The following is a 461,373-nucleotide window of genomic DNA, read 5'->3' as shown; positions in this document are numbered from 1 at the left end:
AATTGCTCCCGCGAGAGCAACATTCCAGAATCGCGTGCGGGTCACGTTGATACCAACAGTGTCAGCAGCCTTGGGGTGCTCGCCCACCGCGCGTAGGCGGAGTCCCCAGCGAGTGCGGTACAGCGCGAAGGCAACAGCCGCCACGATGATGTAGAGCAAGTAAACGATGAGGGTCTGCTTGAAGAGAACCGGTCCGACAATCGGGATACCGCTCAAGAAAGGAATCGGCAATACCGAGAACCCTTCTGGATTATTCAACCGCTCTGGGCTCTCAACAAGCCACTGCGAGTAGAGGAACCCGGTGAGGCCAGACACCAGAACGTTGATGACAACACCGACGATGATCTGGTTGACAAGGTACTTGATTGCGAATACCGAGAGCAGGAACGAGACAAGCATTCCCGCAACCGCAGCCGCGAACAGTCCAGCAAAGGGGGATGCGGTGATTGTGCCAACGACCGCTGAGACGAATGCTCCAGCGAGCAGCTGAGCCTCAATGGCGATGTTGACAACACCAACACGCTCGGAGATCACACCGCCGAGTGCACCAAAGATGAGCGGCACAGCGAGAACAAGGGCCCCAGCGAGCAGTTCAGGAACGCGCAGCGTTTCGTCGGCAGCGGCCCACGTAAGAAATCCGGTGAGAGCGAATAGTGCGCCAAGAACAGGAACCCAGGTCGGCACTGTACGGTCTTGCGAAATCATGTACGCGGAGACGATGGAGATCAACGCCATCAGTATCGTGACAACGATGCCAGTGGCCAGCGCAGGCAAATGAACCACAGGCAACTGGAAGAGATCAGTCCCAGTCGAGAGGTTGAACCCTGTAGGCGCATCCTCGGCAAAGCCGATAAACAACACTCCCGAAATCACGGCGACAATCGCGAACGCAATCGGCATCTTCCAACTGCGGCGATCAATCTTCGAGCCGGCGAGGCTCTTGCTGTCTGAAGTCTTGGTGAGAGTCATTAGCTGACCACCTTCTTTGCGCGAGCGCCGGGTTGCGGCAAACGGAACACAGCACGCACGAGCGGCGGAGCTGCGATAAACAGAACGATCAGCGACTGAACAACCAGAACGATGTCGATCGGGATACTCTGCGAAGCCTGCATGGTGAATCCACCAGCCTTGAACGCCCCGAACAGTACACCGGCGGCGAACGTTCCCCACGGCGTTGAGCGGCCAAGCAATGCAACGGTAATAGCGTCGAAGCCGATACCGGCATCCACCCCAGAAGTGAAACCACTTGTCGTAGTTCCGAGAACTTCGGTGCTTGCCGCAAGACCGGCGTAGCCACCGGCGATCAGCATCACGTAGATGTAGAGACGCTCCACCTTGATGCCGGCAACTCGAGCCGCATGCGGGTTGAGCCCCACAGCGCGGAACTTGAAGCCGAGACTCGAACGTTCAATCAACCACCATGCCAACACCGTGGCCGCAATAACGACGATGAAACCCCAGTGGAGTTTGAAACCGTCACCAAAAATCGGCGGAAGTACAGCGTTATCAGCGGCGGGCGGAGTCTTCGGGTTGTTGGATCCGGGGTTCTTAAGTAGATCAGTGCGCAGCAAGAAGCTGATCAGGTAGTAGGCGACGTAGTTGAGCATGATCGTCACGATCACCTCGTGCGCTCCGGTTCTTGCCTTCAAAACGCCAGCAATAGCGCCCCACAGAGCGCCACCGATGATGCCCATGATGACGGCGACTACAACGTGGATGACAATGGGCAGATCCCACGCGAAGCTCGCATAGCCCGCGAATGCTGCACCGACGATGATCTGGCCGCGGCCACCGATGTTGAACAGTCCAACACGGAACGCGATGGCAACACCGAGACCGGCTGCGATCAGCGGCGTCGCGAAGACCAGTGTCTGCGTCAGTGGCTTGATCGCAGAGAGAAAGTCATCGCGGCGGAAGTCATACACCGATCCCTGGAAGAGAGCGAGGTAGGCGCCACCAACGGCGCTTCCGATCGCGGCAAAAAGGTCGCCGGGGCGGGCGAAGAAGTATCCGGCCGCATCCTGAACATCAGGGTCGGTCAGGGCAATGAGCACTCCGCCGATAATGATTGCCAGAAGGACGGCAAGCACCGAAAGGAGAGCGTTGCCCGACGCAATTTCGCGGAACGCATTCGTCCACCGAGCGGTGTCCTGATTGGTCTCCGAGTTCTCGGCACCCTGGGTCAACGCTGCCGCTTCAGACGACTGATCTACAGACGACTGATCTTCAGCATTCTGATCTTCTGGTTTCTGATCTTCTGGTTTCTGATCTTCTGGTTTCTGGGACGTTGGCTCGCTCATGCTGCCTCCTCCGTAATGCGTTCGCCGGCCATCATGAGGCCGAGTTTTTCGCGGGGGGTGTCCGCCGGTACGATTCCAACAATCTGGCCCTTGTACATGACCGCGATACGGTCAGCTAGGGAGACAACTTCGTCGAGTTCTGTCGACACGACAATCACGGGAAGTCCGCGATCGCGCACGCCAACGATCTGCTCGTGAACGAACTCAATAGATCCAACATCGAGACCTCGGGTTGGTTGCGAGACGACGAGAAGTGATAGCTCGCGACTCAGTTCGCGCGCCAATACAACCTTCTGTTGGTTACCACCCGAAAGCTGGGAAACGCTTTCGTGAATGCTCTGGGCGCGAATGTCGAACGCTTCGAGCTTGTCGACGGCAAACTCATTCAGCGTGTCTGTCTTGAGAGTGCCGTACTGCACGAAGGGTGCCCCGTCACTGCGGTCAAGCATGAGATTCTCGGCAATACTGAACCCGCCAACCAGACCATCAAGCGTGCGGTCTTCCGGCACGTAGCCAACACCCTCATCAAGAATTTGGCGGGCGTTGAGGCCCAATAGTTCTTTGCCATTCAGAGAGATCGAACCGGATGCGCGTGGCTGCATCCCCAACAGTGCCTCGGCGAGCTCGGTCTGTCCGTTACCTTGCACACCTGCAATTGCGAGAATCTCACCACCCTGAACAGTGACACTGAGGTCCTTCACAGCACGGTTGCCGAACTCATCAGCTATCGACAGATTCTCGATGACGAGAGAATTTTCCGTAAGTTGCGCAGGTGCCTTATCGATCGTGAGGTCTACGGCACGACCGACCATGAGCGATGCAAGTTCTTCCTTGTCGGCGCTGGGGTCGGCTTCACCAACAACCTTGCCTAGGCGGATGACCGTGATGCGGTCAGCGACTTCGCGAACCTCACGCAGTTTGTGCGTAATGAAAACAATGGAAGTGCCCTCTGACTTGAGTTGGCGCATGATGGCCATGAACTCGTCAGTCTCTTGGGGCGTTAATACGGCGGTTGGCTCATCAAAAACGAGAACCTTCGCCTCACGGGAGAGCGCCTTGACGATCTCAACCCGCTGCTGAACTCCCACGGGGAGATCTTCGACAAGGGCGTCGGGATCGATGTCGAATCCGAATCGTGCCGAAATGTCTCGCACGAGGGTGCGCGCGGCGTCGAGATTCAGTAGCCCTGGTCCGTAGACCTCTTCGTGCCCGAGCGCCACGTTCTCCGCGACGCTAAAGACAGGGATCAACATGAAGTGCTGGTGGACCATGCCAATGCCGGAACGCATAGCGTCTCCAGGGCCGGCGAAGTGGCGTACTTCGTCGTCGATGAGAATCTCGCCCTCTTCAGCCTGATACAGGCCGTAGAGAACATTCATCAACGTTGACTTGCCCGCGCCGTTCTCGCCGAGGAGGCAATGGATCTCGCCCTCTTCGATTGTGAGATCAATATGATCGTTCGCGATTAGGTCACCAAAGCGCTTGGTTATACCTCGCAGCTCAAGTTTCACAATCTCTCCTCAGTGCTGATTCGGCGTCGTCGCCGTCGTTTGATTTCACAAGATTAGCCTCAGAAGACTAGTCCAAAACGAAGGGGGCTGACCCTCAGGCCAGCCCCCTCAGTTCTTTATACCTAGTTGAGGTACGACTTCACGGCGATGTCGCCGGAGATGATGCCGTCCTTTACAGCGACGAGCTCTGCCTCGAGGCCGCCGTCAACCTTGGACTCGAAGTCGTGGAACGGCGCGATGCCAACTCCACCGTTTTCGAGGGTTCCAATGTAGGGAGTGGTGTCAAGCGAACCGCTCGATGCTTCCATTACGACCTCTTCAACAGCAACACTGATCTGCTTGAGGATCGAGGTGAGGAACAAGTCCGCTGCTGCGGTCTCGGTCTCGGTCAGGTCAGCGTCAACACCGATCATGGCGATGTCCTTGCCGGAGTCGCGAATTGCCTCAACTGCGCTCTGGAAGATCGGGCCACCGACGGGAAGCAGAACGTCTGCACCCTGGTCGATCAGGTTCTGTGCTGCTGCACGCGAGTCGGTTCCGGGAGCGAAGCTACCGATGAACGTTCCGTCCTGTGCTGCGACATCCCAACCGCGGACCGTGACTGCTGCACCCTTTTCGGAGTTGTAGTAGTCAACACCCTGTGCTGCGCCATCCATGAAGATCGAAACGGTCGGGAAGTTCATTCCGCCGTAGGTTCCAACAACACCGGTGGTCGAGTAGCTTGCTGCTGCGTATCCTGCGAGGAACGCTGCGCCTGCAGTGTCGAAGAGGATCGGCTTGATGTTGTCTGCGTCGGTCGTGCCGTCGAAGTCGTTGTCAGCGGCGTCATCAACAATTGCGAAGTTGACGTCGGGGTTTGCCAGAGCAAACTCAACGGTTGCAGCGGAAAGGTTGAACCCAACAGTAACGATCAGGTCGCAACCCTCGGCAATGAGGCTCTCGATGTTGGGTGCGTAGTCTGCGTCGCTAGTCGACTCAACAGTGAGGAAGTCAACGCCGAGTTCGTCGGCTGCCTTTTCGATACCTTCATAACCGAGCTGGTTGAACGACTTGTCGTCGAATCCGCCAGAGTCAGAAACCATGCAGGGGAGGAAGTCGAGCGCTTCGCCCGAACCCTCTGCGGACTCTTCCGGTGCTGCTGCGCAACCGGCGAGTACGAGTGCGCTCGTTGCAACGAGCGCCATGCCGCTGAGTGTGCGGCCGTGAGTGCTGATTCTCAAGGTGTCCTCCAAGATGCTGTTCGACAGAAATTGTCGAAACATGATTCACCTACGCTACCGAAGAATCAAGAAAACGAATGTGCGAATATGAGCGCTGAAGCCGAATGGTTACAAATGCGAAATCACATCGTCACAACACATCGTTGCGGCCAGAGATTTTTAGAGCATCCACTACAGATTTGACGCGTTGAGCGTTCGCAGTTGTCGTAACCAGCAAAGCGTCTGGAGTATCGACCACGACAATGTCGTTTACCCCAATTAGGGAAATAAGCCGGTCAGTCTGGCTAATCACTACTCCGGTGGATTTGTCGGCGAGTACGCGAGCATTTTCACCGAGAATCGCGAGGTCAGATTTGCGACCGCCGGAGTGCAATTTAGCGATCGACGCAAAGTCTCCAACGTCGTCCCAATCGAAGTCGCCAGGAACAACAACAAGTCGCCCCTCCGCGGCAGCAGGTTCTGCAACCGTGTAATCGATCGCGATCTTGGCGAGGTGCGGCCACACCCGGTCAACAACAGCGCCGCGAGCTGGGGTATCCCAAGCTTCGGCAAGTTCGGTGAGCCCGACGAGCAACTCTGGCTCGGCTTTGCCCAATTGCTCAAGCAGGACATCGGCACGCGAGATGAACATCCCGGCGTTCCAGAGATAGTCGCCACTGGTCAAATAGGACTCAGCGGTCGCAAAGTCTGGCTTCTCGACGAATGATTCAACAGAGACGGCGCTCGGAGCGCCATCAACATCAATCGCGCCGCTGCAGTGAATGTATCCAAACCCGATTGCCGGTTCGGACGGTGTGATTCCAATTGCCGCAATGTAGCCAGCGTTCGCGACAGCAATAGCTTCGCGCACGCTGCGACGAAATCCGCGGATGTCGCGAATAACGTGATCAGCAGCAAACGACCCGATAACGACGTTGGGGTCGCGCTTGAGCAGTATCGCGGCGGCAAGCCCGATGGCGGCGGAGGAATCTTTCGGTTCACTCTCCAGCACAACGTTGGCGTCGCTCAATTCGGGAAGCTGCTTTTCGACAGCTGCACGATGCGCTCGCCCCGTGACGACCATGATGCGGTCGGGGCCAGATAGCGGTGCGAGTCGATCCCAGGTGTCGCGAAGCAGTGTCTGACCTGACCCGGTGAGATCGTGCAAAAACTTGGGAGCATCTGCCCGCGACAGCGGCCACAGTCGCGATCCGATGCCACCGGCAGGGATCACACTGTAGAAATTGTCGAAAGGTGCCTGAAGTTGGCTCATACATCCACCCTAGACTTCAGCGCCCGTTAACTCGCCCGTTGTTCGCACCTCCTAGCGTGACCAGTACGACAACCGATTGAGGTGCTGAATTTGCGGGTCGCCATTGTTAGCGAAAGTTTTCTTCCCACGGTCAATGGCGTCACCAATAGCGTGAGCAAGGTGCTCGACTACTTGAGCGCCGAGGGCCACGAAGCAATCGTGATTTGTCCCGCGGCAGGCGCCCCCGCCACTTATGCGGGTTTCACCGTTCACTCGGTACCAGCGCTCGCCTACCGCCAATTTCCGGTCGGGCTCCCCAACCCGCAGGTGCACAAACTCATCGCCGACTTTCGGCCGGATGTCGTTCACGCGGCAGCACCTTTTCTCTTAGGGGCGCAGGCAATTGCCTCCGCCAATCGGCTCGGCATTGCCACCGTCGCAATCTTCCAGACGGATGTCGCCGGTTACGCTCGCCGCCATCGCCTCGGTCCGGCAACGAAACTGGCGTGGCGCATCGTGCGCTGGATCCACGATGGTGCTCAACTCACTCTCGCTCCGTCGAGCACCGCTATGGCCGATCTGAAAGCCATCGGGCTGACAAAGCTTGAGAGATGGGGTCGCGGTGTTGACCTCGCGATGTATCACCCTGCAAAGAAACTGACCCCCGAAACGGCAAAGCTGCGCAAGCGGCTCTCTCCCCACGGGGAGGTAGTCGTTGGCTATGTCGGGCGCGTCGCGCCCGAGAAGCAAGTGGAACGGCTGAGAGCGCTTCGCGGTCTCGACGGGGTGCGCGTCGCGATTGTCGGAGACGGTTCATCGGTTCCTCATGTCAAGAAGGAGCTTGCCGGCATCCCGGTCACGTGGCTTGGTCGCTTGGGCGGCGAAGAGCTGGCAACGGCGTATGCGGCCTTCGATGTCTTTGTGCACACGGGCACGGAGGAGACTTTTGGCCAGACGCTTCAGGAAGCGCACTCGGCGGGATTGCCCGTTGTTGCACCCCGCTCCGGGGGGCCTATCGATCTGATTGATCACGGCACGAACGGCTTTCTCTTCGAGGCAGACAACGAAAGTCAGCTGCGGGCGTTCGTTGAGGCATTGGTGATCGACCCTGAGCTGCGCTCCCGTATGGGCGAGGCCGGTCGACGCACAGTGCTTGGCAAGTCGTGGAGCGGTGTCTGTGCGCAGCTCGTCGATTACTACACGGCAACGATTGCCGCTGGAGTTGTTCGCGCCTCTGAGCGGGCTCACGCGCGATCGCGCTGACCATACTCCCTGGCTTCCTCGAACGCCGTGACCTAGAGTGCACTCTAGGCAGAAGGATGGGCTTGGCTCACACTTCGGAGACGACGGGACCTCATGGGCGACACGAAAGAACGCGTACTAACAATCGGTGAGGTTGCTGCAGCAACAGGCGTCACTGACCACACGCTGCGCTATTACGAAAAGGCGGGCATCCTGGTCGTGCCGCGGCTAGCAAACGGACAACGCCGCTACCGCGAGATCGATGTGAAAGCTGTCGAATTCATCAGTCACCTTCGACGAACCGGGATGCCTATCCGCACCATTCGCGAGTATGCCGATCTCGTTCGCAGCCCACAAGACACCTCCGCAGACCGGATGCGGTTGCTCGAACAACATCGAGAGAATGTTGCCCGCGAACTGGCCGAGCAACAGCAACACCTTGCCGGAATCACTCAGAAGATTGAGTGGTATCGAGCATCACTGGCCGTGCGCGATGATGACGAGACAGCCGTCAGCAGTGAAGTATCGAAAGAAACTGCGCGGGAAAAGACTGTAGCCCGTTAACTTTCCGAGAATTCACGAAATCATCCCGGATTTGCGGCTATTTAGCGTGAGGTGGGAAGCAAGGCGCTCCGCGCAGGAATAGACTGGGTAGGTCCGCCTGTGCGGACACTCATCGGTCGCGGTGGACGCGACCCCACACCGCAAGGAGGGTCCTCGTGCCAGAGAAGTCGGCGAGCAACCTAGTGGCGGAGCCGCAGTCTCCCCCGAAGATCCGCTCACCCAAAAGACCTGCCGGCACCCTGTACCGGGGCAACGAGGGCATGTGGTCGTGGGTGCTTCACCGCATTACCGGTGTCGCCATCTACTTCTTCCTTCTTGTTCACATTCTTGACACCGCACTTGTTCGCGTGAGTCCAGAGGCCTACAACGCCGTTATTTCGACCTACAAGACTCCGTTGATGGGTCTTGGAGAGATCGCTCTGGTTGCGGCAATTGCCTTCCACGCCTTTAACGGCCTGCGCATCATCCTGATCGACTTCTGGGCATTCGGCGCGAAACACCAACGCGCAATGTTCTGGGTGGTCATCGGACTCTGGCTTGTTCTGCTCGCCGGATTCATTCCCCGCCAGCTAATGCACGTCTTCGGAGGTTGAGCATGAGTCTCATCGAAGCCCCCCGCACCCCCACCCGTGGCCGCCGCACTGGCGGAGTCAACTGGGAAAAATGGGGATGGATCTACATGCGCGCCTCTGGCGTAGTGCTCATCGTTCTCATCTTCGGCCACCTCTTCGTCAACCTTGTTGCCGGCGAAGGCGTCAAGGCAATTGACTTCGCGTTTGTCGGCGGAAAGCTCTCCGACCCGTTCTGGGCAGTCTGGGATGGCCTCATGCTGTGGCTCGCTTTGATCCACGGCGGTAACGGGATGCGCACGCTCGTCAACGACTACGCAACCAACCCCAAGGTGCGAAAAGTTCTACTGATTGGAATCGCCGCATCCACGGCGATCCTGATCCTTTTGGGAACCCTGGTGATTACCACCTTCGATCCCTGCCCCGCCGGAGCTGACCCAGCTCTGTTAGCCAGCATCTGTGAGGGACGCTAATTGTCTACGATTAATACTGGCGATATCGCCGACGGAACCATCATCGATGGAGTCCATTACCACCAATTCGACATTGTGATCGTTGGCGCCGGCGGCGCTGGCATGCGTGCCGCTATTGAAGCCGGCCCGCACGCCAAGACTGCGGTCATCTCCAAGCTCTACCCCACGCGTTCGCACACCGGTGCAGCGCAGGGTGGCATGGCAGCGGCCCTTGCCAATGTTGAAGAAGACAACTGGGAATGGCACACCTACGACACCGTCAAGGGTGGCGACTACCTCGTTGACCAAGACGCAGCCGAAATCCTCGCCAAAGAGGCAATCGACGCCGTGGTCGACCTTGAAAATATGGGTCTTCCGTTCAACCGCACCGCCGACGGCAAGATTGATCAGCGTCGCTTCGGTGGTCACACTCGCGAGCACGGCAAGGCCCCTGTACGCCGTGCCTGCTACGCCGCTGACCGCACTGGTCACATGATTCTTCAGACTCTGTACCAAAACTGCGTCAAACTCGGCATCAACTTCTTCAACGAGTTCTACGTACTCGACCTCATCATGACCGAGGTCGACGGCGTTGAAGAGCCCGCTGGCGTCGTTGCCTACGAACTCGCCACCGGTGACCTCCACGTGTTCCAGTCGAAGGCCACCATCTTTGCTACTGGCGGATTCGGCAAGATTTTCAAGACCACATCCAATGCTCACACCCTCACCGGTGACGGCGTCGGGATCATCTGGCGCAAGGGCCTGCCTCTCGAAGACATGGAGTTCTTCCAGTTCCACCCCACCGGGTTGGCTGGTCTCGGCATCCTGCTCTCCGAAGCTGCACGTGGAGAGGGCGCTATCCTGCGCAACTCCGAGGGTGAGCGCTTCATGGAGCGCTACACGCCGACGCTCAAGGACCTCGCTCCGCGTGACATCGTTGCGCGTTCGATGGCCACCGAGATTCGCGAAGGTCGTGGAGCTGGTCCAGACAAGGACTACCTGTTCCTCGACATCACGCACCTCGAGCCCGCCGTCATTGACGAAAAGCTGCCAGACATCACCGAGTTCGCTCGCACCTACCTCGGTGTTGAGCCCTACACCGAGCCCGTTCCTGTGCTGCCGACCGCGCACTACGCCATGGGTGGCATCCCGACCAACGTTCAGGCCGAAGTGCTTCGCAACAACACGGATGTCGTCAAGGGCCTCTACGCCGCCGGCGAGTGTGCGTGTGTTTCCGTTCACGGCTCCAACCGTCTGGGCACTAATTCGCTGCTCGATATCAACGTCTTCGGAAAGCGGGCCGGAAAGGCCGCCGTCGAATACGTGAAGACTGCCGAGTTTGTGCCGCTGCCCGAGAATCCTGCCGGCGGCGTTAAGGACATCCTCGACATGGTTCGGGCTGGTGATGGCACCGAGCGTATTGCCACGATCCGTAAAGAGTTGCAGGTCTCGATGGACCGCAACGCCCAGATTTTCCGCACCGATGAGAGCCTCGCTGAGGTCACCACGCTCATCCAGAACCTGCGTGCTCGTTACCGAAACATCCAACTTCACGACAAGGGCAAGCGGTTCAACACCGACCTGCTCGAAGCCGTAGAACTTGGCTTCCTGCTTGACCTCGCCGAAGTACTCGTATTCTCGGCTCGTTCACGCAAGGAAAGCCGTGGCGGCCACATGCGTGAGGACTATCCCAACCGTGATGACGAGAATTTCCTCGTGCACACGATGGCGTACCTCACGGGCGACCCAGAATCAGAAGAGGCGGGTGACCACATCCGACTTGATTGGAAGCCAGTAGTGATCACCAACTACCCGCCGATGGAGAGAAAGTACTAATGAGCACTGCCGTCGCTGACAAAAAGCCTGCCGCACCACAGGCCATTCCTACCCTGAACATAACGCTGCGCGTCCGTCGATTTGACCCGGAAATTGACGACGAGCCGCGCTGGGAAGACTTTGCTTTGGAGGTCCTCGCGACCGACAGGATTTTGGACGCTCTGCACAAGATCAAGTGGGAGATGGATGGCTCGCTGACGTTCCGTCGCTCGTGCGCTCACGGGGTATGTGGTTCTGATGCAATGCGCATCAACAGCCGCAATCGCCTGGCGTGCAAGACGCTGATCAAAGATCTCGACATCTCGAAGCCGATCACCGTTGAAGCCATCAAGGGTCTCCCGCTGGAGAAAGACTTGATCGTCGACATGGAGCCGTTCTTTGACTCCTTCAAGGAGGTCAACCCCTTCTTGATGGCTGGCCCTGTCAAGGGTGGCAAAGAGCGCAAGCAGAGCCCGGTGGAGCGCGCACGTTTCGATGACACCACTAAGTGCATCCTGTGTGCTGCGTGCACGTCGAGCTGCCCCGTGTTCTGGACTGATGGACAGTACTTCGGTCCTGCCGCCATCGTGAATGCCCACCGCTTTATTTTCGACTCTCGCGATGAGGGTTCGCAGGTTCGCCTCGACATCCTCAACGACAAAGAGGGCGTGTGGCGTTGCCGCACTACCTTCAACTGCACCGACGCCTGCCCCCGCGGCATCCAAGTCACTCAGGCGATTGCTGAAGTGAAGCAGGCCATCATCAAGGGACGACCGTAGCGGCGTTCCCTGTACGACTTGAGATCGGCCCTGTTGCTACCGCGGTAGCCACAGGGCCGATGTCGCTTAACGTGCGTCACCCACGGCGCACGACTAGGCAGAAGCCTCAGGAGGCTCACTATAGAGACTGGGTTGAGCCCGAACTATGACGCCATTCCTGAAACTGTTTTGGGGAACTGAAAAGCAGTCTCTAATTCAGCAAGTGGATGGTGATGCCCTGGTTGGCTCCGCTCGAAAGGCTCAGGGGCTTGATGAGGTCATTGATGAGACCATCGAGACTCCCAAGAATGCCACCCAGCAGTCCTCCACCACCGACAATTCCCGCAAGGTAATTGCGGTCAACAGTTTGCACGAGGTCGAGCGACGCGAGCCCTCCAGGAACCCCGGTGACTGTGAGAACGAACGTCCCGTTGCTTGAAACCGTCGTGGTCGCATAGACAATGCCTGCCCCCTGCAACGAGAGATGTGCTCCCGGGGTCGCGGTTCCTGCAAGGTTCAGGTCGATGTCGGCGCCGACCACCCCGCCGGGTGCCGTGTGCCCTTCCGGCGCTGCTCCCCCGCTAATACTGCCGACAACAGAGTCGACGAGAATGCCAATCGCATTGCCAACACCGCCAACGACTCCCCCGAGACCTCCGGTCGAATTTGCGCTATCCCCGGTTCCAGCCTCCATCGACGGCACAGTCGGAATGACCAGGTTTCCGGGAGCTGAACGACCGGCGCCTAGATCGTCATTCACCGGCGAAATTGACGCGCTAACTTCGCCCTGAGTGTCAGACGACTGCGTAGTCGGTGCTGCAATCGAAGGAGCATCATCGCGAGGTCCCATCACAACGAGAGAGCCGGTGAGGGCAACGGCAGCGGCAAGTGAACCGGCAAGAGCTACCGGCAGCGCTCCGACGGTTGCCCCACTCGCGGCCGTCCCCGCTGTGACACCAGCAAAGTGGGTTCCACCGAGCACCGCTGCCGGCATTGCTGGCGCGGCTGCCGCTGTGAGAGAGACTGCCCCGGACTGCGCGAACGCACTTAAGAAACCACCACCGGCAACGCCACCGAGCAGCAACGGAATCATGACGAGTGCGAGGCGTGACCCAACCTCGTCAATTTCCTCACAGACAATCGCACAGCGCGCGCAGGACTCGAGATGAGAATTCACTCGACGCGAATCCCGCTCGCTCAGACTCTGACGGGCATGCTCACCAAATTTGGACATCGCCCACTGGCATTCACCGGATGCCGAAGCATCGTTGATGTGAGCCTGCAACCGCGCCTTGCGAAGACCCTCACGTGCGCGATACGACAGCGCTGCGACGCCATTGGCGCTCATGCCAAGAATAGGTGCAACCTCGTGAGGGTCCATCCCTTCTACCTCGGTGTACCACAGCACTGATTGCCAACGCTCGGGGAGTCCACGAAATGCCTGCGCGGTGAGCGTGCGGTCGAGCGCGAGAGTAACGGGGTCATCGATAGTGCTTGGGTCTTCATAGTCGGCGATCTCATCCACTTGCACTTCACGTGAAGCTGCCCCCCATGTTGAGGCGAGATTGCGGATGGTCGTATACAAGTAGGGGCGAAAGGCTCCCCGGGGGCCGCCGCCCGCCAGCACACGCTGGTAAATACGCGCGAACGCCTCAGACACGAGATCGTCCGCGTCTATCGACGTGTACTGACGAGCGACACAGATACCCGAGCGGTAGTGGCGACTCCACAGCTCGGCGAAAGCGTTTTGTACCCCCGTACGTGCTTGCGCCAGCAGCTGTTCGTCCGAAGTGGTTAATTTCAGAGCCACGATTCCGCTCATCCCCCTGATCCATTTTTGGGCCTCTCTGTTTCCCTGCGGAACGAAGGCGGTGGAGATTTTTGCCTTCATATTTAGAGAGACGGAGAAACTCCTGTTTTATGACGCAGACTATCCAGATTGGTGAAAAATCTGTGCCCCCATTTGGGGGCTACAGGTCATTCTGGCCCTAACGTTTCCCCCACTTAGCAATGCTCACGTTACCTGTTCACGTTCAGACCCGGCGCGTAATCTAGACCACATGACGACACTTACAGCGCTGTATATCAACACGACACTCAAGCGTTCCCCCGAGCTGAGCCACACAGACGGGCTCATCGAGCGGAGCCGCCGAGTCATGGAAAATTCGGGTGTTTCGACGGAAGTTATTCGCGCGGTCGACCACAAAATTGCCCCCGGCGTGTACCCCGATATGCGCGATCATGGATGGGATGTTGATGCTTGGCCCGAGCTCTGGCCGCGCGTGGAGAGAGCAAATATTCTCATTCTGGCTGGACCAATTTGGCTTGGCGACCAGTCATCAGAGTCGCGAAAAATCATCGAAAGGCTCTACGCCCACAGCGGCGAGACCAACGACAAAGGCCAGTATGTGTTCTACGGCAAAGTCGGCGGGGCGCTAGTCACCGGAAACGAAGACGGCGTCAAGCACATCTCCTCCAACATTCTGTACAGCCTTCAGCACATCGGCTACACAATTCCGCCGCAGGCTGACGCTGGGTGGATCGGCGAGGTCGGACCAGGACCCAGTTACCTCGATGAGGGATCTGGCGGTCCAGAGAACGACTTCACTAACCGCAACACCACATTCATGGCGCACAACCTCATCCACTTAGCCACGATGTTGAACGCCAACGGCGGAATTCCGGCCGAAGGAAACGTGCCCGCTGAGTGGAAAGACGGCAAGCGGTTCGGTTTTGACGCGAACCCTGAGTACCGCTAGCTAGCGTTCGCAGCGGCTTCGCGAGCGGTTGGCCCCGTCGTCGCGTTGATCGCTGCTTCTGCTCGCACCTTGGCCTGCTCAAGCGTTACCGTTTTGAGCTCGGCACGCACGTCGGCGAGCGCCGCAGGGGTCATAGAAAGACTGGTCACTCCAAGACCGACAAGCACGACGGCGAGCTGCGGATCTGCTGCGGCTTCACCACACACACCGACCGGCTTACCGGCGGCGGCACCAGCAGCACCGATCATCTTCACGAGACGAAGCACTGCAGGATGCCATGGGTCCTGGAATTTGGCCAGGGTGCCAAGCATTCGGTCTGCTGCCAGCGTGTACTGGGTGAGGTCGTTAGAGCCGATCGAGACGAAGTCACTGCGTTCGGCGATCTGATCGGCGAGCACGGCGAGCGACGGCACCTCCGCCATCACACCGACGGTGTTGAGGCCGAGTTCGCGACCCAGGGAGACAAAGTATTCGGTCTCTTCGGCATCCGACACCATCGGGGCCATGACCCAGAGGTCGGCGTCGGTAGCATTCTGAGCGTTGACGAGTGCCGTGAGTTGGTCGCGCAGGATGTTCTCGTTAACGCGCAGAGAGCGCAGTCCGCGCTGCCCGAGGGCGGGGTTTGCTTCTTCGCCCATGTCCATGAAGCTGAGCGGCTTGTCTGCGCCAGCATCGAGGGCACGCACGACAACCTTTTTGCCGGGAAAGTGCTTCAGCATCTCTGTGTACTCTGCGGTCTGCTCTTCGACGGTCGGTGCGCTCGTGGCATCGAGGAACATCAGTTCGGTGCGGAACAGTCCGACACCTTCAGCGCCGAGCTCAACGGCTTGAGCAGCCTCGGACGGTGTACCGAGGTTTGCAAGAAGAGGCACCATGGTGCCGTCGGCGAGCTCACCGTCAGTAATGGGGGCGCTAGCTGCGGCGGCGAGCTCAGCAATGCGGGCTTCAGCAGCGGACTGCTGGTCAGCGGTCGGTTCCGTCGTGATGGTACCGGTACCGGCATCCACGATCACCAGAGTGTCGTCAGCAAGATCGAGAGCTTCAGCAACGCCCATAATCGCGGGGATAGCTTTAGAGCGCGCAAGGATCGCAGTGTGGCTGGTTGGGCCACCCTGACGCGTAACGAGGGCGAGAACCTTGTCGAGTTCAAGAAGAGCAGTGTCCGCTGGGGCAAGGTCGTCAGCAACGAGCACAAAAGGCTCATCGCGCTGAGGAACACCGGGGGCTTCGACACCACGGAGGCGGGCAACAACGCGCTGGCTGACATCACTGAGGTCGGTTGCGCGCTCAGCCATCATGCCGCCGAGAGAAATCAACATCTCGCGAAACTGGCCGAACGCTTCAAAGACAGCGCGTTCAGCGGTCTTGCCACCATCGATGATGTCGTTGACGCTATCGAGAATGGAGGGGTCTTCAGCCATGAGCGCTGTTGCCGTGAGCACTTCGTTTGCCTCGGCATCCGCCTTTTCGGCGCGCGCACGAAGATCTGCTGCCACAAACGTCAACGCTGAGGCCGCGGATTCTTTCTCTGCTGCGGCATCGCCAGAGTGGCGTGCATCTTTCGGTTCAGGAAGCGGGTCGGGCATACGCACGACTTTCCCGATGGCTACCGATCGTCCAACTCCAACACCCTGAAGCTCCATATGATCTGACCTCTCCTCTGAGTTACGCACAGACAGCCTAGCTATTCTTGAGGGATGCAGCTTGCGCAACGACTGAAACCAGCCATTGAGTGGGTACTGGCCCTCCGCCCGGTGCGAGTTTTTTTGCACTACACCGAGAAGCTTGGCCCGCTATTGTCTTTCGGGCTCTCGTACCAGGCAATCTTTGCTGTATTCGCTGCTCTCTGGGTGGGGTTTGCGGTCGCCGGCTTTATTGTGCAGGGCGATCCAATACTGCTCAATGCGGTCTATAACTTCATTTCTACGAACATTCCGGGCCTCATCGGTGACGGAAGCGGCAACGGTGCAATCACCCGAGAGACCCTTGCTGACACTCAAATACTGGGTATCACTGGAGCGATCGCGGCTGGAGGTTTAGCCTTCACCGCTCTGGGCTGGATCGCATCGGGTCGCAGCGCGATCCGCACAATGTTCGGGCTTGAGAGCTCACAAACAAATTTCTTGCTTCTGAAATTGAAGGATGCCGGGCTCGCGATCGGCTTTGGGCTTGCGATTGTGGCCTCCGCAGCAGCGTCAATCGCCAGCTCGGCCGCGCTGAACTGGCTACTCGGGCTTCTCTCGATCAACGAAAATTCGTTTGCCTCACGAGCGGGGGCGCAAATCATTGCCCTTGTCATTGTCCTCGTTCTCGATACGGCAACGCTCGGAATCTTCTACCGTGTGATCTCGGGAATCAAGATTCCTTTCCGGATGCTCGCTCAGGGAACGATCATCGCGGCGCTCGCGCTCGGCGCCCTCAAGTTCGGAGGAGGCTTCCTTCTCGAGGGGGCAACCCGCAACCCACTTCTCGCATCTTTCGCGGTAATCATCGGTCTGCTGATCTGGTTCAACTTGATTTGTCAGATCATCCTGATCGGGTCTGCGTGGATTGCCGTCGGTGCCGACGATGCCGAACTTGACCTCAGCGGTGAAAAGCGCGATGAGGATGCTCCGCGGGCGGTTACCGCGACTAAAGCGACCGATGACGCTCAAGCGAAGAAGGCCGAACGGCAGGCTATTCGCGAGGCTAGTCGCGAGGCTAAGAACACCCCAGAGGATCGCAGCGATAGTGATCGAGCGAGTGAAGTGAAGTTCAAGCGCACCTTCAAACGGATGATGAAACGCAACAAGCGCAAGTGACGCGAATTGCTCGAGGGCGCGAGCAGCACACGGTCAGTGCGCGTCGGTAGTCTTGAGGCATGGCAACACGTCTTCGCATCGCATCAGTCAACGTCAATGGTGTTCGCGCCGCTTACCGCAAGGGCATGGGCGACTGGTTGGATGCCCGTGACATCGACATTCTGGCGCTTCAAGAGGTTCGTGCCGCCGACGCCGACATCGAAGGGTTGCTCGGCGATGGCTGGAACATCCTGCACGACGCCGCGACCGCCAAGGGGCGCGCGGGAGTCGCGCTGGCCTCACGCAAGGGTTCTGCGGCATCCGCCCCTCTTGCTCACCGCGTAGCGCTCGGCGCCGACGACTTCGACAGCGCTGGCCGCTGGCTCGAAGCTGACTTCGACGTCAACGGTAAGACCGTCACCGTCGTCAGCACCTACGTTCACTCGGGCGTTGTCGATACCCCGAAGCAGGTCGAGAAGTACAAGTTCTTAGAGGCCATGCTCGTGCGCCTGCCCGAGCTTGCCGCCCACAGCGACCACGCCCTCATCGTCGGCGACCTCAACGTGGGTCACCGCGAACTCGACATCAAGAACTGGCGCGGCAACCGCAAGAAGGCCGGCTTCTTGCTCGAGGAGCGCGCCTACTTCGACCGCTTCTTCGGCGCCGCTGGCGAGACCATTGAGTGCGTTGATGGCACGACCGCGCCCGGCCTCGGTTGGGTAGATGTCGGCCGCCAATTCGCTGGAGAAGTGGACGGCCCGTACTCCTGGTGGTCGCAGCGCGGCCAAGCTTTCGACACCGACACCGGTTGGCGTATCGACTACCACGTCGCCACCCCCGCGCTTGCAGCCACCGTTGCGGATTACCGCATCGACAAGGCCGGCGCCTGGGATGAGCGCTGGAGCGATCACGCTCCCGTCGTTGTTGACTATTCCATCTGAAAGAATTAGCCCATGAGCACCACACCTCGCCTGTTTTCAGGCATGCAGCCGTCTGCCGATTCGCTCCACGTGGGCAACTACATTGGCGCGCTCATGCAGTGGCGCGAGATGCAGCAGAACTACGACGCGGTCTTCTGCGTTGTCGACATGCACGCCATCACCGTTCCGCAGGAGCCCGAGCTGCTGCGCGCCCAAACTCGTCGCACCGCCGCGCAGTACATTGCCGGTGGCATCGACCCCGAGCACTCGGTGCTCTTCGTTCAGTCGCAGGTTCCGGCGCACGCCGAGCTTGCCTGGGTGCTGAACACCATCACCGGCTTCGGTGAGGCTTCGCGCATGACCCAGTTCAAAGACAAGTCAGCAAAGCAGGGATCGGATGCCGCCTCCGTTGGCCTCTTCACCTACCCCGTGCTCATGGCCGCCGACATCCTGCTCTACGACACCGCCATTGTGCCGGTGGGCGAAGATCAGCGTCAGCACATCGAGCTCACGCGTGACCTCGCCACCCGCTTCAATTCGCGGTTCGGCGACACCTTCGTGATGCCCGAGCCTCAGATTCAGAAGGCCACGGCCAAGATTTACGACCTGCAGAACCCCGAGTCGAAGATGAGCAAATCGGCGACGACGGATGCTGGCGTGCTGTGGTTACTCGACGAGCCCTCCAAGACGGCCAAGAAAATCAAATCTGCCGTGACGGATGCGGACCGCGAGATTCGGTTCGACCGCGGGGCAAAGCCGGGCGTCTCGAATCTGCTCACTCTGCACTCCACGTTTAGCGGCACATCCATTGCCGACCTCGAAGCGCAGTTCGAGGGCAAGGGTTATGGCGACCTCAAGAAGGAAGTTGCCGAGGTTGTGACAGCTGAATTCGCCCCCGTGCGCGAGCGCACCCTTGAGCTACTGAATGACCCTGCCGAGCTCGACCGCATGCTCAGCAAAAACGCTGAACGTGCTAACGAAATGGCCCAAAAGACGCTTGACCGCGTCTACGACAGAATCGGCTTCCTGCCGCGGGTGCGCTAATGCAAACTTTTACTCTCACGAGCGAACGCCTCACTCTCGACGCCCTCACCGGTGAAGATGCTGAGCTGATGACCGCCTACTGCCAAGACCCAATCTTTGAGCACACGCTCACGATCCCCTGGCCCTACGTGAAGTCGGATGCCGAATTCTTCATCAACAACCTGGTGGCACAGTGGTGGGAAGATGACGACGAATACACTTGGGCGATCCGCGAAACCGGCAAGCCTGAACTGCTCGGCGTCATCAGCTTTCGCCTCTACAACGACACCATCGGCTACTGGATGGGCGAACCGCACCGCGGCCAAGGCTTCATGAAAGAAGCTGTCGCTGAGGTCTGCCGCTGGGTCTTCTCGACCGGCCGCCCCGAAGTGCGCTGGGAAGCCCTCGTCGGCAACAAAGCCTCCGCTGCCATCGCAAAGAGCCTCGGCTTCATCTACACCGGCATCGAACCTGCCTCGAGCGAATACCGTGGCGGAACACACCCACCGTCGTGGTGGGCAACCCTCACCGCACCGGATGAGAACCCCACGTATGAGGTCGAATCCGGCCAGCCGTGGCCGGTCTAGCTCTGACTTCGGTCGCTGTATGAGCATCACCGTCGCCCTCTTTGACCTTGACGACACCCTGTTTGCCCACCGGGCATCCGTCGATCTCGGCATTCGTAACCACCGTCGCTCACTCGGCGCTGCGTTCGCTGCGGGGCCGACCAGCGACGGCAGCGTCGTGTGGCCTGACGACGCGGCTGAGAGTGTGCGCTGGACCGCGCTCGAAGAACACCACTACCACCGCTACCTCGGCGGCGAACTGACCTTCGAAGGGCAACGGCAAGCTCGCGCCCGCGGCTTCGTCGAGCCCTACGGCGTGACCCTCACCGATGCCGAATCCAGCCTCTGGTTCGACACCTACTTCGAGGCGTACCGCGCAGCGTGGCACCTGCACGATGATGCTCTGGCCTGCCTCGACGCACTCGAGGCCCGCTCCCCCGCTACCCGCCTCGGCATCATCACCAACGGTGAACTCGACTTTCAAACGCGCAAAGTAGAGACGGTCGACATAGCCCACCGCATCGAACACCTCGTCGCCAGCGGCGAATTCGGGCACACCAAACCTGACCCGCGCATCTTTCACCACGCCTGCGGACTCTTCAACGTCGAACCCGCCAGCGCCGTCTACATCGGCGACCGGCTAGCCACGGATGCGCTGGGAGCCGCGAACGCCGGACTCACCGGAGTGTGGCTCGACCGCGAGCGCAGCGCAACCACCGACCAGCTCGACGAAGCTCGGGCGGGCGGCGTCAGCGTCATCCACTCGCTTGATGAGTTGGCCGGGCTGCTCGACTGACGTTGCGTCGTCACATTTCGTGGGAATACTTTCTGCCCAGCCGCGTTGAGTAGACTAAGCAAAGCAAAACGTGCTCCGGGGCTCGGTGAGAATCCGAACCGGCGGTTATAGTCCGCGACCCGCGCCGAAGTGAGAACTTCGAAACGGTTGACCTGGTGAAACTCCGGGACCGACGGTAATGAAGTCGCAAGATTTCTCAGTCCGGATAAGAGGAAGCACGAGCCGAACCATCTGTGGTGCCCGAAATTTGGGAGCCCAGAATGGGTCGGCGGGTTTTTCGAACCCACTTTCCCGGAGCGCGTCCAACGAGACGAGAGCCCGGATGAGCACACCAGAGCAGCAGGCACAGCTGGAGAAGCTGATGCGCCATGCGCTGTCGTTGGCGAGCCACGGGCCGATCACCGGCGGCAACCCCCAAGTCGGTTGTGTTCTTGTCGATGCTGCCGGCGAGATCGTGGCCGAAGGCTGGCACCGCGGTGCTGGCACTCCCCACGCCGAAGTGGATGCTCTCGCCAAGCTGAGCGCTTCTACACGCAACGGCAACGCTGCGGGCCTCACCGCCATCGTCACTCTCGAGCCCTGCAACCACCACGGCCGCACCGGTCCCTGCGCTCAAGCCCTCCTCGATGCTGGCGTGAGCCGCGTTGTGTATGCGGTGTCAGATCCTGGGCCGCATTCCGCTGGCGGTGCCGAACGGATCCGCAACGGTGGCGTCGAAGTGATCGCCGGTGTCGCCCAGGCCGAGGCCGAAGAGTTTCTGCACTCGTGGCTGACTGCTGCGCGGCTGCAGCGTCCGCATGTGACCGTGAAGTGGGCATCCACCCTCGACGGCCGTGCTGCGGCCGCCGACGGCACGAGCCAGTGGATCACCGGCACCGCCGCCCGCCAGCACGTGCACGAGCAACGGGCGCGCGCCGATGCAATCGTCGTGGGTACGGGCACAGTACTCGCCGATGACCCGAGCCTGACCGCGCGGGGCGACGCCGGCGAACTGCTCGAGTCGCAACCGCAGCCGGTGGTACTCGGTCGGCGCGAGATTCCGGCGGATGCACAGCTGCGCCAGCACCCCGCAAAACTGCGTCAATTTGACGGGCGCGACCTCAACGCCGGACTGAGCGAACTGTTTGAGGCGGGCATCCGTCGTGTCTTCGTTGAAGGTGGCCCGACTGTCGCGAGCGCTTTCATCGCTGCGGGGCTTGCGGATGAACTGCTCATCTACCTGGCCCCGAAACTGTTGGGCGGCCCCAAGGTGGCGCTCGGCGAGCTCGGGGTATCGACCATGGCTGAGGCGAAAGACCTCAGCATCACTGAACTTCGCCCGCTGGGCAATGACGTGCTGATTGTCGCCCGCCCGGCGGCAGAGACAGGAGCGTAACCATGTTTACCGGAATCATTGAGGAGCTCGGCGATGTCGTCGAATTTGCGGCGACCGATGATGGTGCGCGTCTGACAGTTCGCGCTCCGAATGCGGTGTCGGATGCCGGCCACGGTGACTCGATCAGCGTTAGCGGCGTGTGCCTCACCGTTGTCGATAAGGGCCCCGACTGGTTCACGGCTGACGTCATGGGCGTCACCCTCGACATGAGCACGCTTGGCTCGCTCGCTGCCGGCGCCCGCGTGAATATCGAGCGCGCCTTGCAGGTCGGCGATCGCCTCGGCGGCCACATCGTGCAGGGCCACATCGACGGAACGAGCACGGTACTGAGCGTCACCGATGAGGGTAGCTGGAGCATCCTGCGCTTCAGCCTTACCGAAGAGCTGGCCCCGCTGGTTGCCCGCAAGGGTTCGATCGCGGTGCACGGCGTCTCGCTCACGGTGAGTGCTGTGGGGCGCGACTGGTTTGAGGTCTCGCTGATTCCCGAAACTCTCACCGCAACAACGTTGGGAGCGCTCGCTGTGGGCGACTCCGTCAACATCGAAACAGACATCCTGGCGCGCCATGTGGCCCGGATGGCGGAGTTCACCGACGCTGATCAGCGTCACGAAAGGAGCGGGTCATGAGCCTCGCCACCATCCCCCAGGCCATTGAAGCGATCCGCGCTGGTCGCCCCGTCATCGTTGCTGACGATGAGGGCCGCGAGAACGAGGGCGATGTCATCATCTCCGCCGAGCTCGCCAGCCAAGAATGGATTGCTTGGATGGTCCGCCACTCCTCGGGCTTCATTTGCGCCCCGATGACCAACGAGATCGCTGACGCACTCGCGCTGCCACCGATGGTGTCGGTGAACGAAGACCCCCGCGGCACTGCCTATACCGTCTCCGTGGATGCCGCGAACCGTCTCAGCACCGGCATCAGTGCCTCTGACCGGGCTCACACCCTGCGAGTGCTGGCCGATCCGCTCTCGATGCCATCAAGCCTGCACCGCCCCGGCCACATCCTGCCGCTGCGCGCGGTCGATGGTGGCGTGCGTGAGCGCGACGGCCACACCGAAGCATCCGTCGACCTCATGAAGCTCGCCGGGTTGCGCCCCGTTGCGGCGATCTCGGAGATTGTGCTCGACTCAGGCGAGATGATGCGCCTGCCCGAGCTGATCGAATTCGGCGCCCGTGAGAATGTGCTCGTCATCACGATCCTAGAGCTCATGCGGTGGCTCGAAGAGAACCGTTGCGACACCATCCCGGCACCGATCGAACCGATCCCGGAGATGAGTCGCGTGCAGTTCGAAGTCGAGACGACGATCCCGACCGTGCATGGCTCCTTCACCGTTCGCGCCTACCGCGATAACTCGACGGGCGCCGACCACGTGGCTTTTATCGCGCCAGGAACACTCGAGCACACGGGCGATGGCCCCACTCTCGTGCGCGTGCACTCCGAGTGCCTCACGGGTGAAGCGTTCGGTTCGCTCAAGTGCGAGTGTGGCCCTCAACTCGATTCTGCGCTCGAGACTATCCAGCGTGATGGTGGCGCTGTGATCTACCTGCGCGGCCACGAAGGTCGCGGTATCGGACTCATCAACAAGCTGCGCGCCTACCGCCTGCAAGAAGATGGGCTCGACACTCTCGACGCGAACCTGGCCCTAGGCCTACCTGCTGATTCTCGCGATTATGGGGCCGCTGTCGGAATCCTCAAGGATCTCGGAATTTCGACGGTCAGCCTGCTCAGCAACAACCCCGAGAAGAAGCGTCAGCTCGAAGAGCGCGGCGTGATTGTCGGCGATCTCGTGCCGCTCGTTGTGGGCGTTGGCGCCAGCAACGAGGGTTACCTCGAAACGAAGCGTGACCGCATGGGTCACCAACTCCCCTCCACCGCCGTGCTCAATGAAGCACGACTCACCACGAAAGGCCTCTCATGAGTGGCGCAGGATCCCCCGAAATTGTTACCGACGCAACCGGCCTCAAGGTCACGATCATCGCCGGGCGGTGGCATGAGGTCATCACCAATGGGCTGCTTGCCGGCGCCCACCGCGCCCTCGCCGCAGCGAATGCCGAGGTGACCGAAGTGCGGGTTCCCGGCAGCTTCGAGCTGCCCGTCGCGAGCAAGGCAGCCCTGGATGCTGGGGCGGATGCCGTCGTTGCGCTCGGCGTCATCATCCGTGGTGGAACACCCCACTTTGAATACGTGTCGGATGCCGCCACCAGCGGTCTCACGCAAGTATCGATCCTGACCGGCAAGCCGGTGGGCTTTGGCGTGCTCACGCTCGACGACGAACAGCAGGGCCTCGATCGTGCTGGGCTAGAAGGCTCGAAAGAGGACAAGGGCGAAGAAGCCGCCAACGCCGCTATCGCGACCGCGGTGCTATTGAGGCAGCTTCGCGGGGAGTAACTGTCCGGGCCGGTCGGTTCCCCGCCCCTCACGCTTGCAACCCACTGAAATTGATGAAAGCTTTAGTACTCGATGGCTCGGTAGTCCGGGCGTACCTGCCGGATGCCTAGTTCTGCCGCAAAGTGCTAAGGGGATTCTTTGAAGAAGAGCGAGGCGTGGGGAATCAGTGGAATCGCAACTGGTGCGGTGTTCGTACTGGTCGCTGGCCTCCTCACGATTCAAGCGTCGGGGCTTGCGGCCGGCGCGCAGTATGCGCTCAACAATTCCCTTGCTTCGATTATTACTCCACGCGTTCCTTACCTAATGATGGGCGCCCTCGCGGTGCTGAGCGCCGCGGTTGTCTTTTCCCTTACCGTGGCCATGCGAAACCGTTCCGCTGTCTCGCGGATGGCATTCACGAGCGGTTTTAGCGCCGCGACACTGCTCCTCATCATTGCGTCTTTCGCCTTCGCTGCCACCGGCATGACGCCGGAAACCCCAATGATTGGCGTAGCGCCGGGATGGCAAGGCTGGCTGAATCGCGGAGGGAGCAGCTCCGCCGTTCATCTAGTACTTCTTCTGTCTGTTGGCTTGCTATGGCTGCACTCCAAAAGCCCCAAGCCCACACATCGTGACGCAACAGCGTCAATGCCGAGGCCCATTAACATCCCGCTGAGAAGTGCAGCCTGGGGCATCTACGGGATGCTGCTCGGAGTGGTGTTCGTCTTCATCATCGGCTTGCTCAGCGCTCAGGTTGTAGCCCGAAAGCTGGGCGCAATTCTCGATCTCAACAATATGGTGACGGCAGTTTCCTCATCCACCGTCCCATTCCTGCCGATGATTGCGATCGCTGTGCTGAGCACCATTGTGACGTTCTTACTGACCGTGGCGGCGAAAAACAGGCTCAGACGATTCCGGGTGGCATTAGTGGTGGGGTTTAGCTCCGCGACAATACTGCTGCTTTCTGTTTCGTTCCTACTTGGTCCGTTGAGGGGACCGAAGGTTGGCGCGTCGGTAGGGATCGAACCAGGGTGGGTCGGCTGGTTGGCGGAGGGCAGCATTAATTCCGCTGTGCCCGTGGTCTTGCTTATCGCGGTTGGATCGCTGTGGCTGTATTCGAGCTCCGCGAAGACCACTCCCGACCACTAGCCGCTTCACAGGGCTAAGGCTGAGCCGCACGTCCTCCGAAAGCTTCGCAACCGGGGATGACCCGGAAGCCAGACGCTAGGCTCGACGCATGAAGGATCGCTCGTGACCGAACCAGTACAGCCGCCTCCTCGCCGCTTTCCGCGCCGCGTCTACGGAGTCGGCACAGAACCGGATGCCCGTTTCAGCCTGGCGAACGAGCGCACGTTCTTGGCATGGATCCGCACTGCCCTCGCGCTGATCGCTGCGGGTGTGGCGCTGGAGGCATTCGTATTGCCGATCGCTCCGGGGTTCCGTTTGGGCGCATCCGTGCTGCTGATTCTGTTGGGCGTACTCGCGCCGATGCAGGCGTGGTTCGGCTGGATGAAAGCCGAGCAGTCGCTGCGTCTCGGACGCCCGCTGCCCTCCCCCAATCTTGCTGGCCCCATCGGCGGCGGCGTTGTCGTGGCCGGGCTGCTGCTCGCGATCGGTACCCTCCTCCAGTGACGCGCGCCTTCGACCGCCCCTTCGATGCCGGCCTGCAAGCGGAACGCACCGCCCTCGCCTGGCAACGCACCGTGCTGTCGTTTGCCATTGCCGCGCTGGTCTCTGCCCGGCTCCTGCTCAACACCGTGAGCATCGGAAGCTACGCTGTTGCCGCTCTCGGCCTCATCATGACCGCCGTGCTGTTTTGGGTCGGGCACCGTAGATACCGCGCCGTGCATACGACACTGGTGCAGGCATCCACCGACCGCATTCGTCTGGCAAGCGCGGCACCGCTCTTTCTCTGGGCGCTGGCCGTGTTTGTGCTTGCCATCCTCGGTGCGGTGTTCGCCGTGATCGGGATCTTCTTCGCCTCCTAGCGCTCTCCGGGGAGTAGCAACCGGTCCACAGATACACCGGATGTTGTACGCAGCGCCCAGACAGAAGGCTTAGTGTTTTAGAGGCTGATTGCTGATGCCGATGTCGCTGATTTTCCGCGGCACCTTCGCCCTACATTTTTGGGACAACGAGAAATCTCATGAGCTCGACTTCACACACCTCTGCTCCTCGTCGCGGACGTTCTGCATCACGCGACAACGCCGATGACGGCCCTCGCGCCAAGTTCAGCGAACTGTTTCCCTACCTCCTGGAACATCGCAAAGTTTTGATCTTTGTGATCATCCTGAGCATCCTCGGCGCCGGCGCTTCGCTGGCTCAACCCCTGCTCGTCAGCCAAGTCATCACGATCGTCGAGGCAAACAAATCGCTCGGCACGCTCGTCTGGTTGCTCGTCGGTCTCGTCGTCGTCTCGGGCCTCATCAGCGGCTATCAGCACTACCTCCTCCAGCGCACCGGTGAAGGTGTCGTGCTCTCCAGCCGTCGCCGTCTAGTGAGTCGGATGCTCAATCTCCCCATCTCAGAGTTCGACCGTCGCCGCACCGGTGACCTCGTCTCGCGCGTCGGCAGCGATACGACCCTGCTGCGCGCTGTACTCACGCAAGGACTCGTCGAGGCAATCGGTGGTTCCATCACCTTCGTTGGTGCACTCATCGCGATGCTCATCATCGACCCCGTGCTGCTCGGCCTCACCGTGCTGGTGGTTGCCATCGCCGTTGTCACCGTCACAACGTTGTCGAAGCGCATCCGGATTGCGAGCCAGCGGGCCCAGCGCAAGGTCGGCGATCTGGCGGCTGCCGTAGAACGCGCCATCTCTGCGGTTCGCACGCTGCGAGCATCCAACGCCACTGAACGTGAAATTGAGGCTGTGAACGAGGATGCCCTCGGTGCCTGGAAGATGGGCATCAGCGTTGCGAAGATCTCGGCCCTCGTTGTTCCGATCGCGGGGATCGCTCTGCAGGTCTCGTTCCTGGTCGTGCTCGGCGTTGGTGGCTACCGTGTCGCCAGCGGTGCGATCACGGTCGCGAACCTGGTGGCGTTCATCCTGTTCCTCTTCCTCATGATCATGCCGCTCGGCCAAGCCTTCGGCGCGATTACTGCCGTGAACCAGGCTCTTGGTGCCCTTGGTCGCATCCAAGAGATCATCAAGCTGCCCAGTGAGCTCGAGTCAGATGCCAACGTCGTTGCCGTCGCCAGCGTCGAATTGGATGCCGCGATCACTTTCGACAACGTCGAATTCTCGTACCCCCGCGATTCGGTACTTGTACAAGCTGAAACCGAACTGGCCGAACTCAAGCACGCCGGCACCGAACCCACAGGCGAAGAAATCGACCTCACCGTTCTGCGCGGAGTTAGCTTCGCCGTCAACCGTGGCGAGCGCACCGCCATTGTTGGCCCATCGGGCGCCGGCAAGAGCACCATCTTGGCCCTCATCGAACGCTTCTACGACCCAACGGGTGGCGTTGTGCGTCTGGGCGGCGACGACCTTCGCGGTCTTAACCGTGAAGAGCTGCGCGCGCAGATCGGCTACGTCGAACAGGACGCTCCCGTGCTCGCGGGCACCATCCGCCAGAACCTACTGATCGGTGCCCCCAACGCGACCGACGAAGAATGCATCAAGGTCATCGCTGCCGTGAACCTCACCGCTGTGCTCGACCGCAACCCTGCCGGTTTGGATGCCGCGGTCGGCGAAGACGGAGTAATGCTCTCCGGTGGAGAACGTCAGCGTCTCGCGATCGCCCGCACGCTGCTCGCGGCTCCCCCGATTCTGCTGCTCGACGAATCGACCTCCAGCTTGGACGGGCTCAACGAGCAGATGCTCCGCGAAGCCATCGACGCTGTTGCCGAGAACCGCACCCTCATCGTGATCGCCCACCGCCTTTCGACGGTCGTTGATTCCGACCAGATCGTCGTGCTCGACAAGGGCAAGGTTGTTGGCGTCGGCACTCACTCCGAACTCGTGAAGTCGACCCCGCTCTACAAGGACCTCGCCAAGCACCAACTGCTCGTGTAGCGGCTCGCGGGTGTACTGCTTCGGCCGTGCGCCCGCCTGCTAGTGCGCCGCAGCTCTGTGCTGCCGGTGCAGGTCTGCCGCAGCCGCTACTCCACCGCCAGCGCGAACATCGCGACCGCAGCGGTCGCGGCAACATTCAACGAATCGATGCCGTGACGCATCGGAATCTGCACGATCGTGTCAGCGGCAGCGATAGCCTCGCAGGTGAGACCGTGGCCCTCGGTGCCGAGCACGAGCGCAACCTTCGCGGGAGCATCCGCCGCATAGTCACGCAGCGACACCGCACCGTCTTCGAGCGCTAACGCCGCAATCTGAAATCCGGATGCCGTGAGCAGCGTACGAATGTCAGTCCAGTTGCCGATGCGGGTCCACGGCACCTGCAGCACGGTCCCCATTGAGACACGGATTGCGCGCCGGTAGAACGGGTCGGAGCACTGCTCGGTGACGAGCACCGCATCCGCCCCGATGCCGGCGACCGAGCGGAAGATCGCGCCGACGTTGGTGGGATCAACGACGTTTTCGAGAATGACGATGCGGCGAGCATCCGTCAGCAAAGCCTCGGGAGTCGGCAGGGGCGGGCGATGCATCGACGCGATCACTCCGCGGTGCAGCACGTAGCCTGTCAGTTCGGCGAGCAGCGATCCACCGCCCGTGAAGACCGGTACGTCGTCGCCGACAAGCTCAACGATCTCTTCTACGGAAGTGTCGAGGGCAAGCACTGAGCGCACGCGATGGCCAGAGCGGAGCGCCCGCTGCAACACGAGCGACGACTCAGCGAGGTAGAGGCCGTGTTCAGTTCCTCTCGCCTTGCGCAGAGCAACGTCGGTCTGGTGCGAATAGTCAGCAAGCCGCGGATCGCTGAGCTCGGTGACGGCAATAATCGGCACTCTAGATGACCCGAGCGGTGCGAATGAGAATAACGGTGCTGCCATCGGCACGCTGACCACTGGCCGCTTCATAGCCGGGCCCGGTAAGGGAATCGACACCTTCGTAGAGCACCAAATTGTCGAGCCTGAGCGCATCCGCTTCCGACGCCCACGAGAGTGCTGGAGACACCCGATAGTCACCATTGAGTAGTGGATCCACCTCGCCAGCGCTCAAGACAACGGTTGCGGAAAGCAGCCCGGTGCCATCCACCCGCTCATACTCGGCGGCGTCAATCGTTGCCGTCGACGGCAGATCGATTCCCGAGAACGAGGAAATCTGTTCAATAGTGAGGTCGCTGCATGGTCCGGCTGAGGCATCGCACATCCCTGCGCGGTCAGGCCAGATTGCGGTAAGAACCGCAGCGCCGCCGGCGACCGAGAGTCCGATGAGAAGCCCAAGACCGATGAGAACAGCAAGTAACCGCAGCCCCAAATTCTTGCTCGGAGGCAGCACCTCCGATTCGGCGATGAAGCCAGGAAGGGTCAGCTCTTCGGCGTCACTCATCATCGGACACAAGCGTGATGCCCGCCTCACTCATCGTCTCAAGAGCAGCAGCGCTCGACTCCGGCGCAACTCCCGCAATCAGATCAGTGAGCACTCGGACCTCACGGCCCGTGGCTGCGGCATCCAGCGCTGAGGCGAGCACGCAATAGTCAGTCGCAATTCCCGCAACATCAATTCTGTCGATTTCTAGGCGATCGAGCAGGGCAGGCACAGGCTCACCGTCGTCCGTAACGCCCTCGAAGATTGAGTACGCAGGCACGCCCTGCCCCTTGCGCACATGAACAGTAATCTGCCCGGTGTTGATCGCCGGATGATACTCGGCACCGGTAGTGCCAGCGACACAGTGAACAGGCCAGGTGTCGACGAAGTTGGGTTCGGCGTCGGTCGCAAAATGGCCACCGTTGTCATTATTCGCATCGTGCCAGTCGCGGGAAGCAACCACCACGGCGTAGTGCTGCGCATGTGCCCACAGATACGTGGTGATATCGGCCGCGACGGCAGCACCACCCGCAACGCCGAGGGCCCCGCCCTCAGTGAAGTCGTTTTGAACGTCAATAATGAACAGTGCGGCAACCACACTTCAAGTCTAGGTTGCTCTCGCTAGTAGTTGGAGAGATTGTTTCCACACGCGTAAACCCCGGCGACGAGATTGTCGAGCGCAGTGCGAGCGTCGCTCGAGATGCCCTCGCCGATCGCATAAAACGCGAACGCCAACTCAGTGCCGTCTGCAGCATTCACGACACCGCCGAGCGAATGTTCTTGATTAGTCCAACCTGACTTCGCTACAACCTGACCGGATGCCGCAGCAGAATCCCCCACAAAGCGGTTGTACAGGTCACCGCTCTCACCGCCAACCGGCAGCATCGCGAAGACGGCGGCAATCGCCCCATTCCCCGAGGCGCCCTCAGACATGAACTGCGTGACAAATACCGGCGGTACCTGATTCTTGGGGCTGAGACCCGAGCCGTCGGCGATGGTGATCGTCGAGGTGTCTTCGAGTCCAGCATCTGTCAGAGCGCTAGAGAGCGCCTGGGTGAGGGAGGATGCCGACCCGTTGAGATTGAGCTTCTTGGAGACAAGTCGTGCCAAAGACTCTGCGAGGGAGTCATCGCCGCTGAGCAGCATTTGTTCCACAAGAATGCTCACCGGCTGCGATTTCACTTCAGCAAGAACAGTGCTGCCAACGGCGGCACTTTTGGTGAAGGAGACAGCGGGAAGTCCGGCGGCCTGCGCGAACGCTTCGCCGGCAGACTGTACGGGGTCAGTGCCGCGCGGACTGATCGCAATTGTGGGATCGGCCCGATCGCCATTCACCATGAGAGCGGTCACCGCGGAATGATATCCGCCTGTGCGCTCCCGCTCCGGCCAGTCTGCGTTCCACGCGTCGCTGGAGTTCCACAGCGTGGAATCGAGCACGATCTGCGTGATGGGTGTCGCCGGGTGAAGCTCGTCATAACGTGTCATAGCCTGCGAGGCCAGATCGGAAATTTGAGGGGCATCGCGGTAGAACGACGCGTTCGTCGTCGCGAGTGTCGGATCTCCGCCACCCACCAAAACAATGGTTCCCGGTGTCGAGCCGTCGATCACTTTCGTACTGATCCGAGTGTCAGGGCCGAGTGCTTGCAGGGCGGCAGCGCCCGTAAATGCGGTCACAATGTGCGCGGGGATTGCCGCTTCTTTTCCTGAGCGACTCCACAGCGCCTCACCCGTTGCGGCATCCGTAACTATGCCAACCAGGCTGGGAAAAGTTGCTACTGTCGCAAAGTTTTCTACTGAACAAGTGCGCACCGTAGTTCCCGCGGGTGTAACATCCGGTTGGCTCCGCTGCTCAGCAGTGACTTCGTCTGGGGTGACATCATCTGCCGAGTTGGCGGAGCCAACCGAAATTCCGGCGAATACTGCTCCAACTCCAAGCAGTACAAAAACTAGTGCCGCGACCGTCACCGTGAATGCGGTGGGGTGTTTGGCGAACAACGCCCGGATTCCTCCTGGCGCCTTCGGCTCACTGCTAGCTGATTCAGTCACCCGGTTATAGTACCCGGATGCCCGAATCAGCTTGTGCGAGTGGGCCTAGCACCACGTCCATCGTGCTGCGGCGCGGGTGAAGCTGTATGGTTCATCGATTCCACCGTGCGTCATAGCGAAAGCGATACAAGCGCCTGCGGTGCTGGCACCCGGGCGGTAAAGCGATGCCCGGTGCGAGCTGGATGCCCACCACTTGGATGCCACCGTCGCTCCGCTGTTTCCTGAACCTCCTGCGAGGTTTCCGTCACAACCGCGCGAAGGAACACCATCGGCACGTGTGCTTCCCATGTGACCCCAAGCGTCGAGCGGGTTCGAGCTTGGCGACTCCGCCATCCAGAAGAGACGCTCTTCCATGCAGGAGTCGTAGCGGAACTTCGACAGCGCGATTGGCTGCAAGCAGTTAGCGACGCGGATCGAGTTATAGGTGTAGGCGAAGGATGCAAGGTCGCCCGATGTAGTGCCGGGTACACCCTGCGATGAGCTGCGGCTTGGTGCACCAGGTACGCCACCACCAACGTTACCGGGACAAGACTGGCCGGCTGCGGCATACACTGCACGAATTTGAGCGATGGATGCGCTGCCTCCGATTGCCGCTGCAACGACGATTGGCTTCGGCTTGGGCACTGCCTTCTGCGCGAGGTGCTCAGAGTCGACGGTGAGCGCTTTGGCTTCTGATTTAAGCTCTGCCGCCAATGATGCTTCAGTGACACGTTCAACGCTGGCGATCGCAATCGCGGTCGTCGATTGTTCGATCGGACCAGTTGCGGTCGATGCGAACAACGGTGAGCGTGCTGCCGCGTTTGCGGTTGCGCTGTCAGTGAGACCCGGTCCGCCTCCCCCGACGAATGGAACTACCCCAACAAGTACGACAGTAAATGCCGCCGTTAACCACGGAACTCTCCCCATGAAAATCGTCCCCCAGACGAATGATTGGACGCAGTTCCCCCTGCGTCCTAGGCCCAAAACTAGGCGTGAAGTTCCCGATTTGCAAGGAAAAAACCCCGGAAACATGCGGAAATACCCGTTAATGGGGGGTCTGGGTGACGCTTCTATCCTCCCTTTGGGGGACAGGTCCGTGGCCCAAATTCAGCATGAGGAGCTTGACTGCGAGTTGACCCAAATCGGGCCGAGTCCACGACTTTGCTCGAGCGTGAAGAGCGGGCTTTCGCTATTTAGGTCGCCTTAGTTGAGCGTCCACAACCGCATCGTGAACTTTGCGGATCATGATTCAGACGGCCCGTCTGCACGCAAGTGTCGCCAGAGTTCCCGCTGAGCCATGAGGGCCAATTCTCGCAACAGCGGCTCATTCAGGTCGCCGTCGTGGCTCCGGGCTCGTGTGTCTATGACGCAGAGAGCCCCAATCCGGACGCCGGAGGGCGCCTCTATCGGAAATCCTGCATAGAAGCGGATCTGGGGGCCGGAAGTTACCAGCGGATTATCGCGAAAACGCGCATCCGCAAGCGTGTCAGGGATGACGAAGATGTCGCCGAACTGGATAGTGGTTTCGCAGAGCGAAACGTTGCGTGGCACTTCCCCCAGCTCAGGGCCGGATTGGGCAAGATTCCATTGAGAGTCTGGGCCGAGGACGGTAATGAGAGCCGTTTGGGCCTGAAACGCGCTTTTCGCTAGCGTGGCAATGCGATTAAGGCTGAGAGTGAGGTCATTGTCGTGAGGAGCAGCGGAGAGAAGGTCGACAGCGAGCTGGCGAGCACTTTCCTCCCCCGAAATCGGAGTGCCGGTATCACGGGTGTCGCGCGGAGCACCACCAAGATGGTCGACGATCTCGGGGGCGAGCTGTGATGCCCAACGCGCGTACTCCTGCCCTGTCCGATATCGGTCGTCATTTAGGGGAGAATCCTGAGCGGAAGGAGGCTGCAGCGGCAGGTACACGGCACGTGGTTCGAGCGATGTCAGATCCACAGTCGCCTGGTTGAGAAGGCGCGCATGAGCATCAGCTATCGCGCTAACCCTGGCGCTAAAGAGGGGGATGGACTCGATGGGCTGAATGCCCACAACAAAAAGTGGCGAATCCATCGGGAAACTGGCCACAAATCCATCCATCATTTCGCGTATCCGGCTTCTCCACTGCCTCGGCGGCGTAAGAGTCAGAGCGTCGTTTACCCCGACCGTGACAATCACAGCGTCGTAGCGATGGGAGGGAACGGATGTCATCGCATCGAGAGCGCTGGCAGCATCCATACTCGGATCCGCGATGACATCTACCGTGAAGCCGTGCCCGGTCAGATTCGACAGGGCACGGGCGAGGGCACCGGGCAGGGCGAGCTCGTGACTGGTGACCCCCCAACCAACTGCTGGTCCAGACCCCACGAGGAGCAACCTCTGGCTGTTCGCGCCCCGTGCGTGCCCGCTGGGATGGTCGGTGGGGCTCGGAAGATCCCGAGCACGTCTCTCTCCCGCTGCGACGCCCGCGCGCAGAACGAATGAGGAAAGCCAGCTTCGTACGGCGCCCCCTGGCGACGTGGTAGCAACCGGCGCTACTGTCCTGTCGCGATCGAAGACTTCGATAGCAGCCTCAGCGGCGCCAGTAAACGCAACGGATTTAGCAGTGGGGACGTTCTTGCGCATGACAAATAAAGTTTCAGTTCAATAACCCGGCCAACCTTTGTGAGGTTCCGTGGCGTAGCATCGCCGGTTCACACCGGGTATGCCGTTTAGATGGATGCGAACGCGGTCATCTCTGTAGAGTCGCGCCGGAATCGCATGTCGTTGGTTAACCTAATCCTAAGCAGACCTGCTGGTGATTTCATCCACACGGGTAGCCCCAGTTGGGGACGGGGCACACCCCAAGGGCATTGCTCGACTATCGACGATTGCGAGAAGACTGAGCCCGGCGCATTTCGCGTTCGGCATCGGCTGCCGCGGCCTCTTCTGGGGTCGGGGCTGTTCCCCCGAGCTGGCGTGGCTGCCACCACTGCCCGGTTCCCTCAAGCGGATAGTTCTGTTGCGCCTTTTCAAGGAGACGTTCCATGGTTGCCTTGAGTTGCGCGGTTGCGGCATTCGCGTCATCCGCAACCGACACCATGATGGGCTCACCGACGACCATCATGATGGGAACACCGATTCGCTCGCGCAGTGTGATCTTGCGGTTTTTGGTCATGAGGCGTTGCCCACCCCACACCGCGAGCGGAATGAGGGGCACCCCGGCTTCAGCGGCCAATCGCACGGCGCCAGTCTTGAAATCACGAATCGTGAATGATGCGCTCACCCCGGCTTCGGGAAAGACTCCGATCAATTCGCCAGACTTCAGTGCTGACACGGCCGCGGCATATGCGCTTGCTCCCGCCTTCATATCGACCGGGATGTGCTTCATGTTGCGCATGAATGACCCGACCACCCGTTTGTCGAAGACACTCTTCTTCGCCATGAAGCGGATGCGGCGGCGGTTATGCAACCAGGTCGCCCACTCGACGAGAGCAAATTCCAGATACCCAAAGTGGGTCATCGCTATGACGGCACCGCCCGTATCGGGCATATTCTCCGCCCCGATAACGGTGCGACGCACCCGGAGGGCACCAAACATTGCGCGACCAGCGCCAATCGCTGCGGTATAGATCGGCTCATTTCGGTACTTCATAACCCGAGTTTAAGAGACGGGCATGGGAGCTTGCCTGACAAGCCTCGAAATCGGCGAACTGGCGACGAGCTGCACTCTGGTGGAGCCGCCTGTCAGAATCGAACTGACGACCTTCTCATTACGAGGGAGAGTAATCGGTTGCGCTGGACTCCGCTTAGTACTGCTTAGCCCCGAATTCTCGGGCGGCGCGCGGCTTCTGTTCCGCTGGACTTTGCTCCACCGCGATGTCATAAGGTGCACGATAGGGTGCATCCATCGCCTCGGCTAGCGCCGCCTCACGCGCCTCGAGCGGATGCACGTACGTTCTGTATGTGAACCCTGCGTCGGCATGCCCAAGGTTCTTCGCCACGACCGCGACGTCGCCGCCAGAATCCTGAATCATGTGAGTCGCCGCAGTATGTCGCGACTTGTAACGGCGCACCTCTGAAAGGCCAGCCGCGGTCAGGAGCTTGCGCCATGCGTTCGTGTCGGTGTGAGCTCCGATCGGGCGACCGTTGAGTTGGGAGAACATCAAGGCGACAGGATTGCCCTCGAACTCCCACCCGAGCCACTCGTCGCCGAGTTCAGCACGCAGGAGCATCTGCTCCGTCTTGTGTTCGATCAACATTCCGACGAGGGATTTCGGGAGGCGAATGCGCCGCTCCCCCGCATCCGTCTTTGGTTCTGACTGCAAGTAGAGTCCCTTGCCCGTGGCACGCAGAAGCTGGTTTCGGATCGTGAGCGTTCCGTTCTTGGGGTCGAAGTCGGGCCACGTGAGACCGAGCGCCTCCGCTGGCCGGAGACCGATCTTCAGGGCAATATGCCATCGGGCCTGGTTGTATCCGGTCGCGGCCTTGAGGATGGCATCTCGGTCATCGCGCGAGTACGCCGAGGTGTTCGGTTTGCTATGTGCTTTGAGTTCCACCCGCGCGGCTGGGTTGAAGGTGAGATGACCGCGAAGGAACGCCACGTTCAGGGCTGTCTTCAGTGGTGCGAGATAGCGGCGCTGGGATGACGGTTTCACACCAAGGTCAGACACCCACTGCTCGATGCGCTCAGCTGTAAGAGTGTCTATTCGGATGTTGCCCAACTCTGGAACGATCTTCTCGTCAATGACCCACTTGTGCATTGCATACGTTGTCGGGCGCACCTTTGCGACGTTCTCAAGCCAGTGATTCATCCACTGCCCCACAGTTGGCACCTTACCTGCGACCAATCGTCCATCATCACGCCGATTGAGAAGCTCGCGCTTCTTTTGTGCGGCCTCGGCCTTCGTCTTCGCGGAGAAGTACTTTCGCTTGCCGTTCACGGTGACATAGCCGCGATATCCACCGGCGGCTTTGAAAGCGGAACCCTCCCCCTTCGCCGCGCGACTCATGTCTGGGCCACTTTCATGTAGGCGAGAAGAATCTCGGCCGTAACCCGAAGCTCGATGGCCCACTCGCGCGGGTCCTTCGACCAGGCGGTTACATCGTTCCATTGTTCGGGAGTGATCAGGTTGAGCGCGGCGCCTGCGTCAGCGCGTCGCTCCTGCCGCAATGACCACACGCCAGTGGTGTGACGGTCATCATGAATATGGTGCAGAATCTCGTGTGCGAGCACTGAGCGCTCGGTTGCGACGGTCATGCGCGGCCTAAGTAGAACGAGATCTCGCCCGGGGACGTAGAGCCCGTGACCAGTTTTGAGACGCTGATACTCGACTTGCAGCCCCAGGCTCTCGGCGTGTTCGTGGGCATCATACTTCGCCCCCCTCTTCGAACTCATTTACTTCCTTTACCCCACTGTCAGCCACAGCACCCAGTTCGAGTGCTTCCTTCTCAGTCATCACATCTTTCTGTATGGGGGTGACATTTCTTCGGGATTCCCACACTGGGTGGTCGGAGCCAACAGGAGTCTCAAGCATCTCCGACTCTCCCTCTTCGATTCGCCTCACAATTTCTTGTGCCAGCTCAAGTTCTGTGAACTCTTGAATCTGCAAAAGACGCGGGGCCGTCGCGCTTAGGTCTACGTCATCGAGTTCCAAATAGCCGGCGGCGATGAGTGCGTTGATCGGGTTCACCCCGTACGCGCGAGCCACATTGGCGACCTGTCGGGGTTTGGGTTGCAACTCCGCGTTGAACCATCTGCTGACTGTTGAGGCCGGTATTCCGGTCTTTTGGGAGATCAAGTTCCCTGCGTCGCCGTTCGTGATAGCCCGCAAGTACAGTCCCCATGAATTTTTTGTGCTCACGTTGCACCATATTAACCGCAAGTGTTGCACGCATGCAATGACTTTTCATTGCTTCATTGCCGAATTTGCTGGACTAGCGATGCGACACGCCGATTGCGGTAATGAAATCACCTTGCAATGTCGGTTCTTGCGCGTATTCTTGCACTCATGGAATCCAAGCGCGTTACTGCAATCGAGCCGAGACTCGAGTTGAACCGGGCAAAGCTGGATGAGCTTCGCAAGGCGAACAGCATCACAACTGAGGCCGAGCTCGCGAAGATCATCGGTGTCTCACCTGCAACGTTGTGGCGAATCACGAACCGCGAGTCGGTTCCGTCGAACGGTTTCATTGCGCGTTTGAAGATTGCTTTTCCTCATGTGGCCCTTGAGTCGTTGTTCGACGTGGCCACAGAGCCTCGCCCCCAGTTGGTCGAGAAGGCGTCGTGACCATCGAAACGGTGCGCCTCTACTCGGTTGCTTCTGCCGCGGCTCACCTCGAAGTTTCACCGGACTACATCTACGACCGGATCCACAGCGGCGATCTAGCTGTGACAGAGCTCGGCTCAGGGCGTCCGAAGCAACGCATTCGTGCCGATGTTTTGCAGGCGTTTATTGACGCGCGCACTTTCGGACGGAACACGTAACCAAACACTCGCCAAAGAAGAAAGCCCCGGGTGCAACCGGGGCCATGACACGAAAGGTAAACCCAATGTCAACCACTGAGATTAGCATCTTCCGCCACGAGGGAGTGGATATCCGCGTCGTTACCGTCGATGGCGAACCATGGTTCGTCGCAAACGATGTTGCTCGCATCCTAGCTCTTGGCAACCCTCGTTCGTCCCTCGCTCTTCTGGATGACGACGAGAAGGCCGTCCACCCGTTGGACACCCCCGGTGGCGTGCAGTGGGTCAAGGTAATCAACGAGACGGGATTGTATTCGTTCGTTCTGCGGTCGCGTAAGGCTGAGGCTGTCGAATTCAAGCGCTGGCTTACTCGTGAAGTTCTCCCTGCGATTCGCAGAACGGGAGGGTACAGCCGTTCCGAGGTCAACGCTCTGCCGCAGTCCTACGGCGAAGCACTCCGAATGCTCGCTGATGAGGTGGAGGCGCGCTCTGCGCTGGCCGCGAAGGTTGAGGCTGACGCCCCGAAGGTCGAGTACGTCGAAACGTTTGTCGACCATGACGATGTGGTGCTGTTCCGTGTCGCAGCGAACGAGCTCGGCGTTCCCGAGGGAGATATGCGGAACCGGCTACTCGCTGCCGGATGGGTTTACAAGACCCTCATCGGTACGCGGTGGTCGAAGTCAGCCGGGCGTGATGTCAAGGAGTACGAGTATCGGGCGGCTGCCGCTCATGCGGACAAGTTCCGGTCGATGCCGCAACATAATGCGCCGCGGCATCACAACGGGCAGGTGAGGACAACCCTGTACATCCGTTCTGCAGCGCTTCCTGCGATCCGGCGGCGTGTGCTGTCGAACTTGTCGGCGGTGACGGCATGAGTCCCGCAATTTCTGTTTCTGATTCTCGTTTTGAAAGGCACATCATGAAGAAGGTTCTCTCGACAGCCGCGACTGTGGTCTTGGCTGCAGGTCTGACGGTGGGCGTTGTTGCCCCAGCATCAGCTCACACAGGCGATATGAACGTGCAAGCGGTCTGCAACACAACCACTGGCCAGTATGACTTCACCGCGACGTTGGCCGTCTCACGGTCGGGCGAAAAGCCCGGCAAGGTTGCTGCGCGTGTGGGTACGTCGGAGTTCGACGGCACCCCTCGTAGCGATAAGGGCATGGATTTTGTGACCGAAATTCAGGGTGACGGTGTTTACGCCCTCCCGGGTTTCTCGCTTCCTGGTACGACGACTGGTGCTGGCCCGTGGGTGTACGCGTATACGACGTTTGCTTCCCCAGAGACGAAGAACTCGTTCGGTTCTGATGGTCAGTTGCGGTACGAACTCGCGGGTGACTGTGTGGTGCCGAAGCCTGACCCGAAAGAGCCGCTAATCGAGTTTGGTGAGTGGTCTGAGGAAGCGATCGTGTGTGGCGCAACAACGGTTGTCACGAAGCGTGAGGTACACACCACGACGTACAGCTACGACCCGGTGACGAACTCCTACATTGCGGTCGAAACGGTTACGACCGTGGAAGACAGCACACGCGAGCTGACACCCGAAGAGGTTGAACAGAACCTATGCCCGACACCACCTGTCCCGCCGACTGATATTCAGTTGCCCACTGTTCCGGTGGCGGAACTTGCCAGAACCGGAACAAACCTTGCTATTCCTGCTGGTTTCGCATCGCTGCTTCTTTCGGTTGGTGCGTTCCTGATTCGCAGGAAGGTACGAGCATGAGCCCGATGGAGATTGCTGCGCCTGGTGTGGTGCTGTTCGTGCTGCTCATCGGTGTGCCTTCGATCGCGGCGGGGATAAGTCTGCACCGAGAGTCGGTTCGTCGGGCTCGTGCTGCACAGGAGGCTCGCTCGTGAGCCGCCGGATGTACACGTGTGAGCATGGCGAGTTCGTGCCAGCACCGCAGGGTTATTACCGTCTCGCGCCGGTGCTTCTCGTGGGCACCATCTTCCTCGGTCTGAACGTGACCGTCTCGGCGGGGTTCGCACTCCTCTCTATGGGAGTGACGTTGTGATCGATCCCATGCAGCAGATTTCTGAGGTTTTGGTGGGCGAAAAAGTGATGCGTGAATCACAGTCCGCAGAACTCGACAGCCCAAAACGGCGTTCAACATTCATCTCCATCACCGGACAACGCGTCAACGTTTGGCGAATCCTTTCAAGAGATCCCGACCGTGACGAAGATAACGAGGGTGTGCTCGTGGAAGAAACCTCCGATCACTACTTCGTGCAACGCGACGGAGACGCATTCGTTTCCCGATTCGAGAAGAAAAACCGCCACGGGGTTACCGCATACCGGATCCACAAACTCCACGATCCGAGCTCCTAATGAAAACCAGGTGCGTGATCGACGCAGAACAGCTACGTCGCGCCTCCACCCACCGCCGCCGCGCCAAATGGGTGCCTCGGTTCTGGTGGCTGGTACTGACCGTCTACGTCACCGCCAGCACCACTGTTCTAATCCTCCAATTTGAAAGGCACCTCCCATGACTAAAGAACTCACTGTCCGCAATCTCTACGGCATCCGTGGAGAGATCACCCACCGCACCGACAGCAACACCATCGTTATTACCGGCAAGAACCGTGCAGGGAAGTCCAGTTTTGTGAACGCATTCGGGCACATTTTCGCGCACAAAGCGATCAAGGGTGCACCGGACCCTGTACACGAAGGACAACTCGAAGGCGAAGCAACCTACGTCGACCACGACCTCGGACTGTCATTCACCCGCAAGTGGAAGAACGGCAAAATGTCCGCCGTCGAAGTACGTGCCCTCGACGGCGCCAAGTACCAGGACGGCACCGCGATCCTGAAAGAACGCATCGGAACTGTGATTGTCGACGTTGCCGAGTTCCTTGCGATGGATGAAGCGAAACGCCGCGAACTGATTATGGCGAAGTCCACGTTCCCTGAGGGGTTCGACATGGTTGCGTTGTCTGCTGAGCAAGCGCGGGTGGAGTTGGCGCGTACGGATGCGAACCGGGAGAAGTCTCGCCTTGAGGGTGCGTTGTCTCAGTTGGTGCCGCCGTCGAAGGAAACCCCCGATGTGGAGGTGTCCGCTGCGGACATCCTTGCGGAGTTTGAGAAGGCCCGCGAGCACAACGCTGCTCTGGACGTGAAGATGAGCGAGCTTGAGCGCGCACAATCAACGCAGGAACTCGCCGAAGCAACAGTTGTTCGCGCTGAACAAGCTCTCACTGAGGCACGGGAACACGCTGAGACGGTCACAAAGACCGCAGCCGACTTGCTCGCCGAATACACGGCAGGGCCGGAACGTATCGATACCTCCGCGATCAGTACCCGCCTTGGCGAGGTTGAGGAGATCAACGCCAAAGTTCGTGCGAAGGCTGAGCATTCCCGTGCGAAAGCCGCGTACGATGCCGCCGCTACTGAGCACACGTCTCTTGACGAGAAACTCAAGACGGTGAAGAAAGCCAAGTTCGAAGGTTTGGCGTTGGCGAAGTTCCCACACCCAGCACTGTCCGTCGATGACGAGTTCGTGCTCCTCGACGGCACCCCGTTTGTGAACGTGAACGCTGCCGACCGGGAAGTTGCTGCTATTGCGGTCGCGATTTCAGGTGAGCACTCTGATGAAGAGCTGTGCCTGGTCATCATCAAGAACGGTGACGCTCTCGACCCGACCAGCCTCACGAAGATTGACCAGATGCTCACTGAGGCGCACTTCACGGGTCTGATTGATCGTGGCCGTCCGGACATGCCTGCTGTGGCCGGTATTGATGTGCTCGAACTCGCTGATGGGCAGGTCGCAAAATGAGCGCCGGTGAGCCATTACTCCAAGATCACGCGACCTCGTTTGTGCAAGTGCTGGGATCCGCAGTTCGAGTGCTTCAAGTTCAGAATGAACCGTGGTTCATCGCGGCCGATGTTGCGCGTGCGCTCGACTTGCCGACCGTTTACTTCCACCGCACCTATGACGCTGGAGATGAACGTTTCGAGGTAATCGAAACGTCGGGAGGACGACACCGGGCTCGTCTCGTGTCGGTACACGGTCTACTCCAGGTTGCCTTTTCGATGCGGAAGAAGACATTTCTTCCCGAACGGCGTCGAGCTTTCATAACGGACGTACTGGCAATAAATTCCCAGTTCACATCCACTCGCCCGAACCGGATACTCGCCTCCGACATCGTCGCAGTTGCACCAGTGGTGCCCGCATGATCGCCGCGACTGAAGCACCGAGCGCCTACGCCGTCGCTGTTGAAGCTGCCTGGACAGTAGACGCGGACATCGTCAGCATGCAGACGACATATAACACCGATCTCGCGAAGTTGAAGCTGCTACGTGCGCAAGCGCAGCAGATCATCGACCACGCCGAGCGTGGTGGAGATGCCGAGTCTTTCGTTGTCGCTCAACGGGTTCTTGAGGTTCGATGGGGTCGCGTGCTGGGAAAGCAACAGCGGTACGGCGACTCTCCTCGCACTGGCCCCGTCAGAGTAACTGGCGAAGTAATAAGCCAGATCAATGCGGCAATCGAGGAGCTTCGCCGTGACGGCGACTACATGACGCATGGATATTTCGGCGTGAAGTCTTACGACAGGTTCCCCTCGCAGATCGAGAATCACCCGTATAACTGCGGGCCGCGACACGGAAGCATCTGGTTCAGCATCGGATTCCAGCACCCGTACCGCGACGCTGAGAACCGCCCAAGTGAAGATGAGCGACTCGCGTGCATCCGTTATCTCACAGCCGTTCGCGACAACCCGGCACTGATGGGCGGTGAGTCAGCATGAGCGCCGCGACCAAGCGAACTCAAGATGAGCTTGTGGCGGAGCTGACCCTCCGTTTCGGCGAAGACCCGCAATCGTGGGCGTTTGTATGCCCATCTTGCGGCGACGTTGCGACGGCGGCTGACTTCCGCGCCGCTCTCGACGCCACAAACCGAAAGGACGAGCACGCGAGTGACCACCTAGGCCGGATCTGTATTGGCCGGATCCTTGGTGTGCTCAAGCGCGACGCGAAGTACGAAGGTCGCGGCTGCGACTGGGCGGCGTTCGGCCTGTTCTCCGGCCCTGAGTTCGTCGTCATGGACGACGGCCGTGAGGTTCCGTCTTTCGCGATCGCTCCGGCACCGGTCGAAGGGCTTGCAGCATGATCGACCTCGAGTACGACGCCTATGACATGGACGACCCGAAGTCGCAGGGCTACGCCGAACGGATCCTTGCACAGACCGACGACCGCCGCGATGAACAGCGGACAGAGGTCAGCTGATGGCTGCCGAAGGTATCTTCCACAACGCGCACGAGTTGTACGCCCGACTCTTTGAGGGAGCTCCGTGGCTATGGCTTGCCACGTTCTCTTCGAAAGAACTCGCAGAGAACTACGCGAACAGCTCGGCCATCCCGTCCGAAGCTGAAACCGAGGTGAGGCCGGTATGAGTCACCTAGACAGGATCCTGCACGACGGCATCGACCGTGAAGCGTGGAAGCTCGCACGGCAACCCTGTGTCGGTGCGTCTGACGCGGCGAAGCTCGCCAAAGAGTCCTCAGTTGAATCGGTACTCAAAGAGAAGCTGACCCGGCGTGAGTGGAACGGCAACAGCTACACCGAACAAGGCCACCGTTGGGAACCAATGATGCTCGCCTGGGCAGGCATCACCCCAAACGTTGCCCTCATCCACGCCCCCGATAACCGCGGGTTCGCAGCGACACCAGACGGTGCCGATGCTACCCGTGGCGCCGAGTGCAAAGCGAAGCACAACAAGGTCGTCACTGGCCCCACATTGGGTGAATGGCGACAGGTGACATGGCAGTTCGTTGTTGTCCCTGAGTTCGAAGAGATCGAGTTCATCTGGCAGGAACTCGTCACCGACCCCGAAACCGGCCTGTGGATTCCCCGCGCTGACGAACCAAAGAGCCTCACCATCCCCCGTAATCACCCGAAGATTCTTGACCTCACGTCGAAGATTCTTCCCCTCGCAACAGACCTCCTCGACCGCCTCACCCGCGCGCTCGAATTCGAAAGAGAGATGAACGCAGCATGAGTACCGCAATCACCCAATACGTCAACGCCACCCTCGAAGAGAAGAAGTCTTATGTCCAGACGCTTACCTCCGCAGGCGAACTACTACCCAAAGGTCTATGGGCGAACACCAAAAACCCCGAGACCGGCCTGATGGAAAACCGACCGAGCCCCGGCAAGGTCATGCTCATCGTCGAAACCGGTTTGATGCTCGGACTGCACCCCATGGCAGCCCTGCGCGGCATCGATGTCATCGAGGGTAATCCCACGTTGAAGCCATCATTGATGTCGGCCCTCATCCGCCAGGCTGGACACACCCTGCGCATTGAACAGGCTGGCACTGTCGAGGGTGGCGACATCGCCGTCACATGCACGGGCATCCGATCCGACGACCCCGAGCACCCCTACGTGTATACGTGGACGCCGGCTGATGCTCTCCGTGCCGGGTTGCTCGATTCTTACGAACCGGACGCCAACGGTGTGTGGCGTGGCAAAGCGCGCTCTGACAAGGGGCACGCGAAGCCGTGGGAGGCGTACATGCCGCGTCTTCTGCGGTGGCGGTCGCTCAGCGACGTCGCGTCCGCGGGATTCGAGGACGTGCTCATGGGCATGCACTACACCGCTGAAGAGATGGGTGCCGTTGTTAACGAACGCGAAGAAGTTGAGACGGTGGACGCTGAGCTTGAGCCTACCGAGGACTGGGCAGCGCGGGTAGCCGAGGCCACCACAAAGGAGGAGTTGCAGGAGGTCAGCAAGCGCGCCGGGGTGCTTGGGGAGTACACCGATCAGGTTCGCATGCTCGTTCTTACGAAGGTGGGAAAGCTGGGCCGCGAAAGCACACCTCCCACGGAGGAAGCACCACCCGCAGCGCCCGAGCCCACTGTCGAGGATGCGGAAAGCGCAGAGCGCGACCCGGCGGAACCATCCGACGAAGAGTACGAGGCTATGGCCGCTGAGAGAGGGCAGCAGTCATGACCCAGTTCACCGACGAGAACAACACCGTCGTCTCTCCTGCGGGCGCTGAAGGCGGCACCACCGTCGACATCCTCACCCGTGGTGGTGAGCTCATCCACTTCGTTCCCGCGAACCCTGCCGAGATGGAGTACCTCATCACTGAGTTGACCACCCTCATCGAGCAGATGCCCGCGAAGATGCTCGAGCTGAACGAGGTCCGGTACGCCGCCGAGCGTGCACATTCGCGTCGTCGGGAAACTTCCCTCGCAGCGCATGCCGCAAGCATGTCGGTCACTCGTGCCCGTGCCCTCGCCAACGTGGAAGCGATGCCCGAGCTTGAGGCGTGGCACAACGCGAAAGCTGCATGGCATTACGCGGACGACACCCTCAAGGCACTCACGTCGAAGCTCTACGGGATGTTGAACGTCAACAAGGGTGTGCAGGCTGCTTACAACGGCTACGGGGGCCGACGGTGAAGGGCGCGAAGCTGCGCGAGGTCTTCGAAGACCTCGGCTTCATCGTCCTCGTCGATAAGCACAGCCAGCGGGGGCGGTTCGTGCGTCACGCCAACGGCCAACCTCTTGCTTTCTTTCAAATGGACGAAGACGGGACTTTCCGTCACGGCTGGGTTGAGCACGTTCGCGGCAACGGTCGCACGGAATGTATCGACTGGCCCGCCTTCTATCACCTTGTCTCGCACAGAACTTCAGGAGCAACACAATGACTTTGACCCTCACGACCGGGAACACCGGAAATCTCGACTATGACGAGTTCCTGCGCGACAAGGTTGCATTCGACCGCCGTTTCGGGTTCGAGGTTGCCGATGAGGACCTGTCGCCGATCATGCGCGAAGGTCACCCAGATTTTCAGCCTCACCAGGCTGCGATTGTGAAGTGGGCTGTTGCTGGTGGTCGCCGTGCGATCTTTGCCCGTTACGGCTTGGGTAAGTCGATCATGCAGCTGGAGATCATCCGGCTCATTCTGGGACGGCAGGGTGGCCGTGGGCTGATCGTGGCACCCCTTGGAGTTCGTGGTGACATCATCCGCGACGGCCGTAACCTCCTCGATCTTGAGGTTCGGTTCATTCGCCGCACCGAAGAAATCGACCCTGACTGGTCAGGCATTTACGTCACCAACTATGAGTCTGTGCGTGATGGTCGTCTCGACGTCGAACAGTTCGTTGCTGTGTCTCTCGATGAGGCTGCAGTGTTGCGTTCGTTCGGGTCGAAGACGTATCAGGAGTTCCTGCAACTGTTCGACTCTGTACCGTTCCGGTTCGTCGCGACGGCAACACCGTCTCCGAACCGGCACAAGGAACTGATTCATTACGCCGGGTTCCTCGGCATCATGGACACCGGTGCCGCCCTCACAAGGTTCTTCCACCGCGACTCTTCCAAGGCGGGGAACCTCAAGCTGTACCCGCACAAGGAGCGCGAGTTTTGGCTGTGGCTGAACACCTGGGCTTGTTTTCTGCAGCGTCCCTCTGACCTTGGATTCTCTGACGAGGGTTATGATCTGCCGCCGCTTCTTGTGGAGTGGGAAGAGGTCGCGATCGACATGCTCTCTGATCAGGTTGAGCGGGACGGTCAGGCTGTGCTTGTGCGTGGCGGGGCTATGTCTCTCGTTGGTGCCGCACGTGAGAAGCGGAACACGTTGACGTCGCGAGTTGCCCGCATGATGGCACTCGTCGCTGAACACACCGAACAGTCGCCGGGTGAGCAGATCATCCTCTGGTGCGACCTCAACGACGAACAGCACCTCATTGAGCAGGCGTTAACGTCCGTCGGTGTCACCTTCTCGTCTGTGCACGGTGGTCTTAGTGATGACGAGCATGAGCGCCGCCTTGATGAGTGGCGCGATGGTAAGACGACCGCTCTTGTCGGTAAGCCGGTGCAGCTCGGTAAGGGCCTGAATTTGCAGCAGGCGTCCGTGTCGATCTTCGTTGGCGTGACTCACAAATTCGAGCAGACAGTGCAAGCTGTGCACCGTATCCACCGGTTCGGACAAAAGAAGCAGTGCCGTGTGCATCTGATCTTTGCCGAGTCAGAGTCTGAGGTGCGCGGCACGTTGGAGCATAAGTGGCGTGAGCACGACGAGCTCACCGAAACCATGTCCGACATTCTGCGCGAGCACGGTCTGAACCCAACATCGATCAGTACCGAACTGACCCGGGCGATGGGTGTTGAGCGTGAAGCGTTCACCGGTGATGCGTGGACGGTTGCCCTGAATGATTCTGTCGTTGAGGCGCGCGATCATATGGAAGAGAACTCCGTCGGTCTGATCGTGACATCGATCCCATTCGGGAATCACTACGAGTATTCACCGAACTATGCCGACTTCGGCCACACGGACGACAACGATCATTTCTGGTGGCAGAACGACTACCTCACACCTTCACTGTTCAAAGTGTTGCAACCGGGCCGCATCATGGCTGTGCATGTGAAAGACCGGATGCTGTTCGGATCCGTCACCGGCAAGGGCCGCTACACGGTGTCTCCGCTGCATGCGGAAGCTATCGCGCACTACACACAGCATGGTTTCGACTACTACGGGATGATCACCGTCACCACAGATGTTGTGCGGGAGAACAACCAGACGTACCGCCTGTCGTACACGAAGATGCTGAAGGATCACGGGCCCATCGGTGTTGGCTCCCCCGAGTATGTGTTGCTGTTTGGGAAACCTCAGACGAATCGTGCTGTCGGGTGGACTGACGAACGGATCGTGAAAGAGCGGGAAGCGTACTCGGTTGGGCAGTGGCAGATTGATGCCGCCGCTGACTGGCGTGTGTCAGGCGACCGCTACCTGACTGTTGACGAGCTTGCTGCGCTTGACCCTGAGACTCGGCAACGAATCTTCACGAAGCAGTCACAGGGCAACGTTTACGACTACGACGCACATGTGGAGCTTGCGACAACTCTCGCCGCCCGTAACGCCCTCCCTGGGACATTCGCGGCCCTCGTGCCCGGGTCGTGGCACCCGGATGTGTGGACTGACATTCTCCGCATTGACGCACTCAATTCGGAGCAGAAGAAGCGGGATGTTGAGAACCACATCTGCCCCTTCCCTCTGGATATTCCGCGCCGCCTTATCAACATGTATTCAAACCCGGGTGATCTGGTTTATGACCCGTTCGGCGGGATCGGCTCCACAGCACTGTGTGCGGTGCAGGCAGGGCGTAGGGCGTACTCGTCGGAGCTGAACCCAGCATCTGTCGCTGATTCGCTGGTGTATCTGCGCCGGCATGATGCGCGCGCATCGGTGCCCACTCTGTTCGACCTCGACGCTCTTGAAGGAGATGCAGCATGAGCACCGCAACGCTCACCCCGGTCGGCTACAAGCAGCCCACAGTCCCGTGGAACGGTCTCACCGTAACGGACTTGTTCTGTGGCGCCGGCGGATCATCGTCCGGACTTGTTGACGCAGGGTTCAAGGTCGTTACCGCTGCGAACCACTGGCAGCAGGCGATCGATTCCCACCAGATCAACCATCCCGAAACGGATCACTCGAGTGCGGACATTTCACAGGTGAACCCGGGCTACTTCCAGCGCACGGACATCCTTTGGGCGTCGCCGGAGTGCACGAACCATTCCGTGGCAAAGGGCGTGAAGCGGCAGCGCGCCGTAAACGAGGCCCTGTTCGACCTCGATGGCACCGCACCGCTTCCCGACGAGGCCGCCAACCGTTCCCGCGCGACCATGTATGACGTGCCTCGGTTTGCTGAGCACCACCAGTACAGGGCGATCATCATTGAGAACGTTGTTGATGCGTACAGGTGGGTGCCATTCCCCGCCTGGCTGATGACGATGGAACTTCTTGGTTATGAGCACGAGCTTGTGTGGCTCAACAGCATGCACGCACAGGCTGTAGGTCTCCCCGCCCCGCAGTCTCGTGACCGCATGTACATCGTGTTCTGGCGTAAGGGTGAGCGTAAACCGAACATCGGCAAGTGGACCCGCCCGCAAGCGTTCTGCGAGAACCACGGCATGGTGTCAGCAGTGCAGGCTTTCAAGAAGGCTGAACGTTGGGGCCGCTACCGCGCCCAGTACGTCTACCGTTGCCCGAGCTGCGCGACCATCATCGAACCCGCATGGTTGCCTGCTGCGTCAGCGATTGACTGGTCCATCCCGGGCGAGCGCATTGGTGACAAGAAACGTCCCCTCGCGGATAAGACGCGTGCGCGCATCGAGAAAGGGATCGAACGGTACTGGAAGCCGATCGTAGTCGCCGCTGCTGGCAACACCTATGACTCCGTATCGGGCAAGGGCGGAAGCTATCTGCGTGCGTGGCCTGCTGACCAGGCTCTTCGCACGCAGAACGGCACTGCCGAGTATGGCATCGCTGTCCCGCCGCTGATCACGGATGGCATCCACGGTGAAGGCACGGTCCAGTCTGGCCGCGACCCGATGCATACGCAGACGACCGCGCAGACGAAGGGTGTTGCTTATTCGCCGCTGATGATCCCTGTAGAGGGTCGTGAGGGTAAGTCGGCGTCGATTGCGAGTGATCCGGCGCGCACGCAGTCAACCCGCAATGAGACTGCGATCGCGTTTCCGCCGTTCCTTGCGCAGTTTCGGCAGCGTGAGCGCACTCTTGATCCGGCACGCGAGCCACTGACCACTGTTGTGGCTGACGGTGCGGGCCAGGCGTTGATCGTTCCGCTCCGCAATAACGGTGTGACGAAGCCCGCGACACAGCCGATCGACACGGTGTCGGCGGGCGGCAACCACCACGCCCTCGTCATGCGAAACAACACGGCGCGAGGAAATCCCGCACAGATGTCAACGCCGGTGACAGAGTCGCTCCGAACGCTTACAGCCAACGGCGCAGGCCAGTCGCTCCTCGTGCCCTATTACGGTGCGTCCGAGGCTGGGAAGCCAACCAGTGACCCGCACGGCACCCTCACAACCACGGACCGGTATGGGCTTGTGGAGTCGGAGATCAGCCTCGATGTTGACGACGTCCTGTTCCGGATGCTCACCCCGAACGAGATCAAAGTGGGCATGGCGTTCGCGCACGACTACTACTTGGGCGGGACGAAGCGGGAGCAGGTCAAACAAGCTGGTAATGCTGTCACGCCGCCAGCAGCTCGCGATTTGGGTATGGCTGTTGCTGAAGCTCTCAACGGTATTGATGTGGAGCGTGCAGCATGAGAACCCTGAATTTGTGGCCGCGTGAGTTCTCCCCCACTGCGCGCCGTCTGATCGTTTCCCGTTCCGGTGGCGTTTGCGAAGGATGCGGGGTGGCTCCTGCTGCCGAAATTCATCACCGTCTGTTCAAGTCGAGGTTGGGGTTCGGGAATCCAGCAAACGGGCTACATGTGTGCGGATTCGGCAACAACCAAAACGACGGCTGCCACGGCACAGCCCATGGAGGGTACATCGGTGAGTCACTTGGTTGGTCGATCCGTTCAGGTTTCGACCCCCTCCTGGTGCCCACATTTCGTCGCGTGGATTCTACGTGGTGGCGGTTCGATGACGCCGGTGACAAGGAGCAAATCAACCCTCTGACAGCTACCGAATATTTGGTACTGATCGGGGCAATACGAGATGGAGTGATGAGGTAATGGCGCTGCCATGGTTCAGGGCGGATACCAATCTGCCGACGCACGACAAGATCCTCGAGCTACTTGGGAAGTCACCGAAGGGTAAGGGTGCCGCTTTCGTGTACGTCTGCTCGTTGGCGTACGCAGCCGGGCATGACACTTCGGGGATGATCAAGCGGGCTGCGCTGCCGTTCGTGCATGGCACCCCGATTGAGGCTCGACTGCTTGCTGAGGTGCGCTTGTGGGATGTCGTCGAGGGTGGGTGGCAGATCCGCAACTGGGGTACCCGCCAGTTGGTTGGTGCGGAGTCGCAGGCCATTCACGACACAGCCGTTGAGAACGGTCGACGTGGTGGCCATGCGAAAGCGAAGCGGGTAGCAAATGTCTAGCAACCCGCCTAGCAACGCTGTAGCGAATCCCGATTCAGCTAGCCGTTTGCTCCTAGCACGGACGGACGGACGGACTTACGGACGACTTACTCACCCCACAGAGATATCTCTCGTTCCTGAACGCGCAGGAGAAAACGAGGGGATGAATGTCGAGAAGTGGGTGATTCGGAAGCGATTCTCGTTCATGTGGGGTTCGCCTGGTGAGTATTGGCGTGTCTCTCACCCGTCGATTCCTCAGGGTCGCCCGTTGCATGGTTCGGTGCATTTCGGATCGTTCGCTGACGCTATCGGCTATGTAGACGCGAAGGTCGAACGATCGGCGCTCGTGGAGGCCTCAGCATGACGCTCTCAACGAAGACTCCCCGGGCAGCGCGGGCGAAGGCTCAACGGTTGACATCAATCCTTGAGTCTCATGCTGCGTGGGAGCGCCGCACGTTGGCTGATCTTCGTGGGGCCGGTTTCAACTTCACAACGGTGGATCAAGCGTTCCGTTATCTGGCAGCTCAGCGCACGTTGGCGCGGATGTCTGCTGACGAGCTGGTGCAGTTCGTCGCCAATTATCAACCGATTACAGAGAAAGAAGGATCTAACAGCGGACGTTCATGAGCATGATTTTTGGCGGAAGCCTGGGGGCACGTTGGAGTGTTCTTGTGGTCATTCGAAGCGGCCGTTAGCGAAAGCGGTGGTCGAGATTCCTCAGGCGTGGGTGTTTGAGGACACGGCGTTGTTCGTAGTCGCGCCAATCTTCAGGCTCGTTCATTTCCTGATTGAAGACGGGAACGCGGCGCTCGCGGCGGCTGGGTTGGATGTGCGTCTTGAGCCTGATGTGGTGCGTTCGTCTGCGGCGTCGACGGTGTGGGTTGATCCTGCGTTTGTCGCTGGTGACCACTGGCCGCATTGGGCTGTGGCGGATGTTGCGGTTGATGGTTGGGTGCGGTTGTTGCGTATCGAGCTTGAGGGCCTTGAGCCGCCAGTTGCCGAGTACGCAGTTCGAGATGTCCAGGGGAATCTTCTCGCCGAGAACGATGAGGATCGGTGCACGGTCTGCATCGGGCCGGTGGGTGACGATAGCCGGCGGTGTGAGCGTTTGGCGTTGCCTTTGCACAACACTCACCTTGTTGGGGATCTGTATTACCTTCCGACGAATGCTGCGCAGCTCAGCGCGGTCATTGGCGGTGAGCTCGCATGACTAACGGTGCAGTTGAGCAGTGGTTGATCACGGCTCCGCAGACGGTGTTCGAGGCGTTGATGGAGGTTGCGCAGGAGCGTGCTCGTCAGGATGCGCGGTGGGGTGTGCAGAATCATCCGGATGGTACGGGTCCGGAGACGATGCCTTTGTATGCGGCGACGGCGACGGGGTTCGCTGACGACGATGAGGCTCACTTCATTCGGGATGTGATGTGTGGTCGTACTGATTGGCGTTTCAAGACGTTGGCGGATCGTCCTGGTACTTGGGCTGACGTTTTGCTTGAGGAGGTTTTCGAGGTGATGGCTGAGGATGATCCGGCGAAGTTGGTTGGGGAGTTGACTCAGGTTGCTGCTGTTGCGGTGGCGTGGATTGAGGCGATTGAGCGTAGGTTGCGTGAGTCGGGGCCGAGCGCATGAGTCGGTTAGAGAGTGCGGAGCTCACGAAGCAGATCGTGGGGGTGTGCCGGGATGCGGTGGAGCATTTTGGGCGTGCGGTGTCTGCGGAGCAGCGGGTGTACATCTTGCATTCGCAGCGGTGTGTGGACACCCAGCCTGATCTGCGTAAGTGTCCGTTCTCGGTGGCTCTTGATCTGGGTATTGATGAGGATGCGTGGTGTCTTCACGAGGATGTGCCGGTGCTGCTTTCGATCTGTCCTGACAACGATGATCTGTTGCCGAACCCATTGCCAGAATCGCAAGCCTCAGTGGAGGCCGTCCGTGGTTAGCCGAAGGAACGCGGTTTACATCTGTGGTGGCGACGACCGCCCCGGCCCACGTGAGTCGTGCCCAAACGCTCTTCATGACTGGCCGTTACCTGCTGGCTATGGAGACGCAGCGACAGCGGCAAGCTCGCGTCTCAGTCGTGGGTGGGTGAATAAGCGTTGTCCCGATTGTCATTTGTACGGTTGGGTTCCGGGTCGATTCAAGGGTGAAGTACCTACCCGCATGGGACCGCATGATTCACAGGCTGCTGATGCGCGGTTCCTGGCGATCGCAGCAATGAACCCGATTGATGCTGACTTGCTGGATAGGGCAAGGCGTCACAACGGCGGGTATCTCCCGCTTGGCCATTTGTTCATTGGCGTCGCTGGGCATCCTGACGACGACGAATGCACGTATAGGGCAGACGGCACGGACGAGACCTATTGCGGTGAGCCAGAAGCCAACCACGACCCGCACGATTCAGAGGCAGGCGGCCTAGATGACTGCCCTGCTTGTGATGCGTCGCTCGCTTCTTGCAGTCGGTCGAATGTGTGCTGTGCCGATTGCACTCACGCAGCGAATTGGCCACCACGCCAACCGCACGATTCAGAGACAGGAACTAAGCGATGAAAGCCGACCTCGCAATTCTCATTTGTGATTCCGAGACCGGGTGTGATGACTGGATTGTCGATCATCGCGCTCAGGGTGTGACGAACTGGAAAGAAGTAATGCCGACCGGGTGGGAATACGACCCCGACCGCGACGAGGCACTATGCCCGGAGCACGCCCCTAAATCGCACGATTCAGAGTCGGGAGACGAATCATGAAACACCGCATGAAACTGACGCTTCAGCAGCGTAATGGAGTGCTGCAAAAGCTGGTGTGTGTCGATCATGAATCTCGAGGATGCGGGTACGTCGAGACGTTCAATTGGGATCAGGTTGCGGCGATGGAATCGTACGTCGGTCCTGTCGTGGAACTTGCGGAGTTCGACGTTGACTTCACCATCATCGGCTCAGAGAGCGGGATTGAAGAATGGAAGATTCCGCGCGTCGATGAACCGCCCGCTTCAGAGTCAGGAGCAAGCGCATGAGTGTTCACAGGCTGGTGGTTGTTGCAGATGGTGGAGAGCTTCGCCTTGAGCTCCGTTGCACTGCTGTCAAGGGTGCAGATTGCCGTCAGCGTCCGACCGATGACCGTGAGTCGTGGAATGTTGGCGATCCCGGGCTAGTCGATGGTGATTGCTGGGCTGTTGATTACATCGCAGCAGGCGGCTTCGCTGATTCGGTGTTCATGTACGAGGACGGGGTGGTTGCGAGTGTCCCTGTGAACGTCGACTACGACGAAGCCGTGAACTTGTCTCTGGCTTTGGAAGACATCCCTCTAGAAGGGCTGTCACTCGCAGACGGGATAGCCGCAGCGAGCCGCCTAACCCGAGCTGCAACAAATTCCGCGGCGCTCGCGGAATCAATCGAGAAGGATACAGAGGTAGAACTGTGAGCTATTGGCCTGACGGTATGAAGGTGCAGCCGATTGTGGAGTGGCCGGGCGTGTTGACTCGTGATCGTCTGCGGTCGAATTTTGCCTCGTCTCAGTCGGCGACGTTGCAGGTGCTGCGTCGTGAGCTGGGGCAGTTGGGGGCGAAGGATGTGCTCTTGCAGATTGCGATCCCGCGTGAGGCTTTCCGTTTGGATGGATTCCCGAGGTCGACCGCGAAACCGGCGCATCCAGGTCTGATTCTGACGTTGGATTCGAAGTTTGGGCCGTTGTCGTATCCGTGTGACACGTTCACGCGGTGGGAGGACAATCTGCGTGCGATCGCGTTGGCGTTGGAGGCGTTGCGCAAGGTGGATCGTTACGGGGTTACGAAGCGCGGCGAGCAGTACCGGGGCTTCTTGGCGATCGAGGGTGCAACGCCGCTGCCGTCTGGATTCACCACAGACAAGGGTGCCCGCGAGTTCTTGCTGAATGCGGTTCCTGAAGGCTTCCGCAATGTCCCGACGACGCGTGAGTTGGTGCGTGCGGCTAAGCGTGCGACGCATCCGGACTTGGGCGGCGATGGTGAGGTCTTCCAGCGTGTGGTGCTGGCGGAAAAGTTTCTACAGGAAAACGGAGGGCTGTGATGGCCGGCGAGACAGTAATAACAGTGGTGGGCCATCTCACTGCGGATCCAGAGTTGCGGTTCACCCAGGGCGGCTTGGCGGTGGCGAACTTCACGATCGCGTCGACGCCGAGGAACTTTGATCGTGCGTCGAATGAGTGGAAGGACGGCGAGGCGTTGTTCTTGCGTGCGTCGTGCTGGCGTGAGTTCGCGGAGCATGTGGCTGGAACCTTGACGAAGGGCAGCCGCGTTATTGCGCAAGGTCGTCTCCGTCAGCGTTCCTACGAAACCAAAGAGGGCGAAAAGCGCACGAGCATGGAGTTCGAGGTGGATGAGATTGGTCCCAGCCTCCGCTATGCGACTGCTCAGGTGGTTCGTGCTCCGCGTGATGGTGGGCAGTCATCGGTGCAGCAGCGTGAGCCTCAGGCGCCGGTGTTGGGGGCTCAGGAGTCGTGGTCGCCGCCTGCTGGTGATTATTCGGGTGATGTGTGGAACACCCCCAGTAACTACTCCGACGAGACGCCGTTCTGATGGCTGAGTCAAGACCGGTAGGTCACACACGTAACGCCTGGCTTCCTGCTTCTGGTGGGGATCCGCGACAGTCCCGACACTGTGGCAAGTGTCGTAACCCATGGGCACTATCTGAGGGCTGTATCTGCCCCTGTCACACAAACGACCAGAAAGAAGCCGCCTGAAATGAATGAAGTATCTAACGCCGACCTGATCACTAAGGCGCGCAAGTGGAATGACACCATTGGAAATCCTTTTGAGCGGGGCATCATGACCAACGCCGACGTGTCAGAGGCGGTTCAAGCCATCGAGCGCGCTCTAACAGCTTTGGAGCGTGTGACCGTACCGAGCGAGAACGAACGGGAAGCGCTGGGCGAAGTCCTTGCTTTGGTTGGTGACCATGACGGTTGCCATCAAAGGGTTCGAGACTGGGAAGCGCAGGATGAGTGGGAACGTGAAGCGCAACCGGACGAAGAGCCGCATGGTGATCGCGAAGAGGCGGAGTGGTGGAACAAGCGTGCGGACGCTGCTCTTGCTTGGCTCGCTGTCCGTCTCCCTGTCCCGGTAGAGCCGACTGCTGAGGCTATCGAGTCGCTGGCTTTCGTAATCGAGGAGGCGTGGGGAAACCCGAATTGGGGCGGCAGAATGTTGCGTCCCATCGACCGCACTATCGCCAAAGCAGTGCTCAAACATCTCGCCCCCGTACCGCACGAGACAGGAGAGAAGCGATGAGCAGCGTTAGCGAACCCCTTGAAATAAATTACGGCGACTACACGATCGCACCCCTCGTCCGCGTCGGGCTTGATGAGGAAGGGCTGCCGTTAGCTATCCGTCACACCACTGACGGGTGGCGCTTCTCACATGTGTGCCGCTCGACTCGCACGGGCAATAGGTTCCGGATTGCCCCGCTACTGACGAATGTCGGGCAGTCAGGCGGCCACCAGATTGTAAGCGAGTACCCGTTGCATATTGAGCCGTCGATTCTTTGCTCGGACTGTGGCACGCACGGGTTCGTGCGACTAGGAAAATGGGTTAGCGCATGAGTGACAACGAGTACACGCCGACCACCGAAGAGGTTTTGGACTTCGTCCTTGTCGGTGGCCAACAGCAGCACCCACATATTGACGACAAGCGAACCGAAGAAGCGTTCAACCGCTGGCTTGCCGATCATGACCGGGAGGTCACGGCGAGGGCGCTTCGCGATGCAGCCGCGCGTTACAACGACGAGACGCATCCCGAGAGCATGCGGTGGAATCCGTTGACTGCGGGAAGTGACGACTTCGAGGGCATCCTGCTCAGGTACGCCGACATCGTACTGGAACCGCGCACACCCGAAGGAGAGAACAATGGCTGAGCTATTTCTTGTGAAGCACCGAATGCCACCATCTTGGGACGGTCAACGGGTGACGTGGGAACCATTCGAGGAACAAACACCCGTGAACATCTGCCCGCCTCCGAAAACCGAACGGTGCAGTTGTGGGGACAACCGCCCACCAATGGTCACAACAGGGCTCAGATACCCACTCCCAGGCGAACTGACCGACAGCACCCGCCCCAAAATGGGCCGATTCGGTCGATGGGTGCATCTGCCGACACGTGTACCAGCGTGGCCTCTGCGTGACCTTCACGCATTTCGTTGCCAAGGATGTCGCGAAACCACCGTGTTCGACATGCGCACCGATGAGTGGTGGACGTTAGACGAGGACGACTACACCCCACAAGGCAGCACCCGCCCACCCGAATGGACCGGTGGCCTATTCGACTTGCTGCCCACCGACACGAAAGGCCAGTCATGACCCGCCCCATCGAAAATCAACTCTCCACCGCCCGCTACACCCTCACCCAATTCATCGCCCAAATTGAAGAATTCGAAAACATGAACCGCGAACAACGCCGCACAGAACGCGGACGCGACCTCACCGCAAGGATCGACGGCCTCCGTACCGGCCGTGCTACATGGGAACAACGCATCACCGACCTGCAAAACGAACACGACCAGGAGACACCATGACCGAGAGCGCAACATTCCAGCAGCTCCTCGAGAAGCTCACCGCTGAACACCTCGTGCCGGTGACAAGAGAATCGGGCAATACCCTCATGCCCCAGAAGGGACTCCTCCAGCAGCTTCGTGAGGCAGTGTTCTCCGGGATGGAGAACACCGGAGGTGGCGCATCGTTCGGATCGAAACCACCCATCGACGCTGCCGCCACTGACCTCCTCACCGAAATCACCAACCAAGCCACCGAAGCTCTCGCCTCCGTGTCCAACATCCCCACCCCGTACGGACACGCCGAAGCATATGTGCGCCTGTGGGCTGGTCAAACCCGTGACGACAAAATGGTCACCGTATCCACCCGCATGCCAGTCGACAACCCGACCGAAGGGCAACCAGCCGTATTCGACCAACTCACCCAGCTCACCTCCTACGAGCTCCTCGCCCGTTGGGTGGAACGTATCGAGGACTTCTTCAACCCTCCCTCATCCCGCGAAATTCAAGCACCCTGCCCACACTGCAACAACCGATACGTGTACCGACAGAAAGACGGTCAGCACGTTCGCTCAGCAGCCCTCAACTTCCACCGCAGCAGGGAAACAGGAGAAACCAGCGAAGCGAGATGCTCAGCATGCGGTGTCGCATGGACACCCGACCTGTTCGAACACCTCGCCGTCGTACTCGGAGGCAAAACCTCCGACCAAGTACGCGACGAATGGGCAGCCAAAGACGCCGCCGAAGCCGAGAGCAAAGCACGGAAAGCCAAAACACGAGCAAAACAAGAACACGCCGACACGCCGAAATAACAATGGTGTAATTCCTGACCGTTTCATGGCATAATTGCAAGTGCTCGGCACGAGTCTGCCTAGCCACACACTTCGCTAAGAAAGGCCAGCATCTTCGGGTGCTGGCCTTCTTTCGTTTAACAACTTCCGACCGCCGACGCGGCCAACTAGCCTCCCAGAGAGTGCACACCTCGCGACGATGTTCGGAACACCCTCCCCGCCTATCCCCGGTAGTCGCTCTCCGGTCTGGTTGCAGCCCGTGCAAGTCGGGCCGGGAACACACTTCGGCAGTTCCGCGTCAACGCTGAAAAGGAATCACAGGCGAAGGACACCAGCTACGAGCACCACCCGTTACCTTTCTCGGGTCGAGGTGTACCTGCGTAGGCCTGCCGAACCCTACAACCCCGAGGCCAAGCCTCATCCGAACGCGTCCAGGCGACGCAACGAGGTGAACCTTATGGCCAGAGGAAGACCAGTCGCCCCCGAGCTACGTGCGCGCATCATCGAGCTGATCAAGTCTGGCATGGCTCGGAACGCTATCGCTCGCGAAGTGACCATCGCCCCATCAGCGGTCACTCGCATTGCGCAGGAGGAAGAACTCACCTTCGACCGAGGGCCAACCGCTGCTGCTGTTGCTGCTCGTCAGATGGACATGAAGGCTCGACGTGTCGAGTTGATTGAGGAGTTGATGTCGAAGGCTGCCGATCATCTGGTGGCGATCGATCAGCCGTTCCTTGCGTTCAACTTCGGTGGCAAAGAGAACTCCTATGAGGAGCATCAACTCGATCGGGCGCCGACTGGTGACCTGCTGAATCTGCACCGTGCGACGTCGTTGGCGTTGAAGGATGCCCGCGATCTGATCCGTGATGATGACGATGAGGGTGTTGGTGAGGCGGAGTCGTTGCTGATGAACCTCATCCTCGAGTTGGGGCTGCAGGATGACTGACGAGCTTCTCACTATTGATGGTGAGCCGTTACCGGAGATGTCGACGCTTGGCCCGCAGCAGATTCGTTCATTGAAGGAGTCTCGGGCGCGCATCAACATTTTTGAGGGCGCGATCCGTTCAGGTAAGACGATCGTTTCTTTGTTGCGGTTTCTCATGGCGGTCATGTTTGCTCGTGGTGGTGTGATTGTTGTCATCGCCCGCACACGTGACTCGGCATACCGGAACGTGTTCGAACCACTCATGGACACAGCACTATTCGGGCCCCTCGCGAAGCTTGTGCACTACACAGCCGGCGCACCTACAGGCCGCATCATGGGCCGCACAGTTCATGTGCTCGGCGCGAATGACAAGAAGGCTGAGAAAGTTCTCCGTGGTCTGACCGTTGCTCTTGCCTACGTGGATGAGATCACTGTCATCCCTGAGGAGTTCTTCACACAACTCCTTGGACGCATGTCACCCCCCGGCGCGAAGCTGTTCGGGACAACGAACCCTGACAGCCCCGCACACTGGCTGAAAGCAAAGTTCCTCGACCGCATCGGCCTTGACCTCAAGAACTGGCGCACCTGGCACTTCACCCTCGATGACAACCCGGGCTTGTCTGAGGAATACAAGAACCAAGTCAAGTCCGAATTCACCGGACTCTAGTACAAACGTTTCATCCTTGGCGAGTGGGTTGCTGCTGAGGGTGCGATCTACGACATGTGGGAGCAGTCGAAGCACACCATCCCATGGGATGACCTTCCGCAGATGCGTGAGTTGCTGTGCTGTGCGATTGACTACGGCACCACGAACCCCACCGTTGCAGGCATCCTCGCCATCAGCGCCGAAACTGACGCGTACGGCCGTCCTGCACCTCGCCTGTTCATGGTTGATGAGTGGACGTACGACTCGAAGATCAGCCACGCGAAACTTACCGACTCGGAACTGTCGAAGCAAATGCGGGCATGGTTGGACGCCGGCGGACATACACCGATCGACACGTACCCGCCGATGAAACCGCGGTACACGATCCTTGACCCGTCTGCTGCATCGTTCAGGGTGCAACTCTCACAGGATGGCCTCATCTCCACTCAAGCCGACAACGAGGTCCTGTACGGCATCCGCACTGTCGCATCTTTGCTTGGTGCCGGGAAGCTGCTCATCGCACGCCCGACGGAGAAGAACCCGACCCGCGGCTGCCCCCGCTTCATCCAAGAAGCACCCGGTTACGCGTGGAATCCCGAAGCCACGCTCAAGGGCAAGGACGAGCCGCTGAAGGTTGCTGACCATTCCCTTGACCAGAACCGTTATGGCGTTGTCACGACCGAGAACATCTGGCGTCAACACATCAAGCTCGCAGCCTAGGAGGCCTCATGGTAAACGCTGACCAGTGGCCACCCTCCCCTTTCCACATTGCGGGCGCACGCTACAACGAGCACCGCGCCTGGTGGGCAGGCGACATGGCCACCATCAAAGCGATCTACTCCGGCACGGGTGTCGCAACACATCTGCATAAGGGTGTTGCGCACCGTGGTGGTGTTATTGGTGGGCTGTCGAAGATGTTTTGGGGGCAACCTGTCGCTGAGGGTGAGAACCGCACCCAATTGCACTTGCCTCTCCCTGCTGATGTTGCACAGAAGTCATCGTCACTGTTGTTTGGTGAAGCACCCCGCATTGAGCTCCCCGATTTCGAGGACAAGAACAAGCCCGCGCAGAAACGTCTCGACCTGATCATGCGTTCCGACGAGTCCCACTCGCAGCTCCTCATCGCTGGCGAGTACGCTTCCGCTCTTGGCGGCGCCTACCTTGCCCCAGTGTGGGACACCGAGGTTGCTGACCATGTGTTCCCGAAGGCGTACCGTGCTGATGTAGCGATCCCCACGTTCCGTCATGGTCGCCTCTCATCGGTGAAGCTGTGGACTGAGTACCGCACAGACAACGCAAACATCATCTTTCGCCTCATCGAGGAGCACACGGCTGGTCTAATCCGGTACACCCTCCACAAGGGTGGCGAGAACATTCTCGGTCACGCTGTGCCCATCACTGAGCACACGGAAACTGCCTACCTTTCAGACTTGATCTCCCCTGTGGAGTATTTAGCTCTCGCCACTGACGGTAAGTACACGGTCAGTGTTGCGACAGGTGTTCCCGAGATGGCTGTCTCGTACATCCCCAACATGCTGCCTAACCCGGATTGGGAACAGTTCGGGCCTCTCGCATCGGTTGGTCGTTCCGATTTCCTCGGCAACGAACCTGTGTTCGACAAGGTTGACCAGATGTGGTCGTCGTTGTTCCGTGATGTTGATAACGGGCAGGGTCGCCTCACTGTCCCTGAGTCGTACCTTGAGACTGCTGGTGTTGGTAAGGGTGCCACGTTTGATGTGTACCGCCAGGTGTATTCGGGTATCAACGCGCTCGGAAAATCCGGTGACTCTTTGGCGTCGCAGATCACACAAACTCAGTTCGATATTCGGGATGAAACACACCTGAACATCATTGATGCTCTCGAGCGTCGGGTGTTGCGCACGATTGGCCTGTCCCCGAAGGAATTTGGGAAGGTTCAACCCTCCGGCAACAAGACTGCTACCGAGGTGAACGACGACAGAAGCGAATCTGAGGCCACACGAGACGTGAAGGGCATCCACGCCCGACCTGCTCTCGCAAAGCTCGCACGCATCTCGCTAGCTATCGATGGTGTGGTGTTCCCGGGTAAGGGTGGCGGCGAATTTGACCCTCCTGAGGTTACGTTCGCGAAGATTTCACAGGAAGACCCTGAGAAGCGGGCACGCACGTTACAAATCCTTGACATGGCTCGCGCTATCTCTCTTGAAGCGCGGGTGCGTGAACGGGTACGTGACGACAACTTGACTGAGACTGAGATCAAGGAAGAGATCGCCAGAGTGCAGAAGGAACAGGGCACACCTGCCCCGGATCCTGCCACCTTCACCGGCGACGAAGAACCTGACGAGGAAGTCCTGCCGTGACCGCCGAGACTAAAGCCGCGCTCGACGACGCGATAGCCGCCCACATCACCTCCGAAACTGAAGGGGTCATGCTCACCGGATATGTGCTTCAGTGCGCTGGCCAGTCAGTCGAGAACCTCGAATCCCGCCAGACAACGATGATGTGGGACTGCCTTGACGGTCAGCCCATCTACGTCAGCCTTGGCCTTGCTCGCGCGCTCACCCTCAACATTGATGATTTCCACACAGCGATTGATGATGACGAGGACTAACTGTGCCCGTCTATGTGCCAGACCTTGAGAACCTTGCACCTGCCGCTGATCTGATCGAGGAACTCGGTGCTGAACTTGCCGCCCGGTACGCCGGCGCTGAGGATGAACTGATTCGTGAGGTCGCGAGACGTTCCTACCGTGACATGGCGTTGCAGCAGAAGCTCGCCACCGCGACACTGACTGCCGAGCAGACTAAAGCACTCATTGATCGGAGAGCGCAGAACCGTGCGTTTGCTGAACTTGCCGCATACCGTGCCCAATCCATTCGGGAGTTGCAGTTCCTCGCGATCGAGGTCACCGACAAACTGCGCCGTGCAGGGCTCGCACAGGAACTCATCGACATCGCCGCGAAAGAAGGCGAGGCTGCTGCCGCCGCACGGTTGCGAATGGCATCACGACTCCCCCAAACCAGCGCACTGACCGGCACAGCAACACAGGCTGTTGCCGCACTCACCATCGACTTGGGTTCACGCCTTGAGGCGATGCACCTGCGCATCTCCCGCTACCCGCAAGACGCATACCAGACGGTCATCTCGTTCACCGCGTCAACACAGATCCTCACCGGGCAGACGATGAAGGTTGCACAAGCTCAGGCTGTGCAACAGTTCCTGTCACAGGGCATCACCGGGTTCGTAGATCGACGTGGCCGCAACTGGCGCATCGGCTCCTACGCAGAAATGGCGGGACGCACTGCTGTACGTCGTGCCTACGAAGACGCCGGCACATGGCGGATGCAGCAATCAGGTTTGAAACTTGTCACCATCGTTGGTGGGATTGACGCCTGCAAGCTGTGCGCCCCATGGATTGGGAAAATTCTTTCCACCAACGGGCAGACCGGTGTTATCCAAATGCCTCACGCTACGGAAGACCGAATGGTGTCAATCACCATTGCGGGGACACTTGACCAGGCGAAGGCTGCAGGGTGGGGGCACCCGAATTGTCGCGATAGAGCGGTCGCCTATTTGCCCGGCCTGTCGAACCCTCAAAAAGGTGTCGAGTACTCCCCCGAGCGGGAAAAGGAACGCGCGAAACAACGCGAACTCGAGCGCGACATCCGTGCAGCTAAACGTGACGCTGTCACTGCTGGTGATGATGTTTCCCGCCGTCGTGCACAGCGTGTAGTGCGGGAGCGCCAAGCAAGCATGCGTGGGTTTATCAACGACACCGGCCGGAACAGGTCGAACTACCGCGAGCAACTGCATTTCGCAGACGGCAAATAGCCACCACACACGTCCTGCAAGAGCAGGCGATCCACCCAACTCGGCCAGGCGCCGCGAAGGAGTACAACCGTGTCTATCCAGACCAGCATTATCCCTGCCCAGCGTGACGTTGACGGCATGGCCGTTGTTGGGCGTACGAAGCATCAGCTCATGGGCATCCGTTACGGCGAGGGCGAAGGTGGAGACAGTGGCGATGCTGCCGCTCAAGCCGCTGCCGCGAAAGCAACTGCTGACGCTGCTGACGCTGCTGACGCGAAACCGCCGTGGGGCGACGACCCCACCAAGTTCGACCCGGACAAAGCGTGGAAGCTCATCCAAAACGTGAAGGGCGACGTCGAGAAGCAGCGACTCAAGTTCGAAGCCGACCTCGCCACCGCCTCGAAGACCGCTGCCGAGCAGGGTGCGAAGGATGCACTCGCGAACTTCGCCAAGCTTCTCTCCGGTGACGAGGCCATCGAGACTGACCCTGTGAAGTTGCAGGCTCGAGTAACGGAACTCACCACCAAGGTGTCCGATCAAGACGCCACCCTCACTACCGCACAAGCTGCAGCGAAAGCTGGCCAGATCTCTACACAGGTCGCCATCCTCGCGCACGGTCTTGGCGGTTCCCCGAAACTGCTTCTCGCTAACGAGAAGTTCAAAGCTTCCATCGCGTCGGTAGAGCCGACGGATGAAGCGGCTATCGCAGCCATCATCACCGCCGAGTTGCAGGCCAACCCGGCGTTGAAAGCCACCCCACCTAGCTCAGGTAGCCAAGGACATCAGGGAGGCAGTGTCCCCGACCTTGAGGCTCTTCTCGCGAAGGCCACGAAAGACGGGGATGTCGCATCATCCATCACGCTCAAGCGCCGCATTGCGGCAGCGAAGGCATCCGCCTAAACCCTAGGAGTCAACATGCCCGGAATTACCGGTCAAGGCACCACATACAACCTGCCCAACTTCGTAGGTGAACTGTTCCAGATCACCCCCGAAGCTACCCCTCTGCTCTCAGCCATCGGTGGCCTCACCGGTGGTGTCTCGGTGAAGTCGACTGAGAAGGAATGGCAGATCGAGGATCTTCGCGATAACGACCAGAACGTTGCGCTTGAGGGCGCGAACGCTCCGGCCGGGCAGTCGCGAGTCCGCTCCAATGTCACGAACGTGGCCGAGATTCACCACTCTGCGGTGGAAACTTCGTACACGAAGCAGGGCACACAGAACCAGACCACCACGGCTGGTGTTGAGGGCACAAACCCGATCGCCAACGAGCATGATCACCAGGTCATGAACGAGCTGAAGGCTGTCGCGAAGGACGTGAACCATGCGTTCTGGAACGGCGAGTACCACAAGCCCGCCAACAACACCGAAGAGCGCCGCACCCGCGGTCTGTTGCAGGCGATCTCCACGAACAAGGTGATCTACAGCAACGGCGGTGTTGAGCTCGGAGCAACCGTGCCCGGCACGTCCGCGACGGACACCATCACGATGACTCACAGCTTCACCGCTGGTGACAAGGTTGTGTTCACCGCTCGTGGTGCTCTCAAGAGCATCGTCATCGGTCGGGTGTACTTCGTGCAGTCGGTATCCACGACCGTTTCCTTCAAGATCGCGGCGACCCTCGGTGGTGCAGCGATCACGGTCGGCACCGGCACCGGCATCAAGGCCATTCCGGTCTCGACGACGGCGCCCACGCTGAACACCTACAACGGGTTGTTCCAGAAGGCGTACGACAACGGCGGGCTCGGTGATGTGGTCAACGCCACCATCGCGTGCAACTCCTCGCAGAAGCGGAACCTCACCGCTACCTACGCGGACGCGTACGCGAAGTCCGACCCGATGGCCGGAACCCGAAACGTGGGTGGTGTGAACCTCACCACGATCGAGACGGACTTCGGAACGCTCAACATCATGCTGGATCGTCAGCTTCCGCAGGATGCTCTTGCGATTGTTTCGCTTGAGCAGCTTGCACCGTTCTTCCTCGAAGTTGAGGGGCAAGGTCACTTCTTTGAAGAGCCTCTGGCCAAGGTCGGCGCTGCGACTCGTTCGCAGCTGTACGGCGAGATCGGTCTGATTTACGGAAACGAGAAGGCTCACGCTCAGTTACGTGGCCTCCCGGTCTTCGACTAGACCGCCCCAGAGCGGGCGACCAGTTACACGGTCGCCCGCTCCCCGCCTCACAGATCCAAGGAGGACATCTTGTCTAACACGTTCAAGTCTGTCGCTAAGCCGACGACGTTCATTACCGTTGACGAGAGCTGGGAGCAGCTCCCGCACCCGGGCGATTGGGAACTCGTCGTCAAGCAGACCGCCGCTGAGAAGAAGGCGGAAAAGAAAGCCCTCGATGCGGAAGCCAAGCGCATCGCTGAGCTTCCCATCCACGCCGGTGAAACGGTCAAGCTCAACGAGGATGCCCTCACTGCGGCACTCGAGATGCCTGACGCAACACCAGAAGCACTCGAAATGGCCACCGCCTGGCGTGGTGTTGTTGCTGAGGTTCTCCACGACGAAGATGCGGACACTGATGTGGCCGTTTTCGAAGAAGAAACACCGCCAGCACCCATCGACTCGCTCGAGGTTGTCCCCGCCGAGTAACCCTCGTGGGGTCGCGGCAGTTCCTCCCTGTCGCGACCTCGCACCCCTCCCACACTCTCTGATCGGAGCATCATGGCACGCATCACCCACCCGCACCCGAAGGCTGGTAAGCAGACCTTTGCTGGTGTCACTTTCCGTGACGGGTTCGCTGACGTTGACGATCTCCACCCTGAGGTTCGCGCGGCGCTCGTGCTGCACGGGTACACGTTCGAAGACACGCTGCACGGCTACTCAGAGGAGTCCCCGTTCGAGGCGCTCCCTGACGCGGTAGAGGGCGACACAACAGACCACGTTTCTGAGCCATCGAAACGTTCCCGCAAGGGAAAGACCGCGAAGCCCGCAAAAGCCGCTGAGCAGGGCACCGTGCCCACTGATGGCCCGTTCGGGATCGTAGAGATGCCTGACGGCACAATCATTGGCGACGGCAAGTCCCTTGCGACTCTCCCCGCCAGCCCTGAGGAATAGACCATGGCACAGCGTGTGTACGCCACAGCGATCGACTACGCCGCACTGGCTGAGGAACCCGCCGACGTTGAACTGCCGGTCCTGAACAAACGACTCCGTGCGGCATCCTCCGAAGTTGACGGCCTCACCCGTCTGTCGCGGTACGACGTCGATGAGGACAACTTTCCCACGGATGCCACGATCTCTGATGCGTTCAAGGAAGCAACGTGCGCGATTGTCGAGTTCTGGGAAGAGACCGGCGATGTGCGCGGCGCTGATGCTGCACAAGGTGCGGTGAAGATCGGCTCTGTGTCACTCGGCACCACCAGCAGCACCCAGCAGGGCCTCAGCTCACGCGAGAAACTCGTTCAACGTATCGGTGAAGGTGCTGTGACCATCCTCACAAATGCGGGTCTTATATCCGCGACTGTCTACCACTCGTAGGGGGAGCTCATGGCCCGCCTCCGCAAGAAGCACCTACCACACCGCATCATCATCACCCGCCTCACTGGTGAGAGTGCTGAGGGTGTCACCTACGCCGACCCAGTAACCGATGTGCCCGCCTATGTGGAGCAGAAGTCGAAGCTGGTTGTTGACCGGCGTTCATCGTCGCCCACGGTAGGGCAAGAGATCACCGCCGCGACGTTCATCGTCCTGCTCACTGACGATGATGTGCTGCCCACCTCGAAGGTTACGGTAGGCATCGGCACAGCGCGCGAGCGTGAGGCCGAGGTCATCACGTCGGAGTTCTACGACTACCCGCGCACACCCAGCCACGTAGAGGCGTGGACGACATGAATGACATCAGCGCACAAGTTGCTGTCACTCTCAACTTCAATGCCGTTGTTGCGGAAATTCTCATGGGTGCTGTGCGTGGACAGAACATGGCTGGTGAACGTGGGCTCGCGCTCTCTTCTGAACAAGTCCCGTTCGACAATGGCGACCTTTCCGAATCAGGGCAGGTCGTCAACGCGGAGCAGATCGGCGAATCGACACAGATCGTCTATGACCGCCCGCAGGCTGCACGCCTCCACGAGCACCCCGAATACAATTTTTCGACCGACAGCAACCCCGGCGCCAAGGGCAAATACCTTGAGGACCCGATGATGCAGAACGTTGAGGAGTTCCGGAACATCGTTGCGAAGGGAGCTGGCGGTGCCTGATTCCTACCCAGTCCTCTTCGAGCGTGCCCTTGCGCAGCATCTGGACGACATCGAACTTGGTTTGTACAAGCCCACTGCCGTGTACACGCCTGCTGAGGCGACACTTGAACGGCCCGCAATTGTTTCAGGCCCAGACCTGCCCACCACTCTCGACAACGTCATTGCGCTCACCACCCTCGACCCGCTCCGTGACGGCCGTGCGAATCTCACCCACCGCATCCAGATCCTTTCCCGACTCAAGGGCACAAGGGTGCAGGCCCGCAACCTCGCATGGAACCTTGCGACAGCTCTTGACCATAAGCAGGGAATCCCGGCTGGGTTCAATGTGTCGTGGGTGTCGCTGTTCTCGCAACTGACGTTCACGAAAGACGCGAACGGTCGCTATTCGACCGCACAGACGTTCTACTTCCGAGGCCGTCGCCCGCTCTCCTAAGCACCAACAAGACCACCCCTCCTCAGAGAGGGGTTCGTCGGCATGCCCGACACCCCCCATCAATCAAGGAGTAAACATGTCCGACCAGACCCTGTACAACACGACCGCCCAGACTGAGGGCAGCTTGCAGCTTGCCCACGAGAAGATCCTCCGCGTCAAGCGTGGCGGTGTTTTCGAGAACATCTCCGGCGACTGCAACAACATCAACGGTATCCCTACCGATGTCATCCAGGCGCGCGAAAACTACGGCAACAAGACCACTCAGTCGATGGAGAAGATCGGCGAGAACTGGGTCATCACGACCGACGTTGAAGCTGTCCGCGACGACACCGGTGCGATTTCCCAGCCGTGGCTTATCGCCCTGCTCAACATCGCCAAGGGGAAGGGTTCCGCGAACAAGGTCGACGTTCAACTGTTCGATGGTAAGGATGAGAACCTTCCCGCGATCGAGGGCAACTTCTCCGTGTCCGTTGCACCACTGAAGACCGGATTTTCCGAGTCCGGCGGGTACAAGTTCACATTCACCTCGAACGGTGTCGTGGATTACATCACCTCCCCGATTGCAAGTACTGGTGAGCCGATCGTTGAGTCGGTGTCGCCGACGTCGGGTGCTGCTGTGGGCGAGATCATCGTCCTGCGTGGTTACAAGTTCACCGGCACGACCGGGATCACCATGGACGGTGCTGCCGTTGTCGAGTTCACCGTGTACGACGACAACACCCTTGCGGTGCTCGTGCCCGCCACCGTTTCTGGTGCGGCACCGATCATCGTCACGAACGCGACCGGTGCCTCGGCAGCGTTCGCGTACGTCGCCGCAATCTAACCAGTTCACTCCCCGGCGGTGGCCTCACTGGTCGCCGCCGGGTGACCACCCTCACAGCAAGGAGCACACCCACTCATGACCATCACCGCCGCCCAGCAAGGCCGCGACCTCCACATCACCGTGATCGGTATTGACGAACCGTTCATTATCAAGCCTCTTCCGGGGCGTGCAGGTATGCAAATCACCGACACCTACCTGAGTGGGGCAACCGGTACCGCCACCAGTGAGCAGATGACTGATGCTCTGGCCATTGCCGTTGACGGTGCAATCCTCGACGGTGACCTGTGGGTACCACGACCGTTGGATGAACGCACTGTCGGTAACCGGATGGGACTCGAGCTATCGATCCCTGAAACAGAATCTGTTGCGCTCGCCGCCATGTTCTGGCAGACGATCCTTGGTGTGTCCGGTGTCAACGCCTACATCGAAGGCGGTGAAGGCTTGGCTGGTGGGGTAAAAGCACTCTGGGCGCTGGTCGCACGTTTGGGGCTCTCACCCTCGCGGACATCGCCCAGTTCGGCATTGGAAACCCTGATTCAACTGGCAAATACCCCCACTACGTCTACCCCGACGGGTGGAAAGCCGAACGTGAAGCAGCCGCAAGACAGGCTGCCGAAACAGACAAAGCCGTAACGGGGGCCACAGCTCAAGACATTTGGGCTGAGGCGTTCCCGCAACTTTTCGGCGAGGTTGAACTTGACCTCGCACAGCATCACCTCATCACGGATATTGACCGCGCTCTCGATACGAGAACGTGGCATTACATCCGATCCGCTACTGAACGACTCCTCAACATCGAGGACTCCTGGTTGAAGAAAGCGGTGATGACTCGTGTTCGATGCCGGATCGATAGTATTCAACATTCAAGTGGCCGGGGACCAGGTCTTCCAAACGGCCATGGCTTCAGCGGAGCAGACCGCTAAAAAGGTTGGCACCACCTCGAAAGAGACCGCGAAGTCCACCGAGGATTTGGGCAAGAAGCAGGAGACTGCCGCCCAGTCAGCGAAACGCCTCGCGAAAGAGCAAGCGGAAGCTGCACAAGCTGCGAAGCAACTCGGCGAGGATGTCAAGCGCGCGCAAACCCAGATCGGGACTGCTGCCGTCGGCATCGACGCATCGGTGCTGGCAATGGTTGCCCTCACGGCGAAGGTTGCGATCGACTGGGAGTCAGCGTGGGCTGGCGTCACAAAAACTGTTGAGGGCACCCCTGAGGAGCTTGGGGCGGTCGAGGATGGCCTGCGCGACCTCACTAAGGTACTTCCGGCCTCCCATCAGGAGATCGCGGCTGTAGCAGAGGCTGCAGGTCAGTTGGGTGTGCAAACAAAGAACGTTGTCGCGTTCACCCGCACCATGATTGACCTTGGCGAAACAACAAACCTGTCAGCGAACGAAGCTGCCACAGCTCTCGCCCGGTTTATGAACGTAATGGGTACCTCGCAGGACAAGGTTTCGAACCTTGGTTCGTCTGTGGTGGAGCTCGGCAACAACTACGCCACCACAGAGGCTGAGATTGTGGCGATGGCCACCCGCCTGTCTGGTGCGGCTAAGCAGGTCGGTCTCACCGAGGGTGAAACGTTAGGCCTTGCCGCGGCACTCTCGTCTGTGGGTATTGAGGCTGAGGCTGGCGGTTCTGCCGTTTCGAAGGTCATGATCGACATCGCTGCGTCCGTTGACAAGGGCGGGAAGCGTCTCGACCAGTTCGCTGAAATCGCTGGGGTTTCCGCTGACGAGTTTGCGAAGAAGTGGAAGACCGACCCGGGCGCAGCTTTGGCTCTGTTCGTGAAGGGTCTTGCTGATGCGGAAGCGCAGGGTGGTTCCACTCTGGGGATGCTTGAGGAACTCGGCATTACCGAAGTTCGCATGCGTGACGCACTGTTGCGTTCTGCTGCTGCGTCTGACTCCTTCACTGAGGCGATGGAGACCGGCAACGAAGCGTTTGATGCGAACAACGCACTCACTTCTGAGGCAGCGAAACGGTACGACACTGTCGCTTCGAAGCTTGCGATCACGAAAAACAATGTGATGGACGCGGCGATCGGTTTCGGGCAGGTGTTCCTCCCCGCAATCTCGGACGCGTCGGAAGGTCTTTCTGAGTTCGCATCGTTCCTTGGTGGGCTTCCTGAGCCTGTGCAGGGTGCTATTGGTGTTCTTGCACTGTTCGCTGGGGCAATCATCCTCAGTGGTGGTGTGGCGCTGTTGGCGGTCCCTAAGATTGCTGAGTTCCGTATCGCGACCGCGCTCCTTGCAACACAGATGCCAAAGACCACTGCAGCACTCCGTGGAACATCCTCGTTCCTTGCTGGCCCGTGGGGTATTGCGATTGCTGCAGCCGCATTGGGTGTTGTGTTGCTCACCGATTACCTTGACTCTCTCAAAGCGTCGTCTGCTGAGTACCAGAACGTTATTACTAACGCGAAGAGTGCCGATGAGCTGTTCAAAGTCTCCGACGAAGGTCGCCTGATCTCCCGCCTGGACGAAGCAACCGAGTCCGCTGAAACATTCCAGTCGACACTGAACACGATCGACACCAACGCGTTCCTCACTGGGCTGAGCCTATCCGCGCAGCAGCTCAAGAAGTCTCTCAAGGATATTGGCGGCGAGCTCGCGATCACTGCGCAGAGTGATCTCCCATCGGCGCAGAAGGCGTTCGCGCTTCTCGCGAAGGAGATGAAACTCTCCGACGAGCAACAGTTGCAGTTGCTGAACCAGATGCCCGAGTACCGCGAGGCTCTGATCGAGCAGGCTACGGCGCTAGGCATCAACATTTCAGCAACTGATGAAGCTGCCGCGAACACGGCACTTCTGGAACTTGCGCAGGGTACGGGGGCGAAGTCATCTACCGAGGCTGCTGACGCATACCTTGCTGCCGCTAATGAAGTCGACGGCCTCACCGACAACCTCGACAGCCTCATTGCGAAAATCAACGAAGCCAACGGTGTCGGGCAGGATGCGGTCAGCGCAAACATTGACTATCAGGACTCGTTGCGCGACGTCGATGCACAAATTGCTGCGATCGCTGCGGGCACTGATGGGTACTCGTCAGGCATCAGTGCGAACACTGCGGCGGGCGCCGAGAACCTTGGCATGCTCAACGACCTCGCTCAAAGTTCGCAAGATGCAGCGAAGGCACAGTTCGATCTCACCAATGACACCGCCACGTACAAGGCCACGCTCGAGGCTGGACGGCAAGCTCTGATAGACAGGGCGATCGCGTTCGGTGCGACAGCAGACGAAGCCGAGAACCTCGCAGACCAGATCTACGCGATTCCTACCGAAAAAGAGTTCAACATGATTGTTGACTCCGGAGAAGCTTTAGCGCGGTTGCAGAAAATTCAAAACCTGATCGACGGCATCGGCAACACCTCGACACTGCACATTGCAACAGGTGGCAGCGGTGGAATCACGAAAGCCGACGGTGGAAAGGTCAACTTCTACGCCGACGGCGGCAGGGAGAACCATATCGCCCAGTTCGCACGCGCCGGCACAATGCGGGTGTGGGCTGAACCAGAAACCGGCGGTGAGTGGTACATCCCTGCCGCCCCCGCGAAGCGCGGACGATCCACAGAGATTCTTGCTGAGGCCGCAGACGAGTTCGGTTTCATGCTGACACCAAAGGGCGACAAAGGCGGACGGTCGTTCGCTGACGGCGGACGCAGCGGCTCACAGTCCTCAGCCAGCAGCAGTTCAGGCCCGCGAGAGATCGTCGGCAAGCTTGAGCTTGTTGGTGGCACGGCTTGGATTCGCGGGTACATCAAAGACGAGCTCGGAGGTTTCTGATGATCACCGTGACCCTGCCCACGATTACCCTCATCAACTCCGACACTGGCACTGACCCGTATCTGGTTGACCTCCCCGGGTGGGATGACAGCGCTGATGTGAAACGCGACAAGGTGCGCCGCAACACCGGGCATGGTGTGTTTGGTCAGTCGCCGGTGTACGACGACGCGAAGTACTTCGACATTGTTGGACGCATCATCCACCCCGGAGGTGCTGAACAGATCCGTGCACTGCGCACAACCCTCATGGGGTTGAAGCAACTTCAACCCGGTTGGCCTGTGACGGTCACTGATTCGACAGATGGTTCAGTGCGCACCGCATACGTCGAGTTCGACGGCAAACTCGGTTTCTATGTGTCTGATGAGAACGCGGTCGCTGACTTCACCATCCCGTTGATGATGAAGGATCCGCGCACGTATGGCCCCGTTGAGGTTCTTTCCACCGGCCTACCGTCAGGTGGTGGCGGGATTGTGTTCCCCATCGTGTTCCCGATCGATTTCGGAACGTCCGGGGTGAGCGGTCGAATCGTGACAACGAACAACGGCGAGGCCGAAACATATTCGACCCTCGAAGTTACCGGCGGGCTCGCTGAAGGGTTCAGCGCTATCTGCGTGGAACTTGGCCGGGAGATCAGATTTGAACGGGCTATCCCCCTTGGTTCTACCGTTTCGGTGAATCTGCGCACAGGGCAGGCATTCATCGATGGTCAGTCTTCTGTTTCCGGGTTCCTCACACGCCGCGACTGGTGGACGAACCCGCCTGGCGAAACCCGAACTATCCAGTTCAACGCCCTCGGTGCAGTTACTGGCACACCGACACTCACAGCGTATACATCGCCCGCGAACAACTAGGAGCACATGATGGCCCTTCAAGATGGATTCCCCTCGGCCAGTGGCCTCGCAGATGCGAATGATGTGCGTCTTGCGTTGGCTGGTCTGATCGTTCGGGATAGTTCCGGAAATCCACGCACTGGCGTTTTTCTGCGAAACACGACCGCGCTAGTCACATCGACGGCGACAATGAATTCTTCTGTTGCGGCTTTCGAGGTTGCGGTGTCGCGCTCAGGGCAGGGTGTGATTTTGCTCCCTAACGACGGAGCAACAAATGTTTTGCATGATGCGGCACCGGTAGCGAACTCGCGATACGACACGATCTATGTGAAGCAGAATGATGCGGTTGCACCTAACGCTGACGCGAATAGCCTTCCTATTTTTGGCATTCTCAAAGGCACAGCGTCAGCGTCACCCACTTTACCTACTTACGCCACCGCAAAGGCGGCACTTGATGCGGCACCGGGTATTGGTGCTGGCGCTGAACCGCTAGCGGCAGTGCTGATCCCTTCGACAGCTACCAGCATGCAGTCAGGTGGGGTGGTTTACACACAGTTGTACCAGTACACGGCTGCGACTGGTGGGGTTGTTCCGTTTCGGACGAAGGCGGCGCTGGATTTGTGGACTAATCCATCGAGCAGGCAGTCGGCTGTTGTCCTAGCTGACGGGTCTCGCTACGAGTTCAACGGATCTATCTGGGCTTCTGTAGGAATTTTCCGCTTTAAGGGCGGCACCCTAGGAGGTGTGACTGTTGTGCCCAACGGCCTCGTCAGAACGGCGGTCGTGTTTCCAGTCGGGATGTTCACGGTGCCACCTATCGTAACTCCGATCAGAACGGATACTGCTAGAGAGGTCACCGTTGCCGTTGAAAACGTCACGACGTCTGGTTTTGATTTCCTGCGGGGACATTCTGATATCGGCGGCGTCTCACGTTCCGGGGTAACAGCGGCGTGGACGGCCATACAAGCTTCTCCGACATCAGCAGGTTAGCGATGCCTAGACGACCTCTTGATGGCGCCCGTCGTGTTACGGGCGATACAGCCTCACATGCGAAACGTGGTGTTGGCCCTGCAACAGATTACGGGGCAGATTCGGGCGAACCAGTTTTCGCCCCCTTCACCGGATGGGTAACACACTGGTGGTCAGACACCGGCGGTTGGTCTGTCGCAATCACTGACAGTGCATGGAAAGTGACCATGCAACACAACTCCGATTTCCGCGGCCCAACCTCAGGGAAAGTCACGGAGGGCACACTGATTGCTGTTGTGGGCAGCACGGGCAGTGCAACATCTGGCCCCCACGTTCACACATGGGTTGAACGTGTCAACGGTTCCGGCAGGTTGTCTTTGGAGGACTGGCTAAGAATCTTTGCCGGCTTCACAAACACTGCCGCTAATGGTGGTCGTGTCCCAGGCCCCACTAATGGCTCTCTTGCGGGGGAGACAGGTACACCCATTGTTGAACCCCCAAAACGGAAGAAGAAGAGCATGAGCACTGGTTATTACACAAAACGTGACGGAACAGTCGAGTGGGCACTCGGTGGTGACTCGCCCGGAACACCCGCAAACTGGTTGACGCTCAGCTCACAATCACTGGCGGATGCGATGGCGGCCGTGCACGGTTCGTTCGTGTTCCTGACCCCGGGATCGTTTGATTCGTTCCGTGACCGCTATCTCTCAGCCGTATCAGTTTCTGGTGGGGTATCGGGTGGTTCTGCTGATTTGTCGCCCGTGCTTGCTGCGGTCGCTGGCGTTTCGGATCAGATCAAACAATTCCCGACCGCGCCGACTGCACTCGAGAACGGCCAAGCCGCACGCGACGCCATAGTCAAGAAGTAACGAGATGGTCGAATCCCGCACTATCATCGGTGACTTCCGCACCGGTCGGAACATCCTTGAACTTGAGGTTGTCACCGACCGGTGGGAGTCCCGCCGAAATGCCTTTGACGACCTCTCCTGTGTGGTGAACTTAGCCGATGAGAGCATGCGTGACCTCGGCCTCTACAACGCTGCCACCGCAGGTAAAACGTTCCTCGCGAAGATCATCGGCGACAACGTAATGGCATTCGGGCTGATGTCGAAACCGCTCTACAACCGTCGACGTCGAACCTTTGAACTCCGGGCACGTAATGACTACTTCAGCCGCCGCACCGTCCTCCCATTGGCGGCACTCACTGAACCGCTGATCGACCCGGCAACCGGTGAAGCAAACCCGCTCACCAACACGGTACTGTCCGGTTGGGACATGGGAACCATCCTCAAGAAGATCGTTCAACAGTCAATGTTGTTCCCGGGTGGTGACTTGCCAATCATCTTCGAAGATGACCGTGTAGGCACTCACGAAGACACCATTCTCGGTTCCGACCTTGTTCCCATCGGACGAACTTTCGACAACTATGCGGCCCGCGACAACGGCCCAGATTGGGAACTCTCCCCACGCCTCACCGCAGACCGACTCGGCATCGAACTGCTGTTCCGCACCGGCACTGAAGAACAACCACGTCTCCGGTCGACATCAATCCACCAGTGGGACTACTCAGTACCGGAACCTGGCGTTGATGATCTTGAGATCGAGATCGACGCAACCGCTATGTCATCTCTCACATGGACCACAGGTGGTCGTTCTGTCGGTAATGCGATGGTTGCTTTTGCGCAGAACCCTGCCCAGCTTGCCGCTGGCTTCCCCCTTTTCGAGTCTGTCGATACTGACCACTCGAGCGCTAGTGACCCCGCGACCGTGCAGTCGTATTCGGATGAACGAATCCGGGTATCCGGTGCGCCTACCCAGTTTTGGCCTTTCCGTGTTCGCACTGACCAGTCACCATTCCCGGGTGAGTATCGGAAGGGTGATCTGTGCGACATCATCGTCCGTGATGATGATCTGATTCCTGATGGAACCTATCGGCGTGAGATCGCCGCACTGTCCGGCACGGAGGATCCGAACTGGATCACCGTCACTACCACGGAGGCACCTCTTGGCTAATCAGACACCGGGCCCTAGCGATTTCCGTTCCCAACTTTCGGAACTGCGTCGAGAGCTGAATGATCGCATTGACCGTATCTCCACCTTTGATGGGTCACAGTATGTGCGGGCTGTTGAGAAGCTTCAGCAGCTGATTGATGATCTTCCCGGGTTAGTCGATGACGTACTTGCGACTGCGGTGAATACCGGCAACGTCACTGCGTCCGGCAACGTCACTGCGTCCGGAACAGTAAACGCTGTCACCACACTAAAAAGTGTGGGCGCTTACAGCACCGACGTGACCGCCCTCCCAGGCGGACGACAAACAGTGTGGCAACACAACAGTGGTGTGTACGGGTACGCACCATCCACAAGCGTCAAAAAAACGAACGTGCGCCCAGTGGATTTCACCGGCGAGAACGTCCGCAGTTGCTTCCCCGGCGTATTTGCGTATCTGGCTCAAATCGATATTCGTGACAACCCCGAGAACGAGTTCTACGACCCCGACTATGTTGTTCCCGATGAGACAGGTCTGTTCGCCGAAGACCTTATCAAGAATGGGCTAAGTGCTTTCGTCACTTTCGAGAGCGACGGCACAACCCCTATGGGTGTTGACTACGCCAACTTTGGGGCCGTGGCGAACCTTGTTGCAATTCAAGATCAGCAACAACAACTCGAAGATTTGCGTGCCGCAGTAGCGGAGCTAAAGGATCGTTAGCCCTGACAAGGGATGTCGTTGCCGTTTTCGTCAACACCACATATTGGGTCTTGGCATCCGTAGCCCAGATCAACATATGGCGGCGGGCAGCCGGGGCCACCTTCGACAGAACCATCAGGATTTGTCCACGCCTCAGGTGCTGGTTCCGGTGCCGGGGCGGGTGCTGGTGCTGGTGCTTCCACGATTGGTGCCGGTGGGACAACAACAGTCTGTAGATCAATTTCTGGTGTCTCCTGACGAAGAGTGTTCTCTTCGACGGTGACGACGACCGCTGTTGGGGTCTGCTCGGGCACCGGCTCGGTTTCGAACCCGCCGTTCGCGGCGAACACTCCAACTCCGCTGAGGCTCGCGAGTGCGATGACTCCTCCTGCGATGCTGGCAACAAAACCTGACTTCTTCACGATGGCCCCTTTCGGCTGTCGCTGAACCTTAACGGCCGCAGACGACATTGTCTACACCCAATCCCCGAACTCTGAGGAGACATATGCCCGAAACCGCTCAGGTTCAACTCATCATCACCTTCGGGTCGATCATTTCTGTGATCGTTACCGTCACCGGGACTGTGCTAGTGGCCATGCTGAACCGTACGAGGCAGCACGCGAAGGTCGCCGCTGACCAGACAAAGAACTCTCACGACACGAACCTGCGGGACGACCTCGACGATAAGTTCCGCGACCTGACCGTGCTTGTGAGGGGCGCTGTCGCTGACATTGGCGGGATGAAGTCCGATATCCGCCAGATTCACCGCGACGCATCCGACGACCGCGACGCTCTCACGAAAGAACGCGAACGGATCCGGAGACTCGAGGAGACAACCCCGCCCGCCATGAAACGACCATCGCGCAGACCAACCACCAAACCGAACAAGGAGCACTAATGTCTAACCCCATCCTCCCCACCATTGACCCGGTCGCTTACTTCCGCACTTACGTGCCGGTCGCGATCGGCTCGCTGATCACGTTCCTGCTCGCACAGTTCACGTGGCTCAACACGGCCATTGCCTACATCGAAACCACGTACGGCAACGGATGGCGCGACCTGCTCATCGCAGCAGCCACCGCTGCTGTCATCGCCCTCTACTACTGGGGTGCCCGCAAGATCGGTGCCCGTTGGCCTAAGGCCGAGAAGTGGTTGCTGGGTTCGTCTGCCACACCGGTATATACCGCACGCTAACTGGTGCAGGATCCTGACGACGAACCGTACATGGTGCCCGTCGACCCGATGGACCTGCTGCAGTGCGATAGCTGCCAGTAGTCCAGCAACGACAACGCCCCGCCCTCTTCGGAGGGCGGGGCGATTTCGTTGTGCTCGGGGTCAGCCGAGAAAATCGAGTCGGCGCTTGATCGATTCACCCTCGATGATGACGGTGCACTGGTACTCGCTGCGCAATGTCGCCCCAAAGCTGTTTTCAGCGTCCACGGTGCCTGTCACTGTCCATTCGCCGAAGCCTTTGGCTGTCGAATCGAACTGGGCTGTTGACGGTGCTTTCAGTTGGGCCTTGACTAGATCTTCGCACTGCGCGATCGCCTCGATGCTGTTGTTGACGTCGTAGCTTTCACTTTCGCTCTCGCTAGAAACAGCGACGAAAATCGCAAATGCAATGACGAGCGCCACAAAACTTCCGACACCAATCCATGTTCGCCGTTCGGAGATCGCGGCACGCTTCTCATCAACGATCGGTGTGAACTTGAGTGCATCCATAGTGACCGAGCCTACTGGCGTACACGTTATCCCTGCAGTCCCAGAATGGGGAGGGTGGTGATTAGAGCAGGTTACCCGCGTCGATTTCACGCGATCCCCGTAGTTGCGAACCGCGTATTTCCGTGGGGTGTATTGCCTCCATAGGGTGCACGGTAAGGTGCAGAGCATATAACTGGGGAGTTACCGTAGTGGCGACTACCCAGTGTTTATATGGAGCCGCCTGTCAGAATCGAACTGACGACCTTCTCATTACGAGTGAGATGCTCTACCAACTGAGCTAAGGCGGCCGGCCGCATTTTCATGAGGCACAGCAAGATAGCTTAGCCGAAGATTCGGGGCTCCAAAGCCGTCACCGTGAAGTCAGCGCTAGGCGCCACAGTTGGGGTCGGTATTGGGCACCGTTCCGCGCACGAAGTAGTTGTCGACAGCATCATCCACACAGGCAACTCCGCCGTTGTAGGCGGTGTGCCCTTCTCCGTTGTAGGTGATGAGTTGAGCACTCTGAAGCTGCTTACTCAAGGCGACCCCCCACTCGTAGGGTGTCGCTGGGTCACCGGTTGTCGAAATGATGAGGATCGGTGGTGCCCCGGTACCTGTCAGCTCAGTGATACCAGGGCCGATGTACTTATAGGGCCAATTCAGGCACGTGAGGTCTGCGGTCGGGGGGAAGTCCCGATACGTCGTTGGCGATGCCGCCTGCATCAATTTCTGTTGTTCGACTAACACGGCAGGGTCAGTCTCGACCGGGTAGTCAACACAGTAAATCGCGATAAAAGCTTCAAGCGAGTTGTCGGTGTAGGTGCCATCGCTATCGCGGCTGTAGTAGAAATCGGCCAAGAAGAATGCGGTATCCGTTCCGCCTCGAGCAGCCTCTGAGAAGAGATCGTTGAGAAACGGCCACGAATCTTGAGAATAGAGTGCAGTACTCATCGCAATATCGATGACACCGGCATCCATCATGCGGCCATCGGGGGCAGCAACCGGTTGAGCGTCATAGCGGTCATAAAGTTCGCGGATGGTCGCGAGTGCGGCATCCACGCCCGCTGTGAAAGGACAATCGTCAAACGACGTGGGGCAGGCTGCCAAATAGTTTTCGAGCGCCCGCTGGAATCCCGCCGTTTGCACGAGCCCCACCTCGAACACCGAGATTGACGAGTCTGTTGCACCGTCGAGCACAATGCGCCCAGCGTTCTGGGGAAAGTTTTCTAGATAGTACGAACCGATATCGCTGCCATAGGAATAACCCAAGTACTGCAGCTTCTCGTCGCCAACAATCGCCCGCAACATGTCGAGATCGTGCACCGTGCTCTGGGTGTCGATGAACTGCAGGATCGGACCCGTGTTGTTAAAGCACGCCTGACCAAAACTGATCGCCGCTTCTTCACTCTCAGCAAGCCACGCATCGCTGCCGACCTCGGCATCCGGGATCCCGTAAATGAAATCATCGAGTCCATCGTCGTCGAGACACGTCACCGGAGTCGAGCGGCCAACCCCGCGAGGATCCCATCCGATGACATCGAAATTTTCGCGAAGCGTCGAACTCACCGCAAAATCAACATCATCATGAATGAGATCAAAACCTGAAGCCCCAGGCCCACCAGGATTCACAAACAGCGACCCCAAGCTTTCGCCGGTCGCCTCATGTCGAGCAAGCGCCAAAGTGATGTCTGTTTCGGGCGAGGGATTAGCCCAATCTATTGGCGCTGTCGCCGTCGCGCACTGAGCGCCGTCATCACAGTCAACCCACGTGAGTACTTGCTCGTAGTACGGGGCAAGTTCCGCGGAAACCGTTTCGCCGGTTGGTTCCGAACGTTCGCCGACGAGCAAGTCGAGGATATTAACACAGCCACTCAGCAGCACCGTCACTGCCGCGGCAGTCGCCACAAGGCTGAACCTGCGGGCGCGGACAGAGGAACTAGCACGGGTGAACTTCACGGCCCTGAGCCTAGCGGTTAGCAGTTGGGGTCGGCGGCCGGAACCACGCCCTTCAACAGAAAGTCTTCCACAGTGGAATTCACGCAGTCGTTCGACTTGTTATATGCCGTGTGGCCCTCACCGTTGTAGGTAATGAGGTGTCCGCTCTCAAGATTGGCGGCAACAGTTTCCGCCCACGCATACGGAGTTGCGGGATCGTTTGTCGTACCGATCACCAACATGTCGGCCGCTCCAGGAGCCGCAATCGCCACCCGCTCGCGCTTCGCCTCCACCGGCCAATTAGCGCACCCCGGATCTCCGTAAGACATCTGCGGCCCAAAGATCGGAGCAGCGACAGCTAAGGCAGCAGCCTGTTCACGCATGCGGGCAGAATCGGCAGGCTCGCGGGCATCCAAACAATTGATTGCAATGAACGCTTCCGTCTGATTCTCCGCATAGCTGCCATCTGCGCCACGACCGTTGTAGCTGTCGGCGAGATCGAACGCAATGCTCGCATCGCCCTCCATCACGGTGGTGAAAAGTTGGCGCAAATACGCCCAATTGCCCTGGCTATAGAGCGGCAAAATGATCGCGGTAAACATCGTCGCGCTGCCCAGCTGGCGGCCATCAGCATTCGCAAGTGGACTCTTATCGAGGCGATCTAGCAGAGTGCGAATCGATGCCCGCGACTGCTCAGTCGATCCGGTGAAAGGACAATCGTTGGCGCCAGCGCAGTCCTCCAAGAACGCATCAAGTGCACCCTCAAAGCCTTGAGCTTGAGCCTTCGTTGCCTCAAATTCGGATGCCGCGGGGTCAACCGCACCGTCAAGAACGAGTCTCCCCGTCTTCTCCGGGAACAACTCCGCGTAGACCTGTCCAAGCAACGTTCCGTAGGAGTAGCCCAAATAGTTCAGCGTGGTGTCACCAAGCGCGGCCCGAAGCATGTCGAGATCGCGAGCAGCACTCAGAGTGTCGACAAACCCCAGAAGAGGCCCGGTCTCCTCAAGGCAGCGCTGCGCAAACTGAGCAGATGTCTCCGTGGAAGCCGCAAGCCACTCGTCGCTGCCCTTCTCCCCCGGTGTAATCCCGTAGATGTACTCGTCGAGCTCCGCCGGCTCTGAGTAGCACGACACCGGCGTCGAACGGTTCACCCCACGAGGATCAAAACCAACCACATCGAACTGTGACTGGAGCGCCTCACTCGTGGCGTAATCCACACTGTCGGCGATGAAATCAAACCCAGAGCCACCAGGACCACCAGGATTCACTAACAACGAACCGATGCGGTCATTGCCGCGCGCTGTCTGACGAACTAGCGCCAACTCGATTGTTTCGCCTTCGGGGTTCTCCCAATCCACCGGCGCCATCGCCGTGGCACACTGCAGCGCATCACCACAGTTCGCCCACTCCAACACCTGCTGGTAGTAGGGCTCAAGTCCCGGAGTCACTGCTTCGTCGGTCGGTGTTGACGTCATGTTTGATTCCGGTGGCATGAACCACGAGACGCAACCGCTCAGCAAGAGCGAGACAGCAAGCGCAGCGGCAGTGACGCCGAAGATGCGCCTCATGCGCCGCGACCGGAAACAGCGACTTTCACGAGCATTGCTTCAAGCGCGAGCGCTGGCGCGACATTGCTCTCGATACGGCGGCGCGCTTCAGCGATACCATCCATGATCGCAAGGGTCGCTACGGGCGTGGTTCTGGCAGCGACCGCGTTGATGTTGTTGAGGATGCTGAGGTTGATGAGTTCGCCAGGAGCGCCGATCTGGGTCAGCAGAATGTCGCGATACAGCGAAAGCAGGTCAACCATGATGCGGTCGATGCCATCACGCAGTCCACGGGTAGCTCGACGCTTCTGGTCCTCTTCCATCGTTTTCAGTTGAGCGCGCAGCGCTGGCGGGATAGTTCCGCCGGGGGCGACACCGAGCGAGCGAAGCGCTGACTCACGTTCCTGGGCGTCCCGCTCTTCGGTGAGCGCTGTGGCATCCGCTTTCGATAGGTCAAGCAAAGTCGTGGCAGCAATCACAGCATTGGACACCGAACGGATGTCGAGAACGGTGGTGAGGGTGCGTTCGCGTCGTTCGCGGGCCTCCGAATTGGTGGCAAGACGGTGTGCCATGCCGATGTGGCTTTGAGCTTCACGCGCGGCACGCAAGGCAATGTCGGGGGCAACACCATCGCGGTCTTGCAGCAGTTGCGCGACATCGTCAATTGCGGGGGTGCGAAGGCGAACGCTGCGCACGCGTGAGCGGATGGTGGGGATGAGGTCCGCTTCGCTTGGGGCACACAGAATCCAGACGGTGCGAGGTGGCGGCTCTTCTAACGCTTTGAGCAGCACGTTGGAGGTGCGCTCAGCCATGCGGTCGGCATCTTCGATAATCATCACGCGGTAGTGGCCAACCGAGGGCGAAAATTGCGATGACGAGACGAGTTTGCGCACTTCGTCAATCGAGATGATGACGCGTTCGGTGCTGAGGACTCCCAAATCGGGGTGAGTGCGGGCCAGGACCTGCTTGTACACAGATTCTTCGGTCTCGTCGCCGCGGGTGCCGAGTAGTGCGGCAGCAAACGCGTAGGCAATGTTTGACCGGCCGGAACCGGGTGGCCCCGTGATCAGCCAGGAGTGAGTCATTGACGATTCGTCTGTGCTTCCCAAAGCCGACGATGATGCTGCCGCCGACAGAACGGCGATCGCCTCAGCTTGACCTGTTAGGCCCTCCCACAACGACATGCGCTCAGTCTAAGCGGGTTGTGGCAGGTGATTCTGGATGCGCTCACGGATTGTGGCGGCGATCTCATTCAGGTCGCGTGCGGCATCCACGACAAGGATGCGATCGGGCTCCTGAGCAGCCCGAGTGAGGAAGGCGTCACGCACGCGGGTGTGGAAATCTTGTTTCTCAGCTTCGAGCCGGTCATAGCGGGTGCGGGCGCTATCGAGGCGCTTGCGGCCGTCGGTCGGGTCGAGGTCGAGCAGCACAGTCACATCGGGCAGTAGCCCCTGCGTTGCCCACAGCGACAGCTCGCGTACTTCGTCAGCGCCGAGCACTCGCCCGGCACCTTGGTAGGCCTCGGATGAGTCGATGTAGCGATCCTGAACCACAATTTCGCCGCGTTCGAGCGCCGGGCGAACCACCGTCGCGATGTGATGCGCACGGTCGGCGGCATAGATCAGTGCCTCAGCGCGCGGATTCATCTCGCCGCGGCGGTGCAACACAATTTCGCGCAGCTCAAGCCCTAGGTCGGTTCCGCCGGGTTCGCGGGTGACGACTACAGTGTGACCGGCAGCGGTAAGCCACTCAACGAGAAGTTTCGATTGTGTGGTTTTACCCGCACCATCTCCGCCCTCGAGGGTAATGAAGAGTCCGGGCACGCTACTTGATTTCGTCAGCCGACGATGCGGCAGCTTTCACGGCTGCCGGCTTCTTGGCCGCCGGTTTCTTTGCGGCAGCGGTGGTCTTTGCCGCAGTCGTTTTTGCGGTGGCCGACTTGGCTGCAGGCTTTTTCGCTGCTGGCTTTTTCGCCGCAGGCTTCTTGGCTGCGGGCTTCTTGGCTGCGGGCTTTTTCGCGGCAGGCTTCTTTGCTGCCGTCTTGCGCTTGACTGGCCCCTTGGCACGCTTGTCGGCGAGCAATTGCACGGCGCGCTCAAAGTCGACGTCTTCGACAGTTTCGCCGCGAGGGATCGTGGCGTTAGTCGTGCCGTCGGTTACGTAAGCACCGAAGCGGCCATCCTTAATCTTGATCGGCTTTTCGCTGACGGGGTCGGCATCGAACTCTTTGAGGGCACTGGATGCTGCGCGGTTTCCGTATTTGGGCTGCGCGTAAAGTTCAACAGCCCCGGCTACGTCGATCTCGAAGATGAGGTCTTCGCTGGTGAGTGATCGAGTCTCTACGCCCTTCTTGAGGTAGGGGCCGTAGCGTCCGTTTTGGGCGGTAATTTCCACACCGGTTTCGGGGTCAACACCAACAACGCGGGGCAGGCTAAGCAGTTTGAGCGCAGTATCGAGGTCGATTGCGTCGAGTTCCATCGTTTTGAAGATGGATGCAGTGCGCGGCTTTACGACGGCGACCTTTTTAGGCTTCTTAGCCTTTTTTACTTCGCCAGTCTTGGGGTCAATCTCTTCGACTGGCTCAGGAACGGGCTCAGGTTCTGGTTCGAGCTCAGTGACGTAGGGGCCGAAGCGTCCATCCTTGGCGACAATCTCTTTGCCGTTTTCGGGGTTCACGCCGATAACGCGGTCGCCGACAACGGGGGCTTCGATAAGTTCGACGGCTTTAGCGAGGGTGAGTTCGTCTGGCGCAAGTGCTTCGGGAATGTTGACGCGGCGCGGTTTCTCGGGGTCGTCACTGGGGGTCTCCAGGTACGGGCCGTACTTTCCGATGCGCAGGGTCACTTCATCCGACAGCTTCATCGAGTTAATTTCCTTGGCATCAATTTCGCCGAGGTTGTCGATAACAGTGCGAAGGCCGCGGTACTTGTCGTCGCCGAAGTAGAACGACTTGAGCCATTCGACCCGGTTCTGGCTGCCACCGGCGATGCGGTCGAGGTCATCTTCCATGCCAGCGGTGAAGTCGTATTGCACCAAGTCGCCGAAATATTCTTCGAGCAAACGGATGACCGAGAAGGCGATCCAGTTGGGCACAAGTGCTTGGCCACGCGGGGTGATGTAGCCCCGGTCGATGATCGTGGAGATGATCGACGCGTAGGTTGACGGGCGACCGATACCGAGCTCTTCAAGCTTCTTGACGAGGCTTGCCTCGGTGTAGCGAGGCGGCGGGCTGGTCTCGTGGCCTTTGGCTTCGACCTCGAGCAGCGTGAGCGTCTGACCTTCTTTGAGCGGAGGCAGCTTTGCTTCTTTTGGCTCGGCGGTGGCGTTGCGCTCTTCGTCTTGGCCTTCTTCGTAGGCCTGCATGAAGCCGCGGAAGGTGATGATGGTTCCGCTTGCCGAGAATTCGGCGACGGGCGCTTCACCGGCAGTGATGGTGATGGATGCCGTTGAGCCTTTGGCATCGGCCATCTGTGAGGCGACGGTGCGCTTCCAGATCAGTTCATAGAGTTTGAAGTCGTTGCCGCGCAGCGTTGACTGCAATTCGCTTGGGGTGCGGAAAGTGTCACCGGAAGGGCGGATTGCTTCGTGGGCTTCTTGAGCGTTCTTGCTTTTGCTGGCGTAGACGCGGGGCTTGTCTGGCACGGCGTCAGCACCGTAGAGCGCGACGGCTTGAGTGCGCGCGGCGGTGATGGCCTGTTGCGACAGCGACGAAGAGTCGGTTCGCATATAGGTGATGTAACCATTTTCGTAGAGCGACTGCGCGACGCTCATGGTTTGGCGTGCGGAGTAGCGCAGCTTGCGGCCGGCCTCCTGCTGCAGCGTCGATGTGGTGAATGGTGCTGCGGGGCGACGCGTGTATGGCTTGGTCTCAACCGTCTTCACGGTGATGGTGGTGCTGGGCATCCGTAGTGCGTCTGCGAGGGTTTGGGCAGCTTTCTCGTCGAGCGCTACAGCGTCGCCCTTGAGGTTTCCGCGGTCGTCGAAGTCGCGGCCGGCGGCTACACGCTTGCCGTCGAGGCGAACAAGCTTTGATTCGAAGCCGTTGGTTTCGCTATCTGGCGAGAGCTGAGCGATGAGGTCCCAGTAGTTGGCGGTGATGAAGGCGAGGCGTTCACGTTCGCGCTCAACAACGAGGCGGGTGGCGGCTGACTGGACGCGGCCGGCGGAGAGGCCGGGGCCGACTTTGCGCCAGAGCACTGGGGAGATTTCGTAACCGTAGAGGCGGTCGAGGATGCGGCGGGTTTCTTGAGCGTCGACAAGTGCAGTATCGACGTCGCGGGTGTTGTTGATGGCCGCTTCAATGGCGTCTTCGGTGATTTCGTGGAACACCATGCGCTTGACGGGAACTTTGGGCTTGAGCACTTGGAGGAGGTGCCACGCGATGGCTTCTCCTTCGCGGTCCTCATCAGTTGCGAGGTAGAGCTCGTTGGCTCCGCTGAGCGCTTTCTTGAGTTCGGAAACGGTTTTCTTTTTGGCGTCGGAAACGACGTAGTAGGGCTCAAAGTCGTTGTCGACATCGACAGAGAACTTGCCAAGGGAACCCTTTTTGAGCTCGGGTGGCAGGTTGCGAGGTTCGACGAGGTCTCGAATGTGGCCGACCGAGGAGAGCACGTCGTAGTCGTCACCGAGATACTTGGCTATCGTCTTGGCCTTGGTGGGCGACTCGACAATGACAAGCTTTTTGGTGCCAGACACGGGACTCCTTGGGTGATGACGCACTTGACCGGTGGCAGCGCCACTGTCAGCGACACAATACACACACCGACCGCTCAGTTGCCTAATCCGCCCTGGTTGGGGGTGGCCCTGCTGTGGCGCTCGTTGTGACCAGTATGCCGAGGATGCGGCGACTAGCGGTAACCGTGACAATACGCCCATCAACTGTGCACTCCTCTATATGGGCGTCATTTGCGACCGCGAGTCGCTCGGCGTTGGTGCAGGGAAAACCCGCGATGAGGCCACTAGCGGTGTCGGCCGCCGCAAGTGCAGCAGCATCGGTTGCTCCGGCGAGCGCGTGCTTCACGCTCAGCGCCCAGTAGAGCGGGATGACGAGCGCGGTAAGTGCGATGACGGTAGCGACGAGGCCGACCATCAGGATGGGGCCCGCGCCCCGTGCTTCCCTCACCTGACTGCGCACTCCGGGCCGCTTCGCACCCGGCCGCTCGAGCCCGAAGGACACTACTTACCTCCTGCGAGCGCGCAGCTGCTGGCGCTGAGCGTGATCGGCAGCAACCCGAGCAGGGCGTTGCGCGCTGGAGCGCTTACGGTGGCGCACACGAGGTCGTCGCGGTGTTGAGGGGTGAGTCGTGCCGAGGAGACGAGGGCGGATGCCGTGGCTGCGACACTTGCGACACTTTCGTCGCGAGCGAGACTGCGCGCTGACGCTGCTGCTGCATCCTGCAGTCGCACTTGCAGCCCGGCCAGTTGCACCCCGCTGAGGCAACACACGAGTACAAGGACGACGGCGGGCAGCGCCAGAGCAAATTCTGCGGTGACGCTGCCACGGTCGGGGAGGCCAAGGCGTTCGCCGTTGCCCTGTCTCGCAGTTCTAGGAGGGGATGGAGAGCGCACTGCGGATGAGGTCGGTGAGCATGCCACGCACTTCTCCAGAACGAAGCACAACGACGAGAAGGCCAGCGAAGCCGACCGCCGCAAGGGTGGTGATGGCGTATTCGGCGGTGGCGGCGCCACGTTCGGAGCGGAGTAGAACCGAGGCTCGACCGCGATCTCGAGCGCGGAGCCCTAGAGTACGCTGCGGCTGCGCTCGTTGCTCGAACAATCGTCGGCGACTCCCCCGACCCGGTTCGAGGGCGGGAAAACGGGCAAGGTGCGGATCGTTCATGAAGTACTCCTTCGTGCGCTGTAGCGCAGTCTGCGGCCGAGTCCCTTTAGCCTGTCGAGCCCGAGCAGCACTCGAGGCGCCAGCCCCCAAGGTGTGGAACACGGTCAGAATCCGGCGACGGTGGATGAGATGACCGCGACCATAAGCGGCAGCACCCCGAGCACCATGAAAGCGGGAAGCACACACAGCCCAAGCGGGAGCATGAGCCGCACAGAGAGCGCTGCGGCTCGGGCACGGGCATCCGCATCTGCCGTCAAGCGCAGTTCATCGGCTTCGGCGCGCAATAGCTCAGCTGCCGGAATTCCTGCCTCCTGTGAGAGCTGCAACACCTCGTCTAGGTGATCACCGTCGCCGGGAAGCTCGAATCGCTCAAGAGCCCGCGCCACAACAGTCCGCGCCTGCACAAGTGACCCACCACCAGTGACAGCGATTGCCATAAGTTCGCACTCCAAACCCGGAGCCGCCCGAGTGGGTGTCGCGGACGTCACAAGCCGCCGGTTCCACCGCACTGCCACAAGAATGAGTCCGACGCCGATCACCACACAGCCCCACCCGATCGGAGTTGTTGCGAGCACTCCGAACGTGTCAAAACCCAGCAGCGCGCCGAACAGGAGTCCGACCGCAGGCAACGCCAACACCATGCGGGCTGTCGCTACCGGGGCGGCGAGGGCTGTGGCAACTTCGCGCTGCACCTGCACGAGCATCCGCAGCGCCCTCGCGTGTGTTCGGAGCGCACCAGCAAGAGGTGCTCCGACCTGGCCAGCCACGAACCAGGCCGCAGCGAGAGAGTTCCAAGCCTGCCGATCAAGTGCGGGCAGAGTCTCGGATGCATGCACGATCCGTTCGGGAGCACCACCGGAATCATCACCTGCCGCAGCTACCGCCGCCGCAATGCTCTCGATTGGCCGCCCTCGAGCAACGTGCCGCCACGCTGACGACGGAGCGAGCCCCGCGTTCAGGAGGACCGCCAAACGCTGCGTAACACTGGCGACTTCAGGGAGTTGCGAGGGAGCGCGTTTCATTCGAGATCGGCTATCGCTAGCCGGTCATGATCATCGAGCACGAGCCGCCCAACATGGGTGAGCCTGCGCTTGCCATCAATTCGATCGATGTGGAGCACCGCCCCAATCGCACTCACTGCCTGCCGCGCGATTGCGGGAGCATCCAACCCCGCGAGCGCGCCAAGCGCCTCAAGACGGCTAGGAACATCCTTGAGCGAATTCGCATGCACCGTGCCAGCACCGCCATCGTGGCCGGTGTTCAACGCACTCAAAAGTTCGCGGATCTCCGCTCCACGGCACTCCCCTAAGACGAGCCTGTCTGGCCGCATCCGCAGTGCTTCTCGCACGAGAGCGGGCAAACCATAGCCGCCAGCACCCTCAAGGTTTGCTTGCCGAGCCTCAAGCGAGACGAAGTGGGGATGCTCCACTCGAAGCTCAGCAACATCTTCAATGGCCACAATGCGTTCTGACTCGGATGCCGCCCCTAATAGTGCGCCAAGAAACGTGGTCTTGCCTGCTCCCGATGCTCCAGAAATGAGAACATTCGAGCGCCCGTCGATGAGGGCCTTCACTCGCGCAAGCGGCACCTCGGAGAAGAACCCGGCGAGGTCGAGTTCGCCAAGCCCTAATGGTTGGCGGCTGGGGACCCGAATCGATAGCAGTGTTCCGGTTGGTGAAATCGGTGGCAGTACGGCGTGCACGCGGATGCCCCCGGCCAACCGCACGTCGACGCAGGGGGTCGCTTCATCAATGTGGCGGCCGCCAAGGTTGATGAGGCGCACCGTGAGCGCGCGCAAATCCGCCTCGGTCATCCCCACGTCGCCGACCGTCTCTAGGCCACCACCCCGGTCGATCCAGACGTGCGCTGCACCATTCACAAATACGTCAGTGATGTTGGGCCGGCCGACGTAGGGGGCGAGTGGCCCGAATTCGTGCACAACCTGTGCTGCAGTATCCCGAACCAGCCCTCCATGAGGTGGGGCAATTGCGCGACTGATTCCCGAGTTGACAGACGCCGAAACATCGAGCGGCCCACTCGGTTCTGACCCACTCAGCTCTGGCGCGCTCGGCATAGGCCCACTCTCCCGGTGTGTACCGCCAACGGGCACACCCACCCTGCGAGTGGTCTCGGCAGTCAGTTGTCGACGGGCGACAAAAGGAACGGTATCGGGGGCACTCGCTGTCTCAGTCACGCCGCAACAGTAAGAGCGATCATCCGACAGGAACGGGCGCCCGCTCGAACTCGTGTCCCAACGACAATGGCAAGGAGTGTGGAGGAGTTGCTTCGGCTGATCGACAACCGCCCATCAATCGACGACTGCCCGTTAATCGACGACTGCCCGTTAACGAGAGAGGGGCGGCGTCCATTGGGGGGAATAGACGCCGCCACCGCGGCAATCGATTGGGGGGAATCAAGATTGCCGCGTGCCGAACTTGCATTCGACGACTTTCAGTGTAACGCAACGGTATGCGGCCGCAATGGAGGTTCTAGAATCGGTGGAATACTTTCAGAAAGCACGTGGTCAAGAAACGTAATCACACGATCGAAGAGGATCAAATGCCCAGTAATTCCATTGACAGTCTTTTGCACGAATCTCGCCGTTTTGCCCCGTCAGAGGCCTTTTCTGCTGCCTCGGAGGCGAGCGCCGACCTCTACAGCTCAGCCAAAGAGGATCGTGTCGAATTCTGGGCCGATAAAGCTCGGGAATACGTCCACTGGCACAAGCCATTCACCGAAACCCTAGATTGGTCTACTCCTCCATTCGCCAAGTGGTTCGCCGACGGCGAGCTCAACGTTGCCTACAACTGCCTTGACCGTCACGTCCTCGCTGGCAACGGCGACCGCATAGCCATCCACTGGGAAGGCGAGCCAGGCGACAGCGTCAGCATCACCTACGCCGAACTCACCGCCGAAGTAAAGCGCGCCGCTAATGCAATGTCAGCGCTCGGCGTTGGTCAGGGCGACGTTGTTGCCATCTACATGCCCCTCGTGCCCGAAGCGGTCATCGCGATGCTTGCCACAGTTCGCCTCGGCGCCGCCCATTCGGTGGTCTTCGGCGGCTTCAGTGCCGAAAGCCTGCGCAGCCGCATCGACGACGCGAGCGCCAAGCTTGTTGTCACCGCCGATGGTGGCTGGCGCAAGGGCAAAGTCTTTCCCCTCAAATCCGCAGTGGATGCCGCACTCGCCAACGGGGAATCCAGTGTCACCAATGTGTTGGTCGTCAAGCGCGGCGACAACGATGTCGAGTGGACCGAGGGCCGCGACCTGTGGTGGCACGATCAGATTGAGGCAGCGGAGCCCGAGCACGAGGCACAGGGGTTCCCCGCCGAGAACCCTCTCTTCGTGCTCTACACCTCGGGCACGACGGGCAAGCCGAAGGGCATCCTGCACACGAGTGGTGGGTACCTCACGCAGGCCGCTTTCACTCACAAGAACGTGTTCGATCTGAAGCCCGAAACTGATGTGTACTGGTGCACCGCCGACGTTGGGTGGATCACCGGCCACACCTACGTGACCTATGGTCCCCTCGCGAACGGCGCAACGCAGGTTCTGTACGAAGGAACCCCTGACGCTCCCAACCAGGGCCGCTGGTGGGAGATCATCCAAAAATTTGGGGTGAGCGTTTTTTATACGGCGCCCACCGCCATCCGTTCGTTCATGAAGGCCGGGCGTCAGATTCCCGAGCAGTACGACCTCAGCTCGATTCGCGTGCTCGGTTCCGTGGGTGAGCCCATCAACCCGGAAGCGTGGATTTGGTACCGCGACGTGATCGGTGGAGGCTCCACCCCGATCGTTGATACGTGGTGGCAGACCGAAACGGGCGCGATCATGGTCTCGGCGTTGCCTGGCCTGACGACACTCAAGCCCGGTTCGGCGCAGGTTCCGATCCCGGGAATCAAAATCGATATCCTCGGCGAAGATGGCACCCGGGTTGACCCACCTAATGGCGGGTTGCTTGTCGTCTCCGAACCGTGGCCTGCAATGCTGCGCGGCATTTGGGGCGACCCGGAGCGTTTCAAGGAAACGTACTGGTCGAAGTTCCCCCAGCTCGACGGCGAACAGTACTTTGCTGGCGACGGCGCCCACGTCGACGAAGATGGTGACATTTGGTTGCTTGGCCGAGTGGATGACGTCATGAATGTCTCCGGTCACCGCCTGTCGACCACCGAGATCGAATCCGCTCTCGTCTCGAATCCGATCGTGGCCGAAGCCGCAGTCGTCGGCGCCGCTGATGAAGCGACAGGTCAGGCCGTCGTTGCCTTCGTCATCATCAAGTCGAACCAAGAGCACGCCCAGACTGCAGCCGAAGCTAGTGCCCTACTGCGTCAGCACGTCGCGAAGGAGATCGGCGCGATTGCACGCCCGCGCGAGATCTTCATCGTCTCTGAACTGCCCAAGACACGTTCTGGCAAGATCATGCGCCGCCTGCTTCAGGATGTCGCGGAGGGTCGCGAGATTGGTGACACCACCACCCTCGCTGACACTACAGTGATGCAGATCATCTCCGACAAGCTCAAATAGTTCGCTGGAGCACACACGAAGGCCGGGTCGCGATTGCGACCCGGCCTTCGTGTAGTTCTGCTACTTCGCGCGCTCCTTGAGCAGCCGAATAGCCGTGTCAATATCGCTGAATGGCACGCGCTCATTGCCAACAATTTGGTACGGCTCGTGACCCTTGCCCTGCAACAACACAACGTCATCGGCATTCGCAGCATCGATCGCATAGGCAATTGCTGTGGCCCGATCACGAATTTCGACAACACGTTCCGGATGCTCGAAGCCGGCCCGAATGTGCGCCACAATCTGGTCGCCATCTTCGTTGTGCACGTCGTCGTCGGTAACAACGATCAGGTCGGAGCCCTCTTCGACGATGCGCGCCATCTCGGGGCGCTTACCTGGGTCACGATCACCGGTCGCGCCAAATACCGTGACGACTCGAGCATGGCCAGACTCGCGCAATGCCGTGACGGCGTGGCGCACGGCATCGGGGGTGTGCCCAGCGTCCACAACGACCAATGGCAGCTGGTCGTTTTCACGGATGCGGGTCATCCGACCAAGCACCGGCTCAAGTGGGGCAAGCACTTCAGCGATCACTCGCGGCTCACTGCCCTGAGCCCACAAGACTGCCGCACACGTCAGCAAGTTGTCGACGTTGAACCGGCCGATAAGTCCGCTAGCAACGTGATGGCGTTCACTGTCGATCACGAGATCAAACTCGAGACCCTCAGTCGTGAGCTGCACGTTCTCTGCTCGAACAATGGCTTCAGAGTGACCATTTGAGGTCATTCCGATTCCACGCATTCCCTCAGGAAGCGTGTGATGAAAGTGATTCTCGGCCGCCGCGTCATCCAAGTTGAGGATGGCGGTTTGTACACCGGGGAGAGAGAAGATCTTCGCCTTTTGCGCCGCGTACTCCTCCATCGACCCGTGATAGTCGAGGTGATCGCGCGTGAAGTTGGTGAACGCCACAATGTCGAACTCGACGCCGTCGACACGACGCTGCTCTAGCGCATGGGAGCTGACCTCCATGGCGACGTTTTCTACCCCGGCACGGTGAAAATCATCCAAGAATTGGTGAACAGCCGTAACCTGCGGAGTCGTCATCCCCATGTTGATGCGGTGCTCTCCCGTGATACCCGCACCGAGAGTGCCGATCGTCGCCGATGTCACTCCCAACCGATGCCACGCCTGCGTCAACAAGTGAGCGGTTGATGTCTTTCCGTTTGTGCCTGTGATGCCGACCATCGACATCGACCGCGATGGATGCCCGACAAACGCATCCGCCATGACACCGATCACGTCACGGAGGTTCTCAATCGCAAACACACGTTCGCCAAAGCTCGCACCGTCAGCGGCCGCCGCATCGACGAGCACCGCAACAGCGCCCTGCTCGAGCGCCGGGGCAATGTAGGGCAGTGCCGGGGATGCCGCAGTGCCGATGGCAACAAAAATGTCGCCATCCCCCACTTCACGGCTATCTTGCACGAGTCGGCGCGCGCTGAGAGTTACGCCAGCATGCGTCGGATCCCACTCGCCCAACTCAAATCGGCGAAATGGAGCGTTCTCCCCAGCTTGGCCGGGGTACCACACTTCGATCACGCGAACTCGAAAACGAACTCGATCTCAACGGGAGCATCGAGGGGCAAAACGGCAACACCAACAGCACTACGAGCATGCTTGCCTGCCTCACCAAAGATCTCGCCGAGCAGTTCCGAAGCTCCATTGATGACTCCAGGCTGCCCCGTGAAGCTGGGGTCGGACGCTACGAAGCCTACGACCTTCACTACCCGGGTGATGCGATCGAGAGACCCGATGACGCCCTTAGCGGCAGCGAGGCCGTTGAGAACACACGTTTTGGCGTACTCGTGGGCTGCATCAGCATCCACTTCCGCGCCAACCTTGCCGGTAGCAGGAAGCGCACCGTCAACCAGAGGCAACTGGCCCGAGGTGAAGACAAGGTTGCCCGTGACCATCGCTGGCAGATAGGAAGCGAGAGGCTTCGAAAATTCAGGAACGGTGAGATTAAGCTCGGCAAGACGCTCATCAAGCTGTGACATTACTTGTTCTCTTCCTTGATGCGTTTGAAATAAGCAACCGGGCCGCCCTCGGGGCCGGTGCCGACTTGCACGAGTTCCCAGCCCTCAGAACCCCAGTTATTGAGGATTGCGGTGGAATTGTGCACCATCAGTGGTGTAGTCAGGTACTCCCAAGTGGGCATATTTGCGGCTCCCGTTCAGCATGGCGTTATCAATGATCCCTTACTCTTGATCATATGTCTGCCCAAAATATTCCGCGTCGTGGCATAGTGTCGGCAATTGCCGGACTTGTTAGCTTCAGTGCGCTCGCTGGTCTCCTCATTACCGCGATGGTCGCCCCCGCCCTCGCCGTGACCGGCATCACTGCTTCCAGTACTATCGGCATTTTTGATGGTCTCCCGGATTATCTCGAGATCGACCAGCAGCCAGAGCGCAACACGATCTATGCCAACTTCACCGGCAAGGGCAACGTTGATGGCTATTACCCCATAGCTACGATCTACGACCAGAACCGCCAAGAGGTCAGTTACGACCAGATCTCTCAGTACGCGATTGACGCCACCGTTGACGGTGAAGACCGTCGCTTCTTTGATCACGGTGGGGTTGACCTCACGTCCCTCGTGCGTGCAGCCCTGGGCAACGTCATCAGCTCCGGAATTGAGAGTGGTGCCTCTACTCTCACCATGCAGCTGGTGAAGAACACCTATATTTCCGAAGCGGAATCACTGCCAAACGAAGACGAGCGCAAAGCCGCCTACGAGAAGGCTGTCGCCACTTCATTTGACCGCAAGCTGAAGGAAATGAAGCTCGCGATCGGGCTTGAGAAGCGATACACGAAGAAAGAGATCGTCACCGCTTATCTCAACATCGCCAACTTCGGCAATGCGACCTACGGCATCCAGGCGGCTGCACAACGCTATTACAGTGTCGACGCTAAGGACCTTTCGCTAGAGCAATCAGCGAGCCTGATCGCCATTGTGCAAGAGCCGAGTGTGCGCAACCTCTCTGACCCTGAGTACTTCGCTGCTAATCAAGAGCGCCGCGATGTGATTCTCTACGCGATGCTCGAAGTGGGATCGATCACGCAGGCAGAGTACGACGAGGCTGTCGCGATTCAAGTTGACGAGACAAGTGTTGTTCCGTCATCACCCAAGAACGGCTGCATCGCTGCCTATAAATACGCCAAATGGTTCTGCGATTACGTAGTCAAGAGTGTTGGCGACTTCGGGTTCTTGGGCGACACTCCTGATGAGCGGGCTGCCAACTGGAAAAAGGGTGGCTACAAGCTCTACACAACTCTCGATCTCGATGCTCAGGTTGCAGCACAGGAAGCAACCTGGACCTACGCCCCGCCAAGTGAAACGGCCTACGCCCTCGGCAGCGCGACTTCGACGGTTGAAGGCGGAACCGGCCGAGTGCGGGTGATGGCGGAGAACAAAGTCTTCGACGACACAGCGACAGGTGGAGGCGCCAGCACCTCAGCCGTGAACTACAACACGAGCTTCAACTATGGCGGTTCGACAGGTTTCCAGCCCGGCTCCACTTATAAGGCGTTCACGCTCATCGAGTGGCTCAATCAGGGCAAAGGAATCTATGACCGTCTCGAGGGAACCGCGCGAACGATGCAAGGTTCACAGTTCCTTGATACGTGTAACGGGCCATACGCAGGTCCCGTGGAATTCAAGAACAACGGTGGCGAGCGGGGCGTCTATACTGTCGCCGAAGGCACCGCAGAGTCGATCAACGGAATCTTCTTCTCGATGGCCAGCCAACTCGACCAGTGCAATATTCGCAATGTCGCCGCAGCTTTGGGCGTTGAACGCGCCGACGGAAAAGAGCTGGAAAGCTACCCATCCTCAGTAATCGGAACCAATACCGTCACACCGCTGAGCCTTGCCTCTGCCTATGCGGCGATCGGAGCCGGTGGCCTGTGGTGCGAACCAATCATCATCGACAAAGCAATCGACTCGCGAAACAACGATCTGGGCGGGCAAGAAAAGAATTGCCGACAGGCGATCTCACCAGAAGTAGCTGCCACCGCAGCGTTCGTCATGACTGAGGTCCTCAACCGAGGCAATGCCGCCTACTCTGCCCCGAACGATGGCATCCCAATCTTCGGCAAGACGGGAACCACTGACGGTGCAAACCAGACGTGGATGGCAACAGGCACCACACGCTACGGCACCGCAACGTGGGTAGGAAACAGCATTGGCGAGCAAGATATTAGTCGCGTTTCCTACGCAGGCGTGCAGGGTTATCGTCTGCGTCACTACATTACGAAAGCAACCGATACGGTTCTCAACCTTAAGTACCCTGGCACAGCATTTGGCGCACCAGACCCCGCGCTACTCACTGGCTCGGGCACCGAGGTTCCTGACGTTCGCTCTCAGAGTCTGGAACAGGCCAAGTCCGTCCTTGTGAGCCTTGGATTTGCTTTTAGGGACGGCGGAGCGGTTGACTCCGAACTTCCGGCTGGTCAGGTTGTACGAACTGACCCAGCGGCGGGAACTCAGTCTGGTGCTGGCGCAACAGTCACGGTTTACACCAGCAAGCAGAACTTGGTTCAGATTCCTGACGCTGTCGGCGATGGACAATCCAATAGCTATAACGCAGGTAAGGGCATCTTGAATGGGGCCGGATTCTCCAACGTCAATCAGGGATGTGAAGTTGTTCCGCCAGGCGATCCGCGCGACGGCAAGGTGATCTCCTCTAGCCCCGCGGCGGGAAGCTTAGTCAAACAGGCGACAACGATCACCCTAACCGTGGGTCAGATTACGCCTTGTCCATGAGCCGACATCTCTCCCCTGCGGCTACCGCACTCGGTGCGGTAGCCGCAGCAGGGGTAGCTGCCTTCGCCTGGGGTTCGCTCGTTGAGCGCAACGCGTTCACTGTTCGTCATGAGACGCTGCCGATCCTTGACCCTGGCGCACGTGACATCACGGTGCTTCACATCTCCGACCTGCACATGGCACCGTGGCAGACCCGTAAGCAAGACTGGGTTCGCGGCCTCACCGCCTACGAACCCGACCTCATCATCAACACGGGTGACAATTTGGGGCACGCCGACGGCATCCTCGGCATTAAGCGTGCTTTCGAGCCGTTTAAGGGCACCCTGGGAGTCTTCGTTCACGGATCGAACGACTATTACGGTCCTCAGTTCAAGAACCCGTTCACCTACTTCACTGCGCCAACCTCGAATCACCGGCCCGTCGAACACCTCGACACGGATGCCCTTAATGCGTACTTCGAGGATCAACTCGGCTGGCTCTCCCTCAACAACCATGCTCGTGCCATCGAACTCCGCGGTTCCCGCCTTGAACTCTTTGGCACCGCCGACGCACACCGCGGCTGGGAGCGCCTAGATCGCCTGCCAGCCAACATCGAAGAGATGCGCGAAAACGTCGGGTGGGCAGATGACCGTCACGGCCCAGAAACTGTCGCGCTCGGTGTCACACACGCCCCCTACCGCCGCGTGCTCGACGCTCTGGTCACGAATGGTGCCGATGCGATTTTTGCTGGACACACTCACGGTGGTCAGGTGCGGATTCCCGGAATGCCGGCCTTGGTCACCAATTGCGACATTCCTCGCGAGCAGGCTAGCGGTCTCAGCATCTGGCACCACTTGCGTCGCGCCGCGTTCTTGAACGTCAGCGCAGGCCTCGGAACATCAATTTATGCCCCGGTTCGCTTCGCCTGCAAGCCAGAAGCGGTGGTTGTGACTCTCACCGCCGGAGATATCGGCTATTCTTGATCTGTTGATCACGTCAGTGGTTAATGATCGGGGTGTGGCGCAGCTTGGTAGCGCGCTTCGTTCGGGACGAAGAGGTCGTGGGTTCAAATCCCGCTACCCCGACAAAAAATCTGTTTCATCACAGAGACGACTAAACGCCTTCCCTCGGGAAGGCGTTTAGTCGTTAAAGCGTGTGCAAATTGCTGCTATCTACGAGAAGTCTGCGTCGGGCGCGCTTCCATAGCTGAAATCGATCTTCGGGCGCCACCCACTATTGAGAACGCCGCCGCTCTCTTCTAGGTAGCAGGCTCCGCAGAGCGACTGGTAGCCGACATCCACGCCGTCAATGGCGACCTGATCGCCATCAAAGATGAACTCGTCACCGACCGTGCGTGCATTGAAAACAGCCTTGCGCCCACAACGACAGATGGTCTTGAGTTCTTCAAGCGAGTGGGCGATCTCAAGCAACCGCCGGCTGCCCGGAAAAGCTACAGTCTGAAAGTCAGTACGGATGCCGTACGCCAACACGGGCACGCGCTCAACGATCGCGATACGCAAGAGGTCATCCACTTGAGCCTCGGTGAAGAACTGCGCCTCATCCACGAGCAGGCAGCTCACAGGCAAACCGGTCTTCTCAAACACTCTGGCGCGTTCTCGGGCAAAGACTTCGTAGACGTCATCGGTTGGAGAAACGGTGAAATCGACCTGGCGGGTGACACCGAGGCGCGAAATGATGGAGTTGTCGCCTTTGGTATCGACGTGAGGCTTGGCCAGAAGCACCTGCTGGTCGCGTTCCTCGTAGTTGTACGCAGCCTGCAGCAGCGCGGTGCTCTTGCCACTGTTCATGGCTCCGTAGCGGAAATACAGTTTGCTCATCAGCGTAGAAATCCATCCTCAGCGGCCCGACGGATCAGGTCAGCCTTTTTGCTTGCCGGCCGGTTTGCCTTTGCGTACTTTTCACGCACCCTACGAAGATATGTCTTCGCAGTCTCGTATTGCACATTCATGCGTTCTGCGACCTGGGGTGTGCTTAGTCCAGAAGCGTACAGCGTTAGAGCATCCGCCTCACCGGCACTGAGCTTTGGCTTTGATTGGTCAGCGGAGCCAGAGGGTAGCGGCCGCCAATCAAGCTGCGCACCACCCTCGGGCTCTACGCCCATGATTTCGCGAGCAGCATCCATCACCTCTTGCATCGGCAACGATTTTGACAAGAACGTCGCCGCTCCCGCCGAAAGCGCTCGTTCGCGTGCTTCTCGACTATCAAGGCTTGAGAGCACGATAACTTTGGCGCCAGCAGCTCGACACGTGCGCACTCGCGCTTCGATTGATACCGGCTCCTTGAGCTGGAAATCAAGAAAGACCAACTCGGTCGGGAAACGGTCGCTGTGCACCAATTGCAGCCACGTGCTGGCCGTGAGCACTACGTCGAAGTCTGGGGCGTTGTTGGTTATCCAACTGTTGAGACTGTCGAGGAGAACTTCGTGATCGTCCAAGATCGCCAGTCGAATCGGTGCGCGATCCCCAAGATGCGCACTGAGTTGAGAATCAGGGGGTGTCATAAGTGAACCTAACGGTGAGTGAGGGTGATCGATAGGAAATCTGAAGTCCAGTAAATACCACGCGAAGTACCGCAAAATAGGGAGCAAGGGATGACCGCCAAGACGATTCTGACGAAGTCACTGTTGCCCGCACAACGATCATCGCTCCCGTTGACGTTTTCTCGATTGAGAGCCGCACGCTGTCACGGGAGAGCTCTCCCCCCGTTGCCACAGCAAGCACTGCTGCCCGCAGCGCTGTGCGCTGGTGAGCTGTCATGGCGTTCGCCAGCCGATGAGGGTCTTGCACGAGAGTGCCGTCATCCAGGGAACCGAACGCTTGCGCCACCACGGACTCAAGCCAACTGCGATTGACCTCCGTGACCATGAGCTCGCGAAGCGATGCAGAGTATTCTGCCGCTTTCGCGCGATCGTCTGGTGACACTATTCCTCGGGAGGAGAGTTCGGCAAAGAGTGGCACAACAAAGCGATTCAGAATGGTTACTCGGTCTTGCTGCACAGAACGGGCAACGCTCACGTGCTGACGCTCACGCAGACGACGAGCCCCATAGACTGCCCGCGACTCCCACCGCTGGTGGCTCAATGCCAGTGAGCGGGCGAAAGCGGCGCCGCCGAGCGACATCGTCAGCACTGGTGTGATCGAAAATAGAATCACGATCATCTGGCTCGTATTCGTCGATCCACTCGACCACACGAGAGCCGAAAATCCAGTGAAAATGGACGCCACGATTCCCACGGCAACAAGTTCACGCACCGGGCGATAGGGCGCGAGCGCAATGCACGTCGTGCCAACAACCAGAGGTGCCCAATACGCCGTGGGGAGTGCGGTTGCGCCGCCTAGGGCTGCCGAGATCAAGGCGAAAGCTATGATGGATGACCCCACCCCGAGCGCGTGCATAGCGCCCGTAAACGGCGCCCTCAGGGGGCTCGTTCCCAAAATCAGTACCACCGCTGTAACCAGCACGGCGATAAGCGCCAAGCCAGCGAGCCAGGGATCGACAGGGTCACCCGCGCTGCTCCACAGCATGAGAGCCGTGAACAACACCACGGCAATGCCTGCGGTCACGCTAATGGGGCGCCCGTCGAGAGTTCCCAGCGGATCGAGTTGCTGGATCGCCACCCGCGTTGATCCGGTCTGCGGCGATGAGGCGCCCGCAATTGATGTCGGGGCAGTCTTCGCATTCATAGCGTTCCGCCCGGTGAAGTGACGGAGTTGGCCGATCCGGTTGGTACACGAATCATTACGGATGTTCCTCGACCGGGAGTCGACCACACTTGAACGGTTCCGGCGACGAGTTCGATTCGACGACGCACTGACTGCCGCAAACCGAGACGGTCCTCCCCCGTTTCCGCCTCTTCGAAACCTTTGCCCGCATCCACAACGAGAACACTCACTTCGTCAGCGGATCCAAAGATGGCCACCTCAGCGTGCAGCGTTCCCGAGTGCTTGATGACGTTGACAAGGCACTGCTTGACCGCAGGCCCGAGGGCAGAAGCTCCGCGCGCATCGAGCAATGAGAGTGCGGTCAAGTCCCCAGTGACTTCGACCTCAAGTCCAAGTTCACGAGCTTCAGTCACCGCAACAAGCAACTCGCTGCTGTGCCAGTCCGCTCGTGCTGATTCAATACCGTCGGAGTTCGATTCGGAGAGCCACTCCTCGCCAACGAGCACTTCGAGATCGCGATTGATTTGAACTTGCAGCCGAGAGTCAATCGCACCAAAGGGTGCGTGAGCAATCGCAGCTAGATGCCCGAGCACCGTGTCGTGCATCACTGCGGCCGACGTTGCTTCGATCCCGTATCGCAACGATGCCATCTCCTCATCACGGGCGGCCCGATGCAAATTTGATTGAACACGGCGAACACCGCGCTGACTGAACCGCAACGTGATTAATACCGCGACGACCACGAAATAGGTCACCAACACAGCAGGTTGAAGTGCAAATGTGCCGCCCACTTGCCAGACCGCTAGCGTTACGGCGAACTCGGCCACCATGAGCCCAATAGTGCACCAAACGATGGCGGAAACTAACGTAAGTCCCGAACCACCGATGAGCATGATCGCGATTTGAGGGAGATCGAGGAGATACCGGCCCGCGTCCCCCAACGGCCTGAGCTGCGAGACGACAGTGAGCGCGTACCAATAGAGTGCTGGGCCGCCGATTAAGACGTGTGCGACAGAGAAAAAAGGCGTTCGGTTGGAGTTGACCAGCCACACCGTAACGAGCAGCGGAATCAGCGCAAGTGATGCAGGCCAGAGCGAAATAGCGTCGTCGTTGGCGTAAATGCTGAGCACTCCGACAAGTGCAAGCGAAAGCAAAAGAAATGCGACGGTATTGGCGGTACGGGCAAAGGCACGGCGAACGCTCTCTTGGCGCAAGTGCGCGGGCAAGCCAATAGACATCCGCCGACCCCCTTCGCCATACTGCAACAACAGCTACAGTATGCCACTTATCGGGGTACGTTACGTACCCCACTCTCGGGGTACGTCTACGCGCCTTGCTTTGCATCAGCGCGAGCGGCAGTGCTACGGGTGGATGTGGAGAGCCTTCGCTGTGCGTTCGAGTGTTTCGTGTGCAAGCTGAGGTGAGTCCGAAAGCTGTTGCCCGAAGCTCGGAATCATCTTCTCGATCTTCGGACGCCAGTCGTTCATGCGCTCAGGGAAGCACTTCTCCACCAAACCCAGCATGATCGGAACAGCGGTAGACGCGCCTGGAGACGCTCCAAGAAGACCAGCAATGCTGCCGTCAGCCGACGACACCACCTCGGTACCAAACTGCAGGACGCCGATCTTCTTCGGGTCTTTCTTCATCACCTGCACGCGTTGACCGGCCGTAATGCGGTACCAGTCTTCAGGCTTGGCATTGGGAACAAAGTTCTTGAGTTCATCAAACTTCGTCTCTGGGCTCGCGAGGAGTTGCCCAATGAGGTACTTCACGAGCGAGAGGTTGCTGATGCCTGCGGCAACCATCGGCAGCAGGTTGTGCCAGCGAATGGAAGCAAAGAGGTCAAGAACTGACCCAGTTTTCAAGAACTTGGGGCTGAATCCGGCGTAGGGGCCAAACATCAGGCTGCCCTGACCATCGACCACACGAAGATCGAGGTGAGGAACCGACATTGGAGGTGAACCGACGGCAGCCTTGCCATAGACCTTGGCACTGTGGGCGGCAACAACTTCTGGATTGTCAGTGCGCAAGAACTCGCCGCTGACTGGGAAGCCGCCGAAACCGCGGATCTCCTTGATGCCAGACTTCTGAAGCAAATTGAGGGCATAACCGCCGGCGCCAACGAAAACAAATCGGGCGGCTACGGATTCCACCGGGGTTCCGCCCACGTCATGACGAAGCGAGAGATTCCAGAGACCATCCCGCTGTTTCTTGAGATTGGTCACCCGGATTCCGGTATTAAGCTGTGCGCCAGACTCGACAAGAGTGTCAACCATGAAGTGCGAGAGCGCTCCGAAGTCAACATCAGTCCCCGAAGGAATGTGGGTAGCGGCTATGGGCTCCGACTTGCGTCGACCCGGCATCATGAGCGGTGCCCACCCATGAATGACTGCCGGGTCTTCGCTGTATTCCATGCCAGCGAATAGTGGATGATCCTTGAGCGCATCAAAACGTTTGCGCAGGTACTCGACGTTTGTTTCGCCCCACACGAAGCTCATGTGCGGGGTCGGGTTGATGAATGAGCTGGGCTCGGGCAACGCACCCTCGTTCACGAGGTATGACCAGAACTGGCGCGACACCTGGAACTGCTCATTGACTTTCACCGCGCTCGAAATCTCAATAGAGCCATCGCTCTTTTGCGGAGTGTAATTAAGCTCGCACAGCGCGGAATGACCGGTGCCAGCATTGTTCCACGGGTTCGAACTCTCTTGGGCAAGATCGCCCAAACGCTCGAAGATCTGGATATCCCAGTCGGGCTGCAGCTTCTGAAGCAGCGTTCCCAAGGTGGCACTCATAATTCCGCCGCCGATAAGCGCGACGTCGACGGTTTTCTTCACGGCTCTACTTTAGCCGTCCATTAGAGACCTAAGTTGCGAAGCGCCTGATCCATCCGCCGCGCCAGCTCCGCGTAACCGTCGTCGTTGGGGTGCAGTCCGTCACTCGCCATCCACTCAGGGTGTCCCTCGATCCAGTGCGAGGCACCGGAGATGTAGTCGGCGCCGATCGCGGAGGCCTCATCCTCTACCCAACCAATGATCGTTGCCACGGACTCTGGGCGCGCATCCGTGTACCAGAATGGCTCGACAACAATGAATCGGGCATCAGGAAGGGCTGTCTTCAATCGATCAAAATCGGCGCTAATTTGCGAGCGGATGTCGCTAGCTCGAGCATCGAAACTGAAATTGTCATTGAGGCCCATGGTTACGAAAACGATGTCGGGATCGTCGGCAATCACAAGACTCGGTAGGTCACCGTCACCAAAGGCGCCGCGATTGTTGATAAACCCCAGCCCATTGACGCTCGGATTGAACTCGCTCCAGCCCCGTTGCTGGCAGATCACGGTCGACCAGCGGTTCTCGGCAGTGGATGCACCGGTGCCGAGAGTGTAGGAATCACCATAGAACGCGACACGCACCGCGTTCGGGTCACGGTCATCCGCTGGCTCTGTCGCACTACAGCCCGCGAGGCCAAGAGCTGCGGCCATGGCAACTGTCGCCGCAATAGTGCGTGCAACGGAATCAAATTTCATGACAGGAGTTCGACGCAGACGCCCCAAGCGATTGCTTGCACTTCGCCTCGACCGCACAGTGAACCCGTTAGAAATCCAAGGCGCGGAGTGCGCGCTCCATCCGTGCGGCAATTGCGGCGTGACCGGCGTCATTCGGATGAAGGTTGTCACTAGACATCCATTCCGGATGCCCCGTCAGCCAATATGACGCATAGGGCACATAATCGGCATCGACTTCAACCGCGGCATCGTGCACCCACGAAATAATTGCCTCGACGGAAGCTGGACGTTCTTCCTTGTACCAAAACGGTTCAACGACGACGAGTCGCGCATCAGGAAGCTCTGCCGACAGACGCTCGAAGTCGCTCAATATCTGGCCGGGAAGCTCATCGGCAAAGGCATCGAAAGTGAAGTTGTCGTTAAGGCCCATCACCACAATCACCACGTCAGGATTCTCTTCGATGATGAGGTCAGGAAGGTCACCCTGCCCAAACAGTGTGCGATTTCGCATGAAGCCTAAGCCGCTAACGCTCGGGTTGAATTCGCTCCAGCCATTCTGGTTGCTGAGAACGGTCGACCACCGCGAGGCCTGATCTGTAGCTCCCGTTCCTCGCGTGTAGGAATCCCCATAGAAAGCGACTCGAGGCGCTTCGGAGTCGGCAGCGGCAAAAAGGGCGGGTTCGTTCATTGCTGCGGCGCTTGTACACGACGCAAGCCCTAGCGTGACCGCGACAAGAACGGCAACCATGATCGTGCGAGTGAAAGTGTCGAACCTCATCGGGAATTCTGTGCGACTGTAGCGGGAAGTGGTTCCCGTTACGCCGATGCCTTCGCGGCGATTTTGGCGGCAACGAGCTCGGCAATCTGAACAGCGTTAAGAGCCGCACCCTTGCGTAGGTTGTCATTGCTAATGAAGAGCGCAAGACCACGGCCGTTCGGTACACCCTCGTCCGCGCGAATTCTGCCCACGAAACTCGGGTCGGCACCGGCAGCGTCGAGAGGCGTCGGGATGTCGCTGAGGCTGACACCCGGAGCATCCGCCAGCAATTCCTTCGCCCGCTCCGGGCTCAGGGGCTTGCCGAACTCGGCGTTGATCGACAGCGAATGACCCGTGAACACCGGGACGCGAACGCACGTGCCACTGACCAACAGGCCGGGCAGTTCGAGAATCTTACGGCTCTCGTTGCGCAGCTTCTTCTCTTCGTCGGTCTCGTTGAGCCCGTCGTCGACAATGTTGCCCGCGAGAGGTACAACGTTGAACGCAATGTTCTTGGGGAACTTGTTCGGGGCCGGCATCGTGACCGCCGCGCCATCTTCCACGAGTCCCATCGTGTTTTGGGCGACCGCAGCAGCAGCCTGCTCGAGCAGCTCTTCGCCACCAGCAAGACCAGCGCCCGACACAGCCTGGTACGTACTCACGATGAGGCGTTCAAGGCCCGCTTCGGCATCCAGAACCTTCAATACGGGCATTGCGGCCATCGTGGTGCAGTTCGGGTTCGCAATGATTCCCTTGACTGCCTGATCAATCGCGTGCGGGTTAACCTCACTGACGACCAAAGGAACGTCAGGGTCCATGCGCCAGCCCGAAGAGTTATCGATCACGGTGACACCGGCAGTAGCGAACCGCGGAGCCTGCGCCAACGACGTCGTGGCTCCGGCCGAGAAAATCGCGATATCGAGGCCCGTTGGGTCGGCAATCGACGCATCTTCAACAGTGATCTGCTCACCCTTGAACGGCAGAGTCGTGCCAGCGCTTCGTGCCGACGCGAAGAAGCGAATCTCTGCAACCGGAAAATCGCGCTCCTCAAGCAGACGACGCACAACAGCGCCAACCTGACCCGTTGCACCAACAACACCAATACGGATGCCCGCGTTAACCATGAGACCCTCTACCTGAAACTCTGTGTTCGCCACCATCGCAGCAAACGATGAACAATTATGGCCGACTAGCGACCAGTGCCTGCGTGAACGACCGCGTCTTCATCGCCATCAAGCCCGAATGCGGTGTGGACAACCCGCACCGCCTCTGCAACCGTATCGGCCCGAGTGACAACCGAGATGCGAATCTCACTGGTGGAAATCATCTCCATGTTGATCCCGGCCTCAAATAGCGCCGTAAAGAGTCGCGCCGAAACACCAGCATTCGTGCGCATTCCGCCGCCAACGACCGAGAGCTTTCCGATCTGGTCATCGTGCTGCAGCGACTCAAAGCCAACTTCTTCTTGATGGAACGTCAACGCACGAAGCACGTCTTCGGCATCCGACTTCTTCAAGGTGAATGAAATATCGGTGCGACCCGTGGATGCCAGCGAAACGTTCTGAACGATCATGTCGATGTTGGCATCTGCCGAGGCCACGATCGTAAAGATTTGCGCGGCCTTACCTGGCACGTCGGGAACCCCAACTACCGTGATCTTCGCTTCGCTCAGATCGGAGGCAACACCTGTGATGATTGCTTCTTCCACGCTCTCTCCATCCTTCGGATTGACTACTAACGTGCCTGTGTTGTTGTTGAACGACGACCGCACGTGAATTGTTACCCCGTGCCGACGAGCGTATTCAACCGCGCGCACGTCGAGAACCTTTGCGCCAGAAGCGGCCAGTTCCAACATTTCTTCACACGTGACGACATTGACTTTGCGGGCCGACTTCACGATGCGGGGATCGGCCGTAAAAATGCCATCAACATCGGTGTAAATTTCGCAGGTCTCGGCACCGAGAGCGGCCGCAAGCGCAACCGCTGTTGTATCGGATCCTCCGCGACCGAGAGTAGTGATGTCACCGGTTCCGCGATTGAAGCCTTGGAACCCGGCGACGATCGCGATCGCGCCATCATCGAGCGCTTCTTGCACGCGACGAGGCGAAACCTCCACAATGCGTGCGGCCCCGTGTTGGGCATCCGTGACCATACCGGCTTGGCTGCCGGTGTAGCTGCGGGCGTCAACGCCCAAACTTTTGATGGCCATCGCGAGGAGCGCCATAGAAATTCGTTCGCCCGCGGTCAGCAGCATGTCAAGCTCGCGGCCAGTCGGTACGGGCACGACTTGTTCGGCGAGGTCAAAGAGTTCGTCTGTGGTGTCGCCCATCGCAGAAACTACGACAACGACGTCGTTTCCGGCTTTGCGGGTCTCGACGATCCGTTTTGCGACGCGCTTAATACTCTCAGCGTCGGCAACGGATGAGCCACCGAACTTCTGAACGATGAGGCTCATTGTTCTCCTGAAGCGGGATTTGGCGGGCAAATGCTGCCCAAAGTGCGAGTCTAACGGTGTGCGCACGCCCCGCCGAGTTCGTTACGGGATGCGCTAGCGGTCTACTGTTCGGCGGCCCTCGAAGGCACGGCCGAGTGTGACCTCGTCGGCATATTCCAAATCTCCGCCGACCGGAAGACCCGATGCGAGGCGCGAAATTCGAAGGTTGGGCTGAACCAGAAGCCGCGTCAGATAGGTAGCGGTTGCTTCACCTTCGAGATTGGGGTCGGTCGCGATGATGACTTCTGTGACGACGCCGTCAGCCAACCGGCCTAAGAGTTGCTTGATGCGCAACTGGTCTGGACCGATTCCGTCGATGGGGCTGATAGCTCCACCGAGTACATGATACAGCCCAGAAAATTCGCGAGTGCGCTCGATGGCGACGACATCTTTTGCTTCCTCAACAACGCAGATTGTTGCGGGTGAGCGGCGCGGATCACGACAAATGGAGCAGGTCTCGTGCTCGGTAACATTGCCGCAGATTGCACAGAAATGTACTTTGTCACGGATGTCGTTGAGCAGTTCTGCCAGTCGACGAACGTCGAAGCTTTCCGTCTGAAGAATATGAAATGCAATGCGCTGGGCAGATTTGGGACCAATGCCGGGGAGACGCCCGAGTTCGTCGATCAGTTCTTGAACAATTCCGTCGTACACGGGTTACTCGTCTCTCGGCTGGGGCGTTACGCGTGGAGCAACCTGCTGCTCTTCGATAAAGGTGGCATTCAATAGTTCGCGCACCACTGACTCTCCGTAGCGAGATTTGTCGATCTTTGCTGCCGCAGCTGACATTGATGGTCGTGGCTCTTCCGCTGGCGGGGCGGATGCCGCGTCGGGAGTTGACGCCGGTGTCGATGCCTTGGGGACGTCCTGTTTGGCCGCGCTCGATGCTGCAGCTGCCGCGCTGCGCGACATCGAAGGGTCACCCTCTGGCTCTGGCTCGGATTCGGGGATGGCCGCTACCGCCCATCCGCCAGGCTCACGATCTTCCGCTGGCGCTGGTTCCTCCGGTTCCGGGCCTTCATCGCCGGCGGGCGGAGTGGGTGGAGTTGGCGGAGCGGGTGGAGTGGCGCGAGGCTGAGATTCAGCCGTGGGGGTAGGAGCTGCCGATGAGTTCTGAGGAGCAGTTGCGGCAGGAGCCGGAGAGGTGCCTTCAACGCGTGCCATAAGTGCCGGTTCAAAGCCGAGCACGTGGATGAAGGCTTTCTTTAGGTAATCCCCGACACCTTCGCCAGGGGCGCTGCGCTGCTTGAGCGCATCAACATCGCGTTCACTGGGGAAGGAAAGTACCAGAATTTTGTCATCACGAAGCTCAAGCGGCTTGGCGGTGAAGACGACCATCCACGCCGTGCGCTTGAGCTTTTGCACGACATCCAAGATTTCTGGCCAGGCGTCTTTCACCTGCTGGATTGAGACGGGAGTGGTGCGCGCTGCTGCGGGAGGAGTCGACAGTACGCTGCCGGATTCCGCGGGTTTCGATGAGACCGGGGACGAGACCGAGGGCGCGGCCGGCGCTGGTGGCTCGACACGCGCCGCTGGCGCCGTAACGGGAGGAGTCATTGGTGACCCAGCGGGTGTCGCTGCGGGCGCGGGAGCGGATGGTGTGGCAGCTGCCGCGGGCAACGATCCGTCACCCTCGATGCCGATTCGGCGTTCGAGGCGTTCGACACGAGCGAGCGCACCGCGCTGGGTGTTGTCGCTCGCCGGAACCAAAATGCGCGCAATCATCAGCTCAAGGTGCAGTCGTGGGGATGTCGCCCCCGTCATCTCAGAGAGGGCCGAGTTGATGACGTCGGCGGCGCGGGACAGTTCAGCAGCGCCCAGAGTGTGTGCCTGTTGGGTTATGCGTTCAAGTTGATCCTGCGGGATACCTCGCAAGACACTTGCTGCATGGTCGGCGGTTGCCGCAACAACAATGAGGTCGCGCATCCGCTCAAGAAGATCTTCAACGAAACGGCGCGGATCCTGACCGGTCTGAATGACGCGATCAACTGAAGAGAATGCGGCAGCGGCGTCACCAGAGCCAAGGGCATCAATCACTTCGTCAAGCAGTTCTGCATGGGTATAGCCCAGCAGGGCAACGGCACGTTCGTAGCCGACCATCGCGGTGTCTGAGCCGGCGATCAACTGATCGAGTAGCGAGAGCGTGTCGCGAACCGATCCGCCCCCTGCCCGCACGACGAGCGGCAAAACACCTGGCTCAACTTCTACCTTTTCGCTCTCGGAGAGCTGCTGAACGTAGTCAAGCATTTGAGCGGGCGGCACCAACCGGAATGGGTAGTGGTGAGTGCGCGAACGAATCGTGCCAATCACTTTGTCTGGCTCGGTTGTCGCAAAGATGAACTTCACATGCTCGGGCGGCTCTTCCACAATTTTGAGCATCGCGTTGAAGCCTTGAGGAGTAACCATGTGGGCTTCGTCGAGAATGAAAATCTTGAAACGGTCACGGGCCGGGGCAAACACAGCACGCTCGCGCAAATCACGGGCATCATCAACACCGTTGTGGCTTGCCGCGTCAATCTCAACAACGTCGAGCGATCCACCACCGTCACGAGAAAGTTCAACGCAGGATGGGCAGACGCCACACGGAGTGTCGGTCGGGCCCTCAGCACAGTTCAAACAGCGTGCCAAAATTCGGGCGGATGTCGTCTTGCCACAGCCTCGCGGCCCACTGAACAAATAGGCGTGATTCACACGGTCGGTGCGCAACGCTGTGCGCAGCGGATCGGTCACTTGAGACTGCCCGATGAGTTCAGCAAAAGTCTCGGGCCGGTATCGACGATATAGGGCAGCAACCACGCCCCTAGCGTAGTCGTGCCCGCTGACGATCCCAACGCGCGAAGAGCGATCAGGTCGCGTCAGTAAGTCTCGGTAAAGAATTTTTACGAATCGGGCAATCCATCGCTACGGCGGTTCCGAATCATCTGTGGTCGGCTGGTTACCGATCACCGCCACACCTGATCCTTGGCAAACGTTGTCGAATAGACGTGCAGGGCTCCCCGGGGGAGGCGAGCCCTGCACGCGCTCGATTCTCAAGACACGACATACCGGGCCCCTGTGGTTGCGCGCCGCGGCCGCTGTTGTGCCGAGTAGTTAACGATCCTGCAGTTGTGAGATCACTCGTATGCCGGAATGGTTGGTTCCCCTAAACCTCATTCCTGTCGGCTTACTCAACGCTAGGGCGCACGCGGAAGGCGCACAAGGCACCCAAACCGGGCACACGAAAGACGCTGAGTGCGTCGGATACCCAACGCAGATCTACCTAGAGATTCGACGCAGCGACCGATTCGCGGGCGATCTGAAGTTCCTCATTCGTCGGGATCACCAGAATTTTCACCGGTGAATCGGATGCCGAAATCACGCGCTCGCTTCGGCTCGCTTGAGCGTTGGCTTCGGGATCGATCACAATCCCTAGCCCTTCGAGACCCTCGACGGTTGCGAGGCGCGTGTTCGGGTTGTTCTCTCCAACGCCTGCCGTGAAGACGATGGCATCTGCACCGCCAAGCGCCACCAGGTACGCGCCGAGGTAGTGACGAAGGCGGTGGTAGTAGACGGCGAGCGCCGCCTTGGCGCTCTCGTTTCCCAACTCCGCCGCTGATTGCACGTCGCGCATATCGCCGGTGCCGGTCATTCCCAGCAGGCCGCTTCTACGGTTGAGGAGTTGATCCAATTCGGGCACAGTCATTCCGGCACGACCGAGGTGGAAGAGCGCCCCGGGATCGATATCGCCCGACCGTGTTCCCATGACGAGGCCCTCGAGCGGCGTCATCCCCATCGAGGTATCGATACTGCGACCGCCGTCGATGGCGCACGCCGATGCACCATTGCCGAGGTGAAACACGATGAGTTTGAGTTCACTCAGTTCACGGCCGAGGAGCTCCGCTGCCTTGCCAGCCACGTAGCGGTAGGACGTGCCGTGAAACCCGTACCGCCGTATGCCGTGCTCCCGGGCAACGTCAGCGTCGATTGCATACGTGTAGGCCTCGGGCGAAAGCGTGCCGTGAAATGCGGTATCGAAGACGGCAACGTGGGGAACAGCTGCGAAGGCAGCTCGCGCGGCACGAATGCCCTTCAAGTTTTCCGGGTTGTGCAACGGCGCGAGCACCGAAAGTTCGTCAAGCCGCGCCTCGATCTCATCGGTGATGACGGTAGCCGCCGTGAACTCCGCTCCCCCGTGCACCACACGATGACCAACGACTGCCGGATGCTCGTTCCCGAGCTCCGCCAAAATCTGTCGCATCCCATCGTCGTGGTCTGCCGCTCCCCCACCGCTTTCACCGATGCGTTCCACGATGCCGCCGTTGTAGACGGAGCCGGATTCGGCATCCAGCAGTTCCCATTTGATGGATGAAGAACCCGAGTTCACGACGAAGACCGTTGTCACGAGTGCTTGCCTGCTTTTCGGTGCGTGTTGGACTCGGTGCCGGTCGCGGCTGTGGTGCCGGTCGCAACTGTGGTGCCAGTCGCGGCGGTTGCCTCAACTTGGGCGGCAACCCCTTGAGCCTGAATCGCGGTGATTGCAACGGTGTTCACGATGTCTTGCACAAGCGCACCCCGCGAGAGATCGTTGATGGGTTTGCGGAGGCCCTGCAGTACTGGCCCGATGGCAACCGCTCCGGCACTGCGTTGAACAGCCTTGTAGGTGTTATTGCCGGTGTTGAGATCGGGGAAGATGAAGACCGTAGCTCGGCCGGCGACTTCTGAGTCTGGCATTTTTGATTTGCCAACCGCAGCATCCACTGCCGCGTCATATTGGATGGGCCCATCGACGGCCAGATCTGGTCGGCGTTCGACGACGAGAGCTGTCGCCGCGCGAACCTTGTCGACATCTGCACCACTGCCAGACGACCCCGTCGAGTACGACAGCATCGCAATGCGCTGGTCGATCCCGAACTGTGCGGCCGTCGCAGCCGACGAGATTGCGATGTCAGCGAGCTGGGCGGCATCCGGGTCAGGGTTCACGGCACAGTCGCCGTAAACCAGCACCCGATCTTCGAGACACATCAAGAACACACTCGACACGATTGAGACATCGGGCTTGGTTTTGATGATTTCGAAACTCGGACGAATCGTATGGGCCGTTGTATGGGCTGCCCCAGAAACCATGCCGTCTGCCAGCCCCAAGTGCACCATTATGGTGCCAAAGTAGGACACATCGGTGACCGTCTCGCGGGCGACCTCCATCGTCATGCCCTTGTGGGAACGCAACTTCACATACTCGGTCGCAAACCGTTCGCGTAGTTCTGCATCACAAGGGCTCAGGATGCTCGCAGCCGAGATATCGAGACCAAGCTCAGCCGCACGACCGCGAATTTCTCCCTCGTCTCCCAGGATCGTCAGCTTCGCGACACCGCGACGCAACAACGTGCTCGATGCCCGAAGGATGCGGTCATCTCCGCCTTCAGGAAGAACGATGTGTTGCCGATTCTGCCGCGCACGATCGAGCAACCCATATTCGAACATGAGGGGCGTAACCACCGTTGACGGGTGCAGATCGAGTCGCTGCACGAGCACCTCGGCATCAACATGCTGCTCAAACAGGGCAAGAGCGGTGTCGAACTTGCGGGGCGAATCTGCCGCCAAACGCCCCCGCGTCTTCGTAATAATGCGTGCCGTGTCATAAGTACCGAATCCGGTACGAATAACCGGCAACGACAAATCGAGACCATCGATGAGCAGTTCGATCTGCGGCAACAGGTCAAACCCGCCATTCAGGATGATGCCAGCCAATGACGGGAACGTCTCAGACGCATGCGCCATCAGAGTCGCTAACAGCACATCCGATCGGTCGCCGGCAACCACAACAACCGAACCCTCGATCAGTCGAGTAAGAACGTTCTCCATCGTCATCCCGGCGACAACCACGCCGAGAGCCTCACGCAACAAAAGTTCGCGATCGCCCTTGAGCAGCTCACCATCGACCGCCTCCAGTAGCGATGCCAGACTCGGAGCAATCAAGAAAGGGTCTTCAGGGATCGCCCACACCGGGGTATCCCCACCGACCACAGCACTCACCCCGGCAATAATCTCCGACAGTTGCTCTGGATCAGAACGGTTGACCACCACGCCAACTAATTGTGCGAAAGCGGCATCAAGTTCCTGATGGGCAATCGCATAAACCTGAGCAAGGTCGTCTGGGGTACGGCTCTCGCCATCCTCAGACTGACCACCCAAAACAAGGAGGACCGGGGCTGCCAGGTTCGCCGCGACCCGCGCGTTGTACGACAATTCAGTCGGGCTGCCAACATCCGTGTAATCAGAACCGAGAATCACCACGATGTCGCATTGCGCTTCGACTGCTTTGAATCGCTCAATGATGCGGCTCAGTGCGGCTTCGGGATCGGCATGAACATCGTCATAGCCAACGCCAACAGCATCGTCATAACTGACGTCGACAGCATCATGGCCAAGCAACATCTCGAGAACATAGTCTCGCTCATCGCTGGTTCGGGCGACGGGCCGGAATACCCCGAGCCGTGTCGCTTCACGACTGAGCGTGTCAAGCAGACCGAGGGCGATGGTGGACTTGCCAGCGTGGCCCTCGATGGAAGTAATGTAAATGTTCCTCGCCACCGCTTCAGACTACGCGGCGAACAGGAAACGGGCCCGAAAATCCTCCCCGGCACCGAAAAGAGGAGTCAGTGACGGAAAAGAAAAGACCCCTCGCGCACCCGCCAGAGCCCGGTTACCCTTGCTACGTTTCCGTCCTGGGGGAGTTGGCCTGGATGGCGCCACGCGAGGAGCCGAAACCAGTCTACCCAAATCTTTGGCAGCTCGCGATCGCCCGGGGCAGGCACAACGGTTGCCGCGACGCGCGCCCGATTACCGCTGAACGGTTCACCCCGTTATGATCACATGAGGTCGTTTGCGCTATCGCGCGTTCGATTCGCCAGGAGAATTCGCCTAGTGGCCTATGGCGCACGCTTGGAAAGCGTGTTGGGTGCAAGCCCTCGGGGGTTCGAATCCCCCATTCTCCGCTCTAACCCGTTGTGATCGCGATTTGCGAAAATACGAAGGGAACGCCGTTGCCGCACGAGATCGACAGCAGCGCACCTTTGCGAAATGACTTGCGTCGTCGACTCGGGCCACCAATATCCCTCTTTCGCCGCGGTTTGTTTGCTGGGCTCGCTTTCACCATTCCGGTATTCGGCGTGCTCTACACCCTCACCGTGCCCAACGGCCCGTGGCTAGCTGTTGCTCTAACCCACGTTGCGGCCATAGTCGCGGCCGTTGCGGCATCCGTCTCTTACTTTCGCAGTGCAATCTGGATTGGTCCTGCTTCACCGATGGTGACTGAGCGTGGGTTTTTCTTCGGACGACTCACCCACTTCGCTAAATCCGATGCTGTCTCACTATTGCGGGCAGAGGTTTATACGAGTGATGGCTCAGAGACGCGCCCGCAAATGGTCATCTTGGGCGCGAACAAGAAGCGCCTGCTTCGCATGCGCGGCCAGTATTGGACCCAAGCAGATATGGATGTTGTTGCTGCAGAATTCGACGTTCCCGTCGTCACCATTCCCGGCGCAGTCTCTACCGGTGAACTCCGTGAGGACCACCCACACGCCCTCTACTTCATGGAGCGCCACCCGGTCTTCGTGGCTATCATCGCGGTCGGGGGCACCGTCACTACGGCGGCAATCCTCATGGGTGTGCTCGCGCTCATCCGTTCCATCACTGCCTAGCGGAGCAGCGCCCATAGCGCACGGTGCATAGCAGCCCACTCCGCGTAACGACACCTGTCGCTTGACGGATCACGCCGCTTGACGGGTCACGCCGCTTGACGGATCACGCCGCTCAACGGGTCACGCCGTTTAACGACAAATGCCGCGGTACCGCCACCGCCGAAGCGAATGTCGATACCGCGGCACTCTGCCGTACGGGGAACTAGCTCTTGACTGACCCACTCATTAGTCCGCCGATGAAGTACTTGCCGAGAACGATGTACACGACGAGTGTTGGCAGCGATGCGAGCAGCGCACCAGCCATTGCAGCACCGTAGTTAGCGAGCTGGGCACCCTGTGCCAGGTTGTTGAGCGAGAGCGATACTGGCCCCTCGTTCTGGTTAGACAGGAACAACGCGAACAAGAAGTCGTTCCACGCCGAGGTGAACTGCCAGATGATGGTCACAACGAAGCCGGGCAGCGACAGTGGCAACACGATGCTGCCAAAGGTGCGCAACATCCCGGCACCATCCATGCGGGATGCTTCCATCAACTCGTGCGGAATGCCGGCGTAGTAGTTGCGGAAGATCAGCGTACAAATCGGCAGACCATAAATAACGTGAACAATCAGCAGGGTCGAAATGTCGCTCGGCAACCCCAGCGTTGTCTTCATCTGCACCAGCGGAGTCATGATCGCCTGGTAAGGAATGAACATTCCGAACAGGATGACCGTGAACACGATGTCGGCATACGGGAAGCGCCAGCGGGCGAGCACGAAACCGTTCATTGCGCCCAAGAATGAGGCGATGAGTGCGGCAGGAATCGCCAACAGGAAGGTGCGACCAATGGATGCCGAAAGCGCATTCCACGCGAGCGACCAGTTGTCGAAACCGGTGGGTCCGCCCTCGAGAGCGGGTTCCCAGGGCCAACGAACGGGTAGTCCCCATGAGGTTGCCGGGTTGACATCCTGTGGTGGCTTGAGGCTCGTGACGATAAGCACGTAGACGGGCATGAGGACAACGATCAGGAACAGTACGAGGAACACGTACTTGATGGTGCGACTCACACGCTTGCGGTTTCGGAGCGTCGAATCCCCCGGCATATCCATTTTGCTTGAGATGCGAGGCTTCTTGGTTTCAGTAGTGACGCTCATCGCTGCTTCCTCTCTGAACGAGCCGTATAGATGAGGTAAGGAACGATCAGTACGGCGACGAAGAGCAACAGGATTGTCGCGATCGTTGCGGACTTTGCATAGTCGTTAGCGGTGAGAGCAACCCACAGGTAGGTTGCGGGAACCTCTGTCTGATAGATCGACTTCGTGATCGCCATGATGAGGTCGAAGACCTTAAGCGACATGTGGCCAACGATGATGAGGGCTGAGAGCGCGACGGGGCTCAGCTGGGGGAAGATTACGTAACGGTAGAGCTTCCACTCTGTTGCGCCATCCATGCGGGCTGCTTCACGCAACTCCATCGGGATTCCGCGGAACCCGGAGAGGAACAGCGCCATGACGTAGCCAGCAAGTTGCCAGATCGCTGGCAGGGCGATTGCCGCCATGCCCCAACCCGGTTCACTCCACCACGCGTTTTGGAGAAAGTCGAGACCCATGATCTCGAAAATGCGGTTCAATCCGGATGCGCGATCACCCTCAGCGCTGTTGAGCAACCAGCGCCACACGACACCGGATGCCACGAACGAGATAGCCATCGGGAACAGGAACACCGAGCGGAAGACACCCTCAGCGGTAACGCCCTTGTCGAGCATCCACGCCCACAAGAAGCCGAAAAGCATGGTTCCACCGATGAAGAACACGGTGAAGACACCGAGGTTTTGAAGCGAGTGGATGAAGCGCTCTTCTGCGAAGAGAGCGAAGTAGTTGTCGAGACCAACGAACTCGGTCGCCGGCACAAGACTGTGCCGGTTGCTGAGCGACACCGAAATATTGGCTCCGATCAAGCCATACACGAATACGCCTATGACGATGATCGTCGGTGTGATCAGTAGGAGCGGTGGCCCCCAGTTTTTATAGCCCTTTTTCACGCGCAAGCTCCTCGGTTGCCACGGTAGAAGTGGGTGGGAGCATTACTGCCCCCACCCACCATGTCTCGTTGTGCTAGTTAGCCCTGAGCCTTGTCAGAAGCTGCGACGAGTCCGGAAAGCAGCGATGCTGCGTCGCGGTCGGCACCGAACTTACCAATGGCCGAGGAGATGTCTCCCGACCAGGCAATGCTTGCTGCTGCACCGTGTGCGAGCGAGCTAACAACGGTGTCTTCACCGAACGACTTGATAGCGGTCTGCTGGTACGCGGGGTAGTCAGCGGCAACCGTGTCAGTACGTGCCGGGATCGAACCCTTGGCGAGGTTGAAAGCCTTCTGGCCCTCAGCGGAGCTGATGGTCGTCAGCCAGTCGAGTGCAGCTGCTTCGTGAGGTGCACCAACGGCGAGCGTGAACGAGTCAGCGAGGAAGTCGAAGACTCCTTCGGTGCCGGGGGTTGCCCAAGTGGTGTACTCGTTGTCGTAAGTCCAGCCAGCCTGCTGGAATGCAGACTCGGCCCAGTCACCCATGACGTTGTAACCAGCGTTGCCGTCAAGAACGATTTGCGTTGCAGCATCCCAGTCGAGACCAGCAAAGTCACTGTTGGTGTATTCGAGCAGGTCGCCATAGTGGCCGATCGCAGTTTCTACTCCTGCGTCGTCCCAAGCGGTGTCGCCGGTCCAGAGTCCCGAGTAGCCGTCTGCGCCGAGGTCAGCGATGAGAACGTTTTCGAAGAGCTGCATCTGAGTCCACTCGGTACCGAGTGCGAGAGGCGTCTCGACTCCGGCAGCCTTGAGCTTCTCGAGGTCTGCAAGCCACGCGTCGATGTCAGCGGGGGCAGCCATCGGGTCGATGCCGGCATCCGTGAGCACCTGAGTGTTGGCCCAAACGACATTGGCGCGGTGGATGTTGCTGGGGACGGAGTAGATGGCGCCGTCAACGGTGAGGCGTTCTACGAGGCTCGCGGGGAAGACGTCGGTGAGCCCGTTGTCTTCATAGAACGAGCTGAGGTCTTGAAGTTGACCGGCGTTGATGTAGTCCGTGAGCTCGGCTCCGGCGTGGGCCTGGAACGTGTCCGGCGGGTTGTTAGCTTCGAGACGTGACGCCAACGCAGCCTTTGCGTTGGAGCCAGCGCCGCCAGCTACCGAAGCGTTGATGAACTCGTCATCCGGGTTTTGCTCTTGGAATACCTTGACGAGAGCGTCGAGGCCGACCTTTTCAGATCCTGATGCCCACCAGGTGAATACCTCAACCTGGTTAGCGTTTTCCGGGTCTGACCCGGTGTTGCTTGAGCAGCCCGCGAGAACGAGGCCCAAGGCCACCGCCCCAGCGATAATGGAAAGTGGCTTACGCATTCTGTGTTCCTCCATTGGAAAGTGAGTGCTGTTCCGTTCAAGAAGTGAATCGGACCTTGCCCAGTAAACTGCGAACCGTTGAGTTTGACAAGTGAACGCAACCAGTTTTAGCGAAATTGGATGATCACAATTTGGCAACAGCTATCGGAACGAGCAGGATCCGCGACCCTCGACTCACACAAATTGTCGCCGATAACCCCGGAAACGCGGGGGTATGGCACCGCGTACTGGAACGGAAACAACTCGCGAATGCGCCAAACGGCGCGCTCGCTCTAGCGCCTCTTGAGCGTAGAAAAAATCCCGCGAAGAACCTCTCGCACTACCGTCTGTACAGTTCGTGAACCCAAGACGTCTTCCACAACGTTCGGTTGTTTGCGCGTCGAGGTGCGCTGAGTGGTGCGCGTCGACGACTTTGGCGCAGTCTTCTTGTTCATGTCCTTGAGCGCGCGCTCATACTCCGCCTGCACTTTGGCTTGCTCCTTGGCAGTCGCTTTCGCCACCTTCTCTGCCTCTTCGGCCGCCTCAACCGCGGCATCCGCTTCGGCGGCAGCATTCATCTTCACTGCCAAGATCTCGCGCGCAGACTCCCGATCAACCGCAGTGCCATAGGTCACCATCAACGGTGAAGCCGCAACCGCTGCCTCCATAACACCCGCATCCGTCGGAGACATTGACCCTCGAGGTGCGCGAAGACGAGTCCAAGCCACCGGAGTGGGTGCACCCTTCTCGTTCATCACCGTGATGATTGCTTCACCGGTGGCCAAGCTTGTTAGCACCTCACCGAGGTCATAGCCTGAGGTCGGATAGGTCGACACAGTCGCATTGAGCGCCTTAGCCGAATCCGGAGTGTGCGCTCGTAACTGGTGTTGGAAACGCGAACCGATCTGCGCGAGCACGTCACTCGGAACATCCTTCGGCGTCTGCGTCACGAAAACCACGCCAACACCCTTCGAGCGAATCAACCGAACTGTTTGAGTGATCGAGTCGATGAAATCCTTTGACGCATCATTGAACAACAAGTGCGCTTCGTCGAAGAAGAAGACGAGCTTGGGCTTATCAATGTCTCCCACTTCGGGGAGGTCATTGAAAAGGTCAGCGAGAAGCCACATCAGGAACGTTGAGAACAGCGCCGGTTTGTCATTTACTCCCGGAATTTCGAGCAAACTCACAAGGCCTTTGCCCTCGGCATTAGTGCGCAAGAACAGCGAAGTGTCGATTTCAGGTTCACCAAAGAACGCATCAGCACCCTCGTTGGCGAAGCCAATAAGCTCACGCAAGATGACACCAGCGGTTGCCGAAGAAAGCCCGCCAAGGGTCTTCAACTCGGCTTTGCCATCGTCACTCAGCAGATACTGAACAACGGACCGCAAATCGCTGAGATCGACAAGGGGCAACCCCGCCTGATCTGCGTAATGGAAGATCAGGCCGAGACTCGACTCTTGAGTGTCATTGAGGCCCAGCACTTTCGACAGCAGCAGCGGCCCAAAACTCGACACGGTTGCGCGAATCGGAACGCCAGTGCCCATCCCGCCAAGCGTGAAATATTCGGTCGGGGATGCCGCGGGCTGCCAATCCTGACCGATCGATTCTGTACGTTCCAGCAACCGTTCGCTTGACGTCCCAGCGGTGGCAATGCCGGAAAGGTCCCCCTTGATATCGGCCGCGAAAACGGGGACACCGGCAGCCGAGAGCTGCTCAGCGAGTACCTGCAATGTCTTTGTCTTGCCGGTTCCCGTTGCGCCAGCAACCAAGCCGTGGCGATTGAGCATTGCAATCGGAATGCGCACAGGAACGTCAGAGAGAGCATCACCATTGACGAGCGCTCCCATTTCGAGCACCTCGCCCTCGAACGCATAGCCGTCGCGAATAGCGCTAACTTCATCAGCACTGAGCGGGCCACTTGTCGAATTCGACGAAGCTGACTTCGACACGGCCGGCTCGGGCGCTGCTGGCTCAGGCGCGGCCGCCTCAGGCGCGGCTGGCGTGGACTGCGCTGCTGGCTCAGGCGCTGCTGTCGTGGACTGCGCTGCTTCCGCTAGCGCTGCTTCCGCCTGCGCTGCCTTCGTCTCTGCAGACGCCGCCTCGGCTGACGCGAGCGCGGCCTGTGCTTCCGCTAGGGCCTTCTTGGCTGCTTCTACTTGCGCTGCGGCATCCGTCATGTCCTGAGTTTATCGAACGGGGCCGCGAGTGCCCCTCCGAATAATGAGTCGTGGTGCGTCCGAGTTGTATCGAGGCGCTGTTACCCGGTTTCGGCGGAAAGTTTTCGTGCGAACGGTGCCCACAAAATCACGGCAACGCCAACTCCGATCAGTGCACCGCCGATCGTGTCGCTGAGCCAATGCGCGCCCAAGTAGGTGCGGCTGACCATCATCAGGATCGTGTAGATAATGCCGGCGATCCAGACCCAGCGCCGTTGCAGCAAGATGATGAGCACCACAGCAAGCGTCGCCGCGTTTGCAACATGCCCAGAAGGGAATGAACCAAGATCGGACGTAACCAGAATCTCTGTTGGCCGTGCGCGACCGAAGGTGGTCTTGAGGAGTTGGACAACTCCCGCGCTCGCTGCAGCGGCTGCGATGAAATAGAACGCAGCCCATCGTCGCTTGGCAAGAAAAAACGCGAGTGCGCCACCCAAAGGAACAACGAACACACCGAACCAGCCGCCGCCGATGAAGTTCATGGCCAGCGCTGGCATTGTGAAGAGCGGAGAGCGGATGTTCACAAAGTCCGCGAGCAGGAGTTGATCAAGGCTGAACGGGCTGTTGCGCGTAGCTATCAGCACTCCGAGCACAACAGCGAGAGCAAGTGCGCCAACCCCGCTGATGAGCGGCCACAGTGCGGTGATGCGGCGCGCGTCCGCGTGAGGGAGATCGTTGTTCACTCTCCTACGCTAGCGGCGCATCCTCACAATTCGCTCTATGCGTGCCGACCCACGACTGTGCCTGGCCGCTCACAATCAGCGCTTGAGCGACCTCAGAGCGATCGATCGTTTTCTACCGCGAGAGGGCGGGCACCGAGCGCGGACGTACAACGGTCCACATCACGATGATGGAGACAATCGCGGTGCATCCCATGACGATGCCCATAGGAATCGCGTTGGTAATTCCGAACGCTCCCACAATGGGTGAGGTAAGACCGGCCAAACCAAAGTTCACGGCTCCCAGAACGGATGCTGCAGTAGCAGCCTCTCCCCCATGATTTGCCAGCGCCAACACTTGGGTGCAGGGGAACGAGAAACCACACGCCATGACAAAGAAGAACAGAGGAATCAGCACGGTAATCAGGTCGCCGTTCACCACATCCAAGAAGACGATGGTGGATGCAGACAGCAGCAGCATGACACCAGCCCCCGCAAGGATCCACTGTGGGCCGACATACCGCATGAGGAATGCACTCGTTTGAACACCGATTACGACGCCGATGGAGTTCACGGCAAAAACAAGCCCAAAAGCTTGCGGGTCAAGACCATAGACGTTTTGTAGCAGGAATGGAGACGAAGCGAGGTAGGCGAATAGCCCGGAGAACGTCATGCCCGCAATGATTGCGGTGCCCACGAATACGCGGTCGGTGAAGAGTGACTTGTAGCGCTCACGAGTGGTGGCATGGCCGAAGTCGCGGCGACGTGCGGCTGGGAGGGTCTCGACGATGAAGAACCAGGCAGCCATCAACACGAGTGCGCCATAGATTGCGAGGAAGACAAACATTCCACGCCACGGGGTAATCAGTAGCAGTTGCGAACCGATGAGCGGGGCCAGAATCGGTGCCAAGCCCTGCACGAGCGCTAGCCGAGACAACATGCGCACGAGCGGTAAACCTCCGAAGAGGTCACGAACGACAGCCATGGCGACCACAGCGCCCGCAGCAGCGCCCATGCCTTGAATGAGCCGGAACACGAACAGCAACTCGATATTGCCGGCGAGCGCCACTCCGAGACTCGCTAACAAGTGAACGCTTGTAGCAACGATCAGTGGCAGGCGCCGACCGAGGCGATCGCTCAGCGGGCCGACAATCAGTTGACCGAGGGCAAAACCAAGCGTGGTCGCGGTAAGCGTGAGCTGCACAACGGCAGCCGTTGTCTGCAGATCTGCTTCAATCAGCGGAAATGCTGGGAGGTAGAGATCAACGGTGAACGGGCCGAGGGCAGTCAGCGCCCCAAGCACCAAAACATAGACAAGTCTTTGGCGAGCAGAGAGCGAGTCACCGGGATGAACAACGGTAGTCAATCTAATCCTTGCGTAGAGAGTGCCCGATGTGGGCGCGACAGAAAGCAATGTGTCCGCAACCCCGAGGACTATGCCAGCCTACGCCCGCTTCGACGGACTCTGCGACGCCGCAAAAGTCGGGTTAAGACACGTCAACTAGTCGGTACGGTTTTGTTCCGCATACAACCGCGAGTAGACGCCGCCCAGAGTGATGAGCTCGCTGTGGGTTCCCCGTTCCACGATCGAACCACCATCAACAACGAAAATCACGTCGGCGGAACGCACCGTCGACAAGCGGTGCGCTACAGCAATGGTCGTACGGCCCCGCGATGCAGTGTCCAGTGCACCTTGAACGGTGCGCTCCGAAATGGAATCCAAGGCACTAGTTGCTTCATCAAGGATGAGCACGCTCGGGTCCTTGAGAAGCACCCTAGCGATCGCGATGCGCTGCTTCTCCCCGCCCGACAGGCGGTAACCGCGCTCCCCGACCACGGTTGCGTACCCTTCGGGGAACGACATGATCGTGTTGTGGATATTGGCCGCGCGGGCGGCCGCCTCGAGTTGATCGATTGTGGCGTCCGGTCGTGCATAGGAGAGGTTTTCGGCGATCGTCGCATGAAAGAGGTACGTCTCTTGACTCACGATGCCAATGTTTTGGATGAGTGAGTCTTGCGTGAGATCTCGCACATCATCGCCGGCGAAAAGTACTCTGCCCTCGCTCGCTTCGTGCAGACGAGGGATCAGATACGAGACCGTTGTCTTTCCAGCACCAGACGGCCCGACAAAGGCAGCGTACTGCCCAGGCTCGATCGAGAATGAGACCGAGTCGAGAGTGGCCTTAGTGGATGCGTCAGCATCCGGATATCTAAAGGTCACGTTGTCGAACGCGACGGCGCCAAGCGCTTTGGGCCGGACCTCGTGGGCATCAGGCTTATCGGTGATGGCCGGCTTGAGGTCAAGGTACTCGAAGATGCGGGCAAAGAGTGCCGAAGATGTTTGCAGATCAAGCGCAACGCGCATGAGACCAAGCAGGGGGAACATGAGCCGCGCCTGAACTGTAGTGAAGGCAACAATTGTGCCCGCAGTGACATCGACACCATCGGTAATCAGATAGGCGGCGACGACGTAGACAATCGCGGGGATGATGGAGAGGAAGATGTTGACGGTCGCGAAGAACCATTGCCCACTCATCTGTTGGCGCACTTGAAGGCCAACCTGCTGCTCATTTTCGTCGGAGTAGCGTTCGGTTTCCACGTCTTGTTGGTTGAAGCTCTTCGACAGCAGGATGCCTGAAACACTGAGTGACTCTTGAGTGATCGCCGTCATGTTGCTCAGTGACTCTTGAGTTTTGGTGGCGATTCGCGCACGAACTTGACCGACTCGGCGTTGGGCAATAACGATGCCTGGCAGCACGATGATGGCGACGATCGTGAGCTGCCAGCTGAGAACCAGCATGCTGATGAACGCGGCGATCACTGTCACCGTATTGCCGATAACGCTCGAGACAGTGTTGTTCAATACTCCGGCGACACCACCGACGTCGTTCTGGAGTCGTGATTGGATGATGCCGGTCTTGGTTCGCGTGAAGAAAGCGAGTTCCATGTGCTGGAGTTGGTCAAAAAGCCGTACCCGAAGGGCACCCATGACCTTGTTGCCGACTGTTGCTGTGAGAAAGGTCTGCCACACGCCGAGGGCTGCGGATGCAACCCAGAGTCCGACCATGATGCTGACGAGTTGCATCAATATGGGAATGTTGGGCCCGCCAGCGGGGAACAGCCCCTCGTCGAACGCTTGCTTCGTGAGCAATGGTGGGAGAACGCTAACCGCAGCGCCAATGAGCACGAGCGTGATGGTGAGCGCTAGAGCCGCGCGGTGGGGCTCAAAGAGTTCTGCGATACGCCGCAAGAGGTGAGGAACTTTGGGGGCTGCTGCGTTGGCGGCTTTCTGTGCCGAATAGTCGCCGCCGCTGACCCGACCGCCACGATGGGGGCCACCTACTGTGCTCATAGTTCGAGACTAGTTCGCGAAAACCTCGTTAACGGCCAATCGCACAGCGCAAGAGTGCGCTGTGCGAGAAACCGTGAGAGAAGGTTCGGCGGGCAACCGAAGTTACCCGCCGAACAGTCGGGATCAGCCTTCGCGAACTACCGAACGTCGTCGCGCCACGCTGAACCCTACGAGCACCAATCCGAGCTGCAGGAACCCGAGTCCAGCGAGTGTCGGAGCGATTGTGCTCGAGCCTGTGAACGCCAATGTCGGCAGGTCTAGTGTCGGCAAGTCAACCGTCGGGGGCACCGTTGTGGGTGGCTCCTCGGGGGGAAGCGGGAACGTGGGCAGGTCGCACAGTTCCAGCGTGATGTCGCCTTCGGCGCTCAATGTCTTGTCGGCGTTGACGATCGAGACGGTGTAGGTCTCTCCGTTCGGCACGTCGGTGATGTTGAGCGAAAGTGTGGGCAGGTCCGCTTCGAAGGTAATCGGTGCGATTCCTTCGACTGCCTTGCCGGTCACCTTGTTGATGACTGTGACGGTGTAGTTCTGGCCGACAACGAGCTCGCTTGCGGAGACCGCGATTGTCGATGCACCCAGTACGTTGCACTCGGTCTGGCTAATCATCACGATCGGGTTTCCCGGGCATGCGGCGAGATACATGTCGGCAGCAGCGGTGACAGTGGGATCCGACAGCGTGTCCGTTACCACTACGCGGTAGCTTTTCTCCGGGGCGAGCCCGTCGAAGGTGAACTTCTGTGCGTCAGCGGTTCGCGAATCAAGCTTCTGGGCTGCACCAACGGCGACATTGTCGCGCATGAGTGTGACGGTGTAGTCGCGGCCGACGCTGAAGTTGGACACGGTAGCGGTGAGTGCCGCGGTGCCACCAGGAGCCGTGCACTGTTCGGCGGTCAGTTCGACCGTCGTGTCGTTAGTGGCACACGGAAGCAGCGTTGCAGAAGCACTCGCTGTGTTGTTGGGCAACATGACATCAGTAACCGTTGCCGTGTACGTGCCTTCGGCGAGGTTTTTCAGTTCAGCATCAAAACGGTCAGTAGTCGCAACAAAGTTGCTGTTCGTGAGTACCGGCTTGTTAGCCGGGTCGGTGATGACCACGGTGTACGAGCGGCCAGGAACGAGGCCCTCAACCGCAACCGTGATTTCGCCTTCAGCATCGCCAGAGACGACGTTGCACTGGGTAGCCATCAGGGTCGGCTTGACGAGCAGTTCGGGGCACGGAAGGAATGTGTGCGTTGCGCTCTTCAGCGGCACAGCCTTTGCTGCCCCCGTGTCTACAACAGTCGCGTAGTAGCTAGCCGAGGGTGTTGCCGGTGAGTTGTAGGCACCTGTTGCTGAGTTAGCGACGAAGGTGTGGCTGTCAACGACGGCGTCTGAGCCAGCGTTGACGATACTGACGCGGTATTCGCGACCAATGACGAGGCCACTGAGGTTCACCTTGATGGATGCGCCTTCACCAGGAACGCTGCACTCGTTGGGAACAATGGCGATTCTTGAAGTCTCGGGACAAGCGAGCGACTGAACCGTCTTGCAGGCCGTAAGAGCACGGTTGGTGGTGTCTGTGATCTTCACCTCATAGGTTCCGCCTGCGACCATTCCCTGCCACGTGTAGCTACCAGTGGTCTGAGTCGGCGTGTACATGACTGTTTGGGTTCCCGCAGCGCCGCCAGAAAGAGTCAGTTCATACTTGCGATCCGCGACGAGTCCCTTGAAGGTTGCAGTGATTCCGGTGGTGCCGCCGGGTACATCACAGCTCGATGCCGTGACGTTGACGATGCTCTGAGAGACACACGGCGTTGACGTCTTCGTCCACGTACGGTTCCAACTGGTGTTCGTCGGGTCGTTCCACGCTGTCACCGATGCGGTGAAGGTGTGGGCATCAGTGGAGTTGGGGAACGCAAAGAAGTGCTCACCGTTCTTGCTGAAGGGAATTACTTGCTCTTTGCCACCCTCAAGCTGGAACTTGATGAGGTTTTGCTGGCCTTCGCGAGAACCGCTTGCCTCGTAGTACTTACCGGTTACCGTGACGCCTTCACACGTGACAGAGATGCTCGGCGTGTGAGCTTCGGCAGCCGATGACACAGAGACAACAGCCAAGCCAGATCCAACTACCAGGGCCAAAGCAACGATCGCGGAAATACCGCGAGTGTCACGCAAAGACCAACGCTTTCGCGGTTGTCCAGTGGACTTATCGAATCGGGGGGTTCGATTTGCGGCGCGCCAACGCACCTTAAAGTTATTCACTTCGGGATTCGCTCTCGGGTAGCGAACGACTCGGAACATATTCGAACCTGACGCGCGGGGAAGCGAGTCAGACCGGCGGGGGATTCCGGGTAGCTCTATCGGGATGTGTCACACGTTCGGGGGTCAATAATGCAACGTGCCCATTATGGGGGGTTCACAGAAACAAACGCAAGCCAGACACGCCGATACCTGCGGCGGGGTAGTCTTACTACTCTCGCGTCACCCACCCGACTAGGCGAGAACCACGAACTCATCGAGACAATAGTTTCGAAGAGGGGGTAGAAGATGGCGACAGCCGATGTGAGAACGCTTGAGCGCGCCTTCGACGCGGCTCAAACCGACGAAGGTATTGCCGCCGCGCTCACTGAACTCAGCAAGGTTTGGCCGCAACTGGTGGGCTCCGATGGCTCACGAATCCGTCAACTCCTCGATTCCGCAGCTCCCGAACTGTGGCACAACGACCCATGGCTCGTAACGTGTTATGCCGCAAGCTTTCGATCGCTTGATGCAACAAACCGGTCAGCCGCCCTTCCTTACTTCGAGGCAGCGCTAGCGTTACTCAGTCCAACAACTCCCCCGTTGGTGCGCGCTACGCATCACCTTCATCATTCTGCGGCCCTCCGTTCGCTCGGACGACTTGACGAAGCATTGGCATCAATTACCATCGCGCACTCAATTGTCGAGAGTCCCGATGTCATTCCCCTGGCCAAACGAATTCCGCTCACTGCCGAAATCGCGTTGCACCGCGGCGCCGTCTACCTACACGGTGGTGACTTCGACCGTGCGAAGGCCGACTATCGCATTGCAGGGTCGCTCGCCGAAACGAATCTAGGTGTAGCAGATCAGCTTGAGGTTTTCGGTGGCCTGGCGCTCATCCAGTTCTTCCTCGGAGACTTTGAACATGCGTTGAGCTATGTCTCGAGGGCAGAGTCCACCGGCGCTAGTCCGGCGCTCCGGGACAGCCGCTTTAACGCTCCTGCGTTGATCGCCGACCTACTGATCAGCGTAAACCAGCGGGGTGCTGACGCCGCAGACGGCAAGATCGCGCGGGTGAAATCGGCGATTGTTGAAACCGACTGGGAGCCGTTAGGACTCTATGCGCAAGCGTTCGTTGAGCTGTTCGTTGGCAAACCCCACGAAGGCCTCGACCTGTTGCGTTCGTCGCTTCATGCCCTCGACGGTTGGCAACCTGTCGGATTCGTTGCTACCGAGATTGGCGGTTCGCGAACGGCAGCGTTCCTGCAGCTTGGCGACTCTGGGACAGCGTGGGATGTTTTGGCACAGCTCTTCCCCACGCAACATCACACCGTGTGCCCGAGCCGGCTCGTCGCTCACTTGCGATTTGTCACGGGTGACTACCGCGGTGCGCTAGAGGCGTTGCGCGATTGCGAAACTCTCGGCGACGCTCACTCGAGCCGAAACCTTGCCGATGTATTTCTTCTCAAGGCCGCAGCGAACTTCTGCCTGGGAAACGAAGAGGCATCGGATGTCGCCTTCGATCGATCTTTGCGACTGGCGGCGCGCAATCGTCTGTTCAGCCCTTTCCGGCTCGTGCCAAGTGAGACTGTTCAGTCGATGCTCACTCGGGCGGCTGCCCGAAACCAGCCTCTGGAGGTTGGCGCCCTAGTGAAGCGGCTCGATGGCCTAACGGTAGTCATCCGGCCTCAAGATTCGTTGTCGCTGAGTGAGCGGGAGCGTGCCATCGCCAAGGAACTCGTTCGGGGAAGCAGTTCTGCCCAGATCGCTGAGACCCTTTACATTTCGGTCAATACCGTGAAGTCGCATCTTAAGAACATCTACAGGAAGCTTGGAGTGACCTCGCGGACCGAAGCGATCTATAAATCTCGGGAGTTGGGGCTCCAAGTGGAGATCACCCGCGACTAACCCGCCATTCACCCTTTCGGGTGTTGCCGGATATGTTTGCCCTCGATACATTTGGTAGACCACTTCCGCTGGTTCCGCATATCGTTGCGTGGCCAGCGGTTCTCGTGCCGTATTTCCGTCTCCGGAACCTGATCCCTGGTGTCAACGGAATCGGCACGTTGGTGGGGCGCTCGGCTGGTTACCAGGCGCCCCACCCCCTCTTCCCGGCTTGCTCCTCCGGCCTGCGACTGGCGAGTTCGTCAACGCACACGCACCAAGTGGTCTCCCGTCCTGCGCGTTAACGCAGAAAAGCGCCACCCCGAAGGGTGACGCTTTTCTGGCTAAGCATGCCTCCAATGAGGCCAGATCCTAATTAAAGGATGTGACTACTTAAGGGTTACGGTTGCGCCGGCTTCTTCAAGAGCAGCCTTTGCCTTCTCCGCAGCGTCCTTGCTTGCACCCTCGAGTACAACGCTAGGTGCGCCATCAACAACTGCCTTCGCCTCACCGAGACCGAGGCTCGTGAGGGTGCGCACCTCCTTGATGACCTGGATCTTCTTCTCGCCAGCTGACTCGAGAACGACGTCGAATGAGTCCTTCTCTTCAACTTCTTCAGCGGCAGCAGGTGCACCAGCAGCTGCAACAGCAACCGGGGCAGCAGCAGTAACTTCGAAGACCTCTTCGAACTTCTTAACGAACTCGCTGAGCTCGATGAGGGTCAGTTCCTTGAAGGCCTCAATGAGGTCGTCGCTTGACATTTTTGCCATGATTTTCTCCTATATTTCTTAAGCTAATTAACCCGCGCGTTACTGCGCGGAATCCTGCTTCTCGCGCAGCGCGTCGACCGTGCGAACGGCCTGAGCGAGCGGTGCGTTGAACAGATACGCGGCGCCGAACAGTGAAGCCTTTGCTGCTCCTGCAAACTTCGCAAGGAGCACCTCCCGGCTTTCCAGGTCGGCCAGCTTGGTGACCTCTGCAGCGGTGAGCGCGTTACCGTCAAAGTAACCACCCTTCACCACGAGAAGAGGATTTGCCTTGGCAAAGTCACGCATAGCCTTCGCAACGGTGACTGGGTCCCCGTGTACGAATGCGATTGCAGATGGACCAACAAGTTCCTCGTCGAATGACGAGATTCCTGCGGCGTTAGCTGCAATCTTTGTCAGCGTGTTCTTCACCACGGCGTATGTTGCGTGCTCACTGATTGACTTGCGCAGCGTCTTGAGCTGGGCAACAGTGAGTCCGCGATACTCGGTTAGCAGAACGGCGGTCGAGTTGCGGAATAGATCCGTAAGCTCGGCGACCGATGCTTCCTTGTTCGCCATGGTGCTCCCTACTGGTTGATGTGTGTCTGCCTCAGAGCCGCACGGAAGTGTAAAGAGTGGCTGGAAACTAGAAAAGCTCCGGCTCTACTGCGCTAACGCAGAGGCACGGAGCTGAGTTGCGGCCAGATCTGGCCGAAAAACTACTTCACACACCTGCGCTGGCCTTCGTTTTCACGAACTTCGATCGCACACACTTTCGCGCATGCAAACGACCGGCGGTCTTTGGCTTCGGTAAGACTACGGGATCACCGGCGTAGCCGCAAATCAGGGAAGCTCGATGCGGAACACCGTGTTACCCGGAACGCTGGAAACGCTCGTCGTGCCCCCGTGCGCCGCAATGACTGCGGCAACGATCGCGAGCCCCAGTCCGGTGCTGCCGGCCGCCCGAGAGCGCGAGCTATCTCCGCGCACGAACCGTTCAAATATCGTTGACTGCAATTCTGGAGCGATGCCGGGGCCGGTATCGCGAATCTCGATGATCGTGCGCTTGCCCTCCCGCTGCAGACACGCAGTGACAATAGTGCCCGCTGGAGTATGCACTCGCGCATTCGCGAGCACGTTGACTATCACCTGGTGCAGTCGCAGGCGGTCACCGCTGACCATGACAGCGTCATCCGGAAGCTCCAACTCCCAGACATGGTCGGGACCTGCAGCGTAAGCGTCCCCCACGGCATCGATGATGATGCGGGAGAGATCGACTGGCTCATGTTGAATTGCCACATCTTCGTCGAGCCTCGCTAAGAGCAGCAGGCTCTCCACGAGTCCCGTCATGCGCACGGACTCCGCTTCGATTCGACCGATGGCGTGGGCGATATCATCGGGAATCTCATGCCCACCGCGACGCGTTAGTTCCGCGTAGCCACGGATCGACGCGAGCGGGGTGCGCAACTCGTGACTCGCATCCGCCACAAAGGTACGCACTTTGTTCTCGCTAGCTTCGCGGGAATTGAGGGCGGATGCCACATGCTCAAGTAAGCGGTTGAGTGCTGCCCCCACTTGCCCAACTTCGGTGCGCGGGTCAGCGTCATCAAGCGAGACCCGTTCGGCAAGCGCAACAGCTCCGCGATCGAGTTGGATTTCGGTGACACGGGTTGCTGTGCCGGCAACTCGTTCGAGGGGGCGCAAGGCGAACCGCACCGCAATGGCACCCGCAATTGCGGCAATGACGACGGCGAGAATTCCAATGCCAATGACCAACAGGGTAAGCCGCAACACGGTGTCACTGACATCAGCGAGCGGTAGCGCAACGATGAGAGACTCTCCATTGAACGGAGTGCTCGAAACGATGACCCGATATTCGCCGAGCGTACCCCCGAGATTCACCGTGACCGGTTCACTTGATTCGGTCAGAGCAGACAGCGCTGCGAGCTGATCCGCGGTCAAGGGCGACGGTGCGCCCCGGGTTCCCAAGACTCCAGCCGTGATAGTTCCATTGGAGGTCACGAGACCCGCAATTGTTCCTTCACGCTGGCCCGGCAGCGCTAGAAAGTCGCCAGCCGGGGGAATGTTTTGGGTGTTTCCTGTTGGCCGACCATCAAGCGCACCTTGGGAACGGCTTGAAGCGGAAACCAATTGAACATCGAGACGGTCAACCAGAAAGCCCTGCAACGCAAGCACACTCACGACGCCGATAAGCACTGCGGCGAGCGCAATGAGTGCGGCGCTGCCCAAGACTAGGCGATTGCGGAGGCTAAGCCTGCGGCCCGTCCCCGGGGCCTTCACTTCTCGAGGTCGGATCACTCGGCAGCCCGCAACATGTACCCGACCCCGCGAACTGTCTGAATCATCGGAGGGCCAAGAACATCAATCTTCTTGCGCAGGTAGGAGATATAGATTTCTACAACGCTTGCTCGTCCGCCAAAGTCGTAGCTCCACACCCTGTCAAGGATTTGCGCGCGACTGAGCACACGCCTGGGGTTGCGCATCAAGTAGCGCAAGAGCTCGAATTCGGTGGCGGTGAGGTCAACTTTGGTGCCTGCCCGGCTCACTTCGTACGTGCTTTCATCCAGCGAGAGATCCCCGACTTCAATCACCGGATCGGCATCGCCAGCAATCGTGATCGCAGAACGACGCAAGAGTGCGCGCAGTCGTGCCACGAGTTCTTCCAAGCTGAAAGGTTTGGTCACATAGTCATCGCCGCCAACCGTGAGTCCAGCAACGCGATCCTCGACAGCGTCTTTTGCTGTGAGGAAGAGTATGGGCGTCTCGATGCCGTCAGCTCGCAGTCGAGTGAGAACTGCAAGCCCATCTAGTCCAGGCATCATGATGTCGAGAACGATGACGTCTGGGCGAAATTCGCGAATGGTGGTGAGGGCTTGATGTCCATCAGAGGCGAGCCGAACATCCCAGCCCTCATAACGAAGGGCCATCGAGAGAAGGTCTGTTAGCGAATCTTCGTCGTCGACAACTACCGCACGAATGGCTGTACCGTCGGCTCGGCTCAAACGCGGTTGCGCCTGGACTGCCGGAAGGTGGCGTGACTGATTCATGTCTTCTAGTTATTCGGAGTTTCCTATGAAATTTCTGTGTACGAATTTCTGGTGTCATCGCTGAGAAACGCTTTCGCGGCTCAAGGCTAGTTCTCAGGTTGGCCATAGGGCACTGATAAGGCTCCTTCCTACCTTTGCCTTGACCACCCGAAGCACCGAGGAGACCCATGTTCGGAACGTACCTGTATCGAGAACTCAGCAACCGACGCAAACAGACAACAATTATTGCGGCCGGCATGGCTCTCGCCATTGCCCTCGTGATGATCGTGAGCGGCGTCGCTGCTGGTGTGCGAGACGCCCAAGCGAGCGTGCTCGCATCGATTTACGGTGTCGGCACCGACATCACCGTCACTCAAGAACCAGAATTACCCGCCGAAGGAGAAGCGGGGCAACAGCAGCAGCCTCGCTTTGAGTTTGGCGCTGACGACGGCGCCACCGCCGATGGTACAACCGCCCTGGCGCAGTCTCGTCTGACCAGTGGCGTTGGCAGCACTACCTTCGATGCGGATGCTCTCACGACCTCCGCCGCACTCGATAACGTTGCCGCAGCCACTGCCACCTTGACGCTCAACAACGTGAGTTTCTCGGGCGAGATTCCGACCCGCGACACTACCGCTACCGAAGAGGGCGGAGCGCCCGGGGCAGGGCAAATGGGCCCTGGCGGACCAGACGGTGCTGGCGGAAGCTCGTTCAGCGTCGACACTTTCACCGTTACCGGAATTGATGTTGCTGGCGAAAGTGTTGGCCCCCTCACTTCCGTCGGGCTCGTCGACGGTCGCGCGTTTGAGACAACGGATGCTGCAACCAACGTCGTAGTGCTGGACTCCGGCTACGCCACAACGAGCGAACTCAGCGTCGGCGACACCCTCGAAATTGGTGGTGAGGACTTCGAGATCATCGGAACCGTCTCATCCACTTCATCGGACGCCACCACGGCATCCAACACCTACATTCCGCTTGATACAGCACAGCGCATCTCAGAGCTTGAGGGTCAAATCTCGACCGTCTACGTGCAGGCTTCATCGTCGACCGACATTGCTTCAGTTCAAGCCTCGCTGCAGAGCGCACTTCCGGATGCAGCAGTCAAGACTCAAGAGGATCTTGCCTCGAGCGTGTCCGGCTCGCTGTCAACGGCCTCCGACCTCGTCGGCAAGCTCGGAACGTGGTTGTCGATCATTGTGCTCGCCGCTGCGTTCCTGATCTCTGTTCTTCTCACTACTTCTGGCGTCGCTCGTCGCACCCGTGAGTTTGGCACCCTGAAGGCGATCGGCTGGAGCAATGGTGCGGTCGTGCGTCAGGTTGCTGGTGAGTCACTGGTGCAGGGGGCAATCGGCGGGGTGATTGGCGTCGCCGTTGGGCTGCTGGGCATTCTTGCGATCAATCTAGCGGCCCCCGCCTTGAGCGCGAGCGCGACAACGACTACTCCGTTCGGCCCAGGGGCCGGACCGGGGGGAGGCGGACGATTCGGAGATGCCGCGGCCACGGCTGCTGCTGCCTCGACCGAGATCGCTCTACAGATTCCGGTAACTCTCGGCATCATCGGCATCGCCGTGGCCCTCGCCATACTCGGCGGCCTCATCGCTGGCGCCTTCGGTGGATGGCGCGCAGCCAAACTGCGCCCAGCCGAAGCTCTGCGCAGCGTTGCCTAATCCCACCGTTTTTTCTGACCAGTAGGAGACCTTCTATGTACGAACTAGCTAATCTCACCAAAACCTACGAGACCAAACGTGGCCCCGTCAGCGCACTCAACAGCGTAACCCTCAGCATCCCGACCGGACAGATGGTCGCGATTCAGGGACCGACGGGCGGGGGAAAGTCGACACTGCTGCAAATGCTTGGTGCACTTGAGCGTCCGACCAGCGGCACGGTCACTCTGGGTGATAGCGAACTGTCTGCGATGCCGGATGCTCGACTTGCAGACATTCGCGCGCGCACGATTGGGTTTGTTTTCCAGGGCTTCAATCTCATCCCCACTCTTACTGCTCAAGAGAATGTGGAGACGGCCCTTGCGCCGCTCGGACTCGCGAACGCTGAGCGTAAGCGTCGCGCGACCGAAGCGCTCGAGAAGGTCGGCTTGGGCGAGCGTTTAGCTCACCATCCGTCTGAGCTTTCTGGTGGTCAGCAGCAGCGTGTTGCGATCGCTCGGGCACTCGTCAAGGAACCTTCCGTGTTGCTAGCCGACGAACCGACCGGAAACCTCGACGAGCAGACCCGGGACGAGATCATGGAACTGCTTGAGGGCTTGTGGCGCGATCAGGGGCTGACCTTGATTATCGTGACGCACGACTCTGCTGTTGCGAAGCGGGCTGAGCGTCGATTGCAGCTGAAGCACGGAGCAGTGACCGAAAAGAAGTAGCGCTGCGAGGCTTTCACCCAGGAGAGGTCTGCCGTGACTAAGCGGAGTTGGTGGGCGGCGCGGTAGTTGCTACCGTGTCGCCCCTGTGACGAGCCACCGCTCGCCTCTAGCTCGCAGTCCCAGTGTCACTGCTCGTGCCCCGATGTATCCCAGTCCGAAGGCGAACCACAGTGAGACCAGTGCTGGTGCGGCGGTGAGTTCTGCGAGAGAAACCCACCAGAGGAGTGGGAGATAGACGGCAAGGTTAATGAGACCCGTGAGGGCAAGGTAGCGCGCATCCCCCGCACCGATTAGCACCCCGTCGAGCACGAACACGTAGCCGGCGACAGGGATGCCGAGAGCCAGCACGGGAAGAAGAGCCGCTAGCCCTGTGCGAACTTCTGAATCGCTACTGAACACGAAGCCAAGCCAGGGTGACATCGCCAGAATCACGATTCCCAACACGACGCCGCTGAAGATTCCGAGTTCAATGAGTCTGCGGGTGATCGCTCGCGCTTGAGGAACATCACTGGCCCCCAACTCTTTGCCAATCATTGCTTGTCCGGCTATGGCGAGGGCATCAAGCACGAACGCGAGGGTGGCGAAGATAGTGAGGGCGATCTGAACCGTTGCGAGTTCCTGAACCCCGAATCCCGTTGCGACCGCAATTGTTGCGAGCATCGCTGCCCTCAAGGATGCCGTGCGGAGCAGCAGCCACGCGCCAGCATGCCCGGCAATGAGCATCCCGCCGAGGTGGGGCCGCACTCGCGCGTCTTCCCGGCGCGCGATGACGATGAGCATCACGAGGTAGGCAATCGCCATTCCCCAACTGGCCACTACGGTGCCGATGGCGGAACCGGCGAGCCCCCACCCGAATCCGTAAATGAAGAGAACGTTGAGCAGGGCGTTTGAGATGAATCCTGCGACCGCCACGATAAGTGGCGTTCGGGTGTCTTGCAAACCCCGCAGGAGTCCGGAGGCCGCAAAAGTGATGAGCATCGCCGGCAGCCCGAGAATAGAAATTGCGAGGTACTGGTTGGCGAAGCCGACGATGCTGGGGTCTGCTCCGAAGAGGCTGATCAGCCACGGGGTCGCTGGGATTCCAATGATGACCAATAGGAGACCCAACAGGATTGCGAGCCAAACTCCGTCGACGCCTGCCGCGACCGCTCGGGCACGGTTGCCGACGCCGAGCCAGCGTGCAACAGCAGGAGTGGTCGAGTAGGCCAGAAAGATGAGCAACCCCACCGCTGTTTGCAGTACGGCGCTGGCAACGCTGAGCCCGCCCAATTGCGCGCTGCCGAGATGACCAACGAGAGCGGTGTCGGTGAGGAGAAAGATTGGTTCCGCTACGAGCGCGCCGAGCGCCGGTAACGCAAGGCGCCGGATATCCCGGTCAAGTGGCGAGTGCAGCAGGCTCACTACTGGCTAGTCTGTCGACGACTCTGTCGCCTTGGGCGACGGTGACGCTGCAGGCTTTGACGGCGCCGCTTTCTTCGCGGCAGGTTTTTTCGCGGCCGGCTTCTTTGCGGCCGGCTTCTTCGCGGGTGCAGCGTTCGTCGCTGCGGCCGAGGTTGCCGGCGCAGTCTTCGTTGCCGGCGTAGCCTTTTTCACCGCAGGCTTCGTTCCGGCCGGCTTGACTGCTGTCCGCTTGGTTGCTGTTGGTTTGGTTGACGCAGCCTTGCTGGTGGACGTCGAAGCCTTGCTGGTGGACGTCGAAGCCGTGGACTTCTTAGCCCCTACAGTCGCCTTACTAGCGGCAGGCTTTTTCGCCGCGGTCGTCTTGGTCGTAGAACTGCTCGGCGTCGACTTCTTGGCTGGCGCCTTTTTGGCTGGCGCCTTCTTCACCGCGGCTTTCTTCGCTGGTGCTCTCGTTGCCGCGATGGTCGCTGCCGTCGTCACGGTTGAGGTAGCTGTTTCGGAGACATCCGGCGTCGAAGCTGCCGGTGTCGAAGACTGAACATCGGCGTTCGTTTCGTCAGATGCAGCATCCGTAGGACTCGTGGCATCCGTGTCAACCGCAGCACCCGCAGGATCCGTGACAGGCGCATCACCCGCGTCGCCGGCAGCACCGCGCTCAGCAGCACCGCCCTCAGCCTCAGCTAGACGCTCTCGGCGCTCACGAACCTGACCAATGATTGTGGGAATCAGCAGTGCCAGCAGCAGAACTACTGCAGTGGTGGCGATGAGCACCACTGACTGTACGGAACCTTGATCTGGCTGTGGTGTCGGGTCCACGATTTCTATTTCGCGACCGGAAAGTTCAGGCTGATATTGGGCGAGAGTCGTTTCGCCAGCAATTCCGCTTTCGCCACGCACGAGGGGAATGATCACGCCATCACTGAGGCTGAACCATGCTTTCGTCTCCGGCTCGTGCACGAGTGTTGCATCTTCGTCGATGTGGTCGAGGGCGAGCGTGATGCCGGGGTTGCGGATGAAGTCGATCATTTCTGGGTCGACCGTTGCCGGATCAATGCCAATCATGGCAATACCAACCGGCTCTTCACCAATCAGAACCGGCACCTTCCAGCGATTGACATACTGCACCGGAGTGTCCGTCTTCTGCCCAGAATGGAATGCCTCAGACCAGAGGAAGATTCGATCAATTTCACCCAGTTCAATACCATCCGTGAAATCGAGTCCGCCGCCTCGCTCGTCAACACCGAAATACTCTTCGAGCTCAAGAATGAGTCCGTCATCTGACGCTGCGAACTCGCTAACATCTGGCGGGATCGAACCAACGGATGCTACAGCGCCCGCCGCCGGAACGAATGTGATCATTGCAAAGAGTGCTGCTGCTGCGGCAACGGACCACCGACGACGGTGTCTCGACGGTGGCGCAGAATCGGAGTGGCGAGCTAGCATGCGCCTAGTCTGCCAGTACCGGCACACATTGGTTGACGTGACGCGTAACAACCACGACTTGGCGGCGGTGAATCTGGGTTTGTGCGCGGTGGGCACCATTGCGCAGCAGACACGAGAGACAATGGTGGTGTGACTATGCAACCGGAACTCGATCTGTGGGAGCCGGTTGCGCCCAATCACCTCAATCGTGTGGTCGCCCACGCTGAAGATCGTGTTGCATGGCTTCGGGCGCGAAGCCGCGGTGTTACAGCGACGGATGCCGCCCGCTTGGCAACCGAAAGTTCGTTGCGTGGAGTGGTGGAGAGCAAGCTCCTCGGCTCTGGTTTCTCTGGCAATGCGTTCACCGATCACGGCCGACTGCGGGAACCTGAGATCGCACGGTGGGTGCTTGCCCAGCACGGCATCCGCTCAAGTTCTGCGCTCTATCACGCGCACGATCAACCACTGCATTTGGCAACTCCCGATGGTGTTGCCGTAATCGATGGTGCTGTGGTGTTGTCAGAAATCAAGACGACCCATAAGGCGTGGCGCAGCATCCCCCGTTCCTATTTGCGTCAAGTGTGGTGGCAGCAGTACGTGCTCGGCGCGGATCGCACCCTGGTGGTGTGGGAACAGCATGGCGACTTTGTGCCCGTGCATGCTGAGCCGAAATGCTTGTGGGTTGAACGAGATGAAGACCAGATCCATGCCCTTGTCGGACTTGCCGATCGGTTGCTCGATCTCATGCGAGCGCCGTAGCTAGCTAACGCGGTCACGCCCCAGTTTGCGCGCAGCAATCACCGCGCCAAGCATCATGAGCCAGGCAATAGCGATAGTCGTTGCCACAAACTCGAGACGGCTGCCAAGCACGACTTGGAAACGGAACAGGGAGAAGAGCCCACCTGTTCCGGCGATCACAGCAACAGCAATGGCGGTGATCAGCGACATTCGGGCGAGCACGCGGTGCTCCCGCGCGAATGACGTTTGGATCATTGCCCAGCATGCGGCCGCGAAAGCGATAACGGCAGCGAGGGTGTGAGTGAAGTCCTGCACCGTGAAACTGGGGCCATAGGGCAGTGGGCATCCCGAAGTGCAGGTCACTTGCGACGCAAGCAAAAAGAACCCGCAGCCAACCCAGAGTGACACTGCTGGCGAACCGAGGGAAAGCAATGGTGGCCACGCTCGAACTCGGCGGGCAGCCCACGCGACGGCTGAGCCTCCCGCGACAATCAGAAGCAGGGCAATCTCGAACGCGGCGGCAGTAGGTTCGCCCTCAGCGCCGAGCTCGCTGACGTAGAGCTCTCGAGGAACAGAGAGTCGCGACATCCAGATAAGAGTGAGCGCAACCCCAACGGCAACGCTGCCAACAACAGCGGCATAACCCTCAAGGGCACCGAGGGAGACTCGAGGCGGCGCAACTGCGGTCATAGCCCGAACGCCCGCGGGCGAGAAGTCAGCGGCGCGAGCATTCAACAATCGTAGAGCACCACGACGGCGCAAGCACCGGTCAGGGAGAAACTTATTTAGGCGTCTGCACTGAGGGGCAGCTCACGAACGTAGTCGTCTTCCCACCGCTCCCCCACAAGAAACTTCTTCGTACCCACGAGGCGAAAACCCGACTTCTCATAGAAGCGATTGGCGCGAACATTTTCCTGATTCACCCCAAGCCAGACAGCAGCAAAACCCTCGAGTCGTGCGCGCTCGATTCCTGCCGTCACTAGAGCCTTGGCAACGCCAGCACCGTGGAACTCGCTGAGCACGTAACACTTGCTGAGTTCGACGCTTGGTCTCGCTGTGAGTGCTGCGGCAACATCCGGATCACTGGGCTCGTCACTGCAAAAGAGTACGTAGCCTGCTGGTCGACCATCAACCTCGCCGATCAGAATCTCGCGGGCGGAGTCGTTGAGGTAACCACTAAACGACTCGACCGAAAGCTGGTGCGCGATGAACTCGGCTATTGCCTGCGGGGTGGTGCTTAGAGGGCAGGCGAGAGGAAAGGTGGTGCGTGCGAGCTCATGCAACATCTCAGCATCGGCAGCAACAGCAACGCGAACGGTGGTCGTCACGACGAAAACTCCTCCGGGGATGCGAAAACGGGGGCCGGCAGAAGCCGGCCCCCGTTCATCTAAGCAGTATTAGATCGAGTTGATGTCGACCGGGATGCCAGGACCGAAGGTCGTGGAAACAGTTGCTTTGGTGATGTAGCGGCCCTTTGACGAGCTCGGCTTTGCGCGAACGATCTCGTCGAGCGCTGCCTTGATGTTCTCGTCGAGCTGCTCGGCGGTGAACGCCGTCTTGCCAACAATGAAGTGCACGTTGGAGTGCTTGTCGACACGGAATTCGATCTTTCCGCCCTTGATCTCCGAGACAGCCTTAGCGGTGTCAGGAGTAACCGTTCCGGTCTTCGGGTTTGGCATGAGGCCACGCGGACCAAGAACCTTACCCAAACGACCAACCTGGCCCATGAGCTCGGGGGTCGAAACTGCTGCGTCGAAAGCGGTGTAGCCAGCGGCTACCTTCTCGATGAGCTCCGAGCCACCAACCTCGTCGGCGCCAGCAGCAATAGCTGCTTCAGCCGCAGGACCGGTTGCGAAAACGATAACGCGAGCAGTCTTACCCGTACCGTGAGGCAGGATGACGGTGCCACGAACCATCTGGTCAGCCTTGCGAGGGTCTACACCCAAGCGAAGAGCAACCTCAACGGTTGAATCAAACTTCTTTGAGCCGGTCTCGCGAGCAACAGCTACAGCCTCGGTTGGCGTGTAGAACTTGCCCTCTTCGAGCTTGTCGGTGGCAGCCTTGTATGCCTTGGAATTCTTGGACATTATGCCTCCACCGTGATTCCCATCGAACGAGCAGTGCCCGCGATGATCTTCATTGCGCCGTCGATGTCGTTGGCGTTGAGGTCAGCCATCTTCTGCTCGGCGATCGTACGAACCTGGTCTTTTGTGAGCTGTGCAACCTTGACGGTGTGCGGTGTGCCTGAACCCTTTGCAACTCCAGCAGCCTTCTTGATGAGCTCTGCTGCCGGCGGGGTCTTGAGGATGAACGTGAATGAACGGTCCTCGTACACGGTGATCTCAACCGGGATAACGTTTCCACGCTGTGCCTCGGTTGCGGCGTTGTACGCCTTGCAGAACTCCATGATGTTAACGCCGTGCTGACCAAGCGCAGGCCCGATGGGCGGTGCGGGGTTAGCGGCGCCGGCTTGGATCTGAAGCTTAATCAGACCTGTAACCTTCTTCTTCGGTGCCATTGTGTTTCCTTTTCAGTACGAACTGACCCGTGTGGCCAGCTCTCCCGCACCCGGTGGGGCGCGGTGGTTTTTTAGGGGCGTTAGCCCTTAAAGCTTGGTGACCTGATCGAAGCTGAGCTCGACTGGGGTCTCGCGCTCGAAGAGGGAAACCAGAACGATGAGCTTTCCGCTCTCCGCCTTGATCTCGCTGATCGAACCAGGCAGGCCCGCGAACGAACCTTCCTTGATGGTGATGGTCTCGCCGATTTCGAAGTCGATCTCAGCAGGAATCGAACGCGCAGCGGTCTTGCCCTTGGCGGACGAGCCCTTAGTTGCGGGAGCTTCGACGATTTCAACAAGGCTCTTCAGCATGTTGAAAGCTTCTTCGAAGCGAAGAGGTACGGGGTTGTGGGCATTGCCAACGAAGCCAGTAACTCCAGGAGTGTGACGAACAACCGACCAGCTGTCTTCGTTGAGGTCCATGCGAACCAGAACGTAGCCGGGGATGCGAACACGGTTGACAAGCTTGCGCTGGCCGTTTTTGATTTCGACAACATCTTCCATCGGAACCTCGACCTGGAAGACGTAATCTTCCATAGCCATGGAAACCTTGCGGTTCTCGATGTTGTGCTTGACGCGCTTCTCAAAACCGGCGTAGGAGTGGATGACGTACCACTTGCCAGGCTGAAGACGCAGATCCATGCGGAACTCGGCGTACGGGTCTACTTCGGCGCCTTCGGCTTCAGCGTCATCCGCAGCTTCGTCATCGGTTGCTGCAACAGAGGCATCAGCATCTGTGGTGTTGTGAACGTCAAGAGCGCCATCGACCGCAGCATCTGCTTCTGGGTCGGCTGCAGCATCCAGAGCCTCAAGGAGCCCAGCAAGATCGGCATCGACATCGGTCGAGCCATCTTCTACGTGCATTGCCTGGTGCTCGGCGGAGTCTTCAGAACGCTCTGCCTCAGCCAGGGTGTTACCCGTCTGCGCCTCATCCTCCTCGGAGGACTGCTCTGCTGCCGTAGCGAGCTCGGAGTCTTCGCGGTGGTTCTCGGACACTAAATCTCTTTTCGTTACTCTGCATTTCGGCCGTAGCCGACGCGGTTTGTGGATGGCGGTTAGTAAAAGACCTAAACCACTAAGTCAGGGTTGCCGAACAAAAAGTTCACCAACGCGCTAAAACCAAAGTCGAGTCCGGAAACGATACCCATCATGATGACGACGAATACAAGAACGACAAGTGTGAAACTGACCAGTTCACGCCTTGTCGGTGTAACGACCTTCTTGAGTTCGTTAATTACTTGGCGGATAAAGAGTGCCATGCGCCCGAAGGGTCCACGACGTTGCTCGCTGTCCTTCTTCGCCTTGGCGACGACGTCCTCGCTGGGCTCGTCTACGTCTTTCTTGGCCACTCTTAGTTACCTTCCGATACTTCGGCTTGCTCGACCCGAGACGTGAAACACGAACCGGGACTTGCAGGGCGGACAGGACTCGAACCTGCAACCTGCGGTTTTGGAGACCGCTGCTCTACCAATTGAGCCACCACCCTTTGCGAGAGATTTGCATCTCTCACCCCAACACTTTCGCACAAACACCGCCGGACTTCTATTTTCAGAAGTGGAGAGTAGGCGCGCGAAAGTATGGCAGTTTTCAACTACTTCTTCCAGTGTACGTCATGAAGCGGCCTCGTGAAATACGGCGAACAGCCAGACGGCAACAGATAGCGCGAAGCCCACCCAATTCGGTGCCAAAAAAGTTTTCTGAAAAGAATCTGAGAATCCGCGTCATAACCGCCACCGGTCGCAGTCTCTCTATACAAGCGGGGCGAACCACCCCGCAATTTCGGACAACATCGGCATCACCACGCGAGGACTAACCACCTCGCCGCATAACTAAAAAGCATCACCACCAGATGGGCAAGCGAAGCTGAGATCAGGCAGCAGTTCGTGGCACAACCCTCACGTTGGCCTCATAGTCGAGTCAGTTTCCTTATCCACACAGGATCAGGAAGGTACCAGTCGTGTTTACACAACACATCCCGCGCGCTGGGAAGCCAGTCGGGAATACCAAGCACAACCCAGTAGTCCGTTTTGGAGCGACGCTGGGAACCGTAGCCCTCGTTTCGGGCTTCACTCTCATTGCACCCGCTGCCGCGAGCGCCGACGAAGTCAACGGGGCGTCATACGCCTACGCCGAGTTCCTTTCCGGCAATGTTTTAGGCACGGACCTCGGCAACGTTGTCGGCCTTGGTCGGGTAGCTGCAAGCAACAACGGCAACCAACCACGTCAAATCAGTCGCAACCCCCTCTCCGTTGACGTGCTCGGGGCCACCGTCATCAACCAACCGGGCGGCATCCAACTCCCCATGGTGGATGTTCTCGATGCTGGAGTCATCAGCCACTACGCCCAGGCCGACCAGAATGGTGAGTCCTACGCCTCAACAGGAGCCATCCAGAACGACGGCGGAATTGGAGTCGGCAACAATGCTGCCGGTCCTGCCGGAGACCTAACACTGGATCTCGACAGTCTTCTCGACAACCAGTTCTCTTCCGTGTTGACCGACCTCAAGCTCGACCTCGAGGCGGTAGCCGCACGCGCCAACGGCTCGATTACCTCAGCTTCAGGCGACTACACGCTCGCCGATGCCACACTGCGTTTCTCGAGCCCCGCGATCAGCCAACTGACCAGCAAAGTGAACAGTGCACTCAGCGGCGTCGACGGTCAGCTACTCAGTTTGGGCGGTGATGACGGTGCTCTCGGAAACTCGATCGACCGCATCCTCGATCCCCTCCTCAGCGTTGTTGGATCATCGGCAAACGTGAAAGTGGTTATCGACGCTGACGTGCACAATGCCGTCAGCTCACTGCTGAACGAAAAATACGGCAACGGAGCAGTGAGTTTCAATCTCGAAACCGGCGCGGTGCTCGTGGACCTCGAAACATTGTTAGGTAGCGACCTGAACGATTTGCCACCGAACACCGAGCTGCTGACGGATGCCGTCGTCAACCAGATCCTGAAGGGAATCACTGAAACAGTCGGCACCCTCGCTGACGACATCGTCGAACGAGTGGAGTCGGCTCTCCGAAACGCTCGCGTGGATGTTTCAGCGAACCTCACCGCGTTGAGCGGGCAGGATCCGGTGCAGCAGAAGGTGTGTAGTGACATCCAAGTCCCGATCATTGGTGACATCATCACCGGTGGCACGGGAAGCACTGGTGGCCTCGGCGGTCTTCTTGGTGGACTCACTGGTGGAGTAACGCACACCATCACACAGGGCGTCATCGGCTACACAACAGAAACGGTGTGCAAGCTCGTTGCGACCGCCCTGCCCGACCTGCGCAGCACTGTCGCTGTCACCATCGTCGGAACAGTCGATGACCTGATTGACGGCACCGCAGCACAGGCGAGCGCTAACATCTCGCTACTCGGTGGCACCGTGAAAACTGCGCTCGACGTCGATGCCATCATCGGAAGCCTCGGCACGTGCCTCAACCAGTCGCTGTTCTCCAACGACGGTGTCGTTAGCTCGGTCATCGCTCGCCTCAACTCTGGATTGGTCAACCCCGCCGTTACCGGACTTCTTGGCAACTCAAGCGTCGCAACGGTGCTGAACGATCTGATCTCGATCACTGTCAACGTTCAAGAACAGTGGACCTCTACTGGTGCTGTCAGCGGCAACATGTTCAGCGAAACCGCAGTGCGAGTGAGCGTCGGCTCGGGAGGACTTCTCAGCGGTGCTCTCGGTCGCGCAGCATTAGCGCCCAGCTTTGCCGCTCGCGGAGTCGTCAGCCTCAACGTGGCCCAAGCCACCGTTGGGCCGAACGTGCGAACCGTCGTTGACCCAGGATGCACCGTGAACTGTGGCCCCGGCGGCGATCCAGACCCCTGTGTCGGAATTTGCATCCCCGGAGATCCGGACTTTCCAGAACTTCCGACTCTCGCCCTTGGCGGACAGCTCGCATACACCGGTGCCGGTGTTGCGACGCTCATCGCCCTCATCGTCGCGTTGTTGGCAGCGGGTGCCTACTTCGCGCGTCAAGGTTACCTACGTACACATCCCAAGTCCGAGCTCTAGGACTGCGTAGCTAACCTCTAGCGGCCGGAGCTGGTCGTCCCCCCAGGACCACTGCTCCGGCCGCTTTTCTCTGCCATCACTACGGTCGTAATCCCCTCCCCATCGCTGGCCGCAACGCCTAGACTTGACGGGTGACTTCACCTCGCCTCTCTGCCAGAATTTCCGCCATCGCCGAATCGGCCACCCTCAAGGTGGACGCTAAAGCTAAGTCGCTTCTTGCGGCCGGTCGTCCGATCATCAGCTATGCGGCTGGCGAGCCCGATTTCGCGACACCGGCGAACATTGTGGATGCGGCATCCCGAGCAGTGCTCGACCCCAAGAACCACCGCTACACGCCTGCAGCCGGACTGCCAGAACTGCGCGAGGCGATCGCGGCCAAGACGCTGCGCGATAGCGGCCTCGAAGTGGGAATCAACCAAGTTGTCGTCACCAACGGTGGCAAGCAGGCCGTCTACCAAGCCTTCGCAACTCTTGTAGATCAGGGCGATGAAGTAATCGTTCCGACCCCGTACTGGACGACCTACCCCGAAGCGATCAAGCTCGCTGGCGGCACCATGGTTGAAGTTTTTGCTGGTGCAGATCAGGGTTACCTCGTGACCGTCGAGCAGCTCGAAGCAGCTCGCACCGAGAACACCAAAGTGCTGCTCTTCGTTTCACCGTCGAACCCGACCGGTGCCGTCTACACGCCCGAGCAGACCAAGGCCATCGGCGAATGGGCGCTCGAGCACGGCATCTGGGTGATCAGCGATGACATCTACCAAAACCTTGTTTACGACGGAGTGCGCGCTGTTTCCATCGTTGAGGTTGTTCCCGCGCTCGCCGACACCACCATTTTGGTAAACGGCGTAGCCAAGAGCTATTCGATGACCGGCTGGCGCCTCGGCTGGATGGTCGGCCCCGTCGATGCAATGAAAGGCGCTGCCAACTTGCAGTCGCACCTCACGAGCAACGTCTCCAACATCTCGCAGCGTGCTGCAATCGAAGCCCTCACCGGCCCGCAGGATGCCGTTGAAGAAATGCGCCTAGCTTTCGACCGCCGTCGCAAACTCATGGTCTCCGAGCTCAACAAGATCGACGGCATCAACTGCCCAACACCACAGGGTGCTTTCTACGTGTACCCGGATGTTTCGGGCCTACTGAACCGCGAATGGGCTGGCGTCACCCCAACCACAAGCCTCGAACTTGCCGATCTCATTCTCGAAAAAGCTGAAGTTGCTGTGATCCCCGGCGAAGCATTCGGACCAAGCGGCTACCTCCGCCTCTCCTACGCCCTCGGAGACGACGCCCTCCTCGAAGGTGTGCAGCGCCTTCATAAACTTTTCAGCTAACACAACAACCGCCGCCGTTGCGGTGGAGGAACCGATGGACTCACCACCACCGCTCGATGCCGCAAGCAGGCTGCATCAAGCGCTACTCGCCTCAGCGCCGTCAGTGCGGTTGCAGGCCGCGATGTCCGCTGGGACCCATCCGCGCCCCGAATACGTGAGTGTGCTGCTCGAACGCTGCGCGATCGAACCAGACCTCAACGTTCGCGAAACCCTCACGTGGGCGCTCATGCGGCACCCAGTGGAGCTCACTGTGCCGACGCTCATCACCGAAACACGATCGGCAATCGCCCAAGCGCGCAGCCAAGCGCTGCACACCCTTTCCAAGATCGGCGACCCTGAGGGATGGGCAGCGATCACACCAGAAGTCCTCAACGACACAGATGATCAAGTCGCCCGAACAGCCTGGCGGGTAGCAACCGTGCTCGTACCCGAAGGTGGGGAGCACGCTTTGGCTGCCATGCTCGTGCGCCATCTCAACCACGGAGACCGCGACGTGCAACTCAGCCTCAGTCGGGCCCTCGTCGCGTTGGGCGACACTGCGCTTCCTGTGCTCGAAGCAGCGGCGGAGAGCGGTGATGAACGACGACGCGTTCATGCGATTGCGACGATGCTGTTGCGCGAATCCCCCGACGAGGGGTTTGACGCTGCGCTCTTTGATGCTGAGTTGAGGGTGCTGTTGTCCACGCCGCTCGACTCACCCGCCGAGCCCAACTCTGGTCACGATCCCGACACCGACTCTCGCCCAGACGACTCGTGAGCGTCTAGAGCAGCTTTCGCGCTGTCGCCCACACCGTCAGTTCATGACGCGACGACAACTGCAATTTACGCAACACAGCAGAGACGTGTGTCTCGACCGTCTTGACCGAAATATAGAGCTCGGACGCGACCTCTTTGTAGGCGTAACCGCGAGCGATATAGCGCATCACTTCGCGCTCGCGGCCAGAAAGTCGGTCGAGTTCATCGCTGGACTCCGACTGCTCCCCTGCAACGGCACCGAAGGCATCAAGCACGAAGCCCGCGAGTTTGGGAGAGAACACAGCGTCGCCTCCGGCTACAGCAACAACGGCTTCACTCACATCGCGACCGGAACTGCCCTTGGTGATGTAGCCGCGAGCCCCTGCTCTGATCACGCCAACAACATCCTCCGCTGCATCGGAAACGCTGAGCGCGAGAAACCGCACCGAATCCAACAGAGCGCTCGAGCGGCGAAGTACTTCTGCCCCTCCACCGCCAGCCCCGCCAGGCAAGTGCACGTCGAGCAAGACAACCGCCGGCCGCAATTTCTCGATCAGCTCAACGGCCTCATCGACCGTCGCCGCCTCGCCAACAACGCGCACGGTCGCGTCGAGATCAGCTCTCAACCCCGAGCGGAAAATGGAATGGTCGTCGACGATCACAACGTCGAGAGTGTGGGGATCATTCACGCTTGTTCCTCGATTCGAAGATGAACTTCTGTGCCAACGCCACCAGATCCTCGACGAAGAGTTGCGGTTCCGCCGGCACGAGTCATGCGGCCGATAATCGACTCCCTGATGCCAAGACGGTCGGCAGGCAAAGTGTCGAGTTCGACCCCCGGACCTCTATCGCGCACAAACACGTCAACAACGTGCGCGGAAGATTCGATGTAGATCGACACCTCACCACCCGCGTGACGTGCAGCATTCAGCATCGCTTCCCTAGTGGCAGACACGAGCGCGACGGGAGCATCCTCAACCAGTTCGCCGGCAGCGACAACATCGAATCTCACCGGATAGTCGAGCTCAATGGCGGCCGCGATTGAACGAATCTCGGTGACGCAGTCCGTCGTGGGAGCGGCATCCCCTTCAAACAACCACTCGCGCAGCTCTCGCTCCTGCGCTCGAGCGATCCGCGCAATTTCCGTCGAAACACCGGCACGGTTTTGGATGAGCGCAAGAGTCTGAAGCACCGAGTCATGCAGGTGGGCGGCGACTTCGGCCCGATGTTCTTCCCTGACTCGCGCGGTCCGTTCCGCGATCAAGTCACCCCAGAGAGCAACAATTCGTGGAGCCGCCAACAGGGCGACTGCGGCAATGATCAACGCTGTTGCGATTAGGCCGTTGATGATGCTGGGCTGCAGGGCCCACACGGAGAGCGAGCACACAATGATGATCGCCGCGGACGATCCTCGGGCTACCACCCCGTAGCGGGTGCCGCGGCTGGGGTCGTGGCGGTCAACCGCCAAGCTCCAGGCGACAGCGGCGGCGCTCGTGAGCGCAACAACGATCAGGGCCGGAGAGCGACCCTGCGGGCCAGAGCCCAAGGCGAACAGCAGGACAAGAATGGCAGCGATTCCCGAGCCAATGACGAGCAGCATCGCGATCGGAACACTTCGGTGCACTTCGCGGCGGTTATCGGTGTGGCTAGGGGCAAGAGGGACTAGAGCCCACAGCCAGAGATACAAGAGCAGTCCTGCCCCACCACACAGCGTGGTGACGACCGCCAGCAAACGCACCTTGGGTACACTCCAGCCGACATGGGCGGCCACCGCTGCACAAACGCCGCTTATTGCCGCCGCGCGCGGGCGCTGCAAGAGAGGGCGTACGGCTGCAGCGGTCATCCCTGAATCCAAGCAGGTTTTCGACCGCCATGGTGATCTCTCAGGGTGCGCTCAGGGTCATCCCTCATAGCGAAGGCTGCTAGTCAGCGCCACGATAGGAGCATGGCTTCACACAACAACTCCGGCAGCACCCCGACAGAGGACACCGACGGCTCTTCCGACGGCTCTCACGAACCCCCACCGTCCGCACCGCAAGCAACAACTCCCGGGCAGCCCTTCATGAACTGGATGCGCGAACTCGATCTCCGACGCGAAGCGGGCTGGATTGGGGGTGTGGCTTCGGGCGTCGCGACCCGCCTCGCCATCGATCCCCTCATCGTCCGCGGCATCTTCGTCGTTGTTGCCATTCTCGGTGGGCCCGCGATCCTGCTTTACGCCGCAGCGTGGCTCCTCATCCCGGATGAAAATGACTCGATCCACCTCGAGAACCTCCTCCGGGGAACGTTCGAGCGAGCACATGCAGGGATCGGCGCGCTACTACTGCTCTCGATGCTTCCCACCACTCAAGGATTCTGGGAAGTCGGCTCCTTCGTTGCTGGCCCTTCCCGCTGGGGAACAGACATCTTCCGAGTGTTGTGGACGATCCTCGTCATCGGAGGCATCATTGCGCTCGTCGTGTGGATCGCACGGCTCGCCCGCAACTCAAGTGATCGGTCAACACCTCCCGAACATCAATCGACGTCTGTCTCTTCGGACGCCGCAAATTCAGGACAGTCCACAGACTCCGCTCCATCGGATACTGTCGCTGGCGAGCGGATGAATAACGCTGCCTCAGCGGCACCGACCCTTCCCGAGCATCCAAGTTCCACCGCCACAGACGACGAAATCGCGGCCTGGCGTGAACAACGAGACGTCTGGAAGGTCCAGAACGCCGCCTGGAAAGCGCAACAGGAGGCGAATGCTCAAGAGATCCGCCGCCAACGCACCGCAGAATCGCGCGAGCGTGCTCGTGCCGCGGCAGCGATCGCGACAGCACGTCGACGTGAACGTCAACGGCTGAGCCCCCGACTCCCCGTAGCGGTCATGGCCGTTGTTGCCGGATTGGCGCTTCTCGCCTATGGTCTCGTCGCCGCAGCGGCGACGGCTAGCGGAGATTCCCCGACAATCGCCGCAGCCACCGGGCTCTCCGTTGCGGCCCTTATCTTCGGGCTAGCGATAGTGATTGGCGGAATACTGCGTCGCCGCAGCGCATTCTTAGCCTTCCTGGCCGGCATGACCGTTCTCGCCGCGCTCGTTGCATTCACTCTGCCGGTCGACCGCACCCTGCTCTCCCCGACGGCGCCGCTCGACGGGACTCGCACCGCGCAACTGTGGGGCACTGCCTACGTCAACACCCAGCAGAATGAGCCAGTCATCACGAGCGATCTCTGGCAAGGTGCCGGATCAGTCGAAGTGTATGTCGCAGAAGGAACTGCAGTGACACTCGACGTGCGCTCACCACAAAGTTCTGTGTGTGTCGCCAACCTTCGAACCGACGAGAACAACGCCGGATTCAACGGCGAGTTCGATTGCCTCTCCCCCACGAGTCTCAGCAGCACGTTCGAACGATGGCAGGTCAGGATCGGCGACCCTGACGCCACCGTGACCCACACCGTCCGCCTATGGCAGCAGGAAGGGCAGGTTCGCGTCTTTAACGACAACCCGCTCACCGCAACCGAGCTTGAGGAGTAAGAAGATGACATTTGACACCGAAAACCTGACCGAGGCGGGGACAGAGACCAGTGCTGGCGCTGACTCTTCGAACCCTGTCGCTCAGCCGCGCATCCGATTCGGCACCATTGTGTGGGGCCTTCTTATCTTTGCCGCTGGCGCCACACTGCTCACGGCACTTCGCACTCCCGGACAGCGGGACCAATTCGTCGGCTGGGCACTCTCACTGAGCCCCAGCGACAGCATGCTCATCGCCGCCATCATTGTCGGCGCCATCGTTTTGGTGCTCGGACTGCTCGCCGTCATCCGATCCCAACAGAAACGCTGGTCCCGCCGCAACATCCACCATCAACCGATCGGTTGATAGACCTCTAACCGAGCAAACCTGTTGCGGGCGGGCCAGACAAGCGACGATAGAAGCATGAACACCACCGCTCCCGTCGTGCAGGTCGAAGATTTGCGCAAAACTTACGGCTCTTTCGCCGCCGTTGACTCTGTCAGCTTTGAGATTCAGCGCGGCGAAACCTTCGCCTTGCTTGGACCAAACGGTGCAGGCAAGTCGACAACCATCGAGATTCTTGAGGGCTACCGCGATCGAACGAGTGGCCACGCGACTGTGCTCGGCGTTGACCCAGGCAAGGGAGGCCTCGAATGGAAAGCGCGGCTCGGCATCGTGTTGCAGTCCACCGGCGAGAGCGGCAACGTGACCGTGCGCGAACAGCTCAGCCACTTTGCCGGTTACTACCCCAACCCGCGCACAGTTGACGAAGTCATTGCCGCCGTCGGGCTTGACGAGAAAGCCAGCACGTTGATTCGCAAACTTTCGGGCGGTCAACGCCGGCGAGTGGATGTCGCGCTCGGCATCATCGGCAACCCAGAGATGCTCTTCCTCGACGAACCAACTACCGGCTTCGACCCTGAGGCTCGTCAACAGTTTTGGCAGCTCATTCGCTCACTCAAGGCGGACGGCACCACCATCCTCCTCACCACCCACTACCTCGATGAAGCAGCGCAGCTTGGCGACCGCGCTGGCGTGATTGCGGGCGGCACGATGATCGATATCGGTGCAATTGATGAGTTGGGCGGCGCAGAAGCGCGGGTTCCGATTGTGCGTTGGCGCGACGGCGGCGTGCGCCGAGAAGAACGCACCCACACTCCTGGTGCCCTCGTGGCATCCCTCATGGTCGACGGTGCAGAACCTGCCGGGCTCGAGATCATCCGCCCCAGCCTGGAAGACATTTACCTGCAGTTGGTTGCCGATCACGCAACAGCACGTGAAGTGGAGAACGCACGATGAGCACCACAACATCAACCCCCGCAGCGGCGCCAGCCCCGATTACAAAAAGCAGTGTCGGTTCCCGCTTGGGCCGCAACCTGACGCTCGGCGCCAGCCGCACCAAATATGAAGTGCGTGCCTACTTCCGTCAGGGTGACTCGGTGTTCTTCACCTTCCTCTTCCCCGTCGTCATGCTCACGATCTTCGCAGTCGCTTTCAGCGAACAAAACTTTGGCACCGAAGAAGAACCACTGACCGCCGCCGCGTTCTACCTGCCGGGCATGCTCGCCGCCGGACTACTCCTCAGTGGCCTGCAGAACATGGCCATTGATATCGCAATGGAACGTAGCGACGGCACCCTCAAACGATTCGCCGGCACCCCGCTTCCGGTGATGAGCTACTTCATCGGCAAAATTGGTCAGGTGTTCGTGACCGGCGTACTGCAAGCGACCCTCGTGCTTCTTGTCGCTGGCATCGCTTTCGGTGTTGAACTGCCGAGCGAACCAAGCAAATGGCTGACCTTCGCTTGGGTCTTCGTGCTCGGTGTTACGACATCCGCCGTGCTCGGTATAGCGCTGAGCGCACTCCCCCGCTCGGGAAAGAGTGCAACCGCCGTCGTGATCCCCATCGCCCTCGTGCTGCAATTCATTTCCGGGGTGTATCTCGGATTCTCGATGCTTCCGACATGGCTGCAGAACTTTGCGAGTGTGTTCCCCCTCAAGTGGATGGCGCAGGGAATGCGGGAAGTGTTCCTGCCCGCCAGCTTCGAAGTACTTGAACAGTCCGAGAGCTGGAACCTTCCCGGTGTTGCGATCGCGACCGGCCTCTGGCTCGTGCTCGGCCTCATTGTGACGCGGCTCACCTTCCGCTGGATCCGCAAGGATAGCTAAATGGGATTCGTTCGCTGGATGAGCATTGCAGTGATCGCCACAGCGGCGGTCATGACGGTGCTCATCGTCGGCTCCGGAGGCTACGACCTCGAGAGCCGAGTGGGGGCCGGAATCGCCCTAGCCACCTTCACTCTCTCCTGGTTCACGATCGGCATCCGCTCATACACCAGCCGAATCGCAGCGATCGTCTTCCTTGCTTCCATCGTGATCATTGTCGGCACCGCCGTCGCCTTCATGCCCGTCATGGCCACCCTGCAATCGCTCGCCTACCCACTGATTTGGGTGATCGCGGAACGCACCAGAAACGCCATCATCGGCAACGTGACCCTCGCCCTCTCTGTGGGGCTCGGCTTTCTCATCAATGGTGGCTTCAGCACCGATGCACTGCTCTATAGCGGCACCGTTGTGGCCCTTTCCCTGCTCTTCAGCCTCGCCCTCGGCCTCTGGATCACCCAAATTTCCCAGCTCAGCGACCAACGCCACCACCTCGTGCAGGAACTCCGCTCCACCCGTGACGAGCTCGCAGCCGTCAGCCGAGATGCCGGAGTCTCCAGCGAACGAGAGCGGCTTGCCCGCGAAATCCACGACACCATCGCGCAAGACCTCACCGGGCTAGTGCTCGTTGCCCAAAGGGCACGGCGCGAACTCGACAACAACCACCCTGCCGCCGCAGCCGAACAACTCGAGCTGATCGAAGACAGTGCTCGCGCAGCACTCGCGGAAGCGCGCGCCCTGGTCACGGCATCCGCTCCGGTTGGACTCACGGGCGACGGAATTATGAGCGCTCTCGAACGACTTGCAGAACGCTACAGCCGAGAAACTGGACTAACCGTGAGCGTGGATGCCGGGCAGCTGCCTGCGATCGAACGCGAAACTGAAGTTGTCGTGTTGCGCTGCGCCCAAGAAGCCCTGGCGAATGTACGTAAGCACGCGTCGGCCACTCACGCGACTATTGCAGTGACAGTGGATGGCACGGGGCTCACACTGGCGGTAACGGATGACGGTGTCGGCTTTGACCCGGCGTCCGTGCACACTGGTTTCGGGCTTGAGGGAATGAGTGCACGGTTGGCGCTCGTGAATGGCCGCCTCGATATTGACAGTTCGGGCGCCGGTACAACGGTGCGCGCCACGATCCCGCAAGGAGCGTCCGCATGATTCGTGTTGTTGTTGCCGATGATCACCCCATTGTGCGCAGTGGAATTGTTGGACTGTTGAGTTCTGCGGATGACATTGAGGTCGTCGGGGAGGCCGGCAATGGTGCCGAGGCGGTCACGTTGGCCACGCAGCTTTCGCCCGACGTTGTGCTCATGGATTTGCGCATGCCCGGGGTTGGAGGCGCTGAAGCGACCGCGCAAATCGTTGCCGCCCGCCCCGAGGTGCGCGTCGTGATCTTGACCACCTATGAGTCTGACGAGAACATTCTGACCGCCATTGAGGCTGGAGCGAGCGGTTACCTGCTGAAGGCGGCACCGCAGGATGAGATTGTGGCTGGGTTACGGTCGGTGGCTCGCGGCGAGGTTGCTCTGGCTCCGTCGATTGCGGCGCTGCTGGTGAAGCGTATGCGCGAACCGGCACCGGTCTCGCTCAGTGATCGCGAAACTCAAGTTCTTGCGCTTGTTGCTGAGGGCAACAGCAATCGGGCGATTGCCATCGCCCTGTTCGTGAGTGAGGCGACGGTGAAGACGCACCTCATCCATGTGTTCGAAAAGCTTGAAGTGAAGGATCGAACGCGGGCCGTCACGAGAGCAATGGAATTAGGGCTGCTACCGACTTCGAGCTAGAGCTGCTGCGACTAAGTGCCGTAACGAAAAAGTGCCGTAGCGACTAAGGGCTGCGGCAATCTAGGTGAGTTCGACGCCAACGGCGACGGGTTCTGGCTGCAGGCGAATGCCGTATTCGCCAAGCACTCTGGCGGCAATGTAGCGCGAAAGTTCTGCCACTTCGGCGGCATCCGCTCCGGTTCGATTGACGATTGCGAGGCTGTGCTTTGACGAGATGGCGGCGCGCGATCCAGGCAGCCGGAAGCCTTTTTTCACACCGGAGTGTTCGATGAGCCAGGCGGCGCTCAACTTCACCATTCGCTGTTGTGGCACGGGCGGCAGGGCGGGAGCTTCTCCGAGCGGAACCACAATGTCGGCAACAGGTTCATCGTCGATTACCCAGCGTGGGGCATCGGCTGGCAGTGCTCGTGCAATGTTTTCGGGAACGATCGGATTCGTGAAGAACGAGCCGCAGCTTGCCGAGTCTGGTTCGTTGGGGTCGAGCACCATTGCTTTGGATGCCCGCAGCGCGAGCACGGTGTCGCGAACTTGTTGCACGGGCACTTTGTCGCCGATGTTCACTCCGAGCGCCGTGGCGAGTTGTTGGTACTGCACTGTGCTTGTTGGCGATGCGGTGAGGGTGAGGTGCACGGCTACTACGAGACCTGCACGGCCACTTTTGATGACGGAGCTGCGGTAGCCGAGTTCAAGTTCTGCTGTACTCAAGTGCACCAGGTCGCCGCTGGAATAGTCCAGGAAGTCGATACCGTCGAGGGCACTTGCCACTTCTTGACCGTAAGCGCCGATGTTCTGGATGGGAGCTGCGCCAACAGATCCGGGAATGCCACTGAGTGCTTCAATGCCAGCCCAACCGCGAGCGACGAGGCGCGCGACTAGGCCATCCCACGATTCGCCCGCTTGCACGCGGATGCTCAACGAGGTCTCGTTTTGGGAGACAACGTGGATTCCTTTGGTAGCGATGTGGATGACGGTGCCGTCGAATCCTTCATCGCTGATGACCATGTTGGAGCCGCCCCCGATGAGCAGCCAGTCGTCTCCGCGTTTCCAGACCGCACGCACGTTTTCGAGGAGTTCTTCCTCTGTGGTTGGTCGCAAGAGGGTGTTTGCGGGCCCGCCAACTTTCATGGTGGTGAGGTCGGCGAGCATCAGCGTTTCGCTAGCGGGGCTGTCTGTCATTTGTGGAGTTTGACCCTCACTTGGGATTTGCCGAGCACGGTCTGGTTGGCGGCACTAACGGTGAGATCGATGCGAGTGACGTCATCTTCGATGGCGCCGACTTTGGCGGTGACGGTGACGGTGACTCCGCCGTTGCCGTCGACGACGACGGGGCGAGTGAAGCGCACACCGTATTCGACGAGTTCGCCGCGGTCTTCCATCCAGTCGATGACGGGTTGGACGGCGAGGCCCATGGTGAGCATTCCGTGGGCGAGCACTCCGGGGAGGCCGACCGAGGCGGCGACGTCGTCACGGTAGTGGATGGGATTGAAGTCGCCGGATGCTCCGGCGTAGCGCACGAGGGAGAAGCGAGTGAGGGTTACTTTGCCGGTGATGAGTTCTTGCCCGACGGTGAGGTCGCTCATTCTGTGCCTCTCATGACGAGTACGGAGGTTGCGGTGACGACGTGGCTGCCGCTTGCGTCGCTGATGGCGGTTTCGGCGGTGATCATGTCGTTTCCGCCGAGGGATTTGATGCTGGTGACGGTGAGGATGGCGGTGAGTTCGTCGCCGGCGACGATGGGCCGTGTGTACGTGAACTTTTGTTCTCCGTGCACGATGCGGGAGAAGTCGATGCCAGTGTCTGGTGCTGCCAGGAGGAGGGCGAGGCCTGCTTCTTGGATGACAACGGCGAACGTGGGTGGGGCGACGACGTCGGCGTAGCCTGCTGCACGCGCTGCTGCTGGGTCGTGGTTGAGGGAGCTTTGGGCGAAGACGGCACGGGCGAATTCGCGCACTTTTTCTCGACCGACGAGGTAGGGGCTTGTTGGCGGGAAGACCCGGCCTTCGAGTTCTTTATTGACTGGCACGGAGTCCAGCTTAGGCAATGTTGAACGTTCTGCATATTAACGAGTGAAGCCCCGGTGACCGATGGTCTGCCGGGGCTTCAGGAATCTCTTGAGGTGCGAGCTCAGTAAGTTTTTACTGGCAACTGTCGCACTGCAGAAGATCCATTGGGTCGACGGGAATTGCGTATCCACCGACGTTGTCGTTGTCGTTGTCCATTCGATCCTCCTTAAAGTTTTCTCGAAGTTTACCGACGGTTTGTCGGATATTTCACTATATACGGGGAATGACACCTATGTCATTACACAACATGTAGTGTCTCGGCGTGTCGCCTAACTTTCTTTAAAACATACTCTGGGCCACTGACATTCCCGCGGCGAAGGCACGCTTAATCTTTCTGTCGCGCGATCCACGCGAGAGCATCGATTGCGCCGTCAATCACCGAAATATGGCCAGCGCTCGGCTCCAGCCTCAACTCGGCGCCCGGGATGGATGCAGCCAGACGCTGGGAGTGTGCCGGTGGCACAACTCTGTCAGCGCCACCGTGGAGAAGCAGGGTGGGAGCCTGGATCGATGCGGGGTCGAATCCCCAATCACGCACGTAAGCGAGGTCGTCGTCAATGGCCGGTGCTGGGCCAGATGCGGCGCCAGCGCGTACCACGTCGATGAACCACGACCACTCCCCCTCGAACATGGCCAGATCACCGGGGGTGAATTCGGGGTCGTAATCGTCACCGTGCTCTTTTTCGTAGGATTCCTTAGTTGTGCGCCCCTCGATGGCTGCTGTCAGGCTCGCGATACCTGTGGCGGCCATCCCTGCCGTATACACCTCCGGCTCGAGCCCGTCTCGGCCCAGTGGAGCTAGGCTCGCAATGGCGACAGCTGCGACGACTCGCATAGGGAGCATCGCGGCGACCGCCAACGCATGGGGCCCACCGCCAGAGTGACCCATCACGGCGAAGCGCTCGATTCCCAGAAAATCGACCACGGCCTCCGCGTACCCCGCGGCGGAATAGACGGGGCGATCGGGAGCGGGAGACGAGCCTCCATAACCGGGCCGGTCGTAGCCTATCCAACGCAGCCCCATAGCGGCAGCTGCATCGAGGAGTGGGGCGGGTGGAGCCCCAGTATTTGGCGTGCCGTGATGCCACAGCAACGCCAGTGCACCATCGTCGGCGGAGCCAGCGTCGTAGACGTGCAACACTCCACCGTCAGAAAGGGAAAGGGTGAACTCACTGATCCGGTCGCCTATTGAATCGATCTGTTGCGTCATCGCGTCTCCTGTAATTCGAGTGCTCGTAGTAGCAGCGCACGCCGCTCGTGGTCGGTGGGAGCCAGCTCGGCGGCCTCCCGTAGGGCTGCGACCGCCTCGGCGACCTGGCCTGCGCGTGCCAACAAATCTCCCCTCACGGCGGGGACCAAGTGGTTACCGGCCAATCGAGAGAGACTCGTGATGTTCTCGAGTGCGGCAAGGCCCGCATTCGGTCCGTGGCACATCCCCAGTGCGACTGCCCGATTAAGTTCCACCACGGGCGAGGGACTAATCCCCAACAATTCATCGTAGAGCGCGACGATCACAGGCCAATTCGTTGCGCCTGCGGTGGGGGCGGTGGCATGCACTGCGGCAAGTTCCGCCTGGATTCGGTATGGACCACGAGCCCGCTCGGGCTGACGTGCCAGTATTTTGCTGGCATCCGTGACCATCCTGGCGTCCCAAGAAGAACGGTCTTGGAGTTCGAGCGTCACTGGCTGACCGTTGTGTGCGCGAGAGTCACGGCGCGAATGCTGAAAGAGAAGTAGCGCCAGCAGGCAGCGAACTTCATCCGACTTCGGCACTAGTTCCACCAGAAGGTTAGCTAACCGAAGAGCTTCCTCGGCAAGTCTGGTCGAGTGAGAGGAATAGCCATGAGTGAAGATGAGATAAACCACACTCAACACCGCGTCGAGACGGTCCGCGAGGTCGCCTGAGCTCGGTTCCCGATAGGCAATGCCAGCGTTGGATATCTTCTGTTTAGCGCGCAGAAGGCGTTGCGACATCGTCGCCTCGCTTATGAAGAATGCGCGCGCGATGGCCTCGGTTGGCAGACCGGCAATCACCTTGAGCGTCAGCGCGACGCGGGCTTCCATCGAGAGTGCGGGGTGACAGCACACAAAGATCAAACGCATTCTGTCGTCGTCAGGGGAATCCGAATCGCGCGCGGCATCGCTGTAGTGAAGCTCACTGAGCTTGCGTCGCTCCAGCGAGCTTCGGCGCAGCAGATCAAGCGCACGGCGGGTGGAAACGGTGGTCAGCCACGCCGCCGGATTTGCGGGGATTCCATCCTCTGGCCACTTCCGCAGCGCACGCTCCACAGCGTCGGCAAGGGCGTCCTCCGCTAGGCCAAAGTCACGGGTCGTGCGTATCAAGGTGGCGATGATCCGCAACCTCTCGCTCTCCATCACCTTGGCCAGCGCAGCCGCCGGTTCGCTCACTCGCCAAATGGCCAGAAAGGCCGCAACTCGATGCGTCCGTGGCGAGCCATCTCGTGATCAGCAGCCACCGCAATGGCCTCATCGAGATCGGCGCACTCGAGAATGTCGAACCCTGCAATCCACTCGTGAGTCTCAGCGAATGGACCGTCGGTCACCAACACTTTGCCTCCGCGTTTGCGGACGACCGTCGCGTCCTGCGGTGGCCGTAGTCGGTTACCGTCGACCCGCACACCGGAGGCATCGTTTTTCGCCGCCCATTCATCGATCGGCGTTTCGCCTTCATCCGTTGCGGTATCCGGCTCGGCATCCGTGCAGACAAACATCATGAACTTCATCGAAACTCCTTCGTTCGTGGAACGTCATCTACTCAAGCAACGAATGACCAACACCAGAATCCGACAAATCTGACAAATCCGAAAGGAAAAAGCGAGGTTTCGTTTGAGAGCTCAGAATCCACGACACATGATCGCTGCGCAGACGTCGGGTCATGGGCGTGTGAAAAACGCTCTATTCTCCGCGCCAGGTAGCAGGCACGATTGTCCAGATGACTTCGGCACCGAGTTCAGCATCGGCGTCCCAGTTGTGGGGTTCCCGGCCGGGGAACGTGAGCGAGTCACCCGCGGCGAGAGGGATCTCACGATCCACGAAGCGTGCGGTGACCGCACCAGAGATGACGTGCAGCACTTCCACTTCGCAACTGATCGTGTAGAACGCATCCCCACCGTTGGCGCCGGGCTGCATGTGGGTGCGGATGACTTGAACCCGGGATTCGTTGCGCGGTGAGATGAGCCGTTCATCCACCCCCTGACCACCAAGGTTGATGTGGGGCGCGTCGGCCAATGAGATCTTGACAGCCTCGGGCTCGGCGAACAGCGACCCGATTTCGAGCGAAAGAACCTGACACAACTGCACAAGGGTGGCAACGCTCGGCGATGTCTCATCGCGCTCGAGCCGACTTAAGAAACCTTTGGTTAGCCCGGCAGAGGTCGCGATCTGCTCGAGCGTAAAACCTTGAGCTTTGCGGGCACTGCGAATGCGCGCTCCAATGGCAAGGGCTTCGGCACTGGGCGAGGGCGACAACGGTCTCATAGCTCTACTCCATCACTAACCGGGGTTGACGAGGCGCACCTCGGGGTTTACTGTGAGTTCACGTTTACTGCTGATTATCGAAAGTTTACTATGACGAAACCTATTGTTGGCCCGGTCGATGCAAGTATTGTGCCTCGCTTTGCCGGTATTGCCACATTCGCTCGTCTCCCACGCCTCGAAGACGTCGAGCACGCCGACATAGCAATCGTGGGCATTCCCTTCGATAGTGGCGTGAGCTACCGACCAGGGGCTCGCTTCGGCCCGGCACACGTTCGTGAGGCGTCACGCCTACTTCGCCCCTACAACCCGGCGCAAGACGTGTCCCCGTTTGCCGTTCAGCAAGTTGCCGACGCCGGAGACATCGCCGCAAACCCCTTCAGCATTGACGAAGCGATTCTTGAGATCGAAGCCGCGGCCCTCGAACTCGCCACGCGCGCCGACCGGATTGTCACCATCGGCGGCGACCACACCATCGCGCTCCCCCTCCTGCGTGCTATCGCCAAGAAGCACGGGCCAGTAGCCGTTCTCCACTTCGACGCCCACCTCGACACCTGGGACACCTACTTCGGCGCCCCCGTCACGCACGGAACGCCCTTCCGCCGCGCATCCGAAGAAGGACTCATCGACCTCACCGCGAGCATGCACGTCGGCACCCGCGGGCCGCTCTACAGCGCAGAAGACCTCACCGACGACAGCCGCCTCGGATTCGCCGTAGTGACAAGCGAAGACGTTGAAGACCACGGCGTCGCGGTAGCAATCGAACGCATCCGCGACCGCATCGGCGACAAGCCGCTCTACATCTCCATCGACATCGACGTGCTCGACCCCGCGCACGCGCCAGGCACCGGAACCCCAGAGGCTGGTGGCCTCACCAGCCGTGAGCTTTTGCGGATGCTGCGCGCACTCTCCGACAAAAACATCGTCGGAGCCGATGTTGTCGAGGTCGCCCCCGCCTACGACCACGCCCAACTCACCGCCGTCGCCGCCAGTCACGTCGCCTACGAACTGATCAGCGCCATGGCTCCCCGCGACACCCATCAGCCAACCGCAACACCCGAGAGCTAGAGGAGCTCACCATGAGCACGACAACACCGCACGAGGATGACGTGCTCAGCGCAGCATCCGCCATCGTTGACGCTTTCACGGCCACCGACGGCGACCGCTACTTTCGCGGCTTTGCGCCAGAAGCAACTTTCATCTTTCACACCGAACCCGCTCGCCTCAATGACCGCGCCGAATACGAACGTCTCTGGGCGAGCTGGGTTGAGGGCGGCTGGAAAGTTCTCGACTGCGAATCATCGGATGCCTCAGTGCAGTCGTTCCCCGGAGGCGCGGTGTTTAGCCACAACGTTTTCACTCGCGTCGACACTGGTGACGGCGAGGACTCCTACCGCGAGCGCGAAACCATCGTGTTCCGCGCCGAGAACGACCAGCTGCTAGCCGTACACGAACACCTTTCGCCAGTTCCCGACCCTGCCCCGTAACTACTCACCCCCTACCGACCCCTACCCAGGAGACAGAAGCAATGTCGCTCTATTCCCGTCTAAGCAAGCACACTCAAGATCAATCGGATGGCGGAAAACCCGTCAAAGGAACGTACTCTCTGCTGCGAATCGGCATGATCTGGCTCGCAGCCAACCTTGTGGTCACGACACTCCTCACGGGAACACTGTTTGTTCCTGGAGTGGACTTCGCCACCGCCTTCCTCATGATTGTCGTCGGAACTCTTGCCGGTGCCGTCGTGCTCACGTCAATCGGCGCAATCGGTACGCGCACGGGGCTGCCAACCATGGCAATCACGCGCGGCGCTTTCGGAACTCGCGGCAGCCTGCTTCCGGTTGCCGCCAACGTCATCGTGCTCATGGGGTGGAGCTGGGTGCAAGCGATGCTCGCCGGTGTCACCGTGAACTTCCTCGTTCAGAGCGCGACCGGGTACTCGAACCCGATCCTGTTCTCCGTCATCTGCCAAAGCATCGTCGTGATTCTCGCGATTCTTGGCCATGAGGGCATCTCGAAGATCGAGCCGTGGCTCGCGGTGCTCATCCTCGTCATCATCGCGTGGGTCTTCGTTACCGCGTTCACCGCCTTCGACCTTGGCGACTTCCAGGTTGTTGCTCCTGACCCCAGCCTCGGGTTCACCCCGATCATCGTGCTCGACATTGTGATCGCCACCGCGATCTCGTGGACCGTGCTCTCAGCAGACTTCAACCGTTTTGCGCGCACCACCAAGGCTGGCGTAATCGGCTCCGGTATCGGTTACACGGTCTCCACTGTTACCGCGATGACGCTCGGCCTCACCGCCTTCGTCTACGTCTTGCTCTCCGGAGATGAAGCAGCTGCATTCGACCCGACAACAATCGTCGCCGCGTTTGGTGCACCACTGGCAATCATCATCTTCCTTTCAGTGATGGCAACCAACACGATGGTTGTTTACGGAATGGTCACGTCAGTGGTCAATGCCAAGGTCGGAAGCAAGCTGAAGTTCTTGCCAACCGCGCTCATTCTCGGCGGTATCTCGATTCTCGGATCGACTTGGTTGCAGTTGCTCAACCAGTTCACCGATTTCCTTGTCGTGATCGGTGCTTTCTTCGTGCCGGTCTTCGCGATCATGATCGTCGACTATTACATCGTGAAGCGCGGCGCCTACACGAAGGACATCCTTGAGGCCCGCGGCGGTCGCTACTGGTACACGGCCGGGGTCAACTGGTTCGCGGTCGCCATCTGGGTCATCGGCGCCACCATGTCGTATGTCTGGGCCTACGTCTGGCCACTGCCGATCGGCGCAACCATCCCGGCGTTCATTCTCACCTTCGTGCTTTACCTTGCAGTCATGCTTCGCGAACGGGGCCGTCATCAGGCCGTGCGCAGCCAGCACCTCGCCGAGACTGCGGATGCCGACGCGGACACCACTGCCAGCCCCGTCGCCTAACCCACAGCAAAGCCACACCAGGAATCAGGTACCCCATGCGCGAACTGAGCCACCCCATCACCAGTGGAATGCAGGTTTACCCCGGTGACCCTGCGGTCTCAATCGAAAGCGCGCTCAGCGTGGAGCAGGATGGCGTTGACGTCAGCCTGCTCCACCTGGGATCACACACCGGCACCCACCTCGATGCTCCTTCGCACACCGTTTCTGGGGGCCGGACCACGGCAGCGATCGCGCTCGACGAACTCGTTGGCGACGCACTTGTTGTGCACCTCGCGCCGCAAGCAGCCCGTGCCACGTACGGCCTCGACGAGATCACCGCCGCTCTGGGTGACCTACCGCTGACGGTGCCCGCCATCGTCATCATGAACACGGGATGGGCTAAGCACTTCGGTTCAGACGAAGCGCTCAACCATCCTGCGATTCATCCGGATGCCGCAGCAGAACTCATGCGCCGCGGCATGCGTTTACTGGCCGTCGACACTCTCAGCCCCGACCCCACTGGCGAGGGCTCGACCGACTTTCCCGTGCACGAGGTCGTGTTGGGAAGCGATGGGCTCATCATCGAGAACATCACGGGGCTCGCTGGACTCTCCAAGCACGTGCGCGTCGGGTTCTTCCCGCTGCGCATCGACGCCGACGGTGCACCGGTGCGTGCGGTTGTTTTCTCCTAGCCGCTAGATAAAGAGGGTCGTTGTCGACTCGGCCGCCTCGCCCAAGAACGTGGCGACTCCGCCGAGCTCGACGCCATCAATGAGGTCAGATTCGGCGATGCCGAGAAGGTCCATTGTCATGGTGCAGCCGATAACGCGGGCGCCGCCAGCCATTGCCAATTCCATGAGTTCGGGCAGTGAGTGAACGCCGTTCTTCTTCATAGTCTTTTTGATCATCGCCGTGCCTGCCCCCATCATGTGCATCTGGGAGAGCGTGAGCTTGTCGGCACCCGCAGGCATCATCCCGGCGAATAGTTTGTCCATGACTTTACGTTCCCGCTTCGGTGGCTTCTGTTGGCGAAGCGCATTGAGTCCCCAGAAGGTGAAGAACATAGAGACTTCTTCGCCCATTGAGATGGCACCGTTGGCGATGATGAAAGCGGCGATTACCTTGTCGAGATCGCCGGAGAAGACAACGAAGGACACCTTGGGAGTGGCCGGTGCGGCAACAATTCCTCCCCCTCCAGCACGCATGAGCGCGTCCGGCCCGGCCTTGCGAATGGTGGCAACATAGCCGGGGCCTTCGGGCTCGATGGCGAGAAGCTCGTGCCCATTACGGCGCACCCACGCGGGCGCGTCGCTCGCGAAACCAGGGTCAGAGACGTGCACGACAACCTCGTCACCGGGATTGAGATTTTTCATCTCTGTGGCGAGCTTCATGATTGGACCGGGACACGCAAGCCCGGTGCAATCGAGGTTTACGGATACTCCAGTGCCGTTCGCTACATGGGCGGCCACACGAGCAGCATCGAGTGTTGCCGCGGCTTCCGCATATGAAGTCTCGGGCTCGATGGGGCCGACATCGAGGGGCTCAACCTCATGCCACGCCCGGAATGTTTCCGATCCGCCCGACAGCGTGGCGACATCCGTAAATCCCAATTGGACGAGGATGCGGTACGCGAGATAGCTGCGGAACCCGACGGAACAGTAGAGGCGAAGGCCTGTTGACCGGTCCCAGTCACCGGTGTCGGTGCGGAGGGTCGCGAGTGGCACATTCTCGGCACCGGGCAGGTGAAAGATGGAGAATTCTTCTGGCGTACGCACGTCAATGATGCGCGCCCCGTCTGTGACCTTGGGGTAGTCCTGCGCGTACCAGAGGTTGAGGTCACCGAGTAGTACGTTGCTGGCGACAAAGCCCGCCATATTCACGGGATCCTTGGCTGAACCGAAGGGTGGAGCGTAGGCGAGCTCAAGTTCTTCGAGATCCCAGACGGTGAGCCCGGCTCGGAGAGCAGTGGCAAAAATGTCGAGTCGCTTATCGACACCATCGAAACCGGTGACCTGAGCGCCAAGCACCTTTCCGGTGTCCGGAGTGAACAGCAACTTGATGTGCATCATCGCGGTGCCCGGGTAGTACCCGGCATGACCAGACGGATGCACGTGCACGGCGCGATACGTCACTCCTGCAGCACGCAACTGACGTTCCGTCGCGCCGGTGCCACCCGCCACCATCTCGAACACCTTCACAATGGAGGTGCCTTGAGTTGACTTGTATTCGGTGTCGCGCCCACAAATATTTTCGGCAGCAACCCGCGCTTCTCGGTTGGCAGGACCGGCAAGCGGCGCGAGCCAGGAACCCGGCAACACCGTATTCGGAGTTTCAACCGAGTCGCCCGCCGCCCAAATGAATGGGTCAGAGGTGCGCATGTGGGTGTCAACCGCCAGCCCGCCATGTTCACCGAGCTCAAGGCCAGCATCCTTCGCAAGCCCAACGCTCGGGCGCACTCCGACAGAGAGGATGATGACATCCGCTTCAAGAGTGGTCGAGTTCGTGAGTTCCACCTTCACACCGCCGCCGGTGCGGGGCGTGAAAGCGGCAGCGCCGATAGAGAGGTGAAGGGTGATGCCCCGGCTGCGGAGGTGGTGCTCTACGGGAACCGACATCTCATGGTCGAGAGGGGGAAGAATCTGGTCGCTCAGCTCCACGACATCCACGATTGCGCCACGATGTTTGAGGTTCTCGGCCATCTCAAGCCCGATGTACCCAGCGCCGATCACTACACAACGCACGGGGCCGCGAGCGCCACTCGCCGCCTGCTGAAGGGCACTATCGAGTTCGGTCTTGATGGCATCCATGTCGCCAATGCGACGCAGAACGTGCACCTCGGGTAGGTCGATGCCGGGCAGCGGCGGGCGGATTGCTTCCGCTCCCGTACACAGGGCTAGGTTGTCGTAGCTTTCGACATACTCGCGCCCGGTGTCGACCTCGCGCACCGAGACAGTCTTCGCTTGCCGGTCGATCGAGACGACCTCGTGAGCGATACGCACTTCGATGTTGAGAGACTCGCGCAAGCTTTCGGGCGTCTGCAGAAGCAGCCGATCTCTCTCGGTGATGACTTCACCGATGTGGTACGGCAACCCGCAGTTTGCGAATGAGACATGATGACCGCGCTCCAGCACGACAATCTCTGCACTCTCGTCGAGCCTGCGCGCGCGGGCTGCGACCGATGCGCCTCCAGCAACTCCTCCAACAACGACCAACTTCATGGGATGCCGTGCCTTCTGCGGAGACCTCTGGGCTGTGCTCTTCACAGTCCATCAATGCACCGCTATATCAGCAACGCTACTCCTCGCTCGCGAGCAAACGACGGAGATACTTCTCACTCCATCCCGAACCTGTCAGCGTTCATAGAATCTGGTGCACAATAGATTTACCGAGGACGGAGACTCAACCATGGATTCGAATACACAGCTGCCTGCTATCGAGCGCTGGTGGCCTGAGCTCACCATTTCAGCAAAGCACGAGCTGCAGAAGGATCTCCACGGCGAGATCAGCGAGTCAGTGTTGAACGAAATCGAGACTCTGTCGGCGAGCACCCTCCCTAAGGTGCCCCTGCGCCTTAACGATGACGAACGTGCCTTCATCAAAACTCAGACAGAAATCGTCGACTAGACCACCAGGTGTACGGCGACACCAGGTGCAGCATGCGCGACCGGCACTCGGACAAAACTAACGCTACTTCTGAGCCACGTTGACGGCCTCAGTTTCCTAGTGCGCCGTAATCTCCTCGATCGCATCCGCGAGGTCAGGATGCTCAAACGTGAAGCCTGCCTCGGTGAGCGTGCCGGGCACAACCCAGCGGCTCTTGAGGATGAGTTCGGGTTCGGTTCGTAGCACCCACATTGCGGGCTCGAGCATCCAGCGCCAGGCAGGCAATCCGAACGGCATACCGGCCGCGCGACGGAGGATACTCATCAGGGTGCGGTTATCTGAGGGGTTGGGGCTCGCGACGTTCACAGGGCCCGAGATGGTGTCGGTGTCGCGGATGAAACGGATCGCGCGCACCACATCGTCGAGGTGAACCCAGCTGAACTTTTGGCGGCCGCCCGTCTTGTGACCTTCGGCGCGCCCGCTGCCGGTTGGCGTCGGGCCGATGCCGCGGTACCGATTGTGACCGAACCACCAACCGTCGATCTGAGGGCCGCCGAGGCCGATGCGCGCAAGCCGCAGCAGCAGGTTCGTGGCCGGGCCATCGCCAAGCACGATCGCCATACGGAGGGCAATGCGGCGCGTGTTCGGCAGCTCGCCTTCGAGGAATTCGTTCTCCCAGTTGCGGGCAACATCCACCGAAAACCCCTTGCCGAGTTCGCCGTTGTCGTCGCTGTTGGGGCGGTCGGTCGAGTGGCGGTAGATCGTCGCCGTTGAGGCGTTCATCCAGATAGCGGGCGGGGCGGATGCCGCGGCAATCGCCTCGCGTAATGCCCGAGTTGTCTCCACCCGCGAGCGCAGAATCTCGTTGCGGTTCTTGACGTTGTAGCGGCAGTTCACGGATTTGCCGGCGAGGTTCACGACGATTGCCGAGCCATCGATGAGCCAGGCAATCGCGGCCGGGTTATCCCACGTGACTTCGCCGGTGCGGCCGATCAGGCGAACGGCGTAGCCGTCATCGCGGAAGGCGTCGGCGATAGCTGGCCCGACAAACCCGCTCGCCCCGGCGATTACCGCGATCGGCTTTGCCGCGATTGGCTTCGTCGCCGCCGGTTCCGCTGTCTCTTGTGCCGCTGCCATGACGCCCCCATCAGACTGAAATTTTCTCACTCAGTCTATCGAGCCGGCTCGGCTACGGTTGCGCTGGCGCAGCAGCCCACACGAGTTGCCGCGCCAGATCAATGCTCACCGAGAGGGTGTCGAGCGGGAGCTGTTGCGTGACGAGAGCGCCCTCGTGCAGCACCAAAAGTTGGGTCGCGAGCGCGTCGGGAGTTGAGCATCCGGCGACCGTAGCCAGCTCGCTAAACAGATCAACCAACCACTGCTTCTGCGTTGTGGCGATGAGGTGCGCGGGATGCGCAGGGTCGGGCAGTTCGGCGAGTGCGTTGATGAAGGCGCAGCCGCGAGGGTTCGTTTGGTTCCAGGTGCGAAGGGCTTCGAGTGGGGCGAAGACTGCCTCAACCGGTGAAACGGCGGCGGCGATGGCTGCGAGAACCAGCGACTGCCAACGCTGTTCGCGCTCCTCGAGATACGCAACCACAAGCTGGTCTTTTGATCCGAACTGGTTGTAGAGGGTGCGCTTGGTCACGCCCGAGTGCTCGGCGATGAGGTCGACACCGACCGCGGTAATGCCGCGGCTGTAGAAGAGGTCGCCGGCGGCATCCAGAATGCGCTGCCCTGCGGCTGTCATCGGTTTCGTCTCCGACATTCGACACTCCTTTACCGATCGGTGTACTGTGGAACAAGTTCACAGATCAGTATACCTACGAGGAGTCTCCCCCCAATGGACGTTGCCCCCACCATGCGTGCCGTACAGCTCACCCAGCACGGAGGGCCGGGGGTTCTGCGCGTGACCGAGGTGGCCACTCCTGTTCCGCAGGCCGGCGAAGTTCTCGTCAAGGTGAGCGCCGCCGCTCTGAACAACACTGACCTGTGGACGCGCGAAGGCGAGTACGGTCTGCCGGGCACTCGCGCGGGGTGGCGTGGTCCGCTCGACTTCCCGCTCATCCAGGGTGCTGACGTTGCTGGCTATGTGGTCGCACTAGGCGAGGGCGTCGATGAGAGCATCCTCGGTTCGCGCGTCGTGATCGACCCCGCCGTCTACGATGCCGACGAGCCGGATGCCAACATCACGGGACTGATGGGCAGCGAACGCGACGGCGGTTATGCCGAATATGTGACCGCACCGGTGAACCGCATCCACGATGTGACGGAGTCGAAACTCAGCGACGATCAGCTCGCTGCCCTCCCCATCTCCTACGGCACGGCCCTCGGCATGATCGAACGCGGCCGGTTGCAGTCGGGTGAAACCGTGCTGGTCTCCGGGGCATCCGGTGGTGTCGGTGTTGCGCTTGTGCAGTTGGCACGGGCGCGCGGTGCCCGCGTGATCGCGATCAGCAGTGGCTCCAAAATTCAGGCGGTGCTGGATGCCGGCGCTCACGTTGTTGTCGACCGCGCGAACGACATCGTCGAGCAGGTGCGCGCCGCCGCCCCCAATGGAATTGACGTTGCCCTCGATGTTGTCGCCGGAGACCTCGTTCACGACGGACTACCCCTGCTGCGCAAAGCCGGGCGCTGGGTCGTCGCTGGAGCGCTCGGAGGCCACACGATCGGCTTCGACATTCGGGACCTCTACCTGCACAACCGGCAACTCATCGGCTCCACCATGCACACCCCCGAGCACTTCGAGCTGCTCATGGGAATGGCGCGACGGGGCGAGATTACACCTCTCGTCGCGGCGACCTTCCCGCTCGAGCAGGCGGCTAAGGCGCAAGAAGAGCTCGCTCGCCGGGCGCACGTGGGCAAAATTGTGTTGCACCCTTAGGCTGAAGCGCACATCAACTTCTCGTTCCTGCCCCGGCGGACGATCCCGCTTCATTTAGGCTGACCTCAGCGGTCCGAGCGACCGGATGCAGGCAAGAGGATTCCGCGCATGACCAGCACCCCTGAGTACGTTCCCACCATCGTGTTGTCGAAGGCTTCGGCCGGTGGCGCCCACGAAAAGCCGGAGCTCACGGCGCTGATTCATGGGCTCGAAGCATCCATGAAATCGGCGATCGAAGCGACCGGTGCTCGCGTCATCAGCGTTGACGGTTTTACCGACGCCGATGTGGATGTCGTCGGCGCCGGACTCACCGCCACTGGTCGCGCGGCTGACGGCGTTGTCGAAGCGGTGGAAAGCACCGACCCGACCTCTCCGCTTATTGCCGTGCAGTGGCATCCCGAAGACGACAAGTCGAGCGAACACGACCGTGAACTGCTCTTTGGGTGGCTAACGGCGCAGGCGCGTGAGTTTCACTCCCGCCACAGTGAAATTGCGGTTTAGTGTCGGACCTCGACGGCCGCACGAGTCACTCAATCTTGTGAACGGCTACCGTGACTGGCAGGCTTCCCGCATGAGGAAACAGGTCGCGACGATTGTTGCGATCGGCGCGGCCCTCACTCTCGCGGGATGCGTCACTCCACCGGAACAACAGGCAGACACCGTTGTTGGGGATGCGGAAATACCGGAGTGGCTAGGCGACAGTCTCGACCTCCCGTCATCCGACCTAGTGTTTCTCGGCGAGGATGACGGAATGACCGTCTATGCGAGCCGAGACGAAGACGGCAATCGGTGCGTCATCGCTATCCTTGCGCCATCGTCAACCGGCAACGGTGATGACGGGAGCGCGTCCACTAGCTGCGTGCCTCCCGTCATTTTCGCGAAGGAAGGAGCGATGCTCACGGTTGGCGGCGGCGGTCATAGCGGCGGCGCCCACTTTCTCCCGCCCGGGTTCAACAAACAACTCCAACCGGGCTGGGTTCGCGTAAGCCCGCAACTCGCACTCCGCGACTAGCGAACCGCCATTGCGGCGCGAACACCCGCGTTGACGATTTCGCCACCGGCGACGTTCAGCCCGCGAGCAAGAGCCGGCGATGCGGCAGCGGCAGCATCCCAGCCCAGATTCGCGATAGCGACAACGTAAGGAAGCGTGGCATTGCTGAGCGCGCGAGTGGACGTGCGAGGAACAGCGCCGGGCATGTTGGCTACGCAGTAGTAGAGCGAGTTGTGAACGGCGAACGTGGGGTCGTCGTAGGTCGTGGCGTGGGAGCCTTCGAAGCATCCGCCCTGATCGATGGCGATGTCGACAAGCACCGAACCGGGCTTCATCGAGGCAACCATTTCGTCAGTGACCAGCTTGGGAGCTGCGGCACCAGGAATCAGGACTGAACCGATGACAAGGTCGGCCTCAAGAAGCTGCTCAGCGATTTCGTAGCGAGTCGAAACACGAGTCTGGATTTCACCGTTGAAGCGCTCTTCGAGCACCCGGAGTCGGGGCAGAGAGATGTCGATGATCGTGACGCTGGCGCCCAATCCGAGAGCGTTGGCCGCAGCATGCTCACCAGCCACACCGCCGCCGATAATGACGACCTTGGCTTTCGGCGTTCCGGCGACTCCGCCGAGCAGTTGTCCACCGCCGCCCTCAGCCTTGAGCAGAGCGTGGGCGCCAGCGACGATCGACAAGCGACCCGCGACCTCACTCATGGGCGCGAGAAGGGGAAGCGAACGGTCGTCGCCCTGAACGGTCTCGTAGGCAATCGCGGTGGTGCCGGAAGCAACAAGGGCCTCGGTCAGGGCGCGGTCGGCCGCGAGGTGCAAGTACGTGAACAGGGTGAGGTCTTTGCGAAAGTAGCCGTACTCCGACGCGATCGGCTCTTTGACCTTCACGACGAGATCGCCAGAGGCCCATACCTCGTCAGCCGCGACGACGATGCGCGCGCCCGCAGCCGCGTAATCCTCGTCGGAGAAGCCACTTCCAAGGCCGGCTCCGGACTGCAGAGTGACGGTGTGCCCGCCTGCGACCAAGGTGTCGACGCCGGCTGGAGTGATCGCAACGCGATTCTCGTTGTTCTTGATTTCAGTGGGCACAGAAATTTGCATCGACTTACCTTTCGCAGTTGAGTGGTGTAAGCCTGTCAGAAATTCTGCCTTTAGTGAGAAAGTCCGAATTCTATTCGGAAAAATTATCTATAATGGTGAGAATTGGAGTTAAAACCCTACTCACCGCCCCGCCCAGCCGAAGGATATTCGCATGATCGATGACCTTGACCCGATCGACACGAAGATCCTCACGCTTCTCTCCCGAGATGCCCGCATCAGCAATGCGGCAATCGCTACCATAGTGGGCATTGCCGCATCCACCGCCCACACCCGCATCAAGTCCCTCTTCGACCGCGGTCTCATCACCGGATATCACGCCGCTCTCAATCAGGCGAAGCTCGGTCGGGGTCTTCAAGCGATCATCGGAGTATCACTGCGCTCGGGCGCCCGCCAAGAAAGCATTCAGGCGTTCACTGACGAAGTTCGCCAGCTGCCCGAAGTCATTCAGTTGTTCTTTGTCGGCGGGAGCGATGACTTCTTGGTGCACATTGCGGTCTCGAATTCGTCTGAGGTCAGGCTCTTCGTCGTCGACCATCTCTCAGCCCGGCACAGCGTTGCCTCCACCAATACCAGCATGATTTTCGAGTACCACCGCAACGCCGTCGCGACCGACTTCTCCTAGGACCTAGTAATAGTTCGGCGCAGTGAGCGGCCAGTCACGGGCAATCCACGCCGGAACGAACTCGCCCAACGCTGCTTCCACAGCAGAGCCGACATACTCGTCGCGCACCCACCACGAAATATCGGCATCCGCCCCTGGTTCTTCCGCAGGGTCGATGTAGACGCACCCAATGAGCTCGGTCTCGTTCGCGTCAAAGAGGGCGAAGTTGAATGACTCGTGCATTTCCATTTCGTCAGCATGGCGTTGGAGGTCTTCCCGATCCTGTTCCGCCGTCATGGTCGCCGGTGGCCAACCCCAGGCTTCGCCATAAAGCGACCACAACCGTTCACGTGAGCCCATCACTGCAGGCATATCAAGCTCGGTGTCGGATGCTCGGATGGGGCGAAGGTGATGGCCCGTCGGAAGGACAACGTGAGTCGGATGCTGCCACTCAGCTGGTAGCCACGGTGCGGTCTCCAGCGGTTCAGTTGACTCAGACACGATCAGCACCTTCCCATACGTGCGCTAGTGAGAGTGAGTGGCACGAGCCTAGCGCCGCCCAGAGAATCCGGGAATCTAGAATTCTGGGAATCTCTCGAATGCCACCTGCGCGATCGCTGCAAAATCAGGTATTCGTCGAGCTCAGTTTTCTAGAGTGAAGGAGGTAATTATCCACACTCGATAGGAGGATTAGTAATGGGAACCGTAAAGAAAGACGTTCAGGTCGATGTTCCAATTAGCGTCGCCTACAACCAGTGGACACAGTTCGAAGACTTCCCCGCATTCATGTCTGGTGTGACGTCGATCAAGCAACTCGATGACCGCAGACTGCACTGGGACGTATCCGTCGGTGGAGTTGAACGCGAATTCGATGCCGAAATCGTCGAGCAAACTCCAGACGAGCGCATCGCCTGGAACAGTACCGGCGACAAAGTTCACGCCGGTGTCGTGACGTTCCACCGCTTAAGCGAAGACACCACCCGCGTCACCCTCCAGATGGACTGGATGCCCGAAGGTTTCGTCGAGAAGGCTGGCGAGATTCTGCAGATTGATGACATGCAGATCGCGAGAGACCTCACCGAATTCAAACGACTTATCGAATCCAACGGTTTCGAATCGGGCCAGTGGCGCGGAGAAGTGCCACGTGCAGAGGACGCGACGGGACGTTAGTTTGCATCCCACGCGGCGAGCGCCGTCACCACGCTTTCGACTAGCTTGCTGAAGCTACGTTCGCGGTCGACGGGAAGCTCGAAGGCTCCGCCCGTTTCGAGCGAGACAAAGCCGTGCAGCGCTGAGCGGAGAAAACGGGTGGCATCCACAGCGTCACCATTGCGCAGGTTGTAGCCCGCCAAAACAGCGAAGATCACGGCAACGCTCGCAGCCGACACGGCCACGTCATCCGCATCATCGGGTTCAGGTGCGCGCACGGTGAGCGGATACTGCCCTGGATGTTGCAGCGCCCAGTCGCGGTAGGCAACAGCAATGCCACGAATGGCATCGTCGCGTGACCGCCCGACTGCGGCCTGCTCCAGGACCGTGGTGAGCTTGGCTTTGGCGCTGAGCATAATGCCGCGCTGCACACCGCGCACACCGTCAACGTGCTTATAAAGCGAGGGGATTCTCACTCCAAAACTCGCCGCGACGTTCGCCAAGCTGAGGCTCTCGGGGCCGTGATCGTCAAGAAGTTGCGCGGCTCGTTCGATGACGGCGGTGGTGCTGAGCCCGGCCCTAGGCACGGTTGCCTTCGCTTCCGTCGTCTGCGACGCCGCGACCCGTTGCACTGAGAAAGTCAAGAATCGCAGCGGTCGTCTGCTCAGGCTGCTGCGATTGCGGGTAGTGACCGGCATCCTCGATCATCACGGTCGTGCCGCCGAGAGTGGAACTGATCCAGTCAGCTTCAGCTTTCGGGTGGGGAAAGTCGGGATCTTTGTCGCCCATAATGACAAGCGTAGGGGTCGTGATGGCGGCCAAACTCTCCCCCGCCGTCACGTGATCGGTGCGCGTGGTGGGACTGAAGGCGCGCGCATAGCCGGGGCGCTTGAGCGCCGCAATCACCCCTTCCCGATACTGGGAGAAGTCATCGGGCTTGGCGCCCGCAGAGAGTTTTGGCAGATACGCCTTCCACACCCCGGCAGCCCAGGGGCGCGCCATCAGGATCCGCATGACGAGCTTCATGAACGGATTCGCGGATGCTGGCTCCCGCACGAATGGGCCAACAAGCACGAGACCAGCGACGAGGTCGGGCGTTTCTGCCGCGGCAATCACTGCAGCGCCAGCACCCATGGAGTTGCCTACGACCACGGCCGGAGCATCCAACTTTCGCAGGAGTGCCGAAATGTCGGATGCCGTCGCGACGTCGCCATAGGAGGGGAAGCTCGCGTCGCTATCGCCGTGGCCGCGGAGGTCGGTGGCCACGACGCGGTAGCCAGCAGCCGCGAGCGCGGGAGCCAGAAAGCGGTAGGTCGAGCGGAGGTCGCCCATGCCAGGGACCAAGAGAACAAGGGGGCCAGTGCCACGCTCATCGAAGGCGATGGTGCCACCGGGCACCGTGAGGTACTGGGTGGTTGCGTCGCCTGAAGGTCGTTTCGTCATGTGGCTAAGATAGTTAGCCTACAGGCTATTGTCAATAGCCGATGCCGACGCGCCGCGGAGACGGCCCCCTTGCCCTAGCGCGGCTAACCCGCCGCGAGAACCGTCCACGATTCGCCACCGTCGAACGACTCAACAAGCCCACGGTCATCGATCAGCGCAATGCGCTCGCCGCCTGTACCGGTCGTCAGCGCATAGGCAGTGCCCTCAACCGTGCCTCGATCAGACCACGCCTCGCCCTCAGCCGAACGCACCCAAACGACGCCCTCAACATCCACACCAACGAGTGCGCCTTCAACGTCAGACGGCGCTGCGAGCAGATAGAGAAGCGGTGTATCAGCGAGCGAGCTAAAGGACTGCCCGGCGTCATCACTGACCATCATTCCGTCAGGAGTCGTCGCATACAGCCGGTCGGGTACGTTCGGGTCAGGCACCACTGCATAGGCCTGGATGCTCGCGCCCTCGGTCCACGTGACGCCGCCGTCAGCACTGGCCAGCAGTGGCGCTCCATCTGAAGACAGCCCATAGAGCCGGGTCGGATCGTTCTGATTCACCGAAAGTGCGTGAAAGTCAGTCGCACCAGCAAGCGACACGCTCGTCCACGACTCCCCCGCATCCGCGCTAGAGAGGAGCCCCAGGTTCGGGCCCTCGAAAGTGGTTGACCCTGCACTTGGATGCCCTGACACGAAATACTGGTCGCCAGCCGACGCGAATCCCATCGCATCGAACGTCTCACCACCAAGCGGACCGCTCAACTCGCCGGCAGCATCCACCCGATAGATGCCCTCATGGCTTGCCACGAGTACGTTCTCGTCAGAGTCGATGCCTAAACCATGCACGTGCTCGAAAACGCTGAGCGCTGACGGCGCAATCTCCGCACTCTCAAGAGGGGACGTTGGCGCACACCCCACCAAGCCGACGGCGGCAACGGTTGCGCCGCCAATGAGCGCAACGACATTCTTCTTGATTCTGTTCTTCACTGGGTTCCTTCACGTTCTTCGTACACACATCGGCAGCACCACAACGGATGCCGTAGAGATCTCGGCGGAGCCGACATCAGACCGATCAGGTGCGACTAATAGAAAGTGCGTGAAGAGACGGTGTCTGCGCGTGCGCAAGAGTGCCAGCATGCTGCGATGCCACCGGAGCGATCGGCGCGAAACCGGCGCACTCTGCACGCAACGACGCCACGACCACCAGGCCGGTAAGGGCTGCGACAGGGGTGCAGTCAGCTATCGTCATCGATGAACCGGAACCGACAGGGCACGGGCACAGTTCGACACTCGGGGAGTCGGACTTATGGGGGATGACGTCAGTATGAATTACTGCGTGCTCACTGACTCCGTGCGTGCTGGATGCGTGCTGCGTGTTGGCGTCAGCAGCCACCGCGTGCATCATCACTAGCGCAAGAACTGTCAGCAGCGCAGCGATCAGCAGGAGAGCAGCACGCAACGCTCGAATAACGTTTATCGCTTGCCCCGTCACGCCAACCACCCCCTTCAGTGCATCCACCTCGATCGTAATCGACAGCAGAGGCCCCCGGCTGAGCAGCAGCCCCTAACGGGGCGAGGCCTGCTTGCTCATCGTCCGCCAGCAGTGCGCTGGTGGTAGGTCAGCGCCATCCGCACACACTCGCGAAGTTCGTTCACAGGGATGCTGTCGCCGACAGAGAACAACACAGCGCGTTCACCCTCATACGTGAAGGTGCGCCCAAATTGGGCTCGAAAATCGTTGACCAAATTGGTGCTGCAGATGAAAAACATCGCATAGTCGTGTGCCGACTTAGCGTTCGTCGGGGCGATCCGAACGGTGCTCCCGCTGCGTGTCTCCTTCGTGAGGTACGCAGGCTCTCCCCATTTAAGGGTTTCGGTGATCGCGCCAACACCATCTGTTTCGGATGCTGTAGCAAGAATGAGGTCGCGAAGCACCACAAGCTCACCGCGCAACGGTTCGGGCCAATCGTTAAAGGTGGCTGCGACCTCGGGTGGCATACCGGCCGTAGCCGCATTCGCATCACCCGTGCTCGTGCTCGTGCTCGTGCTCGCCGACTCGCTCATGTTTCGACGCTACCGCTCCTCTTGGCGACGCACCATCTCTGCAATCCACAGGGGCACATACGGCGAAGTGCAGCCCGGTGGCGTCGGATAGTCCTTCAGTATCTCAAGCCGCTCGCCGATCTCGAGAGCACGGTCTCGCAGTTCAGCGTGCTCGATTCCGATGAAGGCGAGTGTGTTATTCATTTCCCATTGCAGGCGATCCGGGGCATCTTTCATCTCGGCATCGACAACATCGAGCAAGCGGCGAAGGTCGAGGCCGTCAGCATTCTTGCGAACCCGGTCAGCCGTGAGCGCCCAGCCCGCGCTCCTCACCGAAGCATCTGGATCGGCCGACCACGCCACGCGCAACTCCTCAAAGTGCGGGCTCTTCTTCACGACATAGTTGATCAACCAGTCGCGAACTTTCGATGCCCGCGCCTGGCGCACCATGGCATCCAGTTCAGCACGGGTGAAGTCTTTCGGGCGGCAAATTAGTAACGCAACGAGCTGGGCTGCGGTGTCGTCAGTAGCCCACAATTCGAGGGCAAGCGGATGCTGCGTCTTCAGCCCTTTGGCAACAGCTCTCAGCTTGCTGAGATTCACACCGTGGTCATCGCCGTGGCGTTCGTTTACTGCCCGCACTTTCGCATCCTCGAGCGCGGCCAACTCCGCCAGCACGGAATCAACCGTCGCAGGGCGCGTTGTTGTAGAAGCGGTCATGTCTCGACGCTACTCCTCCAGCCGTCAGCGCACCATCCGCGCATTGCGGGGTGCGCAGGCTGCCTACGCCAGTTCGCGAATGGCAGCCACGAAGTCATCAATATCGGCAGCCTGGTGGACATACGACACCACAATGCGCACAACCCCCGCCTCCCACCGGTTGGCGTAAAAACCGAACCCGCGATCGTGGAGTGCTTCGGTGAGCTCATCGGAGAAGATGGCGAAGAGGATGTTGCTGCCGGGCTCACTCGTGACAGTCACGCCGGCGACATCCGCGATTCCCTCACGAAGGCGCGCAGCCATCGCGTTGGCTTGACGTGCGTTATCGAGCCAGAGGTCATCGGTGAGGTAGGCATCGAGTTGAGCTGCCTGAAAACGCATCTTGGAGGCGAGTTGTCCGCCGCGCTTGTGACGGAACGACAATTCGGTCGCCAGGCTCGGATCAAAACAGACAATGGCATCCGAGGTCAACGCACCATTCTTGGTGGCGCCAAAGGAGAGCATGTCGACGCCAAGCTTCCACGTCATCTCCGCCGGCGAAACATCGAGAGCAACAAGAGCATTCGCGAAACGGGCACCATCCATGTGGATGCGCAGCCCGGCGTCGCGCGCAATCGTCGTCAATTCGCGCAATTCGTCGATGGTGTACACGCTGCCAGTCTCGGTGACCTGCGTGATGCTGAGCACGGAGGCTTGCACACTGTGCACGTCGCCGACCCCAACTTTTACGGCAGCCCGAAGTCCGTCGGGATCAATCTTGGAGTGCTCGCCGCCGAGCAACACAATCTTGGAGCCGTCGGTGAAGAACTCGGGCGCACCGGCCTCATCATTCTGAATGTGGCTATCAGCGTGAGCGAGGATGCTCCCCCACGGCCGGGTCAGAGCGGCAAGGCCAATACCGTTCGCTGCTGAACCCGTTCCGACGGCAAAGACGTCAAGATCGCACTCGAACGCTGCCGCCATCTTCGCGCGCATCTGGGCGGTGAGCGCATCGTTACCATAGGGAGCTGCCGGGCCAGCGGATGCCGCAACGATGGCATCCAAAATCTGCGGCGAAGCACCGGCAGCGTTGTCACTCAAATAGCCGCGCAGGATGGAGTCGGTCGAGGTCATGGCAGCTTTCTGTAACGAAGATTACGGGATGCCAATCGATGCACCGTCGGGCCTTGGGCCACCGGTTGCTGTTGACAATCGCGCCACCGCAGAAAGCGAAACTGTCGAGTGACCGGCGACGATCAGCACTGCTCCAAGCCACTCTTAGTCGATGATAACTCCCGGCGGCTGTGCGGGATAGTCGCGCGGTCGTGGCAGCGGACTAGCGCAGCATTGTTGCGCCGAACGCAACGCGGCGACGCACCAGTGGGGGCTATGTTGCGTCATCACCACCAGCCACTCTCACAACGTGAGTATTTTTGCATCAGCGTGAGCAGCGAATGTCAGCGACTGAGGAAATGCTCACATGAGGGGTCGACAGACGGCTCCCAGAGGGGTTGAATCAAAGGTGCACGACACCGCACAGCAGCGGTGCACCCCCGGATGAGTGTCCGACGTCATGAATAGTGTGAACTCGAAGGAGTAGATAACTATGACGATTGCCTCGCCCCGGCCGACCGAAGGTCCCGCCGACAAAGCACGCCCGACAGTGGCGTGGACAAGCATCCAAGCGGGTCTCTGGGTGGGCAACGCCGGCGGAGAATTCGCTGGCATGATCGAACGAAACTCCAGCGGCGAATACTTCATCAGCGACAACCGTGCATGCCCCCTCGGTACCTGCACAACGCTCGATGCTGCGAAGGCCCGCCACCAACGCCAGTTTCGACCGAGTTCCTCGGTGCGGCAGCCCAAGATTTAGATCGCGCGCCAATCCCTTAAGCCTCACGATAGGGATGCGCCGTTGGGGCAATTAGACTCGCCCCATGAGCCGAACCACGACCGTGCGCCACGCAGACGCCCGCTCCCTCGACTGGCTCAACGACGCCAATCTCGGGCGCCAGCGCAGACAATCGCTCAGCGCACTGGAGGTGAGCTAGTGGGCGCCGGACACAACCACGCGGCCGGAAACAATAATCGCCGCCGATTGTTGATCGCTTTCATCATCACTGTCGGTGTGGTCATTGCTCAAGCGATCGGTGCCATTGTCACTGGCAGCCTCGCACTGCTCGTCGACACCGCACACATGCTCACCGACTCCGCCGGGCTTCTCATGGCCCTTCTCGCTGCCGGCCTCATGCAGCGCCCCGCCACCAACAAACATTCTTGGGGTCTAAGACGCACCGAAGTGCTCAGCGCGATGGCACAGTCATCGCTGCTTTTTGCTGTCGGAATTTATGCTCTCGTGGAAGGCATCCGACGGCTGTTCGACCCGCCTGAGATTCAGGCTGGCAGCCTCCTCATCTTCGGAATTATCGGCCTCGTCGCCAATATCGCCGCCATGATTGTGCTCACCGGTGGCCGAAACTCTAACCTCAATATGAAGGCCGCGTTCCTCGAAGTCGTCAATGACGCTCTGGGCTCCGTCGCTGTCATCGTGAGCGCAATTCTTATCGCCACCCTCGGTTGGTATCAAGCGGATGCAGTAGCCGGCATCCTGATCGCAATCCTGATTGTGCCGCGCACGATTATCCTGCTCACCGCAAGTTTGGGGGTGCTGCTGGAATCCACACCCAAAGGCGTCGATCCCGAAGATGTTCGCGCCCACATCATGGAGATGGAGCATGTCACCGACGTGCACGACCTGCACATCACGCGCATCTCCTCCGACCTGCCAGTGCTCACCGCCCACGTCATTGTCGAAGATTCCTGCTTCCGCGACGGCCATGCTGGTGAAATGCTGCCGGCACTGCAAAAGTGTGTCGCCGAACATTTCGAGCTCAGCATCGAACATTCGACGTTCCAGATCGAACCCGAAAGTAACATCGACCGGGAGCACGTGCACCACCACTAAGACACAACCGCAGAGATCGCATCACCGTCACGCCACAAGCCCACCGGAGATGACGCCCCTCACAACTAGGAGCAATCAACGATGAAAGCCCTCTATAAGGACAAAGCCGGACCCGGCTTGATTTTGGCCGAACGCCCAGAACCGACCCCGGGTCGCGGCGAAGTAAAGATTCGTGTCGCGCGCACCGGCATTTGTGGCACCGACCTGCACATTGAATCGTGGGATGCCTGGGCCGCCGGAGCGATCAACGCTCCCCTGATTCCTGGCCACGAATTCTCCGGCCACGTCGTTGAGCTCGGCGAGGGTGTCACCTCGGTAGACGTTGGCGCTCTCGTCTCCGGTGAAGGCCATGTGGTCTGCGGCCACTGCCGCAACTGTCGCGCCGGGCGACGCCACCTGTGCAAGTTCACGTCAAGCATTGGCGTGAACCGCGATGGGGCGTTCGCCGAGTTCGTGGTGATTCCCGAACAGAATGTGTGGCAGCATCCGCTCGATATCGACCCCGAGCTTGCTGCCATCTTCGATCCGCTCGGCAACGCCGTGCACACTGCGCTGTCGTTCCCCATGGTTGGCGAAGATGTGCTCATCACTGGCGCCGGCCCCATCGGGCTCATGGCCGCGAAAGTTGCGCGCCACATTGGTGCCCGCCACATTGTGATGACCGACGTCAACGAAGAACGGCTCCAGCTCGCCCGAGAAATGGGCGTGAGCCTTGCGATCAACGTGTCCACAACGCGCATCTCCGAAGCCCAAGAGCAGCTCGGCATGAAAGAGGGCTTCGACATTGGCCTCGAAATGAGTGGGCACGCAACAGCCCTGCCCGAGATGATCACCAACATGAACCAGGGCGGCCGCATCGCCATGCTTGGCCTCCCCGCCGAGCCGATCAGCATCGACTGGGCCACCGTCGTGACTCACATGATCACGATCAAAGGCATCTATGGCCGCGAAATGTTCGAGACCTGGTACGCCATGAACGCGATGGTGCACACCGGCTTGGATGTCGCTGCCGTCGTCACCGACCGCTTCCCCGCCGAACAGTGGGAAGAAGCATTCGCCACCGCCCGCCGCGGCAATGGCGGCAAAGTCATCATCGACTGGTCGTAGCCGACCACCCCACTTCGGCTGCGATACTGCGGCCACCCCACAACTTTCAGGAGAACATCATGTACGGAACAGTTCGCGAACAACTCACCGAGACTCTGGGCGAGATCCGCTCGGCCGGTCTCTACAAGACCGAACGCCAACTCGATACTGCCCAGTCAGCCCACGTTGAGTCAGCGGGCAAGCCGGTGCTCAACTTTTGCGCCAACAACTACCTCGGTCTTGCCAATCATCCGCGCCTTGTCGAAGCCGCCAAGGAAGCTCTCGACGAATGGGGCTTCGGCATGGCAAGTGTGCGGTTCATTTGCGGAACGCAAACCCAACACGTCGAGCTCGAGAACCGACTTTCGGCGCTGCTGAGCATGGAGGCGACCATCCTGTTCCCCTCCTGCTTCGACGCCAATGGCGGCATCTTTGAGGTGTTGCTCACCGCCGAAGATGCCGTGATTTCGGACGAGCTCAACCACGCTTCGATCATCGATGGCATCCGCCTTTCCAAGGCCGCCCGCTACCGCTACAAGAACCGCGACATGGCCGACCTTGAGGCCCAGTTGGTTGCCGCGAAGGATGCCCGTCGCCGCCTTATCGTCACCGATGGCGTCTTCTCGATGGACGGCTACCTCGCCCCGCTCGAAGCGATCTGCGATCTTGCCGAGCAGTACGACGCGATGGTCATGGTCGATGATTCGCACGCTGTCGGCTTCGTCGGCGAGAGCGGGGCGGGCACTCCTGAGCACTGCGGAGTTTCTGACCGCGTCGACATCATCTCGGGCACCCTCGGCAAAGCGCTCGGTGGAGCATCCGGTGGTTACATCAGTGCCCACGCCGAGATCGTGGAACTGCTGCGCCAGCGCGCCCGCCCGTACCTGTTCTCCAACGCCGTTGCACCATCCGTGGTTGCTGGCTCAATCGAAGCGCTCAACCTTGTAGCGGAAGGCGCCGAGAGCCGCGCCAAGCTCAAAGCGAATGCTGAACAGTTCCGCAGCGGGATGGCTGAGGCCGGGTTCACGTTGCTGCCGGGCGAGCATCCGATCATTCCGGTCATGTTCGCCGACGAGCATGAAGCTGTCGCGATGGCGGATGCCCTGCTCACGCTTGGCGTGTACGTGATCGCTTTCTCATTCCCCGTCGTGCCGCTCGGAAAAGCTCGCATTCGCGTGCAGGTGTCTGCCGGGCACTCGAGCGAGGACATCACGCGCTGCGTTGAAGCCTTTCTGGCGGCGCGGGAGTCGATCACGTAGTAGCGACAGGATTCTTCGGTGAGGTTGGTGGTGGGAGAAATTTCCCGCCCCTCGACCGTGTTGTCCTCAGCATGAAAGCAATTGTTTACCGCGAGACCGGCGACCCTTCTGTCCTTCAGCTTGTGGAGCGGCCAGTGCTCGAACCCGGTCCTGATGAGGTGCGCGTGCGCATCGTCGTGAGCGGGGTAAACCCTACCGATTGGAAGTCACGCCGCGGCGCAGCATCCGGTCAGGCATTGCCCTTCGACGACGTCGTGCCCGGCCAAGATGGTTCCGGAATTGTCGAGGCGATCGGCGCTGACGTTCAGAATGTTGGCGTGGGTGATCGCGTGTGGCTGGCGCTTGCCGCGTACCAGCGCGCGAGCAGCGGCACGAGTCAAGAGCAGGCGGTGCTTCCCGCCGAACGGGTTTTCGTTCTGCCAGACAGCGCGAGTTTTGACCAGGGTGCAAGCCTCGGGGTTCCCGCGATCACCGCGTACCGCGCGCTCACCGTTGCCGAAGACGGACCCGACCAACTGCATCCAACTGCTCTCGCTGACAAAGTTGTGCTCGTGGCCGGTGGAGCCGGCGCTGTCGGTCATGCCGCCATTCAACTGGCGCGGTGGGCCGGAGCAACCGTCATCACGACCGTGAGCGGCCCGGCAAAAGCTGCACTCGCCACCGCCGCTGGCGCCCACCACGTGCTCAACTACACCGACTCCGACATCGTCGACCAGATCCGGGCGATAGCTCCGGATGGTGTTGACCAGATAGTTGAAGTCGCCCCCGCCCAGAACGCGGACCTCGACCTCGCAGTCATCCGCAATCGGGGGTCAATCGCTGTCTACGCCAACAACGGCGGAGATCTGGTAACTCTCGACGTTCGCCGCCACTTCGCGCTCAACGTGCGCTACCAATTCGTGCTGCTGTACACCGTCGGGATCGACACGATTCGCGCGGCGGGAGAAACGATTAATGCGGCGCTAGAAGACGGCGCCCTCGGCATCGGCGACAAGACTGGTCTGCCGCTGCACCGTTTCGATCTTGCCCACACGGCGGATGCCCATGCTCTCGTTGAGAGCGGAGCAGTCGGCAAAGTGCTGATTGACGTTACGGCCGAATAATGCTCGCCGGGCTGTAGTCGAGAATCTGAAAGCGACCGCAGTCGATCGTTGTCGAGGGCAGGTCCTCAGCGGCGGGCGGAAGAGTGAAGGGCGAGCTCTGATCGTCAACGATCAAAAATGACACCTCGCGCTCGGTAAAGTCTGCTCGATCGACCAGCCACGCGTAGTCGCGAAGAGCGAAATCGGTTTGGATGAGCTGGGCCGGATCATCCACGTGAGTCTTGACGGCGCGAACACTCCAGAACTGGCCGGCACCAACCGCGCCTGACGCGTTCACCCAGTCGACGGCACAGGCGAGTGATGCATCCTGCTCGGTCGCTCGCTCGGTGGCTGCCGGAAGTGCCGCGACAAACACGGCACCGCCGAGCAACGCGGGCACTGCGGCGAAAGCTATGAGCCGCCGCCACGGTGTTTCGGCCGGTGCCGCGCGCCGCGCATCCGTGACCAGAACGACAAGGGCGAGAGCCGGAGCGAATGCCCACGGCTGCAGGTAACGGGACGCTTCGGCGCCCATCAGGATGAAGCCAACCGTGGTCGCTAAGGGAGCAAACCACGAATACGCCGCGACGACAGCGGAGGCGGTGGCACCGTGGCGAAGCGAGTGCACGGTAAGCCACACGCCGAGCAGTGTCAGCGCGACGATGATGGCAACCGCGAGAACGCCGGCCGGACTCGACAGTCGTTCAAGGAGCAGGGACCAGTAATACTCGAAGGATGCCCGGGAGCGACTCGGCTGAAGGTAGTTATCCGGGTCTGCGACGATCCACGGCGCGAGCGGAATCCGCAGCAGATACCCGAGCGCGGAGCCGCCACCAAGCGCGACGATTGTCCACAGCGGCGGGCGCCCCCAGCGAGGACCAGCGGTAACGACAATCACGATCACGACGAGGGGCGCAGTGGCCCACGCAAGGTAGAGCGGGTTGGAGAATACCGAAAGCGCCACAATGGCGAAGAGCGCGATCACGGGGCTACGGCGAGGGGACGGGCTAGCGACGATGCGGCGCGTGAAGCCCACAGCGAGCACGGCACCCAAGACCGTCGCTGCGTAATAGGTGGTCATCGCCACAAGCGAGGTAAGTTCTGGGCTATCGCCGTCACCGCTGCCCTCGGTGATCGCGAGGAGGCATACGGTTGCGAAACCTGCGGTCGCTGCGAGCGCCGCCCTGTTGCCTGTGACCACCGTTACCGCGGTAACTCGAAACACCAGGTACAGGGCAACAAAGTTCGCGACCGCCGAAAGGAATTGTGCTTCGTGGATACCCCAGCCAGCCAGCGAGAGCAGAAGGAACAGGGCGATCTCGGGCACGAACAGCACGGCAGACATCGCCCAATTGCTCGCAGTGCCCTCGAGGAGTGACCGCGAAAATAGCGGCACGATCATCGAATCGCCGTCGAGGAACATCAACTCGCCCCGGCCAGATGTTCCCGCAAGGTAGGTGACCACAATCAACGCGAGGCCCACTGCGCCAAGCAGCCACAAGAACTCAATCGCCAGGGAGCGCAGAACCCGCCCGTGAGCGCGATCGGTGTTTGCGGTGACTGCGGTGACTGCGGCGATACGCATTCAACCCACTCTCTCGACAGCGGACTTGTCGGCGCGCGGGTACACGGCGGCAGGGCACAAGGTGCCATGCAGAATCTAACACCAGCGCAACCCTTGCGCGGCCAGCAATCCTGAGGCATCCGGCCAGCGGCGCGGTGCTGAGGGCGACTAAGCGGGGTACTCGACCCCGGGCAGAGTCCAGATAGCGCAAGTGTGGGCGGCCGCCAAGAGCGTGAGCCCCGAGGGAGTGGATGCCAGACTCGCGTCACCCGTGAGGAACGCGGGTGCTGCGACATCCGCCCCGCTCGTCGCGGTGCCTTCCGAAGCGTCGTCGTTCGGTGCCAACCCGGTCGCTGCAATTGCCCCCGCCCGGAGCGTCACGGTCAGCGGCGAGCGCGCGACAACCACGAGCACGGTGGCGTCGGCATCTTCGCGAACAAAGACGAGAGCGTCAGCGGCAACGTGCAGCCAGCGCAGGCCACCGTGCGAGAGTGTGGTCAGCTGGGTGCGAAGCGCGATCAGCTGGCGATAAACTTCGAGAGTCGGCGCAACAGCGGGGTCAGTTTTGGTCCCCCACGGCATCGGCGTGCGCGACATTTCGCCATCGTCACCGCTGAGGCCGAACTCGTCACCCGCGAATACGACGGGCACTCCGGGCAGCGTGACCGAGAGCGCGAGAGCGAGCGGCACATTTTCGGCGGGCGCATGGGTGCGGAACCGCGCGGTGTCGTGAGTGTCGAGCGCGTTCATGTTTCCGAGCCGGATGCGCCACGGAATGCTGGCCGTGAACCGTACGGTCATTTCGGCGAAGTCTCGCGCGCTGTAGTTCGGGATGCCACCGATCGGCTGCCCAAAGAACCACGCCTCGGGGTCGATCGAACCATCGGCCGTCACATGCGAGGTGTCCCCCGGTTCAGTGAGCCAGCCCCACACCGGGCGGGTGAACGAGGGATAGGTCATCGCTCCGTGCCAGGCATCACCCTGCAGATCGCTCGCGGCATCGTTCGTCGACTCCGCCAACAGCACCGTGTCAGGGTTCACGTCTTCCATGGTGCGACGGATGATCTGCCGCACTTCCTCGTTGAGGTCCTCGGCTCCCATCCGACCGGTCATGTTCGCGACATCTACGCGCCAACCGTCGAAGTTGTACGGCTCCTTCAGCCAGTGCGCGACCACCGAATCTTCGCCCTCGATGAAGCGGCGGCGCAGCTCGGTCGAGTTCCAGTTGAACTTGGGCAGGCTTGGCGTACCCAGCCAGCCAACGTACTCGGTGTGCTCGTCATTCGTGAAGTAGTAGAAGTCGCCCTCGGCAGCGCCCGGCTTTCCAATCGCTGCCTGAAACCACTCGTGGGCGTCGCCCGAGTGGTTCGTCGTCAGATCGCCGATGACCTTGAGACCGCGAGCGTGGGCTTCCCCTACCAAACGGATCAGCGCTTCGCGCCCGCCCAACAGTTCATCGACATCCACGAAACTCGACGCGTCATAGCGATGGTTCGAGCGAGCCGGAAAGATGGGCGTGAGGTACAGCATCGTCACCCCCAGCGAGGTCAGGTGGTCGAGGTGCTCGGTGATGCCGTCGAGGTCACCCCCATAGAACTGTTGCGACCGCCCTGGCAACACCGGGTCGACCGGTTCATCCCAGCGGGCAGCGATGGCCCACTCAGGCTTCGCGTGAGTGTCAGCAGCGGATGACCGGGCGAACCGATCCGGGAACACCTGGTACATCACCGTCTCCGCCAACCACTCCGGGGCGGCCGGAGTGGCAAGCAGCGCAAAGTCTTCGGAGTCGAGCGTCTCGATCGAGTGCAGCCCGCTCTGGTTGAGCCATTCGATGCGGCCGGCATTGCCGTGCGCGGAAGCGGCAAGATCCGACGCCCTGTGGCGTGGCTTTGCCTCGACATCATCCGCAGCATCATGCACGAGCAACCAGCGATAGCCGTGACGCAGGTTGTCGACAACGATGTCAGCTTGCCACCAGTCCCAGCCCGCCGCGGTTCCGGTGAGGCGAGCATCCGTCCAGCGCGGTTCGTGGTCGGGATTTTCACGCACCCGCACAGCCTTCAGCGGGCCGTAACCCACCGGCACGCGAAGGCGCACAGTGACGGTATCGCCGAGCGCGGGCGTCTGCGTAGAGACGTGCAGCGCCGAGCCATCGTGGTGCGGCAGAAGGGCATCCATTACTTCACGCTTCCTGCCGTTAGCCCACCGACGATGTACTTCTGCAGGAACAAGAACAGGGTCATCACGGGGATGGCCGCGAGCACGGCACCGGCAGCGAAAATGCTCCAGTTGCGCGAGAACTCTTGAGACACGAATTGGTAGAGGCCAACCGCGAGGGTCTGCTTGTCTGGATCGATCAGCACGATGCTGGCGATTACGAATTCGCTCGTCGTTCCTACAAACGAGAGCAGACCCACGACCGCCAAGATCGGCGCAACGAGACGCAGGATGATCGTGAAGAAGATGCGCGCGTGACCTGCGCCATCGATCTTCGCTGCTTCATCAATGGATGACGGCACAGTGTTGAAGAACCCGTACATCAGGTAGGTGTTCACTCCGAGCGCGCCGCCGAGGTAGACCATGATGAGCCCGATCTGGCTGTTGAGCCCAATCGCGGGGAAAATCTCTGAGATGCCCGAGAGCAGCAAGAAGATCGCCACAACCGCGAGCAGCTGCGGAAACATCTGCACGAGCAGCAGCGTGAGCAGCCCGACCCGACGCCCGATGAACCGCATGCGCGAAAAGGCATATGCCGCGAGCGCACCTAGGAACACAGTTCCCAGCGAGGAAATGCCGCCGATCAGCAGGGTATTGCCGAACCACGCTGCGTAGGGCTGCTGAGGCCGGTTAAAAAGATCGACGTAGCTGCCAAAGTTGAAACTCGAGAACAGCGAGTTAGCGGTGACAAGGGTGCCGCCGGGGTTCAACGACGCGCTAAACACGTACAGCAGTGGGAACGCGGCGAAGATCGACATGATCACGCCAATGATGTGACGCCAGCCGGTTTCGCGGGCCCAGCGCTTGAAAGAGCGTCGGGGGTGGCCGACGACGACATTCGGACTGACAGCGACATCCGGGTTCTGCTTCTGAGTTGTTGCAGTCATCTCAATTCAACTCCTCAAGCGACTTCGTGCGACGGAAACTGATGATTGCGATGCCCGCGACCAGAATGAAAATGATGATTGCGAACGCGCTCGCGAGGCCGTAATCGCGGTTGGCTCCCACGAAGGCAACCTTGTAGACCATCGAAATCAGGATGTCGGTTGCACCAACATTCACCCCGGCGGAGACATCGCGCGGCCCGCCGTTGGTGAGCATGTAGATGAGGTTGAAGTTGTTGAAGTTGAACGCGAACGACGAGATCAACAGCGGGGCGACCGAGACCAGCAACAGCGGCAACTTCACGAATCTGAAGATCGCCCACGGTTTTGCACCGTCAACGGTCGCGGCTTCGGTGAGCTCTTCCGGGATTGCCTGCAGAGCACCGGTCGTGACTAAGAACATGTAGGGAAAGCCGAGCCACAGGTTCACGAATAGCACCGAGCCCTTGGCCAACCACTCGTTCGTGAGCCACGGCACTTCGGCCCCACCCAACAGCACCGTATTGATGAAGCCGAACTCCTGATTCATCATTCCGGCCCACACCAGTGCAGACAAGAAGCCAGGGAAGGCGTAGGGCAAGATCATGATGATCCGGTAATACTTGCGGCTCTTCATCCGTTTGTCGTTGAACACGATCGCCAAGAACAGGCCGAGCGCGAAGGTCGTGAACACCGAGAGGAACGCGAACGCGAAGGTCCATACAGTCACACTAATCAGCGGACCACGGATGGATTCCTCAGTGAACGCACGAACAAAGTTGTCGAGCCCCACCTCGATTTTCCATCCCGGCAGCAGCTCTTGACCGGAATCGGAGGTGAAGGCACCGGTGCCGATATCGGAATAGGTGATGCCCGTGTTTTTGTCCCTCATCGTGCCGGCGGCTTCGTCATAGTCGAGAGACGAGGTGTAGAGGAAGGCGCTTGAGCCGTCGGGGGTGCGCAGCATGCCGTCATTGGGGTCGTCAGTGAGGGGAACGCTGATGGCCGCGATGGCGCTTTGGCGGCCGAGGATGTCGTGAAAGCCGAGACTCGTGTAGCCATCGAGGCCTACGGCAACCCCGCCCTCGAGCCGCGCGTTGTTCACCTCTTTTAGCGGACGTTCTTCGCCACCAATACTTACGCTGCCGTCGGGCTCGGTGACAAGAAAGGAAATCTCCCCGAGCTGCTCGAGCACCGTCAGACGGTAGTTTGGCGAATCCTCAACGCGGTTCTGCGATGACAGCAGTAGCGAATTGACGGCATCCGCTTTCGTGGAATTGTGGCCGGTTCCGTAGTTCGTGAAGGCAATGTAGCCCGAGTAGAGCAGCACAAAGATCTGGAAAATGGCGAGAAAGATCAGGCCCGGCGCGAGGTACTTGGCGGGCAGCTTTCCGCGGGAGAAGTAGATCCAGTTGACGAGCAGCGTGACCGCAACGACGAGTCCAGCCACCAACCACGATTCGCTGCGCACAAGCACAAATAGCGCGTAGATCGCGATCGCGTCCACGACACCGAGACCCAGGATCTTGATGGCGACAATTTTCCAGCCACCGGAGGCGGCATCCGCAATTCTGGTAGCGCGCTTAGCGCGGGCCGACTGCCGGATGGGGCCGGGATCAGTCTCAGGGGGTGTCGTCACGGGGATTCTCCATTGAAGGCGTGCGGTTCATTCAGAACGTGGGGAAGGAAGTGCAGGGAAGGAAGTGGCCGCCCGCTTGCAGGCGGACGGCCACCGTGAGCTATCCGGCGATAGCTGTCTGAATGTCGCCCGACATCTTCTGCCAGAGCGAAGTTGCGTCACCACCGTTGATGATGGCGGCTTCGGTCACTCCCCAGAACTCCCAGACGGCTCCCATTGCGGGGATCGAGGGCATGGGCACTGCGTTCTCCCCAACGGCACCGAATCCGGCAACGATCGGGTCGGCGCTTGCTGCTTCGAAGGATGCTGTGAGCGCTGGTGCGCGGCCGCCAACTTCGAACAGGGCGGTCTGCACATCTTCGCTACCCATGTAGTTCACGATGAATTCGTTGGCAGCGAGAGCATTCTCGCTCTTGGAGCTCACGAAGAAGCCCTGCACACCCACGAATGGCTGTGCGGCTTCACCACCAGCTGAGGGGATCGGGTCGATCGCAACATCGATGCCTGCTTCGACAGCTGCGGGTACGTTCCACGGTCCGGTCAGGTAGAAGGGTGCTTCTCCAGCGATGAACTTCTCCTTGGCGAGGTCGCCCGTGATGTTCGTGTTGAGAACCCCTGCGGCACCCTGAGCAGCGAGCCACGCAGCGAACTTCTCGCCACCAGCGTTGCCAATTTCGAGAGCGTCGGCGTCGTAGCTTCCATCACCGGCGGTGCCGAATACGGGCGCACCGAACGAGGTCTGGAACGGGTACAGGTGGTACGGGTCTGCCGCTTCGGGGTCGAGTCCGACCAAGAACGGGTACTCAGTTCCCGCCGCATTGCCCATGGTGACCATCTCGTCGAAGGTCGCCGGGGTGCTTGGCGCGAGGGCCGTGTTGCGCACGAGAGCGATGTTTTCGATCGAGTAAGGAACGCCGTAGACCTGGCCTTCGTAGCTCATTGCGGTGATGGCGACGTCTTGGAAGGCATCCGCTTTGTCGCCGAGTTCAACGGGAGCAACGACACCGTTTGTCACGAAGGTTCCCAGCCAGTCGTGGGCGCCGATCACGATGTCGGGGCCCTTACCTGTTGGGGCTTGGGCGATGAACTGGTCACGAATGTCACCAAATTCTTTTTGGACGAGCTTGACCTCTACGCCAGTCTCGGCGGTGAAGTCTGCTGCGGCGTCTTTGAGCACGGCGGCGCGGTCGGCGTCGACCCACACGGTGAGCGAGCCACCGTTGCCAGAGCCGTTATCTGCTGAATCGGATGCTGCTGTGCATCCGGTGAGTGCCAGCGATGCAGTAACTGTGAGCGCGCCTACGGCCCACAGTCCTTTGTTGTTCACCCTCATTGGTGGTGCCTTTCGTCAGTGAAAGCATTGCAAACTGCAAGCGCTTCCATGTATACCTCTTATAGACACTTTTCAGCAAGCACCTCTTCGTAAAATTTCACGGTTTTCGTAGGGAGATAAGGACACAACGATGTGGAAGCGCTTAGATTTGGCCGAGGAAAGCGATAGTGTGACAGCTATGACATCCGTTCTTCCCGGCACCGAGTGGTGGCGTTCCGCAGTGATTTATCAGATCTATCCACGCTCGTTCGCCGACTCCAACGGCGACGGAATGGGTGACCTGCTTGGCATCCGCGACCGCCTGACCTCCCTCACGGAACTCGGCGTGGACGCCATCTGGCTTTCGCCGTTTTACACCTCGCCCCAGAGGGACGCCGGTTACGACGTTGCCGATTATTGCGATGTCGACCCGCTATTCGGCACGCTTGAGGACTTCGACTCAATGACGGCGCGGGCCCACGAACTCGGCCTACGCGTGATTGTCGACCTCGTACCGAACCACTCTTCTAGCGACCACCGCTGGTTCCAAGAAGCACTCGCCGCAGCGCCTGGCAGCGACGAGCGTGCCCGTTATATGTTCCGCGACGGTCGCGGCGAGAATGGCGAACTACCCCCGAACAACTGGGAGTCCGTCTTTGGCGGTCGTGCTTGGACGCGCGTCACCAACCCCGATGGAACCCCCGGCCAGTGGTACTTGCACCTGTTCGATACCACCCAGCCCGATTTTGACTGGAGCAACCCCTGGGTTCGCCGCCAGTTCGAAGACATACTTCGTTTCTGGCTCGACCGTGGCGTTGACGGATTCCGGGTCGACGTCGCCCACGGCATGATCAAAGCCGAGGGCCTACCCGACTGGACTCCTCCAGTGGCCGGCGGAAGTATGGGCGGCGCGAACGCGATTGACGCCAGCCCTTCCGACACGGAAACCGGTGCCGCTGAAGCACTCGCCGCATCCCGATCACCCTTCTGGGCTCAAGATGGCGTTCACGAGATTTACCGCGAGTGGCGTGAAATCCTGAACAGCTACGACGGCGAACGAATTCTTGCCGCCGAAGCGTGGGTTGATCCGTTGACGGACATGGCCAAGTGGGTGCGCCCAGACGAAATGCACCAGGCTTTCAACTTTCCTTACCTCGAGACGCCATGGGCCGCCGCACCCTTGCGCGCCGTCATCGACGCTTCGATTAGCGCGTTCAGCGCAGTCGAAGCACCAAGCACGTGGGTGCTCTCCAACCACGACGTTGTGCGTCACGCTTCACGTCTCGCCTTAACAGCCGAAAACCCCCAGGGGCACGGTATTGGGCCCAAGTCGGCAGGTCTCCCCATCCCCGAGCTTGGCCTTCGTCGCGCTCGCGCCGCCTCGGCGCTCATGCTTGCCCTTCCCGGTAGTGCCTACCTTTATCAGGGCGAAGAACTCGGGCTGCCCGAAGTGATCGACTTGCCCGATGAGGCCCGCGAAGACCCCACCTGGTTCCGCACCGACGGTGAACGCTATGGCCGTGACGGCTGCCGGGTTCCGATTCCCTGGGAAGCCGACTCCCCCGCATTCGGCTTCGGACCCTCGGATGCCGCGTGGTTGCCGCAACCCGCCGACTGGGCACCTCTCGCCCGCGATGCGCAGGGCGATGACAGCACGTCAACGCTCTCTCTGTATCGCCACGCCCTCGCACTCCGCCGCGCCCATGAGCTGGGAACGGGTGAACTCGAATGGCTTGAGACGGGCGCCGAAACAGTGCTTGGTTTACGCAATGGCGACGTGCTCGTGTATGCCAACACGGGAGACTCCGCCGTAACACTCCCAGCCGGCGAGGTGTTGCTTTCGAGCGGCCCCATTGGTGACTCGGAGCTGCCAGCAGATACAACGGTGTGGTTGCGGGCCTAGACCCGCACGGTCTCGAGACCAGCACGGTGCCGAGACCAGCACGGTGCCGAATTCCCGCTTATGGATGCCGGTCGATAGAATCATCAACGGCGTGGCCGCGGTGGAGCGGCATCCATTTTCGTCAGAATCCAACGAAGGGCAACTGATGGCTAGCATCGAAGACGTTGCCCAGCGCGCCGGCGTATCAACAGCCACAGTCTCGCGAGCGCTCAGCGGGAATGGTCCAGTATCGGCAGCCGCTCGACTGAAGGTCGAGGAGGCCGCGGCCGCTCTCGACTATGTCGTCTCGTCAACCGCGTCGAGCTTGGCTTCAGGTCGCACCAAGAATGTTGGCCTCATGGTGCCGTATCTGACTCGCTGGTTCTTCACTTCTGTGGTGGAAGGTGCTCAGCAAGCGCTGATGCGCCACGGTTATGACGTGACCCTGTACAACCTCTCCGGCAGTGTCGCCGAACGCGAGACAGTGTTCGATGTGTTTTTGCAACGCAAACGGATCGACGGGATTATTACTGTTTCGCTGAAGCTTTCACCAGCTGAAGTGGAGCGCTTGCATGCGTTCGGCAAGCCTGCCGTTGGTGTGGGTGGCCCCATTGACGGTGTGCGCACCCTGACGTTGGATGATGACGCTGTGTCGGCTCTGGCCACCGGCCACCTCTTGGCGCTCGGCCATACAAAAATCGCCCACATCGGTGGCTCCGAAGACTACGATCTCGAGTTCCACATTCCGACAAATCGTCGCCACGGCTACGAAACAGCCTTGCGTGAGGCCGGAATTGAACCGCGGCCAGAGTTCTTTGCGACCGCCGATTTCACCATTCAGGGCGGCTATCACGCAGCAAAACAGCTTCTCGGCAATCCGCTGCACCGCCCAACGGCGATCTTTGCCTCTTCCGACGAGATGGCCATTGGGTGCATCCTGGCCGCGAGGGATCTCGGCCTAACCGTGCCTCGAGATATTTCCATCATGGGAATCGACGGTCATGAACTTTCAGAGTTCTTTGGGCTCACCACGGTCTCGCAATCCCCTCAAGCTCAGGGCGAACATGCCGTTGAGATTCTGATGAACCTTTTGGCGCCAGGCAAGCATCCTGAAATTCCTGAGAACACTCCGATCGACTACGAACTCATCGTTCGGTCGAGCACAACGCGACCACCCGAGTAGTCAGCTCCGCGGCTCTACGAGACGGCGGGCGGCTTCACGAACGGAATCGCACCGTGCTTTCTCGCTTTCTGCAAACTCCGCGCAGCCAAGGGAGCGAAGTTCGGCTGGCGAACGTTCCCAATTGCTCGCGACGGCGAGAAGCAGTGCAAGCAACTCTTCTGGCTTCCAAGATGGGTCAACGATGCCGCGCTCTTGGGCATCCCGAATGACTTCCAGTTTGTGACGGTAGCCCTCGACCCTGCCTTCCGAGAATGACCCAAGGTGTGCTGCGTCATGTAACCACGCCCACATTGCGACGCGCTCAGCATCGGGTTCATTGACGAAATAGTTGTGCAGTCGCACTGCATATTCAATGAGGTCAGCATCGATCGGCACAGCATGGGCTAGCCGGTCGAGACCGGTCTGCATGACGTGGTCAAACAGTGCATCTTTGTCGCCAAACCAAGCATAGATTCGTTCTTTGCTTGCTTTCGCTGTCTTCGCGATGCGGTTGATACGCGCGCCAGCGACACCGTACTCCGCAAATTCGGCAGCTGCTGCCTCAATTACGCGTTGTTTTGTTTCGCGGCCACGGAGTTGATCACGCGGCATTTCTGTCGAAACCACCAAACACCTCCTAATCGAACCGGTTGGTTTGACTTAGCCTACACGTCGACATAGTGTCGAACCAATTGGTTTGGTAAGCAGCCAATAAGTTCGTAAGGAGTTGTCATGACAAACGTACTAATGGTTCTCTCGGCCGCCTCACACTGGACCCTCGCCGACGGCACTGAACACCCCACGGGTGTGTGGGCCGAAGAATTCCTTGAGCCGTACCGCATCTTTAGCGAAGCCGGCTGGAAGGTTCAGGTTGCGAGCCCCGCAGGCAAGGCCCCCACTTTTGACGCCGTCAGCCTCAGCGAGGGTGGCGCAGGTTCCGCCGAGCGCGTCGCTGACTTCGAAGCACGCATCGCTGACCTGCAGAACGTTTTACACAATCCCCTCCGTCTGGATGCCGTCAATGCCGGTGACTACGACGTCATCTTCTATCCAGGTGGGCACGGCCCCATGGAAGACCTCGCCGTCGACGACAACTCCGGTCAGCTCATCGTGGAGGCAGTGAAGTCCAACACCACTCTCGGTGTGCTCTGCCACGCCCCCGCCGCTCTGCTCGCCGCCACCGACAAGAAGACCGGTGACTGGGTTCTCAAGGGGCGCAAGATGACCGGCTTCGCCAACACTGAAGAAGAGATCGGTGGCCTCGCCGATAAGGCAAAGTGGCTAGTCGAAACTCGTCTCGTTGAGCTCGGTTCTGACTACTCGAAGGCTCCAGAGCCTTTCGCTTCCTATGTTGTTGTCGACGGAGAGCTTTACACCGGCCAGAACCCGGCATCATCCGTCGCTGTTGCCGAGCGCATCGTCGCCGACAAGTCGTAACGACCCCCAAGTCTCGCTACTTTCACCACTCTTACAAACTCAAAGAGCATCACATGACCACCAGCATCCAATGGCAGCTCGCCTCTCGCCCCACCGGCGAGCCCACCACCGAGAACGTCGTCAAGGTTGAGATTGAGCTCCCCGAGCTCGCTGACGGCGACGTTCGCGTACGCAACACCTTCCTCTCCGTCGACCCCTACATGCGTGGTCGCATGAACGAGGGCCGCTCGTACGTTGCTCCCTTCAACCTCGGCGAGACCATGGGCGGCGCAGCCGTTGGTGAAGTCATCGAATCGAACGACGCATCGCTGCCTGTTGGCACTCTTGTTCAGCACCAGCTCGGCTGGCGCGACATCGCGCAGGCCCCTGCTGGCCAGTTCACGGCGCTCCCCGACGTTCCCGGCATCTCGCCCTCGCTGTTCCTCAGCGTTCTCGGCATCACGGGAATCACCGCCTGGACCGGCCTTACCCAGATCGCGCACATCAAGGAAGGCGACACCGTCTTCGTTTCTGGCGCAGCGGGTGGAGTCGGCACCATGGTTGGCCAGATCGCCCGCCTCCTCGGCGCAGCACGCGTTGTCGGCTCAGCTGGCACCGACGAGAAGGTTGCCCTCCTCACGAGCAAGTACGGCTACGACGCCGCTTTCAACTACAAGAATGGCGACGTTGCTGGCCAGCTGGATGCTGCAGCACCAGACGGCATCGATGTCTACTTCGACAACGTGGGTGGCGAGCACCTCTCGGCAGCACTCGGCGCGTTCAAGGACGGCGGCCGCGTGGCGGTCTGCGGGGTCATGTCCTTGATCAACGGCAAGGATGAGGGCATCAAGAACAGTGCAAACATCGTGACCCGTGGTTTGACCATCAAGGGCTTCACCATGGGCAGCTACTTCCACCTCGCCCCCGAGTTCGGCGCGGCAATGCAGGGATGGCTCTCCGAAGGCAAGATCGCCTACGACGAGACCATCACCGATGGCATCGACAACGCGCTCGACGCTTTCAACGGCATGATGAATGGCGCAAACACCGGCAAGGCGATCGTTCGCCTCTAACCGTTTCGCGACTGCCGACCCGAACGGCACACCACGGCCACCCAGCGTGAAATAGGAAGGCCCCGCAGCATCAGCTGCGGGGCCTTCCTCTTGCTCTGGATCAGCTCATCAATCCGTCAGCGCGGGAATGATGGCGCCAGAGAAGACCTGCCACGCCAGCGCTGTCTTCGCGACCAAGCTGAGAGTGATGTAGGTTCGCTCGCCCTGCAAATAGCTCTTCCACTTACCGACTTGCTTGTATTGCAGCCACTGGTTTATCGCAAAAGTATTGAAGAACACGAAGAGGGAGATCACGATGCCGACGACAAAGCTGGGGGCCGCCACTTCGCTCGCGCTACCCGGCCGCAGGAAGTAGATGAGGATGAGAATCCACGGCACAATGCCAACCATCGAGCCAAAGATAAAGGGCAGCATTCCACCCGATCCAGGCTTCTCGTACTTCTCTTGAAGCGCTCCAAAGAGAATCATTGCGGCGTTGACGGCGAAGACCGCGAATAGTGCCGCGATATCGGTTACCCCGTTGATCGCAAGAATCAGCCAGATCATGATCGAGGAGCTGAGCGAGTACTCCGTCCAGCGGAAATAGTTTCGGCTTTCCAAAAGGCCGTTCTTGTAACGGGCGAAGAACCAGGGACTCGAAATCAGAAAGTGGAAGAACGCGCTCAATGCGAGGAACACCACGACGCCGATTCCGATATTTACCTCGAAGACGGTCACTCGCTCAGGAGGAATTGGCACTCCGGGAGGGCCCGCTAAGTAGTCGGCCGTAACGGCGAACAGAACTTGACTGCCGAGCATCGTGAGAACGATCGCGAAGCCGATCGCCTGCAGCAGGTGCAGGCTGCCCGCCACAACGTTATAGACGCGCAGTCGGTCGACTTGTTGCTCCGGAGAATAGGTCTTCTTTGACACGGGAAATTCCCTTCGATGGTGGTTGCCACGTTAGCACCGACCATCACAGAGAAGGGGCCGATCACGCGGTCGACGAGTTCAGTGCTCAGTAGCCGCAGCGCCCGTGGCCAGTGAGATTCGCCGGCCACCCCGTTGGGCGCTACGGAGCCGCAGCTCGCGGCCCATTCGTGCCGACGAAAATGGTACGGTCTGCGGCTCCAGACAGCGGATGCAGGTCCAGCTTGTGCGCGAGCGCAATTGACGCAGCGTTCGACGGATGCACGACCGCTACGAGCAGGAGCGCCTCAATGTTGGCACTCACATAGTTGAGCACTGAACGCAGCGCTTCGTAGGCGAACCCTTTGCCTTGGTGTTCGGGATGAATGATCCAACTAATTTCGAGGCAGCGTGCGGCTGCTGAGACTGACCGCAGCTGCATTCCGACATCTCCGATCAGTTCGCCGTTGTGTTCGATAGCGATCGCAAGATAATCGCCAATGTTTCGGAGTCGCGTATCGCGCGTTCGGCGCTTGAGGTGGCGCAGCGATGCACGACGAGTGCGTTGGGGCCACGCTGTGTATTTGCTCACTCCGGGGGCCGAGTGCATCTCGTACCAGCTCTCGGCATCCGCCAAGCGGTGGGGGCGGAGTAGTAGCCGCGGGGTGTGCATTACGGGCGCGTCAACAGCCACACCGATGGAGGGCCCCCGCAGGAGTCGAAACCGAGCATCACTTTCGGGCATGAACCTACCGGATCAATGGGGAGCGCAATGAACTAGAGAGGAAAAACGCGGTGCTGACTGAATTCTGACACAGTGCGCCCCACTATCTGGTTCACTAGCGCGATTGGCGTCTCTTACCGGGCTTTGACTGCCCCTTAACGGCTGGCGCGCGACCTTTACCCTTTGATGCTTTGGCTTTGCCGCCCGGTTTTGCGGCCGACGCCGCAGCCGACTTCGCTGACTTGTCGAGTTGGCGTTCCGCATCCACCAGAAACGCTTCCCCTTCGGGGGTGAGTTGGGTTGTGCTGGCGGAAGAATCGAACAGCGGGTAACCCAATTGCGCCTCAAGCGACCTGATGGCGGTGATCAGGCTTGAGCGCGGCACACCAAGTGAGCGTGCGGCGTGCGCGAAATGCAGTAGGTGCCCTGCGGCAACGAACTGTTTGAGCAGAGTGTGGTCCATTACCTTCAGAGTAGGCGATCAGGCCGCATACGGTGACAAGGGCTGTCGCTGCTACTTCGAGGCAAGCCCTGTTGAGACGAAAATTATTTCGCCGTCACGACCATCAAAGGGAGTGAAGCCCAGCTTCGTGGCGAGCGCCATCGATGCCGTATTGGTGGGGTGAACGAGTGCATATATTACGCGGGCTTCGAGGCGGGTAAAGGCCAGCTCGAGCATCGCCTGGGCGGCCTCGAACGCGAAGCCGTGGCCTTGGGAGTCTTGATGCAGAATCCAACTAATTTCGGCAGATCGGGTGACTGTTTCGACAGACCTGAGGTGCAAAGAAACGTCACCAATGAGGATGCCGTCGTGTTCGATCGCGAGCGCCAAGAAATCGTCGGCTTGCTTCAGCAACACATGGTGGGTGCGGTTTTTGAGGTGGCGTCGGGACTCTTCGCGAGTGCGCTCAGGCCAGGACGTGAATGCGCGCACTTGGGGGTCGGATTGGATCTCGAACCAGCGCTCGCTGTCGGCCAGAGAAAATGGGCGCAACGTCAGTCGTTCGGTGTGGATGGTGGGGGCTTCAACGGGAACGGGAAGCGAGGGCCCACGCAGTAGGCGTGGGCGTGTGATGCCGAACATGGTTATCGACCCCGGTTGTTGTTGAGCGGTCGCGAGACCACGTGGCCCAATGTATTTCGCATTGTCGCTAAACCTAACAGCACCAATTTCGATGGCACTGCGTAAAACGCCGTATCGAAGCCGTGAACGACAAGCTGTTGCGCCTGGTTCCCTGTTGTGGCCCTTTCATTCAATCGAAGCGGCCTTGCGATCATTGGGCACTTCTCGAATTTGCTAGAGCTCGTTCCACGCTAAGACAGGGTTTGTTCCACAACCGCCCAGCGATCCCCCGCTATCCCCTTCGCTTGATGACGCTGTCGGCGCATTTCTCTTTGCAGTTGTGGGCACGAAACCGCAACAGCGGCCCGATGATGAGGTCCGTACCGACAAGAACTTGAGATGTTGTCGGCGGATTCAAGCACAATGTAAGAGTGAAGATTTTTATAAGCAGCGTCCGCAACGGACTCGAAGCCGAACGCGACGCACTTCCTGGCCTAATCATGGCCATGGGCCACGAGCCAGTGCGCTTCGAAGATTTCACCGCGCAGCCCATTCCTAGTCGTGAGGCATGCATTCGAGCGGTCGAGTCCAGTGATGCCTACCTCCTTCTTCTCGGCCCCCACTACGGCACCGTCTTTCCTGAGACAGGACGCTCCGCTACTCACGACGAATGGACTACTGCCGAACGCTTAGGGAAACCTCGCTTTGTTCTTCGGAAAACAGGTGTCGAGCTCGACCAACCGCAGCAAGTGTTTGAGAGAGCGCTCGGCGACTACGGGTCGGGTCGATTCTTCAAGTTCTTTGAGACAGTCGCTGAGGCGCAACAAGCTGCGGCTGGAGCAATCAGAAGCTTGGAGCAGTCTCCGGGGCTACTAGAGTTCGAACCACTCGACGGCATCGTGGATGTCGCTTGGCTAGATCGCAATAGCGCAAACAGGGGTTTAGGTTCATCGAGCGACCCCCTCTTGGAAGTGCACGTCGTTCCCTTAGACGGTCAGCCCTTGTCGTCGCGCATGCTGGAGCAGGTTCTCACCGGAGTCCCATCCCACGTACGTTCCGCGGGGTTAGTGAGCGCTACTGAAGCGCTCGATATCGACCAAGCGAGTGATGCAGTTCGGCTGAACGTCCCCCCGACTGCGACGGGAGGTTGGAACACCGTACGGAGCGGGTCACTCGCGACCGTCAGAGTGTCAACGGACGGACAGACAGCCATCGCATTTCGCCTCCCTAGCGACCAGATGGGCCAGATTTTGGACTCAGGGGATGCGACCGCTCGCGTAGCGTCAGCGCTTCGCCTTGTGGGCCAGCTCGACATGACAAGAGCGACCAAGATTGCTATCGGCATCGGGCTGAGCACGAAATCGATGGTGACGATCGGCGTGGCTGGGCAACCCCCACGTAACAGTGCGTCAATGACCATGGAGAGCGGGCCCGTACGTGTGTTGCCTGACGAGTCTGTGTCGCGCGCTGCGCTAGACCGAGGAGCGGACGAGGTCGCTGCGACTTTAGTTCGCTCACTAATTCGGAACTTCACGGAATCACATCGAAACTAGCCTCTAGACTTTGAACAGAAATCTGAAGGGCTCTCAATGCCAGCTACCGACCATGCCACTACGTGGAAAGCGCTCGAAGCGATCAGCGAAGCGATTTCTGGCTCCAACGAGTCCGCGAATTTGCGAATGTTGCTATGGGGCAGAGATGAATGGCCTTACTGGTACCGTGTGCTTCTGACCCAGATTCACGCCCTCACGGCGGAGGCTCCCATTGAATACATCACTAGCAGCGTGAGGGATTCCCGCATCAAAAGCGACGACATTTACGCCTTCACCGCTAATCTCGCAATTCACGTGCAGGTTTCGGGCCTAACTGATGCCGATCCTCACCAAGGTGCCACCGTACGGACGACGGCATGGCCACGAACCGATCTCACCGCACTGACCGTCGTCGACCTGAAGCCCTTCCCACTTGAGGACAGTGGAATGGAAGCGGCGGCGCGGCGCGGCTTAACTCTTGAACTGCACTATGGGGAGCGCGAGGCTCTCCGATTGCCGCTTCCGAGGTTAACCAGCAATCACGCGCTTGAGAGTCTTTACCCTTCCCTCCTGGCCGACCTCACCAGAGAAACTGTGTGACTATTGGCAGACGCAATCAACAGACGTAAAGCGCCACCCCTTTCACTCCGCAACGCTTAGTAATGGCCGAGTCGACGCAACTCTTTTCAAGGGGGCGCCACACGCCAAAATGCTCCCCCTTGCACCGAATCGCAGAGCCCTACTGCACAGCTTGAAAACTCCCCCTCGAATGATGATCAGCTCACCGAAGATCAGGCGTCTAAAGACTCAGAGAACTCGATCCCCTCAGGTAGACGAACAAGTTGCTCACCTCGCACGTCATTGTGGGTTGCCGATTCTTCGCACGAGCGACTGGCTCAACGATGGTCTCCCTGGCAGCCTGCGCCACGGACACTGCTAAACGATCCCAACGGTCTTTGGGACGATATCGAGCGCTTAGCGCCTGAATCGAGTGCTCCGTGACGGCTGGCCACTTCATGGGATCGCTCTAGCGCTCGGTCGGGCGAACTGGCCCTGCGGGTACGGAATTCCTAGTGGGCGAAGGCCAACAACTCCTGGCAATCTTGATCAGCGTCAGGTGCACTCCCTGCAAATACGTTTATGTTAATGAGCCGGATGGGGCTCGTCAACGAACAGCGTTGCAAGATTCCTGCCTCGTCATTCGCTTTAGCGACGCCAACACGAAAGTGCTGCCCCCGAAAGCAGGCCACGGACTACACCGCGCCGTTCTTGAAGACTGAATAGTCAAAGATTCCAACATTGCATTCGCCTACAAGTTCTTCTCGAAAACTCGCGGATGAGCACAGACGCAAGCGAGCGAAATGTGGAAAGTCTCACGCAGGAAGAGCAGCGATCCCCACATCCATTTCGCGTGCAGCACCAGACTGTCCTGAAGCGGGATAATGCGAGGAAGCGTGCTCGTGCCCCGTGGGCTTCACGCCGCCCCAGCCGACTGTTTCGGGAATGGGTTGGAATCGCGCTCAAAGAATACAATTAGGGCCTCTCCGTGAGATCCTTCAAATAGCAATGATCACGCCCCTGCGACTCCAGAGCCCAGTGACAGCAAGCCAACGAACTGGCAACCCACCGGAATCTCGTCTTCTACGAATCTCAGCGACTGACACTTGGATCACATCTGTATCGCATCACGTTACAATGCGTCTCTGGATCGGAAAGAGTCAATATCATAAGCGGCAATAGTTTGCACTCAGTTCGTGTATAACTAGACCCATGAACAAACTACCCGCATTCAGCGAAGCGCGAGTCCAGCCCAAGCTGGAGGAGCGCCCTACGGGACTTCCAGCGCGCGAAGATCTGGTGCGAAGCATGCTCTCCAAGACGCGACGTCACGGAACTCCAATCCGACGCGTGTTCGTTCAACTAGATCGTGCTCCTGGGTTAGCGAATCGCAGCAGCATCCTCGCGAAATTCCGCAGCTCTTCGCATCTCGATACGTTTCTTCTTATTCATGCACTGGCATCAGCCAAAGACCCGTACGAAGCGGTGTACCCAGCCGCCTCGTGGGCGCGCGCTCTCGGTCTGGATGAGAACACCGGCTCAAGTGCAGAGGATCTTACAACCGCGAAAACGCAGTGGTCCAAGAATGCGAGCAAACTTGTATCGCTGAACCTTATCGACAGGCAGCGCGCAGGCAACAGAGCTCGTTGGGTTCTTCTCGATGAATCTGGAGACGGTACGGATTACGTGCGGCCAAAGACAACCCGAGACGGTCATTGGTTCGTGCTGCCTGAAGCCTACTGGCTAGATGAGCACTACCGGACTCTATCGTTCCCTGCAAAGGTGATGCTCCTCATCGCACTTTCCAGCAAACCAGGATTTACCCTTCCTCTTGAAAGAGTAAAGGACTGGTACGGAGTATCTCGCAGCACCGCACAGCGCGGATTCGCCGAGCTCCAGAAGGTCGGCATACTCACATATACGCAGACTTGGCGAATCGACCCTAGTGACCCAAGCCAGTGGTCCGAGGTGCGTGAGTACGACCTCCTCGGCCCCTACTCGCCACTATCGATCAGCAAATCGATGCAGACGCGAGGAACAAGCAACCCCTCTGCGGGCATCGCTGGCGTCGACAATCCTGTCCAAAACGAGCTCCTTGCCGCGCCACCGCGGCCAAGGAAGACCAAATCAAAGAAAGGAGGTGGTAAGCAGTGAGCAAATACAAACACCGCCCACTCGGTCCCGGTGGGACCTGGAAAACTGGGCAACGCGTTCCCAACGCTGGCCAGTGGGTCGATCAGTTCGGCGAAGTTGACATCTTCTTCGCCGGCACGACGTTCCCGCCGTGCATCGGCCGCAAGGGCGAATGCGCATACCGCAACCCGGTGATCTAGGCCGCTGTAACGGCTTCACCAATCTGCATATCAGTAGACGGGGCGTGGGTCCATGGACTCGCGCCCCTGTTGCAAAAAACTCTTGCGGCTGGTGCAACATGACCCACCCTCGCACGTTTCATACAGCGCGGCAAGCTCACCTAATAAACCAAACTTGCTTCGATGGCGGTTCCTAAACATCAAACCACCACCAGTAACCTAAATCGCCACAAGTCAGGAGTCACCTCAATCCTCAGCAGCCCATTCTGTAGCTTGGGATTCTTGCGTGTAGAGATATCTTCTATTCGGCTCGCCGTACGCTCAGAAGTCTTTTTCGTCTTGTGCGGCCCCAATGTCCCTCGGGTTCGTCAAACTCACTCGACTCGGCTGTCTGATTCAATGACCGTGAGCGTGCGTTCTACTTCGGTACGCCCGGCACCATCGCATAAGCGGACTTCCCGCTTCCCCGGAGGACCGAGGCACCTCCGTGTCGAACAATTTGATCGCGTCGACCAATGTTCGGCTAGCCATTGCTGCTGTTATCCCCGATCCCCACTTTGCCGCCAACGAAAGCAATTGCGCCCAGAACGCCGACGACGATAACAGTCCCAACGATGCTTAGAGCTTTCATCGTGAATGACTTGTGTTCGGTATCTTTCTCGAAATCCCTGTTCGCAGCATTCCAAATCATGTCCAGAATTGCTTGTCGTTCTTCAGGGCTCAGGTCGTCTCGTTCGAGTTCACGTATGCAACTATCGCGATATTCTTGAAAAGCCTTATGAACTTTCTTTTGGCTCTTCCAATTGAGCTTTAGCGAACTCTTGAACTGCTTCTCTAACGAGGTCAGCGATTCCAGCACAAGTGATTTGAAGTCGGGAAGCTGCTCGATAAGTTTCAGTTGAACTTCTTTGCTCATCTCGGGCATCATCGCCACGAAATTGAGGAACTTCTCCTTTGAGAGATTTCTCCATGAGTCAATATCTAGCGACTTCTTGATCTCATCTTCGCTATCAAAATTCATGCTGACCTTCCAGTTTTCGCCGCTACATCTATCTTCGACAAGGGTCGTCTTGAACTGCTTTCATCTTCGCAGATCATGGCGGCTCGTGTGTAGATCCAGTTATGGAGTACGCAGTCCACGACCGCGCTCAAACCTTGAGACGGGACATAGCAAGCGTGCTAGGCCTTACCGGCCAGCTCACCTATAAGAGGAGCGGCCACGGGCCCTCACCGCACTGATAAGAGTCGTTATGTCATACAAACCCATGCGGCGCGTGTTGGCGAGAGATGGGTATTCTTCGAGTTAGGGGCCCGATTTCGACATAGCGAGCTACTCGCAGCCTCCCTATAGTGAGGTCGTGCGACTGCAATCGTCAGGCTGAGACTGATTCCCTTTCCTCCGAAGAACTATCAAGAATGTCGCGCAGATAGGGCTGTTGTCCAGCACAAACGGATTCCATGAACTGACGCATCAATTCCGCGCGTTTCATCAAAAAGGTATCGAAGTCGGGTTGCACGGCTTCGCGCAGCTCCCGTCCGTCAGGCTGATCATATGGCCCCGCGGCAGCTAAGAGCCCGTAGGGCACCAAGTGCGACTCCAACCGGTCCTTGATGTCGCGCGGCTGTGGCGCATGCTCCGCACGTTTCTCAAGGTAGGTGATCGGATCTAGTCGACCGATTGTGCGGTTCGTCTTCCAGGTGATTAGAACACAGTTGAGTGCCAGCATCGACTCAATACCTGCGTCGGACAGCAGCTGATTAGGAAAAACGTGGTGGTATTCGCGACGGACTACGTTGTCGGCAGACAACTCGGTATCGTCGGCGAAATCACGCGCACCAAAGTAGTTGGATGCGGCGAGGATGGCGCGCGATAGCGAATTCTTACCTCGCGGCCACCTCGCGCTTCTCAACTCACGCGCGTCTGGGAGCGGGAAGAGATCATCGTCAAACACCGGGATCGAGATTTTCGACTGGTCATCAGTCAGCACTGCCGCGAGCCCACGGTGGTCCGCCGCCGCGCGGGTCGCCGCCGTCGCCTCATACCGATTGGTGAAGAACGAGCGCCAGGCGTAGCGACGCATCAACGCATCGACTCTCCCACGCCGGTCTCCATCTTCCGGCTCATCCGCTAACAACGCCGCAATTACAGGGAAGGGAATCGCGCTTGGCAGCCTTTCGGCGTCATAGATGCGCATTGACTCCATAGTCTGAATGGCGCGACCTAGCCCGCGGGCCATTTTTGGCCAGTTTTCGACGAAGGTTTCGTAGTCCATTTCGAAGTACCCACGCTGGCTCGGAACCTTCCCTTGCAATAACGCCGAAGTCTGCAAAACGGCGTTATCTAGTGAGAGATACTTCTTCAGCCGCGGATACTCCTCGTCTAGCTTCGACTGCATTTCTTTGAGTCGCTGGCCAGTTGCCCCTTCCAGTTCCGCCACCACGATGTCATAAGGCGAAAGAGGCTTTGCGTTCGTGTTCATGTTGATGAATACGCTGAGTGCAGTCTCTTTGGTTGTCGACGATGGCAAGCGAAGATACGGGAGATTGAAGTGTTTTACCACTTCACGTTTTTCGTTGATGAGCAGCTTGAGCCGATCCCGCAACTCGGTGGCCTCACCGGTCAACTTTTTGTATTCCGCTATGTCTGTTACGTCGTCCCCCGGCTCAAGGTGCGCTGTCGCCTCCTCGACCCACGAGGTCGTTCCATCGTTCTGTGGGTCAAGCAGTCGCACTGGGATGAGTCCGCGCCGCAAGCACTCCTTGGGTGAATCGACCCACATTGGGAACCAAGTACCGTGCTTGTTTTTCCATCGCCGATCGGAACGAATCGCGACCGCTTTGTCGTCGTTTCGGGGATCGTCGTCTAGCTCTGGGAAGTGGACGAAGTAAGTCTGGGCGTCTTCGTTGTCCCGCAATGCTCGATAAAGTGCGGTCAAGCGTTGCTGTCCATCGAGTAGGTGCTCTGTGATCGTCTCTGAGGTTTCTGGTGCAGAAAACAGCGGGCGCGAAACGAACTGCTCCTTGCCTCCCACATCCAATACCAGCGCAACGCCAAGTGGGAGATCGTGAATGATCGTTTCCAGCATCGAGGCGACACGTTTCGATTCCCATGCCACCCCACGCTGAAAACTCGGTAGCCGAAGCTGCCCTCGGTCGATGCTGATGAGCCAGTCTTTGACAGTTCGGTTTTGCGCCTCGCTACCAACACCCATAGTTAAAACTCCCTCTTCATTTGCACCAGAAACGTTGCTCACTCCGTAACACAGCAGGCGGAGACATCCTCAACAGTATCTATTCCCTCGATAGCACAAGACTGACAAGCAGAGGCGAAGCCATGGCTAACCTCAATTCAGCCCGAAGAACCGCTCGAAGAACGCGCCAAGCTGGCTCAGGACCCGTTGCTTCTTCTCGCCGTGCCCGCCGTGGGTCGCGAAACGCGAGACGGGAGGCAGGATGCGCGTGACGGCTGTTCCGCCCGCCTGAATAGCACCATCACGGAACGCTGTGTCCATGAATGCGCGAGTCTCTTCCGGCTTGAGGCCTTCGGCCTCGATGATCGCGTCTAGCTCAGCGCCGCGTCGAGCGTCGATGAAGGCCCGCCACTCCTCATCGACCTCACCCGTGGTCGACAGCGAGTCGACAAAGGCTTCCACGAGGTCGCGCTTGTTGCGCAGCGAAGGCGAGGCATCGACCGCACGGGAGATAGCGGCCCGAATCTCCGTGTCGTCTCCGTCGCCTCGCTCCTCGCGGTACTTCTGAACCAGCATGAGGATGTAATCGACGTTGATCTCGACCTGCTTGATGAGTTCGATTTCGAACACGACGTCGTCGTTGATCGACTCCTTCTCGGCGTTCGTCTCTTGGCGGAAGTCTGCCCACAGATTCAGGTAAAAGCTGCGGTAGTCCTGGCTCTGCCGTTCGGTGAGAATCTCGTGTCCGGCAAATTCATCAAATGACGTGAGGATGTTTTGCAAGCGCAGAATCATCCCAAAAACAGCGATGAACTCCTTTTGCGCTGCTTCGCCGACGATGGGCACTCCGAGCGGGAACTTCTCTAGCAGCTCAGTGACCTTCTCCGCATACTCACCGTAGTACTCCGCATATGGCTTGAGCAGCACCACTCCGCGCGCGTCCTTGTTGCCGAAGAGTGCGATGGCGTCGTTGGTTTCTTCTTCCAGATTTCGGAAGGCAACGATGTTCCCGTAAGTCTTGACTGAGTTCAGGATGCGGTTGGTGCGCGAGTACGCCTGAATAAGCCCGTGGGCTCGCAGATTTTTGTCGACGAACAGCGTGTTCAACGTGGTTGCGTCGAAACCGGTAAGGAACATGTTGACGACGATCACGAGGTCGACCTCACGGTTCTTCATCCGCAGCGAGAGGTCTTTGTAGTAGTTCTGGAAGCCGTCAGACGAGGTGCTGTAGCTCTGCCCGAACATCTCGTTGTAGTCCTGAATGGCGTCATCCAGGAAAGAGCGCGCATCGCCACTGAGCCCGTCGGCATCGAAGGCTTCTTCGTCGAGCGCTCCATCCTCGACGGCCTCGTTGGAGGCGTACGAGAAGATCAACCCCACTTTGAGTCGGCTGTCGGGAGTGAGATCTTGTTGCTGGATGGCGAACTGGTTGTAGTACATCCGTGCCGCGTCGATGGAGGCGGTCGCGAAAAGTGCGTTGAATCCGTGTACTCGTTTGCCGTCGAGCGTGAAGTGTTCGGCACGTTTCGTCTTTTGGTCGAAGTGCTCCAACGTGTACGAGACGACCTGTCGCACACGTTCCGGCGCAAGTAGCGCTCGCTCGGTGTCGATCGCCGAAACCTGCTTATCGTCAACCGCACCGATCTTGATGGTGTTGACGTAGTCGATTCGGAACGGCAGCACGTTCTTGTCGGTGATCGCATCCACGATTGTGTAGGTGTGTAGCTTCTCGCCAAACGCCTGCTCGGTGGTTCTTAGCTGAGGGTTGCCGCCGCTGCCGGAGTTGGCAGCGAAGATCGGCGTGCCGGTGAATCCGAACAGGTTGTAACGCTTAAACGCTTTGGTGATGGCGGTGTGCATGTCACCGAACTGGGAGCGGTGGCATTCATCGAAGATGATGACGATGTGCCCGCTGTAGATGTCGTGACCCTTGTTTCTAGCGATGAACCCGGCGAGCTTTTGAATCGTGGTGATGATGATGCGCGCGCTCGGGTCTTCGAGCTGTTTCTTCAAGACCGCCGTCGACGTGTTCGAGTTCGCGGCACCTTTCTCGAACCGGTCGTATTCGCGCATTGTCTGGTAGTCCAGGTCTTTTCGGTCAACGACAAACAGCACTTTGTCCACGGACGGCAACCGGGAGGCGAGTTGGGCGGCTTTGAACGACGTAAGTGTCTTGCCTGAGCCCGTAGTGTGCCAGACGTATCCGCCGGCGCCAAGGCTGCCGAGCTTCTTGTAGTTGGTGGAAACGTCGATACGTTGCAGGATCCGCTCGGTCGCGACGATCTGGTACGGCCGCATCACGAGCAGCATCCGGTCGGCAGTGAGCACACAATATTTGGTGAGCACATTGAGCAGGCTGTGCTTCGCGAAGAAGGTTTTCGCAAAGGCGGTGAGGTCCTGGATAGGTTTGTTTTGCGCATCCGCCCACCAGGAGGTGAACTCGAACGAGTTGGAAGTCTTGCGCCGTGGCCCACTCGACTTCCTGCCGGCTTCGGCGAGGTGCTCACGCCGGGTGGTGTTCGAATAATACTTGGTGAGCGTGCCGTTAGATATGACAAATAACTGCACGTACTCAAACAGGCCGGAGCCTGCCCAGAAGCTGTCTCGCTGGTAGCGGTCGATCTGGTTGAACGCTTCTCGGATATCGACGCCGCGCCGTTTCAACTCGACATGCACCATCGGCAGCCCGTTGACGAGCACAGTGACGTCGTACCGGCTCGAATATTTCGCCGTTCGCACATCCGCGTCTGTCGGCGCATCGGGGCCGCCAGCAACCTCGTACTGGTTGATCACCTGCAACCGATTGTTGTGGATATTCGACTTGTCGGTCAGAGCGATGTTTTTGATCGACCCATCGTCGCGCTGCAACAACTGCACGTGGTCCTCGTGAATGCGCACCGTCTTGTCTGCAATGCCGTCGTTGGCCCCGGCGATCTTTTCGCCAAAGAAACGGTCCCATTCGGCATCAGAAAATTGGATGCCGTTGAGCGCCTCCAACTGCACCCGCAGGTTGGCAACAAGCTGCTCTTCGCTGGTGATCGGCAGGTACTCGTACGCCTGAGACTGCAGCAAGCGGATGAACTCGCGTTCGAGCTGATCCTCCGACTGATAGCTCGACGCGATCGCGGCATCGGGAACGAACTCGGCCACGACGGTGCTCTCCGAGCTGACCGCGATCGGCTCGAACCGCGCGCCGCTGCCCGGCACCCCAATACGGCTTCCAGTCACGCCGCCAACTCCTTGAACGTGAGCAACTTGTCGCGGTAGTACTCGTACTGCTTCCGCCGCGCCGCGAGCTCTGCAGGAAGCCCGATGCTCAGGTCATTCACGAGTGCATCAAACCTCTCAAGTCTCGCCGCGATCCTGCGCTGCTCATCGATCGACGGCAACGGCATCTGCCAGGCGAAAAATGCCTTGGAGTCCACGGCGGCCATCGACCCATCCGTGCGCACGCACTCGAAGCGAATCCGTTCGCTAGCGGCCTGGAGCGCTTGATACGCATAACTCGCGTCGACTCCATCGTGCGGACTCAGCGCCCGGATGTCCTGATTGACGGTTGTAGCAACATTGACCAACGCGATCGGCAGACGCCGACGAAGAATATTCGAGCGCATGATCACCGCGACCGAAGGCGCAGGGATCACTTTCAACGAGGTCTCCCTCAGCGCTAGATCGGTGATTCGCCCTCGAATGCCTTCCGTCGTCGAGTCGCTTACGTCCATCGAAGCAAGCCACGGGATAGATCCTGACGCCCAGTAGGCGGGGTTTGACTTTGAGGGTGTCATCCCCCCGAACCATTTTCCCAAACTTCCGACTTCTACCAACTCGGCATCGATTTGATCAAGCTCAAGTTGTCGGTAATGAACGTACTGAATCCGGCGCGCTTCCAGCTCCGCTTCCAGCTCCGCTTCCAGCTCCGTTTCCAGCTCGGTGAAGTGGTCCAAAATCCTCACGATCTCGCGTTGCACCTCCAGCGGAGGCACCGGCACCCGGTATGCACGGATCATCTGCAAATTTAGCCCACCCCGCGAGCCATCCCCCGACGAGACCTCTCGGAGTTGGCGATACTGAGTACAGAGGAAGTAGTACAGGAAGTCGGAGTCCACCGAGTCCGCAACGATAATCGACGCAAGCGATTGATTGGTGCAAAGCGGAATACGTGTACGGGCAACCATGCCGCGAGTCTTGCCTTGACCTGCCAGAGCGACTGTTACCGCCCCCGCTGGCACCATCTTGGTGCTGGTGGCTTCGTAGGCGGCCTGAGTGATCAGCTTGTCAGTCGAATGAACCGTGCCTTTGTTCACCTCTCCCGAACTCATCCACGGAATTGAGCCGTCCTCCCAGTACTCCGCCACGCCAGACTTCGGAGTCGCTCCTGCCACGACATTCGAACTAACACGAGCGTCACCGATGGGAAGATGCGGGACTCCGTGCGGGCACAGCTCGACGAGCAATCGATCTAGTCTGCTCACGAGCCTGTTTCCAAATTCGCAACGATCTCGTCGATCGCCGTGCGCAACTCCGCCTGCCGCGCCACGATGCGCTCGATCTCGGCGTTCAACTCCGTGATGTCGACCACCTCGCGGGTATCTTCCTGCGCCACATACGATGACACGGCGATGTTGTACCCGTTATCGGCGAGGTCGCCGTTGGGGACCAGCTTCGCGAAGTGCTCGGCGTCGACTCGGGTGGTGAAGGCATCTAGAATCTTGCTCTGGTTAGCCACCGCGAGTTTGTTCTTGTTGCCGCCGCGGCTGAACTCTGCTGAGGCATCGATGAACAGCACCGAGTTGTCGGTCTTCGACTTCTTCAACACGATGATGCAAGTGGCGATCGTGGTGCCGAAGAACAGGTCGGGCGGTAGCTGGATGACCGCATCCACGTAGTTGTTATCGATCAGGTACTTTCGGATCTTCGCCTCGGCGCCGCCGCGGTACAGCACGCCAGGGAACTCAACGATCGCCGCGGTGCCGTTGACCGCCAGCCACGACAGAATGTGCATCGTGAATGCGAGGTCGGCCTTTGACTTCGGCGCCAGTACACCCGCCGGGGCAAAACGCGGGTCGTTAATGAGCAGGGGGTTGGCGTCGCCGTCCCACTTGATCGAATACGGCGGGTTCGAGACGATCGCCTCAAACGGTTCGTCGCCCCAGTGGGCCGGGTCGGTCAAGGTGTCGCCGTGGGCGAGGTTGAACTTCTCGTAGTTGACGTCGTGCAGGAACATGTTGATGCGCGCCAGGTTGTAGGTGGTCAGGTTAATCTCTTGACCGTAGAAGCCTTGGCGCACGTTCTCTTTGCCGAGCACCTTTGCGAACTTCAACAACAGCGATCCGGAGCCAACGGCGGGATCGTAGACCTTGTTCACTTCGGTCTTACCGACGACGGTGATGCGAGCTAGCAGCTCCGACACCTCTTGCGGCGTGTAGTACTCGCCACCCGACTTCCCGGCGCTCGATGCATACATCTGCATTAGGTACTCGTAGGCATCACCGAACAGGTCGATCGTGTTGTCGTCGAAGTTGCCCAGTGGCAGATCACCGATCGCGTCGAGCAGCTTCACCAGCTTCTCGTTGCGCTTCGCGACCGTCTGGCCCAGCTTCGGACTGTTCACGTCGAGATCGTGGAAGAGGCCCTTCAAGTCGTCCTCGCTGTCGGTGCCGACCGCCGAACCCTCAATGTTGCGGAAGACGGCGTGCAGTGTCTCGTTGAGATTCTCGTCCTGCTGCGCTCGCTGCTGAACGTTGGCGAAAAGCTCGCTCGGGAGGATGTAGAAACCCTTTTCCGAGACCGTCTCCTGGCGTCCGAATTCGGCATCAGCGTCGCTCAGTGTCCGGTAATCGAAGTCTGCGGTGCCTGCCTTGCGCTCTCCGGCGTTGACGTAGGCGGTGAGGTTCTCTGAGATGAAGCGGTAGAAGAGCATCCCGAGCACGTAGCTTTTGAAGTCCCACCCGTCGACGCTGCCCCGCAAGTCGTTGGCAATACGCCAGATCGTCTTGTGCAGTTCAGCGCGTTGCGATTCTTTGGTTGTGGTTGCCATTAGCGCGACACCGCCCACGAACAAACGTTGGGTGACCTGCGGTTTTCACGTGTGGTAACTCGCGCCATTCGTTCCATGTCTCCTCAACAGCAACGCACTAGCGGCTATGTCCACGGTGCGCTCTCTCAGGCTACCGCTGACCCCCGATGTTGATAGGCACCCAGTTCGGGTGAATGTCGGGCCGACGGCCTGCAGCGGCTGCGACTGAGGCCCGATTGGGCGCAGATCATAGGCGAGCTTCGACAACGCGACTTCAGCGCACTTCACGAGAGCGCCCACTGGAAGGCCAGCGACAACTAAGGGACACCAGAATCCCTAGGACAACAAACTGTAGCTGAGGCGGGATTCGAACCCGCGACCTCACGATTATGAGTCGTGCGCTCTCACCAACTGAGCTACTCAGCCGCATCATCCAATTATTGGATGAGCGAGCCCCCTATGGGAATCGGACCCATTACCTCTTCCTTACCAAGGAAGTGCTCTACCAATGAGCTAAGGGGGCACACAAAAGCGCATATCGCGCGATTGGCACCGTAAGAGACTAGCACCCGTTTAGGGCCCCAAAGTACGGTTTTGGCCGAAAATTGGTCGCTACAGAAGATTAGTTGACGGCATTTGTGGAGAGCCACGCATACGGGTCGACCGGAACCTTGTCGAGGTGAATCTCAAGGTGCAAGTGGGCTCCGTACGAAATCCCGGTAGCACCAACAAGGCCGACGAAATCGCCGACGTTTACGGGATCGCCGACGACCAATGGGCTCGAATCGGTCACCATGTGGGCGTAGAGGGTATCGACCTGTTGGCCGTTCACGATGTGACTGATGATGGCGTGATAGCCGTAGCCGGAATAGTCGGCCTGGATATAGCTGACCACACCATCAGCAATGGCATAGATCGGGGTTCCGTAGGCTGCAGCGAAGTCGGTGCCCTTGTGGAATCCGCTGGAACGGTAACCAAATCCGTCTGTGATGGGAACCTCATAGGGGAACGGCCAACGAATAGCCCCGGCAGTTGCGCGGTATTCGTAGCTGACCCCTGCGTACTGAATGGCAAGAACTTCGGCATAGGAGATGACCTTCAAGTCATCGTGTTGAGCAAGATCGTTGACGACCTGATCCGAAACGGCCAACGACTGCGGTGTTGGAGCTCCGGCAGCGATATCCGAAACATCGGCGGGCGCGACTGACGCAATCGCACTATCGCCTGAGCTGACAAAGGCATTCGACGGCACCGACACCCCAACCAGGAGCGCACCAGCGAACAACATCGCAACTGACGAGAGCGCCCTAGATGCGAGCGCCTTACCTCGGCGCTGCGGGGGTCCGCTGGCGGAGAAAGTTGCCGGAGAAACCCGAATTCGCTTCGACTTGACCTTCGACGGACGTGCTTTTCGTACCCGAGGCGCTGTCGCAATCACGGGTGCTGCCGGCGCCGCTGCCGGCGCCTCCACCGGCTGCTGCGTGCTGTGCTTCGACGGACGGGATTGCGCTGCTCGTTCGCGCTCACGCATTTCTCTGCGAGTAAGGGGCATGCTGTCCCCTGTTCCCGGTTGCTGTGGGAACGAAGTGTCGAAGCTCACTTGCTGAGCTCCATTTCACGTGAGGAGAATGTCACTGCGGCACGGATGCTCGTCAGTGACATTCTTCTCCTCCACGCGATTCACTTGCTAGGTGTGAATGCATAATTCGGGTATTCGCCTACGCACGTACGGGTTGTACGCAGGCAACAGATTCGTAAAGGCTAGCGTGCAAGTGGTCTACTCGCCACCCCCTTTTCAAGTGGTCTACCTAGTCGTCCAATTGCGCTAGTTCTGCTTCCAGAAGCGCCGCAACATCGGGGTGTGCCGCCAAGATAAAGTCCTCGCCACCGGCGTTTTTTCCCCAACCTTTCACTGTCGCTCCGGCCTCGTGAGCGATGAGCGCTCCTGCCGCGTGGTCCCACGGGCGCAGGCTTCTCTCGAAGTACGCGTTCACGCGCCCCGATGCGACCATGCAGAGGTCTAGTGACGCGGTGCCCATTCGGCGAATGTCTCGCACCCGGGGAATCAGTTGGGCAATGACCCGGCCCTGCTCGACGCGGGTCTTCTCAAGATACGAAAATCCTGTGGCCACAAGCGCTTGAGAGAGGTCTACTGGCTCGGCAACCTGCAGTCGCTCACCATTCAGAAACGCGCCTCCTCCGACGCTAGCGGTGTACGTTTCGCGAGCACCAGGATTCACTACGGCACCAGCGAGCGCACGCCAGGTTGCAGGGTTTGCTTCGCCCTCGACCACGGCAATGCTCACGGCGTAGTGCGGAACCCCGTATAGGTAGTTCACCGTTCCATCAATGGGGTCGACAACCCACGTCAGCCCACTCGTGCCGGTGGATGCTTCGCTTTCTTCACCAAAGAAACTGTCGTCGGGTCGTGCTTCAGCAATCAGGCTGCGAATGAGTTGCTCACTCTCGCGATCTGCGTGAGTTACGACATCCACTGACGACGACTTGCGGTCGGCAACAGCAACACCCTCGCGGCGACGCTGGGCGACAAGATCAGCGGCCTGTGTTGCGATGCGAGTGGCAAGGTCTAGAAGTTCAGTGTTGGACATGCATTAAGCCTAGGGCGCGCCAGCATGCGCGACTGTCGGTGAGAGGACAGCGGATGCCTCAGCTCACCATCGCGAAAGCACAACGCAGCGCCGCCGCGGTGGGGTAACCCGCAGGTGATGCAGTAAGTGGTGGCGAGTGAGGGATTCGAACCCCCGAATGCGATGCAGTCTGATTTACAGTCAGATCCCTTTGGCCACTTGGGTAACTCGCCGAGACGCCTCCGGCCACATGTATTCATCTGACCGAACGCGCTGAACCAGAATACAAGGAATCCGAGCGCCGCGTGACCACATCGCCAAAAACTAGCGATGGGAGTTCTGCGCGCTGCGCGGGTAGCATGGGTGTATGGCTGATTCTTCGTTTGACATTGTGAGCAAAGTTGACCAAATGGAGGCGGAAAACGCCGTCAACCAGGCACAAAAGGAGCTTGCTCAGCGGTATGACTTCAAGGGCGTTGGCGCTTCGGTTGACTGGACCGGCGAGAGCCTCCTGTTGAAGGCAAGCTCCGAAGAGCGCGTGAAGGCGGTTCTCGAAGTCCTCGAGGCCAAGTTCATCAAGCGCGGCATTTCGCTGCGCAGTCTAGATGCGGGTGAACCCTTCGCCAGCGGCAAGGAGTACCGCATCGAAATCAGTTTGAAGAACGGAATCTCCTCTGAGGACGCCAAGAAGATCGCGAAAGTCATCCGCGACGAGGCGCCCAAGACGGTGAAGTCTCAAATTCAGGGCGACGAACTGCGGGTGCAGTCCAAGAGCCGCGATGACCTTCAGGCGACAATGGCGCTGCTGAAAGGCAAAGACCTCGAAGTTGCCCTCCAGTTCGTGAACTTCCGCTAGCTCCTCCCCCAGCAGCGTGGACCTCTTCCTGCTGATTTTTGCGGCAACTCTGCTCGTTGCTGTGCTCTTTTCGGCCCTCGCTGGCCGGACCATCCTTTCTGCGGCTGTCTTGTTCCTGATTGTCGGCTTTGTGATCGGCTCTGAGACGACGGGCATCCTGAGTTTCGATTCGGGTTCAGAAGAAGTTTCGACAATCGCCGAGATTGCCCTCTTTGTGGTGCTCTTCACGGATGGCATGAAGATGGGGTGGGCCGACCTGCGTAAGGCCTGGCGGCTTCCCGGTCGCGCTCTCGGTTGGGGACTGCCCCTGACCCTCGGCATCACCGCGGTGCTTGCGCACTATCTCGTTGGGCTCGACTGGCCTGCCGCGCTGCTGATTGGTGCGATTCTTGCGCCGACCGACCCCGTCTTCGCGGCAGCTCTTGTCGGCGATAAGCGGGTTCCGCAACGCCTACGACAACTGCTCAATGTGGAATCGGGGGTGAATGATGGTCTCGCTCTGCCATTCGTTATCGTCTTTCTCGCAGTCAGTTCCGGATCGGAAGAGCTGCACCTTGGTGAACTCGGTATCGAACTGGTTATCGGCACGCTCATCGGAATCGCCATACCGTGGCTCGTCATCAAAGCGCTCCACACCCGCCTCTTCGCGACCGCTGGAGTCTTCGAACCTCTCGTACCCATCGCGATCGGCCTACTCGTCTTCGCGCTCTCAACCACGCTGCACGCCAACCTCTTCTTGGCAGCCTTTGCTGCTGGGGTTACTGTCGCAACGGTCGGTCAGAAGGAGCGTGAAGCTTTCGAAGAATTCGGAGAGATCATCTCTGAACTTCTCAAGTTGCTTGCCCTCATGATTTTCGGCGCCCTGCTGTCGTTCAAGTTTCTTGGCGAGATCGAGTGGACTGGTTGGGTGTTTGCGATCCTCGCGCTCATCGCCGCTCGACCCGCAGCGCTCTACATTTCGTTCCTCGGCTCCGGGCTCTCGATGCGGGAACAACTGGCCGCCATGTGGTTCGGCCCCAAGGGCTTCGCGTCAGTGGTCTACGTTCTCGTAGTTGTTACCGCTGGCATTCCCGAGGGCGACCTCATTTTCCATCTCGTCGCGCTCACCATTGCGCTGTCGATCATTGCCCATTCCTCCACGGACGTTGTAGTCGCCCGATCCTTCACCCGGGCAGACGAAACTCCGGCCTGGCAGGGGCCGCCGCTCAGCAATGGCAACGGTGTTGACACCGGCACCGGTGCTGGCAGCGCGAGCGGATAACCGTCTCCGTAAATCGCTAGACTTCGAGCCATGGACGTCGGCGGAATAACCATCAATTTCACTGCAGTAATTGCTGGTGTTCTCATCTTGATCGACTTCACCGTTCGCGTGCTCTCGCTGATCTACGTGCCCCGCAATCGGCGACCGCAAACGGCGATGGCCTGGTTGCTGGCAATCTTCTTCATCCCCTACGTCGGTATCCTGCTCTTCCTCATGTTGGGCAGTCGCAAGTTGCCCAAGGGGCGCCGCGACAAGCAGATTGAGATCAACAAGTTCATCATCGAGACCACTGAGGGCATGGATCAGGTGCGGCGCGATCAGCCGTGGCCGCCCTGGCTTGAGCCTGTCGTCGAACTCAACCGCACCCTTGGCGCAATGCCCCTTGTTGGTGGCAATTCGGCAAAGCTCTACTCCGAATACCAAGAGTCGCTGGATGCCATGACCGCGGCAGTCAACGACGCCACCAATTATGTGCACGTTGAGTTCTACATTCTCAGCCTCGACTCCACGACGGCGCCATTCTTTGATGCGCTTGAAGCGGCCCATATGCGCGGCGTGCGGGTTCGGGTTCTGCTCGATCACATCGCTTCGCTTCGCGCCCCCGGCTATTTCACTACCATCCGCCGTCTCAAAAAAATGGGCGTGCAATGGCACGTGATGCTGCCAGTTCAACCGCTCAAGTGGAAGTTTCAGCGCCCCGACCTGCGCAATCACCGCAAGATCCTCATCGTCGATGGCAAGCTGGCTTTCACCGGTTCACAGAACATGGTGGATGCCACTTACAACAAGCGCGTCAATAAGAAGCGTGGCCTCACCTGGAAAGACCTCATGGTGCGCTTTGAGGGACCCATCGTTGCCGGCATCCACTCACTCTTCATTACCGATTGGTACAGCGAAACTGATGAGCTCCTCGTTCGAGAGAGTGCTCAAACCCCGTCGATCGCCACCAACGCAGACCTCGACGCGCAAGTCGTGCCGAGCGGGCCAGGGTTTGAGGGTGAAAACAATCTGCGCCTCTTCAATTCGTTGCTCTACGCAGCTCAAGAACGTGTCATCATCACGAGCCCCTATTTCGTGCCAGATGACTCGATGCTCTATGCCATTACGACGGCGGCGCAGAGCGGGCTCGATGTGCAGCTCTTCGTTTCAGAAGTTGGAGATCAGGCGCTCGTTTATCACGCGCAACGCAGCTACTACGAGACGTTGCTTCGCGCGGGTGTAAGGATTTGGCTGTTCCCCACCCCGACCGTGCTGCACGCCAAGCACTTCACGATTGACGATCAGGTCGCAGTGATCGGATCAAGCAACATGGACATGCGCTCGTTTAGCCTCAACCTCGAAATTTCGGTCATGGTGCGCGGAGCAGAGTTCATCGAAGACATGCGCGAACTTGAAGCCCAGTATCGAAGCGTCAGCCGAGAACTTACCCTCGACGAGTGGATGAAGCGCCCACGGCGGTCGAAGGTACTCGACAACATCGCGCGCCTTACCGCCGCCGTTCAGTAACACCGCGGCACCGCCAAGCAGCGGCACTGCCAAGCAGGAGCACCACGAGCGGAAACAGGTCGAACTAGTTCGCGTCGGTGGCTTTCGACGCGGCGATCATGTCGTCGCGGTCAACGAGCTTGATGCGCGCCCGACCCTCGGGCTCTCCCAGAGCGATTTCGCGAGCATCCAGCAGCTGCCAGCCCTGCAGGTTGGTGTAGTCGACGTCACGGCTCTTCAGGAGTTCGACGACCGCCTGCTCGTCTGGTTGCTCGGGGCTCCACCAGTTGGCTTGGTCGTTCATGACGTGCTTGATGGTTTCCATCGCGTCTGACTTGGTGTGGCCGATGAGTCCGACGGGGCCGCGCTTGATCCAGCCAGTCGCATAGACGCCGTGAACTGGCTCGTCGTTGTCGTCGATGACTTGACCTTCGCGGTTGGGGATGACTCCGCGGTGGTCATCGAATGGGATGCCGTCGAGTGCCGACCCGAAGTAGCCAACAGCGCGGTAGAGGCTTTGCACCGCGACCTCACGGAACTCGCCGGTGCCGACAACGCCGCCCTGCCCGTCTGGCGTGGTGCGCTCGTAACGGAAACCCTCAACACGGTCGGTGCCAAGCACTTCAACGGGCCCGGCGTAGAAGTGCAAGTGCAGACGACGTGAGGCGTTGCCTTTTTCTTCACTGCGCCACTTCGTGAAAATGCGGTCGAGTACCATGATTTGTTTGTTTGACTCGATGGCCGCTTTCGATGCTTCGTCATAGTCGAAGTCTTCTTCGTAAACAATCAGGTCAACGTCGTCGAGTTCTCCGAGTTCGCGGAGCTCAAGCGGGGTGAACTTTACTTGCATCGGGCCGCGACGCCCAAAGACGTGCACGTCGGTCACTGGACTCGATTTGAGGCCGTCATACACGTTGGCGGGGATCTCGGTCGGCAGTAAGTCATCCGCGTGCTTAGCGAGTATTCTGGCGACGTCGAGGGCGACGTTTCCGTTGCCGATGACCGCGGTCTCTTTCGCATCGAGGGTCCACTCTCGAGAAACATCGGGGTGACCGTCGTACCAGCTGACGAAGTCGGCGGCGCCGTGGCTGCCCGGCAGATCGATTCCGGGAATCGGAAGTGGGGCATCCCGAACAGCACCCGTAGAGAAGATGACAGCGTTGTAGTGCTTCTTGAGGTCGTCAAGTGTGATGTCGCGGCCATAAGTGACGTTGCCGAAGAGGCGAATGTTGCCAGTGTCGAGCACGTCGCGCAGCGCATTGACGATGCCCTTGATGCGCGGATGATCGGGGGCAACACCGTAGCGCACAAGTCCATACGGCGCCGGGAGTTGCTCGAACAGGTCGATGGAGACCTCAAATTGGCGTTCAGCCTTCAGCAGGATGTCTGCCGCATAAATTCCGGCGGGGCCTGCACCAACAATGGCGAGTCTGAGCTTGCTCATGTGCTGTAGTTTCCGTTCATCTCGGTGCGCCCGGGCGCGGGCGAGTGTGGCGTTCTAGTTTGAGCGTTCGACGACGCTGTCGGCAAAGCGCGTCAGGGCCTTCTTTACAGGACCGTCAGGCAAAGGTGCGAGTGCTTCTACTGCTTCGCGGCCCCACCGACGAGCTTCATCCAGAGTCTTCTTCGTCACCGAGTGCTCTCGCAGTTCGGTCACCGCGGAATCGAGTGCAGCATCGTCACCCTCGCCATAGAAGTTTGCGTTGACGTCACGTTCGATTCGAGTGAGCAAGTCAGCGGCTTCTCTATTGGTTATGGCGAGCTCACGAAGGTACAACAGCGGGAGCGTTGCAACTCCACTGCGCAGGTCAGTTCCCGCCTTCTTGCCGGTCTTACCCGTCTCAGCAGAAAGATCGATGACGTCGTCGATGAGCTGAAAAGCGACACCAATCTTTTCGCCAAAGTTACGCACAGGAGCCGTGTACTCCTCAGGAGCATTCGAGAACATCACACCAACTTCGGCAGCGGTAGCAATGAGCGAACCCGTCTTGTCAGCCAGAACCTGAAGGTAATGATCGACAGCGTTCTCTCCCGGCTTCGGGCCAAGCGTCTCATGCAACTGCCCCAGGCAAAGTCGCTCAAAAGTATTCGCCTGCAGCAGGAGCGCTTGCTCGCCCATTCCGGCCACAAGCTTGCTCGCCCGCGCAAACAGGAGATCACCGGTGAGAATAGCAACCGAGTTGCCCCACACGCTTTGGGCGCTCGGCACTCCGCGGCGCAATTGCGCTTCATCCATCACATCGTCGTGATAGAGCGAGGCCAAGTGAGTAATCTCTACTGCCTGAGCCGCCGTAACAACATCGGGATTGTTGCCAGTGCCCAATTGGGCTGTGAGCAGAGTGAGCACAGGACGCACGCGTTTGCCGCCAGCTTCGAGCAAGTAGCGGCTCGTGGCATCCGCAATCTCATCAGCGAATTTCATGTGGGAGAGCAAGCCAGCTTCGACCTGCTCAAGCCCCTCTTCGATGGCGGCAGCAAACCGACGCTCATCGCTCGAGGCGAAGAGCTTCTCTCCCAGGCCCAATGAGGAACTCAGAGTATTGCTGCGGCGAGCAGACGGAACGCTCGGGTTCACTATCAACCGATTTCTTTGGCGAAGCGCTACGGCTTCGGTTTGGCGTTTTTGATGGTCTTGATGGGCCGGGTGGCAAGGTCTTTGCGCTTGGCAACCGACGCGAGAACCGTTTCATCAACAGGTTTGTGGCCGCGGTGCATCGCAACGATGCCCGCGGTGAGGTTGCGGTAGGCAACCCTAGTGAATCCCGCAGCCCGAATCCACTGGCTCAGTTCTCCCTGATCTGGCCATTCGCGAATCGACTCCGCGAGGTAGGTGTACGCCTCAGGGTTGGAACTCGAGCGATCGGCAATGATCGGCATCACTCGGTTCAAGTACGTGAAGTACCCGGCACGGATGATGGCAACGGGTGGCTTAGAGAATTCGGTGATGACGAGACGCCCACCCGGCTTAAGCACGCGGAACATCTCCGAGAGCGCAATGCGGGGATCATTCACGTTACGCAGGCCAAAACTGATCGTCACAGCATCGAATTCGTTATCGCCGAACGGTAGCTTTTCAGCGTCGCCCTGAATGAACTCGATCTTCTTGTGACGCTTGCGCGCCTGTTCGACCATGCCTGTGGAAAAGTCGAGTCCGACAACTCTGGCGCCATTGCGATGCAGCGCCGCCGAGCTAGTGCCGGTGCCTGAAGCAATGTCGAGAATGCGTTCACCCGGCTCTGGCGCAACTGCTCGCACTGTGGCAGCCCGCCAAAGTACTGCGTTTCCGGCCGACAAAACAGTGTTTGTGCGGTCGTAATGTTTTGCGACACCATCGAACATGCCGGCCACGTCGTCCGGTCGCTTATTCATGTCAGCCTTACCCACCCCTTTAGTCTAGGGCGCTCAGAGCGGATGCTCACTTCCTGCGCCTCAACTGACAGGTACTCTGATACTTGTGAGGCACTATTGGGCTCCAGAGCAGCCCGTTCCCGGCACCCAGCGAGACGCAGACGATGACTAACCCGCGCGAACCACTGACAGTTGTTACGCGCCCCAGTGCGGCGATCGGCGACATCCTCGATTGGGTAGCTCCCGACTTTCCCCTCGCCTTCGTTCGTGACGGTGAAGGAATCGTGGGCGTCGGCGAACTCCTACGTCTCGAATTCCGTGGCAAAGACCGATTCACCCAAGCCGCAGAAACCTGGGCTGAGTTATCTCGCACCGCGATTGTTCATGACAGCGTCAAACGGGCAGGCACTGGCCTCGTCGCGCTTGGAAGCTTCGCCTTCGCCGATTCATCGACGGCCACAAGCGTTCTCATCATTCCGCGGATCATCATCGGAAGCCGAGGCGGCATCGAATGGGTCACCTCGATCACCGTTGGAGAAGGCGGAGGGCTTCCCAGCAGCACCGATGTTCTTGCCACGATTCCCAGTACGCCTCACGGAGAACCAGTACGCATCTCGTTCACCCCGGGCGAGACGAGCGCCAAGAGCTTCATCAGCACCGTCAGAGCAGCCCTGCGCGAAATCTCCCAAGGTCACGCAGCCAAGATCGTGATCGCCCGCGACCAGATCGCAACCCTTCCCGCCGCAACAGATCTACGAGTTCCCCTCGAAGCCCTCGCCAAGCGCTATCCAGACACCTTCACCTTCGCCGTCGACGGACTCATCGGCTCCAGCCCAGAAACACTCGTTCGCGTGCACAACGGCACGGTCAGCGCCCGCGTCCTCGCGGGCAGCGCAGCGCGCGGCGACGACCGAATCTCCGATGGGCGAGCCGCAGCGACCCTCTCGGGATCACCCAAAGATCAGAAAGAACATGCGCTCGCGCTTGCCAGCGTCATGGATGCCCTACAGCCGTTGAGCAGCGAACTATTTGCGGCATCCACCCCTTTCGCGCTGCAACTTCCCAACCTGTGGCATCTCGCGACCGACATCGAGGGGCAGCTAACTGAGCAATCGAGTGCACTCGACCTGATCGAGATTCTGCACCCGACAGCCGCAGTGGCTGGCACCCCTACGCCAGACGCGATCCGGATCATCGGCGAACTCGAGAGCTTTGATCGCGGTCGTTATGCCGGCCCGGTCGGCTGGGTCGATTCCCACGGCAACGGTGAATGGGCGGTCGCATTGCGCTGTGCGCAAGTAGATGGTGCCCGCATTACCGCGTATGCCGGAGCAGGCATTGTTGCCGGCTCCGATCCGAAGAAGGAGTTCGCCGAAACGGAACTCAAATTCCGTCCCATCGTTGAGGCATTCGGCTAAACCACGTCAACGACCGCAGCTCGCACGAGAGCTCCTAGCTTGCCGCCAAGCGATCCTTCTCGGCCTCAACGTCGTAGTCAGCGCTTGGCCATTGCGGATCGAGCCGCTCTAGGGCGTCAAGCAACAGCTGTTGCACAGCCAAACGTGCAAACCATTTGTGATTTGCCGGCACGACGTACCACGGTGCGCTTTCCGTCGTCGTGCGCCGGATCGCAATCTCGTACGCCTCCTGATACTCCGACCACAGCAGTCGCTCATCCACATCACCAGGGTTGTACTTCCAATGCTTCTCCGGCCGATCGAGTCGCTCTTGCAGGCGCTCTTTCTGCTCGTCGGCACTGATGTGCAACATGACTTTGATGAGTGTCGTGCCGTTGGCAACAAGTTCGTTTTCAAACTCTTCGATGATCCCGTAACGCTCTTCTACGACCTCCGGGGTGGAGAATCCGCGCACTCGGTGAATCAGTACATCCTCATAGTGCGAGCGATCAAAAACACCGATGTTGCCCGCACTGGGCAATTCATTTCGGATGCGCCACAGAAAGTCGTGAGACTTCTCCTCGTCAGTGGGAGCTTTGAACGCGTGAATCTGCACGCCCTGCGGGTCAACCCCGCCAATGACGTGACGCAGGATTCCGCCCTTGCCCGCCGTATCCATCGCCTGAAGCACCAGAAGCACTCGCCGTTGACCACCGAACTTGCTCTCGGCGAAGAGGCGCTCTTGCAACTCAGCGAGGTGCTCGGCATTCTTTTCGAGCTTCTTTTCTGCATCCTTCTTGTCGCCGTCGAACCCGGGAGTCGAAGATGGGTCGATGCTCGCTAGCTCAAAAACGGGGGAAACAGGCGTGAGTGTGCTCATACGCCCAAGATTACCCGGCACACCGCTAGCGGCTAAGAGGAACCTCGATGATGGTGGGTTCGGGATGCGCGGAGAGAGCCTGATCAAGTTCGCCGCGTGTGGTCGCCGACACGTAGCGCCAGCCGTACGCCACAGCAAGGGCTTCGATCGAAGCATTCTGTTGTGTCAACAACACCCGGTCGAAGCTGTCGCCTGCCTGGCTCGCGACTTCGAGCACATCGAAGATCGTGCCACCGTCGTCGTTGCCAACGATGACCTGGATGCGTGGCCGTGGCTCCCCCATGCCAAACATGAGAGCACCGACATCATGGAAGATTGCGAGATCTCCGAGAAGAACACGCGTAACTCCCTCGTTCCCGGGTTCGGCCTGACTAGCCAGTGCAATGCCGAGAGCCGTAGAAATCGTTCCATCAATTCCGGCAAGCCCACGATTCGCGTGCACAGAGATCTTCTTGCCAGGAACCACGCGGTCCACCTCGCGGATCAGCCGCGACGCCCCAAGAACAAGTCGGTCGTGAGGCCAAGTTGCCCGCCAGACGGCGTCGGCGAGCATCCGCCGGTCGACGGGCGTGCGCACGATCGCAAGCTCTGACTTGGCATGGGTTCGAGCATCCGCATCAATATCGGGAGCGATGCTTTCGGTCTCGAGAAGCTGACGGCTCGAGGTGACCCAACGGCCGAGCCAAGCCCTGTCGGTAGCTTCGCCAGAGACAGAGACCTCGTCGACGAAGAGTCGAACACAACGACCGGGATTGTAGTCATCGGCAGACGGATGCCGCACCACAATGGTCTGAACTCCGGCACGCTGAATCAGCGCCGGAATCTCGCGACTCAACGTCGGGTGCCCAAAGACGATAACGCGCGCCACTCGGTCACCGAAGTTGGCGGTGTTGAGTAGCTCGCGGTAGGCGACAACAAGGTTGGGGCCGAAGTGCGCTCCACTGGAAACTTCAGCGATGAGGGGCGCGCCTAGTTCGCGGGCAACCTGCTCAGCTCGTGGGCCAGCACCGGTTCCGGCGATCACGACAGTCGCTGGGGCCGGGCTGAGTGCTGCTGTCGTTGGGGCGCCGGGTGATCGCTGCGTAGTCGTTTCCACGACGGGATCGAGGTCGCTGAAGAGGTCAGGAAAAACAGGTTCGCGGGTGCTGGCAGGCTCTGGCGCTACGGCATCATCACTGGGATACCAGGTGAAGGGTGCCGAGAGCGGTTCATCGAAGGAGAGGTTGAGATGCACGGGGCCATTAACGGCGGCGACAGCATCGCGCGCGAGTTGTGTCGCAGCATCCATCTCGCCTGCGGCACCGGTCGGTGCTTCGACATCCCACGTGTGGTGCACGGCGCTACCGAAAATACCCGGTTGTTGCGTCGTCTGGTTGGAGCCAATGCCCCGCAGAGAATCGGGGCGGTCAGCACTAATAATGATGAGCGGGACCGCAGAGTGGTGCGCCTCAAGAACGGCGGGGTGCAGGTTGGCGACCGCCGTGCCTGACGTCGTTACCACGAGCACGGGGGCACCAGTTTCGACAGCAAGCCCCAGTGCAAGAAAAGCACCGACACGTTCATCAATGCGCACGCGTAAGCGCAGTAGTCCCTGTTTCTCGAATTCGGCGGCAGCAAGCGCAATCGCCTGCGAGCGCGAACCAGGGCTCAGTACGATGTCTCGAACGCCGAGACGAACGAACTCTTCGAGAAGGGCTACCGAGAAATTAGTGGCCGGAGAGTTAGTTGGTCTTATCGTCATCGTCGAGATCTGCTAGTTCCTGTTCGAGGCGGCGGATGCGTTCATCTTGTTCTTCTTTGAGGCGCATGTTGCGCAAGAAATCGGGATCGTCGTCTGGCGCTAGCGTGCGGGTGCGGCCAGCGGTTGCACTACGTGCCTTGCCGAGCATGAACCACAACACGACTCCGATAACGGGAAGAAGTGCGATCACGAGAATCCACAACACCTTGGGCATTGCGCGAACGCGACTGCGATCGGTAAGGATTACATCGACAATTGCGAACACGTCCACCGCGACGAGCGCGAAAGCAAGAACTACCAGTAGACGAGGCATATGCCCATTCTACGCTCGCAGGCTGCGTGCGGGATGCGAGCCTAGACTGTTGGCGTGAAACCTTGGATCATCTACTCACTCTTGCGGCTCGGAATCTTCGCGGCAGTCTTTGCGCTGCTGATGGTCGCGAGCGTCGATTGGTGGCTCTCGGCCCTCATCGCCGCGATCCTCGGATTCACGATCTCGTATATCTTCTTTGGCAAGCTTCGCGATGCCGTTGCCCTCGATATTGTGGCGCGACGCGCTGGCCCAAGCCACGACCCCGACCGCGATGCTGAAGATGCCGCAGCAGACCTCGGTGCCGAGAGCAGCGGTCTAGAAAGCGATCGCTGAGGCTAGTCCCAACCCGAACAGCAACGCGGTGAGCCCGGTGAGGCGCAGTGCCAGTATCAATTCGGATGCCGTCTTTGCTGTCAGCACGATGACGCAGGCTGGCAGCGCGACGAGCAGCACGAAGTACACCAGATAGGCGTTGACGTAGAGCAGCGTGTAGATGCCCAGGATGCCGAACGGCACGAGCATCGCCACAACGTAGAAGATGCGCGATGGCATGTTGCCGATGAGCACGGCGAGGGTGCGCTTGCCCGCGATTTTGTCTTGGTCAATGTCTCGGATGTTGTTGACCATCAGAGTGGCAACGGCGAACAGACCGACGGCGACGGCCGCCAACCACGACTCAAGTGTCACAGTGTCTGCGAGCACGTAGGTGGTTCCTGCCGTGGCAACAAGCCCGAAGAAGATGAAGACGAATACTTCACCGAGACCGAGGTAGCCGTAGGGTCGTTTTCCGCCGGTGTAGAAGTAGGCGGCGAGAATCGCGAGGGCTCCGACAGCGAGAAGCCACCAGTGTTCGCTGCGAATCACGATGATGAGTCCGGCGATTGCAGCAATACCGAACCAGACGAACGCGACCGTGATGACGGCACGGGGGCGTGCAGCGCCGGAGCCGGTGAGGCGTCGAGGCCCTACGCGGTTCTTGTCGGTTCCGCGAACACCGTCGGAGTAATCGTTGGCGAAGTTCACGCCAATCTGGAGCGAAACGGCAACGATCAGGCACAGCAGTGCCCGCAGCCAGTGCCAGCCGGCACCATCCTCTTCGTGGGGCAAAACGTAGGCGGCTGCTGTTCCGAGCGCTACGGGTGCGAACGCGAGCGGCAACGTTTGCAGTCGTGCGCCGCCAATCCAGTCGCGTGCGGTTGCCTTGGCAATTTTGGGCGCTTTTGGCGGGCGACCGCCGGGGCGACCGCTCGTGTTTTTCGCCGATTTGGAGCTCGATTTCGGCGCGACGGTCTTCGGGTCGATGCGTTGCTGTTTAGGAGAGGCCACGGTGGGATTCTACTTAAGCACGACTGACGCTAAGGCCAGCCGGTCGGGTTTTCCCGTTGCGAGCATCGGAATCTCATCGATAAGCATCACCCGGGCTGGCGCCGCTGCCGCTGAAAGTTGCGCGGCAACTGACTGTCGCAGGGCATCCAGATCAATTGCTGTCGTCGTTATGACCACTGGCGATTCGCCCCATTCCGGATGCGGTGCGGCAACCACAACGGCTGCACTCTGACCCGGCAACGCGCGAACGGCAGTCTCGACCTCGGTGAGCGATACTTTCACTCCCCCGGAAATGATCATGTCGTCAGCGCGGCCACGAACTCGCAGCACTCCGTTGACAATTTCGCCGACATCATCGGTGCGATACCAGCGGATGCCGTCGTGCACCCGGAACGAGAATGCGCTGCGGCGAGGATCGTCAAGATAGCCATCGGCAAGCATGGGGCCAGCAAGTTCAATGCGATCATCCACCAGCCTCATTTGTGCGGTGGGCAACGGAACGCCGTCCCACACACAACCACCGCTGGTTTCGCTTGAGCCGTAGGTTGTTGTCACTGCGAGACCGTGAGCACGGGCTGCGGTGAGCAACGAGATCGGAGTTGACTGGCCACCAACCAAAATCCGCTGGAAGCTCGCGAGGGCCGCAATGGCTTCTTCTGATTCGAGCAGTCGCGCCAACTGCACGGGAACGAGGGAGGTGAATCGGCGCTGGGCGGTGAGTTCAGCGGCGGCAGCCACAAAAGCTTCGGCAGAGAATCCTGTTGGCTTCATCATCACCGGCACGGTTCCCGCAAAGTGCGAACGCGCAAGAACATTGATTCCTGCGATGTAGTGAGCTGGCACGGCAAGCAGCCACTGTCCAGGGCCGCCAAGTAGGCCATCGGATGCCTCAGCACTCGCCTTCAGCGCGGCAGCACTGAGCATCACGCGCTTGGGTCGGCCGGTCGATCCGCTTGTCTCTACGACGACCGCAACGTTCTCGGGCACTGTCTCTGGCAGTCCAGAGGGGGAGGCAGGGTGCGGCAGAATCGCAGCCCCCGTTCCTTCGAGTGCTGGCACTAGGGCAGCCCACACTTTGCGGGGGTCGCGCGCATCAATTGACCAGAGTTCTCGTGTCACGGTGTTGTCTCCAGGGTGTCGTTGCTGTGCTCCCGTGCGTCTTCGCTCGAGTGCGTCGGGTCGCAGAGTCGGCGTTGACTCGGCTGTTGTGCGTCGTTAGTACTGCCAGGGGAATGGCGACCAGTCGGGGGCTCGCTTTTCCAAGAACGAGTCACGGCCTTCGACGGCTTCATCCGTTCCGTAGGCCAATCGGGTGGCTTCTCCCGCAAAAACTTGTTGGCCGACGAGTCCGTCGTCAACAGCGTTGAGGGCGAATTTCACCATTCTGATGGCGGTGGGCGACTTGGTCATGATCGTTTGTGCCCATTCGTAGGCGGTCGCTTCAAGCTCGGCGTGCGGCACTGCGGCGTTGATCGCTCCCGCATCGAGGGCACGTTGAGCGTCGTACTCGCGGGCCAAGAAGAAGACTTCTCTGGCAAACTTTTGGCCGACCTGGCGGGCGAAGTATGCACTGCCGTAGCCGGCGTCGAACGAGCCGACGTCGACATCCGTCTGCTTGAAGCGGGCATGTTCGGCGCTGGCAATGGTGAGGTCGCAGACGACGTGAAGTGAGTGGCCTCCTCCGGCAGCCCAGCCGGGAACAACGGCGATAACCACCTTCGGCATGAAGCGGATGAGGCGCTGCACTTCGAGAATGTGGAGGCGGCCTGCGGCGGCTCGGCGCTTTCCTGCCGCGGCAGCAGCATCCTCCTCAGAAACCTCTCCAGCGGCGGCGGGGTTCGTTGCCCCCTCTTGACCCTCGTACTCATAGCCCGCGCGACCACGAATGCGCTGGTCGCCGCCGGAACAGAACGCCCAGCCGCCATCTTTTTCGCTTGGTCCATTGCCGGTGAGCAGCACGACGCCGATGCGCGGATTCTGACGCACGTCATCGAGCGTTTGGTAGAGCTCATCGACGGTGTGCGGGCGGAATGCGTTGCGCACCTCTGGGCGATCGAAGGCGATACGCGCGATCGTTCCCGTCACATCGTGGTGATAGGTGATATCCGTAAGGTCATCGAATCCAGCGACTGATCGCCACAACTTTTCGTCAAAAATTTCTGAAACCAGCGCCATGGCTCCACCCTAGCTACCGAAGAAGCGAAATACCGTGAGAAGTGCGAGCGGATTGGCGAGGATGGCCATGGCGAGCCCAAAGGCTGCCCAACGACGCTGGTAACCAAGAATGAGGCTGATAACCGCGGTAATGATGCCAAAGATCGACACGATGATCGTGCTGTAGCTGAGCCAGGTTCCGGCGACAAGGCTGCCTTGGATGCTCATGACCATTGCGACGATGAGGAGTACGAGAGTGGCAAGCCCTAATGCGGCGGCGACGAAACCAAGCCAGGTTGGGCGTTTGGGCCGCACCAGATAGCTGTCGTCAACGTTGTCTGGCTCGGGAGGTTCGCTCGAAATTTCGGGTTCTTCTTCAACAACGCCCACGACGTAATACGGCACAACTTTGGTCGCGATGCGCTCGATATCTCCCGGATTAGTCACGCAATTACCCTAACCGACGCGAGAACTTGTCAGACTAGAGACATGTTCCCCACAGTGAACGAAATTCTCGACACCGCACGTGTGGTGTCCCTTCCGATGACTTCGCGTTTTCGCGGTATCGATCAGCGTGAAGCGCTGCTCTTTCGCGGGCCCCAGGGTTGGGCCGAGTTCTCCCCGTTCGTGGAGTACGACGACGCGGAGGCGAGCACGTGGCTCTTGGCCGCGATTGATTACGCGTGGAATGAGACTCCGCCGCTGCTCCGCGACCATATTTTTGTCAATGCGACGGTTCCCGCGGTTGACGCGGAACTGGTCGAAGCGGTTCTCGAGCGCTTCGACGGCTGCCGAACTGCCAAGGTGAAGGTCGCCGAACCGGGGCACACGCTCGCGGATGATGTGGCACGCGTAGCCGAAGTGCGTCGCGTGATGGGACCAGAAGGTCGCATTCGCATCGACGCGAATGGGGCGTGGACGGTCGATGAGGCTGAGCGTGCTGTTCATGCACTCGCAAAGTTCGACCTTGAGTATGTGGAACAGCCCTGCGCGTCTGTTGAGGAGCTCGGCGAGTTGCGCGGCCGCATCGCCTACATGGGAATCCCGGTGGCTGCGGATGAGAGTGTGCGCAAAGCTGAAGATCCACTTGCGGTGGCTCGTGCCGGTGCCGCCGACTTGCTTGTCGTCAAGGCGCAGCCTTCTGGAGGCATTTCTCGCGCACTCAGCGTCGCTTCAGAAGCCGGACTCCCCATTGTGGTTTCTAGCGCCCTCGAAACGTCAGTGGGGCTCGCGATGGGAGCCCATCTGGCAGCCGCGCTTGACACCCTTGAATACGACTGCGGTCTCGCTACGGCATCCCTGTTGGCGGCAGATGTCACGTCGTCACCATTGCGTGCCCGGGCCGGTCGCATTGAAGTGCGACGCGTGGATGCCGAGGAGGCACTCCTTACCCGCTGGGCTGCCAACCCCGAGCGTACTCAGTGGTGGATGTCGCGGCTCGAGCGCTGCTACGCACTAGGTAAAAACTACTCACAGTAGCGATCGGAGTGCTCACTATGCTTGGCACGGTCAGCCCACCGCCGAGGAGCAAAAATGAGTACAGAGTCGCGTCGGATGCTCGCGATTGTCGCCCTGAGCCTGATGAGTATCGGCGCGGTGAGTGCGTGCACAGCGCCAGAAGCAGCCACGACGGACACCGAGACTGAAGAGGAAGCCAGCGTCGCTGCGCCTGTCGAAGAGGAGTCAGCGAGTGCTCCAGCGTGTCTAATCGGTGACTGGTACATCGAACAGGACCAGATGCAGGCGTTTTATTCGGCTGTGAGCGAGTCGAACGACAATGTCGACATTTCTGTTGAGGGCGGCACGGGGCTCTCCTTTTCTGACACTGGCTATGTCTACACCCCAGAGTTCGCCATCCTCGTGCAGGTTGCGGGGGCTGATGGCACTGGCAGCATTACCGGAAACGTGACCGGTGACTACACGGCTACGGAAACGGAAATCAGCACGTCGCATGACGTCAGCGCCGTCGCGGTGTCGGTGACAGTCTCGGGGATCACGATGGACGGAACCGATTTGTTCGGCGAGTTCCTTTCGAGCGCGCCCATCAATTCTGCACCGTACGAGTGCGGTGACGACGGGCCGATCATCCAATTCGATACGGGCGACGGAAATCCGCGCGTGCCGATCACTCTCACCCCGGCCAGCTAGCTCGGGGTCACCAGAGCCCCAAGGCTCTCACACTAGCTAACGCTGGGGTGCTGCTCGGTGCGGCCCCAGCGTTATTACTTCGCTCCATCGAGCGAGGCGGTGCGCCTACAGACCTGAGTAGGCGTGCAGGCCTTTGAAGAACAGGTTGACGATCGTGAAGTTGAAGACGATCGCAGTGAAGCCAACAATGGCGAGCCAAGCTGAACGTGAGCCACGCCATCCTCGAGTCGCTCTCGCGTGAATGTAACCCGCGTAGATGGTCCAGATGATGAAGGTCCAGACCTCTTTGGTGTCCCAGCCCCAGTAACGACCCCATGCACGCTCGGCCCACACAGCGCCGGCAATGAGAGTAAACGTCCACATGACGAAGCCGACAACAGTGAGCCGGTACGCCAACGTTTCGAGACGATCTGCCGCTGGAAGAGTGTCGAGGAACCGCAACTTGAGCGCCTTGCCCGCTTCACGACGAGCCTGCATGAGCTGAACGATCGAGAGACCAGCAGCGAGCGCAAATACGCCGGTGCTCAAGCTGGCAACGAAGACGTGGATGACCAACCAGGCCGATTGCAATGCTGGCGGCAGTGGCACGACATCCACATAGAAGCTTGAGGTTCCCACGCCGAGTGCAATCAGCGAGAAGCCGGTGATGAATGAGCCCAAGAAGCGGAGGTCTTGCCAGAACTGCACCAACAGGAAAACGCCGACGATGAGGGCAGTAGCGGTGAGGGTGAACTCAAACATGTTGGCCCACGGCACCCGGTTGGCGGCAACGCCACGGAACACCACAGCACCAACGTGCAGCACCCACGCAATAACGGTGAGTGCCATGGCGAGGCGCAGATACTTGGGCGATGCGGGTCGGGCAGCTTCACTGCCTGATCGTGGGGCATCGTCGCGGGTCAGCGTCGCTGTGCCGCCACCAGTTGCGAAAGCTTTCGACGCTGCCATGACGCCAACACGGCTGGCGGAGGTTGAAGTCAGCCCGGTCGCCGCCGCTGCAGAAGCATCGCTCGACTCTGCCGAGCGGCGTGCCAAATCGACAGCGAACATTACGAACGCGAGGGTATAGATCGCCATCGCTGAATAAACCGCAATCAGCGAATACGACACGAAGGTCTCAGTCACGAATCCACCCTAACCGTCAGTTGCTGAGAATGTTTCTCCGCAAATTCTGTCACCGACGACTCAAGGTTGGGATCGTCTCCCCGCGCCAGAGCCGCATATTCAATTGTTGTCGTGCCGGAGGCGTCGGTTGTGGCGGAAACCCACATGCGGCGACGCGGAATAAACAGGCTTGTTACGAGGCCAGCGATTACCAGAATGGCAAAGATCAGCACCGGCAATTGCGAAGGATCGTGGTGCACGTCGAGGGACGCAAAGCGGGGGATGCTCGCGAGTTCTACGCTGCCAAGCCCGTTGGGCAGCTCTGCCCGATCTCCCGGAGTCAGGCGAAGGGTTTCTGCGTCTGAGGTTCGTCCAGCAATCTGATCAAGAGAGTCAGTATTGAGCGCGTAAGCGTTGGTTCCCTGCCCGTTGTCGAGCCCCAGATCGCCCTGGTACACCTCGAGGGTGAGCGTGGGGGCAACGAGGTCGGGATACACCGAGACAAGAGCGCCCGAGCTGAGCGTGCCGGTCGTTGGGTAAAGGAAGCCGAGCATTCCGATCTGCTGATCGAGGCCATCCGGAATCTTGATCACGCACGTGCTGCCCAGGTTGGCGTCAAAGGGAAGGCACGCAGTGGGCTGAGACCAGACCACTACGTCGTCGGCATCTCGCACGGTGAGCACTGGCGCATAGCCGTTGCCGAGAAGATAGATGTTTGTTCCACCAACGTTCAATGGCTCATTGACTTTGATCCGTGCCGTTTCGGAGCTTTGCCCGCGCATCGTGGTTGTCACATTCGCTGTGAAGTCGATTGCCTGCCCGAGCGCGTCACGATTCGTCTGCTCGTAGACAGGCTCGAAGGAGTCCAGTGCCACGCTGAAAGGCTCGAGTGCTTCATCCGTGAAGAAGCGACCGGGGTTGAACGAGTCGTAGCTCGCGAGCGAATTGCTGAACGCATAGCCCTCAACAACGACGCGCTGACCCGTGTAACCGAAGCCGCCACCGAGTCCAACCGCAAGAAGCACTCCGACGAGAGCGGAATGGAAGACAAGGTTGCCGGTCTCACGCAGGTAACCCCGTTCGGCACTGACCGAATCGCCATAGAGTTCTGTGCGGTAGCGCTGCGAGCGCAAGAGGCGCCGAGCGGACTCGACGACGGTAGCCGCATCCGCATCAGTCGTGCGCGTCGTAAAGCCCTCAAGGCGTGAAAGGCGCGCCGGTGTCTTGGGCGGTCGTGCACGAAGCGCATCGAAGTGGTGCTTCGTTCGCGGCAGCACACAGCCAATTAGCGAGATGAACAGCAGTAGGTAGATCGCCGAGAACCACACCGAGGTGTAGGTGGTGAAGACCTGAAAGAAATCGAGAATCGCCGCGGTGTCTGGGTAGTTACGGCGATAGGCAATAACTCCGTTTGGGTCAGAGCTAACCTGAGGCACGAGCGAACCCGGTATCGCCGCAACCGCAAGTAGCAAGAGCAAGAACAGTGCGGTGCGCATGCTCGTGAGCTGTCGCCAAAAGAAGCGCGCATAGCCGCTGGGCCCCAGCCGGGGCTGCTGAATTTTGCTCTGCTGCGGATCTGGCGCATCCATGTGGTCACTGGGACGCGTTGCGTCACCACCGGTCACAGAATCAGAGGAGTGTGTCGAAGCCACCGATCACCGCCCCCAAACTTGTCACGATTGCGCGCCACACACCGGTGACCATGAGTATTCCGATCAGCACGAGCAATCCTCCGCCGACCAAGTTAATTATGCGGATGTGGCGGCGCATCCAGGTCACCGAACTCGTTGCCCAATTCAAACCGAGGGCGACAAGCAGGAACGGGATGCCGAGCCCGAGACTGTAGGCGACACCAACAATCGCCGCGCGGCCCGGGTCTCCCCCATCGAGAACCATGCTGCCGACGGCGATCAAGGTCGGGCCAACACAGGGCGTCCAGCCGAGAGCGAAGACGATACCGAGCAATGGCGCACCCGCTAGGCCAGTAGCGACCTTCAGTTGCGGGCGAATCGTACGTTGGGCAAAAGTGACCTGCCCAATGAACACAAGCCCCATCACAATGACGAGTGCCCCGGCGATGCGGGTAATGAGATCGAGCCAGGGTCGCAACAGCAGCCCCGCCGTGCCAAACAGAACCGTAAAGGCGACGAACACGACAGTGAAACCGAGGATGAAGAGTCCGACTCCGAGAACAAGTCGCTTCGTGCTGCCCTTCTCTTCTGCGCTCGTGAAGCCTCCGATATAGCCGAGATATCCCGGCACAAGAGGCAAAACGCATGGCGACGCAAACGACACCAAGCCAGCGAGCAATGCGATCGGAATCACGACAAGGAGGTTGCCGCCGAGAACGAGCTCCCCGATCGGGCTCGACACTACTGGTCCTCGGCGATGACGGAGTCCATCATCGCCGCAAGGATGCTCGGGTCACGGACAAGTCCGCTAATGCGTGCAGCAACTCGCCCATCGCGATCGACCACGAGCGTGGTCGGCACTGCGTTAGGGGGCACCGAGCCAGCGAACGCCAATTGCACGCCCGCGGTCTTCGCGTCGAGAACTGAAGGGTAAGGAATGCCGAATTCTGTGGCAAAAGTCCGAGAGTTTTCCGCGGTATCCGAGACATTCACGCCGAGGAAAGGCACGTCAGGATATTCGACACTCAGCGCCGCAAGGTCAGGCGCTTCGAGTCGGCACGGCGGGCATCCGGCGTACCAAAAATTGACGACATAAACAGAACCAGCGAAGTCATCACTTGACACCATTTCGCCATTGTCTAGCGTTGCCTGATAGGTGATGGGTTCATCGCGGTCGCTTGCCGGAATCTCGACCGTCGAACCGTCGCCAGAAATGTAGCCCTCTTCTGAACCGTTCTGATATTGGTCCGCGAGCGATTCGTTGGGGGTCGAGCACGACACCGTGACAAGGGCGAGGGCCGCCACAACTGCGGCGATGAGACGGCGGTTCACACTGCTCCTAGATCGGTGGATGCTGCGAGCAATTCTCCCGCAGGTTCCTGATAGTCAACCTCGACGAACTCGTCACCCTCGCGGGCAAGGGTTGTGATGCTCGACAGCGTGCAGCGACGGCGGCGCGGGTCGTGCGCTAGTCGCATCTTCTTCACCGAGCGGGCAACCATCACGATCGGCATTTGGTGGCTAACCATGACGATCTCGCCGCCATCCGCGGCAGACCAGGCGGCGTCAACGGCTTCGAGCATCCGTGCTTCAACGCTGAGAAAGGCTTCGCCCCAACTGGGCTTCAGGGGGTTGATCAATTGTGGCCACGCCCGCGGATTGCCGAGAACGTGAGGAAAACGGAACTGGCTGCCCTCGAACCAGTTGTATGGCTCCACGATGCGCTCTTCGGTGACAATCGGAAGGTTGTAGCGCTGGGACCACGGCTGCGCTGATTCTTGGGCGCGCTGCAGGGGGCTCGCGTAGAGCGCCGTGAGGGGCCGGTCGGCCAGACTAGCGGCGGCGACATCCGCCATTGTGTGTCCGAGTTCACTGAGGTGATACCCGGGGAGGCGGCCATAGAGAATGTGGTCAGGATTGTGCACTTCACCATGGCGGACGAGATGGATGAGGTCAGCTGGCACGTCATTCAGTCTACGTCTGCTGCTGTTCGCACTTTCCCTCGCGCTATCCCCGGTAAACTCAGCGCTGTGACTACACGCACCCTTATTAAGAACTTGGCCGCAGCAAGCGATGGAGCAACCTCCGTTTCGGGTTGGGTCGACACCGTTCGAGATCAAAAGAAGGTGCAGTTTGTTGTGCTGCGCGACGAGTCTGGTGCGGTGCAGCTTGTTCACCCCCGCTCATTCAACGAAGACGGCACGCCTGCTGAGGATGCCCTCGCCGAGACGATCTCTGGGCTCGCTCAGGGCACCTTCCTCACTGCGACCGGTGAGTTGAAGCACGATGAGCGCGTGAAGCTTGGCGGAGTCGAGATCAAGCTCGATGGCATTGAGCTTGCCGGCGAGGCAATCGCCGAGACGCCTATTGCTGAAGACTCCAGCGTCGACAAGCGCATGGATTGGCGCTTCCTCGACCTGCGAGTTCCGCGTAACAGCCTGATTTTCCGAATCCAGACCACCCTCGAGCACGCCTGGCGCACCTACTGGGTTGAGAACGACTTCATCGAAGTTCACACCCCCAAGCTCATGGCTAGCGCGAGCGAATCAAATGCCGAGCTCTTTGAGGTCGAGTACTTCGACACCAAGGCGTACTTGGCGCAGAGCCCCCAGTTCTTCAAGCAGATGGCTCAGGCTGCCGGTTTCGGCAAGATCTTCGAGATTGCCCCCAGCTTCCGTGCAGACCCCAGCTTCACGTCACGCCACGCCACCGAGTTCACGATGGTCGACAACGAGATCAGCTGGATCGACAGCCACGAAGATGTCATGAAGTTGCACGAAGAGCTCATGGTTGTTGGCTTCCAGGCTGTCAAAGACAAGCACGGCGACGAGATCGAGAAGTTGTTCGGCAGTGAACTGACGGTTCCGTCCACTCCGTTCCCCCGCATCCCGCTCGCTGAGGCCAAGCAGATTGTGAGCGACCGCGGCTACACGGTTCCTCGTGCCGACGCCGACATGGACCCGGAGGGCGAGCGCCAGATCGCCGCCTACGTGAAAGAAACTTTCGGTCACGACTTCGTTTTCTTGACCGATTACGCAGCAAGCATCCGCCCGTTTTATCACATGCGTCATGCGGATGATGCTGGCCTCACGAACAGCTACGACCTCGTCTATAACGGCGTCGAGATTTCTACTGGCGCCCAGCGCGAGCACCGCGTTGACGTGTTGGAGGCGCAGATTCGCGACAAGGGGCTCGACCCCGCTGAGCTCGACTTCTACCTCGATTTCTTCCGTTACGGCGTTCCGTCGCACGGTGGATTCGGCATGGGCCTTGGACGCGTGCTGATGCTCATGCTTGGCCTTCCGAACCTGCGCGAAGCAACGTATCTCTTCCGCGGTCCGACGCGTCTGACCCCATAGCCTCTGCTGCCGGCGCAATCCGACACACCTCCCCATAGCCAGCACGCAACCCGTTAAGGCAGGATGACGACATGTCAAAGAAAATTGATGCCGCGCTCAAGGATCTGAAGAAGGCGCTCAACAAGCATGCCGAAGTGGTTGGCCGCAAGCCGGTCTCCCTCAAGAAGGCGCAGCGAGCGACCGCGAAGGTTGCCGCAGCGGCAACAAACTATGCCGAGATTGTGCACGCCAAGACGGGAATGGGCAACCCATTCGACGACATGCTGCAGCCGGGCCTCGATAGCGGAACGCTCGCGTCATTGGCTGCGGAGCGCGACTCGATCAAGAACCACTTGACGGGCCCAATCCCCGTCAAACGGTAGCTTGTGTGATCTCACCGCGGTGAGGGCCACCGCGTAGTGCGCGCCGTTTAGGGGCGGGCAGCCGCTGGAGAATTACGCCTCGAAGTCGACGGATGCCCGTTCGCGAGTGTTTGCCTTGACCACAGCGCCGGCAGTCACGTGCAAAGGGTGCGTTGCGTAGACGGCAAGGGCTTCGACCGATGGGTGCTCTGACACGAGGATGACATCCCAATTCGCTTCAGCGTTGGCCGCATTCTGGCGCACCGTCAGGCTCTCAAGACCTTCGATTTGGCCGACGAGGGGCTCGAGGGCTGCGGCCATGGCATCCACTGCAGCTTTCTGCCCAGCGGCATCTTCGGCGATGAGTTTCCACATGACAACGTGACGGATCATTCTGATTCCTCCTGGAGTGCAGCGGTTAACCGCGCGGGCTCGACACGCCAAATGGTGTGTACGCGGTCGTCGATCAATACAACAGGAATCTCGTCCCGGTATTTCGTGTGTAGCTCTTCGTCATCCAGAATCGATTTCTCTGTGAGCTCGACTGAGACTCCGGGTCGCAGTTCTGCGATGACGCTGGTGATCACATCCCTTGCATCGTCACATAAATGACAACCGGGTTTGCCGATCAATACGAGATGTTTCATTGGCACGACCCTAGAATAATGCGGATGCCCGAGGTAACGTCGCCCCAGCCCGACCAGAACGCAGTTCTGGCGTTCTTTGACGTGGACAACACCCTGATGCGCGGCGCGAGCGTGTACTACCTTGCGAAAGAAGCGTGGCGTCAGGGAATAGTTGGTTGGCGAGATATCGCCCTGTTTGCGTGGCAACAGTTCCGCTTTGTCGCTGTCGGCGAGAATCACAAGCACATGGCGACGGCCCGAGAGCGTGCCCTAGCAATTGTTGGTGGGCATTCCGAGCACACGCTTTTCACGCTCGCCGAGCACATTTATGAGCGCGACATTCTGCCCAATCTGTGGCCGGAGACGGTCGACCTCACGAAGGAGCATCTGGCGAAGGGGCACGAAGTTTGGCTCATCACGGCGACTCCGCAGTTCGTTGCCGACGTGATCGCCAAACGGTTGGGGCTCACCGGAGCGCTCGGAACACGCGTGCACGCCAAAGATGGCGTTCTCACGGGAGAACTCGACGGTCATGTGCTTCACGGTGCCGAGAAGGCTACCGTCGCCACAGAACTTGCCGAGCGGCACGGAGCCGATCTCGCGGAATGCTGGGCATACTCCGACTCCAGCAACGACATCCCCCTACTGAGTGCGGTGGGGAACCGAGTTGCCGTGAATGCGGATGCAAAGCTAACGCGTCATGCGCAAAAAATGGGTTGGCAGATTCTGCCGCTCAACCGCGCCGGCCTCAAAGAGGCGAGAAGACGGGTCAAGCGGCAGGCCAAAACCGTGCGTAAGCGCGGTCAGTTATAACAACACTGAACCGTGCGTAAGCGCGGTCGTTAACGATCTACTTCTTGTTGCGGCGCTGGTGGCGCGTCTTACGAAGCAGCTTGCGGTGCTTCTTCTTGGCCATACGCTTGCGACGCTTTTTGATGACTGAACCCATAGGGACCTCACTGATTTCTGAACGAACCGACCCGGTCCGATTCAGAACCGCGGAAAGACATACCGGAAGAGTTTACCGCACCGGGCGGGTTATGAAGTTTCGATGGCCGAGGAATGAACCAAGCCTGAATGCTAGCTGTTAGCCGACCTCGGAAATTGAGGGTGATACTGCGGTCGCGACGGCCGATTCGGGGATGCGAAATGAGCGTCCGAATCGAACTGCAGGCAGCTCGCCAGAGTGAACCATGCGATACACAGTCATATTTGACACTCGCATCATGTCTGCCACTTCGGCGACAGTGAGAAAGCGCATGTCAGAAAGATCCTGTGTCATCGGACCAGCCCCTCTAGTTTTCCCAGCAGCGCCAGTGTGAACGACCGCCATTGCACTCGGAATGTTACTGAAGTGCTAATCGGTAACAATAGGGGCTGGTGTGACTCGGTGTCCAGCCCTAAATTCGCTAACGGCGGCGCGCCTGCGATCTAATCTTTGCCAAATATGCGAGTACGCACCGTCTGCGGGAGGTGCTTCGCCGCTTCAGAGACATCGTGCAGCGCTGAACGAGCGCGATGCGTGCGTTCGGCAACCTGTCGACCAAGGTTGTCTCCAACGTCCACCCCCGACCAGGCAGCGAATGCCCCGGCCGACGCCAACGCTTCAGCGTCAAGATCGTCAAAGTCGTCGTGGAAGTCAGCGCTCAAGAACGGGATCAACCAATCTTCGACCTCCTCGAGGGGAGTTGAGTCAAGGCGGTAATAGCGGTGTTGGCCATCTTCACGCACCGACACCAATCCGTGATCGCGCAGCACCTTAAGGTGCTTGGAGACCGTCGGTTGGCTCAGATTGAGCTTCTCAACAATCTCGCTAACGCTGAGCTCGCCACTGGGAGAATCAGAAGCGATGTACTGCTCAAGCAGTACCGTCAAAAGGCTACGCCGAGTTGAATCGGCTACTACGTCAAAGATGTCGGCCATTGCATAAGGGTAGTCGGGCTTGCTGGGGAGTACCATGGCCTCCTGTGCGTGGGGAGAGAAAACTTATGAGTCCGCGGGCACCCATGCGTGCACATACTCGTGATCGCAGCATTGCCGGTCGAGTACGTGACCTGATTGATCGTTTCGCCGCCGCTACGCCGGCCCGATTCGCGATCGCTATCTTTTCTGCGCTCGTTGTCGTTCTGACAACCCTGCTCGTCTTGCCGATTTCGGCACGCGATGGCCAAGCCACTCCGCTTGTTGATGCCCTGTTTACCGCCGTTTCGGCGATCTGCGTAACCGGCCTGACGACGCTCGATATGGCCACGCATTGGTCAGCATTCGGAAACACCGCCATCCTGATTGGATTGCAGGTCGGCGGAATCGGTGTGCTCACCCTCGCCAGCATGCTTGGTCTCGTCGTGTCTCGTCGCCTTGGTTTGCGTCAACGTCTCATCGCTGCCAGTGACTCGAATCCCTCGCGAATTCACGTTGGCCCCGTTTCGGAGTCGCAAGCAATTCGTTTAGGCGAAATTGGCGGCCTTCTCGCGACCGTCGCCATCAGCGCCCTCGCCATCGAGTTTGTACTCGCGCTCGTGATCATTCCGCGGTTGCTGGTTGAGGGCCTCGATGTGTGGCCCGCCATTTGGCAGGGTTTCTATTTTGCGGCATCCGCTTTCACGAACACAGGCTTTGTGCCCGCCGTCAGCGGCATGGAAGCTTTTGCTCAAGACCCGTGGATGCTCGGCGCTATTGGCACCGGCGTGTTCCTGGGCAGCCTCGGTTTTCCTGTCATCTTCGCCGTGGTGCGCAAGATCAAAGCCGGTGCACGTCTCTCGGTTCACGCCCGCCTCACCATCACCACCACGATCTTGCTCATCATTGTCGGGGCAATAGCGGTGATCGTGCTCGAGTGGAATAACACGAACACCCTCGGTGGCCAAAGCATCATGTCGAGGCCGCTGACGGCAACGTTCCTGTCAACGATGACCCGCTCGGGTGGCTTCTCCACGATTGATATCAATGAGCTCAATGGCTCGTCGCTACTCGTCTTTGACATGCTCATGTTTGTCGGTGGCGGGTCGGCATCCACCGCTGGAGGCATCAAAGTCACCACTCTTGCCGTGCTGTTCTTGGCCGCTCTCGCTGAAGCACGCGGTGACAACGACATGCACGCGTTTGAACGCCGCATCCCGACTGACGTGTTGCGCTTGGCCGTCAGCGTGACCCTGTGGGGCGCAACTATCGTCGCGATCTCCACCATTGCAATCTTGCAGATAACGAAAGAGCCACTCGATCGGGTGCTCTTTGATGTGATCTCCGCGTTTGCTACCTGTGGGTTATCGACAGGGCTCACCGAGACTCTGCCGGATTCTGGAAAGTACATTCTCGCGGCCACAATGTGGGCAGGACGAGTGGGAACGGTTACTCTGGCGGCAGCCCTTGCGGCCAGTCAGCGCCGTCAATTGTTCACGAGAGCAGAAGAGAGGCCCATCGTTGGTTGACAAGATTCCGCACAACGCGCCGGTGCTAGTGATCGGTCTCGGTCGGTTCGGTGCCGCTACCGCCGGTCAGTTGCAGCGCCTCGACCGCGAAGTTCTCGCGATCGACGAAGATCTCGGCCTCGTGCAAAAGTGGTCAGAACGAGTGACCCATGCTGTGCAGACGGATGCCCGCAGCATTGATGCGCTTCGTCAGATTGGCGCAGAAGACTTTTCGATCGCTGTGGTTGCTGTCGGTTCATCGATCGAGGCGAGCGTGTTGATCACCGCGAACCTGGTCGACCTCAAGATTCCGCAGATCTGGGCGAAGGCCATCAGTCGCTCCCACGGCAAGATTCTCAATCGCATTGGGGCAAACCACGTGATCTATCCGGAGGCTGAAGCCGGCGAGCGCGTTGCTCACTTGGTTTCGGGCCGGATGCTCGACTTCATTGAATTCGATGATGACTTCGCGATCGTGAAAATGTATCCGCCGAAGCCCATCCGCGGTGTGCCTCTCAGCGAGTCTCAAGTGCGCCGCAAGTACGGAATCACGGTCGTCGGCGTGAAGTCGCCAGGCAAAGAATTCACGTACGCAACACCAGATACGGTGATCTCGAATCACGATCTTGTGATCGTCAGTGGCAACTCAGAGAACATCGAAAAGTTTGCGACGCTGGCGAGTTAGCCCCGTTCGTGGACTGATTCTCTTGCCCCGCCTACCTGTATCTTGATTCAGTGAGCAAAATACGGGCGACCCCGGGGTCGCAATCTTCGCTCCGCGAAGCTAACCGCGCTCGCATAGTCGACGCGGTGAAGCATCACGGTGGGCTCACCCAGATCGAACTTGCCGGCGTCACCGGTCTTTCTCCCGCAACAGTCTCCAATATCGTCAAGGAGCTTGCGGCTGCCGGGGTTGTGGCGACGAACCCGAGCACACGCAGCGGTCGGCGCGCCCATCAGGTCACCCTCGCTCGCGCCCTTGGCCTCGTTGCTGGCGTGCACTTCTCTGAACGGCACATGCGGGTTGCGCTGTCTGATGTGGCTCACACCGTAGTTGCCGAGCAGCACATGCCCTTGGCTAAAGACCACCGTGCTGACAATGAACTCAATCGTGCCGCCCAATTAATTACCGACATGCTTGAGTCGGTTGACGCCACTCATGATGAGATTCTGGCTGTTGGGCTGGCGATGCCCGCGCCCATGGACAGCTCGAGCGGCATCATCACGAGAACAGGCATCATGCGCGGGTGGGATGGTGTTCCGGTCGCTGAGTCGTTGGGCATCCGTCTCAATAGCCCCGTTTATGTCGATAACAACGCCAATTTGGGTGCGCTAGCGGAGTACCGTTCTGGTGCGTTGCGCGGCAAACCCAATTCTTTGTACGTCAGTGTCGATGAGGGAATTGGCGCTGGACTCATTCTTAACGGCGCCGTATTCCGCGGCCACAATGGCACCGCTGGCGAATTTGGGCACATGGTGCTCAACGAAAATGGAGCCCTGTGTCGGTGCGGCAACCGTGGCTGCCTCGAAACGCTGGTTGGCGGTCAAGCCATCATCGAGTTGGTGCGGTCCGGGCGTCGCGGGCTCAAGCTGCATGATGTTGTCGTGAAAGCGATTGGCGGAGATGCTGAGTGCATCCGTGCCATTGCTGATGCCGGACGTCACTTGGGTGTCGCCGCGGCAAACATTTGCAATGTTTTTGATCCGGATCGTATCGCCGTTGGCGGGGAGCTCTCGCAGGCGGGAGAGCTCTTGCTCGGTCCGATGCGGCACGCAATGGAACGAGCTGTCATCGTTGGCCCAGAGCGGGCCGCCGACCTCGTGCAAAGTCAGCTTGGGGCGCGAACCGAGCTTCTTGGCTCGATCGCCTTCGCCATTGATCAGCTCACCATCGGGGCAGATTCGGTGACCTCTTCGGCTGTTCCGCCAGTACCGGCTGCTGCACCATGACGGCCGCGCGGTTTCCGAGGTTGGCCAAAGCCATCGCCTCGCTGATGTTTGTCGCCGTGTTGCTGAGCGGATGCACGCTAGTTGACCTGAATGGCGCTGGTGCTGAGTACCGCATCGCGTTGTTGCTTCCGGAGTCAAAGACGGCTCGCTACGAAGCCTACGACCGACCATTCTTTGAGGCGAAGATCGCTGAACTGTGCCCGAAGTGTGAAGTGGTTTATGCCAACGCCGATCAAGATCCCGCGAAACAGCAACAGCAGGCCGAATCTGCGTTCGCCCAAGGAATCAGCGTTCTCGTGCTCGACCCCGTTGATTCATCTGCGGCCGTGACGATTGTCGCTTCAGCGCAATCCCGCAAGGTTCCGGTGATTTCCTATGACCGCTTGATCGGCAGTCCAGAACTCGCGTTTTGGGTGTCATTCGACAACGAGAAAGTCGGTTCGCTTCAGGGAAAAGCTCTCGTCGAGAAGCTCGCTGATCAGGGGCTCTCCTCTGGCAACATCGTGATGATCAACGGGTCGCCAACGGACAATAATTCGAGGCTCTTCAAAAAGGGCGCGCACAGCGTGATCGACGGGAGTGCGTTCACCGTCATTGCCGAATTCGACACTCCCGATTGGAGCCCAGACAAGGCTCAAGAGTGGATGTCGAGCCAGGTCACGCAGTTCGGTGACAGCCTCGTTGGCGTCTACGCCGCAAATGACGCGACCGCTGGTGGTGCCATTGCTGCGCTCAAGGCTGGCGGGGTCAGCCCGCTGCCGCCTGTCACCGGGCAGGATGCTGAGTTGACTGCGATCCAGCGGATAGTGAGCGGCGACCAGTACATGACGGTGTACAAAGATCTCAAGCGTGAAGCGGAGATCGCCGCTACTCACGCGGTTGCCTTACTCAATGGCAAGACCCTTGTGGGGCTGAGTGAAGAAACCAACGGAATTCCCACGACCCTGTTAACGCCCGTCATCGTCACGATCGACAACATCATGGAGACCGTCGTTGCTGATGGTTTTTACACGGTTGAGCAGATTTGCACTCCCGAGTACGCCCAGGCGTGTGCGGCAGCGGGGATTCAGTAATGGCACACGACATCAGAGCTGAACTGAGCGGCGCTGCTACGAGGACGAAAGATTTGAGCACGGAAGAGAGCACTTCATGACCACAGTCACACCGACTAGTTCTGACGACGAGCCCATCCTTTCGCTGCGCGGCATCAACAAGTCGTTTGGCGCGATTAGAGCGTTGACCGATGTCTCTCTCGATATCTATCCCGGCGAAGTTGTCGCCATTGTTGGTGACAATGGCGCGGGCAAGTCGACTCTGGTGAAAATTCTGGCTGGCGTGCACCCGGCGAATTCGGGCACCATCACGCATTACGGTGATGAGGTTTCCCTTGCCAACCCCACGGATTCCCGTGACCTTGGCATCGCTACGGTGTTTCAAGATCTGGCACTGTGTGACAATCTCGATGTCGTTGCGAACCTCTTCCTGGGGCGTGAGCTGGGAACGCGCGCCCTCGATGAGGTCGAGATGGAACAGCGCACGTGGGAGTTGCTGCGGCAGCTTTCGGCGAAGATTCCGTCGGTGCGAACCCCCGTCGCCGGGCTCTCGGGCGGTCAACGCCAGACGGTCGCAATTGCGCGATCACTGATCGGCAATCCGTCCATCGTTGTGCTCGACGAGCCGACAGCGGCACTTGGTGTTGCCCAGACGGCCGAAGTATTGAACCTCATCGAACATTTGCGGGAGCGCGGGCACGGCATCGTGCTCGTCAGCCACAACATGGCCGATGTGCAAGCCGTCGCCGACCGCGTGGTCGTGTTGCGGCTTGGTCGAAACAACGGTGATTTTCCTGTCGCCGACGTGACCTACGAAGACATCATTGCCGCGATCACCGGCGCAACCGACAACGCGGTGACACGACGCGCAGGCCTGCAAGGCGCGATCTTTACTCGCGCCAAGGAAGGACTCAGCTCGTGAGCGACACCAAGCCCCCGCCACCAAGCAACAGCACTCCAGCGGTCGAACTCGCGCCCGCTGTTGGCATTGCCGAGACGTGGGCGGCGTTCCGTTCCCGCGTCAGCGGGGGCGACCTTGGAGCGATTCCGGTGGTCGTCGGGCTTGCCATCATTTGGACTGTCTTTCAGATTCTGAATCCGACATTCTTGTCGAGCGCCAACCTCGTCAACCTCGCAATGCAGTCTGCCGCGCTCGGCACCATCGCTCTTGGCGTCGTGCTCGTGCTGCTTCTCGCCCAGATAGACCTCTCCGTCGGCTCCCTCTCCGGACTTGCGGCCGCGATACTGGCAGTGACTTTCACCCAAATGAGCTGGCCCCTGCCCCTCGCTATCCTCGGCGCTCTCGCCGCTGGCGCACTGTTTGGCTGGTTCTACGGCTTCCTGCTGACCCGATTCGGCGTGCCAAGCTTTGTCATCACTCTGGCGGGCCTGCTCGGAGTACTCGGGCTACAACTGTGGGTGCTCGGCCGCCTCGGATCGATCAACATTCCCTTCGACTCCTGGATCGTGCAATTCGCCCAACTGATGTTTCTCCCCGCGTGGCTCTCGTACCTGCTCGCCGCGCTCGCAACCATCGTTTACGTTGGCTCGCATCTCTCGCTCGCCAACCGACGCCAACGAGCCGGACTGCTGCCAGAGCCACGCACCACCATCCTGCTGCGGGGTGGCCTCATGATCGTCGCGCTCCTGTTTGGAGCCTGGTACCTCAACCTTGACCGCGGCATCGGGCTCATGTTCCTGCTGTTCATCGTGCTCGTCATTGCCGTCGACTTTGCGCTCAAGCGCACGCGCTGGGGTCGCTCAATTTATGCGGTCGGCGGTAACGTTGAAGCAGCTAGACGTGCCGGAATCCGGGTTGATCGGGTCTACATTTCGGTGTTCATGGTTAGCGCAACGCTTGCCACCCTCGGCGGAGTTCTCGCCGCATCACGCTTGGCCGCCGCGAATCAGAGCAGCGGAGGCGGCGACACCAACCTCACCGCAATAGCTGCAGCCGTCATCGGCGGAGCTAGCCTGTTCGGCGGTCGCGGCAGCGCGTGGTCTGCTCTGCTCGGAATCGTCGTGATTCAGTCGATCTCCAGCGGCCTCACCCTGTTGAGCCTCGACTCATCAGTGCGCTACATGGTCACGGGAGCTGTGCTGCTGCTCGCCGTGATTATCGACTCGATGTCTCGTCGATCACGCGCACTCCACGGCCGCTTCTAGAAGCGGCCGCAGAGTCGCGAAAGCGGCGTCATGCTACAGAACGTTCGGTTGCCAGAACACTGGGTTTCCCGAACACTGGGTTTCCCGAACACTGGGTTTCCCGAACACTGGGTTTCCCGAACACTGGCAAGCGGGCTGCTGGTTAGCCGGCAGCGAGTTCCTTCGCCCGAGCCAGTGCTGCGGCTGTGGCGCGGTCAAAGATTGACTTGAGGTCTGCGGCCTGCAACTGCTCAACTGCACGCTCAGTGGTCCCCTTGGGGCTTGTCACTTGCTTGCGCAGCTGTTCGGGAGAGCTGTCGGATGCCGCAAGCAGCGCCAACGAACCCTCAAACGTTCCCGCAACCAACGTCAACGCCTGCTCCGGGGTGAACCCGAGATCGATGGCGGTGCGCGTGAACTCTTCAAGAATCAAGAAAACGTAGGCCGGGCCCGATCCCGATACCGTGCTGAGCGCATCAATCTGCGATTCGGGGGTTTCGACAACAGCACCAACCGTCTCGAAGACGGCACGCGCAATAGCGAGATCGTCTTCGGTTGCCCGTGATCCGGCACTGAGGCCTGTAACCGCTTTGCCGACGATGGCGGGAGTGTTGGGCATGGCACGCAACACAACGTTGTCGACGATGGCTTCCATCCGAGCCGTTGTCACACCGGCAGCAACGCTGACAACAATCGCGTCTGGTTCCAAGAACGGAGCAAGATCCGTCAACGTGTCGGGAATCATGTGTGGCTTAACGCCGAGCATGACGACCTTCGCGCCCTTCACCGCCTGAGCATTGCCGTCAGGCGTGTTTTCCAAAGCGAATGATTCAACACCCGCAGAGCGCACCGCAGCGGCCTTCGCTTCACTGCGATTAGTGACGCGGATGCCCCCGGTTACGGTCACCGAAGGGTCAATAAGACCCTGCAGGATGGCACCCCCCATTGATCCGGCGCCGACAATTGCAATGCTAGGAAGAGAAGTAGTCACTTGAACATCCTAGGATTGATCACATGAGCGCGTCAGGCGGAAACAAGGCAATCATCGCGGCACTGTTGGCAAATGCCGGAATTGCGGTAACAAAATTCGTTGCATTCCTCGTTTCGGGTTCAAGCTCGATGCTTGCCGAGAGCGTGCACTCCCTCGCAGACTCCGGCAATCAGGGGCTACTGCTGTTGGGCGGCAAGCAGGCAAAGAAGCACGCGGATGCCGAGCATCCATTCGGCTATGGCCGCGAGCGCTACGTCTACGCCTTTGTGGTGTCGATCATCCTGTTCTCGGTCGGTGGCGTGTTCTCGCTGTACGAGGGCGTCAGTAAGCTGCAGAATCCGCATCCGCTTGAGCAGGCGTGGCTGCCGATCACCGTGCTCCTGATCGCCATCGTTCTTGAGTCGTTCTCGCTGCGCACCGCCGTACGGGAATCAAATCTGGTGCGCGGCAAGCAGAGTTGGATCGCATTCGTGCGTCACGCTAAGGCGCCAGAGTTGCCCGTTGTACTTCTCGAAGACGTTGCAGCCCTTCTCGGACTCACCTTTGCACTCTTCGGTGTTGGACTCACGATCATCACCGACGACTCGCTGTGGGATGCCGTCGGCACGATCGCCATCGGAATCCTCTTGATCATCGTCGCGATCATTCTCGGCATCGAAACCAAGAGCCTTCTCGTGGGAGAAGGCGCAACGGTCGCGCAACGCAACCTCATTCGCGACACCATCAACGCGCACCCCGATGTTCGCTCGCTCATCCACATGAAGACGCTCTACCTGGGCCCAGAAGAACTATTGGTCGCCGCCAAGATCGACTTCGGAGCACTCTCCCGAGTCTCGGATGTCGCAGCAAGCATCGACAGCGTCGAACGAGAAATCCGTGCAGCAGAACCCATGGCGCGCGTGATCTACATCGAGCCAGACGTCTACCGTCGCCCCACCGAATTTGCACCACCCACTGATGCGATCGTCATCAAGGGCAACGACTAAAGAAAGTATCGGAAACCATGTCTCTTTTCGCCATAATTCTCGTCCTTCACTTCCTCGGACTCTCGCTGATTATCGGCGCCTTCTTTATTCAGCTAGGCCGCAAGCAAGGGTTCCAGTTCGGAACCATGCTCATCGGTGCCATCACGCAGCTCGTCACTGGACTTGCAATGGTTGGCCTCGCCGAAGCAAGCGGCGATGGCGACCTCAGCTACACCAAAATCGCCGTGAAGACCGTCTTCGCCGTCGTCGTGCTGGTGGCCGTCATCATCGCGCAGACACGCCAGGCGAAAGCCCTTTCCGCCGGAACCGCCGAAAAGAAGGCCGTCATCCCGTTCATGCACATCGCCGGACTAGGCGCTCTCATCAACGTTTTCGTTGCGGTGCTCTGGCACTAGAGCCCTAACGTTGGGGCCGGTTGACTAGCGGCGGGCCTCAAAAAAGTCCGTGAGCAGGGCAGCACACGCTGCCGCGCGGATGCCAGCAACAACCTCAACCTTGTGCGGAAGCCGACGGTCACGCAGCAGATCATTAACGCTGCCTGCTGCGCCGGCTTTTTCGTCCCACGCCCCAAACACCACGCGCGGGATGCGGGCCTGCAGAATCGCGCCAGCACACATCGTGCACGGCTCAAGCGTGACCACGAGAGTCATCGAGTCGAGCCGCCACGAACCGGTGGCCGCGGCAGCAGCCCGGATTGCCACAACCTCGGCGTGCGCCGTTGGATCGCCCGTGAGCTCCCGCTCATTGCGCCCAATGGAGACGAGATTGTCGTGCTCATCGAAGACGAGAGCGGCGACAGGAACGTCGGCAGAATCGGCCGTGAGCTTCGCCTCAGCGATGGCCCGCGTCATCCATTGATCGAACTTTGTCACGATCGGTTCTCCAACTGGTCTGCACCTCAAGTAGATTTAGCCTATGCGAGTTCACGTTGCCGACCACCCGCTCATCACGCACAAGCTCACCGTGCTGCGCGACAAGAACACCGCGGCCCCCACTTTTCGGGCGCTGACGGAAGAGCTGGTGACCCTGCTGGCCTATGAGGCCACCCGCTCCGTGCGCGTTGAACCGGTCGACATTGAGACCCCGGTCACGAAGACCACGGGAGTCGCAATCAGCTCGCCAAAGCCACTCGTTGTGCCCATCTTGCGCGCCGGACTCGGAATGCTTGAGGGCATGGTGAAACTCGTTCCCACCGCCGAAGTCGGCTTCTTAGGCATGGTGCGCAATGAAGAGACCCTGCAACCAGACACCTACGCCGAGCGCCTGCCCGACGACCTGTCGAACCGCCAGTGCTTCGTACTCGACCCCATGCTGGCCACCGGAGGTTCGCTCATCGCTGCCATCCAGTACCTGCTCGACCGTGGGGCAACGGATGTCACGGCCGTCTGCATCCTCGGAGCGCCCGAAGGCCTCGCCGCCGTCGAAAAAGCGATGGAGGGCCGCGATGTCACGATCGTTCTCGGCGCCCTCGACGAACGCCTCAACGAGAACGGTTACATCGTGCCAGGACTCGGCGACGCTGGCGACCGACTCTACGGTCTCGTCTAGCCCCAAATTTTCCGCGCGCAACTTGACAGAGGCGCGCTGCATGAAACATCATTGCAACCATGACTGTACAAACTCGCGACCTGACCGCCCTCGTGGCTTCCAGGACCGCTAGCGCGATGCTGAAGAGCACTGCGGTGGCGGGCACTGCGCCTGTAAGTGCGGCTTCGTGTTGTCGAATGTGTGCCTAGTCGGCCAACCTGCGCCGGACATTCTCACCAGATGGGATGCCCCCAGATTTTCGTCCTCATAACGGCGACTATCTAGCTCGACACACTATTTTTTTCCGAAGGATCACACCCTCATCATCAGAGGCCCTTCACCCCTTATCCAAGGATTTCTGGACCCATGTCTCTCGCAACCATCGAACGTACCCCTCGTACCTCTTTCGCTCCGGCGGCCCCCGCCCCTGCGCCAACTCACACGGCGGCTCGCGAACTGTCGCTTGCCGTGCAACCAGCCCGCAACCCTCGCACGGCGGTAGCCCCGGCGCCTGCTGCTCTCGCAACGGAGGCACCTCGCCTTCGCGCTGTTCCTCAGGGCACCGAAGCTCGCGGCTTCGTGCTCTACGTCGGAATCGACGAGCTGAAAGCCGCCGCCGCAGGCACCGATCTCAGCGCAATTGTTGAGCAGCTCAAGCTCCTCACGCAGCAACTCGTACCCGGCTCTGAAACGCACGCCGCTGTTGCTCTCGCCCCGGTGGGTGCTGGCGGACGCGACGTTGACGTTGTTCGCCTCGCCCTTCAGGACCCCTCAGCTCTCGCTAAGCACCGCCAGGTGGAAGAGCCAGAGGAAAAAGAAGCCAGCGGCGTCATCGTTGATCTTTCACGCAAGCGCGTGCTCATCGACGACGAACCAGCAGCGCTCACGTACAAAGAATTCGAACTCCTGCAGTTCCTGATCCTGCGCGAATCACAGACCATCGCTCGCGCTCAGCTGATCTCGACTCTCTGGTCTGCCGAAGACGACGAAGCGCCAAACGAGCGCACGATCGACGTGCACATCCGTCGCCTGCGCTCCAAGCTCGGTGCGTACGAAGATGTTGTTCGTACGGTTCGTGGCATCGGTTACCGCTACGACCGTCATCCGGATGTCTCGGTGCGCTTCGCCTCGACACCAAGCCCCGACTTCATCTAAGGCGCACTGCTAGCCGCTAACGGGACACACTGGACCACTCCGGTTCGCTGTGGAGGTTCAGCACGGCCCCGTGTCACACTGACCGAATGAGCAGAACGAATGCCACTCGGATGCCCGAACTGATGTCACAGGATCGCGAAGCGTTGAACGCGCTGCTCGATTCCACGATCGTCGGCACGGTCGCGTATGTAAATGACGATGGCACGCCAGGGGTCATACCGACTGCGGTTGCTCGGCTTGGTGATTCGCTCATCGTGCACGGATCGACCGGCTCGCGGTGGATGCGCCTCGTCGCCGGATCCCCAGCGGCAGTGTCCGTCACCTCGCTCGGCGGGATCGTTGTAGCCCGATCGGCATTTGAGTCATCGCTGATCTATAGCAGCGCCGTGCTGTTCGGATCCTTTCAGGTACTTAACGGAGATGAAAAATCTGCCGCACTCAACGCGCTAACCGACAAGCTGATTCCCGGTCGCCTTAGTGAAGTTCGCCCAAACAACAAAAAAGAACTCGCGGCGACCCTCGTGCTCGCGCTGCCCATCGCGGAATGGTCATTGCGCACCTCCGACGAGTGGCCAGAAGACACCGACGACGATATCGCCGGTGATGCATGGGCCGGCCACGTGCGATTTGGCGCGGCCCCAGCGACAGTTATTGATGCCCCTGATCTGCGGTCGGGCATCCACGCACCAGGGTCGGTTCGAGCACTGCACGACCACGGCTGACGGGCAGCAAGCGATTGACAGAGAGTAGGCGACCAACAGAAAAGGGCGCCACCCCCGAAGGAATGGCGCCCAGTCGAGCTACCCGAAAGCTCGACTCTGCGGTTAAGCCTGTGTTTCTACAGTGGGTTCAGCAGCAGCCTTTGCTGCCGCTTTCTCCGCTGCCTTCTCCTCTTCAGCTTTCTCAGCCTCGATAGCGAGCCACGCATCACGCTTGGCTCCCGGCAACCATCCCGTATTGACGACACGGATCTGGAAGATGGATGCCACAACTACGAGCACGACCGCGATCGCAATGGTCAGCACCACTCCCACTGCCGGCACACCGCTCAGCAGGCTGACGCCGATGAGAGTTCCGAACCAACCGAAGTCGGCATCGCCGAAGGTGCTGTTGGCGAATCCGAGCTCGCCAAGCACGAGCAGCAGGATCGCCGGCAGAATCGTGATGAGAACACCGTTGACGAAACCACCAACGACAGCACCAATTCGTCCACCGGTTGCGTTGCCGTAGACACCGGCACCACCACCCGTGAAGAAGTGCGGAACCATGCCGGGCAGGATGAGCGCCAGTCCGAAGACCGGGCCAAGCCACGTTGCCAGCAGTGCAAGCGAGATGAGTCCACCGAGGAACGATGCGAGGAATCCGATCAGCACAGCGTTAGCAGCGAAGGGGAACACCAGCGGAATGTCGAGGGCCGGCTTGGCCCCAGGAACAACCTTTTCGGCGATTCCCTGGAACGCAGGAACAAGCTCGCCGAGGATCGTGCGCACACCATAGAGGATGATTGCGACACCAACACCGAACTGCAGAGCCTGAGCAAATGCGGCCATGATGTAGGCACCGGCATCCGCGGATCCGAAGACGTCAAACGCTTCTTGTTGCGGCAGGGCGATGAGGCCCCAGACGGCGAAGACCATGTAGATGAGCACCATCGAGATTGCGGTGGCGACCATCGAGTCACGCAGGAACTTGAGGCCCTGCGGGAAGTTGATCTTCTCAGTGGAGTGACTCTTCTGACCGGTTGCCTGACCGGCAGCACCGGCGGCGATGTAGCCGAGGGTTCCGAAGTGGCCGATAGCGATCGTGTCATCGCCCGTGATCTTCTTCGTCCACGGGTGAGCGAATGCCGGCATCACGACCATGATCACGCCGAGCAGCAGTGCGCCGATCAGAATGACAAGCCAGTTGAGGTCTGGACCGAAACCAACGGAAAGCACAACGCTGAGCAGCAGCGCCATGAATACCATGTGGTGACCGGTGAGGAACACGTACTTGAGCGGCGTGAACCGGGCAAGAGCGAGCATCACGATGAAGCCAAGGGTGAGAACGTAGGCGCTAGTAGCCCCGTACTCAACCGAGGCGAGGGCCGTGATGACCTCGTTGGTGGGGATGACGCCCTGAGCTCCCGTGACCCGGAGGATGAGGTCGCCGAGTGGGTTGAGCGAGCCAACCACGACTCCGGCTCCAGCACCCAAGATCAGGAATCCGAGTGCAGCCTTGAGGCCACCGCCAATTACGGCTCCGGCTGGCCGCTTAAGAGCGATGAGACCGACCGCGGTGATAATTCCGACGAGGTACGCCGGAACGTTGAGGATCTGTTGTCCGATAAAATTCAGGACTACAACTAGCCACTCCATTGTGTTCTCCCTTGAGGTTGTTAGTTAGTGAAAGGTGAAGCGTTATTCGGGCAGCGCTGCCTTGAGCTTTGCGGTAATTTCTTCGAGGTCGAAGAAGTTGTCGATGATGATGACATTCGCCGGAACGTCACCAATCTCCGGGGCGAGTTCTTCCGAAGTGAGCACAATTTGAGCGTCGCGAGCCATACCGCGGGCAACACCGATATCGGCAGCCTCAACATCGGCGTCAACTCCGAGTGTGCGAAGAACCTTTTCTGCATTCATTTTCAGGAGAACGGATGTACCGATTCCCATTCCACAGACCGCAACGATCTTCATGTGTGTGCCTTTCGCTATCGCAGTGGGCTACTGCGTGGTCTCTCGGATGAGTGCCCGGAGTTGTTCAGGGGTTGTCGCCTCGAGGAGGCGGTCGATGTCGCCGCTGAGTACACCGGCAAGATTCGACATGGTGGCGAGGTGAGAGTCATGGTCGACAGCCGCGAGTCCGACAACGAGCCGTACGGGGTCGTTGGCGGAGTGACCGAATTCGATCGGGTTAGCAAGGCTGACCCAGCTAATTCCGGTCTTCAGCACGGCAGGAGAGGGTCGGGAGTGCGCTAGCGCGATGGACGGCGCGATCACAATGTAGGGACCAAGTTCTTCAACAGCGCGAATCATTTCGGCCGTGTATTCGTCGGTGGTTGATCCCGTTGCCGTGAGGGCATCACCGGCGAGGCGAACGGCGTCCCGCCAGTCGCTGGCTTCTGCGCGCAAGACGATCGCGTCATCGCTCAGTTCGTCTGCCAAAGTTTCGCTCACTGCATCCTGCTCTCTCGCCGGCCATTCGCCCCGTCGCTAAATGACAGCGGTGGGCGATTGCGAGCCTAGTCCCCCAACGGGACTTATGTCTACGAATAGCCCTAAGTGGCTATTTCTCGCCATACTTCTCAAGCGAGGCACCAGCTTCGCGCGTCAAACGACTGATGCGGTCAGCCTCGAACAGGGCATCTTGCGCAATAAGCGACGCCCCGACAATTCCTGCCTTGTGACCAAGCCGCGCCGGAATAACCACGAGATCCCGCCGAGAAAACGCTGTAGCGTCGCGAAGGAGACGCTCGCGAATCGGATCAAGGAAGATCGCACCGGCATGCGCAATGTTGCCGCCGATAACGACCGCCGATGGATTCAACAGAGCTACCGGATCAAGCAAAGCCTCACCGATCTGGCTACCGGCATGCTCCAATATTTGGGAGACCGCCTGATGGCCGCTGGCCGCGAGCGCGACAATGTCAGCACTCGTGCGCACCGAAGTGCCGAGCGCGCTCAGCTCGCGTTTGATCGCACGACCGCTGGCCACCGTATCGAGGCATCCGACTCGACCGCACAAGCACTCCTCTTCGCCGCCGGCGGGTGAGTGAGCCAAATCTCCCGCTCCACCACGGCCACCGTGATAAACACGGCCGTCGAACACCAGGCCACAACCGATACCCATACCGACCTTCAGCACGATCGCGTCGCTGTATTCAGGCCACCCCAACCGATGCTCCCCCACCGCGAGAATGTTCACGTCGCGATCGACAGCGAACACCGCTCGGTAGTCGTCGGGAAAATAGTCCTTGACGACGACATCCGCCCACTGGGCATTGAGCTGCGGCGAAGCGATGCGGCCGCTCACCGGGTCGACGGGGCCGGGCACTCCAACACCGATGCCGCGCACGTCGATGCGCGATTTGCCGAGCAGCCCGAGCATGTGGTCAAAGACTTGGCAACTCCAGTCGAAGATGTCATCTGGTCCGTGATCGAGGCCGATATCCGCTTCATCCTCAAGGAGGATGGTCGATACGAGGTCGGTGATCGCGAGTCGCGAGTGTGATCCGCCGATGTCCATTGCCAAAAGTAAGCCGGCGTCCTTATTGACGACGAACTCTTCTGGCGGGCGACCACCACGAGAATCGGATTGGCCAGCGCTAACGATAATGCGAGCGTTGAGCAGTTCATCGAGCCGACGGGCGAGCGTAATTCGCGACCAGCCAAGCTGCACGATGAGGTCGGAACGAGTTGTCGCCTCTCCAGAACGGATGAGGTCAAGCACGACACCAGAACCCGTTGAGATCACGTGCGCCATAGCTTTGTCCTCCGCATTGTGACCAACCCTCGGGGAAAGTCTACTTCGTGACTGTGCAGATATTTCTGCACACGTTGACTTTAGTACACTTGTAGACCAAAGTGTCAGGTATGTCAGAAACCGGCCTCCCCACTCTCGAAAACCTCACCTCCGCTGAGGCAGACGCCGTGCGCGCCGCCATTGCCATCCCCGCCCACGTCGTGCAGGCCAAGGGCCACGGCCACGGCGGAACAGCGATGGCGCTCGCACCATTGGCCCACGTGCTCTACCAGCGAATCTTGCGCCACAACCCCAGCAACCCCGAGTGGCTCGGCCGTGACCGACTCGTTCTCTCCGCCGGACACGCCAGCCTGCTGCTGTATGTGCAGCTGTTCCTGACGGGCTACGGACTGGAGCTCGACGAATTGGCCAAAAGCCGCACCCTCGATAGCCGCACCCCCGGACATCCGGAACTCGGCCACACCCCCGGAATCGAAATGAGCACCGGCCCGCTCGGCCAAGGAGTCGCCTCCGCCGTCGGAATGGCGTTGGCTTCCCGCCGCGAGCGCGCCCTCTTTTCGCCAGACAATGACCTGCTCAACACCACCATTTGGGCCATCGCCGGAGACGGCTGCATGCAAGAGGGTGTGAGTGGTGAGGCGTCGAGTCTGGCCGGCACCCTCGGGCTCGACAACCTCGTCGTGATCTGGGATGACAACAACGTCACGATCGATTCCACCGGCGAAGCGGCCTTCAGCGAAGACGTGCGTGCACGGTATGCGGCGTGTGGCTGGCGAGTGCTCGAGATTGCCGACGCGAGCAACCTCGACGAAATCGAGAGGGTGCTCACCGAGGCGCAATCCCGGGATGGTCGACCAACGTTTGTGGCCCTGCACAGCGTGATCGGCGCACCCTCGGCTGAATTCTCTGGCAAGCCCGCCGCCCACTCCGGCGGTTTCGGTGACGACGAAGTCGCGGCGATCAAGACCTCCTTAGGCTTTGCTCCGGATGCCCCACTCGAGGATCTCGTCACGGATGACGGGCTGTGCTTTGCTCGCGGAGCCCTCACCCGCGGACTATCGCTCGAAGTCGAATGGAATGCGGCCCTTGGCACCTGGAAAGCCGCCGAACCTGAGGCGGCGAGGGCGTGGCGCGCCTTCCGGGCGCCGGATGCTGCCGCCGCCCTCACCGCACTGAACGAGATTGAGCTTCCCGCCGTAGGCACACCCTCGGCCACCCGCAAACTCAACAGCGTCGCCCTCAAGGCACTGCAGAACGTGTCATCGCTCTGGGGCGGTTCAGCAGACCTCGCCGGATCTACCGGGGTAGAGGTGCCCGGCTCCGCCGTGACCGCGAGCAACCCTGGCGGCGAATTCATCCGCTTCGGGATTCGTGAGCACGCCATGGCAGCGATACTCAACGGCATCGCAATACAGGGGCCATGGCGACCGTTTGCGTCGACGTACCTCGTGTTCAGCGATTACATGCGGCCGAGCATCCGTCTCGCTGCATTGATGCAGTTGCCGACGGTTTATGTGTTCACCCACGACAGTGTTGCCGTTGGTGAGGATGGGCCGACACATCAGCCTGTTGAGCAAGTTGCCTCGCTGCGCACTGTGCCCGGGCTTGATGTGGTGCGCCCAGCGGATGCCGCCGAAGTGGTGTCCGTGTGGAAGCGCCTCATTGCGCAGCCTCTCGGCCCCACGGCTCTCGTATTCTCGCGCCAGGATGTTCCGGTTCTGCACGAACGCGACGACTTGGATGCCAAGGTCGCCCACGGCGCTTATGTTGCGTGGCAGCACGGCGACGGTCTCGATCTCGCGCTCATCGCTACCGGCAGTGAGGTTTCGCTTGCCCTTGAGGCGGCAGAAGCATTGGCTGCGGATGGCGTTGGGGTGCGGGTTATTTCGATGCCCAGCGTTGAGTGGTTTGCCGCGAGCGATGCTGCGTACCGCGAGTCTGTTCTCCCTGCTTCCGTTGCTGCCCGTGTTGCCGTTGAGGCCGGACGCGGTGATGGGTGGTACCGCTGGGTGGGACTTGACGGTGAAGTGGTTAGCGTTGAAGATTTCGGCGAATCCGGTTCAGGGGCGCAGGTTATGGCCCGTCGCGGGATCACGTTAGAGGCTGTGCTGGCGGCTGCTCGCCGCACGCTGGGCAACTAGGGTCGCCCCTCAGACGCTGAGCAACTGCCGGCATCCCTGCCAATGTGGGCCCGCTTTGATACGGTAAACAGGTAGCCGCACACACGGCTCCCGACGACGGATCAGTACCGGGTTTGCGCAAAGACTGGCCAAGGAGACCATCGTGTACTGGCTTGTTTTGATTCTTTCTGGCGTGCTCGAAGCCGTGTGGGCTACCGCCCTCGGCAAATCGGAGGGCTTCACGAAGCTCTGGCCGACCGTGATCTTTGGTGTCGCGATTCTCGCCAGCATGGCTGGCCTCGGCTACGCGATGCGCGAAATCCCCATCGGCACCGCCTACGCCATCTGGGTCGGCATCGGTGCTGCGCTCACCGTGACGTACGCCATGGTGTTCGGCGGTGAACCCATCTCGTGGGTCAAGATTCTGCTGCTCATGGGGCTCGTCGGCTGCATCGTCGGGCTCAAGCTCGTCGACTCGGCGCACTAGGTTTTCTTCGCTACGGCTGGCAGGTTGTGCGATTTCAGCGTGTGACGTGCACGACCGCGGCGATGAGCCCCAGCATGGCCGCCAAGTCGAGGGCGCCCCACGAGAAGATTCGCCGCCGTTGTCCTACACGCACTCTCCACCACAAGAGACCCACTACCGCGATAAGCAGTCCTGGCCACCACGTGACCGAAGCGACAAACTTCACTTCGTCAGCGCGATTCTCAAGACTCGACGCGAGGACGCCAAAGCCTGCGGTACCTGCCGCATAGCCGGCAACGACGGAGAGCACGATGAACGCGCCACCCGCCAAGACGAAGAGGATGCCACCATAAAGTTGGTCCCAGCCAGGCGGGAGGTGTCTAGTGCTGAGGGCGTCAGGTTCCCTTAGCGGTCTCGCTCTCCACTGACGAGTGCTGATGACATTGACGAATGCGACGCCGATTGAAACGACAGCGGCAAGACCAAGAACCGTCCAATCGGGAACCCCCGTCACGAAGAGTGCGATTGAGTTGGCCACGATGAAAGCAGCGAGACCTAGCGGCCCCAAGCAGACCACAACTAAGGCAATGAGCATCCAGCCGTGAATGATGCCGCCGATCGCGAGCCAGGCTACGACGACCGCGATAACGCCTGCGCCGATGACATAGCCGACTTGCGCGGGCCGACGATCCACAACCCCCATCGCTAGCATATTTGAGAATAACCCAGACATGCCTGCGGTGCTACCCGGCAGTCTGACTAGTCGCTGCTCCACTGACGCAGCGGCAGAGAAAATTCTCACGCCAGCCTTAAGCTTCCCTTGCGACAACCCACCGATGTTTTCCGATCATGCGATCTTTTACGAAGCCTAGGGACTCATAGGTGGAGAGCGCTCCGTTGTACAGGAAACCGGCGGGCACTGCGGCGGCATCCTCCGGATAGCCCTCAACTCGACCTCCTCCCAGCTCGGCGATCAGATCAAGCGCCCCAGCCAATGCCGCCGCGGCAACGCCCTCACGGCGGTGCCCCTTGCCGACGTAACAGCACGCGATTCGCCAATCCGGTGGCGTGGTGAGCTCACGCTCATACGCAGCGCGACTCTTGATGCGCGGTACCTCATCCGGGGTGCCGAACTGTGCCCAACCCAGACAATCGTCGCCATCGAACACTAGAGAAGCATGCGCTGTGCCTGCCAACACGCGTTCACGTTTGCGTTCGCAGCGCTCCGCCGGTGCGGCAAATTTATCGGCACCCTCCGCATGGAAACCCAAACACCAGCATCCGCCAAAGATTCCGTTATTGAACTCAACGAGTGAAGCGAAGGCATCCCACGTGGACGCATTCAGCGGTCGAATCGTGAAACCCATCTCAAGTCCCCTACATGTCAGTGGTGTCAGCGTACGACGCTCGGCACGAGATAGCACCGACGAATACCACCTGACTGAAGCTATTGATGAGCGCACAATCTGCGGACTCGTGTTGTCAGTGCAGAAAGATAGTTCGACCAACTTCCGCCAAAAACCTAGGGGTAGACAGACTTTTCTGGAGAATTTCCAAAAATAACGGAACGGTAACTAGACAGCGTTATCTTTCCGTTATACATTCATAGAGCAGAAGTTGTTTGCTGTGGCAGCTACTGCGGAATGTGATTGCAGGACACTCTTGGTGCAAAGGGAGAGGGTCGGTTTCATGCCTCTGAAACCGGCCCTCGAACTATTTAAAACGAGTTCCCCTGCGCGCTCCAACAATCCCGCAATAGACCAAGAGCCGCACGGCGCTTGCTTCTAGCGACCGCCCTCGGTGTGGGTCTCCCCCGGATCAATCATGATCTTCTGAACGGGGAACGGCATCTCAATGTCGGCCGCAGTTAGCGCCCGTTTGATCGCCTCAAGAACCTGATCTTGCGCCTCAACTGCTTCGCGACGATCCGGTGGGCTGATCCAGAAGCGAACCTCAAGGACAACACTGAAATCGCCGAGCAGATTCACGAGAACCTCCGGTGCCGGGTCCGTGACGATGCCCGACAAAGTCGCAATCGCCTCAAGGATGGCGGCACGAGCATCCGCAATGCTTTCGTCATAGCCAATCCCCACCTCAACGCTGAGCCGGCGAGTCTCATACGCCGTATTGACGACAACCCGTTTCGTGTAGAGCTCACTATTCGGAATCACCACCACCCGATTGTCATAGGTGCGCAGCAGCGTTGCACGCACCAAAATGTCCACAACCTCGCCCTCATGTTTCTCCGAAACGATCTGGTCGCCGATGCGAAATGGCCGAGTAAACAGAATCAGGATGCCGGCAAGCAGGTTCTGAAAAATGTCGCGGAACGCGAACCCAATCACCACACCGCCAACGCCCAGAGCTCCGAACAATGACGCCGGGGTGATGGTGGGAAAGATCACCGTGAGCGCGACAAGCAGCCCAAAAGAGAGAATGCTCCAGGCCGTAAGCCGGCTCAGCACCATCTGAAGTCCGCGCGGCCGACCAGCCCGCAGCATAGCCAGCCCCACGAGCTTGGCTACCACCCACGACAGCGCCCAAAAAATGAGGAACACCACAATGCCGATAATCACATTGGGGAGGGCAAGAAGCAGGGAGGAGAAAATATTCTCCACACGCTCAATCACATCACCGAAATCGACCGACTCCTGTCGCAGACCAGATCCTGTCATCGTGCGGCAACCCCTCACTCGAAACACCGCCATCGACACCGACGACTGTTTTGCGCGAGTCTACGCCCCCAACAACACCGCCCCGCAGGCGCCAACCATCTGATGTGACGGGCACCGCTAAAAGCCGAAAAGCAACACCACCACCACGAGAACAGCCATCAGGGCACAGTCAACAATCGCCCACGGCAATAGTGGTCTTCTCGTCTTCGACCGGATGATCCAGATCGCGAGCCCCGCCAACGCCGCCGCGAGCCCCGTCCACCACGCGACACCAGCCACGATAAGCGCCTGGCTATCCCACACAACGGGAACGACAGCAGCAACCTGGCTCGCCATAATCGTCGCGGTACCCGCCAGCACGCAGAGCGCCATGAATCCGCAGCCGGCAAAGACAAAGAGCAATACACCGAATACTTGATGGTGCTCATTCACGGTGCGATCGGCACGGGAAGTCATTCCCTGAGTATTACCCAGAACACGATGCTCCGCCAGCCCGTACCGAAAGCAATCGCACGCACTGCGACATAGGCTGACACGACACCTGAACCGAACGGATGACCGTGACTACTGCTCCACTGCATCCCGACATCGCGCACGCTATTCGCTCACTCGGCAACCTCTTCCCCGACAGCACACAACTCGTGGCTGAACCCGACAACGGCGTGTACGGTGCATTCACCACGACCCCCGCCCACACCCGATACCGGGTCGCGAAACTCACCCCCACCAAACCCGGGCTCTTCGTAGCCGTCTGGCGCCGACACACTGATGGCACTACTCAACCATTTCGCAGCAACGATGGCACCCAGCAACTTGTCGTGGTCAGCCGCGACAGCAGCGGCTTCGGCGCCTTCGTCTTTTCCCTCAGCGTGCTGATCGCCCGCGGCATCGTCTCAGTCGACGGGCATGGCGGCAAACGCGGCTTTCGCGTGTACCCGCCGTGGGCAGACACCCGCAACAACCAAGCCCAGAACACCCAGCAGTGGCAATGCGAGCACTTTCACCTGCTCAGCTAAATAGTCAGCCGCCGACCCTAGAGTTGAGGCGTGAGCGGAAACCAGAATCAGCCCTCCATCGTGTGGCTGCGCAACGACCTGCGACTAGCCGACAACCCTGCGCTAACCGCCGCCGCAAGCGAAGGCCGACCGCTTGTGGTCGTCTACATTCATGACGAAACCGGCGACGGCATCCGCCCGCTAGGCTCGGCAAGCAAGTGGTGGCTGCATCACAGCCTCACTGCTCTGGATGCCGCCCTGCAGAATCTGGGCGGCCAACTGACGCTGCGTCACGGCCCGGCCGCGCAGGTGCTGCCGACGCTCGTGGACGAGCTCGGCGCCGCCGCGGTGCACTGGAACCGCCGCTACACGGCAGCCCGCGATATTGACGCGGGCCTCAAAACAAGTTTGCGCGAACAGGGCCTCACGGTCGAAAGTCATCAGGGCAATCTACTGAACGAGCCGTGGCACATCCGCAATGGGCAGGGCGAGCCGTACAAGGTCTTCACCCCGTATTGGCGTGCGGCGCAAGATAGTCCGGTGCGGGATGCACTGCCGGCGCCAACGAAGGCCGAGCTGAGTTGGCCAGCCGCCTCTCCCGTGAGCGACGACCTCGCCGACTGGAACCTTCTGCCCACGCGCCCTGACTGGGCCGAGGGACTGCGCGAGACGTGGACTCCCGGTGAGGCGGGCGCGCTCGATCGGCTCGAGAACTTCGTTGCCGAACGCCTCGCCGACTACCACCGGCGCGATGAGCCTGCCGTCGACGCAACGAGCGGACTCAGCCCACACCTGCGGTTCGGGGAGATCAGCCCCACCCAGATCTGGCACCGGCTGCGAGGCGACGGCAGCAACTCCGGCAACGGCTCCGCCGACGTGTCCACCGCCGCCCGCAAGAACGTCGCCAAATTCCTCAGCGAAATCGGCTGGCGTGAATTCTCGACTGCGCTGCTTTTCGACAACCCGCGCCTCGCGACCGACAACTACCGTCCCGCCTACAACGCCTTCCCCTGGGGCTACACCGTCGACGAGATCGGCGGCGTCGACGCACCGGCAGGCATAAGCGAGGTCGAAGCGTGGCGCCGCGGCCGCACCGGCATCCCCCTCGTCGATGCCGGGATGCGCGAACTCTGGAATACCGGCACGATGCACAATCGCGTGCGCATGGTCGTCGCGAGCTTCCTCATCAAGAATTTGCTCATCGATTGGCGAGCTGGCGAACAGTGGTTTTGGGACACCCTCGTTGACGCCGACGAGGCCAGCAACCCCGCCAACTGGCAGTGGGTTGCCGGATCCGGTGCGGATGCCGCCCCCTACTTCCGCGTCTTCAATCCGGTCTTGCAGCAGAAAAAGTTCGACCCCACGGGCGAATACGTTTCGTGCTGGATTCCCGAACTCGGCACCGACGCCTATCCCGAACCGATCGTCGACCTCGCCGAAACCCGCCGCGAGGCCCTCGAGGCTTACACCGCAGTGAAGGCTGCCGCCGCCTCCGACTAGGCACGCGGATGCAGCACTGCATTCACCACTAGGCGTTTCGTCAGACTCCGCTCAGTTGACTGCCAGCTAGTGAAACTCCCCCGGAATCATGCGGATCTAGACGACACAACCGACCCAATCTGCACCCCAAATTGGCCACTTTCGAACTTTTTCGAAATGACCCCCAAACCGGTTACAGGCGCGCTCCGGAGTACTCATTGCGGCTCGGGAAAGCCTCGAGACGCAGGGCCTCCACGGAGACCAACAACGTAAGAAGGAGTTCAGAAATGAACGCATTCACGAAGAAGACCACGATCGGCGCAACCGCTACAGCAGTAGCACTGATCGCAGTTGGAGCCGCAGCTCCCGCCATGGCAGCAACCGGCGACAGCGACTCCTCGACGAAAGGCTACTCCTACTCATCTTCCAGCAGCACTGACATTCCGGTGCTGATCGCGCCTCAGGTTGGCGACGTTGACCTTCTGCGCAGCGACGTCCTCGGTGGCGACATTCTCGGCGGCGGCATCCTCAACGGTGACCTTCTCAACGGAAACGCTATCGCGTCAGGCAACGAAGTGAACGCTCCTGTTGCTTCGGGCAACGACACCGCAGTGGGAAACGTTAGCGATTCCGCCAACGTGAGCGACATCGCCAACGGCACCAACGTCTCTGACGTCGTGGACAACGCCACTCAGGTGACCGACGTTGTCGACAATGCAACCGACGTAGTGACCGACGTTACTGACGGTGCAAACGTTGACGACATCCTCGATGGTGTTATCGACACCGACGACCTCATCGGTGACATCACCGGTGACCTTGGTCTCGACGGAATGTTCAACTAACTTTCTCGACCCGCTTGCCCCCGCCCCCTGTTCTCCGGGCGGGGGCAAGCGTCGTTAACTACGTCTAGCCGTAGTTGAATCTTCGGCTCTAGACTTGGCGCATGTCGGTCACGGAGCTCTCGGTCAGTACCCAGAACTACTTGAAGGCTGTGTGGGGTCTTTCGGAGTGGTCCGACGTCCCCGTCACCGCCACGGTGATCGCCGAAAAGACCGGCCTAACTCTCTCGAGCGTCTCGGATGCCGTACGTCGCCTCACCGATCAGGGCTTCCTTGACCATGCTCGTTACGGTTCCATCGCGCTCACCGATGTCGGCCGTGCTCACGCAGTGGCCATGGTTCGCCGCCACCGTCTGATCGAATCTTTTCTGGTGAGCGTGCTCGGCTACGGCTGGGATCAGGTTCACGATGAGGCCGAAAACCTCGAGCATGCAGTCTCGGATTTCATGGTTGAGCGCATCGACGAATTTCTTGAGCACCCGACCCGCGACCCGCACGGCGACCCCATCCCGAGCGCTGATGGCACCGTGACGATTCCGGATGCCGTGCAGTTGAGCCGCATCGCCCCCGGTAGCACCGTGGTAGTCGAGCGCATCTCCGATGATGACCCCGAGCTGTTGAAATTCTTTGAAGAACGCGGCATCGTCTTTGCCGCCACCCTTGCGGTCCGTGCGGGCGCGCCGTATTCCGACGCCCTCGACGTCACAGTTGGTGGGTCCGATAACGCAATCAGCTTGGGTCGCACTGCTGCCGACGCACTCTACGTCTCCGGCGGAACCATGACGCCAAGCACCGCCACGAGCTAGCGTTCAGCACGCTTGCGCTCCCCTGCCAAGATGCTCAGCGGGCTACAACAATCAGGATCACTTAGGATAGCCTTATCTAATCTTGCACTCCTGAAAGGCTCCAGTTTTGAGAAAATTCCTGACCATCACCGCGACACTTGCCGCCGCGAGCCTGCTACTGAGTGGATGCACGAGCACCAGCGGCACCGGTGACGAGTCCGGGGTTCAGGACGCCAGCGAAGACGCACTGGTTGTGTACAACGCCCAGCACGAACAGCTCACCGAAGAATGGGTGAAAGAGTTCACCGCTCAAACGGGAATCGACGTGGTGCTTCGCCACGGCGGTGACAGTGAACTTGGCAATCAGCTTGTTGCCGAAGGTGATGCTTCGCGCGCCGATGTGTTTCTCACCGAAAACTCCCCCGCCATGTCTTTGGTCGAAAATGCTGACCTGCTTGCACCCGTAGACCCTGCAACGCTCGATCTGGTTCCGGAGCGGTACCGGCCAGCTAGCGGACTGTGGACGGGGATCGCGGCGCGCTCGGCTGTCTTCGTCTACAACCCCGAGCTTCTCGCAGAGTCTGACCTCCCCACTTCGATCTTGGATCTGCAAGATCCGAGCTGGAAAGGAAACTGGGGCGGGGCCCCCTCTGGCGCAGATTTTCAGGCAATCGTTTCCGCGATTCTGGAAACCGAAGGCCCTGATGCGACGGCCGCATGGCTCTCCGGGATGAAAGCAAACGCGACGACCTTCCGCAACAACATAGTCACGATGAAAGCGGTCAACGCTGGCGAGATCGCCGGCGGCATCATCTACCACTACTACTGGTTCCGTGATTCTGACTCCGGAGGAGAAAACAGTGGCAACACCAAGCTTCACTACTTCGGCAATGAGGACCCTGGGGCCTTTGTCAGCATCTCCGGTGGTGGCGTGCTCAAATCGAGCAAGAATGCCGACAACGCCCAGCAATTTCTGAAGTTTATCGCCGGCGTTTCGGGGCAAACAATTCTTGGCGAAGGCTACAGCTTCGAATACCCGGTTGGCAGCGACGTTCCCGCAAAAGCGTCGCTACCCAGCCTCGATTCTCTTGATGCACCCATCATCGACCCGTCAACCCTCAACGGTCCCGAGGTTCTCGACCTCATGATGCAAGCAGGGCTCCTCTGAAGATTCCGAATGTGGCGAAAGTGGCGCGCATGCAGCGACTAACGACCACGATGACCCCACCACCCTCCCGGGCATTGCTCGTGATTGTGGTGGTTCTCGCCATCGGGATGCTAGTTCCTGTCGGCTACGTCATCGAGGCGACAGCCAGGATCGGCACCGACGAGCTTGCGGCACTGCTCCTGCGCCCCCGAGTGGGCGAGCTGTTGAGCAATACTGTGCTGATCCTCGTCCTCGGGGTTCCCCTCACCATTGTGCTCGGAGTCGGGAGTGCCTGGCTGGTTGAACGCACCAATCTGCCGGGCCGGCGCTTCTTCGCCATCCTCTCTGTTGCACCGCTGGCCATCCCCGCCTTCGTCAGCAGCTACGGCTGGGCTAGCGTCGTTCCTTCCATCCAAGGTCTAGGCGGAGGGCTCCTCGTGGCTACGCTCGCGTACTATCCGCTCGTGTACCTCCCGGCACTTGCCACCCTGCGCGGTCTCAACCCGAGCTTGGAAGAGAGCGCACGTTCACTCGGATTGAAAGAGGGAGCGATTCTTCTCAGAGTCGTTGTTCCGCAGCTGCGGCTCGCCATTCTCGGCGGGGGCCTCATCGTCGCTCTCCACTTTCTTGCCGAATACGGCGCGTTCGCGTTCATCCGATTCGATACTTTCACCACCGCAATCGTGGTCGCTTACCAATCGACATTCGCTGGACCGTCTGCGGCCTCGCTCGGTATTGTGCTGGCACTGTTGAGCATAATTGTGCTGGCGATAGAAGCTACAGCACGAGGACGTGCTCGCTACGCTTATGTCGGAGCGAGCAGTGCGCGGCCGGCCCAACTCGTCAAACTTGGCAGGCTTACCCCGTTCGCGATTCTTGCCATCGTGGCGCTCGGAACGTTAGCAACGATTGTGCCGATGGTTAGCGTTATTCGATGGTCGCTCGCCATGACACCCGAGATGCTCGATGGGCTTTGGCGCGCATTGACTGACACAGCGCTACTTTCCTTCGGCGGGGCAATCGGGGCGATCCTGGTCGCGCTTCCGGTTGCCTGGCTCGCAACTCGGCATCCGTCGCGATTGAGCAGATTTCTCGAAGGTGGTTATTCGATCGCTAGCAGCCTGCCCGCAATAATCGTCGCACTCGCTCTGGTGACCGTCACGCTCACCGTTGCACCAGGGCTTTATCAGACACCCGCGACGGTAGTAGCGGCCTACGTCATTATTTTTCTCCCGCGAGCACTGGTTACATTGCGCGCCGGTCTCGCGCAGGTGCCTGAATCATTGGAAGAAGCCGCCCGGGCGCTGGGAACACCGCCCCTCGTCGCCCGGCTTCGGGTCACGCTTCCGTTGCTCGTTCCAGCAATCGCGGCGGCGGGCGCGCTCGTGGCTCTCGGAGCCGCGAATGAGCTGACCGCCACACTTCTCTTAGCCCCGACCGGAACTCGAACTCTCGCAACCCAGTTTTGGTCGGCCGCTTCTTCGGTCGACTATCCGGGCGCAGCACCCTACGCGATAACTCTGGTGCTACTCTCGATTCCCGCTGTGGCTTTACTCTTTGCCCAGACGAGGGGTAGAGCACGGTGAAATTGCACATTAGCGGTGTCGGCAGATCGTTCGGCACAACGCCTGTCTTAAGCGATATTTCGCTCGACGTTGCTCAGGGTTCCCGTACCGCCATCGTGGGGCCCTCCGGATGCGGAAAAACCACTCTTCTTCGCCTAATTGCGGGTTTCATTGAGCCTGATAGCGGTGAAATCTCTTTGGGCAGTCGAATGCTCGCGACCCCAGAACGTAGCGTGCCCGCACACCGACGCGGAATCGGCTATGTCGCTCAAGATGGTGCCCTCTTTCCCCACCTTTCCGTTGCCGCAAACATCGGATTTGGGTTGCCCCGCTCCGGCAGAACGCAACGTGTTGTCGAGGTCATGAAGCTTGCGTCTCTCGATCCCGCTCTCGCCACGCGATATCCTCATCAGCTTTCGGGGGGCCAGCAGCAACGAGTCGCGCTTGCCCGCGCCCTTGCACCGGGACCAGCAGTCGTGCTGCTCGATGAACCTTTCAGCGCACTCGATACTGGGTTGCGTGAACAAACCCGGGCCGCGGTGATTAGCGCACTTGAGCGCAGCGGAACGACCACAGTGCTTGTCACCCACGATCGAGAAGAGGCACTCTCGTTCGGTGATGGTATTGCGGTGATGATTAATGGATCGCTGAGTCAGTCGGGCACGCCAGAGACCGTATTCGATGCGCCGACTTCGATCGAAATCGCCGCACTGATGGGATCGGTTGTGCTGATGCCCGCAGTGCGAGTTGAGAATGAGGTTGACTCTGCGCTGGGCAGAATACGCGTGCGGCACGACCATAGTCGCGGAGCCGAATGGGTGACAGCCATGGTCCGTCCCGCCCAAGTCTCGTTGACCACCGACCTTTCCGAGTGCAGTGCTTCAGTTGAAGGGGTACGACACATCGGGCCGACCGCGCTGCTTTCGGTGCGTACATTGGGGCAACATCCCACGACGATCTCGCTCGCCGTTCCGTCGCACCAAACTCAGTCACTAGTTCTCGGCACCGTGGTGGGGTTGAAAGTGGATGGCGGAGCAGTGTTGTATCCGGCCAGCGCGGCCGAGCACCACCTCACTGAGTTCGGGAATTAGCCGAAGCGAGTTTCGAGAGAACGGTGCGGCCGCGACTCAGAGCGAACGAGTAGATCGCCCACGCCGCCACTCCGGCGATCAACGAGGCCACTGTCGCCAATAGCGGCGAGTGCGTTTCGATCCCAGGATAGATCTGCCAATGAATGAGATAGATAAAGAATGATGCGCTGGCCAGCGTAGACACCACGCCAACGAGCCAACGCGGTATGGGTACGGAACTAATCCACAACAGCACCAGCACACCGCAGATGACGATTGCTTCTCGTAGCGGCTCGCCGAAAAATCCTACGACGCAGACGACAGCCAATACCGAAACAATGAGGCGCTGTGTTGTGGATGCAATGCGTGCGATCACCCAGCCGAGGGCGATAAGCCAGGCAACTGTTGTGACCGCATACTTCTCCGTGCCCTCTGCCTGAACCCCGCCCAACGCAATGGTGCGCACTACGAGCGTTATCGCCAGCACCCCGAGCGCAAAGGTAAAGGGCCAGCGGCGCTCCCACTCGCTCACAGCCGGTATGGCGAGCAGAGCCACGATGGCCAGCATTGTCCACAGCATCGCCTCCAGAAACCAGTAGTGCCATTGAGGTGTCCAGTGCGCGCTGCCAGCGAAGCTATTAGCGAGGAAAACGGTTGTTGTCGCGTAGGTTCCGGCCACCACCGCGACGAGTCCGATCCACGTAATCGCGGGAATTGCCACGGAGGCAACACCGGCCAGCATCGCCCGGGTCCGGCGTCGATTCGATCGGTTCGCTAGCTGAAAGCGTGCAAGGTTGTAGCCGGCGACAACTAGGAGTAAATGTGCCCCACCCTGAATGAATACGAGGTCGGCGTGGGTTGCGACGATGAGAAGAATCGCCAGCGCCCTGAGCACGATGGGCACTTCGATGCGGGGCGATCGTTGCGTGAACCACCTGAACGCGCGGCGAGCGCGAGCTCGGCGCGGAATCGACTCCGTTTCATCGCTTCCTGAGAGTGAGTTGGGGTCGAATGGTAGGCGCGGCTGATCCCTCACCGCGTAGGTTGCGAGCTCGGTCATTGACATCGCCGGCCACGCGCGAGGGAGCACTCCCAAAAGTTCTTCGAGGTGAAGTGAGACCTCGACATAACTCAGAGAATCCCCTCCCAACCCGGCGAAGGAGTCGCTGAGGACAGCGTGAGGCGCACCCAGCAGATGCGCGACTCGTGCCCTCAGGGTCTCCGCAGTCACTGCATCCTTCGTGACAGTGTCTAAGTCGGCGCTGTTGTCCTCGGCGCTGCGATCGTTGGCATAGCGCAGAAGCGCAACCGTATCGACTTTGCCGCTCGATGTCCGCGGAAATTCTGCGATTGAGTGAACCTTAACCGCGTGAGCGGGCAGGCCCCACTGTGACGATGCGTATTCTGCTGCCGGCCTGACTTGGCGCTCTACGGTGACAAAAAGGATGAGGTTATCGTCGGAGCTGACTGCTCTCACGATCATTCCGGTGCTTTCGAAGAGCTGCTCGACGTGGTCGAGATCGATTCGCAATCCGAATATCTTGGTGAGGCGGTTACTGCGTCCCACAATTTCGTAAAGTCCGTCAGGGCGCTGTCGGCCAAGATCTCCCGTGAATAGCTCGTGCACGGTGTTGCCGAGCGCGAGATCTGATGGCTGCTCTCCGTAACCCATCATGACGTTGGGGCCGCGGTAGACGAGCTCTCCAACTTCAGAGCCAGGCGAGGCATCAATTCGAAATTGGCCGCCGGGGATGGGAACGCCGATGGTGCCGACCGCAATTTCGGCGAGATCACTGGGAATGTAAGCCATGCGAGCTGTCGCTTCAGTCTGTCCGTACATGGAGATGAAGTCGAAGCCACGATGGCGACCTAGCTGGATGAATCGTCGGGCTCGCTCTGGATCGAGCCTTCCGCCGGCCTGGGTGATGTAGCGCAAGGATGAGAGATTGCGCGTCGCAAAGTCACTCTTCTCCAGTAGCTCGAAGGTATGCGGGACCCCAGCAAATGACGTTGCCCGTGCCTCCTCAAACTCGTCCCACAATTCTGGGTCCAGGACAGATCGTGGGCTCAGGCGCACCGATGCCCCAGCAAAGAGGTGGCTGTTGAGTACTGACAGGCCGTAACAGTAATGCAGTGGCAACGTCGTCATGGCACGGTCTGCAACGTCAAGTTCGAGGTACTGAGAAATTGCTGAGGCGTTCGACAGAAGATTTCCGCGCGAGAGACGCACCACTTTAGGTGACCCCGTCGATCCGGATGTCGTTGCCAGCATTGCGAGGTCAGGGTGAAGCTCATGCCGCGTGCCGGTTCGCGTTTCATGGAGCATCCAGCTATCTGCTTCGGACACGGCGAACACATCGGGATCGAATCGTTTTACTAGGGAGTCGATTCGTGAATGAGTCGCATCACCGTGTGTCGGGCTGGCTGGTTCGACCAACATCACCGGATGCCCCGCTTCGAGTGACGCGAGGTAGGTGACAACCGGCTCTACCGCCATCGCGGCTTCGATCATTACTAGTCGCCGTGTGGGGCCCAGCTCATCCCGCCGGGCGTTGATTCGTTCGCGAATGTCGCCGTAGGTTAATTCGCCGTCGTCCGCAACCAAGGCAACATTGTGGGTTTCTCCCTGGGGGAGAGTCAATGCAGTTTTCCCAGTCCTTGTGGTCGTGATCATCTGCAGGCTCAGCGAGGGGAGGCCGGGTCAGCGCCATCCGTCCGGGGGTGTCCCCTGCGTTTGGCGTCACGTGTACTGGTCATCCGACTTCCTTTAAATTGATTAGGTAAGCCTAACCTATTATTCGGATCCGGCAACTACCGTGCTGCGAGCATCCGTCGCCGCCTGCTCGCACCGATCTGCTTTCCAATGAGACCCTGCTTCGGGCTGAAGAGATACACCAGCGCAAAGACGCAGCCCTGAACGAGCACGATCATTCCGCCGGATGCCGTGTCGAGGTAGTAGCTGAGGTACAGCCCGACGATTGCCGCGAGCGCCGACAGCGCCGGGGCGATCACCAGCATGCGCGAGAAGCGGTCGGTGAGCAGGTAGGCGGTCGCGCCGGGGATGATGAGCAATGCCACGACGAGCACGACCCCGACCGCCTGCAGGGCGACGACTGAGGTGAGGGCGAGCAGGCCGAGCAGGGCGGCTCCGAGAACCTTGGGGTTGAGGCCAATAGCGTGGGCGTGGGTAGCGTCGAAGGCGTAGAGAGTGAAGTCGCGACGTTTGATGATCAGGATGCTGAACGTCACGACGCCGAGGATCACCACTTGAAGGAGGTCTGCAGAGGAAACCCCGAGCAGGTTGCCGAAGATGATGTGGTTGAGATCGGTCTGCGAGGGAATCACCGAAATGAGAACGAGCCCGAGCGCAAAGAGGGTGGTGAAGACAATGCCGATCGCGGCATCCTCTTTGACCCTGCTGGTATTGCGCACCGCACCGATGAGTCCGACAGCGAGGAAGCCGAAGATGAGAGCACCGAGCGCGAACGGCGCCCCGACCACATAGGCGAGAACCACGCCGGGCAGCACCGAGTGCGAAACCGCATCCCCCATGAGTGACCAGCCGACGAGCACGAGCCAGCATGACAACACCGCACACACGATGGCGGCAATGACGCTCGTGGCCATTGCCCGCTGCATGAAGTCATAGCTCAGCGGTTCGAGGAGAAAGTCGAGGGGGCTCATTCGTTCTCCTCCGGCGCGTGAACATCGAGCCCGAATGCGCGGGCGAGATTGGTGGGCCTCAGCACCTCGGCGGGAGTGGACTGCAGGAGAACGCTGCGCATGAGCAGGATCGCTTCATCGGCAAGCTGGGGCAGTGAATTCAAGTCGTGAGTGGAGACCAGCACTGTTGCCCCATCGTGGGCGAGCTCACGCAACACTGCCGTGATGGTGGCCTCTGAACGCTTGTCGACCCCAGCGAACGGCTCATCCAAGAGCAGGATGCTCGCTTCCTGAGCAATTCCGCGAGCCACGAACGTGCGCTTCTTTTGACCACCCGAGAGCTGCCCGATTTGGCGGTCAGCAAGGTCCGTTAGTTCGACCCTGGCGAGGGCCTCATCCACGGCCGCACGATCGGCGAACTGGGGGCTGCGAGTGAAACCCATGTGGCCATAGCGACCCATCATCACGACATCCCGCACCGAAATCGGGAACGCCCAATCCACTTCTTCGCTCTGCGGAACATAGCCGACAGCACCAGCCTTGCGGGCGACCACCGGTGCACGACCACCCAGCGTGACCGTGCCACGGTCGGGCCGCACCATCGCCGTAATCGTCTTGAACAGGGTCGACTTGCCCGAACCGTTCATGCCGATCAAGCCGCACACTTGGCCTGCGGCGACCTCAATGCTCACGTCATCAAGCGCCAACACATCGCCGTAGTGCACCGTGACGTTCCGAACGCTGATTGCGGGGGTGTCGGACCGGGCGGATGCCGCGGCTCCCCCACCCACGCCGATTTCGGGTGTCTGCTCTGCTCGCGTCACGATCCGGCTCCCGTCAGCCCGTCAATCACGAGTTTCGCGTCGTGCCTCAACAGCTCAAGGTAGGTCGGAACGGGTCCATCGGCCGCCGACAGCGAATCCACGTAGAGGGTGCCGCCGAAGACAGCATCGCTCGCTTCGACCACCTGTTGCATGGTGCGATCAGAGACGGTCGATTCGCAGAACACGGCAGGCACGTCGTTGTCGCGAACGTAGTCGATGATGGCGGCAACTTGACGCGGAGTGGACTGCTGTTCGGCGTTGACCGCCCACAGGTAGTGTTCGCTGAGGCCGGCATCCCGTGCCAGATAGGAGAAGGCGCCTTCGCAGGTGATGAGGGCGCGTTGGTTGGGGGCGAGTGTCGCCAGTTCGGTGGTGAGTTCGTCATTCACAGCTTGCAGCGCGTTCTTGTAGCTGTCGGCATTGGAGGCGTAATCGGCAGCATTCTCTGGATCAAGCTCGGCGAACGCTTCCGCCATATTGTCGACATAAATCTGGGCGTTCAGCGGGCTCATCCAGGCGTGCGGATTCGGCAACCCCTCATAGGCATCTTCCGCAATGCTGATCGTCTCAACACCCTCAGACACCACAACATGAGGAACATCAAGACCATCGACGAATTGCGAAAACCACGCCTCAAGGTTGAGACCATTGTCGAGAATGAGGTCAGCGTCAGCCGCCTTGGCGATGTCGCCGGGGGTCGGCTGGTAGCCGTGAATCTCGGCACCCACCTTGGTGATGGATTCCACCCGGAGGTGATCGCCGGCCACATTTTGGGCCATATCGGCGAGCACAGTGAAGGTCGTGAGCACGACGGGGCGCTGGTCGTCGGGGTCTACGGTTGCTGCGGCATCCGGTGCGCTGGTGCATGCCCCGAGCAGGGCAACAACGGAGGTGACGATGGCAGCGGCCAGCGACATTCGGATGCTCTTCCGCCGCCCTGCGTTCGTGACCGTGCCCATCTTCTGATCCTATGTTGGGGACGCCTGATAAGAAAGTACGTCTAGCCGTAGTTTTGGCAGATTGTCGCCGCGACGTAAAAGTTGCCATTCTTTCTCGCGTGCGCCGCAACGCGACCGGAGAGAAGGCGTTGCTACTCTAACGCCATGACATATTTCGACACGATCGTCATTGGCGCCGGCGTTTCTGGGCTCACCGCCGCGCGCTTTCTCGTGCAGGCCGGGCAGAGTGTTGTCGTGCTCGAAGCCCGCGATCGTGTCGGTGGCCGCACGTGGACAGAACGCTCCGACGGGCTCGTCAGCGATCGTGGGGCATCCTGGATTCACGGCATCGACAACAATCCTCTGACGGATGTCGTACGCGGGTTCGGCGTGCGAACAGCCGAATTCACTGTTGGCAGCTACCAGCCCGACAGCCGCCCCATCGCGTACTTCTCGCCCACCGGCGAGCGCCTGAGCGATGCCTCCGCCTCCGCCTTTGCCGACGATGTTCGGTTGTTCGACCAGCGCCTCGCGGCAACAGTAGGGGCATCCGCTCTTGGAAGCTCGTATCAGGATGCCGTCGACGCGACCCTGTTAACCCTCGACTGGCCCGCTGAACGGGCCGACCGAGTGCGGGAGTTTCTGCTGCACCGTTCCGAAGAGCAGTACGGGGTGCACGCCGCGCTGCTTGATGCGCATGGGCTCGATGACGACACCGTGGAGGGTGACGAGGTTGTCTTTCCTGATGGCTTCGACCAGCTTGCGGCGAACCTCGCGGCCGGGCTCGATGTGCGACTTGAGCATGTCGTCACGCAAGTCGAGTGGTCGGGCGACGGGGCCGCCGTCACCACGCCCCGCGGCACCTTCAGCGCTACCCAAGTCGTCATCACCGTGCCCATCGGAGTGTTGCAGTCTGGCGATCTTTCCTTCGACCCCGCACTGCCCGACTGGCTTGCCACCGCCATCAACGGCTTTGAGATGAACAACTTCGAGAAGGTGTTCATGCGTTTTCCGACCAAGTTCTGGGACGACGGCGTCTACGCCATCCGCCAGCAGGGCGAAGCTGGAGAGTGGTGGCATTCTTGGTACGACCTCACTGAGCTGCACGGCATCCCGGCACTTCTCACTTTTGCGGCAGGCCCCAGCGCGATTGAAACGCGCGAGTGGAGCGATGAACAGATCGCCGAATCAGTGTTGGATGCGCTGCGCGGCCTTTACGGCGAACAAGTCGAAACCCCCACCCATGTGCTCGTGACTCACTGGCAGGATGAGCCATACTCCCGTGGTTCCTACGCGTACATGAAACCGGGCTCAACCCCCGAAGAGCACGACCTCTTGGCTACTCCCGTCGATGGCGTGCTGCACTTCGCTGGCGAAGCAACCTGGACGGATGATCCAGCCACCGTCACCGCGGCCCTCCACTCCGGTCACCGCGCAGCAGAAAACATCCTCGCCCAGCAACTGCCGTTCGCCGACCTCACGAATCCGCTCTAACGCTGGCCCCCTCAGTCGTCACATGTCGCAATCGGGCGGCCCCGAGTGTTAACGTGAGAACACCCTCTTCGGGGGTAGCGGGCCGCAATTTCGGGACGGCCCCAGCGACGGCCATTCGGGTGGTCATTACGCAGAGGAGCAACTGTGTCGGTGCAGCAAAAATCGGGAGAACACGGATCGGTCGCCTCGCGACCACGTGAGCAGTGGTCGGGCCAGTGGGGTTTCATTCTCTCGGCTGTCGGCTCCGCCGTCGGTCTCGGCAACATATGGCGCTTTCCGGGTGTTGCCTACGAGAACGGGGGTGGGGCATTCCTGATTCCGTACCTGATCGCGCTCGTCACCGCCGGCATCCCGATTCTGTTCCTCGACTATGCGATCGGGCACCGCTTTCGCGGTTCTTCGCCGACCGCGTTTCGTCGTCTCGGAGGCAAGGCCGGCAAGTGGCTTGAGTCGCTTGGCTGGTTCCAAGTGTGGATCTGCATCGTCATCGCCGTCTACTACGCGGCGGTTGTCGCGTGGGCGGCCAGCTACTTTACGTTCAGCTTCGACCTGCGCTGGGGTGATGACACTCAAGCATTCTTCTTCGGCGAGTTCCTGCAGACGTCAGATCCCGGCTTCAGCTCGCAATTCGTGCCCGCCGTGCTCATCCCCCTCGTGCTCGTGTGGATAGCGGTTCTTGCCGTGCTCGGCTCGGGTATTGCCAAGGGCGTTCAGCGCGCCAACGTGATCTTCTTGCCGTTGCTTGTAGTGGCCTTCCTGATCCTCGTCGTTCGCGCCCTGTTCCTCGACGGCGCGATGACCGGTTTGGATGCTCTCTTCACTCCAGACTTCTCCGCTCTGAGCGACCCGGGCGTCTGGATCGCGGCGTACAGCCAAATCTTCTTCTCGCTGTCGATCGCCTTCGGCATCATGATCACCTACTCCTCGTACCGCAGTCGCAAAGCAAACGTCACGGCGCCCGCGCTTGTGGTGGCGTTCGCCAACTCGTCGTTCGAGATCATCGCGGGCATCGGAGTGTTTGCGACGCTCGGCTACTTCGCGTTCCAGCAGGGGGTTGGCGTTGATGAGCTAGAAGGAATCACCGGAGTGAGCCTGTCCTTCGTCACCTTCCCGGCGATTGTCTCGCAAATGCCTGGCGGGCCGCTCTTCGGCATCCTCTTCTTTGGTTCGCTTGTGATGGCCGGTTTCACCTCGCTGTTGTCGGTGCTTCAGGTGGTGTCCTCCGCCTTCCAAGACAAGTTCGGGATTACCGCCCGCCAAGCTTCACTCCGGGTCGGATCAGCGCTGGGCATAGTTTCGGTGCTGCTGTTCTCGACGACAACCGGCGTTATCACCCTTGACACTGTCGACCAGTGGGCAAACAACGTTGGCATCGTTGGCGCAGCGATAGCGGCCACCATTCTGGTGATTTGGGTGTTCCGCAAGGGGCCAGAGCTTGCCGCGCACCTCAGCGCAGTTTCCACGTTCAAGGTCGGCCGCGTCTGGCAACTTCTCGTCGGAGTTCTTGCCCCGGTCGTGCTGCTCTACATGCTCATCCAGCGGATTATCGTGCTCGTGACCGAAGGCTACGAGGGCTACCCTCTCTGGTATCTCGCCGTCGCCGGGTGGGGAACGATTGCCGTGATCGTCATCGGCTCCATCACCATGACCGCCCTGCGCTGGAAGCACGATCCGGATGATTTCACCCCGTGGCCTAGCGCCCAAGCACTGAAGGAGCTCAAGAAATGAGCGGCATCGCCATCACCTTTTTCATCGTCGCCGCCGTGCTCGTGTGGGGCGGCCTCATCGCGAGCATCATCTTCCTCGCTCGCAAGCCCCAGCTCGATGTGTACCCAGAAGGTTCAGAGTTCGTGAGCGACGACGACTAGTACCAGCCTCAGAACTAACACCAGCCCCGCAACATGCTGAAGGGCGGACATCCTTGGTGGATGCCCGCCCTTCGCCGTTTAGCGATTATTCCGAGCTATCGCTGCTCTGTGCAGAGGGTGCAGCGGTCTCGTTGAGTGCTACTTCTGCGAGCTTTGCCGCGAGTGCCGTGTCACTTGAGCTGTCGTTTGCGCTGCCGCCGGCACTGCCGCGAGCGCCTTCACCGACAGCCTGACCGACTGCGCGGCCCTGGATGATCGACGCGAGGTCGAGGCCAGTTGCCGCCTTGATCGACTCAAATGAACTGCGCAGCGCGATGGCACTCTCGTTTCCGATGGTGTCTGCCGCGCTTGAGCCGTTGCCGCCGATGACAGTGACGGAACCGATCTGGCCGTAACCTTTGGCCCACTGTTCCATGACGAGCGGAAGCGACTCGAGTGCACGCTGCGCGAGGAGCGCATCTTGATGCTTAGCGAGAGCCGCTGCTTCTGCCTCAATGCTTGCTGCTCGTGCTTCACCAGAAAGGCGAACGGCATCCGCATCGGCAGCGGCACGAACGCGCACAGCTTCTGCTTCAACGGCCGCGATCTGAGCCTGAGCTTCTGCACCCTTGACGAGACGGTAGGCGTCGGAGTCGGCATCCTTCTGAGCCTTGTACAGGTTGGCGTCGGCGACGCGCTTCACGTCAGCGTCGAGCTCTGCCTGGCGGTTCTCGGCACGCTGCTGAAGAACACCCTGCTCTGCCGTGGCACGAGCGAGTGCTTCGGCCTGCTCGGCTTCAGCGTTAGCCTTTCCAACCTCGGCCTTGGAGTCTGCCGTGTTCTTGTCGAGCGCAGTCTGCTCAATCAGGTTTGCTTCGGCAACAGTGATGTTGCGCTTGGAGATTTCGCGGTTAGCGTCCGCGGTTGCCAACTCAGCTTCGCGACGCTTCGACTCAATCTGCGGAGTTCCGAGCGACTGGATGTAACCGACCTTGTCGCCGATTCCCTTGATCTGGAAGGAGTCAAGAATCAGTCCCTGCTCAGAGAGCTCGGTGGAAACATCCGTCGCGATCTGGTCGGAGAACTTCTTGCGCTCACGCATCAGCTCAACAACCGAGAGGGTTGCGACAACACCACGGAGGGCACCCTCGAGCTGTTCGGTCGTGAACTGCTCGATCGCGGCATCCTGAGACGCGAAACGCTCGGCAGCGCGACGAACCAAGGCAGGATCAGACCCAATTTTCACGATGGCGACGGCTTCAACCTGGAGGGTCACGTTGTCTGCCGACTGCGCCTCAGCAGTCATCGAAACCTGACGCGAACGAAGCGAAATCGTTTCGTGGCGCTGCGTGATCGGGTTGACCAAAGCCTTGCCGTTGACGATCACGGTGACAGCGGAGTCGTTGCCTGCGCCGTCCTTCTGCGATCGGCCCGAAACCACGAGGGCCTCGTCAGCGCGGGCGACTTTGAACCAGGCGCGCGCGATCAGCAACATGACCAAGAAAAGTACAACAAGAACGACCACCCCGATTCCGATGAGGAGTACGAGTCCGCCGGTGGCGAAGATTTCCATGTATGCACCTTTCAGAAAATGAGCGATCTACACCCATTGTCGCTGGTCTGTGAGAACTTCGGTGAAACGATTGGCGAAAATAGTGCGGATCAGTTGTAGCTACGGCAATGAACGCGAAGGCTAGAGCGCGCGCATCCATTCCTCGATGCCGTCTGCGGTAATCGGGAGGGCTTCAGATAGCACCTCTGATCCGGTCGGCGTGACGAGAACGTTGTCTTCAATTCGCACGCCGAGGCCCCGCAGTTCGGGCGGCACCGTGTTGTCCCACGCGTGGAAGTACAGTCCCGGTTCGACCGCCATCACCATTCCCGGCTCCATTGGAGCCCCCTGATACGCGTCATAGCTCGACTTCGCGCAATCGTGAACGTCGAGACCGAGGTGGTGTCCGATGCCACAGACAATGTAGCGACGGTGATGCTGCCCCTGAGGGCTGAGAGCTTCGTCAACCGAAACCGGGAGCAGTCCCCAGTCGTGCAAACCTGTCGCGATCACTTCGAGAGCCGCCGAGTGAAAACCGCTGAACGGTTTGCCAGGCCCGACAGCGGCAAGACCTGCTCGGTGAGCTTTCTCCACGAGGTCGTGCGCTTGACGCTGGGCTGCCGAGAAGGTTCCGGATGCCGGGAGCGTTCGAGTGATGTCTGCGGTGTAGAGGGATCGAGCTTCAACCCCCATATCGAGCAGCACGGCGGCGCCGGGCAGCACTGGCCCATCACAACGCACCCAGTGGAGCACGGGAGCATTCGCTCCGCTTCCCACGATGGTGGTGTACCCGGTGCCGTTTCCGACAGTGCGAGCATGGCGGTCGAAGGTGCCTTGAAGCCAGCGCTCTCCGCCAAACTTGATCGCCTGCGGAATCTCTCGCGCAACTGCCGCGAAGCCGTCAATGGTCTTGTTTACCGCGCCGCGAATCTCGGCAATCTCCCACTCGTCTTTGATCATCCGCAACTCGGCGAGTACTCGGCCGAGGTCTTGCGAGACGGGGATCTCATGGAGCAGTGGATTCGCGCCGAGCAGCGAACCGCCGAGCGCGATGTCGGTCGCGCTAGACAGCGCCGCCCCAAGTTCAGAGAGGGGTCTCGTTTCAATTTCGAGAGCCGCGGTCCATTCGGGCATTCCGGGAGCGGAGCCGACCCAGAGTTCTCCGTGGGCGGCATCCGCAAAGAAGTCTGCTTCTCCGGGATATGCCGGTGCGGGAATGAAGAGGGTTGCGTCGTGGCCGCCACTGGTCGGGCTCATCACCAAGACGGCGTCTTCTGCCGAGCATCCGCTCAACCAAAAAAAGTTGCTGTCTGGACGGAACCCGTAGTAGTTGTCGTTGACGCGAACGGGGGCTTTGCCTCCAGCTAGCACGATGGTTCGGCCGGCAAAGGCTGGGCTCACGCGTGCGCGGTGGGCGGCAGTCGCCGCCGCAATTCCCGGGACCGTATCTGGGGTGCGGTCGGGAGTTGCCCACCCCGTCTCCATGTACTCGACGAAGCCGGTAGCTTCACGAAGCTGCGGAAGTCGCGGATCTCCAACAGTCGGTCGAGGCATTGAGGTGGCCGGGGCCGCCTCCTGATGCGAGAGTGAGCTTGAGGGCATAGGGCAGCCTTTCAACGACGAAGAGCATCGACCAAACCGGGGTTAGCGGCGACGATAATGATATGCCCCAACGTTACCGCGCCGCACGGAGTCGCAGTTTTACAGGCGTAGTCTGGCCCGTATGACCAAGATCCTTGTCGTGGAGGACGACACCGCCATGGGTGCTCTCGTTCAACAGGGCCTTGAGGATGACGGTTACGAAGTGACACTCGTCACTAACGGAGTCGACGCCCTCATTGCTACTGCGCAAGACACGTTTTCGGCCGCAGCCATCGACGTCATGTTGCCCGAAATGACCGGGTTCGAAATCTGCCGCCACCTGCGCAAGCAAGGCAATCCGCTGCCCGTTCTCCTTCTCACTGCCCGGGATGCTGTCGAAGACCGGGTGCTAGGCCTCGACTCTGGGGCGGATGACTACCTCACGAAACCGTTCGCTTTCGCCGAATTCTCTGCCCGCATCCGTGCTCTCGTTCGCCGGGATTCGGCGGCAAGCAAAGCGACGCTCCGAATCGGAAACCTCACGCTCGACGCCGCGACCGTGCGCGCGACAGTTTCCGGAACTGCGCTGCCGATGAGTTCGAAAGAGTTTGCCGTGCTCTGGATGTTCGCCTCGCATCACGACGAACCGCTCACACGGAACGCGATCTTGGAAGAGGTGTGGGGAACGACCGCCCACATAGATGCAAACGTCGTCGATCAGTATGTGAGCTATCTGCGCCGCAAACTTGAACCGACCGCGTCCGCACTCACCATCAGCACCGTGCGCGGTATCGGCTATTCGCTTTCGGCGGTGGAGTGATGTTTTCCTCTCTCTCCATCCGTGCCCGCATCACGTTGGGCAGCGTTGCCGCCGTCGCGGTGCTCTTGGTGCTCGCACTACTCGTCGTGCGCGGCTCGGTCGAGCAAATACTGACCGACGCTGATCGCAGTCTTGCCACCAGTGATCTCGTTCCGTTCGTCGCCGACATCACCGCAAATCCCGACGAGAATGTGGATGATCCGGGAACGGGCGTACTCATTTATGTCCGTGATCCCTCAGGTGACGTGCAGGTCAATACCCTGCCACGCGACGTGCAGAAAGCGGTCGATCGCCGCGAACCGGTCACGGAGACCTTCCTCTTTCGTGACGACGAAGAACGCTCCTTTGTCGTCGCTGGCGATAGTGTCACGACAGCCGCTGGCACGTGGACGGTGTGGTCGGCACGCAGCGCCGCCGCTAGCGAGCTCGCGCTCCACGGCCTCAGTCGCGTGCTCCTGATCGCCGGCATCGTTCTCCTTGCTGGCTTCGCTCTCGCCTCGTGGATTCTCTCGAGCGTCGCCCTCAGACCCGTGAATCTTATGCGTCGCAAAGCCGAAGAGTTCAGCGCTGACTCCGAAGCAACCCTCCCCGTCGGGCCTGCCCGAGATGAACTCTCTGCCCTCGCCGAAACCCTCAACGCGTTCCTTGCCAGCACCCGCGCCTCCACCGAACGCGAAAAGCAGATGGTGTCGGATGCGGCACATGAGTTGCGCACTCCACTGGCGGCACTCAAAACGCAGCTTGAGCTCGCGCACGCCGACTTTGGGAATGCGGCCGCCCTCGCCGTCCAGGTGTCGTCGGCTGAGGCATCCGTCGATCGGCTGACATCTCTGGCATCGAACCTGCTCGAGTTGAACCGGTTAGAAACCGACTCGAGTGATGCGCACACCCCCGCCCACGTTCTGGTAGACGAGTTCATGGGCAGCATTGACCGGGCCCGCCTAGTAGGCATGTCCAAGTCGGCGCGGGTGGAGTTTGCTGTCGCCGTTGGCGACGAGAGCACAAGCTACGCGGTGGGTGCTCAAGCATTTGGGCGACTCGTCGACAATCTGCTGTCGAATGCGCTGGCGGCGCTCGCGACGGGTGGCGAAGTTGTTGCCACGCTGCATCAGGATGCGACGCAACTGCTGTTGGATGTGCACGACACTGGCCCCGGGATGCCCGAAAACTTCATCCCGATCGCGTTCGATCGCTTCTCCCGTCCGGATAACTCCCGCACCGCAACAACCGGGGGCAGCGGTCTCGGGCTCGCTCTCGTGCACGCCATTGCGGTGGCGGCCCACGGTACGGCGGCGCTGGAGAACACTGAAACAGGGTTACGCGTGACTGTCACTCTGCCAAAGATGTGAGTTCGCTCATCCAATAGGGGCGTATTTCTTGGCGTACCCCTAGCTTTCAGCAGCACAGTAGTGACATGACCACCCCCACCCGCGCTCGACGCGACTCAGCCCAGCCGTTGGCTAACGCTGCTGCCGCCGACTACCGCCGCACGTTTGCACGCCGAGCTCGTCGTTCCGATCTGCTCGTGATGGCGCTGTGGGCTTCGGGTGCTGCCGCTGCCGCACTCTTTCTGGCATCGGGAGGCGTTGACCAATTCGGCTCACTCGCCGAAATCATCACCAGCGTGGGCATCATCGCTGGGCTCATCGGTACAGACTTCATTTTGGTGATGCTCGTGCTTGCGGCGCGGATCCCGCTCATCGATGCGACCATCGGGCACGACAGGGCGATCGCCGTCCATCGTTCGCTCGGCAAACCAGCGCTGTACCTGTTGCTCGGGCACGGTCTGCTGCTCCTCATCGGTTACGGACTGGCGTCGGGGATAAACCCCATCGCCGAAATCGGGCCCATGCTGGCTCTGCCAGACATGCCTCTCGCGTTTATCGGCCTTGGCCTACTTATCGCTGTCGTGGTGTCGTCACTCATCGCCGTCAGGCGCCGTTTCAGTTACGAGGGCTGGCACCTCATCCACCTGCTCAGTTATGTTTCTGTCGCCTTCGCACTCCCCCACCAGCTCAGCGTTGGAGGCGTGCTCTCGGAGGGAACCGCACAACGCGTGTACTGGATTGCTCTCTATGTTGTCGCGATCGGCGCTATCGCAACGTTCCGCTTCATCGAGCCACTAGTTTCTAGCCTCAGACATCGGATGCGCGTGGCCGCCGTCACCGAGATTGCTCCCGGAGTCACCACGATCCAGCTTGAAGGCAATGCGCTGCGTGGGCTCGGAGCATCCGGTGGTCAATTTTTCATCTGGCGTTTCTGGACCGGTCGTACCTGGTGGCACTCACACCCCATTTCACTGTCAGCGATGCCGACGGACCGTTCAGCACGCATTACCGTGCGCAATCTTGGTGCCGGAAGCGCGCAGCTCAATGCTCTCCCTATCGGCACTCACGTCAGCATTGAGGGACCATACGGACTTTTCTCCGCGGCCGCACGAACCTCCCCCAAGCTCGCAATAATCGCTGCCGGTATTGGGGTGACACCGGTGCGCGCCCTTCTTGAGCAGGCCAGTTTCGCTCCGGGCGACGCCACAATCCTGTTGCGGGCAAGCACACCAGAAGAGACGTACCACTGGGATGAGATTCGAGCTATCGCTGCAGCAAAGGGCGCCGACTGCTACACGATGATCGGGCACCGCCCGCGCTACACATCAAGTTGGATGTCGGCGGCCGACGTCGACCGCGGCGTCACGCTCACCTCGACTTTTCCTGATCTGGCTGACTCCGATGTTTACCTCTGTGGACCGACACCGTGGCTCGACCTCGTCGAAGAAGATGTGCGAGCCGCCGGGCTCCGCCCCCACCAAATTCATGCAGAAAGGTTTGACTGGTGAGAACTCGAGCAATTCTGGGCAGCATCCTTGCCTCGGCAAGCGTGCTCATCGTCGGCTACCAAGCAGGCGTTAGCGTCACTACAAGCGACGGCACGTCCGTCTCGTTGCCGATCGATTCGGCAAGCAACAACGGCGCCGCGTCCTCAGGTTCCGGCAGCACCGGCAGCACCAGCACGACTGCGCCATCCACCGGCACAACAACGGACACCCCAGCGGCTTCGGGACCGGCCGACGGCTCCTACACCGGGTCGACTATCCGCACGCGCTTTGGAAATGTGCAGGTTTCGGTAACCATAGCCTCGGGCAGCATCAGCGATGTGACTGCCCTTCGGCTGACGGATGCGGATGGTCGTTCCGTTCAGATCAGCAACCGTGCGGCGCCGATCCTGCGCAATGAAGTGCTCTCTTCACAGTCCGCTCAGGTGTCGAACGTGAGCGGCGCCACCTACACGACCCAGGCCTATCTCGCGTCCGTGCAGTCCGCCCTCGACCAAGCAGGCGCCTGATGCGGCACGTGTTTGAGACGATGGGCACGGTTGCCTCCACCGAACTTCCGAGCGCCTGGGCCTCCGAGGTTGCCGAGCTAGAGCGCATCTTTCGCGCGATCGATGACCGTTTCAGCCTCTATCGCCCCGACTCTGAATTGAGCATGATCGCGGATGGTCGACTCGCTCTGCCTGCTGCCAGCAGCGTCCTCCTGGCCAGCTATGCCCGCGCGCTCGAGTGGCGCACGGCCACTGGAGGCAACTTCAGCCCGAACCGTCCCGACGGCACGATCGATCTCAATGGAATCGTCAAGGCCGAAGCAATTGAGCAAGCCGGTGCCTACCTGACGTCAGTCGGATGCCCGGAGTGGAGCATCAACGTCGGTGGCGACATCCTCGTCTCCGCCACCGGCGTAGCCACCGAGGTCCCTGCTCCGGCCGGGCAACTGCCACCGGGTGTTCTGCGTGCCGGGATCCGAGCGCCGGCCGCCGCTGCCGCACTCTCGCACTCGTCGCGTGCGGGTATTGCGGATCCCCACTCGCCGACGCAACTCCTCTGTTCGCTTGAGTTGAGGCATCCGCGGCGGGCAATTGCGACCTCGGGTAGCGCTCAGCGTGGTGACCACATTTGGCGTGGCGGCAGCGCTGAGCCAGCAGTATTCGTACAGGTGAGTGTCATCGCCAATGACATCGTGACGGCAGACGTTCTGGCGACAACGATTGTGGCCGGCGGAGAAGATGCGCTCGATGACGTAACTGACCGCTGGGATGTGGATGTCATCACGGTTGATACTCAGGGCGGGTTGCGAAGCACGCCGGGCGTGTTGCGTTCTCTGGTTACAGCACCTTAATGCTCGTTGCAGATGCCGCGGAAACTTCTCCGACGACTTCCGTAGACGCGCAACCCTCGTGTTCCTCGGAGTCCGACAGCTTCTGACTTAGAGGGGCTCCACGCCGCCCATGGAGCTGGCACCCTTGTGCTGGTCAGCGCGTCCAAACGTCGTCTCGAGCACGTGCTGCATCTTGCGGGTGGCGCCGTTGAGTGCGGAGTCGACTGTTGAGGCGTTGTCGCTCGCGAGCTCGGGCGTACGGTTTTCGGGGCGGGCCTCAAGCTGGCACCGGATGTCGTCGCCTGTGCTGCGACCGGCACTTTCGTCACTCAGATGAACTTCCAGCCGCGTGAGATGAGCGCTGAAGTGTGCGAGCTTGGATTCGAGCTCTGACGTGATTGATGCAATGGTGTCTTCGCTGAGGGTGATGTTGTTATCGGTGTTGACGATGACCTGCATGGTCGCCTCCTGGCAGTTGTCGGATGCTGCAGGCGTGCTCTGAGGCGAGAAAGTTCGCGGGAGGGCCGCTAGTGCATCCACGCCTCACGGTACGCCGCGAAGCTGTATGCCGTGCGGGTACTGGTTCGGCGCAGTAATCGGCCGCGCCTGACTTACTCGCGTTGAGTGACCGGTGATCAGGGCGCGGTTCCGTGGCCGAACACAGCTGTGGTGAGGTACGAAACGGCAGCTCCATTCTGATCGGCAAGCCACAATGCGAGGTCAGATAGAAACTTGTCTCGTACATCCGGCGCTAGCGCAGCAAGCTCGGCGGCGAATGGTGTCCCGCTGATCCCACGGGCTTCAGCAGCGGGACTCGGCCAGCGGACCGTCAGCTGCTCCTCACCCGCACTAACGTCGATGAAGCCTCCGCCACTAAGCGCTGACGCCACGGAGTCGCGGGTCATCGAGAGGGCTCCACTCGCCATCGTTCGCGCGAAGGGCGAATCTGGCATGCGTTCTCTCATGAACTCTGCGTACCTGTCGAACGGGTAGAGCGGAGCTTCGAGCGCCCAGACTGCGACGGCGACGACTCCCCCTGGTCGCAATACGCGGAGCATCTCCTGCGCGACGGCCACTCGGTCGGGCATGAAGGGCAGACCTTGATGGCAGAACACCACATCTACGGATGCGTCGGGCAGTTCGATTGCTGTCGCCGAACACGTGAGGGTCTCGATTGCAGCGGGTGATGCGCTCGATTCCAGCTGGGTCAGTTCGGCCAGCATCGGGCTGCTGATGTCGGAGGCGATGACTCTCCCCGTTTTCCCGACGACGGATGCCGCGGCATGGGCTACAGCACCGGTGCCGGCGGCAACATCGAGTACTGTCTGTCCCGGCTCAAGCCTGACTGAGTTCACGAGTCGCTGGGCCCAAGGATCGAAAAGGTAGGGCTGAAGGTAGCGGCGATAGTTTTCGGCAACCGCTTCTTGAGCGAATGACCCTTGATCTGTGACACCCACGATGCGCCTCCGGTCTGAAGAATGTTGACGCTGAGGTTCGTCGTGAACCACACGATGAATGTAGTCCTGAGTTGCGCGTGCAGAAAGCATCATCGCCAAACTCACGGTTTGTTCTGTAGCGGTGTTGTTGGGTGGTTAACGCAAAATAGCCACACCCCGAAGGGTGTGGCTATTTTACAATTGAAGTCCGGCGGTGTCCTACTCTCCCACAAGGTCCCCCTTGCAGTACCATCGGCGCAGAGAGTCTTAGCTTCCGGGTTCGGAATGTAACCGGGCGTTTCCCTCTCGCTATGGCCGCCGAAACACTATTGATTTATGTATCAGTCTGGGCCAGTTCACATCACAGAGCTTCCACCTAGGGTGGGGCTCAGCAGTGTGTGCTGGGCGCAGTTCCCGACCGTAAATCGGGAACCACAAAGTGGACGCGAGAATTCTTCTCAGTCACCATTCGACAGTCAAAGACTGCCCAGTGAGGTGGGGTGTTATCAATTTATCGACTTATTAGTACTGGTCAGCTCCACAGGTCGTTAGTCCCTGCTTCCACATCCAGCCTATCAACGCAGTAGTCTAGCTGCGAGTCTCTCGGCCTAAGCCATGGAAATCTCATCTTGAAGCTGGCTTCCCGCTTAGATGCTTTCAGCGGTTATCCATTCCGAACGTAGCTAATCAGCGGTGCTCCTGGCGGAACAACTGACACACCAGAGGTTCGTCCATCCCGGTCCTCTCGTACTAGGGATAGATCTTCTCAAATTTCCTGCGCGCGCAGAGGATAGGGACCGAACTGTCTCACGACGTTCTAAACCCAGCTCGCGTACCGCTTTAATGGGCGAACAGCCCAACCCTTGGGACCTACTCCAGCCCCAGGATGCGACGAGCCGACATCGAGGTGCCAAACCATGCCGTCGATATGGACTCTTGGGCAAGATCAGCCTGTTATCCCCGAGGTACCTTTTATCCGTTGAGCGACAGCGCTTCCACAAGCCACTGCCGGATCACTAGTCCCGACTTTCGTCCCTGCTCGACTTGTCAGTCTCACAGTCAAGCTCCCTTGTGCACTTACACTCGACACCTGATTACCAACCAGGTTGAGGGAACCTTTGGGCGCCTCCGTTACTTTTTGGGAGGCAACCGCCCCAGTTAAACTACCCACCATGCACTGTCCCTGAACCGGATCACGGTTCGAAGTTAGATATCCAATATGACCAGAGTGGTATTTCAACAATGACTCCACCTGAACTAGCGTCCAAGCTTCACAGTCTCCCACCTATCCTACACAGGCCACACCGAACACCAATACAAAGCTATAGTAAAGGTCACGGGGTCTTTCCGTCCTTCTGCGCGTAACGAGCATCTTTACTCGTAGTGCAATTTCGCCGAGTTCGCGGTTGAGACAGCTGGGAAGTCGTTACGCCATTCGTGCAGGTCGGAACTTACCCGACAAGGAATTTCGCTACCTTAGGATGGTTATAGTTACCACCGCCGTTTACTGGGGCTTAAATTCACAGCTTCGCCTTACGACTAACCGTTCCTCTTAACCTTCCAGCACCGGGCAGGCGTCAGTCCGTATACATCGTCTTGCGACTTAGCACGGACCTGTGTTTTTAGTAAACAGTCGCTTCCCACTGGTCTCTGCGGCCCTGCAGCGCTCCCGGAGTAAATCCGTTCACGCCTTAGGCCCCCCTTATCCCGAAGTTACGGGGGCATTTTGCCGAGTTCCTTAACCACGATTCTCTCGATCTCCTTAGTATTCTCTACCTGATCACCTGAGTCGGTTTGGGGTACGGGTAACTTGAACCTCGCGTCGATGCTTTTCTTGGCAGCATAGGATCACTGATTTCGTCTTGACGACTACCCATCGGGTCTCAGGCTTAATGAACGACGGATTTGCCTATCGTTCGCCCTACATCCTTAGACCGGGACAACCATCGCCCGGCTCAGCTACCTTCCTGCGTCACACCTGTTAATACGCTAACCGCACCAGAATAGGGTCGTACGCTAGGCCCCACGCCTCACCCCGAAGGGATTGGTCTAGGGGATTCAGATACTTAGCATTACTGGATTAGTTGGGACGGTTCTTCGTCAGTACGGGAATATCAACCCGTTGTCCATCGACTACGCCTGTCGGCCTCGCCTTAGGTCCCGACTTACCCAGGGCGGATTAGCCTGGCCCTGGAACCCTTGATCATTCGGAGGACGGGTTTCTCGCCCGTCTTTCGCTACTCATGCCTGCATTCTCACTCGTGTAGGCTCCACGGCTGGTTTACACCGCCGCTTCACTGCCCACACGACGCTCTCCTACCACTCCGTACGGCTGAACCACGAAGGCTTACCTATAATACGAAATCTACAACTTCGGTGGTGTGCTTGAGCCCCGTTACATTGTCGGCGCGGAATCACTTGACCAGTGAGCTATTACGCACTCTTTCAAGGGTGGCTGCTTCTAAGCCAACCTCCTGGTTGTCTGTGCAACTCCACATCCTTTCCCACTTAGCACACGCTTGGGGACCTTAGTTGGTAGTCTGGGCTGTTACCCTCTCGACGATGAAGCTTATCCCCCACCGTCTCACTGCTGCGCTCTCACTTACCGGCATTCGGAGTTTGGCTAACGTCAGTAACCTTTTAGGGCCCATCAGCTATCCAGTAGCTCTACCTCCGGCAAGAAACACGCAACGCTGCACCTAAATGCATTTCGGAGAGAACCAGCTATCACGAAGTTTGATTGGCCTTTCACCCCTATCCACAGCTCATCCCCTCCATTTTCAACTGAAGTGGGTTCGGTCCTCCACGTGCTCTTACACACGCTTCAACCTGGCCATGGATAGATCACTTCGCTTCGGGTCTAGAACCAGCGACTATTTCGCCCTATTAAGACTCGCTTTCGCTACGGCTGCCCCACACGGGTTAACCTCGCCACTGATCACTAACTCGCAGGCTCATTCTTCAAAAGGCACGCTGTCACAGCTACTAAGGCTGCTCCAACGGTTTGTAAGCAAACGGTTTCAGGTACTATTTCACTCCCCTCCCGGGGTACTTTTCACCTTTCCCTCACGGTACTTGTCCGCTATCGGTCATCTGGAAGTATTTAGGCTTATCAGGTGGTCCTGACAGATTCACACGGGATTTCTCGGGCCCCGTGCTACTTGGGATACTCTTCGAACCATTGCAACATTTCGACTAAGGGGCTGGCACCCTCTATGGCGTGGCTTTCAATCCACTTCGTCTATATCACTTTGTAATTCTTGCTGTACGGCAGTAACAGCTGAAAAGTCCCACTACCCCGACCATGCAACGCCTGCCGGCTATCACACATGATCGGTTTGGCCTCTTCCGGTTTCGCTCGCCACTACTAACGGAATCACGGTTGTTTTCTCTTCCTGTGGGTACTGAGATGTTTCACTTCCCCACGTTCCCTCTACCCGCCCTATATATTCAGGCGGGAGTCACTGAGTCGTCTTGCAACGCCCAGCGGGGTTTCCCCATTCGGAAATCCTCGGATCACAGCTCTATTATCAGCTCCCCGAGGCTTATCGCAGATTTATACGTCCTTCTTCGGCTCCAGATGCCAAGGCATCCACCGTTTGCTCTTAGAAAATTGATATCACATGAGTATAAGAATCGATCGCGGCACCTAAATGCCGAGATTGACCAATGAACTGCCACACCCAAAGGCATGACAGCAATTGTTATTTCTTGTGATCCGACCTTTCGGTCGAATCTAAGATGCTCGCGTCCACTGTGTAGTTCTCAAAATACGGGCGGTATCCTCCCTCATCCCCCAACCTGCAGGAAACAAGACCAGGATCCATCAGACCCAAAGACACCTTTCGATGTCCCAGGTCCTAAGGTACGAACACGAACCTTTCAGTCCGAGCCCGGTCCCTCAGGACCCAACAACGTGCAAAGACCAGCACCCCCATAAACCCTCGTTCCTACCAACCGAAGTCAGCGTACTGAAGAGAAAATAGTTCCTCTGGCCACAATGTCAATGTTCCACCCATGAGCGCCGTCTACCCCGAACAGGGCAGTACGACTTGGCAACATAATGCGTTTCCTACTAACCCTGTGTATACCGCAGGGACGAAAAAACGCGTTGCACATGCTCCTTAGAAAGGAGGTGATCCAGCCGCACCTTCCGGTACGGCTACCTTGTTACGACTTAGTCCTAATTACCAATCCCACCTTCGACAGCTCCTCCCCTTGCGGGTTAGGCCACTGGCTTCGGGTGTTACCGACTTTCATGACTTGACGGGCGGTGTGTACAAGGCCCGGGAACGTATTCACCGCAGCGTTGCTGATCTGCGATTACTAGCGACTCCGACTTCATGAGGTCGAGTTGCAGACCTCAATCCGAACTGAGACCGACTTTTTGGGATTCGCTCCACCTTGCGGTATTGCAGCCCTTTGTATCGGCCATTGTAGCATGCGTGAAGCCCAAGACATAAGGGGCATGATGATTTGACGTCATCCCCACCTTCCTCCGAGTTGACCCCGGCAGTCTCCTTTGAGTTCCCACCATTACGTGCTGGCAACAAAGAACGAGGGTTGCGCTCGTTGCGGGACTTAACCCAACATCTCACGACACGAGCTGACGACAACCATGCACCACCTGTTTACGAGTGTCCAAAGAGTGAACTATTTCTAGCCCGTTCTCGTATATGTCAAGTCTTGGTAAGGTTCTTCGCGTTGCATCGAATTAATCCGCATGCTCCGCCGCTTGTGCGGGCCCCCGTCAATTCCTTTGAGTTTTAGCCTTGCGGCCGTACTCCCCAGGCGGGGAACTTAATGCGTTAGCTGCGACACAGAAACCGTGGAATGGTCCCTACATCTAGTTCCCAACGTTTACGGCATGGACTACCAGGGTATCTAATCCTGTTCGCTCCCCATGCTTTCGCTCCTCAGCGTCAGTAACGGCCCAGAGATCTGCCTTCGCCATTGGTGTTCCTCCTGATATCTGCGCATTCCACCGCTACACCAGGAATTCCAATCTCCCCTACCGCACTCTAGTCTGCCCGTACCCACTGCAGGCTGGGGGTTGAGCCCCCAGTTTTCACAGCAGACGCGACAAACCGCCTACGAGCTCTTTACGCCCAATAATTCCGGATAACGCTTGCACCCTACGTATTACCGCGGCTGCTGGCACGTAGTTAGCCGGTGCTTTTTCTGCAGGTACCGTCATGATGTGACAAGCACATCGCTTCTTCCCTACTAAAAGAGGTTTACAACCCGAAGGCCGTCGTCCCTCACGCGGCGTTGCTGCATCAGGCTTGCGCCCATTGTGCAATATTCCCCACTGCTGCCTCCCGTAGGAGTCTGGACCGTGTCTCAGTTCCAGTGTGGCCGGTCACCCTCTCAGGCCGGCTACCCGTCGTAGGCTTGGTGAGCCATTACCTCACCAACTACCTGATAGGCCGCGAGTCCATCCTTGACCGAAATTCTTTCCAGCTCCTAGCCATGCGGCTGAAGCTCGTATCCGGTATTAGACGTCGTTTCCAACGCTTATTCCAGAGTCAAGGGCAGGTTACTCACGTGTTACTCACCCGTTCGCCACTAATCCACAGAGCAAGCTCTGCTTCATCGTTCGACTTGCATGTGTTAAGCACGCCGCCAGCGTTCATCCTGAGCCAGGATCAAACTCTCCATAAATGTTTTTTAGCAACCACAAGCAAGCTTGCAGAAGCACATTGTGTGCAAGGACTAACCGGAATAGGTCAGAACCTTGCAAGTTTGAAACTGACAGAACAAATCAATACTGACTTGCTTTGTTGTTTATATCTTTTCCAAAGGAATCCGCTGCACCAGCAATCACGACCCGAAATGGGACGATTTCACTAAGCACAGTCGGGTTTTTGGCATTTGACATTGTGCACGCTGTTGAGTTCTCAAGGATCGGACGCTCCTGACCTCCACCGCACAACGGCTTCACCCCAGGGCTTTCAAACCTGTGTTGGCAACCCCCACATACATGCGGAAGGCAACCTGTCTAACTTACCAGCTTCACCGCGCTTGTCAAACCAACCATCCGGCACCAGAACGGCACCCAACAACTGACCAACACGCGAATAAAGCGGGTTCTCATCCTAAGATCTGACACCGAAACCCACAAGAGGTAAAACGATGTTTGACTCGACCCGAACCATAAAAGATTCCGGAGGATGGTGGCCCCCACTTGAGGCCGGAAACCTAGCAGCAGAACTGCCCGGGACTTCCGCACCTTTGGGGTGACAAGAGGAAACATTACGTGCATTCCTGCCCCCTCACCAACACCAACCACATCCCGGGCGTGTCGCGCTGAGGAACACCAAGAAGAGCCTCCGGTGAAGAGGGGAAAGGGCGCGGAACTCGCGTAAGCGGGTCCGCTCCCGCTCCACTCGATCGGTCGCTATGGGCGCGGTGCTCCGCCACGCATTCCACCAGGGCCACTCATGCTGCAAGCGGCGGCAACTCCGGCCGTTGCGGTGCCCGCTGATTGACTACCCACGGTGACCGTGTACGTGGAGCCCTCAGTGACATCCGCCGAGGAAAGAACCACCGACTGGAAGGTTTTGACCGAAGTGAACTCGGTGACCACCGTTCCACTCTCGTCGAGCGCACCCTCGCGGTCTTCAGGCGAACCGCACACTGTGCTAGTTCCGCCAGTGATCACGGTCGAACCGTTGGAGTCCATCCGTCACCCTCTGAGCTGACAGTGAGCTCGCCAGCGAAATACCCGCAGATGCGGTGCGAGATAATTGATGCATGACAGCCGTAAGCGCTTTCTCCGCCCCGGTCGGCGACCTGAGCGGGTGGGTTCGCGCCCCCTTCACCGCCGCCGGCATGACCTATGACTGCTTCGAAAAGGGTTCGGGGCCAGGGGTGGTGCTCATCCCAGAGATCCCCGGGATCACACCGGAAGTGCTTGGCCTGGCCGAACACCTCGTCGCTGCCGGCTTCACCGTCGTCGTGCCCTCACCATTCGGCCAGCCCGGCAAGGCGAAGTCCGTGGGCTACATGACGCGGATCGTGCTGCGGCTGTGCGTGGCGGCAGAGTTCCGCGCCTTTGCGACGAATTCCTCTCGCCCCATCACCGACTACTTCCGGGCGGTCGCATCCGACCTAGCTGCCCGCACCCCCGGGCGAGGCGTTGGCGTCATCGGGCAGTGCTTTACCGGCGGCTTCGCGTTGGCCGCCGCTATCGACGACTCTGTGGCGGCATCCGTTCTCAGTCAGCCCGCAGTCCCTTTTCCCGTGGGCCGCGCTCGTCAGCTCGACGCCGGAGTCTCGCCCGATGAGTTCGATCGCATCGCTGCCCGAGCGGATGCCGGCGAAGTCTGCGCCCTCGGGCTACGTTTCAGCGAAGACAGCGCCGCCCCGCGCGCCCGCTTCGACACCATCAAGGCCCGTCTCGGCGATGCCTTCGAGATCATCCAGTTGGACTCGTCACCCGGAAACCCTGACGGCTACGCCGCTACAGCGCACTCAGTGCTCACCGGCGAAATTCGGGAGAATCCGGCCAACTCCGCTGCGGTTGCGCGCGACCGAGTGGTCACGTTCTTGCGCGAGCGAATCGGCTGAGCGGCGTCTGCTGATCTGATCTGATCTAGCCGAGGCTCGATCCCAGAGCGCCAACGATGTAGGGGACGAGCCAGATTCCCCACACGATGACAGAGAACCGGTGAAAGCTGGTCTTCTCGGCTTCACGGTTGCGCACCAACACGACGATCGCCCAGGCGAGGTGCACGGCCATGAGAACGATCGCGATCACTCCCGTGACGCCCATCAACTGATTCAACGCGCTCTGCTCGATCCCGGCCGCACGATTCTCGGTCGCCATCAGGTTCATCAGGAACGTGCCCGTGGCATCCGCCGCCAATCCCAGCCCGAAGAGCACGACGTGCCACGGCTTGAGCACCTTCTGCACCCGTTCGCTCCACACCCCGACAGTGTAAAAAACGAGGGCCAAGGTGATGAGGAAGATCGCAGGCAGCAGCATGCCTCTATCTTGCGCTGTTCACGATTCGAGAGCGAAAGTGGTTCGGGTCATTCAGTTGTTCGCGACAACCCGCTCGATCTCGTCGAAGTGCTCGACGACTGGGAATGGTTCGTAGAACTCGTGCAGCAACGCTCGCCATTCTTGATATGCGGGTGAACCTCGAAAACCAATCTCGTGGTCATCGACGGTGTCCCACCGCACCAGCAATAGATAGGTTGCCGGATGCTCTACCCCGCGTGAGAGCGTCAGCCCACGAAACCCCGGCAACGACGCAATGATGCTCTTCGCTTGGGCGAAAGCCGCCTCGAACTCGGCCTCACGGCCCGGCTTCACGGGAAGAAGCGCGTGCTCAACGACGCGGCCCTGCTCATTGGATGCCATGGCGTCACTCTAACGAATGCCCAGCGGAGCACAGCTGCGGTCGTTAACGACGAAAGCCCCACACGAATGTGAGGCTTTCAGCTGGTGCGCCCGGAGGGATTTGAACCCCCGGCCTATTGATCCGTAGTCGAAAGCCGTGCCTACGGAAACATGCGGAAGTGGCTGAGATCCCGCCAAAACGCGGGTGAATGGGCGCGAATTCGATGACGTGAGCTGACCACAACGCTCCCCAAGTGTGGGTGAAATGTGGGCACGGTATTGAGAAGGAATTGCTCGGCCTGGAATAGTAGTGACCGCGTGCCGCCGACTCATCACGGATGTCGGGCAGGATGCTCATCGAGTCCCTCCTCAGACCGCGGCGCCCGGCTCCGAACGTGGGCCCGAGTCCTGCACGTTGGGCCAGCCGCCTGCCGTTGTCGTTGTCGTTCGCCATGACTACAAATCGTGGCTGATAGATGTGCTCGTCCTGGTGGTCGCGTTTCTCGCGGTTGCCCCCGGCGCGCCGATCACGTTGCAGGCTTGTAGATGATCAGGCCGTCCTTCATGTCCTCCACGAGAGAACCTCTGGGCGCCCGCAGGGTATGGAACACGAGGAACCAGTCCCCGACGCAGCCTGCCAGGTGGACCGCGAACGGGAGGACGAACCAGGTGGCGGCCGGCGAGAACAGGGCAGCGATCAGGGCGCCGTTGACGACGATGGTTGGCGCGAGGGCGACCACGAGGTACCGGGCGACCGAGAGCCGCTGACCGACTGAGGTGCAGTAGAAATACGGCATGGCCTTGCCCGCGATCCCGGCCCCGAAGGTCGGCCGGCCCCCGTACGCGAGGAAGGCCAGCCCATGGATCCCCTCATGTACAACGAGGATGACGGCGATGAGGCCGACGGTAATCCCGAGACCGACGACGTCGAAGTTGATCGTCCCAGACTCACCCCTGAAGGCGAAGACGAAGGTGAGATACCCGGCAACCACTGCGACAAGCGTGCTGAGGACATTCATCCAGACGCCGGTCGAACGAGACGGCTTCCAGGGGGCCGCGATGAGGGTGGGAGTGGGTTCCATACCTCATCGTAAACTCGGACACCAGTGATCATGTCCGAACACCATCGGATAGGGCGATCAGTGGGTGCAAGTCTTGAGCAACCCGCAGGCCAAGAATTTTCGGACGCGGAAACCAAAAACCCCCGGTCAGCCCTGGGGTTTTGAATCGCATGTGGCTGAGAATGATTGGTGCACCCGGAGGGATTTGAACCCCCGGCCTATTGATCAGAGGTCAATAGGTCAATAGATCAATAGGCCAATAGGCCAATAGGCCAATAGGCCACTTCTACGCGGTAGACCAAATCCCAGGCAAACGCTGGGCCGGGACGAGTCGCAAAGGCCGCATCTCAGCCAAAATCCGACCCAAAACTTTTTGAAGTGTGGGCAAAATGTGGGCAAAAGAAAAACAGGCCCGACCGCGCTCCACGAGAAAGTGCTGGTCAGGCCTGCTTTATTTGGTGCGCCCGGAGGGATTTGAACCCCCGGCCTATTGATCCGTAGTCGAAAACCATTCCCGCAGATCTATGGGAAAGTGCCCAAAAAGGCCGCAAAACACTGGTGACTGGGTGCGACTGAGATGCCGCGAGTTGACTGGGATGCTCCCCAAGTGTGGGTGAAATGTGGGCACGGCGAATCTGGTGATTTCTCGCGTCAGGCTTGAAGGTGCCCCTAACGAAACCGCATCAGGACATACCTGTCACTCGAGAAATTTTGCGTCGTCTTTATGGTGCTCGGGACGGCCGCTGCCCACGTACTTAGCGCCGATCGCAGGCCGGCGGTCGCCGAAGACGAGCAGCGCGATGTCTCCGTTTCGACGATGTAGACGAGGGCCCCGGCGAGGGTGAGACTGATGCGGAATCGGGTCCTTCGCCGGAAGACAGTTTTGATGCCTCTGATGCAGGTTATGCCACCATCGTCGGGGCGGGGCAACTTTCGGGGTTTCGACCCAGGCTTGTTGTGGTGTGATCTGCCCCGGCAGCCCCTGGTGCGGTCGCTCGATGCTGTAGATCTGTTCGACCTGTTCCTGCTGCTCGAGGCTGTCAGCGGAGAATTGTTTGTCGAAGCGCCGGAACAGGGTCTGGTGGAAGCGTTCATTCTTACCTTGGGAGGTCGGGTTGTAGGGTTTCTCGATGGTCAGCTCCACCCCGAGCAAGGTGACATTGGTCACACGCTGGCCCAGCTCACTCCCGCGAGATGGCTTCAACGCAGCCCGGTTAACGCTGAGCAGCCCCTGCGGAACGCATACTCTGCGATGCCCTTTGACACGACAGTGATCGTGCCCGCCGACGTTTCGCCCCACGCGACATGGGCGATACCCGCAAGTCGGGAGTGGTAGTCGATGAGCTGGAGGATTCCACACTTCAGCCCGCTGGTGAGCATGCATTGGGTTCCGTCGAGCCGCCAGCAGGCGTTTCGGGACGGTATAAACGAACCGCCGATACGAGGCCGCTCGCAGCGTCTTCTTCGGCTCCACCTGAGCGACACCGCATCGCAGAGTATCCGCGGCAGCGACGTCCGCAAGCCGCAATGGACTACACCTCGGGAGTCTAGCCCGGGGGCCCGACGCCGCCGCCGGCCCATCCACCACCGCCCGTTTCCTGATCCTATAGAAAGTCTCCGCGAGATGTCATGCTCGGCGCAGAACATCGAGTCCGCCCTCCGCGGCGCATCAGAAGGCTACTGAACTATCGCGAGACGGACACGGGGATCGACAGGGCCAACACTGCTCATCCCTCAAAGATCGAGCGCGAAGTGTCAGGACCCAATAACCCCGAAGAGTCAGAGGTCTGTCGATGATGGACGTCAGGTGATCCTAAAGGATCACGGGCGGTCTACTACTCAGGAAGGCGGTCGCGGGCGTCGGCACAGGTAACGCAGACTTGCAACCGGGCGTGATCGTGCCGGGGCACGAACCAATGCCCACAGATCGCATGGACGGGTTCGCCTTCGATAGTTGCTTCAGTCAGTCCTGTGCGAAGCGCATAGTGTGCAATTGTGCCCAGCCGGACTTCGCCCGGCATGTCCCCTTCAGCGATCAGCCCCGAACTACGCGCTTCTGTAGCGCGAGCGAGCATGTCTTGCGTGGCTAATACTCGATACGACATGGCCAACTGGCCGAGTGGCGCGGGTGTCCATGCAAGCGAGTCTGGCTCAATCGCAGCCATTACACCCCGCGCCGCGATGTCGTTCAGATTTGCATACTCATAACCTCGAGGCCGGACCTCGACGATGACTTCGATGATCTCTTCCTCACCCTCGGAAATGCGCTCCAAAGACATTGATATGTCCAGCAGATCATCGAGTTCTTTCTCGGGCCGAAGTACTGTTACAGGCCCGGCCGACCCGGTATCGATGGCGTTGGCGAGCAATACCAAACTAGAGAGATGAAGCTGCGCCTTCCAAGAATCCAGCATCGCAATCTTAACGTCGATTCTTTCAAGTTCGCGGTCCTCGGCCTGAGGTAAGAACTTGCCCGAGCCGTCTCCGCACTCGCTGGCGAACCATTCATAGAAATCCTCGGAAGATCCCGCCCTGCGATACCCGGCAGCTCCCAACCAAGCAGTCTCAAGGCCAACAACCTCGGGCAGCACGATCGTCGCCGCCCCCCGCCAACGGGAGGACTTCTGCTTCCACCACGCCCTATCCGAGACAGCACTGATCGACTCTCGCGATGCACTCGAATCGTCCTGGCCGGCGAACTGAACGTCAAACGACTCGATCAACGGGTGTCGAAGCTTGTTCAAACGCGGAATCCCGCGAAGCAACGAAGGCACTGCCGAGTCCTTCGCGGTGCCAGCGATCACACGATTGACAGTGGCGCGTAACGCAACAACTTGCGCTTGATCCGCCGGAAGCTCCCAGTCCTGGAGCAGATCATCGACTATGCAACGGAACGTGACTCGTCGGTGTCTACTCACCCGAACAGTGTAGTAGCCCCGCTTACGTCAGATGTCCAGTCAGGACATTTCGTCGAGCGCGGCGTCGTCCGCTGCGGTGCCGGAAGCTAGCAAGCGCGCAGTTCGGCGCTGAGCCTCGCGCAAAAGCGTCTTATAGACGACTAGGTCTCTAACGAGGATTCGCCGATCGCGCTCGCCAACTATATGAAAAGCAAGCACCCCGGAGTCAAGGACTTTGTATAGATGGGTGCGACTAAGCCCGAGGATGCGGGCCGCAGCGGCGGGCGTGACTGCCTCGTGTTCCGAGAGTACAACGAGCGTTTCGCCTCGCGTGAGATCGCTATGAATGTCGTCAAGCGCGCTCTTTAGCGAACCGTTTGGAAGAGAGGAAGTCATGGACTCGAGCTCGTCGAGCTCTTGAGTCGAGACGTCAGTTGGAGACAAGGTGGCCATTGGTCGGATGCTCATTCCGGAGAAGGGGAAAATTGTGGTGGGTTGAACGTTAAGTTCAAGAGGCGCGACAAGTATGTCGGGGGCGAGTCAACGGTTAGTGTCAGTGGCGCATGTCATAAGTGTCACAGGTGTCATAAGTGTTGTCAACTTTGTGAGTCACACTCGCAGCGAACTTGCTTTCCATATTGCAACCGTAACCGAACGCAAGTGGACTACCCCTAGCTGCATACATTGACATATTTGTCTCTTCCAATCGTCACTTGTACCGACTGCTCCCCCTCTCGCAGAGGGAATGTCACATCGTGCATTCTGCACGTCGCTCTCTCCCTGCTGCTCAAACATCGTTTAATGCGGGAGAAGATGTCGTCAGCGCAGCGTTACCAGGCGCGCTGACAGCGGCGAAAGTGACAGGGCTGCACAGACGGACCAGAACAAAACGGAGTTCGGCCTGTACCTGACATCAGGCTGAAGAGCTATCGCGCCCCCAGCCATGCGTCAGTTCGACTACGGCCACACGAAAGCCATCCACCGACACTTCTTTCAAGGCACTTATGAGTGGCTTAGCCAAAAGCGAGTTGGACCGATGACGAGGACTAGGTGAACATCCGAACTTGTCCAGCAGCGCGAAATGTGGCGTCTTGAGCCCCAGCATTCTGGTTGCCCGACAAGACGCCCGCGTTGCCCATTGCAGTCATTCAGTAGCGTCTGTCAGACGCTACGAAGAGTCGAGGTTTCGGTAGCGGCCCCGGTCGCTTAGCTTGAATTCATATCCCTCGCTGCGACCACATTGGGACCGCCCGTGTGCTGGTGGTCCCAAACGATGGTTTTCGAACATTTGACGCTCGCTTCTCCAAACTTTAATTCAGATTGCAATGCTCCTTGCGATCGTGAATTTCCAGACGACTTATGAGACGCGACATTACCCACTTTGGTGGAATACTAAGGTCGTGAATACAAGCGATTTAATCTCATGGGTCATAGGTGTAGCGACAGTAGCAACATCCTTCTCAGCCCTGATAGTCGCAGTGGCAGCCAATAGTCGCTCAAAAAGTGCAAACGCTATTGCGACTGATTCACTGAAGCACCAGAAGTTGATCGCACCCCCAAAATGGGGACGCCTAGAGCCAGTCGCTGGAACGCGCAACATATTTCGTGTTGAGAACCAATCTGGCAGACCGATCAACGTGCTCGAACTCACGGCTCGCCCAGAAGATAGTGCCGGCGCCGTGACATTCGCACAATCCGGCGGAGAGCTGATCGATCATGGTGACTCTCTCAGCTTCACAGTGGAGAGAACGCTGGCCGATGACCCCCGTGAGATCGAAGTCTCGTGGGTTTACGCAGACCGCTCACCCGAAGAAGAAGCTGAGGGGTGGCAGTACTTCTACCGCCAGATTACCTAGAACGCGAGCGCACTGAACCTAAAGGGCAAGGGCGACTGCTTCTCTCAATAGTTGCCTTCTACGGGCGAGCTGGTGCACCCCCTTCGCCTCCGTCGAAGTAACGGGGAACGCATGCCCCCAGACGTCTCGCGCATCCACAACAGTTCGCGGATGATCGCCTTCGGAGATGAGGACATCGAGAACGGCTACCCCAACCCCTCGATCAGAGGTCAATAGGTCAATCTCGTGCGGTGAACCAAAACCCAGACCAACAGTGGGCCGGGACAAGTCGCAAAGGCCGCATTTCGGCCAAAATGCGACCCGAAACTATTTGAAGTGTGGGCACAATGTGGGCAAACGAAAAACAGGCCTGACCGCACTCCACGAGAAAGTGCTGGTCAGACCTGTTTTAGCTGGTGCGCCCGGAGGGATTTGAACCCCCGGCCTATTGATCCGTAGTCGAAAACCATTCCCGCAGAACTATGCGAAAGTCGCGAAAATCGCTGCAGAACATTGATGACTGGGTGCGACCCCGATGTCACGAGTTGACCACGATGCTCTCCGAGTGTGGGTGAAATGTGGGCACGGCTAATCTGATTATTGCTCGGCAAAGTGCTCTGCCTCCAGCAGATCGGTGAAATCAGGGAAAGAGAACATGCAGCCTTAGATCCACGTCTTCGAAGTTGGCTGCCGCGTTGCCGCAGGATCGACTGCGTTCAGGATAATTGTGTCGAGGAATGTCGACATCTAGTGAGTTGCTTATCGAGGATGGCCAAGACAATGTCTTCCACGACGGACTTCCTCAACGCGCAGCAGGGGTTACACACGAGCTAAATACTCCGCTGGCTTCGACGAAGCGAGCAAACTTTGAGTTCAGATTCGTGACTTTTCAAATGAAGCGCTCTCGCCAAAGCGTGGCGAGAACTTTGACGCCGACGAATTTCTCTCCGGCGAAACACTCTCTACCTAATCGGCTCAAGCGGAGGCTCAGGCGCGATGGGCGGCTTCCTCGGCGCCCTGTTGGACGACTTGGTGGAAACCGCACGCCGCAAAGCACTGGCAACATCCGGCTCACGGCTTGACCTGCCATTGGGGCTGATCCTCGACGAGATCGCGAACATGTTCGCGTGGCCAGCGCTGCCACGGGTCATGGCTGACGGTGGCGGCCGAGGATTCTGCACAATGGTCGTCTTGCAAGCGCTATCACAAGCCGAGACCGCTTGGTCGAAGGCAGAGGCCGACACCATCTGGTCGGCAGCAACAGCGAAGATCCTGCTCGGAGGCGCTTCAGACATGGGTCACCTGCGCGACATCGAGGCCATGCTCGGATCACGACAATTGAAGCGTTCTTCCTACAGCTATAACCAACAGGGAGCCTCGACCAGCAACCAGCTTGAGCGGGTTCCGCTGATGACCGTTGACGAGATCCGTCGCATGCCGCAGTCGATGGGATTGTTGGCCTACCGAAACCGTCGTGGCGCTCTCCTCGATCTGCGCGGATGGACCGACCGGGCAGACAGCAAGAGCATCTCGACGGGCAAGCGCACAACCGAAGCAGAACAGCAGGAACAGTTCCGCACGCAGTTCGCCAAAGCCGAACCGCTCGTACTTTCTGAGCCCGAGGAAACCCTCGAGTTGGACTACGAGGAAACCCAGAACTGATGTCGAACTCTCGCAGGCCGGCACGGGGTAACAAGTACCGCACAGGCTATCTGCGCTCACGCGCATGGTACGCCCGCCGAGCCCGCTGGTTCGCGGAGGAAACCGCAGCTGGAAACGAGTTGCGTTGCGCCGCCTGCAGCCGAACTGCAAAAGTACGCGACCTCGTGAGCCTGCACCCTGCCCACCACGAGCTGCTGCATCGCCTTCTCGAACGCGACCAGGCACTGCGCGCCATGCGCAGCCGCCGAGTCGCAAGCGCATTCGCCCTACGTGGTCTACGACGCAAACTGACCAGACCCCTCACGGAGTAACCATGAGCTACGACGACTTTGACATCAACGACGTCCTCGCCGAAGAAGAAAGCGACCGCGAACCAGACTCCGAAGAGATCGCAGCAATCGCAGTGAACTGGCGAACGCTACCGAACGAAGACGCCTCTGAGAAATGGGAAGAGCTGCGCTCGTGGGTCGAGTGGATCAGCAAACGCTACGCGGTTGACGAGACCGTCATCCCTGATTGCTGGTGGAAGCACGACGCCCTCGTAGAAGAGCTCTCCGCATTACAAACCGCATGGACTGTCTCCTATGACACCACCGACGCCGGCTACGGACCCGTCGGATTCGTTGAACGCTGGCACAACGCTCAAGCACGGCTCCGACAAATCTCCGGAGGATCGTGCACCCAGGGCCACCGCACCGATCGCGTCCGAGATTTCCCTGACACCGACGAGTGGAACCGTTGGAGCACATCCAGCCATGCATGAATCGCCCTGTCTATCTCGAGCAAATATGCGAAAGCATTGCACCTAGAGCTAGTCCAAAAATTGTCGAGGATTCCTACACAAACGAGACCAGATCTGCGTTTCAACTGACATACTCTTCTGCATGACGCAGAAGAAAATGAACATGGCGGGGAAGCACGCGGTTGCTGCAGTAACGATGCTGCTCATGACCTTGTCACTCGGTGGCTGTTTTTTGCTTGACCCTTATGGGGCGCAAGAGCGCCAAGATAACCTCGATGCTGCCGTGGCGGAATTCCAGGCACCGACGCTCGGAGAAGTACTTTGCGAAGGGTCCGGAGGCAAGCCCACCCCAAACAACGGCTTCACCCATTTCTTCGTCATTGAGGGCGACGATATTGTTGCAGTCGTCGCTGCCCAGCTCGAAGCTACAGGCTATTTCGGAACCCATCGCCCAGATACTCTCACGTACTCGCGCGCCGACGGTGTTGGCATGGAGGGCTATTTGCTCGGCTATAGCGACTATACGGAAGAGCTGGAAGCGTCATTGGCCGCCGATGAGTGCGAATTTCCTTCCAAGGGAACTATGTACGTAAAGTTCCGCGAGTCCCCCTCGACGGAGCTGACCGACTGATTGCCTCACTTTCGAGGGTATTGACAAAGGAGCAGACCACACACATTATTGGGTAACTTTCAAACTGAGGGATATTCGATTAATCGACCTATCGCGGCAATCACTGTCGCAATTCTGGCCTGTCTCGCTGCACTTCCATCTAGTGCTCTTGCCGATTCACCTGATTGCCCAACGTTTGAAATCATTGGCGCCCGAGGAACCGACGAGCCAGCCGAAGCCTCGGGGATGGGGGCGATGACATTCTCTTTCGCCAACAAGATGGCGGACCTCATCGATCCAATCCCAAATGCTGGCACCTTCAAAGTCGTCGAACTTAGCGGAGTGGACTATCCCGCGGCGGCCTTTTGGGAAAGTGAAAACCCAGGAGGAACCCCTTACCAGGGGAAGATCCCGAAGAACTTTTTCGACTCAGTGCAACTCGGAGCCGTAAATCTCAAGAATGAGATGTCCCTAAAGAGCACTACCTGCCCAGATACCCAATACATACTGGCAGGCTACTCCCAAGGTGCCGCTGTGGTGCGAACCGCCTTGCAATTGCTCGCCGCCGACGGCGAAGACGATGTAATCGACCAAGTCTCCGGGATCGCGACCTTCGGCGACCCTTACTTTGACCCAAAGGACAAAACCGCAAATTACGGCACCTTCAGCCCTTCTCGGAACGGACTGTTCGGCCCTGTTCGGAATGGGCTGTCGGGCCCGGTTGTCAACTGGGAAGATCTGACAGATGCACCAGTGATCTCGGTTTGTGTGGAGTGGGACTTTGCGTGCCAAACTCGAACCAGCTCGACGCTACTGAGCTTCTTTGGTACGCCTGTTTACGACCTATGGCCGATAAAAGCTTGGGCGAACGAAGCAAATAACGGGCGCTTCTTCGCGGAACACGAATCATATGACGATAAAGGATACACAGCGTCTGCTGCTTACCAACTAGGCACTCGCATGGGAATATCCTTCCCTGAGCCGGCGTGGGGCGAATCGTCACCTGTTGACGTCGTCATTGTCGTGGATTCCACCGGAAACGCTGGCGGGGCAGTCTCGTTGCGTCAGGGTGATGCCGCTGAGTTTGTGGAACTGGTGACCGACAACGTCAACGATTCTCGTGTCGCGGTAGTCGATTTCAAGAGTGGCGGCGAAGTCACAACTGACAATCCCTATGCAGTGAACATTGCGAGCGACTTTAGCCACGATGGGCAAGACGCTATTGATGCTCTCCAAGACATCAGTCAAGGCGGTAGGACAACCGGTGCCATTTACTCTGCCGTGAATACGATCGATGCAATGTCATGGCGACCCAACGTGCGCAAGATCACTCTCACCCTGACAGGGTCACGAGCGTGCGTTTCACAATATTGCACTTCGGAAAGCGGTAGTGGAATTCTTTACCCTGTTTACACGGATCGTCACCGTCCGGCCAATTTGCGAGCTGCTGGCGTTTACACAAAGGATAATGAGTACTTCTTCGAAACTGCGGGGTGGAGCGCGATCATGGATGATCGTTGGAGGTCGCGCCCTGGTGAGTATGAAACCAACGCGTACATGGTTGAAGAGCTCAAGCGAGTCTTCGTTTCCGCATTGACAGAAGTAGACGAGCCTATCTCGGGAATCTCCGAATCTTTAGTCGGGGAAAAAGCTACCTTTAACGCCGAGGAAGTTGTGCCGTTCTTCGCCGATTCACCGCCACGGAACTTGCAGTGGTCTTACACTCACCAGCCCTTGCCCTCCGATGGTGACGACGGTGGCGGTGCGTCCGCATCCCGGTTCGGAGTCTTGAATGAGACAGCACCAGAGCCAGAAATGGATCCGGATCCATTGCCTGCCGATATGGGGCCGATGTACGAGATCGAGTTCCTAGAATCCGGCATCTACCAGGTGACACTCACGGGGTATGTGGACGATGTGATGCAGCAGTGGAACACCAGTGTTCGGATCGACGAGCTCCCCACGGAGGCTCCTGCCTCGCCCCTTCTGGCTTCGATAGTGGAAGACGACGCACAAGTCTTGGCGTGGACGGCAGGCGAGGGTGAGCCTGCCGCGTTCTATAACGTGGTGGATGCTGACGGCACCGTTCTGCAATCGTTGGCACCCGTAGCCACAATAGGTAAGAACGGGCTGATGGACTTCGAGTTCACGATCCCGCTCGATCCCGCGGAGGAGCCCAACTACTCAGTCGTCGCGGTCAACGCGGCCGGACAGACTCCAGCGACGATGCTCGTCAGAGCCAATTCAGCCAGTTACGAACATGCATTTGATGTTGAAGGGGTACCCAGCGGGCGTGCATTGCACCTGAGCGGTGACAGCACTCCAGAACTGACCGCGCTTAAGACCAAGCTGGACGCGAGCAATACCGTGGCTTCTATTGGCGGGGCCTACAACGCGACGTTCCACTCGCTCTCTGGGGTGAGTTTCGCGCTCGACATGTCCTCTGTTACCACGGACATCACGATCGACGACGGTTTTGAAATCGATGTGGAGTTTGAAGACTCGGTAGATTCTGCGGGCAGAGCTGTGTGGGAAACGATGCAAGAGGGATTCGCGGATGAGTTCCTGCTGGGTGGCACGCTGGATGTGCTGGTCAACGGGGATCGTATGCGTCTCAGAGTCGAACCGACCGCTGAAACCTCTCAACCCGGTGAGTTTGTCATCGACGCCAATTCAACTCCCCCAGCGAGCACTCCAATAACGAGTTTCGTCGCGGACCCCGCCAACAACTCGGTCTCACTCGACTTCAGCGGAGCGGTGGATCCTGCCACCATGCCTATGTTTGCAGAAGCCGCCGACCCGCTGTTTGATTGGTCAACAGCGGCAATTTCAGACGTGCGAACCTGGATCGGTAACGCTGAAATGACCAATGCCGCTGCGCTAGTGAATCTCACTGCCGCCGAGGGCGATGCGAACGCTCCTGGAGCGTTGGCGTTCACGTTGAATGGAAACATCGGAGGTGGGGACTACCGCACAATGCGGGAATTCCTGCAGGAGGGAACAGTCTCGTTCCGAGTAGGCACTGGTGAGCCCAACGTCGTGAGCATGAACGTGGCAAAGGCAGAAGCTGATAGCGCCTACCCCGCACCCGTCGTGGCTCCCGCTTTCGTCGGAGGTACCACAGCGAGGTTCGTGGAATATCGAAGCAGCGCGACGTGGAAACCAGTGATCAACTGGGGATCTGCGGACCCTGGCACGATCGTTTATGACGGAGTATTCCCGGACGGCTCGCTCTTCCCCGATTGGGATACGGGCCGATTGGAAGGTATGCCGCTAGAGCAGGGAACTTTCCCGATCACCATCACTGCCACCAACGATGCGGGCCAAGTCAGTCGCGTGTACAACATCGTCGTCTCAGCGAACACCGTTGACACCCGATACGCGTTGAATCGGACCATCGTCGACCGCAATCAAGACAACACTGTGTTTTTCTTGTTGCAGGGTTCGGACTATTTCCGTTCCGACAACCCGAACGTGATCAGTCGTTTGCCGATCATCACGCAGTTGGAAGCCGAGGGCGGCTATTTAAATGGGCCGCTCGATAGCCTCACCATCACGGATCCCAACGGTGCACCGATCACGGTGACAGGTAGCTTCACCGTGAGCATGTTCCGTTCGAATCCTGACATCATCGATATTCAGTCAACAAATGCTGTAATCGGTGACAACGCCACGACCACGCTGGAAACGCTGCTGGCGCAAGGAGCGACAGTCTCATTCGTCTACGACGGCGGAGCGACCAACACCGCGGAACTCGGACCGCTAGAGATATACGAACCCGGGCAGCCCTAAAGAGCATGCTCACGATGTCTTCAAATTTTCTTCATCTACGAGCGCTGGGCAAACCAGCTCAGTTAACTGGGCAAGCACTTCATGGTCTTATGCTGCCTGCTATCGAGACGTCTCCGAGCCTTCACCAGCAGTCGGCGGGACGGTGACGGGATCCGGGCGTCCGCCCCTTAAATCGCGCGATTAGTGGTCGCGCAGGCTTCTCGAGAACGGCGCTGACCTCGCGGTAATACACCGCAAGCGGGGCGCGCTGGGCCGAATCGTCTTCAACCAGCTCGAACACTTGACCTTGGCAGGCTCGAAAGTGCGGGTTTGCTGCACGGATAGGTGACGCATGAGGACATCGAGAGCGGCTACTTCTCCCGCCCCTCGATTAGAGGTCAATAGGTCACTCCCGTGTGGAGAACCAAACCTCAGGCAAACACTGGGCCGGGACGAGTCGAAATGCCGCATATCAGTCGATTTTCGGCCCAAAACTTTGTGAAGTGTGGGCAAAATGTGGGCAAACGAAAAACAGGCCTGACCGCACTCCGAGAGAAAGTGCTGGTCAGACCTGTTTTAGATGGTGCGCCCGGAGGGATTTGAACCCCCGGCCTATTGATCCGTAGTCAATTGCTCTATCCGCTGAGCTACGGGCGCATCTCATTGACTTACGCCAACCAGAAAACTATACCAGCGGTTTCAACCTCCCACTGACACTCTGGCTAGACGGATGCCGCGAGCGCCTACTTTCTGACGCGAAGGTGAGCAACGCCGCCATCAACTTCGAGCGCGGTGCCCGTGGTTGAGCCAGAGAGCGGACTCGCCAAATAGGCGATCGCGCCGGCCACTTCTTCTGGTGTCACCATGCGTCCGGTGGCTTGGCGGGCATCCAGTGCAGCACGTTCGGCGACAGGGTCGTCGAAGCCTTGAAGCATCCGCTCCACAAACGGAGTGGAGACTGTGCCGGGACTGACGGCATTGACGCGCAACCCGTCCGTCACATGATCGGTTGCCATCGCGTAGGTGAGGGCGAGAACGGCACCCTTTGATGCGCCGTAGAGTGCCCGCTGCGGGAGCCCATTGAGGGCGGCGATCGAGCAGAGGTTCACGATGGCGGCGTTCTGCGACTTGCGCAACCAGGGCATCGCGGCCGCGGAGACCCGGGCCATGCCGGTGACGTTGATGTTGAGCACGCGCGCCCATTCGGCGTCATCGTTGTCTTCGACAGTTCCCACGGCACTGATGCCAGCGTTATTCACGACAATATCGATGGCGCCGAGCTTCTCCCCTACGGCGGCGATGGCCGCGTCAACGGAAGCACGATCAGACACGTCGGCTCCGAAACCGTGCAGGCGAGCATCCAACCCCTCAGGGTTCAGGTCGAGCACAGCAACGGTTGCCCCGCGCTCGGCAAGCGTCAGCGCGGTTGCGAGGCCAATGCCCGAGGCTCCCCCGGTGACGACGGCGACGAGGCCGTCGAATTCGGCGTTCATGCCTGCACCATCATCTGGCGCGCACGACCGAGACCGTCGATCTCAAGCTCAACGATGTCGCCGGCACGCAGGTATGGCTGACCCTCGATTCCCATGGCAACACCAGCGGGGGTTCCCGTGTTGATGACGTCGCCGGGCTGCAACACCATGAACTGGCTCAAGTACCAAATGATGTGGTGGACACCGAACGCCATATTCGCGGTCGTACCATTCTGGCGTTCCACACCATTCACCCACAGTCGCAACCCCAAGGCTTGAGGGTCGGACACCTCGTCGGCGCTCACCAGCTCAGGCCCAAACGGATTGAACGTTTCGCAACTCTTGCCCTTGTCCCAGGTTCCGCCGCGTTCGAGTTGGAACTCGCGCTCGGAGACGTCGTGCGAGACGGCGTAACCGGCAATGATGGCGGCCGCGTCATCCGGGGAATCAAGGTAGCGAGCAGTGGCACCGATCACGACGCCGAGTTCGACTTCCCAGTCGGTCTTGACGCTCTGGCGCGGGATAAGCACGTCGTCAAAAGGGCCGACCATGGTGCTGGGGTCCTTCATGAAGATGACCGGTTCGTCCGGCAACGTTGCGCCGGTTTCTTCGGCGTGGTCGCTGTAGTTGAGCCCAACGCAGACGATCTTGCCGGGACGAGCGATCGGTGCACCGACGCGCACACCCTCGGTCTCGATGGCAGGAAGCGAGCCCGCAGCGACAGCGGCCCGAGCAGCCTCTACTCCGCCCGCCGTGAAGAATGCGCCATCAATGTCTGGTGCGATGGAACGCAGGTCGAAGGCTCCCCGGTCGTGAAGCACAACGGGAATTTCTGAGCCAACCGGCCCGAGTCGCGCAAATCTCACTGAGTGTTCTCCTTCGTTGCCAACGCGATACCTTCGCGCTCTTGTGATTCATAGCCGGCTTCAACAACGGCCATGGTGTGCATGACGTCATCGACCGATGTCGGAAGTTCAGGAACGGAGCCCTCGACATACCGCTGGAGGGCGCTCATGGAGCCAATAAAGGCATCCGGGAACCAACTTCCCTGAAATTCCACGGGTTGCCAGCCGAGCTCGGGCTTGTCGGTGTACGCAATCGCAAGCGCATCGGGGCCACCACGCGGGTAGTCGAGCATGAGGCCCATCTGGGCGCGAATGGCCCCCTTGGTGCCCTCCCACTTGATAAAGCTCTCTTCGAAGTCGCTGCCAAATCCGTGATCGTGGTTCGTGCTGATCGTGACCCGCAGCGGGCGATTCCGGTAGCGCATGATGATCGTCGAGCGGGTATTCGAGACCTGAGGTTTCGCGGGGTGCCGCACGGTCGCAACACTCACGCCGTCGGGGTTGCCGAGGAACGACCGCACGAGGTCCATGTAGTGCACGCTGTGCATGTTGAGTTCGAGGCGTTCCATGCCAAGCACGTGCGGGAAAATCTCCCACGGTGTCTCAGTGGCGACCCTGATCTCGAGGTCGTAGAGTTCGCCGATTGCACCGTCGGCTATAAGCTTGCGCGCCGCCGCCACATAGGGCGCGAACCGCAACTGTGTGTTCACGGCCGCGACAAGGTTCTTGCGGTGACAGATGTCGAGCAGCATCCGCGCCTCGGCAAGGTTCTGACCGAACGGCTTCTGGATGAGAACGGCAGCACCATCGGGCAGTTGGTCGAGCACTGCCGGGTATTGCTCGGGCATGAGCGCGAGGTCGTAGACGGCGTCTTTTGGGGCCGCAGCTACGGCATCCGACAACGACGTGTAGACGTTCGGAATTCCGAACTCATCAGCGAGCGCCTGCGCCTTGGCAGCGGTGCGGTTTACAATCCCCCACACCTCGAACCCGGCCTTGCGATAGGCGGGAAGGTGCGCGTCTTTCACGATTCCGCCGGCACCAATCATGACGATGGGGCGCGGCTTGTTTGGCATCACGACCGTGTACGCCTCGGCGGGCTGACGTTCGGGAAAGTGCGACACAGGTTGCTCCGGCTCTCATAGGCGGTAAAACTCGTGATCAAACGATATATCAAACACCCGGGGTGGGCAATGCGGAGGCAGTACAGGCGGCTGGATGGCTCCCGCTGGCCGTAGGAAACTCAGGATATTTCGGAAACTCAGGAGATTGGTGCCCGAACTGGCCTTGGCAGCGCTCCAGTACCTCCGAAGAGCGAAATCTCCTGAGTTTCCGAAGGTGCCATGCGTGACCATGCGTGACCGCGCATGACCGCGCATGACCGCGCATGACCGCGCATGACCGCGCATGACCGCGAAGGGCCGCGCGCATCGCGTTCATCGCTGAACCATAAAGTGCGGCCCGCCCTAACGGCAGGCCGCACGTAAGTCACGTCAGTGAGCTGGTTTAGATCGCACCCCGCGGGCCCTGAATCAGATCTTCGTGATGGATCTGGGCAACGTTGGGGTGCGCCCGCATTCGATAGCGAAGGGCATTGTCTCCGTAGGTCTCGAGGATGGGGCTATTGGTGGGGTCGAGTGAGAGCCCGCGAGCCTGAGCCGCGAGCTCGGGCGGCAACTGCAACTGCGGCATCACCGTGTCGAGTGCCGGGTTGAAGAAGAAGGGAATCGAGATGCGGTCGTCGCCGATCAGCGGTGAGATGACGCGGTGCAGCGTCGCCTTGAGATAACCCTCGGTTGCGAGCTCAAGCATCTCGCCAATGTTCACGACGAAAGCGCCAGGCTTGGGCGGGACATCCACCCACTCGCCCTGGAAATCAACCTGCAGACCACCCTTACCGGGCTCGACCATCAGCAGCGTCAGAACACCACCATCACGGTGAGCACCAACACCCTGCTTGGGTTCTGGATTAGATTCGCCCGGGTACCGCACAATCTTCAGCTGCGGGAAAGGCTTCTCGGCGAAGGCGTTGTCAAACACGTCCTCCGGCGCCCCGAGGGCGTTAGCCCAGGCGCGCAATAGTCGCAACGAGACGGCACTGAGTTTGTCGTTCCATTCATTGACCAATTCACGAAGCTGGGGCACGGCATCCGGCCACAGGTTGGGGCCTTCGAGACGCCAATAGTCGGCAAGCCCGGCAGCATTGTCGACAACGTCGCGCTCTGGACCCACATCGATCTGTTCGCGCCAGTCGGTCTTGCCCTCGGTCAGCTCACCGCCCACGCGCGTGTAGCCACGGAACTGCGGGCTCTTCACGTTCTCCACAGCCAGCTTCTGCTCGGCGGGCAAGTCAAAGAACTCGCGGGATGCCGCAAGCAGGTCATCCATCAATGTCTCGTCGACACCGTGCCCGACGAGGTAAAAGAACCCAACATCGTGGGTCGCACACAGCAGATCGTCACGAAACTGGGCGGCCGATTCTGGGCCGCCATCGAGTAGCGAGAGATCAATTACTGGGAGTGCGGATTCGTTCATTTAACGATGTTCACACGGGCGACCTGAGAGTTTTACTTTGTTACGCCCACAGCGCTAAGCGTGGGCGTAACACGATCACGGTTCGGAGAATTATGAGCCGACAGCGGCGCGTTCGGGAATAACTTGCGGGTGTGTTTGCCCCATGTGCTCGATGACGCGCACGACCTGGCTTGTGTAGCCGAACTCGTTGTCGTACCAGACATACAGCACAAGATGCTTGCCGTCGCTGATGGTGGCGAGGCCGTCCACGATGCCCGCGCGGTGCGATCCCGTGAAGTCACTAGAGACAACCTCGGGCGAGTCGATGAAATCGATCTGCTGCTGCAGAGTCGAATCAAGAGAGAGGTTGCGCAAGTAGCGATTAACCTCAGCACGCGTCGTTTCGGTCGCGAGGTTAAGGTTGAGAATCGCCATCGACACATTCGGGGTCGGAACCCGGATGGCGCTGCCAGTGAGCAGGCCAGCGAGTTCCGGAACAGCCTTCGCAACTGCCTTCGCGGCGCCTGTCTCGGTGATGACCATGTTCATCGGTGCCGAGCGACCCCGACGGTCTCCCGAGTGGAAGTTGTCTGTCAGATTTTGGTCATTCGTGTACGAGTGCACCGTTTCGACATGCCCGTGCTCGATGCCGTACTGGTCATTGATCGCTTTGAGCACCGGCGAAATTGCGTTTGTCGTGCACGACGCAGCGGAGAGGATGGTGTCGGTGTCGGAGATTGTGTCGTGGTTGAGCCCGAAGACAATGTTCTTGATGTCGCCCTTGCCGGGGGCAGTGAGGAGAACACGCTTCACGCCCTGTGACTTGAGGTGCTGGCCGAGGCCCGCTTCGTCACGCCAGCGACCCGTATTGTCGACGACGATGGCATCCGAAATTCCGTATTCGGTGTAATCGATCGTGGCGGGATCGTTCGAGTAGATCACTTGAATGAGGGTGCCATTGGCCAAGATTGTGTTCGCGTCGGTGTCGACCGAAATGGTGCCCTCGAATGGACCATGCACGCTGTCTCGACGCAGCAGGCTGGCGCGCTTCACGAGGTCATTGTCTGAGCCGCGGCGCACAACAATCGCTCGCAGGCGCAGCCCTTCGCCGTTGCCGGCGTGCGCGATGAGGATGCGGGCCAACAGTCGACCGATGCGTCCGAAACCGTAGAGCACGACATCCGCTCCCGACGGTTTTGTCTCGCGGCCATTCTTGAGCGCTGGGGCAAGTTCAGCAGCGAGGAAGTCGTCGAGCGTTCCGCCCTGCTCGCGGAAGCGGTTCACGAGCTTCGCTAGGTCAATGGATGCCGGATTCAATGGCATCGCCGACAGCGCGAGCATCACCGGCATGGTCTCTTCAATCGGCAGTTCACTCTCGTTAATCTGCCGCGCAAACCGGTGCGCTTTGAGCACTTCGACCGGAGACTGGTTGATAAGGCGACGCCCGTGAATCGAGGTCACAACGCCGTGGTTGCGATACAGCCCACCGATGAGCGGAATCATTGCCTCGGCCAGTTCTTGGCGGGCGTTCCATCGGGAAAATTCGTCGCTGTGTTCGCGTTGCATCAGGTTCCTTCCGACTGCAGTGTCACGGGGCCGCGAGCGCGCTTGTGACGTGGCTGGCCCCGCCTCCATTCTTCCAGACGGATGCTCGGCCCGGGCTGCCAGTGGGATGCAGTTCGGGCAACACTTTAGACAGCGCCAAAGGGGGCGATTCTTAACGGGGCGGGAGGCCGGGATTTTGCCCGCTTCGGCGCCGGGAACGCCCTTGGTTTAGCGATCTGCGGTGCGCTTTACTGATTCTGAGCCGCGGCTGCGCGCATCAGATCGCGGAAGGCATCGGGGTCGACACTCTCACCCTCATGCAAGTCGATCGCGCGGCGAACTTTGGCGTCGAGGCTGCTGTTAAAGAGGCCGGTGGGATCGTCGAGGGAAGCACCCTTCGCAAAGGTGAGCTTGACCTTGTCTTTGTAGATCTCGCCCGTGCAGAGCAGACCATCGAGGCTCCACGCTGCTACGCCGTCGGGATTGGATGGTTTTCGCCATTTCACTTCTTCGACGACTTCGGGCAGCGCTTCGGCAATGAGATCGCGGAGTTCGGCGAGCAGTGCGCTGCGCCAGCCACGGGGGTCGGTGGTCGCGTCATCCATAGTGCTCACTCTAGCCTCCGTCAATAGTACGATAATAAGATTTACTAACGGAAGGGTCTGCCGTGAAGATCGCACGCATTGAAACATTCCTCGTTCCACCACGCTGGTTGTTCGCGCGCATCGAGACCGACAACGGCATCGTCGGCTGGGGCGAACCCGTAGTAGAAGGCCAGGCCGACATCGTGCGGGCCGCCGTCGAGCAGCACGCCGAGTACCTCATCGGGCTCGATGCCACCCGCATCGAAGACCACTGGCAAGTGCTCACCCGTGGCGGCTTCTACCGCGGCGGCCCCATCGCTTCCAGTGCAATCGCCGGCATCGACCAGGCACTCTGGGACATCGCAGGCAAAGCCCATGGCGTTCCCGTTCACGACCTTCTTGGCGGCGCCGTGCGCGACCGCATCCGCATGTATGGCTGGGTTGGTGGCGATGATCCCTCCGAGCTGCGCGACAATATCGCCCAACAGGTGGGGTCTGGTCTCACCGCCGTCAAAATGAATGGCAGCGGGCGAATGAAGCCCATCGGTACCGTCAGCGCCATCGACGAGGTCGTCGAACGAGCTGCCCTCGCGCGCGAAGTTTTGGGCCCCGACCGCGACATGGCCATCGACTTCCACGGACGGATGACCGTGGCCAACACGCGCCGCGTGCTCCCCCTCCTCGAACCCTACGCTCCCCTCTTCGTTGAAGAACCTGTCGTGCCCGAAAAGTCACACCTGCTCGAAGGAATCGTGGCAGCGACATCGATCCCCATCTCCACCGGCGAGCGCCTCTACTCCCGCAACGAATTTCTCCGGCCGCTCCAAGCCGGCATCGCTGTCGTGCAACCCGACCTCTCCCACGCCGGCGGAATCTCCGAAGTGCGCCGCATCGCCGCACTCGCCGACATGTTCGATGCCCAACTCGCGCCGCACTGCCCCCTCGGGCCCATTGCCCTTGCAGCAAGTTTGCAGGTGGGGTTCAACACACCGAACTTCCTCATTCAGGAACAGAGCATCGGCATCCACTACAACGTCGGATCAGACGTGCTCGAATACCTCATGGATACGAGCGTCTTCGACTTCACGACTGGCTACATCGAGCGGCTGACTGCCCCCGGGCTTGGCCTCGATATCGATGAGGCTGCCGTGCGCGCTGCTGACAAGGTGGGGCACCACTGGCGCTCCCCCGTGTGGCGTCACGATGACGGATCGCTTGCCGAGTGGTAGCGGCCTCGAGCTAAGCGCCGAGAGTGGTCGTCATTCCGCCATCAACGACGAGCGATGCGCCGGTAATGTACGAAGCGCCGTCTCCCGCTAAGAACTGGATGACGGACGCGACCTCTTCTGGGGTTCCGAGTCGCTGCAGAGTTGCGTGACGCTGAGCACGCTCGCGGTCTTCCAAACTTTGGTGATTCCACTGACGGGTTTGGATTGCGCCAGGCAGTACGACATTCACGCGAACGTGGGGTGCGTAGTCAACGGAGAGTTGGCGGGTCAACGAAATCAGGCCGCCCTTGGCCGCGGCATAGGCGGGCTGTTCTGCCCATGCAAGCACGCCGTGAACACTCGAGACATTGACCATGCTTCCGCGCGCAGCGGTGAGGGTGTCGTGGAAGGCGTGCATCGCACGGTAGACGGATGACAGGGTCACCGATAGCTGTTTGCTCCAGTCATCTTCGGACTGTTCGTGCGCGACTCCCCCCACTTGAAAGAAGGCGTTATTCACGATGACTGCTGGCGGACGGTTAGCGGCACGGAGCTCACGAGAGAGCGCCCGCCAAGCTTCGGGGTCACCAACGTCGAGGGAGTGTGCGGTAGCAAGCCCGCCGACGGCGCGAATTTCTGCGGCAACGATGGCGGCTGCAGCCGTGTCAATGTCGGTGACCACAACGTCGTCACCGGCAGCCGCGAACAGTCGGGCGCTGGCGGCACCGATGCCGTGACCTGCGCCGGTTATCAAAACGGTGCGCTTCGAGGCGTGCCCGTTGCTGCGGGCGCTGTTGTCGCTGCTCTCGCTGCGGGCGCTGCTCTCGCTCACTAAAGTGCCCGCTTGCGGTTCTTGACGAGAGCGGCACCCTCGTCGTCGGTGCTCACAATGGCATCAGAGTCAGCAGCGGATTGAGTCATCAACGTCACCATCGCTGAGTGAGCGCCATCAGCATCCTGAGCAACGATCGCGTCAACGACAGCGCGGTGCGAATCCAAAAACTGGGTGGTCGTTTCGTGTTCGAATGCAATCTGGTTGCGGGCCTGCAACGCTGGTTCGAGCACTACTTCGAAACGTGCCAAGAGTTCATTGCCGGATGCCGCAAGCACGGCCCGATGAAACACGAGGTCGGCCGCCGCGTGCGATTCCGCTTCGGTGCTCGCGAAAGTCGCGGCGAGCGCGGTCATCGCTGCCTCAATCGCAGCACACTGTTCATCGCTGCGACGGACAGCTGCCAGCCTCGCCGCGGCCGGCTCCAGAACTTGGCGCACCTCGCTCAACTCAAGGACGAGCAGCGGATCAGGCACCCCCTCCGACCGCCACGTCATGACGTCGCCATCGAGCAACTGCCACCGCTCCCGCTCAGTAACGTAGGTGCCAAGTCGGGGTCGAGCGTCAACGAGACCCTTAGTGGTGAGTACTTTGATGGCTTCGCGCATGACCGTGCGGCTTACCTGAAATTCGGTGAGCAGTGCATCCGGGTCAATGATGTCACCAGATACGAGCTCTCCGCGCATGATGCGGCGACCAAGCACGTCAACAACATGCCCGTGCAGGCCGCGGCGAGAGAAAGTAGTCATCCCCGCGATGATACTGTGCTGACCGCTGCCGCCGCGCAATCAGCACATGCAGCGCGACCCTACTTTTTCTGATGACTGAGATGAAGCCCGGAAGCGGGCTTGAGTCCAGCAACGTCGGCGTAGACAGAGACTGATGCTGCAGCGGACCATGCTTGGGGGCGGCACGCTGCAGGGTACGGTGCGGGTCGGCTATGGGTCTCTGCGGAGTCTCCAGAGTGCAATTCTGGGGTTCGGTAGTCGAAAGCTGCAGCTGCTTCTAGGAGGCCGTCGATCAGAATTGCGGCTTCATCGGTGAACCCTGATTTCGTGAGACCGGAGATCGCGATCGCTGTGTCGTGCGTCCACACACTTCCGCCGTGATAGCTCAGCGGCCAATACCCGGCTGCACTCGTCGCGAGCGTGCGGAGGCCAAATCCGCTGTTTAGTTCGGGGGCGACTAGGCGCGCGGCGACGATGGCCTCTTCGTCGCGGTCAAGGATTCCCGTGCCGAGGAGGTGCCCAATGTTGCTGGTGAGAGAGTCGATGGGACGTTTCGTGGCATCGAGGGCAATCGCAGGAAAAGGCCCCTGATCATCACTGATCCAAAAACTTTCACGGAACTTGTCCTTGAGCTGCCCAGCCCAGGTGCGCCACGCTGTGCCGTCCTCTCCAAAGTGCTCGAGGATCGATGCGCCGCCGATAGCAGCCTCGTAGGCATACGCTTGCACTTCACAGAGAGCAATCGGGCCGGTTGCTAAAGTGCCGTCGTTCCACTGGACTGAATCACCGGAGTCTTTCCAGCCTTGATTGGCGAGACCTTGGCCTGAGTTGTCTGCATACTCGAGCAAGCCATCGCCATCAGCATCAGCATGGTCGCGAAGCCACCCCAGCGCTTCACGAAGCGGCGTGAGAAGTGACCTGACCGAGTCATCGTCGAGCCCCCACCGCCATGCGTCATGCAGCAGACAGATCCATAACGGAGTTGCGTCTACTGTGCCGTAGTAGAGAGGAGGAAGTTGCACATCGGGGCTGACTGAGATGGGGGCGCGACGCATCTCATGGAGGATTTTCCCCGGTTCTTCAGCCCGGCGGAGATCGATCTCGGTACCTTGATGCTCCGCGAGAAGCTTGAGGGTGTCGAATGCGAGATCAGTGCCGAGCGGAAGCATGAATCGCGCAGCCCAGATCGAGTCCCGGCCAAAGAGGGTAAAGAACCAGGGCGAACCGGCTGCAAGAAAGCTGAGTTCTGGATGCTCAACGGTTGTCATTCGCAAGCCATCAAGGTCACTCAAGGACTGGCTGACCCAGCAGGCGAGCCTCTCGTTATTCTCCACGAGCGGAATCGACCACGGCAGTGGCGACTCATCTCCAAGCACCGTGGCTGTTTCGTCACGCGCTGAGACCTCGCACATCACGCTGACAGAACCAGCGGCCGGAAGCGCGACCGTCCACCGGAGGTCAACTTTCGTTCCCTGGACCGTGATCTCCGCATCCCGAGCGGTCAATGCGGCAAAAATACCGTCGCCCGACCACTCAACGTCGTCACCGTGCACGCGAACGTTTAGTGCGTTCTTCGCTTCGTCTATGCCCGACTTAATTGAGTCGAGCTGGTCAAGCCCTAATGCCAGGGTCACCACAACTTCGACCTCGCGACTGTAGCCGAGGTTCGAGCAAAGAGTTACCTCTTCGCTGCTGCCGTGAGAGTTGATCGTGCGCCGATGTTCGACCCGTAAGCGGGGATCCGGTTCGGTGTCGTAGGCCCTAAGAAGGGAGGTGAACAGGCATCGAGCGGATCCGGCCGGATCTTTCGAGAGAGCTGTGGGTTGTTCACCGTCGATTGTCACCGTCAAGCCGGACACGAGCCGAACATCCGAAAAATAGATTCCATGGATCGCGGCACGGCCCATCGTGCCGTCGTGCGCAGACCACGCCTGCATCGGTGCGCGAAAAACCACGCTCTGGTCATGTAGTAGTGGCTGACGTTGTGCAGTCATGGCAGTGTTGCGGCCCCTCGTTGGCAGTTTTGCAGCCCTGCTCCATTGACATCGGCCACTAGGGGTGTAATTCTTACACAAAGAATTTGAACGATCAAACTTTGTAGTGAGATCACGCCGATGCACTTAATCGTGGCCAAAGGAGGCACCGATGGGACAAATGCCAACAGTTGAGGATGTTGCACGGGTTGCCAATGTTTCGCGTCAAACGGTCTCCAATGTGCTCAACTCACCTCACATAGTTAAGGCGCTCACTCGCGATCGCGTTCTTGCCGCGATCCAGCAGCTTGGCTACCGCCCCCACGCCTCCGCACGTCGGTTGCGCACCCAGAAATCCTCCACGATCGGGGTGCGCCTCGAAGCACTAGGCAACGGTATCTCGGGTTCAGTACTCGACACTTTTCTGCATGCCCTCACCGAACAGGCTGACGTGCGGCACATGCGAATACTTCTATTCACCGCCAACAACGCCCAAGATGAGATCGACCAGATTCGCCGGTTGCGAGATGGGGCTGATGTTGACGGGTTTGTGCTGACGTCTACAACCTACGCCGACCCCCGCGTGAAGTGGCTGGTCGAGAATGACGTACCGTTCGCTACATTTGGTCGCCCGTGGGGTGCGGATAACACGGGAGATCCCCGGCATCGTTGGGTCGACGTCGACGGACGAACCGGCGTTCGAGAAGCCACTGCGCACCTCATCAATTCAGGAATGAAGCGAGTGGGCTACATCGGCTGGTCTGCCCCGTCTGGCGCCGGTGACGATCGCCGACAGGGATGGAAGGAAGCGCTAACCACCGCTGGTCTCGATGGAACGGGACTTGATGTTGCGGTTGAAGACACAGTGGTGGGAGCATCCAGAAGCACGGAAACCCTCCTAACGATGGCCTCCCCCGCCGATGCCCTTATCTGCGCAAGTGACACATTAGCTTTGGGCGCAACGTTCACCGCAAACGCGCTCGGCCTCAAGGAAATCCCCATCATCGGGTTCGACAACACCCCGGTGGCCGCAGCGGTCGGCCTCTCGAGCATCAAGCAGCCACTAGATGAAGTAGCTACTGGCATCCTCGACCTTCTTCTCGGCGCTAGCGGCTCTGCCGTTGTCGGAAACACCAGCATTAGCGAGGAGCCGACGAATCGACTCCTCGTCCCACAACTTGTCGAGCGCAGACACAGTCAGCTGCAACTCGGCGAGACCTCCGGCCACTAACGCCGGCAGTCACATATTGAAAGGGAACACTGTGAAAAGAACACAATGGATGTCAGCAGCCACAGCTGTCGGCATCGTGATTAGCTTAGCGGCCTGCAGTTCTGGTGGCGACGTTGGGTCAACTGACAAGCAGGAACTAACGATGCTGATCGGCTCAAGCGGAGACGCGGAAACCAACGCGGTCCAGGCTGCCGCAGATGCTTGGGCCGCCGATACGGGAAATACCGTAGAGGTCATCGCGGCAAGCGACCTCAATCAGCAGCTCGGTCAAGGCTTCTCTGGTAACAACCCGCCCGACTTGTTCTACATGGGCTGGGATCAGTTCCAGACGTACGCGCAGAACGGATACTTGGAGCCATACGCAGAGAACCTGAGTAATGCCGATCAGTTCTACCCGGCGCTGAAGGACGCATTCACGTATGACGACACGTTCTACTGCGCACCGAAAGACTTCTCTACCCTTGGCCTAATCATTAACACTGACCTCTGGGCCGCCGCCGGACTTACGGATGCAGATATTCCCACCGATTGGAATGGGTTGACAGCAGCAGCCACGAAACTGACAACCGCAGATATCGTCGGTCTCTCGTTCGGCCAAGAATATGCGCGACTTGGCGTGTTTATGGAGCAAGCCGGAGGTAGCCTCGTCAGCAACTCTGAAGTCACCGCCGACAGCCCCGAGAACGCTGCCGGTATTGATTACGCAAAGTCACTACTCGACGCCGGTGTACTCAAGTTCCCAGCCCAACTCGAAGCTGGCTGGGGTGGCGAAGCGTTCGGACTTCAGAAGGCCGCAATGGTCATTGAGGGGCCGTGGATCAACGGTGCGTTGAAGAACGACTTCCCTGATGTGAACTACATCGCGGCAGAGCTCCCCGCCGGTCCTGGTGGCCCGTCGACCTTCACGTTTAGCAACTGCTGGGGCATCCCGGTCGACTCACCTACCCTTGAGGCGACACAGTCACTCGTGGAGTACCTCACCGCCGATGAGCAGCAGCTCACCTTTGCTGATGCATTCGGCGTAATTCCCTCCACCGAATCTGGTGCTGCGGCATACGCCGAGAAGTTTCCCAACAATGCGTCATTCGTTGCGGGTAATGACTACGCCGTCAGCCCGGTCGCTTTTGCCGGTGCATCTGCGGTACTGGGAGACTTCAATTCCAGCCTCGAGGGCCTCGACGCGGCGAACTCTGCAGCGCTGCTGAAGATGCTTCAGACCAACCTTGAAGAGGCCTACGCGAAAGCTAACGGCTAAGCGATGGCTGCCATAGTAGGGTCTCGCCGCGGCTCACTGCGCCGCGGCGAGACCCGCTATGGATGGCTCTTCACCGCCCCATCCATAGTGATCACCGGCGTTTTTCTTCTCCTGCCTATCGCGCTCGCCGCTTGGGTGAGCGTTAGCGACTGGAACGGTTTAGGCTCGCCGTTGAGCGGCCGCGCAGAATTCGTAGGTGCGGAGAACTACGCTGCGGTTCTTACGGATCCCGGCTTAGCGCAGAAAGACTTCGGGACCTCAATACGAAACAACCTCTATTACGTTCTGCTCGTTGTTCCCCTGCAAACTGGGCTCGCCCTGTTTCTCGCCGTTCAAATGAATCGAGCGATCTTGCGTGGCCGGGGATTCTTTCGTACAGCCTTCTACTTCCCCTCCGTAACAAGTTCGATCGCGATCACGACGGTCTTCATCTTCCTGTTCACCGCCTCAGGCACCGTGAACAGCATTCTGGCTTGGCTGGGGATCAAAGGGCCCAACTGGTTCGCTGACCCTAGTGGCGTCATTCACAATCTGCTCGCAGGAATAGGGATCACGTCGCCCCCACCGTTACTCGATGTCGGCGGCCCACTTGGCATCACCTGGTGGCAATGGCTTTCCGGCCCTTCAGTGGCGATGTGCGCACTCATCGTGCTCGCTGTTTTCACTACCTCCGGCACCTTTATGCTCCTCTTTCTCGCTGCGCTTCAAAGCATTGGTGGGGAGATCGACGAAGCAGCTCTGATGGATGGAGCGGGCCCGTTCCGAAAGTTCTTCTCAGTGACGTTGCCCATGCTCAGGCCAACACTGTTCACTGTCCTCACCCTCGGACTCATTGGCACTTGGCAAGTTTTCGACCAGATCTATCTCACCGGCGGCGGCGCTCCAGGTAAGACGCTGCTCACCCCTGCGTTTCTCGCCTACCAAACATCCTTCAAGGATCTGCAGTGGGGTCAGGGTGCAGCGATTGCGTTTATTCTCTTCGCAATCATCGTGCTGCTCACCCTGCTTCAACGATGGATCCTTCGTGAGCGCACCCCCACGATGAAAGCTCCGAGGGCAACCCAAGTTAGAGCAACCCTCAACGAAGGAGATGTGCAATGACCGTCACCTCACCCGCCGCTGTCGAGCCCCCGGCACCACGACCTCGGCGCCGTCGACGGCTGAGTCGGCGACTCCGCACTGTGGCGATCCTCAGCTACATCATGCTCATCGCGCTCGCGATGATCTACATCTATCCGTTTCTCATCGCCGTGTCATCCAGCTTCAAGAATGATGCTGACGCCACCGCCAACCCGCTCCAACTGATTCCCGAAGTTTGGAGCTTTGCGGCATACGAGCGCTTGTTTACGGATGTGCCCTTGCCTCTGTGGACTTTCAACACGGCATTCATCAGCGTGATCGTTACGTGTGGCCGGGTGTTCTTGGATTCGCTGGCGGGGTATGCACTCTCCAGGCTCCAGTTCAAGGGCCGCACAATCGTTTTCGCCGTATTTATTGGAATCATGTCAGTGCCCGGTGTTGTTCTACTGATCCCGCGCTTCCTGATTCTTCAACAACTAGGGCTTTACGATACCTATGGCGGCATGATTATTCCGTTGCTCACCAGCGCCGCAGGAATCTTCATCATGAAGCAATTCTTCGACTCCATCCCCATCAGCGTTGAAGAGGCAGCACGAATCGATGGTGCGAGCGTTTTCCGCACCTATTGGACGATCGTGCTTCCCATGGCGCGCCCCGCACTCGTCACCCTGTTCATCCTGAGCTTTCAAGGCTCGTGGAATGAGTTCGGACACTTCGTGGTCTCACGGCAAAGCGCCGACCTCAACACCCTTACGACTGGCGTGGCGTCACTTGTGTCAGGTCAACTCGGTTCAGGCAACCAGTATCCGCTTCAACTCGCGGCGGCGACCCTCATGACAATTCCCGTCGCGGTCATCTTCTTCATCTTCCAAAAGCGGATCATGAATAACACGTCAGGCGCCGAAAAGGGCTAACGATTGTGGGGCATTCCGTACTAGCTTTCGACGAGTGCGGTGTGCCCCACAATGAGTTAGTTAAGCAGGCCCTTCTCGGTGAGCCAGTCCTTGGCCGCCACGGCAGCCTGGGCCTTTTCGGAGCCCTCGACGCGATCCCGCAGTGCGATCAGATCATCGGTGGTGAGAGCGGCCGAGATCTCGTCTAATACCTGAGCGAGGTCATCGCTGTAGATACTCGAGTTGAGCAACGGCACTACGTTCTGCGCGGCAATCAGGTTCTCGGGATCTTCGAGCACCAAGAGCTTCTTCGCGACGAGATCAGGAGACGTCGTGTAGATATCGGCCACCTGCACTGCGTCGTCGACGAGAGCCTTCACCGTGTCTGGCCCGCCGAAGTCTTCGATGGGAACGAAAGTCACGTCGCTGACGCCGTAGGCCGCTTCTAGGCCCGGGATTCCATAGGGAAGCTCCGCAAACTGCGGGCTCGCCCCCAGGCTGAATGGTTCGATCTTCTTCAGATCCGCGATCGAAACGAGCCCCTCTTGATCTGCAAGCTCTTGAGTGACGACGTAGGCGTCCTTGTCTTGAGCGGGAGACGAGCTGAGCACTTGGAATCCGTCGGGCACGATGGTTTCGAGCGCGGCGTCTACGTCCTCTGTGCTTCGGGCGGTGTTCTCCGTGTCATAGAAGAACAGGAGGTTTCCGTTGTACTCGGGCATGAGGCTGATCGAGCCATCTTCCAGAGCAGGAATCGTGGTCTGTCGCGGTCCGAGGTTGAACTTGGTCTCTACCTCGTAGCCAGCGTTCTCGAGGGCGAGCGCATAAATGTTTCCGAGGATCTCTCTTTCGGGGAAAGCAAATGAGCCGACGATGATCTTGGTGTCTGTCGTTGTCTCATCCGATGAGGCGCCCGTCGGGTCAGAAGTGGCGCATCCGGCCAGTGCCACCAGCGCCCCTGCGGCGATGACCGCGGTGGTGAGCCGGGCCGCTTTGTGTGCTGCGAACATTAGTTTTTCCCTTCGTTGGCGGATGTTGCCGCCACCGCGACCGGTCCGTTTGACCGCCCGCGGACGTGTTTTTTGTTTCGGCGCGTATCGGAAGACCCGCGCCGTCTCGTGAGTTGCTGAATCAGCGCGAAGACCCCATCAACGACGAGCGCCAGTACCGTGACGAGAATGGCACCGCCGAGAATCCGCTCGTTGTCGTTGAGTCCAATTCCGCTCGAAATGATCGTGCCGAGTCCACCGAGTGAGATGTAAGAGGCAATCACCGCCGTCGCAATAACCTGCAATGTGGATGCGCGGATCCCACCAATAATGAGCGGAAGCGAGAGCGGTATTTCGATCTGCGTGAGCACTTGCAACTCGGTCATGCCGCTCGCTCGGCCTGCATCAACCGTCTGGCTGTCGACCGATTCGATTCCCGCGTACGCTCCCGCGAGTATCGAGGGAATAGCCAAGATGACTAACGCGATGATGGAGGCGACAAAGGCAGCCCGAGTGAATGGCACCGTCGCACCTACAATGACGAACAGCGCCATCAGTAAGCCCAACGTCGGCAGCGCCCGCATGCCGCCCGTAAAGGCGATGACGAACTGGCGCCCGCGCCCCGTGTGCCCAATATAGAAACCGAGGGGAAGCGCAATAACCGCTGCGATCGCGACCGCTACAACGGTGTACAACAAGTGCTCGGCTAGTCGATCCTGAATCGGCAGTGGGCTCTGTGCCCCCGCAGCGTAGTTAGCGGGGTCTAACAACCAGCGAATAGCGTCAATGAAGAATTGCATGGGTCAGACCACCCGCTCGACTGGAACGCGATTCTGGGGCTGACTTCCGCCACGTCGCCGCTTCCACGGCATCAAGAGGCGACCCAGCTGAACAAGCACGACGTCGAAAACGAGAGCGATGACGAGGCTCGCCACGATGCCAATGATGATCTCCTCAAGGAAGTCACGTTGCTTTCCGTTCGTGAATAAATAGCCGAGGTTCGCTGAGCCGATGATTGCCCCCACAGAAACAAGCGCGATCGTGCTGGCGGAAACTACCCGAAGGCCCGCGAGAAGAACAGGGCCAGCGAGAGGTAACTCAACAAGCCAGAAGCGGTTCCAGGTGGAGTAGCCCATAGCGGTGGCCGCCTGGATCGTCTCGGCGGGCACCGCTGCTAGCGCATCCGCCGCTGTGCGAACCATCATGGCAACCGCGTAGATCGTCAGTGCGACAACGATGTTTCGGTCATCCGTAATGCGTGTTCCGAGGACGTAAGGCAACATCACGAAGAGGGGAAGGGACGGGATTGTGTAGAGCAAACTTCCCCCGGCGATCACAATCGACCGCAACGCCGCCCAGCGATTGGCAACCCAACCGAGCGGCACCGCAATCGCGAATCCGAGAATGATTGGCACGATGCTGAGAGCAACATGGTTGCCCGTGAGTCTCGCGATGAGACCGAAGTTGTCGATGAACCAACTCATCGTTCAGCCCTCAAAGCTCGTCCGCGAGAATTCCCGCGGGACGCCCATCGCCGTCGACGATGAGTGTCGCGTTGTCTCCTTCGCGACGCTGCAAATGAAGGGTGCGCTTTCCTTTATCGGCACCAATGAATGTCGCGACGAAATCATCTGCAGGCTGCGACAGGATTTCGGCGGGGGTTCCCACCTGCGCAATCACCCCTCCACTGCGCAAGATCACGACCTGATCGGCGATCGCGAAAGCTTCATCAATGTCGTGGGTGACGAACACGGTTGTCTTGCCGAGCTCACGCTGCAGCCGGTTGAGTTCGACCTGAAGTTCAGCTCGCACGATCGGGTCAACCGCGCCGAACGGCTCATCCATGAGAAGGATGTCGGGGTCGCTCGCCAAAGCGCGCGCAACTCCCACTCGCTGCTGTTGACCGCCCGAAAGTTGGTCTGGATATCGCTCGGCCAAGGATCGGTCGAGTCCAACCGCATCGAGCAAGGTAAGCGCATTCGCCCGAGCCACTCGCTTCGGCACCCCGTTCAGGCGCGGCACGGAAGCGATGTTGTCGACTACTCGGCGGTGCGGGAGGAGGCCGATAGCTTGGAGCACGTAACCGATCCGCCGGCGAAGCTCAACCGGGTTCAGCCCCGAAATGTCTTCACCATCGATCAGGACTGTGCCGGATGTCGGGTCGACCATCCGGTTGATCATGCGAAGGAGAGTTGTCTTTCCCGAGCCCGAAGAACCGACGAACACCGTTGCCTTGTTCGAGGGAAGCACGAGAGAGAAGTCTTCGACAGCGAGAGTGCCATCGGGAAACCTTTTGGTGACGTTCTGGAACTCGATCATGACGGTCGACTCATTCCCCCTGCGTCTGGCGAATCGACGCGTGCCGATTCCCTCGAAGTGCAAGTATATTCGCTGCGCTTCAGAGGCCAGAGTGGGGCAACACCGCTAGACAGCCGAGTGCGGTGTTCCACACCTCGGCGATGACAGTTGGCCTAGAGGATCTACGTGATCCCCTGATCCTGAATCGCCGACGATAATGTCATGCCGTTGAGTTCTAAGTAGAGCTGGCCCTCGGTGACCGACAGTGTGACCGAATTGCGTCGCTCGAGGCCAGCGACGGCCCCCTCAATGAAGCCAGGCTCGAAACTGCGCAAGGTAATGGCATCGGCCTGGTGGATTTTCTTGCCGGCCCACGCCGCAGACACCTTCACCGGATCGCGGTGCGTATAGACGGCGACCCGATCGGCGAGTTTGCTTCCGTAGTGCAGCCGGGCAGCATCGGGGGCACCAACTTCGATCCACGCGGTGATAGTTCCGGTGAGATCCCGGACGAGCACTGCTGGCTCATCGGTTGAGGAAACTCCCTCGCTGAAGGCGATTCCTTCCTCGTATTCGAGGCAGTACGCCAGCAACCGCGTCACCATATAGAGGTCCGTTTCTGACGGATGACGCGCGACTCGAAGCGTGAAGTCGTCGTAGACCCCGCGATCCACATCCGCCAGTTGAACCGTGAAGGTGTGAATAGTTGAGCCAGCTGCCATAGTGCCCGAGCCTAGTCTCTGGATGCGGTGCCGAATTGCGGCCGCGACAACGGGAGAGCTAGTGCGCGACAGTTCCGCGCGCCGGGTATCCGTTTTCGGTGACGTACTCGAGGCCATGAATGATCGCCTTCACGGGCATGCGACCAAACGGCATGCTCGAAATGTTGCTCCAGAACATCGTGTTATCGGAGTCGAGAACGAAGATTCCCGATTCACTAAAGCGTTCCGGTTCGCCCTTCTTGAAGCCACTAGAGATGAAGAGCCCCCACTGGCGCGCTTGCTCTTCTGTGAGTCCGTGGGCGATGGGTAGCTGCGTGAGTTCCCAGTCATCAACGGATATCGTTGCGCGCTTGAGAGTGTCCATGCTGATCGCAACAACGCGTCCGACACCGGCCTCACGCAGCTCATCCATGCTGTCGTCAATTTCGCGGAGCTGCTTTCGGCACAGCGGGCAGTGCAGCCCACGGTAAAAAACGATGAGCGTAAAGCGGCCATCAACGCCGGAACCGAGAGCGAGATCGTCGGTGGTGCCACCCTGAACAACGGGCAGTGAAAGGGCAGGAACCAGGGTGCGCGGCAGAATAGTCATCCTCAAAGCCAACACACTGGTGGCCAAGAATCATTCCGCGAAAAGAACAAATGGCGGAGACGGAGAGATTTGAACTCTCGGTACCCTTACGGGTACTCCACCTTAGCAGGGTGGTGCACTAGGCCGGACTATGCGACGTCTCCAGACGTACTCAGCAATCATAACTTGTCATAGGCCATACGACGAACCGAGATTGCCATCCGATTAACCGTCGGCGACGGCGCCGGCTTTGCCACGTCGTTCCCGCCCCTCACAGACGCTCTCGCAAGTGGGACGCATAGCCACCCGGGGTGCGACCATACTCTCGCCCCGAAGTGAGAACGCAACACTCATCTGTTGCCACTGAACGCGCCCCTATTGCGTTCAGTGCCTCCACGAGGCGCACATCTTCGTGTTCAGTAACCGGGGTAAAGCCACCAGCTTCTCGATAGCAATCGGCTCGAAAGCCAAGATTCGCGCCGTGCACGTGACCATTCGCTTCACCGGGCACATGCGTAGCCAGCCAGCGACTCCGCTTCTCGTCACTGAGGTCGTTGAAATCTGGCCGCACGGTTCCGATCATGACCTCGGCACCGCTCTGGGCGATCTTCCACTGTTCGCTCAGCCAGTTAGCTGGCACTTGCGAGTCCGCGTCGGTGTTGGCGATCCATACCTCAGAGTCCGGAGTGCGCGTGGTGCTGAGCAAGTGATGGATGCCGTGTCGGCGAGCTGCGCCCACGGCGCCATAATTCACCGCAAGAACTTCGACGTCATTCCACTGCGAGGCTATTGCAGCGGACTCATCGGCGCAGTCATCCAAGACGAGGATCACGCGGACCCACGGCCGCTCGCGAGCGTCGATGGCCCTCATGCTGGCACGTGCCGCAGCAAGAGCTGCCAGCGCAGCGCCCAAGAGCTCGTCCTCATCTTTGGCCGGAACGACAACGCCAATCCCGGAGATCCGCGCGCTCACAGGAGGCCTGTTTCGCGAGCGACCGAGCGCGCGGGGCGCAGGCTGAAAACGTCAAGCAGAAAGTCCTCTTCGACGTGACTGACAAATCGCTCCAGCGACTTGAGGGCGCCGAGCCTGGCGTGCACCTCGTCTCCGCCGAGCGGGTAGTCCGCGACTTCATGCCTCCAGTGGCAGACGACCAATACTCCAGCGGGCGCGAGACTCTTGGTGACCCGCGAGAGAACTCGATCGAGAGCATCCGAATCGAAATAGTATCCAACCTCAGACATCACGATCAGATCGTACGTTCCGTCCGGCCACTCTTCAGCGCTCTCAACGTGCCGAAACGTGACGTGCGGATGCTCCGCTAATCGTTGACGCGCAATCTCTAATGGCGCGAGTGCAATCTCAGTTGCCAAGAGGGCGTCGCATCTCTGTGCGAGCTGCGCGCTCAATACCCCTATGGAGCATCCCAACTCCAGCGCATTCGCGAAGCGCTCTCTCGGCAAGCTCGCCAGCGTTAGATCACGCTTCCGTTGCTCGTACCACCGAGATTCAAATCCCCACGGATCGGTTTTGCCGGCGTAGAACTCGTCAAAAAATTCTCGCGTGAGCGTTCCGTCATTACTCGGCTCGCGCTCAGTGATCACATATGCCTCCATTGGCCGTTCGAAATGTTCTACAAATTCAGGACGAAGAATCGCCTCGTCACCTTCACGTTCTGAGAGCGGAGAGATCTGGCTCTCGTGGGCCGCTATCGCGCGGCGCTTAGCGTCTCGCTCATCAGCAGTAAGGGTCATCGTGCGCAAGTCAGACCACGGTGTACGAGGGTCCTCTGGCGATGACCAGTGCCACAGCCAGATTGGGTATTCGACAAGGGACACACCATGCGCGCGGGCGACATCGGCGCAGATCTCGCCGACCACCCTGTGGTCGCCGTGCCCATCTCCGCGCCACGTTGCCGCGATGAGGGTTCTCCCCTGACCTGAGGCGAGCGCGCCCACGATGCCGTCGCGGAGCGCGCCAGTCTCATCTCTGAGTGCGCCATCCCGAAGCCCCAGGCGCACGATCGAGGTTTCTGGGGCAACCAGCTCAATCGCCCGCTCAATTTCCGCGGCTCTCCACGAACGCAGTTCGGCATCGCTCCGAGTCGGCGATGCCGGATGCGAGCCTTCGCCGTCCGTCGCGAGAATGAGCTGAACCCGTCCGCCCGCGGTGGCAACTCGCCGCATGAGTCCGGCGACCCCCAACGTTTCGTCATCCGGGTGAGCGGAGACGACGATTAGCCGGTCGATCCCCTCCACGTGGAATTCACCGACGTCGCTCCAGAGGGAGCTCGAGATCCACTGCACTTCGGGCGTACCCGGATCACGGTGGTCAAACGTCACCACTCGAAGGACCGATCAGCGAGCACCTTGCTACCGAGTCGCGCATAATCCCGCTCGGCATGATGTTGGCGCACATACAACTGGAGGTCCGCTACTCGACGGGCGTGTTCCTCGTCGAGCGCGAGCGGCGCCGGCCCCAAGGCGTGCCCGACGCGTTCCATCACCTCATCAACATCCCGAGCGACACGCGCACGGACGCGAGTGCTCATGATGGTTGCGGCGCTGCGGCTGAGCTCTACGTTATCGACAGCGTTAGCAGACTCTGCCAGTGCGATCCGCGACGAATAGAGCGCCAGATCCAGAGCGCCGAGGTGCATCTGAGCAATTTGGTCAGGCTCACGAACGCCACTCAACGCAAAAGCGTGCCGAGCGACTCCGACAGCTCCGCCCCACCAACAGGCGGCGACACCCATTGCTCCCCACGCGAATCCCGGGCGCTCCAAGTACCACGCGTCTTCCCCAACGGGGACGGCGGAGGCTGCAGAAAAGGCGACGTTGCCGCTCTGGATGGCCACGAGGCCGCGAGCATGCCAAGCGCCTTCCTCGACAACAACCCCTGTTTGTCGCAAGGAAACAGCAAAAAGTCGCCGAGTGGAGGGTCCGGTGAATGCCGTCACGAGCGCATGACTAACGGAGCCCGCCAAAGAGCACCACGCTTTGGTGCCAGACAGCATCCAACTGCCGTCGACACATTCAGCCCTGAGGCTAAAGTCGGGTGATTCAGCGGCGAACACACCCCACGTGCTGCCCTCATCCACGCCGATGCTGCCCGTGTCACCGATAACCGCCTGATCAAGGATGGCAAGCGCATCAAGATGGGGCTCCACAGCTCGCGCCACCGTGAGATCCACCGCCCCGATCGTAGCGAGCGCGCTCCACAGCACGCTTGTAGAACCTTCGCCAGGAAACGGCAGTCGACGTCCTAAGGATCGCGCAAAGTTGAGAGCGGCATCGACTCTGCTCTCACAGTTCTCAGCCTCTTCGCCCACCCAATTCAATAATTCCCGGTGGGATTCATCGGCCGTCGGCGAAATAGATAGCGTTTTCTTCACCCGCAGGTCTCATCCTCGTGATCGGTGCCGCAACGGCAGCGCTATAGCGAACTCCTAGCGAGATTCGCTCATCACTGAAGTTGTATCAAATTGATCTGAGAACTGCGAAGGAACTGCTTTTAGTAGTAGTTGGTGACCGAGCAGCTGTACGTTGCGGCACTCTGTCCACGAACGTCGATAACTTCAGGATCCACTGTGGGAGCCGCAGTCGAATCGCCGGTTGCTTCAGGTGCAGGCTCGGCGACGGGGGCGTTCGGGTCGAGAACCGCACCCTGACCGTCAGTTGAGTCTGCGAGCGTGAATGGGCTATCTGATGAGATCAGCGCCATCATCTTGTCGCCGACGTACTGATTGGGCTGAACTTTGCCGTCGTACACCCCGGTGCCACCGGTTGTGCCTGGGTACTGCACAAACTGAATGGATTCCAGCGGGATGTCTTTGAGCGCCAAAGCGATCGAGACCATCGTTGGTACGTCGGCTAGTCCCTTGGACAACTGCATGTTGGTGATTGCGGCATCCGCAAGGTTGTAAACCTTTTTGTAGTCGCCGAGGGTCTCAGCGCTCTTGAGTGTGCGCACCATTGACGAAAGGTAGACCTGCTGCGAGCTGATGCGTGTCAGGTCGCTGCCATCACCAACACCGTGACGTGAGCGAAGGAACGCGAGAGCCTTCCAGCCCTTCAAGTTGTAGGTGCCAGCTTCGGGAAGGTCGATTCCCGTGTACGGGTCAACGAGCGGGCCATCAATACACACATCGACACCGCCGATTGCGTTGGTCATCTCGATAACGCCGTTGAAGGTGATGATTCCGGCGAACTGAATATCGAGGCCGGTGAATTCTGAGAGCGTGAGAGCAACACAGGGAAGACCACCATACGAAAGCGCAGTGTTGAGAGGCTCCGTTGAGTAGTACTTGTTGTAGTCGCCATCAAGGCTGGGGCATTCGGGGATGCCCATCACCATGTCGCGCGGGAAGCTGATTGCCACCGCAGACTGGCGGTCTGCCGCAACATGCAAAATCATGTTGACGTCGTTGAGTTCACCCGACGCGTCTCGCGTTGAGCCGCCGATGCCGCCCTGACCTTCACGCGTATCGCTACCGGCGATAAGAATATTGAATCCACCCTCATAGCTGCCGATCTGCGGCGGAGGACCCTCAGTTTCACCGACGAGAGTAATGGTGTCGCGCTGACCGTAAATGCTGTCAAAAGCGACAGCACCAACCGCCGCACCACTCACCAGTAATACGGCGAGTGAAGCGGAGACAATCTTGGCGATTGTTCCCCACGGGCCCGGCTTCTTCAACCGACCGTGTCGTGCCAAACCCTGCACCGTGGGCGCTTCTTTTGAGCCAGTGCGAGCAACAGAGCGCGAACGCAACTCTGAGCGTGGACGAAGTTCACTCATCGCACTCCCCTTTCAACCACCGGATACACAACATGACACGCAGTGCGGAGGGCGTGGGATTCGAACCCACGAGACATTTCTGCCCACCAGTTTTCAAGACTGGCTCCATCGGCCGCTCGGACAGCCCTCCTTGCATAGCGCAAGATCAGAGTGTATCTGATGCCCGCACGGTCTACCTGAACGGCAGGCTAGAAGGCTCGAAATGGGGGTTAATCGGCGTTAGGCCCGCAACCTCAACGCTGCCCACACTTCAAGGCGACCCTCAAACGATTCAAGGTCGAGGTTCAGGATGCCCGCCGCCTGGTCGATGCGCGCCCGAACCGTGTGGCGGTGAACACCCAGTTTCGCGGCGGTGGCACCCCACGAACAATCATTCGCGAGCCACGAGCCCAACGTATCCACGAGAGCCGTCGAATGTTCGGCATCGAAAGTGATGAGTTTCGTGAGCACTCGCTGCGCCACATGCTCAGCACCTGCCGCCTGCAGCACCCCGAGCATCCCCGTTTCAGCAATGTTCGCGAAATCGGTGAGGCCAGCGCGCCCACCTCCGGCGGCGAGCGCATCGGATGCTTGCCTGAGGCCAGTCGCAAGCTCGGCGTAGTCAGCGGCGACGCTCCCGGCAGCGAGCGCATGGTCGTCGATGAGTTGCGTGACCTGCTGGTGCTCGCTGCCGTCTCCGACGATGACGACGATGGTGTCATCACGCTCTGCAAAGAACACGTGTCCGTCGCTGTCGAGCGCCAATGACTCGAGCGCATCGAGAACATAATGGCTGCGCACCTGCCGCGCGATCACGATTACGGAGAGAGGTTCCGCTGGCACAGAGCCCCAGACATCCTGCGCTGTGGAGTGGGCGACCGTGACGTTGCCGGCGAGCATCAACTCGAGCAGCGCCGAACGCAGTTGGCCGCGCGTAGTGTCGAGCTCGCGGTTTTGTTCCAGCGCCAAAGTCGCCAACGCGATCACACTGGTCACGAGCTCATTCTCCGCACGGTCAAGCGGAACCCCCCGACCCAAAGCCAATGCGCCACGCAACTGCCCGCTCTGGCCGAACGTCTGAATAGTCACCTGCCCAGCATCGAGCGTGAGACTTGTGGATGACCGGCGCCCCTTTCGCAGAGCCCGAGCCACCTCATCCCGCACCGGTGCCGCAAAACGATCAGCGGATGGTTGCTGCGAGGGCACAAGAAGAGGAGCGCCGGCCGCATCGAATAACCCGACCCAACACGAGAGTTGACGTTCCAGTTCGACGAGCGTCGAACGCAACCCAGTGGGCTTGAGAGCCGCCCGAGAGATCGCCTTATGCGCAGAGATCGACCACTCCATGCGCACGCTGCGTTCGGCAGCGATCTGGTCGGCAACCTCACGGATGACCGCAATGAAAGGAACGCGGTCGGGAACAGCAATAAGAGGAAGCCCGGCACGCTCGCAGGCCACGGCAAGGCCTGACGGCATTCCCTGATGCAGAAAGTGGGTCGCGAAGCCCAAACCAACAATCTCTGCAGCGACGAGGCGCTCGACATACGCGTCGTAGTTGTAGCGCTCGGCATCAGCGCCGAAACCGAATTGGGCGCCGTCGGTGAGCAGAACGTTACCGCTGCTAAGAAATGGGGTCGGGTCATCAAGGTCTGAACTGTGCACCCAAGTGACGGGGGCCGTCAACAGATCCGGACGAGCGCTCACGACGCTGAGCCGCAGTTGTTCTCTGCCCAATAGCCACGCAATTGTTGGAAGCACTAGCAATTGCCCTGTTCCGCTCGACGTCTCACCATATGTCGAGTATGCAGCATGTTGCTATACAAAATGTCACGATGTTGTGCGCGATGGAACGCGATAGTTGAGTACTAGCCTCAGCCACGAAAGGTGCCCCATGAACTCTGCGCCCGCATCTAGCCATCCCAGCAACGAAGAGACAGTCGCGCTCGACCGCGCTCACGTGTTTCATTCCTGGTCGGCGCAAGGCGCACTCAAGCCCATGGTGATCGAGGGAGGCCTCGGCAGCACCGTATGGGACAACGAAGGAAACGAATACCTCGACTTCTCGAGCCAACTCGTCAACGTCAACATCGGTCACCAACACCCAGCCGTCATCGCGGGCATCAAAGCACAAGCCGACATCATGGCGACCATCGCCCCCGCCCACGCCACCAACATTCGCGCTGAAGCAGCCCACAAGATCACCAACCATGCACCAGAGGGCATGAACAAGGTGTTCTTCACCAACGGCGGAGCGGATGCCAACGAAAACGCAATCCGGATGGCTCGCCTTCACACTGGGCGAGACAAGATCATCTCGCGCTACCGCTCGTACCACGGCAACACCGGATCGGCCATTGTGGCCACCGGAGACTGGCGCCGCATCCCCAACGAATATGCTCGCGCCCACGTGCACGTCTTCGGCCCCTACGAATACCGGTCCGAATTCTGGGCCGACTCCCCCGAACAAGAATCCGAGCGCGCCCTGCACCACCTTGAGCGCACCATCCAAGCAGAAGGTGCAGAGTCAATCGCCGCAATCCTGCTCGAAACAATCCCCGGCACCGCGGGCGTACTGATGCCCCCACCCGGCTACCTAGCTGGAGTGCGCGCCCTCGCCGACAAGTACGGCATCCTCATCATCCTCGACGAAGTCATGTGCGGTTTCGGTCGCACCGGCAACTGGTTCGCATTCGATGCCTTCGACATCAAGCCCGACCTCATCAGCTTCGCCAAAGGCGTGAACTCAGGCTACGTACCCGTCGGCGGCGTCATCATCTCCGACGAGATCGCCACAACCTTCGACGAACGCGTCTTCCCCGGCGGGCTCACCTACTCCGGCCACCCCCTCGCCGCAGCATCCATCGTCGCCTCCATCACCGCCATGGAAGACGAAGGCATCATCGAAAACGCCGCCATGATCGGCCGCGACCACATCGCCCCCGGGCTCGCCGCCCTCGCCGCCAAACATGACTCCATCGGCGAAGTACGCGGCAGCGGCGTCTTCTGGGCAATGGAACTCGTCGCCGACCGCGACACCCGCGAACCCCTCAGCGCCGCAAACATGGGAAAAATCAAAGGCGCCCTCGTCAAGCGCGGACTACTGCCATTCATCGCCGACAACCGCATCCACGTCGTACCGCCAGCCGTCGTCACCCCAGAAGAAGTCGCACGCGCCATGGAAATCTACGACGAAGCGCTCAGCGAACTCTAAAAAGCGTCGAGAGGTACCCAAATCGTGCGCGACTAAAAAGCGTCGAGAGGTACCCAAATCGTGCGCGACTAAAAAGCGTCGAGCACCAACGCTGCACCATCGTTGAGGTCACTCTCGGTGACCTCATTGGCGGCGGCAAGTACGTCTTCCGGTGCCTGTCCCATAGCAACGCCGCGACCGTGAAGGGCTGCCCATTCGAGCATGTCGATGTCGTTGCGACCGTCCCCCATGGCGAGCACGCGGGTGCGGGGGATGCCGAGGCGCGAACGCACATTTTCGAGCGCCGTTGACTTGTTGACGCCATCGGGCGCGATGTCGAGCCACGCCGTCCAGCCGACGTTATAGCTGACCTTGTGAAGGCCCATACGTTCCACGACGGCGAGAAAATCGTCAACCTGGTGTTGCGGCGAGATGACAACTACACGGGTTGCTTGAACCTTGACGAGCTCCTCAAAAGCGACGTTCTCGCTGACCGCGCCGAGTGCTCCATCAGGAAACTCGCCGTAGACAAAGAACTTGCCTGTCGCATCTTCGACCGCATAGTTCGCAGAACCCAAGTGATCTTTGATGCTCTTCAAGACCTCGCTCGGGTTGAACATCTCGACAAACTCGCGAGCGTAACCGCCCTCACCCAGTGGATCCCGCTTGAGCGTAATCGCACCGTTAGAGCACACGACGTACTCGGGCTTGAGCCCCAGCTTGCGCAAGATCGGCAGAGTCATGGCAACCGAACGACCGGTGGCCAACATGACTTCGTGGCCGGCATCCCGAACCTTCGCGACCGCCGCAATGACGGCATCATTCATTTCGCCTGACTCGAGCAGCACAGTGCCATCGATGTCGAGGGCGATCATCCAGCGGTCATTCTGTGCTGCGTTGGTCACGCGATTGGCTCCAAAATTTCAAGGCCACCAAGGTAGGGACGCAGTGCTTGTGGCACCACTACCGACCCGTCGGGCTGTTGGTGGGTTTCGAGAATGGCAACCAACCAGCGGGTGGTTGCCAGAGTTCCGTTGAGGGTCGCGACCGGCGAAGTCTTGCCCGATTCAGTGCGGTAGCGGATGTCGAGCCTGCGGGCCTGATAAGTCGTGCAGTTCGACGTCGAGGTCAGTTCACGGTAGGCGCCCTGGGTCGGAACCCAAGCCTCAATGTCGAACTTGCGGGCCGCACTCGAACCAAGGTCACCACCGGCAACATCAATCACGCGGTAGCTAAGCTCACACGCCTGCAGCATCGACTCCTGGAAGGCAAGAAGTCGTTCGTGCTCCTCTTGCGCATTCTCGGGCAGCACGTAGCTGAACATTTCGAGTTTGTTGAACTGGTGAACGCGCAGGATGCCACGGTTGTCTTTGCCTGCAGATCCGGCTTCACGGCGGTAACAGGTTGACCAACCCGCGTAACGCAGTGGGCCATTCGAGAGGTCGAGGATCTCATCGGAGTGGTACCCGGCGAGCGCCACTTCACTCGTACCGGTCAGGTAGAGGTCGTCGGCGGGGAGGTAATAGATCTCGTCGGCGTGCTCACCGAGGAAACCTGTGCCGGCCATCATTTCTGGACGAACAAGGGTGGGGGTGATGAGCGGGATGAAGTCGCCAGCGATCGCACGGTCGAGGGCCATGTTCATGAGCCCAAGTTCGAGTCGTGCGCCGACGCCCTTAAGGAAGTAGAAACGGCTGCCCGATACCTTCACTCCGCGCGGGATGTCGATAGCACCGAGCATCTCGCCGAGGTCCGCGTGGTCACGGGGCTCAAAGTCGAACGATGCGGGCGTGCCCACTTCGCGCACAAGCTCCCAGTCATCTTCGCCACCGACGGGAACGCCATCCACAGCAATATTGCCGAGGGCACCAACGATGCGCGCGAATTCTGCTTCAGCCTCGGTGGCCACCAGCTGGGCTGCCTTCACCCGGGCGGACAAGTGCTGCGCCTGAGCGACGAGTGCCTTCTTCTCTTCGGATGGCGCCTGAGCAACCTTCTTGCCGAAGCTGTTCTGCTCAGCCCGAAGTGACTCGAACTCGCCGATACTGGCGCGACGCTTCTGGTCTGCTTCGATGGCGTCGTCAACCAACTGAACGGATGCGCTGCGGGCACGTTGCGACTGCCGCACAGCGTCGGGGTTATCTCGGAGAATTTGGGGGTCAATCACCCCTACAGCCTACCGATTCATGGCGTAGCGTTTATCTGTGCCCACGCTCCGAACTGCGAAGCCCAAAGTGGCGGTTGTTTACAACCCCATGAAAGTCGACTTCGCCAAGCTGAAGAAGACAGTGAGTGCTGCCGCAAAGGCTGCCGATTGGGCAACGCCGCTCTGGTTTTCCACCACGATAGAGGATGCCGGACAGTCCGCAACGGGCAGCGGGATTCGTCGTGGCGCACGTGTAGTAATCGCGGCTGGTGGCGATGGCACAGTGCGGGCAGTGGCAGAAGCCCTGCGCGGCACTGGAGTTGCGTTGGCCGTCGTACCGGCAGGCACCGGCAACCTTCTCGCCCGCAACCTTGACCTGCCAACGAGCAACTACCGGGACAGCGTAGACATTGCGTTCAACGGCAAAGATCGCCAACTCGATCTGGGCATGGTCGAAATTGTTCGGGACAACGACGACCATGAAGAGCACGCCTTCTTGGTGATGGCGGGGCTCGGGCTTGACGCGAAGATGATCAAGAACACGAGTACGAAACTCAAAAAGGCTGTGGGTTGGCTGGCCTACGTTGACGGTATTGCGCGCTCCATCCCCGAGCTCAAACCGGTGCGGCTGCGGTACAGCGTCGACGGCGCTCCCAACCGTTCGCTCACCGCCCACACCGTGATTATCGGCAATTGCGGCACCCTGCCGGGTGGCCTGCTGCTGATGCCTGAAGCGCAACCTGATGACGGCATCCTCGATATGGCTGCGCTTGTTCCCCGGGGCCGATTCGGGTGGCTCAACATTTGGAACAAAATCGCGTGGGAAAACGGCGTGCTGCGCAAGAGTGTGATTGGTCGACGAATCATCGACCTGTCGAAAGATGTGCGTGATGTGCGCTACCTGAAGGGCAGCGATCTCAATATGATCGTCGATAACTCTGAAGAGTTTCAGCTCGATGGCGACGAATTCGGTCTCGCCAAATCAGTGCACGCGTGGGTCGATCCGGGGGCCCTGATCGTTCGGGTGCCGAAGCCCTACTCGCGGGTGCCTAGGACTCGATTGTCGTAGCGGAAGGTTCGCCCGTGGTAATTGCGCGCAGCCAATCGCGGGCCTCAACAAAAACGTCATTGCCGTAGCGAGGCGTCACCGTTGTTGCGAGTTTGTCTGCGCGCGGGTAGCTGCCCAAGAAGATCACGTTGGGGCTGAAACGCTTAAGGCCGAGCAGGGCATCCGCAACTCGTTCGTCGAGGATGTGACCCTCAAGGTCAATGACGAAACGGTAGCGACCCAACTCATCGCCAATGGGGCGCGACTCAATGAGACTCATGTTGACGCCGCGAGTGGCAAACTGTTCAAGCATTTCGAGCAGTCGACCTGGTGCGTTGTCTGGCAGTTCCACAATCACGCTCGTCTTGTCTGCGCCGGTGGGCTCTGGCAGCGAAGTGTTCGCCGAGACGAGAACGAAGCGCGTCACCGAGTTCTGGTTGTTGGCCAGATTCTCTGCCAAAACCTCAAGGGGGTAGTGCTCGGTGATGCCGGGGGGTGCGATTGCGGCATCCGCCAGTTCGTTATCAAGCAGCGTTGCGGCAGCCGCTACATTCGAACTCGCCGGAATGTAGCTGTGGGTTGGCACGTGAGTGTCAAGCCAACGCCGCGTCTGGCCATAGGCAACCGGGTGCGCGTTCACAACGGCAACGCTGGCCAAAGTTGTGCCGGGCCGAGCAACGAGCACGAAATTCACGGGCACCAAATACTCGCCAAGGATGCGCAGATTCGGGATGTTCGTCAGCGCGTCTTGAGTGGCGCTGACGCCCCCATCAATGGAGTTCTCGATCGCGATCATCGCGGCTATGCTGCGACCACTCGTCACATCGTCGAGGGCTTCGCCCACATTGTTGACACTTTTCCAGTGGGCCCCAACCGCCTCAGGAACCTGCTTGAGAGCCGCCTCGGTAAACGTTCCGGCAGGCCCCAAGTAGCTGTAGCTCGCTGTGTTGGGGCTGGGCGTCGAAGTCATGACACGAGTTTAGGGTGCCAGCGACTAACGCTAGCGCCTTGACGTCGCGAGTAGGCTTGAACTATGGCCAGCGAAGTAATCCACGACCCAGCAATGCACCGCTATGAGCTGCTCGTTGATGGCGTTCAGGCTGGTATCTCTGACTACCAGTTGCGCGATGACACGATCGTCTTTGTACACACCGAGATCGACCCCAAGTTCCGCGGTCAGGGTCTCGCAAATGAGCTCGGTCGCGGAGCCCTCAACCTCGTGCGCGCCGAAACCGAAGCCCGCGTCGTTGCCAAATGCGAGTTCATCAGCCACTTCATCGCCGAACATCCCGAATATCGTGACCTGCTCAACCGCTAACTGAGCAGTGCTTTAACGCCGAGGGACGACGACCGGATGCCCGCCGACGTCGTGCAGGTCGACCGCGAGTCCGTAGACGCGTTCGACACGCTCGGCTGTCAGGACCTCACTCGGGGTGCCGATCGCATCGAGCTTTCCGTGGGCAATGAGGGCAAGCCGGTCAGAGTATGCCCCGGCCAAACTGAGATCGTGCAGCACCACAACAACGGCGCGGTCCTCTGCGGCCATCGCTTTCGCCGCCCGCATGACATCTTCTTGGTGACGCAGGTCAAGGGCCGCTGTTGGCTCATCGAGAAACACGACTGGGGTGTGCTGGGCCAGCACCCGCGCAAGGGAGACTCGCGCCTTTTCGCCACCAGACAGCGTTGTGTAGCGGCGCGCGCCCAGGTGGGCAACATCCGTCGCTTCGAGCGCTGCGTTCACGACGGCAACGTCGTCACGGCTTTCCACCGAACGAGCCCACGGGCTGCGGCCCATGGCCACAACTTCGGAAACTCTAAAGGGAAAGCTCACGCTGTTCTCTTGCGTGAGTACTGCCCGCAATTGGGCGAGCTCGGCGTGACGGATGCCGCCAACATCCCGACCATCAATGGTCACGGTTCCGCTGTCTGGCTTGCGCTCGCCGCTCAAGACTGAGAGCAGTGTCGACTTTCCGGCACCGTTTGGCCCGACGAGCGCGAGCACTTCGCCGCGCTGAACGTCGAGGCTCACTCCGTTGAGGATGTCGCGAGAGTCGAGGCGGACTCCGATGTTGCGTGCACTGATCATGCCCAACCTCCGCTGCGTTTGCGCTGACGGAACAGAAGGTAGAAGAAGAATGGGCCACCAACGAGTGAGGTCAGCAGCCCAATGGGCAGATCTCCGCCTGGCACTACCGAACGGGCGAGGAGGTCTGAGAGCACGAGCAGCACGCCGCCACCGACGGCACTCGCAACGATGAGTTGGCGGTGGGCTGGGCCGATGGCCATCCGCATGGCGTGGGGCACGACGAGCCCCACGAAGGCGATGATGCCGCAAAAGGCGACCGCGACTCCGGTGAGCAGCGCAACGATCACGATCGACACAATGCGCAGGCGCTCAACATTGACGCCGAGGTGGCGGGCATTCCGCTCCCCCAGAGAGAGCAGGTCGAACGGCCTCGCAAGAACAACGGCGGCCGCAAGTCCGATCGCCGTGACGAGGGCGACGATGAGTACTTCGCTCCAGCGCGAACCGTTGAGAGACCCCAGTTGCCAGAACACAATTTGTTCACGGCTGCCGGAGTCGGCGACGAACAGCAAGAAAGCGAGCCCCGCGCCGGCGAAGGCGTTAACTGCGATACCGGTCAGCAGCAGAGTGACCACTTCGGTGCGCCCGTTGGCTCGTGACACGAAATACACCAGCAAGGTAGCAAGCAGACCGCCGACAAATGCGAAGAGCGCGATTGCACTATCTCCGAGTGCTGCGACGCCAACCACGATGGCGATCGCTGCGCCGAGTGCTGCACCGGATGACACCCCAACCACCCCAGGTTCCGCCAGCGGGTTTCCAAAAATGGCTTGCATCACAGCTCCGGCGACCGCGAGTGCTGCGCCAACCACCATGGCCATTGCTATGCGGGGAAATCGCACTACCCAGAGCGTGGATTCCACGATCCCGTCGGTTGGTGCCCAGTCATTCTGAATGCCCAGGGCCCGCAGGAGTGAGCCGCCGACTTCCGCCGGGCTGACGGGCAATTGCCCGAGCACCGCTGACGCCACGATGCCACCAAGGAGGAGTGCGGCGAGGGTGAGCGACAGGGTCAGGCCGCGAAGGGTGGGGTTCACGGAACGCGCTGCAACCACTCTTCGGTGCCGAACTTCTCGACGACGAGCTCTTCGGCACGGGCAAGCTCGTCACTCGTGATTTCGTTCTCGGTGAGTCCGTACAGCCCGCGGAAGGTGGCGACCATGCGGTCCAAAATTTCGGAGCGTTCCATTCCGGTCTGACTGCGCAGAGGATCAACGCGCTTTGCTGCCGATTTGGTGCCCTTGTCGCTCATCTTCTCGCGACCGATGCGCAGCACCTGAACCATTTTTTCGCCATCGATGTCGTAACTCATGGTGACGTGGTGAAGCACTGCGCCGGCGCCGAGGCGTTTTTGGGCGGCCCCTCCGATCTTGCCTGTCGGGCTCGCGATGTCATTGAGCGGTTGATAGCTGGCGTCGATGCCCAGTGATTTGAGAGCAATAATGACCCACTCGTCGAGGAAGGCATACGAGTCGGCAAAGGTCATGCCGTGAACGAGTTCAACAGGCGCATAGATCGAATAGGTGATGACCGTGCCGGCTTCCATGAACATGGCACCGCCACCAGAAATACGTCGCACGACCTCGAAACCAAACTTCTTGGCATTGTCGAGGTCAACCTCATTGCGCACAGACTGAAAGCTGCCGATGACTACGGCGGGCTTGTCCCACTCCCAAATGCGCAAAGTGGGCTTGCGGCGACCGGACGCTACCTCGTCGGCGAGCACCTGATCCATTGCCATCTGTACGCGAGGTTCGAGCGGCGGGCCGGTCACAATTTGCCACTCGTAGTCTTTCCACGTTGTGGCACGTTGAAGAGCGCGACGGATGGCCGTGGCCACCGATTCGGCCGAGAAGCCGAGCATCACGGTGCCCTCGGGAAGGCACTGCTGAATCGCCGCCGTAATCGACTTCGCGTCGGAGTTGGCGGGGAGACCGTTGACAGCACTGTCGATCGCAGCGAGTGCTTCATCGGGTTCAAGAAAGAAGTCGCCAGCGAGCCGGAAGTCGGTGATGGTGTCGTCAACAACGTCGAGATCGACCACTACAAGTTTTCCGCCGGGTACCTTGAATTCGCCGTGCATCATTCACCCCTGTCTAGTTGTGCTGAATCCAGCCTAATGTGCGGCATCCGCCGATGGAGTCGACCAGTCGAGCGGAGGAACGAACTCTTCGTGACCGTGAGCGATCATTCGGCTTCGCAACCGCGCGAACGCATCGTCAAGAGCTGCGACACCGGGAAAACGTTCGATGCCCGTGTGACTGTATTCATACACATTCCACGACGGCCATATGTGCAAGTGCGCGTGCGGAACCCGATAGCCCTCGAACATGAGACCAACGCGATCGGCATCCCACTCTTCACGCTGAGCAAGCCCAATCAGGCGCCCAACACGAAAAATGTGCATCGCCAACTCTTCATCGAGGTCGCTCCACCGATCGACCTCGAGACGCGGAATGACGAGCACATGACCTGGCCTGCGGGGCTCGATAGTGAGAATGGCAAAGACACGGTCATCCGCCCACACAAAGCGACCTGGCGAGCGACCGTTCAGAATCTCGGTGAAAATTGACGCCATTATTCGTGCGAAGCGGCCTTGGACGCAGCCTTGTGCGGTGCTGGCTTGAGCCGCACATCTAACCACGCGACCAGATCGGCGATTACTTCGTCTTTATTGGTCTCGTTGAAGATTTCGTGGCGGGCACCCGGATACACGATTGCTTCCATGTCAGTCAGTTTGGAGCGCGTGGCGTAGTCGGCCGCGAGCCACTCAATGCTCGTAACACCGCCAAGCGAATCCTCGTCGCCGATCATGATCAGCAGCGGAATATCGCGCTTGATGTGCTTAGTGGGGCGACCGAGCAGGCGCAGCCCATCGATGGGACCGAAGAGCTTGAGGGCATCCGCATAGAAGGTCAACGGATCGTTGATGAAATCTTCGGCGACCTGCGGGTCACGGCTCAACCATTCGTAGCCGGTGGTTCCGAGGTCTTTGTGCTGCGCGTTCAGGTTGCCACTGTTCATGTGGGCAAAGGTGCGATGCGCCGTGCCGGTGAGGATCGCGACCTCGTATTCGTCTGCATGGGTGTTGAGCACGTCTTGCACCATCAGCGAGCCCCACGAGTGGCCGAGTAGAGCAACCGGCAGGTCAGGGTTTTCTGCGCGAATGATCGTCGTGAGCTCTCGGATGTTTTCGGTTGCTGCCCGCAGTCCGCCCTTGCCGAGCTTTCCCAGTTTGCTGGCGTCGCCCTCGTACTGGTCGAGCCCGGTTGCACCGTGGCCGCGGTGATCGTCGGCATAGACGGTGTAGCCAGCGGTCGCGAGCGCTTGGGCCACGTATTCGTAGCGTCTCGCGTGGTCGCCGAGGCCGTGCGTGAGCTGGAGGACAGCGTGGGCATGGGGCGACTTCCACACGTAATAGTGGATTGTCACTCCCTGGGCGTCCGTGTAGGAGTGGTCAGTTCTTGGCACCGTGAACTTGGGCATTGGGCCTCCTTGCTTCTTCCATAGTACGGCGGGGGTGCATCGATGTGAGGAAACGCAGTCAACCGCCTTCGGCATTTAGTTAGCAAGACTAATTTGCTAGACTAACTAAAGTGCCAGACAAACTAGACGACGAACTCAGAATCGCTCTCATGCGCATCGCTCGCCGTATTCGGCAGCAACGCCACGACGACACCCTGAGCGACAGCCAACTCTCCGTGCTCTACGTACTGAGCCATCACGGAGGCAGCACCCTTGCCGCGCTCGCCGAGCACGAACGTGTGACCCCGCCGTCAATGAATCGCACCGTCAATTGCCTCAGTGACGAAGGCCTCATCACTCGCTCTAGCTCTCCAGACGACGGCCGAAAAGTTCTCATCGAAGCGACGGATGCCGGCAAGGAGCTCGTCGATAAGACTCGCCAGCGTCGCGCCGAGTGGTTCGCTGCCGAACTCTCGACCCTCACCGCCGAAGAGCACAACGCCCTCCATGCAGCCATTCCAGTGCTGCTGAAGTTAGCCAATTCGTGAGCGCAATGTTTCGCTCGCTCCGCTTCTTCAACTACCGACTCTGGACGATTGGCGCAATCGTCTCCAATACGGGCGCATGGATGCAACGCACCGCCCAAGACTGGATCGTTCTCACCGAACTGACCGACCACGATGCCGCCGCTCTCGGCTTCACGATGGCCCTGCAGTTCGGCCCGCTACTGCTACTGATGCCCATCGCTGGAATCATTGCCGACCGTTTTGACCGCCGCGTCGTGTTGCTGTGGACGCAGTTCAGCCAGTTTATTCTTGCGCTCGGCCTCGGCATCCTCGTGATCTCTGACCATGTTGAGTTGTGGCACGTCTACGTTTTTGCTCTGCTTCTCGGTGTCGCAACCGCGATTGATGCGCCCGTTCGTCAGGCCTTCGTGTCAGAGCTCGTGAGCGACAAAGACCTCCCCAACGCTGTCGCCCTCAACTCGATGTCGTTCCAGAGCGCACGCCTCATTGGCCCAGCCATCGCTGGCGTGCTTGTCGCCGCGATCGGCTCAGGCCCGGTGTTCCTCGTGAATGCCGCCTCCTTCGCGGGCGTGCTCGCCTCGCTGTGGTTCATCCGCCGCAACCAGCTCTACCCGGTGGCCAAGCTCGGGCGAGCGAAGGGCCAGATTCGGGATGGGCTCCGCTACGTTCGCAATCGACCAGACATCCTGATTGTGCTCGTCATGGTGTTTCTCGTAGGAACGTTTGGCTTCAACTTCCCTGTCTTCATTTCCACCATGGCCACCGCCGAGTTCGGCAAAGGAGCAGCAGAGTTTGGGCTGCTCTCTTCGATGATGGCGGTCGGTGCGATCGTCGGGTCCCTGCTGGCCGCTCGACGAGAACGCGCACGCCTCGGCGTCGTCGTCATCGGCTCTGTCTTCTTTGGCGTGGCGTGCCTGCTCGCCGCTCTCTCCCCCAGCTACTGGACTTTCGGCGCTGCTCTCACGATCGTCGGCGTCTCGTCACTGACGATGATGACCACCGCAAACGCCTACGTGCAGACCTCCACCACCCCCATCATGCGCGGCCGGGTCATGGCACTCTACCTAGCTATCTTCGCCGGCGGCACCCCAATCGGCGCACCGATCGTTGGCTGGGCCGCCAACGAACTCGGAGCGCGCTGGGCGCTCGGAATCGGCTCACTCTCCGGCCTGCTCGCCGCTGCGTTCGCCACCACCTGGCTCGTCTACAGCCGCGGGATGCGCGTCGGCCGCGTGCCCGAAAGTCGCTTCCGCCTTCGATTGCGCTTCCCTCCCGAGCCAACGCCAGACGAAGAGCGCGAACTCGCTACTCAAGAGATCGCGATCGTCGAAAGCACAATGCGTCGCACAAGCTAGCTAGCGTGAGGGGCGGATGCTCGCAGCATCGCACCCCTCACGCCGCGGTGTGTACGGCTCAGGCTAGGCCTCGCGCGTAATCTCCACACTCACGAATAGCTTCGACCCGAATGGGCCAGCGTAGACACCGCGCAGCGGCGGAACGTCGTTGTAGTCGCGACCGCGACCCACCAGAACGTGCCGGTCACCGATGTCGATCAGGTTCGTGGGGTCGTAGCCACGCCACTGCCCATTACAGAACCATTCGATCCACGCGTGGGACTCGCCCGTGACCGTCTCGCCGATAGCGGCATCCGGTTTCGGGTGAAGGTAGCCAGAAACATACCGGGCCGGGATGCCGACCGAACGCAAAGCACCCAACGCGAGATGCGCAATGTCTTGGCAGACACCTTTGCCACCAGCCCAGGCTTCTGCTGCAGTCGTCGCCACACCGGTGACGCCGCTCATGTATTGGATCGCGTTACCGATCGCCATCGAGATCTGCAGCGCGCTCTCGCACGCGTCATCCGACTTCGAAGCAATGTCTTTTGCGAGCGCGATCACTTCTGCCGGCGGCTCGGTGCGCCGCGTCTGGCTGAGGTTTTCAACGGCATCCATCGACAGTTCGGCCGTCGCAGCAAGCTCATCCCACCCCATGCACTCAGACACGTGCTCACGCTCGTGGACCTCGACAAGGCTTGTCGCCGTGAGCGACAGCTCCTTGTGGCCAGTGAGCACCTCAAAGGAGGCGACGCGTGAACCCCAATAGTCGACATAGTTGCTCTGGCTCGACAGCGGCAAGATGTCCAGATTGGAGAACAACACGAGCTGTCCCTCAACGCTGGCCGGAAGCATCCGAGCCTCGTTATAGGACGCTGTGACTTCTCCGCCGTAGCTGAACCCTGTGGAGTGAACGATCCTTAAGCGTTTCATGAGATCTCTCCAACCCACTCGGGAGCGGCATTCGTCGGGAAGTAGCGGTGACGCACCGCCTCCGAAGCCGCACTCGTTGCTGCCTGCACACGGTCCATGTGGTGGGGCAGATCATCCAAAATTTCGTTGATCGGTCGATACTCGAGCTCGCTGCGAATTTTGCCGAGCAGGCGCTGCGCATCATCGGCAACCCCAACACGGTTTATGCGGCGAGGCTCAAGCTCGCGAATCGAGTCCTCTGCGCGAGATACCGAGAAGAGGATGCTGCGCGGGAACAGTCGATCAAGCAACAGGAACTCTGCTGCGTTGCTCGCACTCGGCACACCACGGTACGTACGCAGGTAAGGCTCGTAGGCGCCACAGGAGCGAAGGATCGTGGTCCACGAAGGACCACTGGCCTCGGTAAGGCTGCGGGTTGCCAGCAGGCGTGCGGTCATGTCCGCGCGCTCCAAGCTGCGACCGAGGGTGAAGAACTGCCACGCCTCATCGCGGCTTGTCGCCGACTCGATGATGCCAACAGCCAAAGCGCTGCGTTCGCGAACCCAGGAGAAAAAGTCACTGACTTTGTCTTCTGAAATGCGACGCGGCATCCGGGCCCTCGTGGTGTTGAGGCATTCCCACAACTCTGTCGAGACGATTTCTCGTGCTCGCCGTGCGTTCTCGCGAGCGGCACCGAGTGAGTAGGCAATCGATGCCGGCTCAGAACGGTCGACGGCGAGGATCGACAGCACGTCACCGCGCGTGAGCACGGCGTCGGCAGGAGCTTCGCTTCCCATCACGCTCAAGAGGGCGCGGCAAGCATCGTCTTCTTCGATCCACGGATCTTCAAGCAACAGCTGGAGGTGGACGTCGAGGATGCGGGCGGTTCCGTCGGCACGCTCAATGTAACGCCCGATCCAGAACAGCGATTCTGCGATGCGGCTCAGCATGATTGACCTCCCTCGATGTCGTCACTCTGCTGCTGCTGTTCCTCTTGACGCTTTCTGTGCGTAAGAGTGTGGCTGCTGTCGTGGTCTTCAGCGTGATCTTCGTGAACGCTCGCTTCAAGCAACATCTCAGGAGTGATCACGGTGATTGCCTCCGTGTCAGCCTGTCGCTCAACAAGGCCCTGAACAGTGTCTGATGGTTCTTCGATGCGTTCGCGCCCAACAACCCAGGTGTCCTTCGAACCACCACCCTGTGAGCTGTTGACGACGAGTTGACCCTCGGGCAAAGCCACGCGGGTGAGACCGCCAGGCAGAACCCAGACATCGTTGCCGTCATTGACAGCGAACGGTCGAAGGTCGGCGTGACGTGGGCGCATACCGTCATCGACAACGGTCGGAATGGTGGAGAGTTGCACGACGGGTTGCGCGATCCAGCCTCGGGGGTCTTTGCGCAACTGCGTCTTCAGCGTTGCCAATTCCTCCTTGGATGCCGCTGGGCCAATAACGAGACCCTTGCCGCCTGATCCATCAACCGGCTTCACCACCAGCTCATCGAGGCGGTCGAGCACCTCTTCGAGGGCTCCCGGATCTTCGAGGCGCCACGTTTTCACGTTGGGAATGATGGCTTTCTCGCCGAGGTAGTACTCGGTGAGATCGGGCAGGTAGGTGTAGACGAGCTTGTCGTCGGCTACGCCGTTTCCGACCGCGTTGGCGATCGTCACGTTGCCGAGGCGAGCCGCGAGCATCATGCCAGGACTGCCGAGCATCGAGTCGGCACGGAACTGCAGCGGGTCAAGGAATTCGTCGTCAACGCGACGGTAGATCACATCGACCCGGGTTGGCCCGGCGGTGGTTCGCATCCAGACGCGACCGCCAGAACAGAAGAGGTCACGACCTTCAACAAGCTCGACACCCATGAGGCGGGCGAGCAGTGTGTGCTCGAAGTAGGCGGAGTTATAGACACCGGGGGTGAGCACAACAACTGTCGGCTCTTCGATGCCACTCGGTGCGCTCGCGCGGAGGGCCTGCAGCAATTTGTGCGGGTAGTCGCCAACGGGGCGAACACGCATGGAGACAAAAAGTTCTGGCAGGGTCTGGGCCATCACTCGACGATTCGAGATGACGTAGCTCACACCACTGGGAACGCGCACATTGTCTTCAAGGACTCGCCACGCGCCAACCTCGTCACGAATCAGGTCGATGCCGCTGACTTGAATGCGCACACCATTTGCTGGATCGATACCAGCAGCTTGACGATGAAAGTGACTGGATGAGGTGATCATCCGAGCGGGAATCACACCGTCTTTGATCGCATTCTGCGGCCCGTAAATGTCAGCAAGAAAAGCTTCGAGTGCACGCACCCGCTGCTTAACACCACTCTCGACCTGTTTCCACTCAGAGAGGTCGATAACTCGGGGAACCGGGTCGAGCGGGAAAGGTCTCTCTTCGCCCGCAAAGTCGAAGGTGACGCCCTGGGCGAGGTAGCTATCTGCCAGCGCTTCAGTGCGCCCACGCAACTCTTCTTGAGTCATCTGAGCGAGTGCGTCGTGGATCTCCCGATAAGGGCGACGAATCTCGCTATCAGCAGAGAACATCTCATCCCACGCCGCTGGTCCGGTGCGTTTGGAGGCGCTTGATGTGTATCCGTCAAACAAATCTGCCATATACAGACACTATTCGCCTGAGACGATTTCCGCTCGCTAGCGGGTCGATTACGGTAGAACGCCGCGCACAATTTACAGTTAAGTAATGCCTCACACCCTCCCCACCATTCTTGTTCTCCCCGGCGGAGGGTACGCGCGACTCGCACCCCACGAACGCGAGCCTATTGCTGGCTGGTTGCGATCAATCGGGTGGAATGCTCGAGTCGTTGATTACCCCGTCGCCACGAAGCATCCGGCCCCGTTGCTGGCAATTCAGTCTGAAATTGCCAAAGAACGTGCCGCTGGGGCCACGATCGTGGGCGTTTTGGGTTTCTCGGCCGGTGGGCACCTCGCCGGTCACGCTGCTGTTGCCCCCATTGCGAAGTCAGAAGAGCGGCCAGATTTCGCCGTCCTCGGCTACCCGGTAGTCAGCATGGTCACGCCAACTCATGCCCAGTCGCGCGAGAATCTGATTGGTCTGGATGCCAACGATTATCTTCGTGAAGACACGTCGCTTGAGTTGTTGGTAACCCCAGAAACTCCGCCAATGTTCATCTGGCACACTGCCGCCGATGGTCCGGTTCCGGTCGCGGAGCATTCGTATCCGCTCGCTGCCGCGCTCGCTGCTGCTGGCGTGCGACACGAATTGCACGTGTTCGCCGACGGAAAGCACGGCTTGGGGCTCGCTGAGGGAACGCCCGCTGAGGCGTGGCAGTCGCTGTGCGAAATCTGGTTGAGCTCGCTGCGCTAACCCTCGCTAAATAAGACCTCGGTGGGAATGCTTCGACGTTGCCGCTCTAGCGACGCAGGCTGAAGGCTTCCGCTTTGGCGGTTGATCCGGACACCAGGATTGTGTCGTCCACCGCGATGACCGTGTTCTCGTCCGTGTAGGTCCACGCTCCCCCGTGCGGTCGCACTGCTGTGATCGTGACCCCGGCGGAAGAACGCACTCGGGATTCTCCGAGCGTTTTACCGACGATTCCGGCTGGTGGGGCCATCTTGACAAGCGAGAACCCATCACCGATCTCGAGGTAGTCCTGCATCGAGCCACGCACAAGGTGGGCTACCCGGCGCCCCATCTCTTTCTCCGGATAAATCACGTGGCTCACCCCGAGCTGCTCGAGAATAGTGCCGTGCGCATCACTCACAGCCTTCGCCCACACATGCGCAACATTGAACCTCAACAGCAACGAAGTGGTGAGGATGCTCGCCTGAATGTCACTGCCAATCGCCACAACGACGCGGTCAAACTCGGGCACCGCCAACTGCTGCAGCACTTCCTCGCGAGTGGAGTCTGCGCACACCACATGCGTGAGTTGACCATTGAGTTCTTGCACGATGGATTCATCGGCGTCTATACCCAACACCTCGGTCCCGTTCGCCATGAGTTCCAGCGCCAGCGCGCGACCGAAACGGCCCAAACCAATCACCGCAACCGAATCTGCTGCGGCCACACTTGAGGCATCCGAACCAGAGAACATGCGCAATTTAACCAATGATCGGCCTTTCTTTAGGAAGTTCATACATGACGGCGCGTTCGCGCAAAGCAAGCGCGGTAGCGAAACCAATGGGCCCGAGTCGGCCAACAAACATGAGCACAGCCAAAATTAGTTGGGCTGCAATCGGCAGTTCTGGCGTGATGCCTTCCGAGAGGCCGACGGTGCCGAATGCAGAAACCGTCTCGAAGAGCACCGGGCTAAGCGGCAAGCCCGAGATGAGCATGATCGTGACAGTGGATGCCGCTACAACACCAACAGAAAGCAAGACGACCGCAATTGCTTGGCGGTGCACCGCGCGCGACAGTCGCTTGCCGAAGACGTTGACGACGCCATCGCCGCGCACCTCGGCAACAAGAATAAAGAACAGCACCGCGAACGTCGTGATCTTGATGCCACCGGCAGTACCTGCTGGACCACCGCCGATGAACATGAGCGCGGTCATCCCGAACTGAGTGGCTTCACTCATGGCTCCGATGTCGATGCTGTTGAAGCCGGCCGTGCGGGTTTGAACCGATTGAAAGAAGCCAGCAAGAATCTTGGTTTGCCAGTCGAGGGGGCCGAGCGTTGCTGGATTGTTCCACTCGATAAGGGAGATGTAGAACGTGCCGACGATCAGAAGCAGAGGTGTTGCCGCTACGACAATCCGGGTGTTCATGCTCCATTTGAGACTCTGGCCGCGGTAGCGCAACAATTGCACGATCACGGGGAAGCCGAGGCCGCCAAGAATAATTTCGGCACAGAGCGTGAGCGAAACCACCGGGTCGTCGACGAACGACATCATGTTGTCACTAAACAGAGCAAAACCGGCGTTGTTAAATGATGAGACAGCGTGGAAGAGTGCCAGCCAAGCCGATTCCCCCAATCCTTTGCCGTAGTGCAACCAGAACCAGAAAAAGAGGATAACCGCGCCAGCACCCTCGATGATGAGAGAAATCTTGAGCACGCCCAAAATGAGCGAGCGCACATCGCCAAAGCCGACGCTCTTCGTTTCGGCGGCAGCAGTGATCCTTGAACGCAGCGACATACGTCGCACCACCGCAATACCGATGATCGACGCGAACGTCATCACACCGAACCCACCCACTTGAATGAGCACCATGATGACGACCTGGCCGAAACCCGTCCAATAGGTGGGGGTATCGACGATCACATGACCGGTCACACACATGGCAGAAACGGCAGTGAAGAATGCCTCAACGAGACTGGCGCCACCGGGACCGGTACGCGAAATCGGTAAGGCCAGCAGGATCGTTCCCGCAGCGATACCAATCAAAAACCCGAGAAGAGTGAGCTGAGCTGGATGAACCAGTTTTCGCTTACTACCCGTCCCACGGAGGATATTGTGCACCGGGATACGATACGCCTGTTTTAGACCGGGCGTGACGCTGTTTTGCCGCGCACCGTCAGCCGACGATTACGCGTTGCTCACAACGCGAATTAGACCTCTAATGGCTCGAGAATGAAGACCGGAATTTCGCGCTCGGTCTTTGCCTGGTAGTCGGCATAGTCGGGGTAGGCGGCCACGGCGCGCTCCCACCAGAGAGCCTTCTCATCACCGGTGACTTCGCGCGCGATAAAGTCGCCCTTGAAGCCAACATCATGCAGTTCAACGTGCGGCTGAGCCACGATGTTGTAGTACCAGACCGGATGCTTCGGTGCTCCGCCGAGCGAAGCAACAACGGCATACTTGCCATCGTGTTCCACTCGCATGAGCGCGGTCTTGCGCAACTTACCGGATTTGGCGCCAACCGTGGTCAGAACGATCACGGGCATCCCCCGCATCAGGTTGCCCTCGTGGCCGTTGCTGGCTTCAAACGTGTCGGCCTGATTGCGGGCCCACTCTGAGGTGCTTGGTTGGTACTCTCCTGTTAATGGCATGCCTTAACGGTACTCCTGACTGGCTGAGCGGTTCAGCAGCGTTCCTCGCGCCAAGCACAGTTAGGTAGTTTCTACTCACGCGCCGCCGTTGGTGCTCACGCTTTACTGTGTGCATGATCACATCACAGCGCGCCCTGAGAAGCGCAATTACCCTAGTTATTGCCACAGGCATCACCGTGTCGCTCTCAGGTTGTTTCAGCAACCCTCTCGAAGATCTTGCCAACGGGCTCGTCGAGGGCACCGTAGAGAATGTGATTGAAGGCGCGACCGGAGTTGATGTTGACGTCGACGGCAACGGCACTGGCGCTTCACTTCCCGACTCATGGCCAAACGAGGTGCCGGTTCCCGATGGCAACATTGTGCTTTCGCTCGCCGTTGGCGGCAGTTACAACGTGACCGTCACCGTCGGCAGCCCGGAGGCAGCACAGGCAGGCTTCGAGAAGTTCACTGCGAACGGCTACGAGGTGATCTCCGAGATTTCCCTCGGCGAGGGCGCTTACGCCTATGGACTGCAGAGCGATTCGTGGTCGGTTCAATACAGCTGGGGTCAAGACGACGAAGGAACTGCAACCGTCAACCTCACTGCGACCCCCACCGAAGAATAGGAACGATCGCAGGTGAGCAGGAGTGCAGGAGTGCAGCCCGCTACAACTCTGCGAGAACCTGCTCAAGCTCAACTCGGCCGGTGACACCCAACTTGCGATAAATACGAGCGAGATGGTTGTCCACGGTTCGAACTGACAGCCCCAGCTGCTGGCCGATCTCCCGACTACGTTTACGGCCAGCAGCTGCACGGGCGATCATCCACTCACGTTCAGTGAGGTCGTCGCCACCATTCTCGGTAGCCACATAATCCATGTCGGCGGCAAGGCGGCTGGCCAACAGAGTGGCCTTGCGCTGCAACTCTTGTTTGCCATTCTTCGCGGTGTTGCGAGCTGCCGTGAGCAAACCATCCACGGCGAGCGCTGCCACACCAGCCTCAGCGAGCGCGGGTGCGAGATCACACAGTGTGGCAATATTCCCCGCAATCACCGCTTCACCCCACTCGTGGATGCGGGCCACCAGTGGTGCTGGAGACAACTGGGTGAGCAATTGCAGTTGATCGCTCGCGGCAGCTGCCTGACCGAGACGCAGTGCGACGGTGAGAGTAAGTGCGCTCAGCAGGAAGTGGCCAAGGGTGATGCCTTCGGCGACTGCAGCGATGATGACCGCTGCACCTTCCTCGTGGCGCCCTTCGCCAGCAAGGATCCACGCTTCACACTCCGCACGCTGGAGAATTACTTTGGCGTCGCCAGCATGTTCGGTCGCGATCTGAGCAAGCAACTGTCGTGCGGCCTCTGGGTCGCCACGCTGCGCCTCGATGGTGGCGTGAAGCGCAGTGGCGGTGCCTAGGAGACCAGTGAAGTCACGCCACCGCAATTGTTCAACGGCGAGGGCCGCGAGCGCGTTTGCGTCATTCAATTTGCCCGCGTGCAAGTGAACGATCGCGAGAGCGTAGGACCACACGCCTGCCGAATCCGCAAAGCGATCGAGCCTACGCTGAGCCGCAAATTCGCTAGCCCGCCCGATCTCGGCGGAAGCAACGAGAGCAAGAAACTCTGAGAGGTCGAGCAGTGCGTCAGCGAATGGCGCTTCAAACCGGAACGCATCGGCTAAGGGCCGCGTGTGACTAATGGCCTGAAATGCTTCGGCTGGGTGACCAGACATGGTCGCGATCATTGCGGCAGTCAATCCTGCATTTACCGCCCCAACCCCTGTCTCGGCCATTTCCGCATCCGCTACGTCAATGAGGGCAGTGGCGTCACCGGTCATCAGTTGCCATTTGGCCAGCTCAGGGCGAAGTATCGCCTGGCCCCGCGCATCCAGACGGCTCAGTTCAGCGTGAACTCTCTCCACAGCTTCGGCCGGGCGAGCCAAACGGTACGCCACATGTTGCCCCCATCTGGCGAGGGCAATCGCACGCTCCTCATCGGCAGCGGCTAAATCAATCGCTGATTCAAACACCTGCGAGGATCGTTCGGATTCCGCGAGCGCAGACAGCGCACTGCCCAATACCAACTCGGGGGCGAAGCGCCGCCCTGCTGCCTGGGCTCGCTCCGCCAGCATCGCTGCCATGGTGTGGTCACCGGCCGCATGCGCATAGTTGGCAGCCCAATCCAACTCATCATCACTGATGTGAGCTTCGGTCGAGGTCAGCAGCACTGTTGCCGTGAAGCGCAGTTGCTGATCCCCCATCGGTGTCAACCGTGCCGCAACTTCGAGGATTATTTCTGCGCGCTCTGCCCGCGAAAGTTCTCCGACGAGAGTTTCAGCGAACAATGGATGTGCGAGTCGCACAGACGGGATCGCATCGTCGCGAGTCTCTTCAACGACACCCTCCACTCTGAGTCGCGCGAGCACATCAGATTCGTCTGCACGGATAGCGGCGAGCGGGATGGGCTGCGCAATGGCAATCAGTCGAGCCAATCGTCTCTCGTCAACGCTCAACTGCAAGAGACGCTCAGCGATCGTCGCCCGCACATGTTTGGGTAGGGCGGCGACCGAAACCTCAACACCAAAGTCTCCGCTATGGATGCCGCCGGCTCGCGTCGCCGCAAAGATCAGTTCGCGCAGCATCAGTGGGTTGCCGCGGCTCGCCTCGAAGAGGGCTCGCAGACTCTCAGGGCGCAGTGTGCCGCCCAAATACTGTTGGAGGATCGATTGGCTGTGTTCGAGGCTCAAGCCTTCGAGGTCAACGATATCGATGAGGTTCTCGTGCAGTAGGCGCGCCAGGGGGCCGGAAACGTCGTGAGAGTCGCGGGCGGTGAGCAGGGTGGTGACGCCGAAGACGCGCACGAGTTGGTAAAGCACACCGGCCGAGACGGCGTCCAGTAATGGCGCATCGTCGATCACGAGGACGAACTGTGATGGGTTCTCTCCCACTACCGCTACGAGGGCTTGAACGCGGTCGCTCACACTTTCCAGATCGACTCTGCCAGAACTGGCAAGAACCGGCGCGAGGGCCCCTAAAGGTATTTCGGTGAGTTCGGCGAGACCGACAACGGGCACGATCGTGCGCCCGTCAGAGCGCAACGCTTGCGCGATGTGGGCGCCCAATGTGGTCTTGCCAACGCCGCTTGGTCCACGCAACATTACCGATCGCGATCGGGCACCACGAAGGGCACTCAGCACAGCATCCCGCTCAACTTCCCGGGGAACTACAGGCCATCGCACCATGCACGTCCCTTCACGGCCGAATGAATACTCGTGGCGCACAGCATAGTGGGAGGGCGTAGCCGGAGGGATAGCTAGTCTGGAACGCATCATGTTCACCATTGCTCTCCCCGACCAGCAGATGTGCGACCGGCTTGCCCCGCAACTGCCCGACGTTAACCTGATCGTGTGGGGTGCCAACGACGGCCCGCCACCGCAGCACGTTGACTTGGCTGTTCTCGGCTACCTCCGCTCGGCGGATGACCTGCAGAAATTCGCGGGACTCGATGTTGCCGCGCTGCAGTCGCAATCACTCGGCTACGACGGCGTTGCTGCCAAACTGCCCGCCGGAATCACGTACTGCAACGCCGTCGGCGTGCATGAAGCATCTACCGCTGAGCTCGCGGTTGGCCTGATTATTTCTGAACAACGCGGGTTTCCTGAACACTTCGCCAACCAGCAGACCGGCACGTGGAACCAGCACGAGTTCATCGGCGTTGCTGGCACGACAGTGGTCATTGTCGGCGCCGGTGGTGTTGGTAACCAGATCGCAGACAAGCTCGCCCCTTTCGAGGCCAACGTCGTGAGGGTCGCCCGCACCAACCGCAGCGACGCCCGTGGTGCCGTCCAGTCGATGGATGCCCTGCCATCGCTCCTCGCGAAAGCCGATGTTGTCGCAATCGCCGTGCCTCTCAGCGACGAGACCACCTCCCTCATCGATGCGGAATTCCTTGCCACGATGAAGCCAGGGGCACTGCTCCTGAATGTATCTCGAGGCAAAATTGTTGACACGGATGCACTCGTGGCTGCGGCATCCGCTGGACGCATTCGTGCTGCTCTCGACGTCACCGACCCCGAACCGCTACCCAGCGATCACCCGCTGTGGTCGACCCCCGGCATCACCATTACGCCCCACATTGGCGGCTACACCTCTGCGATGTATGGCCGAGTGGATGCCGTGGTTCGAGAGCAAGCCCGCCGGCTGCTCGCTGGCGAGCCCCTAGCGCATGTGGTTATCGCGGCGCAGTCGATTCACGGATGACCAACTTGGGCGCGAAGACCACCTGACGCCGGTCAGCATCGGGGTTTGCTGCTTCGTTGAGAAGGATCTCGACGGCCGTTTGACCCATTTGAGCACTCGGTTGACTGATGGATGAGAGCGGAACGACGGCCGCGCTGGCGAAGTCGATGTCGTCATAGCCCATGAGGGCGATGTCTTCTGGCACCCGGATCGACGGGGTCGAATTGCCGTTCATGAGGAGTGCTTGCAGCACTCCCATGGCGACGAGGTCGTTGGCGGCAAAAATGGCATCGGGGCGCTCTGCCGGCGAGCGAGCAACGATTTTTGCTCCTGCCGCCCGGCCGGCGATGACGCTGAGCGCATCGATTTCGATAACTTCAATGCTCGCTCCGTGCACCTTCTCAATTGCCTCTCTGGCGCCCGTGAGTCGGTCGGAAACTTGGCGGATCGCCATGGGCCCTCCGACAAAAGCGATGCGACGGCGGCCCGTTTCAAGGAGGTGGGTTGCTGCCAGTTTGCCACCGACGATGTCGTCGACGGAGACCGAGCTAAATGTCGAGTTGGGGCTCTCACGGTCAACGAGCACTGCCGGGATTCCGCGTTTTCGCATGGATTCGAGCCGGTCGGTGATGTCACCGTACGGCGAAATAAGCATCCCGTAGACACGCTGCTGTTCGAACAGATCAAGGTACTTCGCTTCGCGCTCGATGCTTTCGTCACTGTTTCCGAGAGTGACAGTCAGTCCGCCCTCGGCGGCTTTATCTTCCGCACCGCGAGCAATATCTGTGAAGAACGGGTTGCGCACGTCGAGCACGACGAGACCGATGGTTTGACTGTGACCGACCCGCAGTTGGCGGGCGGCATCGTTGCGGATGAACCCGAGTACTTCAATCGCGTTCTGCACGCGTTCAACGGTCGATGGCGAGACTTTGTGGGGGTGGTTGAGCACGTTTGAGACGGTGCCGACGGATACGCCAGCGCTCTTTGCGACATCATGCACGCTCGGCGTTGACATAGACACAACCAGAGTTTCTCGGCCCGACGTTGGGCAGCGGATGAGGACAAGACGAATTCTCGACTCAATACGAGTCTAAGGACAAAAGTGTAACGATTCATTCATCGAGGGCAAGTTTAGCGGGCAGAGTGCCGCTGTGGGACTTGACGGACCCCAATACATCGTCGTATCGTTCACGCACGGTCGATTTTATCGATTCAATTGGCGGTTGTAGTTTCCAGCCAGGTGATTCGACCACCGTCACCCACAGCAATGACTCAACGCGGAGGCACCACAGTTCAATGGCGACTGCAGCAGAAACGGCACCGGCATCACACGCCGCCCGCACCCCCGCGCTCAGCCTCAGGGGCGCATCCAAGACTTTCGGCCCCGTGATCGCGCTTGCGGATGGCACCATCGAGATCCTTCCGGGCGAGATCCATGCTCTCGTCGGAGAGAACGGCGCAGGCAAGTCCACCCTCGTAAAGATCCTCGCCGGAGTTCACTCCCCCGATGGCGGCGAGTTTCTGGTCGAAGGAAAGCCGGCGCACTTTCGCAACGTCAGTGAAAGTAAAGCGGCCGGCATATCGGTCATCTACCAAGAACCGACGCTATTCCCCGACCTCACCGTCGCCGAGAATATCTTCATCGGCCGCCAGCCCAAGGGTCGCGCTGGACTCATCAGCCGCGGCGAGATGCGTCGACGTGCGGCCGAACTCTTCACCACTCTCGGAGTTCCTATTGATCCCGATCGCATCGCTGATGGACTTTCTATCGCCGATCAGCAGATCATCGAGATTGCCAAAGCAATCTCGCTCGACGCCAACGTTCTCGTCATGGACGAGCCAACAGCGGCACTCTCCGGTGTTGAAGTAGAACGCCTTTTCACTGTCGCTCGCGCGCTACGGGAAAAAGGCGCGGGCATCCTGTTCATCTCGCACCGCTTCGAAGAGGTCTTCGGACTCAGCGACCGCATCACAGTCATGCGTGACGGCCGCTATATTCAGGTTCACAACACCGCTGAAGTCACGGTTCCGGCAATCGTCAAAGAGATGGTCGGCCGGGAGCTTGGTGATCTATTCCCCAAGCAAGACGCCGAGATCGGTGACGTCGTGCTCAAAGTTGACGGCCTCAACAGCGCCGGCACGTTCACCGGAATCGACTTTGAGATTCGCGCTGGTGAGATCGTCGCCCTCTCGGGCCTCGTCGGTGCCGGACGCACTGAAGTTGCCCGCGCCGTATTCGGGATTGACCCGTATGAAACGGGAAGCGTGAGCATCAGCGGCACGGCGCTGAAAGCACACAGCCCAAGGGACGCGATCGCCGCAGGAATCGGATTCGTACCCGAGGATCGCCGTAAACAGGGATTGGTGCTCGATCTCTCCGTTGCACGAAATGTCACCCTGACCCTCCGCCACTCACTTGCACGTTTTGGAATCATCTCCGGCCGACGCGAACGCGCCGCCGCCGAAGACTGGTCGCAGCGCCTTCAGGTGAAAACTGGTTCGCAAGATCTGCCCGTTTCTACCCTCTCGGGAGGAAACCAACAGAAGGTCGTGCTCGCTAAGTGGCTTGCCACCGACCCGAAACTCCTCATCGTCGATGAACCCACTCGAGGGATCGACGTCGGAACCAAGGCAGAAGTGCACCGTCTCATCTCTGATCTTGCGGGCCGCGGTATTGCGATCCTCATGATCTCCTCCGAACTGCCAGAAGTGCTCGGGATGGCTGACCGCGTTCTCGTCATGCACGAAGGCCGCATCACGGCAGAACTCAGTCGCGCTGACGCGACAGCAGAACGGGTCATGCAGGCTGCCACGGGCAGTCGCGAAGCACTGCACCTGGAACAGACCGACGAAGAACTGAGCACTGAATTGGAGGCGGGCGAGTGAGCACCGTGACCCACGCACCGGCCATGCCGCGAAGCAACGCCCTCAAGCGTTTCTTCACCGCCCGCGAGATCCCCGTCGCCGGCGCCCTTATTGCGCTCATTGTGGTGACCTACATCATCAACCCGCGCTTTCTCTCGCCGCAGAGCACCAAGGACTTGATGCTCAACGCGACGATCATGGTGATCCTGGCTGTCGCTCAGGCACTCGTCATCATCACCCGCAACGTTGACCTTTCCGTCGGTGCCATCCTGGGGCTCGTTGCCTTCGGCACAGGAACCGTCTTCGATATGTTCCCGACCATTCCCCTTGTGCTGGTGTTCATGATCGGCATGATCTTCGGTGGACTCCTCGGGTCAATCAACGGCATGTTGGTTACCTCAGCCAAAGTGCCTGCACTGGTGATCACCCTCGGCACCCTCTACATTTTCCGAGGAGTGCTGTCGAGCTGGGCCGGGTCGAAACAGTTCTTCTCCGGTGACAATCCCCAAGCGTTCGGCAACCTCTCGGTCGACACTCTTGTCGGCATCCCGATCATCACGATCATCGCGGTCGTCATTACGGTGGCCGTTGCGATGTTCATGAGCTCGGTCCGAAGCGGTCGTGACCTGTACGCAATCGGCTCAGACCCGGATGCGGCCCGCCTGTTCGGCATCCCCGTCGGCGGTCGAGTGCTGAGCGCGTTCATCGCGTGTGGTGCACTCACTGGCCTCGCCGGTGTTCTGTATGCCTCTCGCTACAACTCGGTCGGAGCGCTCACCGGTTCCGGAATCGAATTGGATGTCGTAGCCGCGGTCGTCGTCGGTGGCGTCGCGATCTTCGGTGGTTCGGGAACCGTCGCCGGTGCTGCGATCGGCGCCGTGCTGCTCTCCACCATTACTGGTGCGCTCACGGCCACCCGCGTCGACAAGTTTTGGCAGCAGGCGATCGTGGGTGTGCTCATCCTCGCCGCCATCATCATCGATCGAGTCGTATCGCTGCGAAGAGCCCGCAAGCTGCGAGTGAATGAGGCAAAAGATGTCTAAGACGATGACCGCTACTTCACGGGGCCAGTTGAGCCGCCGCCTCATTGGCTATGACGCCGTAATCTTCTACATCCTGATCACGGTCGTCATCATTTCGATGGTCACGGTGAACTACTTTGCCTCGACCCTCACCGTGGGCTTCTTGCTCATTCAAGTGCTTCCCATCTTGCTCATCGCAATGCCGATGGCGTTGGTTATCGTCTCCGGGGAGATCGACCTTTCTGTGGCTTCAACGGCCGGCCTTACGAGCGCCACGATGGGCGTACTGTGGCGCGATAGCGGATTAGATATCGGAACGGTCATGGCACTCTCACTGCTGGTTGGTGTGTTGTGCGGAGCTTTCAATGGCTTCCTGATCACCACCCTCGGCTTGCCATCCCTAGCCGTGACGATCGGAACCCTCGCCCTCTACCGTGGGCTCGCGCTCGTCGTGATTGGCGACCAGAAGGTCGCGAGTTTCCCCAAGGAACTGAACGCATTCGTGCTTTCGAAGATTGGCAACACCGGCATCCCGGTCATGATGATTTTCGCGTTGATAGTGATCGCGTTCTTCGCGGTACTACTGCACTTCACTCCTTTCGGGCGTGGCCTCTACGCCCTCGGGTACAGCCCGCAGGCTGCGACTTTTGTGGGAGTGAGAGTTGGTCATGCCAAGTTCTGGATGTTCGTTGCCACCGGCATCGTCTCGTCGATGGTTGGCGTCTTCCTCACCCTGCGGCTGGCAAGCGCCGGTCCAGACAACGGAACCGGCCTTGAGCTCAGCGTCATCGCTGCTGTCCTGCTCGGTGGTGTCTCGATATTCGGCGGCAAGGGAAACATTCCTGGCGTCGTTGGCGGTGTGCTTCTCATCGGAACACTCACCTACGCGCTTCGGCTCGCCAAGGTGCCGGAGACGGCACTCATCATTGTCACCGGCGGATTGCTCGTGCTCTCCGTCGTGGCCCCCAGCGTTATCGCGTGGGGCAAAGAACGCATCCGGTTGAACCGGCTGCACCGAGAAGTCCAGGAGCAGAACGCCCCCGGAATAACCCGCGCCTAAGCACCAGGCGTCTTTACGAAAGGAAGAACAATGAAGTTGTTTTCCACGAGCAGCCGAGGCGGCCGTATCGGCTCCATCGCTGCGATTGCAACGGTAGTGGCCCTCGCCGCAACCGGTTGCGCTGCAACTAACGGCGGCGACAGTGGCGACGGCGGCGGAGACAGCGCCGGTACCATTGCGTTCTTGCCCAAGCAGCTCAACAACCCCTACACCGACGTCGTTCTCGGCGGAGGCGAAGAGGGTGCTGCCGCAATCGGCTACGACTCAGAGGTCCTCGGACCCCTTGAGGCCAGCGCCAGTGCACAGATCCCCTTTATCGAGCAGGCAACCCAGCAGGGCACGAAGGTCATCGTGATCGCGGCTAACGACCCCGACGCCGTTGGCCCGGCACTTCAGACAGCTCGCGAAGCTGGCGCAAAGATTGTTGCCTTCGACTCCGACACCAACCCCGACTACCGCGACATCTTCATTAGCCAGGTTGTTGCCAAGGACGTCGCACTGATTCAGCTCGAGATCATCTCCGAGCAGATCGGTGGATCCGGTGAGATCGCCATCCTGTCAGCAACGGCAACGGCAACGAACCAGAACGAGTGGATCAAGTTCATGGAAGAAGAGCTCGAGTCGAACCCTGACTACGCAGACATCAAGCTCGTCGCTAAGGTCTACGGCGACGACGACGCAGACAAGTCCTTCCAGGAAACTCAGGGCCTGCTCTCGTCATACCCCGACCTCGCGGGCATCATTTCGCCCACGACCGTTGGTATCGCTGCAGCAGCAAAGTACCTCTCGACCTCGGACTACAAGGGCAAGGTCGCACTGACCGGTCTTGGACTCCCGAACGAGATGCGCGAGTTCGTCAAGGACGGAACCGTTCAGGAATTCGCACTTTGGGACCCGGCACAGCTCGGCTATGTTGCAGCATTCGCTGGCAAGGCTCTCGTTGACGGAACCATCACGGGCGCCGAGGGTGACACCTTCGACGCTGGCGACATGGGCGAGATCACCGTTGGCGCGAACGGCGTTGCCATCGTTGGACCGCCCACGCGTTTCAACGCAGACAACATCGACGAATACGACTTCTAACTAGTCGCTCAGATACCCGGGCTTGCTCACGAGCCGGCCCGGGTATCCACACCCTCACTACCAGCCACCAGCCACCAGCCTCAGATTTTCGGAGCCAATGATGTCCCTTACTCCAGCTTCAGAGCTGCTTCCCTCAAAGACTCGGCGCGCCACCCGCATCGGCCTCGTCGCCGGCGGACTCGCCGCCTACTGGCCACAGTTTCCCGCGCTCCTCCCCCAGCTTCAGGAGTCGAGCAAGTACGTCACCGACCGGTTCACCGCTCTCGACGCTGAAGTCATTGATGTTGGGTTCATTTCGGATGCCCAAGAGGCCACCGTCGCGGCAGAGAAGCTGCGTCGTGCTGACTGCGATCTCATCGTCATTTTCCTGACCACCTACCTCACGGCATCCATGGTTCTTCCGATTGCGCAGCGCGCGAAGACTCCGGTGCTCGTCATTGATCTCCAGCCCACTGAAGCGATGGACCACGCCAACTTCGACACCGGCAAGTGGCTCGCGTACTGCGGCCAGTGCCCTGTGCCCGAGGTCGCGAACGTTTTCAAGCGCGCTGGCATCGAGTTCCGCAGCGTTTCAGGCCACCTGAAGGATGAACGGGCTTGGGCACGCATCAACCGTTGGGTAAATGCGGCCAAGGTGCGCGCTACTCTTCGCCACGCACGCCACGGCCTCATGGGCCACGTCTACCCGGGAATGCTCGACGTCTCGACCGACCTCACCCTCGTCTCCAGCCAATTTGGTTCACACGTGGAAGTGCTCGAATTCGATGACCTTCGGGTTCGCGTTGACGAAGTAACCGATGCCCAAGTCACCGAGCGCATGAACCTGGCCCGCAAGCTGTTCACTCTCGATGAGTCGGTACGCGAGGAAGATTTCGCCTGGGGCGCCAAAGTGAGCGTCGGACTCGATCGACTGGTAGACGACTTTGACCTCGACTCTGCCGCGTACTACCACCGCGGCCTCAATGGTGAACTACACGAGCGCCTCGGCGCTGGCATGATTCTTGGCTCATCGCTGCTGACCGCACGCGGCATCCCGTTCGTTGGTGAATACGAGTTACGCACTAGCTTGGCGATGCTTGCAGCCCACACCATCGGTGCTGGAGGTTCGTTCACAGAGATTCAGGCGCTCAACTTCTTTGACGACGTTGTGGAGATGGGCCACGATGGGCCAGCGCACCTCGCCGTTTCGGAGCGCGATCCGCTGCTACGCGGCCTTGGCGTTTACCACGGCAAACGAGGCTACGGCGTGTCCGTTGAGTTTGACGTGCAGCAGGGGCCGGTCACCACATTCGGAATCGGACAGGATCGTGATGGCAGCTACACGTTCATCACTAGCGAGGGAACCGTAACTCCTGGGCCACTCTTGGAGATCGGTAATACTACGTCGCGCGTGAGTTTCGGCGGCGACCCTGGTGAGTGGGTCGATGAGTGGTCGCAGACCGGCATCGGTCACCACTGGGCTCTCTGCGTTGGCCATGTTGCTGGCGACATTCACGCCGCCGCGAGCTTGCTCGGCATCGAGCACCGTCACGTCGATATGGCCGACCTTCCGAAGTGGCGTTAGGGGTGCATCCGTGAACCGCTATTGCTTTCAACTGCAAGTGAAGCCCGACCACATCGAGGAATACAAGGTCGCACATGCCGCTGTCTGGCCGGAAATGCTTGAGGCGCTAGCAACATCGGGGTGGCACAACTATTCGCTCTTTCTTCGCGCCGACGGGATGCTTATCGGCTACGTCGAATCTGACGACCTCGCCGCCGCACAGCGTGCAATGGCCGCGACCGAAGTGAATGCTCGATGGCAGGCAATCATGGGCGACCACTTTATCGACCTCGATGTTCCGCCGGATGAGGGGTTCATTCCTCTGGAAGAAGTGTTCAACCTCGAGGACCAACTTGCTGCGAGCAGGAGGCGGTCAGATGGATAGATTGCCTCCTCTAGAATCTCGGTCTACACTCGAATTGAATCGATTCACTTTGTCGCTTCCCCGAAACCTTCGCGAGCACATCCTCGCCCCAACATCCCTCGGCTTTACAACCAGCCGTACCACCAGCAGAAAGTAAGAATTCCCATGGCGCAATTCAGCTCAATCGCAGCCCGCCTCGAAGAACAGGCCATCGAACTTCCCTCCTGGGCTTTCGGCAACTCCGGAACGCGATTCAAAGTCTTCGGAACCCCCGGCACTCCGCGCACTCCGCAAGAGAAGATTGCGGATGCCGCCCAGGTTCACAAGTACACGGCACTCGCCCCGTCAGTTGCCCTTCACATCCCATGGGACAAGGTCGACGACTACAGCGCACTGAGCACGTTCGCGAACGAACACGGCGTTGAACTCGGAACCGTGAACTCAAACACGTTCCAGGACGACGACTACAAATTTGGTTCGCTCACCCACGTTGACCCCGCGATTCGCCAGAAGGCGATCGATCACCACTTCGAGTGCATCGACATCATGCACAAGACAGGATCCCGCGACCTCAAGATTTGGCTCGCCGACGGATCGAACTACCCCGGCCAAGCCGACATCCGCGGGCGTCAGGATCGCCTCGCCGAATCACTGCAAAAGATCTATGACCGCCTCGGCGAAGAGCAGCGCATGGTGCTCGAGTACAAGTTCTTTGAGCCCGCTTTTTACCACATGGATGTGCCGGACTGGGGTACCAGCTATGCACAAGTAGCGGCCCTCGGCGAGCGCGCTCTCGTGTGCCTCGACACCGGCCACCATGCGCCAGGAACCAACATCGAGTTCATCGTGATGCAGTTGCTGCGCCTCGGCAAGCTCGGCTCGTTCGACTTCAACTCGCGCTTCTATGCCGACGACGACCTGATCGTCGGCGCGGCCGATCCCTTCCAGTTGTTCCGCATCCTGTACGAGGTTGTTCGCGGCGGCGGCTACGGCGCCGACAGCGGCGTGGCGTTCATGCTCGACCAGTGCCACAACGTTGAAGACAAGATTCCCGGCCAGATGCGGTCGGTGCTCAACGTTCAAGAAATGACTGCCCGTGCACTTCTTGTCGACTCGGATGCTCTCACCGCAGCGCAGAACGCTGGCGATGTACTCGGAGCCAACGCGATCATGATGGATGCGTTCTACACCGATGTGCGCGGGGACCTCGCCACGTGGCGCGAGTCGCGGGGACTTCCCGCTGACCCCATGGCGGCCTATGCGGCATCCGGTTATCAGCAGAAGATCGCCGAAGACCGGGTCGGTGGCGTTCAGGCCGGCTGGGGAGCCTAAGCGCTCTACATCACGCTGTCTACCCCAGCGGGACAACTAGCCCGCGGCCAGCATTAATGGGGTGTACGCTTGCATTTGGTTTGGTTCAATGAATCAAAAGCAGTGGAAGGCGCGATGGCGAACATTCGGGACGTAGCACGGCACGCGGGAGTGTCGGCGGGTACGGTCAGTAACGTACTCAATCGCCCGAGCTACGTCAATGCTGCTACCCGCGAGAAGGTGCTCAGCTCAATCAAAGAGCTTGAATTCGTTCCGGTGGCTAACGCGCGCCAATACCGGCCAGGACGCGAGCGCACGCTCGGTTTCGCCCTCGCCGATATGGGAAACCCCTTCTTCGTTGACGTCGCCCTTGGCGCTGAGGCTGCCGCCAAAGAGTTCGGTGTCGGCGTGATGATCGTGCACAACGGCGAAGATCCGTCGCGCGAACAACAGAACCTCGATCTGCTCGTTCAGCAGCGCGTCCATGGCATCATGATCACTCCCGTGGATGAGCGCAATCCGCGACTCGAAGAACTCATCGAGCGCGGTGTCCCTGTCGTATACGTCGACCGCATTTCGGGGGACCGACCGTGCTGCTCGCTGGCCACCGACGACTTTGCCGGCGGAAAACTCGCAGGCGAGCATCTTCTGAATCTCGGCCACACACGAATCGCTTTTGTTGGCGGTTCCGAAATCTCACGCCAAGTCGACCAACGTTTCGACGGTCTTCGGGATGCTGTGAGCACTGCCGGCCTCACCAGCCCAGAGATTGAACGCATTGACGTCCCCTCGTGGAAGTTCGCCGAAGGTCGTCTCGCCGGCCGCCTCATTGCCGAGCGCCCACGTGACGAGCGACCGACCGCCGTCTTCTGCGCCAATGACATGCTCGCTCTCGGCGTGCTTCAAGAGTTTGTGCTTGACGGCATCTCGGTGCCCAACGAGATTTCCCTCATCGGCTTTGACGACCTCGACTGGGCCAGCGCCGCCACCGTTCCTCTCACGACCGTTCGCCAGCCGAGAGAAGAACTGGGCCGCACCGCTGTGCGGATGATTCTTGACGAGATCGAGCAGGGTGCCGCCCACGAGCACGAGCACGTCATCTTCGAGCCGGAGCTCATCGTGCGAGCATCCACCGGACCTGCACCGAAGCTACGTAACGTCGCACCACACGCGTTGTTGGTCTGATTTCTCGATCGCGTCGATCACTTTCTGAATCTGCCATGCCTCGCGAAAGTCAGGAGATGACGGGGTGCCGGCCAGGATGGCATCGATAAACTTCTTGACCTCGAAAATCTTGAGTTCGTGAAGCCCAATATTGATGCCAGACATCGGCCAGAGCGCAGCGTAATCGCCGTGCCCGGGGCCGAGTTCTATTGTGCGGAACCCATGAGTATTGAGTTCATCGGAGTTCAAAGACACTTCAAGCGTATGGCTGTCTTGTTGACTGAAACGGATGACGCCCGTGGTGCCGGTCAGCGTGAACGACACCTCAAAGGCTCGCCCGACAGCTACGCGGCTCGCCTGCAGCGAACCAATGGCTCCATTCGCGAACTCGAGCAGTGACAGCGCGTAGTCATCGTTGTCGACGGTGCGCCGGATGCCGGCCGCGTCTGTGCGCTCCGGGACCACGATCTTGGTCATGCCACTCACTCGCGCTACATCGCCCACGAGGTGGCGGGCGATGGAGATCATGTGTGAACCGAGATCGCCGAGTGCTCCCCCGCCAGCGCGTGAACGGTCGGTGCGCCAAGTGAAGGGCACCTCGGGATCGATCATCGTGTCGGCGCTGAAGGAGCCGGTGAACGAGACGAGTTCTCCGAGCTCACCAGCATCGATGAGCTGGCGCGCGAGGACGATGCCGGGGTTCTGCAGGTACGTGAAGCCGACCTGTGTTGTGATCCCTGCCGCCTCGGCGGCTTCCGTCATCGCCTTGGCGCCATCGACCGTCAGGGCTAAAGGCTTCTCGCACCAGACATGCTTGCCTGCGCGGGCCGCGGCAATCGCCACTTCTTCATGAAACGCGTTGGGCGTCACGATATTGATGACATCGACTTCAGGATCGTTCACGACGTCCTGCCACGAGTCGGATGCTCGCTCGAAGCCATACTGTTCGGCCGCAGCCTGAGCTCGTGCGAGAGTGGGATGAACAAGCACCACGAGCCGCGGCTCCAGCCCCACATCCCCGAAGACAGCGCGGACATTTCGCCACGCCATCGAATGCTCTTTTGCCATGAGCCCATCACCGATGAGCCCGATTCCTATGGTCTTAGTCTTTGTGTTGTGCATGCGAGTGTTCTCTCCTCTTCATCAGGATGGGGCGTTAAGAACGTGGGGCCACGCTTCTCAGCGTGGCCCCACCAATTCTTGCTCGCTCTCGACTTAGAGGGCGGGCTCCAGGTCGTCGACGTTGGAGCTGTCGACGATGGTGTTTTCCAGCGGAACCATCTCGGGAACTGTCTCGCCCCTCATGACGGCGATGAGGGTTTCGACGGCGAGTTCACCATTGCGGAATGGCGGCTGCAGGATGGTGCTGAACTGCTTGCCTTCACGAATGTTGTCGAAGGCTCCGGCCTCACCGTTGATGCCAACGACGACGGGAACGAAGTCGAGTCCACTCTCTTCAAGGGCCTGAAGGAATCCCTTGGCCATCGTGTCGTCCTGTGCGTAAACACCCTTGATCTGGTCGCCGAACTTAGTGATGAGGTCTCGCGAAGCTACGAGGGCCTTCTGCTGGTCGAAGTCAGCGTTGACCGTGGCAAGAATTTCGAGCCCGGAACCCATGCTTTCAAGTTCGTCGAGGAACCCGCCACTGCGAGCGATCTCGGTACCGTTTCCGGCTTGACCTGCGATAACAACGATGCCGCCGGTGCTGTCGAGGGCGCCGTCAAGCTGCTGGGCGCTGATCTTGCCCTGATCGTACTTGTCGGCTCCAGCGAACGACTGGATGAGCTTCATCGACTCTTCGCCAGCACGAGTGTCGATAGCGACAACGGGGATGCCTGCTTGCTCTGCCTTGAGTAGTCCAGGCAGGTAGCTGTTCTCGTCTGCTGGCCACAGCAGGATGCCGTCAACGCCGCGCGAGACACACGAGTTGAGCTGTTCTGCACCGGTCTGAGCCGAGAACTCTTCGCTGACGATGGTGAGCTCAACGCCTGCTGCATCGGCAGCGGCCTGAGCGCCCTCGTTAGCGGGGGTCACGTACGGGTGCGAGTTAGCGAGTGTGACATAGCAAATACTCTTGCCTTCGACACTGCCTGCGTCTCCGGATGCTGTGTCCGTGTCTGCGGCGGTGCAGCCTGCTACTGCGAACAGAAGCGTGGCAGCAGCCGAGGCGACGAGGATATTACGACGTGCAATCATGCGTTCCTCCTAGGAAGTGGTGTGTTTCTTGGTGCGACCCTCACGCTTCTCTGCGCGCGGGAAGATGTGCCGCCGTGCCCGGAGACAATGCGGTCGAGGCTGATCAGAAGAATCAGCAAGAGACCGGTGTAGATGGCTTGGGTGTACGACGGAACGCCGTTGTATTCGAGCGCTGTCGTGAGGGCGCCGAGGGCGAGCACTCCGCCGAGTGTGGCAAGCGATGAACCGCGGCCACCTTCGAGTCGAGTCCCACCAATAACTACTGCGGTAATCGCAGGAATTAGCATGACGGCACCAGCGACGGGAGACCCGGCAGCAGTACTCAGCGACTGCATCATCCCGGCAAGTCCAGCAAAGAAGCCCGACAGGATGAAGGACGCCGCGATGTAACCGTTGGCGTTGATCCCGCTCGAGGTTGCTGCCGGGGCATCGCTGCCCACAGCGTAGAGGTTGCGACCCGTGGGCGTGAGCTTAAGCCACACGAACATCAGCACGGCAGCGATCAAGAAGATCGCCGATCGTGGCGTGAGTATCCAGAGGAAGTCAGCGGTCAGCGGAAGCCCGAAGATGGGGTCTTCGGAACTCAACGGGTACGAGTTGGTGACCAAAAGCGTCAGTGACGCGAAGATCAAGAGTGTGGCCAAGGTCGCCACGAGCGAGTTGATCTTGAACACCACCACCATCAATGCGTTGATCGCACCAATGAGAACTCCGACCGCGACTCCGGCAGCGGCGGCTGGCACATTGCCGATGAACGGCTGCAGGAAGATCGTTGTAATGCCGGCCATCGACATTATGGATCCGATAGAGAGGTCGATTTGGCCTGCGATCAGCACCGGCGTGAGTCCTAGAGCTAAGAAGCCAACGACCGTGGCACGGTCGAGCACTGACTGGAGCGTGTTGACCGTGAGGAAGTCGTCGACACTCAAGCCACCAAAGACGGCGACCGCAAACAGCATGATGACGAGACGGTACTGAACCGCACGAGTACCGAGTAAAGCGAAGTCGAAGTTTTTCACAGTCTTCCTGCCTTCCGACGAAAGTATGCGTCGATGCCGACGGCACCCAGCACGATGGCGCCCGTGATGAGTCCCGTTGCCTGGCTCGGGAAGCCGAGCAAGATAATCAGGTTGCCGATGAGGGCGGTGATGAGCACGCCGCCAACGGTGCGCAGCACGCTGCCGTTCCCACCGAACACGCTCGTTCCGCCGATCACGACCGCGGTGATTGCGACGAACTCATATCCGGTGCCGATGATCGGGCGTGCCTGGCCGTTGCTCAACGCAAGCAACACACCGCAGAGGCCTGCAAGGAAGCCCGTCATAGCGAACGCAGCAGCCTTGGTAAATCGCACGGGAACCGCGCTTGCCTGAGCTGCTTGGTAGTTGCCTCCGACAGAAAGGCTCCAGCGGCCGAAAGCGGTGCGTGCAAGCAGTGGATGCAGGATCAGCGCCACGAAAATGAAAAGCCAGATAAACACGGGGATACCGAGGATGCTGCTCTTCACGAAGGCGGAGAGAGCGCTCGGCTCGGCGTACACGATGCCACCACCCACGAGCAGTTGGCTAAGGCCAAGCAACACTGATCCAGTGCCGAGGGTCGCGATAATGGGATTAATTCGTAGGTAGCCGACAAGGATGCCGTTGACGACACCACCCATGCTCGCGACTAGCAGCCCCATGAGTGCCGCCGGAACTGTGCCGATGGCTTCTTGGGCGCCGAGCGTGACCAGTGCGCCCATGGCCACGTTGGCAGGAACCGAGAGGTCAGCGAGACCGCCCGAAACCATCACGAACGTCATACCGAGGGCGATGAGGCCGACCGCCGAATTGGCGTTCAATACGTTGGTGAGGTTATTTACTGTCAAGAATGACGGAGAGGCAACTGACCCGATCACAACGAGCGCCAGGATCGCGATAGGAATGCTCAGCGTGCTGAACAGCGCCCCAGGTGTTTTGCTCTTATCGAGACTCTGTGCGGGTGCGACAAGCTGATTCATGCGGCCACCTCCTGACCCGTTGCGGCGCGCATGACCGACTCTTCAGTGGCATCCGCGCGAGAAATTTCGGCTGCAATGACGCCCTCGTGCAAGACGAAGATGCGGTCGCAGACAGCGAGCAGTTCTGGCAGTTCAGAGCTGATCATGAGCACTCCGCCGCCGCCTTGAGCAAACTCTCCAATGATGTGATGGATGTCGGCCTTCGCACCGACGTCGACGCCACGCGTTGGCTCGTCGAGAATGAGCAGCTTCGGCTCCGAGAGCAACCACTTGCCGAGAACGACCTTCTGTTGATTGCCCCCACTGAAAACATTGAGCGGGCGTTCGACTTGAGGCGGGTTGACCTTGAGACGGTCAGCAAGCTCTGTGACGATCTTGCGCTCTTGGCCCAAGAAGATGAGGAGTGCGTTCGTGATCCGGGTGATGACTGGCAGCGTGAAGTTCTCACGAACCGACAGCCCCGGGATGATGCCTTGGCCTTTACGGTCTTCGGGAACGAGTGCAATACCCGCAGCAACACCCTGGCGGGGTGAGCGGATCTTCACAGTTTCCCCGGCGAGGGTGATGGTGCCTTCCTCCAGCGGATCGAGCCCGAACAGGGCGCGAGCAACTTCGGTGCGACCTGAACCGACGAGACCTGCGAGTCCGACAATCTCGTGTTTGCGAACATCCAACGACACATTGTCGAACTGACCGGCACGCGACGCACCCGCAACCGACAGAACCTGCTCCCCGAGCTCGAGGTCGAACTTGGGAAACATTTCGTTGAGGTCGCGGCCGACCATGAGACTCACCATCTCATCCGGGGTAATCCCCTTAACATCGCGTGTCTCAATGTGGCGTCCGTCGCGAAGAACGGTTACCCGATCACCAATCTCCATAACCTCTTGAAGGCGGTGACTGATGTAGATGATTGCGATGCCACGGTTACGCATCTTGCTGATCACGTCGAACAGCACACGGGTCTCTTTGTCGCCCAGCGACGACGTCGGCTCGTCGAACACGACCACGTTCGGCTGGCGTGCGACTACCTTGGCAATCTCGACAAGCTGCTGCTGACTTATCGAGAGGTCGCCTAGTCGAGTGCCGGGATCGATGTCGGTGTCGAGTTCATGCAGCACAGCTTCGGCTTTGGCGTTCATCGCACGGTAGTCAACGAAGGGGCCGCGCTGAGGCATGGCGCCGAGGCTGATGTTTTCAGACACCGACAGGTCGGGCACCAGGTTGAGCTCTTGGTAGATCATGCCAATGCCGCGAGTGCGGGCTTCGCGCGGGGTCCAGTGAGTTGCCTTTCGGCCGCCCACCTCGATCTCGCCTCTGTCGGGCTGGTAGAAGCCCGCAAGAATCTTCATAAGCGTGGATTTGCCTGCCCCATTCTCTCCGACGATGGCATGCACTTCGCCCTCCTTGATTTCCAGATCAACGTCCTGAAGCGCCATGACGCCGGGAAAGGACTTGGTGATTCCGGTCATCCGCAGAGCAGTTGCGGGTGGTGGATCGGTGGTCATACTGAACTCCCCTCATCGCGAACGATGTCGGATTCATTAGTTCGCTGAAGTGTGAATCGCACACTGTAGCGGATGCTCTCCCCTGCGGGGATCGTGGCAAGCTCGCCCGCGGCGCGAGCGGCTCTGCGTCCAAAAACATTAGGAGTGTTAGTGGGTTCGATTCCCAGCGCGTAATGACCCTGACCAACCATCTTCCACTGGTAGAGCCACGGAAGCTCGAGGCCAGAGAACTCAACAACGAGTTTCACACCGAGATCGGGGTTCGATACCCGCACCTGCGCCAACGGCTCGTCGCCAATGGTGTGGCGGAACACTTGCTCGGCGAATCCTGCAGTGGGTGCGGCGCCTGTCTGCCACGCGTCGATTCCCTTCTCTGCTTCAGCATCGCGTGCGACGGTTTCGCGGGAAGGAATATCGATCACGGTATTCTCGGACAGCAATGGCCATCCGAGGTTGATGTGGTACAAAATCATGTGCGGCTGCTCAGAGAATGACTCGTTTGCCACAGTGTCTTCGAGCAGGAACGAATTCGCGCCGACCTCAGCGGAGATAACTCGGTGGAGTGTGAGATTCTCGCCGAAAACTGCGGTTTGGCGGGTAACGGCTTCGACCACAACTTCACGGTCGTTAGCCTCGGCCCGGATGACGCGAGACTTTTGAGCGCCAATACGGCCATGCAATCCGAAGGTTTGCCCCGCATCCTCACCCGCAGGGCCGAAGGTGTCGAGACCACAGGTTGCGAGCAATCCGCCACCGAATGTGCGCAACCATCCCGTGCCCTCGGGCTCAAAGGCCTCCGGCGCGGTGATCTCTGTCGGCGAGATCCATGCGATCGGGATGCCCTCGAACGTGACCTGCCCAATGTCGAGCGCGCGGTCGGGGTGAAGTTCGATCTCCATCCCGCTGCCGTTCACCATCCGCAGACGCCGCGCACCCCGCGCAGGTCCTTCGGCCTCCACGAAGCTGTCGAGTCGAACGACCTGAGAGAGCGAACCTACGCGCTCTCTCATGGCCGTTCCCTCGCGACCAAAAACCTTAGACATGGAGTCCCAATTCGGCGTTTTCTGGCCCGAAGTGCTTAAGAATGACGAGGTCCTGGGTAGCGGAACGGTTGGTGATAGTGACGCCGGCTCGAGCAGCAGACTCGGTGACGAAGAACTCGTCTTGGCTGAGCTGTCCGAAGCGGATGAGCGTGGCTGCGGCGATGTCGTGGCTACCGAGGGTTCCGGTTCCCTGCACAGCGATGAGGCCGTACGCGTCAGCATCCGTAATCGTCACCGTCTGGCCTGGGTGAACCGTGAGTTCCTTCGCACTAAAGTGCGGCGAACGGAAGACGATCCACTTTTCGACGTAGGCCGTCTCTCCATCAGCCATTGACTGTGCGGTTGAGTACGGCACCATGAAGCGGTTCGTGACGAAATTGGGGTCGGTGTTCTTCTCCCAGTCGAGAAGCGAAATGATGAAGTCGAAGTCGCCGTGGTGCTCCGGCGGCACGTCCTTCCAGAGGAGTTCTTCTGGAACTTCGCGGTTATTGCTCCACGACTCACACATGCAGAAAACATCGCAGGCGGCCTGGGGCTCGTACGTGCAAATGCTGGCGGGCGCGTGGAGAACGCCAGAGGGAATATCCCAACCGGTGCCAAGCTGAGTGCGGTAGCCGCGCGAGAGGTCGGTGATGCGGTTGTCGCCGCCATCGGCAAAACGCATCAGGCGTGCTTTTACTTGATCGGTAGTGACTTCGGGCTGAAAGCCAAGGAAGGAGATCGGTTGGTCGCCTAGGTGGTTGTTCATGTGAGGCGAGTAGTAATAGGCCTCAGGCTTACCCGGCTTGTCGACGAGAGCTGCTTTCTCATCGGTGTGGTGAACATGGAAGGGCAGAGCCTGCTGGTTGTCGAAGAATTTGGAGTACATCGGCCACTTCTCGTGCTGTGTCCACAACCGGTCACCGATCGCTTCGCCCTTGTGGTGGCCGACGAACTCATCGAACGGGAGCAGTGCTCCACCGTCAGGGTCGACGACGAGACTGAGCCCTTCGTTAGCTCCGGTGAGGGGTCCGTTGTCAGCACGAACGGCGGAGGCAAGCCAGCGCTCGTCAACACCGCCACGGCCTTGGGCGAACGGGAAGTAGTCGTCCGGGTGAAGGCGGATACGACGGCCGGGAGTGCAGAATGCGCGGGGAACCCAGGTTGGCGCGAGCTGAACAATGCCCTGCCCTGCTTCGAGAGCGCGATCCATTCCGGATGCGCTGCTTGCGACGCTTTCGTACGCTCCGTCGACCATGTGCGATTCTCCTTCTTCCGAGCTGGTGTAGCAGCTTGGCGAATCGCACAGGCTGCTCTGCCTTGTCTAGTTCAGTTCTGGTTCAATGAACCGGTGTTCAGTGAACCTATCATTCGTTACGGGAGAGTGTCAACGCTCAGTCACATTGGCGCGAATTCAGGAGGGCGTCTCGCCCTGCTCTGTGCGAACCCGGGGGATGTAACATGAAATCTCACACAAACATCGGGGAGCACCATGGCCACTGTCGGCACTCTTGGCGCACAACAACGCAGGGCGATGCTGCAAGAGCACCTTAACCAACACGGCGCTCTCCGTCTCGACGACATCGCGGAAGAACTCTCGGTCTCCGCAATGACCGTCCGACGCGACCTCGACGACATGGAAGCCGAGGGACTGCTGCGACGAGTACGCGGTGGCGCAATCTCCATCGCCGGCCCACGCCCCTTTGACGAACGCCGGGCGGTCCGCTCCCGGGCCAAGCAGGTCATCGCCGGCAAGGCAGCCGCCCTCATCCCGCGTTCCGGATCGATTGCGCTAGATGCATCCACCACCACGGGCACTATTGCAAGCACGCTTGGCCAGCGAGATGGACTCTCGGTTGCCACCAACTCGCTCGAGAACTTCGTAGTTCTGCGTGCCATCCCGGGCGTCACCGGAATGGTGACTGGCGGCGAATCAGAGCCCCACACAGAAAGTTTGGTTGGACTCCTCGCCTGCCAGGGTGCAGCATCCGTTCTGTATTCGCGGTTCTTCTCCTCGGCGAGCGCCGTTGATCCGGTACTCGGCAGCTCGGAGGTGTCGCTGGCGGAGAGCCAAGTGAAGCAGGCTTTCGCGAGTGTTGCTCGCGAAACGATCCTCTGCGTTGATTCCTCGAAGCTCGATGACCGCTCAATCTCAGTGAGCTTCAATTTGCGAGACGTCGACATGCTCATCACCGAACTTGACCCCCGTGACTCTCGCCTCGATGCGTACCGCGAGCATGTTGAGTTACTGTGATGCCCCTTGCGCTTCAGCGTAAGTTATTGTTAGATTTCACAAATACTTACAAACGCGACGACACAGGACACTCGGATGACAAACCCCACTGCAGCTGAACTCATCGCACGCTCGAACCGTCTCGGTTCCGACCCGCGCGTCACCAACTACGCTGGCGGCAACACGTCAGCCAAGGGCACAGAAACGGACCCCGTCACGGGCGAGCCCATCGAGCTCATGTGGGTGAAGGGCTCCGGTGGCGACCTCGGCACCCTGAAGGAAGCCGGCCTCGCCGTGTTGCGCCTCGACCGCCTGCGCTCGATGACGAACGTCTATCCCGGTGTTGAGCGCGAAGACGAAATGGTCGCCGCGTTTGACTACACCCTGCACGGCAAGGGTGGCGCCGCGCCATCCATCGACACCGCCATGCACGGCCTCGTGGACGCCGCCCATGTTGACCACTTGCACCCCGACTCCGGCATCGCCATTGCGACCGCGAAGGATGGCAAGAAACTCACCAAGAAGGCTTTCGGCGACAAAGTTGTGTGGGTCGACTGGCGTCGCCCCGGCTTCCAGCTCGGACTCGACATTGCCGCGATCAAGGAAAAGAACCCTAAGGCCATCGGCTGCATCCTCGGTGGTCACGGCATCACTGCCTGGGGCGACACGAGCGACGAAGCAGAAGCAAACAGCCTCTGGATCATTAAGACTGCCGAAGAATACATCGCTGCTAAGGGCAAGAAGGCCCCCTTCGGTCGTGCCGTAGCCAAGAATGATGCTCTGCCCGAAGAGGAGCGTCGCGAGAAAGCAGCCGCGCTTGCAGCCACGATTCGCGGCATTGCGAGCCATGACCGTCCCATGGTTGGGCACTTCACTGACTCGGATGTCGTGCTCGACTTCCTCGCCTCCGCCAACGCGCCCAAGCTTGCAGCCCTCGGCACGAGCTGCCCCGACCACTTCTTGCGCACCAAGGTGAAGCCACTGCTGCTCGACCTTCCCGCCAACACGACAGTCGAAAAGACCATCGCCCGTCTGAAGGAACTCCACGAGGAGTACCGCAAGGACTACACGGCCTACTACGACAAGCACGCGACCGCCGACTCCCCCGCGATCCGTGGCGCTGACCCGCTCATCGTTCTCGTTCCCGGTGTCGGAATGTTCAGCTACGGCGCGAACAAGCAGACCGCCCGCGTTGCTGGCGAGTTCTACGTCAACGCCATCAACGTCATGCGCGGCGCCGAAGCCCTCTCCACCTACGCGCCCATCAGTGACGCCGAGAAGTTCAACATCGAATACTGGGCACTCGAAGAGGCCAAGCTGCAGCGGATGCCCAAGCCCAAGTCGCACGCCACGCGCGTTGCCCTCGTGACCGGCGCAGCATCCGGTATCGGCAAGGCGATCGCAACGCGCCTCGCTGCGGATGGCGCGTGCGTTGTCATTGCTGACCTCGACCTTGAGAAGGCTCAGGCCGCTGCCGCTGAAATCGGAAACACAGATGTCGCGATCGGCCTCAAGGTCAACGTGACCGACGCTGCAGCGATCGACCGCATGGTTCAGGATGCCGTACTCGCCTTTGGTGGTATCGACATCGTTGTGAACAATGCCGGAGTTTCACTTTCTAAGCCCCTGTTGGAGACCACCGAGCAGGACTGGGACTTCCAGCACGACATCATGGCCAAGGGTTCGTTCCTCGTCTCGAAGGCGACCGCGCCGGTGCTCATCGAGCAGGGCATGGGTGGGGACGTCATCTACATTTCCTCGAAGAACGCAGTCTTCGCTGGTCCCAACAACATTGCGTACTCGGCGACGAAGGCTGACCAGGCTCATCAGGTGCGACTGCTCGCGGTCGAGCTGGGCGAGCACGGTGTGAAGGTCAACGGCATCAACCCCGACGGTGTTGTGCGCGGTTCCGGAATCTTCGCTGCAGGCTGGGGCGCCAACCGCGCCAAGACCTACGGCGTTGAAGAAGAGGACCTCGGCAAGTTCTACGCTCAGCGCACGATCCTCAAGCGTGAGGTTCTGCCCGAGAACGTGGCGAACGCGGTGTCGGTACTTACGGGGCCCGACCTCAGCCACACCACTGGTCTCCACATCCCCGTTGATGCTGGTGTTGCGGCGGCGTTCTTACGATGACCGCTGGAGTAGTTGCCGCAGTAGATCTCGGTGCCACCAGTGGTCGGGTCATGCTCGGCCACGTCGGTCACAACGAGTTGAGTGTGCGCCCCGTGGCGCGGTTTCCCAATGGTCCGGTGCGCCGTGAAGACGGTTTGCACTGGGACATTGATGCGCTCTACTCGAGTGTGCTTGCCGGTTTAGCGGCTGCTGTTCGTGAAGAGCCACAGCTGTCGAGCATCGGTGTGGATTCGTGGGCGGTTGACTACGCGCTGATGGCGGGCGGGCAGATGGTTGCGCCCCCGTTCCACTACCGCGACGAGCGCACGGCGGCGGGGGTCGAGCGAGTGCATGCGATTGCGGATCACGCGGAATTGTACGCGTCCAACGGATTGCAGTTTCTCTCCTTTAATACGCTGTACCAGTTCGCAGCGGAACAGAACCTTGCTGACGCTGATGGTTTCTTGCTCGTTCCCGATCTCATCAATTATTGGTTGACCGGGCGCCAGGTTGCCGAACAAACCAACGCGTCAACCACGGGGCTGCTCAACATTGCATCCGGCCGGTGGGATGACGCGCTCATCGAGAAGCTCGGATACTCTCGCAACCTCTTCCCTGAGTTGGTCACTCCCGGCACAACGTTGGGGCCGGTGCGCGACGAACTCGGCATCCGTGCCGACGTGGTCGCTGTTGGATCGCATGACACGGCATCCGCTGTCGTCGCGGTTCCAGCAACGAACGATGACTTCGCCTATATCTCGTGTGGCACGTGGGGTCTCGTGGGCGTTGAGCTGAACTCTCCGGTGCTCACCGAGGCCAGCCGTGCCGCAAACTTCACCAACGAGGGCGGCGTCGACGGACGCGTGCGCTACCTGCACAACGTCATGGGCTTGTGGTTGCTGAGCGAATGCGTGCGCGAATGGCAGAAGGATGACGCCAGCGTTGACCTTCTCGAGTTGTTGGCTGCGGCATCCGATCTCACGGTGAAGGTGCCAACCTTTGACGCGAACGATCCGCGATTCATGGCGCCCGACCGGATGCCTGAGCGCATCGCCGCGTGGTGCACTGAACACGACCTACCCGCTCCCCAGTCGCACGTGGAGTTTGTGCGCAGCATCATCGAAAGCCTCAGCGTTGCCTTCGTGGATGCCGTACACACGGCCTCAGACCTTTCCGGAAAATCGGTGTCGGTCATCCATATCGTCGGTGGTGGCTCGCAGAACGAGTTGCTCTGCCAACTGATCGCGGACCGCAGTGGAATGCCGGTGCTGGCCGGCCCCGTAGAGGCCACGGCCATTGGCAACGTGCTGGTTCAGGCGCGAGCCCAGGGCTTTGTGGAGGGCTCACTTGAGTCGCTGCGGTCGCTCGTTACTACCGCGTTCTCACCTAAGCGCTACCTTCCGCGTTCTCGCTAACTCTCGTCGAGCATCGGGTAGGTGAGCCCGATCTGGCGACGAATCTCGTCGAGGGTGTGCATGATCTGCACGCTCTCGGTTGGCGAGAGGATGTCGTTGACGAGTTCGCCCGCGGCGACTAGGCGCTCGAGTTCGGCCGCTTGGAACTGCATCCCGCGACCCGTGACGGTGCCGTCGAATTCTTCGACAATGTTTCCGTCTCCATCGAAGCGGGTATGGGTGGTTGGCGCGTACCAGGTCTCGGCGATTTCGATGCGGCCTTCACTGCCGACGATGACCGCGCGCGTGGGTCCGCGAAGGTCGAGCGTGGTCTGCAGCACGGCTTGCGCTTCGGTGCCGTAGCTCAGGATCATCGAGGTCTGGCGGTCGACATCCGTTGCGGTCTTGGTGGCGACGGCGACAACGTCAGTCGGTGCGCCGAGAATGTCGTAGGCGAACGACACCGGGTAGATACCGAGGTCGAGCAGGGCACCACCACCGAGGAGCGGGTTGTTGAGGCGGTGAAGCGGATCCATCGAGATGTTCTGGTTGTGGTCAGCAATCACGCTGCGGATAGTGCCAAGCGCGCCACTCTTCACGAGTTCGCGAATGCGCACCATGTGCGGAAGGTAGCGAGTCCACATGGCTTCGAGAACGACAAGGTTCAGTTCGGATGCCCGAGCTACAACTTTTTCGGCTTGGGCCGCGTTCATCGTGAAGACCTTCTCCACGAGAACGTGTTTGCCCGCATTCAGGGCGAGCAGCGCGTGCTCTTCGTGGAAGGGGTGAGGAGAAGCAACATAGATGGCGTCAACCTCGGGGTCGGCGACGAGTGCTTCGTAGCTGCCGTGCGCCGTCGGGATGCTGTACTCGGCAGCAAACTTCGTAGCCGATTCTGCGGTGCGAGATCCGACCGCAACGACGTTGTGGCCGTGCTCAATGAGGTCACTGGTTTGTAGGCCAGCGATCCACCCCGTGCCCAAAATTCCCCATGCCAACTGCCTCGTCATGCCATCTCCTTTGTTGCGCACAAACACATATCCCGCCAACATAACAGGTCGCTATTTTGCTTTGTCTTACATTCTGCTAGATTGTTTGACAATCCAAGTCGAGGAAGTGGGAGTCAGTTGTGATCGAGAATGCCGCAGTGCTCCCCGAGACCGTCGCCCAGAAGCTTCGCGCCGACATCATCTCTCAGAAAGATGCCCCCGGCGCTTCCGTCACCGAAGCAGCCGTCGCTCTCCGTTTCGGCGTCGCTCGCCCCACCGCCCGCATCGCGATTGATCGCCTCGTCGCCGACGGACTCCTGCGCCGAGAAGCCCACCGCGCCGCCCGCGTGCCCGAGCTCAGCTACGACGACGTGCTCGACCTCTTCGACACCCGCTCCATCGTCGAAGCAGCCGCCATGGCAGCACTCGCTGAAGCCGGCGCAATTCCAGCGGCGGCGCTCGCCGCACACCGCGCGCTCACCGCCACCGATGATTTCGCCCACCACGACATCCAGTTCCACCGCGCGCTCGTCGCCGGTCAGCCCAGTTCGCGCCTCACCCGCCTGCACGAACTGCTCATGGGTGAAGTCGAGCTGTGCATTGGGCAGGTTCAATCCGCCCAACTCATTACCGCCCACGAGGTGGCCGAACAACACCAGGGCATCCTCGATGCCATCACCGCCGGGGATGCCGCCGCCGCGGAGCGCCTCACCCGCGACCACATTCTGGGGGCGCGCGATCGCCTCCTCACCCACCTCGACACCGACACCGATCTCGACACCGACAGCTAAGGCACCTCATGGTTAAGCGTCAATTTCCGAACCCCGTAGAGCTCGCGAAGCTCATGAAGTTCAAGGCCCCCGAGCTCAACGGCAAGAAGCGTCGCCTCGACAGCGCCCTCACGATTTACGACCTCAAAGACATCGCCAAGCGTCGCACCCCCAAGGCCGCCTACGACTACACGGATGGCTCGGCCGAAGGCGAGATCTCGCTGAGCCGAGCGCGCCAGGCCTTCGAAGACATCGAGTTCCACCCCTCGATCCTGCGTGGCGCCTCCCGCGTCGACACCACCACGCAGATTCTCGGCGGAACGTCCGCGATGCCGTTCGGAATTGCGCCGACGGGATTCACCCGCCTCATGCAGACCGAAGGCGAAATCGCCGGCGCGGGCGCAGCAGCGGCAGCAGGAATTCCGTTCACTCTTTCGACGCTGGGCACGACATCCATTGAAGATGTGAAGGCCACCAACCCGAACGGCCGTAACTGGTTCCAGCTGTATGTCATGCGCGAACGCGAGATCTCTTACGGCCTCGTCGAGCGCGCGGCAGCCGCAGGCTACGACACGCTGATGTTCACGGTCGACACCCCGGTTGCCGGTGCGCGACTGCGCGACAAGCGCAATGGGTTCTCGATTCCTCCGCAGCTGACGGCAGGCACGATCCTCAACGCCATCCCTCGCCCCTGGTGGTGGTTCGACTTCCTCACGACTCCCCCGCTCGAATTCGCCTCGCTCGCGACCACCGGAGGCACCGTGGGCGAACTGCTCGACTCCGCCATGGACCCGTCAATCAACTACGACGACCTCAAGATCATCCGTGACATGTGGCCAGGCAAAATTGTGATCAAGGGAGTGCAGAACCTTGAAGACTCGAAGCGCCTCGCAGAGCTCGGCGTTGACAGCATCCTGCTCTCCAACCATGGTGGTCGCCAGCTCGACCGCGCCCCCATCCCCTTCCACCTACTGCCGAACGTCGTGCGCGAAGTGGGCACGGACGTCGAGGTGATGGTCGACACCGGCATCATGAACGGTGCAGACATCGTGGCCTCGATGGCCCTCGGCGCCAAGTTCACGCTCATCGGTCGCGCCTACCTCTACGGGCTTATGGCGGGAGGGCGCGAGGGCGTTGACCGCACGATCCAGATTCTGTCGGAGCAGATCGTGCGCACGATGAAACTGCTCGAGGTCACGAGCATCGAAGAGCTCGAGCCGAAGCACGTGACTCAGTTGCAGCGGTTGGCTCCCCGTGCCGTCACCCCGAGTGCGGCCGCGGCGGTGCCCGCGAAATAAAGCCACTCGTGCCGCAGGCTGTGGTGGGTCGCCGTGCGAGTTCTCTGGCCCTGCCGGGTTCTGGATTCTGAACTCAGTCGGTCAAGACCCGGCGGGGCATAGAGTTGAGCATCGTGACTCAGAACTCTCGCGATGCTCCGACCCCCGTCTGGCGCGCGCCAGGAATGCCCGCGCTATTGGTCTTGACGGCCGCAGGTTTCGGAGGTTTCATTGCGCTGATTCCTGTCGTACCGCTGTGGGCGATTCAGGGCGGAGCCACGGAAGCTGGCTCCGGTTTCGTCAACGGTGTGTTGCTGCTCGTCACCGTAATGACGCAGCCCTTTGTTCCGCGACTCCTGGAGCGCTTAGGTACTGGCCGCGTGCTCGCGGCGGGCCTCGCCCTTCTCGGAGTTCCGCCACTGCTGCTTCTCATTTCGGATCAGCTGGGCTGGATTCTCGCTATTTCCGCGGTCCGCGGTGTCGGCTTCGGTATCCTGACTGTCACCGGCTCGACCGTCGTGGCGAACCTTGTTGATCGCGCGCAACACGGCGCTGCCGTCGGAATCTACGGCGCTGCAATCGCGATCCCGCAGATCTTCCTCGCCCCCACCGCAACCCTGCTCGCGGAGACCGTCGGATTTTGGGCCGTCTTTGCGCTCGGTGCGTTGCCCCTCTTGGGCATCAGCTCTGCCCCTCGCCTCGCACGTATTCTTCGCGCCCAAGCTGCCGAGCGTGAGTTGCTCCCCGCCACCGGTTCAACGTCGGTCGCGGCACCATCGGGCACCCGATCGCAGCGACGTATGCTCGCCGTCACCCTTCTGCGCCCCATGATGCTCCTCAGCGGCGTGACTCTCGCCGGCGGTGCACTGCTCACTTTCGCGCCACAAATGAGCTCATCGCCCGCGGCGACTGCCGGAGCGCTCGCCCTGCTCACCCTCAGCGCCGCGATCACCCGCTGGGGTGTCGGCGGCCTCTCTGATCGCTACGGTGCCGGTCGCTTCCTGTGGCCGCTCGTCGTCATCTCGGTCGCCGGCCTCCTCGCGATCGCCCAAGCGGTGCAGAACCCGGATTCCACGGGTGTTCTGCTCTTCCTTCTCGGCATGACGCTCGTCGGCGTTGCCTACGGTGGGCTGCAGAACCTCACTCTCGTGCTTTCCCTCGCCGCCGTACAACGCAAGCAATACGGCACAGCGAGCGCTGTCTGGAACATCGGCTTCGACCTCGGAACAGCCCTAGGTTCAGTGCTCATCGGCACACTCGCCACCGCGTTCGCGTTCCCGCCCGCGATCTTGGTAGCGGCAGCGATCTCGCTCTTGACGCTGCCGCTCGCGTTTATTCGCGGACCGAAGGTCACCGGCTAGCACGGTTACGGTACTCGCGGCTGATGGGCCTCGCGGCTGCGTGGCATCTCGTGTCGAGCGAAATTCCGGCGGCTGCCGTCAGCAGTGCTCGTAGACGTAATCGGGTGAGCCGGGCGGCGTGAGGTCGCGATCTCGCAGCATCGTGATGCGTGGTGTTGCGGCATCCGCGCACACTTCGGCGAAGGGTCGCCGCAGCTCGTCGGTGTACTCGATATCGATTACGGCGTCACCGTAAGAATCGGTAAAGTCACCGCACTCCTCGAACTGATCGCACTCTTCGACGATCACAAAGTCGAAGCCAATCGTGGATGCCGCCTGCCCCAGCAGCTCAGCAGAATTCTTCTGCGCCACCGCGAGCCCGTTCTCGTGACCGGCCTGCACGAGCAGCGTTGCGATCGCGATCGCGTCTGCGCGCTCAAGTAGCCCTTCGGAGCGCGAGTAGCTGTCGAGGTTATCGAACTCGACAGCCTCAAAACCTTTGCTAGCGCAGCCCACAATCGCGGGGCTCAGTTGCTCGGCGATAGCCTCCCGATTGCTTTCGGAACGAATGTCGAGAAGGGTCTCATCCGGCCAGTTCGGGTCGATAACCGCGTCGCCTGCGCTGTCTTGCAAGAGCAAATCGGTCGGCCACTGCTCGCCCGGTTGCGATTGGAAAGCATTGATGTAGCAAATGGAATATGCCCCGTCGAGCGGCTGCTCTTCTGAGTCGCGAACGACCACCGACACTGCCGCGCCGGGCTCGTAGGCTCCGCCTAACTGGTAGTCGGCGATCGCTCCCGGCTCGAAAAGGCTCCAGGCCGAGGGAGATGACCCGGCGTTGGCGGATGCGGCGGGAGAGCTCGAGTGCGTCTCCCCTGCGGGGGCGGCGGCAGTGCATCCCGCGATGGAGAGCACGAGCGCCGTCGCGAGAGTGAGTCGCATCGTCCGCGAGTTGCGTGGCCACACCGTGGAGGGTGCGTTAGGTGTGGTTGCGTTCATGACGCTGAGTTTAGACCGCACGCTATCACGTCGTGAAACGCGATGAGGCCGCGAAAAACTACGCCAACCGCAACAACCGCGCCCGCAGTTCTTTCGGGGTCGACTCGGGCAGGGCAGCGGAAAATTCACTGCGCTGCGGCAGCGCACCACCTTCGGCGACGACGGTGATTGCCCGAGCCAAACTGCCGCGACTCACGTGCGTGAGGGCGTTGTCGTCGGCGTGCATCTCGAGAAGCAGTGCCACTTCACGCGAGGCATTGCGCGCGGTCGGTAACCACGGCAGCGATACCTTCCAGGCCGTGAAAAAGATGAGCACGATGTCATGGCGCAATCGAACGTGGGCCCGCTCATGCTCAATGACGGCACGAAGTTCTTCTTCATCCAGCAGTTTGATCAGGCCAGCCGTCAAGACGGTGATCGACTTGAGGGCACCAGGCAAGCAGTAGGCGACGGGAGCCGGGGTGTCGATGAGTCGGGTGCCGGGACGGTCGACCATTGGCTCACTGAGAAGGGTGATGAGTTGAGCATGGCGGGCACGCTCTCGCTCCGCATATACAACCGTGACGAGCAGGTTTAGGAGGAGGTGGGCGGTGAGGAAGAGAGCTCCCGAGAGCGCGAGCAACGACCACACCGAGGAGCCGTCTGGCAACTCATTGTGGGTGACGAAGCGCCACATGCCGTTAGCGGCATCCGAAAGGTCATTGGCGAATGTTGAGGCCCCCAAAAGAACGAGCGAGCCAATCATGCTGGTGCCACCGACGAGTGCGACGAGTTGCCAAACCAGCAACCCCAGTGTCGGGCGACGGTAGGCCCATCTCGCCCCTGGCAGCAGTGCGGGAACAGGCCACGCTAACAAGATCGCGATGAGGCCGAGCGCGATGGCGGCAACGAGCATTTTTAGCGACCGGCGAGGATGCGGCGCAGAGTGTCGGCTTCTTCGCTCGAGACCTGACCGACGAAACGTTCGAGTACCGCAGCGCGATCGCTCGCACCACCAAGCACTTCGTGCATGAGGTCGGCCATGTGCGCCTCGCGAGCGGCGGCGGAACGGTAGCGGTGTGGTCGGGAGTCTCGCTCGCGCACCACAAAGTTTTTGTTTTCGAGCCTCGACAGCACGGTGAGGATCGTGGTGGGGGCGAGCTCACGGCCCGATTCCGAATGCTCAGCTAGTGCCGCTTGCAGGTCATACGCCGAAAGGCTTTCGCCACCTGCCCACAGCAAATCCATGACGCTGCGTTCGAGTTCTCCCAACGAATTCATGAGCCAATTCTACCTCAGGTAGAAATTATTTCTACAACCGTGTAGAAATAGTTCTACAAGACGTAGAAAATGCAGTGGAAGGTGCGGAGTGGACCCCCTAGAAATCGCGAGATGGCAGTTCGGCATCACCACCGTTTACCACTTCATCATGGTTCCCCTCACGATTGGCCTTGGCCCGGTCGTCGCACTCATGCAAACCCAGTGGGTGCGCACGGGCGACGAGAAGTGGCTGCGTATGACTAAATTCTGGGGCAAGTTGTACCTCATCAACTTCATCATGGGTGTTGCCACCGGCCTCGTGCAGGAGTTTCAGTTCGGCATGGCCTGGAGTGAATACTCTCGCTTCGTCGGCGACGTCTTCGGCGCACCGCTCGCCATGGAAGGCCTCCTCGCCTTCTTCTTTGAATCAGTCTTCCTCGGCCTCTGGATCTTCGGCTGGAGCCGCCTGCCCAAGAAGATTCACCTCGCCACCCTGTGGATCGCGGTAGCCGGTTCGATCGTCTCCGCCTTCTTCATCATCGTGGCGAACTCGTGGATGCAGCACCCGGTAGGAGTTGAGCTCATCGACGGTCGCCCCGTCATGACCGACATCTGGGCAGTGCTCACCAACAACACCGCGCTCACCGCCTATTCGCACACAATCACTGGCGCCCTCGCCGTCGGCGCCGGGTTCGTCGTCGGCATCTCCTGGTACCAGCTCTGGCAGCGTCGTCGCGATGGAATCGACACTGTGGATGCCGCAGGCCGTGTCGTCGTCGGCGAGAATGCCAGCCTCCCTGGCCGCGATCGCAAGGACCACTCGGTCTGGATCACGAGCATCCGCATCGGTGCCGTCATTGCGATTGTCGGATTCGGTGGAGTCGCCATCACCGGTGACCTGCAGGCGAAGCTCATGTTTGAACAGCAACCGTTGAAGATGGCCGCGGCCGAGGCCGCCTGCCATGACGGTACGAGTTTCTCGGTGCTTTCGATTGGCCCGCTCGGTTCTCAGGACTGTGAGGCTGTGGTCGGCATTATCGAAATTCCGGGCATCCTCTCATTCCTCGCTCATGGCGACTTCGATACGGAGATCAAGGGTGTGAACACGCTCATCCCCGAGTACCAAGCACTTTATGGAACCAACCTTCCCGACGACCCGCTCTATGGCGAACGTGCCGGAATGGAAATCAACTACTTGCCGATCATGGAGGTCACCTACTGGGGCTTCCGCCTGATGATCGGCTTCGGGATGCTCGCGGCTGGTTTCGCTCTGCTCACCCTATGGATTGTTCGCAAGGGAACGGTGCCGCGGTCGAAGTTCCTGATGGGCACGGCACTCCTCAGCATTGCGGCCCCGTTCGGTGCCAACATCGCGGGTTGGGTGTTCACCGAAATGGGACGTCAGCCGTTTGTGGTTGCCCCTAACCCGACCCCCGGTGGCGTTGACGGTGTCTACATGTTCACCGCGGCAGCAGTTTCCCCTGGGGTGAGTGGTGAAGAGATCATCTTCTCCCTCGCTTCCCTCGCGCTCGTCTACGCCTTCTTGCTGGTCTTCGAAGTGAAGCTGCTCGTCAAGTACGTGCGCGGTGGCGTTGCCTCGGCGATGCCTGAGCTCGGGCATCCAGAAGCTGGTCCCGGCGACAGCGAGAGCGATCCCAACAACCCTGACGACCCCAACCGGCCAGACCAACGCGACGACGTTCTCGCGTTCGCCTACTAAGTAGAGAGGCAGACACTCATGGAACTTCTTCCCACCGTCTGGTTCATCGCCATCGCGGCACTCTGGATTGGCTACCTCCTGCTCGAAGGCTTCGACCTTGGGGTCGGGATGCTGCTGCTCTTCAGCACGCGCAACGACAAGCAGCGCCGGCTCATGCTCAATGCCATCGGCCCGGTCTGGGACGGTAACGAGGTCTGGCTGATCACGGCTGGAGCCGCCACCTTCGCTGCATTCCCGTTTTGGTATGCGTCGCTGTTCTCAGCCCTTTACATCCCGCTGACAATCGTGCTCGTGAGCCTCATCTTCCGCGCGGTCGCGATTGAGTACCGCGGCAAAGGTTCCACGGATAAGTGGCGCATGTGGTGGGATCGCGCTCTCGGTCTCGGCTCGCTCGGTTCGGCCTTCGGCATCGGTGCAGCGCTCGCCCTCACCACGACCGGCCTTCCGATTGATGAAAACGGTGACCGCGTCGGCGGTGCTTTCGCCTGGTTCACTCCCTACGCAGTGCTCGGTGGCCTTGCTGTTGTCGGCTTCGCGCTCGTGCACGCCTCGGTATTCCTCGGCCTGAAGACCGATGGCGACGTGCGTGTCCGTGCCCGCAACTTTGTGGTGCGGTGGAGCCCCGTTGCTCTGCTGCCGATTGTCGCGTGGGTGCTCATCATCCAATTCCAGAACGGCACCGTTATTACGTGGGCGCTCGTGGTAGTTGCGGTGATCGCCGTCGTCTTCGGCTGGGTCAGCGCGCGAGCCGGGCGCGAGGGCTGGGCCTTCGTCGGTATCGCAGCATTTTTGGTCGCGGGAGCGTCATCCATTTTCGCTGCGGTCTACCCTGTAGTCCTGCCGTCGACCATTGATCCTGCCTTCAACCTGACGATCTCCAACGCGGCGAGTGGCGAATATACCTTGGGCGTTATGAGTGTCGTGACCGCGTTTGGTCTGCCGCTGGTGTTCGTGTATCAAGGCTGGACCTACTGGGTATTCCGCAACCGCCTGAGCGACAAGCACATCCCGGAGGCTCACGTGGTGAAGCCTGCGGTGGCACCCGCTTCCTCCGCAAGCTAGGGCACTCCCAGCGTTGCACAATCAGCAGAGGGCACCATGGAGGGCATGAAGGCCAAACTCCGCGAACGACTCGCAGCCGGTTTCGGCCCAGGCGGCGTACACACGCTGTTCGGGCTCGGGCTGTTGGCCGCGCTCAAGGGGCTCGCCCTCGTGCTCATGGCGGAGGCGGTTGCCCGCGGCGTCGTCGGCGTCATCGAAACGGATGATCGGGCGTGGCAGTTCGCGATTGTGCTGGGCATTGCCGCTGGCCTTCTGCGCGCGGCCGCCGCTTGGGCAACGGAGAGTTTCGCGACTCGCGCCGCTCTCGGCGCGAAGGAATCGCTGCGACGCGAACTCGCCGAGCGAGTGCTCACGGGTTCGGATTCGCGCGTCGGTGCGAGCACGGCAATTGCGACGGTCGGTCTCGATGAGCTCGACAACTACTTCCGTGTTGTGTTGCCGTCGATTGTGACGACGGCAACGGTTCCGTTGCTGATTGGCGCCCGCATCCTCTCGGTCGATTGGGTGAGTGCGCTCATCATTGTGTTGACGGTTCCTCTGGTTCCCGTCTTCATGGTGCTTGTCGGTGGGCACACGCGCGAGCGTGCTGACGCGGCGAGTGCGAGTCTCGAACGCCTTTCCGATCATCTTGTTGAGCTGGCGCGCGGCCTGCCCGTTCTGGTGGGGCTTGGCCGGGTCGGTGAGCAGTCGCGTGCTCTTCGGGCGATCTCGGCCGAGAATCGCACGACCACAATGGCGACGCTACGCACGGCGTTCCTCTCCTCCCTAGTGCTGGAACTCATTGCCACCATCTCGGTCGCTGTTGTTGCCGTCTTTGTTGGTGTGCGGCTTGTCAACGACCAGCTCCCCCTCACGGTTGGCCTCATCGCCCTTGTGCTTGCGCCCGAGTGTTTTGCGCCGTTCCGCGAACTGGGTGCCGCGTTCCACTCCTCCGAGAATGGGCTCACCGCTCTGCGCCGGGCCCGCACGATCATCGATGCGCCGCGAGCCCGTGTTCACCGGCAGCCGGAGGGCTCCTTCCGTGTTGTCGATCTGACGGTCGCCTACAACGGTCGTGCTCTTCCTGCGATTGACCAGCTCAGTTTCCGAGCGACGCCGGGAACAATCACGGCATTGGATGGGCCAAGCGGCAGCGGAAAGTCCAGTGTTCTTGAGGTGCTGGCGGGCAATCGTGAGCCCGACGGCGGCACCGTGTGGGGCGTCGACGTTTCCCGGGTGGCGTGGGTTCCGCAACATCCGCAGACCGTTGCCGACACCGTCCTCGACGAACTGCGCCTCTATAGCGACGATGAACAATCCATCAAAGCAGTGCTGCTCGAACTTGGCTTGGGTTCAATCGCTGACACCGACCCCCGCCAGGTGAGCCCCGGCGAGCTGCGTCGCATTGCTGTCGCGCGCGGACTGCTGCGCGTCGAAGCGGGCGCAACTCTGTTGCTGTTGGATGAGCCAACAGCCCATCTCGACCCGGCATCCGCTGCTCGCGTGGAGACAGCAATCGCTGAGTTGCGCGGCCGACCGGTGACGGTGTTGGTGGCGTCGCACGAGTCGGGAATCGCAGCGCTTGCCGACCAAGTGATTTCGGTCGGTGTGTCAGGCGGAACCAGGGCTGTCGAAGCGCGCGTTGACCCGATTGCGGCAACAACGGAACCGGATGCTGGCGCCCTCGCCGCGCCAAGCTCACCCCGCGCCACTCTCGCCGCCCTCCTCGAGTTTGTGCGTCCCTCATTCGGCACTCTCGTCGGAGCTATTGCTCTCGGCATTGGCGCGAGCCTCTTCGCGATCTCGTTGACCGCAATCTCGGGCTGGCTGATTGTGCGGGCGAGCGAGCATCCGCCGATCATGTACTTGCTGGTGGCGATCGTTGGCGTGCGGTTCTTCGGGTTGGGTCGCGCCGGCCTGCGCTATGCCGAACGTCTGGCGACTCACAGTGCGGTGCTGCAATCGTTGATCGAACTGCGGGTATCACTCTGGAACGGTCTCGGCGCTCGGGCCCTGGGTTCGCGGGCTCTCGCGAATGGCGGGGTCGCTCTCGACTATCTCGTCTCGGCCGCTGACCGGGTGCGCGATCTGGTTCCTCGGGTCGTGCTGCCGCCCGCGGTTGCTCTCGGCACGTCACTCGCTGCGGTTATTGCGGTTGCGTTGCTTCATACTCCCGCCGTGTCGGTGTTGCTGTGGGGGCTCGCCGCTGGTCTTATCGCGGCACCGGTCGTTGCCGTGCTGGTTGATCGCTCGGCCGCCAACGGCATCGCCAATGTGCAATCTCGTGTCGTGCGCGCCTTTGCCGCCATGACGGGTGCGGCTAACGATCTGCGCGCCAATGGTGTCGGTGAGCGGATGCTCGTGCGCCTCGATCGCATCGACGCCGAAGCCGGGGCACTCTCCCGCCGCAGCGCTCGCGCCCTTGGCCTCGGCAATGCCGTCGTCGTACTCGCCTGCTCGGTGACCGCCGTCGCGATGCTCCCCGTTGCCGCGCCCGCCGTCGTCGCCGGCACCCTGCCCATTGGCATCGTCGCCGTGCTCGTGCTTATCCCCATCGGCCTCGTTGACTCGCTGATCGCGTTCGTTGACTCCGTGCAGCAGTGGCCAGCACTCAGTGCCGCTTTGGCGAAGGTGCGTGGGGTGACGGCGGGGGTGGACGCTGCGGGAGGTGCCATTTCAGGCGGCGCTGCTGCCGCGAGTGCAGACCAACCACTCGGCGACGTGACCATTCTTGAACTGCGGGAGCTCGGCATCCGCTGGCCTTCGAGCCCGACGCTCGCTTTCTCGGGCGCGACCGCTCGGGTTGAGCGGGGTGAGTGGCTTGTCGTCGAGGGGCCATCGGGGGCGGGCAAGTCGACGTTGTTGGCGGCGCTGCTCGGGTATCTTCCGGCAGCCGCGGGTTCGTGGAGCCTCAATGGGGTGGATGCGCGCGAGCTGTCGCCTGAGCAATTGCGCGCGGCGGTCACATGGTGCCCGCAGGAGTCGCACCTCTTCGACTCAACGATTCATGGCAACCTGCTGTTGGGCCGCGCCCACGATGATCAGCCGACCGAGCAGGAGCTTGTTGCGGTGTTGCGCCGGGTGGGTCTCGGCCCGCTATTCGATTCGCTCGAGTACGGCCTCGATACTCGGGTGGGTTCGGCGGGTGCGAGCTTGTCGGGCGGCGAGCGTCAGCGCCTCGCGCTTGCCCGCACCCTGCTCACGCGAGCGGATGTCGTGCTGCTCGATGAACCGACCGCCCACCTGGATGCCGCGAGCGCCGAGCACCTCATCAGCGACCTGCGCACGGCTCTCGCCGACAAGATCGTGGTGCTCGTGAGCCATCACGATGACGAGCGCCGCGACTTCGATGTGAGCTTGCGGCTCGGGGCGCGCGAGGTCGCTGCGGTCTAGCGCTGCCGCTTTGGCTGAGGGTGCGCCCGTAACACACTGCACCTTGAGCTAGCTGCGACGATGCGTCAGTTGTTCTGGTACCGTCAGATCGCATGAGCATAACTCGCAAACAATGGGTGTGGGTCGGCGCAAGCGTGGTCATCACCGCATTCGTGATCGTGTATTTGCTGCGTCTCACCTATTTGACCGTTGCCGTTTCGGAGTGGGAGGTTCCTCCGACCTCCTCAATTCCCCTCCCTCAGGGAAGCGAGATTGTTGCGGTCGACGAAAAGTGCGCCTCGGGCGGCTGCTGGTCTCTGGTCTCGGTGCGTCCGCCCGAGGGCATGACCCCGGGCGAGCTCTCAAACGAGCTGGGGACATCGCCGCGAGAATACATCTCGGGCTCGTTCTGGAATCCGCTCACCATCGAGCTAAGTTCCGAAACTCAGGGTCCGCTTCTCATTGTCACCGCCGGCTTCGCTCCGGACAACTACATCCCCTGAGCCCTGCCCACCTAACTCCCGAACAGGTCGCTCGCGACGGTCTTATGCACCGACTCCGGGTTCGAGGGGTGGTAGATCCCGGCGAGCACATCGCGTTGCAAGCGCGAGAGTTCGCTTGTGCTGCGGAAGGCTCCTCCCCCGGCCGAGCGCATGACCTGGTCGACAACGTGGCGTGCGGTTTCGATGCTGCGGTGCTTCACACCGGCCAGTTTGCGGAACCACCCAGCCCCGTGATCCACGAGCGCATCAACGTCATCGACAATGCCGTGCAGTTGGGGTTCGATCGCATCGAGCGCGAGGGCGGCATCCGCCATCCGCCAGCGCAGATCCGGATGCTCGGAGTACGCGGCACCGGTGATGGCCGAGCTGCGCTGCTGGAGTGCTTCGACACCGAGCTCGAGCGCGCGGTCAGCAAGCCCCGCGTACACGGAGGCGATGAGCGGCAAAAAGTTGGCGAAGACCGCGAAGATGAAGGGATCGGCGTTGGGGCCGACGGGCAGCACCCGGGCGACCCGGTTCGCGGGAACGAAGGCGCCATCCAACACCGTCGTGTGGCTTTGGGTGGCGCGCATGCCGAGGGTGTCCCAGTCCTCGAGGGAGCGCCAACCGGGTGCCGAGCGTTCGATGAAACCGTGCACGAGAGTTTCGGTTCCATCGTCGGCGGTGTGCTTGCCGAAGAGGCCGAGCTGGGTCCACGCCGGCGATAGCGACGTGAAGATTTTGGTGCCCGTAAATGCGTAACCGCCTTCGACGGTTTCGGCGGTGGTGAGCGAGTCCCACATGACGAGATCGTTGCCGGGTTCGCTCAGGCCGAAGGCGAAGATTTCACCGGCTTCGGCATCCGCCAACAGCCAGTCGAGGCTGGAGTCGCCGCGTTCGCGCAGCGCCCAGGCGACGCCGATCCAGACGAGGTGCATGTTGATGGCGAGCGCCGTAGCGGGAGCGTAGGCGGCAAGCAGGCGCTGGTCATCCGAGAGCTCACGCAGACTGCGCGGCTTCAGGTAGCCGACGGCACGCAGCTCTTGCAGGTCTTCGGTGAAGAAGATGTTCTCGTGGTCGTAGCGTTCGGCGCGGGAGCGGATGCGGTTGAGCAGTGCTGGGGTGAGTACCGTCATGGGTTCACGCTACCGCGCCGCGGTCAGTCTTCTCGCAAAGTGATGCCGAGAGCCTCGCCCGTGATGCACGGCTTGGCGAGTTCCACCGCGTCAAAACTATTCCACAATCGGTATAGTTTTGACGCACCTGAGCGAGCAGGATTCAGATCGGCACTCGCCACCGCGCGAGCCGGAATAACACGGTGGTTTACGATTCCGGCTGAAGCCGGGTCACTCTTACTCCCGAATTGTTGGGTGCAGCTCCAGGAGTAGGAGCAGCGCTCATTGCCACCCGTCGCGCTCCGAAGCAATCTGGCGGTCCAGCTCGCCGACGGGGCGAGCAACACCCACAGGGACCGGGTTGCTAGTCAACCATTCAGCCGCGTGTGCGGCGGTGTGCTCGGAAGCACTCTCAGGCGCGCCCACGAGGTCATCTCGCAATCGGCAGAACGATGGGCTGCGGTTTTCGGCGCTCGACCCACAGGTCGTACGCGGTCTGCATGCCGAGCCACAGCTCAGCGCTGGTGCCGAGCAAGATTCCGAGGCGCACCGCCATATCGGCGGTAACGGACGCATGACCATTACGGATGCGCGACAGCGTCGCCCGCGTGACGCCGAGTCGGCGGGCAGCTTCAGCGAGGCTGACGTCGCCGAGGTAATCTTCCAGCAACATGCCGGGGTGGGGAGGGTTGTGCATGCTCATCGTTGCTGCTCCGTTCTAGTGATAATCGAGATAGTCCAGAAGGTAAACATCGGTAACTTCAAATTTGAAAACCATCCTCCAGTTACCGCTCACCCAAATTGCATAATGGCCGGCGACATCGCGACCCCTAGTTGTTGAGCCGCTGAGCGAGTGTGGTTTCCACGCCGCGGGGATGTCGTCGACCGACCGAGCATTGTCGAGCACTGCGAGCTGTCTCTGAAGTTTGTTGGCGTGATCTGGCCGGATCCCCGACTTCTTTCCTGCCGCGAAGAACGTTTCGAGACCTTTGTGGCGAAACGACTTGATCACAGCTTCAACCGTACAGCGACGCTATACGTATAGCAAGACAATACGCCCAACGCTCGGAAAGTTCGGTAGCTAACTAACCCCAGCTCGGCTGTTGCTTCGTTGCGTTGATGCATGACTGAAATTCTGGCTGCAGGCGCTTCGCTTTTCAGCACATTACGAACCTGCGTGATCTCTTCAGATTCACTTGCAGGTGTTGAGAAGTAGACGCGGCAGCGACACGAAGGCTCCCCTGCCCTTGCAGAAGATCGAGTCTAGGCGCCAGCCTCGCGCTCATCCGCATACCGAGGAGCCATCGTTTCCATCTGCTCCATGACGAGCTTGATGGCTTCGGGCTGCTTGTCTGGCGGGTAGTCGTTGAGCACGAGCAGCCGTTTGATCGACGAGCGCAGCTTGGCGCGCACGTCGTCGCGCACAGTCCAGTCGGTGCGCACGTCGCGGCGCATCACCTGAACGAGGCCGCGGGCAATGTCAGCAAGCTTGCCTTTTCCATGCAGGTCGACGGCAGATTCGTTTTGGGCGACAGCATCGTAGAACGCAAGTTCGTCGGAGGAGAGTGCAGGGGTGAATGTTTCCCCGCGTTTTCCTTCGTCCGCTACTTCGGCGGCCACACCGAGAAGCGCGGCAATGATCTCGGCTGAGGTGAGTTGTTGGTTGGTGTATTTGTTCATCAGTTCGGTGATGCGTTCGGAGAAGGCGCGCTGGCGAACGATGTTGTTGCGGGTGATCGCGTGTGATTCTTCGGTGAGCATCACCCGCAGTGCTTCGATGGCGAGCTGCGGGTTGCGAGCTTTGAGGGTCGCTTCCGCAAATTCGGGGGTGAGGGCGCTGAGTGAGGGTTTGGGAATGCCGGCGGCGTCGTAGATGTCGAAGACGGCTCCGGCATCCGTGGCTTCGGCAATGAGTTGGCCGAGGAGACGTTGGATGTCTTCGGGGATGGGGCGTCCGTCGGCTTGGCGCTCCATGGCATCGAATTTCGCCATGACAACCCGCACTTCTTCGTAGAAAGAAATTTCGGGGTGCAGGTCGGCGAGGGTGGTGCGGCCGCTGGCGAGGGTCCAGGCACGTCCGAGCTGTCCGGAGAATTTGCGGTAGCGGCTGGCTAAGGTTTCTTCGCCTAGTGACGCTTCGTTGCCGGGGGTCGCGACTCCCCGCAGGTAGTTGACGGCACCGTTGGTGGCGTTGATGAACGCTTTGGGGCCACGCTTGTCGAGCACCGCGCGCCAGTCATAGCCGGCGAGCAGTTCGCGTAGTTGGTCGACGAGTTTGGTGGCTAGCTCCACGGCTTCGTCGACTGAGCGGCCTATGGGTTTGTTCTCTTGGTCGGTGGTGGTGTATTCGGCGAGAGCATCTTTGAGGTTGTCGTCGAGGGGGGCGTAGGCGACGAGGAGTCCGTCTTGTTTTCCGCGGAAGGTGCGGTTGACGCGGGCGAGGGTCTGCATGAGCAGCGCGCCTTTGAGGGGGCGATCGAGGTAGAGGGTGTGGAGGGGTGGCGCGTCGAACCCGGTGAGCATCATGTTTTGCACGATGACGATTTCGAGTTCGTCATCCACGTCTTTGAGACGTGTTTTGATGGCGTCATTTTGGGAGGTGCGGCGCACATGGTTGAAAATCGGCACGGGATCGGAGGGGGTGCCGGAGTAGACGACTTTGATTTTTCCGGTGGTGAGGTCGTCGGTGTGCCAGTCGGGTTTGAGGGCAATGATTTGGTCGTAGAGGCGGGCACAGATTTCGCGGGTGGCTCCGACGATGAGGGCTTTGCCGGGGGCTTCGATGTAGGGGCGCATGCGGGTGCTGCGTTCTTGCCAGTGGGTGATGATGTCGGCGGCGAGGGCTTCGAGGCGTTCGGGCGCTCCGTAGATGGCGTTGACGACGGCGACGGATGCTTCGATGCGGGCTCGTTCGGTGTCGTCGAGGCTGGTGGTGGCGTCGTCGGCGGCGGCATCCAGTTGTTCTTGGGTGATGGTGTTGGCGAGGCTGACGGTGATGATGCGGGGTTCGTAGTAGACGGGCACGGTGGCGTTGTCGTCGATGGCGCGGGTGAGGTCGTAGATGTCGATGTAGTCGCCGAAAACGTCGCGGGTGTTGCGGTCGCGGAAGGAGATGGGGGTGCCGGTGAAGGCGATGAGGGTGGCGTTGGGGAGGGCGTCGCGCAGGTGGCGGGCGTAGCCGTCGAGGTCGTCGTAGTGGCTGCGGTGGGCTTCGTCGACGATGACGATGACGTTGCGGCGGTCGGAGAGGAGGGGGTGGTCGGTGCCGGTGGCGCGTTCGGCGTCGGTGCGTCCGAATTTTTGGAGGGTGGTGAAGTAGATGCCGCCGGTGGTGCGGTTGCCTATTTCGTCGCGCAATCCGGTGCGGCTTTTGATTTGTTGGGGCTTTTCGGCGAGCAGCATGCTCTGGTTGAACGTGTGGAAGAGTTGGCCGTCGAGTTCGGTGCGGTCGGTGATCACGACGATGGTGGGGTTTTTGAGTTTGGGGTGCCGGGTGACGAGGTTGGCGTAGAGCTCCATTTCCATGGATTTTCCGGAGCCTTGGGTGTGCCAGACGACGCCGGCTTTTCCGTTGGATTCGACTGCTAGGACTGTGCTGCGGATGGCTTTGTCGACAGCAAAGTATTGGTGGGGTTTGGCGATGCGTTTGGTGAGGCCGTCGGCGTTTTCGTCGAAGGCGGTGTAGTTGCGGAGGAGTTGCAGGAAGCGGTCTTGGTTGTAGAGGCCGTCGATGGCGTCTTCGAGGCCGGTGACGGTTTCGCCGTCGATGCTGCGGTTGGGGGCGACGGGGTTGCCGTCGTCATCCACGTTCCAGGGGGCAAAGTGGTTGAGGGGTGTGAAGGGGGTGCCGTATTTGGCGTCGAGGCCGTCGCTGGCGAGAGTGAACACGCAGAAGCGGAAGGCGAGGGGAAATTCGCGTAGGTAGGTGCCGAGTTGGGCGTGGGCGGAGGCGACATCCGCAGTTTTGCTGCCGGCTTTCTTGAGTTCGATGATGCTGACGGGCATGCCGTTGCAGTAGAGCACGAGGTCGAAGCGTCGCTTGTAGTCGCCTTGGATGAGGGTGACTTGGTTGACGGCGAGCCAGTCGTTTTGGTCGGGGTCGGCGGAGAGCAGGCTGATGGTGGGGTTCGCTTCGACCCCGTCGGTGTCGACGTAGCTGAGGCGGAACCCGTCGACGAGGTATTGGTGGATGCGAAGGTTTTCGGCGATCGCATCTTTCGACTTGGGCGCTGCAATCTCGGCGACGGCTTGTGCCAGGTATTGCGCGGGCACGTCAGGGTTGAACTTTTGGAGTGCGGCGAGCAGGCGGGGACGGATGAGGAGCTCGTCCCAACTGTCGCGCTCACCTGAGCCGGGCGCGATTTTTTCGCCCGCAGTGGGGAGCCACCCCAGCTCTCCGAGAGTGTCGAGGGTGAGTTGTTCCCAGTCTGCTTCTGACATTCCGGGCATCACACGACCTCTTCAATCTGCTTCTGGGCATCTTTCACGCGGAGCCTGCCCGACATGAGTTCAGGGAGGAGAGTGTCGCGGAGTTCCGCGAGCAAATCGATTTCAGCGAGAGCGCTCGTGATGGACGCCTCTAACTCAGCAAGTCGCGACTCAAGCTCGGCCGACAGCTCTGGCTTCAAACTCGGCACTTGTAAACCCTCGAGTTGCCCGCGATTTATCGAACCGAAAATAGTTCCTTCGGCTTCGAACGGTTCCCACACTTCAGGGAAGGCTTTGAGTAGGTTGAAGAGGGTCGCCGGTGCACCAATAGTCGTTCGAACAGCCGCAAGACCGCGTCCAATACAGATTGGCTCGTTCGCAAGGTTCACTCGCCCCACAGGAGCTCGCACGCTCAGGAGCGTATCGCCAGCTTCCCCAACTCGCGTCACTTGCTCCGTCCAAATCCGGCGTTTCGGATATCTGAACCCGAAGTCCCGCACGCCTTGATAGAACACGGTGCCACGAGCGCCTTCGTTGAGGCTCGCCCCCACTGGAGAGGAGCCCATCACGACGTCTGCAACTTGTGTGAGAGCCTCCGTCCGTCCTGGCTCAACTGCTTCTCGTGTCAACGCTTCCGCAAGTTCAGATGCCGTTTCCATCAGTCTGGTGTTGGCGGCGATCTTCTGGTCGAGCACTCCCAGCACCTCTACAATTGCGCGCTGCTCTGGAACGCTTGGGAGGGGTATCTCAAGCCTCGCAAGGATCCCCAAGTTAATGTGTGGGACTCCGGTAGAAATGGAATTGTCTTCTATCTGTTTTTTGAACTGAGAACTACCACAGGCGTAGTACACATACTCCGCGATCGCAATCTTGGGATCGACGCGAAGTCTCATTTGACTTTGGGAGATTACATAGCTCTCGTGCTTAGATGCTGGCACGAGAGCTACCTGACCGAGCGTCCCTCGTTGGGTGAAGACCACATCACCCTCAACCGCAGTATTGCGTTTTAACTCTGATCTGACCTTCTCGTCAGTGACAAATACGAAATCACCCCCCACGTACTTGGAGTTGCCGAGGTTCGTCCCGCGAATGACTGGCACCCCATCTGAGACGTAGTCTTTGGCGCCCAAAGATGAGCCGAAAGGCCCTCCCGCGACCCCCCTTTCGGCAGAGATAGACCCTATGGTCGCGAGTCGGCTCACGCGATCCTCATTAGCTGGTCACGAACGGCTGCCGCAAGCCGTTCCGACTCTTCGAACTGAGCCACAAGATCATTGCCCAACCTTTCAACCTTGAGTTCAGGCTCCTCGCCGTCACCCTCGACGTCAGCTGTTCCAACGTAGCGTCCGGGCGTAAGCGAATACCCGGATTCCTTAACCTCGGCGAGCGTTGCGGAGTAGCTGAACCCAGCCTCGTCTTCATAGGTGAGCCCGGCATCCGTCGCCGACTTGGTGCCGCGCCAGGCACGGAAGGTGTTTGCGATCTTGGCGATGTCGTCATCGCTGAACGCGCGCTCGGCACGATCAACCATGTGGCCGAGATTGCGGGCATCAATAAACAGCACCTGACCCGTGCGATCAATGCTGCCGCCTGGCCCTGCGGTCTTGTCTCTCGCAAAGAACCACGTGCACACCGGAATACCCGTGCTGCGGAACAACTGCGTCGGCAGCGCGACCATGCACGACACCAAATCGGCCTCGACGAGCTGGGCACGAATGTCGCCCTCGCCGCCTGAGTTCGACGACATCGAACCGTTTGCCATCACCACACCCGCACTACCGCCGGGGGCGAGCTTCGAGATGATGTGCTGAATCCACGCATAGTTTGCGTTACCCGCCGGTGGCACACCGTAGCGCCAGCGCGGATCGCTCTCACTGCGCGCCCAATCCTTAATGTTGAACGGCGGATTCGCCATCACGAAATCGGCCTGCATGTCCGGATGCTGATCACGCGCAAACGTGTCACCCCAACGGCTCGCCAGATTGCCGTTCAGTCCGTGGATCGCGAGGTTCATCTTGGCCAAACGCCAGGTGCGCTCATTCAGCTCCTGACCATAAACGGAGATGTCGCTTCCCTCTTTATTGTGCGACTCCAAAAACTTCTCCGCCTGCACAAACATGCCACCCGAACCACAACACGGGTCATACACGCGGCCATGTGTCGGCTCCAAAATCTCCACCAACACCCGCACCACACCCGCCGGCGTATAGAACTCGCCACCACGCTTACCCTCAGCGGCCGCGAACTTCTCCAAGAAGTACTCATACACCTCACCCAAAAGGTCACGCGCCCGCGTCGACCCCTGACCGGTGAACCGCGCCGAGTTGAACAGGTCAACCAACTCGCCCAAACGGCGCTGGTCGATGTTGTCCTTGTTATAGAGACGCGGCAACGTTGCGGCGAGCGCCGGATTCGATGCCATGATCGCATCCATCGCTTCATCAATCAGCAGACCAATCGACTTCGTCGGCTCAGCCGTTGACGCCGCAATGCCCTTCGCGTTCTCCGACAGGAAACCCCAGCGCGCATTCGCCGGAACCCAGAACACCCCATGACCCGTGTACTCATCCACATCATCGATGAGTTGTGCGATCTGGTCTTCGGCGAGACCATCACCCTCAAGCTCTGTCGCAATCTGAGCGCGACGCTCCTCGAAGGCATCCGACACATACTTCAGAAACACCAGCCCCAGGATGATGTCCTTATATTGCGAAGCATCCATCGAACCGCGCAGCTTATCGGCGGCCTTCCACAGGGTGTCTTTCAGTTCCTTCATGGTCGACGGCGCAGCATCCGTCTTCGTTTTGGTGCGAGGGGGCATCAGTTAGTTCCTTCCGGTAGGGCAATTATGGCGGCATCAGTGCCGGTAGTTGTGGGGTTGTTCTGGGTAGTCAGAGTGCCAGCGACAACGCCACCGACAAGAACATCTTCGAGTTCGGAGAGTGAACGCATCCGCTCGGCTAACATGGCGCGCTCGGCCGCGACGCTCGTTAACGCATGCGCCAAACCGTCGCGTTCTGTGGGAACTACGCGGCGCACAAGCCAACGCTTCCACTCACGTGACGACTGCTGGGCTATGTCCGACGCGAGCAACTCAGGCACAAGACCCGCAGGGTCTGACGGGTTAATGCGCAAAACCCGGGCCGGATACTTCACGACCGAGAAACCCACAGAATCGACGAACGCCCTCAGATGCGGGCTCGTGCAGAACACCACATCGCCAGGCTCCGTCAGTCGCGCCGCCGGGTACTCCGCCGACAGCAGCAGCCGGTCGATCCTGCGAGCGCCGACCTCAACAGTGCCGACCAACTCCTCGACGCCGACCACGACATACCCGGCTTCTTCAACAAGATCCGTCGAACCTAGGCGAGCACCAGAAAGGCAACGGATATGGCGCGAAGCCGCAAGCGCACCCAACGTTGCTGAAGGCAAAGAGAGTGGCGAAACAGTAGTAGTTACATGGCGCACCACTTCGGGAGTGTCGTCGCCAAGAGCCGCAATGATCGCATCCAAGCGTGCCGGGAAAGCCTCCCCCGCCTGCTGTCGCTGTTGCACTGCCATGATGCGCGGCACCGTCACCACCGGCTTCGTCGACGCGACCAACGAACCCGAGCGCGCCAAAAGAGCACCCGTCGAAACAGGGCGAGCGAAACGGAACGCGTGAGCGCGGACCGACGCTTTATCGCCCATTGCTGCAGTCAAATCGCCTACCAAGTCAGTTCGTGTCGCAGCCGACAACCGCTCATCACCCAAATCAGCAACTAGAGTCCACCGATCGGCGCGTGCCACCGACGCATGTGCCGGACCAAACACCCAGAGCGCCAGTGCCTGACGTGGATTGCTCGTCACCAGTCCGCGCGGCAAACGAACCACCGCCCGGAGCTTGCCGGAACGCAAAATTTGCGAACGGATCGCATCCGCTTCGGTCGCCAGCCGACCATCAGTAAGCACGGTTGCCGGCGCAAGCACAACCGCTCGCTGGGCGTCATCCATCTGAAGAACAATGTTGTCAATCTCAGACAGGATCTGCACCGCCGACATCACCGACAACTCAGGAGTAGGAAACTGCGCCACATGCACCGGTGCACCGACTGCAGCGAACTCACCAGTCGCCGAGACCGCCAAAGAGGTATGCGGCAACTGATGCGCGATGAGCCGGCGACGCAACAATCGCGCGCCAGAACCGTTAGTGTTCGCCGTCATCACCTCGGCATCAACATTCTCAGGGACCGACTTCAACACCGCAATCAACAGATCCCCACACGCCCCCGTCGGGTCAATAAACTCTGGGCGCTGCGAATCGGCATCCGGGTTGCTCCTAGATAATTCCACCGCGAGTTCGCTGACCAGGGCTGTTGCCTGCGGTTCGAGAGCCGTGCGCGTAAGAACCCGACGGCCATCCCGGAAGCGTTCACCCAGAAGAGACTCGAACGCTGCCGCTGGGCCATACGCACCATCCACCAAAACATCGACAAAGCGAGCCATCGGGACCAGCTCGTCACCGAGACCATCGATCTCGCCCTGGATACCCACGTCATCCGGATCAATCTCATCAGCGCAATCAAGCAAACGTTCACGGTCTAACTCACCAATCGGCTGATCCATGGCGGCGCGCAAAGCAACCAACGAGGTCAGCGCATTAAACGCACCCTCATCACCACGACTCGTGGCGTCAAACCGGGCATACGCGGATGCGTCAGCCACCACATCAGGATTGTTGCCCCGGCCTGTCGCCACCAACCATTCCGCCACCTGCCGCGCATCAAACACCTCGCTACCGCGATCCTGAGCAACAGGAGCAGGGAAAGGCGACTCGGATGCCGCAGCACGGGTGCGCCACATCGACACCACCGGGCGCTGAACCTGCGCCAAACGCGCAATACCGGAAAGTGAGATGAATAGCTTCGGTGCAGTTGCGTTCATGACTCCCTCTTCGGCTCACGTGCACGGCTGTGCCACACGATGAGCTTAGCTCGACCTTGTGTCATTTGTATGCGTTGTCTGATAAGGCTCATTATCAGCACTTTTCGAGATATACGGGCCCTAGTGCTCCACGCTTCACTACGTCACGGCAGGAGGCCCTGACAGCTGAACAAAGGAGCACCCAATGCTGTACATCCGCCAAGTTCGCGTTCAGGCGCCGGGCACCACAAACCAACACATCATCGACGTCAAATACTCAGGCACCAAAACGGGCCCACTCACGACTGTGAGCCGAGGCGCCATCGTCAGCGTCATCGATGGCGGCGGAGACATCTACACCTACAACAACGTCACCGGAGCCGGTGCCAGGGTCGTCACTCGCGCTGGCGCGAACTACCTCAAATACATCACCACAGAGGCAGACGGCAGAGAAACCAACAACCTACTCGAACTGCCGCGGTTTCAGTAAGCGACGCCGAAGAGAGGGAAGAGAACATGACCACACCAGAATCAGACACCCCGGCGCCGACAGAACCCGCAACCCCGACAAACGAACCCGCGGCACCTCCGGCCTCCTCCCTAGTTAATCCAATCGCGTTTGCGTTCGGGGTGGTAGGAGTCGGAATCGGGCTCACGCTCGGGCTTGTTCTTGGACTCGCCGTAATCCCCACAATGGGAAACCTGGCCGGCGGTGTCATCTCCGCCACACAACCCAGCCCCATCACGACCGCAGTCGAAACCTGCGGTGTTGAAACGAACCAGTGGATTCAGATTGGCGACGGCGGGCAGAGCCTCTCAATGCAGAGTCTCGGCGAAGAATCATCCGGAGCAGAGTTCGACGACGTCTTCTGCGTACTCGACCAGCTCAAGATTCCCGACAGCGCTCTCAGCCTCATCAGCAACACACGGTCACTAGATGGCCGACAGTCTGCCGACTGGAACGGCTTCAGCGCCTCCTGGGGCTACCACCCCGACAACGGCCTCGACATCATCATCGATGTCGCACGCGACTAACTCACACCCACCAATCACCAATCACCAATCACCAATCAAGGAGCATCATGTCCACAGACACGCAGCAGCACTCTTCCGAACTCCCCCCACCAATCCCTGCCGTTCCTACGACACCAGAGTCCTCCAAGTCATTTCTCACAACGTGGTTGCTCTCACTGCTGCTCGGCATCTTCGGAGTCGACCGGTTCTACCTCGGCAAAGTCGGCACCGGCATCCTGAAACTCATCACCTTCGGCGGTTTCGGAATCTGGTTCCTCATCGACCTCATCCTCGTGCTCACCGGCGCACAAAAAGACAAGCAGGGGCTACCCCTCGCCGGTTACGACCAGCACAAAAAAATCGCCTGGGTCGTCACCGGAATCGTGATTCTGCTCTCCATCATCACCGGCGGCGTCAACGGTGGCAACGCAGACAACCAGTCAGCGGATGCCCCCAGCACGAGCACCGGACAATCAACCGACTCTGACACCGAACCCGTCACCGAAGCACCCGCGGAAGAAACCAACACTGTGCAGAGCTGGGCGGATGACAGCTTCGGCAGCTTCGACGCCGTCACCCAATCAGGCACCGGCGACAACCTCATCACGCTGCCTGAAGGCGCGAAAGCAGGAATCGTCACCGCAACTCACGACGGTGGATCGAACTTCGTCATCAACGGATTAGACGCCAGCAACGGGTCCACCGGCGACCTGCTCGTCAACACCATCGGCCCCTACAGCGGCATCAGCGTGTACGGCTTCAACTCCTTCACCGATGCCACCACCCTCGAAGTCAAAGCCGACGGAAACTGGACCATCACCATCACACCCATCTCCACTGCTCCCGCCCTCGCGACATCGGGAACTGGCGACGGCGTGTATCTGTTCGACGGCCCGGCCGGAAAACTCACCGCAACTCACGACGGCTCAAGCAACTTCGTCGTGCTCGAAGAGACCGGCGAAACCTTCTCGGTAGGACTCCTCGTCAACGAAATCGGAGCCTACAGCGGAACCGTGCCGCTGAGCTCAGGCCCCTCCGTGATCAGCGTGCAAGCTGACGGCAACTGGACGCTACTCGCCGAGTAACCCGACGGCGCGCGAAGGCAGTGCGGGGCGAGACGATTGCCGTCTCGCCCCACAACTCTGACGTGAATTCGCTCACGCGAAAGCTAAGGCGCCATCACAGACAGCACGTTTCCCGCCGGATCCATGAACCAGGCGATCTCTGGCCCGTGCCCACGCATGATCCCGTTCTCGTCAGTGTTCAGATCGCCTTCGTGCCCAGAGTCGTCATAGATCTTCGTGCGGACCCCGAGTTTGTTCAACTGGTCAACGGCAGCCTCAACATCATCAACCACAAAATTGAGCATCGTATAGCTAGCGGGTTGATGATCCGTCTTGGGATAGACGATCAACTGTGCACCACCAGGCACCGTGATCAGCAGTGTTCCCATCTCGCCATCGACCACGGTCAAGCCCAGAGTCTCACCGTAAAAAGTCTTCGCTGCATCAAGATCATCCACACTAAAACCAGATAGCGCGCGTGTAGGAGAGAACATGATTGGCCTGCTTTCGTTGAGGGAGTTCACGCGTGAACATTCCATACCCATCGAAGACCCGGTGCAACCAGTTTGCCTAAGCCGCCGCCAAACGCCCCGGCAAAACTCGCGTCACCACCTCAGTCAGGGTGAGATCGCCAATCAGAGGATTGTTGTGCTCAACGATCGCGAGCTGCACCCGATGGGGGTGGTGTCGGTGCTTCCTGACCGGATGACTCCTCGTCGTTCGCCTGCTCAATCGCGGCGGCGAGCTCATCCTTGTACATCAGGTCCTTCCTGAAGTTGCCCATACGGTACGCGGCCCGCGCGACAATATGGGCCGAGATCGGCACAGTGATCAATTGGAACACGATAACGGGGATCAGCATCAAGAGAACTGACCAACTGCGTGCCGACAGCGCGAGTGCGATAACCACCAGAACGAGGCCGAGCACTTGGGGCTTGGTTGAGGCGTGCAACCTGCTCGGGGCATCGGGGAAGCGTACGAGTCCGACACCAGCGGCGAGGGTGAGGATGCCACCAAACAGGAGCAAAATTGCCGCGATCAGGTCGGGGACGGTATCAGTCGTCATCGGAGCCCTCCCCGTGCGCAGCCGAAGCCGTGGAGGTGCCGATCGCGTTTGCCGCAATCCGGGCAGACGAATCGCTGGCGTCTTGCTTCGAAACGTAGCGGGAGACGGCGATCGTCGCAAAAATCGCGGTCGCCGCGAGGGCGAGCACGACCGGAATGGTGCGCGTATGGCCGTTGATCACCATGTCGGCTCCCACCGCCAGCATGAGTGTCGTTAGCAGAACGTCGGATGCGATCATCCGGTCGAGAATTGTGGGCCCCCGAAGCACGCGGTACAGGGCTAGCAGCGCGCCAATGGCAAACAGCGCTACGGCCACCCCCTGAAGTATGGGAATCATCGCGAACCTCCCGCTCGGTCGCTCGACGGGCTCGAGTGTCGTTCGCGCTCGTCGAGGGCGGCGACCGTTCTGCAATTGGAGACATCCTCCGGGGATCCGAGCGCCCGCACGAGGGAGCGCTCGAAAGAATGGACGGAACGTCGCAGTGCGTTCACTGCCACCTCATCCGTGGTGTTGAGAGCGTGCAGGTACAACACGGATTGTTGACGATCCACCTCAAGGACTAAGGAGCCGGGAATAAGCGTGACCGAGATCGCGGTGAGGGTCATGATGATGTCGGAGCGCGTCACCAGTTGCACCGCAATGACCGAGTTGCCCGTAACCCCGCTCGGGGAGAACGCCTGCCACGCAACGTTGACCGAACCGACAACGAGTTCGCCCAGAAAGCGAACCAGATAAACGGCGAACCAGAACGGGTTGAAGCGACCGGAGAGCTGCACGGGCGGCAAGTAGAGCACGGTCGTCACAACGAGTGCGATCACGACCCCGCTCGTCACGCTGAGCACGCTGACGGTCCCCCAGAGCAGCATCCAGAGGGCAACGAGCACGAGGATCAGCGGCAGCTGTTGCCAGAGTCGCCAGCGAAGCTGCCGTTTCGTCAGCGGATCACTCGTCTCGGGTGCAGAATCACTCATTGTCACCGCCCGGGAAAACAATGCCAATATACGTGCGCGGCCCTTGCAGGTTCTGGCCTGCACGGTCGCTGTAGCTATAGAGCGGCCCAGCGAAAACAGTGAGTGCAAGGCTGACCAGCACCATAATGCCGGTCGCCACCACCATCAGCGTTGGCGCTCGCCGGGCAGCGCGTACCTTCGTTGAACCCGGCGCTTCGGAGACGTTATCGAGTAGTGGCGATTCGTACCCCTGAACGTCTTTCACCGGCCTCCAGAAAGCCATATTCCACACCCGCGCGAGGGCATAAAGTGTGAGGAGCGAGACGAGGGCCCCGCCCGCGATGAGCACATAACCGAGAGGTGTGCCCTGCTGTGCCGTCGCCTCGAAGAGCCCGAGCTTGCCAATAAATCCGGAGAAGGGTGGGATGCCCCCGAGGTTGAGTGCGGGCACAAGGAACATCACGGCCACCAGCGGCGCGGCCTTCAGCAGGCCACCTAACTTCGTAATGGATGTCGTGCCGCCGATGCGTTCGATGAGTCCAGCACCGAGGAACAGGGTCGTCTGCACGATGATGTGATGCACGATGTAGTAGATCGCCGCAGCGGTTCCGGCCGCGGTCCCCAGCGATATCCCGAGGATCATGTAACCGATGTGGCTAACGAGGGTGAACGAGAGCAGTCGTTTGATATCCGCCTGCGCGACCGCTCCGAGCACGCCAACAACCATCGTGAGCAGCGCAACGACCATGAGTGCTGTGTTGAGTTCTGGGCCGGGGAACATGATTGTCTCGGTGCGGATGATCGCGTAAACACCCACCTTCGTGAGAAGGCCCGCGAACACAGCGGTCACCGGTGCCGGAGCCGTCGGGTAGGAGTCGGGAAGCCAGAACGACAGCGGGAAGATGGCCGCTTTGATACCGAAAGCGATGAGAAGCATCACATGCAGCACAATCTGCACATCGAGCGGAATCTGCTCCATCCGTAGTGAGATTTGCGCAATATTGACGGTGCCCACTGCGCCGTAAATCATCGCAATAGCGGCCAAGAAGAAGAACGACGATACAAGGCTGACCACTACGTAGGTGGTTCCAGCTCGGATGCGTTCCTGCGTTCCCCCGAGAGTGATCAGCACATAGCTGGCGACTAGGAGAATCTCGAAGCCGACGTACAGATTGAAAAGGTCCCCGGCGATGAAGGCATTGAAAACGCCGGCCGCAAGAATCAGGTAGGTCGGATAGTAGATCGACACGGGGGTTTCGTTGTCACTGTCAGCGAGACCCTGGCCGAGGGAGAAGACGAGCACTGCGAGCAACACGATCGCGGACACGACAACCATCAGCGCCGAAAGGCGGTCAACGACGAGCACAATGCCGAAAGGGCTCGCCCAGCCGCCAACCTCCATCGCGAGCGATCGTTCAGCGTCTACCACCGAAATGAGAACGATGCCGATAGCGAGCACAACGACGAGGGCGCCAATAGCGATGACACGCTGTGCCTTGGGTCGTTTGCCGAGGATGAGAGTCAGCGCAGCACTCGCGAGCGGGATCAAGACGACGAGAGGAACGAGGGCGTTCATGAGTCACCCCGATCTGTCGTTATTGTCAACTGTTCTATCTCAACGGCCGCTGCCTGCGCATCCGCTTCTTCAATATCGCGCATCTCTGCGCCATCGTCGTCAGCATCGCTGCCGGAGGTTGCGTCTGCGGGGTTCTCCCCCGGAACGCCGAGGCTCGTGCGGAGCGCGATATCTTCCTCGTCGTCTTGGAGGGTGTCACCCTGCGCGAGTCGCCAGGCCCGGTAGATGAGCGCAAGCAAGAACGCCGACACCCCGAAGGTAATGACGATGGCCGTGAGAATAAGGGCCTGAGGCAGAGGGTCAGTCATGTCTTCGGCGGGGATTCCGCCTCCGACGATCGGTGCGACGCCCCCCTTGCCCGCCATGATGAGCAGAAGCAGGTTGGTGGCGTTGCCGACGAGCAGGAACCCGAGCAGCACCCTAGTGACGCTGCGCTCGAGCATGAGAGAGATCCCGCACGCGTACAGCACCGCCATGACAATGATGGGGATGAGTGCAATCGTCACGAGGGCACCCCCTCTGAGTCGCTGTCGCGCTTCGCTGTCGTGCCGACATTGTCTTCCTCATATTGCCGGTCAACCTCTGCCCCGAGGCTGCGCAGCACGTCGAGAACGAGTCCAATGACGACAAGATACACACCGATATCAAAAATGGTGGATGTCACGAACTCGACATGACCAAAGATGCCGAATTCACCTTCGAACAGGGTCGAGGAGAGCGCGTCACGACCAAATAGCAGTGGTGCGATCGCCGTTCCGACGGCGAGGACGAGGCCAGCACCGAGAACTTTGCCAGCGTCCAAGGGTGCGGCAGCACCGAGTTCGTATCTACCCCCGGCGAGGAATCGAGCCACCAGTGCCATGCCGGCGACGATTCCCCCGGCGAAGCCTCCTCCTGGCGCGTTGTGGCCGGAAAGAAGCAGGTAGATCGAGAGCACGATGATGGAGTGGAACAGCAGCCGCACGACCACCTCGAGGAGAATTGAACGGTTGAGAGCAGCGAGCGCCCCACCGGCGAGCAACCACGAGCCACGATTGTCATTGCTAGGATCGCTGGCGTTTCGCAGTGTGGCGCGTCCGGTCAGTTGAGCTTCCCGCCGCCCAACTTTCGGAAGATTGTCGACACCTCGACCACTGATGAATACGAGGCTTGCCACCCCCGTCGCGGCGGCGATGATGACTGAGAGTTCTCCCATCGTGTCCCACCCCCGGATATCGACGAGTGCGACGTTGACCACATTGCGTCCATGGCCTTCGTTGAAGGCGAGGGCTGGCCACTCGAGCGAGATGGGGAGTTGAGTTCTGACCCCGGTGGCGACGAAAGCAACAACGCCCATGATCGTTCCGACGGCAACACCGATAGTTATCCGGAGACCACGTTTCGCAGAACCGTGGGCGGTGCCGAGCCTGGCCGGCAATCGTCGCAAAACGAGGACGAAAGCGATGAGGGTGACGATTTCAACGAGCACCTGGGTAAGCGCGAGGTCGGGGGCGCCCTGCAGCGCGAAGAGTGCCGCCATCCCCATACCGGTCACTCCAACAAGCACCGCCGCCTGGAACCGTTTCTTCGCTCGCGTCACGGCAATCGCCGCAATCACCATGATGAGGCCGATGACGGCCTGCACGGGGTAATCCCAGAGCCGGAGAGACCCGGTCCAGGTGCGGTTGAATGCAAGCGAAGCGCCCACGGCAAGGACAAATACGGCCAGAATGATGCCCAGATAGAAGGGCAGGGAGCCGCGCTGGGTCAGCCCGGTTGTGCGTGCCGCGGTGCGATCGATCGCACGCATGACGGCGTTGTACCCAGCGGATGCCGAGTAGCCGGTCGCGATGCGCTTTTGCAGGCCAGCGACCCGGATTCGGGCGAAAAACAGTGCTGCACCTGCCACTAGCGTGAATGCCGAGAAGGCCAAAGCTGGCTCAAATCCGTGCCACAGAGCGAGATGGTATGTCTCGGCGCTTCCCGCTGTCGGGTATGTCTCGAAGAGCGCCGGATAGCCCGCGATGAAGTGGTCGACGACGGGTGCCGCGAGCCCAAGCACGAGCCCCGTCAGCGCGAGTATGACTGGTGCACCCCAAAACAGCGGACGCTCCTGAACTGGTCCGATTCGTTCGACACCCGGCTTGGTGGCGAAGGCACCCCACATAAACCGAGCGCAATACGCCACCGTTAGCGCCGATGCGAGCACCACGCCAACGAGCGCAACCCACCCGAGGGCGTCACCGCTCTCGGCATCGGTGAGGAGAGCAGTGAATGCCGCCTCTTTCGCGACGTAGCCGATCGTCGGTGGAAGCCCGACCATTGATGCGAGCGCGAGCGCACTTATGACAGCAAGAACGGGGGCGCGCCGGCCGAGGCCAGAGAGCTTGCGCAGGTCGCGGGTTCCGGTGCGGTGGTCGATGATCCCAATGGCCAGAAACAGGGTGGATTTATAGAGAGCATGGGCGAGGAGCAGGGCGATACCAGCGAGAGCGGCATCCTGTGTTCCGTATCCAACGATGACGAAAAGGAAGCCAAGCTGGCTAACGGTGCTCCAGGCGAGGACGAGTTTGAGGTCGTTCTGTTTGAGTGCATTCCACCCGCCAAGCAGCATTGTCGTGAGGCCGAGTATGACGATGACTTCGCGCCAGCCAGGTGTCTCTGCAAATCCTGGGGCGAACCGCGCAACCAGATAGATACCTGCCTTGACCATGGCCGCAGCGTGCAGGTAGGCGCTCACTGGGGTCGGTGCCGCCATCGCTGCTGGCAGCCAGAACTGGAACGGCACGATAGCCGATTTGGATGCTGCGCCCACGAGCACAAGCATGATCGCGACAGTGGCGATGGTGCCAGACGGGCTCTCAGCGATGATCCCGGAAAGGCTAGATGTGCCCGTCTCCACCGAGAGCAGCACGAGACCCACGAGCATCACGAGCCCACCGAGGGTGGTGACCAGCAGGGCTTGGAGGGCCGCCCCTCTACTGGCCCTATTGCCGGTGTAGTGGCCGATCAGAAGGTAGGAGAGCACGCTCGTCGCCTCCCAAAAGACGAAGAGTAGGTACACGTCGTCGGCGAGCACCAGTCCATACATCGCCCCAGCGAACGCGAGCAGTAGGCCCGCAAATCGGCCGAGGGCGACTTCGTCGTTTTCGAAGTACCGTGCACCGTAGATGAGCACGAGGGCGCCAACTCCGGTTACGACGAGGGTGAGCAGCCACGAGAGCGTATCCATGCGCATCGAGATTGAGAGACCGAGTTCGGGGATCCAGTCAACGTTCTGCGCGATAGTTGCGCCGGCAACAACGCGCGGCCCGTCTACGAGCGCTGCAACGAAGGCGGCGAGCGGCACGAGCGCTGCAACGAAAAACACTTGGCGACCGAGCCAGCGCGTGAGGGTCGGCATGAGAACCGCCCCGGCACCGAAAGCTGCGAGGAGAGCGAGCATCGGGCCTCCACGGCATTGATCGGTCGTTCAGAACGGCTCCGGCGGCGGAGCAACCGGGCGGAAAGAGAAGGCAACAACCCACACATTGCCCACCCCTATTCTAAGGGGGAGGCTCACAGATTGGCGGGCTCCCGCAATGGTTGCGATCATGCAAAGACTTCACTCAGGGGTGCTGGTCATCCGCTGACCCTCGGCGAAAAGAGTCACAACAAGCAAAAGCACGGCAACGCCGGTAATCGCGACAACTACACCGATGGCGCCGAGCACTGTCGCCGAGAAAGGTAGTGCCAGGATGACCGTGATCGCACCGACCGATGCCGACCGAGGAATGGAGACGCGCTCCACCATGGGTGCATGAACGAGCCACAACAGAAGGATGATTACAGCACCAGGAATTGCCAGTGAGAATCCCACCACGAGCCCGCTCGACTCCACTTTTCCGTTGATGCTGCGAACGGCAACCTCGAGTCCTGCGCCTACCGCTGCCAGTGCCGCATAGAGAAAGTAGTGGCCATAGCTCCACAGGTGGGATCGTTCTCGACGACTCACGAGGCCTTCTGCTGCGGGTTCCGAGAAATAGAGCCACCAGAGGGTGAAGAGCAACACGAGCCCGGCGATCGCGGCTGTCAACAACTCCGGGGAGAGTGCACTCTTCAGCGACTCCTGCACAGCAACCGTCACGGCCAAAACACTTTCACCGAGCAGGATGATCGTGAACAGGCCATAGCGTTCCGCAACATGGTGTGGATGCCACGACAACTGTGAAGCCCGATCAGCCCACGGAGAGACGCACAGTTCACCAATCGCGAGAATGACAAAACTCGCAACAGCAAACTCGTCTGGCAATAAAAGCCGAAACAGCCATCCAATCTGGAGAACGGCAATGCCGGTGGCGTAGCGTGCAGCCGTTGCTCGAGTCTCCGGGTCGTCCTTAATCGCACGCAGCAACGTTCCGAGCAGTCCTAGGCGCATCACCAGGTAACCAATAGTGATCGCAGTGAAGTTGCCATCCTCGAACGCACTCGGCACCCCGGCGGCGAGCACAAGCACCCCACCCATCTGCACCATCGTGAAGAGTCGATACAGGGTGTCATCGGTGTCATAGGCCGACGCCAACCACGTGAACTGATTCCAGGCCCACCAGATGGCAAAGAACACCATGAGGAACGGCACGATCGCCTCCCCCGCATGGCCCACCTCGATCGCGTGCGTCAGCTGTTTCACGAGTGACGCGATCGAGACCACGAAGGTGAGGTCGAACAGCAGTTCTAGCGGTGTTGAGGCACGGTGTTGTTCCTCAATGTCACGGGCGCGCATCCGAACTCGAAGAGCATTCATGACTGTGACTGTAGCGAAATGCTTCGTCACCGAGCAGACTGCAGAACAACTGGGTCAGTGCGAGACAATGGGTCAATGCGAAGCCAACGATCCAGCGATGTCCTCATGAAGCTCATGAACGGTGTGCACCGTGCGGCACTCGCGATCTCTGGTGGTCGCCTCGGCTGGACCCTCGGCAGCATGCCCGCACTTGAATTGCACACCACGGGGCGGGTATCGGGCGCGCAACGGTCGACCATGCTCACAGCTCCCGTGCATGGCGACGGACGCTGGATCATCGTGGCGTCAAAGGGCGGCGACGATCGTGACCCGCTCTGGTACCGCAATCTGCAGGCGACTCCGGATGCCGCAATCACCGTTCGTGGACGCACAGTGAATGTGCACACCCATACCGCCAGCCCCGCCGAAAAGGCAGAACTGTGGCCGCAGATTGTGGCAGCGAATTCGCGGTATGCGGAGTATCAGACCAAGACGACGCGCGACATCCCCGTGGTGATCTGCGAAGAGTACTGAAGACGCAGCTCAGCGCCTCGCGGCACCGCAGCTCGCTGGCGGCGACCCTCGCTATTCGGCGTCTGCCGGGTAATGAAATACATCGTCGAGCCCGGAGTCAAAGATGCGCGAAATCTGAAATGCCAGTTCGAGCGTTGGCGAATACTTGCCCTGCTCGATCGCGATGAGCGTCTGACGCGTCACCCCGATGCGGCGGGCGAGTTCGGCCTGCGTCAGCCCTTTTGCTTCACGAAGAGCCCGGATGTTGTTGGCGACTTTGGTCGGTTTGACCATCAGGCGAGTCCGCGGCGGTAGGCAATCACTGAGGCAATGCCGCCGACAATGGCGGACAGCGCGAAGCCGAGGAACATCGTATTCGCGATCCAGAAAGTGTCTGCTTCGAAGGCGCACAGGACGATAACCCCGAGTCCGCCGATCACCATGAAGGATTGGCCGACGCGATCACCCATGCGCGAAATGTCGCGGTCGCGTTGGTCAGATTTTCCTACGCCGTCTGGGTCAAACATTCCAGCAATGATGCCCCACAGCACGCTAATGACGATCGTGGCCACGATGCTGATGCCGATGGTCCAGGCCATGATGGGCCACCACTCCACGTCAGTGAGGGGCCCAGCGTTCGCAGTCTGAAGGACTGTGATCACGTAGCCGATCGTGGTGATGAGCGCGACGACGAGTCCCGACCATTTGTTTCGCTCTTCGTAGACCATGCCAACCTCCGGTGTAAATAATTCTTGACATTACGAGTATGCGGGCTTTACCTTCAAGTGTCAATAATCTTTTACATCAATTTCGGAGGAAGAAATGCTCTCACTCACCCGCACCGCCAGACTCACGGGCGCCGCCTACTTCGGCCTTGCCCTCACCGGACTGCTCGGCTACCTGGTGATTCGGCCACAATTACAGACCGCGGATGACCCAGCTGCAACGGTCGCGAACATTCTAGAGAACAGCGCGCTCGCCCACCTCAGCGTCGGCCTCGAACTGCTCGTCGTGATCACCCAGGCACTCGCAGCACTCGGCTTCTACGCCATCTTCCGAAACGAGCGCCCAGTTACCGCCTACGGTGTCGCCACCTTCGGAATGATGAATGCCGCAGCGATTCTGGTGAGCGCCGCGATGCTGTCAAGCGCAGTCAGCGTCGCCACCACCCCGGGACTCGCTCCCGCCGGTGACGCCGCCGGAACCGTCGCGCTGCTGTACTCACTCTCCGACTCGCTCTGGGCGGCCGGGGGCATCTTCTTCGGGCTGTGGCTGATCCCGATGGGCTGGTTCATGATCTCCACGAAACGGATGCCGCGCATCCTTGGCATCATCCTCATCGTCGGCGGAATCGGCTACGTGCTCAGCACCGTGCTCGCCGCCGCAATCGACACTTTCCCGACCGTCATCGCCGATGTGCTCGTGCTCCCGGCGACAGTCGGCGAACTGTGGACCGTCGGATACCTGCTCATTCGAGGCATCCGCCCGGCACAGAAGTCAGAGACGACGCCGGCGACGGCAGCGACGGCAATGTCAACGAAAACGACAGCCGCTACGCCCCGCTAGCGAAAACACGAATGGCCCGCGCTCGACGCGCAGGCCATTCGTTCTGTTCAGTGCGCCAAGCGCATCTCGCCGTTTAGCGGCGAAGTCAGAGGTACCGTGCCGCTAGCGGCGAAGTTCTAGGGTGCAGCATTTGACGCCGCCACCACCCAGCAGCAGCTCCGACAGGTCGACCCCGATGGGGTTGTAGCCGCGCTCTTTGAGTTGACGCTCGAAGTCTTTGGCGCGGGCGGCGATGACGACGTTGTAGCCGTCGCTGTAGGAGTTGAGTCCGAGCACTGCCGCATCCTCTTCAGTGGCGAGGATGGCGTCGGGATACAGCGCACGGAGTTTCTCGAGGGAGGGCTCATCGAAGGCGCTCTCCAAGTAGGCGATGTTGGTCTCGTCAAGCTTCGCAATCGCAGTGTCTACGTGGTAGAAGCTGGGGTTAATGAGGTTGAGGGAGACAACGTTGCGGCCGGAGATTTCAGCGAGTTCTCGGTGGCTTTCGACTGAGGTGCGGAAGCCCATACCTGCAAGGATGTTGTCGCCGACAAGGAGGAAGTCGCCCTCACCCTCATTAACGTTCTCGGGGGAAGCTACGTCGAAGCCGTTGGCGCCAAACCAGTCCATGTAGGCGGGGCCTTCGGCCTTGCGCTCGTCGTAGGTGAAGAGGGCGCCGTAGGCTTTGCCGTCAATCACGAATCCGCCGTTTGCGGCGTAGACCATGTCGGGCAGGCCGTCGATGGGGTCAATGAGCTCAACGGTGAAGCCAAGGTCAATGTAGGTGTCGTAGAGCGTCTGCCACTGCTTGACAGCGAGGCTGGTGTCTGTGGGATCGTTGGGGTTCATCCACGGGTTGATGCTGTACGTGACCGTAAAGAAGTCGGGACGGCACATCAGCACGGTCTTCGCGGTGGCCTGGCGTGCAGGCGTGGTCGATGAGGTGTCAGTGATCGTCATAGCTCCAGTGTTTCACGCACCTATCCGCAATGTCTCGGCAATATGCGCACTAATTCGGCGCAATGGCTGGTCAACGCACAATATATCGCCGTAGACTGTCCGAATGGACAAGTTGGACGCTGGAATCATCGACATGCTCCGCCTCAACGCCCGTGCGGGCTATGGAGATATCGGTGAAGCTGTAGGACTTTCCGCCTCCGCAGTTAAACGTCGCGTTGACCGGCTCGTCTCTACCGGCGTGATTCGCAGTTTCACCATTCAGGTAGATCCAGCCGTAGACGGCATGGGAACAGAAGCCTATGTTGAACTTTTTTGCCGCGGCAATGTCGCTCCGCACGAACTCAAGCGAATCCTGAGCGCCATCCCCGAAGTGGTGGATGCCGGAACCGTCAGTGGGTCGGCCGACGCTGTCGTTCATATGCGCTCGCGCGACATCCACTCGCTAGAGGTCGCCCTTGAACGCCTGCGAACCGCCACGAACATCGACAACACCCGCAGCTCGATTGTGTTGTCCCGCCTCATTCACCGCCGCTACGAATAACTAAACCGCGACAACCGGCTCGCTGCCCAGCTGCGCGAACCGTGCTGTTTTGCGCAGTTAAAGCCGTCTTTCGCAACGAATTCCGTTCTGTAACACGAACATAACCATGCATACCGTTGCATCTTGCCCCGTTTTCCGATTGACTACATCACTAGTCGTGAATCAGTTTTCACGAACTCGGAGGTGCGTACAACGTGACGGTTTCAGCTCAGAACATCGGGTCCGAAAGCTCAACGGCAGAGAGCACCAACGTCGAAACAGGGAGCACCGAAGAGCCAGAAGGCTCGGTCGTTCTCGAGGGTGTGACCAAGAAGTTTGGCGGCGCAATAGCCGTAGACGACATCAGTCTGCACGTGCGGCCAGGGGAGTTCCTGTCCCTGCTCGGTCCTTCCGGTTGCGGAAAGACCACGACGTTGCGGATGCTCGCCGGCTTTGAAGAGCCAACCGAGGGGCGCATCCGAATTTCTGGTCAGGATGTTGTCGGAATTCCGCCACATAAGCGCAACGTCAACACGGTTTTTCAGGCCTACGCGCTCTTTCCACACATGAGCGTTGCCGAGAATGTGTCTTACGGTCTGCGCCAAAAGGGAATCGCTAAGGCGGAGATCCGCGAGCGCGTCACCGAATCGCTTGACCTCGTGCAAATGCGGTCATTTGCTGACCGAAAACCCACTCAACTGTCTGGTGGCCAGCAACAGCGCATCGCGTTAGCTCGAGCACTGATCAACAATCCTTCCGTGCTGCTGCTCGATGAGCCGCTCGGCGCTCTCGACCGCCAGCTTCGTGAAGAGATGCAGATTGAGCTCAAGCTTCTGCAGTCGCGGCTGGGGATCACTTTTATCTTTGTCACCCACGATCAGGGCGAGGCCCTCTCCATGAGTGACCGCATCGCCATCATGCGCAAAGGCCGCATCGAGCAGTTGGATGACGCGGATTCGATCTACGACAACCCGGCGAGCGCCTACGTTGCCGGCTTCATTGGTCAGCAGAACTTCATCCCGGGAACGGTGTCGACCAATACGGCCGTTATGGAGTCACGCTTTGGAATTCTGAACGCGGCAACCCCTCATCCTGAACTTGATGCGGGGTCCGACGCGCAAGCAGCGGTGCGGCCAGAAGCGGTCACAGTCACTGCAACAAATTCGGCCGGCGCGGAAGTGTCCAGCGCTGCGGTGAACGAGATTGCTGGAGAAGTAATCGGCGTCTCCCATCAGGGTGAGACGCTTCAGTTCTTGATATCGATCGGTCACGGCCAGACGCTCCTCTCGCGCATTCCGCGACCCAACGCCCCTCGACTCGCCGTCGGCGACACCGTCGTCTGCGCTTGGGAGTCGGCGAGCGTTCACCTTTTCCCGAGCGAGCAGGCGACCGAGGCCCAGGCCGACATCGCCCGCGCGGTCTCCAATCCAGCCCCACCCACCAGTTCGATCGCCCTTTAGAAGGAGCAGCCTGATGTCACACGAAACCCCTATTCGCATTCTCGCCTCGACCTCGGCAACCAAGATCATCAAGTCGGAACTCAACCGGCGCCGTTTTCTTGCCCTCTCCGGCACCGCAGCCGGCGCGGCGTTGCTCGCCGCCTGCACCCCGCAATCTGGTGCTGGCTCGTCGCCGCAAGCCAGCGGTGGCGCACTCGAAAGTGGCCTGTCGATCTACAGTTGGGGTGACTACGACGACCCCGACGTGGTCTCCGAGTTCTCAAGCGAACTCGGCCCAACAATCACCTTCGACTCATTTGCTTCCAATGAAGAATTGATTTCCAAGCTCATCGCGGCCCGCGGCACCAGCGGCTACGACATTGTGGTCCCCACCGGCCCATTCATTCCTCAGATGATCGAGAACGGCCTGCTGAGCAAGCTCAACCTTGATCTGATTCCCAACATTGCCGACATGGACCCCGATTTCCTGGGCCGTGATTGGGATCCCAACAACGAGTACTCCATCTGCAAGGCCTGGGGAACCACGGGGTACGTTTACGACAAAACCAAAATCAGTCGTGAGCTCACCACGTGGGCAGACTTCATCGATGCTGCGCAGAACGAAGCCAGCGGTAAGACCTCGGTGCTCGACGACCCCTCCCCCTTGCTGGGCATTTACTACTGGGCCAACGGAATCGACTGGAACACCACCGACGAGGCAAACTTGGCCGCGGCAGAAGAGTTCCTCACCACGCAGCTCGCTCCCCACATTTCGGCCTTCGACTCCTACCCGGGTGGTGCGGCTATTCCTCAAGCGCAGCAGATCCTCATGCAGTCTTGGAACGGTGACGCTCGCATCGGAATCATGGAGAGTGACGAGCCCGACCGCTGGCAGTGGGTGCTCGGCTCCCCCGATACCGAGCTGTGGATGGACAACTGGGCTATCGCGGAGGGCGCGACCAACCCCGAGGCTGCTCACGCTTTCATTAACTATGTGCTCGCGCCCGAGAAGGCCTTGCGCGAGCTTGATTACATCGGGTACCACACCGGTGGTGCCGGCATCGAAGAAGCGGCACGTGCTGCCGATCTGGAAATGCTTGACTTGGTTTTCTTCGATGAAGAACAGGTCAAGACAATGCACACGGGGAAGCTCACCGAAGCACAGCAGCGCATTGTTGAGATCTGGGACAAGACCAAGGCTGCTGCTGGCGCTTAGCCATTGCAGCTAGTCGAGAGTAAACAATGACCGTCACCGTTGAGGACCGCGCCGCCCCAGAACTTGGGGCACGCGCGCCTCACGCGCGCCCGCGCCGCCGATTGACATTGCCGGGGTTCGCCCTCGCAATTCCTGCGTGGGCGTGGCTGTTCGCCTTCTTCGTCGCGCCCGTCGCGCTTGTTGTGTGGTTCAGTTTCGGATACAAGCCCGGCATTTTTGGCACCCACGCTAATGATGTGCTCTCGCTAGATCGCTACGCTGAAGCGCTCTCCCCGACGTTCTTCGCTACTTTCCAAAACACGCTGTGGGTGGGAGTTGTTGGCACGCTTATCTGCTTGGCGATCGCCATCCCCTTCTCCTATTGGCTCGCCTTCAAGGCCCCGGTGGCTCGCCGCGGAATCCTCTTAGCCATGGTGATGATTCCGTTCTGGACAAACTTTCTGGTGCGCACTATTGGCTGGCAAATCATCCTCGCCCCGAGCGGATTGCTCTCCAACGCCCTCCAGTCGATCGGCGTGCTCGATCAACCACTCGAAATCCTCTTCACTCGCACGGCAGTGCTGATCGGTGTGGTCTACAACTACATCCCATTGATGATCTTGCCGATGTTTGTAGCGTTTGATCGGGTGTCGTTGCCTATGCGTGAGGCGAGCAAAGACCTCGGCGCGGGGCGATGGTCCACCTTCCTCAATGTCACTCTGCCTCTGGCAAAGCCGGGCATTATCGTCGGCATCTTGCTCGTCTACATCCCGCTCATGGGCGACTACATCACCGCGACCGTGCTGGGTGGAGCCAAGGGAAATATGGCCGGCCAAATGGTCGCCAACCAGTTCCAGACCGCACAAAACTGGGCGTTGGGCTCGGCAATGGCAGTTGTGCTGGTGTTGACAATCCTCACGACCGTGCTCATCGCCGCGCTCCTTTCATGGTTGGCAACCTGGCCGCTCAGGAGTCGTAATCGTCTCGTGTTGGGAGACAAATAATGAACCGGCTATCGCTCACCGACATTTCTCTCAAGGTGTGGGCAGTCCTCGTTTTCGGGTTCCTGTTTGCCCCCATCGCCATCATCATCATCTATTCCTTCAACGAGGGCCGACTGCTCGTAGCGTGGAATGAGTTCGGGTTTGGCTCCTTCGCCACGATCGTCACGAAGCCCGCCATCACGGATGCCGTGATGGTGTCGATACAGACCGGCTTTATCGCGGCCCTGATTGCGACAGCCCTCGGCACCATGGCCGGAGTCGCGTTGGCGCGCCGGGCCGGCAAGTGGGCGCCAGCGTTCTTGCTTCTGCTCATCCTTGTCACGGTCACGCCCGAAATTGTGGATGCCGTCTCGCTCTTGCCGTGGATGGTTTTTCTCGGTCAGGATGTCGGCCTCAGCATCTTCGACAACGGCATTGTCAGACTCGTCGTCGGTCATTCCCTGTTCTCGACCGCAGTCGTGGCGTATATCGTGCGCTCGCGCCTGATCGGTATCGATGAAAGCTTGGAAGAGGCAGCAGCTGACCTGTATGCGCCTCCGTTCAGACGTTTCACGCAAATCACCCTTCCGTTGGTGATGCCTGCCGTGCTCGCTGGTGGGCTTCTCTCGTTCACGTTGAGTCTCGACAACACGATCGTGTCGGCGTTCGTGCAGGTTTCAGGCACCACCCCGTGGCCCGTTTATGTACTCAGCGCGGTGCGAAGCGGGTTGCGACCAGAAATCGCGGCCGTCTCCACGATCATGCTGCTTCTCACCCTGGCTGCGCTGGGGTTGGTGGCCTACGTCCTGCGTCGGGCCGGCGACTCCGCGACCGACATCGCTAAGACCGTTGGCGGCGGCTAGACCGTCACCGCTCTCCAAACACCAGACCGCTAAGGGAAGTGCACAAAAATATGTCATTCGCTGATCTTGTCTTGACTGGAGGTGCCGTCTTCACGGCGACCGGTGCTGAACCGAGCATGGGAAGTGTCGCCGTGTCGGCTGGCCGGATCGTGGCCGTCAGCACTGGTGCGGATGTTCCCGCAGGCGCTGACGACTCGCCGATTACCGAAGCTGACATCCAAGCTCTCATCGGTCCTGATACCGAGGTCGTTGCCCTTGCAGGCAAGCTGTTGAGCCCAGGCTTTCAGGATGCCCATGTGCACGCCGTCTGGGGAGGTCTCGACCTCATCCGCTGCGACCTCGCCTACGACTCCACTCGCGAGCAGTACCTCACCCGGATTCGCCACTACGCTGACGCTAACCCCGAGCTTGAGTGGGTTTTGGGTGGTGGCTGGAACATGGCGGCTTTCCCCGGAGGAACACCAACGGCATCCGATCTCGACACGGCGGTCGCAGACCGGCCAGCGTTCATCCCGAACCGCGATGGCCATGGCGCGTGGGTGAACTCGCGAGCGCTAGAACTGGCCGGCATCACGAGCGAAACCCCCGATCCTGCTGATGGCCGGATAGAGCGCGACGCCGACGGTCACCCCACCGGCACCCTCCACGAGGGGGCGATGTCGCTCGTGAACCAACTGCTGCCCGAGACCTCGCCCGAAGACTATTTGCGCGCCCTGTCGATCGGTCAAGAGTATTTGCACTCGCTCGGGATCACGGCTTGGCAGGACGCCATCCTGGGTGGCTACGGCGATTCTGGCGACGCCACTCCCGCCTACATGGAAGCAGCAGCAGCTGGCACGTTGACGGCTCGCGTCGTCGGAGCCCTGTGGTGGGATCGCAAGCGCGGCCCCGAGCAGATTCCCGAACTTGTTCTTCGGCGCAAGCACAATGCTGCCGGACGTTTCGCTGCGACCACCGTCAAGATCATGCAAGACGGAGTAGCCGAGAACTTCACCGCCGCGATGCTCGAGCCCTACCTTGATGGTTGCGGTCACCACACCGGCAATTCGGGCATCTCCTTTGTCGACGCCGCTCAACTGATCTCGAATGTCACCGAACTCGACGCTCTTGGGTTCCAGGTGCACTTTCACGCCATCGGAGACCGCGCCGTGCGGGAGTGCCTCGACGCAATCGAAGCCGCCCGAGCTATCAACGGTCCCAACGACAACCGTCACCACATTGCGCACCTTCAGGTCGTGCATCCGGATGACGTTCCCCGCTTCGCTCAGTTAGGAGTGACAGCCAACATGCAGTCCTACTGGGCTGCACTCGAGCCCCAAATGGTCGACCTAACCCTGCCGTTCTTGGGTGAACCGCGCAGCTCATGGCAGTACCCGTGGGGCGATCTGCACCGCGCCGGAACACATTTGGCGTCGGGCAGCGACTGGTCGGTGTCTAGTCCAGACCCAATGGCGGCCATCCATGTCGCCGTGAATCGCATTGCGGCGCCCGGCCACGAAGAAGGCGAGTACGAGGCGTTCTTGCCCGAGCAAAGCCTCGACCTGTTGACCGCGATGACCGCATACACCGCCGGTTCTGCCTTCACCAATCACCTCGATGAGACCGGCACTATCGAGGTGGGCAAGCTTGCCGACCTCGTGGTTCTTGACCGCAACCCTTTCGCGGGCCCCGTTGCCGAAATCGGCCTCACCCGCACCGAACAGACCTTCGTCGAAGGCGAGCGCGTTTACCTCGCGCCCGCACAATCATGAACCTCGCGACCAACCACGCGAGAAGGGAACGTGCCCCGTGGGCAAAGTAGTTTTTGAAAGAAACCCGCCAGCAGCATCCGTCATCAGCAATTCGCTCCATGGCTCGATACACAAGCCGTTCTGGATCGACGACGTCAAGGATGCCCCCGAGTTTGCTGCACTCCGTGGCGAGATCACGGCCGACCTCGCGATCGTTGGCGGTGGCTACCTCGGACTGTGGACCGCCGTGCTCGCTAAGCAGCGCAACCCCGACGCGAAAGTTGTGCTGCTCGAGGCCCGCGAACTGGGTTGGGCTGCCTCTGGCCGCAACGGCGGTTTCTGCGAAGCCAGCCTCACCCACGGTGAAGAGAACGGCCTGAGCCGTTGGCCGAACGAGTACGAACAGCTCGACCGCCTCGGCATGCAGAACCTCGATGAGATTGAGGCCAGCGTGACGTCACTGGGGCTCGATTGCGACTTTGAGCGCACCGGATCCCTCGACCTCGCTATTGAGCCGCACGAAATTGCGTGGCTGAAAGAGGCCAAGACTGACGAGAACACGGTCTTTCTTGACGAGGCTGCGGTTCGAGCAGAAGTGAACTCCCCCACCTACCTTGCCGCGGTGTGGAACAAACGCATCAACGCGCTCGTGCACCCCGCGAAACTTGTTCGTGAACTGGCGCGGGTCGCGAGCGAACTCGGGGTCGAGATCTTTGAGAACTCGCCAGTGCGTGAGGTCGAGACATCCGGTGGCCCAACGGATGCTGCAGCAGTGCACACCCGAAAGGGTATGGTGCGTGCCGCCAGGGTTGCACTCGCGACGAATGCTTTTCCGTCGTTGCTCAAGCGTGCGCGCCTGCAGACGGTTCCCGTGTATGACTATGTGCTGATGACGGAACCCTTGAGCCCCGCGCAACTCGCTTCTATCGGGTGGTCGAATCGTCAGGGTCTTGCCGATATGGCGAATCAGTTCCACTACTACCGGCTGAGTGCTGACAACCGTATTCTCTTCGGGGGATATGACGCGGTTTATCATTACGGTCGCAAGGTTCGTGACAAGTATGAGCACCGTCCGGAAAGTTTTGAGCGGCTCGCGAGTCATTTCTTTACGACGTTTCCGCAGTTGGAGGGTCTCACGTTCACCCACCGTTGGGCTGGGGCTATTGATGCCTCAACGCAGTTCAGTGCGTTCTTTGGAACCGCGCGTGCTGGTCGGGTCGCTTACTCGGCTGGCTTCACCGGGCTCGGTGTTGGGGCGACTCGTTTTGCTGCTCAGGTGATGCTCGACAAGCTCGATGGGCTGACGACGGAGCGCACCGAGTTGGAGATGGTGAAGAAGATGCCGTTGCCGTTCCCGCCTGAGCCGATTGCCTCGCTGGGAATCAATGCGACGCGGTGGTCGCTGAACCGGGCCGACCACAATCAGGGTCGCCGCAATGCCATTCTCAAGACGTTGGATGCTCTCGGGCTCGGTTTCGACTCGTAAGCGTTGCTCGGCAGAGCGCTGACCTGACAGTAGCCGGTAATAACTTGCACATCATTGTGCAAGTTATTACAGTGAGGGAATGACCACCCCCGCCACTCGACGTCCCCGCCAGGATGCTGTCGACAACCGCGCCGGCATCCTGAGCGCCGCCACTGCAGCGATCGCCCACGACCCGCAAGCCTCGATCGACACCATCGCGCGCGAAGCCGGCCTCTCTCGGCGCGCACTCTATGGGCACTTCACTGACCGCAACGCTCTCGTCACCGAAGTCATCGCGGCAGGCGCCCAACGGTTCAACGCGATCGCACTGCGGGTTGACGACACTGACCCTCAAGTGGCTCTGGCTCGACTCGCCTCGCTTCTCTGGGGTGAGGCCGCCCACATGCAGGTCGTGGCTGCCACCGCCCTCGATGAAACCCATGTTTCTGCCACGGCAGAAGCTCTTGCACCCTTGCGGCGCACCGTGGTTGAGATCCTGCAGCGCGGCCAAGATGCCGAAACTCTCCGCACCGACATGGATGTCACCACACTTTCGCGACTTGTTGAGGAGGCGGCCCGCGCCGCGATCACTCGCGTCGATGCTGCGTTGCCCGAAGCACGCTCCCTCGCCGTGCGCACCACCCTCAGCGTGGCTGGGCTCTCCTGGCGCGAAAGCGTCGCACTGCTCGAAGAGCACCCGTCGATTCTCGGCTCCGAGTAATGCGCGTCGAACTGACCACCGTCACTAAAGGGCGCAACAACGAAGCCCTGCCCGCGACATCCGCTACGTTCTCCACCGGCAATGTGACCCTCGCTGTTGCCGAAACAGAACAACGCCCAACCGTGCTTGGCCTGATTGCTTCCGGTCGCATGCGGCCAGACTCGGGAACCGTGACCATCGACGGCGCTTCGGATGCCCGTGCGCTACGTCGCCGGGTTGCTCTCGTTGATGCCCCCGGCGTTTCTGACCCAGATGCTGGCGTTCCCCTAGCTGGTGTTGTTGCCGAAGAACTCATGTTCGCTGGCCGTCGCGCCGACCCACTATCTACCCGACGCTGGTTAGAAGAACTGGGCTATCGCACGCTTGCCACCACGCCGATCGCAGATATTGAGCCCTCCACGCGACTGCGGGTGCTGTGCGAACTGGCCACTCTTCGCCCCGGTGTCGAGGCACTCGTCGTGACCGCCCCCGACCGCCATGGTGGTCCGCCCCTGGAATGGTGGAACCTCCTCGACGAGTTCGCCACTCGTGGCTTCGCGATTCTTGCCGTCGCTGGTCGCGCCTCGGAGTGGGCCATTACCCAGAGCGGCACCACCACAGGAGTACATCCCGCATGAAGGTTTTCTCCATGGTCGTCGCTGAACTGCGACGACTCACTTCTTCGCGCATGGCCATGCTGGCGCTACTCGCGCTCATGCTTGTGCCCGTGCTCTATGGCGGCGTCTACCTGTGGGCAAACCAAGACCCCTACGGCAGCTTCGCTGAAGTGCCCGTCGGGCTCGTGGTCGCCGACGATGGTGTCCCCGCCGACGGTGACACCGAGGCAGTGAACTACGGTGAGCGCGTTGCCGACGACCTGCTCGCAGGAAACGACTTTGAGTGGCATGTCTTCACGGCATCCGCGGCGTCTGCGGCTCTTGCTGACGGAACCGTCGACTTCACGGTGACACTCCCCAGCGACTTCTCGGATGCTCTGACCTCCATCGCGGGCACGAATCCGCATCAGGCCGAGATCGCTCTTGAGACCAATGACGCTAACAACTATTTGGCGTCGACCATCGGCAAGCAGGCTGTTGAGCAGATCCGGCGCTCAGTAGCGGAACTCGTTGGTCAAGAAGCGGCAAACACTTTGTTGACCGCAATCTCTGACATCCGCACCGAGCTTTCTGATGCCACCGACGGCGCAACGCTGCTCGTCAACGGGTCGAATGATGCTGTGACGGGTGCCCACAAGTTGTCGGATGGCGTGGGAACGTTAGCGACAGGACTGTCCACGCTCAGCACCGCAAGTGGCAGTCTCGCCAACGGTGCCGACCAGATCTCCGCCGGGGCAGCTCAGGTCGCCGCCGGCAATCGTGAGCTTGCCGGGTACGCGGACCGCGCGGGCACAGCAGCCCAAACCATTGCGGATGCGCTTCCTTCCGCTCGCGCCGACCTCATCACCGCGCTCACCGATCAGGGTCTTGATGCTGCTGAGATCGACACCGTGCTTGCCTCCCTTGACCCGTTGAGCGCGCGCATCACTGAAGGAAATGGCACCGTGCAGTCTGCGGTGTCGAAGGTTAATGAGCTTTCGGCGGGCGCCACGTCGCTCGCGAGCGGAGCCGCCGACCTCGCCTCGGGCGCAACCCAACTCGCTGCCGGGGTGAGCTCGGCACAGTCCGGTGCTTCAACCCTCAGCGCTGGCGTTGGTGCGCTAGAAAGCGGACTGGGAACTCTCGCCGATGGCACGACTCAGCTTCGTGACGGGCTTGAGAATGGTGTTGAAGCGATCCCCGCCTCGACTACCCACTTGCGCGAACAGCAATCAGCGGCGATTGCCGATCCGGTTGATGTCGAAACGAGCGCAGTCACGGCAGCGGGCAACTATGGCGCAGGCCTCGCGCCCTTCTTCACAGCGCTAGCCGGATGGATTGGAATCTACGCGCTCTTCCTCATCGTCAAACCCATCTCAAAGCGTGCCGTAACGGCCCTCCGGTCACCGTTACGCGTCACACTCGCGGGCTGGCTCACCCCAGCAGTGCTCGGTGCGCTCCAAATGGTTGCGCTCTTCGGCGTGCTCGCTGCTGCGCTCGGCTTCAGCTTCACGCATCCGCTCGGCACTCTCGGGGTCATGGTGGCGGCAAGCTTCACCTATGCCGCAATCATTCTTGCTCTCAACATTTGGTTCGGCTCGGTCGGCCAATTCTTGGGGCTCGTTCTCATGGTGCTGCAACTCGTCACCGCCGGCGGCACCTTTCCGTGGCAAACCCTGCCAGCCCCGCTCGCCGCGCTCCACCATGTTCTGCCCATGGGCTACGTCGTGGATGCGATGCGCCAACTCATGTACGGCGGCGACCTAGCCCGAGTCGGCACCGACGCTCTCGTACTCGGCGCCTGGCTCAGTGGCGCACTCATCCTGGCCGCCATCGGAGTGACCCGAATGACCCACCGCCGCACCCTGCGCGATCTGCAGCCCAGTCTCATAGGCTGAACCCCATGACCGAACCCGCCCCGCTTCTCACTCCCGGCACTCCCCTTGCGGCGAGCGCCGTCCCCGTCGCACACGAAACACTGGAGCCGGGCGACGTCGTGGCAGGCAGTCCCACCGCGGGGTACGCCGTACTCGATACCCTCGGCGACACCGAGATCGGCGTCTGGGAAATGAGCGTTGGCACCGCAACAGACACCGAGGTCGATGAGGTCTTTGTGGTCATTAGCGGGCGCGCCAGCATCCACTTCGCTGCGGATGATCGCACGATCGCTGTTGGCCCCGGTGACGTTGTGCGGCTCACCGACGGCATGAAGACCACGTGGACGGTCACCGAAGCGCTGCGCAAGATTTACCTCAGCTAGGGGTCTCCATTGGCGCGCAGATTCGGGCCAACAAGTACGGGCGCCCGCCCAGTTCGCGTACCGTAGGAACATGATCACACGACGGGAAGCTGCACTGCGCCTCGACATCCCTCTCGAGATGGCTCGACGGCATGACCTCCCGAATCGGATGTCGGATGCCGAGTTCGAAGAACTCGAAACCAACCCCCCAGCCTGGTTGGTTCAGTCGCGCGCCAACCGCACCGGCAAGCGCCCCGTGTGGATGCAGCTGACGTGTACGGTCTGCGGCTTCACGGAAGCAGCCCGCCCGAAGAAGTGGTGGCCAGCCTTCACGTATTTGACGTGCGATTGGCATGATGCGGATGAGCTTCCCGCTCCCGCTGAAGGGGTGTTCCGCTCGGAGATCGACGGCATTGGCAGTCGCTTCGTGGGCATCGTCGACGAAAAGGTTTAGACCCAACGAATACTTCCGGGTTTGTTCGGCCCGGCTTAAGGGTGGAGCGTGATGCGAACGAGGGGGATTTCGAAGTCAGGGTTTCCGTCGTGGAGCGAAGTCATGAGTGCGGTGAGTTCTTTCCATGTCCTCGGATGCCGCACTTGGTAGGCCGCAAGATAGGCTTGGGCGTCGGCTGGCCCGAGCACCTCTGCGCTAGCGGGGATTCGGCGGCGCAACCCGATGCTGACGTGGCATTTCGGTTCGGCCACCAGATTGCGAACCCACTGGGCGCGTCGACCGAGGGCTGACGCAATCACCACTTCGTTCGGGCTCGGGCTCGTCACTACTTCTAAGACGACGTAGCGGGATTCGCCGGAGTTGCGGCCGGTGTGCTCAAGCATCATCAGGCGTCTGCCAAAAAGGAAGCCGAACCCGGCGCGGTACAGTCCGATCGGCGCACGCATCAGTCGACGACTCCGAAAGGCTCGAGCGATGAGGGAGCGAGTTCTAGTGCTCATAGCTCTGCTTTCAGGGGAACGCTGTCGCGCAACGGCCGCGCGGCCCCAGCCAGCACGAGAGCAATCAGGATGGGAATTCCGATTGCCAGCAACGCGAATCTGATTCCGACGATGTCGCCGAGGAAGCCCAGCAGTGGTGGTCCGGCAAGGAACGCGACGTACCCGAGGGTGGAGACCACTGATACGCGGGCGGCGGCATGCTTGGGGTCATCGGCTGCCGCCGACATCCCCATCGGAAATGTGAGCGCGGCGCCGATGCCCCACAGGGCGACGCCGACCATGGCTAGCCCGATGTTTGGCGCAAGCACGAAGAGCGTGAGGCCGATTGCTGCGGCCGCCATACTGGCGCGCAGCACGGGAACGCGACCGTAGGCGTCGATCGCTTTGCCTCCGAAGAATCGCATCAGGGTCATGGCGAGCACGAAGGTCGCGAACATGAGGGCGCCGTTGGATTCTGTGACGTCGAGTCCATCGACTGCTGCTTTGGCAATCCAGTCGTTTCCTGCGCCCTCCGTGAGGGTTGCACCAAGGACAACAACACCGATCAGTAGGGTGCGGCGGTCGGTCCAGGCAGTGCGCACCTTCGGCGGGGCAGGTTCTCCTGCGGGCTGCGTCACTTCAGGGATGCGCGCCAGAAAGTACTTCGGGATAACAAAAGTCGTCACGGCTACCACCACAACGATCGCGAGAAGATGCGCGGGCAATCCGACCCCCAGAGTCGACAGCCCGGCACCGAGGAGCGCGCCCAGAAAGGCACCACCGCTGAAAGCGGCATGGAGTTGCGGCATGATGGTGCGGCCGATTTTGTGCTCGACGTCGGCACCCTCAATGTTCTGAGCGACATCCCAGAGTCCGATTCCGATGCCAAAGAAGAACAAAGAGATTGCGGTTCCGACCGTGGTTGCCGCTGAGAGCGACAAGGCGATACCGACTCCGGCGAGCGCGGCGATCAGTCCCGCAACGCGCACGGTATTTGCGGTGCCAATTCTGCCTGTCACATAACCGGCTGTGGGCAAGGCGATCAGCGAACCAACGGCGACACAGAGCAGGAGAGCACCCATCTGGCCGGGTGTGAGATTGAGGGTGTCGGTGACGGCAGGGATGCGGGCCGCCCAACTCGCAAACACAAACCCATTGATACCGAAGACAAGGAAGGTCGCGATCGCGGCAGCGCGGAGGCGGGCCGGCGTGGCAGTGGCGGTCATGGGATCAATACTCCCAGTGAAAAGCAGAAGCCGGTGCCTACCCTGAAAATCGCCAGTGTGCTGAGGGGGGAACGGCATCCGTCCTATTGCGTAGTGATCGGGGTGGTGATGAGGTCAACGGCACCGAAGGGGAACGGGAAATAGAACGTGCCGCTGCCGTTCCAGTCAGTAATCGGAATCATCCAGAACCAAATCTGGCTGATGAGCAACGAAACGACGGCCAGAACCATGATCCCAAGTTCCGCGCGGTCGAGATATTGCAGAGCAGATTCTTCGTCGTTTGCTCGTCGGAGCACAAAATTCAGAGTAACGATGATGATCGCAAAAATTGCCAAATAGATGAGGCCGCCGGGGTGAAGCGTGAGATTCACACAGCTGGGTGCTACTTCAGTGAAGTTGCCGTCGCTGCCTACAAGAGAACCACCAGTAGCGACATCAACCGGGCAGTAACCTCGGTTGGCCGTAGTGAAAATCGAATAGACCATGAGGGTGAAGCCAGCGGTCAGAATGAGTTTCCGGATGCGCGCCACGATCAGTCGCCCAGTCAACATGTTCGGGGCATCCAATAGTTCAGTTTTCAGCGCCTGCGACACGGGGTTCCCCTAACGACGAGTGATGGGTTGCCTTAGAGTAAGGCAAAACCGAGGAAATGTCGATCGGCTAACTCGGCTCGCAGGCACTGAGTTCGCGGCGGCCCTGTTTGGTTTTAGCTAGACCGCTCGGCGCGGCTTGAGCGGGTTCTCGAAGCCGCGAAGTAGCGAGGCCACTTGGATCATCGCGTGGTCACGCTCTCGAACATTCTCTTCCCATCGCGGATGCGGGAGGTGGTTCTCAATCGCATTGGCGACGATGTCGATCGTTTCGCGGGTCCAAGGGTTGTCCTTGCCCCGTTCCAGGCCGAAGCGCGCATAGACCGAGCCCAGAATCTCCGAATGCTGGCGAAGCCCGCCGCGGGTGTTCAATTCGCTCGTCGTAAAGGGCCCGATGACCGACCAGCGTCTTCCCAGCCCTTCCCGCACGAGAGTGTCTACGTCAACAGCGGAAACTACGCCATCCCGCACCAAGCAGTAGGCCTCCCGGAGCAAGGCTCCTTGTAGACGGTTAAGGGCGAAGCCTTCGATTTCGGTGTTCAGAAGGACGGGCGAAATGTCTACCCTTGTCAGCAATGCAGCCGCGATCGCGACAGTGCGCGATGCGGTGAATTCTGCGGGAACCACTTCGGCGACGCGAAGGAAATAGGGCGGGTTGGCAGGATGAACAACCAGGCAGCGTGCTCGACCCTCGAGGTGGCGCGCAAACTGAGAAGAGGGTATTGCTGAGGTCGAGCTCGCAAGAACTACGTCTGGCGAGGTCAGCTCATCGAGCTGTCCGAACAGAACACGTTTAACGTCAACGTCTTCTACGATGCACTCCTGCACATATCCGACGCCATCGACTGCATCCGCCAGCTCTTTCCACACAGTCATCCGCGCGAGGATGCCAGACGTCGGCTCAGAGAATAGGCCCGCCTCTCGCATCTCCAGCAGCAGAGATTCAGCGGCGGTGAGTGCCGACGCTCGCCGAACTTCATCAAGCTCGAAAATGCGAACGTTAATGCCTGCGCACGCGAAGACGATGGACCACGCAATACCGATGCTGCCGGCACCGATGATCGCGACCGAATGGATATCGACATCCGCAGTAGCTTCATCGGGATTCGAAATGAGTGTCATGTGGTTGACCTAACTGAAAAGTTGGAGGGCGCAAGGCGGGAAAGTCATGGAGGGCTCTAACGGATGTACGACGCCCCATTGAGGTCAATAGTCGACCCGGTGAGGCTCGGGCAACGGTCAGTAGCTAAGAATGCGGCGAGTTCAGCGACCTCGCGAGGGTCAACATGGTGTCCCATCGCAAGCCCCTCCGCGGCGGCCTGAATTTCGGCGGGCTGGAGGCCTGAGGTGCCCATCCCGCCGCCGACAACGCCGGGAGCAATGATGTACACCCGCACCCCGTCCCGAGCATAGGATCGGGCGAGAGTCTGAGCGAAGTTGCGCAGTGCTGCCTTCGACGCCGCGTAGGCGTTAGCGTCTGGAATCCGAGAACCTTGCTCGGCCGCCCAACTGGAAATCGCCACAATACTTCCGTAGCCGCGCTCCGCGAAGGAGAGTGCCGCTTCGCGCATCAAGGTCGCGGCACCGAGCACGTTCACTTGGAGGAGGTTTTCCCAACTGCGGTCCCATGCCTCGTCATCGCGGCCGGCGAGAGGGGCGGACGCCATGGTCGCGGCATTGACCACGAGAGTGTCGATCGCATTCCACTCTTCTGCCCGCTGCCATAAACCCCGTGCGGATTCGGGCGAGTCGATATCTGTCTGCAGCAGAGTCGAGTGATCAGGCCGTGCAGCGGCGAGAGCGGCTCGTGCAGACGTTTCACGACTGCGGTACGTCCCGGCCACTCGAGCGCCACGGTTGATGAATGTGGAGGCGATATGAGATCCGATCGCTCCCGAAACACCCGTAATGAGTGCGGTGCGGTCAGACAGGTCCAGAGTGTTTGCAAGATCAGGCATCTAGAGCAACCCTCCATCAACGGGAAGAAGGTGCCCCGTAATTGCGGCCGAACTCGGTGAGGAAAGAAAGGCAACAGCGTTCGCGACATCGTGAGCGCTGGCAAGCGCCCCCAGCACCGTGAGTTGTTCTGCAGCACGCACGGCTTCGGCTGGCTCCATCCCCGTGCTGGCGCTGCGCTCCTTCATCCGGCCGAGCAGTGCAGCGGTCGCAACGGGCCCTGGCGCGACCGCGTTGACACGGATGCCGCGAGGCCCCAGCGACTGAGCCGCTGAACGGACCACCCCGAGCACGGCGTGCTTGCTTGCCGCGTAGGCCATGACATTGGGGTCCCCTCGCCAGGAATTCAGAGACCCAATCGCGACGATCGTCGAGTTCCGAGGCATGTCTCTCGCCGCGTACTTCATGACCGAAACAAAGCCGGTGACGTTCACGGCGATCGTTTTATCAAGCACGTCGAGATCGATATCGGTCGGGTTGTGCCAGGCGGGAACAATTCCGGCTGCCGCAACAAGTCCATTAAAGGCACCATGCTCTGCAACGTCGCTTTCGATTGCGTGACGTACGGCTGCTTCGTCGGTGACATCGACAGCGACTGACGGCCACGGAGCAGGCACGCTGGCGCTCGCGCCGAGATCGAGAATGAGGCCGGAGGCGCCGGCTGCAGCCAAACGGTTAACAATCGCGAGACCGAGGCCTTGCGCTCCACCGGATACAAGAAAGCGGCGCGATGCGAACTCCGTTGACGCGGAGTTCGACTGGGGTGCGGGTGCTGTTTCGTCCATTTCCCCTCCAGTGTTTCGTCGGCTGATGAGTGTGCTTCGGCGGTCTGTTGCGCAAACCTCGTTCGATCGTGACGGCGACGCTACGACCGCTGAAATCTCTGGTTTCCCGCAAAATCGGGGGTTCGCTGTTCAAAACAGTACGATATGCGAACCTTTGAACGCAATACGAACTTTTGTGTTCGTATTGCGTTCAAACGTTCGGTGTGCAAACATTTCTGCACGGGCGACGAAGTAGTCATCCCGTGCCGTGACCCGCACCGCTAGCCCTATCGGCATCCCAGTAGCCACAATTTCGAGCACCGGAGGATTCGGATGACCAGTCATTCCACGTACGGTTTCGGCTCCCTGGTCGGACTCGACCACATCGGAGTCGGCGTCTCAGACATGCAGGCGTCGCTCAACTTTTACGGCCAGCTCGGCTTCTCAGACATCGTCTTCGACTACACGGGCCCTCTTGGCGGCCTTGAGCAGGCAACAGGGCACGCCTCCACAGAAGCTCGCGTCGTGTACCTCCGCAGCATTAACCCCACCGTCCTTGGCCGGTCCGGCGTAAAACTCGTTCAGCTGACGAACCGTCACGCCGCCCCAGTTCCCGAAGGCTTCGCATACGGCGAGCCCGGAATCTGCGAAGTGTGCCTGCATGTGAAAGGCCAATCCGAGTTCTATGATTCGCTCGTCGCCGCCGGCCACACCAGCCTGATGGCTCCCGACGATCAGGTCTTAGAGCCCTACCAAACACACTGCGGCCTCTCCTATGTGTCCGACCCCGATGGGGCGAAGATCGAGCTCATCGAATGGTCGAGCCTCGAATCAGGATGGCCACATCCCGCAGGCCCTCAAGGCGTGAATCACGTGGCCTTCGGAGTTCACGACATCGACCGCACGGAAGCGTTCTACCGAGACCTAGGCTTCACCGGCAAACTCTTCGACGCCAGCGGAGTAAACGAGCCCATGAACCCCTGGTTCGAATCCGTCGGCCGTGTGCCTCCGGTACAGCGGATGATGCTGCTCACGAGTCCTCACGGCGGCGCGCTTGAGCCGGTAGAACAGGATCCTCCCGGAGCCGACATGCGTGGCGAGTGGGGGCACCTCGGTACTTTCGAGTTCGCAATCGGCGCTCGCAACCTCGACCTTGCACTGGCCTACCTTGCCTCGATCAATGTTCCTCTCGTGGGTGAACCGGTTGAGATCGCTATGCCAGACGGTCAAGTGTGGCGTTATGCCTACTTCCAAGACCCCGCAGGTCTGTACGTCTCCATTACCGAAGTTCGAGCCTGACAAACGATATCGAGAATATGACCATTGCTACTAGCGCCACCGCGCGAACCCCCATCGTTCAGATTCGTGGGCTCCACAAGTCCTTCGGGCAAACAGAGGTGCTGCACGGGATCGATCTCGACATCCATAGGGGTGAACACGTCGTACTCTTCGGACCCTCCGGATCGGGAAAGTCCACAGTGCTTCGCAGCATCAACCTTCTTGAAGATCCCACAAAAGGCTCGCTCAAGGTCGACGATGTCGAGTACGGGCCAGGGCACCCAGGCGAGACAAACGTCAAGCGCGGGACCAAACTGCAGCTGCGCCGCAAAGTCGGCATGGTTTTTCAACAATTCAATCTGTTCCCCCACCTTTGCGCCCTCGACAATGTGGCTCTCCCGCAACGCAAAGCGCAAGGGAAGAGTAAGGGTGATGCTCGCGAGCACGCCGCGGAAGCGCTGCGCAAGGTCGGCCTACTCGAACGGGCCGGGCACTACCCGTCTGAACTTTCCGGAGGCCAACAGCAACGAGTCGCGATTGCTCGCGCCCTCGCTCTCGACCCAGACGTCATCCTGTTTGACGAACCGACATCAGCCCTCGACCCGGAACTCGTCGGAGAAGTACTGAAGAGCATGCGTGAAGTTGCGGAGACGGGAATGACCATTGTCGTCGTCACCCACGAATTCGGCTTCGCCCGAGAAATTGGCGATTTGAACGTTTTCATGGAAGACGGACGAATTGTTGAGTCGGGACCCCGCGGGTTCTACGACAACTGCACCACAGATCGTGCCAAAGAATTCTTGAAAGCGGTGAAGTAATGAGCCTGTTGGACTTCGACTGGAGTTTGATCTGGGATAACCGTGAGGCCCTGATCAACGGAATGTGGACGGCACTGTCTGTCTCCACCGTCGCGCTCGTGATCTCGACGGTTGTCGGATTGCTCTTGGCGGTACTGCGCAACGGCCCCAAGGCCGTCAGCTGGATCGCCGTCGTGTACATCAACGTCTTCCGTGGTGTGCCCGCGCTCGTGAGTGTCATCTGGGTCTACTTCGGTCTCTCCCTAGTGCTCGACATCAGCTTTAGCGTGTTCCAAGCCGGTGTCATCGCGCTGTCGATGCTCTATAGCGCCTTCTTGGCAGAGATCTTCCGTTCCGCGCTCGCCGCTGTTCCTCACGGACACACCGAGGCTGGCTGGGCGCTCGGGATGCGCTCGAGCCAGATCTTCTTCTCGGTGACGCTCCCGCAGGCCATCAAGATTGCGCTCCCGAACATCGGAAGCATGTACATCGGAATGGTCAAAGACACCTCGACCTTCACTGTCATCGGGCTACTCGAAGTTGTTCGAGTAACTCAAAACCTTGTTGCGACCACATTCCAACCGTTTGTCCTCTACACCGCAGCAGCAATCATTTACGTGATTGCCGCTTTCGCCATCGACCTGATTTTCCGGCTCATCGAAGGCGTCTATGTTCGGCCCCCAAAGGCCGTGCTTGGCCGCGCCATCCGTGCTCGCCAGCGTCGAACGATCGAAAAAATCGTCGCCAGCACCAAAGCCAACTCCCTCGCGACCGCGCAGTTGTTCGTGAAGTAACACGCGGCCCGACCCGACACCAAGTTAACACACAACGAATAAAACTAGAAGGAGAACACAATGAAGAAGTCACTACGCTTGCCGCTCGTCGCGGCAATGGCGACTGCAGCGATGGTGCTGTCAGCTTGCTCAGGCGGAAGCACCACCGATCAGGGCGCTGCTGAAGCGAATGACGCCCTGATGACACCGGGCGTGCTCGTCGTCGGGATGAACCTGCAGTACAAGCCACAGATGTACCTCGAAGGCGACGAGCCCACAGGTTATGACGTCGAGCTGCTCAACGCCCTCGCCGACGAAATGGGCGTCGAACTGGAAATCAAGAACCTCGACTTCGCTGGCCTCATTCCGGGACTGCAAGCCAAGCAGTTCGATATGGTCTCCGTCGGCCTGAGCGCCACCGACGAGCGGAAGGAAGTCATTGACTTCTCGCGCGGCTACGTTCCTTACAGCAGCATCCTTGCTGTGCCGGAAGGGTCAGCAACCAGCCTGTCAATCGACGAGCTGAACAAAGAGGGCGTCATCATCACCGCTCTTCAGGGTTCGAGCAACGAACAACTGATTCGCGACAACTTCCCCAACGCCACTGTGCAGGGCTTCCCCGACCAGAACGCAGCGCTTCTTGAGGTTGCTACCGGTCGTGCCGCTGCAGTGGTCGTTGAGGACTACATCCTCGCTCAGTTCAGCGTCGCCAACCCCAACCAGTTGGCTCAGGCTGAGGTCGATGGGCCGCTGAGCCTTTACTACGGTTCGTGGGGAGTTCAGAAGGGCAACAGTGCTCTCGTAGCCCAGCTCGACGAGTTCCTCTGCTCCGCACAGAACGATGGAACGCTCAAGGACCTCTACACGTCGATCATGGCACCGCAGATGCCCGATATGCCGGGTGGCTGCTAAACAATGCACACAGATGAGCGTGTTTTTGATGTTCTGGTAGTGGGGGGCGGCCCCGCCGGAATGGCTGCGGCATCCACCGCAGCGGCCGCAGGCCTGAACGCAGCGCTCATCGACGAACGCCCAACTCTCGGGGGCCAGGTCTATAAACAACCTGGCCCCGGGATGCGGGTAACCAATCCGCGCGCGATGGGGGCGCAGTACCTCGCGGGGCGCCGCCTCATTGACGAGGCAGAGCAGAGCGGCGCAGAAATCATCCTTCGGGCGAGCGTGGTCAACCTCGAACCCTCTTCTGAAGGCTGGACCGCTATGGTCCAACGCGAAGGCAACGCCGTCGAACGGCTAAGCGCTGCTCGCATCATCGTGGCGGCCGGAGCAAATGACCGGCCAGTGGTCTTTCCTGGCTGGACCCTCCCCGGCGTTATCACCGCCGGTGGCTTGCAAACGCTCGCCAAAACTCAAGCGGTCGTTCCCGGCGAGCGCATCGTCTTTGCCGGCTCAGGACCGGTGGCGTTGGCCTTCCCCGCCCAACTTGCGGGTTACGGCGCCAACATTGTCACCGCTCTAGAGTCTGGCCCCACGCCGGGCATCGTCGACCTCGCGAACGTCGGACTCGCTGCGCCGGGCAACATCGGGCTACTGATGGATGCGGCCAAATACCGCGCTTCGCTCCTCACCCACAAGATCCCCCTCAAATACGGTCGCATCATCGTGCGCGCTGAGGGTGACGGGCGAGTTGAACGAGTCGTTCATGCCGCAGTGGACGCCGAATGGCGTGTCGTGCCGAACACAGAAGAAACCATCGATGCCGACGTTCTCTGCGTTGGCTACGGCTTCTCCCCCTCCACAGAACTTCTGCGCCTCGTAGGTTGCGACTTCGACAGCAACGAAGACCTGGGCGGCCCCGTCGTCAAGCGTGACGACTGGTGCCGCACGGGCGTCTCCGGAATTTACGCGGCGGGAGACGGCGCCGGCGTCGAGGGCTCCGCTGTCGCCGCTGACGAAGGGCGACTTGCTGGCCTAGCGGTGGCACAGGACGCCGGAATCCTGAGTGAACGAGAGAGCACCTCTCGGGCATCCCGTCTTCTCAAACGAGTCGGGCGCCGACGTGCGCTCACGACTGCGGCCGACCGCATGTATCACGTCGGCGAGGGAATCTTCGAGCTCGCCGAACCCGACACCACTGTGTGCCGGTGTGAGGGCACAAAGCTTGCGGCTATCCAAGAAGCGATCGAGAGCGCTCCCGACGTCAGCGCTGTCAAGGGGCTTACCCGCGCGGGCATGGGGCCATGCCAGGGGCGGATGTGTGGCCGCCATATTGCGGCAATGATCGCCACGAGACGCGGAGTTCCTCTCGCCGACGTCGAGCCCGCAACACCGCGGATGCCGCTGCGACCGACCGCGATCGGTGCGATCGCGAACCCAGCGGTCACCGATCCCGGCCTGTTCGACACTTCGGCCGTGCGACCAACGGAACCCGAGCGCGCCGACCTGAACTCTGCTGCACGCTCTGATGCAGCCTCGAGCGTTGTCGGCGAGACCGACGTGCTCGTCATCGGTGGCGGCATCGCTGGCGCCGCTGTCACCTACTACCTCGCCAAAGAAGGCATCGACGTCACGCTTCTTGAGCGTGGCGAACTCAACCGTGAGGCATCCGGAACCAACGCAGGAAGCTTCCACTTTCAACTCGCCATCCACCAGCTCTCTGGCCAGGGAACTTCAGCTGACCGGGATCGGCTACTCGGTGATGCGCGCGACAGCGTGCGTGCCTACGAGCTCTGGAAGGGGCTCAGCACCGAGCTCGGCGCAGATGTCGGGCTTCACCAAACCGGTGGTTGGATGGTCGCCGAGACTCCTGAGCAACTCCAGATTCTGCACGAGAAGCACCTGCTCGAGGCTGAGGCCGGGATCGAAACCGAGGTGCTAACCGGTGCTGAACTCGCCAACCGGGCTCCCTACTTCTCTGATCGAGTTATCGGCGCTACGTACTGTGGACTCGAAGGGCACGCGAATCCGCTCACCACGGCCCCTCTCTATGCGCTTCGTGCGGTTGAAGCCGGTGGCACCGTCAAGACCCACACCGAAGTGCTCGGCATCGAAGTGAACGCGGCGTCGGAGTCACGACGCTTCACCGTGCGCACCACTCAAGGCACCTACTATGCCCGCCGCGTGGTGAACTGTGCCGCAGCTTGGGCTGGCGATCTCGCCGAAATGGTTGGGCTCAACTTCCCCATCCGGCGCGAGGGCCTGCACGTGAACGTCACCGAGTCACGCCCGAAGCTGCTGCCATCGATGGTGCAGCACATCGGTCGCCGACTCACTCTCAAGCAGACCTCTCAGGGTGGGTTCATCGTGGGTGGAGGCTGGCCGACAGGCGCATCGGCCTACCCCACCCGGTATCCCACCCAGTGGCAGAGCGCCGCGGGAAACCTCAACGTTGCCCGAGATGTCATCCCTGCACTCGACGACGTGAGGGTCATCCGCACTTGGTCGGGAGTGATTGCGTTCACCGATGACAAATCACCCATCGTCGGTGAATCCGAAAAAGTGCCCGGCTACTACGCGTGCGTTGCCACCACCGGATTCACGTTCTCGCCGATATACGCCTTCCAACTATCGGAACAGATCGCAGAACAGCACAAGGGCGCTTCACCCTTCCACAAGCGATTCTCTCTCGATCGAATGTCGTAGGTTACGCGGCAGGGAATTATCCACAGTTTTGTTACACCACATATAGAGGAGCGTTGAGATGAATCGTGATGACGTCGATTGGGCAGGCTATTTTCCCGCCGTTGTGACTCCGTTTACCGAGTCGGGAGCGCTTGATACCGAAACGATGCACGCGCTGATTAATCAGTACGCGGAACGCGGGATGCACGGTGTCGTCGTTAATGGCACGTGCGGGGAATGGTTCTCGCAGAGCGTTGACGAGCGAAAGGCCGTGGCTGAAACTACCGTCGCTGCCGCGAACGGAAGAATGCCCGTGCTGGTGGGATGCACTTCGAACACCGTGGAGAATGTGCAGGTACTGGCGCGTCACGCTCTCGATGCGGGAGCCTCCGGCGTTCTCGTCTCCCCGCCGCCTTACATCAAGCTCTTCCCCAACGAAGTAGTGACCTGGTACGAAGAGGTCAGCGCCGCTGTTCAGGGACCAACTGTGGTCTACAACTGGCCGCACGGCACCGGCATAGATATCGATTCTGACCTCGCTGATCGTCTCGCCGACATTGACTCCATCGTGGCCATCAAAGACAGCACACCCAACGTTGACCAGTTCTTCGAGACGTCGCGACGAGTTCGCGACCGGGTACGCGTTTTCGGGCCGTATATGTCTGCTCGCGGTGTTGAAGTACTGCGCACTGAAGGCGGTGACGGCACCGTTGGTGGCGGCTCGCTCTTTGGTTCTCCCGATCCGCAATTCTGGGAGAACTACTGGGCAGGCGACTTCGATGCCATGGAGCGCTACGCCGCGGTGCAAGACCGTCTCTTTCCGAAGCTCTGGCTTCCCGGCGGTTGGGCAGGAATCTACGGCGGCTACCAGTCGCAGCTGAAGGCCCTGATGCACATGCTCGACCAGCCCGCTGGCCACGTTCGACGCCCGCGACTTCCCGTCAGCGACCCCGCTGCTTTGGATGCCATGCGCGCCGTGCTTGTCGACGAAGGATTGCTGAGCGCCACTGCGGGGCAAGCGTGACCTCGGGCCGCATTCCGGGCCACGGCATGGAACGTGGAACCCCGGTGCGTATCGTTGTCGACGGTGCGCCCCAGGATGCGTTCGAAGGCGAAAGCGTCGCCGCCGCGATCATGGCGTGTGGCCAGAATGAACTTCGCGAACACGAATCAGGTGAGCCGCGGGGATATTTCTGCGGCATGGGCATTTGTTTCGATTGCGTTATGACGGTCGATGGCGTGCCCAACACTCGCACGTGTGTGACGTGGGTGCGGGATGGTTTGACCGTCGAACGACAGCGTGGTGCAGGGCTTGCATCGGATGAGCCAGGAGAAGTGCACAGTTAGGGCGGCACGGTTGAGCGCTGACTCCTCAGCGCTGCGCCCCACCGTCGGGCCCGTGCGAACCCCAGTTTTGAAGTGATCTCCATCGAAAGGACCTTGTATGTCTCTCCCCAAATCTCAGCTATTCGAACCGATCACGATCAACGGTCTTACTGTTCCGCATCGCCTCTGGGTCGCCCCCATGTGCATGTACTCGTCGGTCGACGGTCAACCCGCTGACTTCCACATTGCCCACTACGGTTCATTTGCGCTCGGCCGCGCCGGTCTCATCATGACCGAGGCCACCGCGGTCTCGCCTGAAGGCCGAATCTCGCCCGACGACGCTGGGCTCTGGAACGACGAGCACACCATCGGTTGGCGCCGCGTCGTGGACTTCGTGCACAGCATGGACTCCCTCATCGGAATGCAGCTCTCGCACGCTGGCCGCAAGGCGTCAACGGCTCCTCCCACGCGCGGTCGCGGTTACGTTCCGCCGGCTGAGGGTGGCTGGCAAACGGTCGGGCCTACCGACCTGCCCTACGAACCATTCGCGGCTCCTGTTGCGCTCGATCACGTGGGCATTGCTAAGGTCGTCGACGACTATCGGGATGCCGCACGCCGTGCTGTTGAGGCTGGTTTCGACTTGGTCGAGGTGCACGCCGCCCACGGCTATCTTCTCGGGCAGTTCCTGTCGCCGACCTCGAATACGCGTACGGACGAATACGGCACCGATGAGGCCGGACGCACCCGCATCCTGCGCGAAGTAGTTGCTGCCGTCCGCGAGGTCATCCCCGCCGACATGCCACTCGTACTGCGCCTCTCGGCCACTGAGTGGGTTCCCGGCGGCGTGACCGTCGATGACACCATCGCGGTTATTCGCAGCCTAGAGGGCGTTGACCTCATCAGCGTCTCCTCCGGTGGAAACAGCCCCGGCCAGCACATTGTGCCGGGACCCGGTTACCAGCAGCCGTTGGCTCGCAAGATTCGCGCCGAGGTCGACCTGCCCGTTGGTGTTGCTGGCCTCATCACGTCGCCCCAGCAAGCAGAGGCGGCGATCGTGACCGGCGACACCGACATCGTGTTCGTCGCGCGCCAGTTCTTGCGCGAACCCAACTTCGCCCTGCGGTCAGCTTCTGAGCTCGGCGGCGAGCTTGAGTGGGCGTGGCAGTACAACCGCGCAAAGTACTGGAACAGCATTCCCTAAGCGCGCGAGCCGCCCGCAGTTCTGTGAGGCCGTCGAGCAGTGGTTAACTCAGCCACCGCTCGGCGGCCTTTGGCGATAGTCCACCCGTAGCGCAGAGCCAGCCCACGGATGATGCGACCGCTTCTTCTGACGTGAAGCGAGGGCGATACCCCAGCTCTGTCTGAGCGCGTTCGATGCTCATGACATGGCTTCGAGTGATGTGCTCGAACGACGTGGATGCTTGCTTCGGCGTTACTCGCTCGCGAAAGCTCTCGAAGGGGAGGAAGTCATAGGTCACGTCGTGACCGAAGCGCTGAGAGATCGCCGCCGCCAACCCGCGAAGATTGCTTGCGCGGGCAGCAACAGCATTGAACACGTCGAATGCCGGAGCGGTTTCTCGCTCGACCGCCAGCTGGAACACCTGCGCGACATCACTGGCATGCACATGGTGAAGGGTCTCGAGCCCAAAGTTGGGCAGAGCCACTGGTTCGCCAGCGGCGAGGGTCTCCCACACTTCCAGACCACCGTGGCCCTGAGGGTTAATGACGGCCCAGCCTGGCCCACAAATCTGACCCGGGCGGATGACGGTGCTGGGAAGCCCGTCGGGCCGCAACGACTCGAGACGGAGGACGTCTTCAACCGCAGCCTTGAGAATGCCGTAATCGCCCCACGGTTCGCTCACGACATCTTCGTCCGCCGGCACAGACGACAGCCGTCCTTTCACCCAAATGGTGCTGCACATGATGAGGCGCGAGATGCGTCCGCGCAGTCCCTCAATAAGGTGCGCAGCTGACTCCGGAGTGAAGCAGATCATGTCGACAACAACGTCGGCGTTCAAGCCTGCAATATCGTCTGCGAAGGTGCCGGCCTTTTCGCCAGCGTCGCGGTCGATCATGACGTGCTCAACCGAAGCCCACGCCTCGTGTTGGCGGTAGCGCGGAGTTGCTGTGCGGCTCACAGCGACGACATCGTGGCCCGAGGCTACAAGCTCGGGAACCAGGTAGCCGCCGACGTGTCCAGTAGCTCCAACGACAACAACTCTCACGCGTACCTCTTTCTACTGTTCTGGTGATGCGATGACTGAAATCGGTGTCGGCTTAAACGGAACTTGAGGCGCGAAGCCTGAACGTTCATCCACCGGATTTCCGCTTCGTTCGGCAGAAAGCGCCACAACAACCGGACCGCAATAGCGGCCCTGGCACTTGCCCATTCCCACCCGCGACACTCGCTTACTGGCACCGGCGCTCGACGTCAGTTCATCGACGCCGCGCGCGACCGTCTCAAGGCTGAGGCTCTCACAACGGCAGACTGTTGTTTCGGGGGTCGCCAGCTCGATCGTGAGAACCGGCGCAGCAAAGACGCGGTTCAGCGAATTCTGGAACCTCAAGTTGCGAGCCAAGTTTCGGCGAGCTGCGCGGAGTTCACGGTTATGTGCGCTCGAGGCAACTCCGCCAAGTTCGGCCACGATCGAGGAACCGGCGATGACACCGCGGGCCTGCGCAACCTTCGCGCCGTGCACCTGGGCAGAGTCGCCAATCACATATGTCTCCGGCACGGAGGTACGACCGTCGGCGTCGCGCTCAACCACGAGGGTCTTGAGCGAGTCATCCCACGAGTGGCGGCAGCCGAGCATCCGCGCGATCTCGTTCGATGGCAAGAAGCCGTAACCCATGCACACCGCGTCAATTTCGAAGCTGCGCTCGGTTTCGGCGATGGGCGTTCCGTTGGCACGCAACCGTGCCACCACGGCGCCGGTCACTCCATTCTCGTCGCCGGTCAGGCGCACGACCGCACTTCCTGTGATGACGGGAACGCGGGCCCGAGCGAGCGCGAGGCCGTACTTTGCGCCATCAGCGATGAGTCCGGGAGACGAAAAGGCCATCGTTGCGCCCGAGAAAACGTTGGCGGCCCGCACGGGGCTCGCTAATTCAACGAGAGCGACAACGCGCGCCCCTGCCGCCGCGAGCTCCGCTGCGACCTGCATGTTCAAAGGACCGTTGCCCGCCACCAACACCCGTTGACCTGGCGACACTTGATACGAACGCGAGAGAGTCTGAGCTGCGCCGGTCGTCATGACCCCGGGCAGGGTCCAGCCTGGCATCGGGACACCACGCTCATACGCCCCTGTCGCGAGAACGACTCGCTTGGCACGAATGACCCATCGTTCGACCGGACTCGCGGCAACGATGTGATCCGGAGCAAACGCTCCCCACACTTTTGCGCGGTCGAGAATACGAACGCCTGATGCCCGTGCGCGCTCAATCAGAGCCCGACCACGCTGATACTGGCCATCAAGGCGCTGCTCATCGAGGTCGAAGTCGGGAGCGGGCTGCTTGTAGTACTGGCCACCGAGTTTGCCACGCTCGTCGAGCAAGATGACATCGAGCCCGCCCTCGGCCGCAACCGCTGCGGCGGCAAGCCCCGACGGGCCAGCGCCAATCACGACCACGTCGGGCGTCAGCGTCGACTCGGGAAGGCTGGTGCTGTCGTCCAAGCTGGGCAGATCGAGCCGCGGCTCAGCAGAATCGACGACCATGCCGTCCGCGGCTGGGGTCATGCACGCGAGACTCTCGCCCTTGCCCTCGATCATGACCGTGCACTCAGCGCACACGCCCATTCCACAGAAAACTCCGCGCTTGTCGCCTTCTCGGGCCACCCGCAAAGCCGGATCCCCGGCGGCAATAAGCGCCGACGCTACCGTGTCACCGGCTTGGGCTTCGACAGCTTCCCCGTTGTAGTTGACCGTAATGGCGCGGGGAGCGTCGCCGAACCCCTTGCTATGAATTCGCACTAGTGGTTACCGTTTTTTCGCTGGTAGGCGCGCCACGTCGTTGCCCAACGCTCGGGGTCATCAAGCCCCGCTCCGTTGGCACGCGCGACAACCTGGTTGTGGGGCGAGGTTTTTACGAGCTCTGCATCGCTGCGAGCTTCGTCGATTACGTGAGCGAGCACGTCGATCCAGTAGTCAATGTCTTCAATCGACCACGCCTCGCCGGCCTCCGGGGTGAAGGGCTCAGGAACAATCCACGGTTCGTGGCTCAACCAGTACGCATCGATGCCGAAGTCGGTCATCCGGTTCTGGATGTCCACTGCCGTCACCCCAGTCTCGGCGGTGATGTCGCCCAGACTAAACCGAGTCATTTCCAGTCGGCGCTTGGTCATGTCGGGAAAAGCCTTCGTGATTCCGGGAATCTCGAGAATGCGCTTCTCCATGTAGTTGTTGGTGAGCACTGACAGGTCTGCTGCTTCGCGCAAACCATTGCCGCCCATTGCTGTGAGCCAGGTGTATGCCGCGATTACCTGCGGCACGTTTCCGAGATATTCGCGGATGCGACCCAGGCTCGATGGGGACTCCACGAGCGTGAAGGTGTCGTCGACCTTCTCGATGCGGGGCCCGGGCAAGAAGGGAGCGAGTTCCTCGGAGCATCCATAGGCACCCACAGCCGGACCGCCACCACCCTTCGTAACGCCGAAGGTCTTGTGGAGCATGAACATGCACGCATCGAAGCCGAGCTCTGCCGCGCGCAAGCGAGTCATTACGCCATTGAAGTTGGCGTGGTCGTAGAAGCAGAGTCCGCCCGCTTCGTGAACGATTTCGACCCACTCCTTAATGTGGGGGTTGTAGATGCCCATATCATCAGGGTTGTTGACCATGAGTGCTGCCGTGCGATCGCTCACCGCGGCCCGCAGCGCTTCAACCGACGGGTATCCGTTCTCTTCAACGGGAAGGGTAATGATGTCGAAGCCTGCAGCCGAAGCAGTCGCGGGACTAGACGGGTGCGATTGAGCCGTGGTGATGATTTCAGTGCGCTGCCCGAGCTCGCCACGTGATGCGTGATACGCGCGAGTGACGGCCGCGTGCGTGAATGCGGCAGCGGCTCCACCGCCGGGCTGGAAGGTGAAGGCTGGCATTCCCGAGAGCGTCGTGAGAGCCTGAGAGAACTCATCCACGATCTGAAGAACGCCCTGCATCGTCGACGGATCCTGGGCCGGATGCACATCCGCGACATAGGGGCGGGCAATGATTCGCTCGCTGATGCGCGGGTTGTATTTCATGGTGCAGGTCCCGAACAGGCTGATGCCCACCATTCCCATGGTCTGCTGAGAGAGGTGAAGGTAGTGGCGAAGAACATCGGGTTCCGACATCTCGGGAAGCCCGGGTGCTTCGGCGCGACGCAGTCCAGCGGGAACAAGCCCGGCTGCATCGGCACTCGCCCACGAAGTTGGCGGCACGGTACCGCGCCGGCCGGGAGAACCCATCTCCATAATGACGGGTTCGCTCCAGCGTGCGGAGTGGAATGGACGAATTTCGCTGCGAGTCATCGCGTGACCGCCTTTCCTAGGGAGCTGATCAATCGCTCGATATCGCCCTCCGTGTGCACTTCTGTCACACAGTAGAGAGCACTTTGCCCGAGCTCAGGGAAGTCGACGCTGAGGTCCTTGCCGCCGAAGATGCCCTCGGCAAGCAGCCTCTCGTTGATTTCGGCGACAGTCATTCCGGTACCGGTGAAGTCGACGACGAACTCTTTGAAGAAGCCGGAGTCAAAGCGCACCGTCACGCCATCGATACCGGCGATGCGATTGGCCGTTTCGTGCGCATTCGAGATGATCGTGCTGCCGAGTTCAGCGAATCCCGTGGGCCCCATGAGTGCCATGTAGACCGTGTTGCGAATAGCCCAGAGATAAACCGAGTTGCCTGTCCAGTCGTTACCGTCTTCTCGCGCACCGTAAGAGCTCTGCCCGAAGAGCGTCAAGCCGAAGGCACGCTCACCAGGGACGAGCGTTTCTGTGATGCTGACCTGAAGGGTCGGAAACTCCCGGGCATACCGTTCTTCGTCGCGCGTCGCGATGAAACCGCCAACGCCACCACCCGCGTTAAGAGGAACACCGAGGGGTTGGGTCGAGCCGATCACGATGTCCGCGCCATAGCTGGCTGGCGGTGCCACGATTCCGAGGCTAACCGGGTCGGTTCCGACGATCATTTCCGCGCCAACCGCGTGCGCCCTGGCCGTAATCTCTGCCGCTTGGGCTTCGAAGACTCCGAGGTGGTTGGGGGTGTCGATGTAGACGGCAGCGATGGTGTCATCGAGCACCTTTGCAAGCTGATCGAGGTCTGCTTTACCTGTAGCGGCATCGTAATCGAGATCGATAATCTCGAGTGCTCGCGATGACCCCTGCGTCCCACAGTAGCTTTCGATAACGGCGCGACGCTCGGGATCGATGGCCTTCGTGACGATGACCCGGTTGCGTCCCGTGAGGCGGGCCGCCATGCGCAGCGCGTTTCCGCCCGCCGAGCCCCAGCTGTAGACCGGGAGGCCGACGAATTCAAGGTCAAGGAGTTCTCCGAGCTGAGAGGAGAACTCGAACCAAGCCTGATTGCGTCCGTGGTCAGACGACGGAGTTCCCCACACCGATGTGAGAAATTCGCTTCGCCCAGCGATCTCGTCGCAGACAGCCGGAACGTGATGCTGCCAACTGCCGGCACCCAAGAAACTCAGATTGTCGCGAGTGTTCTTGTTCGAACGAAGAATGTCATCGACGTGACGCTCAAGGGCTGCCTCCGACAGGATCCCGTCGGGAAGGGTTTCGCCCTGCGTGCCATAGTGCTCAGCGGGGATCTGCTCGAACAACTCCTCAATCGAGGAGGCTCCAACCGCGGCGAGCATTCTCTCGTGAATGGCCTCGGTTGAGTTTCCCATATAGGGATGAGGGGTGAGCTGGCTCATTTTCGCTTCCTTCCAGCGGGAACTAGTTGGTGATTCTTAGGACAGTGCTGCGTGTCGGCGACGTGCGGACTCGGCGATGACCCTGCAGTGCAAGGTGCGGCTCAGCCCGACCGAGGTCGACGTGAAGTACAGGGGGTTGCAACGCATCGATCTTGTTTTGCGCTGCGACGATCACAATGTTGTCGTCGTCAATAAGAGCCAGAACTCGGGGACTGATTTGCTGATTGCCACGGCCAAGCAAGAACCCTTGACCACCGACAACCCCAAGAATCAATACGCTGCCAGGATGCGTGGAAACATGCTCCCACAGCGCGTTCTCCGAAGCATCGGCAACAACAACTGCTCCATCAGCGACGATGTCAAAACCGTTGCGAGTGCCCTCGAGTCCCAGCGCAACAAGGATGCTGCCGACGGTCGTTCCCGGGCCGAGAATGTAGCTCGTGCCTGCCGTCATACTGGCCGCGATTTGAGCACCGAGAGCCGGGATATCAGCATTCGTGCTGTCAGCGCGGGCCACCTTGGGGCCCTGCACTCCGGCGGTCGCGTGCGGCACTCGCGCCACCGCGATGTCGCTGACGTCCTGATCACCGGGGATGACATCCAGAACTTCGGTCTCGTGAGAGAGCCGACGCTCGCCCGCCGAAAGGTATTCGGCGGCAATTTCGCCCGCGCGCTCGGGCGTGTGAGCGAAGACTCCCGAGTGCATCTTTACTCCGCTGGGGGTGCCGAGCACGGTGATCGCGGTTCCAAGCTCAGCGACGATGTCGGCCGCTGTTCCATCTCCGCCAGCGAAGAGAAGCAGATCGACGTTGGCGTCTCGCATCGCGATTGCCGCAGCGTGAGTATCAGCAGCCGACGTTCTTTCGCTCGCGACTCCCACCGTGCGTGCCACTGTCAGTCCGCTGGCGCGCACACTGTTCTCGCCCATTGCACCGGCCGCCGCCACGATGTCGATTGCTGCCGGATGCTCGCGACGCAGCACAGCGAGTGCACGTTGCATCCGCTCCTCGGCTCCGGGCAAAGCTCCGAGAGCGCGTGCCTGTTCAGAAGCATCGCCATCGGTTCCGTGAAGTGCGACCGCTCCACCCATACCGGCGATCGGGTTGACGATAACGCCAACCCGAACAACCGTGGAAAGGGCTTTAGCCAATCAGTCCTTCTTCTTTCACTACGTCGTCGAGAGCCCGTCGCGTTCCTGCCACCATGGCGTCGATTTCTTCTTCTGTGGTGGTGAACGGCGGGGAGAACGAAATGGTGTCTGCGGCCGGAAGGGCACGAGTCACAACGCCGTGCGCGAGGCTGCGCTTGGTTACCTTCGCGGCGAATCCCATCGCGGGGTCAAAGGCCTTCATGGGTGCCGTGCTCTGAACGAACTCGACAGCGCCCACGAGACCCTGACCGCGGATTTCGCCGACGTTCGGATGCCCGGCGAATTCTTCTTGCAATCGACGGTGCATGTGCGCGCCGACGGTAGCGGCGCGTTCCGTGAGGTTGTCGTTCTCGATGATGTCGAGGTTCGTCAGTGCTGCAGCTGCGGCAAGCGGATGCGCCGAGTAGGTGTAGCCGTGGCCGAATCCTCCGTAGAGGTCCTGCCCGGCCATCACGACATCCCACACCTTCGGGGTCACGAGGCACGCCGAGAGGGGAACGTAGGCCGAGGTGATGCCCTTGGCCACGGTGATGAGGTCAGGCTTCATGCCGAAGGCGGTCGTTCCGAAGTCGACGCCGAGTCGCCCGAAGCCACAGACAACCTCATCAGCGATCAGAAGGACGTCGTACTTGTTCAGCACTGCCTGGATCGCTTCGAAGTATCCAGCGGGAGGGATGATGACTCCGCCGGCAGCCTGCATGGGCTCGGCGATGAAGGCGGCGACAGTATCGGGGCCCTCGGCGAGAATGAGCTCTTCGAGTTCACGGGCAAGAACGGCGACGAAATCGGCATCAGTCATGCCGGGTTCTGCTTCCCACAGACGGTGCGGCGGGCGCACGTGGCGAATCATCGGCAGTGGCAGGTCGAAGCCATCGTGCAGGTTCGTGAGCCCGGTCAATCCCGCGCTCAGTACAGTCACGCCGTGGTAGCCGCGGGTGCGGGAGATGATCTTCTTCTTTTGCGGCAGCCCGCGCACGTTGTTGTAGTACCAGACCAGCTTGGCTTGAGTGTCGTTGGCGTCAGAACCACTGTTGCCAAAGAAGACGCGAGACACCGGAACCGGTGCCATATCGGTGAGACGCTTCGCAAGGCGGGCGGGAAGATCAGTGCCCATGCCGGAGAACGCGTGATAGTACGGCAGCGTATTCGCTTGGTGCGCGAGGGCTTCCGCCATCTCGGGGCGAGAGTAGCCGATATTGACGCACCACAACCCCGCCATTGCATCGAGGTAGGTTCCGCCGTTGGAGTCCGTCAGCGTTGATCCTGAACCGCTCACGATGGTCAACGAAGGGCCTGTCTCATTAAATGTCTTCAGCGCCGTGAACGGGTGAAACAGGTTGTGACGATCCATCTCCTGGAGGGAAGCCGAGGACTGGTGCGACATGGGGTGACTCCCTAGGGTTTGCTATGCTCGAAAGCAATAAAGTGCGTTCTAAGAACTTAAGTTCGTAATATGAACCTACCAAATCAACGACGGAATCGCGATAGTTGACGATTAAAGCTTCCGCGGAGGAAACCATGGATTATCTCTCAGGCAAGAATATTCTCGTGACGGGCGCCTCGCGCGGCATCGGGGCCAGCATTGCTCGCGAACTGAGCGAGCGCGGTGCGCACGTCATCGCCCAGTACAACACCTCTGCTGCCGGTGCAGAAGAGGCAACAGCAGCCGCTTCCGAAAGGCTTCTGGTGTCTGCAGACTTCTCTGACCCCGCAGCAGCAGCCCAACTCTGGAAGACCGCTGTCGACTGGCACGGCCGAGTAGACGCTGTCGTGTGCAACGCCGCCGTCATGCCCGAAGTTGACTTCGACGCCCCGGAAGCAGAGTGGAACGCCGCGTGGGACCTCGCTCTTCAGGTCAACACTCGCGCACCATCCGACCTCACTCGTCTTGCGACGCAACACCACCTAGAGAATGGCGGCGGCGTCATCGTCGGCATCTCCAGCTGGGCCGCCCAGCGCGGAGCATCCAGTTCGCGCCTCGTCGGCTACTCGGCATCGAAAGCGGCCTACGCGGCCATGCTCAAGACTGTCGCTCGCGCCTACGCCGCAGACAACGTGCTCGCGTACCTCATTGCTCCGGGCGTTGTTCAGACCGAGATGAGCCAGACCGCGGCATTGAGCTCCGGCGGGGTCGACCGCATCACCGAGAGCCTCGCCATGAAGGAATGGGTTCCCCCCACAGACATCGCGACGCTGGTGGGCATGCTGTGTGAGGGACGCTTGCGTCACCTCACTGGAGCCACCCTCGACGTCAACGGCGCGAGCTACGTTCGATGAGCGCGTCGCACCTTTTCAGCCCCCTCACCATCGGCGATGTCACCTTCGCCAACCGCGCGTGGGTCTCGCCCATGTGCCAGTACTCCGCAGGCTCGGATGGAGTGCCACTCAACTGGCACCTTGTGCATCTCGGCCAATTTGCGATGGGCGGAACTGGCCTCATCCTGACCGAGGCGACTTCAGTCAGCCCCGAAGGCCGACTCTCCCCCCAAGACACCGGTCTCTGGAACGATGAGCAAGCCGCCGGCTGGAAACCCATCGTCAATTTCGTTCACGAACAGGGAACCCACATCGGAGTGCAGCTCGTGCACTCCGGCCGCAAGGCATCCACCTCAACGCCATGGTCGGGCACGGGCTACATCGATCCCGCTGATGGCGGATGGTCGACCGTTGCTCCCTCACCGATCCCGTTCGCCGGGCTTCCTGAACCCCAAGAGCTCACGGTCATAGAGATCGAGCGCATCATCAGCGACTTCGTTGCAGCAGCTCGGCGCGCTATCCAGTGCGGATTCGACGTCATCGAACTCCATGCGGCCCACGGCTATCTGCTCAACCAGTTTCTCTCGCCGCTCTCAAACCAGCGCACAGATGGCTACGGAGGCGATTTCGACGGTCGCACGCGAATGCTCCGCGAAGTGGTGGCTGCGGTGCGCGAAGTGTGGACAGCTGGTCGACCCCTGTTCGTGCGCGTCTCGGCGACCGATTGGGCTGAGGGTGGCTGGTCTATCGAGGACACTGTACGGCTCTCCGTCGTGCTGAAGGACCTTGGCGTTGACCTCATCGACTGCTCGACTGGCGGCATCGTGCGCACGTCGATCCCCATCGGTTCCGGCTACCAAGTGCCTTTCGCGGCCCAAGTTAGAGCGGAGTCCGGCCTGGCCACCTCCGCGGTCGGACTAATCACCGACGCGGCCCAGGCTGAGACAATTATCCGCTCCGGTCAGGCAGACGCAGTCATGTTGGGCCGCGCAGTGTTGCGAGAGCCGCACTGGGTAAACATCGCTGCGGAAAAGTTGCGAGCCGAGCCTCGCTGGCCAAATCAGTACGGGGCGGCAGCGCGAGGCTAGTCGCTCGCTTTCCGGCAGGCTCAACGACAAAGGCCCCCGCGCTACGACAACTGTCGCGGCACGGGGGCCTCACGTAGTGGTAGTGCTTATGGCGCAGGGTTTGCTACAGCCTCATCAACAAGGCCAAAGTCGATATCCCAGTAGCCGAGAATTTTTTCGTATGAGCCGTCTTCAATCAGCTTGTTGACAGCGGCAGTGATTGCTTCGGTCATGCCTGACTTCTTGCTTACCGCAACACCTTCAAGGTTGGGCTGGTAATCGAGCGCTTGAATCTCGAATCCTTCAGCGCTTCCACCATCCCGGAGCAACCAAGAAAGCTGGCCTTTCGCCGTCATGAATGCGTCGATTCGATCCGAGGACACCGCGAGCAAGGCCGCACCCTGCTGCGGGAACGAGTCCACGGACGGCGCATCGGCGCCAGCGCTTTCACACGTCGCGATGATCTCATCGAGCTGGATAAGGAACGCGGAGCCCGCGAGTGCGCCAACGCGGAGGCCACAAAGGTCATCCGGGGCGCCAATGCTGAGGCCAGAGCCTTCTCGCGTAATGACGCCAGTCGTGCTCTCGTGCACGGCAACGATGTCGACGACCGCGAGACGTTCCTCGGTCACGATAATTGATGCCCAGGAGGTGTCATAGCGACCGTTCTCAATGCCTGGAATGAATGTGTCGAACGCGCCCGAGACCTCAGCGTCGTACTCAAGGCCGAGCACCGCAGCAGTGGCACGAGCAAGGTCGGGGCCCCAGCCGGCGAGTTCGTCGTTCTCGTCGAGGAAGGTGTCTGCGGGAGCGTTGTCGTATTGGATAGCCGTCAACTTGCCGGATTCCGCTACGGCATCAGGGAGAAGAGCGGCGAGTTCCGCGTCCTTCTTAATCATCACGCCGGCGACTTCGGTTCCGTCGGCACTGTTTCCGGCATCCGCATCAGATCCAGAATCGCTCGAGCAGGCGACGAGGGAAACCGCGAGCGCGGCGGATGCGGCGACAGCCACAATGCGGCGGTGCGCGTGGGGGGTGAGCTTCTTCATAACTGTGGGGCTCCTTCGCTCTAACAAATATTGTTCGCTTAGCGTGCAAGTGTTCACCACGCGCGCGGGGCTGTCAATAACTATCGACGCACGTCAGGCCACGATTGTGTAAAGATTTCGAACACTTGGTCACTGAGCGCACAACGCCTATGATGGATAAATTGCCGGTCACTACGTCACGTGCGACCGAGAATCGATAAGACGGGACGCCCCATGGGAACGAAAGAGACCGTAGAGAAGGAACCCGAGCGGGGACCCCTCACCACTCAGCTCCAACTGGGCATCCTCCCGTCTGGCAAGAAAGTCAAGGCCGCTCGCAACGGGCGTTCCACGCTCTCCACCATCGGCGGCTGGGCACTGCGCATCTTCGTCGTGCTCGTGATTCTCGAGATCATTTCGAAATTCCTCACGGCCGATGCCATGCGGTGGGATGTCGTCTGGTCCTATCTCTTTAGCGAGAAAGTTCTCAGCGGAGTTGGCCTCACCCTCTTCCTCACATTCGTTGCGATGGTGCTCGGTTGCATCATCGGCCTGCTGCTCGCGCTCATGAAGATCTCCAACAGCCTGCTGCTGAACGTGACGGCCGACGGCTACATCTGGCTCTTCCGCGGCACACCACTGCTCGTGCAGTTGCTGTTCTGGTACAACCTCGCGAGCTTCCTCCCCCAGCTGACCTTCGGCATCCCCTTCGGCCCCCAGTTCCTCGAATTCGATACCAACTCCGTCGTCACGGCGATGGTTGCCGCGATGCTCGGCCTCGGGCTCAACGAAGGCGCATACATGTCGGAGATTTTCCGTGCGGGAATTCAGTCGGTAGATCATGGTCAGAGCGAAGCAGCCGCGGCGCTAGGCATGTCCCGCCGACGCGCCATGAACCGAATCGTGCTACCCCAAGCAATGCGCGTGATTGTGCCACCGACAGGCAACCAAGTCATCTCGATGCTCAAAGGAACCAGCCTCGTCAGCATCGTCGCCATCAGCGAGCTGCTCTATACCGTGCAGGTCATCTACGCCCGAACCTTCGAAACCATCCCACTGCTCGTCGTGGCCTGCATTTGGTACCTGTTCCTCACGACCGTTCTTTCGATCGGCCAGCATTACATCGAGAAGCACTACGCCAAGGGCGCCAACCGCAACGTGCCCGACACCTACCTCACCAAGTTCAAGAAGCTGTTTGGCCCCTCTGCCCGTCAAGAATTTGCTACCCAGGAGACCGTGCGCTGATGAACACTGACACCGAACCCATCATTGAAATTCAGCGTCTTTCCAAGCACTACGGCAAGCTTCAGGTGCTGCGTGAAGTTGACCTCGACGTTTTTCCCGGCGAAGTCGTCTGCATCATCGGCCCCTCGGGCTCAGGCAAGAGCACACTGCTGCGCTGCGTGAACCACCTCGAGACGCCTGACGGTGGGGTCGTGCGTCTCGAGGGCGACCCCGTCGGTGTTCGCGAATCGCGTGGCCACCTCGTCGAGCTCTCCCCCGCTGAGCTTGCGAGCCAACGCGTCGACATCGGCATGGTGTTTCAGAGCTTCAACCTCTTTGGTCACATGACCGTGCTGGAGAACATCATCGAGGCACCCATGCAGGTACTCGGCACGAGCAGGGTCGAAGCCGAAAAACACGCCATGCAATTACTGGAATGGGTGCGGCTCGAAGGCAAAGAAAACACGTACCCCAGACAACTTTCCGGTGGCCAACAACAGCGCGCGGCGATTGCTCGCGCCTTGGCCATGCGCCCGAAGGTGATGCTTTTCGATGAGCCGACCTCTGCGCTCGACCCTGAGACCGTCGGAGAGGTTCTTTCGATCATGCGGCGGCTTGCGACCGAAGGCCTCACGATGATGGTCGTAACTCACGAGATCGACTTTGCCCACGATGTGGCAGACCGAGTCGTCTTCATGGACGGTGGGACGATTATCGAGATGGGTGTGCCAGCGGACGTTCTCAGCCATCCCAAGGAGGAACGCACCCAGCAGTTCCTCTCTCGCATCCTCAAGACGAACCCCGCTTCGTAGCGCCAACGCAGCGCCCTCGGCCTCGCCGTCACGGCGATGAGCGGCTACTTTTCGAGAATCACGTTCGGCACATCGCCCTGGTGGCGCAGGCCTTCGAGCTTGATCATGGCTAGCTCGCGACGCAGTACATTCTCTTCCCAATCATCGCCGGGAAGCAGCTCATTCATTTCGTCCATCACGTACGCAATTGTCTGTGGAATCCACGGGTCGCCGGCTCCGCGGGCGCTTCCGATACGGGCGTACACGGCACCGATCACTTCGGCATGCTGCGCCGTGCCTCCGCGAGTGTTGAGCTCTGAGGTCGCAAACGGCCCAGTAATTGACCAACGCCGACCGAGCCCTTCACGCACAAGCGTGTCGACATCGCGGGGAGTGACGACTCCTTCGCCCACAAGAAAGTAAGCCTCCCGCAACAACGCCCCCTGAAGGCGGTTGAAGACAAAACCTTCGATCTCGTTCTTCACGACGACCGGCGACATCCGCACTGAACTCAAGAGGGCACACGTCGTCGCAACGGTCGCATCGCTCGTATACACGGAGGGAACAACCTCGGCCACGCGTAAGAGATAGGGAGGATTTGCCGGATGCACGACGAGACAACGATCGCGCCCGGCAAGTTCCGCTGTGAACTGTGACGACGGAATCGTCGACGTCGAGCTTGCCAGCGTGACCCCGGGATCAGTCGCATCATCGAGCCAGGCAAAGAGATCCCTCTTGACCTCGACAGATTCTGTGACGCTCTCCTGGACGTGCACGGCACCTACGATGACATCCTCACGGGATTTAGCAATGACGATGCGTTCGAGAACCGTTGCGGGAGATTCGCTGATGAGTCCCGCCTCAGCAAGCTTGTTGAGGCGGAACTCCACAGCAGGGATAACGCGATCAAGCATCGCGATCTCATAGTCATACACGCGAACACGGCAG

The 461,373-nt window shown here is 59.9% G+C and carries 448 protein-coding genes, 10 tRNA genes, 3 rRNA genes, 1 other RNA gene, 2 pseudogenes and 2 riboswitches (2 of these 466 cut by a window edge); of the genes and pseudogenes, 224 read left to right on the top strand and 240 right to left on the bottom strand.

Annotated elements, in window-relative coordinates; translation table 11 throughout:
• The 5 genes from AC061P_RS02880 to AC061P_RS02860 form a co-directional block, all read right to left on the bottom strand.
• Positions 1–969, bottom strand: the 5' portion of a protein-coding gene (locus tag AC061P_RS02880; RefSeq protein WP_449648287.1) for an ABC transporter permease. 312 nt of this gene lie to the left of the window's left edge; only the first 969 of its 1,281 coding nucleotides appear in the window; it begins with the start codon at positions 967–969; its stop codon lies beyond the left edge, outside the window.
• Entirely contained in the window at positions 969–2,300 is a 1,332-nt protein-coding gene (locus AC061P_RS02875; protein ID WP_480391776.1) for an ABC transporter permease, read from the bottom strand. The genes AC061P_RS02880 and AC061P_RS02875 overlap by 1 nt, the downstream gene beginning before the upstream one ends.
• Positions 2,297–3,811 (bottom strand): ABC transporter ATP-binding protein, encoded by a 1,515-nt coding sequence (locus tag AC061P_RS02870; protein WP_480391775.1) that lies wholly within the window; start codon positions 3,809–3,811, stop codon positions 2,297–2,299. The genes AC061P_RS02875 and AC061P_RS02870 overlap by 4 nt, the downstream gene beginning before the upstream one ends.
• A 122-nt stretch (positions 3,812–3,933) precedes the next feature.
• Complete coding sequence (locus tag AC061P_RS02865; RefSeq protein ID WP_449648290.1) at positions 3,934–5,073, bottom strand: BMP family lipoprotein; 1,140 nt, start codon at positions 5,071–5,073, stop codon at positions 3,934–3,936.
• Between the two features lie 88 nt (positions 5,074–5,161).
• Complete coding sequence (locus tag AC061P_RS02860) at positions 5,162–6,283, bottom strand: mannose-1-phosphate guanylyltransferase (protein WP_449648291.1); 1,122 nt, start codon at positions 6,281–6,283, stop codon at positions 5,162–5,164.
• Positions 6,284–6,373: 90 nt separating this feature from the next.
• Between AC061P_RS02860 and AC061P_RS02855 the strand changes: the two genes are divergently transcribed.
• The 6 genes from AC061P_RS02855 (at position 6,374) to AC061P_RS02830 (ending at position 11,683) form a co-directional block, all read left to right on the top strand.
• Complete coding sequence (locus tag AC061P_RS02855) at positions 6,374–7,525, top strand: glycosyltransferase family 4 protein (protein ID WP_480391774.1); 1,152 nt, start codon at positions 6,374–6,376, stop codon at positions 7,523–7,525.
• Between the two features lie 93 nt (positions 7,526–7,618).
• Positions 7,619–8,068, top strand: coding sequence for a MerR family transcriptional regulator (locus AC061P_RS02850; protein ID WP_449648293.1), 450 nt, complete (start codon positions 7,619–7,621; stop codon positions 8,066–8,068).
• 182 nt (positions 8,069–8,250) lie between these two features.
• Entirely contained in the window at positions 8,251–8,661 is a 411-nt protein-coding gene (sdhC, locus tag AC061P_RS02845) for a succinate dehydrogenase, cytochrome b556 subunit (protein ID WP_449648508.1), read from the top strand.
• Positions 8,662–8,663: 2 nt separating this feature from the next.
• Positions 8,664–9,110, top strand: coding sequence for a succinate dehydrogenase hydrophobic membrane anchor subunit (locus AC061P_RS02840; RefSeq protein ID WP_449648294.1), 447 nt, complete (start codon positions 8,664–8,666; stop codon positions 9,108–9,110).
• Positions 9,111–10,925, top strand: coding sequence for a succinate dehydrogenase flavoprotein subunit (sdhA, locus tag AC061P_RS02835; protein WP_449648295.1), 1,815 nt, complete (start codon positions 9,111–9,113; stop codon positions 10,923–10,925).
• The gene (locus AC061P_RS02830; RefSeq protein WP_449648296.1) at positions 10,925–11,683 is read left to right on the top strand and encodes a succinate dehydrogenase iron-sulfur subunit; all 759 of its coding nucleotides are present in this window, start codon (positions 10,925–10,927) and stop codon (positions 11,681–11,683) included. Before sdhA ends, AC061P_RS02830 begins: the two co-directional genes overlap by 1 nt.
• Positions 11,684–11,873: 190 nt before the next feature.
• On the opposite strand, the gene AC061P_RS02825 is transcribed toward AC061P_RS02830, so the two are convergent.
• Complete coding sequence (locus tag AC061P_RS02825) at positions 11,874–13,484, bottom strand: sigma-70 family RNA polymerase sigma factor (protein ID WP_449648297.1); 1,611 nt, start codon at positions 13,482–13,484, stop codon at positions 11,874–11,876.
• A 238-nt stretch (positions 13,485–13,722) separates the two neighbouring features.
• On the opposite strand from AC061P_RS02825, the gene AC061P_RS02820 reads away from it, so the two are divergent.
• Positions 13,723–14,421, top strand: a complete 699-nt coding sequence (locus AC061P_RS02820; RefSeq protein WP_449648298.1) for a flavodoxin family protein — start codon at positions 13,723–13,725, stop codon at positions 14,419–14,421.
• Here AC061P_RS02820 and ptsP read toward each other — a convergent pair.
• Positions 14,418–16,064 (bottom strand): phosphoenolpyruvate--protein phosphotransferase, encoded by a 1,647-nt coding sequence (gene ptsP / locus AC061P_RS02815; RefSeq protein WP_449648509.1) that lies wholly within the window; start codon positions 16,062–16,064, stop codon positions 14,418–14,420. The genes AC061P_RS02820 and ptsP overlap by 4 nt on opposite strands.
• Positions 16,065–16,118: 54 nt before the next feature.
• Here ptsP and AC061P_RS02810 point away from each other — a divergent pair, with 54 nt between their 5' ends.
• From AC061P_RS02810 to AC061P_RS02750, 13 genes are all read left to right on the top strand, one after another.
• Positions 16,119–17,222, top strand: coding sequence for a YihY/virulence factor BrkB family protein (locus AC061P_RS02810; protein WP_480391773.1), 1,104 nt, complete (start codon positions 16,119–16,121; stop codon positions 17,220–17,222).
• A 59-nt stretch (positions 17,223–17,281) separates the two neighbouring features.
• A complete protein-coding gene (locus tag AC061P_RS02805) occupies positions 17,282–18,142 on the top strand; it encodes an exodeoxyribonuclease III (RefSeq protein WP_449648300.1) in 861 nt (286 codons plus the stop codon).
• 12 nt (positions 18,143–18,154) lie between these two features.
• Positions 18,155–19,165, top strand: coding sequence for a tryptophan--tRNA ligase (trpS, locus tag AC061P_RS02800; RefSeq protein ID WP_449648301.1), 1,011 nt, complete (start codon positions 18,155–18,157; stop codon positions 19,163–19,165).
• Entirely contained in the window at positions 19,165–19,731 is a 567-nt protein-coding gene (locus AC061P_RS02795; RefSeq protein WP_449648302.1) for a GNAT family N-acetyltransferase, read from the top strand. The genes trpS and AC061P_RS02795 overlap by 1 nt, the downstream gene beginning before the upstream one ends.
• Before the next feature lie 19 nt (positions 19,732–19,750).
• The gene (locus tag AC061P_RS02790) at positions 19,751–20,506 is read left to right on the top strand and encodes an HAD family hydrolase (protein WP_449648303.1); all 756 of its coding nucleotides are present in this window, start codon (positions 19,751–19,753) and stop codon (positions 20,504–20,506) included.
• A gap of 67 nt (positions 20,507–20,573) precedes the next feature.
• Positions 20,574–20,728: riboswitch (FMN riboswitch) on the top strand.
• Between the two features lie 100 nt (positions 20,729–20,828).
• Entirely contained in the window at positions 20,829–21,881 is a 1,053-nt protein-coding gene (gene ribD / locus AC061P_RS02785) for a bifunctional diaminohydroxyphosphoribosylaminopyrimidine deaminase/5-amino-6-(5-phosphoribosylamino)uracil reductase RibD (protein WP_449648304.1), read from the top strand.
• A gap of 2 nt (positions 21,882–21,883) precedes the next feature.
• Complete coding sequence (locus tag AC061P_RS02780; protein WP_449648305.1) at positions 21,884–22,507, top strand: riboflavin synthase; 624 nt, start codon at positions 21,884–21,886, stop codon at positions 22,505–22,507.
• On the top strand, positions 22,504–23,799 hold the full coding sequence (gene ribB, locus AC061P_RS02775; protein WP_449648306.1) for a 3,4-dihydroxy-2-butanone-4-phosphate synthase: 1,296 nt from the start codon (positions 22,504–22,506) through the stop codon (positions 23,797–23,799). Before AC061P_RS02780 ends, ribB begins: the two co-directional genes overlap by 4 nt.
• Positions 23,796–24,269, top strand: coding sequence for a 6,7-dimethyl-8-ribityllumazine synthase (ribH, locus tag AC061P_RS02770; protein WP_449648307.1), 474 nt, complete (start codon positions 23,796–23,798; stop codon positions 24,267–24,269). Before ribB ends, ribH begins: the two co-directional genes overlap by 4 nt.
• A 138-nt stretch (positions 24,270–24,407) precedes the next feature.
• Positions 24,408–25,397 carry a hypothetical protein gene (locus AC061P_RS02765; RefSeq protein WP_449648308.1) on the top strand — a complete coding sequence of 330 codons (990 nt, stop codon included), beginning with the start codon at positions 24,408–24,410 and terminating at the stop codon, positions 25,395–25,397.
• Positions 25,398–25,499: 102 nt separating this feature from the next.
• Positions 25,500–25,880 (top strand): YidH family protein, encoded by a 381-nt coding sequence (locus AC061P_RS02760; protein WP_449648309.1) that lies wholly within the window; start codon positions 25,500–25,502, stop codon positions 25,878–25,880.
• Positions 25,877–26,236, top strand: a complete 360-nt coding sequence (locus AC061P_RS02755) for a DUF202 domain-containing protein (protein ID WP_449648310.1) — start codon at positions 25,877–25,879, stop codon at positions 26,234–26,236. Before AC061P_RS02760 ends, AC061P_RS02755 begins: the two co-directional genes overlap by 4 nt.
• A 158-nt stretch (positions 26,237–26,394) precedes the next feature.
• Complete coding sequence (locus tag AC061P_RS02750) at positions 26,395–28,266, top strand: ABC transporter ATP-binding protein (protein ID WP_449648311.1); 1,872 nt, start codon at positions 26,395–26,397, stop codon at positions 28,264–28,266.
• A gap of 86 nt (positions 28,267–28,352) precedes the next feature.
• On the opposite strand, the gene AC061P_RS02745 is transcribed toward AC061P_RS02750, so the two are convergent.
• From AC061P_RS02745 to AC061P_RS02700, 10 genes are all read right to left on the bottom strand, one after another.
• Positions 28,353–29,153: a TrmH family RNA methyltransferase gene (locus tag AC061P_RS02745; protein ID WP_449648312.1), complete on the bottom strand. Its 801-nt coding sequence runs from the start codon at positions 29,151–29,153 to the stop codon at positions 28,353–28,355.
• Position 29,154: 1 nt separating this feature from the next.
• The gene (locus tag AC061P_RS02740; RefSeq protein WP_449648313.1) at positions 29,155–29,697 is read right to left on the bottom strand and encodes a hypothetical protein; all 543 of its coding nucleotides are present in this window, start codon (positions 29,695–29,697) and stop codon (positions 29,155–29,157) included.
• Entirely contained in the window at positions 29,690–30,274 is a 585-nt protein-coding gene (locus AC061P_RS02735) for an isochorismatase family protein (RefSeq protein WP_449648314.1), read from the bottom strand. The genes AC061P_RS02740 and AC061P_RS02735 overlap by 8 nt, the downstream gene beginning before the upstream one ends.
• Positions 30,275–30,297: 23 nt before the next feature.
• Positions 30,298–31,722: a D-alanyl-D-alanine carboxypeptidase/D-alanyl-D-alanine-endopeptidase gene (locus AC061P_RS02730; protein WP_480391772.1), complete on the bottom strand. Its 1,425-nt coding sequence runs from the start codon at positions 31,720–31,722 to the stop codon at positions 30,298–30,300.
• 45 nt (positions 31,723–31,767) lie between these two features.
• Positions 31,768–32,628, bottom strand: a complete 861-nt coding sequence (locus AC061P_RS02725) for a hypothetical protein (RefSeq protein WP_449648316.1) — start codon at positions 32,626–32,628, stop codon at positions 31,768–31,770.
• A gap of 315 nt (positions 32,629–32,943) precedes the next feature.
• On the bottom strand, positions 32,944–34,308 hold the full coding sequence (locus AC061P_RS02720; protein WP_480391771.1) for a diguanylate cyclase: 1,365 nt from the start codon (positions 34,306–34,308) through the stop codon (positions 32,944–32,946).
• 235 nt (positions 34,309–34,543) lie between these two features.
• Positions 34,544–35,317, bottom strand: a complete 774-nt coding sequence (locus tag AC061P_RS02715; RefSeq protein WP_480391770.1) for a lysophospholipid acyltransferase family protein — start codon at positions 35,315–35,317, stop codon at positions 34,544–34,546.
• 154 nt (positions 35,318–35,471) lie between these two features.
• Entirely contained in the window at positions 35,472–36,674 is a 1,203-nt protein-coding gene (locus AC061P_RS02710) for a tyrosine-type recombinase/integrase (protein WP_480391769.1), read from the bottom strand.
• Positions 36,671–37,060 carry an ImmA/IrrE family metallo-endopeptidase gene (locus tag AC061P_RS02705; protein ID WP_480391768.1) on the bottom strand — a complete coding sequence of 130 codons (390 nt, stop codon included), beginning with the start codon at positions 37,058–37,060 and terminating at the stop codon, positions 36,671–36,673. Before AC061P_RS02705 ends, AC061P_RS02710 begins: the two co-directional genes overlap by 4 nt.
• Positions 37,032–37,373, bottom strand: a complete 342-nt coding sequence (locus tag AC061P_RS02700; RefSeq protein WP_480391767.1) for a hypothetical protein — start codon at positions 37,371–37,373, stop codon at positions 37,032–37,034. Before AC061P_RS02700 ends, AC061P_RS02705 begins: the two co-directional genes overlap by 29 nt.
• A 300-nt stretch (positions 37,374–37,673) precedes the next feature.
• Between AC061P_RS02700 and AC061P_RS02695 the strand changes: the two genes are divergently transcribed.
• From AC061P_RS02695 to AC061P_RS02420, 56 genes and pseudogenes are all read left to right on the top strand, one after another.
• The gene (locus AC061P_RS02695; protein WP_480391766.1) at positions 37,674–37,952 is read left to right on the top strand and encodes a helix-turn-helix transcriptional regulator; all 279 of its coding nucleotides are present in this window, start codon (positions 37,674–37,676) and stop codon (positions 37,950–37,952) included.
• Entirely contained in the window at positions 37,949–38,149 is a 201-nt protein-coding gene (locus AC061P_RS02690; protein ID WP_480391765.1) for a helix-turn-helix domain-containing protein, read from the top strand. Before AC061P_RS02695 ends, AC061P_RS02690 begins: the two co-directional genes overlap by 4 nt.
• Before the next feature lie 65 nt (positions 38,150–38,214).
• Entirely contained in the window at positions 38,215–39,003 is a 789-nt protein-coding gene (locus AC061P_RS02685; RefSeq protein ID WP_480391764.1) for a BRO family protein, read from the top strand.
• 44 nt (positions 39,004–39,047) lie between these two features.
• Complete coding sequence (locus AC061P_RS02680; RefSeq protein WP_480391763.1) at positions 39,048–39,851, top strand: hypothetical protein; 804 nt, start codon at positions 39,048–39,050, stop codon at positions 39,849–39,851.
• The gene (locus AC061P_RS02675) at positions 39,848–39,985 is read left to right on the top strand and encodes a hypothetical protein (RefSeq protein ID WP_480391762.1); all 138 of its coding nucleotides are present in this window, start codon (positions 39,848–39,850) and stop codon (positions 39,983–39,985) included. The genes AC061P_RS02680 and AC061P_RS02675 overlap by 4 nt, the downstream gene beginning before the upstream one ends.
• Entirely contained in the window at positions 39,982–40,143 is a 162-nt protein-coding gene (locus tag AC061P_RS02670; protein WP_480391761.1) for a hypothetical protein, read from the top strand. The genes AC061P_RS02675 and AC061P_RS02670 overlap by 4 nt, the downstream gene beginning before the upstream one ends.
• Positions 40,140–40,457: a BTB/POZ domain-containing protein gene (locus AC061P_RS02665; RefSeq protein WP_480391760.1), complete on the top strand. Its 318-nt coding sequence runs from the start codon at positions 40,140–40,142 to the stop codon at positions 40,455–40,457. The genes AC061P_RS02670 and AC061P_RS02665 overlap by 4 nt, the downstream gene beginning before the upstream one ends.
• 157 nt (positions 40,458–40,614) lie before the next feature.
• Positions 40,615–41,901 (top strand): hypothetical protein, encoded by a 1,287-nt coding sequence (locus tag AC061P_RS02660; protein WP_480391759.1) that lies wholly within the window; start codon positions 40,615–40,617, stop codon positions 41,899–41,901.
• Positions 41,898–42,302 (top strand): BRO family protein, encoded by a 405-nt coding sequence (locus AC061P_RS02655; protein WP_480391758.1) that lies wholly within the window; start codon positions 41,898–41,900, stop codon positions 42,300–42,302. The genes AC061P_RS02660 and AC061P_RS02655 overlap by 4 nt, the downstream gene beginning before the upstream one ends.
• The gene (locus AC061P_RS02650; protein ID WP_480391757.1) at positions 42,299–42,874 is read left to right on the top strand and encodes a hypothetical protein; all 576 of its coding nucleotides are present in this window, start codon (positions 42,299–42,301) and stop codon (positions 42,872–42,874) included. The genes AC061P_RS02655 and AC061P_RS02650 overlap by 4 nt, the downstream gene beginning before the upstream one ends.
• The gene (locus AC061P_RS02645) at positions 42,871–43,236 is read left to right on the top strand and encodes a VVA0879 family protein (protein ID WP_480391756.1); all 366 of its coding nucleotides are present in this window, start codon (positions 42,871–42,873) and stop codon (positions 43,234–43,236) included. The genes AC061P_RS02650 and AC061P_RS02645 overlap by 4 nt, the downstream gene beginning before the upstream one ends.
• A 115-nt stretch (positions 43,237–43,351) precedes the next feature.
• Complete coding sequence (locus AC061P_RS02640) at positions 43,352–43,519, top strand: hypothetical protein (RefSeq protein WP_480391755.1); 168 nt, start codon at positions 43,352–43,354, stop codon at positions 43,517–43,519.
• Positions 43,516–44,124: a hypothetical protein gene (locus AC061P_RS02635; RefSeq protein WP_480391754.1), complete on the top strand. Its 609-nt coding sequence runs from the start codon at positions 43,516–43,518 to the stop codon at positions 44,122–44,124. The genes AC061P_RS02640 and AC061P_RS02635 overlap by 4 nt, the downstream gene beginning before the upstream one ends.
• Complete coding sequence (locus AC061P_RS02630) at positions 44,121–45,077, top strand: hypothetical protein (RefSeq protein WP_480391753.1); 957 nt, start codon at positions 44,121–44,123, stop codon at positions 45,075–45,077. The genes AC061P_RS02635 and AC061P_RS02630 overlap by 4 nt, the downstream gene beginning before the upstream one ends.
• Positions 45,074–45,532 (top strand): hypothetical protein, encoded by a 459-nt coding sequence (locus AC061P_RS02625; protein ID WP_480391752.1) that lies wholly within the window; start codon positions 45,074–45,076, stop codon positions 45,530–45,532. The genes AC061P_RS02630 and AC061P_RS02625 overlap by 4 nt, the downstream gene beginning before the upstream one ends.
• Positions 45,529–45,780, top strand: a complete 252-nt coding sequence (locus AC061P_RS02620; protein WP_480391751.1) for a hypothetical protein — start codon at positions 45,529–45,531, stop codon at positions 45,778–45,780. The genes AC061P_RS02625 and AC061P_RS02620 overlap by 4 nt, the downstream gene beginning before the upstream one ends.
• Complete coding sequence (locus AC061P_RS02615) at positions 45,777–48,365, top strand: DNA methyltransferase (RefSeq protein ID WP_480391750.1); 2,589 nt, start codon at positions 45,777–45,779, stop codon at positions 48,363–48,365. The genes AC061P_RS02620 and AC061P_RS02615 overlap by 4 nt, the downstream gene beginning before the upstream one ends.
• Positions 48,362–50,209: a DNA cytosine methyltransferase gene (locus tag AC061P_RS02610; protein WP_480391749.1), complete on the top strand. Its 1,848-nt coding sequence runs from the start codon at positions 48,362–48,364 to the stop codon at positions 50,207–50,209. The genes AC061P_RS02615 and AC061P_RS02610 overlap by 4 nt, the downstream gene beginning before the upstream one ends.
• 412 nt (positions 50,210–50,621) lie before the next feature.
• Positions 50,622–50,990, top strand: a complete 369-nt coding sequence (locus AC061P_RS02605) for a hypothetical protein (RefSeq protein WP_480391748.1) — start codon at positions 50,622–50,624, stop codon at positions 50,988–50,990.
• A gap of 142 nt (positions 50,991–51,132) precedes the next feature.
• The gene (locus AC061P_RS02600; RefSeq protein ID WP_480391747.1) at positions 51,133–51,333 is read left to right on the top strand and encodes a hypothetical protein; all 201 of its coding nucleotides are present in this window, start codon (positions 51,133–51,135) and stop codon (positions 51,331–51,333) included.
• Positions 51,330–51,596, top strand: a complete 267-nt coding sequence (locus AC061P_RS02595; protein WP_480391746.1) for a hypothetical protein — start codon at positions 51,330–51,332, stop codon at positions 51,594–51,596. Before AC061P_RS02600 ends, AC061P_RS02595 begins: the two co-directional genes overlap by 4 nt.
• 76 nt (positions 51,597–51,672) lie before the next feature.
• Positions 51,673–52,179: a hypothetical protein gene (locus AC061P_RS02590; RefSeq protein ID WP_480391014.1), complete on the top strand. Its 507-nt coding sequence runs from the start codon at positions 51,673–51,675 to the stop codon at positions 52,177–52,179.
• Positions 52,176–52,595 (top strand): hypothetical protein, encoded by a 420-nt coding sequence (locus AC061P_RS02585; RefSeq protein WP_480391745.1) that lies wholly within the window; start codon positions 52,176–52,178, stop codon positions 52,593–52,595. The genes AC061P_RS02590 and AC061P_RS02585 overlap by 4 nt, the downstream gene beginning before the upstream one ends.
• Complete coding sequence (locus AC061P_RS02580) at positions 52,592–52,903, top strand: hypothetical protein (RefSeq protein WP_480391744.1); 312 nt, start codon at positions 52,592–52,594, stop codon at positions 52,901–52,903. Before AC061P_RS02585 ends, AC061P_RS02580 begins: the two co-directional genes overlap by 4 nt.
• Positions 52,904–53,506: 603 nt before the next feature.
• Entirely contained in the window at positions 53,507–53,707 is a 201-nt protein-coding gene (locus tag AC061P_RS02575; RefSeq protein WP_480391743.1) for a hypothetical protein, read from the top strand.
• Positions 53,704–53,973 carry a hypothetical protein gene (locus tag AC061P_RS02570; RefSeq protein ID WP_480391742.1) on the top strand — a complete coding sequence of 90 codons (270 nt, stop codon included), beginning with the start codon at positions 53,704–53,706 and terminating at the stop codon, positions 53,971–53,973. The genes AC061P_RS02575 and AC061P_RS02570 overlap by 4 nt, the downstream gene beginning before the upstream one ends.
• Positions 53,970–54,380, top strand: a complete 411-nt coding sequence (locus tag AC061P_RS02565; RefSeq protein ID WP_480391741.1) for a hypothetical protein — start codon at positions 53,970–53,972, stop codon at positions 54,378–54,380. Before AC061P_RS02570 ends, AC061P_RS02565 begins: the two co-directional genes overlap by 4 nt.
• Positions 54,377–55,003: a hypothetical protein gene (locus tag AC061P_RS02560; RefSeq protein WP_480391740.1), complete on the top strand. Its 627-nt coding sequence runs from the start codon at positions 54,377–54,379 to the stop codon at positions 55,001–55,003. The genes AC061P_RS02565 and AC061P_RS02560 overlap by 4 nt, the downstream gene beginning before the upstream one ends.
• On the top strand, positions 55,003–55,512 hold the full coding sequence (locus tag AC061P_RS02555) for a single-stranded DNA-binding protein (protein WP_480391739.1): 510 nt from the start codon (positions 55,003–55,005) through the stop codon (positions 55,510–55,512). The genes AC061P_RS02560 and AC061P_RS02555 overlap by 1 nt, the downstream gene beginning before the upstream one ends.
• A gap of 165 nt (positions 55,513–55,677) precedes the next feature.
• Positions 55,678–56,223, top strand: coding sequence for a hypothetical protein (locus tag AC061P_RS02550; RefSeq protein ID WP_480391738.1), 546 nt, complete (start codon positions 55,678–55,680; stop codon positions 56,221–56,223).
• Between the two features lie 307 nt (positions 56,224–56,530).
• Positions 56,531–56,845 carry a hypothetical protein gene (locus tag AC061P_RS02545; protein ID WP_480391737.1) on the top strand — a complete coding sequence of 105 codons (315 nt, stop codon included), beginning with the start codon at positions 56,531–56,533 and terminating at the stop codon, positions 56,843–56,845.
• 438 nt (positions 56,846–57,283) lie between these two features.
• Positions 57,284–57,502: a hypothetical protein gene (locus AC061P_RS02540; protein WP_480391736.1), complete on the top strand. Its 219-nt coding sequence runs from the start codon at positions 57,284–57,286 to the stop codon at positions 57,500–57,502.
• Positions 57,499–58,290 carry a DUF7340 domain-containing protein gene (locus tag AC061P_RS02535; RefSeq protein ID WP_480391735.1) on the top strand — a complete coding sequence of 264 codons (792 nt, stop codon included), beginning with the start codon at positions 57,499–57,501 and terminating at the stop codon, positions 58,288–58,290. Before AC061P_RS02540 ends, AC061P_RS02535 begins: the two co-directional genes overlap by 4 nt.
• Positions 58,291–58,726: 436 nt before the next feature.
• On the top strand, positions 58,727–59,215 hold the full coding sequence (locus AC061P_RS02530; protein WP_480391734.1) for a hypothetical protein: 489 nt from the start codon (positions 58,727–58,729) through the stop codon (positions 59,213–59,215).
• Entirely contained in the window at positions 59,208–59,861 is a 654-nt protein-coding gene (locus tag AC061P_RS02525) for a phage terminase large subunit (protein WP_480391733.1), read from the top strand. Before AC061P_RS02530 ends, AC061P_RS02525 begins: the two co-directional genes overlap by 8 nt.
• A gap of 54 nt (positions 59,862–59,915) precedes the next feature.
• Positions 59,916–60,560, top strand: coding sequence for a hypothetical protein (locus AC061P_RS02520; protein WP_480391732.1), 645 nt, complete (start codon positions 59,916–59,918; stop codon positions 60,558–60,560).
• Positions 60,561–60,568: 8 nt separating this feature from the next.
• Positions 60,569–62,179: a phage portal protein gene (locus AC061P_RS02515; RefSeq protein WP_480391731.1), complete on the top strand. Its 1,611-nt coding sequence runs from the start codon at positions 60,569–60,571 to the stop codon at positions 62,177–62,179.
• The gene (locus AC061P_RS02510) at positions 62,176–62,430 is read left to right on the top strand and encodes a hypothetical protein (RefSeq protein WP_480391730.1); all 255 of its coding nucleotides are present in this window, start codon (positions 62,176–62,178) and stop codon (positions 62,428–62,430) included. The genes AC061P_RS02515 and AC061P_RS02510 overlap by 4 nt, the downstream gene beginning before the upstream one ends.
• A gap of 2 nt (positions 62,431–62,432) precedes the next feature.
• Positions 62,433–63,650, top strand: coding sequence for a phage minor capsid protein (locus tag AC061P_RS02505; protein WP_480391729.1), 1,218 nt, complete (start codon positions 62,433–62,435; stop codon positions 63,648–63,650).
• A 69-nt stretch (positions 63,651–63,719) separates the two neighbouring features.
• Positions 63,720–64,529, top strand: a complete 810-nt coding sequence (locus tag AC061P_RS02500; RefSeq protein ID WP_480391728.1) for a hypothetical protein — start codon at positions 63,720–63,722, stop codon at positions 64,527–64,529.
• A gap of 15 nt (positions 64,530–64,544) precedes the next feature.
• On the top strand, positions 64,545–65,756 hold the full coding sequence (locus AC061P_RS02495) for an SU10 major capsid protein (protein WP_480391727.1): 1,212 nt from the start codon (positions 64,545–64,547) through the stop codon (positions 65,754–65,756).
• A gap of 69 nt (positions 65,757–65,825) precedes the next feature.
• Positions 65,826–66,221, top strand: coding sequence for a hypothetical protein (locus tag AC061P_RS02490; RefSeq protein ID WP_480391726.1), 396 nt, complete (start codon positions 65,826–65,828; stop codon positions 66,219–66,221).
• A gap of 72 nt (positions 66,222–66,293) precedes the next feature.
• Positions 66,294–66,686, top strand: coding sequence for a hypothetical protein (locus AC061P_RS02485; RefSeq protein WP_480391725.1), 393 nt, complete (start codon positions 66,294–66,296; stop codon positions 66,684–66,686).
• A gap of 3 nt (positions 66,687–66,689) precedes the next feature.
• Complete coding sequence (locus tag AC061P_RS02480) at positions 66,690–67,109, top strand: head-tail connector protein (protein WP_480391724.1); 420 nt, start codon at positions 66,690–66,692, stop codon at positions 67,107–67,109.
• Between the two features lie 9 nt (positions 67,110–67,118).
• Complete coding sequence (locus AC061P_RS02475) at positions 67,119–67,463, top strand: hypothetical protein (protein WP_480391723.1); 345 nt, start codon at positions 67,119–67,121, stop codon at positions 67,461–67,463.
• Complete coding sequence (locus AC061P_RS02470; RefSeq protein ID WP_480391722.1) at positions 67,460–67,828, top strand: hypothetical protein; 369 nt, start codon at positions 67,460–67,462, stop codon at positions 67,826–67,828. The genes AC061P_RS02475 and AC061P_RS02470 overlap by 4 nt, the downstream gene beginning before the upstream one ends.
• A complete protein-coding gene (locus tag AC061P_RS02465) occupies positions 67,821–68,261 on the top strand; it encodes a hypothetical protein (protein WP_480391721.1) in 441 nt (146 codons plus the stop codon). The genes AC061P_RS02470 and AC061P_RS02465 overlap by 8 nt, the downstream gene beginning before the upstream one ends.
• A 76-nt stretch (positions 68,262–68,337) precedes the next feature.
• Positions 68,338–69,084: an IPT/TIG domain-containing protein gene (locus AC061P_RS02460; protein ID WP_480391720.1), complete on the top strand. Its 747-nt coding sequence runs from the start codon at positions 68,338–68,340 to the stop codon at positions 69,082–69,084.
• A gap of 75 nt (positions 69,085–69,159) precedes the next feature.
• Complete coding sequence (locus AC061P_RS02455) at positions 69,160–69,717, top strand: hypothetical protein (protein WP_480391719.1); 558 nt, start codon at positions 69,160–69,162, stop codon at positions 69,715–69,717.
• Between the two features lie 264 nt (positions 69,718–69,981).
• Positions 69,982–72,861 (top strand): phage tail tape measure protein, encoded by a 2,880-nt coding sequence (locus AC061P_RS02450; RefSeq protein WP_480391718.1) that lies wholly within the window; start codon positions 69,982–69,984, stop codon positions 72,859–72,861.
• Entirely contained in the window at positions 72,861–73,712 is an 852-nt protein-coding gene (locus AC061P_RS02445; RefSeq protein WP_480391717.1) for a hypothetical protein, read from the top strand. The genes AC061P_RS02450 and AC061P_RS02445 overlap by 1 nt, the downstream gene beginning before the upstream one ends.
• 9 nt (positions 73,713–73,721) lie before the next feature.
• A complete protein-coding gene (locus tag AC061P_RS02440; RefSeq protein WP_480391716.1) occupies positions 73,722–74,681 on the top strand; it encodes a hypothetical protein in 960 nt (319 codons plus the stop codon).
• A 2-nt stretch (positions 74,682–74,683) separates the two neighbouring features.
• Positions 74,684–74,998, top strand: a pseudogene (locus AC061P_RS02435) (M23 family metallopeptidase); the annotation flags it as partial.
• A gap of 180 nt (positions 74,999–75,178) precedes the next feature.
• Complete coding sequence (locus AC061P_RS02430) at positions 75,179–75,529, top strand: hypothetical protein (RefSeq protein ID WP_480392189.1); 351 nt, start codon at positions 75,179–75,181, stop codon at positions 75,527–75,529.
• A 4-nt stretch (positions 75,530–75,533) separates the two neighbouring features.
• Positions 75,534–76,673, top strand: coding sequence for a hypothetical protein (locus tag AC061P_RS02425; protein WP_480391715.1), 1,140 nt, complete (start codon positions 75,534–75,536; stop codon positions 76,671–76,673).
• Positions 76,666–77,370 carry an Ig-like domain-containing protein gene (locus AC061P_RS02420; protein ID WP_480391714.1) on the top strand — a complete coding sequence of 235 codons (705 nt, stop codon included), beginning with the start codon at positions 76,666–76,668 and terminating at the stop codon, positions 77,368–77,370. The genes AC061P_RS02425 and AC061P_RS02420 overlap by 8 nt, the downstream gene beginning before the upstream one ends.
• On the opposite strand, the gene AC061P_RS02415 is transcribed toward AC061P_RS02420, so the two are convergent.
• The gene (locus AC061P_RS02415) at positions 77,367–77,771 is read right to left on the bottom strand and encodes a hypothetical protein (RefSeq protein WP_480391713.1); all 405 of its coding nucleotides are present in this window, start codon (positions 77,769–77,771) and stop codon (positions 77,367–77,369) included. The two genes, AC061P_RS02420 and AC061P_RS02415, sit on opposite strands and share 4 nt — an antisense overlap.
• 83 nt (positions 77,772–77,854) lie before the next feature.
• Here AC061P_RS02415 and AC061P_RS02410 point away from each other — a divergent pair, with 83 nt between their 5' ends.
• Both AC061P_RS02410 and AC061P_RS02405 read left to right on the top strand, forming a co-directional pair.
• A complete protein-coding gene (locus tag AC061P_RS02410; RefSeq protein ID WP_480391712.1) occupies positions 77,855–78,247 on the top strand; it encodes a hypothetical protein in 393 nt (130 codons plus the stop codon).
• Positions 78,247–78,543 (top strand): hypothetical protein, encoded by a 297-nt coding sequence (locus AC061P_RS02405; protein ID WP_480391711.1) that lies wholly within the window; start codon positions 78,247–78,249, stop codon positions 78,541–78,543. The genes AC061P_RS02410 and AC061P_RS02405 overlap by 1 nt, the downstream gene beginning before the upstream one ends.
• Before the next feature lie 141 nt (positions 78,544–78,684).
• Here the strand turns inward: AC061P_RS02405 and AC061P_RS02400 are convergent, their stop codons facing one another.
• The 12 genes from AC061P_RS02400 to AC061P_RS02345 form a co-directional block, all read right to left on the bottom strand.
• Positions 78,685–79,071 (bottom strand): hypothetical protein, encoded by a 387-nt coding sequence (locus tag AC061P_RS02400; protein WP_480391710.1) that lies wholly within the window; start codon positions 79,069–79,071, stop codon positions 78,685–78,687.
• 211 nt (positions 79,072–79,282) lie between these two features.
• Positions 79,283–79,358, bottom strand: a tRNA-Thr gene (locus AC061P_RS02395).
• Between the two features lie 79 nt (positions 79,359–79,437).
• Positions 79,438–81,006 carry an alpha/beta hydrolase gene (locus AC061P_RS02390; protein WP_480391709.1) on the bottom strand — a complete coding sequence of 523 codons (1,569 nt, stop codon included), beginning with the start codon at positions 81,004–81,006 and terminating at the stop codon, positions 79,438–79,440.
• Between the two features lie 17 nt (positions 81,007–81,023).
• Entirely contained in the window at positions 81,024–82,553 is a 1,530-nt protein-coding gene (locus tag AC061P_RS02385) for an alpha/beta hydrolase (protein WP_480391708.1), read from the bottom strand.
• Entirely contained in the window at positions 82,550–83,716 is a 1,167-nt protein-coding gene (locus AC061P_RS02380) for a DNA polymerase III subunit delta' (protein WP_480391707.1), read from the bottom strand. Before AC061P_RS02380 ends, AC061P_RS02385 begins: the two co-directional genes overlap by 4 nt.
• A gap of 9 nt (positions 83,717–83,725) precedes the next feature.
• On the bottom strand, positions 83,726–84,355 hold the full coding sequence (gene tmk, locus AC061P_RS02375) for a dTMP kinase (RefSeq protein ID WP_480391706.1): 630 nt from the start codon (positions 84,353–84,355) through the stop codon (positions 83,726–83,728).
• 1 nt (position 84,356) lies between these two features.
• Positions 84,357–87,227, bottom strand: a complete 2,871-nt coding sequence (gene topA, locus AC061P_RS02370; RefSeq protein WP_449648323.1) for a type I DNA topoisomerase — start codon at positions 87,225–87,227, stop codon at positions 84,357–84,359.
• Positions 87,228–87,309: 82 nt separating this feature from the next.
• Positions 87,310–87,708 carry an Rv3654c family TadE-like protein gene (locus AC061P_RS02365; protein ID WP_480391705.1) on the bottom strand — a complete coding sequence of 133 codons (399 nt, stop codon included), beginning with the start codon at positions 87,706–87,708 and terminating at the stop codon, positions 87,310–87,312.
• The gene (locus AC061P_RS02360) at positions 87,708–88,127 is read right to left on the bottom strand and encodes a TadE family type IV pilus minor pilin (RefSeq protein WP_480391704.1); all 420 of its coding nucleotides are present in this window, start codon (positions 88,125–88,127) and stop codon (positions 87,708–87,710) included. The genes AC061P_RS02365 and AC061P_RS02360 overlap by 1 nt, the downstream gene beginning before the upstream one ends.
• Entirely contained in the window at positions 88,078–88,371 is a 294-nt protein-coding gene (locus AC061P_RS02355; protein ID WP_449648326.1) for a DUF4244 domain-containing protein, read from the bottom strand. Before AC061P_RS02355 ends, AC061P_RS02360 begins: the two co-directional genes overlap by 50 nt.
• Positions 88,372–88,475: 104 nt before the next feature.
• Positions 88,476–89,393 (bottom strand): type II secretion system F family protein, encoded by a 918-nt coding sequence (locus AC061P_RS02350; protein WP_480391703.1) that lies wholly within the window; start codon positions 89,391–89,393, stop codon positions 88,476–88,478.
• Positions 89,390–90,565 (bottom strand): TadA family conjugal transfer-associated ATPase, encoded by a 1,176-nt coding sequence (locus tag AC061P_RS02345; protein ID WP_449648328.1) that lies wholly within the window; start codon positions 90,563–90,565, stop codon positions 89,390–89,392. Before AC061P_RS02345 ends, AC061P_RS02350 begins: the two co-directional genes overlap by 4 nt.
• 365 nt (positions 90,566–90,930) lie before the next feature.
• Between AC061P_RS02345 and acs the strand changes: the two genes are divergently transcribed.
• Positions 90,931–92,895: an acetate--CoA ligase gene (acs, locus tag AC061P_RS02340; RefSeq protein WP_449648329.1), complete on the top strand. Its 1,965-nt coding sequence runs from the start codon at positions 90,931–90,933 to the stop codon at positions 92,893–92,895.
• A gap of 60 nt (positions 92,896–92,955) precedes the next feature.
• On the opposite strand, the gene AC061P_RS02335 is transcribed toward acs, so the two are convergent.
• The 3 genes and pseudogenes from AC061P_RS02335 to sp36 all read right to left on the bottom strand — a co-directional run.
• Complete coding sequence (locus tag AC061P_RS02335) at positions 92,956–94,473, bottom strand: UDP-N-acetylmuramoyl-L-alanyl-D-glutamate--2,6-diaminopimelate ligase (protein WP_449648330.1); 1,518 nt, start codon at positions 94,471–94,473, stop codon at positions 92,956–92,958.
• Positions 94,470–94,931, bottom strand: coding sequence for a RidA family protein (locus AC061P_RS02330; RefSeq protein ID WP_449648331.1), 462 nt, complete (start codon positions 94,929–94,931; stop codon positions 94,470–94,472). Before AC061P_RS02330 ends, AC061P_RS02335 begins: the two co-directional genes overlap by 4 nt.
• Before the next feature lie 20 nt (positions 94,932–94,951).
• A pseudogene (gene sp36 / locus AC061P_RS02325) lies at positions 94,952–95,092 on the bottom strand (Sp36 family protein); the annotation flags it as partial.
• Between the two features lie 54 nt (positions 95,093–95,146).
• Here sp36 and AC061P_RS02320 point away from each other — a divergent pair.
• The 3 genes from AC061P_RS02320 (at position 95,147) to AC061P_RS02310 (ending at position 98,763) form a co-directional block, all read left to right on the top strand.
• Entirely contained in the window at positions 95,147–97,699 is a 2,553-nt protein-coding gene (locus AC061P_RS02320) for a transglycosylase domain-containing protein (protein ID WP_480391702.1), read from the top strand.
• Complete coding sequence (locus tag AC061P_RS02315; RefSeq protein WP_480391701.1) at positions 97,696–98,661, top strand: metallophosphoesterase; 966 nt, start codon at positions 97,696–97,698, stop codon at positions 98,659–98,661. The genes AC061P_RS02320 and AC061P_RS02315 overlap by 4 nt, the downstream gene beginning before the upstream one ends.
• 28 nt (positions 98,662–98,689) lie before the next feature.
• Positions 98,690–98,763, top strand: a tRNA-Pro gene (locus AC061P_RS02310).
• Between the two features lie 87 nt (positions 98,764–98,850).
• Here AC061P_RS02310 and AC061P_RS02305 read toward each other — a convergent pair.
• The 14 genes from AC061P_RS02305 to ffs all read right to left on the bottom strand — a co-directional run bounded on the left by AC061P_RS02305 (position 98,851) and on the right by ffs (position 114,865).
• Positions 98,851–99,516, bottom strand: a complete 666-nt coding sequence (locus tag AC061P_RS02305; protein ID WP_480391700.1) for a thymidine kinase — start codon at positions 99,514–99,516, stop codon at positions 98,851–98,853.
• The gene (locus tag AC061P_RS02300; RefSeq protein ID WP_449648335.1) at positions 99,516–100,199 is read right to left on the bottom strand and encodes a response regulator transcription factor; all 684 of its coding nucleotides are present in this window, start codon (positions 100,197–100,199) and stop codon (positions 99,516–99,518) included. Before AC061P_RS02300 ends, AC061P_RS02305 begins: the two co-directional genes overlap by 1 nt.
• Entirely contained in the window at positions 100,186–101,382 is a 1,197-nt protein-coding gene (locus AC061P_RS02295) for a hypothetical protein (protein WP_480391699.1), read from the bottom strand. Before AC061P_RS02295 ends, AC061P_RS02300 begins: the two co-directional genes overlap by 14 nt.
• Positions 101,379–102,599: a sensor histidine kinase gene (locus AC061P_RS02290; protein WP_480391698.1), complete on the bottom strand. Its 1,221-nt coding sequence runs from the start codon at positions 102,597–102,599 to the stop codon at positions 101,379–101,381. Before AC061P_RS02290 ends, AC061P_RS02295 begins: the two co-directional genes overlap by 4 nt.
• Positions 102,600–102,722: 123 nt before the next feature.
• Positions 102,723–104,198: a malate:quinone oxidoreductase gene (locus AC061P_RS02285; protein WP_449648338.1), complete on the bottom strand. Its 1,476-nt coding sequence runs from the start codon at positions 104,196–104,198 to the stop codon at positions 102,723–102,725.
• A gap of 20 nt (positions 104,199–104,218) precedes the next feature.
• Positions 104,219–104,890, bottom strand: a complete 672-nt coding sequence (locus AC061P_RS02280; protein ID WP_449648339.1) for an SGNH/GDSL hydrolase family protein — start codon at positions 104,888–104,890, stop codon at positions 104,219–104,221.
• Positions 104,891–104,957: 67 nt separating this feature from the next.
• Complete coding sequence (locus AC061P_RS02275; protein WP_480391697.1) at positions 104,958–105,647, bottom strand: SGNH/GDSL hydrolase family protein; 690 nt, start codon at positions 105,645–105,647, stop codon at positions 104,958–104,960.
• A gap of 38 nt (positions 105,648–105,685) precedes the next feature.
• The gene (locus AC061P_RS02270) at positions 105,686–106,786 is read right to left on the bottom strand and encodes an aspartate-semialdehyde dehydrogenase (protein WP_449648341.1); all 1,101 of its coding nucleotides are present in this window, start codon (positions 106,784–106,786) and stop codon (positions 105,686–105,688) included.
• A gap of 29 nt (positions 106,787–106,815) precedes the next feature.
• Positions 106,816–108,081, bottom strand: coding sequence for an aspartate kinase (locus AC061P_RS02265; RefSeq protein ID WP_449648342.1), 1,266 nt, complete (start codon positions 108,079–108,081; stop codon positions 106,816–106,818).
• Between the two features lie 93 nt (positions 108,082–108,174).
• Positions 108,175–108,774 (bottom strand): recombination mediator RecR, encoded by a 600-nt coding sequence (recR, locus tag AC061P_RS02260; RefSeq protein ID WP_449648343.1) that lies wholly within the window; start codon positions 108,772–108,774, stop codon positions 108,175–108,177.
• Between the two features lie 3 nt (positions 108,775–108,777).
• Entirely contained in the window at positions 108,778–110,916 is a 2,139-nt protein-coding gene (locus AC061P_RS02255; RefSeq protein ID WP_480391696.1) for a DNA polymerase III subunit gamma and tau, read from the bottom strand.
• 463 nt (positions 110,917–111,379) lie between these two features.
• Positions 111,380–112,501, bottom strand: a complete 1,122-nt coding sequence (locus AC061P_RS02250; protein WP_480391695.1) for an acetate/propionate family kinase — start codon at positions 112,499–112,501, stop codon at positions 111,380–111,382.
• Positions 112,498–114,690, bottom strand: coding sequence for a phosphate acetyltransferase (pta, locus tag AC061P_RS02245; RefSeq protein WP_480391694.1), 2,193 nt, complete (start codon positions 114,688–114,690; stop codon positions 112,498–112,500). Before pta ends, AC061P_RS02250 begins: the two co-directional genes overlap by 4 nt.
• A 78-nt stretch (positions 114,691–114,768) precedes the next feature.
• Positions 114,769–114,865: signal recognition particle sRNA small type (gene ffs, locus AC061P_RS02240), an RNA gene on the bottom strand.
• Positions 114,866–115,009: 144 nt separating this feature from the next.
• Between ffs and AC061P_RS02235 the strand changes: the two genes are divergently transcribed.
• Positions 115,010–115,094: transfer RNA gene (locus tag AC061P_RS02235), tRNA-Ser, on the top strand.
• A 48-nt stretch (positions 115,095–115,142) separates the two neighbouring features.
• Positions 115,143–115,799, top strand: a complete 657-nt coding sequence (locus AC061P_RS02230; RefSeq protein WP_480391693.1) for a hypothetical protein — start codon at positions 115,143–115,145, stop codon at positions 115,797–115,799.
• A gap of 202 nt (positions 115,800–116,001) precedes the next feature.
• Here AC061P_RS02230 and AC061P_RS02225 read toward each other — a convergent pair whose 3' ends face one another.
• The 8 genes from AC061P_RS02225 to AC061P_RS02190 all read right to left on the bottom strand — a co-directional run bounded on the left by AC061P_RS02225 (position 116,002) and on the right by AC061P_RS02190 (position 127,530).
• Complete coding sequence (locus AC061P_RS02225) at positions 116,002–116,931, bottom strand: carbohydrate ABC transporter permease (protein ID WP_480391692.1); 930 nt, start codon at positions 116,929–116,931, stop codon at positions 116,002–116,004.
• Positions 116,928–117,818, bottom strand: coding sequence for a carbohydrate ABC transporter permease (locus AC061P_RS02220; protein ID WP_449648349.1), 891 nt, complete (start codon positions 117,816–117,818; stop codon positions 116,928–116,930). Before AC061P_RS02220 ends, AC061P_RS02225 begins: the two co-directional genes overlap by 4 nt.
• 77 nt (positions 117,819–117,895) lie before the next feature.
• On the bottom strand, positions 117,896–119,167 hold the full coding sequence (locus AC061P_RS02215) for an ABC transporter substrate-binding protein (RefSeq protein ID WP_480391691.1): 1,272 nt from the start codon (positions 119,165–119,167) through the stop codon (positions 117,896–117,898).
• 272 nt (positions 119,168–119,439) lie between these two features.
• Positions 119,440–121,326: a helicase HerA-like domain-containing protein gene (locus AC061P_RS02210; protein ID WP_480391690.1), complete on the bottom strand. Its 1,887-nt coding sequence runs from the start codon at positions 121,324–121,326 to the stop codon at positions 119,440–119,442.
• An 80-nt stretch (positions 121,327–121,406) separates the two neighbouring features.
• The gene (locus AC061P_RS02205) at positions 121,407–122,048 is read right to left on the bottom strand and encodes a phosphatase PAP2 family protein (RefSeq protein ID WP_449648352.1); all 642 of its coding nucleotides are present in this window, start codon (positions 122,046–122,048) and stop codon (positions 121,407–121,409) included.
• A gap of 112 nt (positions 122,049–122,160) precedes the next feature.
• Positions 122,161–123,390, bottom strand: a complete 1,230-nt coding sequence (locus tag AC061P_RS02200) for a multidrug effflux MFS transporter (protein ID WP_480391689.1) — start codon at positions 123,388–123,390, stop codon at positions 122,161–122,163.
• A gap of 135 nt (positions 123,391–123,525) precedes the next feature.
• Positions 123,526–125,376 carry an ABC transporter ATP-binding protein gene (locus tag AC061P_RS02195; protein WP_449648354.1) on the bottom strand — a complete coding sequence of 617 codons (1,851 nt, stop codon included), beginning with the start codon at positions 125,374–125,376 and terminating at the stop codon, positions 123,526–123,528.
• Positions 125,377–125,499: 123 nt separating this feature from the next.
• Positions 125,500–127,530, bottom strand: a complete 2,031-nt coding sequence (locus AC061P_RS02190; protein WP_480391688.1) for an RTX toxin — start codon at positions 127,528–127,530, stop codon at positions 125,500–125,502.
• Positions 127,531–127,902: 372 nt separating this feature from the next.
• On the opposite strand from AC061P_RS02190, the gene AC061P_RS02185 reads away from it, so the two are divergent.
• Positions 127,903–129,501: a helix-turn-helix transcriptional regulator gene (locus tag AC061P_RS02185; protein ID WP_480391687.1), complete on the top strand. Its 1,599-nt coding sequence runs from the start codon at positions 127,903–127,905 to the stop codon at positions 129,499–129,501.
• Positions 129,502–129,866: 365 nt separating this feature from the next.
• Here AC061P_RS02185 and rplL read toward each other — a convergent pair whose 3' ends face one another.
• The 4 genes from rplL to AC061P_RS02165 all read right to left on the bottom strand — a co-directional run bounded on the left by rplL (position 129,867) and on the right by AC061P_RS02165 (position 133,291).
• Complete coding sequence (rplL, locus tag AC061P_RS02180) at positions 129,867–130,247, bottom strand: 50S ribosomal protein L7/L12 (protein ID WP_449648357.1); 381 nt, start codon at positions 130,245–130,247, stop codon at positions 129,867–129,869.
• 39 nt (positions 130,248–130,286) lie between these two features.
• Positions 130,287–130,802: a 50S ribosomal protein L10 gene (gene rplJ, locus AC061P_RS02175; RefSeq protein WP_449625201.1), complete on the bottom strand. Its 516-nt coding sequence runs from the start codon at positions 130,800–130,802 to the stop codon at positions 130,287–130,289.
• A 264-nt stretch (positions 130,803–131,066) separates the two neighbouring features.
• Positions 131,067–132,473 carry a sensor histidine kinase gene (locus tag AC061P_RS02170; RefSeq protein ID WP_449648358.1) on the bottom strand — a complete coding sequence of 469 codons (1,407 nt, stop codon included), beginning with the start codon at positions 132,471–132,473 and terminating at the stop codon, positions 131,067–131,069.
• A 65-nt stretch (positions 132,474–132,538) separates the two neighbouring features.
• Positions 132,539–133,291 carry a response regulator transcription factor gene (locus AC061P_RS02165; RefSeq protein WP_449648359.1) on the bottom strand — a complete coding sequence of 251 codons (753 nt, stop codon included), beginning with the start codon at positions 133,289–133,291 and terminating at the stop codon, positions 132,539–132,541.
• Between the two features lie 167 nt (positions 133,292–133,458).
• Between AC061P_RS02165 and AC061P_RS02160 the strand changes: the two genes are divergently transcribed.
• Together AC061P_RS02160 and AC061P_RS02155 are read left to right on the top strand one after the other, a co-directional pair.
• Positions 133,459–134,940 (top strand): ABC transporter permease, encoded by a 1,482-nt coding sequence (locus AC061P_RS02160; RefSeq protein WP_480391686.1) that lies wholly within the window; start codon positions 133,459–133,461, stop codon positions 134,938–134,940.
• Between the two features lie 35 nt (positions 134,941–134,975).
• On the top strand, positions 134,976–135,647 hold the full coding sequence (locus tag AC061P_RS02155; protein WP_449648361.1) for an ABC transporter ATP-binding protein: 672 nt from the start codon (positions 134,976–134,978) through the stop codon (positions 135,645–135,647).
• A gap of 69 nt (positions 135,648–135,716) precedes the next feature.
• Here the strand turns inward: AC061P_RS02155 and AC061P_RS02150 are convergent, their stop codons facing one another.
• Together AC061P_RS02150 and AC061P_RS02145 are read right to left on the bottom strand one after the other, a co-directional pair.
• Positions 135,717–137,048 carry an MATE family efflux transporter gene (locus AC061P_RS02150; protein ID WP_449648362.1) on the bottom strand — a complete coding sequence of 444 codons (1,332 nt, stop codon included), beginning with the start codon at positions 137,046–137,048 and terminating at the stop codon, positions 135,717–135,719.
• 6 nt (positions 137,049–137,054) lie between these two features.
• Positions 137,055–138,491 (bottom strand): hypothetical protein, encoded by a 1,437-nt coding sequence (locus tag AC061P_RS02145; RefSeq protein WP_480391685.1) that lies wholly within the window; start codon positions 138,489–138,491, stop codon positions 137,055–137,057.
• Between the two features lie 135 nt (positions 138,492–138,626).
• Here AC061P_RS02145 and AC061P_RS02140 point away from each other — a divergent pair, with 135 nt between their 5' ends.
• Positions 138,627–139,229, top strand: coding sequence for a YqaJ viral recombinase family protein (locus AC061P_RS02140; RefSeq protein WP_480392153.1), 603 nt, complete (start codon positions 138,627–138,629; stop codon positions 139,227–139,229).
• Here AC061P_RS02140 and AC061P_RS02135 read toward each other — a convergent pair whose 3' ends face one another.
• The 7 genes from AC061P_RS02135 to AC061P_RS02105 all read right to left on the bottom strand — a co-directional run bounded on the left by AC061P_RS02135 (position 139,230) and on the right by AC061P_RS02105 (position 143,251).
• A complete protein-coding gene (locus AC061P_RS02135) occupies positions 139,230–139,898 on the bottom strand; it encodes a DUF998 domain-containing protein (protein WP_480391684.1) in 669 nt (222 codons plus the stop codon). It lies immediately after the preceding gene.
• Positions 139,899–139,993: 95 nt separating this feature from the next.
• Complete coding sequence (locus tag AC061P_RS02130) at positions 139,994–140,536, bottom strand: N-acetyltransferase family protein (protein ID WP_480391683.1); 543 nt, start codon at positions 140,534–140,536, stop codon at positions 139,994–139,996.
• A 69-nt stretch (positions 140,537–140,605) separates the two neighbouring features.
• Complete coding sequence (gene rplA, locus AC061P_RS02125) at positions 140,606–141,295, bottom strand: 50S ribosomal protein L1 (RefSeq protein WP_219949415.1); 690 nt, start codon at positions 141,293–141,295, stop codon at positions 140,606–140,608.
• Positions 141,295–141,726, bottom strand: coding sequence for a 50S ribosomal protein L11 (rplK, locus tag AC061P_RS02120; RefSeq protein ID WP_100389473.1), 432 nt, complete (start codon positions 141,724–141,726; stop codon positions 141,295–141,297). Before rplK ends, rplA begins: the two co-directional genes overlap by 1 nt.
• Before the next feature lie 87 nt (positions 141,727–141,813).
• Positions 141,814–142,761, bottom strand: a complete 948-nt coding sequence (nusG, locus tag AC061P_RS02115; protein WP_449648366.1) for a transcription termination/antitermination protein NusG — start codon at positions 142,759–142,761, stop codon at positions 141,814–141,816.
• Positions 142,762–142,832: 71 nt separating this feature from the next.
• Complete coding sequence (gene secE / locus AC061P_RS02110) at positions 142,833–143,114, bottom strand: preprotein translocase subunit SecE (RefSeq protein WP_480391682.1); 282 nt, start codon at positions 143,112–143,114, stop codon at positions 142,833–142,835.
• 64 nt (positions 143,115–143,178) lie between these two features.
• Positions 143,179–143,251, bottom strand: a tRNA-Trp gene (locus AC061P_RS02105).
• A gap of 471 nt (positions 143,252–143,722) precedes the next feature.
• On the opposite strand from AC061P_RS02105, the gene AC061P_RS02100 reads away from it, so the two are divergent.
• The 3 genes from AC061P_RS02100 (at position 143,723) to AC061P_RS02090 (ending at position 147,862) form a co-directional block, all read left to right on the top strand.
• Positions 143,723–145,777 (top strand): choice-of-anchor G family protein, encoded by a 2,055-nt coding sequence (locus tag AC061P_RS02100; RefSeq protein WP_480391681.1) that lies wholly within the window; start codon positions 143,723–143,725, stop codon positions 145,775–145,777.
• A gap of 131 nt (positions 145,778–145,908) precedes the next feature.
• Positions 145,909–147,105 (top strand): pyridoxal phosphate-dependent aminotransferase, encoded by a 1,197-nt coding sequence (locus AC061P_RS02095; RefSeq protein WP_480391680.1) that lies wholly within the window; start codon positions 145,909–145,911, stop codon positions 147,103–147,105.
• 34 nt (positions 147,106–147,139) lie between these two features.
• Positions 147,140–147,862 carry a HEAT repeat domain-containing protein gene (locus AC061P_RS02090; protein ID WP_449648370.1) on the top strand — a complete coding sequence of 241 codons (723 nt, stop codon included), beginning with the start codon at positions 147,140–147,142 and terminating at the stop codon, positions 147,860–147,862.
• Positions 147,863–147,866: 4 nt separating this feature from the next.
• Here AC061P_RS02090 and AC061P_RS02085 read toward each other — a convergent pair whose 3' ends face one another.
• Both AC061P_RS02085 and AC061P_RS02080 read right to left on the bottom strand, forming a co-directional pair.
• Entirely contained in the window at positions 147,867–148,529 is a 663-nt protein-coding gene (locus AC061P_RS02085) for a LuxR C-terminal-related transcriptional regulator (protein ID WP_449648371.1), read from the bottom strand.
• Positions 148,526–149,683 (bottom strand): sensor histidine kinase, encoded by a 1,158-nt coding sequence (locus AC061P_RS02080; RefSeq protein WP_449648372.1) that lies wholly within the window; start codon positions 149,681–149,683, stop codon positions 148,526–148,528. The genes AC061P_RS02085 and AC061P_RS02080 overlap by 4 nt, the downstream gene beginning before the upstream one ends.
• 102 nt (positions 149,684–149,785) lie before the next feature.
• On the opposite strand from AC061P_RS02080, the gene AC061P_RS02075 reads away from it, so the two are divergent.
• From AC061P_RS02075 to AC061P_RS02050, 6 genes are read left to right on the top strand one after another with little or no spacing between them, the layout of a single operon-like run.
• Positions 149,786–151,354 (top strand): PspC domain-containing protein, encoded by a 1,569-nt coding sequence (locus AC061P_RS02075; RefSeq protein WP_449648373.1) that lies wholly within the window; start codon positions 149,786–149,788, stop codon positions 151,352–151,354.
• A 4-nt stretch (positions 151,355–151,358) separates the two neighbouring features.
• Entirely contained in the window at positions 151,359–151,697 is a 339-nt protein-coding gene (locus tag AC061P_RS02070) for a hypothetical protein (protein ID WP_480391679.1), read from the top strand.
• 57 nt (positions 151,698–151,754) lie between these two features.
• The gene (locus tag AC061P_RS02065; RefSeq protein WP_480391678.1) at positions 151,755–152,630 is read left to right on the top strand and encodes an ABC transporter ATP-binding protein; all 876 of its coding nucleotides are present in this window, start codon (positions 151,755–151,757) and stop codon (positions 152,628–152,630) included.
• Positions 152,627–153,499: an ABC transporter permease gene (locus tag AC061P_RS02060; RefSeq protein ID WP_480391677.1), complete on the top strand. Its 873-nt coding sequence runs from the start codon at positions 152,627–152,629 to the stop codon at positions 153,497–153,499. The genes AC061P_RS02065 and AC061P_RS02060 overlap by 4 nt, the downstream gene beginning before the upstream one ends.
• Entirely contained in the window at positions 153,500–154,654 is a 1,155-nt protein-coding gene (locus AC061P_RS02055; RefSeq protein WP_449648377.1) for a sensor histidine kinase, read from the top strand.
• Entirely contained in the window at positions 154,651–155,280 is a 630-nt protein-coding gene (locus AC061P_RS02050) for a response regulator (protein ID WP_449648378.1), read from the top strand. Before AC061P_RS02055 ends, AC061P_RS02050 begins: the two co-directional genes overlap by 4 nt.
• A 60-nt stretch (positions 155,281–155,340) precedes the next feature.
• Here the strand turns inward: AC061P_RS02050 and AC061P_RS02045 are convergent, their stop codons facing one another.
• From AC061P_RS02045 to AC061P_RS02015, 7 genes are all read right to left on the bottom strand, one after another.
• Positions 155,341–156,456 carry a UDP-N-acetylmuramate dehydrogenase gene (locus tag AC061P_RS02045; RefSeq protein ID WP_449648379.1) on the bottom strand — a complete coding sequence of 372 codons (1,116 nt, stop codon included), beginning with the start codon at positions 156,454–156,456 and terminating at the stop codon, positions 155,341–155,343.
• A complete protein-coding gene (locus AC061P_RS02040; protein ID WP_449648380.1) occupies positions 156,453–156,860 on the bottom strand; it encodes a MaoC/PaaZ C-terminal domain-containing protein in 408 nt (135 codons plus the stop codon). Before AC061P_RS02040 ends, AC061P_RS02045 begins: the two co-directional genes overlap by 4 nt.
• Positions 156,857–157,303 carry an FAS1-like dehydratase domain-containing protein gene (locus tag AC061P_RS02035; RefSeq protein WP_449648381.1) on the bottom strand — a complete coding sequence of 149 codons (447 nt, stop codon included), beginning with the start codon at positions 157,301–157,303 and terminating at the stop codon, positions 156,857–156,859. Before AC061P_RS02035 ends, AC061P_RS02040 begins: the two co-directional genes overlap by 4 nt.
• Before the next feature lie 365 nt (positions 157,304–157,668).
• Positions 157,669–158,553, bottom strand: coding sequence for an alpha/beta fold hydrolase (locus AC061P_RS02030; RefSeq protein ID WP_449648382.1), 885 nt, complete (start codon positions 158,551–158,553; stop codon positions 157,669–157,671).
• The gene (locus tag AC061P_RS02025) at positions 158,550–159,752 is read right to left on the bottom strand and encodes an RNA polymerase sigma factor (protein WP_449648383.1); all 1,203 of its coding nucleotides are present in this window, start codon (positions 159,750–159,752) and stop codon (positions 158,550–158,552) included. The genes AC061P_RS02030 and AC061P_RS02025 overlap by 4 nt, the downstream gene beginning before the upstream one ends.
• Positions 159,749–160,087, bottom strand: a complete 339-nt coding sequence (locus tag AC061P_RS02020; RefSeq protein ID WP_449648384.1) for a YciI family protein — start codon at positions 160,085–160,087, stop codon at positions 159,749–159,751. The genes AC061P_RS02025 and AC061P_RS02020 overlap by 4 nt, the downstream gene beginning before the upstream one ends.
• Positions 160,088–160,259: 172 nt before the next feature.
• Complete coding sequence (locus tag AC061P_RS02015) at positions 160,260–160,841, bottom strand: helix-turn-helix domain-containing protein (protein ID WP_480391676.1); 582 nt, start codon at positions 160,839–160,841, stop codon at positions 160,260–160,262.
• A 90-nt stretch (positions 160,842–160,931) separates the two neighbouring features.
• Between AC061P_RS02015 and speB the strand changes: the two genes are divergently transcribed.
• From speB to AC061P_RS01995, 4 genes are read left to right on the top strand one after another with little or no spacing between them, the layout of a single operon-like run.
• Positions 160,932–161,906: an agmatinase gene (gene speB, locus AC061P_RS02010; RefSeq protein WP_449648386.1), complete on the top strand. Its 975-nt coding sequence runs from the start codon at positions 160,932–160,934 to the stop codon at positions 161,904–161,906.
• An 11-nt stretch (positions 161,907–161,917) separates the two neighbouring features.
• Positions 161,918–162,325, top strand: a complete 408-nt coding sequence (locus AC061P_RS02005; protein WP_449648387.1) for a YybH family protein — start codon at positions 161,918–161,920, stop codon at positions 162,323–162,325.
• A gap of 41 nt (positions 162,326–162,366) precedes the next feature.
• Positions 162,367–163,770, top strand: a complete 1,404-nt coding sequence (locus AC061P_RS02000; protein ID WP_480391675.1) for a purine-cytosine permease family protein — start codon at positions 162,367–162,369, stop codon at positions 163,768–163,770.
• Positions 163,771–163,805: 35 nt separating this feature from the next.
• Positions 163,806–164,441, top strand: a complete 636-nt coding sequence (locus tag AC061P_RS01995) for a cyclase family protein (protein ID WP_449648389.1) — start codon at positions 163,806–163,808, stop codon at positions 164,439–164,441.
• Positions 164,442–164,444: 3 nt separating this feature from the next.
• Here the strand turns inward: AC061P_RS01995 and AC061P_RS01990 are convergent, their stop codons facing one another.
• Positions 164,445–166,967 (bottom strand): FAD-dependent oxidoreductase, encoded by a 2,523-nt coding sequence (locus tag AC061P_RS01990; RefSeq protein ID WP_480391674.1) that lies wholly within the window; start codon positions 166,965–166,967, stop codon positions 164,445–164,447.
• 187 nt (positions 166,968–167,154) lie between these two features.
• Between AC061P_RS01990 and AC061P_RS01985 the strand changes: the two genes are divergently transcribed.
• Positions 167,155–167,373, top strand: a complete 219-nt coding sequence (locus AC061P_RS01985; RefSeq protein ID WP_480391673.1) for a hypothetical protein — start codon at positions 167,155–167,157, stop codon at positions 167,371–167,373.
• A gap of 96 nt (positions 167,374–167,469) precedes the next feature.
• Here AC061P_RS01985 and AC061P_RS01980 read toward each other — a convergent pair whose 3' ends face one another.
• Positions 167,470–168,489: an epimerase gene (locus tag AC061P_RS01980; protein ID WP_449648392.1), complete on the bottom strand. Its 1,020-nt coding sequence runs from the start codon at positions 168,487–168,489 to the stop codon at positions 167,470–167,472.
• 52 nt (positions 168,490–168,541) lie between these two features.
• Positions 168,542–169,117, bottom strand: coding sequence for a TetR/AcrR family transcriptional regulator (locus AC061P_RS01975; protein ID WP_449648393.1), 576 nt, complete (start codon positions 169,115–169,117; stop codon positions 168,542–168,544).
• Positions 169,118–169,192: 75 nt separating this feature from the next.
• On the opposite strand from AC061P_RS01975, the gene AC061P_RS01970 reads away from it, so the two are divergent.
• The 3 genes from AC061P_RS01970 to AC061P_RS01960 all read left to right on the top strand — a co-directional run bounded on the left by AC061P_RS01970 (position 169,193) and on the right by AC061P_RS01960 (position 171,245).
• On the top strand, positions 169,193–170,233 hold the full coding sequence (locus AC061P_RS01970) for a zinc-binding dehydrogenase (RefSeq protein WP_480391672.1): 1,041 nt from the start codon (positions 169,193–169,195) through the stop codon (positions 170,231–170,233).
• Positions 170,234–170,341: 108 nt separating this feature from the next.
• Complete coding sequence (locus AC061P_RS01965; protein ID WP_449648395.1) at positions 170,342–170,734, top strand: gamma-glutamyl-gamma-aminobutyrate hydrolase family protein; 393 nt, start codon at positions 170,342–170,344, stop codon at positions 170,732–170,734.
• A 70-nt stretch (positions 170,735–170,804) separates the two neighbouring features.
• A complete protein-coding gene (locus tag AC061P_RS01960; protein WP_449648396.1) occupies positions 170,805–171,245 on the top strand; it encodes a hypothetical protein in 441 nt (146 codons plus the stop codon).
• On the opposite strand, the gene ald is transcribed toward AC061P_RS01960, so the two are convergent.
• On the bottom strand, positions 171,242–172,330 hold the full coding sequence (gene ald, locus AC061P_RS01955) for an alanine dehydrogenase (protein ID WP_449648397.1): 1,089 nt from the start codon (positions 172,328–172,330) through the stop codon (positions 171,242–171,244). The two genes, AC061P_RS01960 and ald, sit on opposite strands and share 4 nt — an antisense overlap.
• 151 nt (positions 172,331–172,481) lie before the next feature.
• Here ald and AC061P_RS01950 point away from each other — a divergent pair, with 151 nt between their 5' ends.
• Positions 172,482–172,952 (top strand): Lrp/AsnC family transcriptional regulator, encoded by a 471-nt coding sequence (locus AC061P_RS01950; RefSeq protein ID WP_449648398.1) that lies wholly within the window; start codon positions 172,482–172,484, stop codon positions 172,950–172,952.
• Between the two features lie 3 nt (positions 172,953–172,955).
• On the opposite strand, the gene AC061P_RS01945 is transcribed toward AC061P_RS01950, so the two are convergent.
• Positions 172,956–173,432 (bottom strand): GNAT family N-acetyltransferase, encoded by a 477-nt coding sequence (locus AC061P_RS01945; RefSeq protein WP_449648399.1) that lies wholly within the window; start codon positions 173,430–173,432, stop codon positions 172,956–172,958.
• A 195-nt stretch (positions 173,433–173,627) separates the two neighbouring features.
• Here AC061P_RS01945 and AC061P_RS01940 point away from each other — a divergent pair, with 195 nt between their 5' ends.
• The gene (locus tag AC061P_RS01940; protein WP_449648400.1) at positions 173,628–174,101 is read left to right on the top strand and encodes an SRPBCC family protein; all 474 of its coding nucleotides are present in this window, start codon (positions 173,628–173,630) and stop codon (positions 174,099–174,101) included.
• On the opposite strand, the gene AC061P_RS01935 is transcribed toward AC061P_RS01940, so the two are convergent.
• The 7 genes from AC061P_RS01935 to AC061P_RS01905 form a co-directional block, all read right to left on the bottom strand.
• Positions 174,098–174,712 carry a TetR/AcrR family transcriptional regulator gene (locus AC061P_RS01935; protein WP_480391671.1) on the bottom strand — a complete coding sequence of 205 codons (615 nt, stop codon included), beginning with the start codon at positions 174,710–174,712 and terminating at the stop codon, positions 174,098–174,100. The two genes, AC061P_RS01940 and AC061P_RS01935, sit on opposite strands and share 4 nt — an antisense overlap.
• Entirely contained in the window at positions 174,660–175,523 is an 864-nt protein-coding gene (locus AC061P_RS01930; RefSeq protein ID WP_480391670.1) for an alpha/beta fold hydrolase, read from the bottom strand. Before AC061P_RS01930 ends, AC061P_RS01935 begins: the two co-directional genes overlap by 53 nt.
• 83 nt (positions 175,524–175,606) lie before the next feature.
• Positions 175,607–176,500, bottom strand: a complete 894-nt coding sequence (locus AC061P_RS01925; RefSeq protein WP_449648403.1) for a F510_1955 family glycosylhydrolase — start codon at positions 176,498–176,500, stop codon at positions 175,607–175,609.
• Positions 176,501–176,585: 85 nt separating this feature from the next.
• Positions 176,586–177,032: a hypothetical protein gene (locus tag AC061P_RS01920; protein WP_449648404.1), complete on the bottom strand. Its 447-nt coding sequence runs from the start codon at positions 177,030–177,032 to the stop codon at positions 176,586–176,588.
• 68 nt (positions 177,033–177,100) lie between these two features.
• Complete coding sequence (locus tag AC061P_RS01915) at positions 177,101–177,577, bottom strand: DUF1801 domain-containing protein (protein ID WP_449648405.1); 477 nt, start codon at positions 177,575–177,577, stop codon at positions 177,101–177,103.
• A 9-nt stretch (positions 177,578–177,586) separates the two neighbouring features.
• Entirely contained in the window at positions 177,587–178,276 is a 690-nt protein-coding gene (locus AC061P_RS01910; protein WP_480391669.1) for a DNA alkylation repair protein, read from the bottom strand.
• 63 nt (positions 178,277–178,339) lie between these two features.
• Positions 178,340–179,389, bottom strand: a complete 1,050-nt coding sequence (locus tag AC061P_RS01905) for a threonine aldolase family protein (protein WP_480391668.1) — start codon at positions 179,387–179,389, stop codon at positions 178,340–178,342.
• A gap of 472 nt (positions 179,390–179,861) precedes the next feature.
• On the opposite strand from AC061P_RS01905, the gene AC061P_RS01900 reads away from it, so the two are divergent.
• The 5 genes from AC061P_RS01900 (at position 179,862) to AC061P_RS01880 (ending at position 184,668) form a co-directional block, all read left to right on the top strand.
• Complete coding sequence (locus tag AC061P_RS01900; protein ID WP_480391667.1) at positions 179,862–180,128, top strand: hypothetical protein; 267 nt, start codon at positions 179,862–179,864, stop codon at positions 180,126–180,128.
• A 177-nt stretch (positions 180,129–180,305) separates the two neighbouring features.
• Positions 180,306–181,220, top strand: coding sequence for a cation diffusion facilitator family transporter (locus AC061P_RS01895; protein ID WP_480391666.1), 915 nt, complete (start codon positions 180,306–180,308; stop codon positions 181,218–181,220).
• A gap of 81 nt (positions 181,221–181,301) precedes the next feature.
• Entirely contained in the window at positions 181,302–182,327 is a 1,026-nt protein-coding gene (tdh, locus tag AC061P_RS01890; RefSeq protein ID WP_449648410.1) for an L-threonine 3-dehydrogenase, read from the top strand.
• A 59-nt stretch (positions 182,328–182,386) separates the two neighbouring features.
• Positions 182,387–183,565, top strand: coding sequence for a glycine C-acetyltransferase (locus AC061P_RS01885; RefSeq protein ID WP_480391665.1), 1,179 nt, complete (start codon positions 182,387–182,389; stop codon positions 183,563–183,565).
• Positions 183,566–183,636: 71 nt separating this feature from the next.
• Positions 183,637–184,668, top strand: a complete 1,032-nt coding sequence (locus AC061P_RS01880; protein WP_480391664.1) for an NADPH:quinone reductase — start codon at positions 183,637–183,639, stop codon at positions 184,666–184,668.
• Here AC061P_RS01880 and AC061P_RS01875 read toward each other — a convergent pair.
• The 5 genes from AC061P_RS01875 to AC061P_RS01855 form a co-directional block, all read right to left on the bottom strand.
• On the bottom strand, positions 184,655–186,232 hold the full coding sequence (locus AC061P_RS01875; RefSeq protein WP_480391663.1) for a hypothetical protein: 1,578 nt from the start codon (positions 186,230–186,232) through the stop codon (positions 184,655–184,657). The two genes, AC061P_RS01880 and AC061P_RS01875, sit on opposite strands and share 14 nt — an antisense overlap.
• 147 nt (positions 186,233–186,379) lie before the next feature.
• A complete protein-coding gene (locus AC061P_RS01870) occupies positions 186,380–188,389 on the bottom strand; it encodes a glycoside hydrolase family 13 protein (RefSeq protein ID WP_480391662.1) in 2,010 nt (669 codons plus the stop codon).
• Complete coding sequence (locus AC061P_RS01865) at positions 188,389–189,315, bottom strand: sugar ABC transporter permease (RefSeq protein WP_480391661.1); 927 nt, start codon at positions 189,313–189,315, stop codon at positions 188,389–188,391. The genes AC061P_RS01870 and AC061P_RS01865 overlap by 1 nt, the downstream gene beginning before the upstream one ends.
• Before the next feature lies 1 nt (position 189,316).
• Positions 189,317–190,930 carry an ABC transporter permease subunit gene (locus tag AC061P_RS01860; protein WP_480391660.1) on the bottom strand — a complete coding sequence of 538 codons (1,614 nt, stop codon included), beginning with the start codon at positions 190,928–190,930 and terminating at the stop codon, positions 189,317–189,319.
• Between the two features lie 100 nt (positions 190,931–191,030).
• Positions 191,031–192,263: a sugar ABC transporter substrate-binding protein gene (locus tag AC061P_RS01855; protein ID WP_449648417.1), complete on the bottom strand. Its 1,233-nt coding sequence runs from the start codon at positions 192,261–192,263 to the stop codon at positions 191,031–191,033.
• Positions 192,264–192,441: 178 nt separating this feature from the next.
• On the opposite strand from AC061P_RS01855, the gene AC061P_RS01850 reads away from it, so the two are divergent.
• Together AC061P_RS01850 and AC061P_RS01845 are read left to right on the top strand one after the other, a co-directional pair.
• Positions 192,442–194,145: a glycoside hydrolase family 13 protein gene (locus AC061P_RS01850; RefSeq protein ID WP_480391659.1), complete on the top strand. Its 1,704-nt coding sequence runs from the start codon at positions 192,442–192,444 to the stop codon at positions 194,143–194,145.
• A 145-nt stretch (positions 194,146–194,290) separates the two neighbouring features.
• A complete protein-coding gene (locus tag AC061P_RS01845; protein WP_480391658.1) occupies positions 194,291–195,307 on the top strand; it encodes a LacI family DNA-binding transcriptional regulator in 1,017 nt (338 codons plus the stop codon).
• Here the strand turns inward: AC061P_RS01845 and AC061P_RS01840 are convergent, their stop codons facing one another.
• Positions 195,308–195,913, bottom strand: a complete 606-nt coding sequence (locus AC061P_RS01840; protein ID WP_480391657.1) for a TetR/AcrR family transcriptional regulator — start codon at positions 195,911–195,913, stop codon at positions 195,308–195,310.
• Positions 195,914–196,018: 105 nt separating this feature from the next.
• Here AC061P_RS01840 and AC061P_RS01835 point away from each other — a divergent pair, with 105 nt between their 5' ends.
• Positions 196,019–196,723 (top strand): type 1 glutamine amidotransferase domain-containing protein, encoded by a 705-nt coding sequence (locus tag AC061P_RS01835; protein ID WP_480391656.1) that lies wholly within the window; start codon positions 196,019–196,021, stop codon positions 196,721–196,723.
• 53 nt (positions 196,724–196,776) lie between these two features.
• The gene (locus AC061P_RS01830) at positions 196,777–197,775 is read left to right on the top strand and encodes an NADP-dependent oxidoreductase (protein WP_480391655.1); all 999 of its coding nucleotides are present in this window, start codon (positions 196,777–196,779) and stop codon (positions 197,773–197,775) included.
• A 108-nt stretch (positions 197,776–197,883) separates the two neighbouring features.
• On the opposite strand, the gene heR is transcribed toward AC061P_RS01830, so the two are convergent.
• From heR to AC061P_RS01810, 4 genes are all read right to left on the bottom strand, one after another.
• Positions 197,884–198,687, bottom strand: coding sequence for a heliorhodopsin HeR (gene heR / locus AC061P_RS01825; protein WP_449648423.1), 804 nt, complete (start codon positions 198,685–198,687; stop codon positions 197,884–197,886).
• Positions 198,688–198,826: 139 nt separating this feature from the next.
• Complete coding sequence (locus AC061P_RS01820; RefSeq protein ID WP_480391654.1) at positions 198,827–199,408, bottom strand: GNAT family N-acetyltransferase; 582 nt, start codon at positions 199,406–199,408, stop codon at positions 198,827–198,829.
• Between the two features lie 94 nt (positions 199,409–199,502).
• Positions 199,503–199,850, bottom strand: a complete 348-nt coding sequence (locus AC061P_RS01815) for a LysR family transcriptional regulator (RefSeq protein ID WP_449648431.1) — start codon at positions 199,848–199,850, stop codon at positions 199,503–199,505.
• Positions 199,851–199,901: 51 nt separating this feature from the next.
• Complete coding sequence (locus AC061P_RS01810) at positions 199,902–200,471, bottom strand: GNAT family N-acetyltransferase (RefSeq protein ID WP_449648432.1); 570 nt, start codon at positions 200,469–200,471, stop codon at positions 199,902–199,904.
• 410 nt (positions 200,472–200,881) lie between these two features.
• Here AC061P_RS01810 and AC061P_RS01805 point away from each other — a divergent pair, with 410 nt between their 5' ends.
• The 4 genes from AC061P_RS01805 (at position 200,882) to AC061P_RS01790 (ending at position 204,873) form a co-directional block, all read left to right on the top strand.
• Positions 200,882–202,003, top strand: coding sequence for a DUF4062 domain-containing protein (locus tag AC061P_RS01805; RefSeq protein ID WP_480391653.1), 1,122 nt, complete (start codon positions 200,882–200,884; stop codon positions 202,001–202,003).
• A 36-nt stretch (positions 202,004–202,039) separates the two neighbouring features.
• Positions 202,040–202,582 carry a hypothetical protein gene (locus tag AC061P_RS01800; protein ID WP_480391652.1) on the top strand — a complete coding sequence of 181 codons (543 nt, stop codon included), beginning with the start codon at positions 202,040–202,042 and terminating at the stop codon, positions 202,580–202,582.
• Positions 202,583–203,752: 1,170 nt separating this feature from the next.
• A complete protein-coding gene (locus AC061P_RS01795) occupies positions 203,753–204,694 on the top strand; it encodes a hypothetical protein (RefSeq protein WP_480391651.1) in 942 nt (313 codons plus the stop codon).
• The gene (locus tag AC061P_RS01790) at positions 204,691–204,873 is read left to right on the top strand and encodes a hypothetical protein (RefSeq protein ID WP_480391650.1); all 183 of its coding nucleotides are present in this window, start codon (positions 204,691–204,693) and stop codon (positions 204,871–204,873) included. Before AC061P_RS01795 ends, AC061P_RS01790 begins: the two co-directional genes overlap by 4 nt.
• A gap of 502 nt (positions 204,874–205,375) precedes the next feature.
• Here AC061P_RS01790 and AC061P_RS01785 read toward each other — a convergent pair.
• The 10 genes from AC061P_RS01785 to AC061P_RS01740 form a co-directional block, all read right to left on the bottom strand.
• Positions 205,376–205,873 carry a hypothetical protein gene (locus AC061P_RS01785; protein WP_480391649.1) on the bottom strand — a complete coding sequence of 166 codons (498 nt, stop codon included), beginning with the start codon at positions 205,871–205,873 and terminating at the stop codon, positions 205,376–205,378.
• A gap of 352 nt (positions 205,874–206,225) precedes the next feature.
• Complete coding sequence (locus AC061P_RS01780; protein WP_480391648.1) at positions 206,226–208,106, bottom strand: GmrSD restriction endonuclease domain-containing protein; 1,881 nt, start codon at positions 208,104–208,106, stop codon at positions 206,226–206,228.
• A gap of 90 nt (positions 208,107–208,196) precedes the next feature.
• On the bottom strand, positions 208,197–211,271 hold the full coding sequence (locus AC061P_RS01775; protein WP_480391647.1) for a type I restriction endonuclease subunit R: 3,075 nt from the start codon (positions 211,269–211,271) through the stop codon (positions 208,197–208,199).
• Positions 211,268–212,398, bottom strand: coding sequence for a restriction endonuclease subunit S (locus tag AC061P_RS01770; protein ID WP_480392152.1), 1,131 nt, complete (start codon positions 212,396–212,398; stop codon positions 211,268–211,270). The genes AC061P_RS01775 and AC061P_RS01770 overlap by 4 nt, the downstream gene beginning before the upstream one ends.
• A 113-nt stretch (positions 212,399–212,511) precedes the next feature.
• Positions 212,512–214,080, bottom strand: coding sequence for a type I restriction-modification system subunit M (locus AC061P_RS01765; protein WP_480392151.1), 1,569 nt, complete (start codon positions 214,078–214,080; stop codon positions 212,512–212,514).
• 331 nt (positions 214,081–214,411) lie between these two features.
• Positions 214,412–214,485, bottom strand: a tRNA-Met gene (locus AC061P_RS01760).
• Between the two features lie 25 nt (positions 214,486–214,510).
• A tRNA-Thr gene (locus tag AC061P_RS01755) sits at positions 214,511–214,582 on the bottom strand.
• A gap of 99 nt (positions 214,583–214,681) precedes the next feature.
• Complete coding sequence (locus tag AC061P_RS01750; RefSeq protein WP_480391646.1) at positions 214,682–215,611, bottom strand: M23 family metallopeptidase; 930 nt, start codon at positions 215,609–215,611, stop codon at positions 214,682–214,684.
• A 256-nt stretch (positions 215,612–215,867) separates the two neighbouring features.
• Positions 215,868–216,668, bottom strand: a complete 801-nt coding sequence (locus tag AC061P_RS01745) for an inositol monophosphatase family protein (protein WP_449648434.1) — start codon at positions 216,666–216,668, stop codon at positions 215,868–215,870.
• A 127-nt stretch (positions 216,669–216,795) separates the two neighbouring features.
• Positions 216,796–216,880: transfer RNA gene (locus AC061P_RS01740), tRNA-Tyr, on the bottom strand.
• Between the two features lie 134 nt (positions 216,881–217,014).
• On the opposite strand from AC061P_RS01740, the gene AC061P_RS01735 reads away from it, so the two are divergent.
• From AC061P_RS01735 to cls, 3 genes are read left to right on the top strand one after another with little or no spacing between them, the layout of a single operon-like run.
• Positions 217,015–217,503 (top strand): YajQ family cyclic di-GMP-binding protein, encoded by a 489-nt coding sequence (locus AC061P_RS01735; protein ID WP_449648435.1) that lies wholly within the window; start codon positions 217,015–217,017, stop codon positions 217,501–217,503.
• 16 nt (positions 217,504–217,519) lie between these two features.
• A complete protein-coding gene (locus AC061P_RS01730) occupies positions 217,520–218,764 on the top strand; it encodes a cation:proton antiporter (protein WP_449648436.1) in 1,245 nt (414 codons plus the stop codon).
• Between the two features lie 30 nt (positions 218,765–218,794).
• Complete coding sequence (gene cls, locus AC061P_RS01725) at positions 218,795–220,270, top strand: cardiolipin synthase (protein WP_449648437.1); 1,476 nt, start codon at positions 218,795–218,797, stop codon at positions 220,268–220,270.
• Between the two features lie 64 nt (positions 220,271–220,334).
• Here cls and AC061P_RS01720 read toward each other — a convergent pair whose 3' ends face one another.
• The 3 genes from AC061P_RS01720 to ubiE are packed head-to-tail and all read right to left on the bottom strand — an operon-like array spanning position 220,335 to position 223,633.
• A complete protein-coding gene (locus AC061P_RS01720; RefSeq protein ID WP_449648438.1) occupies positions 220,335–221,693 on the bottom strand; it encodes an FAD-dependent oxidoreductase in 1,359 nt (452 codons plus the stop codon).
• Positions 221,694–221,747: 54 nt separating this feature from the next.
• Positions 221,748–222,824, bottom strand: a complete 1,077-nt coding sequence (locus AC061P_RS01715; protein ID WP_449648439.1) for a polyprenyl synthetase family protein — start codon at positions 222,822–222,824, stop codon at positions 221,748–221,750.
• 26 nt (positions 222,825–222,850) lie between these two features.
• The gene (ubiE, locus tag AC061P_RS01710; protein ID WP_480391645.1) at positions 222,851–223,633 is read right to left on the bottom strand and encodes a bifunctional demethylmenaquinone methyltransferase/2-methoxy-6-polyprenyl-1,4-benzoquinol methylase UbiE; all 783 of its coding nucleotides are present in this window, start codon (positions 223,631–223,633) and stop codon (positions 222,851–222,853) included.
• Positions 223,634–223,761: 128 nt separating this feature from the next.
• On the opposite strand from ubiE, the gene AC061P_RS01705 reads away from it, so the two are divergent.
• Entirely contained in the window at positions 223,762–225,015 is a 1,254-nt protein-coding gene (locus AC061P_RS01705) for an isochorismate synthase (protein WP_480391644.1), read from the top strand.
• A 34-nt stretch (positions 225,016–225,049) separates the two neighbouring features.
• Here AC061P_RS01705 and AC061P_RS01700 read toward each other — a convergent pair whose 3' ends face one another.
• The 3 genes from AC061P_RS01700 to AC061P_RS01690 are packed head-to-tail and all read right to left on the bottom strand — an operon-like array spanning position 225,050 to position 227,928.
• Positions 225,050–225,874 carry a polyphosphate kinase 2 family protein gene (locus AC061P_RS01700; RefSeq protein ID WP_449648442.1) on the bottom strand — a complete coding sequence of 275 codons (825 nt, stop codon included), beginning with the start codon at positions 225,872–225,874 and terminating at the stop codon, positions 225,050–225,052.
• 25 nt (positions 225,875–225,899) lie between these two features.
• Complete coding sequence (gene menD, locus AC061P_RS01695) at positions 225,900–227,615, bottom strand: 2-succinyl-5-enolpyruvyl-6-hydroxy-3-cyclohexene-1-carboxylic-acid synthase (protein ID WP_449648443.1); 1,716 nt, start codon at positions 227,613–227,615, stop codon at positions 225,900–225,902.
• Entirely contained in the window at positions 227,596–227,928 is a 333-nt protein-coding gene (locus AC061P_RS01690) for a PLD nuclease N-terminal domain-containing protein (RefSeq protein ID WP_480391643.1), read from the bottom strand. The genes menD and AC061P_RS01690 overlap by 20 nt, the downstream gene beginning before the upstream one ends.
• 54 nt (positions 227,929–227,982) lie before the next feature.
• Between AC061P_RS01690 and AC061P_RS01685 the strand changes: the two genes are divergently transcribed.
• Positions 227,983–228,261, top strand: a complete 279-nt coding sequence (locus AC061P_RS01685; protein WP_449648445.1) for a DUF4229 domain-containing protein — start codon at positions 227,983–227,985, stop codon at positions 228,259–228,261.
• Here the strand turns inward: AC061P_RS01685 and AC061P_RS01680 are convergent.
• From AC061P_RS01680 to AC061P_RS01665, 4 genes are all read right to left on the bottom strand, one after another.
• On the bottom strand, positions 228,244–229,254 hold the full coding sequence (locus AC061P_RS01680) for a 1,4-dihydroxy-2-naphthoate polyprenyltransferase (protein WP_449648446.1): 1,011 nt from the start codon (positions 229,252–229,254) through the stop codon (positions 228,244–228,246). The genes AC061P_RS01685 and AC061P_RS01680 overlap by 18 nt on opposite strands.
• A 9-nt stretch (positions 229,255–229,263) precedes the next feature.
• A complete protein-coding gene (locus AC061P_RS01675; protein WP_480391642.1) occupies positions 229,264–230,373 on the bottom strand; it encodes an AMP-binding protein in 1,110 nt (369 codons plus the stop codon).
• Between the two features lie 96 nt (positions 230,374–230,469).
• On the bottom strand, positions 230,470–231,429 hold the full coding sequence (locus AC061P_RS01670) for a 1,4-dihydroxy-2-naphthoyl-CoA synthase (RefSeq protein ID WP_449648448.1): 960 nt from the start codon (positions 231,427–231,429) through the stop codon (positions 230,470–230,472).
• A 9-nt stretch (positions 231,430–231,438) separates the two neighbouring features.
• Positions 231,439–231,855, bottom strand: a complete 417-nt coding sequence (locus tag AC061P_RS01665) for a 1,4-dihydroxy-6-naphthoate synthase (RefSeq protein ID WP_449648449.1) — start codon at positions 231,853–231,855, stop codon at positions 231,439–231,441.
• Between the two features lie 42 nt (positions 231,856–231,897).
• On the opposite strand from AC061P_RS01665, the gene AC061P_RS01660 reads away from it, so the two are divergent.
• Positions 231,898–232,887: an o-succinylbenzoate synthase gene (locus tag AC061P_RS01660; RefSeq protein ID WP_449648450.1), complete on the top strand. Its 990-nt coding sequence runs from the start codon at positions 231,898–231,900 to the stop codon at positions 232,885–232,887.
• A gap of 54 nt (positions 232,888–232,941) precedes the next feature.
• Entirely contained in the window at positions 232,942–233,556 is a 615-nt protein-coding gene (locus AC061P_RS01655; protein ID WP_480391641.1) for a hypothetical protein, read from the top strand.
• A gap of 105 nt (positions 233,557–233,661) precedes the next feature.
• Here AC061P_RS01655 and ccsB read toward each other — a convergent pair whose 3' ends face one another.
• From ccsB to AC061P_RS01630, 5 genes are read right to left on the bottom strand one after another with little or no spacing between them, the layout of a single operon-like run.
• On the bottom strand, positions 233,662–234,681 hold the full coding sequence (gene ccsB / locus AC061P_RS01650) for a c-type cytochrome biogenesis protein CcsB (RefSeq protein ID WP_449648452.1): 1,020 nt from the start codon (positions 234,679–234,681) through the stop codon (positions 233,662–233,664).
• A complete protein-coding gene (resB, locus tag AC061P_RS01645) occupies positions 234,678–236,285 on the bottom strand; it encodes a cytochrome c biogenesis protein ResB (RefSeq protein WP_480391640.1) in 1,608 nt (535 codons plus the stop codon). The genes ccsB and resB overlap by 4 nt, the downstream gene beginning before the upstream one ends.
• A 4-nt stretch (positions 236,286–236,289) precedes the next feature.
• Complete coding sequence (locus tag AC061P_RS01640) at positions 236,290–237,033, bottom strand: cytochrome c biogenesis CcdA family protein (protein ID WP_449648454.1); 744 nt, start codon at positions 237,031–237,033, stop codon at positions 236,290–236,292.
• Entirely contained in the window at positions 237,033–237,623 is a 591-nt protein-coding gene (locus tag AC061P_RS01635) for a TlpA family protein disulfide reductase (RefSeq protein ID WP_449648455.1), read from the bottom strand. The genes AC061P_RS01640 and AC061P_RS01635 overlap by 1 nt, the downstream gene beginning before the upstream one ends.
• Positions 237,620–238,255, bottom strand: coding sequence for a histidine phosphatase family protein (locus tag AC061P_RS01630; RefSeq protein ID WP_449648456.1), 636 nt, complete (start codon positions 238,253–238,255; stop codon positions 237,620–237,622). The genes AC061P_RS01635 and AC061P_RS01630 overlap by 4 nt, the downstream gene beginning before the upstream one ends.
• Positions 238,256–238,321: 66 nt before the next feature.
• Between AC061P_RS01630 and aspS the strand changes: the two genes are divergently transcribed.
• Positions 238,322–239,650: an aspartate--tRNA(Asn) ligase gene (gene aspS / locus AC061P_RS01625; RefSeq protein ID WP_480391639.1), complete on the top strand. Its 1,329-nt coding sequence runs from the start codon at positions 238,322–238,324 to the stop codon at positions 239,648–239,650.
• A gap of 71 nt (positions 239,651–239,721) precedes the next feature.
• Positions 239,722–240,012, top strand: coding sequence for a hypothetical protein (locus tag AC061P_RS01620; protein WP_449648458.1), 291 nt, complete (start codon positions 239,722–239,724; stop codon positions 240,010–240,012).
• 72 nt (positions 240,013–240,084) lie between these two features.
• Here AC061P_RS01620 and AC061P_RS01615 read toward each other — a convergent pair whose 3' ends face one another.
• Together AC061P_RS01615 and AC061P_RS01610 are read right to left on the bottom strand one after the other, a co-directional pair.
• A complete protein-coding gene (locus tag AC061P_RS01615) occupies positions 240,085–240,384 on the bottom strand; it encodes a Dabb family protein (RefSeq protein ID WP_449648459.1) in 300 nt (99 codons plus the stop codon).
• Complete coding sequence (locus tag AC061P_RS01610) at positions 240,381–240,638, bottom strand: glutaredoxin family protein (RefSeq protein ID WP_449648460.1); 258 nt, start codon at positions 240,636–240,638, stop codon at positions 240,381–240,383. The genes AC061P_RS01615 and AC061P_RS01610 overlap by 4 nt, the downstream gene beginning before the upstream one ends.
• 24 nt (positions 240,639–240,662) lie before the next feature.
• On the opposite strand from AC061P_RS01610, the gene AC061P_RS01605 reads away from it, so the two are divergent.
• Positions 240,663–241,430 (top strand): HAD family hydrolase, encoded by a 768-nt coding sequence (locus AC061P_RS01605; RefSeq protein ID WP_449648461.1) that lies wholly within the window; start codon positions 240,663–240,665, stop codon positions 241,428–241,430.
• Between the two features lie 37 nt (positions 241,431–241,467).
• Here the strand turns inward: AC061P_RS01605 and AC061P_RS01600 are convergent, their stop codons facing one another.
• The 3 genes from AC061P_RS01600 to AC061P_RS01590 all read right to left on the bottom strand — a co-directional run bounded on the left by AC061P_RS01600 (position 241,468) and on the right by AC061P_RS01590 (position 242,540).
• On the bottom strand, positions 241,468–241,566 hold the full coding sequence (locus tag AC061P_RS01600; RefSeq protein ID WP_003792170.1) for a 30S ribosomal protein bS22: 99 nt from the start codon (positions 241,564–241,566) through the stop codon (positions 241,468–241,470).
• Positions 241,567–241,704: 138 nt separating this feature from the next.
• Entirely contained in the window at positions 241,705–241,899 is a 195-nt protein-coding gene (locus AC061P_RS01595; protein ID WP_449648462.1) for a helix-turn-helix domain-containing protein, read from the bottom strand.
• A 149-nt stretch (positions 241,900–242,048) separates the two neighbouring features.
• Positions 242,049–242,540, bottom strand: a complete 492-nt coding sequence (locus AC061P_RS01590; protein WP_449648463.1) for an ArsR/SmtB family transcription factor — start codon at positions 242,538–242,540, stop codon at positions 242,049–242,051.
• A gap of 83 nt (positions 242,541–242,623) precedes the next feature.
• Between AC061P_RS01590 and AC061P_RS01585 the strand changes: the two genes are divergently transcribed.
• The 6 genes from AC061P_RS01585 (at position 242,624) to AC061P_RS01560 (ending at position 249,192) form a co-directional block, all read left to right on the top strand.
• Positions 242,624–244,045, top strand: a complete 1,422-nt coding sequence (locus AC061P_RS01585; protein ID WP_480391638.1) for a TrkH family potassium uptake protein — start codon at positions 242,624–242,626, stop codon at positions 244,043–244,045.
• Positions 244,038–244,709, top strand: a complete 672-nt coding sequence (locus AC061P_RS01580) for a potassium channel family protein (RefSeq protein WP_449648465.1) — start codon at positions 244,038–244,040, stop codon at positions 244,707–244,709. Before AC061P_RS01585 ends, AC061P_RS01580 begins: the two co-directional genes overlap by 8 nt.
• Before the next feature lie 50 nt (positions 244,710–244,759).
• Positions 244,760–245,974: an ROK family transcriptional regulator gene (locus AC061P_RS01575; protein WP_449648466.1), complete on the top strand. Its 1,215-nt coding sequence runs from the start codon at positions 244,760–244,762 to the stop codon at positions 245,972–245,974.
• Positions 245,971–247,047, top strand: coding sequence for an ABC transporter substrate-binding protein (locus AC061P_RS01570; RefSeq protein WP_480391637.1), 1,077 nt, complete (start codon positions 245,971–245,973; stop codon positions 247,045–247,047). Before AC061P_RS01575 ends, AC061P_RS01570 begins: the two co-directional genes overlap by 4 nt.
• A 76-nt stretch (positions 247,048–247,123) precedes the next feature.
• Positions 247,124–247,948 (top strand): ATP-binding cassette domain-containing protein, encoded by an 825-nt coding sequence (locus tag AC061P_RS01565; RefSeq protein WP_449648468.1) that lies wholly within the window; start codon positions 247,124–247,126, stop codon positions 247,946–247,948.
• On the top strand, positions 247,945–249,192 hold the full coding sequence (locus AC061P_RS01560; protein ID WP_449648469.1) for a sugar ABC transporter permease: 1,248 nt from the start codon (positions 247,945–247,947) through the stop codon (positions 249,190–249,192). Before AC061P_RS01565 ends, AC061P_RS01560 begins: the two co-directional genes overlap by 4 nt.
• A 142-nt stretch (positions 249,193–249,334) precedes the next feature.
• Here AC061P_RS01560 and proC read toward each other — a convergent pair whose 3' ends face one another.
• Positions 249,335–250,162, bottom strand: a complete 828-nt coding sequence (proC, locus tag AC061P_RS01555) for a pyrroline-5-carboxylate reductase (protein ID WP_449648470.1) — start codon at positions 250,160–250,162, stop codon at positions 249,335–249,337.
• Positions 250,163–250,185: 23 nt separating this feature from the next.
• Here proC and AC061P_RS01550 point away from each other — a divergent pair, with 23 nt between their 5' ends.
• Both AC061P_RS01550 and AC061P_RS01545 read left to right on the top strand, forming a co-directional pair.
• Entirely contained in the window at positions 250,186–251,148 is a 963-nt protein-coding gene (locus tag AC061P_RS01550; RefSeq protein ID WP_449648471.1) for a cation diffusion facilitator family transporter, read from the top strand.
• A 17-nt stretch (positions 251,149–251,165) separates the two neighbouring features.
• Entirely contained in the window at positions 251,166–251,543 is a 378-nt protein-coding gene (locus AC061P_RS01545; protein WP_449648472.1) for a hypothetical protein, read from the top strand.
• A gap of 24 nt (positions 251,544–251,567) precedes the next feature.
• On the opposite strand, the gene AC061P_RS01540 is transcribed toward AC061P_RS01545, so the two are convergent.
• Positions 251,568–251,999, bottom strand: a complete 432-nt coding sequence (locus AC061P_RS01540) for a nucleoside deaminase (protein WP_449648512.1) — start codon at positions 251,997–251,999, stop codon at positions 251,568–251,570.
• Between the two features lie 64 nt (positions 252,000–252,063).
• Here AC061P_RS01540 and upp point away from each other — a divergent pair, with 64 nt between their 5' ends.
• From upp to AC061P_RS01525, 3 genes are all read left to right on the top strand, one after another.
• Positions 252,064–252,696: a uracil phosphoribosyltransferase gene (gene upp / locus AC061P_RS01535; protein ID WP_449648473.1), complete on the top strand. Its 633-nt coding sequence runs from the start codon at positions 252,064–252,066 to the stop codon at positions 252,694–252,696.
• Between the two features lie 345 nt (positions 252,697–253,041).
• Positions 253,042–253,830 carry a winged helix-turn-helix domain-containing protein gene (locus AC061P_RS01530; protein ID WP_480391636.1) on the top strand — a complete coding sequence of 263 codons (789 nt, stop codon included), beginning with the start codon at positions 253,042–253,044 and terminating at the stop codon, positions 253,828–253,830.
• An 86-nt stretch (positions 253,831–253,916) separates the two neighbouring features.
• Complete coding sequence (locus AC061P_RS01525; RefSeq protein WP_480391635.1) at positions 253,917–254,552, top strand: pyridoxamine 5'-phosphate oxidase family protein; 636 nt, start codon at positions 253,917–253,919, stop codon at positions 254,550–254,552.
• Positions 254,553–254,654: 102 nt separating this feature from the next.
• Here AC061P_RS01525 and AC061P_RS01520 read toward each other — a convergent pair whose 3' ends face one another.
• The 4 genes from AC061P_RS01520 to AC061P_RS01505 form a co-directional block, all read right to left on the bottom strand.
• Entirely contained in the window at positions 254,655–256,187 is a 1,533-nt protein-coding gene (locus tag AC061P_RS01520) for a PTS ascorbate transporter subunit IIC (RefSeq protein WP_480391634.1), read from the bottom strand.
• Positions 256,188–256,229: 42 nt separating this feature from the next.
• Positions 256,230–256,505, bottom strand: coding sequence for a PTS sugar transporter subunit IIB (locus tag AC061P_RS01515; protein ID WP_449648477.1), 276 nt, complete (start codon positions 256,503–256,505; stop codon positions 256,230–256,232).
• 27 nt (positions 256,506–256,532) lie between these two features.
• Positions 256,533–256,985, bottom strand: coding sequence for a PTS sugar transporter subunit IIA (locus AC061P_RS01510; RefSeq protein WP_480391633.1), 453 nt, complete (start codon positions 256,983–256,985; stop codon positions 256,533–256,535).
• Between the two features lie 109 nt (positions 256,986–257,094).
• A complete protein-coding gene (locus tag AC061P_RS01505; RefSeq protein ID WP_480391632.1) occupies positions 257,095–258,291 on the bottom strand; it encodes an ROK family protein in 1,197 nt (398 codons plus the stop codon).
• Positions 258,292–258,401: 110 nt separating this feature from the next.
• Here AC061P_RS01505 and AC061P_RS01500 point away from each other — a divergent pair, with 110 nt between their 5' ends.
• Together AC061P_RS01500 and AC061P_RS01495 are read left to right on the top strand one after the other, a co-directional pair.
• On the top strand, positions 258,402–260,432 hold the full coding sequence (locus AC061P_RS01500) for a transketolase family protein (RefSeq protein ID WP_480391631.1): 2,031 nt from the start codon (positions 258,402–258,404) through the stop codon (positions 260,430–260,432).
• 69 nt (positions 260,433–260,501) lie between these two features.
• A riboswitch (guanidine-III (ykkC-III) riboswitch) is annotated at positions 260,502–260,565 on the top strand.
• Positions 260,566–260,574: 9 nt separating this feature from the next.
• Positions 260,575–260,898: a DMT family transporter gene (locus AC061P_RS01495; RefSeq protein WP_449648481.1), complete on the top strand. Its 324-nt coding sequence runs from the start codon at positions 260,575–260,577 to the stop codon at positions 260,896–260,898.
• Positions 260,899–260,932: 34 nt separating this feature from the next.
• On the opposite strand, the gene AC061P_RS01490 is transcribed toward AC061P_RS01495, so the two are convergent.
• The 4 genes from AC061P_RS01490 to AC061P_RS01475 form a co-directional block, all read right to left on the bottom strand.
• The gene (locus AC061P_RS01490) at positions 260,933–261,580 is read right to left on the bottom strand and encodes a hypothetical protein (protein ID WP_449648482.1); all 648 of its coding nucleotides are present in this window, start codon (positions 261,578–261,580) and stop codon (positions 260,933–260,935) included.
• A 106-nt stretch (positions 261,581–261,686) separates the two neighbouring features.
• Positions 261,687–262,244: a GNAT family N-acetyltransferase gene (locus tag AC061P_RS01485; protein ID WP_449648483.1), complete on the bottom strand. Its 558-nt coding sequence runs from the start codon at positions 262,242–262,244 to the stop codon at positions 261,687–261,689.
• Between the two features lie 417 nt (positions 262,245–262,661).
• On the bottom strand, positions 262,662–263,552 hold the full coding sequence (locus AC061P_RS01480) for a mechanosensitive ion channel family protein (RefSeq protein WP_449648484.1): 891 nt from the start codon (positions 263,550–263,552) through the stop codon (positions 262,662–262,664).
• Positions 263,553–263,669: 117 nt separating this feature from the next.
• On the bottom strand, positions 263,670–264,008 hold the full coding sequence (locus tag AC061P_RS01475; protein WP_449648485.1) for a hypothetical protein: 339 nt from the start codon (positions 264,006–264,008) through the stop codon (positions 263,670–263,672).
• Between the two features lie 98 nt (positions 264,009–264,106).
• Between AC061P_RS01475 and AC061P_RS01470 the strand changes: the two genes are divergently transcribed.
• The 7 genes from AC061P_RS01470 to AC061P_RS01440 all read left to right on the top strand — a co-directional run bounded on the left by AC061P_RS01470 (position 264,107) and on the right by AC061P_RS01440 (position 271,456).
• On the top strand, positions 264,107–264,568 hold the full coding sequence (locus AC061P_RS01470) for a MepB family protein (RefSeq protein WP_480391630.1): 462 nt from the start codon (positions 264,107–264,109) through the stop codon (positions 264,566–264,568).
• A gap of 30 nt (positions 264,569–264,598) precedes the next feature.
• The gene (locus AC061P_RS01465; protein WP_449648487.1) at positions 264,599–266,047 is read left to right on the top strand and encodes a cryptochrome/photolyase family protein; all 1,449 of its coding nucleotides are present in this window, start codon (positions 264,599–264,601) and stop codon (positions 266,045–266,047) included.
• Positions 266,048–266,313: 266 nt separating this feature from the next.
• The gene (locus AC061P_RS01460) at positions 266,314–266,871 is read left to right on the top strand and encodes a hypothetical protein (protein WP_449648488.1); all 558 of its coding nucleotides are present in this window, start codon (positions 266,314–266,316) and stop codon (positions 266,869–266,871) included.
• A 101-nt stretch (positions 266,872–266,972) separates the two neighbouring features.
• Positions 266,973–267,674: a metal-dependent transcriptional regulator gene (locus tag AC061P_RS01455; RefSeq protein WP_449648489.1), complete on the top strand. Its 702-nt coding sequence runs from the start codon at positions 266,973–266,975 to the stop codon at positions 267,672–267,674.
• Positions 267,675–267,780: 106 nt separating this feature from the next.
• Positions 267,781–268,821 (top strand): iron ABC transporter substrate-binding protein, encoded by a 1,041-nt coding sequence (locus AC061P_RS01450; RefSeq protein WP_480391629.1) that lies wholly within the window; start codon positions 267,781–267,783, stop codon positions 268,819–268,821.
• Between the two features lie 29 nt (positions 268,822–268,850).
• Complete coding sequence (locus AC061P_RS01445; RefSeq protein WP_449648491.1) at positions 268,851–270,386, top strand: ABC transporter permease; 1,536 nt, start codon at positions 268,851–268,853, stop codon at positions 270,384–270,386.
• Positions 270,383–271,456 (top strand): ABC transporter ATP-binding protein, encoded by a 1,074-nt coding sequence (locus AC061P_RS01440; RefSeq protein ID WP_480391628.1) that lies wholly within the window; start codon positions 270,383–270,385, stop codon positions 271,454–271,456. Before AC061P_RS01445 ends, AC061P_RS01440 begins: the two co-directional genes overlap by 4 nt.
• On the opposite strand, the gene AC061P_RS01435 is transcribed toward AC061P_RS01440, so the two are convergent.
• The 4 genes from AC061P_RS01435 to AC061P_RS01420 form a co-directional block, all read right to left on the bottom strand.
• Positions 271,437–274,076 (bottom strand): AMP-binding protein, encoded by a 2,640-nt coding sequence (locus tag AC061P_RS01435; protein WP_480391627.1) that lies wholly within the window; start codon positions 274,074–274,076, stop codon positions 271,437–271,439. The genes AC061P_RS01440 and AC061P_RS01435 overlap by 20 nt on opposite strands.
• Positions 274,077–274,246: 170 nt before the next feature.
• Positions 274,247–275,119 carry a metal ABC transporter permease gene (locus AC061P_RS01430; RefSeq protein ID WP_480391626.1) on the bottom strand — a complete coding sequence of 291 codons (873 nt, stop codon included), beginning with the start codon at positions 275,117–275,119 and terminating at the stop codon, positions 274,247–274,249.
• Positions 275,116–275,889: a metal ABC transporter ATP-binding protein gene (locus tag AC061P_RS01425; RefSeq protein ID WP_480392150.1), complete on the bottom strand. Its 774-nt coding sequence runs from the start codon at positions 275,887–275,889 to the stop codon at positions 275,116–275,118. Before AC061P_RS01425 ends, AC061P_RS01430 begins: the two co-directional genes overlap by 4 nt.
• A 29-nt stretch (positions 275,890–275,918) precedes the next feature.
• Entirely contained in the window at positions 275,919–276,881 is a 963-nt protein-coding gene (locus AC061P_RS01420) for a metal ABC transporter substrate-binding protein (protein ID WP_480391625.1), read from the bottom strand.
• 144 nt (positions 276,882–277,025) lie between these two features.
• Here AC061P_RS01420 and AC061P_RS01415 point away from each other — a divergent pair, with 144 nt between their 5' ends.
• The 3 genes from AC061P_RS01415 to AC061P_RS01405 all read left to right on the top strand — a co-directional run bounded on the left by AC061P_RS01415 (position 277,026) and on the right by AC061P_RS01405 (position 280,222).
• Complete coding sequence (locus AC061P_RS01415) at positions 277,026–278,354, top strand: flavin monoamine oxidase family protein (RefSeq protein ID WP_480391624.1); 1,329 nt, start codon at positions 277,026–277,028, stop codon at positions 278,352–278,354.
• 144 nt (positions 278,355–278,498) lie between these two features.
• Positions 278,499–280,082, top strand: coding sequence for a sodium-dependent transporter (locus tag AC061P_RS01410; protein ID WP_449648497.1), 1,584 nt, complete (start codon positions 278,499–278,501; stop codon positions 280,080–280,082).
• Entirely contained in the window at positions 280,079–280,222 is a 144-nt protein-coding gene (locus AC061P_RS01405; protein WP_449648498.1) for a MetS family NSS transporter small subunit, read from the top strand. Before AC061P_RS01410 ends, AC061P_RS01405 begins: the two co-directional genes overlap by 4 nt.
• A gap of 85 nt (positions 280,223–280,307) precedes the next feature.
• Here the strand turns inward: AC061P_RS01405 and AC061P_RS01400 are convergent, their stop codons facing one another.
• Together AC061P_RS01400 and AC061P_RS01395 are read right to left on the bottom strand one after the other, a co-directional pair.
• Entirely contained in the window at positions 280,308–281,774 is a 1,467-nt protein-coding gene (locus AC061P_RS01400) for an SPFH domain-containing protein (protein WP_449648499.1), read from the bottom strand.
• A gap of 120 nt (positions 281,775–281,894) precedes the next feature.
• On the bottom strand, positions 281,895–283,355 hold the full coding sequence (locus AC061P_RS01395; RefSeq protein WP_449648500.1) for an aminopeptidase P family protein: 1,461 nt from the start codon (positions 283,353–283,355) through the stop codon (positions 281,895–281,897).
• A 121-nt stretch (positions 283,356–283,476) separates the two neighbouring features.
• On the opposite strand from AC061P_RS01395, the gene AC061P_RS01390 reads away from it, so the two are divergent.
• The 5 genes from AC061P_RS01390 (at position 283,477) to AC061P_RS01370 (ending at position 288,326) form a co-directional block, all read left to right on the top strand.
• Complete coding sequence (locus AC061P_RS01390) at positions 283,477–284,154, top strand: response regulator transcription factor (protein WP_449648501.1); 678 nt, start codon at positions 283,477–283,479, stop codon at positions 284,152–284,154.
• Entirely contained in the window at positions 284,154–285,503 is a 1,350-nt protein-coding gene (locus AC061P_RS01385) for a sensor histidine kinase (protein WP_449648514.1), read from the top strand. The genes AC061P_RS01390 and AC061P_RS01385 overlap by 1 nt, the downstream gene beginning before the upstream one ends.
• 65 nt (positions 285,504–285,568) lie before the next feature.
• Positions 285,569–286,990, top strand: coding sequence for a ferredoxin reductase family protein (locus AC061P_RS01380; protein ID WP_480391623.1), 1,422 nt, complete (start codon positions 285,569–285,571; stop codon positions 286,988–286,990).
• On the top strand, positions 286,987–287,496 hold the full coding sequence (locus AC061P_RS01375; RefSeq protein ID WP_449648503.1) for an FMN-binding protein: 510 nt from the start codon (positions 286,987–286,989) through the stop codon (positions 287,494–287,496). The genes AC061P_RS01380 and AC061P_RS01375 overlap by 4 nt, the downstream gene beginning before the upstream one ends.
• The gene (locus AC061P_RS01370; protein WP_449648504.1) at positions 287,496–288,326 is read left to right on the top strand and encodes an FAD:protein FMN transferase; all 831 of its coding nucleotides are present in this window, start codon (positions 287,496–287,498) and stop codon (positions 288,324–288,326) included. Before AC061P_RS01375 ends, AC061P_RS01370 begins: the two co-directional genes overlap by 1 nt.
• Positions 288,327–288,413: 87 nt before the next feature.
• On the opposite strand, the gene AC061P_RS01365 is transcribed toward AC061P_RS01370, so the two are convergent.
• From AC061P_RS01365 to AC061P_RS01340, 6 genes are all read right to left on the bottom strand, one after another.
• Complete coding sequence (locus AC061P_RS01365) at positions 288,414–288,845, bottom strand: HPF/RaiA family ribosome-associated protein (RefSeq protein ID WP_449648505.1); 432 nt, start codon at positions 288,843–288,845, stop codon at positions 288,414–288,416.
• A gap of 95 nt (positions 288,846–288,940) precedes the next feature.
• A complete protein-coding gene (locus tag AC061P_RS01360) occupies positions 288,941–289,762 on the bottom strand; it encodes a class I SAM-dependent methyltransferase (protein WP_480391622.1) in 822 nt (273 codons plus the stop codon).
• 185 nt (positions 289,763–289,947) lie between these two features.
• A 5S ribosomal RNA gene (gene rrf / locus AC061P_RS01355) occupies positions 289,948–290,064 on the bottom strand.
• Positions 290,065–290,243: 179 nt separating this feature from the next.
• Positions 290,244–293,360: ribosomal RNA gene (locus AC061P_RS01350) — 23S ribosomal RNA — on the bottom strand.
• A gap of 509 nt (positions 293,361–293,869) precedes the next feature.
• Positions 293,870–295,405 (bottom strand): 16S ribosomal RNA (locus AC061P_RS01345).
• Together the 16S, 23S and 5S rRNA genes form the textbook arrangement of a ribosomal RNA operon.
• A gap of 736 nt (positions 295,406–296,141) precedes the next feature.
• Positions 296,142–296,426 carry a hypothetical protein gene (locus AC061P_RS01340; protein ID WP_480391621.1) on the bottom strand — a complete coding sequence of 95 codons (285 nt, stop codon included), beginning with the start codon at positions 296,424–296,426 and terminating at the stop codon, positions 296,142–296,144.
• 71 nt (positions 296,427–296,497) lie between these two features.
• Here AC061P_RS01340 and AC061P_RS01335 point away from each other — a divergent pair, with 71 nt between their 5' ends.
• The gene (locus tag AC061P_RS01335) at positions 296,498–297,313 is read left to right on the top strand and encodes a dienelactone hydrolase family protein (protein WP_480391620.1); all 816 of its coding nucleotides are present in this window, start codon (positions 296,498–296,500) and stop codon (positions 297,311–297,313) included.
• A gap of 25 nt (positions 297,314–297,338) precedes the next feature.
• On the opposite strand, the gene AC061P_RS01330 is transcribed toward AC061P_RS01335, so the two are convergent.
• The 7 genes from AC061P_RS01330 to AC061P_RS01300 form a co-directional block, all read right to left on the bottom strand.
• A complete protein-coding gene (locus AC061P_RS01330; RefSeq protein WP_480391619.1) occupies positions 297,339–297,731 on the bottom strand; it encodes an HsmA family protein in 393 nt (130 codons plus the stop codon).
• Positions 297,732–297,782: 51 nt separating this feature from the next.
• Complete coding sequence (locus AC061P_RS01325; RefSeq protein WP_480391618.1) at positions 297,783–298,112, bottom strand: antibiotic biosynthesis monooxygenase family protein; 330 nt, start codon at positions 298,110–298,112, stop codon at positions 297,783–297,785.
• Positions 298,113–298,618: 506 nt separating this feature from the next.
• Positions 298,619–299,173, bottom strand: coding sequence for a DUF3267 domain-containing protein (locus AC061P_RS01320; protein WP_480391617.1), 555 nt, complete (start codon positions 299,171–299,173; stop codon positions 298,619–298,621).
• A 676-nt stretch (positions 299,174–299,849) separates the two neighbouring features.
• Positions 299,850–300,320 carry an integrase core domain-containing protein gene (locus tag AC061P_RS01315; protein ID WP_480391616.1) on the bottom strand — a complete coding sequence of 157 codons (471 nt, stop codon included), beginning with the start codon at positions 300,318–300,320 and terminating at the stop codon, positions 299,850–299,852.
• A gap of 32 nt (positions 300,321–300,352) precedes the next feature.
• Positions 300,353–300,532 carry a hypothetical protein gene (locus AC061P_RS01310; RefSeq protein WP_480391615.1) on the bottom strand — a complete coding sequence of 60 codons (180 nt, stop codon included), beginning with the start codon at positions 300,530–300,532 and terminating at the stop codon, positions 300,353–300,355.
• Positions 300,533–300,987: 455 nt separating this feature from the next.
• A complete protein-coding gene (locus AC061P_RS01305; protein ID WP_480391614.1) occupies positions 300,988–302,070 on the bottom strand; it encodes a DUF3039 domain-containing protein in 1,083 nt (360 codons plus the stop codon).
• 39 nt (positions 302,071–302,109) lie between these two features.
• Positions 302,110–302,502, bottom strand: a complete 393-nt coding sequence (locus tag AC061P_RS01300; RefSeq protein ID WP_480391613.1) for a helix-turn-helix domain-containing protein — start codon at positions 302,500–302,502, stop codon at positions 302,110–302,112.
• Positions 302,503–303,686: 1,184 nt separating this feature from the next.
• Here AC061P_RS01300 and AC061P_RS01295 point away from each other — a divergent pair.
• From AC061P_RS01295 to AC061P_RS01275, 5 genes are all read left to right on the top strand, one after another.
• Positions 303,687–303,905, top strand: a complete 219-nt coding sequence (locus AC061P_RS01295; protein WP_480391612.1) for a hypothetical protein — start codon at positions 303,687–303,689, stop codon at positions 303,903–303,905.
• Positions 303,906–304,880: 975 nt separating this feature from the next.
• Positions 304,881–305,546 (top strand): type IV secretory system conjugative DNA transfer family protein, encoded by a 666-nt coding sequence (locus AC061P_RS01290; protein ID WP_480391611.1) that lies wholly within the window; start codon positions 304,881–304,883, stop codon positions 305,544–305,546.
• 313 nt (positions 305,547–305,859) lie between these two features.
• On the top strand, positions 305,860–306,309 hold the full coding sequence (locus AC061P_RS01285; protein ID WP_480391610.1) for a hypothetical protein: 450 nt from the start codon (positions 305,860–305,862) through the stop codon (positions 306,307–306,309).
• Positions 306,310–306,430: 121 nt separating this feature from the next.
• Positions 306,431–306,919: a hypothetical protein gene (locus tag AC061P_RS01280; protein WP_141629992.1), complete on the top strand. Its 489-nt coding sequence runs from the start codon at positions 306,431–306,433 to the stop codon at positions 306,917–306,919.
• A gap of 48 nt (positions 306,920–306,967) precedes the next feature.
• Positions 306,968–310,690, top strand: coding sequence for a cutinase family protein (locus tag AC061P_RS01275; RefSeq protein ID WP_480391609.1), 3,723 nt, complete (start codon positions 306,968–306,970; stop codon positions 310,688–310,690).
• A gap of 560 nt (positions 310,691–311,250) precedes the next feature.
• Here the strand turns inward: AC061P_RS01275 and AC061P_RS01270 are convergent.
• The 7 genes from AC061P_RS01270 to AC061P_RS01240 form a co-directional block, all read right to left on the bottom strand.
• Positions 311,251–311,326 (bottom strand) — tRNA-Arg (locus AC061P_RS01270).
• 86 nt (positions 311,327–311,412) lie between these two features.
• Positions 311,413–312,162, bottom strand: coding sequence for an SDR family NAD(P)-dependent oxidoreductase (locus AC061P_RS01265; protein WP_449648105.1), 750 nt, complete (start codon positions 312,160–312,162; stop codon positions 311,413–311,415).
• The gene (locus tag AC061P_RS01260; RefSeq protein ID WP_449648104.1) at positions 312,159–313,007 is read right to left on the bottom strand and encodes a fumarylacetoacetate hydrolase family protein; all 849 of its coding nucleotides are present in this window, start codon (positions 313,005–313,007) and stop codon (positions 312,159–312,161) included. The genes AC061P_RS01265 and AC061P_RS01260 overlap by 4 nt, the downstream gene beginning before the upstream one ends.
• Positions 313,004–314,110, bottom strand: a complete 1,107-nt coding sequence (locus AC061P_RS01255) for a Gfo/Idh/MocA family protein (protein ID WP_449648103.1) — start codon at positions 314,108–314,110, stop codon at positions 313,004–313,006. Before AC061P_RS01255 ends, AC061P_RS01260 begins: the two co-directional genes overlap by 4 nt.
• Positions 314,111–314,492: 382 nt before the next feature.
• Positions 314,493–315,521, bottom strand: a complete 1,029-nt coding sequence (locus AC061P_RS01250) for an isopenicillin N synthase family dioxygenase (RefSeq protein WP_480391608.1) — start codon at positions 315,519–315,521, stop codon at positions 314,493–314,495.
• Between the two features lie 90 nt (positions 315,522–315,611).
• On the bottom strand, positions 315,612–317,066 hold the full coding sequence (locus AC061P_RS01245; protein ID WP_449648101.1) for a glyceraldehyde-3-phosphate dehydrogenase: 1,455 nt from the start codon (positions 317,064–317,066) through the stop codon (positions 315,612–315,614).
• Between the two features lie 227 nt (positions 317,067–317,293).
• A complete protein-coding gene (locus AC061P_RS01240) occupies positions 317,294–317,650 on the bottom strand; it encodes a DUF1801 domain-containing protein (protein WP_480391607.1) in 357 nt (118 codons plus the stop codon).
• A 62-nt stretch (positions 317,651–317,712) separates the two neighbouring features.
• Between AC061P_RS01240 and dgoD the strand changes: the two genes are divergently transcribed.
• Positions 317,713–318,858, top strand: coding sequence for a galactonate dehydratase (gene dgoD / locus AC061P_RS01235; protein WP_480391606.1), 1,146 nt, complete (start codon positions 317,713–317,715; stop codon positions 318,856–318,858).
• 10 nt (positions 318,859–318,868) lie between these two features.
• Here dgoD and AC061P_RS01230 read toward each other — a convergent pair whose 3' ends face one another.
• From AC061P_RS01230 to AC061P_RS01220, 3 genes are read right to left on the bottom strand one after another with little or no spacing between them, the layout of a single operon-like run.
• On the bottom strand, positions 318,869–319,669 hold the full coding sequence (locus AC061P_RS01230) for an SDR family NAD(P)-dependent oxidoreductase (protein WP_480391605.1): 801 nt from the start codon (positions 319,667–319,669) through the stop codon (positions 318,869–318,871).
• A complete protein-coding gene (locus AC061P_RS01225; RefSeq protein ID WP_449648097.1) occupies positions 319,669–320,418 on the bottom strand; it encodes a FadR/GntR family transcriptional regulator in 750 nt (249 codons plus the stop codon). The genes AC061P_RS01230 and AC061P_RS01225 overlap by 1 nt, the downstream gene beginning before the upstream one ends.
• A gap of 59 nt (positions 320,419–320,477) precedes the next feature.
• Positions 320,478–322,391: a glycogen debranching N-terminal domain-containing protein gene (locus AC061P_RS01220; RefSeq protein ID WP_449648096.1), complete on the bottom strand. Its 1,914-nt coding sequence runs from the start codon at positions 322,389–322,391 to the stop codon at positions 320,478–320,480.
• A 151-nt stretch (positions 322,392–322,542) separates the two neighbouring features.
• On the opposite strand from AC061P_RS01220, the gene AC061P_RS01215 reads away from it, so the two are divergent.
• Genes AC061P_RS01215 through AC061P_RS01200 form a run of 4 tightly spaced genes read left to right on the top strand, consistent with a single transcriptional unit; the run spans position 322,543 to position 326,850 of the window.
• Positions 322,543–323,601 carry a LacI family DNA-binding transcriptional regulator gene (locus AC061P_RS01215; protein WP_480391604.1) on the top strand — a complete coding sequence of 353 codons (1,059 nt, stop codon included), beginning with the start codon at positions 322,543–322,545 and terminating at the stop codon, positions 323,599–323,601.
• A gap of 49 nt (positions 323,602–323,650) precedes the next feature.
• A complete protein-coding gene (locus AC061P_RS01210; protein WP_449648094.1) occupies positions 323,651–324,856 on the top strand; it encodes a sugar ABC transporter substrate-binding protein in 1,206 nt (401 codons plus the stop codon).
• 3 nt (positions 324,857–324,859) lie between these two features.
• The gene (locus AC061P_RS01205) at positions 324,860–325,957 is read left to right on the top strand and encodes a carbohydrate ABC transporter permease (protein WP_480391603.1); all 1,098 of its coding nucleotides are present in this window, start codon (positions 324,860–324,862) and stop codon (positions 325,955–325,957) included.
• Positions 325,954–326,850: a carbohydrate ABC transporter permease gene (locus AC061P_RS01200; protein WP_449648092.1), complete on the top strand. Its 897-nt coding sequence runs from the start codon at positions 325,954–325,956 to the stop codon at positions 326,848–326,850. The genes AC061P_RS01205 and AC061P_RS01200 overlap by 4 nt, the downstream gene beginning before the upstream one ends.
• 56 nt (positions 326,851–326,906) lie before the next feature.
• On the opposite strand, the gene AC061P_RS01195 is transcribed toward AC061P_RS01200, so the two are convergent.
• The 13 genes from AC061P_RS01195 to AC061P_RS01135 form a co-directional block, all read right to left on the bottom strand.
• On the bottom strand, positions 326,907–327,839 hold the full coding sequence (locus tag AC061P_RS01195) for an ABC transporter substrate-binding protein (protein WP_480391602.1): 933 nt from the start codon (positions 327,837–327,839) through the stop codon (positions 326,907–326,909).
• Positions 327,839–328,618, bottom strand: a complete 780-nt coding sequence (locus tag AC061P_RS01190; protein WP_449648090.1) for an ABC transporter permease — start codon at positions 328,616–328,618, stop codon at positions 327,839–327,841. The genes AC061P_RS01195 and AC061P_RS01190 overlap by 1 nt, the downstream gene beginning before the upstream one ends.
• Positions 328,619–328,621: 3 nt before the next feature.
• Positions 328,622–329,302 carry an ABC transporter permease gene (locus AC061P_RS01185; protein WP_449648089.1) on the bottom strand — a complete coding sequence of 227 codons (681 nt, stop codon included), beginning with the start codon at positions 329,300–329,302 and terminating at the stop codon, positions 328,622–328,624.
• A gap of 10 nt (positions 329,303–329,312) precedes the next feature.
• Entirely contained in the window at positions 329,313–330,137 is an 825-nt protein-coding gene (locus AC061P_RS01180) for an ABC transporter ATP-binding protein (RefSeq protein ID WP_449648088.1), read from the bottom strand.
• A 161-nt stretch (positions 330,138–330,298) separates the two neighbouring features.
• Positions 330,299–330,838, bottom strand: coding sequence for a YaeQ family protein (locus AC061P_RS01175; protein WP_480391601.1), 540 nt, complete (start codon positions 330,836–330,838; stop codon positions 330,299–330,301).
• 58 nt (positions 330,839–330,896) lie between these two features.
• Positions 330,897–331,427: a redoxin domain-containing protein gene (locus AC061P_RS01170; protein WP_449648086.1), complete on the bottom strand. Its 531-nt coding sequence runs from the start codon at positions 331,425–331,427 to the stop codon at positions 330,897–330,899.
• A gap of 51 nt (positions 331,428–331,478) precedes the next feature.
• Positions 331,479–331,570, bottom strand: a tRNA-Ser gene (locus AC061P_RS01165).
• Between the two features lie 107 nt (positions 331,571–331,677).
• Positions 331,678–332,379 (bottom strand): glycosyltransferase family 2 protein, encoded by a 702-nt coding sequence (locus tag AC061P_RS01160; protein ID WP_449648085.1) that lies wholly within the window; start codon positions 332,377–332,379, stop codon positions 331,678–331,680.
• Positions 332,376–333,749, bottom strand: a complete 1,374-nt coding sequence (locus tag AC061P_RS01155; RefSeq protein ID WP_449648084.1) for a PIG-L family deacetylase — start codon at positions 333,747–333,749, stop codon at positions 332,376–332,378. Before AC061P_RS01155 ends, AC061P_RS01160 begins: the two co-directional genes overlap by 4 nt.
• A complete protein-coding gene (locus tag AC061P_RS01150) occupies positions 333,743–334,798 on the bottom strand; it encodes an acyl-CoA dehydrogenase (protein ID WP_480391600.1) in 1,056 nt (351 codons plus the stop codon). Before AC061P_RS01150 ends, AC061P_RS01155 begins: the two co-directional genes overlap by 7 nt.
• Positions 334,799–334,917: 119 nt before the next feature.
• Entirely contained in the window at positions 334,918–336,204 is a 1,287-nt protein-coding gene (locus tag AC061P_RS01145) for an LCP family protein (RefSeq protein ID WP_449648082.1), read from the bottom strand.
• A gap of 45 nt (positions 336,205–336,249) precedes the next feature.
• Positions 336,250–336,334: transfer RNA gene (locus AC061P_RS01140), tRNA-Ser, on the bottom strand.
• 89 nt (positions 336,335–336,423) lie between these two features.
• Positions 336,424–337,941 carry a PucR family transcriptional regulator gene (locus tag AC061P_RS01135; protein ID WP_449648081.1) on the bottom strand — a complete coding sequence of 506 codons (1,518 nt, stop codon included), beginning with the start codon at positions 337,939–337,941 and terminating at the stop codon, positions 336,424–336,426.
• Positions 337,942–338,074: 133 nt separating this feature from the next.
• Between AC061P_RS01135 and AC061P_RS01130 the strand changes: the two genes are divergently transcribed.
• On the top strand, positions 338,075–339,394 hold the full coding sequence (locus AC061P_RS01130) for an aspartate aminotransferase family protein (RefSeq protein ID WP_449648080.1): 1,320 nt from the start codon (positions 338,075–338,077) through the stop codon (positions 339,392–339,394).
• 68 nt (positions 339,395–339,462) lie between these two features.
• Here AC061P_RS01130 and AC061P_RS01125 read toward each other — a convergent pair whose 3' ends face one another.
• The gene (locus AC061P_RS01125) at positions 339,463–340,278 is read right to left on the bottom strand and encodes an HAD family hydrolase (RefSeq protein ID WP_449648079.1); all 816 of its coding nucleotides are present in this window, start codon (positions 340,276–340,278) and stop codon (positions 339,463–339,465) included.
• A complete protein-coding gene (serS, locus tag AC061P_RS01120) occupies positions 340,275–341,540 on the bottom strand; it encodes a serine--tRNA ligase (protein WP_449648078.1) in 1,266 nt (421 codons plus the stop codon). The genes AC061P_RS01125 and serS overlap by 4 nt, the downstream gene beginning before the upstream one ends.
• A gap of 37 nt (positions 341,541–341,577) precedes the next feature.
• Here serS and AC061P_RS01115 point away from each other — a divergent pair, with 37 nt between their 5' ends.
• Positions 341,578–342,588 (top strand): diacylglycerol/lipid kinase family protein, encoded by a 1,011-nt coding sequence (locus AC061P_RS01115; protein ID WP_480391599.1) that lies wholly within the window; start codon positions 341,578–341,580, stop codon positions 342,586–342,588.
• Here AC061P_RS01115 and pheA read toward each other — a convergent pair.
• The gene (pheA, locus tag AC061P_RS01110; RefSeq protein WP_449648076.1) at positions 342,569–343,537 is read right to left on the bottom strand and encodes a prephenate dehydratase; all 969 of its coding nucleotides are present in this window, start codon (positions 343,535–343,537) and stop codon (positions 342,569–342,571) included. The two genes, AC061P_RS01115 and pheA, sit on opposite strands and share 20 nt — an antisense overlap.
• Positions 343,538–343,600: 63 nt before the next feature.
• Between pheA and AC061P_RS01105 the strand changes: the two genes are divergently transcribed.
• Entirely contained in the window at positions 343,601–343,885 is a 285-nt protein-coding gene (locus AC061P_RS01105) for a GNAT family N-acetyltransferase (RefSeq protein WP_449648075.1), read from the top strand.
• Between the two features lie 12 nt (positions 343,886–343,897).
• On the opposite strand, the gene AC061P_RS01100 is transcribed toward AC061P_RS01105, so the two are convergent.
• Genes AC061P_RS01100 through AC061P_RS01080 form a run of 5 tightly spaced genes read right to left on the bottom strand, consistent with a single transcriptional unit; the run spans position 343,898 to position 348,139 of the window.
• Positions 343,898–344,653 (bottom strand): heme ABC transporter ATP-binding protein, encoded by a 756-nt coding sequence (locus AC061P_RS01100; protein ID WP_480391598.1) that lies wholly within the window; start codon positions 344,651–344,653, stop codon positions 343,898–343,900.
• Positions 344,650–345,708 carry a FecCD family ABC transporter permease gene (locus AC061P_RS01095; RefSeq protein ID WP_449648073.1) on the bottom strand — a complete coding sequence of 353 codons (1,059 nt, stop codon included), beginning with the start codon at positions 345,706–345,708 and terminating at the stop codon, positions 344,650–344,652. Before AC061P_RS01095 ends, AC061P_RS01100 begins: the two co-directional genes overlap by 4 nt.
• Positions 345,687–346,736 (bottom strand): lipoate-protein ligase LplAB, encoded by a 1,050-nt coding sequence (gene lplAB, locus AC061P_RS01090; RefSeq protein WP_480392187.1) that lies wholly within the window; start codon positions 346,734–346,736, stop codon positions 345,687–345,689. The genes AC061P_RS01095 and lplAB overlap by 22 nt, the downstream gene beginning before the upstream one ends.
• A 33-nt stretch (positions 346,737–346,769) precedes the next feature.
• Positions 346,770–347,231, bottom strand: coding sequence for an HIT family protein (locus AC061P_RS01085; RefSeq protein ID WP_480391597.1), 462 nt, complete (start codon positions 347,229–347,231; stop codon positions 346,770–346,772).
• Entirely contained in the window at positions 347,231–348,139 is a 909-nt protein-coding gene (locus tag AC061P_RS01080) for an alpha/beta hydrolase (RefSeq protein ID WP_480391596.1), read from the bottom strand. The genes AC061P_RS01085 and AC061P_RS01080 overlap by 1 nt, the downstream gene beginning before the upstream one ends.
• A gap of 110 nt (positions 348,140–348,249) precedes the next feature.
• On the opposite strand from AC061P_RS01080, the gene AC061P_RS01075 reads away from it, so the two are divergent.
• Both AC061P_RS01075 and AC061P_RS01070 read left to right on the top strand, forming a co-directional pair.
• A complete protein-coding gene (locus tag AC061P_RS01075) occupies positions 348,250–348,666 on the top strand; it encodes a MarR family winged helix-turn-helix transcriptional regulator (RefSeq protein WP_449648070.1) in 417 nt (138 codons plus the stop codon).
• Entirely contained in the window at positions 348,663–350,000 is a 1,338-nt protein-coding gene (locus AC061P_RS01070) for an MFS transporter (protein ID WP_449648069.1), read from the top strand. Before AC061P_RS01075 ends, AC061P_RS01070 begins: the two co-directional genes overlap by 4 nt.
• Before the next feature lie 63 nt (positions 350,001–350,063).
• On the opposite strand, the gene AC061P_RS01065 is transcribed toward AC061P_RS01070, so the two are convergent.
• From AC061P_RS01065 to AC061P_RS01055, 3 genes are read right to left on the bottom strand one after another with little or no spacing between them, the layout of a single operon-like run.
• Complete coding sequence (locus AC061P_RS01065; RefSeq protein ID WP_449648068.1) at positions 350,064–350,912, bottom strand: transglutaminase family protein; 849 nt, start codon at positions 350,910–350,912, stop codon at positions 350,064–350,066.
• Complete coding sequence (locus AC061P_RS01060; protein ID WP_449648067.1) at positions 350,909–351,841, bottom strand: alpha-E domain-containing protein; 933 nt, start codon at positions 351,839–351,841, stop codon at positions 350,909–350,911. The genes AC061P_RS01065 and AC061P_RS01060 overlap by 4 nt, the downstream gene beginning before the upstream one ends.
• Complete coding sequence (locus AC061P_RS01055; RefSeq protein ID WP_480391595.1) at positions 351,835–353,502, bottom strand: circularly permuted type 2 ATP-grasp protein; 1,668 nt, start codon at positions 353,500–353,502, stop codon at positions 351,835–351,837. Before AC061P_RS01055 ends, AC061P_RS01060 begins: the two co-directional genes overlap by 7 nt.
• Positions 353,503–353,587: 85 nt before the next feature.
• Between AC061P_RS01055 and AC061P_RS01050 the strand changes: the two genes are divergently transcribed.
• Positions 353,588–354,232 (top strand): alpha/beta hydrolase, encoded by a 645-nt coding sequence (locus tag AC061P_RS01050; RefSeq protein ID WP_449648065.1) that lies wholly within the window; start codon positions 353,588–353,590, stop codon positions 354,230–354,232.
• A gap of 46 nt (positions 354,233–354,278) precedes the next feature.
• Here the strand turns inward: AC061P_RS01050 and AC061P_RS01045 are convergent, their stop codons facing one another.
• The 3 genes from AC061P_RS01045 to AC061P_RS01035 all read right to left on the bottom strand — a co-directional run bounded on the left by AC061P_RS01045 (position 354,279) and on the right by AC061P_RS01035 (position 356,858).
• Positions 354,279–354,977 (bottom strand): potassium channel family protein, encoded by a 699-nt coding sequence (locus tag AC061P_RS01045; RefSeq protein ID WP_449648064.1) that lies wholly within the window; start codon positions 354,975–354,977, stop codon positions 354,279–354,281.
• Positions 354,970–356,328: a TrkH family potassium uptake protein gene (locus AC061P_RS01040; RefSeq protein WP_449648063.1), complete on the bottom strand. Its 1,359-nt coding sequence runs from the start codon at positions 356,326–356,328 to the stop codon at positions 354,970–354,972. Before AC061P_RS01040 ends, AC061P_RS01045 begins: the two co-directional genes overlap by 8 nt.
• An 89-nt stretch (positions 356,329–356,417) precedes the next feature.
• Entirely contained in the window at positions 356,418–356,858 is a 441-nt protein-coding gene (locus tag AC061P_RS01035) for a nitroreductase family deazaflavin-dependent oxidoreductase (protein ID WP_449648062.1), read from the bottom strand.
• A 113-nt stretch (positions 356,859–356,971) separates the two neighbouring features.
• On the opposite strand from AC061P_RS01035, the gene AC061P_RS01030 reads away from it, so the two are divergent.
• Entirely contained in the window at positions 356,972–357,463 is a 492-nt protein-coding gene (locus AC061P_RS01030) for a hypothetical protein (protein ID WP_449648061.1), read from the top strand.
• Positions 357,464–357,503: 40 nt separating this feature from the next.
• Here AC061P_RS01030 and AC061P_RS01025 read toward each other — a convergent pair whose 3' ends face one another.
• Positions 357,504–360,074, bottom strand: coding sequence for a LuxR C-terminal-related transcriptional regulator (locus AC061P_RS01025; protein WP_449648060.1), 2,571 nt, complete (start codon positions 360,072–360,074; stop codon positions 357,504–357,506).
• An 88-nt stretch (positions 360,075–360,162) separates the two neighbouring features.
• Here AC061P_RS01025 and AC061P_RS01020 point away from each other — a divergent pair, with 88 nt between their 5' ends.
• Positions 360,163–361,092: an NAD(P)-dependent oxidoreductase gene (locus AC061P_RS01020; RefSeq protein ID WP_449648059.1), complete on the top strand. Its 930-nt coding sequence runs from the start codon at positions 360,163–360,165 to the stop codon at positions 361,090–361,092.
• Here AC061P_RS01020 and AC061P_RS01015 read toward each other — a convergent pair.
• The gene (locus tag AC061P_RS01015; RefSeq protein ID WP_449648216.1) at positions 361,064–362,086 is read right to left on the bottom strand and encodes a LacI family DNA-binding transcriptional regulator; all 1,023 of its coding nucleotides are present in this window, start codon (positions 362,084–362,086) and stop codon (positions 361,064–361,066) included. The two genes, AC061P_RS01020 and AC061P_RS01015, sit on opposite strands and share 29 nt — an antisense overlap.
• Before the next feature lie 281 nt (positions 362,087–362,367).
• Between AC061P_RS01015 and AC061P_RS01010 the strand changes: the two genes are divergently transcribed.
• The 8 genes from AC061P_RS01010 (at position 362,368) to AC061P_RS00975 (ending at position 371,504) form a co-directional block, all read left to right on the top strand.
• A complete protein-coding gene (locus tag AC061P_RS01010; protein WP_449648058.1) occupies positions 362,368–363,957 on the top strand; it encodes a sugar ABC transporter ATP-binding protein in 1,590 nt (529 codons plus the stop codon).
• A complete protein-coding gene (locus AC061P_RS01005) occupies positions 363,954–364,979 on the top strand; it encodes an ABC transporter permease (protein WP_449648057.1) in 1,026 nt (341 codons plus the stop codon). The genes AC061P_RS01010 and AC061P_RS01005 overlap by 4 nt, the downstream gene beginning before the upstream one ends.
• Positions 364,972–366,018, top strand: a complete 1,047-nt coding sequence (locus AC061P_RS01000; RefSeq protein WP_480391594.1) for an ABC transporter permease — start codon at positions 364,972–364,974, stop codon at positions 366,016–366,018. Before AC061P_RS01005 ends, AC061P_RS01000 begins: the two co-directional genes overlap by 8 nt.
• Positions 366,019–366,048: 30 nt before the next feature.
• Positions 366,049–367,101 (top strand): rhamnose ABC transporter substrate-binding protein, encoded by a 1,053-nt coding sequence (gene rhaS, locus AC061P_RS00995; RefSeq protein WP_009773745.1) that lies wholly within the window; start codon positions 366,049–366,051, stop codon positions 367,099–367,101.
• Positions 367,102–367,201: 100 nt separating this feature from the next.
• Positions 367,202–368,665, top strand: coding sequence for an arabinose isomerase (locus tag AC061P_RS00990; protein WP_449648055.1), 1,464 nt, complete (start codon positions 367,202–367,204; stop codon positions 368,663–368,665).
• A gap of 10 nt (positions 368,666–368,675) precedes the next feature.
• The gene (locus tag AC061P_RS00985; RefSeq protein WP_480391593.1) at positions 368,676–369,029 is read left to right on the top strand and encodes an L-rhamnose mutarotase; all 354 of its coding nucleotides are present in this window, start codon (positions 368,676–368,678) and stop codon (positions 369,027–369,029) included.
• A gap of 144 nt (positions 369,030–369,173) precedes the next feature.
• Positions 369,174–370,340 carry an L-rhamnose isomerase gene (gene rhaI / locus AC061P_RS00980; RefSeq protein WP_449648053.1) on the top strand — a complete coding sequence of 389 codons (1,167 nt, stop codon included), beginning with the start codon at positions 369,174–369,176 and terminating at the stop codon, positions 370,338–370,340.
• A gap of 114 nt (positions 370,341–370,454) precedes the next feature.
• Entirely contained in the window at positions 370,455–371,504 is a 1,050-nt protein-coding gene (locus AC061P_RS00975; RefSeq protein ID WP_449648052.1) for a LacI family DNA-binding transcriptional regulator, read from the top strand.
• Here AC061P_RS00975 and AC061P_RS00970 read toward each other — a convergent pair.
• The 7 genes from AC061P_RS00970 to AC061P_RS00940 all read right to left on the bottom strand — a co-directional run bounded on the left by AC061P_RS00970 (position 371,469) and on the right by AC061P_RS00940 (position 379,466).
• Entirely contained in the window at positions 371,469–372,605 is a 1,137-nt protein-coding gene (locus tag AC061P_RS00970; RefSeq protein ID WP_449648051.1) for a Gfo/Idh/MocA family protein, read from the bottom strand. The genes AC061P_RS00975 and AC061P_RS00970 overlap by 36 nt on opposite strands.
• Positions 372,606–372,698: 93 nt before the next feature.
• On the bottom strand, positions 372,699–373,679 hold the full coding sequence (locus AC061P_RS00965; RefSeq protein ID WP_449648050.1) for a sugar ABC transporter substrate-binding protein: 981 nt from the start codon (positions 373,677–373,679) through the stop codon (positions 372,699–372,701).
• Complete coding sequence (locus AC061P_RS00960) at positions 373,676–374,698, bottom strand: ABC transporter permease (RefSeq protein WP_480391592.1); 1,023 nt, start codon at positions 374,696–374,698, stop codon at positions 373,676–373,678. The genes AC061P_RS00965 and AC061P_RS00960 overlap by 4 nt, the downstream gene beginning before the upstream one ends.
• Positions 374,695–375,678, bottom strand: a complete 984-nt coding sequence (locus tag AC061P_RS00955; RefSeq protein WP_449648048.1) for an ABC transporter permease — start codon at positions 375,676–375,678, stop codon at positions 374,695–374,697. Before AC061P_RS00955 ends, AC061P_RS00960 begins: the two co-directional genes overlap by 4 nt.
• Positions 375,675–377,186: a sugar ABC transporter ATP-binding protein gene (locus AC061P_RS00950; RefSeq protein ID WP_449648047.1), complete on the bottom strand. Its 1,512-nt coding sequence runs from the start codon at positions 377,184–377,186 to the stop codon at positions 375,675–375,677. Before AC061P_RS00950 ends, AC061P_RS00955 begins: the two co-directional genes overlap by 4 nt.
• A complete protein-coding gene (locus AC061P_RS00945) occupies positions 377,183–378,196 on the bottom strand; it encodes an aldose 1-epimerase family protein (protein WP_480391591.1) in 1,014 nt (337 codons plus the stop codon). Before AC061P_RS00945 ends, AC061P_RS00950 begins: the two co-directional genes overlap by 4 nt.
• A gap of 25 nt (positions 378,197–378,221) precedes the next feature.
• On the bottom strand, positions 378,222–379,466 hold the full coding sequence (locus tag AC061P_RS00940) for a hypothetical protein (RefSeq protein WP_480391590.1): 1,245 nt from the start codon (positions 379,464–379,466) through the stop codon (positions 378,222–378,224).
• 234 nt (positions 379,467–379,700) lie between these two features.
• Between AC061P_RS00940 and AC061P_RS00935 the strand changes: the two genes are divergently transcribed.
• The 3 genes from AC061P_RS00935 (at position 379,701) to AC061P_RS00925 (ending at position 383,968) form a co-directional block, all read left to right on the top strand.
• Positions 379,701–380,462: a DeoR/GlpR family DNA-binding transcription regulator gene (locus AC061P_RS00935; RefSeq protein ID WP_449648044.1), complete on the top strand. Its 762-nt coding sequence runs from the start codon at positions 379,701–379,703 to the stop codon at positions 380,460–380,462.
• A 75-nt stretch (positions 380,463–380,537) separates the two neighbouring features.
• Positions 380,538–382,574: a bifunctional aldolase/short-chain dehydrogenase gene (locus AC061P_RS00930; RefSeq protein WP_480391589.1), complete on the top strand. Its 2,037-nt coding sequence runs from the start codon at positions 380,538–380,540 to the stop codon at positions 382,572–382,574.
• Positions 382,571–383,968, top strand: a complete 1,398-nt coding sequence (locus tag AC061P_RS00925; RefSeq protein ID WP_480391588.1) for a rhamnulokinase — start codon at positions 382,571–382,573, stop codon at positions 383,966–383,968. The genes AC061P_RS00930 and AC061P_RS00925 overlap by 4 nt, the downstream gene beginning before the upstream one ends.
• Here AC061P_RS00925 and AC061P_RS00920 read toward each other — a convergent pair.
• Positions 383,965–384,957, bottom strand: coding sequence for a Gfo/Idh/MocA family protein (locus tag AC061P_RS00920; RefSeq protein WP_480391587.1), 993 nt, complete (start codon positions 384,955–384,957; stop codon positions 383,965–383,967). The genes AC061P_RS00925 and AC061P_RS00920 overlap by 4 nt on opposite strands.
• A 119-nt stretch (positions 384,958–385,076) precedes the next feature.
• On the opposite strand from AC061P_RS00920, the gene AC061P_RS00915 reads away from it, so the two are divergent.
• From AC061P_RS00915 to AC061P_RS00905, 3 genes are all read left to right on the top strand, one after another.
• A complete protein-coding gene (locus AC061P_RS00915; RefSeq protein WP_480391586.1) occupies positions 385,077–385,727 on the top strand; it encodes a GntR family transcriptional regulator in 651 nt (216 codons plus the stop codon).
• A gap of 8 nt (positions 385,728–385,735) precedes the next feature.
• Positions 385,736–387,004, top strand: a complete 1,269-nt coding sequence (locus AC061P_RS00910; RefSeq protein ID WP_480391585.1) for an alpha-hydroxy acid oxidase — start codon at positions 385,736–385,738, stop codon at positions 387,002–387,004.
• 113 nt (positions 387,005–387,117) lie between these two features.
• Positions 387,118–388,344 (top strand): MFS transporter, encoded by a 1,227-nt coding sequence (locus AC061P_RS00905; RefSeq protein ID WP_480391584.1) that lies wholly within the window; start codon positions 387,118–387,120, stop codon positions 388,342–388,344.
• Between the two features lie 78 nt (positions 388,345–388,422).
• Here AC061P_RS00905 and AC061P_RS00900 read toward each other — a convergent pair whose 3' ends face one another.
• The 3 genes from AC061P_RS00900 to AC061P_RS00890 are packed head-to-tail and all read right to left on the bottom strand — an operon-like array spanning position 388,423 to position 390,582.
• Positions 388,423–389,322, bottom strand: coding sequence for an endo alpha-1,4 polygalactosaminidase (locus AC061P_RS00900; protein WP_480391583.1), 900 nt, complete (start codon positions 389,320–389,322; stop codon positions 388,423–388,425).
• A gap of 58 nt (positions 389,323–389,380) precedes the next feature.
• Complete coding sequence (locus tag AC061P_RS00895; protein WP_480391582.1) at positions 389,381–390,217, bottom strand: M56 family metallopeptidase; 837 nt, start codon at positions 390,215–390,217, stop codon at positions 389,381–389,383.
• Positions 390,218–390,219: 2 nt separating this feature from the next.
• Positions 390,220–390,582, bottom strand: a complete 363-nt coding sequence (locus AC061P_RS00890; protein ID WP_480391581.1) for a BlaI/MecI/CopY family transcriptional regulator — start codon at positions 390,580–390,582, stop codon at positions 390,220–390,222.
• A gap of 88 nt (positions 390,583–390,670) precedes the next feature.
• Here AC061P_RS00890 and AC061P_RS00885 point away from each other — a divergent pair, with 88 nt between their 5' ends.
• From AC061P_RS00885 to AC061P_RS00870, 4 genes are all read left to right on the top strand, one after another.
• The gene (locus tag AC061P_RS00885; protein WP_480391580.1) at positions 390,671–392,281 is read left to right on the top strand and encodes a cytochrome ubiquinol oxidase subunit I; all 1,611 of its coding nucleotides are present in this window, start codon (positions 390,671–390,673) and stop codon (positions 392,279–392,281) included.
• Positions 392,282–392,299: 18 nt separating this feature from the next.
• Positions 392,300–393,343 (top strand): cytochrome d ubiquinol oxidase subunit II, encoded by a 1,044-nt coding sequence (cydB, locus tag AC061P_RS00880; RefSeq protein ID WP_480391579.1) that lies wholly within the window; start codon positions 392,300–392,302, stop codon positions 393,341–393,343.
• Between the two features lie 45 nt (positions 393,344–393,388).
• The gene (cydD, locus tag AC061P_RS00875) at positions 393,389–396,715 is read left to right on the top strand and encodes a thiol reductant ABC exporter subunit CydD (RefSeq protein WP_480391578.1); all 3,327 of its coding nucleotides are present in this window, start codon (positions 393,389–393,391) and stop codon (positions 396,713–396,715) included.
• Positions 396,716–396,807: 92 nt separating this feature from the next.
• On the top strand, positions 396,808–397,197 hold the full coding sequence (locus tag AC061P_RS00870) for a hypothetical protein (RefSeq protein WP_449648031.1): 390 nt from the start codon (positions 396,808–396,810) through the stop codon (positions 397,195–397,197).
• 11 nt (positions 397,198–397,208) lie between these two features.
• Here the strand turns inward: AC061P_RS00870 and AC061P_RS00865 are convergent, their stop codons facing one another.
• The 7 genes from AC061P_RS00865 to AC061P_RS00835 all read right to left on the bottom strand — a co-directional run bounded on the left by AC061P_RS00865 (position 397,209) and on the right by AC061P_RS00835 (position 407,642).
• On the bottom strand, positions 397,209–398,312 hold the full coding sequence (locus tag AC061P_RS00865) for an acyl-CoA dehydrogenase family protein (RefSeq protein WP_449648030.1): 1,104 nt from the start codon (positions 398,310–398,312) through the stop codon (positions 397,209–397,211).
• Positions 398,313–398,721: 409 nt separating this feature from the next.
• Positions 398,722–398,994: a HigA family addiction module antitoxin gene (locus AC061P_RS00860; RefSeq protein ID WP_480391577.1), complete on the bottom strand. Its 273-nt coding sequence runs from the start codon at positions 398,992–398,994 to the stop codon at positions 398,722–398,724.
• A gap of 15 nt (positions 398,995–399,009) precedes the next feature.
• Positions 399,010–399,303, bottom strand: coding sequence for a type II toxin-antitoxin system RelE/ParE family toxin (locus AC061P_RS00855; RefSeq protein ID WP_480391576.1), 294 nt, complete (start codon positions 399,301–399,303; stop codon positions 399,010–399,012).
• 251 nt (positions 399,304–399,554) lie between these two features.
• The gene (locus AC061P_RS00850) at positions 399,555–402,740 is read right to left on the bottom strand and encodes a type I restriction endonuclease subunit R (protein ID WP_480391575.1); all 3,186 of its coding nucleotides are present in this window, start codon (positions 402,738–402,740) and stop codon (positions 399,555–399,557) included.
• Positions 402,740–403,921, bottom strand: coding sequence for a restriction endonuclease subunit S (locus tag AC061P_RS00845; protein ID WP_480391574.1), 1,182 nt, complete (start codon positions 403,919–403,921; stop codon positions 402,740–402,742). The genes AC061P_RS00850 and AC061P_RS00845 overlap by 1 nt, the downstream gene beginning before the upstream one ends.
• Positions 403,918–405,540, bottom strand: a complete 1,623-nt coding sequence (locus AC061P_RS00840; RefSeq protein ID WP_480391573.1) for a class I SAM-dependent DNA methyltransferase — start codon at positions 405,538–405,540, stop codon at positions 403,918–403,920. Before AC061P_RS00840 ends, AC061P_RS00845 begins: the two co-directional genes overlap by 4 nt.
• On the bottom strand, positions 405,540–407,642 hold the full coding sequence (locus tag AC061P_RS00835; RefSeq protein ID WP_480391572.1) for a hypothetical protein: 2,103 nt from the start codon (positions 407,640–407,642) through the stop codon (positions 405,540–405,542). Before AC061P_RS00835 ends, AC061P_RS00840 begins: the two co-directional genes overlap by 1 nt.
• Before the next feature lie 184 nt (positions 407,643–407,826).
• Between AC061P_RS00835 and AC061P_RS00830 the strand changes: the two genes are divergently transcribed.
• From AC061P_RS00830 to AC061P_RS00820, 3 genes are read left to right on the top strand one after another with little or no spacing between them, the layout of a single operon-like run.
• A complete protein-coding gene (locus tag AC061P_RS00830) occupies positions 407,827–408,111 on the top strand; it encodes a DUF3892 domain-containing protein (protein ID WP_480391571.1) in 285 nt (94 codons plus the stop codon).
• Positions 408,112–408,137: 26 nt separating this feature from the next.
• Positions 408,138–408,656 (top strand): hypothetical protein, encoded by a 519-nt coding sequence (locus tag AC061P_RS00825; protein WP_480391570.1) that lies wholly within the window; start codon positions 408,138–408,140, stop codon positions 408,654–408,656.
• A 47-nt stretch (positions 408,657–408,703) separates the two neighbouring features.
• Positions 408,704–409,720: a TM2 domain-containing protein gene (locus AC061P_RS00820; protein ID WP_480391569.1), complete on the top strand. Its 1,017-nt coding sequence runs from the start codon at positions 408,704–408,706 to the stop codon at positions 409,718–409,720.
• An 83-nt stretch (positions 409,721–409,803) separates the two neighbouring features.
• Here the strand turns inward: AC061P_RS00820 and AC061P_RS00815 are convergent, their stop codons facing one another.
• The 8 genes from AC061P_RS00815 to AC061P_RS00780 form a co-directional block, all read right to left on the bottom strand.
• Entirely contained in the window at positions 409,804–410,193 is a 390-nt protein-coding gene (locus tag AC061P_RS00815) for a VOC family protein (RefSeq protein WP_480391568.1), read from the bottom strand.
• Positions 410,194–410,351: 158 nt separating this feature from the next.
• The gene (mnhG, locus tag AC061P_RS00810; protein WP_480391567.1) at positions 410,352–410,765 is read right to left on the bottom strand and encodes a monovalent cation/H(+) antiporter subunit G; all 414 of its coding nucleotides are present in this window, start codon (positions 410,763–410,765) and stop codon (positions 410,352–410,354) included.
• A complete protein-coding gene (locus AC061P_RS00805) occupies positions 410,755–411,102 on the bottom strand; it encodes an MrpF/PhaF family protein (RefSeq protein WP_449648022.1) in 348 nt (115 codons plus the stop codon). Before AC061P_RS00805 ends, mnhG begins: the two co-directional genes overlap by 11 nt.
• Entirely contained in the window at positions 411,099–411,737 is a 639-nt protein-coding gene (locus AC061P_RS00800; RefSeq protein ID WP_480391566.1) for a Na+/H+ antiporter subunit E, read from the bottom strand. The genes AC061P_RS00805 and AC061P_RS00800 overlap by 4 nt, the downstream gene beginning before the upstream one ends.
• Positions 411,730–413,292, bottom strand: coding sequence for a Na+/H+ antiporter subunit D (locus tag AC061P_RS00795; RefSeq protein WP_480391565.1), 1,563 nt, complete (start codon positions 413,290–413,292; stop codon positions 411,730–411,732). The genes AC061P_RS00800 and AC061P_RS00795 overlap by 8 nt, the downstream gene beginning before the upstream one ends.
• Positions 413,289–413,798: a Na(+)/H(+) antiporter subunit C gene (locus AC061P_RS00790; RefSeq protein ID WP_480391564.1), complete on the bottom strand. Its 510-nt coding sequence runs from the start codon at positions 413,796–413,798 to the stop codon at positions 413,289–413,291. Before AC061P_RS00790 ends, AC061P_RS00795 begins: the two co-directional genes overlap by 4 nt.
• The gene (locus AC061P_RS00785; protein ID WP_480391563.1) at positions 413,795–416,716 is read right to left on the bottom strand and encodes a Na+/H+ antiporter subunit A; all 2,922 of its coding nucleotides are present in this window, start codon (positions 416,714–416,716) and stop codon (positions 413,795–413,797) included. The genes AC061P_RS00790 and AC061P_RS00785 overlap by 4 nt, the downstream gene beginning before the upstream one ends.
• A gap of 159 nt (positions 416,717–416,875) precedes the next feature.
• Complete coding sequence (locus tag AC061P_RS00780) at positions 416,876–418,054, bottom strand: low temperature requirement protein A (protein WP_449648017.1); 1,179 nt, start codon at positions 418,052–418,054, stop codon at positions 416,876–416,878.
• 75 nt (positions 418,055–418,129) lie between these two features.
• Between AC061P_RS00780 and AC061P_RS00775 the strand changes: the two genes are divergently transcribed.
• Positions 418,130–418,567: a nitroreductase/quinone reductase family protein gene (locus tag AC061P_RS00775; RefSeq protein ID WP_449648016.1), complete on the top strand. Its 438-nt coding sequence runs from the start codon at positions 418,130–418,132 to the stop codon at positions 418,565–418,567.
• 51 nt (positions 418,568–418,618) lie between these two features.
• Here AC061P_RS00775 and AC061P_RS00770 read toward each other — a convergent pair whose 3' ends face one another.
• Together AC061P_RS00770 and AC061P_RS00765 are read right to left on the bottom strand one after the other, a co-directional pair.
• Complete coding sequence (locus AC061P_RS00770) at positions 418,619–418,840, bottom strand: helix-turn-helix transcriptional regulator (protein WP_449648015.1); 222 nt, start codon at positions 418,838–418,840, stop codon at positions 418,619–418,621.
• On the bottom strand, positions 418,840–419,274 hold the full coding sequence (locus AC061P_RS00765; protein WP_449648014.1) for a hypothetical protein: 435 nt from the start codon (positions 419,272–419,274) through the stop codon (positions 418,840–418,842). Before AC061P_RS00765 ends, AC061P_RS00770 begins: the two co-directional genes overlap by 1 nt.
• Before the next feature lie 94 nt (positions 419,275–419,368).
• Here AC061P_RS00765 and AC061P_RS00760 point away from each other — a divergent pair, with 94 nt between their 5' ends.
• On the top strand, positions 419,369–420,112 hold the full coding sequence (locus AC061P_RS00760) for a DUF4386 domain-containing protein (protein ID WP_449648013.1): 744 nt from the start codon (positions 419,369–419,371) through the stop codon (positions 420,110–420,112).
• A 102-nt stretch (positions 420,113–420,214) separates the two neighbouring features.
• Here AC061P_RS00760 and ddaH read toward each other — a convergent pair whose 3' ends face one another.
• Positions 420,215–421,051 carry a dimethylargininase gene (gene ddaH / locus AC061P_RS00755; RefSeq protein WP_449648012.1) on the bottom strand — a complete coding sequence of 279 codons (837 nt, stop codon included), beginning with the start codon at positions 421,049–421,051 and terminating at the stop codon, positions 420,215–420,217.
• Positions 421,052–421,154: 103 nt separating this feature from the next.
• Between ddaH and AC061P_RS00750 the strand changes: the two genes are divergently transcribed.
• The 12 genes from AC061P_RS00750 (at position 421,155) to AC061P_RS00695 (ending at position 433,235) form a co-directional block, all read left to right on the top strand.
• Positions 421,155–421,592: an Lrp/AsnC family transcriptional regulator gene (locus AC061P_RS00750; RefSeq protein ID WP_449648011.1), complete on the top strand. Its 438-nt coding sequence runs from the start codon at positions 421,155–421,157 to the stop codon at positions 421,590–421,592.
• Between the two features lie 194 nt (positions 421,593–421,786).
• Entirely contained in the window at positions 421,787–423,031 is a 1,245-nt protein-coding gene (locus AC061P_RS00745) for an ABC transporter ATP-binding protein (protein WP_449648010.1), read from the top strand.
• A 13-nt stretch (positions 423,032–423,044) separates the two neighbouring features.
• Positions 423,045–424,226 carry a polyamine ABC transporter substrate-binding protein gene (locus AC061P_RS00740; RefSeq protein WP_449648009.1) on the top strand — a complete coding sequence of 394 codons (1,182 nt, stop codon included), beginning with the start codon at positions 423,045–423,047 and terminating at the stop codon, positions 424,224–424,226.
• Positions 424,227–424,252: 26 nt separating this feature from the next.
• Positions 424,253–425,209, top strand: coding sequence for an ABC transporter permease (locus AC061P_RS00735; protein WP_449648008.1), 957 nt, complete (start codon positions 424,253–424,255; stop codon positions 425,207–425,209).
• The gene (locus AC061P_RS00730; RefSeq protein ID WP_449648007.1) at positions 425,209–426,051 is read left to right on the top strand and encodes an ABC transporter permease; all 843 of its coding nucleotides are present in this window, start codon (positions 425,209–425,211) and stop codon (positions 426,049–426,051) included. The genes AC061P_RS00735 and AC061P_RS00730 overlap by 1 nt, the downstream gene beginning before the upstream one ends.
• A 50-nt stretch (positions 426,052–426,101) precedes the next feature.
• The gene (locus AC061P_RS00725; protein ID WP_480391562.1) at positions 426,102–427,802 is read left to right on the top strand and encodes an amidohydrolase; all 1,701 of its coding nucleotides are present in this window, start codon (positions 426,102–426,104) and stop codon (positions 427,800–427,802) included.
• A gap of 37 nt (positions 427,803–427,839) precedes the next feature.
• Entirely contained in the window at positions 427,840–429,267 is a 1,428-nt protein-coding gene (locus AC061P_RS00720) for an NAD(P)/FAD-dependent oxidoreductase (RefSeq protein ID WP_449648005.1), read from the top strand.
• Positions 429,268–429,346: 79 nt separating this feature from the next.
• Complete coding sequence (locus AC061P_RS00715) at positions 429,347–429,967, top strand: TetR/AcrR family transcriptional regulator (protein WP_480391561.1); 621 nt, start codon at positions 429,347–429,349, stop codon at positions 429,965–429,967.
• On the top strand, positions 429,967–430,584 hold the full coding sequence (locus tag AC061P_RS00710; RefSeq protein WP_449648003.1) for a hypothetical protein: 618 nt from the start codon (positions 429,967–429,969) through the stop codon (positions 430,582–430,584). The genes AC061P_RS00715 and AC061P_RS00710 overlap by 1 nt, the downstream gene beginning before the upstream one ends.
• Positions 430,581–432,440, top strand: coding sequence for a YhgE/Pip family protein (locus AC061P_RS00705; RefSeq protein ID WP_480391560.1), 1,860 nt, complete (start codon positions 430,581–430,583; stop codon positions 432,438–432,440). The genes AC061P_RS00710 and AC061P_RS00705 overlap by 4 nt, the downstream gene beginning before the upstream one ends.
• Before the next feature lie 5 nt (positions 432,441–432,445).
• A complete protein-coding gene (locus tag AC061P_RS00700) occupies positions 432,446–432,802 on the top strand; it encodes a cupin domain-containing protein (protein WP_449648001.1) in 357 nt (118 codons plus the stop codon).
• A 70-nt stretch (positions 432,803–432,872) separates the two neighbouring features.
• Positions 432,873–433,235 (top strand): hypothetical protein, encoded by a 363-nt coding sequence (locus AC061P_RS00695; RefSeq protein WP_449648000.1) that lies wholly within the window; start codon positions 432,873–432,875, stop codon positions 433,233–433,235.
• A 35-nt stretch (positions 433,236–433,270) separates the two neighbouring features.
• Here AC061P_RS00695 and AC061P_RS00690 read toward each other — a convergent pair whose 3' ends face one another.
• The 6 genes from AC061P_RS00690 to AC061P_RS00665 form a co-directional block, all read right to left on the bottom strand.
• Positions 433,271–433,735 (bottom strand): nitroreductase family deazaflavin-dependent oxidoreductase, encoded by a 465-nt coding sequence (locus AC061P_RS00690; RefSeq protein ID WP_449647999.1) that lies wholly within the window; start codon positions 433,733–433,735, stop codon positions 433,271–433,273.
• Positions 433,732–434,940: an MFS transporter gene (locus tag AC061P_RS00685; RefSeq protein ID WP_480391559.1), complete on the bottom strand. Its 1,209-nt coding sequence runs from the start codon at positions 434,938–434,940 to the stop codon at positions 433,732–433,734. Before AC061P_RS00685 ends, AC061P_RS00690 begins: the two co-directional genes overlap by 4 nt.
• An 83-nt stretch (positions 434,941–435,023) precedes the next feature.
• The gene (locus tag AC061P_RS00680; protein WP_480391558.1) at positions 435,024–435,533 is read right to left on the bottom strand and encodes a hypothetical protein; all 510 of its coding nucleotides are present in this window, start codon (positions 435,531–435,533) and stop codon (positions 435,024–435,026) included.
• A 117-nt stretch (positions 435,534–435,650) separates the two neighbouring features.
• Positions 435,651–436,652, bottom strand: coding sequence for a 3-hydroxyacyl-CoA dehydrogenase (locus AC061P_RS00675; protein ID WP_449647996.1), 1,002 nt, complete (start codon positions 436,650–436,652; stop codon positions 435,651–435,653).
• 56 nt (positions 436,653–436,708) lie between these two features.
• A complete protein-coding gene (locus AC061P_RS00670) occupies positions 436,709–437,488 on the bottom strand; it encodes an SDR family NAD(P)-dependent oxidoreductase (RefSeq protein WP_449647995.1) in 780 nt (259 codons plus the stop codon).
• Positions 437,489–438,271: an SDR family NAD(P)-dependent oxidoreductase gene (locus tag AC061P_RS00665; protein ID WP_449647994.1), complete on the bottom strand. Its 783-nt coding sequence runs from the start codon at positions 438,269–438,271 to the stop codon at positions 437,489–437,491. It abuts the gene before it with no gap.
• Positions 438,272–438,583: 312 nt separating this feature from the next.
• On the opposite strand from AC061P_RS00665, the gene AC061P_RS00660 reads away from it, so the two are divergent.
• The 8 genes from AC061P_RS00660 (at position 438,584) to AC061P_RS00625 (ending at position 447,204) form a co-directional block, all read left to right on the top strand.
• On the top strand, positions 438,584–439,549 hold the full coding sequence (locus tag AC061P_RS00660) for a VOC family protein (RefSeq protein ID WP_449647993.1): 966 nt from the start codon (positions 438,584–438,586) through the stop codon (positions 439,547–439,549).
• Positions 439,550–439,566: 17 nt separating this feature from the next.
• A complete protein-coding gene (locus tag AC061P_RS00655; RefSeq protein WP_480391557.1) occupies positions 439,567–440,346 on the top strand; it encodes an amino acid ABC transporter ATP-binding protein in 780 nt (259 codons plus the stop codon).
• On the top strand, positions 440,346–441,119 hold the full coding sequence (locus tag AC061P_RS00650; RefSeq protein ID WP_480391556.1) for an amino acid ABC transporter permease: 774 nt from the start codon (positions 440,346–440,348) through the stop codon (positions 441,117–441,119). The genes AC061P_RS00655 and AC061P_RS00650 overlap by 1 nt, the downstream gene beginning before the upstream one ends.
• A gap of 60 nt (positions 441,120–441,179) precedes the next feature.
• Positions 441,180–442,010 carry a transporter substrate-binding domain-containing protein gene (locus AC061P_RS00645; RefSeq protein WP_449647990.1) on the top strand — a complete coding sequence of 277 codons (831 nt, stop codon included), beginning with the start codon at positions 441,180–441,182 and terminating at the stop codon, positions 442,008–442,010.
• Positions 442,011–442,013: 3 nt separating this feature from the next.
• Positions 442,014–444,698, top strand: coding sequence for an FAD-dependent oxidoreductase (locus tag AC061P_RS00640; protein ID WP_480391555.1), 2,685 nt, complete (start codon positions 442,014–442,016; stop codon positions 444,696–444,698).
• A gap of 58 nt (positions 444,699–444,756) precedes the next feature.
• Positions 444,757–445,701, top strand: a complete 945-nt coding sequence (locus AC061P_RS00635; protein ID WP_449647988.1) for a dihydrodipicolinate synthase family protein — start codon at positions 444,757–444,759, stop codon at positions 445,699–445,701.
• Positions 445,698–446,024, top strand: coding sequence for a (2Fe-2S)-binding protein (locus AC061P_RS00630; RefSeq protein WP_449647987.1), 327 nt, complete (start codon positions 445,698–445,700; stop codon positions 446,022–446,024). The genes AC061P_RS00635 and AC061P_RS00630 overlap by 4 nt, the downstream gene beginning before the upstream one ends.
• Positions 446,025–446,121: 97 nt before the next feature.
• Positions 446,122–447,204 carry an NADH:flavin oxidoreductase/NADH oxidase gene (locus AC061P_RS00625; RefSeq protein WP_449647986.1) on the top strand — a complete coding sequence of 361 codons (1,083 nt, stop codon included), beginning with the start codon at positions 446,122–446,124 and terminating at the stop codon, positions 447,202–447,204.
• Between the two features lie 43 nt (positions 447,205–447,247).
• On the opposite strand, the gene AC061P_RS00620 is transcribed toward AC061P_RS00625, so the two are convergent.
• Genes AC061P_RS00620 through AC061P_RS00595 form a run of 6 tightly spaced genes read right to left on the bottom strand, consistent with a single transcriptional unit; the run spans position 447,248 to position 455,443 of the window.
• Positions 447,248–448,228 (bottom strand): NAD-dependent epimerase/dehydratase family protein, encoded by a 981-nt coding sequence (locus AC061P_RS00620; protein ID WP_480391554.1) that lies wholly within the window; start codon positions 448,226–448,228, stop codon positions 447,248–447,250.
• Positions 448,229–448,240: 12 nt separating this feature from the next.
• The gene (locus AC061P_RS00615; RefSeq protein ID WP_449647984.1) at positions 448,241–449,974 is read right to left on the bottom strand and encodes an FAD-dependent oxidoreductase; all 1,734 of its coding nucleotides are present in this window, start codon (positions 449,972–449,974) and stop codon (positions 448,241–448,243) included.
• On the bottom strand, positions 449,974–451,506 hold the full coding sequence (gcvPB, locus tag AC061P_RS00610; RefSeq protein WP_449647983.1) for an aminomethyl-transferring glycine dehydrogenase subunit GcvPB: 1,533 nt from the start codon (positions 451,504–451,506) through the stop codon (positions 449,974–449,976). The genes AC061P_RS00615 and gcvPB overlap by 1 nt, the downstream gene beginning before the upstream one ends.
• Positions 451,503–452,909 (bottom strand): aminomethyl-transferring glycine dehydrogenase subunit GcvPA, encoded by a 1,407-nt coding sequence (gene gcvPA, locus AC061P_RS00605; protein ID WP_449647982.1) that lies wholly within the window; start codon positions 452,907–452,909, stop codon positions 451,503–451,505. The genes gcvPB and gcvPA overlap by 4 nt, the downstream gene beginning before the upstream one ends.
• Before the next feature lie 22 nt (positions 452,910–452,931).
• Positions 452,932–454,059 (bottom strand): ATP-NAD kinase family protein, encoded by a 1,128-nt coding sequence (locus AC061P_RS00600; protein WP_480391553.1) that lies wholly within the window; start codon positions 454,057–454,059, stop codon positions 452,932–452,934.
• Positions 454,052–455,443, bottom strand: coding sequence for an aminotransferase (locus AC061P_RS00595; protein WP_449647980.1), 1,392 nt, complete (start codon positions 455,441–455,443; stop codon positions 454,052–454,054). Before AC061P_RS00595 ends, AC061P_RS00600 begins: the two co-directional genes overlap by 8 nt.
• Before the next feature lie 134 nt (positions 455,444–455,577).
• On the opposite strand from AC061P_RS00595, the gene AC061P_RS00590 reads away from it, so the two are divergent.
• Together AC061P_RS00590 and AC061P_RS00585 are read left to right on the top strand one after the other, a co-directional pair.
• Positions 455,578–456,336, top strand: a complete 759-nt coding sequence (locus tag AC061P_RS00590) for an SDR family NAD(P)-dependent oxidoreductase (RefSeq protein ID WP_449647979.1) — start codon at positions 455,578–455,580, stop codon at positions 456,334–456,336.
• Entirely contained in the window at positions 456,333–457,403 is a 1,071-nt protein-coding gene (locus tag AC061P_RS00585; protein ID WP_480391552.1) for an NADH:flavin oxidoreductase/NADH oxidase, read from the top strand. The genes AC061P_RS00590 and AC061P_RS00585 overlap by 4 nt, the downstream gene beginning before the upstream one ends.
• 86 nt (positions 457,404–457,489) lie before the next feature.
• Here AC061P_RS00585 and AC061P_RS00580 read toward each other — a convergent pair whose 3' ends face one another.
• Positions 457,490–458,431, bottom strand: coding sequence for a transporter substrate-binding domain-containing protein (locus tag AC061P_RS00580; RefSeq protein ID WP_449647977.1), 942 nt, complete (start codon positions 458,429–458,431; stop codon positions 457,490–457,492).
• Positions 458,432–458,644: 213 nt separating this feature from the next.
• Between AC061P_RS00580 and AC061P_RS00575 the strand changes: the two genes are divergently transcribed.
• Together AC061P_RS00575 and AC061P_RS00570 are read left to right on the top strand one after the other, a co-directional pair.
• On the top strand, positions 458,645–459,655 hold the full coding sequence (locus AC061P_RS00575; protein WP_480391551.1) for an amino acid ABC transporter permease: 1,011 nt from the start codon (positions 458,645–458,647) through the stop codon (positions 459,653–459,655).
• Positions 459,655–460,446, top strand: coding sequence for an amino acid ABC transporter ATP-binding protein (locus AC061P_RS00570; RefSeq protein ID WP_449647975.1), 792 nt, complete (start codon positions 459,655–459,657; stop codon positions 460,444–460,446). Before AC061P_RS00575 ends, AC061P_RS00570 begins: the two co-directional genes overlap by 1 nt.
• A gap of 44 nt (positions 460,447–460,490) precedes the next feature.
• Here the strand turns inward: AC061P_RS00570 and AC061P_RS00565 are convergent, their stop codons facing one another.
• Positions 460,491–461,373, bottom strand: the 3' portion of a protein-coding gene (locus AC061P_RS00565) for a 3-hydroxyacyl-CoA dehydrogenase (protein ID WP_480391550.1). Its footprint extends 101 nt past the window's final position; the window shows 883 of its 984 coding nt (coding positions 102–984); its start codon lies beyond the right edge, outside the window; the stop codon is at positions 460,491–460,493.

The organism is Rhodoglobus sp. G.S.4 (genome assembly GCF_056619605.1).
Note: the sequence above shows the minus strand (reverse complement) of the source record. Positions and strands in the feature narration are given on the sequence as shown.

Bases quoted from the DNA above. Each gene is read 5' to 3' on its own strand.
- AC061P_RS01180 (WP_449648088.1), bottom strand. From the start codon at position 330,137: ATGATCGAGTTCCAGAACGTCACCAAAAGGTTTCCCGATGGCACTCTC.
- AC061P_RS01525 (WP_480391635.1), top strand. From the start codon at position 253,917: ATGAGCAGAACGAATGCCACTCGGATGCCCGAACTGATGTCACAGGAT.
- AC061P_RS00710 (WP_449648003.1), top strand. From the start codon at position 429,967: ATGCGCGTCGAACTGACCACCGTCACTAAAGGGCGCAACAACGAAGCC.
- AC061P_RS01590 (WP_449648463.1), bottom strand. From the start codon at position 242,540: ATGGCCGACATCTTTGACGTAGTAGCCGATTCAACTCGGCGTAGCCTT.
- AC061P_RS01670 (WP_449648448.1), bottom strand. From the start codon at position 231,429: ATGGCGCTGGTTTCAGAAATTTTTGACGAAAAGTTGTGGCGATCAGTC.
- AC061P_RS00805 (WP_449648022.1), bottom strand. From the start codon at position 411,102: ATGATTCCCATACTTCAGGGGGTGGCCGTAGCGCTGTTTGCCATTGGC.
- AC061P_RS02135 (WP_480391684.1), bottom strand. From the start codon at position 139,898: ATGACCGCAGTTGCGCCGCCTCGAGTCTCCCTCGGTGCCCTTGAGGGT.
- AC061P_RS01885 (WP_480391665.1), top strand. From the start codon at position 182,387: ATGTACGGAACAGTTCGCGAACAACTCACCGAGACTCTGGGCGAGATC.
- AC061P_RS00920 (WP_480391587.1), bottom strand. From the start codon at position 384,957: ATGACGAGGCAGTTGGCATGGGGAATTTTGGGCACGGGGTGGATCGCT.
- AC061P_RS01395 (WP_449648500.1), bottom strand. From the start codon at position 283,355: ATGCCCTCAAGCTCACTCTCGCATCAGGAGGCGGCCCCGGCCACCTCA.
- AC061P_RS01480 (WP_449648484.1), bottom strand. From the start codon at position 263,552: ATGACAGGATCTGGTCTGCGACAGGAGTCGGTCGATTTCGGTGATGTG.
- AC061P_RS00635 (WP_449647988.1), top strand. From the start codon at position 444,757: ATGAATCGTGATGACGTCGATTGGGCAGGCTATTTTCCCGCCGTTGTG.
- AC061P_RS02705 (WP_480391768.1), bottom strand. From the start codon at position 37,060: ATGAGTTCGAAGAGGGGGGCGAAGTATGATGCCCACGAACACGCCGAG.
- AC061P_RS00660 (WP_449647993.1), top strand. From the start codon at position 438,584: ATGACCAGTCATTCCACGTACGGTTTCGGCTCCCTGGTCGGACTCGAC.
- AC061P_RS02750 (WP_449648311.1), top strand. From the start codon at position 26,395: ATGAGCTCGACTTCACACACCTCTGCTCCTCGTCGCGGACGTTCTGCA.
- AC061P_RS01085 (WP_480391597.1), bottom strand. From the start codon at position 347,231: ATGGCGTCAATTTTCACCGAGATTCTGAACGGTCGCTCGCCAGGTCGC.
- ribB (WP_449648306.1), top strand. From the start codon at position 22,504: ATGAGCCTCGCCACCATCCCCCAGGCCATTGAAGCGATCCGCGCTGGT.
- AC061P_RS02520 (WP_480391732.1), top strand. From the start codon at position 59,916: ATGTGGGAGCAGTCGAAGCACACCATCCCATGGGATGACCTTCCGCAG.
- gcvPA (WP_449647982.1), bottom strand. From the start codon at position 452,909: ATGAGCCAGCTCACCCCTCATCCCTATATGGGAAACTCAACCGAGGCC.
- AC061P_RS01995 (WP_449648389.1), top strand. From the start codon at position 163,806: ATGCGCGAACTGAGCCACCCCATCACCAGTGGAATGCAGGTTTACCCC.
- AC061P_RS00725 (WP_480391562.1), top strand. From the start codon at position 426,102: ATGTCATTCGCTGATCTTGTCTTGACTGGAGGTGCCGTCTTCACGGCG.
- AC061P_RS02710 (WP_480391769.1), bottom strand. From the start codon at position 36,674: ATGAGTCGCGCGGCGAAGGGGGAGGGTTCCGCTTTCAAAGCCGCCGGT.
- cls (WP_449648437.1), top strand. From the start codon at position 218,795: ATGGACGTCGGCGGAATAACCATCAATTTCACTGCAGTAATTGCTGGT.
- AC061P_RS02000 (WP_480391675.1), top strand. From the start codon at position 162,367: ATGTCGCTCTATTCCCGTCTAAGCAAGCACACTCAAGATCAATCGGAT.
- AC061P_RS02300 (WP_449648335.1), bottom strand. From the start codon at position 100,199: ATGACACCCCCTGATTCTCAACTCAGTGCGCATCTTGGGGATCGCGCA.
- AC061P_RS02295 (WP_480391699.1), bottom strand. From the start codon at position 101,382: ATGAATGCGAAGACTGCCCCGACATCAATTGCGGGCGCCTCATCGCCG.
- AC061P_RS01520 (WP_480391634.1), bottom strand. From the start codon at position 256,187: ATGGAGTGGCTAGTTGTAGTCCTGAATTTTATCGGACAACAGATCCTC.
- AC061P_RS01240 (WP_480391607.1), bottom strand. From the start codon at position 317,650: ATGGATGACGCGACCACCGACCCCCGTGGCTGGCGCAGCGCACTGCTC.
- AC061P_RS00780 (WP_449648017.1), bottom strand. From the start codon at position 418,054: ATGAATGCTCTTCGAGTTCGGATGCGCGCCCGTGACATTGAGGAACAA.
- AC061P_RS00760 (WP_449648013.1), top strand. From the start codon at position 419,369: ATGCTCTCACTCACCCGCACCGCCAGACTCACGGGCGCCGCCTACTTC.
- AC061P_RS01795 (WP_480391651.1), top strand. From the start codon at position 203,753: ATGAACAAACTACCCGCATTCAGCGAAGCGCGAGTCCAGCCCAAGCTG.
- AC061P_RS01915 (WP_449648405.1), bottom strand. From the start codon at position 177,577: ATGAGCGAGTCGGCGAGCACGAGCACGAGCACGAGCACGGGTGATGCG.
- AC061P_RS01055 (WP_480391595.1), bottom strand. From the start codon at position 353,502: ATGGCAGATTTGTTTGACGGATACACATCAAGCGCCTCCAAACGCACC.
- AC061P_RS01485 (WP_449648483.1), bottom strand. From the start codon at position 262,244: ATGGGTTTCACGATTCGACCGCTGAATGCGTCCACGTGGGATGCCTTC.
- AC061P_RS02160 (WP_480391686.1), top strand. From the start codon at position 133,459: ATGTTCGGAACGTACCTGTATCGAGAACTCAGCAACCGACGCAAACAG.
- ribD (WP_449648304.1), top strand. From the start codon at position 20,829: ATGAGCACACCAGAGCAGCAGGCACAGCTGGAGAAGCTGATGCGCCAT.
- AC061P_RS02080 (WP_449648372.1), bottom strand. From the start codon at position 149,683: ATGACCGCTGCAGCCGTACGCCCTCTCTTGCAGCGCCCGCGCGCGGCG.
- AC061P_RS00590 (WP_449647979.1), top strand. From the start codon at position 455,578: ATGGATTATCTCTCAGGCAAGAATATTCTCGTGACGGGCGCCTCGCGC.
- AC061P_RS02610 (WP_480391749.1), top strand. From the start codon at position 48,362: ATGAGCACCGCAACGCTCACCCCGGTCGGCTACAAGCAGCCCACAGTC.
- AC061P_RS01865 (WP_480391661.1), bottom strand. From the start codon at position 189,315: ATGACTGCAACAACTCAGAAGCAGAACCCGGATGTCGCTGTCAGTCCG.
- AC061P_RS01225 (WP_449648097.1), bottom strand. From the start codon at position 320,418: ATGACTACTTTCTCTCGCCGCGGCCTGCACGGGCATGTTGTTGACGTG.
- AC061P_RS02725 (WP_449648316.1), bottom strand. From the start codon at position 32,628: ATGGGGAGAGTTCCGTGGTTAACGGCGGCATTTACTGTCGTACTTGTT.
- AC061P_RS02635 (WP_480391754.1), top strand. From the start codon at position 43,516: ATGAGTCACCTAGACAGGATCCTGCACGACGGCATCGACCGTGAAGCG.
- AC061P_RS00930 (WP_480391589.1), top strand. From the start codon at position 380,538: ATGACAAACCCCACTGCAGCTGAACTCATCGCACGCTCGAACCGTCTC.
- AC061P_RS01735 (WP_449648435.1), top strand. From the start codon at position 217,015: ATGGCTGATTCTTCGTTTGACATTGTGAGCAAAGTTGACCAAATGGAG.
- AC061P_RS02040 (WP_449648380.1), bottom strand. From the start codon at position 156,860: ATGAGCGACCTCACCGTCGGGCAAGAACTCATCACCGGCAAAGTAACC.
- AC061P_RS01170 (WP_449648086.1), bottom strand. From the start codon at position 331,427: ATGACTATTCTGCCGCGCACCCTGGTTCCTGCCCTTTCACTGCCCGTT.
- AC061P_RS01475 (WP_449648485.1), bottom strand. From the start codon at position 264,008: ATGACTTCCCGTGCCGATCGCACCGTGAATGAGCACCATCAAGTATTC.
- AC061P_RS01880 (WP_480391664.1), top strand. From the start codon at position 183,637: ATGAAAGCAATTGTTTACCGCGAGACCGGCGACCCTTCTGTCCTTCAG.
- AC061P_RS02875 (WP_480391776.1), bottom strand. From the start codon at position 2,300: ATGAGCGAGCCAACGTCCCAGAAACCAGAAGATCAGAAACCAGAAGAT.
- AC061P_RS00700 (WP_449648001.1), top strand. From the start codon at position 432,446: ATGACCGAACCCGCCCCGCTTCTCACTCCCGGCACTCCCCTTGCGGCG.
- AC061P_RS02315 (WP_480391701.1), top strand. From the start codon at position 97,696: ATGAGCCGACATCTCTCCCCTGCGGCTACCGCACTCGGTGCGGTAGCC.
- AC061P_RS02460 (WP_480391720.1), top strand. From the start codon at position 68,338: ATGTCCGACCAGACCCTGTACAACACGACCGCCCAGACTGAGGGCAGC.
- AC061P_RS02595 (WP_480391746.1), top strand. From the start codon at position 51,330: ATGACGCTCTCAACGAAGACTCCCCGGGCAGCGCGGGCGAAGGCTCAA.
- AC061P_RS02280 (WP_449648339.1), bottom strand. From the start codon at position 104,890: ATGAAATTTGATTCCGTTGCACGCACTATTGCGGCGACAGTTGCCATG.
- AC061P_RS01905 (WP_480391668.1), bottom strand. From the start codon at position 179,389: ATGACCTCGACCGACTCCATCCTGCGCGGCTATTTGAGTGACAACGCT.
- AC061P_RS00655 (WP_480391557.1), top strand. From the start codon at position 439,567: ATGACCATTGCTACTAGCGCCACCGCGCGAACCCCCATCGTTCAGATT.
- ald (WP_449648397.1), bottom strand. From the start codon at position 172,330: ATGCAAATTTCTGTGCCCACTGAAATCAAGAACAACGAGAATCGCGTT.
- AC061P_RS01015 (WP_449648216.1), bottom strand. From the start codon at position 362,086: ATGTCAACGCCGAGCGTGCATGATGTCGCAAAGAGCGCTGGCGTATCC.
- AC061P_RS00990 (WP_449648055.1), top strand. From the start codon at position 367,202: ATGTCCCTTACTCCAGCTTCAGAGCTGCTTCCCTCAAAGACTCGGCGC.
- AC061P_RS01330 (WP_480391619.1), bottom strand. From the start codon at position 297,731: ATGCTGCTGCCTGCGATCTTCCTCATCACCTTGGCCCTCGTTTTTTAC.
- AC061P_RS00950 (WP_449648047.1), bottom strand. From the start codon at position 377,186: ATGACCACCGATCCACCACCCGCAACTGCTCTGCGGATGACCGGAATC.
- AC061P_RS01000 (WP_480391594.1), top strand. From the start codon at position 364,972: ATGTCTAAGACGATGACCGCTACTTCACGGGGCCAGTTGAGCCGCCGC.
- AC061P_RS01210 (WP_449648094.1), top strand. From the start codon at position 323,651: ATGTCAGCAGCCACAGCTGTCGGCATCGTGATTAGCTTAGCGGCCTGC.
- cydB (WP_480391579.1), top strand. From the start codon at position 392,300: ATGGAACTTCTTCCCACCGTCTGGTTCATCGCCATCGCGGCACTCTGG.
- AC061P_RS02275 (WP_480391697.1), bottom strand. From the start codon at position 105,647: ATGAGGTTCGACACTTTCACTCGCACGATCATGGTTGCCGTTCTTGTC.
- AC061P_RS01430 (WP_480391626.1), bottom strand. From the start codon at position 275,119: ATGAGCCCCCTCGACTTTCTCCTCGAACCGCTGAGCTATGACTTCATG.
- AC061P_RS01550 (WP_449648471.1), top strand. From the start codon at position 250,186: ATGAGCGCGTCAGGCGGAAACAAGGCAATCATCGCGGCACTGTTGGCA.
- AC061P_RS02810 (WP_480391773.1), top strand. From the start codon at position 16,119: ATGCAGCTTGCGCAACGACTGAAACCAGCCATTGAGTGGGTACTGGCC.
- AC061P_RS02650 (WP_480391757.1), top strand. From the start codon at position 42,299: ATGATCGCCGCGACTGAAGCACCGAGCGCCTACGCCGTCGCTGTTGAA.
- AC061P_RS02155 (WP_449648361.1), top strand. From the start codon at position 134,976: ATGTACGAACTAGCTAATCTCACCAAAACCTACGAGACCAAACGTGGC.
- rplL (WP_449648357.1), bottom strand. From the start codon at position 130,247: ATGGCAAAAATGTCAAGCGACGACCTCATTGAGGCCTTCAAGGAACTG.
- AC061P_RS01215 (WP_480391604.1), top strand. From the start codon at position 322,543: ATGGGACAAATGCCAACAGTTGAGGATGTTGCACGGGTTGCCAATGTT.
- AC061P_RS00625 (WP_449647986.1), top strand. From the start codon at position 446,122: ATGTCTCTCCCCAAATCTCAGCTATTCGAACCGATCACGATCAACGGT.
- AC061P_RS01280 (WP_141629992.1), top strand. From the start codon at position 306,431: ATGACGCAGAAGAAAATGAACATGGCGGGGAAGCACGCGGTTGCTGCA.
- AC061P_RS00850 (WP_480391575.1), bottom strand. From the start codon at position 402,740: ATGCCCGGAATGTCAGAAGCAGACTGGGAACAACTCACCCTCGACACT.
- AC061P_RS02425 (WP_480391715.1), top strand. From the start codon at position 75,534: ATGGTCGAATCCCGCACTATCATCGGTGACTTCCGCACCGGTCGGAAC.
- AC061P_RS02480 (WP_480391724.1), top strand. From the start codon at position 66,690: ATGGCACAGCGTGTGTACGCCACAGCGATCGACTACGCCGCACTGGCT.
- AC061P_RS02660 (WP_480391759.1), top strand. From the start codon at position 40,615: ATGACTAAAGAACTCACTGTCCGCAATCTCTACGGCATCCGTGGAGAG.
- cydD (WP_480391578.1), top strand. From the start codon at position 393,389: ATGAAGGCCAAACTCCGCGAACGACTCGCAGCCGGTTTCGGCCCAGGC.
- AC061P_RS02065 (WP_480391678.1), top strand. From the start codon at position 151,755: ATGAACACCACCGCTCCCGTCGTGCAGGTCGAAGATTTGCGCAAAACT.
- AC061P_RS02865 (WP_449648290.1), bottom strand. From the start codon at position 5,073: ATGTTTCGACAATTTCTGTCGAACAGCATCTTGGAGGACACCTTGAGA.
- AC061P_RS02675 (WP_480391762.1), top strand. From the start codon at position 39,848: ATGAGCCCGATGGAGATTGCTGCGCCTGGTGTGGTGCTGTTCGTGCTG.
- upp (WP_449648473.1), top strand. From the start codon at position 252,064: ATGCGAGTTCACGTTGCCGACCACCCGCTCATCACGCACAAGCTCACC.
- AC061P_RS01980 (WP_449648392.1), bottom strand. From the start codon at position 168,489: ATGGCAGCGGCACAAGAGACAGCGGAACCGGCGGCGACGAAGCCAATC.
- AC061P_RS01750 (WP_480391646.1), bottom strand. From the start codon at position 215,611: ATGCCCCTTACTCGCAGAGAAATGCGTGAGCGCGAACGAGCAGCGCAA.
- AC061P_RS01205 (WP_480391603.1), top strand. From the start codon at position 324,860: ATGGCTGCCATAGTAGGGTCTCGCCGCGGCTCACTGCGCCGCGGCGAG.
- AC061P_RS02075 (WP_449648373.1), top strand. From the start codon at position 149,786: ATGGCTTCACACAACAACTCCGGCAGCACCCCGACAGAGGACACCGAC.
- AC061P_RS02860 (WP_449648291.1), bottom strand. From the start codon at position 6,283: ATGAGCCAACTTCAGGCACCTTTCGACAATTTCTACAGTGTGATCCCT.
- AC061P_RS00940 (WP_480391590.1), bottom strand. From the start codon at position 379,466: ATGGTCGACGGAGCGTACGAAAGCGTCGCAAGCAGCGCATCCGGAATG.
- AC061P_RS01690 (WP_480391643.1), bottom strand. From the start codon at position 227,928: ATGCCTCGTCTACTGGTAGTTCTTGCTTTCGCGCTCGTCGCGGTGGAC.
- AC061P_RS01565 (WP_449648468.1), top strand. From the start codon at position 247,124: ATGACCACAGTCACACCGACTAGTTCTGACGACGAGCCCATCCTTTCG.
- AC061P_RS01910 (WP_480391669.1), bottom strand. From the start codon at position 178,276: ATGACCGCTTCTACAACAACGCGCCCTGCGACGGTTGATTCCGTGCTG.
- AC061P_RS02385 (WP_480391708.1), bottom strand. From the start codon at position 82,553: ATGAGGCGCATCTTCGGCGTCACTGCCGCTGCGCTTGCTGTCTCGCTC.
- AC061P_RS01405 (WP_449648498.1), top strand. From the start codon at position 280,079: ATGAGCGGCATCGCCATCACCTTTTTCATCGTCGCCGCCGTGCTCGTG.
- AC061P_RS00955 (WP_449648048.1), bottom strand. From the start codon at position 375,678: ATGAATCAGCTTGTCGCACCCGCACAGAGTCTCGATAAGAGCAAAACA.
- AC061P_RS01960 (WP_449648396.1), top strand. From the start codon at position 170,805: ATGAGGAAACAGGTCGCGACGATTGTTGCGATCGGCGCGGCCCTCACT.
- AC061P_RS01530 (WP_480391636.1), top strand. From the start codon at position 253,042: ATGTCTCTCGCAACCATCGAACGTACCCCTCGTACCTCTTTCGCTCCG.
- AC061P_RS02645 (WP_480391756.1), top strand. From the start codon at position 42,871: ATGAGCGCCGCGACCAAGCGAACTCAAGATGAGCTTGTGGCGGAGCTG.
- AC061P_RS01845 (WP_480391658.1), top strand. From the start codon at position 194,291: ATGGCTAGCATCGAAGACGTTGCCCAGCGCGCCGGCGTATCAACAGCC.
- AC061P_RS01220 (WP_449648096.1), bottom strand. From the start codon at position 322,391: ATGACTGCACAACGTCAGCCACTACTACATGACCAGAGCGTGGTTTTT.
- AC061P_RS02830 (WP_449648296.1), top strand. From the start codon at position 10,925: ATGAGCACTGCCGTCGCTGACAAAAAGCCTGCCGCACCACAGGCCATT.
- AC061P_RS00670 (WP_449647995.1), bottom strand. From the start codon at position 437,488: ATGCCTGATCTTGCAAACACTCTGGACCTGTCTGACCGCACCGCACTC.
- AC061P_RS01245 (WP_449648101.1), bottom strand. From the start codon at position 317,066: ATGCAACGCGAACACAGCGACGAATTTTCCCGATGGAACGCCCGCCAA.
- AC061P_RS01460 (WP_449648488.1), top strand. From the start codon at position 266,314: ATGAACGCATTCACGAAGAAGACCACGATCGGCGCAACCGCTACAGCA.
- AC061P_RS01900 (WP_480391667.1), top strand. From the start codon at position 179,862: ATGACGATTGCCTCGCCCCGGCCGACCGAAGGTCCCGCCGACAAAGCA.
- AC061P_RS01785 (WP_480391649.1), bottom strand. From the start codon at position 205,873: ATGAATTTTGATAGCGAAGATGAGATCAAGAAGTCGCTAGATATTGAC.
- AC061P_RS01930 (WP_480391670.1), bottom strand. From the start codon at position 175,523: ATGACGAAACGACCTTCAGGCGACGCAACCACCCAGTACCTCACGGTG.
- AC061P_RS02050 (WP_449648378.1), top strand. From the start codon at position 154,651: ATGATTCGTGTTGTTGTTGCCGATGATCACCCCATTGTGCGCAGTGGA.
- AC061P_RS00690 (WP_449647999.1), bottom strand. From the start codon at position 433,735: ATGAGCACTAGAACTCGCTCCCTCATCGCTCGAGCCTTTCGGAGTCGT.
- AC061P_RS02585 (WP_480391745.1), top strand. From the start codon at position 52,176: ATGACTAACGGTGCAGTTGAGCAGTGGTTGATCACGGCTCCGCAGACG.
- AC061P_RS01200 (WP_449648092.1), top strand. From the start codon at position 325,954: ATGACCGTCACCTCACCCGCCGCTGTCGAGCCCCCGGCACCACGACCT.
- AC061P_RS02140 (WP_480392153.1), top strand. From the start codon at position 138,627: ATGCAACCGGAACTCGATCTGTGGGAGCCGGTTGCGCCCAATCACCTC.
- AC061P_RS01030 (WP_449648061.1), top strand. From the start codon at position 356,972: ATGATCACATCACAGCGCGCCCTGAGAAGCGCAATTACCCTAGTTATT.
- AC061P_RS01400 (WP_449648499.1), bottom strand. From the start codon at position 281,774: ATGGAAATCTTCGCCACCGGCGGACTCGTACTCCTCATCGGAATCGGG.
- AC061P_RS01300 (WP_480391613.1), bottom strand. From the start codon at position 302,502: ATGGCCACCTTGTCTCCAACTGACGTCTCGACTCAAGAGCTCGACGAG.
- AC061P_RS01505 (WP_480391632.1), bottom strand. From the start codon at position 258,291: ATGGCGCACGTGATCTCAACGGGTTCTGGTGTCGTGCTTGACCTCATC.
- AC061P_RS01615 (WP_449648459.1), bottom strand. From the start codon at position 240,384: ATGATCCGTCACGTTGTCATGTGGAAACTCATCGCCGAAGATGCCGCT.
- AC061P_RS02680 (WP_480391763.1), top strand. From the start codon at position 39,048: ATGAAGAAGGTTCTCTCGACAGCCGCGACTGTGGTCTTGGCTGCAGGT.
- AC061P_RS02445 (WP_480391717.1), top strand. From the start codon at position 72,861: ATGATCACCGTGACCCTGCCCACGATTACCCTCATCAACTCCGACACT.
- AC061P_RS00705 (WP_480391560.1), top strand. From the start codon at position 430,581: ATGAAGGTTTTCTCCATGGTCGTCGCTGAACTGCGACGACTCACTTCT.
- AC061P_RS02780 (WP_449648305.1), top strand. From the start codon at position 21,884: ATGTTTACCGGAATCATTGAGGAGCTCGGCGATGTCGTCGAATTTGCG.
- AC061P_RS02355 (WP_449648326.1), bottom strand. From the start codon at position 88,371: ATGAACGATCCGCACCTTGCCCGTTTTCCCGCCCTCGAACCGGGTCGG.
- AC061P_RS02605 (WP_480391748.1), top strand. From the start codon at position 50,622: ATGGCGCTGCCATGGTTCAGGGCGGATACCAATCTGCCGACGCACGAC.
- AC061P_RS02400 (WP_480391710.1), bottom strand. From the start codon at position 79,071: ATGGATGCACTCAAGTTCACACCGATCGTTGATGAGAAGCGTGCCGCG.
- AC061P_RS01950 (WP_449648398.1), top strand. From the start codon at position 172,482: ATGATCGATGACCTTGACCCGATCGACACGAAGATCCTCACGCTTCTC.
- AC061P_RS00770 (WP_449648015.1), bottom strand. From the start codon at position 418,840: ATGGTCAAACCGACCAAAGTCGCCAACAACATCCGGGCTCTTCGTGAA.
- AC061P_RS02615 (WP_480391750.1), top strand. From the start codon at position 45,777: ATGACTTTGACCCTCACGACCGGGAACACCGGAAATCTCGACTATGAC.
- AC061P_RS02145 (WP_480391685.1), bottom strand. From the start codon at position 138,491: ATGCTAGCTCGCCACTCCGATTCTGCGCCACCGTCGAGACACCGTCGT.
- lplAB (WP_480392187.1), bottom strand. From the start codon at position 346,736: ATGCACGGCGAATTCAAGGTACCCGGCGGAAAACTTGTAGTGGTCGAT.
- ptsP (WP_449648509.1), bottom strand. From the start codon at position 16,064: ATGGAGCTTCAGGGTGTTGGAGTTGGACGATCGGTAGCCATCGGGAAA.
- AC061P_RS01940 (WP_449648400.1), top strand. From the start codon at position 173,628: ATGGGAACCGTAAAGAAAGACGTTCAGGTCGATGTTCCAATTAGCGTC.
- AC061P_RS00910 (WP_480391585.1), top strand. From the start codon at position 385,736: ATGGTTAAGCGTCAATTTCCGAACCCCGTAGAGCTCGCGAAGCTCATG.
- AC061P_RS01585 (WP_480391638.1), top strand. From the start codon at position 242,624: ATGCGTGCACATACTCGTGATCGCAGCATTGCCGGTCGAGTACGTGAC.
- AC061P_RS01830 (WP_480391655.1), top strand. From the start codon at position 196,777: ATGACCACCAGCATCCAATGGCAGCTCGCCTCTCGCCCCACCGGCGAG.
- AC061P_RS02695 (WP_480391766.1), top strand. From the start codon at position 37,674: ATGGAATCCAAGCGCGTTACTGCAATCGAGCCGAGACTCGAGTTGAAC.
- AC061P_RS00860 (WP_480391577.1), bottom strand. From the start codon at position 398,994: ATGAGCATGCACAACCCTCCCCACCCCGGCATGTTGCTGGAAGATTAC.
- AC061P_RS00570 (WP_449647975.1), top strand. From the start codon at position 459,655: ATGAACACTGACACCGAACCCATCATTGAAATTCAGCGTCTTTCCAAG.
- AC061P_RS01515 (WP_449648477.1), bottom strand. From the start codon at position 256,505: ATGAAGATCGTTGCGGTCTGTGGAATGGGAATCGGTACATCCGTTCTC.
- trpS (WP_449648301.1), top strand. From the start codon at position 18,155: ATGAGCACCACACCTCGCCTGTTTTCAGGCATGCAGCCGTCTGCCGAT.
- ddaH (WP_449648012.1), bottom strand. From the start codon at position 421,051: ATGACGATCACTGACACCTCATCGACCACGCCTGCACGCCAGGCCACC.
- menD (WP_449648443.1), bottom strand. From the start codon at position 227,615: ATGACGATAAGACCAACTAACTCTCCGGCCACTAATTTCTCGGTAGCC.
- AC061P_RS02685 (WP_480391764.1), top strand. From the start codon at position 38,215: ATGTCAACCACTGAGATTAGCATCTTCCGCCACGAGGGAGTGGATATC.
- AC061P_RS02045 (WP_449648379.1), bottom strand. From the start codon at position 156,456: ATGACAGACAGCCCCGCTAGCGAAACGCTGATGCTCGCCGACCTCACC.
- speB (WP_449648386.1), top strand. From the start codon at position 160,932: ATGACGAAACCTATTGTTGGCCCGGTCGATGCAAGTATTGTGCCTCGC.
- AC061P_RS00575 (WP_480391551.1), top strand. From the start codon at position 458,645: ATGGGAACGAAAGAGACCGTAGAGAAGGAACCCGAGCGGGGACCCCTC.
- AC061P_RS02015 (WP_480391676.1), bottom strand. From the start codon at position 160,841: ATGAGACCGTTGTCGCCCTCGCCCAGTGCCGAAGCCCTTGCCATTGGA.
- AC061P_RS02060 (WP_480391677.1), top strand. From the start codon at position 152,627: ATGAGCACCACAACATCAACCCCCGCAGCGGCGCCAGCCCCGATTACA.
- gcvPB (WP_449647983.1), bottom strand. From the start codon at position 451,506: ATGACTCGCAGCGAAATTCGTCCATTCCACTCCGCACGCTGGAGCGAA.
- AC061P_RS02195 (WP_449648354.1), bottom strand. From the start codon at position 125,376: ATGAGCACAGTAGGTGGCCCCCATCGTGGCGGTCGGGTCAGCGGCGGC.
- AC061P_RS02270 (WP_449648341.1), bottom strand. From the start codon at position 106,786: ATGGTGGCGAACACAGAGTTTCAGGTAGAGGGTCTCATGGTTAACGCG.
- AC061P_RS01800 (WP_480391652.1), top strand. From the start codon at position 202,040: ATGCCAGCTACCGACCATGCCACTACGTGGAAAGCGCTCGAAGCGATC.
- AC061P_RS02820 (WP_449648298.1), top strand. From the start codon at position 13,723: ATGACGACACTTACAGCGCTGTATATCAACACGACACTCAAGCGTTCC.
- AC061P_RS01190 (WP_449648090.1), bottom strand. From the start codon at position 328,618: ATGCAATTCTTCATTGACGCTATTCGCTGGTTGTTAGACCCCGCTAAC.
- AC061P_RS01870 (WP_480391662.1), bottom strand. From the start codon at position 188,389: ATGGATGCCCTTCTGCCGCACCACGATGGCTCGGCGCTGCACGTCTCT.
- AC061P_RS01370 (WP_449648504.1), top strand. From the start codon at position 287,496: ATGCGGCACGTGTTTGAGACGATGGGCACGGTTGCCTCCACCGAACTT.
- AC061P_RS02515 (WP_480391731.1), top strand. From the start codon at position 60,569: ATGGTAAACGCTGACCAGTGGCCACCCTCCCCTTTCCACATTGCGGGC.
- AC061P_RS02405 (WP_480391711.1), top strand. From the start codon at position 78,247: ATGTCTAACCCCATCCTCCCCACCATTGACCCGGTCGCTTACTTCCGC.
- rplA (WP_219949415.1), bottom strand. From the start codon at position 141,295: ATGTCCAAGAATTCCAAGGCATACAAGGCTGCCACCGACAAGCTCGAA.
- AC061P_RS01025 (WP_449648060.1), bottom strand. From the start codon at position 360,074: ATGGTGCGATGGCCTGTAGTTCCCCGGGAAGTTGAGCGGGATGCTGTG.
- AC061P_RS01600 (WP_003792170.1), bottom strand. From the start codon at position 241,566: ATGGGTTCAGTCATCAAAAAGCGTCGCAAGCGTATGGCCAAGAAGAAG.
- AC061P_RS02165 (WP_449648359.1), bottom strand. From the start codon at position 133,291: ATGAATCAGTCACGCCACCTTCCGGCAGTCCAGGCGCAACCGCGTTTG.
- AC061P_RS01195 (WP_480391602.1), bottom strand. From the start codon at position 327,839: ATGTTCGCAGCACACAAAGCGGCCCGGCTCACCACCGCGGTCATCGCC.
- AC061P_RS00595 (WP_449647980.1), bottom strand. From the start codon at position 455,443: ATGTCGCACCAGTCCTCGGCTTCCCTCCAGGAGATGGATCGTCACAAC.
- AC061P_RS02795 (WP_449648302.1), top strand. From the start codon at position 19,165: ATGCAAACTTTTACTCTCACGAGCGAACGCCTCACTCTCGACGCCCTC.
- AC061P_RS01130 (WP_449648080.1), top strand. From the start codon at position 338,075: ATGAACTCTGCGCCCGCATCTAGCCATCCCAGCAACGAAGAGACAGTC.
- AC061P_RS01820 (WP_480391654.1), bottom strand. From the start codon at position 199,408: ATGCCCGAAAGTGATGCTCGGTTTCGACTCCTGCGGGGGCCCTCCATC.
- AC061P_RS02320 (WP_480391702.1), top strand. From the start codon at position 95,147: ATGTCTGCCCAAAATATTCCGCGTCGTGGCATAGTGTCGGCAATTGCC.
- AC061P_RS02525 (WP_480391733.1), top strand. From the start codon at position 59,208: ATGACTGACGAGCTTCTCACTATTGATGGTGAGCCGTTACCGGAGATG.
- acs (WP_449648329.1), top strand. From the start codon at position 90,931: ATGCCCAGTAATTCCATTGACAGTCTTTTGCACGAATCTCGCCGTTTT.
- AC061P_RS02575 (WP_480391743.1), top strand. From the start codon at position 53,507: ATGAAAGCCGACCTCGCAATTCTCATTTGTGATTCCGAGACCGGGTGT.
- AC061P_RS00935 (WP_449648044.1), top strand. From the start codon at position 379,701: ATGGCCACTGTCGGCACTCTTGGCGCACAACAACGCAGGGCGATGCTG.
- AC061P_RS02530 (WP_480391734.1), top strand. From the start codon at position 58,727: ATGGCCAGAGGAAGACCAGTCGCCCCCGAGCTACGTGCGCGCATCATC.
- AC061P_RS01035 (WP_449648062.1), bottom strand. From the start codon at position 356,858: ATGCCATTAACAGGAGAGTACCAACCAAGCACCTCAGAGTGGGCCCGC.
- AC061P_RS02330 (WP_449648331.1), bottom strand. From the start codon at position 94,931: ATGTCACAGCTTGATGAGCGTCTTGCCGAGCTTAATCTCACCGTTCCT.
- AC061P_RS00650 (WP_480391556.1), top strand. From the start codon at position 440,346: ATGAGCCTGTTGGACTTCGACTGGAGTTTGATCTGGGATAACCGTGAG.
- AC061P_RS01570 (WP_480391637.1), top strand. From the start codon at position 245,971: ATGACGGCCGCGCGGTTTCCGAGGTTGGCCAAAGCCATCGCCTCGCTG.
- AC061P_RS02455 (WP_480391719.1), top strand. From the start codon at position 69,160: ATGACCATCACCGCCGCCCAGCAAGGCCGCGACCTCCACATCACCGTG.
- AC061P_RS01250 (WP_480391608.1), bottom strand. From the start codon at position 315,521: ATGAACGAATCCGCACTCCCAGTAATTGATCTCTCGCTACTCGATGGC.
- AC061P_RS00735 (WP_449648008.1), top strand. From the start codon at position 424,253: ATGACCGTCACCGTTGAGGACCGCGCCGCCCCAGAACTTGGGGCACGC.
- AC061P_RS01420 (WP_480391625.1), bottom strand. From the start codon at position 276,881: ATGGGCACGGTCACGAACGCAGGGCGGCGGAAGAGCATCCGAATGTCG.
- AC061P_RS02565 (WP_480391741.1), top strand. From the start codon at position 53,970: ATGAGTGTTCACAGGCTGGTGGTTGTTGCAGATGGTGGAGAGCTTCGC.
- AC061P_RS01545 (WP_449648472.1), top strand. From the start codon at position 251,166: ATGTCTCTTTTCGCCATAATTCTCGTCCTTCACTTCCTCGGACTCTCG.
- AC061P_RS01765 (WP_480392151.1), bottom strand. From the start codon at position 214,080: ATGGCAACCACAACCAAAGAATCGCAACGCGCTGAACTGCACAAGACG.
- AC061P_RS02495 (WP_480391727.1), top strand. From the start codon at position 64,545: ATGCCCGGAATTACCGGTCAAGGCACCACATACAACCTGCCCAACTTC.
- AC061P_RS00675 (WP_449647996.1), bottom strand. From the start codon at position 436,652: ATGACACTCATTTCGAATCCCGATGAAGCTACTGCGGATGTCGATATC.
- AC061P_RS02630 (WP_480391753.1), top strand. From the start codon at position 44,121: ATGAGTACCGCAATCACCCAATACGTCAACGCCACCCTCGAAGAGAAG.
- AC061P_RS02210 (WP_480391690.1), bottom strand. From the start codon at position 121,326: ATGACGGATGCCGCAGCGCAAGTAGAAGCAGCCAAGAAGGCCCTAGCG.
- AC061P_RS00730 (WP_449648007.1), top strand. From the start codon at position 425,209: ATGAACCGGCTATCGCTCACCGACATTTCTCTCAAGGTGTGGGCAGTC.
- AC061P_RS00965 (WP_449648050.1), bottom strand. From the start codon at position 373,679: ATGATTGCACGTCGTAATATCCTCGTCGCCTCGGCTGCTGCCACGCTT.
- AC061P_RS01390 (WP_449648501.1), top strand. From the start codon at position 283,477: ATGACCAAGATCCTTGTCGTGGAGGACGACACCGCCATGGGTGCTCTC.
- AC061P_RS01610 (WP_449648460.1), bottom strand. From the start codon at position 240,638: ATGAAACATCTCGTATTGATCGGCAAACCCGGTTGTCATTTATGTGAC.
- AC061P_RS02655 (WP_480391758.1), top strand. From the start codon at position 41,898: ATGAGCGCCGGTGAGCCATTACTCCAAGATCACGCGACCTCGTTTGTG.
- AC061P_RS00975 (WP_449648052.1), top strand. From the start codon at position 370,455: ATGGCGAACATTCGGGACGTAGCACGGCACGCGGGAGTGTCGGCGGGT.
- AC061P_RS02825 (WP_449648297.1), bottom strand. From the start codon at position 13,484: ATGAGCGGAATCGTGGCTCTGAAATTAACCACTTCGGACGAACAGCTG.
- mnhG (WP_480391567.1), bottom strand. From the start codon at position 410,765: ATGACGACTGATACCGTCCCCGACCTGATCGCGGCAATTTTGCTCCTG.
- AC061P_RS02790 (WP_449648303.1), top strand. From the start codon at position 19,751: ATGAGCATCACCGTCGCCCTCTTTGACCTTGACGACACCCTGTTTGCC.
- AC061P_RS00665 (WP_449647994.1), bottom strand. From the start codon at position 438,271: ATGGACGAAACAGCACCCGCACCCCAGTCGAACTCCGCGTCAACGGAG.
- AC061P_RS02265 (WP_449648342.1), bottom strand. From the start codon at position 108,081: ATGAGCCTCATCGTTCAGAAGTTCGGTGGCTCATCCGTTGCCGACGCT.
- AC061P_RS01835 (WP_480391656.1), top strand. From the start codon at position 196,019: ATGACAAACGTACTAATGGTTCTCTCGGCCGCCTCACACTGGACCCTC.
- AC061P_RS00815 (WP_480391568.1), bottom strand. From the start codon at position 410,193: ATGTTCTCTCCTACACGCGCGCTATCTGGTTTTAGTGTGGATGATCTT.
- AC061P_RS02450 (WP_480391718.1), top strand. From the start codon at position 69,982: ATGGCTTCAGCGGAGCAGACCGCTAAAAAGGTTGGCACCACCTCGAAA.
- AC061P_RS01385 (WP_449648514.1), top strand. From the start codon at position 284,154: ATGTTTTCCTCTCTCTCCATCCGTGCCCGCATCACGTTGGGCAGCGTT.
- AC061P_RS00820 (WP_480391569.1), top strand. From the start codon at position 408,704: ATGTCCACAGACACGCAGCAGCACTCTTCCGAACTCCCCCCACCAATC.
- AC061P_RS01335 (WP_480391620.1), top strand. From the start codon at position 296,498: ATGACAGCCGTAAGCGCTTTCTCCGCCCCGGTCGGCGACCTGAGCGGG.
- AC061P_RS02640 (WP_480391755.1), top strand. From the start codon at position 43,352: ATGGCTGCCGAAGGTATCTTCCACAACGCGCACGAGTTGTACGCCCGA.
- AC061P_RS02840 (WP_449648294.1), top strand. From the start codon at position 8,664: ATGAGTCTCATCGAAGCCCCCCGCACCCCCACCCGTGGCCGCCGCACT.
- AC061P_RS00830 (WP_480391571.1), top strand. From the start codon at position 407,827: ATGCTGTACATCCGCCAAGTTCGCGTTCAGGCGCCGGGCACCACAAAC.
- AC061P_RS02550 (WP_480391738.1), top strand. From the start codon at position 55,678: ATGAATGAAGTATCTAACGCCGACCTGATCACTAAGGCGCGCAAGTGG.
- rhaI (WP_449648053.1), top strand. From the start codon at position 369,174: ATGGCGCAATTCAGCTCAATCGCAGCCCGCCTCGAAGAACAGGCCATC.
- AC061P_RS02805 (WP_449648300.1), top strand. From the start codon at position 17,282: ATGGCAACACGTCTTCGCATCGCATCAGTCAACGTCAATGGTGTTCGC.
- AC061P_RS01065 (WP_449648068.1), bottom strand. From the start codon at position 350,912: ATGAAACGCTTAAGGATCGTTCACTCCACAGGGTTCAGCTACGGCGGA.
- AC061P_RS00695 (WP_449648000.1), top strand. From the start codon at position 432,873: ATGATCACACGACGGGAAGCTGCACTGCGCCTCGACATCCCTCTCGAG.
- AC061P_RS01080 (WP_480391596.1), bottom strand. From the start codon at position 348,139: ATGCCCAAGTTCACGGTGCCAAGAACTGACCACTCCTACACGGACGCC.
- rhaS (WP_009773745.1), top strand. From the start codon at position 366,049: ATGAAGTTGTTTTCCACGAGCAGCCGAGGCGGCCGTATCGGCTCCATC.
- AC061P_RS02720 (WP_480391771.1), bottom strand. From the start codon at position 34,308: ATGCGCAAGAACGTCCCCACTGCTAAATCCGTTGCGTTTACTGGCGCC.
- AC061P_RS02545 (WP_480391737.1), top strand. From the start codon at position 56,531: ATGAGTGACAACGAGTACACGCCGACCACCGAAGAGGTTTTGGACTTC.
- AC061P_RS01500 (WP_480391631.1), top strand. From the start codon at position 258,402: ATGTCAGAAACCGGCCTCCCCACTCTCGAAAACCTCACCTCCGCTGAG.
- rplJ (WP_449625201.1), bottom strand. From the start codon at position 130,802: ATGGCGAACAAGGAAGCATCGGTCGCCGAGCTTACGGATCTATTCCGC.
- AC061P_RS01145 (WP_449648082.1), bottom strand. From the start codon at position 336,204: ATGAGTGAACTTCGTCCACGCTCAGAGTTGCGTTCGCGCTCTGTTGCT.
- AC061P_RS01010 (WP_449648058.1), top strand. From the start codon at position 362,368: ATGGCGACTGCAGCAGAAACGGCACCGGCATCACACGCCGCCCGCACC.
- AC061P_RS01185 (WP_449648089.1), bottom strand. From the start codon at position 329,302: ATGAGTTGGTTCATCGACAACTTCGGTCTCATCGCGAGACTCACGGGC.
- AC061P_RS01875 (WP_480391663.1), bottom strand. From the start codon at position 186,232: ATGCGTATCGCCGCAGTCACCGCAGTCACCGCAAACACCGATCGCGCT.
- AC061P_RS01815 (WP_449648431.1), bottom strand. From the start codon at position 199,850: ATGGACCACACTCTGCTCAAACAGTTCGTTGCCGCAGGGCACCTACTG.
- AC061P_RS01340 (WP_480391621.1), bottom strand. From the start codon at position 296,426: ATGGACTCCAACGGTTCGACCGTGATCACTGGCGGAACTAGCACAGTG.
- AC061P_RS01265 (WP_449648105.1), bottom strand. From the start codon at position 312,162: ATGAACGCCGAATTCGACGGCCTCGTCGCCGTCGTCACCGGGGGAGCC.
- AC061P_RS02625 (WP_480391752.1), top strand. From the start codon at position 45,074: ATGACCCAGTTCACCGACGAGAACAACACCGTCGTCTCTCCTGCGGGC.
- AC061P_RS02380 (WP_480391707.1), bottom strand. From the start codon at position 83,716: ATGTCGTTGTGGGAGGGCCTAACAGGTCAAGCTGAGGCGATCGCCGTT.
- AC061P_RS01970 (WP_480391672.1), top strand. From the start codon at position 169,193: ATGGACGTTGCCCCCACCATGCGTGCCGTACAGCTCACCCAGCACGGA.
- AC061P_RS01050 (WP_449648065.1), top strand. From the start codon at position 353,588: ATGCCTCACACCCTCCCCACCATTCTTGTTCTCCCCGGCGGAGGGTAC.
- AC061P_RS01415 (WP_480391624.1), top strand. From the start codon at position 277,026: ATGACATATTTCGACACGATCGTCATTGGCGCCGGCGTTTCTGGGCTC.
- AC061P_RS01965 (WP_449648395.1), top strand. From the start codon at position 170,342: ATGACCAGCACCCCTGAGTACGTTCCCACCATCGTGTTGTCGAAGGCT.
- AC061P_RS01660 (WP_449648450.1), top strand. From the start codon at position 231,898: ATGTTCCCCACAGTGAACGAAATTCTCGACACCGCACGTGTGGTGTCC.
- AC061P_RS02715 (WP_480391770.1), bottom strand. From the start codon at position 35,317: ATGAAGTACCGAAATGAGCCGATCTATACCGCAGCGATTGGCGCTGGT.
- AC061P_RS01745 (WP_449648434.1), bottom strand. From the start codon at position 216,668: ATGTCCAACACTGAACTTCTAGACCTTGCCACTCGCATCGCAACACAG.
- AC061P_RS01720 (WP_449648438.1), bottom strand. From the start codon at position 221,693: ATGAGCAAGCTCAGACTCGCCATTGTTGGTGCAGGCCCCGCCGGAATT.
- AC061P_RS02440 (WP_480391716.1), top strand. From the start codon at position 73,722: ATGGCCCTTCAAGATGGATTCCCCTCGGCCAGTGGCCTCGCAGATGCG.
- AC061P_RS01285 (WP_480391610.1), top strand. From the start codon at position 305,860: ATGAGCTACGACGACTTTGACATCAACGACGTCCTCGCCGAAGAAGAA.
- AC061P_RS02740 (WP_449648313.1), bottom strand. From the start codon at position 29,697: ATGAGTGACGCCGAAGAGCTGACCCTTCCTGGCTTCATCGCCGAATCG.
- AC061P_RS02030 (WP_449648382.1), bottom strand. From the start codon at position 158,553: ATGACGCAACAGATCGATTCAATAGGCGACCGGATCAGTGAGTTCACC.
- AC061P_RS02555 (WP_480391739.1), top strand. From the start codon at position 55,003: ATGGCCGGCGAGACAGTAATAACAGTGGTGGGCCATCTCACTGCGGAT.
- AC061P_RS01325 (WP_480391618.1), bottom strand. From the start codon at position 298,112: ATGGCATCCAATGAGCAGGGCCGCGTCGTTGAGCACGCGCTTCTTCCC.
- AC061P_RS00800 (WP_480391566.1), bottom strand. From the start codon at position 411,737: ATGAGTGATTCTGCACCCGAGACGAGTGATCCGCTGACGAAACGGCAG.
- AC061P_RS01020 (WP_449648059.1), top strand. From the start codon at position 360,163: ATGTTCACCATTGCTCTCCCCGACCAGCAGATGTGCGACCGGCTTGCC.
- AC061P_RS01605 (WP_449648461.1), top strand. From the start codon at position 240,663: ATGCCCGAGGTAACGTCGCCCCAGCCCGACCAGAACGCAGTTCTGGCG.
- AC061P_RS01985 (WP_480391673.1), top strand. From the start codon at position 167,155: ATGGATTCGAATACACAGCTGCCTGCTATCGAGCGCTGGTGGCCTGAG.
- AC061P_RS02535 (WP_480391735.1), top strand. From the start codon at position 57,499: ATGACCGAGAGCGCAACATTCCAGCAGCTCCTCGAGAAGCTCACCGCT.
- AC061P_RS00835 (WP_480391572.1), bottom strand. From the start codon at position 407,642: ATGAACGCAACTGCACCGAAGCTATTCATCTCACTTTCCGGTATTGCG.
- AC061P_RS02475 (WP_480391723.1), top strand. From the start codon at position 67,119: ATGGCCCGCCTCCGCAAGAAGCACCTACCACACCGCATCATCATCACC.
- AC061P_RS01455 (WP_449648489.1), top strand. From the start codon at position 266,973: ATGTCGGTCACGGAGCTCTCGGTCAGTACCCAGAACTACTTGAAGGCT.
- AC061P_RS01470 (WP_480391630.1), top strand. From the start codon at position 264,107: ATGACCGTGACTACTGCTCCACTGCATCCCGACATCGCGCACGCTATT.
- AC061P_RS00870 (WP_449648031.1), top strand. From the start codon at position 396,808: ATGAGCATAACTCGCAAACAATGGGTGTGGGTCGGCGCAAGCGTGGTC.
- rplK (WP_100389473.1), bottom strand. From the start codon at position 141,726: ATGGCACCGAAGAAGAAGGTTACAGGTCTGATTAAGCTTCAGATCCAA.
- AC061P_RS02430 (WP_480392189.1), top strand. From the start codon at position 75,179: ATGAGCACTGGTTATTACACAAAACGTGACGGAACAGTCGAGTGGGCA.
- AC061P_RS02540 (WP_480391736.1), top strand. From the start codon at position 57,284: ATGACCCGCCCCATCGAAAATCAACTCTCCACCGCCCGCTACACCCTC.
- AC061P_RS00685 (WP_480391559.1), bottom strand. From the start codon at position 434,940: ATGACCGCCACTGCCACGCCGGCCCGCCTCCGCGCTGCCGCGATCGCG.
- AC061P_RS00645 (WP_449647990.1), top strand. From the start codon at position 441,180: ATGAAGAAGTCACTACGCTTGCCGCTCGTCGCGGCAATGGCGACTGCA.
- AC061P_RS00945 (WP_480391591.1), bottom strand. From the start codon at position 378,196: ATGAGAGAGCGCGTAGGTTCGCTCTCTCAGGTCGTTCGACTCGACAGC.
- AC061P_RS00750 (WP_449648011.1), top strand. From the start codon at position 421,155: ATGGACAAGTTGGACGCTGGAATCATCGACATGCTCCGCCTCAACGCC.
- AC061P_RS02470 (WP_480391722.1), top strand. From the start codon at position 67,460: ATGAATGACATCAGCGCACAAGTTGCTGTCACTCTCAACTTCAATGCC.
- AC061P_RS02185 (WP_480391687.1), top strand. From the start codon at position 127,903: ATGGCGACAGCCGATGTGAGAACGCTTGAGCGCGCCTTCGACGCGGCT.
- AC061P_RS00825 (WP_480391570.1), top strand. From the start codon at position 408,138: ATGACCACACCAGAATCAGACACCCCGGCGCCGACAGAACCCGCAACC.
- AC061P_RS00890 (WP_480391581.1), bottom strand. From the start codon at position 390,582: ATGAATTCGTTGGGAGAACTCGAACGCAGCGTCATGGATTTGCTGTGG.
- AC061P_RS00840 (WP_480391573.1), bottom strand. From the start codon at position 405,540: ATGCCCCCTCGCACCAAAACGAAGACGGATGCTGCGCCGTCGACCATG.
- ribH (WP_449648307.1), top strand. From the start codon at position 23,796: ATGAGTGGCGCAGGATCCCCCGAAATTGTTACCGACGCAACCGGCCTC.
- AC061P_RS00775 (WP_449648016.1), top strand. From the start codon at position 418,130: ATGCGAAGCCAACGATCCAGCGATGTCCTCATGAAGCTCATGAACGGT.
- AC061P_RS01850 (WP_480391659.1), top strand. From the start codon at position 192,442: ATGACATCCGTTCTTCCCGGCACCGAGTGGTGGCGTTCCGCAGTGATT.
- AC061P_RS01060 (WP_449648067.1), bottom strand. From the start codon at position 351,841: ATGCTGAGCCGCATCGCAGAATCGCTGTTCTGGATCGGGCGTTACATT.
- AC061P_RS01855 (WP_449648417.1), bottom strand. From the start codon at position 192,263: ATGAGGGTGAACAACAAAGGACTGTGGGCCGTAGGCGCGCTCACAGTT.
- AC061P_RS02225 (WP_480391692.1), bottom strand. From the start codon at position 116,931: ATGAGCGTCACTACTGAAACCAAGAAGCCTCGCATCTCAAGCAAAATG.
- AC061P_RS00785 (WP_480391563.1), bottom strand. From the start codon at position 416,716: ATGCTCGCTCTCCTCGCAGCTTTCGGTGCCGGGGCGGTTCTCATGCCG.
- AC061P_RS02020 (WP_449648384.1), bottom strand. From the start codon at position 160,087: ATGAAGTTCATGATGTTTGTCTGCACGGATGCCGAGCCGGATACCGCA.
- AC061P_RS01655 (WP_480391641.1), top strand. From the start codon at position 232,942: ATGAGTACAGAGTCGCGTCGGATGCTCGCGATTGTCGCCCTGAGCCTG.
- AC061P_RS02215 (WP_480391691.1), bottom strand. From the start codon at position 119,167: ATGCGTAAGCCACTTTCCATTATCGCTGGGGCGGTGGCCTTGGGCCTC.
- AC061P_RS00900 (WP_480391583.1), bottom strand. From the start codon at position 389,322: ATGAACGCAACCACACCTAACGCACCCTCCACGGTGTGGCCACGCAAC.
- AC061P_RS01290 (WP_480391611.1), top strand. From the start codon at position 304,881: ATGGGCGGCTTCCTCGGCGCCCTGTTGGACGACTTGGTGGAAACCGCA.
- AC061P_RS02410 (WP_480391712.1), top strand. From the start codon at position 77,855: ATGCCCGAAACCGCTCAGGTTCAACTCATCATCACCTTCGGGTCGATC.
- AC061P_RS01380 (WP_480391623.1), top strand. From the start codon at position 285,569: ATGACCACCCCCACCCGCGCTCGACGCGACTCAGCCCAGCCGTTGGCT.
- AC061P_RS00895 (WP_480391582.1), bottom strand. From the start codon at position 390,217: ATGCTCGTTGCCGCCATCGCGCTCGGCCTCATCGCGATCTTGTTAGCG.
- AC061P_RS02055 (WP_449648377.1), top strand. From the start codon at position 153,500: ATGGGATTCGTTCGCTGGATGAGCATTGCAGTGATCGCCACAGCGGCG.
- AC061P_RS02005 (WP_449648387.1), top strand. From the start codon at position 161,918: ATGAGCACGACAACACCGCACGAGGATGACGTGCTCAGCGCAGCATCC.
- AC061P_RS00715 (WP_480391561.1), top strand. From the start codon at position 429,347: ATGACCACCCCCGCCACTCGACGTCCCCGCCAGGATGCTGTCGACAAC.
- AC061P_RS02350 (WP_480391703.1), bottom strand. From the start codon at position 89,393: ATGAAACGCGCTCCCTCGCAACTCCCTGAAGTCGCCAGTGTTACGCAG.
- AC061P_RS01100 (WP_480391598.1), bottom strand. From the start codon at position 344,653: ATGATCAGTGCACGCAACATCGGAGTCCGCCTCGACTCTCGCGACATC.
- AC061P_RS01595 (WP_449648462.1), bottom strand. From the start codon at position 241,899: ATGACACAGGATCTTTCTGACATGCGCTTTCTCACTGTCGCCGAAGTG.
- AC061P_RS01490 (WP_449648482.1), bottom strand. From the start codon at position 261,580: ATGGGGGTTGTGGATCGTCGGCCCGCGCAAGTCGGCTATGTCATCGGC.
- AC061P_RS02090 (WP_449648370.1), top strand. From the start codon at position 147,140: ATGGACTCACCACCACCGCTCGATGCCGCAAGCAGGCTGCATCAAGCG.
- pheA (WP_449648076.1), bottom strand. From the start codon at position 343,537: ATGACTTCGACGCCCAGCCCCAACACAGCGAGCTACAGCTACTTGGGG.
- AC061P_RS00925 (WP_480391588.1), top strand. From the start codon at position 382,571: ATGACCGCTGGAGTAGTTGCCGCAGTAGATCTCGGTGCCACCAGTGGT.
- AC061P_RS02580 (WP_480391744.1), top strand. From the start codon at position 52,592: ATGAGTCGGTTAGAGAGTGCGGAGCTCACGAAGCAGATCGTGGGGGTG.
- AC061P_RS00740 (WP_449648009.1), top strand. From the start codon at position 423,045: ATGTCACACGAAACCCCTATTCGCATTCTCGCCTCGACCTCGGCAACC.
- AC061P_RS00795 (WP_480391565.1), bottom strand. From the start codon at position 413,292: ATGAACGCCCTCGTTCCTCTCGTCGTCTTGATCCCGCTCGCGAGTGCT.
- AC061P_RS02600 (WP_480391747.1), top strand. From the start codon at position 51,133: ATGAATGTCGAGAAGTGGGTGATTCGGAAGCGATTCTCGTTCATGTGG.
- AC061P_RS00865 (WP_449648030.1), bottom strand. From the start codon at position 398,312: ATGACGGTACTCACCCCAGCACTGCTCAACCGCATCCGCTCCCGCGCC.
- AC061P_RS01310 (WP_480391615.1), bottom strand. From the start codon at position 300,532: ATGCTCACCAGCGGGCTGAAGTGTGGAATCCTCCAGCTCATCGACTAC.
- AC061P_RS01540 (WP_449648512.1), bottom strand. From the start codon at position 251,999: ATGACGCGGGCCATCGCTGAGGCGAAGCTCACGGCCGATTCTGCCGAC.
- AC061P_RS01620 (WP_449648458.1), top strand. From the start codon at position 239,722: ATGTCAAAGAAAATTGATGCCGCGCTCAAGGATCTGAAGAAGGCGCTC.
- AC061P_RS01320 (WP_480391617.1), bottom strand. From the start codon at position 299,173: ATGGAACCCACTCCCACCCTCATCGCGGCCCCCTGGAAGCCGTCTCGT.
- AC061P_RS01175 (WP_480391601.1), bottom strand. From the start codon at position 330,838: ATGGCAGCTGGCTCAACTATTCACACCTTCACGGTTCAACTGGCGGAT.
- tdh (WP_449648410.1), top strand. From the start codon at position 181,302: ATGAAAGCCCTCTATAAGGACAAAGCCGGACCCGGCTTGATTTTGGCC.
- AC061P_RS01810 (WP_449648432.1), bottom strand. From the start codon at position 200,471: ATGTTCGGCATCACACGCCCACGCCTACTGCGTGGGCCCTCGCTTCCC.
- AC061P_RS02290 (WP_480391698.1), bottom strand. From the start codon at position 102,599: ATGTCTATTGGCTTGCCCGCGCACTTGCGCCAAGAGAGCGTTCGCCGT.
- AC061P_RS01990 (WP_480391674.1), bottom strand. From the start codon at position 166,967: ATGAAGTTGGTCGTTGTTGGAGGAGTTGCTGGAGGCGCATCGGTCGCA.
- AC061P_RS00970 (WP_449648051.1), bottom strand. From the start codon at position 372,605: ATGCACAACACAAAGACTAAGACCATAGGAATCGGGCTCATCGGTGAT.
- AC061P_RS02485 (WP_480391725.1), top strand. From the start codon at position 66,294: ATGGCACGCATCACCCACCCGCACCCGAAGGCTGGTAAGCAGACCTTT.
- AC061P_RS02850 (WP_449648293.1), top strand. From the start codon at position 7,619: ATGGGCGACACGAAAGAACGCGTACTAACAATCGGTGAGGTTGCTGCA.
- AC061P_RS02570 (WP_480391742.1), top strand. From the start codon at position 53,704: ATGAAACACCGCATGAAACTGACGCTTCAGCAGCGTAATGGAGTGCTG.
- AC061P_RS00580 (WP_449647977.1), bottom strand. From the start codon at position 458,431: ATGAAGAAGCTCACCCCCCACGCGCACCGCCGCATTGTGGCTGTCGCC.
- AC061P_RS01705 (WP_480391644.1), top strand. From the start codon at position 223,762: ATGACTAACCCGCGCGAACCACTGACAGTTGTTACGCGCCCCAGTGCG.
- AC061P_RS01445 (WP_449648491.1), top strand. From the start codon at position 268,851: ATGCAGCGACTAACGACCACGATGACCCCACCACCCTCCCGGGCATTG.
- AC061P_RS01700 (WP_449648442.1), bottom strand. From the start codon at position 225,874: ATGAGCACACTCACGCCTGTTTCCCCCGTTTTTGAGCTAGCGAGCATC.
- AC061P_RS00765 (WP_449648014.1), bottom strand. From the start codon at position 419,274: ATGGTCTACGAAGAGCGAAACAAATGGTCGGGACTCGTCGTCGCGCTC.
- AC061P_RS02070 (WP_480391679.1), top strand. From the start codon at position 151,359: ATGACATTTGACACCGAAAACCTGACCGAGGCGGGGACAGAGACCAGT.
- AC061P_RS01975 (WP_449648393.1), bottom strand. From the start codon at position 169,117: ATGTCGGAGACGAAACCGATGACAGCCGCAGGGCAGCGCATTCTGGAT.
- AC061P_RS02305 (WP_480391700.1), bottom strand. From the start codon at position 99,516: ATGAGCAAACTGTATTTCCGCTACGGAGCCATGAACAGTGGCAAGAGC.
- AC061P_RS00640 (WP_480391555.1), top strand. From the start codon at position 442,014: ATGCACACAGATGAGCGTGTTTTTGATGTTCTGGTAGTGGGGGGCGGC.
- AC061P_RS00585 (WP_480391552.1), top strand. From the start codon at position 456,333: ATGAGCGCGTCGCACCTTTTCAGCCCCCTCACCATCGGCGATGTCACC.
- AC061P_RS01105 (WP_449648075.1), top strand. From the start codon at position 343,601: ATGGCCAGCGAAGTAATCCACGACCCAGCAATGCACCGCTATGAGCTG.